340 protein-coding genes, 17 pseudogenes, 2 riboswitches and 1 other annotated feature (2 of these 360 cut by a window edge) are annotated in these 461,373 nt (G+C 42.8%); of the genes and pseudogenes, 63 read left to right on the top strand and 294 right to left on the bottom strand.

Annotated features, from left to right (window positions below; genetic code table 11):
• Positions 1-307, bottom strand: the 5' portion of a protein-coding gene (iseA, locus tag NSQ12_RS10270; protein WP_004399558.1) for a DL-endopeptidase inhibitor IseA. The gene continues 239 nt to the left of window position 1, outside the view; only the first 307 of its 546 coding nucleotides appear in the window; it begins with the start codon at positions 305-307; the stop codon falls past the left edge of the window.
• A 285-nt stretch (positions 308-592) separates the two neighbouring features.
• Here iseA and NSQ12_RS10265 point away from each other — a divergent pair, with 285 nt between their 5' ends.
• From NSQ12_RS10265 to nrnB, 20 genes and pseudogenes are all read left to right on the top strand, one after another.
• Positions 593-1,984: an MATE family efflux transporter gene (locus NSQ12_RS10265; RefSeq protein ID WP_038427746.1), complete on the top strand. Its 1,392-nt coding sequence runs from the start codon at positions 593-595 to the stop codon at positions 1,982-1,984.
• A gap of 133 nt (positions 1,985-2,117) precedes the next feature.
• Complete coding sequence (gene galM / locus NSQ12_RS10260; RefSeq protein WP_339176616.1) at positions 2,118-3,095, top strand: aldose 1-epimerase; 978 nt, start codon at positions 2,118-2,120, stop codon at positions 3,093-3,095.
• 33 nt (positions 3,096-3,128) lie between these two features.
• The gene (gene dacB, locus NSQ12_RS10255) at positions 3,129-4,604 is read left to right on the top strand and encodes a D-alanyl-D-alanine carboxypeptidase/D-alanyl-D-alanine-endopeptidase (RefSeq protein ID WP_339176614.1); all 1,476 of its coding nucleotides are present in this window, start codon (positions 3,129-3,131) and stop codon (positions 4,602-4,604) included.
• A 381-nt stretch (positions 4,605-4,985) separates the two neighbouring features.
• Positions 4,986-12,671, top strand: coding sequence for a plipastatin non-ribosomal peptide synthetase PpsA (gene ppsA, locus NSQ12_RS10250; RefSeq protein ID WP_339176612.1), 7,686 nt, complete (start codon positions 4,986-4,988; stop codon positions 12,669-12,671).
• A gap of 24 nt (positions 12,672-12,695) precedes the next feature.
• Positions 12,696-20,378 carry a plipastatin non-ribosomal peptide synthetase PpsB gene (ppsB, locus tag NSQ12_RS10245; RefSeq protein ID WP_339176610.1) on the top strand — a complete coding sequence of 2,561 codons (7,683 nt, stop codon included), beginning with the start codon at positions 12,696-12,698 and terminating at the stop codon, positions 20,376-20,378.
• 16 nt (positions 20,379-20,394) lie between these two features.
• Entirely contained in the window at positions 20,395-28,062 is a 7,668-nt protein-coding gene (gene ppsC / locus NSQ12_RS10240) for a plipastatin non-ribosomal peptide synthetase PpsC (protein WP_339176608.1), read from the top strand.
• A 25-nt stretch (positions 28,063-28,087) separates the two neighbouring features.
• The gene (gene ppsD, locus NSQ12_RS10235) at positions 28,088-38,887 is read left to right on the top strand and encodes a plipastatin non-ribosomal peptide synthetase PpsD (protein WP_339176606.1); all 10,800 of its coding nucleotides are present in this window, start codon (positions 28,088-28,090) and stop codon (positions 38,885-38,887) included.
• Positions 38,888-38,894: 7 nt separating this feature from the next.
• Complete coding sequence (gene ppsE, locus NSQ12_RS10230; protein ID WP_339176682.1) at positions 38,895-42,734, top strand: plipastatin non-ribosomal peptide synthetase PpsE; 3,840 nt, start codon at positions 38,895-38,897, stop codon at positions 42,732-42,734.
• A gap of 107 nt (positions 42,735-42,841) precedes the next feature.
• Positions 42,842-43,234, top strand: a complete 393-nt coding sequence (locus NSQ12_RS10225) for a DUF1360 domain-containing protein (protein ID WP_014476970.1) — start codon at positions 42,842-42,844, stop codon at positions 43,232-43,234.
• Positions 43,235-43,369: 135 nt separating this feature from the next.
• Positions 43,370-44,902 carry a glycoside hydrolase family 10 protein gene (locus NSQ12_RS10220; protein ID WP_248719477.1) on the top strand — a complete coding sequence of 511 codons (1,533 nt, stop codon included), beginning with the start codon at positions 43,370-43,372 and terminating at the stop codon, positions 44,900-44,902.
• A 108-nt stretch (positions 44,903-45,010) separates the two neighbouring features.
• Positions 45,011-45,175 carry a hypothetical protein gene (locus tag NSQ12_RS10215; protein WP_129093188.1) on the top strand — a complete coding sequence of 55 codons (165 nt, stop codon included), beginning with the start codon at positions 45,011-45,013 and terminating at the stop codon, positions 45,173-45,175.
• Positions 45,165-45,468: pseudogene (locus tag NSQ12_RS10210) on the top strand (DUF5367 family protein). The gene NSQ12_RS10215 and the pseudogene NSQ12_RS10210 overlap by 11 nt, the downstream one beginning before the upstream one ends.
• A gap of 90 nt (positions 45,469-45,558) precedes the next feature.
• Positions 45,559-46,701 (top strand): acyl-CoA dehydrogenase, encoded by a 1,143-nt coding sequence (locus NSQ12_RS10205; RefSeq protein ID WP_129134286.1) that lies wholly within the window; start codon positions 45,559-45,561, stop codon positions 46,699-46,701.
• Between the two features lie 43 nt (positions 46,702-46,744).
• On the top strand, positions 46,745-48,394 hold the full coding sequence (locus NSQ12_RS10200) for an AMP-binding protein (protein ID WP_046160448.1): 1,650 nt from the start codon (positions 46,745-46,747) through the stop codon (positions 48,392-48,394).
• 9 nt (positions 48,395-48,403) lie between these two features.
• The gene (locus NSQ12_RS10195; protein WP_076458713.1) at positions 48,404-49,738 is read left to right on the top strand and encodes an acetyl-CoA carboxylase biotin carboxylase subunit; all 1,335 of its coding nucleotides are present in this window, start codon (positions 48,404-48,406) and stop codon (positions 49,736-49,738) included.
• A gap of 14 nt (positions 49,739-49,752) precedes the next feature.
• Positions 49,753-49,974 carry an acetyl-CoA carboxylase biotin carboxyl carrier protein subunit gene (locus NSQ12_RS10190; protein WP_003245519.1) on the top strand — a complete coding sequence of 74 codons (222 nt, stop codon included), beginning with the start codon at positions 49,753-49,755 and terminating at the stop codon, positions 49,972-49,974.
• A gap of 14 nt (positions 49,975-49,988) precedes the next feature.
• The gene (gene ldeG, locus NSQ12_RS10185) at positions 49,989-50,888 is read left to right on the top strand and encodes a hydroxymethylglutaryl-CoA lyase (RefSeq protein WP_029317867.1); all 900 of its coding nucleotides are present in this window, start codon (positions 49,989-49,991) and stop codon (positions 50,886-50,888) included.
• A gap of 20 nt (positions 50,889-50,908) precedes the next feature.
• Positions 50,909-51,691 (top strand): enoyl-CoA hydratase, encoded by a 783-nt coding sequence (locus tag NSQ12_RS10180; RefSeq protein ID WP_046381061.1) that lies wholly within the window; start codon positions 50,909-50,911, stop codon positions 51,689-51,691.
• Between the two features lie 10 nt (positions 51,692-51,701).
• Positions 51,702-53,237, top strand: a complete 1,536-nt coding sequence (locus NSQ12_RS10175) for an acyl-CoA carboxylase subunit beta (protein ID WP_339176602.1) — start codon at positions 51,702-51,704, stop codon at positions 53,235-53,237.
• Between the two features lie 167 nt (positions 53,238-53,404).
• A complete protein-coding gene (nrnB, locus tag NSQ12_RS10170; protein ID WP_015714023.1) occupies positions 53,405-54,604 on the top strand; it encodes an oligoribonuclease NrnB in 1,200 nt (399 codons plus the stop codon).
• Between the two features lie 49 nt (positions 54,605-54,653).
• Here the strand turns inward: nrnB and NSQ12_RS10165 are convergent, their stop codons facing one another.
• The 3 genes from NSQ12_RS10165 to NSQ12_RS10155 all read right to left on the bottom strand — a co-directional run bounded on the left by NSQ12_RS10165 (position 54,654) and on the right by NSQ12_RS10155 (position 56,669).
• On the bottom strand, positions 54,654-55,250 hold the full coding sequence (locus NSQ12_RS10165) for a DedA family protein (RefSeq protein ID WP_119899464.1): 597 nt from the start codon (positions 55,248-55,250) through the stop codon (positions 54,654-54,656).
• Between the two features lie 72 nt (positions 55,251-55,322).
• Positions 55,323-56,216 carry a UTP--glucose-1-phosphate uridylyltransferase GalU gene (gene galU, locus NSQ12_RS10160; protein ID WP_339176599.1) on the bottom strand — a complete coding sequence of 298 codons (894 nt, stop codon included), beginning with the start codon at positions 56,214-56,216 and terminating at the stop codon, positions 55,323-55,325.
• Between the two features lie 6 nt (positions 56,217-56,222).
• Positions 56,223-56,669: a GtrA family protein gene (locus tag NSQ12_RS10155; RefSeq protein ID WP_014479951.1), complete on the bottom strand. Its 447-nt coding sequence runs from the start codon at positions 56,667-56,669 to the stop codon at positions 56,223-56,225.
• Between the two features lie 603 nt (positions 56,670-57,272).
• On the opposite strand from NSQ12_RS10155, the gene xynD reads away from it, so the two are divergent.
• Both xynD and xynC read left to right on the top strand, forming a co-directional pair.
• Positions 57,273-58,814 carry an alpha-L-arabinofuranosidase gene (xynD, locus tag NSQ12_RS10150; protein ID WP_339176597.1) on the top strand — a complete coding sequence of 514 codons (1,542 nt, stop codon included), beginning with the start codon at positions 57,273-57,275 and terminating at the stop codon, positions 58,812-58,814.
• Between the two features lie 132 nt (positions 58,815-58,946).
• Positions 58,947-60,215 carry a glucuronoarabinoxylan endo-1,4-beta-xylanase XynC gene (gene xynC, locus NSQ12_RS10145; protein WP_339176595.1) on the top strand — a complete coding sequence of 423 codons (1,269 nt, stop codon included), beginning with the start codon at positions 58,947-58,949 and terminating at the stop codon, positions 60,213-60,215.
• 258 nt (positions 60,216-60,473) lie between these two features.
• Here the strand turns inward: xynC and NSQ12_RS10140 are convergent, their stop codons facing one another.
• From NSQ12_RS10140 to NSQ12_RS10130, 3 genes and pseudogenes are all read right to left on the bottom strand, one after another.
• Entirely contained in the window at positions 60,474-60,737 is a 264-nt protein-coding gene (locus NSQ12_RS10140; protein WP_339176594.1) for a YnfE family protein, read from the bottom strand.
• A gap of 66 nt (positions 60,738-60,803) precedes the next feature.
• Positions 60,804-62,280: pseudogene (gene eglS / locus NSQ12_RS10135) on the bottom strand (endo-1,4-beta-glucanase EglS).
• 302 nt (positions 62,281-62,582) lie between these two features.
• Positions 62,583-63,980 carry an alanine/glycine:cation symporter family protein gene (locus NSQ12_RS10130; RefSeq protein ID WP_014479946.1) on the bottom strand — a complete coding sequence of 466 codons (1,398 nt, stop codon included), beginning with the start codon at positions 63,978-63,980 and terminating at the stop codon, positions 62,583-62,585.
• Positions 63,981-64,490: 510 nt separating this feature from the next.
• Here NSQ12_RS10130 and NSQ12_RS10125 point away from each other — a divergent pair.
• Complete coding sequence (locus NSQ12_RS10125; RefSeq protein ID WP_003245190.1) at positions 64,491-64,844, top strand: hypothetical protein; 354 nt, start codon at positions 64,491-64,493, stop codon at positions 64,842-64,844.
• 25 nt (positions 64,845-64,869) lie between these two features.
• Positions 64,870-64,995, top strand: coding sequence for a hypothetical protein (locus tag NSQ12_RS10120; protein ID WP_003231548.1), 126 nt, complete (start codon positions 64,870-64,872; stop codon positions 64,993-64,995).
• Between the two features lie 45 nt (positions 64,996-65,040).
• On the opposite strand, the gene parC is transcribed toward NSQ12_RS10120, so the two are convergent.
• The 3 genes from parC to NSQ12_RS10105 all read right to left on the bottom strand — a co-directional run bounded on the left by parC (position 65,041) and on the right by NSQ12_RS10105 (position 70,239).
• Positions 65,041-67,461 (bottom strand): DNA topoisomerase IV subunit A, encoded by a 2,421-nt coding sequence (gene parC / locus NSQ12_RS10115; RefSeq protein ID WP_029317859.1) that lies wholly within the window; start codon positions 67,459-67,461, stop codon positions 65,041-65,043.
• A 3-nt stretch (positions 67,462-67,464) separates the two neighbouring features.
• Entirely contained in the window at positions 67,465-69,432 is a 1,968-nt protein-coding gene (parE, locus tag NSQ12_RS10110; RefSeq protein WP_014479944.1) for a DNA topoisomerase IV subunit B, read from the bottom strand.
• 399 nt (positions 69,433-69,831) lie between these two features.
• A complete protein-coding gene (locus NSQ12_RS10105; RefSeq protein WP_003245606.1) occupies positions 69,832-70,239 on the bottom strand; it encodes a CoA-binding protein in 408 nt (135 codons plus the stop codon).
• Positions 70,240-70,408: 169 nt separating this feature from the next.
• Between NSQ12_RS10105 and plsY the strand changes: the two genes are divergently transcribed.
• On the top strand, positions 70,409-70,990 hold the full coding sequence (gene plsY / locus NSQ12_RS10100; RefSeq protein ID WP_003231560.1) for a glycerol-3-phosphate 1-O-acyltransferase PlsY: 582 nt from the start codon (positions 70,409-70,411) through the stop codon (positions 70,988-70,990).
• Between the two features lie 87 nt (positions 70,991-71,077).
• A complete protein-coding gene (locus NSQ12_RS10095) occupies positions 71,078-71,365 on the top strand; it encodes a HesB/YadR/YfhF family protein (protein WP_339176592.1) in 288 nt (95 codons plus the stop codon).
• Positions 71,366-71,395: 30 nt separating this feature from the next.
• Here the strand turns inward: NSQ12_RS10095 and NSQ12_RS10090 are convergent, their stop codons facing one another.
• The 7 genes from NSQ12_RS10090 to acnA form a co-directional block, all read right to left on the bottom strand.
• On the bottom strand, positions 71,396-71,695 hold the full coding sequence (locus NSQ12_RS10090) for a hypothetical protein (RefSeq protein ID WP_015383773.1): 300 nt from the start codon (positions 71,693-71,695) through the stop codon (positions 71,396-71,398).
• Between the two features lie 15 nt (positions 71,696-71,710).
• Positions 71,711-72,127, bottom strand: coding sequence for a YbgC/FadM family acyl-CoA thioesterase (locus tag NSQ12_RS10085; protein ID WP_069703550.1), 417 nt, complete (start codon positions 72,125-72,127; stop codon positions 71,711-71,713).
• Positions 72,128-72,211: 84 nt separating this feature from the next.
• Positions 72,212-72,463, bottom strand: a complete 252-nt coding sequence (tlp, locus tag NSQ12_RS10080) for a small acid-soluble spore protein Tlp (protein WP_003231568.1) — start codon at positions 72,461-72,463, stop codon at positions 72,212-72,214.
• A gap of 36 nt (positions 72,464-72,499) precedes the next feature.
• Positions 72,500-72,646, bottom strand: a complete 147-nt coding sequence (sspN, locus tag NSQ12_RS10075) for an acid-soluble spore protein SspN (RefSeq protein ID WP_003231569.1) — start codon at positions 72,644-72,646, stop codon at positions 72,500-72,502.
• A 64-nt stretch (positions 72,647-72,710) separates the two neighbouring features.
• The gene (locus NSQ12_RS10070; protein WP_003244964.1) at positions 72,711-72,836 is read right to left on the bottom strand and encodes an FbpB family small basic protein; all 126 of its coding nucleotides are present in this window, start codon (positions 72,834-72,836) and stop codon (positions 72,711-72,713) included.
• A gap of 80 nt (positions 72,837-72,916) precedes the next feature.
• Positions 72,917-73,429: a redoxin domain-containing protein gene (locus tag NSQ12_RS10065; RefSeq protein ID WP_029726674.1), complete on the bottom strand. Its 513-nt coding sequence runs from the start codon at positions 73,427-73,429 to the stop codon at positions 72,917-72,919.
• Between the two features lie 71 nt (positions 73,430-73,500).
• Entirely contained in the window at positions 73,501-76,230 is a 2,730-nt protein-coding gene (acnA, locus tag NSQ12_RS10060) for an aconitate hydratase AcnA (protein WP_033884051.1), read from the bottom strand.
• Positions 76,231-76,457: 227 nt separating this feature from the next.
• On the opposite strand from acnA, the gene sspO reads away from it, so the two are divergent.
• The 4 genes from sspO (at position 76,458) to yneK (ending at position 77,917) form a co-directional block, all read left to right on the top strand.
• On the top strand, positions 76,458-76,604 hold the full coding sequence (gene sspO, locus NSQ12_RS10055) for an acid-soluble spore protein SspO (RefSeq protein ID WP_003244839.1): 147 nt from the start codon (positions 76,458-76,460) through the stop codon (positions 76,602-76,604).
• 31 nt (positions 76,605-76,635) lie between these two features.
• Positions 76,636-76,782 (top strand): small acid-soluble spore protein P, encoded by a 147-nt coding sequence (locus NSQ12_RS10050; protein ID WP_003221237.1) that lies wholly within the window; start codon positions 76,636-76,638, stop codon positions 76,780-76,782.
• 80 nt (positions 76,783-76,862) lie between these two features.
• Positions 76,863-77,255, top strand: coding sequence for an outer spore coat protein CotM (gene cotM, locus NSQ12_RS10045; RefSeq protein ID WP_072592538.1), 393 nt, complete (start codon positions 76,863-76,865; stop codon positions 77,253-77,255).
• A 233-nt stretch (positions 77,256-77,488) separates the two neighbouring features.
• The gene (yneK, locus tag NSQ12_RS10040) at positions 77,489-77,917 is read left to right on the top strand and encodes a DynA interaction protein YneK (protein ID WP_003231580.1); all 429 of its coding nucleotides are present in this window, start codon (positions 77,489-77,491) and stop codon (positions 77,915-77,917) included.
• A gap of 30 nt (positions 77,918-77,947) precedes the next feature.
• On the opposite strand, the gene NSQ12_RS10035 is transcribed toward yneK, so the two are convergent.
• The 3 genes from NSQ12_RS10035 to ccdA all read right to left on the bottom strand — a co-directional run bounded on the left by NSQ12_RS10035 (position 77,948) and on the right by ccdA (position 79,676).
• Positions 77,948-78,439, bottom strand: a complete 492-nt coding sequence (locus NSQ12_RS10035; RefSeq protein WP_010886519.1) for a CcdC family protein — start codon at positions 78,437-78,439, stop codon at positions 77,948-77,950.
• 78 nt (positions 78,440-78,517) lie between these two features.
• A complete protein-coding gene (locus tag NSQ12_RS10030; protein ID WP_003245707.1) occupies positions 78,518-78,880 on the bottom strand; it encodes a response regulator in 363 nt (120 codons plus the stop codon).
• Positions 78,881-78,968: 88 nt separating this feature from the next.
• Positions 78,969-79,676 carry a cytochrome c-type biogenesis protein CcdA gene (ccdA, locus tag NSQ12_RS10025; RefSeq protein WP_003231585.1) on the bottom strand — a complete coding sequence of 236 codons (708 nt, stop codon included), beginning with the start codon at positions 79,674-79,676 and terminating at the stop codon, positions 78,969-78,971.
• Between the two features lie 219 nt (positions 79,677-79,895).
• Between ccdA and ynzD the strand changes: the two genes are divergently transcribed.
• Complete coding sequence (gene ynzD / locus NSQ12_RS10020; protein ID WP_010886518.1) at positions 79,896-80,069, top strand: aspartyl-phosphate phosphatase YnzD; 174 nt, start codon at positions 79,896-79,898, stop codon at positions 80,067-80,069.
• 73 nt (positions 80,070-80,142) lie between these two features.
• Here ynzD and NSQ12_RS10015 read toward each other — a convergent pair whose 3' ends face one another.
• The 6 genes from NSQ12_RS10015 to yneA form a co-directional block, all read right to left on the bottom strand.
• Entirely contained in the window at positions 80,143-80,361 is a 219-nt protein-coding gene (locus NSQ12_RS10015) for a YneF family protein (protein ID WP_003221221.1), read from the bottom strand.
• A gap of 85 nt (positions 80,362-80,446) precedes the next feature.
• The gene (sirA, locus tag NSQ12_RS10010) at positions 80,447-80,893 is read right to left on the bottom strand and encodes a sporulation inhibitor of replication protein SirA (RefSeq protein ID WP_003231591.1); all 447 of its coding nucleotides are present in this window, start codon (positions 80,891-80,893) and stop codon (positions 80,447-80,449) included.
• Positions 80,894-81,045: 152 nt separating this feature from the next.
• Positions 81,046-83,049, bottom strand: coding sequence for a transketolase (tkt, locus tag NSQ12_RS10005; protein ID WP_339176586.1), 2,004 nt, complete (start codon positions 83,047-83,049; stop codon positions 81,046-81,048).
• A 168-nt stretch (positions 83,050-83,217) separates the two neighbouring features.
• Positions 83,218-83,451 carry a DUF896 domain-containing protein gene (locus NSQ12_RS10000; RefSeq protein ID WP_003231595.1) on the bottom strand — a complete coding sequence of 78 codons (234 nt, stop codon included), beginning with the start codon at positions 83,449-83,451 and terminating at the stop codon, positions 83,218-83,220.
• A gap of 63 nt (positions 83,452-83,514) precedes the next feature.
• Positions 83,515-84,168: a recombinase family protein gene (locus NSQ12_RS09995; protein ID WP_015714011.1), complete on the bottom strand. Its 654-nt coding sequence runs from the start codon at positions 84,166-84,168 to the stop codon at positions 83,515-83,517.
• Positions 84,169-84,186: 18 nt separating this feature from the next.
• Positions 84,187-84,504: a cell division suppressor protein YneA gene (yneA, locus tag NSQ12_RS09990; RefSeq protein ID WP_339176585.1), complete on the bottom strand. Its 318-nt coding sequence runs from the start codon at positions 84,502-84,504 to the stop codon at positions 84,187-84,189.
• Positions 84,505-84,654: 150 nt separating this feature from the next.
• Between yneA and lexA the strand changes: the two genes are divergently transcribed.
• A complete protein-coding gene (gene lexA / locus NSQ12_RS09985; protein ID WP_003238209.1) occupies positions 84,655-85,272 on the top strand; it encodes a transcriptional repressor LexA in 618 nt (205 codons plus the stop codon).
• A 351-nt stretch (positions 85,273-85,623) separates the two neighbouring features.
• On the opposite strand, the pseudogene NSQ12_RS09980 reads toward lexA, so the two are convergent.
• Positions 85,624-85,900, bottom strand: a pseudogene (locus NSQ12_RS09980) (hypothetical protein).
• Positions 85,809-86,243, bottom strand: coding sequence for a FosM family fosfomycin resistance protein (gene fosM, locus NSQ12_RS09975; RefSeq protein ID WP_032725818.1), 435 nt, complete (start codon positions 86,241-86,243; stop codon positions 85,809-85,811). Before fosM ends, NSQ12_RS09980 begins: the two are co-directional and overlap by 92 nt.
• A 208-nt stretch (positions 86,244-86,451) precedes the next feature.
• Between fosM and NSQ12_RS09970 the strand changes: the two genes are divergently transcribed.
• Positions 86,452-86,901 (top strand): YndM family protein, encoded by a 450-nt coding sequence (locus tag NSQ12_RS09970; protein ID WP_003245454.1) that lies wholly within the window; start codon positions 86,452-86,454, stop codon positions 86,899-86,901.
• 26 nt (positions 86,902-86,927) lie between these two features.
• On the opposite strand, the gene pghL is transcribed toward NSQ12_RS09970, so the two are convergent.
• The 10 genes and pseudogenes from pghL to NSQ12_RS09920 form a co-directional block, all read right to left on the bottom strand.
• A complete protein-coding gene (gene pghL / locus NSQ12_RS09965; protein ID WP_015714006.1) occupies positions 86,928-87,686 on the bottom strand; it encodes a gamma-polyglutamate hydrolase PghL in 759 nt (252 codons plus the stop codon).
• A 224-nt stretch (positions 87,687-87,910) separates the two neighbouring features.
• Positions 87,911-88,225, bottom strand: a complete 315-nt coding sequence (locus NSQ12_RS09960) for a hypothetical protein (protein WP_003245621.1) — start codon at positions 88,223-88,225, stop codon at positions 87,911-87,913.
• A gap of 77 nt (positions 88,226-88,302) precedes the next feature.
• Positions 88,303-89,943, bottom strand: coding sequence for a YndJ family protein (locus NSQ12_RS09955; RefSeq protein ID WP_029726670.1), 1,641 nt, complete (start codon positions 89,941-89,943; stop codon positions 88,303-88,305).
• Positions 89,940-90,557, bottom strand: a complete 618-nt coding sequence (locus NSQ12_RS09950) for a DUF4166 domain-containing protein (protein ID WP_029726669.1) — start codon at positions 90,555-90,557, stop codon at positions 89,940-89,942. Before NSQ12_RS09950 ends, NSQ12_RS09955 begins: the two co-directional genes overlap by 4 nt.
• Before the next feature lie 4 nt (positions 90,558-90,561).
• The gene (locus tag NSQ12_RS09945; RefSeq protein WP_029726668.1) at positions 90,562-91,368 is read right to left on the bottom strand and encodes a hypothetical protein; all 807 of its coding nucleotides are present in this window, start codon (positions 91,366-91,368) and stop codon (positions 90,562-90,564) included.
• A gap of 146 nt (positions 91,369-91,514) precedes the next feature.
• The gene (locus NSQ12_RS09940; RefSeq protein ID WP_029726667.1) at positions 91,515-92,729 is read right to left on the bottom strand and encodes a Ger(x)C family spore germination protein; all 1,215 of its coding nucleotides are present in this window, start codon (positions 92,727-92,729) and stop codon (positions 91,515-91,517) included.
• Positions 92,719-93,810: pseudogene (locus tag NSQ12_RS09935) on the bottom strand (spore germination protein). The gene NSQ12_RS09940 and the pseudogene NSQ12_RS09935 overlap by 11 nt, the downstream one beginning before the upstream one ends.
• Positions 93,811-93,912: 102 nt before the next feature.
• Positions 93,913-94,161 (bottom strand): annotated as a pseudogene (locus tag NSQ12_RS09930) (spore germination protein); the annotation flags it as partial.
• A gap of 294 nt (positions 94,162-94,455) precedes the next feature.
• Entirely contained in the window at positions 94,456-94,644 is a 189-nt protein-coding gene (locus tag NSQ12_RS09925) for a hypothetical protein (protein WP_080529361.1), read from the bottom strand.
• A 37-nt stretch (positions 94,645-94,681) separates the two neighbouring features.
• Complete coding sequence (locus tag NSQ12_RS09920; RefSeq protein WP_015713998.1) at positions 94,682-94,804, bottom strand: hypothetical protein; 123 nt, start codon at positions 94,802-94,804, stop codon at positions 94,682-94,684.
• A gap of 149 nt (positions 94,805-94,953) precedes the next feature.
• Here NSQ12_RS09920 and NSQ12_RS09915 point away from each other — a divergent pair, with 149 nt between their 5' ends.
• On the top strand, positions 94,954-95,388 hold the full coding sequence (locus NSQ12_RS09915) for an SRPBCC domain-containing protein (protein ID WP_339176580.1): 435 nt from the start codon (positions 94,954-94,956) through the stop codon (positions 95,386-95,388).
• Positions 95,389-95,453: 65 nt separating this feature from the next.
• Here the strand turns inward: NSQ12_RS09915 and NSQ12_RS09910 are convergent, their stop codons facing one another.
• Together NSQ12_RS09910 and NSQ12_RS09905 are read right to left on the bottom strand one after the other, a co-directional pair.
• On the bottom strand, positions 95,454-95,852 hold the full coding sequence (locus tag NSQ12_RS09910) for a hypothetical protein (RefSeq protein ID WP_339176578.1): 399 nt from the start codon (positions 95,850-95,852) through the stop codon (positions 95,454-95,456).
• 16 nt (positions 95,853-95,868) lie between these two features.
• Positions 95,869-96,034: pseudogene (locus tag NSQ12_RS09905) on the bottom strand (hypothetical protein).
• A 71-nt stretch (positions 96,035-96,105) separates the two neighbouring features.
• Between NSQ12_RS09905 and tatAC the strand changes: the two are divergent.
• From tatAC to NSQ12_RS09880, 5 genes are all read left to right on the top strand, one after another.
• Positions 96,106-96,294, top strand: a complete 189-nt coding sequence (tatAC, locus tag NSQ12_RS09900; RefSeq protein ID WP_003231634.1) for a twin-arginine translocase TatAC — start codon at positions 96,106-96,108, stop codon at positions 96,292-96,294.
• A gap of 174 nt (positions 96,295-96,468) precedes the next feature.
• Positions 96,469-96,693: a hypothetical protein gene (locus NSQ12_RS09895; protein WP_038429029.1), complete on the top strand. Its 225-nt coding sequence runs from the start codon at positions 96,469-96,471 to the stop codon at positions 96,691-96,693.
• 245 nt (positions 96,694-96,938) lie between these two features.
• Positions 96,939-97,295 (top strand): YoqO family protein, encoded by a 357-nt coding sequence (locus NSQ12_RS09890; RefSeq protein ID WP_038429028.1) that lies wholly within the window; start codon positions 96,939-96,941, stop codon positions 97,293-97,295.
• A 159-nt stretch (positions 97,296-97,454) separates the two neighbouring features.
• Positions 97,455-98,177, top strand: a complete 723-nt coding sequence (locus NSQ12_RS09885) for a YrpD family protein (RefSeq protein WP_128474266.1) — start codon at positions 97,455-97,457, stop codon at positions 98,175-98,177.
• Positions 98,178-98,219: 42 nt separating this feature from the next.
• On the top strand, positions 98,220-98,507 hold the full coding sequence (locus NSQ12_RS09880; protein WP_125121357.1) for a hypothetical protein: 288 nt from the start codon (positions 98,220-98,222) through the stop codon (positions 98,505-98,507).
• A gap of 121 nt (positions 98,508-98,628) precedes the next feature.
• On the opposite strand, the gene NSQ12_RS09875 is transcribed toward NSQ12_RS09880, so the two are convergent.
• Both NSQ12_RS09875 and NSQ12_RS09870 read right to left on the bottom strand, forming a co-directional pair.
• A complete protein-coding gene (locus tag NSQ12_RS09875) occupies positions 98,629-99,468 on the bottom strand; it encodes a thymidylate synthase (protein WP_029317846.1) in 840 nt (279 codons plus the stop codon).
• A gap of 277 nt (positions 99,469-99,745) precedes the next feature.
• Positions 99,746-99,907, bottom strand: a pseudogene (locus NSQ12_RS09870) (hypothetical protein); the annotation flags it as partial.
• A gap of 403 nt (positions 99,908-100,310) precedes the next feature.
• Here NSQ12_RS09870 and cotU point away from each other — a divergent pair.
• The gene (gene cotU / locus NSQ12_RS09865) at positions 100,311-100,571 is read left to right on the top strand and encodes a spore coat protein CotU (RefSeq protein WP_088467220.1); all 261 of its coding nucleotides are present in this window, start codon (positions 100,311-100,313) and stop codon (positions 100,569-100,571) included.
• A 638-nt stretch (positions 100,572-101,209) separates the two neighbouring features.
• Here the strand turns inward: cotU and dutA are convergent.
• Both dutA and NSQ12_RS09855 read right to left on the bottom strand, forming a co-directional pair.
• Positions 101,210-101,644, bottom strand: a complete 435-nt coding sequence (dutA, locus tag NSQ12_RS09860) for a dUTP diphosphatase DutA (protein WP_003245820.1) — start codon at positions 101,642-101,644, stop codon at positions 101,210-101,212.
• A 29-nt stretch (positions 101,645-101,673) separates the two neighbouring features.
• Positions 101,674-102,135: a DUF2691 family protein gene (locus NSQ12_RS09855; protein WP_048654893.1), complete on the bottom strand. Its 462-nt coding sequence runs from the start codon at positions 102,133-102,135 to the stop codon at positions 101,674-101,676.
• A gap of 461 nt (positions 102,136-102,596) precedes the next feature.
• Between NSQ12_RS09855 and alr the strand changes: the two genes are divergently transcribed.
• Entirely contained in the window at positions 102,597-103,781 is a 1,185-nt protein-coding gene (alr, locus tag NSQ12_RS09850) for an alanine racemase (RefSeq protein WP_033884592.1), read from the top strand.
• A 101-nt stretch (positions 103,782-103,882) separates the two neighbouring features.
• On the opposite strand, the gene NSQ12_RS09845 is transcribed toward alr, so the two are convergent.
• Positions 103,883-105,298 (bottom strand): sugar porter family MFS transporter, encoded by a 1,416-nt coding sequence (locus NSQ12_RS09845; RefSeq protein WP_048654892.1) that lies wholly within the window; start codon positions 105,296-105,298, stop codon positions 103,883-103,885.
• 412 nt (positions 105,299-105,710) lie between these two features.
• Here NSQ12_RS09845 and yncB point away from each other — a divergent pair, with 412 nt between their 5' ends.
• A complete protein-coding gene (gene yncB, locus NSQ12_RS09840) occupies positions 105,711-106,346 on the top strand; it encodes an endonuclease YncB (protein WP_017697666.1) in 636 nt (211 codons plus the stop codon).
• 213 nt (positions 106,347-106,559) lie between these two features.
• On the opposite strand, the pseudogene NSQ12_RS09835 reads toward yncB, so the two are convergent.
• The 3 genes and pseudogenes from NSQ12_RS09835 to xylA form a co-directional block, all read right to left on the bottom strand.
• Positions 106,560-106,725, bottom strand: a pseudogene (locus tag NSQ12_RS09835) (glycoside hydrolase family 11 protein); the annotation flags it as partial.
• Positions 106,726-106,829: 104 nt separating this feature from the next.
• Complete coding sequence (xylB, locus tag NSQ12_RS09830) at positions 106,830-108,329, bottom strand: xylulokinase (RefSeq protein ID WP_017697657.1); 1,500 nt, start codon at positions 108,327-108,329, stop codon at positions 106,830-106,832.
• Between the two features lie 150 nt (positions 108,330-108,479).
• Positions 108,480-109,817, bottom strand: coding sequence for a xylose isomerase (gene xylA, locus NSQ12_RS09825; protein ID WP_048654891.1), 1,338 nt, complete (start codon positions 109,815-109,817; stop codon positions 108,480-108,482).
• Between the two features lie 240 nt (positions 109,818-110,057).
• On the opposite strand from xylA, the gene NSQ12_RS09820 reads away from it, so the two are divergent.
• Entirely contained in the window at positions 110,058-111,212 is a 1,155-nt protein-coding gene (locus NSQ12_RS09820; protein ID WP_029726900.1) for a xylose repressor, read from the top strand.
• 136 nt (positions 111,213-111,348) lie between these two features.
• Here the strand turns inward: NSQ12_RS09820 and xynB are convergent, their stop codons facing one another.
• The 12 genes from xynB to NSQ12_RS09760 form a co-directional block, all read right to left on the bottom strand.
• A complete protein-coding gene (gene xynB, locus NSQ12_RS09815; protein WP_160245689.1) occupies positions 111,349-112,950 on the bottom strand; it encodes a xylan 1,4-beta-xylosidase in 1,602 nt (533 codons plus the stop codon).
• A 30-nt stretch (positions 112,951-112,980) separates the two neighbouring features.
• Positions 112,981-114,372, bottom strand: a complete 1,392-nt coding sequence (locus tag NSQ12_RS09810) for an MFS transporter (RefSeq protein WP_017697653.1) — start codon at positions 114,370-114,372, stop codon at positions 112,981-112,983.
• A gap of 865 nt (positions 114,373-115,237) precedes the next feature.
• The gene (locus NSQ12_RS09805; RefSeq protein WP_069703560.1) at positions 115,238-115,708 is read right to left on the bottom strand and encodes a hypothetical protein; all 471 of its coding nucleotides are present in this window, start codon (positions 115,706-115,708) and stop codon (positions 115,238-115,240) included.
• 139 nt (positions 115,709-115,847) lie between these two features.
• Positions 115,848-116,012, bottom strand: a complete 165-nt coding sequence (locus NSQ12_RS09800) for a hypothetical protein (protein ID WP_003245467.1) — start codon at positions 116,010-116,012, stop codon at positions 115,848-115,850.
• Between the two features lie 112 nt (positions 116,013-116,124).
• Positions 116,125-116,400, bottom strand: coding sequence for a hypothetical protein (locus tag NSQ12_RS09795; protein ID WP_326146096.1), 276 nt, complete (start codon positions 116,398-116,400; stop codon positions 116,125-116,127).
• On the bottom strand, positions 116,397-116,690 hold the full coding sequence (locus NSQ12_RS09790; protein ID WP_326146098.1) for a hypothetical protein: 294 nt from the start codon (positions 116,688-116,690) through the stop codon (positions 116,397-116,399). Before NSQ12_RS09790 ends, NSQ12_RS09795 begins: the two co-directional genes overlap by 4 nt.
• A gap of 166 nt (positions 116,691-116,856) precedes the next feature.
• Positions 116,857-117,495: a DUF3885 domain-containing protein gene (locus NSQ12_RS09785; protein ID WP_339176567.1), complete on the bottom strand. Its 639-nt coding sequence runs from the start codon at positions 117,493-117,495 to the stop codon at positions 116,857-116,859.
• Complete coding sequence (locus tag NSQ12_RS09780) at positions 117,492-117,722, bottom strand: helix-turn-helix transcriptional regulator (protein WP_017697687.1); 231 nt, start codon at positions 117,720-117,722, stop codon at positions 117,492-117,494. Before NSQ12_RS09780 ends, NSQ12_RS09785 begins: the two co-directional genes overlap by 4 nt.
• Positions 117,723-118,265: 543 nt before the next feature.
• Entirely contained in the window at positions 118,266-118,646 is a 381-nt protein-coding gene (locus tag NSQ12_RS09775) for a UPF0715 family protein (protein ID WP_339176565.1), read from the bottom strand.
• Between the two features lie 88 nt (positions 118,647-118,734).
• Complete coding sequence (locus NSQ12_RS09770; protein ID WP_339176563.1) at positions 118,735-119,637, bottom strand: CPBP family intramembrane glutamic endopeptidase; 903 nt, start codon at positions 119,635-119,637, stop codon at positions 118,735-118,737.
• A gap of 78 nt (positions 119,638-119,715) precedes the next feature.
• Positions 119,716-120,252 (bottom strand): GNAT family protein, encoded by a 537-nt coding sequence (locus NSQ12_RS09765; RefSeq protein ID WP_029317835.1) that lies wholly within the window; start codon positions 120,250-120,252, stop codon positions 119,716-119,718.
• A 515-nt stretch (positions 120,253-120,767) separates the two neighbouring features.
• On the bottom strand, positions 120,768-120,923 hold the full coding sequence (locus NSQ12_RS09760) for a YolD-like family protein (protein ID WP_248719476.1): 156 nt from the start codon (positions 120,921-120,923) through the stop codon (positions 120,768-120,770).
• 553 nt (positions 120,924-121,476) lie between these two features.
• On the opposite strand from NSQ12_RS09760, the gene NSQ12_RS09755 reads away from it, so the two are divergent.
• The 4 genes from NSQ12_RS09755 to NSQ12_RS09740 are packed head-to-tail and all read left to right on the top strand — an operon-like array spanning position 121,477 to position 125,318.
• Positions 121,477-122,853, top strand: a complete 1,377-nt coding sequence (locus NSQ12_RS09755) for a glycosyltransferase (protein WP_339176680.1) — start codon at positions 121,477-121,479, stop codon at positions 122,851-122,853.
• Complete coding sequence (locus NSQ12_RS09750; RefSeq protein WP_029726889.1) at positions 122,850-123,956, top strand: glycosyltransferase; 1,107 nt, start codon at positions 122,850-122,852, stop codon at positions 123,954-123,956. Before NSQ12_RS09755 ends, NSQ12_RS09750 begins: the two co-directional genes overlap by 4 nt.
• Positions 123,943-124,650, top strand: coding sequence for a class I SAM-dependent methyltransferase (locus NSQ12_RS09745; protein ID WP_071578101.1), 708 nt, complete (start codon positions 123,943-123,945; stop codon positions 124,648-124,650). The genes NSQ12_RS09750 and NSQ12_RS09745 overlap by 14 nt, the downstream gene beginning before the upstream one ends.
• Positions 124,647-125,318, top strand: a complete 672-nt coding sequence (locus tag NSQ12_RS09740) for a glycosyltransferase family protein (protein ID WP_262119856.1) — start codon at positions 124,647-124,649, stop codon at positions 125,316-125,318. Before NSQ12_RS09745 ends, NSQ12_RS09740 begins: the two co-directional genes overlap by 4 nt.
• A 103-nt stretch (positions 125,319-125,421) precedes the next feature.
• Here NSQ12_RS09740 and NSQ12_RS09735 read toward each other — a convergent pair whose 3' ends face one another.
• From NSQ12_RS09735 to NSQ12_RS09700, 8 genes and pseudogenes are all read right to left on the bottom strand, one after another.
• Positions 125,422-130,902, bottom strand: a complete 5,481-nt coding sequence (locus NSQ12_RS09735) for an NTTRR-F1 domain (RefSeq protein WP_339176557.1) — start codon at positions 130,900-130,902, stop codon at positions 125,422-125,424.
• Between the two features lie 719 nt (positions 130,903-131,621).
• Positions 131,622-131,904, bottom strand: a pseudogene (locus NSQ12_RS09730) (T7SS effector LXG polymorphic toxin); the annotation flags it as partial.
• A gap of 294 nt (positions 131,905-132,198) precedes the next feature.
• Positions 132,199-132,285 (bottom strand): annotated as a pseudogene (locus NSQ12_RS09725) (hypothetical protein); the annotation flags it as partial.
• A gap of 235 nt (positions 132,286-132,520) precedes the next feature.
• Entirely contained in the window at positions 132,521-132,814 is a 294-nt protein-coding gene (locus tag NSQ12_RS09720) for a hypothetical protein (RefSeq protein ID WP_339176555.1), read from the bottom strand.
• Positions 132,815-133,973: 1,159 nt separating this feature from the next.
• Positions 133,974-134,828 (bottom strand): hypothetical protein, encoded by an 855-nt coding sequence (locus tag NSQ12_RS09715; protein WP_173614106.1) that lies wholly within the window; start codon positions 134,826-134,828, stop codon positions 133,974-133,976.
• Positions 134,829-135,169: 341 nt separating this feature from the next.
• Positions 135,170-135,377: pseudogene (locus NSQ12_RS09710) on the bottom strand (peptidoglycan-binding domain-containing protein); the annotation flags it as partial.
• Between the two features lie 10 nt (positions 135,378-135,387).
• A pseudogene (locus tag NSQ12_RS09705) lies at positions 135,388-135,600 on the bottom strand (terminase large subunit); the annotation flags it as partial.
• Entirely contained in the window at positions 135,597-136,112 is a 516-nt protein-coding gene (locus NSQ12_RS09700; protein ID WP_029726445.1) for a phage terminase small subunit P27 family, read from the bottom strand. The gene NSQ12_RS09700 and the pseudogene NSQ12_RS09705, both read right to left, overlap by 4 nt.
• Positions 136,113-136,241: 129 nt before the next feature.
• On the opposite strand from NSQ12_RS09700, the gene NSQ12_RS09695 reads away from it, so the two are divergent.
• Positions 136,242-136,412, top strand: coding sequence for a hypothetical protein (locus NSQ12_RS09695; protein WP_165394432.1), 171 nt, complete (start codon positions 136,242-136,244; stop codon positions 136,410-136,412).
• Here NSQ12_RS09695 and NSQ12_RS09690 read toward each other — a convergent pair.
• The 5 genes and pseudogenes from NSQ12_RS09690 to NSQ12_RS09670 form a co-directional block, all read right to left on the bottom strand.
• A pseudogene (locus tag NSQ12_RS09690) lies at positions 136,341-136,706 on the bottom strand (HNH endonuclease). The gene NSQ12_RS09695 and the pseudogene NSQ12_RS09690 sit on opposite strands and share 72 nt — an antisense overlap.
• A 484-nt stretch (positions 136,707-137,190) precedes the next feature.
• Positions 137,191-137,814 carry a DUF4145 domain-containing protein gene (locus NSQ12_RS09685; RefSeq protein ID WP_339176552.1) on the bottom strand — a complete coding sequence of 208 codons (624 nt, stop codon included), beginning with the start codon at positions 137,812-137,814 and terminating at the stop codon, positions 137,191-137,193.
• Positions 137,815-138,021: 207 nt separating this feature from the next.
• Entirely contained in the window at positions 138,022-139,323 is a 1,302-nt protein-coding gene (locus NSQ12_RS09680) for a hypothetical protein (protein ID WP_339176550.1), read from the bottom strand.
• Positions 139,310-139,507 (bottom strand): hypothetical protein, encoded by a 198-nt coding sequence (locus tag NSQ12_RS09675; protein WP_339176548.1) that lies wholly within the window; start codon positions 139,505-139,507, stop codon positions 139,310-139,312. The genes NSQ12_RS09680 and NSQ12_RS09675 overlap by 14 nt, the downstream gene beginning before the upstream one ends.
• Before the next feature lie 147 nt (positions 139,508-139,654).
• Positions 139,655-139,852 (bottom strand): annotated as a pseudogene (locus NSQ12_RS09670) (ArpU family phage packaging/lysis transcriptional regulator); the annotation flags it as partial.
• A 7-nt stretch (positions 139,853-139,859) separates the two neighbouring features.
• On the opposite strand from NSQ12_RS09670, the pseudogene NSQ12_RS09665 reads away from it, so the two are divergent.
• A pseudogene (locus NSQ12_RS09665) lies at positions 139,860-140,008 on the top strand (ArpU family phage packaging/lysis transcriptional regulator); the annotation flags it as partial.
• Positions 140,009-140,124: 116 nt separating this feature from the next.
• Here NSQ12_RS09665 and NSQ12_RS09660 read toward each other — a convergent pair.
• The 4 genes and pseudogenes from NSQ12_RS09660 to NSQ12_RS09645 all read right to left on the bottom strand — a co-directional run.
• On the bottom strand, positions 140,125-140,877 hold the full coding sequence (locus NSQ12_RS09660) for a hypothetical protein (protein WP_029726454.1): 753 nt from the start codon (positions 140,875-140,877) through the stop codon (positions 140,125-140,127).
• A 184-nt stretch (positions 140,878-141,061) separates the two neighbouring features.
• Positions 141,062-141,859 (bottom strand): hypothetical protein, encoded by a 798-nt coding sequence (locus NSQ12_RS09655; protein ID WP_317680293.1) that lies wholly within the window; start codon positions 141,857-141,859, stop codon positions 141,062-141,064.
• A gap of 79 nt (positions 141,860-141,938) precedes the next feature.
• Complete coding sequence (locus tag NSQ12_RS09650) at positions 141,939-142,160, bottom strand: hypothetical protein (protein WP_029726456.1); 222 nt, start codon at positions 142,158-142,160, stop codon at positions 141,939-141,941.
• Positions 142,150-142,905 (bottom strand): annotated as a pseudogene (locus NSQ12_RS09645) (DnaB-like helicase C-terminal domain-containing protein); the annotation flags it as partial. The gene NSQ12_RS09650 and the pseudogene NSQ12_RS09645, both read right to left, overlap by 11 nt.
• Before the next feature lie 130 nt (positions 142,906-143,035).
• On the opposite strand from NSQ12_RS09645, the gene NSQ12_RS09640 reads away from it, so the two are divergent.
• A complete protein-coding gene (locus NSQ12_RS09640; RefSeq protein WP_231940252.1) occupies positions 143,036-143,482 on the top strand; it encodes a site-specific integrase in 447 nt (148 codons plus the stop codon).
• Between the two features lie 289 nt (positions 143,483-143,771).
• On the opposite strand, the gene glnA is transcribed toward NSQ12_RS09640, so the two are convergent.
• The 5 genes from glnA to spoVK form a co-directional block, all read right to left on the bottom strand.
• Positions 143,772-145,106, bottom strand: coding sequence for a type I glutamate--ammonia ligase (gene glnA, locus NSQ12_RS09635; RefSeq protein ID WP_003231737.1), 1,335 nt, complete (start codon positions 145,104-145,106; stop codon positions 143,772-143,774).
• A 58-nt stretch (positions 145,107-145,164) separates the two neighbouring features.
• Entirely contained in the window at positions 145,165-145,572 is a 408-nt protein-coding gene (glnR, locus tag NSQ12_RS09630) for a transcriptional repressor GlnR (RefSeq protein ID WP_003238341.1), read from the bottom strand.
• Between the two features lie 109 nt (positions 145,573-145,681).
• The gene (locus tag NSQ12_RS09625; protein ID WP_029317829.1) at positions 145,682-146,947 is read right to left on the bottom strand and encodes an aminotransferase class I/II-fold pyridoxal phosphate-dependent enzyme; all 1,266 of its coding nucleotides are present in this window, start codon (positions 146,945-146,947) and stop codon (positions 145,682-145,684) included.
• Positions 146,948-146,964: 17 nt separating this feature from the next.
• Positions 146,965-148,227 carry a GTPase HflX gene (gene hflX, locus NSQ12_RS09620; protein WP_339176545.1) on the bottom strand — a complete coding sequence of 421 codons (1,263 nt, stop codon included), beginning with the start codon at positions 148,225-148,227 and terminating at the stop codon, positions 146,965-146,967.
• A 132-nt stretch (positions 148,228-148,359) separates the two neighbouring features.
• On the bottom strand, positions 148,360-149,328 hold the full coding sequence (gene spoVK / locus NSQ12_RS09615; protein ID WP_003231746.1) for a stage V sporulation protein K: 969 nt from the start codon (positions 149,326-149,328) through the stop codon (positions 148,360-148,362).
• Between the two features lie 640 nt (positions 149,329-149,968).
• On the opposite strand from spoVK, the gene cwlC reads away from it, so the two are divergent.
• Positions 149,969-150,736: a sporulation-specific N-acetylmuramoyl-L-alanine amidase gene (gene cwlC / locus NSQ12_RS09610; RefSeq protein WP_106073939.1), complete on the top strand. Its 768-nt coding sequence runs from the start codon at positions 149,969-149,971 to the stop codon at positions 150,734-150,736.
• Between the two features lie 63 nt (positions 150,737-150,799).
• On the opposite strand, the gene NSQ12_RS09605 is transcribed toward cwlC, so the two are convergent.
• The 9 genes from NSQ12_RS09605 to NSQ12_RS09565 form a co-directional block, all read right to left on the bottom strand.
• Positions 150,800-151,420: a hypothetical protein gene (locus NSQ12_RS09605; protein ID WP_003245105.1), complete on the bottom strand. Its 621-nt coding sequence runs from the start codon at positions 151,418-151,420 to the stop codon at positions 150,800-150,802.
• Between the two features lie 49 nt (positions 151,421-151,469).
• Complete coding sequence (gene nrdF / locus NSQ12_RS09600) at positions 151,470-152,459, bottom strand: class 1b ribonucleoside-diphosphate reductase subunit beta (protein WP_043857532.1); 990 nt, start codon at positions 152,457-152,459, stop codon at positions 151,470-151,472.
• Positions 152,460-152,476: 17 nt separating this feature from the next.
• On the bottom strand, positions 152,477-154,579 hold the full coding sequence (nrdE, locus tag NSQ12_RS09595; RefSeq protein ID WP_014479842.1) for a class 1b ribonucleoside-diphosphate reductase subunit alpha: 2,103 nt from the start codon (positions 154,577-154,579) through the stop codon (positions 152,477-152,479).
• Positions 154,539-154,931 carry a class Ib ribonucleoside-diphosphate reductase assembly flavoprotein NrdI gene (nrdI, locus tag NSQ12_RS09590; RefSeq protein WP_003231758.1) on the bottom strand — a complete coding sequence of 131 codons (393 nt, stop codon included), beginning with the start codon at positions 154,929-154,931 and terminating at the stop codon, positions 154,539-154,541. Before nrdI ends, nrdE begins: the two co-directional genes overlap by 41 nt.
• Positions 154,932-155,174: 243 nt before the next feature.
• Positions 155,175-155,405 (bottom strand): hypothetical protein, encoded by a 231-nt coding sequence (locus NSQ12_RS09585; RefSeq protein WP_003245262.1) that lies wholly within the window; start codon positions 155,403-155,405, stop codon positions 155,175-155,177.
• 81 nt (positions 155,406-155,486) lie between these two features.
• Positions 155,487-155,759 carry a YmzC family protein gene (locus NSQ12_RS09580; RefSeq protein ID WP_014479841.1) on the bottom strand — a complete coding sequence of 91 codons (273 nt, stop codon included), beginning with the start codon at positions 155,757-155,759 and terminating at the stop codon, positions 155,487-155,489.
• Between the two features lie 195 nt (positions 155,760-155,954).
• A complete protein-coding gene (hfq, locus tag NSQ12_RS09575) occupies positions 155,955-156,176 on the bottom strand; it encodes an RNA chaperone Hfq (RefSeq protein ID WP_003221097.1) in 222 nt (73 codons plus the stop codon).
• Positions 156,177-156,215: 39 nt separating this feature from the next.
• Positions 156,216-157,160: a tRNA (adenosine(37)-N6)-dimethylallyltransferase MiaA gene (gene miaA / locus NSQ12_RS09570; protein WP_003245569.1), complete on the bottom strand. Its 945-nt coding sequence runs from the start codon at positions 157,158-157,160 to the stop codon at positions 156,216-156,218.
• A gap of 99 nt (positions 157,161-157,259) precedes the next feature.
• Positions 157,260-157,673: a YmaF family protein gene (locus tag NSQ12_RS09565; protein WP_003231769.1), complete on the bottom strand. Its 414-nt coding sequence runs from the start codon at positions 157,671-157,673 to the stop codon at positions 157,260-157,262.
• Positions 157,674-157,761: 88 nt separating this feature from the next.
• Here NSQ12_RS09565 and NSQ12_RS09560 point away from each other — a divergent pair, with 88 nt between their 5' ends.
• The 3 genes from NSQ12_RS09560 to ebrB all read left to right on the top strand — a co-directional run bounded on the left by NSQ12_RS09560 (position 157,762) and on the right by ebrB (position 158,858).
• On the top strand, positions 157,762-158,037 hold the full coding sequence (locus NSQ12_RS09560) for a hypothetical protein (protein ID WP_029317825.1): 276 nt from the start codon (positions 157,762-157,764) through the stop codon (positions 158,035-158,037).
• Between the two features lie 136 nt (positions 158,038-158,173).
• Complete coding sequence (gene ebrA, locus NSQ12_RS09555) at positions 158,174-158,491, top strand: multidrug efflux SMR transporter subunit EbrA (protein WP_015483253.1); 318 nt, start codon at positions 158,174-158,176, stop codon at positions 158,489-158,491.
• A gap of 13 nt (positions 158,492-158,504) precedes the next feature.
• Positions 158,505-158,858: a multidrug efflux SMR transporter subunit EbrB gene (gene ebrB, locus NSQ12_RS09550; protein ID WP_003245163.1), complete on the top strand. Its 354-nt coding sequence runs from the start codon at positions 158,505-158,507 to the stop codon at positions 158,856-158,858.
• A 13-nt stretch (positions 158,859-158,871) separates the two neighbouring features.
• On the opposite strand, the gene NSQ12_RS09545 is transcribed toward ebrB, so the two are convergent.
• The 3 genes from NSQ12_RS09545 to NSQ12_RS09535 all read right to left on the bottom strand — a co-directional run bounded on the left by NSQ12_RS09545 (position 158,872) and on the right by NSQ12_RS09535 (position 160,614).
• Positions 158,872-159,324, bottom strand: a complete 453-nt coding sequence (locus NSQ12_RS09545; RefSeq protein WP_217011450.1) for an OsmC family protein — start codon at positions 159,322-159,324, stop codon at positions 158,872-158,874.
• Between the two features lie 69 nt (positions 159,325-159,393).
• Positions 159,394-160,101 (bottom strand): poly-gamma-glutamate hydrolase family protein, encoded by a 708-nt coding sequence (locus tag NSQ12_RS09540; RefSeq protein WP_003245758.1) that lies wholly within the window; start codon positions 160,099-160,101, stop codon positions 159,394-159,396.
• A gap of 279 nt (positions 160,102-160,380) precedes the next feature.
• Positions 160,381-160,614 (bottom strand): hypothetical protein, encoded by a 234-nt coding sequence (locus NSQ12_RS09535; protein ID WP_014476869.1) that lies wholly within the window; start codon positions 160,612-160,614, stop codon positions 160,381-160,383.
• 224 nt (positions 160,615-160,838) lie between these two features.
• Between NSQ12_RS09535 and aprX the strand changes: the two genes are divergently transcribed.
• The 4 genes from aprX (at position 160,839) to NSQ12_RS09515 (ending at position 164,985) form a co-directional block, all read left to right on the top strand.
• Positions 160,839-162,167, top strand: a complete 1,329-nt coding sequence (gene aprX / locus NSQ12_RS09530) for a serine protease AprX (protein WP_160221600.1) — start codon at positions 160,839-160,841, stop codon at positions 162,165-162,167.
• 110 nt (positions 162,168-162,277) lie between these two features.
• Positions 162,278-163,102 (top strand): MBL fold metallo-hydrolase, encoded by an 825-nt coding sequence (locus tag NSQ12_RS09525; RefSeq protein ID WP_076457691.1) that lies wholly within the window; start codon positions 162,278-162,280, stop codon positions 163,100-163,102.
• A gap of 78 nt (positions 163,103-163,180) precedes the next feature.
• Entirely contained in the window at positions 163,181-163,537 is a 357-nt protein-coding gene (locus NSQ12_RS09520) for a hypothetical protein (RefSeq protein ID WP_076457692.1), read from the top strand.
• A 230-nt stretch (positions 163,538-163,767) separates the two neighbouring features.
• Positions 163,768-164,985 (top strand): cytochrome P450, encoded by a 1,218-nt coding sequence (locus NSQ12_RS09515; RefSeq protein WP_339176537.1) that lies wholly within the window; start codon positions 163,768-163,770, stop codon positions 164,983-164,985.
• Between the two features lie 44 nt (positions 164,986-165,029).
• Here the strand turns inward: NSQ12_RS09515 and NSQ12_RS09510 are convergent, their stop codons facing one another.
• From NSQ12_RS09510 to NSQ12_RS09435, 16 genes are all read right to left on the bottom strand, one after another.
• Positions 165,030-172,664 (bottom strand): beta-ketoacyl synthase N-terminal-like domain-containing protein, encoded by a 7,635-nt coding sequence (locus tag NSQ12_RS09510; protein WP_339176535.1) that lies wholly within the window; start codon positions 172,662-172,664, stop codon positions 165,030-165,032.
• A gap of 14 nt (positions 172,665-172,678) precedes the next feature.
• Positions 172,679-189,145 (bottom strand): amino acid adenylation domain-containing protein, encoded by a 16,467-nt coding sequence (locus tag NSQ12_RS09505; RefSeq protein WP_339176677.1) that lies wholly within the window; start codon positions 189,143-189,145, stop codon positions 172,679-172,681.
• Between the two features lie 67 nt (positions 189,146-189,212).
• Positions 189,213-202,001, bottom strand: a complete 12,789-nt coding sequence (gene pksM / locus NSQ12_RS09500) for a polyketide synthase PksM (RefSeq protein ID WP_339176533.1) — start codon at positions 201,999-202,001, stop codon at positions 189,213-189,215.
• Positions 202,002-202,016: 15 nt separating this feature from the next.
• On the bottom strand, positions 202,017-215,639 hold the full coding sequence (pksL, locus tag NSQ12_RS09495; protein WP_339176531.1) for a polyketide synthase PksL: 13,623 nt from the start codon (positions 215,637-215,639) through the stop codon (positions 202,017-202,019).
• Positions 215,623-230,754: a polyketide synthase PksJ gene (pksJ, locus tag NSQ12_RS09490; RefSeq protein WP_339176529.1), complete on the bottom strand. Its 15,132-nt coding sequence runs from the start codon at positions 230,752-230,754 to the stop codon at positions 215,623-215,625. Before pksJ ends, pksL begins: the two co-directional genes overlap by 17 nt.
• Positions 230,755-230,799: 45 nt before the next feature.
• A complete protein-coding gene (locus NSQ12_RS09485; RefSeq protein ID WP_015715915.1) occupies positions 230,800-231,549 on the bottom strand; it encodes a polyketide synthase in 750 nt (249 codons plus the stop codon).
• 31 nt (positions 231,550-231,580) lie between these two features.
• Positions 231,581-232,360 carry an enoyl-CoA hydratase/isomerase gene (locus NSQ12_RS09480; protein WP_128740340.1) on the bottom strand — a complete coding sequence of 260 codons (780 nt, stop codon included), beginning with the start codon at positions 232,358-232,360 and terminating at the stop codon, positions 231,581-231,583.
• On the bottom strand, positions 232,348-233,610 hold the full coding sequence (gene pksG / locus NSQ12_RS09475; RefSeq protein ID WP_204551498.1) for a polyketide biosynthesis 3-hydroxy-3-methylglutaryl-ACP synthase PksG: 1,263 nt from the start codon (positions 233,608-233,610) through the stop codon (positions 232,348-232,350). The genes NSQ12_RS09480 and pksG overlap by 13 nt, the downstream gene beginning before the upstream one ends.
• Entirely contained in the window at positions 233,611-234,858 is a 1,248-nt protein-coding gene (pksF, locus tag NSQ12_RS09470; protein ID WP_204551497.1) for a beta-ketoacyl synthase N-terminal-like domain-containing protein, read from the bottom strand.
• A complete protein-coding gene (locus tag NSQ12_RS09465) occupies positions 234,836-235,084 on the bottom strand; it encodes an acyl carrier protein (protein WP_003231809.1) in 249 nt (82 codons plus the stop codon). The genes pksF and NSQ12_RS09465 overlap by 23 nt, the downstream gene beginning before the upstream one ends.
• Positions 235,085-235,145: 61 nt before the next feature.
• Positions 235,146-237,449, bottom strand: a complete 2,304-nt coding sequence (fabD, locus tag NSQ12_RS09460) for an ACP S-malonyltransferase (protein ID WP_160221595.1) — start codon at positions 237,447-237,449, stop codon at positions 235,146-235,148.
• Complete coding sequence (locus NSQ12_RS09455) at positions 237,446-238,420, bottom strand: acyltransferase domain-containing protein (RefSeq protein WP_038428989.1); 975 nt, start codon at positions 238,418-238,420, stop codon at positions 237,446-237,448. The genes fabD (NSQ12_RS09460) and NSQ12_RS09455 overlap by 4 nt, the downstream gene beginning before the upstream one ends.
• Positions 238,421-238,923: 503 nt before the next feature.
• Positions 238,924-239,790 (bottom strand): ACP S-malonyltransferase, encoded by an 867-nt coding sequence (gene fabD / locus NSQ12_RS09450; RefSeq protein WP_160221594.1) that lies wholly within the window; start codon positions 239,788-239,790, stop codon positions 238,924-238,926.
• On the bottom strand, positions 239,787-240,053 hold the full coding sequence (locus NSQ12_RS09445; protein ID WP_120028100.1) for a hypothetical protein: 267 nt from the start codon (positions 240,051-240,053) through the stop codon (positions 239,787-239,789). The genes fabD (NSQ12_RS09450) and NSQ12_RS09445 overlap by 4 nt, the downstream gene beginning before the upstream one ends.
• 109 nt (positions 240,054-240,162) lie before the next feature.
• Positions 240,163-240,840 (bottom strand): MBL fold metallo-hydrolase, encoded by a 678-nt coding sequence (locus tag NSQ12_RS09440; RefSeq protein WP_003231824.1) that lies wholly within the window; start codon positions 240,838-240,840, stop codon positions 240,163-240,165.
• 189 nt (positions 240,841-241,029) lie between these two features.
• Entirely contained in the window at positions 241,030-241,647 is a 618-nt protein-coding gene (locus NSQ12_RS09435; protein ID WP_029317807.1) for a TetR/AcrR family transcriptional regulator, read from the bottom strand.
• Positions 241,648-241,766: 119 nt separating this feature from the next.
• Here NSQ12_RS09435 and NSQ12_RS09430 point away from each other — a divergent pair, with 119 nt between their 5' ends.
• Both NSQ12_RS09430 and NSQ12_RS09425 read left to right on the top strand, forming a co-directional pair.
• Positions 241,767-242,324, top strand: coding sequence for a hypothetical protein (locus tag NSQ12_RS09430; protein WP_086343851.1), 558 nt, complete (start codon positions 241,767-241,769; stop codon positions 242,322-242,324).
• A gap of 154 nt (positions 242,325-242,478) precedes the next feature.
• The gene (locus NSQ12_RS09425) at positions 242,479-242,934 is read left to right on the top strand and encodes a regulatory YrvL family protein (protein WP_198878788.1); all 456 of its coding nucleotides are present in this window, start codon (positions 242,479-242,481) and stop codon (positions 242,932-242,934) included.
• 399 nt (positions 242,935-243,333) lie between these two features.
• Here NSQ12_RS09425 and mutL read toward each other — a convergent pair whose 3' ends face one another.
• From mutL to NSQ12_RS08885, 108 genes are all read right to left on the bottom strand, one after another.
• A complete protein-coding gene (mutL, locus tag NSQ12_RS09420; RefSeq protein ID WP_198878787.1) occupies positions 243,334-245,217 on the bottom strand; it encodes a DNA mismatch repair endonuclease MutL in 1,884 nt (627 codons plus the stop codon).
• A gap of 15 nt (positions 245,218-245,232) precedes the next feature.
• A complete protein-coding gene (gene mutS, locus NSQ12_RS09415; RefSeq protein WP_029726481.1) occupies positions 245,233-247,809 on the bottom strand; it encodes a DNA mismatch repair protein MutS in 2,577 nt (858 codons plus the stop codon).
• A 132-nt stretch (positions 247,810-247,941) separates the two neighbouring features.
• On the bottom strand, positions 247,942-248,487 hold the full coding sequence (gene cotE, locus NSQ12_RS09410) for an outer spore coat protein CotE (protein ID WP_003231833.1): 546 nt from the start codon (positions 248,485-248,487) through the stop codon (positions 247,942-247,944).
• Between the two features lie 261 nt (positions 248,488-248,748).
• On the bottom strand, positions 248,749-249,180 hold the full coding sequence (gene ricA / locus NSQ12_RS09405; RefSeq protein ID WP_003231834.1) for a regulatory iron-sulfur-containing complex subunit RicA: 432 nt from the start codon (positions 249,178-249,180) through the stop codon (positions 248,749-248,751).
• Position 249,181: 1 nt separating this feature from the next.
• A complete protein-coding gene (gene miaB, locus NSQ12_RS09400) occupies positions 249,182-250,711 on the bottom strand; it encodes a tRNA (N6-isopentenyl adenosine(37)-C2)-methylthiotransferase MiaB (RefSeq protein WP_014479820.1) in 1,530 nt (509 codons plus the stop codon).
• Positions 250,712-250,858: 147 nt separating this feature from the next.
• A complete protein-coding gene (locus NSQ12_RS09395) occupies positions 250,859-252,037 on the bottom strand; it encodes a glycine C-acetyltransferase (protein ID WP_014664025.1) in 1,179 nt (392 codons plus the stop codon).
• Positions 252,038-252,049: 12 nt separating this feature from the next.
• The gene (gene tdh / locus NSQ12_RS09390; protein ID WP_029726482.1) at positions 252,050-253,093 is read right to left on the bottom strand and encodes an L-threonine 3-dehydrogenase; all 1,044 of its coding nucleotides are present in this window, start codon (positions 253,091-253,093) and stop codon (positions 252,050-252,052) included.
• Positions 253,094-253,358: 265 nt separating this feature from the next.
• Positions 253,359-253,619: a stage V sporulation protein SpoVS gene (gene spoVS / locus NSQ12_RS09385; protein ID WP_003154135.1), complete on the bottom strand. Its 261-nt coding sequence runs from the start codon at positions 253,617-253,619 to the stop codon at positions 253,359-253,361.
• A 199-nt stretch (positions 253,620-253,818) separates the two neighbouring features.
• Complete coding sequence (ymdB, locus tag NSQ12_RS09380) at positions 253,819-254,613, bottom strand: 2',3'-cyclic-nucleotide 2'-phosphodiesterase (RefSeq protein WP_029726483.1); 795 nt, start codon at positions 254,611-254,613, stop codon at positions 253,819-253,821.
• Positions 254,614-254,681: 68 nt separating this feature from the next.
• Positions 254,682-256,244 carry a ribonuclease Y gene (gene rny, locus NSQ12_RS09375; RefSeq protein WP_003221010.1) on the bottom strand — a complete coding sequence of 521 codons (1,563 nt, stop codon included), beginning with the start codon at positions 256,242-256,244 and terminating at the stop codon, positions 254,682-254,684.
• A 275-nt stretch (positions 256,245-256,519) separates the two neighbouring features.
• Positions 256,520-257,695 carry a serine hydrolase domain-containing protein gene (locus NSQ12_RS09370; protein ID WP_029726484.1) on the bottom strand — a complete coding sequence of 392 codons (1,176 nt, stop codon included), beginning with the start codon at positions 257,693-257,695 and terminating at the stop codon, positions 256,520-256,522.
• 167 nt (positions 257,696-257,862) lie between these two features.
• Positions 257,863-258,909, bottom strand: coding sequence for a recombinase RecA (gene recA, locus NSQ12_RS09365; RefSeq protein WP_003245789.1), 1,047 nt, complete (start codon positions 258,907-258,909; stop codon positions 257,863-257,865).
• A 172-nt stretch (positions 258,910-259,081) separates the two neighbouring features.
• Entirely contained in the window at positions 259,082-260,332 is a 1,251-nt protein-coding gene (locus NSQ12_RS09360) for a competence/damage-inducible protein A (protein ID WP_003231847.1), read from the bottom strand.
• Positions 260,333-260,349: 17 nt separating this feature from the next.
• Positions 260,350-260,931 carry a CDP-diacylglycerol--glycerol-3-phosphate 3-phosphatidyltransferase gene (pgsA, locus tag NSQ12_RS09355; protein ID WP_003244753.1) on the bottom strand — a complete coding sequence of 194 codons (582 nt, stop codon included), beginning with the start codon at positions 260,929-260,931 and terminating at the stop codon, positions 260,350-260,352.
• Positions 260,932-260,980: 49 nt separating this feature from the next.
• Positions 260,981-261,847, bottom strand: coding sequence for a cell shape determination protein RodZ (gene rodZ / locus NSQ12_RS09350; RefSeq protein ID WP_010886511.1), 867 nt, complete (start codon positions 261,845-261,847; stop codon positions 260,981-260,983).
• Between the two features lie 66 nt (positions 261,848-261,913).
• Positions 261,914-262,705, bottom strand: a complete 792-nt coding sequence (locus tag NSQ12_RS09345; RefSeq protein ID WP_003220998.1) for a YmfK family protein — start codon at positions 262,703-262,705, stop codon at positions 261,914-261,916.
• A gap of 129 nt (positions 262,706-262,834) precedes the next feature.
• Positions 262,835-263,092, bottom strand: coding sequence for a DUF3243 domain-containing protein (locus NSQ12_RS09340; RefSeq protein ID WP_003245199.1), 258 nt, complete (start codon positions 263,090-263,092; stop codon positions 262,835-262,837).
• Between the two features lie 80 nt (positions 263,093-263,172).
• Positions 263,173-263,901: an EF-P-5 aminopentanone reductase gene (efpI, locus tag NSQ12_RS09335; RefSeq protein WP_015715897.1), complete on the bottom strand. Its 729-nt coding sequence runs from the start codon at positions 263,899-263,901 to the stop codon at positions 263,173-263,175.
• Positions 263,902-263,955: 54 nt separating this feature from the next.
• Positions 263,956-265,242: a pitrilysin family protein gene (locus NSQ12_RS09330; RefSeq protein ID WP_003231858.1), complete on the bottom strand. Its 1,287-nt coding sequence runs from the start codon at positions 265,240-265,242 to the stop codon at positions 263,956-263,958.
• Complete coding sequence (locus NSQ12_RS09325; protein ID WP_015715896.1) at positions 265,239-266,519, bottom strand: pitrilysin family protein; 1,281 nt, start codon at positions 266,517-266,519, stop codon at positions 265,239-265,241. Before NSQ12_RS09325 ends, NSQ12_RS09330 begins: the two co-directional genes overlap by 4 nt.
• Positions 266,520-266,698: 179 nt before the next feature.
• The gene (bcbE, locus tag NSQ12_RS09320) at positions 266,699-267,910 is read right to left on the bottom strand and encodes a bacillibactin exporter BcbE (protein WP_031600514.1); all 1,212 of its coding nucleotides are present in this window, start codon (positions 267,908-267,910) and stop codon (positions 266,699-266,701) included.
• 138 nt (positions 267,911-268,048) lie between these two features.
• Positions 268,049-268,774, bottom strand: a complete 726-nt coding sequence (locus tag NSQ12_RS09315) for a GntR family transcriptional regulator (protein WP_003245732.1) — start codon at positions 268,772-268,774, stop codon at positions 268,049-268,051.
• A gap of 143 nt (positions 268,775-268,917) precedes the next feature.
• Positions 268,918-271,281 carry a DNA translocase SpoIIIE gene (spoIIIE, locus tag NSQ12_RS09310; RefSeq protein WP_015252077.1) on the bottom strand — a complete coding sequence of 788 codons (2,364 nt, stop codon included), beginning with the start codon at positions 271,279-271,281 and terminating at the stop codon, positions 268,918-268,920.
• A gap of 130 nt (positions 271,282-271,411) precedes the next feature.
• Complete coding sequence (tepJ, locus tag NSQ12_RS09305; protein ID WP_160221592.1) at positions 271,412-271,624, bottom strand: TepA modulator TepJ; 213 nt, start codon at positions 271,622-271,624, stop codon at positions 271,412-271,414.
• Entirely contained in the window at positions 271,621-272,358 is a 738-nt protein-coding gene (gene tepA, locus NSQ12_RS09300) for a translocation-enhancing protein TepA (protein WP_003245712.1), read from the bottom strand. The genes tepJ and tepA overlap by 4 nt, the downstream gene beginning before the upstream one ends.
• Positions 272,359-272,473: 115 nt before the next feature.
• Entirely contained in the window at positions 272,474-274,141 is a 1,668-nt protein-coding gene (gene rnjB, locus NSQ12_RS09295) for a ribonuclease J2 (RefSeq protein WP_003231875.1), read from the bottom strand.
• Between the two features lie 177 nt (positions 274,142-274,318).
• Positions 274,319-275,191 carry a 4-hydroxy-tetrahydrodipicolinate synthase gene (dapA, locus tag NSQ12_RS09290; protein WP_003245816.1) on the bottom strand — a complete coding sequence of 291 codons (873 nt, stop codon included), beginning with the start codon at positions 275,189-275,191 and terminating at the stop codon, positions 274,319-274,321.
• 30 nt (positions 275,192-275,221) lie between these two features.
• The gene (gene dapG / locus NSQ12_RS09285) at positions 275,222-276,436 is read right to left on the bottom strand and encodes an aspartate kinase (RefSeq protein WP_015483233.1); all 1,215 of its coding nucleotides are present in this window, start codon (positions 276,434-276,436) and stop codon (positions 275,222-275,224) included.
• Between the two features lie 91 nt (positions 276,437-276,527).
• Positions 276,528-277,568, bottom strand: a complete 1,041-nt coding sequence (asd, locus tag NSQ12_RS09280; RefSeq protein WP_003244674.1) for an aspartate-semialdehyde dehydrogenase — start codon at positions 277,566-277,568, stop codon at positions 276,528-276,530.
• Positions 277,569-277,693: 125 nt separating this feature from the next.
• The gene (gene dpaB, locus NSQ12_RS09275; protein ID WP_003244650.1) at positions 277,694-278,296 is read right to left on the bottom strand and encodes a dipicolinate synthase subunit B; all 603 of its coding nucleotides are present in this window, start codon (positions 278,294-278,296) and stop codon (positions 277,694-277,696) included.
• A gap of 2 nt (positions 278,297-278,298) precedes the next feature.
• Positions 278,299-279,192 (bottom strand): dipicolinic acid synthetase subunit A, encoded by an 894-nt coding sequence (gene dpaA, locus NSQ12_RS09270; protein WP_003231888.1) that lies wholly within the window; start codon positions 279,190-279,192, stop codon positions 278,299-278,301.
• Between the two features lie 185 nt (positions 279,193-279,377).
• Complete coding sequence (locus tag NSQ12_RS09265; protein WP_003231890.1) at positions 279,378-279,635, bottom strand: YlmC/YmxH family sporulation protein; 258 nt, start codon at positions 279,633-279,635, stop codon at positions 279,378-279,380.
• A gap of 77 nt (positions 279,636-279,712) precedes the next feature.
• A complete protein-coding gene (locus NSQ12_RS09260; protein WP_003245717.1) occupies positions 279,713-280,942 on the bottom strand; it encodes a pitrilysin family protein in 1,230 nt (409 codons plus the stop codon).
• 39 nt (positions 280,943-280,981) lie between these two features.
• The gene (locus NSQ12_RS09255) at positions 280,982-281,941 is read right to left on the bottom strand and encodes a polysaccharide deacetylase family protein (RefSeq protein ID WP_339176515.1); all 960 of its coding nucleotides are present in this window, start codon (positions 281,939-281,941) and stop codon (positions 280,982-280,984) included.
• Between the two features lie 116 nt (positions 281,942-282,057).
• Positions 282,058-284,175: a polyribonucleotide nucleotidyltransferase gene (pnp, locus tag NSQ12_RS09250; protein WP_003231897.1), complete on the bottom strand. Its 2,118-nt coding sequence runs from the start codon at positions 284,173-284,175 to the stop codon at positions 282,058-282,060.
• A gap of 172 nt (positions 284,176-284,347) precedes the next feature.
• Positions 284,348-284,617, bottom strand: a complete 270-nt coding sequence (rpsO, locus tag NSQ12_RS09245; RefSeq protein ID WP_003220957.1) for a 30S ribosomal protein S15 — start codon at positions 284,615-284,617, stop codon at positions 284,348-284,350.
• Positions 284,618-284,773: 156 nt separating this feature from the next.
• The gene (ribF, locus tag NSQ12_RS09240) at positions 284,774-285,724 is read right to left on the bottom strand and encodes a bifunctional riboflavin kinase/FAD synthetase (protein ID WP_014476827.1); all 951 of its coding nucleotides are present in this window, start codon (positions 285,722-285,724) and stop codon (positions 284,774-284,776) included.
• A gap of 18 nt (positions 285,725-285,742) precedes the next feature.
• On the bottom strand, positions 285,743-286,672 hold the full coding sequence (gene truB, locus NSQ12_RS09235; protein WP_015252083.1) for a tRNA pseudouridine(55) synthase TruB: 930 nt from the start codon (positions 286,670-286,672) through the stop codon (positions 285,743-285,745).
• Positions 286,673-286,748: 76 nt separating this feature from the next.
• Positions 286,749-287,102, bottom strand: a complete 354-nt coding sequence (rbfA, locus tag NSQ12_RS09230; RefSeq protein ID WP_009967251.1) for a 30S ribosome-binding factor RbfA — start codon at positions 287,100-287,102, stop codon at positions 286,749-286,751.
• Between the two features lie 16 nt (positions 287,103-287,118).
• Positions 287,119-287,397, bottom strand: coding sequence for a DUF503 domain-containing protein (locus NSQ12_RS09225; protein WP_003220950.1), 279 nt, complete (start codon positions 287,395-287,397; stop codon positions 287,119-287,121).
• Positions 287,394-289,544, bottom strand: a complete 2,151-nt coding sequence (gene infB / locus NSQ12_RS09220; RefSeq protein WP_014479801.1) for a translation initiation factor IF-2 — start codon at positions 289,542-289,544, stop codon at positions 287,394-287,396. Before infB ends, NSQ12_RS09225 begins: the two co-directional genes overlap by 4 nt.
• A gap of 19 nt (positions 289,545-289,563) precedes the next feature.
• On the bottom strand, positions 289,564-289,866 hold the full coding sequence (locus NSQ12_RS09215) for a YlxQ family RNA-binding protein (RefSeq protein WP_003220946.1): 303 nt from the start codon (positions 289,864-289,866) through the stop codon (positions 289,564-289,566).
• Between the two features lies 1 nt (position 289,867).
• The gene (rulR, locus tag NSQ12_RS09210) at positions 289,868-290,143 is read right to left on the bottom strand and encodes a glucose-induced regulator RulR (protein ID WP_009967250.1); all 276 of its coding nucleotides are present in this window, start codon (positions 290,141-290,143) and stop codon (positions 289,868-289,870) included.
• Between the two features lie 13 nt (positions 290,144-290,156).
• On the bottom strand, positions 290,157-291,272 hold the full coding sequence (gene nusA, locus NSQ12_RS09205; protein ID WP_003231912.1) for a transcription termination factor NusA: 1,116 nt from the start codon (positions 291,270-291,272) through the stop codon (positions 290,157-290,159).
• A gap of 34 nt (positions 291,273-291,306) precedes the next feature.
• Entirely contained in the window at positions 291,307-291,777 is a 471-nt protein-coding gene (gene rimP / locus NSQ12_RS09200) for a ribosome maturation factor RimP (RefSeq protein WP_003231915.1), read from the bottom strand.
• Positions 291,778-292,106: 329 nt separating this feature from the next.
• The gene (locus NSQ12_RS09195) at positions 292,107-296,420 is read right to left on the bottom strand and encodes a PolC-type DNA polymerase III (RefSeq protein ID WP_339176512.1); all 4,314 of its coding nucleotides are present in this window, start codon (positions 296,418-296,420) and stop codon (positions 292,107-292,109) included.
• A 108-nt stretch (positions 296,421-296,528) separates the two neighbouring features.
• On the bottom strand, positions 296,529-298,223 hold the full coding sequence (gene proS, locus NSQ12_RS09190; protein ID WP_003231918.1) for a proline--tRNA ligase: 1,695 nt from the start codon (positions 298,221-298,223) through the stop codon (positions 296,529-296,531).
• Positions 298,224-298,255: 32 nt separating this feature from the next.
• The gene (gene rseP / locus NSQ12_RS09185; RefSeq protein WP_010886508.1) at positions 298,256-299,524 is read right to left on the bottom strand and encodes an RIP metalloprotease RseP; all 1,269 of its coding nucleotides are present in this window, start codon (positions 299,522-299,524) and stop codon (positions 298,256-298,258) included.
• Between the two features lie 6 nt (positions 299,525-299,530).
• Complete coding sequence (dxr, locus tag NSQ12_RS09180) at positions 299,531-300,682, bottom strand: 1-deoxy-D-xylulose-5-phosphate reductoisomerase (RefSeq protein WP_003245155.1); 1,152 nt, start codon at positions 300,680-300,682, stop codon at positions 299,531-299,533.
• Between the two features lie 61 nt (positions 300,683-300,743).
• Positions 300,744-301,553, bottom strand: a complete 810-nt coding sequence (gene cdsA, locus NSQ12_RS09175; protein WP_339176510.1) for a phosphatidate cytidylyltransferase — start codon at positions 301,551-301,553, stop codon at positions 300,744-300,746.
• Between the two features lie 3 nt (positions 301,554-301,556).
• Positions 301,557-302,339, bottom strand: a complete 783-nt coding sequence (locus NSQ12_RS09170; protein ID WP_003231925.1) for an isoprenyl transferase — start codon at positions 302,337-302,339, stop codon at positions 301,557-301,559.
• 130 nt (positions 302,340-302,469) lie between these two features.
• A complete protein-coding gene (gene frr, locus NSQ12_RS09165; protein WP_003231927.1) occupies positions 302,470-303,027 on the bottom strand; it encodes a ribosome recycling factor in 558 nt (185 codons plus the stop codon).
• 1 nt (position 303,028) lies between these two features.
• A complete protein-coding gene (gene pyrH, locus NSQ12_RS09160) occupies positions 303,029-303,751 on the bottom strand; it encodes a UMP kinase (RefSeq protein WP_003220923.1) in 723 nt (240 codons plus the stop codon).
• Positions 303,752-303,896: 145 nt separating this feature from the next.
• Positions 303,897-304,778, bottom strand: a complete 882-nt coding sequence (tsf, locus tag NSQ12_RS09155) for a translation elongation factor Ts (protein ID WP_003231929.1) — start codon at positions 304,776-304,778, stop codon at positions 303,897-303,899.
• A gap of 101 nt (positions 304,779-304,879) precedes the next feature.
• Positions 304,880-305,620: a 30S ribosomal protein S2 gene (gene rpsB / locus NSQ12_RS09150; RefSeq protein WP_003220918.1), complete on the bottom strand. Its 741-nt coding sequence runs from the start codon at positions 305,618-305,620 to the stop codon at positions 304,880-304,882.
• A 143-nt stretch (positions 305,621-305,763) separates the two neighbouring features.
• A complete protein-coding gene (gene swrB / locus NSQ12_RS09145; protein ID WP_015252089.1) occupies positions 305,764-306,267 on the bottom strand; it encodes a swarming motility protein SwrB in 504 nt (167 codons plus the stop codon).
• Between the two features lie 28 nt (positions 306,268-306,295).
• Complete coding sequence (gene sigD, locus NSQ12_RS09140) at positions 306,296-307,060, bottom strand: RNA polymerase sigma-28 factor SigD (protein WP_003220911.1); 765 nt, start codon at positions 307,058-307,060, stop codon at positions 306,296-306,298.
• Between the two features lie 22 nt (positions 307,061-307,082).
• Entirely contained in the window at positions 307,083-307,583 is a 501-nt protein-coding gene (gene cheD / locus NSQ12_RS09135) for a chemoreceptor glutamine deamidase CheD (RefSeq protein WP_003244852.1), read from the bottom strand.
• The gene (gene cheC, locus NSQ12_RS09130; RefSeq protein WP_003231935.1) at positions 307,580-308,209 is read right to left on the bottom strand and encodes a CheY-P phosphatase CheC; all 630 of its coding nucleotides are present in this window, start codon (positions 308,207-308,209) and stop codon (positions 307,580-307,582) included. The genes cheD and cheC overlap by 4 nt, the downstream gene beginning before the upstream one ends.
• An 18-nt stretch (positions 308,210-308,227) precedes the next feature.
• A complete protein-coding gene (gene cheW / locus NSQ12_RS09125) occupies positions 308,228-308,698 on the bottom strand; it encodes a chemotaxis protein CheW (RefSeq protein ID WP_003231938.1) in 471 nt (156 codons plus the stop codon).
• Between the two features lie 21 nt (positions 308,699-308,719).
• On the bottom strand, positions 308,720-310,738 hold the full coding sequence (cheA, locus tag NSQ12_RS09120) for a chemotaxis protein CheA (protein WP_014476817.1): 2,019 nt from the start codon (positions 310,736-310,738) through the stop codon (positions 308,720-308,722).
• A 5-nt stretch (positions 310,739-310,743) separates the two neighbouring features.
• A complete protein-coding gene (gene cheB, locus NSQ12_RS09115; protein WP_003245823.1) occupies positions 310,744-311,817 on the bottom strand; it encodes a protein-glutamate O-methylesterase CheB in 1,074 nt (357 codons plus the stop codon).
• 1 nt (position 311,818) lies between these two features.
• Positions 311,819-312,715 carry a flagellum location/number ATPase FlhG gene (gene flhG, locus NSQ12_RS09110; protein WP_086343838.1) on the bottom strand — a complete coding sequence of 299 codons (897 nt, stop codon included), beginning with the start codon at positions 312,713-312,715 and terminating at the stop codon, positions 311,819-311,821.
• On the bottom strand, positions 312,706-313,806 hold the full coding sequence (flhF, locus tag NSQ12_RS09105; RefSeq protein ID WP_086343837.1) for a flagellar biosynthesis protein FlhF: 1,101 nt from the start codon (positions 313,804-313,806) through the stop codon (positions 312,706-312,708). The genes flhG and flhF overlap by 10 nt, the downstream gene beginning before the upstream one ends.
• Entirely contained in the window at positions 313,806-315,839 is a 2,034-nt protein-coding gene (gene flhA / locus NSQ12_RS09100; protein WP_003231947.1) for a flagellar biosynthesis protein FlhA, read from the bottom strand. The genes flhF and flhA overlap by 1 nt, the downstream gene beginning before the upstream one ends.
• A gap of 32 nt (positions 315,840-315,871) precedes the next feature.
• Positions 315,872-316,954, bottom strand: coding sequence for a flagellar biosynthesis protein FlhB (flhB, locus tag NSQ12_RS09095; protein ID WP_003231949.1), 1,083 nt, complete (start codon positions 316,952-316,954; stop codon positions 315,872-315,874).
• Complete coding sequence (gene fliR, locus NSQ12_RS09090) at positions 316,954-317,733, bottom strand: flagellar biosynthetic protein FliR (RefSeq protein WP_339176505.1); 780 nt, start codon at positions 317,731-317,733, stop codon at positions 316,954-316,956. Before fliR ends, flhB begins: the two co-directional genes overlap by 1 nt.
• 7 nt (positions 317,734-317,740) lie before the next feature.
• Positions 317,741-318,010 carry a flagellar biosynthesis protein FliQ gene (fliQ, locus tag NSQ12_RS09085; protein WP_003220888.1) on the bottom strand — a complete coding sequence of 90 codons (270 nt, stop codon included), beginning with the start codon at positions 318,008-318,010 and terminating at the stop codon, positions 317,741-317,743.
• Positions 318,011-318,024: 14 nt separating this feature from the next.
• A complete protein-coding gene (fliP, locus tag NSQ12_RS09080) occupies positions 318,025-318,690 on the bottom strand; it encodes a flagellar type III secretion system pore protein FliP (protein WP_003245692.1) in 666 nt (221 codons plus the stop codon).
• A complete protein-coding gene (gene fliZ, locus NSQ12_RS09075) occupies positions 318,683-319,342 on the bottom strand; it encodes a flagella biosynthesis regulatory protein FliZ (RefSeq protein WP_106073911.1) in 660 nt (219 codons plus the stop codon). The genes fliP and fliZ overlap by 8 nt, the downstream gene beginning before the upstream one ends.
• Positions 319,343-319,356: 14 nt before the next feature.
• Positions 319,357-319,719, bottom strand: coding sequence for a chemotaxis protein CheY (gene cheY, locus NSQ12_RS09070; protein ID WP_014476812.1), 363 nt, complete (start codon positions 319,717-319,719; stop codon positions 319,357-319,359).
• A gap of 25 nt (positions 319,720-319,744) precedes the next feature.
• Complete coding sequence (gene fliY / locus NSQ12_RS09065; RefSeq protein ID WP_014479788.1) at positions 319,745-320,881, bottom strand: flagellar motor switch phosphatase FliY; 1,137 nt, start codon at positions 320,879-320,881, stop codon at positions 319,745-319,747.
• On the bottom strand, positions 320,871-321,869 hold the full coding sequence (gene fliM / locus NSQ12_RS09060) for a flagellar motor switch protein FliM (RefSeq protein WP_003220879.1): 999 nt from the start codon (positions 321,867-321,869) through the stop codon (positions 320,871-320,873). Before fliM ends, fliY begins: the two co-directional genes overlap by 11 nt.
• A gap of 33 nt (positions 321,870-321,902) precedes the next feature.
• Entirely contained in the window at positions 321,903-322,325 is a 423-nt protein-coding gene (gene fliL, locus NSQ12_RS09055) for a flagellar basal body-associated protein FliL (protein WP_003231964.1), read from the bottom strand.
• Entirely contained in the window at positions 322,322-322,537 is a 216-nt protein-coding gene (gene swrD, locus NSQ12_RS09050; RefSeq protein ID WP_003231966.1) for a swarming motility protein SwrD, read from the bottom strand. Before swrD ends, fliL begins: the two co-directional genes overlap by 4 nt.
• A gap of 39 nt (positions 322,538-322,576) precedes the next feature.
• Entirely contained in the window at positions 322,577-323,371 is a 795-nt protein-coding gene (flgG, locus tag NSQ12_RS09045; RefSeq protein ID WP_003231968.1) for a flagellar basal body rod protein FlgG, read from the bottom strand.
• A 21-nt stretch (positions 323,372-323,392) separates the two neighbouring features.
• Positions 323,393-323,815: a flagellar hook assembly protein FlgD gene (gene flgD / locus NSQ12_RS09040; protein ID WP_003231970.1), complete on the bottom strand. Its 423-nt coding sequence runs from the start codon at positions 323,813-323,815 to the stop codon at positions 323,393-323,395.
• Positions 323,812-325,275, bottom strand: a complete 1,464-nt coding sequence (locus NSQ12_RS09035; protein WP_173614088.1) for a flagellar hook-length control protein FliK — start codon at positions 325,273-325,275, stop codon at positions 323,812-323,814. The genes flgD and NSQ12_RS09035 overlap by 4 nt, the downstream gene beginning before the upstream one ends.
• A 12-nt stretch (positions 325,276-325,287) precedes the next feature.
• A complete protein-coding gene (locus tag NSQ12_RS09030; protein WP_173614087.1) occupies positions 325,288-325,902 on the bottom strand; it encodes a MotE family protein in 615 nt (204 codons plus the stop codon).
• Between the two features lie 11 nt (positions 325,903-325,913).
• Positions 325,914-326,357, bottom strand: coding sequence for a flagellar export protein FliJ (gene fliJ / locus NSQ12_RS09025; protein ID WP_163182341.1), 444 nt, complete (start codon positions 326,355-326,357; stop codon positions 325,914-325,916).
• 2 nt (positions 326,358-326,359) lie between these two features.
• Entirely contained in the window at positions 326,360-327,676 is a 1,317-nt protein-coding gene (fliI, locus tag NSQ12_RS09020) for a flagellar protein export ATPase FliI (protein WP_015715886.1), read from the bottom strand.
• Entirely contained in the window at positions 327,673-328,425 is a 753-nt protein-coding gene (gene fliH / locus NSQ12_RS09015; RefSeq protein WP_003244804.1) for a flagellar assembly protein FliH, read from the bottom strand. The genes fliI and fliH overlap by 4 nt, the downstream gene beginning before the upstream one ends.
• Entirely contained in the window at positions 328,418-329,434 is a 1,017-nt protein-coding gene (gene fliG / locus NSQ12_RS09010) for a flagellar motor switch protein FliG (protein WP_003231981.1), read from the bottom strand. Before fliG ends, fliH begins: the two co-directional genes overlap by 8 nt.
• A 12-nt stretch (positions 329,435-329,446) precedes the next feature.
• Positions 329,447-331,057: a flagellar basal-body MS-ring/collar protein FliF gene (gene fliF, locus NSQ12_RS09005; protein WP_010886506.1), complete on the bottom strand. Its 1,611-nt coding sequence runs from the start codon at positions 331,055-331,057 to the stop codon at positions 329,447-329,449.
• 45 nt (positions 331,058-331,102) lie between these two features.
• Positions 331,103-331,423 (bottom strand): flagellar hook-basal body complex protein FliE, encoded by a 321-nt coding sequence (gene fliE / locus NSQ12_RS09000; protein ID WP_003238544.1) that lies wholly within the window; start codon positions 331,421-331,423, stop codon positions 331,103-331,105.
• A gap of 10 nt (positions 331,424-331,433) precedes the next feature.
• On the bottom strand, positions 331,434-331,886 hold the full coding sequence (gene flgC / locus NSQ12_RS08995) for a flagellar basal body rod protein FlgC (RefSeq protein WP_163182342.1): 453 nt from the start codon (positions 331,884-331,886) through the stop codon (positions 331,434-331,436).
• Entirely contained in the window at positions 331,886-332,275 is a 390-nt protein-coding gene (gene flgB / locus NSQ12_RS08990) for a flagellar basal body rod protein FlgB (protein WP_003245656.1), read from the bottom strand. Before flgB ends, flgC begins: the two co-directional genes overlap by 1 nt.
• A gap of 379 nt (positions 332,276-332,654) precedes the next feature.
• On the bottom strand, positions 332,655-333,434 hold the full coding sequence (gene codY, locus NSQ12_RS08985; RefSeq protein WP_003220850.1) for a GTP-sensing pleiotropic transcriptional regulator CodY: 780 nt from the start codon (positions 333,432-333,434) through the stop codon (positions 332,655-332,657).
• A gap of 39 nt (positions 333,435-333,473) precedes the next feature.
• The gene (gene hslU, locus NSQ12_RS08980; RefSeq protein ID WP_256683486.1) at positions 333,474-334,886 is read right to left on the bottom strand and encodes an HslU--HslV peptidase ATPase subunit; all 1,413 of its coding nucleotides are present in this window, start codon (positions 334,884-334,886) and stop codon (positions 333,474-333,476) included.
• Positions 334,887-334,893: 7 nt separating this feature from the next.
• Entirely contained in the window at positions 334,894-335,439 is a 546-nt protein-coding gene (gene clpQ / locus NSQ12_RS08975; protein ID WP_003238555.1) for an ATP-dependent protease subunit ClpQ, read from the bottom strand.
• A gap of 12 nt (positions 335,440-335,451) precedes the next feature.
• A complete protein-coding gene (xerC, locus tag NSQ12_RS08970; protein WP_003231988.1) occupies positions 335,452-336,366 on the bottom strand; it encodes a tyrosine recombinase XerC in 915 nt (304 codons plus the stop codon).
• A gap of 67 nt (positions 336,367-336,433) precedes the next feature.
• Positions 336,434-337,741 carry an FADH(2)-oxidizing methylenetetrahydrofolate--tRNA-(uracil(54)-C(5))-methyltransferase TrmFO gene (gene trmFO / locus NSQ12_RS08965; RefSeq protein WP_003244725.1) on the bottom strand — a complete coding sequence of 436 codons (1,308 nt, stop codon included), beginning with the start codon at positions 337,739-337,741 and terminating at the stop codon, positions 336,434-336,436.
• A 75-nt stretch (positions 337,742-337,816) separates the two neighbouring features.
• The gene (topA, locus tag NSQ12_RS08960; RefSeq protein ID WP_159376799.1) at positions 337,817-339,892 is read right to left on the bottom strand and encodes a type I DNA topoisomerase; all 2,076 of its coding nucleotides are present in this window, start codon (positions 339,890-339,892) and stop codon (positions 337,817-337,819) included.
• 187 nt (positions 339,893-340,079) lie between these two features.
• Positions 340,080-340,973 carry a DNA-processing protein DprA gene (gene dprA / locus NSQ12_RS08955; RefSeq protein WP_014479775.1) on the bottom strand — a complete coding sequence of 298 codons (894 nt, stop codon included), beginning with the start codon at positions 340,971-340,973 and terminating at the stop codon, positions 340,080-340,082.
• Between the two features lie 60 nt (positions 340,974-341,033).
• The gene (sucD, locus tag NSQ12_RS08950; protein WP_003238566.1) at positions 341,034-341,936 is read right to left on the bottom strand and encodes a succinate--CoA ligase subunit alpha; all 903 of its coding nucleotides are present in this window, start codon (positions 341,934-341,936) and stop codon (positions 341,034-341,036) included.
• Positions 341,937-341,964: 28 nt separating this feature from the next.
• Positions 341,965-343,122 carry an ADP-forming succinate--CoA ligase subunit beta gene (sucC, locus tag NSQ12_RS08945; RefSeq protein ID WP_003244732.1) on the bottom strand — a complete coding sequence of 386 codons (1,158 nt, stop codon included), beginning with the start codon at positions 343,120-343,122 and terminating at the stop codon, positions 341,965-341,967.
• Positions 343,123-343,294: 172 nt separating this feature from the next.
• Positions 343,295-343,576: a FlhB-like flagellar biosynthesis protein gene (locus NSQ12_RS08940; RefSeq protein WP_003232001.1), complete on the bottom strand. Its 282-nt coding sequence runs from the start codon at positions 343,574-343,576 to the stop codon at positions 343,295-343,297.
• Positions 343,573-345,303 (bottom strand): hypothetical protein, encoded by a 1,731-nt coding sequence (locus NSQ12_RS08935; RefSeq protein ID WP_163182343.1) that lies wholly within the window; start codon positions 345,301-345,303, stop codon positions 343,573-343,575. The genes NSQ12_RS08940 and NSQ12_RS08935 overlap by 4 nt, the downstream gene beginning before the upstream one ends.
• A gap of 31 nt (positions 345,304-345,334) precedes the next feature.
• Positions 345,335-346,102: a ribonuclease HII gene (rnhB, locus tag NSQ12_RS08930; RefSeq protein WP_163182344.1), complete on the bottom strand. Its 768-nt coding sequence runs from the start codon at positions 346,100-346,102 to the stop codon at positions 345,335-345,337.
• A gap of 70 nt (positions 346,103-346,172) precedes the next feature.
• Positions 346,173-347,021 (bottom strand): ribosome biogenesis GTPase YlqF, encoded by an 849-nt coding sequence (ylqF, locus tag NSQ12_RS08925; protein ID WP_015715878.1) that lies wholly within the window; start codon positions 347,019-347,021, stop codon positions 346,173-346,175.
• Positions 347,022-347,163: 142 nt separating this feature from the next.
• Entirely contained in the window at positions 347,164-347,511 is a 348-nt protein-coding gene (gene rplS, locus NSQ12_RS08920; RefSeq protein WP_003220825.1) for a 50S ribosomal protein L19, read from the bottom strand.
• A gap of 139 nt (positions 347,512-347,650) precedes the next feature.
• On the bottom strand, positions 347,651-348,382 hold the full coding sequence (trmD, locus tag NSQ12_RS08915; RefSeq protein ID WP_080529316.1) for a tRNA (guanosine(37)-N1)-methyltransferase TrmD: 732 nt from the start codon (positions 348,380-348,382) through the stop codon (positions 347,651-347,653).
• Entirely contained in the window at positions 348,379-348,903 is a 525-nt protein-coding gene (rimM, locus tag NSQ12_RS08910; protein ID WP_080529315.1) for a ribosome maturation factor RimM, read from the bottom strand. Before rimM ends, trmD begins: the two co-directional genes overlap by 4 nt.
• A 4-nt stretch (positions 348,904-348,907) precedes the next feature.
• A complete protein-coding gene (locus NSQ12_RS08905) occupies positions 348,908-349,294 on the bottom strand; it encodes a YlqD family protein (RefSeq protein WP_032721548.1) in 387 nt (128 codons plus the stop codon).
• A gap of 121 nt (positions 349,295-349,415) precedes the next feature.
• Positions 349,416-349,661, bottom strand: coding sequence for a KH domain-containing protein (locus NSQ12_RS08900; protein WP_014476792.1), 246 nt, complete (start codon positions 349,659-349,661; stop codon positions 349,416-349,418).
• Positions 349,661-349,933 (bottom strand): 30S ribosomal protein S16, encoded by a 273-nt coding sequence (rpsP, locus tag NSQ12_RS08895; protein ID WP_003220815.1) that lies wholly within the window; start codon positions 349,931-349,933, stop codon positions 349,661-349,663. The genes NSQ12_RS08900 and rpsP overlap by 1 nt, the downstream gene beginning before the upstream one ends.
• A 105-nt stretch (positions 349,934-350,038) precedes the next feature.
• Positions 350,039-351,379, bottom strand: a complete 1,341-nt coding sequence (ffh, locus tag NSQ12_RS08890; protein ID WP_003232020.1) for a signal recognition particle protein — start codon at positions 351,377-351,379, stop codon at positions 350,039-350,041.
• Between the two features lie 13 nt (positions 351,380-351,392).
• Positions 351,393-351,725: a putative DNA-binding protein gene (locus NSQ12_RS08885; protein WP_003238590.1), complete on the bottom strand. Its 333-nt coding sequence runs from the start codon at positions 351,723-351,725 to the stop codon at positions 351,393-351,395.
• A gap of 177 nt (positions 351,726-351,902) precedes the next feature.
• On the opposite strand from NSQ12_RS08885, the gene NSQ12_RS08880 reads away from it, so the two are divergent.
• Positions 351,903-352,388 carry an Ig-like domain-containing protein gene (locus NSQ12_RS08880; protein WP_003245834.1) on the top strand — a complete coding sequence of 162 codons (486 nt, stop codon included), beginning with the start codon at positions 351,903-351,905 and terminating at the stop codon, positions 352,386-352,388.
• A 36-nt stretch (positions 352,389-352,424) separates the two neighbouring features.
• Here NSQ12_RS08880 and ftsY read toward each other — a convergent pair whose 3' ends face one another.
• The 13 genes from ftsY to NSQ12_RS08815 all read right to left on the bottom strand — a co-directional run bounded on the left by ftsY (position 352,425) and on the right by NSQ12_RS08815 (position 367,490).
• Positions 352,425-353,414 carry a signal recognition particle-docking protein FtsY gene (gene ftsY, locus NSQ12_RS08875; RefSeq protein ID WP_003232026.1) on the bottom strand — a complete coding sequence of 330 codons (990 nt, stop codon included), beginning with the start codon at positions 353,412-353,414 and terminating at the stop codon, positions 352,425-352,427.
• Between the two features lie 19 nt (positions 353,415-353,433).
• Positions 353,434-356,994 carry a chromosome segregation protein SMC gene (gene smc, locus NSQ12_RS08870; RefSeq protein WP_015252105.1) on the bottom strand — a complete coding sequence of 1,187 codons (3,561 nt, stop codon included), beginning with the start codon at positions 356,992-356,994 and terminating at the stop codon, positions 353,434-353,436.
• 100 nt (positions 356,995-357,094) lie between these two features.
• Positions 357,095-357,844 (bottom strand): ribonuclease III, encoded by a 750-nt coding sequence (rncS, locus tag NSQ12_RS08865; protein ID WP_003232030.1) that lies wholly within the window; start codon positions 357,842-357,844, stop codon positions 357,095-357,097.
• Positions 357,845-357,983: 139 nt separating this feature from the next.
• Positions 357,984-358,217 (bottom strand): acyl carrier protein, encoded by a 234-nt coding sequence (gene acpP, locus NSQ12_RS08860; RefSeq protein ID WP_003154310.1) that lies wholly within the window; start codon positions 358,215-358,217, stop codon positions 357,984-357,986.
• A gap of 83 nt (positions 358,218-358,300) precedes the next feature.
• Entirely contained in the window at positions 358,301-359,041 is a 741-nt protein-coding gene (gene fabG, locus NSQ12_RS08855) for a 3-oxoacyl-[acyl-carrier-protein] reductase (RefSeq protein WP_003232035.1), read from the bottom strand.
• A complete protein-coding gene (gene fabD, locus NSQ12_RS08850) occupies positions 359,034-359,987 on the bottom strand; it encodes an ACP S-malonyltransferase (protein WP_029726491.1) in 954 nt (317 codons plus the stop codon). The genes fabG and fabD (NSQ12_RS08850) overlap by 8 nt, the downstream gene beginning before the upstream one ends.
• 18 nt (positions 359,988-360,005) lie before the next feature.
• Positions 360,006-361,007, bottom strand: a complete 1,002-nt coding sequence (gene plsX, locus NSQ12_RS08845) for a phosphate acyltransferase PlsX (protein ID WP_003232041.1) — start codon at positions 361,005-361,007, stop codon at positions 360,006-360,008.
• A gap of 13 nt (positions 361,008-361,020) precedes the next feature.
• Positions 361,021-361,587 carry a transcription factor FapR gene (gene fapR, locus NSQ12_RS08840; RefSeq protein ID WP_003232044.1) on the bottom strand — a complete coding sequence of 189 codons (567 nt, stop codon included), beginning with the start codon at positions 361,585-361,587 and terminating at the stop codon, positions 361,021-361,023.
• Between the two features lie 108 nt (positions 361,588-361,695).
• Positions 361,696-363,744: an ATP-dependent DNA helicase RecG gene (gene recG, locus NSQ12_RS08835; RefSeq protein ID WP_029317792.1), complete on the bottom strand. Its 2,049-nt coding sequence runs from the start codon at positions 363,742-363,744 to the stop codon at positions 361,696-361,698.
• Positions 363,722-364,624: an L-serine ammonia-lyase, iron-sulfur-dependent, subunit alpha gene (gene sdaAA / locus NSQ12_RS08830; RefSeq protein ID WP_003232049.1), complete on the bottom strand. Its 903-nt coding sequence runs from the start codon at positions 364,622-364,624 to the stop codon at positions 363,722-363,724. The genes recG and sdaAA overlap by 23 nt, the downstream gene beginning before the upstream one ends.
• A gap of 25 nt (positions 364,625-364,649) precedes the next feature.
• A complete protein-coding gene (sdaAB, locus tag NSQ12_RS08825) occupies positions 364,650-365,312 on the bottom strand; it encodes an L-serine ammonia-lyase, iron-sulfur-dependent subunit beta (RefSeq protein ID WP_003232050.1) in 663 nt (220 codons plus the stop codon).
• A gap of 138 nt (positions 365,313-365,450) precedes the next feature.
• The gene (locus tag NSQ12_RS08820; protein WP_339176492.1) at positions 365,451-367,112 is read right to left on the bottom strand and encodes a DAK2 domain-containing protein; all 1,662 of its coding nucleotides are present in this window, start codon (positions 367,110-367,112) and stop codon (positions 365,451-365,453) included.
• A 15-nt stretch (positions 367,113-367,127) separates the two neighbouring features.
• Positions 367,128-367,490: an Asp23/Gls24 family envelope stress response protein gene (locus tag NSQ12_RS08815; protein ID WP_003232054.1), complete on the bottom strand. Its 363-nt coding sequence runs from the start codon at positions 367,488-367,490 to the stop codon at positions 367,128-367,130.
• A gap of 276 nt (positions 367,491-367,766) precedes the next feature.
• Between NSQ12_RS08815 and rpmB the strand changes: the two genes are divergently transcribed.
• Entirely contained in the window at positions 367,767-367,955 is a 189-nt protein-coding gene (gene rpmB / locus NSQ12_RS08810; RefSeq protein WP_003221548.1) for a 50S ribosomal protein L28, read from the top strand.
• Positions 367,956-368,027: 72 nt separating this feature from the next.
• Here the strand turns inward: rpmB and spoVM are convergent, their stop codons facing one another.
• The 17 genes from spoVM to NSQ12_RS08725 form a co-directional block, all read right to left on the bottom strand.
• Complete coding sequence (gene spoVM / locus NSQ12_RS08805; protein WP_003221545.1) at positions 368,028-368,108, bottom strand: stage V sporulation protein SpoVM; 81 nt, start codon at positions 368,106-368,108, stop codon at positions 368,028-368,030.
• Between the two features lie 71 nt (positions 368,109-368,179).
• Positions 368,180-368,824, bottom strand: a complete 645-nt coding sequence (locus NSQ12_RS08800) for a thiamine diphosphokinase (protein WP_014479765.1) — start codon at positions 368,822-368,824, stop codon at positions 368,180-368,182.
• 72 nt (positions 368,825-368,896) lie between these two features.
• The gene (gene rpe / locus NSQ12_RS08795) at positions 368,897-369,550 is read right to left on the bottom strand and encodes a ribulose-phosphate 3-epimerase (protein ID WP_256683434.1); all 654 of its coding nucleotides are present in this window, start codon (positions 369,548-369,550) and stop codon (positions 368,897-368,899) included.
• A gap of 4 nt (positions 369,551-369,554) precedes the next feature.
• A complete protein-coding gene (rsgA, locus tag NSQ12_RS08790) occupies positions 369,555-370,451 on the bottom strand; it encodes a ribosome small subunit-dependent GTPase A (protein ID WP_003232060.1) in 897 nt (298 codons plus the stop codon).
• A 14-nt stretch (positions 370,452-370,465) separates the two neighbouring features.
• Positions 370,466-372,412, bottom strand: coding sequence for a serine/threonine protein kinase PrkC (gene prkC / locus NSQ12_RS08785; protein ID WP_003232062.1), 1,947 nt, complete (start codon positions 372,410-372,412; stop codon positions 370,466-370,468).
• Entirely contained in the window at positions 372,406-373,170 is a 765-nt protein-coding gene (gene prpC / locus NSQ12_RS08780; protein WP_014479762.1) for a protein-serine/threonine phosphatase PrpC, read from the bottom strand. Before prpC ends, prkC begins: the two co-directional genes overlap by 7 nt.
• Positions 373,171-373,176: 6 nt before the next feature.
• Positions 373,177-374,268 (bottom strand): 23S rRNA (adenine(2503)-C(2))-methyltransferase RlmN, encoded by a 1,092-nt coding sequence (gene rlmN / locus NSQ12_RS08775; RefSeq protein WP_131227413.1) that lies wholly within the window; start codon positions 374,266-374,268, stop codon positions 373,177-373,179.
• A 3-nt stretch (positions 374,269-374,271) separates the two neighbouring features.
• On the bottom strand, positions 374,272-375,615 hold the full coding sequence (gene rsmB, locus NSQ12_RS08770; protein ID WP_326145190.1) for a 16S rRNA (cytosine(967)-C(5))-methyltransferase RsmB: 1,344 nt from the start codon (positions 375,613-375,615) through the stop codon (positions 374,272-374,274).
• The gene (fmt, locus tag NSQ12_RS08765; protein ID WP_195727865.1) at positions 375,602-376,555 is read right to left on the bottom strand and encodes a methionyl-tRNA formyltransferase; all 954 of its coding nucleotides are present in this window, start codon (positions 376,553-376,555) and stop codon (positions 375,602-375,604) included. Before fmt ends, rsmB begins: the two co-directional genes overlap by 14 nt.
• 4 nt (positions 376,556-376,559) lie before the next feature.
• Positions 376,560-377,042 carry a peptide deformylase gene (gene def / locus NSQ12_RS08760; protein WP_015383630.1) on the bottom strand — a complete coding sequence of 161 codons (483 nt, stop codon included), beginning with the start codon at positions 377,040-377,042 and terminating at the stop codon, positions 376,560-376,562.
• A gap of 26 nt (positions 377,043-377,068) precedes the next feature.
• The gene (priA, locus tag NSQ12_RS08755; RefSeq protein ID WP_339176487.1) at positions 377,069-379,486 is read right to left on the bottom strand and encodes a primosomal protein N'; all 2,418 of its coding nucleotides are present in this window, start codon (positions 379,484-379,486) and stop codon (positions 377,069-377,071) included.
• Positions 379,483-380,703, bottom strand: a complete 1,221-nt coding sequence (gene coaBC / locus NSQ12_RS08750; protein ID WP_015252114.1) for a bifunctional phosphopantothenoylcysteine decarboxylase/phosphopantothenate--cysteine ligase CoaBC — start codon at positions 380,701-380,703, stop codon at positions 379,483-379,485. The genes priA and coaBC overlap by 4 nt, the downstream gene beginning before the upstream one ends.
• An 82-nt stretch (positions 380,704-380,785) precedes the next feature.
• Positions 380,786-380,989, bottom strand: a complete 204-nt coding sequence (gene rpoZ / locus NSQ12_RS08745; RefSeq protein WP_003221520.1) for a DNA-directed RNA polymerase subunit omega — start codon at positions 380,987-380,989, stop codon at positions 380,786-380,788.
• A 3-nt stretch (positions 380,990-380,992) separates the two neighbouring features.
• Positions 380,993-381,607, bottom strand: a complete 615-nt coding sequence (gene gmk, locus NSQ12_RS08740; RefSeq protein WP_003232083.1) for a guanylate kinase — start codon at positions 381,605-381,607, stop codon at positions 380,993-380,995.
• A gap of 7 nt (positions 381,608-381,614) precedes the next feature.
• Positions 381,615-381,884, bottom strand: coding sequence for an extracellular matrix/biofilm regulator RemA (remA, locus tag NSQ12_RS08735; RefSeq protein ID WP_003154355.1), 270 nt, complete (start codon positions 381,882-381,884; stop codon positions 381,615-381,617).
• Positions 381,885-381,960: 76 nt separating this feature from the next.
• A complete protein-coding gene (locus tag NSQ12_RS08730; RefSeq protein ID WP_009967215.1) occupies positions 381,961-382,836 on the bottom strand; it encodes a YicC/YloC family endoribonuclease in 876 nt (291 codons plus the stop codon).
• A gap of 82 nt (positions 382,837-382,918) precedes the next feature.
• A complete protein-coding gene (locus tag NSQ12_RS08725; RefSeq protein WP_134981798.1) occupies positions 382,919-385,591 on the bottom strand; it encodes a calcium-translocating P-type ATPase, SERCA-type in 2,673 nt (890 codons plus the stop codon).
• Positions 385,592-385,712: 121 nt separating this feature from the next.
• Here NSQ12_RS08725 and rqcH point away from each other — a divergent pair, with 121 nt between their 5' ends.
• Positions 385,713-387,425 (top strand): tRNA modification protein RqcH, encoded by a 1,713-nt coding sequence (rqcH, locus tag NSQ12_RS08720; protein WP_021479315.1) that lies wholly within the window; start codon positions 385,713-385,715, stop codon positions 387,423-387,425.
• A gap of 39 nt (positions 387,426-387,464) precedes the next feature.
• Here rqcH and sirC read toward each other — a convergent pair whose 3' ends face one another.
• The 46 genes and pseudogenes from sirC to spoVE form a co-directional block, all read right to left on the bottom strand.
• On the bottom strand, positions 387,465-387,953 hold the full coding sequence (gene sirC, locus NSQ12_RS08715) for a precorrin-2 dehydrogenase (RefSeq protein WP_015715866.1): 489 nt from the start codon (positions 387,951-387,953) through the stop codon (positions 387,465-387,467).
• The gene (gene sirB / locus NSQ12_RS08710; RefSeq protein ID WP_339176483.1) at positions 387,934-388,719 is read right to left on the bottom strand and encodes a sirohydrochlorin chelatase; all 786 of its coding nucleotides are present in this window, start codon (positions 388,717-388,719) and stop codon (positions 387,934-387,936) included. The genes sirC and sirB overlap by 20 nt, the downstream gene beginning before the upstream one ends.
• 2 nt (positions 388,720-388,721) lie before the next feature.
• The gene (gene cobA / locus NSQ12_RS08705; protein ID WP_230488516.1) at positions 388,722-389,495 is read right to left on the bottom strand and encodes a uroporphyrinogen-III C-methyltransferase; all 774 of its coding nucleotides are present in this window, start codon (positions 389,493-389,495) and stop codon (positions 388,722-388,724) included.
• Between the two features lie 98 nt (positions 389,496-389,593).
• Positions 389,594-390,187 (bottom strand): adenylyl-sulfate kinase, encoded by a 594-nt coding sequence (gene cysC, locus NSQ12_RS08700; RefSeq protein ID WP_015252120.1) that lies wholly within the window; start codon positions 390,185-390,187, stop codon positions 389,594-389,596.
• A gap of 12 nt (positions 390,188-390,199) precedes the next feature.
• The gene (gene sat, locus NSQ12_RS08695) at positions 390,200-391,348 is read right to left on the bottom strand and encodes a sulfate adenylyltransferase (protein ID WP_003245745.1); all 1,149 of its coding nucleotides are present in this window, start codon (positions 391,346-391,348) and stop codon (positions 390,200-390,202) included.
• 48 nt (positions 391,349-391,396) lie between these two features.
• Positions 391,397-392,461, bottom strand: a complete 1,065-nt coding sequence (gene cysP, locus NSQ12_RS08690; RefSeq protein ID WP_041351107.1) for a sulfate permease — start codon at positions 392,459-392,461, stop codon at positions 391,397-391,399.
• A gap of 11 nt (positions 392,462-392,472) precedes the next feature.
• Positions 392,473-393,174, bottom strand: a complete 702-nt coding sequence (locus tag NSQ12_RS08685; RefSeq protein WP_003221498.1) for a phosphoadenylyl-sulfate reductase — start codon at positions 393,172-393,174, stop codon at positions 392,473-392,475.
• 164 nt (positions 393,175-393,338) lie between these two features.
• Positions 393,339-393,444: riboswitch (SAM riboswitch) on the bottom strand.
• Between the two features lie 144 nt (positions 393,445-393,588).
• Positions 393,589-394,221, bottom strand: coding sequence for an orotate phosphoribosyltransferase (pyrE, locus tag NSQ12_RS08680; protein ID WP_029317782.1), 633 nt, complete (start codon positions 394,219-394,221; stop codon positions 393,589-393,591).
• Positions 394,218-394,937: an orotidine-5'-phosphate decarboxylase gene (pyrF, locus tag NSQ12_RS08675; RefSeq protein ID WP_173614079.1), complete on the bottom strand. Its 720-nt coding sequence runs from the start codon at positions 394,935-394,937 to the stop codon at positions 394,218-394,220. Before pyrF ends, pyrE begins: the two co-directional genes overlap by 4 nt.
• Complete coding sequence (locus NSQ12_RS08670) at positions 394,906-395,841, bottom strand: dihydroorotate dehydrogenase (protein WP_015252123.1); 936 nt, start codon at positions 395,839-395,841, stop codon at positions 394,906-394,908. Before NSQ12_RS08670 ends, pyrF begins: the two co-directional genes overlap by 32 nt.
• Positions 395,841-396,611, bottom strand: a complete 771-nt coding sequence (pyrK, locus tag NSQ12_RS08665; protein WP_339176477.1) for a dihydroorotate oxidase B electron transfer subunit — start codon at positions 396,609-396,611, stop codon at positions 395,841-395,843. The genes NSQ12_RS08670 and pyrK overlap by 1 nt, the downstream gene beginning before the upstream one ends.
• Positions 396,608-399,823: a carbamoyl-phosphate synthase (glutamine-hydrolyzing) large subunit gene (carB, locus tag NSQ12_RS08660; protein ID WP_339176475.1), complete on the bottom strand. Its 3,216-nt coding sequence runs from the start codon at positions 399,821-399,823 to the stop codon at positions 396,608-396,610. The genes pyrK and carB overlap by 4 nt, the downstream gene beginning before the upstream one ends.
• Positions 399,808-400,902 (bottom strand): carbamoyl phosphate synthase small subunit, encoded by a 1,095-nt coding sequence (locus tag NSQ12_RS08655; RefSeq protein ID WP_003232115.1) that lies wholly within the window; start codon positions 400,900-400,902, stop codon positions 399,808-399,810. The genes carB and NSQ12_RS08655 overlap by 16 nt, the downstream gene beginning before the upstream one ends.
• The gene (locus NSQ12_RS08650; protein ID WP_003232117.1) at positions 400,899-402,185 is read right to left on the bottom strand and encodes a dihydroorotase; all 1,287 of its coding nucleotides are present in this window, start codon (positions 402,183-402,185) and stop codon (positions 400,899-400,901) included. The genes NSQ12_RS08655 and NSQ12_RS08650 overlap by 4 nt, the downstream gene beginning before the upstream one ends.
• Positions 402,169-403,083, bottom strand: a complete 915-nt coding sequence (locus tag NSQ12_RS08645) for an aspartate carbamoyltransferase catalytic subunit (RefSeq protein ID WP_339176473.1) — start codon at positions 403,081-403,083, stop codon at positions 402,169-402,171. The genes NSQ12_RS08650 and NSQ12_RS08645 overlap by 17 nt, the downstream gene beginning before the upstream one ends.
• A 143-nt stretch (positions 403,084-403,226) precedes the next feature.
• Positions 403,227-404,534: a uracil permease PyrP gene (pyrP, locus tag NSQ12_RS08640; protein WP_076457736.1), complete on the bottom strand. Its 1,308-nt coding sequence runs from the start codon at positions 404,532-404,534 to the stop codon at positions 403,227-403,229.
• A 173-nt stretch (positions 404,535-404,707) separates the two neighbouring features.
• Positions 404,708-405,253: a bifunctional pyrimidine operon transcriptional regulator/uracil phosphoribosyltransferase gene (gene pyrR, locus NSQ12_RS08635; RefSeq protein ID WP_003232127.1), complete on the bottom strand. Its 546-nt coding sequence runs from the start codon at positions 405,251-405,253 to the stop codon at positions 404,708-404,710.
• Positions 405,254-405,435: 182 nt separating this feature from the next.
• Entirely contained in the window at positions 405,436-406,347 is a 912-nt protein-coding gene (locus NSQ12_RS08630; protein ID WP_003245307.1) for an RluA family pseudouridine synthase, read from the bottom strand.
• 1 nt (position 406,348) lies between these two features.
• Positions 406,349-406,813 carry a signal peptidase II gene (gene lspA, locus NSQ12_RS08625; RefSeq protein ID WP_003245047.1) on the bottom strand — a complete coding sequence of 155 codons (465 nt, stop codon included), beginning with the start codon at positions 406,811-406,813 and terminating at the stop codon, positions 406,349-406,351.
• A 102-nt stretch (positions 406,814-406,915) separates the two neighbouring features.
• On the bottom strand, positions 406,916-407,290 hold the full coding sequence (ylyA, locus tag NSQ12_RS08620; RefSeq protein ID WP_088325836.1) for a sporulation-related RNA polymerase-binding protein YlyA: 375 nt from the start codon (positions 407,288-407,290) through the stop codon (positions 406,916-406,918).
• Between the two features lie 144 nt (positions 407,291-407,434).
• Positions 407,435-410,200, bottom strand: coding sequence for an isoleucine--tRNA ligase (gene ileS, locus NSQ12_RS08615; protein WP_017694832.1), 2,766 nt, complete (start codon positions 410,198-410,200; stop codon positions 407,435-407,437).
• 52 nt (positions 410,201-410,252) lie between these two features.
• Positions 410,253-410,479 (bottom strand) — a binding site (T-box leader).
• A 62-nt stretch (positions 410,480-410,541) separates the two neighbouring features.
• Entirely contained in the window at positions 410,542-411,036 is a 495-nt protein-coding gene (gene divIVA, locus NSQ12_RS08610; RefSeq protein WP_003221468.1) for a septum site-determining protein DivIVA, read from the bottom strand.
• A 93-nt stretch (positions 411,037-411,129) separates the two neighbouring features.
• Positions 411,130-411,903 carry an RNA-binding protein gene (locus NSQ12_RS08605; RefSeq protein ID WP_015383612.1) on the bottom strand — a complete coding sequence of 258 codons (774 nt, stop codon included), beginning with the start codon at positions 411,901-411,903 and terminating at the stop codon, positions 411,130-411,132.
• A 60-nt stretch (positions 411,904-411,963) separates the two neighbouring features.
• Positions 411,964-412,236, bottom strand: a complete 273-nt coding sequence (locus NSQ12_RS08600; RefSeq protein WP_003221463.1) for a YggT family protein — start codon at positions 412,234-412,236, stop codon at positions 411,964-411,966.
• A gap of 6 nt (positions 412,237-412,242) precedes the next feature.
• On the bottom strand, positions 412,243-412,698 hold the full coding sequence (gene sepF / locus NSQ12_RS08595) for a cell division protein SepF (RefSeq protein ID WP_003244791.1): 456 nt from the start codon (positions 412,696-412,698) through the stop codon (positions 412,243-412,245).
• Positions 412,695-413,387 carry a YggS family pyridoxal phosphate-dependent enzyme gene (locus NSQ12_RS08590; protein ID WP_014479734.1) on the bottom strand — a complete coding sequence of 231 codons (693 nt, stop codon included), beginning with the start codon at positions 413,385-413,387 and terminating at the stop codon, positions 412,695-412,697. The genes sepF and NSQ12_RS08590 overlap by 4 nt, the downstream gene beginning before the upstream one ends.
• Positions 413,388-413,393: 6 nt before the next feature.
• Positions 413,394-414,230 (bottom strand): peptidoglycan editing factor PgeF, encoded by an 837-nt coding sequence (gene pgeF, locus NSQ12_RS08585; RefSeq protein ID WP_131227398.1) that lies wholly within the window; start codon positions 414,228-414,230, stop codon positions 413,394-413,396.
• A 162-nt stretch (positions 414,231-414,392) separates the two neighbouring features.
• Positions 414,393-414,638 carry a YlmC/YmxH family sporulation protein gene (locus tag NSQ12_RS08580; RefSeq protein WP_003232153.1) on the bottom strand — a complete coding sequence of 82 codons (246 nt, stop codon included), beginning with the start codon at positions 414,636-414,638 and terminating at the stop codon, positions 414,393-414,395.
• An 82-nt stretch (positions 414,639-414,720) separates the two neighbouring features.
• Positions 414,721-416,001, bottom strand: a complete 1,281-nt coding sequence (ylmB, locus tag NSQ12_RS08575) for an N-formyl-4-amino-5-aminomethyl-2-methylpyrimidine deformylase (RefSeq protein ID WP_089172743.1) — start codon at positions 415,999-416,001, stop codon at positions 414,721-414,723.
• Between the two features lie 87 nt (positions 416,002-416,088).
• Positions 416,089-416,190, bottom strand: a riboswitch (TPP riboswitch).
• Positions 416,191-416,202: 12 nt separating this feature from the next.
• Entirely contained in the window at positions 416,203-416,997 is a 795-nt protein-coding gene (locus NSQ12_RS08570) for an ABC transporter ATP-binding protein (protein WP_089172541.1), read from the bottom strand.
• 147 nt (positions 416,998-417,144) lie between these two features.
• Positions 417,145-417,927 carry an RNA polymerase sporulation sigma factor SigG gene (sigG, locus tag NSQ12_RS08565; RefSeq protein WP_163182348.1) on the bottom strand — a complete coding sequence of 261 codons (783 nt, stop codon included), beginning with the start codon at positions 417,925-417,927 and terminating at the stop codon, positions 417,145-417,147.
• Positions 417,928-418,066: 139 nt separating this feature from the next.
• Positions 418,067-418,786 carry an RNA polymerase sporulation sigma factor SigE gene (gene sigE / locus NSQ12_RS08560; protein ID WP_003221446.1) on the bottom strand — a complete coding sequence of 240 codons (720 nt, stop codon included), beginning with the start codon at positions 418,784-418,786 and terminating at the stop codon, positions 418,067-418,069.
• A gap of 62 nt (positions 418,787-418,848) precedes the next feature.
• Complete coding sequence (spoIIGA, locus tag NSQ12_RS08555; protein ID WP_003232163.1) at positions 418,849-419,778, bottom strand: sigma-E processing peptidase SpoIIGA; 930 nt, start codon at positions 419,776-419,778, stop codon at positions 418,849-418,851.
• A 194-nt stretch (positions 419,779-419,972) separates the two neighbouring features.
• Positions 419,973-424,274 carry a bacillopeptidase F gene (locus NSQ12_RS08550; protein WP_163182349.1) on the bottom strand — a complete coding sequence of 1,434 codons (4,302 nt, stop codon included), beginning with the start codon at positions 424,272-424,274 and terminating at the stop codon, positions 419,973-419,975.
• Between the two features lie 302 nt (positions 424,275-424,576).
• Positions 424,577-424,882: pseudogene (locus NSQ12_RS08545) on the bottom strand (cell division protein FtsZ); the annotation flags it as partial.
• 119 nt (positions 424,883-425,001) lie between these two features.
• Positions 425,002-431,349, bottom strand: coding sequence for a non-ribosomal peptide synthetase (locus NSQ12_RS08540; RefSeq protein ID WP_240304268.1), 6,348 nt, complete (start codon positions 431,347-431,349; stop codon positions 425,002-425,004).
• Between the two features lie 165 nt (positions 431,350-431,514).
• On the bottom strand, positions 431,515-452,721 hold the full coding sequence (locus NSQ12_RS08535) for a non-ribosomal peptide synthase/polyketide synthase (protein WP_339176467.1): 21,207 nt from the start codon (positions 452,719-452,721) through the stop codon (positions 431,515-431,517).
• A 664-nt stretch (positions 452,722-453,385) separates the two neighbouring features.
• The gene (ftsZ, locus tag NSQ12_RS08530; protein WP_095843675.1) at positions 453,386-454,528 is read right to left on the bottom strand and encodes a cell division protein FtsZ; all 1,143 of its coding nucleotides are present in this window, start codon (positions 454,526-454,528) and stop codon (positions 453,386-453,388) included.
• Between the two features lie 35 nt (positions 454,529-454,563).
• Positions 454,564-455,886: a cell division protein FtsA gene (gene ftsA / locus NSQ12_RS08525; RefSeq protein WP_003232169.1), complete on the bottom strand. Its 1,323-nt coding sequence runs from the start codon at positions 455,884-455,886 to the stop codon at positions 454,564-454,566.
• Between the two features lie 173 nt (positions 455,887-456,059).
• Positions 456,060-456,425, bottom strand: coding sequence for a small basic family protein (locus tag NSQ12_RS08520; protein WP_003238683.1), 366 nt, complete (start codon positions 456,423-456,425; stop codon positions 456,060-456,062).
• A 17-nt stretch (positions 456,426-456,442) separates the two neighbouring features.
• Positions 456,443-457,150, bottom strand: a complete 708-nt coding sequence (locus NSQ12_RS08515; RefSeq protein ID WP_095843674.1) for a DUF881 domain-containing protein — start codon at positions 457,148-457,150, stop codon at positions 456,443-456,445.
• A gap of 22 nt (positions 457,151-457,172) precedes the next feature.
• Positions 457,173-457,868 carry a DUF881 domain-containing protein gene (locus NSQ12_RS08510; RefSeq protein WP_014476745.1) on the bottom strand — a complete coding sequence of 232 codons (696 nt, stop codon included), beginning with the start codon at positions 457,866-457,868 and terminating at the stop codon, positions 457,173-457,175.
• The gene (divIB, locus tag NSQ12_RS08505) at positions 457,865-458,656 is read right to left on the bottom strand and encodes a cell division protein DivIB (RefSeq protein WP_003232178.1); all 792 of its coding nucleotides are present in this window, start codon (positions 458,654-458,656) and stop codon (positions 457,865-457,867) included. Before divIB ends, NSQ12_RS08510 begins: the two co-directional genes overlap by 4 nt.
• A gap of 129 nt (positions 458,657-458,785) precedes the next feature.
• Positions 458,786-459,697 (bottom strand): UDP-N-acetylmuramate dehydrogenase, encoded by a 912-nt coding sequence (gene murB / locus NSQ12_RS08500; RefSeq protein WP_003232182.1) that lies wholly within the window; start codon positions 459,695-459,697, stop codon positions 458,786-458,788.
• A 31-nt stretch (positions 459,698-459,728) separates the two neighbouring features.
• On the bottom strand, positions 459,729-460,820 hold the full coding sequence (murG, locus tag NSQ12_RS08495) for an undecaprenyldiphospho-muramoylpentapeptide beta-N-acetylglucosaminyltransferase (RefSeq protein WP_015383602.1): 1,092 nt from the start codon (positions 460,818-460,820) through the stop codon (positions 459,729-459,731).
• Positions 460,821-460,940: 120 nt separating this feature from the next.
• Positions 460,941-461,373: the final stretch of a stage V sporulation protein E gene (gene spoVE, locus NSQ12_RS08490; RefSeq protein WP_003244810.1), read on the bottom strand. 668 nt of this gene lie beyond the right edge of the window; 433 of the gene's 1,101 nt are visible here — the last part of the coding sequence; the start codon falls outside the window, past its right edge; the stop codon is at positions 460,941-460,943.

The following is a 461,373-nucleotide window of genomic DNA, read 5'->3' as shown; positions in this document are numbered from 1 at the left end:
CTTTTTCGATTGCTGTTTTTGTAAAAATAGGAGTTAAATAATTCACCGCTTTTGCTTTAGTGCCTAGATCACTGCACATGTATACATATTGAAGATTTTGATACTCGAATGTGCCTGATGGGCAAACTGCTTTTTTCACCTTCGGATTGTGGCCGCTCATGGTGTTCCAAAAATGTTCTCTAGCGGATAATGCCAACTGTAATGCTTGTTTTTGTGATAAATCGCCTGATGTATTTTTCGCAAATGCATTTGTGCTTAATGACAGAATAAGTGCAATGGTTGTTAGAAATAGAAGACATTTTTTCATTATCGCTCTCTCCTTCAAAATCTCTTTCTCTTATGTTACAAATGTTACAATAATTACGGATAGATTACAATACTTTTGCGTAAATTATTTTTTATTCTTTTACTCACAAAAAATACGCCATTACTTGCTAGTTTATTCTTCATAAGCTAAAAAGATGTGTAAAATTAGAAGAATCGGGAAGGGTTTCATATGTGCAGTGATGAATAATAACATGTTACATATCCTGTTTTTGTCAAAAAATGAGGGCATGTTTAAAAACGATTTCAAATAAAGGAGTCCTTTAATATGGAAACATCACAAGAACCTCTTGTAACTCAAAAGAAAAGCAAACCATCAGTTTGGCGGTCGATGTCACTCTTTTTAGTGCCGCTTCTGCTGAGCAATGTGCTGCAATCAGTCGGCCAGCTAGTCGGGATGATGGCTGTAGGCAGATGGCTCGGTGTTGATGCAGTGGCAGCTGTATCATCCTTTTTCCCGTTATTTTTTCTTTTAATCTCATTTACGATTGGGATCGGTTCAGGAAGTTCGATTCTGATCGGACAAGCTTACGGAGCGAAAAATGAGGAACGGCTAAAGGCTGTTGTCGGGACGACACTCACGTTTACATTTTTATTAGGCGTTGTGTTAGCCGTTATCGGCAGTATTTTCACCCTGGATATCCTTCGTTTAATGGGAACACCTGAAAATGTCATTCATGTCAGCGCTAACTATGCACGTATTTTATTTTATGCTATGCCGTTTATGTTTTTATATTTTGCATATACTACCTTTTTGCGCGGAACAGGAGATTCCAAGACACCGTTTTATACGCTGATTGTGAGCACGGTCATCAACATCGCGCTTTTGCCTGTTTTAATCCTTGGCATGTTTGGTTTTCCGAAACTGGGCATATACGGCTCGGCATATGCAACTGTCATTTCCACGATTGCGACTTTTCTCGTGTTAATGGTGTATTTACGAAAGCGAAAACACCCGCTGCAATTTGATAAAACAGTGCGTCGTTATTTGAAAATGGATAAGGAACTGCTGGTTCTCCTGCTGCGTCTTGGGGTCCCAGCAAGCATCAATATGATTCTTGTCTCATTATCAGAGATAGCGGTTATTTCATTCGTCAATCATTACGGCTCTAATGCAACAGCTGCATACGGAGTGGTCAACCAGGTGGCCAGCTATGTACAGATGCCGGCCGTCAGCCTTGGTATTGCGGTTTCTATTTTCGCTGCGCAATCGATCGGAGCAAACGAGTTTGACCGCTTAAAGCAGGTCATTCGCGTTGGGATTTGGCTGAATTATATCATTGGCGGCGTACTGATCATTCTGATCTATGTTTTTTCACATCAGATTTTATCGTTATTTTTAACCGAGCAAGAGACGCTTTACATTGCGCACCGTCTTTTGATGATTACACTGTGGAGCTATTTGCTGTTTGGAAATGCCCAAATTATTTCTGCAACGATGCGGGCAGGCGGAACGGTTTTATGGCCGACCGTCATCAGTATTTTTGCAATCTGGGGAGTAGAGGTGCCTGTCGCTTTCGTCCTTTCTCACTATACAAAGCTTGAAATACTCGGCGTCTGGGTTGGTTATCCAGCTGCGTTTGCCGTCAGCTTGCTGTTGATTTATGGGTATTATCAATTCGTCTGGAAAAAGAAACAAATCACACGTCTCATCCAATAGCCTCCGAATCACACCGTTCATAAGTTTGAACGGTGTTTTTTTATTTGATAGGGGAAAATATAAAATGGAGGAAATATGGTACAGTACATTGAATTCTTATACTAGCAATGAATCAAGGAGAGGTTGAGTAAACATGGCAAACTTTATTGAGAAAATCACGTATTTGGGAACGCCGGCCATCAAAGCGGGCAACGAACATCTAGAAATGATTGTTGTCCCTGAGTGGGGGAGCAACGTCATTTCTCTCGTGGACAAAACAACAAATGTCCAGCTTTTGCGTGAACCGGAAACAGCAGAAAGTTTTCACGACACACCAACATTGTATGGCATTCCAATCCTGTTCCCGCCTAACCGCATAAGTGACGGTACATTCAGTTTCCGGGGCAGAACGTATCATTTTGATATCAACGAGAAGGATAAACACAACCATCTTCACGGGTTTCTTTACCATGAAAAGTGGAATGTCGTGACCACGAAGCAAACTGATGAAGGAGTGATTGTTGAAACAGAAATTGATCTTTCTGAGCTTCCCCATGTGCAGAAGCAATTTCCTCATCATGCCGTCGTTCGGATGACATACACGATCAAGGAGAATACCCTATTTAAACATGCGACGGTCATGAACAAAGGAAAGGAAGCGTTTCCTTGGGGAATTGGTTATCATACTACATTTATATTTCCGGCAGAAAACTCGTTATTCTCCCTGACAGCAGATCAGCAATGGGAGTTGGATGAACGCCTGCTGCCGACCGGGAAGCTGATGGATGTCCCGTATAAAGAAGCTTTGCATGAAGGAATGGATTTGCGCCACAAGCAGCTGGATGATGTCTTTTTATCTTCTTATCAGAAGAGGGGCGGAGAAAACCAGGCAGTCATTTATCATCAGCATGCACATATCAGCATTATTTATAAGGCAGATGAACAGTTTAACCATTGGGTTGTATACAATGCGGACGGAAAACAAGGGTATTTATGCCCTGAACCTTACACATGGGTGACAAACGCAGTGAATCTTGATTTACCTTCGTCAATCACTGGTTTACAAGTGCTGGAGCCGGGAGAAGAAACGACAGCTAAAAGCAGTATCACCATTGAACTGAATCATCAATAGCTAATGATGAAGCGCAGAGAGGCGGGGAAATTAATGAAAAAAAGCATAAAGCTTTATGTTGCTGTTTTACTGCTTTTCGTCGTTGCTTCGGTGCCTTATATGCATCAGGCTGCGCTTGCCGCTGAAAAACAAGATGCACTTTCCGGGCAGATCGATAAGATTTTAGCTGATCATCCTGCCCTCGAAGGCGCAATGGCCGGCATCACCGTTCGCTCTGCGGAAACAGGTGCTGTTCTATATGAACATTCAGGAGACACCCGAATGAGGCCTGCCTCTTCTCTAAAGCTTTTGACAGCAGCCGCGGCACTTTCTGTCCTTGGCGAGAACTATTCTTTTACAACCGAGGTCCGGACGGATGGAACACTGAAAGGGAAAAAGCTGAATGGTAACCTTTATTTGAAAGGCAAAGGCGATCCGACACTTTTACCATCTGATTTTGACAAAATGGCTGAGAAATTGAAACATTCCGGCGTAAAAGTAATTAAAGGCAATCTGATCGGTGATGATACGTGGCATGATGACATGCGATTATCACCTGATATGCCTTGGAGCGATGAATACACATATTATGGCGCGCCAATCTCCGCTCTAACAGCGTCTCCGAATGAAGACTATGATGCAGGCACTGTGATTGTTGAGGTCACCCCAAATCAAAAAGAAGGGGAAGAGCCTGCCGTGTCTGTCTCTCCGAAAACCGATTATATAACGATAAAGAACGATGCTAAAACGACTGCTGCCGGTTCAGAGAAAGACCTCACAATCGAAAGAGAACATGGAACAAACACGATTACAATTGAAGGGAGCGTACCGGTTGACGCAAACAAGACAAAGGAATGGATTTCTGTCTGGGAGCCTGCCGGATATGCCTTAGATTTATTTAAGCAGTCACTAAAAAAACAAGGTATTACTGTGAAAGGGGACATCAAGATGGGTGAAGCACCTAGTTCTTCAGATGTGCTGCTCTCTCATCGCTCAATGCCTTTATCGAAACTTTTTGTGCCGTTCATGAAATTAAGTAATAACGGACATGCCGAAGTGCTCGTAAAAGAGATGGGGAAAGTGAAAAAAGGAGAAGGGAGCTGGGAAAAGGGGCTCGAAGTGTTAAACAGTACGCTTCCGGAATTTGGTGTTGATTCTAAATCACTCGTCTTAAGGGACGGATCAGGAATCTCACATATTGATGCTGTATCCTCAGATCAACTTTCACAGCTGTTATATGACATTCAGGATCAGAGTTGGTTCTCGGCTTATCTAAATTCTTTACCTGTTGCGGGCAATCCTGACAGAATGGTGGGCGGAACGCTGAGAAACCGCATGAAAGACACTCCTGCACAAGGAAAAGTAAGAGCAAAAACCGGATCGCTCAGTACGGTAAGCTCTCTATCGGGGTACGCAGAAACAAAGAGCGGAAAAAAACTTGTTTTCTCTATTCTTCTAAATGGATTGATTGATGAAGAGGATGGAAAAGATATTGAGGATCAAATCGCTGTCATTTTGGCAAATCAATAATAGCGGCAGACCTGTTTTCCAAGAGAAAACAGGTTTTTTTATGTCTGTAATAACGCTTTGTCGAACCTTCCAACAATTAGAAGAATGATGCACAAAAGAAAATTAGTCCGATTAAAAAGTAGTGTATAAGACCTTATGTAAAACAATACTTTTATCACTTTATATCCGGAAATTTGATAAAAAAAGAAACGAAAAATAAAGAAATAATACTATATTCAAAAAAATGTTATAAAAATTTAATGTTTTTTATTGTACTTTAAAAAATATCCGTTAATATAGTGCATATATGGATTATATAGTCATATAATTTCTTTTATTGTCATTTTTCTGCTTTTTTCTACATTTTCTTATCCTCTTATTATGAGAACTGGAGGGAATCCGTTGAGCGAACATACTTATTCTTTAACCCATGCCCAAAGGAGAGTGTGGTTTACCGAACTGCTGGAGCCAGATACCAGCATTTGCAATCTCACAGCCTGTGTGAAATTTAAAGGCAATATTGAGCTTGATACTCTGGAGGGAGCACTGAATCATTCCATCTCCCGCAACGACGCCATTAGATTTCAGCTGTTAGAAGGAGAAGAGCTTGAGCCGCGATTGCTCCTTACTGAATATAAATATTATCCACTTAGAATAATTGATTTTTCAAATGTTGAAATGATAGAAATAGAGCAATGGATTCAGGATCAAGCGAGCATTCCATTTAAACTGTTCAACTCGCCTCTTTATCAATTTTACCTCCTTAGAATTGACTCTCATGAAGTTTGGCTATTTGCGAAATTCCATCATATCATAATGGATGGAATCTCTTTAAATGTGATGGGAAATCAAATTATAGATCTTTATCAAAAAATGAAAAAGAAAGATCCTTTACCTGATCAGCCGGAACCTTCTTACTTGAGCTACATCGAAAAAGAGAGTCAATATCTACAATCTCCACGGTTTGCAAAGGACCGTTTATTTTGGACACAAACCTTTGAGCACCCGTTGGAATACCACTCGTTAGCCGACCAGACGTCCTTACAAAAACAGAGCACATCTGCATCCAGAGACACCATCATTCTTTCACCTGATCTAGAGCAAACGATTCGAATCTTCTGCGAAGAACACAAGATCAATATCATTTCCTTATTTATGGCTTCATTTTACATATGCATCAGCCGAATCACTTCTAAAAAAGATCTTGCCATTGGCACCTACTATGGCAACAGAGGTTCAAAGGCTGAAAAAGAAATGCTCGGCATGTTCGTTAGTTCCCTTCCAATCAGAATAACGGTTGATCCTGACACAGATTTTCTTTCCTTTGTCCGCACAATAGGCAGGGAACAGCTTTCTGTTATGCGTCATCAACGGTTTCCTTATAATTTGCTTGTAAATGAATTAAGAAATGAACAGAAGGATTTACACAACCTTATCGGTATATCTATGCAGTATCAGCCACTTCAGTGGCACAATGCAGATGATTTTGACTATGAAACAGCGCTTTATTTCAGCGGATACACTGCGAATGAGCTTTCAGTTCAAATACAAGAACGGATAGACAATGGAACCATTCAATTAAATTTCGACTATCAAAATACCTTGTTTTCTCTTGAGGATATTAAACGAATACAATCTCATTTGCTTACCATACTGGAAAACGCCCTTCAACATCCGCACAGCTTTATAAGAGAATTAGATATGACGAATACAAGAGAAAAGCAAAAATTGTTGTATGAGTTTAACAAGACGGAAGCTGTTTCGCCTAAAGCTTTCACCCTGCATGGGCTGTTTGAGCAACAGGCAGCTTCCACACCGGAGCGGCTGGCCATTCGCTTTTCAGGCGGTTCGCTGACATACGCTGAGCTTGATATGTACGCCAGCCGACTGGCTGCGCACCTTGCGGCACGCGGCGTCACAAACGAAAGTATCGTCGGTGTCCTGTCTGAACGCTCACCTGACATGCTGATCGCTGTCCTTGCTGTATTGAAGGCCGGAGGGGCGTATTTGCCGCTTGATCCTGCGTATCCAAAGGAGCGGCTGAGCTACATGCTGAAAGACAGCGGGGCATCACTCTTGCTGACGCAGCCGGGATGCTCCGCACCAAACTTTTCTGGCGAAACGCTTGAAGTGGACATGACATCTCTTGAGCGTGAAGAAGTAAAACGTTATGTGTCTGCTTCTGTTAGCGACGGATCTCTCGCCTATGTCATTTATACGTCGGGGTCCACCGGACAGCCGAAAGGAGTGGCCGTTGAGCACCGCCAGGCTGTTTCTTTTCTGACCGGCATGCAGCACCAGTTTCCGCTTTCGGAAGATGACATTGTCATGGTGAAAACCTCTTTTTCCTTTGATGCGTCTGTGTGGCAGCTGTTTTGGTGGACTCTTTCCGGTGCTTCGGCGTATCTGCTTCCGCCCGGTTGGGAAAAAGACCCCGCGTTGATCGTACAAGCCATTCATCAGGAAAACGTGACAACGGCTCATTTTATTCCGGCTATGCTGAACAGCTTTCTAGATCAAGCGGAAATGTTAGCGCTCGGTGACGGGACAAACCTAAAGCGTGTATTCGCCGGAGGTGAACCGCTTGCGCCGCGTACGGCAGCCCGTTTTGCTTCTGTATTGCCGCAGGTATCATTAATCCATGGTTACGGGCCGACAGAAGCAACGGTAGACGCGGCATTTTACGTGTTGGACCCAGAACGGGACAGGGACCGTTTGCGGATTCCGATTGGGAAGCCCGTACCCGGTGCGCGTTTGTATGTTTTAGATCCGCATTTAGCCGTACAGCCTTCTGGTGTCGCCGGCGAACTGTACATTGCCGGAGCGGGTGTTGCCAGAGGTTATTTGAATCGGCCGGCATTAACGGAGGAGCGTTTTCTAGAAGACCCGTTTTACCCGGGGGAACGCATGTACAAAACAGGGGATGTGGCGCGCTGGCTCCCTGACGGGAATATTGAATTCCTCGGGCGCACGGATGATCAGGTGAAAATCCGCGGCTACCGGATTGAGCCGAGAGAAATTGAAGCGGCACTAAGAAATATAGAAGGTGTAAGAGAGGCGGCCGTTACCGTACGGACAGACAGCGGGGAGCCGGAATTATGCGCTTATGTAGAAGGGCTCCAAAGAAACGAAATCCGAGCGCAGCTTGAGAGACTGTTGCCGGGCTACATGGTCCCAGCCTATATGATAGAGATGGAACAGTGGCCGGTTACACCAAGCGGAAAGCTCGACCGAAACGCCCTGCCAGCTCCTAGCGGAGCGGCAGATGCGGAGACCTACACGGCGCCGAGAAACGTGACTGAGATGAAACTTTCTCAGCTATGGGAGGACGTGCTGAAAAATGGCCCTGTCGGGATTCACGACAACTTTTTTGACCGCGGGGGACATTCCTTAAAAGCAACGGCGCTTGTCTCACGGATCGCCAAAGAATTCGATGTACAGGTGCCGCTAAAAGATGTGTTTGCCCATCCAACAGTAGAAGGGCTGGCTGCCGTTATCCGTGAAGGAACGGACAGTCCATATGAAGCGATTAAGCCCGCTGAAAAACAGGAAACCTATCCGGTTTCCTCTGCCCAAAAGCGGATTTATGTCCTTCAGCAGCTGGAAGACGGAGGGACAGGCTACAATATGCCGGCTGTGTTAGAGCTCGAAGGGAAGCTCAACCCTGAAAGGATGGACAGAGCTTTCCAAGAGCTGATCAAGCGCCACGAGTCGCTTCGTACCTCCTTCGAACAGGACGCAGGAGGCGATCCGGTGCAGCGCATCCATGACGAGGTGCCGTTTACGTTACAGACTACAGTTCTCGGCGAACGAACCGAACAGGAGGCCGCAGCCGCATTTATCAAACCGTTTGATCTCAGCCAAGCGCCGCTGTTCCGTGCCCAAATCGTAAAGGTATCAGATGAGCGGCACCTGTTGCTGGTTGATATGCATCACATCATTTCAGACGGTGTTTCCGTCAACATTCTGATTCGGGAATTCGGCGAGCTGTACAATAATCGGAAGCTTCCGGCACTGCGCATTCAATATAAAGATTATGCCGTATGGCAAGAAGGATTTAAAACAGGAGATGCGTACAAAACGCAGGAGGCGTACTGGCTGAAGCAGCTCGAGGGCGAGCTGCCTGTGCTGGATCTTCCGGCTGATCATGCCCGCCCGCCGGTGCGAAGCTTCGCGGGTGACAAGGTCTCATTTACGCTGGAACCAGAGGTTGCATCAGGCCTTCACAAGCTGGCACGAGAAAACGGAAGCACACTGTACATGGTGCTCCTTGCGGCTTACACCACGTTCTTGTCACGCTTAAGCGGACAGGAGGATATCATCGTCGGCTCGCCAATTGCCGGCCGTCCGCACAAGGATCTTGAGCCGATACTCGGCATGTTTGTGAACACGCTGGCGCTTCGGACGCGCCCGGAGGGCGGGAAGCCATTCGTACAGTATTTGCAGGAAGTGCGTGAGACAGCATTGGAAGCCTTTGAGCACCAAGATTACCCGTTCGAAGAGCTTGTCGATAAGCTTGAATTGACACGAGATATGAGCCGGAACCCAGTGTTTGATGCGATGTTTATCCTTCAAAATGTGGAAAAACAGGACATAGATCTGAGAGAAATAAAAGTCCGGCCTGCCAATTTCGCACATTACATTTCTTTATTTGATATCACATTAATAGCTACGGAAGTAAGTGGATCTATTTGCTGCGAAATGGAATTTAGTACAGAAGTATTCCTAAAAGCTACGATTGAACGGTGGGCTGATCATTTTATCCAATTTCTGCATGCGGCACTTTCAACCCCTGAAACAAGCCTTGCACAAATAAACATACTTAGTGATAAAGAAAAACAAAAAATAGTCTTTGAATTTAACAAAACTCAGGTTGAATTTGCTCAAAAAGATGTTCCTTTTCATCGCATATTTGAAGCGAAAGCTGAAGAAATTCCAGAACATATAGCTGTTATTGATAACGAAACAGAGATTAGCTATCGGCTTCTAAATGAAAGAGCCAATCGTCTGGCACGAACATTGCAAAACAGAAAAGGACCGAAGCCAACTGTGGCTGTTTTAGCCAAGCGGTCCATTGATGCAATTGTTGGAGTGCTGGCAGTGATGAAAGCTGGCGGAGTGTATATCCCAATCGATTCATATTATCCAAAAGCCCGTATTGAATATATTCTTCGTGATAGCGGGGCAGATATTCTACTTTCACAGCAGGAATTGAAGCATTTGATTTCAAACTTGCCTGAATCTGAGATGTCTCATATCTGCCTTGACGATGAAAGCACTTATGAAGAAAGTAACTGCAACCTTAACTTATCTCCTGCTCCTGAAGAGCCGGTATATATCATTTATACGTCAGGAACGACGGGTGCGCCTAAAGGTGTTATTGTCACCCATCAGAACTTTACTCATGCTGCTCTTGCTTGGCGTCAAATTTATGAACTGGATCGGAAGCCTGTCAGACTGCTTCAAATCGCGAGCTTTTCATTCGATGTCTTCTCAGGAGATTTGGCGAGAACATTGACCAACGGCGGGACTCTAATCGTTTGCCCAGATGAAACACGGCTGGAACCTGCTGAAATATATAAAATCATGAACTCTCAGAGAATCACGGTGATGGAGTCGACACCGGCTCTCATTATCCCGGTGATGGAGTATGTATACCGTAACCAGTTCAAGCTTCCTGACTTAGACATGCTGATCCTTGGTTCCGACATGGTGAAAGCTCAAGATTTCAAAACATTGACAGATCGCTTTGGCCAAAGCATGCGCATCATTAATAGCTATGGTGTCACAGAGGCAACCATTGATTCGAGTTTCTATGAAACCAGTATGGGTGGAGAGTGTACGGGAGATAACGTACCAATCGGCAGCCCGCTGCCGAATGTACACATGTACGTACTCAGCCAGACTGATCAAATTCAGCCGATCGGTGTTGCCGGCGAGCTGTGCATCGGCGGGGCAGGTGTTGCGAAAGGCTATCATCATAAACCTGACTTAACGCAAATGAAATTTACAGAAAATCCATTTGTCTCTGGAGAAAGGCTGTACAGAACCGGTGATCGAGCATGCTGGCTTCCAAACGGAACGATCCGGCTTCTTGGCCGAATGGATTATCAAGTAAAGATAAATGGATACAGAATTGAAACAGAAGAAATTGAAAGTGTTCTGCTTCAAACTGGGCTTGTCAGAGAAGCTGCTGTTGCCGTTCAGCATGATAAGAATGGACAGGCTGGTTTGGCTGCATATATTGTGCCTTCAGACGTCAATACGAATGCTCTCCGTGCTGCTTTAACAAAGGAGCTGCCAGCGTATATGATTCCTGCACATCTGATTCCTTTAGAAAACATGCCGCTGACCCTAAACGGAAAGCTGGACAGAAATGCCTTGCCGGCTCCAAATAATGTGTTATCGCGTCCATATACCGCACCAGTTAACGACATGCAAAAAACGATGGCGTATATATGGGAAGATGTACTGAGCATGTCACGAGTCGGCATTCACGATTCCTTTTTTGAGCTTGGCGGAGACTCAATTAAAGCATTACAAGTGGCAGCACGTCTGGCAGCTGAAGGCTGGAGCATGACAATACGCGACTTATTCCGTTATTCAACGATTCAGGAACTATGCGGACATATCACACCATTGGCATCTCAAGCGGACCAGGGACCTGCGGAAGGTGAAGCTGAACTCACCCCGATTCAGCGAAGATTTTTCGGACAGGTACATGCTTTTCACTATCATTACAACCAGTCCGTCATGCTTTTCAGTGAAAAAGGATTCAATGCTAACGCGCTTCATCTAGCGCTGCGTAAAATAATCGAGCATCATGATGCCATTCGCATGATTTTCCAACGTGACCAAAACGGCCATGTCATTCAGTTTAATCGCGGAATCAATCACAAGGATCATGAACTGTTTGGCCTTTATATTTCAGATTGGACAAAAGCATTGCTGGAAAGGGCTCATCTTGATGAAAAACTTGCCGCTGAGGAAACCGTCATTCAAAGCAAAATGAATGTAGAAAAAGGGCCTTTGCTGCAAGCAGGTTTGTTTAAAACGGCAGAAGGGGATCATTTGCTGATTGCACTTCATCATCTTGTGATAGATGGCGTTTCTTGGAGAATTCTGCTTGAAGATTTAGCTGCAGCATATCAACAGGCTTTAGAAAAGAAAGAAATCCAATTACCGCCAAAAACGGATTCTTATTTATCCTACGCCGATGGTCTTACCCAAATAGCTGAAAGTAAACAATTGCTTTCAGAGAAAACGTATTGGCAAACGATTTTAGACGCTCACACTGCTTTTCTTCCTAAGGACATAGAAAATGTGCCGGACAGACTCCAAATGAACAGCGACGCAGCAGCGTTTGTACTATCCGGGGACTGGACTGAAAAATTGCTGTTTGAAACCCAGCAAGCCTATGGTACTGATGCCAACGAACTTTTGCTTACGGCTTTAGGAATGGCGCTTTCTGAATGGACTGGGCATGACCAAGTCGTGATCAGCACTGAGGGACACGGTAGAGAAGGGCATGTGCCAAACATTGATATTTCAAGGACCGTTGGATGGTTTACTTCCATTTATCCTATTCTGCTAGACATGGGTATTCCCGAGCCTTTCGAGGATCAGCTCGCATACCGAATTAAGACGACAAAAGATATGCTGAGAAGAGTACCGAACAAAGGAACTGGATACGGATTGTTAACACACATAGGAGAACTGCGGCATAAAGAGCCTGAGGTCAGCTTTAATTATCTCGGTCAATTTAGCGAAGAGAAAGAAGCTGATACGTTTCAATTATCATATTACCAGCCCCGTTACGAAATAGCGGGTGAGAGAGAACGAGAGTATGAGCTAGACATCAATGCTCTCATTACGGACGGACGGCTTCAAGTAAAAGCGGTATACACCCAGGCGTTCAGCAAACACTCAATTGAGTGCTTTATGGATCGTTTTCACAGGCATCTTATCGAGACGATTGAGCATTGTTCGCAGAAAAAAGCACGCGAAAAAACATTGAGCGATTTCAGCAATAAGGAATTAACGTTGTCTGCATTATCTAGCATCGAAGATCTCGTGAAAGATCTTTAACTTTTGAAAAGGTGTGTGGAATTGATGGCACAATCGGCACAAATTCAAGATATTTATCCGTTATCGCACATGCAGGAAGGAATGCTGTTTCATTCACTAATGGATTTCAGCTCGAAAGCATATATCGAACAGACCTCGTTTACGATCACAGGGAATCTATGCGTCGACTCGTTTCAAAAGAGCTTAAACCTTCTTGTTTCTAGATATGATATTTTCAGAACGATTTTCATTAAAGAAGTACCAGATCTTACAGGTCCGCAGCAGGTAGTCTTATCAAACCGGGAATTGACAGTATATAGAGAAGATATTTCTCGCCTGGCTGATCAAGAACAGCAGACGCTGATTGATGCTTTTATGACTAAGGATCGGGAAAAAGGATTTGATTTGCAAAAAGATCCTTTAATGCGTCTTGCCCTTTTTGATAGAGGAGACAGCCAATATACATGTGTCTGGACACATCACCATATCATCATGGATGGGTGGTGTCTCGGCATTATTCTTAAAGAGTTTTTCAGCATGTATGATTCGCTCAAAAATAACTCACCTGTACAGCTTGGCAGCACGGTGCCGTACAGCCGTTATATTGAATGGCTCGGAGAACAAGATCAAGAAGAGACCGCTGCCTACTGGAGCGAATATTTGAAGGAGTACGGCAATACTGCTTCTATTCCCCGAATAAAGCGCCGTACGGCAGACGGGGATTATAAAGCCGACCAGATCAGCTTTTCATTAGCGCAGGAAATGGTTGAGAAACTGACAGAGGCTGCCCAAAACTGGGGAGTGACATTAAACACGTTGTTTATGAGTATTTGGGGCGTGCTGCTCCATCGATATAATGCTGCAGATGATGCCGTTTTTGGGTCCGTCATTTCGGGACGCCCGTCAGCGATTGACGGGATTGAATCAATGGTCGGCTTGTTTATCAATACTGTTCCAGTGCGAATCCGATCTGCGGAAGGCATAACGTTTTCTTCGCTGGTCAAAGCCGTGCAGGAGGATATTTTATCATCTGAACAGCATGGGTATTATCCGCTTTATGAAATTCAAAACCATAGTCCATTGAAGCAAGGGTTGATCGATCATATTTTTGTTTTTGAAAATTACCCTGTACAGCTTCATCAGGCATTAAGCGTGGAGAGTGAAAATGACGAAGGCGCTCTGAAGCTGAGTGACATTTCAATGTCGGAACAAACCAATTACGACTTTAATATCGTTATCGTTCCGGGAGAATCATTTTATATCAAATTCAGCTACAACGCAGACGTTTACGAGCGGGAGGAGATGCTGAGGATTCAGGGGCATCTAAAGCAAGCACTGGATTGCATTTTGACAAATCCCGATGTTGCCGTCAGTGACATCAATATCGTGCCGCCGGAGGAGCAACAGGTTATCCAATCGTTTAACGAAACTGAGCGTCCTTATGTGAACAAAACGATACCCCAATTGTTCGAGGAACAAGCCCGCAAAACACCTGAAGCGGCTGCATTAAAAATGGGAGACGATTGCTGGACCTATCGCCAATTAAATATAAGAGCCAATCAGATTGCGCACGCCCTGATAGAAAAAGGCGTTAGATCTGGAGATATCGTGGCTGTGATGATGGGCCGGTCAATGGAAATGCCTGCAGCTTTGCTTGGGATTTGGAAAGCAGGCGGCGCTTATATGCCGCTTGATCCACATTTTCCAGCAGAACGTCTTTCTTTCCTGCTGAAGGACAGTCAAGCGGCTCAATTACTGATAGAAGAAGACCTTATTTCCTTGATCCCTCCGTCCTATGAAGGAAATACGATAACGATAGAACATACAGAAAGTTACCAAACAGAAGCGCCAAATATGCCCCCAGGTGATCTAGCCTACTTGATCTATACGTCGGGAACGACGGGGCGCCCTAAAGGGGTTTTAGTTGATCATCACGGTATTGCCAATACATTGCAATGGAGACGGGAAGAGTATAGCATGACCGAACAGGATATATCCCTCCATTTGTTTTCGTACGTGTTTGACGGCTGTGTAACGAGCTTATTTACCCCGCTTTTATCTGGTGCGTGCGTACTGCTGACAACAGATGACGAAGCGAAGGATGTGCTGGCCCTTAAGCGAAAAATAGCCCGTTATAAGGTCAGCCACATGATCATTGTTCCTTCCCTGTACAGGGTGTTATTGGAAGTGATGACTGCTGACGATGCAAAAAGTCTTCGTATTGTTACATTTGCGGGTGAAGCGGTCACGCCTGATCTGCTTGAGTTGAGTCAAATGATTTGTCCTTATGCTGAACTGGCAAATGAATACGGGCCCACAGAAAACAGTGTGGCAACAACAATATTGCGGCATCTGAATGAAAAAGAGAGGATCACAATCGGACACCCGATCAGAAACACAAAAGTATTTGTTTTGCACGGAAATCAAATGCAGCCGATCGGCGCGGCGGGTGAACTGTGTATTTCCGGCGCGGGTCTTGCGAGAGGATACTACAAACAGCAAGAGCTGACACAGAAAGCATTCTCCGATCATCCATTCCTTGAAGGGGAGCGTTTATACCGAACAGGTGATGCAGGCCGCTTTTTGCCTGATGGAACGATTGAATATATTGGACGTTTTGATGATCAAGTGAAAATTAGGGGTTATCGTATTGAACTGAGAGAGATTGAAACAGTTCTTCGACAAGCACCGGGGGTAAAAGAAGCAGCGGTACTGGCCCGTGATGTTTCTGCTGAGGAAAAGGAGCTCGTTGCTTATATCGTTCCGGAAAAGGGAAACAGCCTCCCAGATTTGTATCAGCATCTTGCCGGGACATTGCCGTCCTATATGATCCCAGCAAGTATTATCAACATCAGCCGGATGCCATTAACATCCAGCGGCAAGCTTGACAGGTTTGCGCTTCCTGAACCAGAAAACAATACGAGTGTCACATATATGGCGCCCCGAACCTTAATCGAAGCTGATCTCGCACATATTTGGGAAGATGTGCTGAATAAACAGCACATCGGCATTCGTGATGATTTCTTTCAGTTAGGCGGACAGTCCTTAAAAGCGGCCGCACTGGTATCAAGAATACATAAAAAGCTTAATGTCGAGCTGCCGCTCAGTGAGGTGTTTTCTTATCCGACGGTTGAAAGCATGGCGGTCAAATTGATGAGCTTAAAAGAACACGCTTTTACACAGATTGAACCTGCGGATCAAAGAGATGTCTATCCGCTGTCTTTCTCGCAAAAACGATTATATGCTCTTCATCAGCTGGCAGATGACAGCACAGGCTACAACATGCCAGCTGTACTTGAATTACGCGGAAATCTGAATCGCCAGCGGTTGAGAAGCGTTCTCACAGAACTTGTGAATCGGCATGAAGCATTACGGACTGTTTTTGTGCTTAACAGAGACGAGCCTGTGCAGATCATTTATCCAGAGATGGCTTTTGATCTAAAAGAGCTTGAAATGGAGTCAGAACAAATGCTTGAGTCTGCAATCGAGACCTTTATCAAACCGTTTGATCTATCATCCGGTCCGCTTTTTAGAGCATGTGTCATTACAATGGGCAATAATCGCGGATTTTTGCTGCTCGATATGCACCATATTATTGCCGACGGTGTCTCGATGAGCACTCTTGTCCAAGAATTTACTGACTTATATTGCGGAAAAGAGCTGCCAGCTTTAAACCTGCATTATAAGGATTTTGCTGTTTGGCAGCAAGAGAACTACCCGAAAGAGCTATACAAAAAACAGGAGGCCTACTGGCTCGGTCAGCTTGGCGGGAGTCTTCCTACACTAGAATTACCGCTTGATAAAACAAGGCCGCGTCTCCCTGATTTCAGCGGTGGAACAATTGAAGTCAACATTGATAAAGACATGGCTGATGAGCTGCACCGTTTAATGGCTGAAACGGGAACAACATTGTATATGATTCTTCTGGCTGTCTATTCTATTTTGTTATCTAAGCTAAGCGGGCAAGAGGATATTGTTGTCGGTTCGCCTGCTGCCGGAAGACCGCACGCTGATCTGGAGCGCGTCATCGGAATGTTCGTCAATACATTGGCGATGCGCAGCAAGCCCGAGGGCCACAAAACGTTCAGCTCCTATTTGCAGGACATTCGCCACCTGGCTCTGACCGCTTACGAGCATCAGGATTATCCTTTTGAGGAGCTGGCAGATAAGCTCGATACAAATCGAGAGGTAAATCGCAACCCGCTGTTCGATGCGATGCTTGTGCTTCAGAGCAGTGAAGATTTCCGGTTCGAAGTGCCTGGTCTGTCGATTTCGTCTGTCACTCCTAAACATGATATATCTAAATTCGATTTAACATTACACGCTGAGGAGCATCCGAGTGGAATACGCTGCCGTTTTGAATACAGCACTGCTCTTTTTGAAGAAGAAACCATTACGCAGTGGGCATCCTATTTTATTGAATTGGTGAAAGGGGTAACGGCGGATACCGAGATGAGAATTTCGGACATGCAATTGCTTCCTGCTGCAGAGCGTAGGTTGCTCCTTGAAAAAATGGGACAGTATGCGGCTTATCCGAGAAATGAAAATATAGTAAGCTTATTTGAAAAGCAAGCCGCTCAGCATCCGGAGCATATCGCAGTGGTTTGCGGCCATTCTCAGCTTACGTATCAAGACCTGAATGAAAAAGCCGAGCTGGCAGCTGCTATGCTGATCAAACAAGGGGTCAGAACTGGCGATATCGTCGGTCTGATGCTCGATCGGTCACCTGATATGATCATTGGCATTTTATCGATTTTAAAAGCTGGAGGGGCCTATTTGCCGATTGATCCTGAATATCCCAAGGAGCGTATTAGCTTTATGCTCAATGACAGCGGAGCAAAACGGCTGCTGACAGAGCGCGGTCAAAACAAACCTGCAGACTACACCGGGCATATTTTGTATATCGATGAATGTGAAAACGACTCAATTCCGGCTGATGTAAACATTCAAGAAATAGTAACAGATCAGCCCGCATACGTGATATACACATCTGGAACGACTGGCCAGCCAAAGGGAGTCATAGTCGAGCACCGCAATGTGATCAGTCTCTTGAAGCATCAAAACCTGCCTTTTGAATTTAACCATGAAGACATCTGGACGTTATTTCATTCTTATTGCTTTGATTTCTCTGTATGGGAGATGTTCGGTGCGTTATTGAACGGAGGTACATTAGTCGTGGTCTCTAAAGAAACAGCCCGTGACCCCCATGCATTCCGTTTATTGTTAAAAAAAGAGCGCGTCACTGTACTCAATCAGACCCCGACTGCTTTTTACGGCTTGATGCTTGAAGACCAAAATCATACAGATCATTTAAACATCCGCTATGTGATTTTTGGCGGCGAAGCCTTACAGCCCGGATTGCTTCAAAGCTGGAATGAAAAATATCCTCATACTGATTTGATTAATATGTACGGTATTACAGAAACAACGGTCCATGTAACATTCAAAAAATTGTCCGCAGCAGACATTGCAAAAAATAAAAGTAATATCGGCCGGCCTCTTTCTACTCTGCAGGCTTATGTGATGGATGCTCATATGAATCTGCAGCCGATCGGAGTTCCAGGGGAGCTGTATATAGGCGGAGAAGGTGTGGCATGGGGATATCTCAACAGAGATGAGCTGACCGCTGACCGTTTTGTATCCAATCCTTATCTTCCGGGAGACAGATTATACCGAACAGGAGATCTTGCTAAGCGCCTGTCAAATGGCGAGCTGGAATACTTAGGCCGCATTGATGAGCAGGTGAAAGTCAGAGGGCACCGTATTGAGTTAGGCGAAATCCAAGCGGCACTTCTTCAGTATCCAATGATTAAAGAGGCGGCTGTCATTACCAGAGCAGACGAGCAAGGGCAAACAGCTATATATGCATATATGGTGATAAAAGATCAACAGGCTGCGAATATATCAGACATCCGAACTTACCTAAAAAACGCCTTGCCTGACTTTATGCTGCCTGCCCGTATGATACAAATTGACAGCATCCCGGTGACTGTTAATGGAAAGCTCGATCAGAAAGCCCTGCCAGAGCCTGAAAAACAAGCTTATACAGCTGATGATATCAATCCTAGAAATGAGATTGAAACGGTGATGGCTGAAATTTGGGAAGAGCTTCTTAATGTAGATGAGCTGGGTGTAAGTGCCAATTTCTTTGAGCTTGGCGGAGACTCTATTAAAGCGCTGCAGGTTTGTGCCAGACTGAAGCAGCGCGGATTTGAAACGACAGTACGTGAGATGCTTGAACATCAGACTCTTGGTGAACTGTCCGCCCGGGTTCGAAAAGACGTACGCGCCATTGACCAAGGCCCGGTCGAAGGCGAGATTACTTGGACACCTATCCAGCAGTGGTTTTTCTCGCAATCTCTGGAAAGCCATCATTTTAACCAGTCCGTTATGATCTACCGGGCTGAACGATTTGATGAGGCTGCGCTTAGAAAAGTACTAAAAAGCCTTGTGACTCATCATGATGCACTGAGAATCGTATCCCGGCATGAAGATGGCAGGCAGGTGCAGATAAACAGAGGGATAGATCTTTCAGATGAGGAGCTATATGCACTTGAACTGTTTGATGTAAAGGATAGCCTAACAGAAGCCCGGAACACGATTGAGGAAGCAGCCAGCCGGATGCAAGAACATATTCGTTTGGAAACCGGCCCCTTACTTCACGCTGGATTGTTTAGAACCGAGAATGGTGACCATTTATTTCTGACGATTCATCACTTAGTTGTTGATGCGGTTTCCTGGCGCATTTTGTTCGAGGATTTTTCAGCGGCTTACAAACAGGCAGTCTCAGGAGAATCTATTAAACTGCCGCAAAAAACAGATTCATATTTAACGTATTCACAAAGAATAGCTGACTACTCTAAAAGTCGCCAGGTGCAGCGCGAAGCAACGTACTGGGATGAGTGCGAGAACCGTCACATCCAGCCTATTCCAAAAGACAATGACGCATCATCTAACACATTCAAAGATACAGAAGTGATTGATTTTGAGCTATCTCGCCATCACACAGAATTACTACTAACGGCTGCACATAAAGCTTACAGCACGGAGATGAATGATATCCTTCTGACAGCTTTAGGTCTTGCTTTGCAGAAATGGACGGGAAATAACCAATTTAAAATCAGCATGGAGGGCCACGGAAGGGAATCATATCTTGAGAACATCGATATTAGCAGAACTGTTGGGTGGTTCACCTCCATTTATCCTGTGTGGCTTGATATGAGAGATTCCGATCATAAGGACAAAGAAGAGCGGCTGGGCCACCTTATTAAACAGACAAAAGATATGCTGCACCGTATACCGCATAAAGGCGCGGGCTGCGGCGTGCTGAAATATATCAGCAAAAGATGGGGCTCTCAGAAAAACAGCCCAGAAATCAGCTTTAATTATTTAGGCCAGTTTGATCAGGATATTCAATCAAATGCCTTTGAGGTGTCTGACATCAAGCCAGGAAATGAGATCAGCCCGAACTGGGAGCGTCCTTATGCACTGGATATCAGCGGCGCCGTTTCTTCGGGGTGCCTGAACATGCACATCATCTATAACAGGCATCAATTTGAGGAAAAAACAATCCAAACATTTGCCGAGCATTTTAAACAGACTCTGGAAAACATCATTGAGCATTGTACCGGCAAAGAAAACCGAGAGTGGAGCGCATCTGATTTCACTGATGAAGACTTAACGCTTGATGAATTGAGTGAGATCATGGGAGCCGTCAACAAACTATAGGAGAGGAGATTCACTGATGCCGCAGCAACCCGAAATACAGGATATATACCCTTTGTCATTTATGCAGGAAGGGATGCTTTTTCACTCACTGTATGATGAACAGTCGAGAGCTTATTTTGAACAGGCTTCTTTTACGATCAATGGACAGCTTGACTTGGAGCGTTTCCAGAAAAGTATGGATGCTGTTTTTGACAGGTACGATATCTTTCGAACAGCATTCATCTATAAAAATGTAGCCAAACCTCGTCAAGTCGTGCTCAAGCAACGTCATTGCCATGTTCATGTTGAAGATATTTCTCATCTCAATGAAAAAGATAAAGAACATTGTACAGAGGCATTCAAAGAGCAGGATAAATCCAGGGGCTTCGATCTCCAAACGGATGTACTGATGAGAATATCTATTTTAAAATGGGCGCCTGATCATTATGTCTGTATCTGGAGCCACCATCATATTTTAATGGATGGCTGGTGTTTAGGCATCGTCATTAAAGACTTTCTCCATATTTATCAAGCGCTTGGAAAAGGGCAGTTTCCTGATTTGCCTCCCGTACAGCCGTACGGGACGTATATTAAATGGCTGATGCAGCAAGACCGGGAAGAAGCAGCTGAGTATTGGAAAAAGAGGCTTCAGCATTTCGAAAAAGCTTCACCTCTGCCTAAAAGAACAGATCAAATGTCGGATGGGACATTACAGCAGATCACGTTTACCATTCCTGAAAAAGAAACCTCCGAATTACAGAAAATCGCTGCAGCATGTGGTGCGACACTTAACACTGTTTTCCAAGCTTTATGGGGAATCATGCTCCAAAAGTTCAATTGCCGCGACGATGCTGTGTTCGGATCAGTTATATCAGGCAGACCTTCTGAGCTAAAAGATGTGGAAAACATGGTCGGACTTTTTATCAATACCATTCCTATTCGAGTCCAAAGTGATTTTCTGTCTTTTTCTGACCTAGTCAGCGGAATGCAAAAGGACATGACTGAAGCAGAAGCGTATAGTTACTTCCCTTTATATGACATTCAGGCGCAGAGCGCTCTTAAACAAGAGCTGATTGATCATATTATCGTCTTTGAAAATACACCTACTCAACAAGAGATTGAAGAGCTGAATCAAGCTGGATCATTTGATTTCTCCGTGAAAAATTTTGAGATGGAAGAGGTAACTAATTATAGATGCAGTGTCAAAGTGATCCCAGGGCGTACTTTGTACGTTCGGATTCATTTTCATACAGGCACTTATCAACCAAATATGATGTCTGAGATAAAAGATTATTTACAGCACATGATCTCTGACGTCATCTCTGATCCATCTCTTCCTGTGTCAAAGATGACATTGCTAGATGAGGACAAAACACGGAAAATCGTTTCTCAAAATAACAGGACAGTATCTGTTTCACCTGAAGCCCCAACCCTGCATGGGCTGTTTGAGCGACAGGCGGCAGTCACACCGGAGCGGCCAGCGATTCGCTTTTCCGGCGGTTCGCTGACATATGCTGAGCTTGACATGTACGCCAGCCGGCTGGCTGCGCACCTAGCGGCACGCGGCGTCACAAACGAAAGTATCGTCGGTGTCCTGTCTGAACGCTCACCTGACATGCTGATCGCTGTCCTTGCTGTATTGAAGGCCGGAGGGGCCTATTTGCCGCTTGATCCTGCGTATCCAAAGGAGCGGCTGAGCTACATGCTGAAAGACAGCGGGGCATCACTCTTGCTGACGCAGCCGAAATGTTCCGTACCGAACTTTTCCGGAGAGACGCTTGAAGTTGACATGACATCTCTTGCGAGCGAAAAAGCAGAAAACCATCTATTTACTCCTGCTGACGGCGGTTCTCTCGCCTATGTCATCTATACATCGGGCTCTACCGGGCAGCCAAAAGGAGTGGCCGTTGAGCACCGCCAGGCTGTTTCCTTTCTGACCGGCATGCAGCACCAGTTTCCGCTTTCGGAAGATGACATTGTCATGGTGAAAACCTCTTTTTCCTTTGATGCGTCTGTCTGGCAGCTGTTTTGGTGGACTCTTTCCGGTGCTTCGGCGTATCTGCTTCCGCCCGGCTGGGAAAAAGACCCCGCGTTGATCGTACAAGCCATTCATCAGGAAAACGTGACAACGGCTCATTTTATTCCGGCTATGCTGAATAGCTTTCTCGATCAAGCGGAAATCGAAAGGCTGAGTGACAGGACAAGCCTGAAGCGTGTATTCGCCGGAGGTGAACCGCTTGCGCCGCGTACGGCAGCCCGTTTTGCTTCTGTATTGCCGCAGGTATCATTAATCCATGGCTACGGGCCGACAGAAGCAACGGTAGACGCGGCATTTTACGTATTGGATCCAGAACGGGACAGAGACCGTTTGCGGATTCCGATTGGGAAGCCCGTACCCGGTGCGCGTTTGTATGTTTTAGATCCACATTTAGCCGTACAGCCTTCTGGTGTCGCCGGCGAACTGTACATTGCCGGAGCGGGTGTTGCCAGAGGTTATTTGAATCGGCCGGCATTAACGGAGGAGCGTTTTCTAGAAGACCCGTTTTGCCCGGGGGAACGCATGTACAAAACAGGGGATGTGGCGCGCTGGCTCCCTGACGGGAATATTGAATTCCTCGGGCGCACGGATGATCAGGTGAAAATCCGCGGCTACCGGATTGAGCCGGGAGAAATTGAAGCGGCACTAAGAAATATAGAAGGTGTAAGAGAGGCGGCCGTTACCGTACGGACAGACAGCGGTGAGCCGGAATTATGCGCTTATGTAGAAGGGCTCCAAAGAAACGAAATCCGAGCGCAGCTTGAGAGACTGTTGCCGGGCTACATGGTCCCAGCCTATATGATAGAGATGGAACAGTGGCCGGTTACACCAAGCGGAAAGCTCGACCGAAACGCCCTGCCAGCTCCTAGCGGAGCGGCAGATGCGGAGACCTACACGGCGCCGAGAAACGTGACTGAGATGAAACTTTCTCAGCTATGGGAGGACGTGCTGAAAAATGGCCCTGTCGGGATTCACGACAACTTTTTTGACCGCGGGGGACATTCCTTAAAAGCAACGGCGCTTGTCTCACGGATCGCCAAAGAATTCGATGTACAGGTGCCGCTAAAAGATGTGTTTGCCCATCCGACGGTAGAAGGGCTGGCTGCCGTTATCCGTGAAGGAACGGACAGTCCATATGAAGCGATTAAGCCCTCTGAAAAACAGGAAACCTATCCGGTTTCCTCTGCCCAAAAGCGGATTTATGTCCTTCAGCAGCTGGAGGACGGAGGGACAGGCTACAATATGCCGGCTGTGTTAGAGCTCGAAGGGAAGCTCAACCCTGAAAGGATGGACAGAGCTTTCAAAGAGCTGATCAAGCGCCACGAGTCGCTTCGGACCGCCTTCGAACAGGACGCAGGAGGCGATCCGGTGCAGCGCATCCATGACGAAGTGTCGTTTACATTACAGACGACAGTTCTCGGCGACCAAACCGAACAGGAATCGGCAGCCGCGTTTATCAAGCCGTTTGATCTCAGCCAAGCGCCGCTGTTCCGTGCCCAAATCGTAAAGGTATCAGATGAGCGGCACCTGTTACTGGTTGATATGCATCACATCATTTCAGACGGTGTTTCCGTCAACATTCTGATTCGGGAATTCGGCGAGCTGTACAATAATCGGAAGCTTCCGGCACTGCGTATTCAATATAAAGATTATGCCGTATGGCAAGAAGGATTCAAAACAGGAGACGCGTACAAAACGCAGGGGGCGTACTGGCTGAAGCAGCTCGAGGGCGAGCTGCCTGTGCTGGATCTTCCGGCTGATCATGTCCGCCCGCCGGTGCGAAGCTTCGCTGGTGACAAGGTCTCATTTACGCTGGATCAAGAGGTTGCATCAGACCTTCACAAGCTGGCACGAGAAAACGGAAGCACACTGTACATGGTGCTCCTTGCGGCTTACACCGCGTTCTTGTCACGCTTAAGCGGACAGGAGGATATCATCGTCGGCTCGCCAATTGCCGGCCGTCCGCACAAGGATCTTGAGCCGATACTCGGCATGTTTGTGAACACGCTGGCGCTTCGGACACGCCCGGAGGGCGGGAAGCCATTCGTACAGTATTTGCAGGAAGTGCGTGAGACAGCATTGGAAGCCTTTGAGCACCAAGATTACCCGTTCGAAGAGCTTGTTGATAAGCTTGAATTGACACGGGATATGAGCCGGAATCCAGTGTTTGACGTAATGTTTGTTCTTCAAAACATGGATCAGGAATCGTTGGAGCTGGATGAACTTTGTCTCAAACCTGCAGCAAACAATGGGCATCAAACGTCCAAATTTGATTTAACCCTATATGCCCAGGAACAGCCCCACGGTTTGCTGACGTTCCAAATGGAGTTTAGTACTGACTTATATAAGAAAAAAACGATAGAAAAGTGGCTTCAATACTTCATCAATATGTTACTCTCCATCATCAAAGACAACAAAGCCGCTCTCGGAACAATAAATATCCTGAATGAGGATGAGACCCATTACCTTATCCACGAGCTCAATCGCACAAAAATAGATTATCCAAGAAATGAAACCATCAGCAGACTCTTTGAAATGCAGGCTGAACAAACGCCTAATGCTGTAGCAATTGTCAGCGACACCCAAGTATTTACTTACGAGGACCTGAACAGCTGGGCAAATCAAATTGCCTCAGTTCTACAGATTAAGGGCGTAGGGCCTGATAGTGTTGTAGCCTTGTTGACAGGCAGAACACCAGAACTCATTGCAGGAATGCTGGGCATTCTAAAAGCCGGGGGAGCCTATCTGCCTATTGCTTCTGATCTGCCTGTTGAACGAATAGCTTATATGCTGTCAGACAGCGGGGCGGCATTACTCCTTCAATCTGAAAAAACAGAAAAACAACGATTAGACATTGAATGTGAACAAATCATAATCGAAGATATTCAAAAGCAAGGAGAAACGAAGAACGTTGATTCTTCAGCAGGGCCACATTCACTCGCATATATCATTTATACCTCTGGATCAACCGGTAAACCAAAGGGTGTCATGATTGAGCAGCGAAGTGTAATTCGTCTTGTGAAAAACAGCAATTATATTACATTTACACCTGAAGACCGCCTTCTGATGACATCATCAATCGGTTTCGACGTTGGGTCATTTGAAATTTTCGGACCGCTGCTAAATGGTGCCGCTTTGCATCTGTCCGATCAACAAACATTTCTCGATTCCCATCAGCTTAAGAGGTACATAGAACATCAAGGAATCACAACGATTTGGCTGACATCTTCTCTATTCAATCATTTGACAGAACAAAATGAACAAACATTTTCACAGCTGAAACATTTGATTATTGGCGGTGAAGCTTTGTCGCCGAGCCACGTCAATCGAATCAGAAATGTCTGCCCTGAAGTATCTATATGGAATGGATATGGCCCTACCGAAAATACAACTTTTTCGACATGCCTTCACATTCAAAAAACATATGAACTTTCCATTCCGATCGGGCGGCCGGTTGGTAATTCCACCGCTTATATCTTAAATCAATGGGGAGTGCTGCAGCCGGTCGGAGCTGTCGGTGAACTTTGTGTCGGCGGAGATGGCGTCGCCAGAGGATATTTGGGCCGTCCTGATTTAACGAAAGAGAAATTTGTCCCACATCCATTTGCACCTGGCGATCGACTGTATCGCACAGGTGATCTGGCGCGCTGGCTTCCTGACGGGACAATTGAGTACGTTGGCCGTATTGATGATCAAGTAAAAGTCAGAGGCTATCGTGTGGAGCTGGGTGAGATCGAATCAGCACTTCGTCAAATAGACGGGGTCAAAGAAGCTGCAGTGTTAGCACGTACAGCCCAGACCGGGAGCAAAGAGCTGTTTGGCTATATCAGCGTAAAAGCAGGCACGAATGCTGAACAAGTGCGTTCTCTTCTTGCGCGTTCGCTGCCAAACTATATGATCCCGGCGTACATTATTGAAATGGAGACTCTCCCGCTCACATCAAACGGCAAATTGAACCGAAAAGCACTTCCTGAACCAAATTTCACATCTAAACAAACGTACGCTCCACCTCGAAATGACCTTGAAGACCAACTTGTGTTGATCTGGCAGGAGGTTCTCGGCATCCAGAGGATCGGAATAGAGGATTCGTTTTTTGAATTGGGCGGAGATTCAATCAAAGCCCTTCAAGTTTCTGCACGCCTTGGGCGCTATGGACTAAGCTTGCAGGTAAGTGATTTATTCCGTCATCCAAAGATAAAGGACTTATCACCATTGATCCGTAAGTCAGAGAGAATCATAGAGCAAGGACCCGTTCAGGGAGACGTTCCTTGGACGCCTGTTCAGCAATGGTTTTTTTCACAAGATATTGAAGAAAGACACCATTTCAATCAGTCTGTCATGCTATTCCATTCTGGACGTTTGTCTGAAAACGCCATTAGACCAGCCTTGAAAAAACTGGCTGAGCATCATGATGCGCTTCGGATGGTTTATCGCAACGATGATAGGCGATGGATTCAAATCAACCAAGGCATTCATGAGTCACAGCTATACAGCTTAAGAATCTCTGATCTTTCACAGTCAGAAAGCGGCTGGGAGACGAAAATCAAACAAGAAGTTGCCGATCTTCAGCAAAGCATCAATTTGCAGGAAGGACCATTGTTGCACGCCGCTTTGTTTAAAACACTGACCGGAGATTACTTGTTCCTTGCGATCCATCACCTTGTCGTTGATGGTGTCTCATGGCGGATTTTGCTGGAGGATTTGTCAGCCGGATATCAACAAGCTGCTGCAGGCCAGACGATCCAGCTTCCACCTAAAACGGATTCCTACCAGGAATACGCAAGACGCATACAGGAATATGCCCAAAGCAGTAAGCTGATTCGCGAAGAGGCGTATTGGCGAAGTGTAGAAGAACAGCAAGACGCAGAACTGCCCTATGAAATACCGCATCAAGTAAACATCGACTTCAGCAAAAGGGACTCATTAAACTTTTCACTGACTGAAGCAGACACCGCCGTCTTGCTGCAAAACGTCAATCACGCCTATGGCACAGATACACAAGATATTCTGTTAACCGCAGCATCCTTGGCGATTTGTGAATGGACAGGAGGAAGCAAGCTCCGTATCGCTATGGAAGGACACGGGAGAGAACACATTCTGCCAGAGTTAGATATCAGCAGGACGGTCGGCTGGTTTACATCCATGTATCCGGCCCTCATAAGCTTTGAAAATCATAGGGATGAGCTCGGAACCGCATTAAAAACCGTTAAAGATACACTGGGCCGGATACCAAACAAAGGGGTAGGTTACGGTATGCTGAAATACCTTACACACCCTGAAAATAAAAGCATTACGTTTTCAAAAACACCTGAAATCAGCTTTAACTATTTGGGCCAGTTCAACGACATCGAAAGACAGGACACCTTCCGCCCATCAAGCCTTGGGAGCGGAAAGGATATCACTCATACATGGAAGCGTGAGCAAATCATCGAGATGAGCGCAATGGCAGCAGACAAAAAGCTCCATTTCAATCTTAGTTATCCGCCAGCCCGCTTTCACAGAAACACAATGGAGCAGCTTATTAACAGGATTGAACACTTTTTGCTGGACATTATGAAACACTGCGCCGGTCAACAGAAAACAGAAAAGACACTGAGCGATTTCAGCAGTCAATCATTAACGGCTGAGGACTTGGACAGCATATCCAGCTTGGTGGAAGAATTGTAGAAAATCGTGACAGGGAGACATGAACATGACAAAAGCGAATTCAATTCAGGATATTTATCCGCTGTCTTACATGCAGGAAGGGATGCTTTTCCATTCCCTCCTGCAAAAAGATTCACAGGCGTATGTTGAGCAAGCTTCTTTTACAATTGAAGGAAAAGTCAACCCGCAGTTTTTTCAAAACAGCATCAACGCTCTTGTAGAAAGACATGATATTTTCAGAACGATTTTTATCAGCCAAAATGTTTCCTCTCCCCAGCAGGTTGTTCTGAGAGAACGAAATGTCATCGTACTGGAAGAAAACATTACTCATTTAAACGAGGCGGAGCAATCACAGTTTATCGAGCAATGGAAAGAAAAGGACCGGGACCAGGGGTTTCATTTACAAAAGGATGTGCTCATGCGCATCGCTCTGATTCAAACAGGAGAGAGCCAGTACTCTTGCATTTGGACCTTTCATCATATCATGATGGACGGTTGGTGCCTCAGCATTGTGCTAAAGGAGTTTCTGCATATTTACGCATCTTATGTAAATGCATCCCCAATAACATTGGAGCCGGTCCAGCCATACGGAAAGTATATCAAATGGCTGATGGAGCAAGACAAAGAGCAGGCGGTTTCTTATTGGGACCATTATCTTTCCGGCCACGAACAGCAAACCGTGCTCCCGAAGCAGAAAAAAACAAAGGGAAAAAGCAGGCAGGAACACGTTACATTTTCATTCTCTAAGGAAGAAAGCAGCAGGCTTTCAGAGCTTGCTGCTAGAGAAGAAGTGACACTCAGTACGATTTTTCATACCATTTGGGGCATTCTGCTACAAAAATATAATAATAACGATGACGCCGTATTCGGTTCTGTCATTTCAGGAAGACCCGCAGAAATCGAAGGCATTGAACATATGGTAGGTCTTTTCATTAATACGATGCCGGTTCGGGTGCAGGGGGCAAAAACGCCTTTTCTTCAACTTATAAAAGATATGCAAAAAGACCGTCTTGCCGCTGAAGCGTACAGCTACCATCCTTTATATGAGATTCAATCCCGCTCAGCTGTTAAGCAAGGGCTGATTGATCATATTCTCGTATTTGAAAACTATCCGGTGCAGCAAGAGATTCAAATGCTGAACAAACAGGAACATGCTTCTGATCTTTTTCAGATTCATAATTTCACTGTCGCAGATGAAACCAACTACAGCTTTTATCTTATGGTGGCGCCAGGGGAAGAAATTCATATCAAAATGAACTATGATGCGGAGCAGCACGATCGGTCTTTTGTGCTCTCTGTCAAAGAGCATCTTCTGAATGCTGTATCACAAATCTTAAATAATCCGAATCTTCCACCTGAAGAAATCGATATCACGACAGATACTGAAAAGCGGCAGCTGATTGGAGAAATCACAGATCAAACACCAGTTTACGAAACCATCCATGCCATGTTTGAAAAGCAAGCGGAAAAGACACCAGATGCTCATGCTGTAATTGATCAAGCCTGCTCATTAACATACAGAGAACTGAATAAAGCGGCTAACAGATTGGCACGGCATTTACGAATGAAAGGCGTTGTGAGACAGGAACCCGTTGCGATTATGATGGAACGCTCAGCGGCGTTTATCACAGGTGTTCTTGGTATCTTGAAAGCAGGCGGCGCCATTGTTCCGGTTGATCCGCATTACCCGGCTGACAGAATCCGTTATATTCTGCATGATTGCGGCTGTTCGCATGTTGTTTCACAAGCGCATCTTCCCTCATCGTTAGAAGACAATTACATTATCACTCATCCAGAAGATATCGAAAGCAAAGTAGACGGCAGTAACATAAAGTCAGTCAACAATGCTGACGATCTGCTGTATATGATTTATACATCAGGCACAACAGGTAAACCAAAGGGTGTTCAATTTGAGCATCGAAACATGGCTAACTTGCTGAAGTTCGAATATACTCACTCCGGCATTGACTTTGAAGCAGATGTTCTGCAATTTGCGACGCCTTCCTTCGACGTCTGCTATCAAGAAATATTTTCTGCGCTTCTGAAAGGCGGCACACTCCACATCGTGCCAGAAGCCATAAAAAGAGATGTGCCTCAGCTGTTTGCATTTATAAACAAGCATCAGACGAATATTGTGTTTCTCCCAACTGCTTTTATCAAAATGATTTTCAGCGAGCGAGAACTTGCGAACTCGTTTCCTGATGGCGTCAAACACCTGATCGCAGCCGGGGAACAATTAATGATTTCAGACCTTTTCCAAGATGTGTTGCGTAAACGCGGCATACACCTGCACAATCATTACGGACCTTCAGAAACTCATGTGGTATCTACGTATACCATTCATCCTGGAGACCCTATTCCTGAGCTTCCGCCAATCGGTAAACCGATAGGCTGTACTGATCTATATATTTTGAATCATCAAAAACAGCTTCAGCCATGCGGCGTACCAGGCGAACTCTATATTTCCGGCGCAAGTGTTGCCAGAGGATATGTCAATCACGATAAACTGACAAGCGACAAATTTTCATCCGATCCATTCAAGCCTGATGTGATCATGTACCGGACAGGTGATTTGGCCAGACGGCTTGAAGACGGCAACATCGAATATATCGGACGGGCAGACAATCAAGTGAAAATCAGAGGTTATCGAATTGAGCCGCAAGAAATCGAAGTCACGCTAATGAATCATCCGGACATTAGTGAGGCTGCCATTCTCATCTGGCAAGATCAAAACGATGAACATGAATTATGCGCTTACTATTGCAGTGTACAAAAGCTGAATGCAATAGATTTACGCAGTTATATGGCTAGTGAGCTCCCAGAATACATGATTCCGGCGAAATGGATATGGGTTGACAGCATACCTCTTACCCCAAACGGAAAAGTAGATCGCGCAGCACTTCCGGAGCCAGATGCTTCAATCAGCGGAAACCCATATACTGCCCCTCGAAATCTGTTAGAGGCAAAGCTTTCGCAACTATTTGAAGATGTGCTAAAGAATGGGCATATAGGCATCCAAGACAACTTTTTTGACAATGGCGGTCACTCGTTAAAAGCAACAGTGCTTATGTCACGGATCGCAAAGGAATTCCATGTGCAAGTTTCACTTAAGGACATCTTTGCTCATCCGACTGTTGAAGGATTAGCTTTAATTATTCGAGAGGCAGAACAAAATCTGTATGCAGCAATTGAACCAGCAGAAAAAAGGGATACATATCCTGTATCTTCGGCCCAAAAACGAATCTATGTGCTTCAACAGCTTGATGAGGGTGTCGCCTATAACATGCCTGCGGTCTTAGAACTGGAAGGTGCACTGGATGTCGCCAAACTGTCTGCTGTATGTAAAGAACTGATCAGCCGGCATGAGCCGCTTCGAACTTCCTTTGTATCCGGAGCTGATGACGAGCCGGTTCAGCGTATCCACACCGAAGTGCCGTTTACGTTAAGTAAAGAGACCACTATCGAGGGATTTGTCCGTCCCTTTGATCTCAGCCAGGCGCCATTATTTAGAGCAGGCCTTATAGAAGTGTCAAACGAGAAGCATGTATTGCTGGTGGATATGCACCATATCATTTCAGATGGCGTATCCGTTCAGCTCCTAATCCGAGAATTTACCGATCTTTATGCAAACCGGCAGCTTAAGCCATTGCGGATCCAATATAAAGATTACGCCGTATGGCAGCAGAAATTTAAAAAGGGAGACTCGTACCAAAAGCAGGAGACTTACTGGCAGCAGCAGTTTAGCGGGGACCTTCCTATACTGGAGCTTCCAACAGATAAACGACGTCCGGCAGAACGGCAATTCATAGGCGGAAAAGTAACCTTTCAATTGGACAAAGAGATCACGGCCCGCATAAAGCGGCTCGCCCATAAAAACAGAAGCACGCTTTATATGACGCTTCTCGCTTTGTATTCAGCCTTTTTGTCTCGGTTAAGCGGTCAGGATGATATCGTGATTGGTTCACCTATCGCCGGACGGCCCCATGCCGACCTTGAAGCTGTTCTTGGGATGTTCGTCAATACATTGGCTCTCCGCACACGCCCGGCGGGTAATAAGACATTTGAGGAATTTCTGAAAGAAGTCAGACAGACGGCACTAGAAGCGTATGAGCATCAGGATTACCCGTTTGAAGAGCTTGTGGACAAACTCGGTGTGCAGCGGGAAATGAGCCGGAATCCTTTGTTTGACACAACGCTAGTCCTTCAGAATATGGAACAGCAAAAGCTAAAAATGAATGATGTACAGCTTCAGTGGAACGACTTGGAGCACCCAATATCAAAATTTGATATTTCCCTATACGTTACAGAGCATGATTCCGAGCTTTTCTGTCAGTTTGAATACAGTACAGCTTTGTTTGAGAAAGAAACCATCCAAAGGTGGGCCAGCCTTTTCACCACGCTTGTGGAACATACAGCTGCCAGTCCTGAAACAGAATTGGACAATATTCCAATCTTAACAAAAGAAGAAGAGCGAGATTTCATTGAATCATGCCATCTGTTTGAGGAGACGGGCTATTCAATGAATCAAACGCTCCACTATGCACTCGAACAGCAGGCAGAAAAAACGCCTGATCAGGCGGCCGTTATCTTCGAAGATGGAGTGATGACCTATAAAGAATTGAACGAACAGGCTAACCGTATCGCCTGGGAGCTGATCGGACGGGGGGTAAAACCTGAAACGACTGTTGCCATTATAGGAAAGCGTTCACCTGAAATGCTGCTTGGCATTTATGGCATTCTTAAAGCTGGCGGCGCTTATCTGCCCATCGACCCGGATTATCCGGAAGAACGAATCAGCTTTCTGCTGGAGGACAGCGGTACAAACATTCTCCTGCTTCAGTCTGCCGGCCTTCATGTTCCGGAATTTACAGGAGAGATTGTCTATCTCAATCAGACAAATAGCGGACTGGCACATCGTTTGTCCAATCCGAATGTGGATGTTCTCCCGCAATCTTTAGCCTATGTCATCTATACATCCGGCTCTACCGGGATGCCTAAGGGTGTTGAAATTGAACATCGATCAGCGGTGAATTTTTTGAATTCCCTACAGTCCCGCTATCAGCTAAAGCATTCAGATATGATTATGCACAAAACATCATATTCATTCGATGCTTCAATATGGGAGCTGTTTTGGTGGCCTTATGCCGGAGCTTCTGTTTATCTGCTTCCTCAGGGAGGCGAAAAAGAACCTGAAGTGATCGCGAAGGCCATAGAAGAACAAAAGATCACAGCTATGCATTTTGTGCCTTCAATGCTCCATGCATTTTTAGAACATATAAAATATCGCTCTGTACCGATTAAGACAAACAGACTCAAGCGAGTGTTTTCTGGGGGAGAACAGCTGGGGACCCATCTTGTCTCCCGATTTTACGAGTTGCTTCCAAATGTTTCAATAACCAATTCCTATGGGCCAACGGAAGCAACCGTAGAAGCTGCATTCTTTAATTGTCCGCCACAAGAAAAACTTGAACGGATTCCAATTGGAAAACCTGTTCATCATGTCAGATTATATATCCTGAATCAGAATCAGCGGATGCTGCCTGTTGGATGTATCGGTGAACTATACATTGCCGGAGCGGGTGTTGCCAGAGGTTATTTGAATCGGCCGGCATTAACGGAGGAGCGTTTTCTTGAAGACCCGTTTTACCTGGGGGAACGCATGTACAAAACCGGGGATGTGGCGCGCTGGCTCCCTGACGGGAATATTGAATTCCTCGGGCGCACGGATGATCAGGTGAAAATCCGCGGCTACCGGATTGAGCCGGGAGAAATTGAAGCGGCACTAAGAAGCATAGAAGGTGTAAGAGAGGCGGCCGTTACCGTACGGACAGACAGCGGTGAGCCGGAATTATGCGCTTATATAGAAGGGCTCCAAAGAAACGAAGTCCGAGCGCAGCTTGAGAGACTGTTGCCGGGCTACATGGTCCCAGCCTATATGATAGAGATGGAACAGTGGCCGGTTACACCAAGCGGAAAGCTCGACCGAAACGCCCTGCCAGCTCCTGGCGGAGCGGCAGATGCGGAGACCTACACAGCGCCGAGAAACGTGACTGAGATGAAGCTTTCTCAGCTGTGGGAGGACGTGCTGAAAAATGGCCCTGTCGGGATTCACGACAACTTTTTTGACCGCGGGGGACATTCCTTAAAAGCAACGGCGCTTGTCTCACGGATCACCAAAGAATTCGATGTACAGGTGCCGCTAAAAGATGTGTTTGCCCATCCAACAGTAGAAGGGCTGGCTGCCGTTATCCGTGAAGGAACGGACAGTCCATATGAAGCGATTAAGCCCGCTGAAAAACAGGAAACCTATCCGGTTTCCTCTGCCCAAAAGCGGATTTATGTACTTCAGCAGCTGGAAGACGGAGGGACAGGCTACAATATGCCGGCTGTGTTAGAGCTCGAAGGGAAGCTCAACCCTGAAAGGATGGACAGAGCTTTCAAAGAGCTGATCAAGCGCCACGAGTCGCTTCGTACCTCCTTCGAACAGGACGCAGGAGGCGATCCGGTGCAGCGCATCCATGACGAGGTGCCGTTTACGTTACAGACTACAGTTCTCGGCGAACGAACCGAACAGGAGGCCGCAGCCGCATTTATCAAACCGTTTGATCTCAGCCAAGCGCCGCTGTTCCGTGCCCAAATCGTAAAGGTATCAGTTGTGCGGCACCTGTTGCTGGTGGATATGCATCACATCATTTCAGACGGTGTTTCCGTCAACATTCTGATTCGGGAATTCGGCGAGCTGTACAATAATCGGAATCTTCCTGCGCTGCGCATTCAATATAAAGACTACGCCGTATGGCAAGAAGGATTCAAAACAAGAGACGCGTACAAAACGCAGGGGGCGTACTGGCTGAAGCAGCTCGAGGGCGAGCTGCCTGTGCTGGATCTTCCGGCTGATCATGCCCGCCCGCCGGTGCGAAGCTTCGCGGGTGACAAGGTCTCATTTACGCTGGATCAAGAGGTTGCATCAGGCCTTCACAAGCTGGCACGAGAAAACGGAAGCACACTGTACATGGTGCTCCTTGCGGCTTACACCGCGTTCTTGTCACGCTTAAGCGGACAGGAAGATATCATCGTCGGCTCGCCAATTGCCGGCCGGCCGCACAAGGATCTTGAGCCGATACTCGGCATGTTTGTGAACACGCTGGCGCTTCGGACGCGCCCGGAGGGCGGGAAGCCATTCGTACAGTATTTGCAGGAAGTGCGTGAGACAGCATTGGAAGCCTTTGAGCACCAAGATTACCCGTTCGAAGAGCTTGTTGATAAGCTTGAATTGACACGAGATATGAGCCGGAACCCAGTGTTTGACGCGATGTTAGTTGTTCAAAATAATGATTACGAGCGATTGCATCTTCATGATTTGCAAATGAAGCCGGCACAAGTTTCTCATCTCGTTTCTAAATTCGATTTGACACTACAGGCATCTGAGGGCGACGGAAACATTCATTTCCTTTTTGAATATTCAACCGCATTGTTCGAGAAAACCACTATTGAACGCTGGGCATCACATTTAACAAATGTACTTAGCATCATCGGCAAAAATCCGGAGGTGACACTCAACCATATCGACATCCTGACCCAAGAAGAGCGGCACCAGCTGCTTAATGAGTTTAACACCAGGCAAGCGAATCAATACGGAGTTCAAACAATCAGTCAATTGTTTGAGCAGCAAGCTGCACGAACACCAAAAGCTACTGCACTTGTCAGCGGAGACAAAACACTGACGTATCAAGAGTTGGACGAGTGGTCCAATGGAATCGCACGTGCATTGCGCAACAGAGGTGTTAAGCCGGACACACCAGTAGGCATCATGATGCATCGTTCGTTCAGTATGATAGCAGCCATACTTGGTGTGTGGAAAGCAGGCGGCTGTTACGTTCCCATTGATCCTGAATACCCGACAGAACGCAAACGCTATATCCTTAGCGACAGCGGAACGAAACTGCTGATGACAATAAATGAAGCGGATCGGGGAGTACTTGCTGACTTTGAAGGAGAGATCTTGACGATAGAAAGCGTAGAGGAAGACGACAAATCGCCGCTGCCGCAAATGTCGTCTGCCCATCATTTGGCTTATATCATTTATACCTCTGGAACGACGGGCCGTCCAAAAGGGGTAATGGTCGAGCATAAAGGTATTGCCAACACTCTTCAGTGGCGGCGAAACGCTTATGCATTCAACGAGACAGATACCATTCTGCAGCTCTTTTCTTTCTCATTTGACGGCTTTATAACTAGTATGTTTACACCGCTTTTGTCAGGTGCAAAAGCCGTTTTGCTTCATGAAGAGGAAGCGAAGGATATTCTGGCCATTAAGCATCAGCTGTCTCGTCAACGGATTACACATATGATTATTGTGCCTGTTTTATATCGAGCGCTTTTGGACGTAGTGCAGCCGGAAGATGTAAAGACGCTTAGAGTCGTCACACTGGCGGGAGAAGCGGCTGACCGCGAATTGATCGCCCGCAGCTTAGCTATATGTCCGCATACCGAACTCGCCAACGAATATGGACCGACAGAAAACAGCGTGGCGACTACCGTCATGAGACATATGGAAAAGCAGGCATACGTAAGCATCGGCCAGCCGATTGACGGAACTCAAGTGCTGATTTTAAATAGCAATCATCAGCTTCAGCCAATCGGTGTTGCGGGAGAGCTTTGTATAGCAGGAACAGGGCTTGCAAGAGGGTACGTCAATCTTCCAGAACTGACAGAGAGAGCATTCACGCAGAATCCATTTAAACCCGAAACACGAATGTACCGAACAGGAGACGCCGCCAGATGGATGGCCGACGGTACACTCGAATATCTCGGAAGAATCGATGATCAAGTCAAAATCAGAGGATACCGTGTAGAAACGAAAGAAATTGAATCGGTCATCCGGTGTATAAATGGTGTAAAAGACGCCGCAGTAGTTGCTCATGAAACAGCGTCAGGACAAACCGAATTAAGCGCTTATGTGGTGACAAAACCAGAGTTGAGCACAAATGCTGTACGCTCAGAATTACAAAACAAGCTGCCGGTGTTTATGCACCCTACGTTTATTGAAAAACTGGACTCACTTCCATTGTCACCAAACGGCAAGCTGGATCGCGGAGCACTTCCAAAACCTGTATACAACCACGAAGGTGAACGTCCATTCCTCCCGCCAGCCAGCAAAATGGAGCAAATACTGGCAGATATATGGAAAGAAGTACTGGGGGCAGAAAAGATCGGAACAGCTGATTCGTTCTTTGAACTTGGCGGAGATTCAATCAAAGCGTTACAGGTATCTGCGCGGCTTCACCGGATAGGCAAGCAAATGGCAGTGAAAGATTTGTTTAGCCATCCGACCATTCAAGAATTGGCAGCTTATATCCGTGATTCAGATACAAGTTCCAGCCAAGCTGCGGTTGAGGGAGACGTACAATGGTCGCCTGTTCAAAAATGGTTTCTTTCTCAAGATATAAAAGAAAAACACCATTTTAATCAGTCCGTAATGCTGCATCGAAGCACCTCTGTACAAGAAGACGCACTGCGAAAAACGTTAAAAGCAATAACGTGTCATCATGATGCGCTGCGAATGGTGTTTACACAGAATGAACAAGGAAAGTGGGATCAGTATAATCGGCCGCTCAGTCATTCGGACGACGCGTTGTACGGCCTTCAGATGATTGATTTATGCACTGATGGAAATAGACCGTATGAACCTATTATCAAGCGCCATGTACTTGATATTCAGCAGAAAATGGATTTGAAGAATGGTCCGCTGCTGCAAGCCGGTCTTTTCCACACAATTGACGGTGATTTCTTATTTTTATCTGCTCATCACCTCGTCGTTGACGGTATTTCATGGCGGGTTCTGCTTGAAGATTTGGCTTTAGGGTATCGCCAAGCTGCAGGCGGGGAGGATATCAAACTGCCGCCTAAAACAAGCTCATTTAAAGCGTATACGAAAAAGCTCTCTGACTACGCTGAAAGCCAGCAGCTCATGAAACAGCTCAAGTATTGGCGCGAAGCCGAAGAGTATCAAACAGAGGCATTGCCTTTTGATCACATTGATGGAACTAGAGCACACGAGGGACAACGGTCCACGATTTCGTTTACCTTAAACGAGAAAGAGACAGCAGCACTCTTAAAAGACGCCAACAGCGCATATAACACTGATACGCAGGACATGCTGCTCGCTTCTGTCATTCTTGCGCTGCGCCATTGGACCAATCAATCCGCCTTCAAACTATCATTAGAGGGCCACGGGCGAGAGGATGTATTAGAAGGAATAGATGTGAGCCGGACGGTTGGATGGTTTACCGCCATTTATCCGTTATTGGTTAAATTGAACGCAGACTTGCCAGATTCGGAAGAATACATGGTTCATGTGCTAAAAACAACAAAAGATACACTGAGACGTGTACCTGACAAAGGATTCGGCTACGGTGTCATCAAATATTTGACTCCGCCTGGCAAAAAAGACATCAATTTCACAGGTGCACCAGAAATCAGCTTTAATTATCTTGGTCAATTTGAAAGCGGCCGCACAGCTGAAGTACCTGAGGAGGACGCCTTCTCATTCTCTCCGCTGGGTGCCGGGGGTGATATCAGCACAACATGGAACCGTGAACAGTCGCTGGATATCAGTGCAATCGCTGCAGAAGGGAAAATGACTGTCAATATGACTTATGACACTACCCGTTTTCAGCACAAAACCATCGAACAGCTTAGCGAAACATGCCGTCAATTTTTATTACAGCTGATCGAACACTGCCAGAACAAAAGAGAAACAGAAAAGACGATCAGTGATTTTGATGATCAAGAACTGACCGAGGACGCCCTGCAAGAGATTGCTGATATGCTCAGTTTTCACTAATGAAACCGTGAAGAAAGGTGCAGACACTATGGATACCATTAAAAAAATCAAGAACATTTATCCTCTGAGTCACATGCAGGAGGGAATGCTCTTTCATTCCTTCCTCCGTAAAGAGGAGGGGGCATACGTTGAGCAGTCGCTCTTCACCATTAAAGGAAGCCTCAGCTATAAATGGTTTCAGCGCAGCATTCAAGCCATTATCGACCGCCATGATATTTTCAGAACCGTGTTTTTGCCGCACGTCCCGCATTTGTCGGGACCTCGGCAAGTCGTGATGACAGAACGTGAATTCCATTTGTACAGCGAAGACATTTCTCATCTGCCAACAAACGACCAGAATGAGTATATTGAACGCTTTAAAGAGAAGGACAAGCAAAAAGGCTTTGATCTGCAAAAAGACATGCTGATGCGGATTTCTCTGTTCAAAACAGCTGAAGATGAGCATGTCTGTCTTTGGAGTCACCATCACATTTTAATGGACGGATGGTGCCTAGGTATTGTTATGCAGGAATTTATGCAAATTTATCAATCGATTCATGCAGGAAAACCGCTTTCATTAGACCCTGTCCGTCCGTACAGCACCTATATTTCCTGGCTGACAAACCGAGACAAAGAAAAAGCAGCAGCCTACTGGGATACCTATTTAAAAAACTACAGCACTCCATCACCTCTGCCTCGTGTGTCTGATAAAGAAACAAAAGAAGGTTATCACCGTGAAGATTTGATATTTTCATTAAATAAACCACTGACAGACAAGCTGAAAGAGACTGCCAAACAACACGGCGTCACGCTCGCTACCCTAATTCAGGCTGTCTGGGGTGTGATGCTGCAGCAATATAACCGCACAGACGACGTTGTGTTTGGCGCAGTTGTATCAGGAAGACCGTCAGAAATCCCGGGCGTGGAGCAAATGATAGGGTTGTTTATCAATACCATACCGATTCGAATTAAAACACATCAAGACGAAACGTTTCAAGAACTGCTCATACGATGCCAGAAAGAAATGCTGGAAGCTGAGCCGTTTACCTGCCAGCCTTTATTTGATATTCAGGCAAACACCGCATTAAAACAGGAACTGATTGATCACATTATCGTCTTTGAAAACTATCCGTTACAGCAGAAAATCGCCGATTCCGCTGATCAAACCGATTCACCGCTGCAAATCGATCAAGTTCAAGTATCCGAGCAATCAGGATATAACTTTAATCTTGTCGTTGCTCCTGGCGAAGAGCTTGTCATCAAGTTCAGCTATAATGCATTCGTTTACGATGCTGCCTGGATCAGCTGTATCAAGAGGCAATTTACGCAAGCGCTTAGCACAGCTGCACAGCACCCTCATATGCCAATTGCTGATTTTTCTTTTCTTGATGCAACAGAAAAAGAGCAGATTGTCACACAGTTCAACAATACAAAAACGGAGTATCCAAAGAATCATACAATTATCGATTTATTTCGCGAACAAGCAGAAAAGACGCCAGACCATACCGCACTTGTGTATGGCAATATGTCTATTTCGTATAAAGAGCTTGATAAACGCTCTAATGCGCTCGCCAGAGAGTTAATTCAAAAGGGATTTCGGAAAAACGAGACAGCCGGAATATTGGCTGCACATTCTCCCGAATTCATGATCAGTGTGCTTGCCGTATTAAAAGCAGGGGGAGCATACCTCCCGCTTGATGCGGAGCTTCCGCCTGAACGAGTCAGCTTTATGCTTGAGGAAACGCAGGCAAAAATGCTGATTGTTCAAAAGGGATTGGAGCAAAACGCTGCGTTCTCAGGAACATGTATCATTTCAGATGCGCAGGGATTGATGGAAGAGAACGATATCCCTATTAATATCAGCTCCAGCCCGGATGATCTTGCGTACATCATGTATACCTCAGGATCAACAGGCCGGCCGAAAGGGGTCATGATCACGAATCGCAATGTCGTGTCCCTTGTCAGAAACAGCAATTACACGTCTGCGTCCGGTGATGACCGGTTTATTATGACTGGATCTATCAGCTTTGACGCCGTCACCTTTGAAATGTTCGGGGCACTTTTAAATGGCGCAAGCCTTCATATCATTGATAAATCGACAATGCTGACACCTGATCAGTTTGGAGCGTATTTGCTTGAAAATGACATTACAGTGCTATTTTTAACGACAGCTCTTTTTAATCAGCTGGCACAGGTACGAGCTGACATGTTTCGCGGACTCTATACGTTATATGTCGGAGGAGAAGCACTCTCTCCTGCCCTGATGAATGCTGTCAGACACGCCTGTCCAGATCTCGCGCTTCATAATATTTACGGGCCTACGGAAAACACGACTTTTTCAACCTTTTTTGAAATGAAGAGAGACTATGCGGGGCCGATTCCGATTGGAAAACCAATCAGCAATAGCACCGCTTACATCTTAGATACAAAAGGACGTCTTTTGCCAATAGGCGTTCCCGGCGAGCTTTGTGTTGGCGGTGATGGTGTCGCTAAAGGCTATTTGAACAGAGATGACCTGACAAATGCTGTTTTTTCTCCTCATCCTTTCTTGCCTGGAGAAAGAATATACCGTACCGGTGATTTGGCGCGCTGGCTGCCTGATGGAAACTTAGAATACATCAGCAGAATTGACAGGCAAATGAAAATCCGCGGAAAACGAATTGAGCCTGCCGAAATAGAAGCGCGCCTGTTAGAAATGGAAGGCGTTCAAGAAGCAGCAGTGACATTGAGAGAAAAAGATGGAGAGGCGCAGCTGTACACTCATTACGTCGGTGATCACAAAAAAACAGATACGGATTTTCGCGCCGATTTGGCGCGTGTGCTTCCAGACTATATGATCCCGCAGCACTGGGTGCGTGTGGAGCGGATGCCGCTTACCGGAAACGGAAAAATAGACCGCAGCGCGCTGCCTATTCCAGAAAATAAGCCTGCCAAACGACAGAACATCATATTGCCAAGAAACTTGGTTGAAGAAGAATTGGCGAACATTTGGAAGCAAGTCCTCGGTGTTAACACAATCAGTATTGATGATGACTTCTTTGCTATTGGCGGACATTCACTAAAAGCACTGCAAGTCATACATACACTAAAACATCAGCAGAACATTGACATACCGATTGATTTCTTGTTCGAACATCCGACAATCGCTCAGCTTGCCGAAAAACTTTATTCTAAACAGCTGAGAGCGGCAGATGAACAGCATGTGATCAAACTGAACCAGCACGGCGCGCAAAATCTTTTCTGCTTCCCGCCGATATCAGGATTTGGCATTTATTTTAAAGACCTTGCTTTATTGCTGAATGAGAAGGCAGCCGTATACGGGTTTCACTTTATTGAACAAGACACCCGCATTGAACAATATGTTAATTGCATGACGGACATACAGCCTGAGGGCCCATACGTTTTATTAGGCTACTCTGCAGGCGGAAACCTGGCTTTTGAAGTGGCACAGGCTATGGAGCGCAAAGGATTGGAAGTCAGCGACTTCATTATCGTGGACGCTTATCTAAAAGAACAGCCTTTGCCTATCGATACCGGGAATGACGAATCTGCAGCATATCTGCCTGAAGCAGTCAGAGAAAAGGTGATGAAGAAAAAAAGAAACTATCAGGCATATTGGGCACAATTGCTGAATGAAGGGCACATCAAAGCAAGCATTCATTTCATCGAAGCTGGAATCCATCCCGAAACCAGCAAGAATACAGGCTTAACGAAATGGGAAGGCGCCTGCGGAAACTATAGTGAGTACACGGGTTTTGGCGCTCATAAAGACATGCTGGAAGGAACATATGCTGAAAAGAATGCTGACATCATCCTCGACATTTTAGAAAAGATCACTTCAAATAAAGCAATCCCGCACAAACAATAGAGCGGATTCGCGGACAGAGGCACTCTCTGTCCGCTTCTTTTTGTATCAAAGAATGGATCGATGACACTAGGGAATGATAACATCATCCTTTTTCTTGGAGGCTTGTCATGGATCATCTATCTTTTCTTACGTTTATCATGCTGATTCTAGCCAGTTACAGGCTGACACATTTGATTGTATTCGACAAAATCACAGAATTTATCCGAAAACCTTTTATGAAAAAGAAAAGGATTGTTGATCAAAACGGGCATGTAGATGAAAAAAGCGTGCCGGCTTCTAACTTTGGATACATGCTCAATTGCTACTGGTGTGCCGGTGTTTGGTGTGCCATCTTGATCGGACTTGGCTATCTATTTTTGCCTCGTATTGCAATACCGCTGATCTTTATTTTAGCCATTGCCGGAGCACAAGCGATCCTTGAAACGGCTGTCGGTGTCGGCGTAAAACTTATTGACGTGTTAAAAAGTCTGCAAACCATGATGAATGATAAAAAGTCCTAAAAGCGGTTCACAACATGCTTTAGGACTTTTTTCGTTTATTTAGTGAGATAGACATTCTGTTAATCACCCTTTTATAGCCCGGGAATACCGTAATAGCGAATAGTGAAAGTGATGTAATGGGGGAGAAGAAACAGAATGAAGGTTTGCCAAAAGTCGATTGTCCGTTTCCTTGTCAGCTTGATCATCGGAACGTTTGTCATTTCCGTTCCGTTTATGGCCAATGCGCAGTCTGACAGGGAGCTGAGAGCCGTATGGATTGCTTCCGTATTAAATATTGATTGGCCGTCCAAAAAAGGGTTATCTGTGAAAGAGCAAAAACAGGAGTATATCAAACTGCTGGACGATGTGCAGAAAATGGGAATGAATGCCGTTATTGTTCAGATTAAACCGACGGCTGATGCCTTTTATCCGTCAGCTTACGGGCCTTGGTCGGAATACTTAACCGGTGTCCAAGGGAAGGACCCGGGCTATGATCCTCTTGCATTTATGATTGAAGAAACCCATAAACGAAATTTGGAATTTCACGCGTGGTTTAACCCTTACCGTATTACAATGAATCATACAGATCTTAATAAATTGTCTGAGAGTCACCCGGCAAGAAAACATCCAGATTGGGTTGCCGCCTACGGAAACCAGCTGTATTATCATCCAGGCATTCCAGAAACGAGAGATTTTATCGTCAAAGGCATTGAAGAAGTCGTAAAACATTATGATATCGATGCTGTTCATATGGATGATTATTTTTACCCTTATAAAATAGCAGGACAGGAATTTCCTGATCAAGCACAGTACGAACAATACGGAAAAGACGCTTTTTCTAATATCGATGACTGGCGGCGGGACAATGTGAACCAGCTTGTCAAACAAATCAACCAAACAATTAAAGCTGCAAAACCGTATGTCAAATTCGGCATCAGTCCCTTTGGAGTATGGAGAAACGCCGCAGATGACCCGACCGGATCGAATACAAAAGCAGGCGTCAGAAATTATGACGATCTATATGCAGACACAAGGCATTGGATCCAAGAAGGCGACATCGATTATATTGCTCCGCAAATTTATTGGAGTATCGGCTTTAACGCAGCGGCTTACGACGTGCTGGCTGATTGGTGGAGCAATGAAGTCAAAAATAGGCCTGTTCACTTATATATTGGCCAGGCAGCATATAAAATCAATAACAATTTTGATCCGCCTTGGTCCGATCCTGAGGAATATGTGCGGCAAATCACTTTGAACCGCCAGCTTGAACTGGTGAAAGGAAGCATGCATTTCAGCCTCAAGGACCTCAACAAAAATCCGCTTGGCATCAAAGACAGGCTTATCGCCGATCTTTACAGCAAGCCAGCACTGGTTCCGCAAATGCCTTGGCTTGACAATACCGCCCCAAAAAAACCGAAGCTTACGAAAGTCACCGAAGACAAAAACGGCAATCTTCTGCAGATTAAAGATCACCCATCAAATCTAAAAACGAAAGAAACAGCCTATTATGCGATATACAGAGCCGAAGGGAAAAAGCAGAGAACATTGCTGGCAACGCAAAGAAAAACACATGAGCAGCAAACCTTCTTAGATAACACGGCAGATCCTAACAAGAAATATACGTATTATGTCACTTCAGCAGACCGGCTTCATAACGAAAGCAAGGCTTCCAAACGAACAACAAAATAAGAAATGAGAAGGACGGCTTTCTAAGTCGTCTTTTTTAGTGATTTTGGAGACAGGAAACGATGGTAAATCGCTGTATTTTTTTAAAAAACAAAGGTGAGATTCACATAAATATTGGAGGCGGTGTTTGGACATTTTCCATTATTGGAATCTGAGAAATTAGTACTAAATAAAATCGAAGAGAAACACGTACAGGACGTGTTTTACGTTTTCATTTCTAGTCTGGTTAGTTGCCACATTATTTTTTGTGCTGTTCGAAGATGCTGTGTTGACTGATCCGGCTGAAGAAGCCTTTTTGACGAACTTTCTTCTCTTGGAAGCGGGCACCGCTCTTGTTTTATGCCTTGTGTTCTTTCTCTATCAAAAACTCGATCAATCACAGTTCGCGGTGATCAAGCTAGGTATATGGGGATCAGCGGTCGGTTTATTGATTGATACGATTTCCCTTTGGAATCTCCCTCATCTTCCCGGCTTTATCAAAGGGCCAAGTTATTGCGTTTGCGATATGGATGGTATGCGCCTACTGCATGTATTTGCTCATTCCGCTGAAATTATCACATAAAAAATGATTCAGTTTTAATTTTCAGACTTTTCTTGTCAGGGAATGATTATAGAACTCGCCTAATAGGATGTTACAAAGATGTGAAGGAGGAAACGATGTGAATTTTGAGCTGACAAAAGAACAACAAATGGTGCGTGAAATGGTAAAAGATTTTGCGAAAAAAGAAATTGCTCCTCACGCTGAACATGTAGATCAAACAGGCGAGTTCCCGATACAAACATTTGAAAAAATGGGTGAACTCGGTCTGATGGGTATTCCATTTCCAGAAGAATACGGCGGATCTGGCGGTGATACGATTTCATATGCCTTAGCGGTTGAAGAAGTCGGCAAAGCCTGCGGCAGTACTGGATTAAGCTATGCTGCAGCGGTCTCGTTAGGCGCAAGCCCTCTTTACTACTTCGGAACAGAAGAGCAAAAACAGACGCATTTGACGCCGCTGGCTTCAGGCACAGCACTCGGATCATTCGGCCTGACGGAGCCAAATGCCGGCTCAGATGCAGGAGGCACTCAAACAAAAGCGATTTCAAATGGTGACGAGTATGTAATCAACGGCGAAAAGTGCTGGATCACTAATGCAAGCTACGCACGCACAGTTATTGTAACCGCCGTAACAGGCAAAAACAAAGACGGAAAAAACATCATCTCCGCATTAATCGTGCCAACTGACACACCAGGACTTACGATTACGAGCCCGTACGATAAAATGGGCGTCCGCGGATCGAATACAGCGGAAATTTTGCTTGAGGATGTAAGAGTGCCTGCGGCCAACTTACTTGGCGATCCAACAAAAGGGTTTAAACAGTTTCTATATACGCTGGACGGAGGGCGAATCTCCATCGCTGCTCTTGCAGTCGGCATTGCCCAAGCGGCCCTTGACGCATCATTGGCATATGCGAAAGAACGAAAGCAGTTTGGACAGCCGATTTCTTCCTTTCAAGCGATTCAATTTAAGCTTGCTGACATGGCGATGGAAATTGATCTGGCACGGCAAATGGTGTTAAAAGCCGCTTGGCTGAAAGACCATAACCACCCGTTCACCAAAGAAGCGGCGTACGCCAAGCTATTCGCATCTGAAATGGCGACAAGAGCTTGCAATCAAGCCATTCAAATCCATGGAGGTTCAGGCTATATGAAAGAGTATGGGGTGGAACGGATGCTGCGGGACGCAAAATTAATGGAAATCGGTGAAGGCACATCTGAAATTCAGCGTCTCGTGATCGCCAGACAGCTTTTAAAATAAAAATGTAAACGCTTTCCCATCATTAAGAAAGGAGGAACAATGAATGGCTGAACTCATCCATTCCACAATCGGCAGGCTGCTGGAACAAACAGCTGATGCGTATCCCGATCGAGACGCTGTTGTGTATCCAGACCGAAATATCCGTTATACGTACGCTCAATTTGACAGTCTGTGCCGTCAAACCGCTAAAGGCCTTATGCGGATGGGGATTGGAAAAGGAGACCACGTCGCCATATGGACTTCTAATATCCCTGAATGGCTTGCCGTCCAGTTCGCAACTGCGAAGATCGGAGCCGTGCTCGTAACCGTCAATACCAATTATCAAGCACACGAACTGGACTACTTGTTAAAGCAATCGGATGCCGCCGCGCTTATTATCATGGATTCATACAGGGGCACTTCTTATCCAGACATCGTGAACAGTTTAATTCCAGAACTGCAAGAAGCAAAGCCCGGCCAACTGAAATCTGAACGCTATCCCTTTTTAAAAACGCTGCTCTATATTGGCAATAAACGGTTGCCTGGCATGTATCATTGGGACGATACAGAGATATTGGCGAAAACAGTGACAGATGCTGAGCTTGAAGAGAGAATGAACAGCCTGGATAAAGACAATGTGATTAATATGCAATACACATCAGGAACGACAGGGTTTCCAAAAGGCGTGATGCTGACCCATTTCAATGTCATCAATAACGCTGCCAATATCGCTGAATGTATGGCTTTAACCTCTCAAGACCGCATGTGCATCCCTGTTCCGTTTTTTCACTGCTTTGGATGCGTCCTTGGGGTTTTGGCATGTGTATCCGTCGGGGCAGCCATGATACCCGTGCAAGAATTTGATCCCGTTACCGTCCTTAAAACGGTAGAAAAAGAGAAATGCACAGCGCTCCATGGTGTGCCTACCATGTTTATCGCCGAGCTGCATCATCCGGATTTTGATGCATATGATCTATCGACGCTCCGAACAGGAATCATGGCCGGCTCTCCCTGTCCAAGTGAAGTGATGAAAGCTGTGATTGAAAGGATGGGCATGAAAGACATTACGATCGCCTATGGACAAACCGAAGCCTCGCCAGTCATTACACAAACGAGAGCAAATGATTCCTTCATAAGAAGAGTCGAAACAACCGGCCGCGCCCTGCCACATACTGAAGTGAAAATTGTAGAACCTGGGACATGTCAAGAAGTTCAAAGAGGCGTGCAGGGAGAACTGTGCACCCGCGGCTATCACGTCATGAAAGGCTATTATAAAGACAAAGAAGCGACCAGAAAAGCAATCAATCATGACGGATGGCTGTTTACCGGAGATCTTGCTGTCATGGATGAAGACGGGTACTGCCGCATCACCGGAAGATTAAAAGATATGCTCATCAGAGGCGGCGAGAACATTTATCCGCGGGAAATTGAAGAATTTTTATACCGGCATCCCGCTGTTTTAGATGTACAGGTCGTTGGTGTGCCTGACGCCAAATTTGGGGAGGAAGCTGCAGCCTGGATTAAACTGAAAGACGGTAAAAGCGTTTCACCTGATGAGCTTAAAGCCTATTGCAAAGGGAAAATCGCCCGCCACAAAATTCCGCGTTATGTTATTTTTACGGATGACTATCCGATGACGGCCTCAGGCAAAATTCAAAAATATAAACTGCGAGAAAAAACGATTGAAATGTTCAACCTATCATCAAGTCAATGAGGTGAAATCATGTTTACAAAAGTACTGATCGCCAACCGCGGAGAAATTGCAATGAGAATTATCCGAACATGCAGCCGTCTCGGCATTAAAACGGTCGCGGTTTATTCAGAAGCAGACAAGGACGCGCTCCATCCAAAAGCCGCTACAGAGGCTTATTTGATCGGAGAATCGAGAGTCAGTGAAAGTTATTTAAATATAGAGAGAATCATAAAGACGGCGAAAAAAGCAAATGCCGACGCGATCCACCCTGGATATGGATTGTTATCAGAAAACAGCCGGTTCGCTGAACGCTGCAAGCAAGAAAACATCGTGTTTATCGGACCTTCCCCTGATATCATCGCAAAGATGGGCAGCAAAATCGAAGCGCGAAAAGCAATGGAGGCTGCAGGTGTCCCTGTGGTGCCGGGCGTTTCTGAATCCCTCGGAGATATAGAGGCAGCCTGCCGCACCGCAAGTCAAATCGGCTATCCTGTCATGCTGAAAGCTTCAGCGGGCGGAGGGGGCATTGGAATGCAGCGTGTTGAAAATGAAGAAGCATTAAAAAAAGCGTACGAGGGAAACAAAAAGCGCGCAGCAGATTTTTTTGGTGACGGGTCGATGTATATAGAAAAAGTTATTGAACATGCGCGCCACATCGAGGTTCAGCTTTTGGCCGATCAACACGGCCATACAGTACATCTGTTTGAACGTGATTGCTCTGTTCAGAGGCGCCACCAAAAAGTCATTGAAGAGGCACCGTCTCCATTTGTAGACGATGAACTAAGAATGAAGATCGGGCAAACAGCGGTAAAAGCAGCGAAGGCAATCGGCTATACGAACGCAGGCACCATCGAATTTATAGTTGACCAGAAGCAAAATTTTTATTTCCTCGAAATGAATACGAGACTGCAAGTTGAACACCCCGTGACTGAAGAAATAACAGGCCTGGACTTAGTTGAGCAGCAGCTGCGGATTGCTGCGGGCCATACACTCACATTCTCCCAAAAAGACATCAAACGGAACGGGCATGCGATAGAGGTTCGAATATACGCGGAAGATCCCAAGACCTTCTTCCCGTCACCAGGTACGATCACTGCGTTTTCACTTCCTGACCAAAAAGGAGTCAGACACGAATGTGCGGTAGCAAAAGACAGCACCGTTACCCCTTTTTATGACCCGATGATCGCTAAGATGATTGTCAAAGGCCAAACCAGAACAGAAGCAATTGAAAAACTAGAGACAGCGCTTCGCGACTATCGTGTAGAGGGAATCAAAACAAATCTTCCGCTTCTCATACAAGCTGCGGCAACAAAGGCATTTAAAGAAGGGGATGTCACGACTGACTTTTTGAAACAACACCTATAAAGGAGGCAGTTGTCATGACGGTTAGCATACAAATGGCAGGAAACCTGTGGAAAGTCCACGTCAAAGCCGGCGACCAAATCGAAAAGGGCCAGGAGGTAGCCATTTTGGAATCGATGAAAATGGAAATCCCGATCGTTGCAGATAGAAGCGGAATCGTAAAAGAAGTCAAAAAAAAGGAAGGCGACTTTGTAAATGAAGGAGACGTACTGCTCGAACTGAGCAATTCCACTCAATAATTTGGAGGAAGACCATGCCATATCCTAAAAAAGTGACAATCAAAGAAGTCGGCCCGCGTGATGGCTTACAAAACGAGCCCGTTTGGATCGCAACAGAGGATAAAATAACCTGGATCAACCAGCTTTCCCGGACAGGGCTGTCGTATATTGAAATCACATCCTTCGTTCACCCGAAATGGATTCCGGCGCTTCGAGATGCTATCGATGTAGCAAAAGGCATCGACCGAGAAAAAGGGGTAACGTACGCGGCACTTGTCCCGAATCAAAGAGGACTGGAGAATGCGCTTGAAGGAGGCATTAACGAAGCTTGCGTTTTTATGTCCGCCAGCGAGACGCACAACAGAAAAAACATCAATAAATCCACTTCTGAATCCCTTCATATACTCAAACAAGTAAACAACGACGCAAAAAAAGCAAACCTCACAACAAGAGCCTACCTCTCGACTGTTTTCGGCTGTCCGTACGAAAAAGATGTCCCCATTGAACAAGTCATTCGCCTTTCAGAAGCTCTATTTGAATTTGGGATTTCTGAACTGTCGCTTGGAGATACGATTGGAGCGGCTAATCCCGCCCAAGTGGAAACTGTACTTGAAGCTCTTTTGGCACGATTCCCGGCTAATCAAATTGCCTTGCATTTTCATGATACGAGAGGAACCGCTCTGGCCAACATGGTCACAGCACTCCAAATGGGCATCACGGTGTTCGACGGCTCGGCAGGCGGGCTTGGGGGATGCCCATATGCGCCAGGTTCATCAGGAAACGCCGCAACTGAGGATATCGTGTACATGCTTGAACAGATGGATATCAAAACAAATGTAAAGCTAGAAAAACTGCTATCTGCGGCCAAATGGATAGAAGAAAAAATGGGCAAACCGCTGCCGAGCAGAAATTTACAGGTGTTTAAATCATCTTGATAAAAGGGAGGACGCATACAATGGGAGACTCTATTCTTTTTACTGTTAAAAATGAACATATGGCGTTGATCACCTTAAACAGGCCTCAGGCAGCAAATGCTCTTTCAGCGGAAATGCTTAGAAACCTGCAAATGATTCTTCAGGAAATTGAATTCAACTCAAACATCCGCTGCGTCATCCTCACAGGCACCGGTGAAAAAGCGTTTTGTGCAGGGGCAGACCTAAAGGAACGGATAAAACTGAAAGAAGATCAGGTTCTGGAAAGTGTATCTCTCATTCAAAGAACGGCGGCTTTACTTGATGCCTTGCCGCAGCCGGTCATAGCTGCGATAAATGGAAGCGCATTAGGCGGCGGACTAGAATTGGCATTGGCATGCGACCTTCGAATCGCAACTGAATCAGCTGTGCTGGGACTTCCGGAAACAGGGTTAGCTATTATCCCGGGCGCTGGAGGGACCCAAAGGCTGCCCCGGCTGATTGGCAGAGGAAAAGCAAAAGAATTCATTTATACAGGCAGACGCGTGACCGCACACGAAGCAAAAGAAATCGGTCTTGTAGAGCATGTCACGGCTCCTTGTGACCTTATGCCAAAAGCAGAGGAACTGGCCGCAGCTATTTCTGCCAACGGGCCGATCGCTGTCCGTCAGGCTAAATTTGCAATCAATAAAGGATTGGAGACAGATCTCGCTACAGGCCTTGCGATTGAACAAAAAGCGTATGAACAAACCATCCCGACAAAAGACAGGAGAGAAGGGCTTCAGGCCTTTCAAGAAAAAAGACGGGCCGTATACAAGGGAATATAAAAGGGAGGCAATGCTCATGGATTATGAAAAGGAACGAACAGAACGGGCTGAACGGATTCGAAAAGGCGGAGCGGAAAAGTATCATCAAAGCAATCGGGAAAAAGGCAAGCGCTTTGTCAGAGAGCGGCTTTCCCTTCTCTTTGACGATGACATTGAGCTAGAAGACGCTTTTTTTGCGGAATGTATGTCAGACGGGCTCCCCGCTGACGGAGTTGTAACCGCTATCGGCAAAATCGGTGGCCATACCGTTTGCGTCATGGCGAATGATTCAACAGTGAAAGCGGGGTCATGGGGAGCAAAAACAGTTGAAAAAATCATCAGAATTCAAGAAACCGCCGAAAAATTAAACTGTCCGCTCATTTATTTAGTCGATTCGGCAGGCGCCCGAATTACCGACCAAATCAATGTCTTTCCAGGGAGACGCGGTGCAGGAAGAATTTTTTACAATCAAGTCAAATTATCGGGACGCATTCCGCAAATCTGTCTGCTTTTCGGACCATCTGCAGCAGGTGGCGCTTATATTCCGGCCTTCTGTGATATCGTCGTTATGGTAGACGGTAACGCCTCCATGTATTTAGGCTCGCCAAGGATGGCGGAAATGGTTATTGGCGAAAAAGTGTCTCTTGAAGAAATGGGTGGCGCCCGTATGCATTGCTCAATCTCCGGCTGCGGAGATATTCTTGCAGAAACTGAAGAAGAAGCCATACAGCTGGCGCGGGCTTATTTGTCTTACTTTCCGGCAAATTTTCAAGAAAAAGCGCCCATTCATAAGAAACGCCCGCCAAAACACTTCGACACTCCGCTTGCCGACGTCATTCCGCAAAATCAAAACGCACCTTTTGATATGCATGAGCTGATTGAGCGGGTCATAGATGAAGACTCATTTTTTGAGATCAAAGCCTTATTTGCACCGGAATTATTGACGGGCCTCGCACGAATCCACGGACAGCCTGTCGGCATTGTTGCAAACCAGCCGAAGGTAAAAGGAGGCGTCTTATTCCACGATTCAGCAGACAAAGCGGCTAAGTTTATTACCTTATGTGACGCTTTTCATATCCCATTGCTGTTCTTAGCGGATATCCCCGGTTTTATGATTGGCACAAAAGTAGAACAGGCTGGGATTATCAGACACGGAGCGAAAATGATTTCTGCGATGTCGGAGGCAACTGTTCCAAAACTCTCTGTCATTGTCCGAAAAGCGTACGGGGCGGGGTTGTATGCAATGGCAGGGCCGGCATTTGAACCGGATTGCTGTCTAGCGCTCCCAACCGCCCAAATCGCCGTCATGGGCCCTGAGGCCGCTGTAAACGCTGTCTACGCTAAAAAAATCGCCGAGCTGCCAGAAGAAGAGAGAGCCGCATTTATCAGCAGCAAACGGGAGGAATACAAAGAGGACATCAATATCTACCGTCTGGCTTCAGAAATGATCATTGATGCTGTTATCCCAGCCAATTCGCTGCGTGATGAGCTGGCAAAACGGCTCCAGGCATACATGACAAAGGAAATGACATTTACCAATCGAAAGCATCCAGTTTATCCAGTGTAAAAGCAAGAACTTAGGAGCGTAAAAAGCGCTCCTTTATATATTTACAATAACAACATTATGTCAACTAATTACATTTGCATAAAACGGTTGGTTTTTTAGAATAGTAAATAAAGGCTGCCGCACCTCTAGCGGCAATTGTCAGTTTATCATAAAAAGGGGCCTACATTATGTATCATTTATATTCACATAACGACTTGGACGGAGTAGGATGCGGAATCGTAGCAAAATTGGCGTTCGGAAAAGACGTAGAGGTCCGGTATAACTCTGTCAACGGCTTAAACGCACAGGTGCAGTACTTTTTAGAAAAAGCGAAGGAGAGCAACAGACAGGACGCGTTATTCATCACCGATCTCGCCGTCAATGAAGAAAACGAAGAGAGATTGAATGAGTATGTTCATGCAGGGGGCAAAGTGAAGCTCATTGACCATCATAAAACAGCCCTTCATTTGAATGAGCATGAATGGGGATTTGTCCAGGTGGAATACGATGATGGAAGGCTCACATCCGCGACATCGCTTTTATATGGCTATCTCGTTGAAAATGGCTTCATGAAACCGACAAATGCCTTAGATCAATTCACAGAGCTCGTCCGCCAATACGATACATGGGAGTGGGAGCGGTACGATCAAAAACAGGCGAAGCGGCTTAATGATCTTTTCTTTTTGCTGTCAATCGATGAATTTGAAGCAAAAATGATCCAGCGCCTTTCCACGCATGACGAATTTTTCTTCGATGATTTTGAAGAAAAACTGCTTGATTTAGAAGACGAAAAAATCGAGCGCTACCTCCGCAGAAAGAAAAGGGAAATGGTACAAACCTTTGTTCACGAACACTGTGTAGGCATCGTTCACGCTGAATCGTACCATTCAGAGCTGGGGAACAGGCTAGGGAAAGATAACCCGCACCTCGATTACATTGCGATTTTGAGCATGGGGTCAAAACGAGTCAGTCTCCGCACCATTCATGATTACATCGATGTGTCAGAAATCGCCGGCCGATATGGCGGCGGAGGGCATGCAAAAGCGTCCGGCTGTTCAATAACCGATGAAGTATACGAGTTGTTTGTAGCTGAAGCTTTCCGTATTGATCCTGTACGGCCGGATGCCTTCCGTAACATCTATAATCTAAAGGGATCTGCGAATGGATCATTATATGAAAATCGCGCACAAATGAGATTTTTTCTTTTCCCTTTAGACAACGAATGGAATATTCAAATTAACGGAGAAACCCAAGACGAAACATTCGCAGCGTTTGAAGAGGCAGAATGGTTTATTAAGAGAAATTATGCCGCATCGCTCGTGCGGGATGAAGTGTTTGTCGCATTTTTAGCGGAGAATCTGAAGCTGGCAAATCAACATCGCAAGTAAAAAAATATGCATAGGGGAGCGTCAGTCACCCCCTATGCATATCCGCTAGCTATCGTTTAAATATGGCTGTACGTTTCTTAATCACAAAATAAAGGGCTATCACGACAACAGCCAATATCATAATCGGTGTTGTATAAGTGCCTGCTATATTCTCAACATCATCCCACTGGCTTCCTAGCTGTATGCCTAAATAAACAAACAGAATAGACCATGGAATGATAGCAAGCACAGTCAGTACCACAAATTTGAGAAAAGGCATTCTGGCAATACCTGCCGGAATGGATATGGCATGTCTGACAACCGGTATAAAACGAGCCGAGAAGACAACTCCGGCGCCGTATTTCTGAAACCAGTTTTCCGACATGTCGATATGATGCTTTTTAATCAATAAATACTTCCCGTATTTGTCCAGAAATGGCCTGCCGCCATAGCGGCCGATCCAGTAAATAAAGATCTGGGCAATGGTGCCCCCGATAACACCCGCAATAATTGCGCCAATAAATCCAATCGTGCCTTCCGATACCATATAGCCGCCATAAGCTAATACAATCTCACTCGGAATGATTTCAATCATTAATCCAATCGCAATACCCACATATCCCATGTTCGTCAGCCATGTTAAAATTTCGCTTATCAAACTGCCCACATTCTTCACAACCTGTCCTAATCTTTTTCACTATTATATGACTGATTGACGAGCAAGATGGTTACAATTTTTTTACCGCAGCATTTCTTTCGTTTCCCGTTTGATCACATCTTCTAAATAGGCCAAAAGCTGAGATCTCATTTCGGAACGCATTAAGCCGATTTCGGTGCTCGCTTTAAAACAGCCTAGCTTATCGCCAATGTCATATCGATTTCCTTCCAGCAGCCGGGCGTGGATCGGCTCCTTACGGCAAACCTCACGAAGCGCATCTGTCAGCTGAATTTCGTTGCCCGCGCCTCTGCCAATTGTCTTCAAAACGGAGAAGATCGAAGAATTCAGCACATAACGTCCCATTACTGCGATTTCCGAAGGCGCTTCTTCAGGAGAAGGCTTTTCCACTAAATCGTTTACTTCGTATATATGCCCTTGAGACCCTGATGTATTTATAATACCATATTTGCTGACATCCCCAGGGAGAACTGACTGTACACCGACAACCTCTGTGCCATAAACGTCATATACATCCATTAATTGCCGAAGAGCCGGTGTTTCAGACACCATAATATCATCACCTAAGAGAACGGCAAAAGGCTCATCTCCGATAAAATGCTCCGCACACAGCACCGCATGGCCTAATCCGAGCGGTTCTTTCTGGCGGATGTAATGAATGTTGGCCAAATCGGCAATCTGCTGCATTTCCTTAAGTGTCTCCGTCTTGCCTTTTTCCCGGAGATTGAATTCCAATTCGGCCGACCGATCAAAATGATCTTCAATCGAGCGTTTGTTTCTCCCTGTAATAATCAGTATATCTTCAATTCCTGACTTTGCGGCCTCTTCTACAATATATTGGATTGCTGGTTTGTCGACGATTGGGAGCATTTCTTTAGGCTGCGCCTTTGTCGCCGGCAGAAATCTCGTTCCTAAACCCGCTGCGGGAATAACCGCTTTTCTCACTTTTTTTCTCATTCATCCTCACTCCTGATCCTGTATGTTTTTCAGCGAATCTCCAAATACCCAGATTCGGTTTCCGATAAAATTCATCATCATTCCGCCGATAGTGGCGGCGAGCTTACTCACCAATAGCGAGCAGCCGCAATTTTGAAACAAATAAAGCAGCAAAAAGGTGATCCCTGACGCGGCAATATTAATCATGAGAAAACGCACGATCTCTTTCCCGTCAGCCTTACGTTTCACACAAAACGTCCAATTCCGGTTCCACACATAGCTGTTGACGATACCTGCAGTATAGGAGCAGATCTGCGCCGGCAGATAAGAGACATGACAAGCGGTAAGAAGAAAGAAGACACCAAAATCTATCAGCGTATTGCCGACGCCTACGGTGCAAAAACGGCCTAATGTCTTTATTTTTTCTTTCAGCGTAACGGACCTCCCTTCATAAAAGATGCGAGTGGCAGTCATATTTGTTGATATGGATTACTATAGCGGACAGTGTTGAATAAACAATTAATAAAATATGAACAAAACATGAAAAAGCGGGTATACCGCTCAATAGTTCTTATACTCTTGAAAAAACAGCCGCATTGACGGCTGTTTTTTTGTGTCTGAAAACTATCTTTACATAAAAATATAAAAGGAGTGTTAGCCCCATCTTATCAATGAATAAATGTATCCAGTTCCTTTGTAGAATCGAACACTAACTCCTCCAAAAGTTTCTATACACAATTTTTTTAATGATGTAGGATGTTAGATAAAGGGATATCTTGGATAATGATGTAATCTCCGTTCAATGTGATTAGTGGGAGGCCATGAACAATCCTGTCTTTTTATTTTCTGGACAATAGTCGCTAGGAATGGGGAAGTTTTTTTGAACAATTTTGAAGGAGTGGTGCGATCTCCTCGAAGAAAAGAGAGAATGGAGACACATGAAGATGAGCTTTCAGAACAACTGGGAACATTGCTAAACAGCTTCCGGCTACTTTATGCGTGCAATCTTCGTGACCTGTTGTCATCAAATTCCAAAAGAAAATCCCCCATTTTAAGGAAAAAGGAGGATGTGAAGTGATGAGGAAAAAGTGTAGCGTATGTTTATGGATTCTAGTTTTATTATTGAGCTGCTTATCTGGGAAGTCTGCGTATGCTGCCACAAGTACTACAATTGCAAAACATATAGGGAATTCAAACCCGCTTATCGACCATCATTTAGGAGCAGATCCGATTGCGCTGACCTATAACGGAAGAGTCTACATTTATATGTCAAGTGATGACTATGAATATAATAGCAACGGAACGATTAAAGATAATTCATTTGCCAATTTGAATAGAGTATTCGTCATATCTTCAGCGGATATGGTGAACTGGACAGACCACGGAGCCATTCCGGTAGCAGGTGCCAATGGAGCTAATGGAGGCCGTGGAATTGCAAAATGGGCAGGTGCATCCTGGGCACCGTCAATCGCAGTTAAAAAAATTAATGGCAAGGATAAATTCTTCCTTTATTTCGCAAACAGCGGCGGAGGTATCGGGGTTCTCACCGCAGACAGCCCGATTGGTCCATGGACCGACCCAATCGGAAAACCGCTCGTAACGCCAAGTACGCCAGGAATGTCAGGTGTTGTATGGCTTTTTGATCCGGCAGTATTTGTAGATGACGACGGAACCGGTTACCTATATGCCGGCGGAGGCGTTCCTGGCGGTTCAAATCCAACGCAGGCACAATGGGCCAATCCTAAAACGGCTAGAGTCATAAAATTGGGATCTGATATGACGAGTGTTGTTGGAAGTGCATCTACAATTGATGCGCCTTTCATGTTTGAAGATTCGGGATTGCACAAGTATAACGGAACATATTATTACTCCTATTGCATCAATTTCGGCGGCACACATCCGGCCGATAAACCCCCGGGTGAGATCGGCTACATGACCAGTTCAAGTCCCATGGGCCCCTTTACATATAGAGGGCACTTCCTGAAAAATCCGGGTGCATTTTTCGGAGGTGGCGGAAACAACCATCATGCTGTTTTCAATTTTAAAAACGAGTGGTATGTGGTGTACCACGCGCAAACTGTCAGTTCCGCTCTGTTCGGGGCCGGCAAAGGATACCGTTCTCCCCATATTAATAAGCTGGTGCATAACCCAGATGGATCCATCCAAGAGGTAGCAGCAAATTATGCAGGTGTAACACAGCGTTCCAATTTGAATCCTTATAACCGGGTAGAAGCTGAAACGTTTGCTTGGAATGGACGCATTTTGACAGAGAAGTCCACGGCACCCGAAGGGCCAGTAAATAATCAACATGTAACAAGCATTCAAAATGGAGACTGGATTGCTGTAGGAAATTCAGACTTTGGAGCGGGCGGTGCCAGGACATTTAAAGCAAATGTAGCATCCACTATAGGCGGGAAAATAGAAGTGCGCCTCGACAGTGCAGACGGTAAACTTGTAGGAACCCTAAATGTACCTTCCACAGGTGGAGCGCAAACGTGGAGGGAAATAGAAACTGCGGTAAGCGGGGCAACCGGCGTGCACAAAGTATTCTTTGTATTTACCGGAACAGGTACAGGAAACTTGCTTAATTTCGACTACTGGCAGTTTACGCAACGATAGCACGGATAATGGGACCGTTTAAAAACAGACGGGTTGATGCACCGGCCAACATACCGGAGCAGCCCGCCATTATGGATATGCCGGTCAGATTTTCTAATACAGTAAAAGACACATTACGAAGGAGAGGAATAAATGATTCCATGCATTAAAAAAACAATTTGTGTATTATTAGTATGTTTCACTATGTTGCCAGTCATGTTAGGGCCAGGCGCTACTGAAGTTTTGGCAGCAAGTGATGTAACAGTTAATGTATCTGCAGAGAAACAAGTGATTCGCGGTTTTGGAGGGATGAATCATCCGGCTTGGGCTGGGGATCTTACAGCAGCTCAAAGAGAAACTGCTTTTGGCAATGGACAGAACCAGTTAGGATTTTCAATCTTAAGAATTCATGTAGATGAAAATCGAAATAATTGGTATAAAGAGGTGGAGACTGCAAAGAGTGCGGTCAAACACGGAGCAATCGTTTTTGCTTCTCCTTGGAATCCTCCAAGTGATATGGTTGAGACCTTTAATCGTAATGGTGACACATCGGCTAAACGGCTGAAATACAACAAGTACGCAGCATACGCGCAGCATCTTAACGATTTTGTTACCTTCATGAAGAATAATGGTGTGAATCTTTACGCGATTTCGGTCCAAAACGAGCCTGATTACGCTCACGAGTGGACGTGGTGGACGCCGCAAGAAATACTTCGCTTTATGAGAGAAAACGCCGGCTCGATCAATGCCCGCGTCATTGCACCTGAGTCTTTTCAATACTTAAAGAATTTGTCGGACCCGATCTTGAACGATCCGCAGGCTCTTGCCAATATGGATATTCTCGGAACTCACCTGTACGGCACCCAGGTCAGCCAATTCCCTTATCCTCTTTTCAAACAAAAAGGAGCGGGGAAGGACCTTTGGATGACGGAAGTATACTATCCAAACAGTGATAACAACTCGGCGGATCGATGGCCTGAGGCATTGGATGTTTCACAGCATATTCACAATGCGATGGTAGAGGGGGACTTTCAAGCTTATGTATGGTGGTACATCCGAAGATCATATGGACCTATGAAAGAAGATGGTACGATCAGCAAACGCGGCTACAATATGGCTCATTTCTCAAAGTTTGTGCGTCCCGGCTATGTAAGGATTGATGCAACGAAAAACCCTAATGCGAACGTTTACGTGTCAGCCTATAAAGGTGACAACAAGGTCGTTATTGTTGCTATCAATAAAAGCAACACAGGGGTCAACCAAAACTTTGTTTTGCAGAATGGATCTGCTTCAAACGTATCTAGATGGATCACGAGCAGCAGCAGCAATCTACAACCTGGAACGAATCTCACTGTATCAGGCAATCATTTTTGGGCCCATCTTCCAGCTCAAAGCGTGACAACATTTGTTGTAAATCGTTAAGAGCACAAAGACACACATAAATAATAGAGTGTCTGAATTGGCGATTTTTCCGATTGGGAAATCGCTTTTTTATTTTGTTGCTGAATTACAGGAAGAAGAAAGGATGACATAAAAACAGCATAGCTTTAATCTTCATCTTTTCTAGTTTACATAATATATATTCTAGGAAGCAAACAAAATAAATAAATTTCTGTCTCAATATTAAAGTATACTTAAGTTAGTGAGACAGAAGTTGAAATTTTACTGCTGAATGACAAATCAAAAAAATGGTGTTGTCAATCCATAATAAACTGCTTCTAAATCCTCCAGCGTCATATCGCCATATGCGCATTTGATAACAGAATCAGCAAACACATCATAGTCATAATCTGTAGAAAATCCTTGCTGCAGCTGTTTTTCGTAAACTTCGATCTGATCTTTTTGATGCTGGACGTCTTTTTCCTTACCTGGATAGTCGGGACCATTTATCATATTACTCATTTCTTTGTACAGCACCATATACTGTTTCAGTATTTCATCCACAACGCAAACCTCCTATTAGATGATAAAAACGGACATCGTTACTGATGTCCGCCAAAAAAAGCTTAACTAATTTGGTTCTGTTCCCCAAATCAGTTTTCCTTGATCATATAATGTGATTTTTTTCGTTGTTTTAAACGTATTTGATTTGAAAAAGGAATAATCGCCGCTTTGTGCATAATTGCTCCAGTCATCATTGTGAAGACGGAGCTGAATATTCCCTATGCTTGCTCCCGGTGCCAACGTTCCGTTTTTAAATCCAAGTTCCAGATAGGTATCTGCACCTTGCTTTAGTTTATGCATTGCCGCATCCAATCTGCGCGTAGTCACAGTCAAAGTTTTGGCTTTTGTTTTTCGCTTTATACCAGTAACGGGCAGTGACATCTTTTAAATCAACCGTGGTATTGCCGTTATTTTTTATTTGAAGCTGCGGACGGATTTGGTTGCTGTTGATACTCCCATCCCCTGCTCTGTATTGTACAGAAATACCGTTTTCCTGTGTGGGTTTATCTTGTGCTGGCTTTTCAGGAATGTCCTTCGTCGAATCTTTGGTGCCGAGAATGTTTTCTCTAACGAATGTTCCTGAAGCAGATAAATCTGACAACTGCCAGCCGCCTGTTTTAGATGCCCCCGGCTTTAAAGCTGAGGATGATTCCTGCTTATCAGAAAGATTCCAGTTCACCCAGCTGATGGTCTTGCTGTCGAGATATTTCAGCCATTCCCTCGATTGATCAAGGAATACACCGCCATTGCCAGACGCGTCGCTTGTTCCCCACTCTGTCACAAAAATAGGTGCTCCTTTGCTGAGTGCATAGTTTGCTTTATCCCGTAAAAATTGGCCGTGTGTGCCGGCATAAAAATGAAGTGCGTACATAACGTTTGCATCTTTTAGCTGGTCATCGGCAGCATCATTCACATCCTGGCTCCATGTACCGGTTCCGACAATGATGATGTTGTCTGGATCATTTTTGCGGATAACTGAAATCACTTCTTCCGCATATGGTTTAATATCACGCTTCCAGTTCACATCACCGTTTGGTTCGTTTGCAATTTCATAAATGACGTTTGGCGTGTTTCCGTAAAGGCTTGACATTTCCCTGAAGAATTCTTTTGCCTTCTCTTTATTTTGGTTTGGATTACCGTCATTTAAGATATGCCAGTCAATGATGACATATATCCCAAGCTCTTTTGCCGCTTCAACCGCTTCTTTTACTTTATTTTTCACGGACGGGTTGTCAATATAACCGCCATCTGCCGTATACATCGCTGCACGGAAAACGGTGATACCCCAATCATCTCTCAGCCATTTTAAGCTGTCTTTATTGACATATTCTCCATACCATTGCAATCCGTGTGAACTGATCCCCTTCAGCTGTACCGCTTTACCGTCTCGGTTAACGAGCTGTGTACCTTTTATGCTAAGCTGGCCATTCTTGGCTACTGGCGTTTTTGTCCCTGCTGCTGATGCCGGCGAAGCTATCATGCCGCCCATTGTCAATAACGTAATCAATAAACACGTAATAAAAATAGAGATTGACCGTTTCATATCTGATCTTTTCCTCCTTCGCATCATTTTGGCTCTACACTTCTTATGAGCACGAACTCATTGTAAAAATCTTTCTCATGATTGTCTATCAACCTAATTTCTTGTTTTTGGGAGGTTTAAAAGCCTGTCAATTTGCTCTACCTCCAATGAATAAGACACACATGACACATATAGAACAAAGAAAACTGGACTGAATTGGGACTTTACACGTCATTTTTCATTCGAGTCGAAAAATTAAATTTATTTCCAATAATGAAAAAGCTGCATTCAACTATTGAATGCAGCTTTGTTTTATATTTATATTATACTTCTTGTTTCTCATCTTCCCATGTTTCAGCGTTTTTCAGCCCTGGGATGTTTTTCGCTTTAAACACAGGATCAAGTCCTTGCTTACGTTGTTTCGCGTAATCTTTATACACTTTGTAAGCAACGTTTGACAGCAGCGTAATCACAATTAAGTTGATCAGCGCCATGATACCCATAAAGAGGTCCGCCATATCCCAAACGATTTGGAAGCCTGATAAAGATCCATACACAACCATAGCAATTACAGCGATACGGTAAATGTTCAGCCATGTTTTGCTTGTTTTAATAAATTCAATGTTTGTCTCGCCATAATAATAGTTGCCGACAACTGAACTGAATGCAAACAAGAACATTGCGACTGCGATGAAAGTCGGCGCCCAGCCTCCAATATGATGGTTAAGAGCAGCCTGTGTGACTTGGATGCCGTCGCCTTTTGGCGTTACACTGTACAGCAAAATAATAAATGCTGTGGACGTACATATGATAAATGTATCGAAAAATACGCCTAATGTTTGAATAAAGCCTTGCTTTGCCGGATGGGATACATGAGCCGTCGCAGCCGCGTTTGGTGCGCTCCCCATTCCTGCTTCGTTTGAAAAAAGTCCGCGCTGCGCACCGATAACGATGATGCCGCCTATTCCGCCGCCGACGACTTGTTCAAAACCTAAAGCATTTTTAACAATTGTAGCGATAACGCCAGGGAAAGCTGTAATATTCGTGATGACAACAAATAAAGCGATAAGGATATAAATGCCTGCCATAACCGGCACAATTAACTGTGAAACAGCGACAACACGTTTTAAACCGCCGAAAATGATAAACGCAGTTAAAACCGCCAGAACTATGGCTACAACTATTTTATTCACATGGAATGCGCCATCCAATGCTCCAGCAATTGTATTTGTTTGAACAGCGTTAAAAATCAAGCCGAATGAGACGGTAATTAAGATTGCAAAAACGATGCCAAGCCATCTGGCACCAAGACCCTTTTGAATATAGTAAGCCGGGCCTCCGCGGAAATCCTCCCCGTCTCTCACCTTATAAAGCTGCGCTAACGTACTCTCAACAAAGCTTGAAGCCATGCCTACTGCAGCTACTACCCACATCCAAAATACAGCGCCTGGTCCGCCTGTCGCAATTGCTAAGGCTACACCAGTCAAATTCCCTGTGCCGACTCGGGATGCGGCCGAAATAAAGAATGCCTGCATAGATGAAACACCTTTATTTCCTTCCGGCTTCTCCCCTACTATTCTGAACATTTCAATAAAATAACGGAATTGGATAAAACCAAAACGTATGGTAAAAAATAATCCAAGCCCTATTAAAATATAAAATAGGTATTTCCAGATGAAATCACTTGGAATATTAATCAAACTATTGAAAAAAGACTCCATATTTACCTCCCGTTTTCATCAATTCAATACGAATTCGATTTTGATGTTAGATTTTTTAACATAACGAGTTTTATTATATCACAATATGACGAATTAGGAAGTTTTTTCGAGAAGAATATTGTCGTAGCCAGATGTTACTCTGTCGACCCCTTCTCTATTATTTTCCTACGAATAAAAACATTCCTTGCAAGCTGGCTTTTAAAAAAGAGTGCCCTATTAACAATGTAATCATTTCTTCCCATTCTCTTGCCTTTCCCTTTGATTTAACACATAAATAAAGTAATAAACCCTAAACAACAAACATATCATTTAAAATATGTTTTTATTCACACCATAAACCGGGTATACATACGCTAATAAAAGAAGTTTTCTCTTTCAAAAATAAGCAAAAAGATATATACTTAACAAAGTTAAATTTATTTTTAAATTTAATAAATCACGTTTACTTTTAGGATGGATTGGGGTATTATTATAAAAATATTCAGTAATATTAAAGGAGGGGGAGATCATTTGAAAAAAGTAACGATATTGAAAGCGTCCATCTTATTCTTGGCGATTGCCAGTTTTCATTTGTTCTCAATTCCCCACGCCTTTGATATCGGCCATCATTATAAAGCCGTAGCCGACCAGCAGGAAATGCATGAGATGAAAGCCGGCCAAAATGCTGATGATGAGAAGAAATCCATCACAGGGGCATTTACGCTGACCGCTTTATGGGCAATGGCTGTTCTGCTGCTGACCGCTGAAAGTAAAAGTACGGGATACTCCCGCAGACGTCAGCGGAAAAAAAGCTTTATACTGGCCAAATTTTATCAATCGTCTTATTTCGGCAAACTTCATGTTCAACATCACCCGATTATGTAACGAAAATATGAGGAGGCTGTTAAACATGTTGTTTATCTTAAGAATGGTGATTTTAGGCTTATTTTCTTTCACAGCGCTGAATTTATTTGTATGGCAGGGGATTGAAGTCATTCATGCTGTAACAGATCTATTCACCAACCATGAAAGCTGATAAAAACAAACGAAACCCGCTCATATAGTATGAGCGGGTTTTTTATTATTGTTCTGTATGAAGGCGCCAAACAGCTGTAACCTTGCCTGATTCCTCTTCATCAAAAAAGAAAGAGCCATTGCTGTATCTGTCGTTTGTCCGCAACTCTTTTGCCTGCAGTTCTTTTCTGTCGCCTTTTTCTGTTTCTGCCACTAGTCGCTGTTCAAGACCGCAAGCGAACAGTGCTACAACTCGGTGAGGATTCTTTTTCAGTTCCCTTAGCATTACGACACCGCGTTTTGCGCGGGATGTCTTCTCGAACTCAGAAAGACTCATGCGTTTTACCGCTCCCCGCTGTGTGAACAAGACAATTGAATCAGATTGCTGAAGGATCTCACCGGAGACAACAAAGTCATCCTCTTTTAAGTTAATCCCTTTGACACCTGCCGCACGCGCGCCAACTACATTCACTTCATCTTCTCCAAACCATAGACCGTACCCTAAGTGAGTGGCCATAAAGATCTGGCTTTCCCCATTTGTTACATGTACATCAATCAGTTCATCTTCACCCTTCAGATTTAAGGCTACAAGCGCCTTAGAATAACGCTGTGCTTTATAATGGGTGAGCTCTGTCTTTTTCACCATGCCGTTTTTCGTAAAGAATAGAAGATATGCCGACGGATCAAATTCTTTTATCGGTATGGCCTTTACAATCGTTTCATCACGGTCAATAGTGATCAGATTTGAAAAATGCTGGCCCATGTCCTTCCATCTGATATCAGGCAGCTGGTGAACAGGACAATAGATGTAGCTTCCTTTGTTCGTAAAGAGCAGCAGCACGTCTGTCGTATTCATTTCAAACTGATGCAGCATCCTGTCCGTATCTTTCATTCCGAAGTCCTGACCGTTGGAAGCGGCAAATGAGCGCTGGCTCGTCCGTTTTAGGTAACCATCCTTCGTAACGGTTACATATACATCCTCAGATGCAACCATGACTTCGAGATTGATTTTAATTTCTTCAATTTTTTCTTCAATCACGGAGCGTCTCGTATCTGCATATTTCTTTTTCAGTGCTTTTAAGCTGTTTGTAATCACTTTTAGCAGTTTTTTATCATTGCTCAGAATAGATTCGAGCTCTTCAATTTTTTTACCGAGCTCTTCTGCCTCTTCCTTAAGCGCTGTAATATCTGTATTGGTTAAACGATATAGCTGCAATGACACAATGGCTTCAGCCTGAGGCTCCGTAAATTCATATTTGGCGATCAAATTGTTTTTAGCGTCACGTTTATCGCTAGAAGAACGGATTGTTGCAATCACTTCATCCAAAATAGACAAAGCTTTCATGAGCCCTTCTACGATATGATGTCTGTCTTTTGCTTTTTGAAGCTCGTAAACGGACCGGTTTGTGACAACTTCCTTTTGGTGTCCGATATATGCATCCAAAATAGACGGCAGGCTCATCAGCATCGGACGGCGGTTATGGATAGCCACCATATTGAAGTTATATGTGATCTGCAAATCAGTATTTTTATATAAGAAATTCAAAATGCCTTTGGCATCAGCTTCTTTTTTCAGTTCAATGACCACTCTCAGCCCTGTTCGATCCGTTTCATCACGAACCTCTGAGATGCCTTCAACCTTTTTATCAATACGGAACTCGTCCATTTTTTTTACAAGGTTTGCTTTATTTACTTCAAATGGAATTTCAGTAATGACAATTTGTTCTCGTCCGCCTCTGATTGTTTCAATTTCAGCCTTTCCGCGGATAATGATTTTTCCTTTTCCGGTTTCGTAAGCTTTTCTTATCCCGTCAACGCCCTGAATAATACCGCCTGTCGGAAAATCAGGCCCTTTAATGACTTCCATGAGTTCATCAACAGAGCAAGATGGCATTTGAATACGCTTAATGACAGCATCAATGACTTCTCCCAGATGATGAGGGGGAATGTCGGTCGCGTATCCTGCTGAAATACCGGTAGATCCGTTGACCAATAGGTTAGGAAACATCGCCGGGAGTACGACAGGCTCCTTGCTTGTGTCATCGAAGTTCGGCACAAATTCAACCGTGTTTTTGTCAATATCCCGAAGAAGCTCAGATGCAATCGGAGATAATCGTGCCTCTGTATAACGCATGGCTGCCGGGGGATCTCCGTCGATACTTCCATTGTTTCCATGCATTTCGATTAACACATTACGAACTTTCCAATCCTGGCTCATCCGCACCATTGCTTCATAAACCGAGCTGTCACCGTGCGGATGATAGTTACCGATGACGTTACCGACCGTTTTGGCCGCTTTTCTGAAGTTTTTATCAAACGTGTTTCCATCTGTATGCATTGCATACAGAATTCTGCGCTGTACCGGCTTTAATCCGTCTCTCGCATCGGGCAGCGCCCTGTCTTGAATAATATATTTACTGTAGCGTCCAAAACGGTCGCCGATCACCTCTTCTAATGGTAAATCATGAAATAATTCTGGCTGTGACAATCATTAAACCTCCTCAGCGACCGATAAGTTTTCATTTTCTAAAATATTGCTTTCTTCATCTAAGCCGAAAGCGACGTTTTTCTCAATCCACTTTCTGCGCGGCTCTACTTTGTCTCCCATTAACGTCGTCACACGTCTCTCTACACGTGCCGCATCGTCAATTTTGACCCTAACAAGTGTGCGGGACTCCGGATTCATCGTCGTTTCCCACAGCTGGTCTGCGTTCATCTCTCCAAGACCCTTATATCGTTGAATGGTATAGCCTTTGCCGACTTTTTTCAGGACATCACCCATCTCTTCATCAGACCATGCATATTCAATGATTTCCTTCTTCCCGCTTCCTTTACTGACCTTATATAAAGGTGGCAGCGCAATGAACACCTTGCCATGCTCAATGAGCGGTTTCATATAGCGATAGAAAAAGGTAAGAAGCAGCACTTGAATATGGGCGCCGTCAGTATCGGCATCGGTCATAATGATGATTTTGTCGTAGTTGATGTCATCGATTGAGAAATCTGCTCCGACTCCTCCGCCGATCGCATGAATGATCGTATTGATCTCTTCATTTTTAAAGATATCAGCAAGCTTAGCTTTTTCTGTATTAATGACTTTACCGCGTAAAGGCAGTACCGCTTGGAATCTGCGGTCTCTTCCCTGCTTGGCTGACCCGCCTGCTGAATCTCCCTCAACGAGATACAATTCATTTTTTGCCGGGTTTCTTGAACCCGCAGGCGTCAGCTTTCCGCTTAAAGTCGCTTCTGATTTTTTTCGTTTTTTGCCGCTTCTTGCTTCTTCACGGGCTTTGCGTGCCGCTTCGCGCGCCTGGCTCGCCTTGATTGCTTTTTTGACAAGAAGCGTTGCGGTGTCCCGATTTTCCTCTAAAAAGTAAGCAAGCTGCTCTGAAACAATCGCATCCACCGCTGATCTTGCTTCACTGGTACCGAGCTTTCCTTTTGTTTGTCCCTCAAATTGAAGAAGCTCCTCAGGTATGCGGACAGAAATAATGGCTGAAAGCCCTTCCCTTATATCGGTGCCTTCAAGGTTCTTATCCTTTTCTTTCAGCAAAGCCACTTTTCGCGCATATTCATTAAAAGCACGCGTCATCGCAGTTTTTGCACCTGACTCATGCGTCCCGCCGTCTTTTGTTCTGACATTGTTGACAAACGACAAAATATTTTCAGAATAACCATCGTTAAACTGGAACGCAAAGTCCACTTCTATAGAATGATGCTCACCCTCAAACGAGACCACTTCAGACAAGACGTCTTTTTCTTCATTTAAGTAAGCAACAAACGCTTCTATGCCGTTTTCATAATAAAAGACCTCATGCTGGTCATTGCGTTCATCAATCAGCTCAATTTTCAGTCCTTTTAACAAAAACGCAGACTCTCTTAAGCGCTCAGAGAGCGTTTCAAAATTATAAGTGGTTGTGCTGAACATCGTTGGATCTGGCTTAAAGTGTGTAAGAGTTCCCGTCTTTTTTGTTTTGCCGATCTTTTCGAGAGATGTAACCGGTTTTCCTCCATTTTCAAATCGCTGCTGATAGACAAAACCGTCCCGCTCAATGGTAACCGTCAGCCATTCAGATAAAGCATTCACGACTGATGCACCAACTCCGTGGAGCCCGCCGCTTGTCTTATAGCCGCCTTGGCCGAATTTTCCTCCGGCATGAAGCACCGTTAAAATCACTTCAGGGGTTGGTTTGCCGAGCTTATGCATTCCGGTCGGCATGCCGCGGCCTCTATCCTGTACAGAAATACTATTGTCTTTATGTATTTTGACGATTATGTGATCTCCATGGCCGGCAAGCACCTCGTCGACAGAGTTATCTACAATTTCATAAACCAAGTGGTGCAAACCCCGCGCGTCAGTAGAGCCAATATACATACCCGGCCTTTTCCTAACAGCCTCAAGGCCTTCGAGCACCTGTATGGCATCTTCGTTGTAATCAAATTGCTGTTTTCTAGCCAAACGTACAAACCCCTTTCAAAAACTAACATTGTCTTTCTCTTTTTCAGTGTTACACATCATTTGTATATAAGATATTTTTTATAAACCTCGCCTCGAGCCAGTACTGCCTTGGACTCCTCATTATAACCAATATGTTTGCAATCGCAACATAGAGCTAACGAATCAGTTCTTCTCAAAACATAGGCTAGTGCTGTTTTTACACCATGAGAACGTATGTTTGTTTATTATATATAAAGCAGCAGACCTTCGCAAATCGAACGGCCGAAACCCAGCTGGACAAGGTATTCAAAAAAAGCTGTTCAAGCTTTATTGTATCTGTTTCACCGTAATACGCAAACAATATCTTAAAATTAAAAAGCAAAAATCCTTGAATTTACAAGGATTTTTGCAGTTCTGCACCTATTTTGTTACAGCGTGTGCCACTTTTATGCACAGATCCATGATAACCGTTCTGCCTTTTTCTTTTAGCATCTGGTATGCTTCCTCATTAACTAGCCCTTGCTGTGCCCAAAATACTGGCGCATCTGTCTCTAAAAACTCTTCCGCCACTCCAGGAAGCTGTTCTGAGCGCCGGAATACATTTACGATGTCAATCGGACCGTCTATCTCTTTTAAAGATGAAACGGCTTTGACACCTAGCGCCTCATCAATTGTAGGATTCACAGGGATAATTTCATAACCCGCGTCCTGCATTGCTTTTGAAACCATATGTGACGTTCTATCCGGACGGTCTGAAAGCCCTACTACCGCTATACGTTTGCTTCTTTGAAGAATCTCTTTAATTTCCGCTTTAGAAGGGTTTTGCATCGTGTGTCACTCCTTTTCCACTTATTTTACACGATCAAAACAGGAGAAATCAAAATATGATGCATGTTTGATTGGATTTGTAAGCAAACTTTACAAAAAAACTTATCATCAGATCATGACATCTCATGTTAAAATAAAAAGAAGGGAATTTGAAAAAGGAGAAATGTAGATGTTAATTGCTTTATTGATTATTTTGGCCTACTTGATAGGCAGCATTCCATCTGGCTTAATTGTGGGCAAGCTTGCCAAGGGAATTGATATTCGGGAGCACGGAAGCGGCAACTTAGGCGCTACCAATGCATTCCGTACATTGGGTGTAAAAGCTGGTTCGGTCGTCATAGCCGGAGATATTTTGAAAGGGACACTGGCAACTGCATTGCCTTTTCTCATGCATGTTGATATTCACCCGCTTCTTGCAGGAGTCTTTGCGGTTTTAGGCCACGTGTTTCCCATCTTCGCCAAATTTAAAGGCGGTAAAGCCGTGGCGACATCAGGAGGCGTTTTGCTATTTTACGCACCCCTGTTATTTATCACGATGGTTGCGGTATTCTTCATCTTTTTATACTTGACTAAATTTGTTTCTCTCTCATCGATGTTAACAGGGATCTATACTGTTATATATAGTTTCTTTGTCCATGATACGTATTTATTGATTGTCGTTACCCTGCTCACTATTTTTGTGATATACAGACACCGGGCGAACATTAAACGAATTATCAATAAAACAGAACCTAAAGTAAAATGGTTATAAGCTTAAAAAACTTCTCTTTTGACACAGAATAGCCTAATACGTTTATAATAGAGAAAATTCAAATGAAGAACAAAGGGGTGTTCTGTTATGAATATGACAATTAACGAAGACGCATTGAACTGGTATAAAGAAGAACTCGATTTGGAAAGCGGAGACCAGGTTCGCTTTTTCGTCCGCTATGGAGGCTGCAGCAACGTTCAAAAGGGTTTTTCTCTCGGTATAGCGAAAGATGCCCCACAAGAGGCTGGAGTCACTGTAGAAGCTGACGGCATTACCTTCTTTATTGAAGAAAGTGATTTATGGTACTTTGATAACCACGACCTTCTCGTCAGCTATTCAGAAGACGCTGATGAACCGGTTTTTGAATACCAATAAAAAAGAACGCACATCATGTGCGTTCTTTTTTTACAAATGAAATCGTATAAGATGATCGGTTAGGTTTTCTTGTTCCAAAATATATTTTTGTGTTTCCCCCAGCAGATCAAAGTGGGGAAATTCACTTTTCTTATGGAGCCATTCTTTTTTTAACCCGTACGCCGCTCCCCACTGAACCAGCTTATCAATGTCTGCACATCCGGCTTTTGTCACGGTCCTTGCTTCTGGAAATCGGTCATCCAGCCAGTAATGTGTTAAAAATGCGATTTCTCCTCTTTTCACTGCTTGTTTCCACCGGTTAAGTTCCTCCCGTTTCACACCAAACGCCATATCCCGTTCACTTCCCTATTTTTTGGCCTTTTCATATGATGTGTGCCAATCAGGAAAAGCTTTGCGGAATTGAATTGGCTTAAAGCTTTCTTTATCCACACAAATATGAGATGAGGTGGCTTTGATGGAAAGCTCACCGGCCGGATTATAGATGTGGTAACCATAGACGGTTTTAAATCCGTTATATTCCTCTATCCATGTATGTACAACCGCGGTTTCTCCGTAATGAAGCGGCTTTTTATAGGAAATATTGATATCAACGACTGGGGACAGAACGCCTCTTTTTTCCATATCACTATATAAAAAGCCTAAGTCCTTAATTAAGGCCGTTCTGCCGACCTCCATCCACACAAGATAATTTGCGTGATAGACAATCCCCATTTGATCTGTTTCTGCATAACGCACTTCTATTTCTTTTTTTGATACATGCAAGATTACTCTGCTCCCTTAACGTCAATTTAGCCCCATTTTACCATAATCAAATCAGAAAGAAAAAAACCAGGTTTCCCTGGTTTTTTAAGAACGGTATCCGTTTTGTCTCGCTGCAGATTCGTCCTGTATTTCATTACGAAACGCTTCAATGCTCTGTTCGCGTCTTGCATTTTTTTCTTTGATACGCTGTTTATCTTCTCCTGAAGCAAACTCCATTGATGCTTCTGCTTCTTCTATATTTTCAATTGTATTTTGAACCATATCCTGCAATTTTTCCACATTGTCAGAGCGATCATCAGGATTAGGCTGCTGATATTGATTTTGGTTCTTTGTCATTCGGATGTACCTCCTAGAAATAAACTCGAATTTTCGCTACTCGCCTTTTGTCTGCATGATAATCGGCCGCTGTCCTGAAGTATCATGCATTTTTTCCCCTTTATTGGCTTTATATTTTACAGGCTTTGTACCCAAGTGGCTTGGAGCATATTGAGGCTGACCGTTTTTCTTGTTGTTTCCCATGTTTATCCCTCCTCAACAGATAGGTTTCTCAAAAGGAGGGGTAAACATGAATACAAATTAAAGGTTATTTTTGCTTAAATCGCTGTTCAAGCTTTTCCTCAAGCTGATTTAAATACTCTGTATTGGTCATCAGCTCTTTTTTGTTTTCCATGACGAGCTCATGAAAAGAACGTTTTCTCATCTTCTTCACGCTTCTCACCTCCGCATATTCTTTTATTTTTTCCAATTCTGAAAACTTGTAAGCATATCTGAGCATAAAAAAAACTGAATCTAATCAAGATCCAGTTTTCGTTCCATTTCTTTTTTTGTCATGGTGCCAACGTGTATGTCTTGGATAACACCTTTTTCATCTAAGATATATGTCGTTGGATATGACATCACGTTATAGTCAGCATTGATCCCTTTTTTATCAATCAGAATGGGGAATGTTAAATCATACGTATCAGCAAACGCTCGGACCTGTTTCTCACTTTTCTCAGCTGAAGTGAAATTTACCGCAACAACCGCAAGTTTGTCGGCGTACTCTTTTTGCAGCTTTTCCATCGCAGGCATTTCCTGACGGCACGGTTTACACCAAGTTGCCCAAAAATTGAGCAGCACTTTTTTGCCTTTTGCATCCTGTAAAGAGCTTTTCTCTCCTGACAGCGTTTTCAAAGAAAAATCAGGTGCTTGTTTCCCCTCTTGAATTCCGACTTCTTTTTTGCTGTATGTTTGATATAAATTCCATCCCGTATAACCGGCAAGCATGATAAGCAGGATCCCTGCGAGCCATTTTTTCAGCATATGCCACCTCCGCAGCACATTGTGTCATAAAAAGAAGAGAAAGCGAAATGCCTTCTCTTCCTATTGATTCATCAGGACTGCTTCATTTTTTCACGAAGCACCATTTGAAGGATGCCGCCATGGCGGTAGTAATCAATTTCAACTTCACTATCAAAGCGGACGACTGCTTCAAAAGTTGTTACATTGCCGTCTTCATTGATTGCTCTTACAGTTACAAGGTCACGAGGACGAACTGTTTCATCAACATCTACCTCAATGACTTCTTTACCCGTTAAGCCGAGTGTATCCGCATTTTCACCTTGTTTAAACTGAAGCGGCAGCACACCCATGAATACAAGGTTGCTTCTGTGAATTCTTTCGAAGCTCTCTGCAATGACCGTTCTGATGCCGAGAAGGTTTGTTCCTTTTGCAGCCCAGTCACGTGAAGATCCCATACCATAGTCTTTTCCTGCTAATACAACAAGACCAGTTTTATCTTCTTTGTATTTCATGCACGCATCATAGATGGATGTTACTTCACCAGTCGGCCAGTACGTTGTAAATCCGCCTTCTGTACCCGGTGCAATTTGGTTTTTGATGCGAATGTTTGCAAATGTTCCTCTCATCATGACTTCATGGTTTCCGCGGCGGGAACCGTAGGAGTTAAAGTCACGAGGAGAAACACCTTTTTCTTGCAAGTACTTTCCGGCAGGCGTATCTTTTCCGATTGCCCCCGCAGGAGAAATATGGTCAGTTGTGACTGAATCACCGAATTTACCGACAACACGCAAACCTTTTAATGGCTCAACCTTGCCTGGCTCAACAGACATCTCTTCAAAGAATGGCGGGTTTTGGATGTAAGTTGAATCGTTATCCCATTTATATAACGCTTCATCTGTTGTTTCAATCTCGTTCCAGCGCTCGTTGTCATCAAATACCGTTTCATACTCTTTACGGAAGAGCTCAGGCGTAACAGTTTGCTTAACAAGTGAATTGATTTCGTCTGTTGACGGCCAAATATCGTTAAAGTATACGTTTTGACCATCCTTGCCCACACCGATCGGGTCGGTTTTTAGGTTAATGTTCACCGTTCCAGCCAGCGCATATGCGACAACAAGCGGTGGTGAAGCAAGATAGTTGCCTTTAACAAGCGGGTGAATACGTCCTTCAAAGTTACGGTTTCCGGAAAGGACAGACGTAATCAGAAGATCATTTTTCGCAACCGCTTCTTCGATTTCCGGTGAAAGCGGACCTGAGTTCCCGATACATGTTGTACAACCGTAGCCAACGAGGTTAAAGCCAAGCTCTTTCATGTATGGAAGAAGGCCTGAATTCACAAGATATCCTGTAACAACTTTAGAACCCGGTGCAAGTGACGTTTTCACGTAATTAGGCACCTTAAGCCCTAACTCAACCGCTTTTTTCGCTACCAGTCCGGCGCCGATCAGCACGTATGGGTTTGATGTATTTGTACAGCTTGTAATCGCAGCAATGGCGATCGCACCCGTTTTCATAACTGTTTCTTCGCCGTTAAGGAGTTTAAACTTAATTTCCTTATTTTCTTCCTCAGCATTTAAACCGAATCCTTGGTTACCTGCAGGGCTGACTAATTGCTTTTTAAACGTTTCCTGCATAGCAGATAGCGGGATCAAATCCTGAGGACGCTTTGGACCCGATAAGTTTGCTTCAATTTGAGACAGGTCAATTTCAACCACATCAGTAAATTGAGGGTCTTCCGCATCTGGAGTGTAGAACAAGCCATTGCTTCTGCAGTATGCTTCAACAACATCAATATGTTCAGGATCACGGCCAGTCAGGCGCAGGTAGTTAAGCGCTTCTTCATCTACTGGGAAGAATCCGCATGTAGCACCGTATTCCGGAGCCATATTCGCAATTGTTGCGCGATCTGCAAGCGGCAGTTCAGCAATTCCCGGTCCGAAGAATTCAACAAATTTACCGACAACGCCTTTTTCACGCAGCACTTGTGTTACTTTTAACGCCAAGTCAGTAGCTGTTGTTCCGTTTGGAAGCTTGCCGACAAGTTTCGCGCCGATTACCTCTGGAACTGGGAAGTAAGAAGGCTGTCCAAGCATTCCCGCTTCAGCTTCAATTCCACCGACACCCCAGCCGAGAACACCGATACCGTTAATCATTGTTGTGTGTGAGTCTGTTCCGACAAGCGTATCAGGATACGTTACAAGCTCGCCGTCTTCTTCAATGGCATGGACAACACTTGCCAAGAACTCTAGGTTGACCTGGTGCACAATACCTGTTGCAGGCGGTACTGCCTGATAATTGTTAAACGCTTTCTTTGCCCAGCTTAAAAATTTGTAGCGCTCTGCATTTCTTTCGAATTCCAAGTCCATATTTACTGCTAATGCATCTTCTGTACCTGCTTTATCTACCTGTACAGAGTGGTCGATAACGAGATCAACAGGAATTTCAGGGTTGATTTTATCAGGATCTCCGCCGACAGCTGCCATTGCTTTACGCAGTGAAGCCAGATCTACTACTGCCGGAACCCCTGTGAAGTCTTGTAAAATAACACGAGACGGTTTGAACGGAACGTCGATATCCTTTAATTCGGCAGTTCCCCATTTTGCCAAATTTTCCACGTGTTCTTTTTTGATAACGAAGCCGTCAACTTGACGCAATACTGATTCTAAAAGAACTTTGATGGAATAAGGAAGCTTCGAAACCTTTCCTATACCTGAATCTTCTAACGCTTTTAAAGAGTAGTAATGATATGTTTTCCCATTTGTAGTAAACGTTTTTCTCGCTTGGAAAACGTCTTTTGCTGCAGTTTTTTGCTCGTTTGCCATTCTCCAAAATCCCCCTTCAGATCAGATCATTCTCAGATGAACATTACATTCCATCACAATTTTCTCACAATTTCATATTAAAACAAAATCATACATAAGTAAATATCAATGTTTTTATTAAATACAATAAGTTCGACTTATGAGAAAAATGTACCGGTAATTTTTACTGTTTACGCTCTCTCATATAACACAATAAAAGGAGCCATATTATGATTGAGGTGATAACGATGGTCAAAAGAAAAGCGAATCACGTCATTAACGGAATGAATGACGCAAAAAGCCAAGGCAAAGGCGCCGGCTATATTGAAAACGACCAGCTTGTACTGACTGAAGCAGAACGCCAAAATAACAAAAAAAGAAAAACCAATCAATAACACCGAACTCTTTTAAGGAGGTTCTCATTTTATGACCAATAAGAATACAAGTAAAGATATGCATAAAAACGCCCCTAAAGGACACAATCCCGGCCAACCTGAGCCTCTAAGCGGAAGCAAAAAAGTAAAGAACCGAAACCATACAAGACAAAAGCACAACTCAAGCCATGATATGTAAGAAAAGCAGACCTTAGTGTCTGTTTTTTTATGCGTTCACCCATTTATAATCCACCGCATATGATGTAAAGCAAGGTTGATATGTGGAGGAATGCTTCCATGAACCATTCAAAACGCAACGATGCGAATGATTTCGATAGTATGGATGAATGGCTTCGGCAATTTTTTGAAGACCCCTTCGCCTGGTACGACGAAACATTGCCTATTGATTTATATGAAACAAGTCAGCAGTATATTATAGAAGCGGATCTGACTTTTTTACAGCCTACACAAGTAACAGTTACCCTTTCTGGATGCGAGTTCATCTTAACTGTCAAATCGTCAGGACAGACTTTTGAAAAACAAATGATGCTTCCTTTTTATTTTAATGACAAAAACATTCAAGCCGAATGCGAAAATCAAATACTCACAGTCGCCGTTAATAAAGAAACAGAAGATGGCTCTTCTTTTTCTCTTCAATTTCCTCTCAGCTAAACATAAAAAGTCACTTTCATCCCCTATTATGAAAGTGACTTTTTTTCCGTCCATTTATCGTCAAATACCCTCTAGTGACTCTCCCATGGCCAAATAGCAGATTCACTATACAATAGAATATGATCTACTATCTCTTTTGACTAGACGTCTATCACTTTTTTCTATTCTTTTTTTACTGTGTTCTTCTAATCTCTCTTCGTATACAATATGGTTAGAATAAGGGGGAATGATTGATGCTGGAAGGATGGTTTTTATGGTTTATTCTGTTTTGGGTGATCATGATGGTAGTCTTATTATCAATCGGCGGTTTTTTCATGTTTCGAAAGTTTTTAAAGCGTTTACCAAAAGAGGACGGCAGATCAGAGCTTGATTGGCAGGATTACTATATTGAAAACAGCAGACATTTATGGAACGATGAAAACAAACAGTTTCTAGATGAATTGACTGCGCCCGTGCCAGAGCTGTTCAGAGATGCAGCAAAAGCTAAAATCGCAGGCAAAATCGGTGAGCTTGCATTAAAAGAAAAGGTAGCAAAGATTGATCAGCAACTTATGATCAAAGGCTATATTCTCGCAACTCCTAAAAGAGACCATACCTTCTTAAAAAGGCATCTGCGGGACAAAAAAATCGATTTGGAACCTTATCAGACCCTTCTCAAATAAAAAACCTTTCCTGACAAGAGGAAAGGTTTTTTAATTCATTTGAATATTAGATGACTGCAGCTCGTTATGAAGTTTTCGATATGATAAATACATGGCGATTCTCCAAGGCACAATCATACCGAAAGCCAGAATCCAAAACATTCCGCTCAGTGCACCATAATCAATTGATGTGCTCAAGATCGATTTCATCACGATTCTGATCACCAAAAGACCGACTAATATAAAAACAAATGCTTTAGAGCGTTTCATGTAAATTTCATTATTTTTAATTTCGAACTTAGAAGTTTTGATTAGAAAAATAGAGAAAATCACACCTAAAGTGAATGCTTCCAAAAACTCTGCACCAGTTACCCAAAATACCGGAAATAAAAACATTAACGCTCCCGTACTCATAAAAATCGGCGGAAGAATGATTTTTTTTGGTGAAACAGGCTTGTCAGAGGACTTTATTCTGACCACCATCACAGCTACAGCCATTAACACAGCAATAATCGATGAAACTATAATCATCATACTTATCATTCCTTTGTTTCTCGGAGTGTTGATACTATATACTATACTCCAAAACAATAAAAAAAACCATTTTGAAAAGAAATGACTTTAATGTCCCATAACGCGGCTTACAGCTTCCAGCACTTTTGTTTCCTCAAACGGCTTAACAATAAAATCCTTTGCCCCCAGCTCAATTGCTTCCGTTACAATTCTTTGCTGGCGCATGGCGGTGCACATGATGACCTTCGCTTTAGGATCAAAGGTTAAGATATCACGAAGCGCTTTTATGCCGTTTTTCACCGGCATTGTAATATCCATTGTCACAAGGTCCGGGCGCAGTTTTTTATACAGGTCCGCTGCTTGTTCACCGTCCGCCGCTTCGCCTGCGATTATGTAATTTGCCTCTTCCAAGATCTCTCTGATTTTCACTCTCATGAACTTGGCGTCGTCTACAACTAAAACTCTTGTCATATTCCCCTCCAACAATCGATTTCCACAGATAATAGTCTTATTGTACCAAAAACAAAAGGATTAGTAGTAGTACGAAAGTAATTTACCGTCAAAAACCAGTAAAGCCTCCAAAAAGATCTGACAGCAAAATAATGATCAGGCTCATCCAATTAAAGAATAACAGCACACCAATCACAATCATCAAAACGCCGCCAGCTTTCATAATGAAAAGCTGGTTCTTCCTTATCCACTTCAGCTTTGTGATAAAAAAAGACAATAAAAGAAACGGTACCGCAAAACCGAGTACATATAACATCATGTATGGCACCGCTGAGCCCGGATTGGTGCCTGCAAGTGTGATAACAGCAGCTAATATCGGACCGGTACATGGTGTCCATCCAGCTGCAAATGCCATTCCGATTAAGACCGACCCTAAAAACCCGCTTGGTTTATGCTTAAAATGGATTCTCCGCTCTTTCATCATAGCCTCAGGCCGGAACACACCGAGTGTAATGAAACCGAACAAAATAATAAGCAACGCGCCAATTTGCCGAATCGCATCGTGATAATCCCTAAACAGGCTGCCAATAAAAGATGTTCCATAGCCTAAAGCAATAAAAATGACTGAAAAGCCAAGCAAAAAACACAAAGTATGAAACAGGCTTCTTTTCTGCAGCAGCAGCTTTTCAGTTTTTACATCGTCCATGCTGACCCCTGTAATATATGACAAAAAAGCTGGGTAAAGCGGCAGGCAGCAAGGCGAAATAAAGGATAAAAACCCCGCTCCGAATGTCAAAAAATAATTCACGTCTCCCATGTCATCATCCCTTCATGATTTGACATTCCTTCAAGTTATGACAAAATCATTTCATTTTTTTAACACTTTCACTTGAAGGATTTCTATTTTCAGAAAAAACTTATATAATTTAATTTGACATTGAGACATTATACTCCTTCTCATTTGAAAATTAGTATAAATATGGATATAATATAAACATTCACTTTGAAGATCTAATGTATGAAAGGATACATCCCTGTGATTAGAGAGCATCTATTAAAAGAAATTGAAAAAAAAAGAGCAGAGCTGCTGCAAATTGTCATGGCGAACGGAATGACATCTCATATTACGATAGAGCTCAGTCAGGAGCTTGACCATCTTCTCATACAATATCAAAAGCAGCGCCTTCGAGCAGTAGCGGGTGATGAATGATTGCAAAATAAAAAACCCGTATAAGGGTTTTTTATTTTATAACCATGTTTCTCTATATCATAATCTTTACGTATTATTTCGTTTGATTATTCATGGCTTTCATCATTTGATTGATTTTCTTTTGAGAAGGTTTCATTCCCATTTGCATCATCATCATGCGTAACATTTGTTCATTAATAGGCGGATTCTTTTTCAGGTAGCTCATCATATATTTACGAGCAATAAAAAACCCGAGTGCAACACCTATGAGCAATGCAACAACGCCCACTAGGATGCCAACCCATAAAGTCATTTTATTTCCTCCTTCATGTTGTCTAGTTTAAAGTGTACTAAACCAAAAGCTATTATACAACATTTACATCTCTTTTTCTTCGGTTTTAGACAAAATTTCTTTCTTTCACCGGATTTAGCCATCCGTAACGCTTCGAATTGAAATCCATTGCTAAGAAGCAAGGGCTTACTTTTCTTAACACTTCAAAGAATATCGTTTCTGCCTCGTAATCTCCCGAAGCCACAATTTCTATCATGTGCTCCTTCATCATAAACGTCGCGTGGCCTTTTGCTTTCGGCAAAGCTATTCTATAAATATAATCCAGCTGCCTGTAATCCGTCTTGTTTAAATTCATTTTTAACCGCTGATGCATATGTAAAATAGGGATTGGTTGTGTAATATATTGAATCTGTTTCTCTGTCATTTCATACTGCTGCTTTTCAAGGCTTGTCCAATGATAGTCTTGAAACAGCTCAAACATAACCGATTCCCGGCCGAAATAGTGATTGGCAAATTCCTCTTTGATCAGGTACGTATAGTAGTGACGTTCCATCTTTTCATCCCCTTTTCCAGCAGCATTTCATTTGCTCTCTATTATACAAAAGAAGAAAAGAAAGAATTGTCTATTACTGTTAAACAGCCAATACTATTTTTGTCGGATAAACAAGAAAAAGAGGATGATTTGACTCATCCTCTTTCAAAAGCTTACTTATTGATTAATGCCTTAACTCGATTCACTACGTTCGGAACTGAGAAGCCGTATTCGTTAATGATGGTTTCACCAGGAGCAGATGCACCGAATCGGTCTATGCCGAGAACGTCACCTTCAAGCCCCGTGTAATTGCCCCATCCAAATGATGAGCCCATTTCAATTGCAAGACGTTTTTTCACATCTGCAGGAAGGACTTTGTTTTTGTATTCATCAGATTGTTTCTCAAAACGGTCCATTGAAGGCATGCTGACAACAGAAACATCGATATTTTCTTTTGCCAATTCAGCCTGCGCTTCAATTGCAAGACCTACCTCTGATCCGGAAGCGATGAGAAGAGCGTCAGGTGTTTCGTTTTTAGATTTAGAAACGACATATGCACCTTTTTCTACTCCTGCCAATGCTTCTTCAGCTGTTTGATCGATGGTAGGAAGGTTTTGACGTGTAAGCACTAGCGCTGTTGGGTGGTCAGTGCTTTGCACTGCAAGCTTCCATGCTGCTGCTGTCTCATTGCCGTCTGCTGGACGGATCAAAGAAAGGTTAGGCATCGCACGGAGTGAAGCAAGCTGTTCAACAGGCTCGTGCGTCGGACCGTCTTCACCAACCGCAATACTGTCATGTGTGAAGACATATGTCACAGGAAGGCCCATTAACGCTGCAAGGCGAATCGCAGGACGCAGGTAATCAGAGAAGACAAAGAAAGTTCCGCCGAATACACGAAGACCGCCATGAAGCGCCATACCGTTTAAGGCTGCACCCATCGCAAATTCACGTACACCAAACCAGAAGTTTTTGCCTGTGTAATCAACCGCTGTAAAATCACCGGCATTTTTAATAGTCGTTTTGTTCGATCCCGCTAGGTCAGCAGAACCTCCGACAAAGAAAGGAATTTTTTTCGCAAGTCCGTTGAGAACTTCACCGGAAGATGCACGGGATGCCAGGCTGCTTCCTTTTTCATACACAGGAACCTCTTGATCCCAGTCCTTCGGAAGCTCTCCTTTGATTGCCAGTTCAAGCTGTTCAGCAAGTTCAGGATAAACTTCTTTATATTTAGCGAATTGAGCATTCCATTCTTGTTCTTTTTTCTCACCTGATTCTTTAACAGCTGCAGCGAAATGCTCATAAACTTCTGACGGAACGTAGAAGTCTTCTTCATATGTCCACGCGTAAGCTTCTTTTGTTAATTTGCTTTCCTCTTTACCAAGCGGCGCACCGTGAACACCGGATGTACCGGCACGGTTAGGTGAACCGAATCCGATTGTAGTTTTCACTTCAATTAATGTAGGTTTCTTTTCATTTTGGCGTGCTTTTTCGATAGCCGCTGTTAATTCTTCAATATTGTTTCCATCCTCAACATAAAGAACTTCCCAATTCATTGCTTCAAAACGCTGTTTCACGTTTTCAGAGAATGAACGGTCGAGGTCTCCATCAAGAGAGATGTCATTAGAATCGTATAGTACGATCAGACGGCCAAGCTGAAGATGGCCTGCGAGTGAAGCGGCTTCAGAAGAAATACCTTCCATTAAATCACCATCACCGCAAATACTGTATGTATAATGATCGACTACGTTAAATGAATCGCGGTTGTATGTTTCCGCTAAATGGCGTTCAGCAATTGCCATACCGACTGCCATGGCAATTCCTTGGCCAAGCGGACCTGTTGTAGCATCAACACCGGCAGTATGTCCGAATTCCGGATGTCCTGGTGTTTTGCTGCCCCACTGGCGGAATCCCTTAAGATCTTCAATACTAAGATCAAACCCGCTTAAATGAAGCATGCTGTATAATAGTGCTGACCCGTGTCCAGCAGATAAAACAAAACGGTCACGGTTAAACCAGCCAGGGTTTGCCGGACTTACGTTCATAAATTTTGTCCACAGCGTGTATGCCATTGGAGCGGCTCCCATCGGCATCCCTGGGTGACCAGAATTTGCTTTTTCAATAGCGTCTATTGACAGTGTGCGAATGGTAGCAACTGATTTCTTTTCAATTGTATCCATAAAAATCCCCTTCCTTATGTGTTGTACCCTTACATCATAAATGTCTGACGACTTTTTCTCAACTGTTTCAGCTTAAATTTGAGAGAAACTTGTTGAATTTTGTCACATAAGAGTTTTGATTATAGTATATGCAAAAGAGGAATACGATATTGCCGTATTCCTCTTATATTAGTGAAGTTTGTTATTTCTTTGTTCTCTTTTTAGCTTTTCTGGTGTAACATCATTGCCTTCTGGGTCAATGATTTTCACACTTTTTAACGTGTTCTTCATAGAAGAACGAAAACCTTTCAAGTACTCTTGACGGAGCTTTTGCTGTTCGGCTTTTTCTTCTTCTGTAATAACGCCAGCTTTAGCTTTGGCAGCAAGTTCATTAATTCTGGCAATTTTCGCGTTTGAAATCATGTTAAACTCCTTTATTGCATTTTGTCTATATAGTACTAGATCAAAAAAAGTTTTACAACTGATTCACTCTGCTGTCTCTTCATTCTCTATGTATTCCTGAAAACGCCGGTGAACGGTTGCTTTAGAGACATCATAGCCAAACCCTCTTAGGGTAGCCGCGATTTCAGCAAACGTCAGTTTATTCGCTCTTAGGCGGACGATCTCAGAGATTGGCACCTCTATTTTTTCTTTTCCACTGTTCCCATGTTGGTTTTTTAAGTTTTTTTGCGGTTTAAAACCGTTTTTTACTGCACGTTTCATTCCCCGTCTGATTTTCATGTTGTGAATCTTTCGCTGATACTCTTCCACAATGCTGACGATTTCCAAGACCATTGAGTCAGCCTCCGATAACTCCAGTTCACCTCTATGAGCCGTTGTATAGACTTTCACACCTTCTCTATAAATACAATGAAGCAGTGCAATTTTTGCGTTTCCCCGTCCGAGCCTTGTCTCATCCTGAACCAAAATGACATCAATTCCAGCGTTCTTAATCTCATCAAGCAGCTCAAATACACCATCCCGATCCATTTCATATCCGCTGGCTTTTTCTGAAATCACTTTGACCACTTCCATGCCGTTCTCCGCTGCAATGGCCGTAAGCTCCTCCTCCTGCCGCTTTAATGACGTTTCCTGCTGTTCTTTATTTGTGCTTACACGGGCATAAATGAGTGCTTTCATTTTATCTCTCTTTCCTCTCTATCTTACAGTTGCTAATTCATATGCATCCTGATGCTTCTTTTTCAATGGGATCACTAACTCATCACCCGGCTGGATATCAGAGGTTTGAAGTTGATTTTTATCAGCTATCCATTCAATAAAATCATTTTTGTTTATCTTTTTTGTATCTGCTACCTGATCAGCAATTGACCAGAGTGTGTCGCCTTGCTGGACTTCTATTTTAACATACTGATTAAGCTCTTGGCCGCTGCTTGTATATGACAGCATAAGGATAACCGCGCTCAAAATCACTGTGAACAGACCGACAAAAATAATAGATTCTTTACTCATGATCATAACCTCCAACAGGAATGTTTGTTCGCATTTTTTATAATTTCAGTATATACGAACAAACGTTTCTGTCAATTGTTTTTTCGAACCTATGTTTGTACTGTAAGGAAAATCATGCTATAATCTTCTTAAAATCGACGTTTTGAGGTGCGAAAAATGACGAAGCTATCAAAAAGGCAACTTGATATCCTCCGTTTTATTAAAGCAGAGGTTAAATCAAAAGGATATCCGCCTTCCGTGAGAGAGATCGGAGAGGCTGTCGGGCTTGCGTCCAGCTCTACTGTCCACGGCCATTTGGCCCGCTTGGAAACAAAAGGGCTGATCAGACGGGATCCGACAAAACCAAGAGCAATAGAAATTCTTGATGAAGAAGTAGACATTCCGCAAAGCCAGGTCGTTAATGTACCGGTCATCGGGAAAGTCACGGCGGGATCTCCTATTACAGCAGTAGAAAATATTGAAGAATATTTTCCGCTCCCAGACCGCATGGTTCCTCCAGACGAGCATGTATTTATGCTGGAGATTATGGGAGACAGTATGATAGATGCTGGTATTCTCGATAAGGACTATGTCATCGTTAAACAGCAAAACACAGCGAACAATGGGGAAATTGTAGTTGCGATGACAGAAGATGATGAAGCAACTGTAAAACGATTCTATAAAGAGGATACACACATTCGCTTGCAGCCTGAGAACCCAACGATGGAACCTATCATTTTGCAGAATGTCAGCATTCTAGGGAAAGTGATTGGCGTGTTCAGAACCGTCCATTAATCTATTGATCTATCAGATGAATGAAATAACCCCCTTTTCCTTTACGGAGAGGGGGTTTGTTGTTCAAAAAAAGCAGGCTCGCCCTGACTTTTGGGTGCGAGCCTGAATAGGAGGAAAAAGAACATCATGTTTACACCATAATTATCCACCAAAAGATTGTTGAAGTCAAGAAATTTTCTTTCCTTCAGGAAACTTTTATCAAAATATGAACGTTTAGAATATTAGACGCTATCTTCTTAAAAACGTTTCATTTTTTAGGTCGTGGAAGGATGCGGTTTTATATTTATTAAAGGGCGAGGCAATTGATATAACTGAAAATTTAGTACATAGTTTAGGTAGTTCAACACTTTGTTAAAACAGCCCGCTTTCTTCATATAAAATGTAATATGTATTTCAATTTCACCTGCACCCAATCACTTGTGCAGTTCAAAAGATATGGCATCGTTGAACAAATCGGGTAGAAACCTTTCCCAAACATAAAGTCTCCACCAACACCCTTCTTTAAATTTAACCTTATATGAAATATGGTTGTGATATCAAAAGGCCGTTTCATCATAAAAGTGCATATGGGTTTTTTCTTGTTTGTAATATCGAAGCCTGTCTTGAAGGGTTCCGGTATGGAATTCAAATTTGTGGCCGTCAGGGTCGGTAAAATAAATTGATTTTCGATCGCGTTCATCTCGTTCTCTGCCAGGCAGAATATTGACATGAAGTCTTTTTAATTTAGCTGATACCTCCTCAAATTCATGATCTTCAATTGTAAAAGCAATATGGGTATAAGAAAGCTTAATGTCATTTCTCGGGATGTCTGGTTCTTCATTAAGCGCTAGCCAGATGCCGTTCATGTCAAAATATGCAGTTGTTCTTCCCTTTACCAAAAGCTTTGCATCAAACACTTTTTGATAAAAATCAATCGATGTATCCAAATGCGAAACTGAAAATAGCAAGTGATTGATTCCTTTTATCTCCACAAATCATTCCCCCCTTGAAAGCTGATCATCCACATATACGTCTTTTTTCATAAGAAAGTTTCATACTGCTGAAAAAAAATACCAGTGTAAACAAAAACGGACTGTTTAAAATAGTAACATGACCATTATGAATGGTTTTGAATTGCATTATTTATCATTTGTTTACGCCCAAGAATTTTCTTCAAAAAATAACAATTTAGGTGGTCAAATGAAACATATCATTGCGCTTGCTTCAAAGATTGCTTTCACTCTCGCCCTTTTATATGTGATTTTGGACAGAGTCTATCACGCATCCTTCTTAAGTGTGATGTTTATTGCACTTTTCTTAGGTTTTGTTTCCTATCTTTCTGGTGACATGCTCGTCTTACCCAGAACAAACAATATTACAGCTTCATTGGCTGACTTTGGCCTTTCATTCGTTATTCTTTGGGTATTTGTTTTAACTCAAACAAGAAACGATTTCTCACCATTTGGAGCGGCTCTCCTTTCCGCTGCCTGTCTTACTGTTTTTGAATACTTTTTTCATCGGTATTTACTGAAAAATGTGCTTGATGAAAATTTCCGAAATGAACTGTCAGCGAGAGATAACACGTTGCAGTATCAAACGGAAGCCGCGGACGAGCTGTTTCCCGAAACGAAAGAGAAGCATAAGGAATAGGAGGCTGTCTTATCGCCTCCTATTTTTCAGTAGCTATTTTTGAGAAAACGGAACATCACTTCTGTAAACTCATAAAACCTCTCATTTTGAGTAACAGCTCTGCTTTTTAAAGAAAAGATGCCGAACAAAGACTTTCGAAACCCTGTGCTCATTTCTATCTGAATACTTAAACCTGTTTTTGATTTATTTGCAATGTTATTCGGACTAACGCCCGCATGTGGATGGTCCGTATTGAGCAATACAGCAGGAAAACCGGCATGCTGCAATTTCTCAACTAAATCTGCCGCTCTTACGCGATCTGTACCGCCGACTTCGATCTGCTGATCTTCTTCTGCGTACCCGTGTAATGAAATGACATATTCATGATTTCCCGTCATTTTAAGGGCCCGAGGTTCATCAAAGTGCGTGCTCGTAATGTGCAGGACTGAGTTTCCTGCCGATTTTAAGCCTTCAAATAAATACATCGAGTACTCTTTGCTGAGCTCTCTCGCTACTTCACTTGTCCCGCCTTCAATACCTCCTCCGTGAATGGCTAAAACAAGAACAGGGCTTCCGGTTTCTTTCGTAACAACGCCGTAATCAGAAGGATCTTCATTGCTTTTTAATTCCTCAAAATTCTGATATACATCTTCAGCATAAATTGAAGAAATCGGAGTAAACACCATAAAAATCAACAATAATTTTACAATTTTAATAGTTGATGGAAAACGTTTGGCTATGTTACAATCAACATGCTTCAAGGAATGGAGCAAACGGCGGAGCAGGGATACTTTGGCCGGTTTCATCTACTCCGCCTCTAAGTCCAAATCAACAGGATGTAGGTCTCTTTGAGGCTTTAGCACGAATTCTCTCGTCCTCCTTGTTAAATTTTTGTTAAATTCACAATATTATATACCATTAGCCCGGGCGCTGTTCTTCTCATTTTTGAATTTATGAAAAGTAAGCTGGCACCACCTCTCCCATTTCCATACAAAACAAAAATGCACCTGCCCTTTGGCCTGTGCATTTTTTATTTTCTCTTCATTCTTCGTTTTTTTGCTTGATTTAATTTCATGATGTTTTTTTCAATTTTTCTTATGTTTCGCCTTTGCGGGATTGTTTTCATTTCATAATAAACAGAAATAAACCCGCTTACTGTCACTGCTGCAATATAAAGGACGCGCTGTTTGATCATCCGGTCAGCGTGTCCATGATCATTCGCTTCTTTTTCCAGTCTTTCGATCACAGCTTTATCAAACAGCTGATCGACATACACTTGTTTCATTCCCACTGCAAACCCCGCAGCCAGCCAAAGAATCAGAAATAAACTGATATAAAACACCATAAACCCTTCCTTTCCTGTCTTGATGCGGTGCAGAATTTTGAAATGCAGCAACTGGCAGACGAAGCTTCTTCTTTGTGTTAGGTTCTTTCAATAGGCTGGTTAATATGTGTAATGCTGTAATGAACAGTTAGAAATTTTAATCCAAACAGCCACATATGATGAACAGCGGTTAATTTGTTGTCATGTACAGCTTCTATCAGAAAGGTTTCAGATAAAGGAAGCGGACAAGTTCCCGCTCTTGTTTGCAGATAAATCCCCTCATCCCCCGCTCTGCTTTTTCTCCGCCTGCTTGTTAAAACCAGCTTCTCCTGATGATGATATGGTTTTAAAATACCTGTCATGCTGCTGAATGGAAGCGGTAAAGAAATATTCATATACCCCTCTCCATTTGAACGATACACTGAATAAAGAGCGGTAAAAATGGTTTCGTTTTTTTCATTTGTTCTAATCCAGGCACGTACTCTTTCCCTTCCGTCTTTTTTCGAATGAACACCTTTTATCTTGCTGTACATCCTATACCAGTCAGGGTTCGTCGAAAGATGTATTTGGCCGATTCTTCTGCTGAACCATTCGTAAATAATTGCAAGCGGCCGAAACCACGTGCTCCATGTTACTTTTGCTTTAATATTGTATTCGATGGTTAGTTCATAAAACGAAAGAATGAGCGGCGCCAGTTTTTCTGGTGAAAAATCTTTTGAACGCAGGCTGCCCATATCATCCACAAGTCCGCTGTACCGAGCGTTATTTTCAGCTTGAATACTAGCTAAAAATTCTTCTCCAATCTTTCTTTTTCCGTAGATACGGCTGAATGTCTTTACACTGTCTGCATCAAAAGGTTTCGCATCCTCTATTCTCCACCCTATGAGAGCGGGCAAGATAACACCAAACGCATTGACAAAACCGTGAATCCAAATCATCTGATTGATGGTCAATGTAACTTCTTGCCGAAATACACCAAAAGAATAAATCATCGAGAAAGCAATCGTTATCATTAAAACAGCGGAAGAAAGCCGAATAAGAAATGTCCCCGTCTTGGTGCGAAAAGCTGCCGTGAACACCAAAAATGCATGAAGATAAATCGCCGCCATATAAATGCTAACCGCAATGACATCAAGTGTTTTTGAATATGTGATGCCCAGTGCGATAAGGAGGGGCGAAAGCAAAATCACCCATGTTATCCAACTGTACAACATCCGATGTTTTCTAATGGTTCTGCCGAGTAAACCGTTAAAGATCGGGATCAGAAAAGCAGAATAGTGAAAGTGGACAGCAGTCAGCAAAATGATGAGAGGGCCAAATTGCATGATCTGCAAATGGGCAGCATAAGCAAAAAACCAAAATCCTCCTCCCGCCAAATAAATAAGGCCGAACAAAACTGATGTCTCTTCGATTCTATGTATCTTTGTTTCCCAAAGGCGGAAGATCGCATACAATGCAATAAAAACTGTGTACATCCACCAGATAAGCGCGAAACCTCCAACCTCCGTCACTAGAGCCAGCACCGCAAAGAATGCGGCTACAGGATAGCACTGGATTAGCCCGTTTTCCATAAACTGAGCAGCACGAACCGGAGATTGACGAAAAACAAAAGGGAAAATTCCCGGCACGAAAAATAGAATGGATAACAAAACGAGTGCCTCTGCCACTGAAATATCCGGTGCTTCTGCTGCAAGAAATCCTATAAAACAAAGCGCACTGACTATGCCATTTCGTTTCATGATTCTCTCTCTTCCTCCTGAAACGTTCCTTTATAAAAGAAAAGAGTGCCAAGAATTGTATTTTGCACATGCACTTCAATGGTGAAACAATTCTTTTTTTCATCAAACGTTTCGCAAACTACGGATGTACCGGTCAGCCATTTCGGCAACGGGATTCTTTTTCCAAATATCAATAGCCATTGCTTTCCCGATGTGATTGTAAGAGAGCCGTCAAGAGATGCCTCGAACGTCAAAACAGACAACAGCAGATGAGGTTTGCCGAAGAAATCAAGTATTCTATTTTCTTTCTCGTCATATATCATTATCGCGTCAAAGAAACGTTTTTTGCCTTTAAAGAAAAATGTACGATTCCATTCTATCCCTGTATGTTGTGATTTCAAAAGACAAGTTCTATTTTGTATTGTAAATGGAATGTCTTTGCCTCTTTCTGAAAAGAAGCATCTGAAAAAAACACCTAGCTTTAACAGCATTCTAACCAGAAAAGAGCCTCCGCTTATTTCTGACATCGTTCCCGTCCCGCTGAATGTATGAGACCCGTCTAATTGGTACCGTTTCTGCAGCTTGGGATGCAGCAAATGATAGTTAATAATTGATTTTTCATAAATCGAACTCACAATGTCACTTCTTTCTCTTTCGTTTTGTGCGCCTGGCACTGGGGAGCTGCAGGCTAAGAGCGCCGCTTGCAGCGGAAAACACACTCAATAGAACCCACATGAATATTTCGGAACCTAGACAAGCAAACCCAGCAAAAATACAAGCCTGGACACCATGAATGATCCATTTTCTTTTTAAAGGAATCAGCCACAAAATAGCTAAGCCTATCTCCGCTGTTCCTGCCAATATGCTTGTCTCAACACCTGCAAAGCCTTGATAGAACCAAAACAGGCTGAAAAACAGACACATGAACACATAGATGATAGCGGATCGAATGAAGCGCTTCGGATGTTTATTTTGCTCTACCCAAAGCCTTAATGCATCAAAGCTCCAGGCAGTCGCCCAGCCAAGCAGCGGCCGAAATAATAAACGATCAATCCATCTTCCCAGCAGTCCGTAGGCTGTTTTGTATTGGTACTGTGTTAAAAACGTCATTTTCCCATTTTCTCTCTCTATATACTTCCAGTAGCCGCTTCCATGCCGAATCAGAGATAATGGATGATCAGAGCCAAAAGCCAGTGAAGAAGACCTTTCAGATGAACATTTGTTGAAAACACCGACGGTTTCTCCTGTACCTGACACCTTTAATCCAAAGCCTACCCTTGTTTCGTAAAGAAACTTCTGTTTTTCGCATGGCTGACTATTCAAATACGTAATATTTGAAAACCGGAGATCCCATTCCTTATGCAGTGATGGGTTTTGTGTATATTCCCAGAGTGTATCCAGATCAGATTTCATTTCGATTTCTACATAAATCGGTTTCTGCCTCACAGCCCCTTCTCCCTTCTATTTCAAGCAATTCCTATATTAGCATATTGGTCGATTCGTTAAGTGTATATCTCTCCAAAAAAAGTATCTTTATCCTAAAAAATGCATAAAAAAGAGAAGAGAGGTTTCCTTCTCTTCCTTGGGATTCATTACTGAGTTTTAACCGTGCCATAATGAGTAATTGTGACGTTCACACTGTATGTGATGTCGGCTTTACTGAAGGTGTCATCCCAGTTATTTTTCACCCTTTTCCATAAGTGAGGATATGTAAGTCTAAAAGATTCATCAAAACCCGCAACATCTGCTTTATAATCATGTTGAATTTTTTTTAATACCTGACCAACTATTTTCTTTACCTCGTTTTCAATAGTCGTTTCGAGACGATCTATAAACTGGGTGTCCAACGCCTCTTTTGTGTTCCAGTTTTCAACCAAATCGCCTTCTGATTCAATATCGACATGGAATGAAATATCTTTCCCTTTTACGATTGGCTGAATTTTGCTTTTGATTTTATTGATATCGTACGCTAGTGTCTGTTGGCTCTTTTTATCATGGCTTTTGACAACTCCGCCTTTCCCTTCTCCTCTAATCCATGTAATCCCCTCAGTTTCATATTCATTTAAAGTGCCTATCATTTTTTTCGATTTTCCGTTGATTACAGCTGCTCCGGAATATTTGACCGCTCCATTGGCCGCAACCACATTTTGCAGTAAAAAGCTGCTGCCAGAATGCAGTTTTCCAATTAGTTTCGCGAGTGTCATAGGGGGAAGAATTCTGGAAACTTTATGTTCATTTTCACCTAATCCAATCAGCCGAAATGCCGGAATTTCTCCGTTCTCTTTCAGCTGGAGAGCGTCTCTTGCTTCCCCTTTAGCAGATAAAACAAGACAGCTCAGCCTAATTTCATTATCACGAAAAAATTGATCCAGCATTTCGTCGATAGGAAATGTGTGCAGCACATCTTCACTCATGACAACAACTTTTAAATGCGGGCTAAACACTTCTCGGTCCCGTCTTAATGCAACCTCACTTCCGATCTGCTGTAATGAATCCCCTGTTTCACTTATATTAATATACGCTTTTTGCGCTCCTTGTCCGCTACCGCCTCCCCCGCTTGTGCCCGCGCCTGCCGCTTTTTCATTAACAAATTGATAGGTCAGCGTAATGTTGTCTTTTTTCGGATAGCTCCCGCCCTCTTCTTTTAACTCTTTTTCAGTGTTCGTTTCTTTTCCTTTATCAATTGCGATAGCGAATGTGAGACCCAGATCTTCTATTTCCCGACTGCTCCAGCATCCTGTTACGCAAATCATCAGCAGACATACTATGACCATAGCAGGCAATTGACGTTTTAGTTTACTTTTCACCTCTTTTCCTCCATTTCGAAATGACTAACAGCAAAATCGGCAAAGCGCCAAATATATACAAAGCGATATGACTGACCGTATCGCCCAATATAAAGACGTCATTTTCATTTTTCGGCATGCAAGAGAGGATATAAATAACAGGAAGCAGTCCAAACATACATGAAAGGGGTTTCTTTTTAAAAACTTGTGAGACTCCCAGGGAAGCTGCATAAAAAGTGATAATAAACGTGGCAAAAAGCTGCATAATCCAAATCACAAGCAGAAATGATTCAAACCGTTCAAATATTAAACCAGGTATTTCAAAACTTCTCATCAGGTCAAGCCCCGGCCATGTTCTCGTCACAACTCCCTAAACTGATAGTGCACCGATGACCATAATCAGCGTAATCATATAAAAACTGGTCACAACGCCTGTCCCAATCACAACCGCTTTCACCGCATTTTTCGGCTTTTTCATAAATGCTACTAAAATGAACATAATTTCTGAACATGTAAATGAAAGGTTTGTTGTCTTTACTCCTCTGAGAACCGGCATGATTCCATCACCTAATACAGGGCGCAAATTGTTGATCTCAAATATGCCTAAACTCATGAGGGCTATCGTTAAAAAGATGATGACCGTAATCGGAAAAATCATTTCAAAAAGCCGTGCAATCGGATCTAGGCCTTGTGTAATTGAATAAAGCCCAATCCAAAGAACTGTCATAATGATGGCCCAAGACGGTGTCCCTTCGAGGAGAAAAAAATCCACGATTTCGGACGTGACTCTGACTTCAAATGCACCGAGTGCCAGAAAATAAGTAATAAAAACAATACTGATCAGATGCCCGAGCCATTTTCCTACAATATGTCGGGAGTATTCATAAAAGGTCTCCTTAGGATACTGCTGGCTTAATTTAACTATAATCATCCCGGCTATTACCGCTAGGACCCCGCCTAATAAAATTGAAATCCATCCATCAGGAGATTGTATTTGTTCTGTTACTGTCCGAGGGAGCGTAAGAACTCCGGCAGCAAGCATATAATTAATGATGATAATCGTTGCCTGAGCGGTTGTGATTTTACTGGTTGGACTGAACATGAGACTTTATCACCATCCTGTCGAGTTCATCACTTCACCCGTTTTGTATTATCTGTATTCATCATTTTAGGCCGGCGCTTCATGACTAATAGAGGCATTCTCTGATAGACCTTTATTAATCAATTCCTGATCAGACAGTCCTTCAACAAAGATCAATACCGCTTTTACATGTAAATGAGTGATTTCAAGCTCACGGAAGTGAACGTCCCCGTTATGTCCTATTTTTCTTTTTACATGTTCTAAATCGTATCCGATGTTACCGGTTAACACATCCTGATCCTTTTCAGCTGTTGAATGACCTGATATATGCTGCTTCTGTGTTTTGTACTGATTGCTCCGCCACCTCATCATTGCACCTTCTTATACATGAATCCAAGTAAACACTTTATAGATTACATATGGAACGAGAAATACAATTAACACTTGAAACCACACATTCCAGTCAGTAAGTGTTGATATCATGTTATCCATCTGTCAGTTCCCCTCTCTCTAATAGGATTATTTTTCCCGTATACCTATTTTTTATGTTCGTCTTTTTTCTCGATAAAAAAAGCATGATGAACATTTCATCATGCTTTTAAAGAAACCAACCTGACCATTTTGCATAATTATCATAAAATGAGCCTTTTAGCAGTCTGGGATAAACTAAAATTCCAGCTTGAAGCTTTCTGCCTGTTCTGAAACTTCCACAGGAATCCCCATTATCGTTTTCGGTTTGGAAACGTAAACAAAGCGCATTTCTTCCTCTAATTGCTGAAACGCTTTTTCACTAACTATAATTCTGGCCGGCTTCCCTGGACTGTTATCAATGGCTGCTTTGATTTTTCCAAGCATAAAAAACCTCCTGTTTTAGAAAATGGCTCATCTACTATTAAAACAAAAATCGCAAAATAAATTGGCTGAACAGGAATTCCAGTTCAAACATAACTGTTGCGGCTGAGCAAACAAGCATGAACGAAATGACAACATACACATCTCTCTCTTTCTCGAACATGCAGAATTCTCCCATTCACAGATCAGACTGGCAACTGACACGCTGTTGAACAGCAGCTCTAGCATAAATAATGCACGCTATGGACATGATCTTATTAGTTATTATATGATTGAATTGAAAAAAACATCATATGTCAAGAGGTAAACGAAATGGCTCAAAACAATGAAAATGCATTACCGGATATTACAAAAAGCATTACCCTGGAGGCTCCCATTCAGAAAGTCTGGGAGACAGTCTCTACTTCAGAAGGCATTGCCAAGTGGTTTATGCCCAATGACTTTCAGCTCAAAGAAGGACAAGAATTTCACTTACAATCGCCGTTTGGGCCGTCCCCTTGTAAAGTTTTGGCTGTTCAAGCTCCAACTGAACTTTCTTTTGAATGGGATACAGAAGGATGGGTCGTTACCTTTCAATTAGAAGACTTGGGGGAAAAGACAGGGTTTACCCTTATTCACAGCGGCTGGAAAGAGCCGAATGAAGTGATCGGCAAAGCAAACGAGAAAAGCTCCGTCGTTCGCGGTAAGATGGATGGCGGCTGGACTGGCATTTTAAATGAACGGCTTCGTAAGGCTGTCGAAGAATAAAAAAAGAGAGAGGTATCTCTCTTTTTTGTTCTTTCCCAAGGGTTATACTTCACAATTTGAGTCCATCAATCATAAAACGTAACAGTTTTAGATTTACCAGAGTAATCGGTAACAAAGAACTCGGCCTTGTTATTGCTCCCATCTACAAATTTTCCAATACTGCCAAATGTGTGGCATTCTCCGGGTGAAAAATAGTTTGCCCCTACATAATCATCAGGATTGTCACCGGGATCATCCTCATATAAGTGCAGTGAAACAGAAAAAGGAGTGCTTCCTGAAAGGCAAACTCTAAAATCTCCTCCGGTCGAGTATACCGTCGGACTTGAGTAAGTATATGTGTAAGCCCCCAACTTATCCCACTCTCCAGCCCCCGCAGTTCCGGCTTTTTCTGCTTGTGCCGTTAATGGAAAAACCGCAGCCAACCCTAAAACAGACAAAAATCCAACTACCTTAGTGAATCTCATCAGCTACACCACTCCTCTATTTCAATAATAGCCGCAGATACGTTTGTATCATTTCCGGCAGAGCTACATAATTGATCCAGCCTGCCTCCCTGCTTCTTAGGCAGGTGGCATTGGACATTATATTCAGCAGCAGCCGTTTTATGAATCCGTCTTTGTCTGGTTTTAAAATGTTCAAAATAAATGCATTCCCATTTGTACTGCTATCTCTTATAATTTGTTTAAAAGGTTGTACTTCAATCAGGGGGAAAAGGATATGGAATTAAGCTTCACAAAAATACTCGTTATTTTGTTTGTGGGTTTTTTAGTATTTGGGCCTGATAAACTGCCGGCGCTTGGCCGTGCAGCAGGAAAAGCCTTATCAGAATTTAAACAAGCAACAAGCGGACTGACTCAGGATATCAGAAAAAATGACTCAGAAAACAAAGAAGATAAACAAATGTAGGATAAATCGTTTGGGCCGATGAAAAATCGGCTCTTTATTTTGTTTTGTTTCTGTGTCATCTGTCTTTTTTTATCATTTGGACAGCCCTTTTTTCCTTCTATGATTTTAACTGTCCAAGCCGCAAAATCTACTCGCCGTATAATAAAGCGTAGTAAAAATAAAGGAGGAGTATATATGGGTTATTACAAAAAATACAAAGAAGAGTATTATACGGTCAAAAAAACGTATTATAAGAAGTATTACGAATATGATAAAAAAGACTATGACCATTATGATAAAAAATATTATGACTGTGATTACGACAAAAAATATGATGACTATGATAAAAAATATTATGATCACGATAAAAAAGACTATGATTATGTTGTAGAGTATAAAAAGCATAAAAAACACTACTAAACGCCATTAACATCTCCTCGTTTTTACTTTCCCCCGGCTATTGCCGGGTCTTTTTTGTTTATGCACTATATGTATATTTTTGAAGCTTCCCTTTCTATGAAAACCTTGGTAACTGAGTCTAAAAAAGAATAATGAATATTTAGTACATAGTTTAGTTAGTTCATAAGTGAGCGCATTCAGTTTATTGCAGTTACAAAGAAACTTTTATAAACTCTTTGAGGATCATACATAAAAGGAGAGGTTTTTTGTATAGAAACATCGTATTTTATCTCATTTTACTTTGTCTATTTATATCAATTGTCATGAAAAGCTTTGAGGTGATAAGAACAATAGCCAATGTTATCTGCTTTGTTTTCGTATTGCTGTATTTTAAAGATGAAATGAAAACATACTCACGTAAAGCGTTAGCAATCCTAAGTATTTGTTTTCTTTTCTTAGTCGGTATCTGTGCTTTTGTCATTTTACAAGGACAGACATTGATGAAACGTCACCTCTTTTTTACAGGCTGGGAAACGATAGCGGGCATTCTTTTAATAATCGTTTCTTTAAGCATTTGTACTTTTATTTTGAGGAAAATTTCAAATCGGTTAAAACAAATGTGATCTCATTCTTTCCTCTGATAAAGGTATATAGCTTTCAGATTGGCGAAGCGTTTCGACCTTACATCATTCAAAATGAAATATTTTGTCGATTTATATACGTAAATCCAGTTCCAAAATAAGGTATAATAAATGGCGAAACCACTATCAAAAGGGGGAATTTTGGTGAAAAAAGTATTGATTGCAGGTGCAGTAGGAACAGCAGTTCTTTTCGGAACCCTTTCATCAGGTATACCAGGTTTACCCGCGGCAGACGCTCAAGTCGCAAAAGCAGCATCCCAGCTGCCTAACGGAATCGGCGGCCGTGTCTACCTGAACAGTACGGGCGCCATTTTTACAGCTAAAATCACGCTTCCTGAAACTGTCAAAAACAACGACTCGGTCTCTACTCCCTATATTTATTCTGGCTTTAGGGCAACAAGCGGAACTGAAGCCGATATCGGGCTTCAGTACAGCAAACAATACAACGTCTGGAAGCCCCTCATGAAGGTTGGGTCCAAAAATGAAGAAACGTACATCGAAGGAAAAGACAAATTCACATACAATAAAGGCTTCCGCCCTGGAAGCACAGTCCAAATGACAATCTATAAAAATTTAAGCGGCAATACGCGCATGACCCTTTGGGGAACGAACAATGACGGCTACACCGGACGGATTATCACAGAAATTCAAGGAACCAACATCGGCACGATTTCAAAATGGAAAACCCTTGCTACCGCGGCTGTTTCGTATGAAAGCCAGCGTGATGCGATCAAAGCAACCTTTTCGACATCTTTTAACAACATCACAATCGACAATAAAGCCGTCACTCCTGTGGTAGATACACAGGATTTCGCAAAGGTTTCTGTTGCAGGAAATAACGTTACGATCTCTGTTAATAAATAAACGAAGCAGCAAAAAGCCGCCAGCATTGTCTGGCGGTTTTCATTGGAGCATACTGGTCATAGTTCGTTTCTTCAGCTCTTTTGTTTAAACCTAACTTTAATAAGGGTGGAAATTGGTATGAAATATGAAAAAACAAGTCTTTTTGGAATGATTTTAGTTATTGTAGCACTTCTAATATCTATATATTTTATGTGTAATACAAATGCGTTAGTACCTGCTGGATATGATCTAGCTATTCATGGAATTGTAATATCTAGAACTGTAATGATTGCTTTTACTTTGTATTTAGTTTCAAAGTTAGGATATTTTCTTCTGAATAAAAAAGATTAACTGTAGAGTTAATCTTTTTTATGTATTATACGTGTTTGTCCTTCAATTTTTATTCATCTTCCAGATTGCTTAATGAAAATAGGATACCTGCTATCCATTCACTCACAATAAAAAGGCAGCATTAAACCGCTACCTCAAATAAAAGCTTGTCCCCATGTTTATAGTTGATTAATTTGAAATCATCAATGGTAAAGTTATAAAAATCTTTCACTTCAGGATTGATCCATAGTTCAGGTGCTTCAAACTGTTCTCTTTCCATTTGAATTTTCAAATTGTCTATATGACGTGTGTACACATGGCAATCCCCAATGTTAAAGATATATTCACCAAGTTCATAACCAGTCACTTGAGCAATCATGCGCTGCAACACATTGTACTGGAATACATTGAATGGATTCCCCAACGCCATATCATTGCTCCGTGCTCTTACCTCGAGGTGGAGCTTACCTTGCTTCACATACCATTGAGTTTCGTATACACATGGCGTTAAGGCCATTGCGTCTAAATCATCAGGATTCCACAGCATTGTAATGTGTCTGCGTGAAGACGGATTGTTTTGCAATTGATGAAGAAGATAATCAACCTGATCCACTTTTTCTCCATTTAGACTTCTGTTTTTCTTCCCCAGCTGAAATCCATATGCATGTCCGATGGTTCCGTCTTCTTGTTTCCACTGATCCCAAATATGTACGCCCATCTTGTTTAAATCATTAACATCATTAGATTTCAGCTGCCAAATCCAGAGCAACTCTTTAATGGCTGTTTTCCAGGCAACCTTTTTTGTCGTTAAAATCGGAACCTCTGAGTTGTCGAATCTCATTTGCTTACTCATTACACTTAGAGTATGTGCCGGTGTTCCATCTGAGTCCCACTTGGTTCTTACATCAAACTCTTCGTCTGAGATTCCATTATTGATAATATCCTTTATTATTGAATTGTATTGTTTATCGAATTGCGTCATGACTATTCATATCCTTCTTTCATTTTCAGTTGCTAAGCATAATTTATTACGAATGCAATATTATCGCAAATACTAAGCACTTGCAGATAAAGTGAGGATCTTATTCCACTCACTGTGTGTTTAAAGAGGAGTTAATCCCCCCTCTTTTACACCTGTATTTCTCCATAACATAGTCTGTCACATAGCTCATAGTTACCGCCAGTTTGGTACATACACCGTTGATAACATTGTTGAGGATTATAAGAAATGGTTTGATATTGCGGCACATAAAAATCCAAATAGTTAGGTGTTTGTGTATACCAAATTGGAAATTGTCTAAACACATTAAATCCTCCAATAGCTTTTTCTGATTTAATGCATTGTATTTTACCTCAATATCAATTGTCATTTGTCCATGTGCAATTGGGCTTTCTTTAAAATAAATTCTCTCTAATTTCATTCATTTGATCATTAACAACTTTTTATGATATTTGGCAGCGGTTCATTCCTTATATGATCTGTTTCTAACCGGTTTTGCTGTTTGTTTTTGATGTCTAACTCTAAATCCTTCAAAAGCAGTGTTAAAAATCACATCATAGAGCTCTTGAATCTTAACCATAACGTTCAAATATTCTTCAATGAGAAAGTCCCTTTTTACGTATATTAATCCTCTCTATACACTTTACTATTATTTTACAGTGATTGAGTGCTTTCTCTCGCTCTTGTTTTAATAAACAGCTATCCGTTTTGTTTTTCAGAAAGTGTTTTAAACAGCCTCTTTTTACTATTCTTATTTCATTTGACCATACCATATCATTTAAACTTCATAAATTAAATTCGAATAACATAAAGGAGGAATTTAATTGGGTTATTATAAAAAATATAAAGAAGAGTATTACACTTGGAAAAAAACATATTACAAAAAGTATTACGACAATGATAAGAAGCATTATGATTGCGACAAGTATTATGATCATGATAAACAACATTATGATTACGACAAAAAGTATGATGACCATGATAAAAAGTATTACGATGATCACGATTATCATTACGAAAAAAAGTATTATGATGACGATGATCATTATTATGATTTTGTCGAATCATATAAAAAACATCACTAAATCTCTTAAACGTCTATTTATTCCCCGGCGACATACCGGGGTCTTTTTTATGATATTTATCGACGATACTCAGATTTTTTTGAAAAGTCTTATGTCTCATTTCATCTTATATTTTGAACTTGTCTCAAGGCTGCTGTAAATTCAATTATTAATGAACACAAGTCATTTAACTTGGCTTATTATTAGTGGCATTACTAGTTTTTAGTTGCCTTCCCCTACTTATAAAAATTTAGATAGTATTTCTTTATAGAGATGCTTGTTTCATCGACAACTCAATCCTAAAAGTGGTAAAATCGATAAAAATGTAAAAACTGTAAATATAATAAAAGGAGCATCTATATGTATATAAGTATTATAATTTTAGCATCCATGCTTTTATGGGGAGCAGTTATCCACGAGCTAAGTAAACCTTCAAAAAAGCAAAGCACCAGAAAAATTGTTTCTTTGACATCTTTAGGTTCTTTATCGACTTTAGTTATTACTATTTCACTTTTTCAAAACTTCCCTTTTTAAACTTTGTTTTTAATTAAATCCTTCGTATTAAAATATTCATTTTATACATAATATTTATATGTACCTTGGCTGAAACCTCCATTGATCAATCACACAGCATGAAGACAGCCAAGGATTTATTTTGTTTACTTCGTACCTGTTGAACCGAGTCCTCCTCTATCCTCGTTTCCCAAATGCTCGACTTCAACCAATTCAACCGCCGGCATTTTCTTCATGATTCTAAACTGGCAGATACGATCACCCTTCTTAATTTCAGTATCACGCAATGCATAAGCAGGAAAGAACCAGAAATCGTTGTCTCCCTTATATGACTCATCGATAACACCCATTGAATTTGTTTGAATAACGCCAAAGTTCTTATATGTACTTGAACGAGGGACGACATGTGCTTCGTAACCTTCAGGCAGCTCCATTGCAACACCTAATGGGACAAGCTTAAATTCATCTTTTTTGATTGTTACATCTTCAGCTGCCCGAAGATCAATCCAGTCTCCCTGCTCAATTTTGCTGATTCTTGTTTGTGTTTCATCTAGATACTTGATTTTAATTTGCATTGTCATGTACTAGCTCCTTTAATTTTTATTGAGTATCATACAGTAAGGCTTGTTCTTGTGTCATTTTCATCAGTTATAAATTGAACGTCTTCAAAATCATTCTGTAAAGCATTGAAGTACAGTTTTTCAATGATATTTTTGTTTTTACAGTAAATCGAAACGTAGCTATTATCTGCTATCAAAAGGACAAGTTCGCAATCACTGTCAGCAAACTCTTTATATGTATTGACTTGATTAACCATTTTTCCATATGGAAATGCTTTCAGTTCAACGAAAATGGTATAGTACTGATTCGTTTTTAATTGTTGCTCAAAAACTGCCCCTTCAACAATTGCGTAGTCATGAAAAAGCTCCTCATCATCGAGCTCTCCTTCTACAACAAAATAAGATTCCCCACTCGTTTGCCACCTATAATTAGCTATTTCTACCGGCTGCAGTATTCTCCATAGAAAATTTCCATATTCATTCGGTATTTGAAAACTAACTCCCCTATTCATGTATTCCCCTTACTTAAACGATTTTTGTGCATACGAGTTTAATTATATACTCTGATGTTAGGTTTATGGAACAAGGAATCGACTGCCTTTTCAACCGATTATCTTTTACAGAATTTCCTCAGCCCTTCTCATTTAAAAGGTTCTTCCAATGTTCATAACAACGGTAAGTATTTCCTGATTAGATTTCTCGTTATCATCCACCCTTAGAAAAAAATGTCCCGAAACAAATAATCATTTTTGTAATCCTCAGTTGCCGTACCCATTAACACCCCACTTACAAGCCTCATGTATCCCGTACTTGCTATTCGAACATTGATAAGCACCTTCTCGTATCACATGGATTTGCTGTTGAATGATTTCAAATAAAGTTGAATAAAATAAGATCGAATCATCCAACAATTAACATTTATTCTTGCGGCAATAGGTGGTATTTATAATCCATAAGAAGGAAGGAAGCGTTGATGATAAAGCTTTGCCGAGAAGTTTGGATCGAAGTCAATCTTGATGCCGTTAAAAAGAATTTGCGAGCGATCCGCCGTCATATTCCACATAAGAGCAAAATTATGGCTGTTGTAAAAGCGAACGGTTATGGCCACGGGTCTATAGAAGTGGCACGCCATGCACTGGAACACGGGGCGAGTGAGCTTGCTGTTGCCAGTGTGGAGGAAGGAATCGTTTTACGTAAAGCTGGGATTACAGCACCTATCCTTGTGCTTGGTTTTACATCCCTTAGTTGTGTAAAGAAGTCAGCAGCTTGGAATATAACATTATCAGCATTTCAGGTTGATTGGATGAAAGAAGCAAACGAGATATTGGAAAAAGAAGCGAGTGCTAACCGGCTGGCCATTCATATTAACGTGGATACCGGCATGGGACGATTAGGTGTACGCACAAAGGAAGAACTTTTAGAAGTAGTGAAAGCCTTAAAGGCAAGTAAATTCCTCAGATGGACAGGGATTTTCACACATTTTTCGACAGCTGATGAACCGGACACAACACTCACAAAGCTGCAGCATGAAAAATTCATCAGTTTTCTCAGCTTTTTAAAAAAACAGGGGATTGAGCTGCCCACCGTGCATATGTGCAACACGGCTGCAGCTATCGCATTTCCGGAATTTAGCGCTGATATGATCCGTTTAGGTATCGGCTTATATGGTTTATATCCTTCAGCCTATATTAAACAACTAAATCTCGTTAAGCTTGAACCTGCGTTAAGTTTAAAGGCGCGCATCGCTTATGTGAAAACCATGCGTACAGAACCCCGAACCGTTAGCTATGGTGCTACATACGTCGCAGAACCTAATGAAGTAATTGCTACACTCCCGATTGGCTATGCTGACGGCTATTCTCGTGCCCTTTCCAATAGCGGGTTTGTTCTTCATCGCGGAAAACGAGTGCCAGTGGCAGGAAGAGTAACAATGGATATGATCATGGTCAGTTTAGGAGAAAACGGTGAAGGTAAACAAGGAGATGAAGTCGTGATTTACGGTAAGCAAAAAGGAGCCGAGATTTCCGTTGATGAAGTGGCTGAAATGCTCAATACGATTAACTATGAAGTCGTGTCTACATTAAGCCGCCGCATCCCTCGTTTTTATATAAGAGATGGCGAGATTTTTAAAGTATCAACTCCAGTATTATACGTATAGAACATCTTAAAATGCTGAATCAAGATCCCTCTACCAGGGGGATTTTGTTTTTTCTGAAACTAAAAAAATCCCTCCTATAAGAAGAGAGATTTTCAACATATTTATACCTCAATAACTGATTGTTCAGGAGTATTATGATCGTGTCGAGAACGAAAATGCTCTTCTAATTCTTCAAGTGTACGCCCTTTTGTTTCCGGCATGAATTTGTATACAAAACCGATTGCCAATACACCTAAAGCCACAAATATAAAGAATGTAAAAGACAAACCTACAGAGCTAAGCAAGATCGGGAAAGCAAAACCGATCACAAAGTTTAATATCCAAAGGAAAAAAACACTTATCCCAGAACCAAGTCCTCTTAACCTTTGAGGGAATATTTCCGCTATGACAAGCCAAGTCACAGGTCCTACACACCCTTGCATAAAGGCAAGAAATAAAACGGTCAAAGAAAGCACTACATAAGGAAGTGCCATAGATCCATCAAGCACAATTGAGAAAATCGCAATCAATAGGAGCGCTGTAGTCGTCCCCGCCAAACCAATCAATAATATTGGACGCCGTCTCACTTTTCCGACCAGCCAAATCCCAAATATAACTGCAATAACTGATATCAGCCCATTTCCAATATTAGCGATTAAAGCCGCTTTTGTACCAAAACCAGATTCTTTAAGGATTTGTGTGCCATAATACATAATCGAGTTCACACCTGTAATTTGATTCACTATGGCAACACCGATTCCAATCCATAAAAGACGGCGCAGCCATGGTGTAGAAAAGTCCTTGAGTGATGCCTTTTCTAGTGCTGTATCTTTTTCTACCGCTTCTTGAATTTCTCTACATTCAGCTACTGCACGTTTATCTTCTCGAATTTGTTTAAGAACTCGCAGCGCCTCACTGTTTTTGCCTTTGGAGATTAGCCATCGGGGGCTTTCTGGTACCTTAAGCATACTGGCAAATAACATGATAGCCGGTACAGCACAAATGACTAGCATGTATCTCCAAACATGTCCCGTATTTGCCATTGTTACACCGAGGATCGCATTAAAAACATATGCTAAAAATTGCCCGCCAACAATCATTAGTTCATTTTGGGTTACCATACGCCCTCTCTTTTCATGCGGTGCCATTTCTGCTAAAAAGGCCGGCACCATCGCCGAGGCTCCTCCAACAGCCAGCCCCAGTAAAAAACGAAAGGCCGCCATGATGAAAACATTAGGTGCTAACGCTGTTCCCAGTGATGCCAGGAAAAATAAAAAGGAAAGATTAAGGATCATTTTACGGCGGCCATATCGATCAGCCAATCTTCCGCATAACAACGCTCCAAACGCGGCACCTAATAATAGAATACTCGTAACAAGCCCTTCTGTAACCGGTGTTAAATCAAGCTGATCTGGCCTTGCCATAAAAGGTAAAGCTCCATTTATAACTCCGGTGTCATATCCAAAGAGAAGCCCTCCAAAAGTTGCTGAAATCATTATTAATTTCAACCTTCGATTTCGATGTTCATTCATATCCATTTCCCCTGCCTTTATTAAGAATACTTAATAAGCTCTTTCAGTGTGGATATTGAGTCAAAACTAAAGTCATCTCTATCTTAGATTTTCGCCTCTGGATTTGTAACCGTTTACATTTTTAGTCAATAGAATAAACCTAAGCTATTAATTGTTATGTTGTAGTAATGTTTTTGTCACATCATTGTCATTTCTCATATTATCATAATTCCAAAAGCATTTTCAGTCAATATTATTTTCAGGATTATTTATTTCCGCTATGTGATGGTGATGTTTTGATCATCTCGTTGTGAAGTTAACTATTGGCAATTTGAGTGTTAAAAGTTCCCTTGAAGTTTTCCATTCACAAAAAATGTCCATATCGTTATAATGATGATGTTTAATCGCGAAAAGAGAAAATGATAAAGAGGGAATCAATATGAAGAAGATTTTGATCAGTATGATCGCAATCGTTTTAAGTATTACTTTGGCAGCTTGCGGATCACATCACGCAGCCAAAAACCATTCAGATTCTAATGGGACGGAGCAAGTCTCTCAAGATACTCAATCTAATGAATATAATCAGACAGAACAAAAGGCCGGCACGCCTCATTCAAAAAAGCAGAAGAAATTGGTCAATGTTACATTAGATAGAGCAATAGATGGAGATACGATTAAGGTTATTTACAACGGAAAGAAAGACACAGTTCGCTACTTGCTCGTTGATACACCTGAGACGAAGAAACCAAATTCTTGTGTTCAACCATACGGTGAGGATGCGTCGAAACGAAATAAAGAATTGGTCAACAGCGGTAAGCTACAGCTGGAATTTGATAAAGGCGATCGCAGAGATAAGTATGGAAGACTGTTAGCATACGTTTATGTTGACGGCAAATCTGTTCAAGAGACATTATTGAAAGAGGGATTGGCCAGAGTAGCATATGTATATGAGCCTAACACAAAATACATAGACCAATTCAGACTAGATGAGCAAGAAGCAAAATCAGATAAACTGTCAATTTGGAGTAAGAGCGGTTATGTGACAAACAGAGGATTTAATGGCTGTGTGAAATAGAAAAACACTGTTCGTTAAAAAAAGCAGCAAACCTAGCAGAATGCAGTTTCCAAAGAATGAGAAAGAGATGATGGCGTGTCTAGTTTCCATTCTGCTTATCAAGCTAAAATCATCAACTAGCCTGTAAAATTTCCGCTGTATAGTAACAATAAAAAACACCCCTTCACGTCAATGTGAGGGGGTTATTTGTGTGTAAACATCCTTCCTATTTCATCATAAATCAAGAGATCCCTCTACCGTCGTTAGCGCGGTTTCATACATCTTACCCATTGGCATTCCTAAGCTTTCCCACTTCTTGAAGTGTTCGCTGACAGAATACGGTTCCGCTCGTTCGTTTTGTCTGCTGGACACTCCAATACTGTTTAAAGGTTGCCATACCTTATTCTCACCATCTTTTCAAAAGAAGGCAGCCATGTCATCAAAGGCCTTTAATGATGATTGATCATTAATTGTTCTTCGGTTGATCTCCAGACAATAACATCATTAGTTTTTTCGAAAGCTCTTCAAAGCTGTATTGAGATCCTTTGTGTGAGTGTAAATGTTCTTATATAAATCAAATAGTGTTTTATATTTTTGTACATTTTGTGCCTTTGGATAAAATGCAGCAGCCTCACGAATGAACTGCTCTGCACATTCTTCAAGTGATTCAAACCAACCGCTTCCAAAGGCAGCCAGCATTGCAGCCCCCATAGCTGGCCCTTGTTCATTTTCTAACTTAATTACCCTCGCATTGAAAATATCAGCTTGCATTTGCAGCCACGTATCATTTTTAGCTCCTCCACCAATAGAAACAACAGTATGAACTGATTTTCCCGCTTCGCGGAATAGCTCAATTGATTCATGTAAAGAGAATGTGATACCTTCCATTATTGCCCTCAAAAAGTGCTTTCTATTATGGGCTCCATCCATTCCGATCAAGCTTCCCCGAATAGAAGAATCAGCATGCGGCGTTCTTTCACCAACCAAATAAGGAGTGTATAGCAGTCCATTGGCTCCTATCGGAATAGCTTCCACCCCCTGCAATAATTGCTCAAACGATTCGTTTGGTGCAAACGTTCTTTTAAACCAGTCCAAGCTGTATCCTGCAGCGAGCGTGACGCCCATCGTATAAAAAGAATTCTTTTTTCCATGATTAAAAAAGTGGACTTTCCCTTTAAAGTCTCTTTCTTTTTCTTCTTCGTAGGAAAGTATGACCCCTGAGGTCCCAATACTGCATAAAGTTTTTCCGGAAGAAAGGATACCTGCTCCAATAGCGCCGCAAGCATTATCTGCTCCCCCAGCGTACACTTTTGTTTTTTCTAATAGCCCGGTCTTGGCGGCAACGTGCGGAAGCAGCGACCCTACACAATCATGAGATTCAACAAGCGGAGGACAAATATCTGCAGAAATACCAATTTGATTGCAAATATCATTGCTCCACTCCTTGCGAGTAATATGTAAAAGTAAAGTTCCTGCTGCATCGGAGTATTCGGTGTGAATGGCACCGGTCATACGGAATCGCACATAGTCTTTCGGAAGCAAAAACACAGCAGCTTTTTTAAAAAGTTCAGGTTCATGTTCCTTTACCCATAACATTTTAGGTAATGTAAACCCTTCTAAAACACGGTTTTTTGTGATATCAAGAAGATGATCGCCAAATTTCTCGGTCATCCTTATACATTGAGGCGTTGTTCTGGTATCATTCCAAAGAATTGCATTACGTAACACCTGACGATCTTGGTCAAGCAGTACTAATCCATGCATTTGTCCCGAATAGCTTATCCCGTCAATATCCTTGGCTTGAACATTGGATATAGAAACCAATTCAGCCAATGCTTCAATTGTTTGCTGCACCCAGTCTTCAGGATTTTGCTCACTATATCCCGCCTTCTCTTGGATAAGCGGATACCTTTTGGACGTTTCTGCACAAACCTTGCCGTTTTGGTTAACTAAAATGGTTTTAACAGCACTCGTTCCAAGATCTATTCCAATGACATACTTCATTTTTTCACTCCTTGCCCTTTTAAAAAACCATTCACTCTAAATAAATCCTAATTATAGAAGTTACCCGTCATAACAACAAGCAATAGGAAAGGAATCATGACGGGTAATTCAGTGACTTGGTATTGATAGCAGGATCTGGAGCTTATCCTGTTATACTTCTAAAATGTATTGGTTCAATATCGCTTTTAATTTCTCCTGTCTTCCAGATTCGTTTTTAATTGATTTATGATTTAGCGCATATTGCTCAAGTGTGTGGAAATTAGCTCTTCCTTCTATAATTTCAAGACCAATCCCTTCAGTAAAGCTGCGGTAACGATGTTGAATCACATCTTCAAACACACGATCTTCGATTAATTTGTGGGCAACTTTCAATCCTCTTGCAAATGCATCCATCCCTGCAATATGGGCATATATTAGATCATCAGGCTCAAAAGAAGATCTTCTGACCTTCGCGTCAAAGTTTAATCCGCCGCTTCCTAAGCCGCCATTTTGCAGGATTTCGTACATTGCTAATGTCGTAGAATATAAATCCGTCGGAAATTCATCCGTATCCCAGCCTAAAAGAGGATGACCCTGGTTTGCGTCAACAGAGCCAAGCAGACCATGTACTCTTGTCATGCGCAATTCATGTTCGAATGTATGCCCGGCTAATGTGGCATGATTGGCTTCAAGATTTAATTTAAAATGATTGTCTAAGCCATATTGCTTCAAAAAGGCAATGGTTGTTGCTGCATCTGTATCGTATTGATGGGTGGTCGGCTCTTTTGGTTTTGGCTCAATCAAAAACTGCCCTGTGTACCCGATTTCCTTCGCATAATCCACTGCCATATGCATAAATCTAGCCAAATTATCAAGCTCAAATTTTAAATCGGTATTTAACAATGTTTCATATCCTTCACGGCCGCCCCAAAATACATAGTTCTCAGCGCCAAGCTCTTTTGCTGTTTCTAACCCTTTTTTCACTTGTGCTGCAGCATACGCAAACACATCTGCATTGCAAGAAGTCGCGGCACCATGGACGAAACGGGGATTCGTAAACATGTTTGCGGTATTCCATAATAGCTTAACGCCGCTATTTCTCATGTAATCTTTAATCATGCCCACGATCATATCTAAATTTTGGTTTGTCTCTTTTAGCGTACTGCCTTCTGGTGCAATATCCCGGTCATGAAAAGCAAAGAATGGTGCATCTAGTTTTTCAAACATCTCAAATGCTGCTTCTACTCTCATCTTCGCTAGATCCATGCCTTTATAGTGATCCCATGGTCTTTGCATCGTAGCTGCTCCAAAAACGTCTGTACCATCAGCAGTAAATGTATGCCAATAGGCAATAGAAAATCGCAAATGCTCTTTCATCGTTTTTCCGCCGATTACTTCTTGAGGATTATAATATTTAAATGCTAAAGGATTAGTCGAATCTTTCCCTTCGTAAACCACTTTGTTTGCGCTTCCAAAATAGTTGATTGAACTGGAATGAGATTGAGCCATGTGATTTCCCCCTTAAAAATAAATTCATTCAAATACAGATGCATTTTATTTCATATAGTAAGTACATTACCTATTAGTTTGTTGTTTAAACAAACTAACTTATTTTCATCTTATATAACCTCGTCAGTATTTTCAATATTTTTTTAGTTTTTTATGAACACATTAGATATAATAAAGATAAGATTCGCTATGTACTATGTTCATACTTAATTTAAAGGTTATACAAATGGAGTGGATGAAGTGGATATCGCAGATCAAGCCTTTGTTAAAAAAGTAAATCAAAAGTTATTATTAAAAGAAATTCTTAAAAATTCACCTATTTCAAGAGCAAAATTATCTGAAATGACTGGATTAAATAAATCAACTGTCTCATCACAGGTAAGCACGTTAATGAAAGAAAATCTGGTATTTGAAATAGGTCAAGGACAATCAAGTGGCGGAAGAAGACCTGTCATGCTTGTTTTTAATAAAAAGGCAGGATACTCCGTAGGAATAGATGTTGGTGTGGATTATATTAATGGCATTTTAACAGACCTTGAAGGAACAATCGTTCTTGATCAATACCGCCATTTGGAATCCAATTCTCCAGAAATAACGAAAGACATTTTGATTGATATGATTCATCACTTTATTACGCAAATGCCCCAATCTCCGTACGGGCTTATTGGTATAGGTATTTGCGTGCCTGGACTCATTGATAAAGATCAAAAAATTGTTTTCACTCCGAACTCCAACTGGAGAGATATTGACTTAAAATCTTCGATACAAGAGAAGTACAATGTGCCTGTTTTTATTGAAAATGAGGCAAATGCTGGCGCATATGGAGAAAAAGTATTTGGAGCTGCAAAAAATCACGATAACATTATTTACGTAAGTATCAGCACAGGAATAGGGATCGGTGTTATTATCAACAATCATTTATATAGAGGAGTAAGCGGCTTCTCTGGAGAAATGGGACATATGACAATAGACTTTAATGGTCCTAAATGCAGTTGCGGAAACCGAGGCTGCTGGGAATTGTATGCTTCAGAGAAGGCTTTATTAAAATCTCTTCAGACTAAAGCGAAAAAACTGTCCTATCAAGATATCATAGACCTCGCCCATCTGAATGATATCGGAACCTTAAACGCATTACAGAATTTTGGATTCTATTTAGGAATAGGCCTTACCAATATTTTGAATACTTTCAACCCACAGGCCGTAATTTTAAGAAATAGCATAATTGAATCGCATCCTATGGTTTTAAATTCAATGAGAAGTGAAGTATCGTCAAGGGTTTATTCCCAATTAGGCAATAGCTATGAATTATTGCCATCTTCCTTAGGACAGAATGCGCCGGCATTAGGAATGTCCTCCATTGTGATTGATCATTTTCTGGACATGGTTACAATGTAATTTTTATGGAATGTACAGCTCATCTTTAAAGATGAGCTTTTTAATTCTAGGGGTATTTCTGAAGCAATAGTGACATAGGCACCTTCTCATATGAAAAAGGAGTTCTAAAATAGAAATCTCCTTTTTCATGTGCAAATTATTTTTCTTTATAACGAAAATATCTAAAGTCGGCCGGAATATGATTACCACTGGTATCTTGGCATTGCATCCCTACAAAGGCCCCTGTGAAGAATCCTCCCCCACGGATGTAATCATCTGATAATTTTTTCGATTCCAGTGCTATGTCAATTTTGTGCCAATCTTCTTTGTTAAAAGAATAGAAATAATAATATTTGTCCTTTTCAATATTTACTCTTAAATATACATACTTTACTTCACGAGGAATAACAATTTTATTGTGTAATGGCTGTGAAAAAGAAAAGTTGTCACATATTGTTAATTCAAGAATGCGGCCAAGTTCTTCATCATGCGTGACTTGAAGAGCCGTCCAGTTCTCTGTATTGTAGTAATTCACCAATCCAGCGGCTTGTTGAAAATTTTCCGGATAAAACTCAACAGCAGTTTCGGCTTCAAAATGGAGACTTTGCCAGCGTCTGGCTACAAATGCCTGAGTAAATGTCGAGGTCAATGATTCATGACCGAATAATCGTAAATGATTTGGCGCTTGAGTCAATGAACCTAATTCATTCGTAAATGGAATCCTTAAAGTTTGAAAATTTATATTTAATGTTGAATCCTCAAATTCATCAACTTCCGGGTACGTTGCTTCAAATATTGTTTCGGGTATAGAAGGTGCATCTACCTCCAAGCTTCCTTCTTTTCCACCTACTACATAGGGCCATTCATCTTTCCAGTAAAGTTTTTGAATAGCTGTTTCTCTGCCCAAAGGACAGTATCCTCTCTGCTGAAAAATTGAATCATCGTCAGGATGAATAGGACGTCCCGTTAAATGAGCTAAATACCACTCATCTGTATGTGTTTGAACAATGGATGCATGACCACATTTTTGCAATGGATTTCCTGGGTCATGCCATGACGTTAAGATTGGATTATCGGGATGAACTTCATATGGCCCCTCAATATTTGCAGAACGGGCAATTGTAGCAGCATGTTCGTACCGTGTTCCTCCTTCTGCAGTTAATAAATAATAATAGTTCCCGATATGATAAAGGTGCGGAGCTTCTGTCAGTTTTCTATCCGTTCCTTCAAATATAACTTTTGGTTTACCGATTAATTTTTGCTCTTTATCAGAATATTCCTGTATAACAATTCCTCCAAATGAGTGCCGATCAATACGGTGATCCCATAACATATTTAATAAATACTTTTTTCCATCCGTATCATGGAACAAAGAAGCATCAAACCCCGAGCTATTTAATGTAATCGGCTCACTCCAATCACCATTAATCGTTTCACAAGTAACTAAATAATTGTGACAATCTTTCCATGCGCCATCTACTACCTTAACATCCGTATAGATCAGCCAAAACTTCCCATCACTATAGCTTAAACATGGTGCCCAAACCCCACCTGAATTTGGATTTCCTTTCATGTCTAATTGTGAAACTCTCTGTAATGGATGTGCAACTAAGTGCCAATTTACTAAATCTTTTGAGTGGTGTATCTGGACTCCCGGAAACCACTCAAATGTAGATACAGCGATATAATAATCCTCTCCTGCCCTACAAATACTTGGATCGGGATTGAATCCTTTGAGTACTGGATTGGTAATCTTCATTTGGGACTCCTCCTCAGTTTATTTTCTTTTTTAAGCCTTGAAATCATCAATATGATCCAAATAAACTTTGTCTCTATTCTCTAATTCTCGAACCATGTTTTTATATTTTTTCTCATCTAAGTTATAGAAATTAATATCAATTAAAGCTAGAACCAGCAAGAACACGGGAATAATGGTTGTTGTAATTAGAATCCCCATTAATGCCGTTGGGGTTTGTGCCTGATTTGCCACATATCCAAACTTATCAAGAACCAGACCCGGAACAACTCCTCCTAAGGCCATACCAAACTTAAAGAAAAATCCGATTATAGCGTAAATGAGCCCACCCATTCTTTTCCCAGTCCTGTACTCTCCATATTCTATTGTTTCAGGAATAAGCGCCCACATATATCCCCCGGCAGTGAGACTTCCAGCAGCAGCGATTAATCGACAGAAAAGTATGAGGTAAACATTACTTGGCGGAACGAACAGTAAAGCTAAGAGGCCGATAATATTCAGTAATAATGCATAGTTTAGTAATTTCTTTTTCCCCAAAAATTGATGAAGCCTTGGAATAAACGGTAAAATGACCAAAGCGGGCAAACTTCCTATCAAACCGTACCACTTCACCAAATCCTCTCTTTCTAAGTTATACGTTACGTAATAAATGCCAACCGAATTACTGATGGAATTCACTCCAAAAATAATAATAAAGAAAATACTTAATACAACAAGTGGACGATTAACACGAAACTGCTCAAATATATCCGTAAATTTAATTTTCTCTTCGGATTTTTGAAGAGTGACCCGCTCTTTTGTGCTTTTAAAACAAAAGATTAAAAGGCACCCGCCTATCATTCCCAAAATACCCATGGTTAGTTGCCAGCCAAGAGACTCGTTGCCGGAAGTATCGCTTAAATAAGCAGCCAGTAAGGGAACAAAAAATGCAACGACAAGTCCCCCAAGATTCGCAAATAACATGCGAACAGAAGTTATACTAACCACTTCTTGATTATTTCTAGTCATTGCAGAAGTTAACGCGCCATATGGAACGTTTATCGTTGTGTATGTAAGCGACAAGCCAACATAGGTTATATAGGCATATATTAATTTCCCCATATCCGAAAAGTCTGGTGTTGTAAAACAGAGTATTGCCAGTATGACAAATGGAAAAGCTCCGAATAAAAGATACGGTCTAAAGCGTCCAAATCTGCTGTTCGTTCTGTCAACTATTGTTCCGATAAAAGGATCAGCGAGAGCGTCGATTATTCTAACCACTAAAAACATAGTACCGGCTGCTGCTGCCGATAAACCAAAAACATCTGTATAGAAGAACAAAAGATACGTAGACACTGTTGCATAAATTAAATTACAAGCAAAATCTCCAGACGCATATCCAACTTTTTCAACCATGCTAATCTTCTTTACATTTTCACTGAGCATGATTTCTCCCCTTTTCGATCCTTTAATATGGAACAGTGTGAAACGGTATAACAATTTCTCGAATTTACGGTCAGTAAACTTTTATAAAAGCGCTTTCAAAACAATGCAAAAAAATATGGTGATCAGCAAGCAGAAAATTCATCTTTTTTCATCATACCTTATATACCTGGAAAAGGATAAAAGCCTCATTCTTTCGTTTCTTATATTGTTTAGGTCCATTAAATCGATCCTCTTATCCCCCTTCCATCCATATTCAGTAAGACCTTATCTTGTGGATAATGAAAGTTCATCTTATTAGTTTGTTGATCAAACAAACTAACTTGTTTTAATATTATAAAATCCTTTCAACTTTTTCAACATCTTTTTCAGAAAGTTTAAACAGAATGAATTAAATATTGATTTTTGACTGTTTCGTTATATTCAGTGTCTCAAATATTTGCGAATGTCATGTATCAGTTAACGACGATTAGTCCAAAACAGATTCTTGTGTAAACACATGACAAAGATGATCTATGCGAAATAAGGAATTGGTTAGTGGTAAGTTGCATTTAAGAGTTTGATAAAGGTGATCACAGGATGTATGGAGACTGTTAGCCTAGATTTATGCTGATGGCAAGCCCGGTCATGAATTGAAAGAACAGGAATGGCAGAATAGTTTATGTTATAAGTCCAACCCTACATACATATATCAATACAGGAAAGATAAATAAGAAGCAAAAATTGAGAAGCTTTTAACCGGAGTAGAAATGGCTATTTGACTGTCTGAGGATTAATGGCTGTGTTAAACACTATGATTTATCCTTTCAAACTTATTTTAATCTTAAAAATTTTAATTGAGACTGGAAACCAAAAGAGAATACAGAAATTAATTCCGTATTAATTTATTCAATATGTTAATTTTACTTTGGTCTTTATGATTCTTCTTCCTTCTTCTATAACCATCTAATAAAGACTTTTTATAAATCTTGAGGTAATCATCAATCGTTAGCAAATGATATTTCGCTCCGCCATCTTCAAAAACCTCTAGGTTATTATAGTCTACATCTGCAAATGGTTTTAAATCCTCAATATAAGCAATGCCTATTTTTGTATTAGTTTTCTTAAATTCATGCTCATGTAAATCAACCATTTTGTATCCATGCAGTTCCATCACTTTTTTTAGTTTTTCCCACTTTTCCTCTAAAAAAATTAAAGGAATAAGGAGATCAATATCTTCTGGAGAAAAGTCTAACCCAGTTACCTTTTCAAGACCTAAAGATCCATATAATAATGGAATTATGTCTAACTCTTTATTAAACGTTTTAGCTATATTGATAAATTCATTATACAATTTCATTTTTCATCCCCATTATTTGGTGATTAATTATTAAGATTCAACTGGCTCTTGAATTTTCATAAGTCCTTCAATACTTTCATGTGGTATATATCTCAAAGGGTTATTTTTTCAAACATCCTGAAAGTCATCTGTACAATATCTAAAAAGCCTTGAAAACTGAATTAAAGAAAAACATCAAAATGATAATGGCTAGCACAACAACAATTTCAAAAGTATGTGAACTGCCATCTTCTTTTTCTCGTTCTTTCTTCTCCCTCATTTGTTCCCTATATTTTCTTTGTATTTCATCCTTTTTCCTATCCACCTTACTCGACCCCTTTCAACATAAAGTAAAGCCAAGCAATTCTGAAATTTTTTTATTCCTTCTTTTGACAAGTTCGAAAATACCAATGTATAAGCGTAATGCCTAATGGATTTTAAACTCCAAAAAACAAAGCCCCTCCGATAAACCAGAAAAAAGGAAATGGAAACATAATTGCATTTAAGACAATCCCATATAAAGCACACCGTTTATTTGTCTTTATTGAAACGAACGCTAAAATGATTCCTATAGGAGAAAGCAATAATGGAAAAAACACCGGCATTCCTTGCCATGGAATTGACATAACTCCCGTAAAAAAATTAATAATTAGGATAGCTGAGATAATTGGAATCGTGATTGAAAAAACAGCTGCAGCTTTTCTAATATTCATATTGAAAGCAAGTCTAAATCTCTTTCTTCAATTTCAGGCAGAGTTATATCAATCCCTAACATTTTTATTAATTCTTGTACGTAGCTTTTTATTGCAAGCATATTAAATAGGAAATCGAAATCAAGTTCCTGTTTAACGCTTAGAATATCCATTGCATACGAACAATTATGCTTCATACCCAAAAGATCATCATTAAAGCTTAATACATCTTTATACGACTGATCAGATAACTCAAAGTGAGTAACTAAATAAACACTAATATGGTTTCCACCTTGAGAATCAAAATCCACTAATCTTTCATCAAGTACTTATAAAAATGCAGATCTCTCATCATCACATAATACCAACTGAAAAAATTCTAAATTTCTTAGTTTCAATAACTGTTTACATCTTGTATGTAAGACCTCCATAATCTAACTCTGCCTTTCCTGATATAAATCGTTTTATAAAAGAGTATTACATGCACTTATACTCTTCTACCCAGTCGTGATATTTTTCATAAAGGTGACGTATTCGTTTGAAATCAAGAGCTATGACTTCACATCCACGGTCATCATAGATAAAGAAAATAATGTTTTTTGTAATGTTCATAAAGAAAACATCAGGGTAATCAATAGAATAGCCTCCGAATTTCGGTTTCAATGGAAAATCTTCATTACTGGCTGCTTTAAGTAATTCAGTTACACGTAAGTCTCGAGGTTTGCATAACAAGGAAAATTGTTGCATCTCGTATTCTTCAGCTTTATTGATTTCGAAAGGGTAGGGATATGTCTTCACCAGAATTTGATTCAAATGATTTTTACACTTTAGAAACGGTTGATAGACCTTTAATTTTCTTATACATTTCTCTTTCTTGTGCTTATACATATTCGTCACAAGGAATATGTCATCATTTTGTTCAAATAATTCATTAAAAATGATTGAGGTTTGTTCATATACAACCCGAAACATCTTTAGATTCAATTCTTCATTTGCTTTGAGTTGATAGATATTTTCCCCAAGACAAAAATGGATTCCTGTGCCCCATTGATTATAGATGCTAGGAATTAATTCGAGGTTTTGAAACCTTTCCTCCATATACTCCATTATCTTCATTTAGACATTCTCACTTTAGGTATATGATCTTTTTGGAATATCAACAACTCATGCAGTTCGATGTTTTGATAGGGCCAGACTTTATCAAACAGCTCTCTCGGATACCGCTCCATTTCGTCATTATATAGCTTTCTGACAGTTGGATACTCATGATCAATATCTCTGGAAAGTTTCCGGATACTGATCTTTCTTTGGTCTATAATCGTTTTTAACTTTGATTTAATCATATTCTCACCTTTTAGTTATTTTTGATCACTTAAAATGATCATTAAGTTTATAATGGATCCTTGACCTCGCTGAATTTAATAATCCCGCTCTTCATGTTCAAATCCATAAATACCTTTTATCCACACATCGCCGCAGCCTGAACTTTTTGTTATTTCCAACTGATCACCTTCTACTCGGTCTGCTGCACTGTAGTCCAAATAACTTCCTGTGAATTCTTTCTCGCTCCTTGATAATATCCATCAGTTAGAGCTATTCTGCTAAGTTTCATATTTAGAGTACAGTCTTTATTATTGTGTATTGTGAATTTATAACCAAGTGCGGTCAAAATTCCGGTCGATCAAAACAAAGTCTACATTTGTTTAATCCACCGTTAGCTTTGCTTCAGCATTCGGAAGATTAAAACTTGAGACTAAGCCTAAGCAAACCAAAGTTAAACGATTAACCCTTTTCATCCCTCTCTCCCTTTACTCAGTTATAGCATAATTCGGTAAATTAAAGGGCTTTTTGACTGTACATAAGGAAAAGGATTATGATGATTTAAGCTACGCTGCTACCCTCCCAATGTTTTGCAGAAAAACCGAGTCCCATATCCAAAATATTACAGAAAATGAGACGCTAAACAAGTAAATTTCATATCCCATCAGAAAGTTTAAGGTGTTTTTTGGATCAGTAATGAAAGCGAAGAATAACCATACTAAGAAGGAAAAAAATATGTATATGAGTAAATATTTCGTGTTAAACCTTTTTGGATTGCGATTTAAGAAATATTGAACAGGTGCAGCAAAGATTAAATAAAAGATAAAGAGAAGAACACTTATTAGGAAGTATGGTATGTAGCAGTCATAACCAATGCCAAAAACATAAACAACAGCAGCTGATAACGCGGACAAGACATGAACAAATATGATCCTTAAAACTTGCATGTTTATAACCTCTTTCTTAATGAATGATTCTTCAACATTGTCTAGATCCTCCTTAAAATCACTTTAAAACTACTGTTCTACTCAGAAATTAAACATCTTGGTCGCATTTCTCATTCTTCCGCCATGGAATAGTATTTCGGCGAGTTATCGCAACAGGTATTAAGAGTAGAGTACCGACAATAAGCAACATAAAAAAGATCACAAACAGCGCACCTGTTCCCGGAACAATTTCTTCATAGGTAATAAAGCGCTTCTCTCCCTGCAGGACGAAGAACCGAGAATTTTCGAGAAAGACCAGATGAAAAGCGATAGACGTCCATAAGCTTCCTGTTACAATACGCAGGAGTTGAAGGATGAATCCAAAACCCAACAATAAAACAATGTAATCTAATGTGATAGCAGATGATTCAATTCCAACTATATATTGCAAGCCACTTACAGTTATTGGTGCAAGCACAAACAGGATCGGCTGTAGGAGTAAGGCCATAAAACAGTTCCAACGCTTATTTAGAGCATAGTACACCGTCCCGCGAAAAGTTAATTCCTCTGGAAAAGCTTCATAAAAGAAAGCGATAATCATATTTAAGAGCAATGCTGTCACTAAATGGACAGAGAAGTGAAATTGTGTAACTTTGATCCAGCCTAATAAATGGGCGATAGCGAAACCAGACCCGGATAATACAATCACATATATTGCTCCTATTATGGCTTTCGGAATGGCTTGCCGCCACCCAGACAGTCCTATAGAATAAAAGGCTCTACTAGACATCCGTTTAAGAAGAATGTAGAGCAACGGGACAGTTATTAATGTGACTAAACCTGCTTGGATGCCTTGCTTCAAAAGCTTGGAAGCTCCTGCTTGGCTAGCCATTGAACCGACTAAAGTAGCAAAAAACAAAGCAAATACGAATGTTCCCCAACTGAGCAAGACAGTTCCTAACCATTTATGATGATTGTCTTGTTTTCCGCTTTTGGTGAGATGAATTTGCATTTGGATACCCCTCTCACATCATTCATATTAAGCACTATAAGCCCTACTATCACTATACGTTCTATAGCTGTTATGGTTTCAAATTCCTGCATTACCCCTCTTACAATTCCACTCTTCCTCTAAAATAGCGTAATAATATTCATCCCACCATTCATTGCCTTTCGGAATACATTTTTTAAAAAATCCTTCTCTTCTCATTCCGATCTTCTCCATAACTCGGTATGAAGGAATATTCTCAGGTTGACACGTAGCTATAATCCTATGTAAGTTCATTTCTTTAAATCCATATTCCAAGATAGCTTGGGCTGCCTCAGAAGCATACCCTTTATTTTGATAATTGGGATTAAACACCCACCCAATTTCATATGTATGTTCACCAAAATACTTATAAAAAACAATATGGCCTATAAGAAAGTCTTGATCTCTTAGTATGACAGGGAATTTTTCAGCGTTATCACCTTTGTTTTTATTTACAAATGCCTTTGCATCTTCTTCAGTAAAAACCACTTCAGGTATATACTTCATTACATTACTATCAGATGTATACTCATATACAGCTTGCCAATCTTTGAATTCAAATTCACGTATCAATAACCTTTTTGTTGTTATGTGCATTAAAGCAGCAACTCCCCTCTAATATACTTAATCTTTATTTCAATATGAAGACAACAATAACCTCTTTAAAACTATCCTTATTCAACAATATTGCCTCTTGCTAGAACAACTCAAGGATTTCTGACTGTGAACAAGCAATGGAATATGATTCTCAAAAATAATTCCCTTACCCTTCTCTTAATTTAACAGGAGGCTTTTTTGTTTTTCAAGATAACATTAATCTTCCTTATTCATTTAAATATGATAAAATATTACATATTTAATATAGGAGGGCTTGTGTTGGAGCAAATGATCTCTTCTTCTAAAGTCGGAGTAAAAATATTGGATATTTTATTGAGAAAGGCTCATTTGAAGTTGCAAGTAGAGGTCACACTTCTTAAATATGTATTATTCCCCCTCAAGAATTTTGAGGGGATTATTTTTATGATTTGTGTCCTCCAGTAAGCTTTACCGGCTTATAAGAGACTTAAATGAATCACTTAAATTGATTAACCATTTTAAGAATTAAACATTTCTCAAAAACAGATTTTATTTGTGGATTTACGACGCATCTCAAATAGTCTCGATAGCAATTCTTTGTTAAATTCAAGTGCCTCATAGACTAGAAGATCCATCTCTTCAATATGTTGCTCATCTAAGGACGGTTTTTCAATTTCTGATACGTCAATCAAATCTTATTTAAACTACGTTAAATGTTCTGGAAACATCATTGATGTCCATTTCATTAAATTATGTTGTCTCATTGTTTATATGTACACGATGATTCTTTCTAAAGTAGTACTCAACTAGTTTCAGTTACAAAAAACATTCTATAAATCATAATTGATCCCTTTAAAGTCACGAAACCTATATAAAAATTTCTATCTGACCGATATTTCGTCCTTCTCCTCTGCTATAAACGTATTAAATAAAATAATACCCTCGTCGGTATTCTCCTTTAAATATATAACTCCTAATTCACCATTTAATACAGAAAGAATTAAATATAACTTTCATACAAACTGGTTAAGGCAACTTCTCATCCCTATTCCCCTGAATTCCCCAACCTTGTTGATCCCCTTAAGGGAAAACTAAATGTAAAACAAATTCATCGACTTTTTCTTTAAAAAACCATTCACATTTTTACGTTTAAGCAGCATTCTCCTTTTTACAGGAAAGAATCATTCCGTCTGAACATTACGATATACATATAGTATCCGAATGATATGGCGAAGGGCGGAGGTTATAGTGAAAACGAGTATTATTGTTCTGACTTATAATCAATTAGCTTTAACAAAACAATGCTTGGAGAGCATATGGAAGCATACGAATAATGACTGTATAGAAGTAATTGTTATAGATAACGGCTCTCATGACGGTACACGTGACTACCTCAAACAGATAACTTCAATTAAAGCGATTTTTAATAAAACGAACGAAGGCTTCGCAAAAGCCTGTAATCAGGGCCTTGAAGCTGCCTCAGGGGACAATATTCTTTTTTTAAACAATGATACTGTTGTAACAAATCAATGGCTGGAGCCAATGATCAAGCTGCTTTATCAGGATGATAAAATCGGCATGGTCGGGCCTGTAAGCAATTATGTCAGCGGTCCGCAGCAAGTTCCCGTTAACTATACAAACGTTGAAGAAATTGAAGATTTTTCTCGTCTTTACTGTTTGCAGCAGCGAGGCAGGTCAAAAGCTGTATTGAGACTGGTCGGATTTTGCCTGCTTGTCAAAAAGAAGGTGTTGGATCAAGTCGGCGGTTTTGATGAACGTTTTGTAGGCGGTTCATTTGAAGATGATGATTTAAGCCTCCGCGTACTGCAAGCGGGGTATCAGCTAAAAATCGCTCTTGATTCGTTTGTCCACCATCACGGTCATGCCACGTTTACAGGCAATCCAGATTTAAGCATCAGTCAATTATACGAAGAAAACCGGCAACGCTTCATCGATAAATGGAAGGTGGATGTAACAACATTCTTTAACTCCCAGCCCCAGCTGACAGCACTTGTGCCAGCGGAAGCCGACTCTATCTTACATATCGGTTGCGGCACGGGAGCTGCGGGGACAGAGCTTTTGAACCGGCAATCCTGTTTATTGTATGGGATTGAAAAGGATGAGTTATTGCAGACCATTGCAAGCCCCTATTACGAACAAGTCATTTCGGCAGATGTGGAAACATGCGGCCTCCCTTACCCTGAGTCCTTTTTCGATGTCATTTTGATCGGTGACCTTTTAAACTGCTCAAAAAATCCCAGACATACAATTGAGACTCTTGCCGTTTATCTAAAGCCTTCTGGCTCGCTGATTTGCAGCATCCCAAATACTGCCTATGCAGATACATTTTTCTCTTTATTATGTGGTGCATCGACGTACACACATTTCATCACACCTCGCAACGTAAATACCCTATTTCCTGAATATCTTTATGACATAAAATCCATCACCTCCCATTCCTCCGATACTGAATCAAACATACAGCTCTTTTTACAAGAACTTCAATTCCTTGCCGGGCAATTTGGTTTGTCTTTGGATCACTTGTCAAAACATGCCCATATTGATTACATGTTTGTCCATGCCATAAAGAAAAAACAGAATAAAACGGAGGTGGCGATGTGATTTCAATCAGTTTATGCATGATTGTAAAAAATGAAGAGGCTGTTATTGGCCGATGCTTAGATTCTGTGCAGGAGATAGCTGATGAGATCAATATTGTGGATACCGGGTCAGTTGACAAGACGAAAGACATTGCTGCTCGCTATACAGACCGAATCTTTGATTTTAAATGGATAGACGATTTTGCGGCAGCCCGAAATTTTTCGTTTCAGCAGGCGACATCCGACTATATCTTATGGCTTGACGCCGACGACGTGTTTACCAAGAAAGATCAAGAGCTGTTATTGGATTTAAAAAGAACGCTTGACCCGGATATAGACGCGGTCTCAATGAAATACCATTTGGCTTTTGATGAAGAAAATAACGTCACATCCAGCTTAAGGAGATACCGGCTCGTAAAACGGGAAAAGAGCTTTAAATGGATCGGCGCGGTTCATGAATACCTAGAAGTATATGGGAAACTTCACCACAGTGATGCAGCGGTTTCTCACCTGCCACTTAGTCATGACGCAGATCGCAACCTCCGAATTTATGAAAAAATGGCCTCGTCAGGAAAGGATTTTTCTCCAAGAGATTTATTTTACTATGCGAACGAGTTGTGTGATCACGGAAAAATGGAGCAAGCGATTGAGTACTATTTACGTTTTTTACAAACGAAGCAGGGATGGGTCGAGGATAATATCAGAGCGTGCAATAAATTAGCAGACTGCTACCATTCACTGGGGCTGAAGGAAAAAGAATTAAGCTGGGTGCTCCACACGCTCGTCTATGGACCGCCTAGAGCAGAAACCTGCTGCAGGCTGGGATACTCTTTTTTAGAAAAAAACGATTTTCAGAGTGCGGTCTATTGGTATGAAAAAGCAATAGAAAACAAAGGAGCAGAAAACCTGGCTTTTCAAAACCGCGCCTGCGCGACCTGGCTTCCCCACCTGCAATTAGCCGTCTGCTACGATAAACTCGGCCAGCATCAGCTTGCCTATCAGCATAATGAATCGGCATTACAATACCGTCCCCATGATTCAAGAATGCTAGCCAACAAAAAATATTTTGAAGATATTCTAAAGATGCAGACCGGCTCCGGGGGTGAACATCATGGAAATCAATAAAAATTCACTTGCTGATTCTATGAAAGAGTATGAGCTAAAAGATAAAGAGTATTACAAAGGCATCAACTGGCAGCTATTTGATCTGATAGAACCGCATGCGAAAACCATTCTTGAAGTCGGATGTGCTGAAGGCTTGTTTGGCGCAGCTGTGAAGGAAAAAACGAATTGCTCCTATTATGGGATCGAGTCTTATCCACCAGCTGCCGAAAAAGCAACACATTATATTGACGAAGTAATAACGGGAGACATTGAAACACTGAAGCTGCCTTTTCAAAAAAACACATTTGATCACATTATCTTCGGTGATGTTCTGGAGCACTTAATAGACCCGTGGGCAGTTTTAGGTAACATCAAGCCTTATGTAAAAGAAACAGGGAGTATCTTGGCAAGCATCCCGAATATCGGACATATCTCGATTTTCGAAAGTCTGCTGTCCGGCAAATGGACGTATATACAGGCAGGGCTGCTCGATAAAACACACTTCCGTTTTTTCACCTTGGAGGAAATGAAAAAGATGTTTCATGAAACAGGCTACAAGATCAGCCAAATCGAGCCTATTGTTTTTACGACTCATTATTATGAAAAAATGATCAGCAAACTTGCTTATGTCAGATCATGCATGGGAATTCACCATGCAGATCTTGAGGAGGAGGCCAGAGCCTATCAATATGTCATAAAGGCAGAGAAAAGATGAATCAGCATACAAACGAAAATTCAATTAGCTTTATTACATGTGTGAATGACGATACCCTTTATGATCTCTGTCTAAGACATCTTCAGTCTCTTTCTGTACCGCCGCATATGAAGGTAGAATTAATCAATATCCGAGACGCAGACAGTATGGCGTCCGGCTACCAGGCGGCAATGGAGGACTCTGACTCAAAATATAAAGTGTATTTACATCAGGACACATTTATCATCAATCGTTCCTTTATTTATGATATTCTCCATGTCTTTCAGCAGAATGATCAGCTTGGCATGATAGGCGTTATAGGAGCTGAAGAAGTGCCGCAAAGCGGGATTTGGTGGGAGGCTTCTAAAAAAGCCGGAAAAGTCATTGAATACCGCAGTACGTACAACTATTTATTATTTGATGAAATTGATGAAACTGTGAAAGCAGTTCAAGCATTAGACGGTTTATTACTGGCGACTCAGTACGATGTTCCATGGCGAAAAGATATTTTTAACGGATGGCATTTATATGATACTTCTCAATGTTTTGAGTTCAGAAAAAAAGGATATATAGTGGGCATCCCTCATCAGAAAGAGCCTTGGGTCTTACATGCATGCGGCAACGAGTTTGATACAGACCAGTATTCTTATTACCTTAAAAAATTTTTGGAGGAATATTCCGAGACATGATAAGGTTTCAATACCACGACAAAGAAACCTACTGTTTAAAAGTAGGTTTCTTGTTTCATATGCTTGAATTTTTTTAAAAAAGTGATTTTTTAATTCTCTATTATTAAGGGAACCTAATAGCATTTATATCTAGGTTTAGTGCGTTGCTGCCACTCACATTACTTACTGTTGTGAAGATTATCCTAATCTCATAAGAAGTCGTGCCTGTGACCGTGGTAGCATCTACATACGTTGTAGCAATTGGAAATCTTGACGTGATTGCAGCGCTGATATTTCTTTGGACGGAGCGTGTATCTACTAATACTCCGTTTCTATAAATTCTGGTTTGAAAAGTAAAGTTTGAGTTAGCTGTCGTTGTAACATCTACAGAAATGGCAAGGTCTAATTTTATTAATTGTCCTGCGACTGTTGGCACACTTAAAGTACCAATCGACGTTTCAGTACCGTTAATAGCAAGCGGAACGGGGCCTGCTATTTCACTGTAAAACAGCTGTGGATTTGCCCCGGTTGAACCGGTTGGTCCTGTTACTCCCGTTGCTCCTGTTGGTCCTGTTGATCCGGTTGATCCAGTAGCTCCGGTTGCTCCAGTTACCCCTGTTGATCCTGTTACCCCTGTTGATCCTGTTACTCCCGTTGATCCGGTTGATCCAGTTACCCCAGTTGCTCCAGTTACCCCAGTTGCTCCAGTTACCCCAGTTGCTCCAGTAGCTCCAGTTACCCCAGTTGCTCCGGTTGCTCCAGTTACCCCAGTTGCTCCGGTTACTCCTGTTGCACCAGTTTCTCCTGTTACTCCTGTTACTCCTGTTACTCCAGTTGCTCCGGTTACTCCGGTTGCTCCCGTTGCACCAGTTACTCCTGTTGATCCTGTTGATCCTGTTGCACCAGTTTCTCCTGTTGGTCCAGTTAATCCTGTTAATCCTGTTACTCCTGTTGCTCCGGTTACTCCCGTTGCACCAGTTGGTCCTGTTGATCCTGTTAATCCTGTTGCTCCTGTTGATCCTGTTGGACCGGTTACTCCTGTTGCTCCTGTTGATCCTGTTGGACCGGTTAATCCTGTTGATCCTGTTGATCCTGTTGATCCTGTTGATCCTGTTGCACCAGTTTCTCCTGTTGGACCGGTTAATCCCGTTGCTCCTGTTGCTCCAGTTGGACCGGTTAATCCTGTTGCGCCAGTTTCTCCTGTTGGACCGGTTACTCCCGTCGCACCAGTTTCTCCTGTTACTCCCGTCGATCCGGTTACACCAGTTGCTCCTGTTAATCCTGTTGCTCCTGTTGATCCAGTTGCTCCTGTTGATCCAGTTGCTCCTGTTGATCCCGTTGGACCAGTTGGTCCTGTTGATCCTGTTAATCCTGTTGCGCCAGTTTCTCCTGTTACTCCCGTCGATCCGGTTACTCCTGTTGATCCTGTTGATCCTGTTGCGCCAGTTTCTCCTATTGGACCGGTTACTCCCGTCGCACCAGTTTCTCCTGTTACTCCCGTCGATCCGGTTACACCAATTGCTCCTGTTGCTCCAGTTACCCCAGTAGCTCCAGTTGCACCAGTTGCACCAGTTACCCCAGTAGCTCCGGTTTCTCCTGTTGATCCTGTTGATCCTGTTGATCCTGTTGCGCCAGTTTCTCCTGTAGCTCCGGTTTCTCCTGTTGCACCAGTTGCTCCAGTTGGACCGGCTACTCCTGTAGCTCCGGTTTCTCCTGTTGATCCTGTTGATCCTGTTGCGCCAGTTTCTCCTGTAGCTCCGGTTTCTCCTGTTGCACCAGTTGCTCCTGTTGGACCAGTTACTCCCGTCGCACCAGTTTCTCCTGTTGGTCCTGTTAATCCTGTTACTCCAGTTGCACCAGTTACCCCAGTAGCTCCGGTTGCTCCTGTTTCTCCTGTTGATCCCGTTGGACCAGTTGGTCCTGTTGATCCTGTTGCGCCAGTTTCTCCTATTGGACCGGTTACTCCCGTCGCACCAGTGGCTCCTGTTACTCCCGTCGATCCGGTTACACCAATTGCTCCTGTTGCTCCAGTTACCCCAGTAGCTCCAGTTGCACCAGTTACCCCAGTAGCTCCGGTTTCTCCTGTTGATCCTGTTGATCCTGTTGATCCAGTTTCTCCTGTTGGACCAGTTGGTCCTGTTGGTCCTGTTGGTCCTGTTAATCCTGTTACTCCTGTTACTCCTGTTGCACCAGTTACTCCGGTTGCCCCAGTTACTCCCGTCGCACCAGTTTCTCCTGTTGGTCCAGTTACTCCGGTTACACCAGTTTCTCCTGTTGGACCAGTTGGTCCTGTTGATCCTGTTGCTCCAGTTTCTCCTGTTGGACCGGTTAATCCTGTTGATCCTGTTGCTCCAGTTAATCCTGTTACTCCTGTAGCTCCGGTTTCTCCTGTTAATCCTGTTACTCCAGTTGCTCCTGTTGCTCCAGTTGGACCGGTTACTCCGGTTGCTCCCGTTGCACCAGTTACTCCGGTTGCTCCTGTTTCTCCAGTTGCACCAGTTTCTCCTGTTGGTCCAGTTAATCCTGTTACTCCTGTTGCTCCGGTTACTCCCGTTGCACCAGTTGGTCCTGTTGATCCTGTTAATCCTGTTGCGCCAGTTTCTCCTGTTGGACCGGTTAATCCTGTTGCTCCTGTTGATCCTGTTGATCCAGTTACCCCAGTAGCTCCAGTTGCACCAGTTGCACCAGTTACCCCAGTAGCTCCGGTTTCTCCTGTTGCACCAGTTGCTCCAGTTGGACCGGCTACTCCTGTAGCTCCGGTTTCTCCTGTTGATCCAGTTGGACCGGCTACTCCTGTAGCTCCTGTAGCTCCTGTAGCTCCGGTTTCTCCTGTTGATCCTGTTGATCCCGTTGGACCAGTTGGTCCTGTTGCTCCTGTTGCGCCAGTTTCTCCTGTTGGACCGGTTAATCCTGTTGCTCCTGTTGATCCTGTTGGACCGGTTACTCCTGTTGCTCCTGTTGATCCTGTTGCGCCAGTTTCTCCTATTGGACCGGTTACTCCCGTCGCACCAGTTTCTCCTGTTACTCCCGTCGATCCGGTTACACCAATTGCTCCTGTTGCTCCAGTTACCCCAGTAGCTCCAGTTGCACCAGTTGCACCAGTTACCCCAGTAGCTCCGGTTTCTCCTGTTGATCCTGTTGATCCTGTTGCGCCAGTTTCTCCTGTAGCTCCGGTTTCTCCTGTTGCACCAGTTGCTCCAGTTGGACCGGCTACTCCTGTAGCTCCGGTTTCTCCTGTTGATCCTGTTGATCCTGTTGCGCCAGTTTCTCCTGTAGCTCCGGTTACTCCTGTTGCACCAGTTGCTCCTGTTGGACCAGTTACTCCCGTCGCACCAGTTTCTCCTGTTGGTCCTGTTAATCCTGTTAATCCTGTTACTCCAGTGGCTCCAGTTACTCCGGTTGCCCCAGTTACTCCCGTCGCACCAGTTTCTCCTGTTGGTCCTGTTAATCCTGCTACTCCAGTTGCACCAGTTACTCCGGTTGCCCCAGTTACTCCCGTCGCACCAGTTTCTCCTGTTGGACCAGTTGGTCCTGTTGGCCCTGTTGCTCCTGTTAATCCTGTTAATCCTGTTACTCCAGTGGCTCCAGTTACTCCGGTTGCCCCAGTCACTCCCGTCGCACCAGTTTCTCCTGTTGGTCCTGTTAATCCTGCTACTCCAGTTGCACCAGTTTCTCCTGTTGGTCCAGTTACTCCGGTTACACCAGTTTCTCCTGTTGGACCAGTTGGTCCTGTTGATCCTGTTGGACCGGTTAATCCTGTTGATCCGGTTGCTCCAGTTTCTCCTGTTGGACCGGTTACTCCCGTCGATCCGGTTACACCAGTTGCTCCTGTTTCTCCTGTTGCACCAGTGGCTCCTGTTGCTCCTGTTGCACCAGTGGCTCCTGTTGCACCAGTTACCCCAGTAGCTCCTGTTGCTCCTGTTTCTCCAGTTGCTCCTGTTGATCCTGTTGATCCTGTTGCACCAGTTTCTCCTGTTGGACCGGTTACTCCCGTTGCACCAGTTGGTCCTGTTGATCCTGTTAATCCTGTTGCGCCAGTTTCTCCTGTTGGACCGGTTACTCCGGTTGCTCCTGTTGATCCTGTTGATCCTGTTGCTCCAGTGGCTCCGGTTGCTCCCGTTAATCCTGTTACTCCTGTTGCTCCGGTTACTCCCGTCGCACCAGTTTCTCCTGTTACTCCCGTCGATCCGGTTACACCAGTTGCTCCTGTTGCTCCAGTTAATCCTGTTACTCCTGTAGCTCCGGTTTCTCCCGTTGGACCGGTTACTCCCGTTGCACCAGTTGCTCCGGTTGCTCCAGTTAATCCTGTTGCTCCAGTTTCTCCAGTTGGACCGGTTACTCCTGTTGCTCCGGTTGCTCCTGTTGCTCCAGTTGGACCGGTTACTCCCGTCGCACCAGTTTCTCCTGTTACTCCCGTCGATCCGGTTACACCAGTTGCTCCTGTTGCTCCAGTTGGACCGGTTACTCCCGTCGCACCAGTTTCTCCTGTTACTCCCGTCGATCCGGTTACACCAGTTGCTCCTGTTGTACCAGTTGCTCCGGTTGCTCCTGTTGCTCCTGTTTCTCCTGTTGCACCTGTTACTCCAGTTGGTCCTGTTAATCCTGTTAATCCAGTGGCTCCGGTTGGTCCTGTTGATCCTGTTGATCCTGTTGATCCTGTTGATCCTGTTGGACCGGTTGGTCCTGTATCTCCAGTTGCACCAGTTACTCCTGTAGCTCCTGTTGCTCCGGTTGCTCCGGTTGGACCGGTTACTCCGGTTGATCCAGTTTCTCCTGTTTCTCCTGTTTCTCCTGTTGCTCCCGTTGATCCGGTTGGTCCAGTTGATCCTGTTACTCCTGTTACTCCTGTTGCTCCGGTTGGTCCCGTTGATCCGGTTGCTCCGGTCGCGCCAGTTTCTCCGGTTGACCCAGTCACTCCTGTTAATCCTGTTAATCCAGTGGCTCCGGTTACTCCCGTTGCACCAGTTGGTCCTGTTAATCCTGTTAATCCAGTGGCTCCGGTTGGTCCTGTTGATCCTGTTGATCCGGTTGCACCAGTTGCACCAATTGCTCCCGTCGCACCAGTTGCCCCTGTTACTCCCGTTACTCCAGTTGGACCGGTTGCGCCTGTTGCTCCCGTTGCACCTGTTGGTCCAGTCGGTCCAATTCCCCCAGCAGACTCTATTAAAGAAACATCATCAATTAGAACAGACCCAAAAGTAGTTTTGCTTATTACCACTACTGCGTTTACTGCTTCAGCGGGGGTTTCAATTGTTCTATATATTTCATTCCATGTATTAAATGAGACATTTGGCAAATTTCCGGAAGCAATGATAATTTCCTGTCCGCCTTCAATCTCTTCGCCTTCACTGTTAACAAATAAAATTTGTATAGTTACTTGGGGACTTGAATTGTTTCCAATTCTCCCAAGCGAAACGATGAATATCAGAGATTGTCCAGAAACGACAGGCACGATCTGCCCTAAAAAAGCATACGGCTGGTTACTGAAAAACTGTGCGGAATATCTTCCAGAATGGGCAAAAGTATTAATAACGGACGTATTTGCAGAAGCCCAGCCCGTCAGATTGCCTGTTTCAAAACCTCCATTTACAATCACATCATTCACTCAACTTCATTCCCTGCCTTTTTGAATAGTTCCAGCTATTATATGCAGGAAAAATGCCATCGGTCTTTCACTTCGCTAGCTGAAATAAAAAAAAGATGAATGCCCCGAATCACTTTTTCTCCCAGACACTGTAAAGACCGGTACATGGAACCTGAAAAGAAGAAGCAGTAAATTAGCTTCTTAGACGTCCGAGAGAATGAAGTTTGGACTTGATTTAAAGACAGAAAAAGCTTTTCGGGAATTTGCAATGCGATTGAGGATTTCACATATCCTAGATTGAGAAGCGGACGCTAATGAAGAAGTTTTATCAGACTAAGAAAGAGCAACTCAAAGTCAAAAAAACGTTTTATAAAAGCTGCTGGCAAGGGTACCAACAGCTTAGCTACTATTATCACAAGATTGCTATTTTATTTATTTAATTAAAGTTGCGCCTAACAAATCTTTGCTTGTCCCATTTCTTATATATTGGTGACTAGGAGATATCATAGTTCTTTCCCCTATTAAACGGGACATTAAGGTTTTCTCTCTGGATTATCAAATGGATATAATTTTAAGTATAGACATAGTTATCACTAAACCTGAAAACAAATACTTAAACATTCATTTGGATTTTTAAATCTTTTGCAAGCGTTTTGGAGCCTAATAGCCCTTTTAAATATTTCAATTCCTTTGACCAATTCACTTTTTTTTCCTCTTAAGATATTTATTCAATTCTTTCATCGTTTTCTTTTGTTCAGACATATGAATTTTGATTTTGTGTAATCGTTAGCCAGCTCATGTTTTAAAAATGACTCTTCTATGTAATTATCTTACATCTTTGCATCTACAAGTTAATGATGCTTAAGAAAGCAATTTCCATGTCAATCCGATTGATACATTGATCTGTAATGCCGGCATGATCATGATAAAATGCTTTAATGTTGTCTGCACCCTTCCCGGAAAACTCGCTGTCACCCAAGTCAGCTAATTCTTAAACGCTTTTCTTAGCTTCATCAGTTGATTGAAAGCGCTTTGCGGCCTTCTTTTTTATTTCTCGAATTGTTTGTATTCTTCATCACAGACTATTGCAGGTTGATAGTAATTAATTGCTATTTGTGAACGGTATTCTTTTTCAAAACATCTCTCAGCTGTAAAATCATTTAGCACATCTCCATCTATGTCTCTACAAACTTTGATGCTGAGATTTGGTTTATCCTGAGCTTCAAAAACACCTGCATACTTATTCTGCAGCTTTTTCGATACTACTTCCCCCAGGCTCTCCAACTCAAATATCATTTGTTTTAATTCTAGATTAAAATCCTTTTCTGGAATCTGTATATAATCTTCATCGCTTGGACTTTGATTTTTCTGTTTCTTGAGTAATTGACTAAAAGCTTTCCACACAGTATTGTCCTCCTATGATAGCTTCTTTAGACGTGCCTCTATTGAAATGGACATTTGGTGATCAACTTCACGAAATGACTCAGCAAATGTTTCAATTCCGGTATCCTAGAAACATGGCGTTCGATAATCATGCCCACGGAAGCCCCAGCTGTGTGGACCAGTTGCAAGCATAAACATTCTGCGATTCATTACCGGCCTTGTCAAAGGGATGCTAAATAAAAAAAGAACCTTTATTTTACCATTGGCTTACTTTTGAAAATTTATAAATTATTATTATATTGAACAGTGTTGGTATGATGTATATAAGACCAGTTCCAAGTAGACCTATTATTGAACTAATAATTAATAATATGCTGAAGGCTATTTTATTATTTGTCTGGATTGAAGCAAGCATGGTTATAATTCCCGCCAAAGCACCTAAAAACCATAAATTCCCCAAAGTGTAAGAGTCATCTATAACCGCAAACAGTTGAGCCAGTACAGAAAAAACCGCTCCTAATCCCCCGGAGAAGATAGTCAATTTTTTCATAGAAATCTCCTTTTTGAAAATTGATTTAGATTTCATCGTAATTATTGATTTATTTGGTTATGATGTCAATGATAAACATCTACCTTACTCATCTTATTATTGCTGGTAGAAGTATTGAACAATGGAATTATCATAGAGTTTGTCGAATTATTTATGCGTATTGCTTTCCTTAAGCATAGAATTATTTTCCTAATTGAAAATTTAGTACATAGACTTATTAGTGACATAGATAAAAGTGACCCTGCTTTTTAGCAGTGCCGCTCCATGATTTATTACCTATTAACATAAAAAATCCCTTAACACCAATAGGCCAAGGGGTTGAAAGATTAATACTGAGACATATACTGTTCGCGTTCTAAAGAATATACTTGCGTGCGGAACATGATTCTTTAGATAATATACATAATGTATAACAATGAAAACCCTTATTTATCACGCGTTTCAGTAAGTTCATTCGTATAAAATTGTAATACAGTATGTATGATTAGTTATATTTTTCGGTCAAATTTTGGTCTTGATTTTGGTCATAAACTTAGAATATATCTTAACTTTAGTGACCATCAGATCAATTGTTCCTCTAGGGTTTAGAATACAACCCATTTATAACTAAATCCTATTACGTCAGGCTTTTTGCAAGGCATCATTATATGTCTATTTGAACTGGTTTGCAATGGTTTATAAAAAAGTGTGGGCAAACCGTGGGCAATATGGGCATTTCTCTTCTGTTATAATTAATGTATGAACTTGATAAGGGAGTAACCATTTTGAGTCTTTACAAAGCCGCGGATTTTTATATACTTTAGCACGCATCTTGGGTAATGTGCAAGCCGCAATAAAAGGAACGCTCGGGAAAAGAATTGCTCGCCGTGCTGCTGGTAAAGCCACTAACAAATTATTGAGAAAAATTATTAAGTAGGCTTGTAACATGAATGATTTTGAACGTAAGTTATATCGGATCATATCGTTAACATGCGTTTATATGGAAAGAACCCGACTTTGCCAGAATTAAAAAGAAAGACCGGATAAAGTGAACAGGAAATACGTGAGACTACAAAAAGCTTAATTCGTTAAGGTGCTCTTTCTTGGGATAAAGAAAAGAAATTATGGATTATTTAAAGCCCGCCTTATGAGACGGGCTTTTCGGGCGAGGTTATTACCTTTACACTTTCTTCACGCCTCCGTAAACACTTCCTTTTGCAGTAGACCCTATAAACGCCTCAACAAGAGCTGAGTTTAAAACGATGCCGGCCCATTTAAAACCTACAATGGATTCAACATATATACGTGAATAAACCTCTCTATAGGCATATCCTCCATGGCTGGCGTCCCGGTCTTGTCCTAATACCCTAGGAGAGATTGCCAAAGCTGTCCCCATCGGGTGGCGCTGATAGTCGCCATCTTTATAAGTAGCCCAAACTTTTTTGCCGTCATATTTAAATCTTCCTTCGGCCCAAAGTGTGAAGAGCTTCGGTCCACCAAGTCCATAAGCAATACCAGTGGTCCTTTCTGTTTTTGTAGTGCCTTGGACGCTTGCATCAGAGTCTGGAGAGTCAGTTAAAGTTTTTTGCTCAAGTATCTGGATATCCCCCAGATCACCTAGATAAACCTTAACCGTACTGTTTTGTGTTTCAAAAGTAAGCACATCCCCATAGGATTTGCTTTTTTCTTGTTCAGCCATAAAGCTGTTCATATTGAAAGCTTTACCGTTGAATTTTTCTAGTTCTGATTTCATTTCTGGGAAAACATCATAAAGCGATATGTCTGGATTGCTAAATGCTTTAGGTGCTGGATTGTTTTTGTAGTGATTCGAAATTACTTTTTCGATTTTTTCCAAAAAAGAGTTTTTGGGTAGATTTTCTAGGCTAGATTTCAACAAAGGAACTGTTTTTTCAACGTAATTTCTAATGTCAGTAATATCTTGCTGTGACTTTTGTTTAGGTGCTGCGCTCGCTGCTTCACCGAAGATACTAAATACCAAAGAGAAAGTCAGGCAAAAAAGCAATATCTTTTTCACGATAATCTCCTCCTGTTTATCAGTCACCTCGCCCTCTTATATACATTTCTTTACAATTTTACTTTTTCCTCCCACTGTTTTTTCGGGTATAATGATATATCAGATAAACAATCAGAAAGACTAATGCAGCTACGGCAATATAGTATAACGGCATCGCCAAAAATGGAGCAAAATTCGCTATGACCGCCAATATAATGATGGCTATTCCGTACAAACTTATAAAGCGAAGTAAAGCCATATTATCCCCCCTTACTATTTCCATCATTGTAACAAAAAAAGTCAGCTACTAAAGGGCTATTTTTGATACGTAATGTCACAATTAGCAAGGGAGGATTATTATATTATTTTAATAGTGCTTCAAGTTTTGCTTTCGTTTTCGGACCATAAATGCCGTCAGCAGTCAGACTGTTTACTGGCTGGAAACGTTTGACTGCATTTGCTGTTTTCGGGACATACACGCCATCAATACCGTTATTCTTCGCCCCTTTTATCCAGGTAGAAATAAAGCGCAGCCAGCGCTTTTTGAATCTGCCTTACGTCATCCCCTTTGAGCTCCCAGCAAAGGTCCTTTCGTGTGTTTAAACTGGGTCATCCAATAAAGAAACCGGCGGGCTTTTTCATCATCAAACACATAAGGAAACTCCCTTGTGCCTTCCCGACTCACATCATTTAAAAAACGCTCGCAGGCCCAAATGTGTTTTTCACACGCCACAATCTCACCCGATATCACATCGCGCGAGTAATCAATGAGAAATTGTTTGATTGTCTTCATACGTTTCTAAACTCCTTCTCCGCAGCCGTCTTTTCCCGCTCTTCCTGGGTACGGGTGATAGCAAGTTTTGCCCGGGCAGACGGTGTAAGGCCAAAGTCATTCGCTGCTGATTTCATTTGATCAAAATAATTCTTTTGCCGCTTTAATAACGGATGCTCTTCACCAACAAGCTTTATTGGTTTGCCGTCTTCGTCTTTTCCTTCCGTATGGACCATGATCCCGTCTTCTTCGATAATTTTAGAAATTGATACATACTGCGAATAGGCATTACAATAGGCAGCCAACATGCTGATGTCCGCTTCCGTGATGATTTCAACTTCTGTTAATAGAGCAGCAACCCGTTTGAATTCTTTTTTCCCGACCTTATCCAACCACGTTGGCGGTTTTATATTATCGGATCGCATTTTCATTTTCTTCTCGTGCTCAGCCCGGGCGGCCAGCTCTTCCGTATTCTTTTTATTTGGGTTGCCCTGTATCAATTGAAGCGTCGCGGATTTTGCAGGCCTCGGCATGTTCTCACCTCATTTCACATCAAAAAAATTGCATTTTTTGCTTGTTTTTTTCACCAATCGTGATACGATGGAAGTAATAACAAAACCAGTCGTACCAAGCCCTCTCGGCAATTTCGCCGGGAGGGTAATTTGTTTTTCCGGAACTTTGAAAAGCGGTGTTTGTTTGCAGAAGAGGGGGCGCCGTTCTCCAAACGTTTCCTTTCCAGAGATTTGGATAGGGGGGGAGTGTCACTTGCCCTTGCTGCCATGAACCTTGTTGTGACAGGCATTACACAGGCTGACAAGGTTGTCCAAATCTAATCTTTTCGCCCAATCTTCTTTTACTTCCACTATGTGATGCACCATGTCAGCCGGAGTGAAGCAATGATCTTTCAATCAATGCCGACAAAGATAATTGTCTCGTATCAATGCAAGTTGTCTTGTTCGTTTCCAATCTATTGATTTATAAAAACTTGTTATTGTTTTATTTCTTGAATATTTGTTGTAATGTTTCGTTTCTTCTTGTTGCTGTGTCTGGTGTGTATCACAGTACCGACCACGGGTGAGGCTGGGGCACCCAGGGGCAGCGCATACTCTTAGGGGCTTAAGGGGCATACCCTTCACCTCGCTCATTCCTATTGTAAAAGTTCTCTTACCACAACAACTTTGGTTCTATAGTTTCTCCGCTCTCATCACTCTTCTTAATTCCTAAACTCTCATAAGAGTGATGAAGTAATCCTTTAACTCTGCTGTATGGATGCATTTCGCTTATACGTGCAATACGCTCAACTGCTAATAGGTTATGCTTACCATAGTCACCAAGGTCCCCGAAGCCTCTACGATATCAGCATCCTGCCAAGGGCAACCTGAGACACGTAGTTGGCACAAACCCTAATGTACATTGCTGTAGTTATATTGTGCTTTATGGCAGTGTTTTAAGCTAGTAAGTGTAAATCCCTTTCAGGTAGCATGATGACCTCCTATTTAAAAAAAGCGCCCTCCCGATTGGGAAAGCGCCTGTCGATTTATTACCTATTACCATAATACATTACTGAAAGCAAAATGTTGTGCCCTTATCATGCCAAGTTTGTGCCAAAATCTATTCATTATAGTCTTTGGCCATTTTACCGGGCATTTCATATTTTATTCTTAATAAAAATTCTAAAAAAGTTAAAACATCATGTGCTGTTTTACTATCTATTGATGGAATTTCGTGAGTAGCTGTGTTTCCCGCTTTTCTAATAACATCAACCCACCCTCTACCATCTTTAGGTATAGTTCCTATGTCTTCGAGGTAATCAACATATTCTATAAATCTTTTACCCTCTTTAGCACCTGAATCCACAGCAACATTCATTAATATCTTCCTGGATAATAACACTACTGCAGTATATGCTTGATTATTAATACAAATTTTTATTTCGTTATAAATACTCTCAATATCTATAGGAAGATAATCTATTTTCTCCTTATAACTTGGGTGAGGATACTGAATTACTCCACCAACATCATCAGATTTTAAATAAGTAGGATTATTACAATTAGGACATATCACAATTCTTCCTAAAGGCTTACCCAAAGCTCGCTCACATAAATAGCCCATACTTGGCGCAACTAACGAATCACAGTATGCACAAGTGTATCTTTGATTCGACATCTTATAAGTATTTGCCCAGCTACCATATACCATTTTATTCTCCTTTTTTCTCTTAACTATTGGCATAGCCACATAATCCACGAATTACACGTATGTTATTGTGTCCAATTCCCAGAACCCCTGCCATTACTATATTCAAGTTATACTGCTAAAAATAAGTTTGAACACTTTTTCAATATGGTTTATTCAAAAAAAGTTCATCCGTTTTTAAAATTAGATGAACTACTTGATTCTTTCATTACTTATCTTTTTTTTGCCGCAACCTTATGCCACCTACACATCATATATTTCTTTATATAAAATATATTCATCTAGTGGAATAAGCCTAATTGATGTTTTATCGTTATCATCAAGATACTCTAGTTTTTTACAAACTTGCTCATAATTATCGATACCACAAGAAGAAAATGATACTCTAAGATTTTCATAAGGGATTTTGACATTCAGTAATGTAATATTCCCTTTACCTAATTCAAATTCTAATTTTCCGTATTGGCCTTGTTTAACAAGTTGTTTTAGATATTTAGCTTCAAGATCAAAGAAATTAGAATCTTTTATTTTTTGCGAAAAGGTTTTTGATACTGAACAAATAGCTTCTAGTCTTAAAATATTTTCAATATCATCCTTACTAAGCTCATTTAAAATAAATTCAACATTTAAATTCCTTTCAAGTTCGATAAGCCTTTCTAGAGTTTTTATTTTATATGTCAAATCATCAATGCTTTCTATTACACCAATCTTGCCAGCATTAAAAACAAAGTAATTGATGTTATTTTCGAGGTCTTTAAGCACAAATTGTGCATCTTCCTCTTTTTTGTAAGATTGGTCCACAAAGTTTAAATAAAGCAGGTTGGCCTCTATATTTCTCTTGAATTCTTCTTTAATTTTAATATTTATTTTGGTCTTCAAACCCTCCTTATAAATTTTTATTCCAAAATAGACCTTAGTGTTCTTTTGCCAGCGATTATCTAAAACAATATACTTACTATTATCCTCTGTCATACTCACTTCCAAATATTCAAATATAACCGATTCCATATCTCCTTGTTTCTTAAAATATTTTACTTTATATGTTTTGGGAACTTCAGTAGGTGCTATATACCACTTATTTGCTGAAATAAATTTATCAATCATTGGTGTATCAACTTCATGTTCGCCTATAATTGCTTGTAAAGACTTCATTTCAATTTCAATCGACTCTCTTTTTAAATAAGCATCATAAAGCAGATCCTCTAGTTTACTAAATCCTTTCATATTAGCACCCGGAATAATAATTTTCCCTTGCAATTTTAAAGGCAGACTTTTAGCAATTTCATTGGATCTGGGTATGTGTTCAACTAGCACACTGTCAGCATAATTAGTAATTTTATATTTATAGTTAGGATAAAACGGATGAAGCTTACCAAACTCATCTTTTACATCTTCAATAATATGAATTATGCTTTCAAATTGGCATTGTTTTGCTAGGACTTTAACATGCTCTCTAGCTGACAAATTTACATAAGTGATATTAGAGTTCTGGATTGCAACGTTATTATTCCCTTCTTGGTTTATCGAGTTTCTACTCTTTACCATTTTTATTTTGTTCCCCTATTTGAATATTGTTACCAACAATTGCATTATTAGAATTTCCGGTTTGATTTACAGCATTTTCACCTCTTGCTTTATTGTTTGATCTAATTTTAGATAATGTAAAAGTTACTGCAGCGCCTGCTGCCAAAAGACCAATTACAGCTAAGATTATTTTTTCTAGATCCACTTATCATCATCCTCTTTATTTTTATATTGTTCAATAGACATAAATCCTACCTAATTATACAATATTTGAATGCTCTTTTTTAGCATTATCTTGATAAAATTTAAAAGACTCATCTTAGGACAAGCCTTAAAAACAAAACAAGTTAATTTAAAAACTCTTTTTTTTATAAACCTCTTCCCTTAGAGCAAACGCCAACCTATACAGCGCTTTTGCTTTAACACGATAATAGCTGCGCGCGCTTAGGTCCATTTCACCATACACTTCATAATCATACATTTCTTCCGGCTGCATATAGAGCATGACAATGATCTGCCGTTCTCTTTGAGCAAGCCGGTTAACAGCCCTTGCTCAGATTGATGAAGAAGCCACTAAAGCAAAAGCAGAGAAGCTACTTGATCAATACCGGCTATATCTCTTACAGGTGCCAGATGATTTTTTACCAAAGGTTACACCAACTTATAGAGCATTGTTCCGCCGAGCATTACGAATGAATTTCATTCGCAGGTTTAATGTCATTTGATTCATATTTAACCTCCTGATTCTTCAAAATAAAAAGGACACCGAACAAACAGCGCTAATGCTGTAGGTTCAGTGTCCGCAGGCTTTCCGTCTTGGACTTAATTTTTATAGACTTTTATCGGCTTTTTATATAAGTCTTCTAATTTCACTACCATAGTTTTTGTGCATAATCTAGGGTCATATTTATCTCCCAATAAAATGACTTCCTTACTTATTGGATGTAATATGAACCACTCATTTTTATCTTCATCTTCTATAAAAACATGTTTCTCGTATGTTAAATTAATCGACTTAAATACAATACCTGTTATAACAGGAATCGCAGTACAAGTTATAAAAAACATCAATATAGCAGCAGTTAACATATCAAATTCTTTGAATTGAGGAAAAGCGAGCAATAAATATACCTGAATGTAGAAAATGAATAAAAGCAACAAATATAAACAAACCATAAAAATTTTAAAAAAACCATTAGATTTTATCTTATACATTTTATGCTCAGGGTTTCTTATTTCATTTAAAGATACAAGGACAATAATTATTATCCCTATTATGACTTCAGCTGTAACAGACCAGTTTCTATTATAATCCCAATTGAGTTTTTCTCTTAATGTCTCCCCTAAGGAGGCAAAAATAACCATCCAGGCTAATGTATAAAAAATGTACTTGCATAATTTAACAATGAACATTTTTTCCTTAGAGAACAGCTTTTGTTCAAAAACAACTGAAGAAAACATAGTAATAGGCTGAAAAACCTTAAAAAGATTCGCAGCAATGAATATACTTGTAATAACGATAGTAGGCACTCCAAAGGAGGCCAAAAGCGTTTTAAAGCTATCTACTAAATTCATCAATTAACACCTTCTTTTTCTTTATCATCCTATTTTATCAATTTACAATCTCCCCCTCAACGTGCTAACCCCACATATCAATCTGTTGTCAGTAGGGAGTTCTTTAGTAAAAAAAAGAACACCGAAACAAACAGCGTTATAGCTGTAGGCTCAGTGTCCGCAGGCTTTCCGTCTTGGACATAATTTAAACTTTTCTCTTTATCTTCTTTCTACTATCAAGTTTAACTTCTTTCTCTAATAAATATCCTTGTAAAATTAGCTCAAGTTCCTTATATGCTTTTTTTTCACTAAAAATATTTAAAGAAGGTAGTGCTTTAAATGATGCTGCTCCAATAAACCATAACATACCTGTAATAACTCCAAGGGCTAATAAAAAGCTCTTAAAATCTCCTAGATTGGCTGTGTTATCATTAATACTTGTTGTAAAGCCTATCCCAAAAATACTAACAGGTATAGCTACTACAATAGATGGTATAACAACTTTAAGAAATGAACCAATTGAATATAACTCAAGATTGGAGTTTTTCGAAATTATATAAGGTAAAATGCGTTGTTCAATAACTTTATCATTATATTTTTTTCTGTTTAAATGTTTTTTTATGGCCCTATATGAAAGTGAATAATATAAATCACCAATCTCCCATTCAGGGTCAACCAACATTGCGTATTTCCTTAAAGTAATCGCAATTATCGCCATAATTGGAAAGATTGAAAGGCTTATAGTGAATATAATAGCGTTAGACTTTGAGATATTTAATATAGCAGTTAATTCTTCAAATAAATAATATAAATTTTTAAATAAAAATTCCCTTCCGATTAGAAAGTAAGCTATTATACCAACAACCCCCAGAAAGAAGAAAAGCCTCTTTTTCCTTCGGTCTTCTTTAGATTTTAAAAAAGATGATATCCAAAACACATTTTTGAAACTCTTAGCACGTTTTATCTCTAGTGCCATCTTAAATATTTCTTTATCTATATTCATATTATCCCTCCTCCAACTAATCTTACGATCTGAATGGAAGATAGTTTCAATAATTCCCAACCAAATTAGATTTCAATATTCAATCCCCAAATCTCTTGTTTCCTTCCTTAACCCGCTGCTCGTATGCCAACAAATAAGCGTTCATTTTATCCTTAAATCTTTCCTGTAAATAAAAATTTAGCGCCTGTTCCGGATCCTGCAGGTTTATGGTTTTCTTCTCATAAACCAAAAACTCTATCAGCAGAATGAGAGAATAATAATTATGCCGCAGCGCTTCTCGATACCAATCTCTAACTTTCAAACCTGCGCTCCAAATTTAAGAACAATCCATATTCTTTAATGAACGCCAATGAGACAGTACCAACAGGACCGTTTCTCTGTTTAGCAATAATGATTTCAATTATGTTTTTACTTTCGCTTTCCTTGTCATAATAATCGTCCCGATAAAGAAACCCAATGACATCCGCGTCCTGCTCAATTTGCCCTGATTCCCTAATATCAGACATCATCGGGCGCTTATCCTGCCGCTGTTCAACGCCCCTTGAAAGCTGACTAAGAGCAATCACACAAATGTCTAACTCTCGAGCCATATGCTTGAGCATACGGCTTATTTCGCCTATTTCCTGTGTTCTGTTCCCCCTGTGCTTTGCTGAACCTGTAATCAGTTGCAAATAATCAATAATGATCAAGATATCCTTGCCCGCATACTCCCGTTTCATTTTCCTTGCCTTTGACCATATCTCATTTACTGTGACGCCCGGGCGGTCAAATATTCTTAGATCAGCGGAACCGAGAATATCATTTGCTTGTGAAAGCTTGTTCCAATCATTAGCTGTCAAATTTCCTGTTCTCATTGCATCTGCATTGATATTTCCGAGAATGGACGCCATTCTTTTTAAGAGCTGCTTACGTGACATTTCAAGAGAGAAAATACCTACTGCACCGCCGCTATATTGATTTACTGAACTACCCATAGAATTTGCCGCAACGTTTAAGCAAAAAGCAGTTTTCCCGACAGACGGCCGAGCGGCAACGATAACCAATTCTTATATGAACCACCAAAATTATCCACACAACAATGCGAAATGCAATGGAGAAAGCAGCAATATTAGGAAAGCTCAAAAAAATCCTTGTTATGGTATCGAGATTAAAACAAATAAAAAATGAGAATACTATATGGAGTTTATCAATTGCGATGACATACCTCTTTTTTTACGTGTAGCATATGAATATGGTTATATGTACTATATTTTCTTTAAAACACTCGGAAATACTGGCATGCACAAAGGCGAGACTGCTGCTTTACAGTGGTCAGATATTGATTTAAAAAATAAAACCAGCTCAATTTCTAAAACTCTAGATTTTAAAGCAGCTTCAAAAGATGAATTATTTGGCGACCCTAAGACTTATACATCCAGGCGTATTATTACTATTGATCAAAGGTTGGTAAATGAACTTCACGAACTTAGAAAACGACAAAACAAAGATAAACTTCAGCTTAACGGGATCTATCACCATGACCTTAACTTAGTCTTCACTCGCAAAGATGGTTCACATTATAATGCTTTTGTCCGTATACTAAATAAAGCTGGTCTAGAAACTCCCTATTCACGCCCTTCATGACACACATGCTGTTTTGTTCCTTGAGTCAGGTGCTTCAATGAAATATGTAGAAGAACGACTGGGTCATAAAAGTATTCAAGTTACGTCAGATATTTACTCACATATCAGCAAAAAGATTGATAGGGATTCAATGAATAAGTACGAAAATTATATCTCCACTATTATGGAGTAATTTTTTATTGTTTTTTTGTGGGTGTTTTGTGGGCGCTCTATGATTTATATTAAGTTATCAAAATTGTTAACCAATCAAAAAATCCCCTGACACCACTAGTGCCAAGGGATTGAGAGATTAATACTGAGACATATACTGTTCGCGCTCCCAAGGATGAACTTGTGTGCGGAACATATCCCATTCGATTTCTTTTGCTTCGATGAAGTGTTCGAATAGGTGCTCGCCCAGCGCTTTGACCATAACTTCGTTTGATTTGAATTCTTCTAGCGCTTCCGCAAGTGTTGCTGGAAGGTCAACGATTCCGTTTTCCATGCGCTCTTCTTTGCTCATCACATAGATGTTGCGGTCGATTGGAGCCGGCGCTTCCAGTTTGTTTTTGATTCCGTCTAATCCTGCAGCAAGCAATACGCTAAGTGCAAGGTATGGGTTTGCAGCTGGGTCTACGCTGCGTACTTCAACACGTGTGCTGATGCCGCGAGAAGCCGGGATACGGATAAGCGGGCTTCTGTTTTGCGCGCTCCATGCTACATAGCAAGGTGCTTCATAGCCAGGAACAAGACGTTTGTAAGAGTTTACTGTCGGGTTTGTTACTGCTGTAAAGCTTGTTGCGTGCTTCACGATACCTGCAATGAAGTGTTTCGCTGTTTCACTTAACTGAAGATCTGCGTTTTCGTCAAAGAATGCGTTAACACCATTTTTGAAGAGTGATAGATTGCAGTGCATACCTGAACCGTTCACACCGAACAATGGTTTTGGCATAAATGTCGCATGCAGGCCGTGTTTGCGGGCAATTGTTTTGACAACTAGTTTAAATGTTTGGATGTCATCACAAGAGCGGACTGCTCCAGCATATTTAAAGTCGATTTCATGCTGACCAGGTGCTACTTCGTGGTGAGACGCTTCGATTTCAAAGCCCATCTCTTCAAGCTCAAGTACGATATCGCGGCGGCAGTTTTCTCCTAAATCAGTTGGAGCTAAGTCGAAATATCCGCCTTTGTCGTTTAGTTCAAGCGTTGGCTCGCCTTTTTCGTCCAATTTGAATAAGAAGAATTCAGGCTCAGGTCCAAGGTTAAAATCACTGAAGCCGAGGTCTTCCATTTCTTTCAGAATCCGTTTTAAGTTGTTTCGCGGGTCACCTTCGAAAGGTGTGCCATCCGGATTATAAATATCACAGATGAAACGTGCTACTTTACCTTTTTCAGCTGTCCATGGGAAGATAACAAATGTATTTAGATCTGGATACAGGTACATGTCTGACTCCTCGATACGAACGAATCCCTCAATAGAAGAACCGTCAAACATGACTTTATTATCAAGCGCTTTTCCAAGCTGGCTTACAGGAATCTCAACATTCTTGATTGTTCCAAGAATGTCAGTAAATTGAAGACGGATATACTTCACGTTTTCTTCTTTTACTAATTTTTCGATATCTTCTCTAGTGTACTTTGCCATTTGGTAAAATTCCTCCTCTTAAAAGGTAAATGTATATAGCAAAACAGTTGCTAACGGATTAATGAAAGAAGCGGGACATGTCGCCTTGACGGAATGTATTCCCTCTTTGAAAACGGCCGGCTTGCATGAGCTCGTTTTTCAGGAGCTGTCTCAGTTCGTCATCGGACAGATCATGTTTCATTGGTTTTTTCGTCTTCTCGTTTTGTTTTTGTTCTGGCTCGGCTTCGGCTTTCGCCAGAATCTGTTTAATTCCTGCCATGTTTACACCTTGTTCTATCAGGTGCTTGATTTCTAACAGTTTATCTACATCATGAAATGAAAATAATCGTCTATTTCCTTCACTTCTGGCTGGAAATATCAGTCCATTTTCCTCATAATATCGAATTTGTCTTGCTGATAACTCAGTTAACTGCATGACAATTCCTATTGGAAATAAAGGCATTGAGCGGCGAATATTATCACTCATCTCAATTTCCTCCTTTTCTTAACTTAGTTTCATTATAGGTGATGTTATATTATGTGTCAATACGATGTAAGGATTCTTAACATCAAATTCAGAGAAATTTTTAAAAAATTTAAATTAATTGCTTTTCCATCAATGAATCCACTGCACTGCATATGGCATTCTTCACATGCGAATAGGTTAATCCTCCCTGAACATACGCTACATACGGCGGGCGGATAGGGCCATCAGCTGATAATTCGATGCTTGCTCCTTGAATAAACGTGCCTGCTGCCATAATGACATCATCCTCGTATCCAGGCATGTAGGCTGGATAAGGCGTCACATGAGCATTGATTGGCGATGCAAATTGAATAGCCTGGCAAAAAGCAATCATCTTTTCTCTGTCAGAAAACTCAACGGATTGTATTAAATCCGTTCTTTTCGCATCCCATTTCGGGTTTGAAGTGAAGCCGAGCTTTTCAAGGAATCTCGCTGTAAACACCGCTCCCTTTAGACTTTGAGACACTACGTGAGGCGCCAAAAAGAAGCCTTGGTACATTTCTTGGAGCGAGTAAAGAGATGCCCCCGCTTCTCTGCCGATACCGGGTGACGTCATACGGTATGAGCAAGCTTCAATCCATTTCGCTTTTCCGACGAGGTAGCCGCCTGTTTTCGCAAGGCCGCCGCCGGGATTTTTAATGAGAGATCCCGCCATCAGATCGGCTCCGACATGGCAAGGCTCAAGCTCTTCCACAAATTCTCCATAACAGTTGTCCACAAAGACGATCAGGTTTTCATTGATTTCTTTTACAAAACGGATCATTTCTTTTATTTCACTAATTAAGAAAGAAGGGCGATTCGCATATCCTTTTGAGCGCTGAATGCCGATTACTTTTGTCTTCGGATTGATCGCAGCGGCGACTGCATCATAGTCTATCTTTCCGTCTTTCGTCAGATCAACCGCATTATAGCCGATTTGAAAATCCTTTAACGAACCAGCGTTTTCTCCACCCCTGACGCCCACAATTTCCTCTAGCGTATCATACGGCTTGCCCGTGATATAAAGGAGCTCGTCCCCCGGTCTGAGGACACCGAACAAAGCAATTGAGATGGCATGTGTGCCTGAAATGATTTGCGGCCTTACAAGCCCCGCTTCTCCGCCAAACACATCCGCATATATGCTTTCAAGCGTGTCTCTTCCGATATCATCATAGCCGTATCCAGTAGACGGCGTGAAATGAGTGTCGCTTACTTTGTGTTTTCTATAGCTTTGAAGCACTCTCCACTCATTTCGCTCGCTGATTTCTTCTATTTGTTTATGAATGCCGGCAATGTCCGCTTCCACTTCCATTGCCGTTTTCTTCAATAATTCTCCGTGTGTTAATGTGTCAAACATGTCTTTATATTTCCTTCCTACATATACTTCTTTAATTCACCGATGATACTTTGCTCTTCTTGGACATAGCCGGATATGTCATACTGTTCATTTTCTTCATTAAAATAGAAGCGGTCTACCATCGTTTCCAATTTGATTCTGGAAAGGAGCTTCCCTTCACTTGCCGGCACATGTGCTTCAAAAGACGTTAACAGTTCTTGGCGCAAATAGCGCTGAATCGCTTCTTTAAAGGCTGCAGCGTCGTCCTCAAATTTCGCACTGACCATAATGTGATCCCTTCCGGCGGACGGTATAAAATCAGGCAGTTTTTGATCACGTTTATTGTAAGCCGTCAGCATCGGGATATCATCTGCTTCAAGCTCCTCGAGAAGCCCAAGCACTGTTTTTTCATGTCCCGCATAATCCTCATTTGAAGAATCAATTAAATGCAGGATCAAATCCGCTTCTTTTACTTCCTCAAGCGTTGAGCGGAATGCAGCAATCAATGTCGTCGGAAGATCCTGAATAAATCCTACTGTATCTGAAAGAAGAACACTGTAGCCGCTTGGCAGGACCATTTTTCTGGTCATCGGGTCCAGCGTGGCAAACAGGAGATCTTCTTCATAGCTGTCAGCACTCGTCAGGCGGTTGAACCATGTTGATTTCCCTGCGTTTGTATAGCCGACAAGCGCAATTTGAAGCACACCGTTTTTCTTTCTTCTTTCACGGTATCGGCTTCTATGGCGAATGACAGTTGAAAGCTGTGTGTTGATTTCATGAATGCGATTTCTGATATGGCGGCGGTCGGTTTCCAGTTTCGTTTCCCCGGGACCTCTTGCCCCAATTCCTCCGCCTTGCCGGGAGAGATTGATCCCTTGTCCCGTCAGACGCGGCAGTGCATATTGCAGCTGAGCCAGCTCAATTTGAAGTTTGCCTTCTCTCGTTCTCGCCCGCTTTGCAAAAATATCTAATATCAATTGCGTGCGGTCAATCATCTTCACTTCAATTGCTGTTGCCAATGACTTCAGCTGACTTGGCGACAGTTCATCATTAAAGATGAGGAGATCAGCTTCAAGCTCTTCCACCAGTGCCTTCAGCTCTTCTACCTTCCCTTTTCCTATATATGTAGCGGCGTCAGCCCTGTTCCGTTTTTGTGTGACGCTGGTCAGTACTTTTCCGTCTGCTGTTTTTGTCAGAGATGCTAGCTCTTCCATAGAATTTTCAAAATGCTCATCCGTGATATGCGGCAGCTGACATCCGACTAAAATGGCTTTCTCCTGAATCGTTTCTTGTTCGTTCAAATGGATGTTCCTTTCTTTTGCATATTGGGCAGTAGTATTATCATACCAAACCCTGCATGTGTATACCACAAATCGATTGCTTTGAAAAGCGGAAATACGAGCAAAAAACAGACCTCTCAAAAACAGAGAGGTCTATGCAGATCCAGATGCTTCTTCTTTAATGGAAAGATCTTGGCTTTTGATGGTCATCAAGTCGCTTTTTAAGTATTGGTCTCCCATTAAAAGCCTCATGGCTTGTGCTCTGATCGATTTTTCGATCACATTTCTGACAAAACGTCCATTGCTGAATTTAATGGGACTTGTCGTGCTTTTCACTGTCATTAAGTAATCTTTCAATTTCCATTCAGCTTCTTGACTGAGCTGGTATTCCCTTTCATCGATCATTCGTTTCGCAATCTCCATGAGCTGGGTCACAGAGTAATCCGGAAAATCAATGGAGATGGGAAATCTTGATTGGAGACCGGGATTTAACGAGAGAAAATGATCCATTTCCCGTGAATATCCAGCGAGTATCAAAATAAACTCATGCTGTTTGTCTTCCATATGCTTTACAAGTGTGTCGATCGCTTCTTTCCCAAAGTCCTTTTCGCCGCCTCTTGCCAGCGAGTAGGCTTCGTCTATAAACAAAATGCCACCTAATGACTTTTTGATTAAATCTCTCGTCTTTTGGGCGGTGTGTCCGATATACTCCCCGACCAGGTCAGCCCGCTCCGCTTCTATTAAGTGGCCTTTTGACAGGACATTCATTTCAAAGAACAGCTTGCCGATGAGCCGTGCAACCGTCGTTTTTCCCGTTCCCGGATTTCCTTTAAACATCATGTGCAGCGCTTGCTTTCCAACCTTCAAGCCTTGCTCCGCGCGTTTTTGGTTCACAAAAATCCAGGCGTATATTTCCTTGATGTTGCGTTTCATTTCCTCCATCCCAACTAATGCGCTCATCTCTTTTTCGATTTCCTTCAAAATGCCGTGCTTTGCTTCGTTTTTTTGCAATGCAGCCTGATATTCCGCCTCTGCCTCAGCATTCGTCAGCACCTGCTTTTGCCCGTTCAGAATAATGTTGATCTGTCCGTTGTTTTTATAAGTCACAGCGCGCTCCAACATCTTCACCTCTCTGTTCTCTCTATATGATATTCAAGCGGATGCCGATTGTGACAAACGCCTATCATGTGTCGAAACAATTGCTTTTTTCGGGAACAATAAGGAATCCTGCGCTTTCCCGAGAAATACTTTATTTCTTATTGTATTCACGGACATAGGGTGGACAAACCATGATATTTTGTTTTTAATCATTTTGTCAGAGTATTATGGTGAGCTTCTTTCTCATTATTTTCTCCATTCGCCAATCCTTTTTTCATGCAACGGGCTGTTTTTTGTATGAAGCGTATTACCCTCCGTAAGATACCTGAAGTGTTTTTCTTTTTTTCGATTTATAAAGTGGTGTCTTTAATGAAAGGAGCTTTTCTCATCAATTTACGTTTCAAATGCTTGATTTAATATGAACGCAAAGCTTAAAACCAGCAGGAATCAGTGCAGGTTAACCGAACTCAAAGTACATACAAACATATGGTATATGTACATATTTCATTTCAGACCGTATCTGTTGTCGCTTCATGTTGAATTGTGCGCTTTCCCGAGAAATAATTTCTGGATGTGAAAGGATTATTTCCTCATTTTTCAGTTGAATGATAATCGTACAAGCAGAAGCCGTGTTTTTTCATATCCTGTAATGAGGTGATGAAAAATGGTTAAAATTTTTATTGATCCTGGCCATGGCGGGTCTGATCCAGGCGCAACAGGTAATGGCCTTCAGGAAAAAACGTTAACCCTGCAAATCGCTTTAGCCTTACGTACGATATTAACTAATGAATATGAAGGCGTTTCTCTGCTGCTGAGCCGGACAAGCGACCAATATGTCAGCTTAAACGACCGGACAAATGCCGCAAATAACTGGGGAGCAGATTTCTTTTTGTCCATTCACGTTAATTCCGGGGGAGGCACAGGTTTTGAAAGCTATATTTATCCAGATGTAGGAGCCCCGACGACGACTTATCAATCGGCAATTCACTCTGAAGTGATACAAGCTGTCGACTTTGCCGATCGCGGCAAAAAAACAGCGAACTTCCACGTCCTAAGGGAGTCGGCAATGCCTGCCCTCTTGACCGAGAACGGCTTCATTGATACCGTTGCCGATGCAAATAAGCTGAAAACGAGCAGTTTTATTCAAAGCTTAGCGAGAGGACATGCAAAGGGGCTGGAGCAAGCCTTTAACCTTAAAAAGACTTCCAGCTCAGGGTTATATAAGGTTCAAAGCGGCGCATTTAAAGTCAAAGCGAATGCCGACTCGCTTGCAAGTAAAGCCGAAGCCAAAGGTTTTGACTCGATTGTCCTTTTAAAGGACGGATTATACAAAGTGCAGATTGGCGCATTTTCATCCAAAGACAATGCAGACACCCTCGCTGCCAGAGCGAAAAATGCCGGCTTTGACGCTATTGTGATCCTAGAATCATAGCCGAGACGGGGACGAGCGTCTCATAAAAAAACCCGGCTCCTCATCACGAGAAACCGGGTTTTTTTATTCAAGGATATCGACAACAAACTGTGACCATGTTTCCAGACGGTTGTAGATGTCATCCTGTTTTAATTCAGAAACTTTCATCCATTTACCCGCAATTTGTTCTTTCTCCTTCACTTCCACTTGTGCGCCAGGCTTTAATTGAAGCGCAGAAAGAATACCGATATGCACTTTGCCAACACTGTTTTCATCATCATTGATCAATCCCAGTGTGACAATCGCCTGTTTATCTTCTTCATTTATTTGCAGTTCTTCCTCAAGCTCACGGTCTGTGTTCAGCTTTAAGACTTCAGCAAATGAAGCTGCCCCTTCGATGGCGTTCATATGACCGCCAAAGCCGAGAGAAAGCTTGTTGTGCAGTCGTGATTCACCGCCGCCAGCCAGCCGCTCGTAAAGAAAAACTTCATCTTCACGCTTAATGACGACATAAGGTATCGGCTGCTTGAAACGCGGATCTTCTTCTGCGTCCCCTCTTCTCATTTCACGATAGGCCGCTTCAATCTGAGCCATGATTTCGGCTACTCTGCTATCTTCACTGTACACGCCCTGGAAGGTTAAGCTTTCTTTCTTAAACACATCATCGCGCGGGGCAACTAAAATCATTTCGTCCATTTTTCCCATGGGTACTGCGTCCTCCTCATTTGAACCTTCAAGCCGAAAAGAGCAGATATTATATCTGCTCTTTTTCATCTTCAAAATAAAAGTCATCATCTTTGAGCGGCTCAACTGTCGCTTTTTTATAGCCATTCCCCTTCATAGAGAAGAAGTCATGCGATTTTGTTTTTGTGTTTAATCCGTTTAATACGATCGGATTAATATCTTCCTCTTCGAAGTATGGATCAAATCCAAGATTCATCAGCGCTTTATTCGCATTATAGCGGATGAATTTCTTTACATCGTGTGAGAGTCCGACTTGATCGTACAAGTCCTCTGTATACTCAAGCTCATTTTCATATAACTGATTCAGAAGGTCGATCGCAAATTCACGAAGCTCTGCTTTTTTCTCTTCTGTCTGTTTATTATAAATTTCCTGAGCAAGGAGACCGACATACACGCCGTGAATCGCTTCGTCACGAAGGATCAGGTTAATGATCTCACCGCTTTGCATCAGTTTTCCTTGTCCGTAGAAATATAACGGATAATAGAAACCGCTGTAGAAAAGGAAGCTTTCCAGATAGACGGAAGCAACCATCGCTTTGAACAGTGAAATTTCATCATCTTTTTGAATGGCTTTGTAAAGCCCGACAATGATTTGCGCTTTTTTCTGCAAATATTTATTTTGTTTAACCCATTCAAATACTTCATTAATCGTTTCAGTCGGTGCAAGGGTCATGAAAATATTAGAGTACGACTTCGCATGGACAGCGTTCTCCATCATAGCCATAAAGTTCAGCACCGCTTTCCGCTGGTGGCCATCTACGTGTTCAGCCACAATCGGCATCCCCGTATTCCCCTGCTCTGTATCAAGAAGCGTAAGTCCGGCCAGTACCTTCATATAAGTGTCCTGCTCATTTTTTCCGAGGTACTTCCATGTGAGGAGATCGCCGTTTAAAGCAATCTCTTCCGGAAGCCAGAACTGTTTCACGTTTTGGTTATAGAACATTTGGGTAAAATCGTCTTCATGCTTTGACCAGTTTGCTGCGTCATAAATTTTTGTCACTATAAACTCTCCTTTAATCAAACAACACAAGAAAGGCAGCTGTCTTGCCCAGTATCTTTCGTTCTTGCATAGTAAATGGTTTTAATTCCTCTATGATGTGCATACAGATCGATTCGGTTTAAATCACGGGTCGTCATTGTGTCTTTTAAGAACAATGTAAAGCTGATTCCCTGATCAATGTGCTGCTGGATAGTGGCGATCATATCCACAACCTTGAACATGTCCATATCGTAGGCTTCTTTATAGAAGAACCAGTTATTAGATGCAAGCCCAGGCATTGGGTAGTACGTTTTTGAGTTGCCGTATGTTCGTTCTTCAATGCGTTCCATAATCGGCATAACAGACGCCGTACTTGATTGGACGTATGAGATAGAGCCTGTCGGCGCAATGCATAATCTGTAGCTGTGATACATACCGTGTTCAGCCACAAATGCTTTTAGCTTTTTCCAGTCCTCTGTCGTCGGGATATGCATACCCTCAAACAGATTAGCGATTTTTTCATATTTCGGTGAGAAATCAGTAGAAACGTATTTGTCAAAGTATTCACCTGTCGCATAGGTTGAGCCTTCATATTGATCAAACGTTTCACCCTTCTCTTTTGCGATTTCCGCAGAACGCTGGATGGAGTAGAAGTTCACCATCATAAAGAACGTGTTTGCAAAGTCACGCGCTTCCGGACTTTCATACGCAATGCCGTTTTGCGCAAGGTAGCCGTGAAGGTTCATAGCACCGAGGCCGATTGACTTCATCGCTTTGTTTGCCCGTCTTACAGCAGGCGCATTACGGATGTCAGTTGTTTCAGAAACGTGTGTTAAAGAGTCTGTCGCAAGCTTGACTGTCTTTTCGATTGATTTATGCTCCATGACATTGAGAATGTTAAGCGAACCCAGGTTGCAGGAAATATCCAGACCGATTTCATCTTCTTCATCATAGTCTGTGTATGAAGAAACTTGAGATGCCTGCAGCACTTCAGAGCAAAGGTTAGAAAATTTGACCTTGGAAATATGGTTATTCGCATGCACTTTATTGACGTTATCTTGGAACATGATGTATGGATAGCCTGATTCAGAACGAAGCATCGCCAATTTTTCAAGCAGTTTCCGCGGGTTGATTTTTTCCTTTTTCACCCGAGGGTTGTCGACAAACTTGTCGTACATTTCGTTCATGTCCATCTCATCCATGTGCTGGCCGTACTCTTTATAAATCGTGTGCGGGTAGAATACATAAGCCGCTTTGTCCTCGCGTGCAAGCTCAACGAACTTATCCGGAATGACAACACCGATCGAAAGCGTTTTGACACGCACATCTTCATCCGCAGAAATCTTTTTCGTATCAAGAAAATCATTGATATCGCGGTGGAAAATGTTTAAATACGCCGCGCCGGACCCTTGTCTTTGTCCCATTTGGTCAGCATAACGGAACGCGTTATCAAGAAGCTTCATGACGCCTACAACGCCTTTTGTCGCATTTTCAACATCTTTAATGGCTTCACCTTTCGCGCGAAGCTTGGACAGGTTAAGAGAAACCCCGCCGCCAAGCTTAGAAAGCTGCATGGAGATATCGATCGCTCTTGAAATGTCATTTAAAGAATCATTAACTTCGAGCAAGAAGCAGCTCACAAGTTCACCGCGGCGTTTTCTGCCGGCGTTCAGAAATGTCGGTGTGCTCGGCTGATATTCTTGATTGATCATCAGGTTTACATATTCTTTTGCTTTCTCAGTGTCGCCGTTAGCGAAGAACAGCGCAACAATTGAGATCCGGTCCTCATAACGCTCGAGGATTTTTTTCTTGTCATTCGTTTTCAAAGCATAGTCATTATAGAATTTAAACGCACTCATGAAGGAAGGAAAACGAAACTTCTTAGCGTAAGCTGTCTTAAACACTTCTTTAATGTCTTCAAAAGAATAAAGGCTTAAGAATTCCTCTTCGTAGTATTGGTTTTCAACCAAATAATCCAGCTTCTCTTTTAAATCGTGAAAGAAGACTGTGTTTTGATTGATATAATCTACAAAATAGCTATGTACAGCCTCTTTATCCTTGTCAAACTGGAATTTTCCATCTTTTTGGATCATGATTTCGTTATTTAACTGGATCCATTTTGGCACTTGATTTTGTGACAACTCTTTCTACCTCCTGAGTAAACAATTCAACGTCTTTAGATGTGCCGCTGAGTTCAAATTTGTGCAAGATCGGCACCTGATATTGTCTTGAAATGGTATCGGCGCTTTTTGCAAAGTTATCGCCCCATACTTTGTTGCCGCTCGCAGCGACTCCTAATAAGAGATGGGCGTATTTTTCGAGAAATGATTGTGTTGATGCCGGTACCTGGCCGAAGTTTGTCGTGTAGGTTACCAAAACAAACGGAGTGTCCACGTGGTCCATTTCGTCCACCTTGCGTATCTGCTGAAAGCCTGTTTTATTCACAAACCGCTGAACATTCCCTGTTTTCGAATCAAATATGATTTGTACCACGTTTTATCACGACCTATCAAAAAATATGAATCTCTCATCACTAACACTATATATAGTATACTACCCTCTAGCAAAAACACAATATATAGATTCGTTTTTATGAAAAATTCATATTTTGATCAAATCAGGCAAATGGGCAGACTCATTAGGGCCCAAAAAAGAGAGCAGAACGAGAATCATCTCTCGTCCTACTCGGGGTGTCGTTTTTTAGCCGATGTTTATCATAACATGAAAAAAAACTGCTTAGTAGTCTAGATTTTTTTTTCTTAAGCTATCACAGCATTTTTCGCTCTCTACTGTTTCTTCTATTTCAACATCCGCGCCGATCTCTTCTAAAACCGCCTTCAAAGCAGTGATAATTGACGCTTCTCTGATTAATTCTTTTCCGTTCACAATGATACTTGTTCCGTATTCATAGCAAGAATCATCTTCGCAAATTTCTTCCCAATGATTCACGATCACTTTATGCTTCATGTTTTCACCCTCTGTTTGATCTGTGTCTGTATTTAGTTTAGCGGCTGGCATCCGCTTTGTAAATTCGAATGCTTGTGAATTTTATTCAAGCTCATCATCCGCGTATTCTTTCTTCAGCTTTACCTCATTGCGGGACTCATTATACTCATAAATTTTGATATAGCCGTCCTCCATAACGCCAAAATGGTTATGTTCAAGTGGAAACGAGGTGGGCTGAGGCGTTTCATAGTCTGAATTGCCGCTGTCTGTTTCAATAATGGTATCTTGATTCCCGCACGCCCCGAACAGTAAAAAGACAGCTATCCATACAAGTGCAATCCTGATTCGTCTCAGTTCTGCTTCACTTTCAAACAAGGTCGATCACCCCCAAATTCATTTTATACATAATATACCATTTTCACTTCCGTATGTTGTTCTCATAAAAAAAGACCGTGCCTTGGCATGGTCAGCTTACACAAAAAGCTTGGAGCAAAAGTGGATGAATGTTAAAAATGGCCGCCGGGAACCCCCGGCAGCCTTTCCTCATGTCTTGACATGGCATTTTTTGATCTATTCGAGTTCAAGCTGGACGTTTTTTTGCGGCGCAAACGTTGAGATCGCATGTTTATATATAAGCTGCTGCTTACCTTCCGATTCCAACAATACGGTAAAGTTATCAAAGCCTTTCACCTGGCCCCGCAACTGAAAGCCGTTCAGCAAAAAAACAGTGACATACGTATTTTCTTTCCGGATTTGATTCAAAAACTGATCCTGAATATTAATCGGTTTCATGTTTCGTCCTCCTTGATTCTCTATATCATACAGTTTCGATTAAAGTTCGAGTTTTCCTGCTATATGTGTGAAAATTTCCTTTTTTTTCAGCTCCATATCAACAGGCGGTGTCATATCGAACCATGTGACCTGCATTTTGTTGCGAAACCACGTCAGCTGGCGTTTCGCATACCGCCTCGAGTTCTGCTTTAGCTGTTCGACAGCATCGGAAAGTGTCACAAAACCGTCAAAATATGCATACAGCTCTTTATAGCCTATCGCCTGTATTGATTGACAGTCTCTCACGTTCTTGTCGTATAAGCGTTTCACTTCGGGAAGAAGGCCTGACTGCATCATCAAATCGACCCGCTGATTAATTCTTTCGTAAAGCGTGTCTCTATCCATTGTCAGGCCAATTAACACTGCATTGTACAGAAGTTCTCGTTTTTGTTCCTTCAAATGCTGGGACATCGTTTTTCCGGACGTATGTAAAATTTCCAGTGCGCGAATGACTCTTCTTGTATTATTCGGATGAATCGCAGCTGCTGCCTCGGGATCTGCTGCAGCAAGTTTGGCATGAAGAAAGTCAGCGCCTTCCCGCTCAGCGGCCATTTGCATGCTCTCTCGAAACACGGGATCATTTGCCTCTTCCGTAAATGTATAATCGTAAAGCACAGATTGTATATAAAGCCCTGTACCGCCGACAATCATCGGAAGCTTTCCTCTATTTGCAATCTCACTGATTTTATTTCTTACTAAGCTTTGATAATCGGCAGTAGAGAAAGAGTCTTGGGGATCTAAAATGTCAATCAGATGATGGGGCACTCCCTCCATCTCCTGTTCGGTAATTTTAGCTGTTCCAATATCCATCCCTTTATAAATCTGCATCGAATCTCCGCTGATAATTTCCGCGTTTAAGGATTTGGCTAGCTGAATACTTAAATTGGTTTTCCCCACTGCCGTCGGTCCGACTAAAATGACAACGGGCTGCTTCGTATTATTCAATATGTATCACTCTCTTTTATAAATCTCCCCCCATTATAGCATTCAACATGGACAACCACCTATCCATTTTGCCCTTTTTTTGCATCGGTAAACATCCTTCTACCAGCCGAGCGGCTCATTGCCGACAATTTCCCTTGTCTTTCCTTTCAGGGTATGACGATGCGTTTTTCTTCTGTCATCTCCGGGATCGTACACAACCCCTCCGTACTGGATCTCAATCGGCTCGTTATAGGCCAGATATGTCGTTTCTTCGATTTCATGATAATGTGTGCCATCTGCTAAGGGAATCGCCGGCCCTGAGATTCCGTAATACCGATGAAAATGGCCGTTTTCAAATGAAGTGATCCCTGTATAGTAATGTGTATGCTGATCGGTATTTGATCCGTTTGCCGGCTGAGTAAACCCTTCAATGAGATGATAATGGCCCTGTTCTCTCGTTGTTTTGACATGATAGGCATGTGCGTGGGGCGGTGCTTTTGACCAGTCAGACTGATACAGGCCCAATGTGTTCACATCCTCCTTTTTCTCGATTCGCCCAATCAAATCCGGGCAGGGTGAATACACTGCATCATCTACACTTTATTACAGGAGGAAAGAAAACATGAACGAGTTAGAGCATTTCAGCCCTGAAGATACAAGAATATTTGGAAGACCGTTCGGATTCGGGAGACCATTTGGGTTTGGAAGACCGTTCGGGTTCGGTTACGGGTTTGGAAGACCCGGATTTGGTTATGGGTTTGGCCGGCCATTCGGATTTTTTGGAGGACCGTTTATCGGCGGCCTTGCAGGCGGGCTTATAGGAAGCGCTTTATTTAATCCTTATTTTTATGGCGGATACCCCTATTATCCGTATGCCCCGTTCCCTTATTATTATTAAACGCAAAAGGCCCCTTAAAAAGGGGTCTTTTTAAGTGTGTGAAAATGAATCTCTTGACTCATACATAGGCATACACTAATATTTTTCTAGCTGAAGTTTTTTTTCTAATCTAAAAATATAGTGAGGAGAATTCATGATGTTGATAGGATATATATTCCTCACGATTGCCATATGTTCGGAATCGATAGGAGCAGCCATGCTGAAAGTATCTGATGGCTTCAAAAAGTGGAAGCCAAGTGCTTTGGTCGTTATTGGCTATTCCCTCGCCTTTTATATGCTGTCCCTGACTTTAAACCATATTCCCCTGAGCCTCTCCTATGCGACTTGGAGCGGGGCAGGCACGGTGCTGACGACAGTGATCGGAGTAAAATGGTTCAAGGAAGATCTGAATGCCAAAGGGCTTATCGGGATTCTTTTATTACTATCAGGGGTCGTGTTACTTAATTGGCAATAAAGGAGTGATGAAGATGAGAGGATTGCTTTATTTGGCTCTCGCCATTGTATCTGAAGTGTTTGGGAGCACGATGTTGAAGCTTTCAGAAGGATTTACACAAGCCTGGCCCATTGCCGGAGTCATAGTCGGATTTCTTTCTGCTTTTACGTTTCTAAGCTTTTCTTTAAAAACAATTGACTTATCAAGCGCGTATGCAACATGGTCGGGCGTTGGTACCGCGCTTACAGCAATTGTCGGGTTTTTGCTTTTTGGCGAAACCATCAGTTTAAAAGGTGTATTCGGTCTCACGCTTGTCATTGCAGGCGTGGTCGTGCTAAATCAATCGAAAGCCCACGCTGAAGATAAAAAACAGACGGCCTGTGAGTGACCGTCTGTTTTCTTTATTCTCCACCCAGTTTCACAGAGGCTTCAAGCTGCAGCTCGACATTTCCTTGAATTGCACGCGAAATCATGCATGACGACTCCGCTTTTTTACAAAGTTTGTGCGCCAATGCGACGTCGTCTTGTGAAGCATCATGTTTAAGCACGACAGAGGGACGGTGAATGATCTTTTTGTATGTAAAGACTCCTTTTGTAACGTTGATAATGCCTTCTGACTCCATCTGTAAGTCTTCTTTTTCCAGCCCGCTTCTCTCCATCATCGCTGCAAGTGTAATAATGTAACAGGTCGCTGCCGCCCCGAGAAGCATTTCATCTGGGTTGGTCCCTTCTCCCGGGCCATCCATTTCTTTAGGAATGGAAATCGATGTGATCAGGTTTCCGCTTTCGATCGTACCGACATCATTACGGTTACCCGGCCAGTTCGCTTTTAAATAAAAATGATGATCTGCCATTGTTTTGCCTCCTTTTTTATCCTATTTCAGTCTACTGATCTTCTCTTATTTTGTCTTCTGATCTGCTTGTTACGAATACTCTTTTTCCAGGACACCTTTGATCGCACTGACATAAGCATAAAATTCACTGTTCTTTGTGTATTTTCTATTTTTATAATAAAAATCATCAAAAAATGCTTCTCTCTGCTCACGGCTGATTTCCAGCTGGATACTTAGCCCCGTTTCCCCTTGGTTATTAATGTTTTCGGCATTCAATCCAGCAAGACCGCTTTTAGACGACGCTAACTCAGCGGAAAACCCTCTCCGCTCAAGGGCTCTCACAATCATTTTCGCCCGCTTTCGGTCTGTTCCCCCTACAAGGGTATTCTTGTTCTCTCCTTTATATCCGTGAAAAGCCACCACATATTGATGCTCCTTGATTTTCTTTTTTGCCAATGGCTCATCAAAGTTGGTGCTTGTAATGTGCAGTGTTTGGTTATCATGGGACTTCAACCCTTCAAATAGGTATGTAGAGTATTCATTATTGAAATAACGCACAAGCTCACTTACTCCGCCTTCAATTCTTCCGCCATGCGGAGACATAATTAAGACTTTGCTTCCTTTTTTCTCATTATATGAAATATCGTAATCGGCTGGGCTCTCATTCTCTGCCAAGCTGCTGAAATTTGAATATGTATCTGGCTGATTTGATGGTTCTGGTTCCAATGAGTAATGAACATATCTCAAGAACAAGACAATGGCTAAGACTAATATGACATTTAGTAAAAATCTTCTCATGTTTAACTCCTTTCATAAGAATGGCGCGGTTCATTATATGAGGTTTAGCCAATAGGTTTTATCTTACCATTGTATACACAATATCATCAGTGAAAAAGTTCCCGGTTTCAAAAAATCAATTGATTGTCACGGTTATTAGCGGTTCATTTCAAATAAGAGTGAAAAAAGGTTGAGAGGAAAGACAAAAAAGGTAGGAACAACCTCACTTGGCAAATAAATGTATATAGGTTTAAGGAGGGTTTTAGTAACAGGCTGCCCGGTTGCTGAGACGGACAGCTGTTACCGGCCTGCAGAATAGAGATTTTGCTTATTTGTTCTCACAAAATCACAGGAGAGGATAGAGTCCAATAAAAATGTTCTGATCTGTTGTTTCGAAAAACAAAATGCTTTGATTTTCGTTTTGCTTTTCTGTCTCACAATAATCGTTCTTTTACTAATCGTTCCGTCTTTCTTCATATATATAATGCTGATTGGCATTTGGCTTTCCAAAGATCGGTGCAAGTAGAAATTCATACGGTTGCTCTCCCCTTCCCAGTTTGATATGATCACATTATAATACGAACAAACGTTCTTTTTCAATCCCCAATGATTTCCTCAGCTTCTGAATCTATCGTATCTAATGCGAAAGATTCAGAAAAACAAACTCTTGTCTGTCTCTTACAGAGGACAAACAAACTTACCAAACCTATCATCTGTTCATAGAGTATACAGAGAACCTTATAATAGGAGGAAAATACATGTTTGGGTACTCTATGGTACAAATGGTGAGAGCAAATGCTCACAAGCTAGATTGGCCGTTAAGGGAAACCGTATTGCAGCTTTACAAGCCCTTCAAATGGACTCCTTGCTTCTTGCATAAATTTTTCGAAACCAAATTGCAAAACAGAAAAAAAATGTCAGTCATTATCGAATTTGAGGAAGGCTGTCACGAGACCGGCCTTCAAATGGCTGGAGAGGTGCTGCAAAAAGAAAAACGCAGCAAGCTAAAAAGCCGCTTCAACAAAATCAACTGCTGCAGCGCCGAGGTTACTCCTTCAGCATTACATTCCCTTCTCTCTGAATGCAGCAATATCCGTAAAGTGTATTTAAACCGCGAAGTCAAAGCGCTTTTAGACACGGCAACCGAAGCAAGCCATGCGAAGGAAGTCGTTAGAAACGGGCAAACCCTGACAGGAAAAGGTGTTACTGTCGCTGTTGTCGATACAGGAATCTACCCGCATCCTGATCTAGAAGGCAGAATTATCGGATTCGCGGATATGGTCAATCAAAAAACAGAGCCGTACGATGATAATGGTCATGGCACACACTGTGCAGGTGATGTCGCAAGCAGCGGCACATCCTCTTCCGGTCAATACCGCGGCCCTGCACCGGAAGCCAATCTCATCGGCGTAAAGGTATTAAACAAGCAGGGTTCAGGAACGTTAGCAGATATTATAGAGGGTGTTGAGTGGTGTATTCAATACAATGAGGACAACCCCGATGAACCGATTGATATTATTAGCATGTCGCTCGGGGGCGATGCCCTTAGATATGATCATGAACAGGAAGATCCGTTAGTCAGAGCGGTTGAGGAAGCGTGGAGCGCAGGGATTGTCGTCTGTGTCGCTGCCGGAAACTCAGGCCCTGATTCGCAGACCATTGCAAGCCCGGGCGTGAGCGAAAAGGTGATTACAGTAGGTGCGCTTGACGATAACAATACTGCAAGCAGCGATGATGATACTGTCGCTTCCTTCTCAAGTCGCGGCCCGACAGTATACGGGAAAGAAAAGCCCGATATTTTAGCGCCGGGTGTTAATATTATTTCCCTTCGCTCTCCGAATTCTTATATTGATAAGCTCCAAAAGTCAAGCCGTGTAGGGTCTCAGTACTTTACAATGTCAGGAACCTCGATGGCAACACCGATTTGCGCAGGAATCGCAGCTTTAATTCTTCAGCAAAACCCGGATCTTACCCCTGATGAAGTAAAAGAGCTTTTGAAAAACGGCACGGACAAATGGAAAGATGAAGATCCGAATGTGTACGGAGCGGGCGCTGTCAACGCAGAAAATTCCGTCCCCGGCCAATAAAAAGCACCAAAAAGCCGGCAATTCTCTCTCAGCAGAACTGCCGGTTTTGTGTTTGAATATTCATAATAATAAGGTAAAATAATGGAAAATAGATGAGGGAAGTGAAGAAAGTGCCATATTATATCTGCAATACATGCGGGGTGCAACATGCACAGACTGTAGATCCGCCCAACTCGTGTCTGATTTGCGAGGATGAAAGACAGTATATTCATCCCGATGGACAAAGTTGGACAACCCTTGAAGACATGCGTGAGAAAGGAAACCTTCAAAACATCCTCCAAAAGGAAGAAGAGCATCTTTACAGCATCAAAACTGAACCAGAGTTTGCGATCGGACAAACAGCCCATCTTATCCAGCATAAGGGCTTCAATGTGCTGTGGGATTGCATGACATATCTTGACCAAAAGACAATTGACCAAATCAACGAATTAGGCGGTATTCAAGCCATCGCCTTGTCTCATCCACATTATTACTCTACTCAGGTTGAATGGGCTGAAGCGTTTCAGGCGCCGATCTATATCCATGAGGATGATAAGGAATGGGTGACCAGGCCAAGCAATCACATTCACTTCTGGTCAGGGGAAACGCTCAACGTGAAGCCGGGACTGGACCTTTACCGACTGGGCGGACATTTTAAAGGCGGTGCTGTTTTGCATTGGAGCAAGGGCAATGAAGGGAAAGGCTGTCTATTGACCGGAGATATCATTACGGTTGCGGCGGACCGAAACTGGGTCAGCTTTATGTACAGCTACCCAAATCTCATTCCCCTTCCCGCCTCCAAAGTTGAAGAAATAGCAGCCAAAGTAAAACCGCTTCAATTCAACCGGCTTTACAATGCTTTTTCTAAAGTTGTCAAAGAAAATGCCGGCGAAGCGGTCCAGCGTTCTGCCGTACGCTATATCAAGGCTCTCAACAGCGAATTGTTTCATACATAAAGAGTGAGGCGGCTCTTTTCCGTGTAAAAGATGCAGCAATTGGGAATAGTATCGTGTAGATCAAAAGGAGGAATATTGATGGCACACACGAATACACAGCTTTCTCAATGGCTGGAGTCAAAAGTCGGCCAGACGCTTGATATTAGAAAAGGTGAATTGACCCATAATGAAGAGATATCAGACTTGGATCAGATAGTTCTCCACCTTCAAAAAGTGGCTATACGCAGTACGAATCATCCTGATGATTATGTTGCGAAAGAAGAGCTGGTTTTAGAAGGCGAAGGAACAACATTCACTGAGGACGGAAACGTACCGCTTCCGCAAAATGCCTATGAGATTCCTTTATTAGGTGACATTCATATTCACCAAGAAAACGAAGGATTGAAGGTCGTAACAGATCGTGCAGTATATACAATTGATATCCAGCACAGCTGAAAGCCACTTTCATCAAAATAATACAGCGTAGCGCCTTTGAGCTTTCGTTCAAAGGCGCTGCTTTATATCGAGCCGTTTTTTCACTTTTTTCGTTCTTCACCCTATTGAATGACTCCTAAAATAGATATATAGTTTTAGAGACAGGATTACATTTCAAATCATTCTGTTTTTTGTAAACTAGTTCAGCAATTTGATTCATCTATTTACCCTATTAGGCGAGGAGAATGCAAATGGAAAAATTGATGTTTCATCCGCATGGTAAAGAGTTTCATCACAATCCTTTTTCAGTTTTAGGACGATTTAGAGAGGAAGAGCCCATTCACCGATTTGAATTAAAACGGTTCGGAGCCACATATCCGGCCTGGTTAATTACCCGATACGATGATTGTATGGCCTTTTTAAAAGACAATCGAATTACAAGAGACGTAAAAAATGTGATGAACCAAGAACAAATCAAAATGCTCAACGTTAGTGAAGATATCGATTTTGTATCCGATCATATGCTGGCAAAAGACACACCTGACCATACCCGCCTGAGATCACTTGTTCATCAAGCATTTACTCCCCGAACCATTGAAAATCTGCGCGGCAGCATTGAACAAATTGCTGAACAGCTTTTAGATGAAATGGTAAAAGAAAATAAAGCGGATATCATGAAATCCTTCGCTTCCCCTTTGCCTTTTATTGTTATATCTGAATTGATGGGAATCCCAAAAGAAGATCGGTCACAGTTTCAAATCTGGACCAATGCGATGGTTGATACCTCTGAAGGTAATAGAGAGCTGACAAATCAGGCTCTTCGTGAATTTAAAGATTATATCGCCAAGCTGATCCATGACAGAAGAATAAAGCCAAAAGACGATTTAATCAGCAAACTTGTGCATGCTGAGGAAAACGGCAGCAAGTTAAGCGAAAAAGAGCTCTATTCGATGCTGTTCTTGCTCGTTGTAGCCGGCCTTGAAACAACTGTTAACTTACTCGGCTCAGGCACCCTCGCATTGCTGCAGCACAAGAAGGAATGTGAGAAGCTCAAGCAGCAGCCTGAAATGATCGCTACAGCGGTTGAAGAATTGCTGCGATACACCTCACCTGTCGTTATGATGGCAAATCGGTGGGCCATCGAAGACTTTACATATAAGGGGCATTCGATCAAAAGAGGAGATATGATTTTTATAGGCATTGGATCGGCCAATCGCGACCCGAATTTTTTTGAGAACCCCGAAATATTAAATATAAATCGGTCGCCTAACAGACATATTTCTTTCGGTTTTGGCATTCATTTCTGCTTAGGAGCGCCTCTTGCCAGGCTGGAAGGCCACATTGCATTTAACGCACTTCTGAAGAGATTTCCTGATATTGAACTTGCGGTTGCACCTGATGACATTCAATGGAGAAAAAATGTCTTTTTAAGAGGATTAGAAAGTCTCCCTGTTTCACTTTCAAAATAACATTCAAAACGCCCCCTTTTAAAAGAGGGGGCGTTTGTGTTTTCTCAGCGCTTCACCAATTCATCTGTTTCTTTTTCTTCCCTCGCTTCATGTTTCTTCCGGAAAGCCTTAAGGAAATTCGCATTCACTACTCCCCTGTTTGAATAGAGCTTTTCGCAAAATTCTAACATGGCTGTTGACGCTTTCGGTTCGGTTAATATCATGAAGTGGTTGCTTGAATCGACATCCACCAGGTGGAAATGAGGAATTTGCCGCTCCCATTCCTCCCAATAGGCAGCTTGATCAAACGGTTCTTTTTCATTTGATAAAGTGAAATAAGTGTCTAAATCACCAAAGAAAGACCTGCTTTTGTTGCGGAAATAATAACATTTTACCGTCTCAGGATCAGGGAGAGGCTTAACAGTGTACGACTCCAAATCATAGGCGCGCTGTGTTTTCATCATTTGCTGAGCCTGCGCACGTATTTGCTTATCTGGTTTGTTTAGCCCTCGTTCTTTTGCCAAGTCAATCAACTCAGACAGGAATTCTTCATCCTCTAAGCTTATGTCCACCTCTTCACGGCTGATGAGAACATCCGTAAGCTTTTCCCGTTTCGCAATCGATGCCAGCATCGTATTAATTGTTTGCAGCATTGACGTTTTCATAGATGCCTCATTCTCTTTTGTCTCAGAACGATATGGGGAGTCAATCATCACCATGCTTTTGACAGCAAGGCCTTGGCTTTGCAGCTGGCGTGTGACTTCATATGCAATCATCCCGCCTAAGGAATATCCGCCTACATCATAAGGACCTTCAGGCTGTATGGATCGAATGATCTCTATATAATAGGAAGCCATTTGTTCAATTCCGTGCAAAGGAGCATAATCAGTCATGAATCCTCTGGCTTGAATGCCGTAAAAAGGGCGCTGGCTCTTTTGTGCAAATTGCTGATAGATTTCAACTCCTCCTACTCCGCCATGGAACCAAAAGACAGGGCGCCCCCGCTTGCCGTCATTTAACGGTATTAATTCCGGAAACGTGCGAGCTTGATCATTTTGTAAGGATGTATCCTCCTTTTTCTTTGCGATCAAGTCCATCATGTCCTGAACAGTATGGCATGCTTGAAGCTCCGTCAAGGCAATGAGAGGGTCCACCTTTGATTGCAATTGCTGTAATAACTGTATGCAAGAAATTGAATCAAATCCATACTGCTGCAATGGCTTATGAGGCTGCAGTTCACCCGGAACCATCCCTAGTACATTTGCTAATATGTGATGATCGCTGCTGTTGTTGATACGCTCATCCTGTGAAACAGAAGGCGTATTCTCTACTGCTTGAAAGCCGTTCCAGCAGCTTCTCTTTTCAAATGGATAGGTTGGCAACGGTATTCTGCGGGCACCTTTTCCTTGATAAAGCTTCTCCCATGGGATTTGCACCCCTTTTGTCCAGCAAAACGCGATCTTTTCAAGGTTGTTTTCAGACAACAAAGTCTCGATCACCATTTCTCTTAATGGACCATCCAGCAAGGCTTCGAGATCTGACGAGCCATTTTCTGCATTTCCGCTAAAGACAGGTACAGAACTCTTCGGCTTATCGCCTTTTTCCGCAGCTAAGCAGGCTTGCAAGCCGATTACCAGTTCTTCTTTACTGCGGACGACGAGCGCCAGGCGGTCTTCCATTTCCTCTCGGCCGGTTTGGAGTGTATAAGCATAATCTTGTAATGACAGTTCTTGTTGTTTATTCAGATAGTCAAGCTGCTGTTGAACAATTGCTTTTAGCCTGTCTTGATTCTTTGCAGAAAGAACTACAATGTGGGCACCATTCTCACTCATACTAACCGGTGGTTTTGGTAAAGGAATATATTCTTCTAAAATGACGTGCGCATTTACGCCTCCAAAGCTATAGCTGTTGATACTCGCTCTGCGCGGAATTTTTTTGCCTGCATCGTCACTTAAATCCCTCCATTGCTGATTCTCGGCAGTCACTCGGAAACGGGTGCCCTTTAATGACACCTGGTCATTCAAAGACGAAAATCCGGATATGCCTGGTATTGTTTGATGCTTCATCGCCATGCTGACCTTCATAAGAGCAGCCATGCCTGAGACGAGTTCACCGTGTCCGATGCTCGGCTTTAAGCTGCTGATATAACATGGCGCTTCCTCCCGTACTTCCTGTGGAAGTTCCAATTCGAGCTGACTGCAGCCTGACTTTAACGCCTCTATTTCTATCGCGTCTGCCAATGGAGAGGCGATCCCATGCGCTTCTATATAGGTCACCGTTTTGGGATCAATTTGCGCTCCTTGATAAGCCTTCAGCATTGCATCCTTCATGCCGGCCGGATTTGGCGCGTGAAGTGACATTCCCCTGCCGCCATGCGATACACCTGAACCTTTAATAACCGAATAAATATGATCAGAATCTTCAATGGCTTTTTGCAATGGTTTAATGATGAGAACTCCTGCTCCTTCACTTCTGACAAAGCCATTTGCATCTGCTTGAAAGGATTTGGCCTGTCCTTTCTCACTCAAATAGCCCATTGAATCGAAGCCAATAAAGCCTTTTGGTGAAAGCAGCAAATTCACAGCCCCGACAATGGCTTGCTCACATTCGCCGTTTCGAATGGATTGTATAGCTCTGTGCAAAGCCACTAGAGCTGAGGAACAGGCAGCTTCATAATATTCACTTGGCCCTTTTACATCAAGTGCATAGGATATACGGTTTGGAATTAGGGAAGGAACCACAGCTGTATCCGTATTGCCGGCTGCGACAAATACTCCTGTCGGGCGGCTGGATAAAACCTGCCCTGTTAAGCCTGCATCTTCCATCGCCTTCCATGCATGTATCAAGAGCAGAAACTCCTGTGGGTCCATATTCGCCGCTTCTTTAGGCGATATGCCAAAAAACAGGGGATCAAACTCACCTATTCCTTCTATAAAACCGCCCCATTGAAGGCTTGATTGCCCTTCCTTATCGGCTGCGGCATATTTGCGCCAGTCCCAGCGTTCTTTCGGCACTTCAGAGACACAGTTCTTTCCTTGGATAAGGTTATCCCAAAATTCCGTTACGCTGTTTGCTTTCGGAAACTGTCCCGACATGCCGATAATGGCTATGCCGTCTGCCGCGTGTTCGATTGTTTTATCCGTGTTCGTCTCGTATGCCGGAATCTGTTTCATTTGGTTTTCGATTTGAGCTGGGCGTTCTTCCTGCTGATGAGCTTCACCAAACAGCTGAGCAAATGATGCTTCATGTTTGTCCGCAAAAAAGTCGATTAGCTCTTGAATAGTCGGATACTCAAAAAACAGAGTCGGATTTAATTCGATCTTTGTCTCTGCTTCCATCTCCCTTGTCAGTGCAACCAATTGAGAAGAATCGATTCCAAAATCCATGATATGCGCTTTTGCAAGAGACAATTTTGACGGATCGGCCATGTTTACTGCCAGTTTATCTGTTACATAGCTTCTGATACGATCTTTCAGATTGCTGGCTTTGATGGCCTTATTTTGATTTCCTCTTTGATTCGAAATACGAAGCTGTTTAAGCGAGTAGCCCGAGTAGTGCAGCACTGTTTCTGACGACTCATTGATCACATCTACATCAAACAGCAGCATGTCACCTGTATTCTTAACCAATGTAATCAAAAGCCAGCAATCCCCTTTTATCGTTTGCTTTGTAAACTGGATATCATTGATTCCAAACGGCAGGAAGCCGCCTGTCATGTCAAACTGCTCTAAGAAACTGAGGATAGCCAAGTACGCGCTGTTTGTCATCAATGGGCTTACAGTGTAATGGTGCCCGTTTGCCAGCCCGCTTTGGGGCAGGCGAATTTTTGCCAGTATAGACTTGTGATCTCTGTAGAGATGAGTAATTGTCTTAAATAACTCTCCCCATTCAGGACCGTTTCCGGTTTTATACATCTGATCGATGTGATGAAGCTTAGTTAATGAATGCTTAACGTTCTCGATATTGACTTTTTTCGGCTCAAAAGAACCGATTCCGCATTGTCCGATTGCGGCAGGCTTCCACAAACCAGAGGACGGCTCGCGATACATGATTTGCAGTTCTATGACTTGATCTTTTTGCAGCGGCTTTGCCTGAAGTTCAATGGTCTCGCCTTGTTTGATGACAATTGGACTGATATAACTTAATTTGCTGATACGGCCGCTGTTTTCCTCAGGGAACAGGTTAAAAAATGCTTCAATGGCCAGACTGCCATATGTGGCACCGACAAGCACCCGTTCATTGTTGAAGACGTGTCCTTGAACGTAAGGCTCATCATAAGTGAATTGATCTTGAATGACCGGCTGATTGATATTGTCTTCAACATCTGACGATTTCTCATTGATAGACGATACATCGAAATGAAATGATGTATTATGGTCAAATGCATAGTGAGGCAGATGAATCCAGCCTGATCGGTTCCCTATATCAGCTTCTTTAAAAGTAATCGATGCCCCTTGTGCCCATTGCTCTGCTGCGTTTATTTCTCTATCCTTAGATGCTGATTCCGGACATGGCTGTAAATCGAATGATGTATAGATGCCTTGCTGGAGTGAGCTTTCTCTTGATGTTCGGAACACCTTTAGTTTCTCGATCAGCTCTTGAGTCGATGTCACTGTAAATGCAGCCCTATGCTCTAAATTATGGTTTCTCCTGTGTAAAGCCTGTACAACGGGTTCAATATCCAGAGAAGCTTCCTTCTCTAAAAACAATTGCATATTTTCTAGATAGCTAAGCAGGCTCCATTTTGTTTTGGCTGAAAAAACGGCAGTGAATTCCTGCTGGCGGAGAGCGATATGTTCTTTCTCAGGGGCCGTCTCCATATATTCTTCTATAATAAGATTGGCATAGGCTCCCCCCGCTCCGAAGGAATTGATCATGCTTCTGCGAGGCAATTGTTTACCAGTTTCATGATCATTCAAGCGATGCCATGGCTCTGTTTGTTCCTGAAGATAGAAAGCTGTGTGTTCCAACTTAATATTTGGATTGACAGGCATCGCGTTAATTGTCGGCACCATCGTCCCTTTCTTCATCTGCAGCAGCACTTTTGTCAGCTGAGAAATACCGGAAGCCGCCTCTAAATGCCCCAGGTTGGATTTGACAGAGCCTATCGCACAAAACTGTTTCTTGTTTGTATATTGTTGAAACGCGTTTGTTAAGGCAATTACTTCAATAGGATCGCCCAGCGCCGAACCATTTGCCGCCGATTCAATATAGCCGATAGTCTCTGGATCAATGCCCGACTGCTGAATCGACTTGACAATTAACTTTGCTTGCTGCTTCGGGTCCGGAGCTGTATACATCTGTCTTCCGCCGCTATGGTTGGCAAAACTGCTTTTGATCACAGCGTAAATATGATCCTGATCTTCCATCGCCTTCGAAAGTGGTTTTAACAGGACAGCTCCGACGCCTTCCCCGGGAATAAGCCCGTTTCCTGTGCCAAAACTTTTGCTTTGATTGCCGCTTCCCAGCAGATTGGCACGCTCCAAAGAATCATATTTAGAGAGATCGAGTGTTAAATTGACGCCTCCAGCAATCGCCATTGAGCAGTTTTTCAATTTCAGGCTTTCACACGCAAGATGTATGGCGTTTAATGAACTAGAGCATGCTGAGCTGACAGCGATACTCGGTCCGGTCAGGTTAAAAAAGTGGGAAACGCGATTTGCAATGTGCCAGTCTCCCCCATTTGAGCTGAGGACTGCCTGCTCTAAAGATGGGATATTCCAAAAATACTGGTTATACATATTCCCTATAAAAACACCTACTCCGTCATCATCCCGTAATTTATCCAGCCGGGTTCGCGTATAGCCGCCGTCCTCAAACGTTTCCCAGACGGTTTCTAAACATAAACGGAGTTCCGGTGTCATTTCCATCACCCGATTTTGCTCCACCTCAAAAAGCTGATGGTCAAATGCCTCTATATCTTGTAAAAATCCGCCATAGCGTTTCTTATTTGCCGGCTTTTTTGGATCTTTTGATAATGTTTTCAATAAAGATGTGCGCCATCTGGATTCCGGTGCCTCTGTAATACAATTGTCTCCGGCGATTAAATGCCCCCAAAGCTCTTCTAAACTGTTAGACATCGGATAGCGCCCGCTTACCCCGATTATTGCGATATCTTCTGTACTAGAATCATTAAAATGTGTTCCTTGCAAATTACTTGTCTTTTCTTTTTTTAGTGGTTCGGTATTTGCTAGCTGAGTTTCCGTGACTTCCTGCTCTGTAACAAAGCGGCGTGTATGAAAAGTAAATGGCTTATTAGGATCTGTACGCTCTGTTTGAAGAGGAGCTTCATTTTTTGCAGGCTTCGTTTTTTCCTTTAACAATGCTGTACGGAGCTTATTTTCATGCCCCTTTACTAAATATTCGACGAGTTCTTTTGTGTTGTTATGTTCAAATAAAATGGTTTTTGGAAGCTCTCCCGTCACTTTTTCTAATTCACGAATGAAATTCACCTGCAAAATTGAATCAATTCCATACTTCTCAAATGTCGTATCTTCGTGAATACGTTCTGGTGATAGTTTGATTGATTTTGCCAGCGTATGCTTCACAAATTGTGCCGTTTGTTCGATGAGAGAATCGCTTTCCTGTGAATGATCGATTTCAGCATTCATTTGTATATGGCTTGGATCTTCTTCTGCCCCCGTTCTCTTCTTTTGACGGACGACTCCGTTACTTTCAGCGGCAATGATCTGCTGGCCGAGCTGATGCGATTGTTCAGCCATAAAGGAAACATAGCGAAATCCTTCACTCTCAAGCACCGTTTTCCAAGTATCCGGATACAGGCCCGGACAGCCCGGTATGCGAAGATCAGGGTCCCCATACAGCCACCAGCCTTCCAAAAGGCCGAATGTCAAATGCGAGTATATATTATGATCACTTATTTCATTTAAAAGGAGCAGCCCGTTTTTTTTCAAAACTGCTTTTGCATTTCGCAATGTCTGCCGGATATTTTTTGTGGCATGAAGCACATTTGCCGCGATGACCGCGTCGTAGCCTCCCGCATCAATATGCTGTTCAGACGCCGGCTCCTCGACATTAAATCGTTTATATGTCAAATATGGATTGTCAGGACCATACTTATTTTCTGCATGCATTAAAAAAGCTTTAGACAGATCTGTATAACAATATTCTTTTATATGTGTCTGCCATGCTTTCAATTTTTGAAAAACAGCCGCGCTTGTCCCGCCGGTCCCAGCTCCGATTTCTAATATTCGAATCTTCGCCTCAGGCTCTTGCTTCAGACGTTCTTGCAGATAGACTGTTAACGTATCTGCAAGCACATCATTAAAATAGTCTGCGACTTGATTGTTTTTATAGACCCCTTCTACTAAATCCATAGATGAATTCGGAAACAGGATATCGGTGGCTGACGCCTTGCCGGTCAGAATCTCCGGCAAGGCTTTAAGTGCTGTCTCCACCAATGTCACCATGGCTTTCATATTATTGTCTTGAAGCAGGTCAGATTTTTGTTCATTCCATTCTTTCCACAGCTCGCTCATGGTGCCTATTGAGCGTGTTGGAACATATCCGTTCTCCGTTCGCTTGAGAAATTGATGCCGTTCTAAAATTGATTGGCTTTCTTCGAACCATCTGCCATAGAAATTCTCCAATACCGGCTGGGATTTACTTTCTGTGAAAAACCCTATGGACTGTAATTGTGCGAAAAGCATTTTACAGAGAATGTCTTCTGTGTTCAGCATTGGCGCTTCCCCTCCTATAACAGTTGTTGAATCTTTGTGCTGTCACCCGGGTGATAGCTTCGCAGCTTTTGAATGGCGGAGCCGTGAGTTTCCGGGTACACTTCAATCGTTTCGTCTGCCTGTTCCGTTTCATCATTCGTTTCGTTTGCCATTTTCATCATTACTAGCTGCTTCAGCGGTCCCCCGAGCAGCAATTCCAAAGCTTCCATTGCTTCAGGGGATTCAATTGAGCCTATGCCTGCCTGAGCCATTCTCTTCTGGTAATCCGGTGATGAAACAACACCAATGCTTCCCCAATAACTCCAATTCATCACGGCTACTGTACAAGGCCATACTTGAGAAAGCCGCTGTGCAAAAGCATCCTTAAAACTGCAGCCCGCAGCGTAATTGCTTTGTCCGGAAGCTCTTGCAAACGATTGTACGGAAGAGAAAAACAAAACAAAATCCAGTGGTTCATGCCGGAAAACTTGGGCCATTCGCACGCTTACATCAACCTTTGCAGCAAGAACGTTTCTGAAACATTCCTCACTCATATTCATCAGGCTTCGGTCTTGTAAGACAATCGCAGAATGGATGATGCCGTTGATTTCATGATGCGTTTGTTTCATTGTTTCATACGCGCGTTCTAATTCCTCTCGGTTAGCCGCATCTGCTTGAATGTAATACGGGGCTGGCCCTAGACGTGCAAGTCTGTCCAGCTTGCTTTGAATGGCTGCATCCTTTTTCCTTCTGCCAATCCAAACGATCTGCGCCTGATATGTTCTGATCATATATTCACTCCACGCCTCACCAATACCGCCAGCTCCGCCTATGACAACATAAACGCCTCCGTGCTTATACTTCGTGTGCACCGGTTGATTGTTGTGTACTGGAATTAGACGAAGCTTATGCCAAATCTTGTTTCGATAGGCCCACGTATTCCCTTCTTGATCGGCAGGCAAGGAAAGGAGTTGAGATAACGGCAGATCTTCGTATTTTTTAACATCGATCAGCTTTGTCTGCCAATTTGGATATTCTTTTGACATTGAACCGATCAGGCCGTGCACCCCGGCATCGACCGGGTCGACAATATCATGCTGATCAACATATTGTGTGTTCACCGTCACGACCGTCCAGCTTATCTCCTTCTGTCCATAGCCTAAAGAAAGCATTGCCTTAATGAGCCTATACATTTGAATGACGCCTTGATCTTGGGCTTCAATCATTTCATCGCCGACTTCGCACTCTGTCACACGAGAAGGAGACATCCACACGATGTGGTCAAACGATCCGAGTGCTTCAAGCTGGCCTGTAATTCTATGAATTGATGCGTTCGGCTCAATGTACAGCTCCTTGGCAAACGGAAACTCCCTTTGAACAGCTTTTCTGCTGTTGTCATCCCCTCCGAGGATGACAACACGCTCATCAGCAGGCGAAATGCTCCTCTTCTCCAGCTGCACTCGATCCCATATCGGCGCCATAAGAAGCGCTCCGTTAAGAGTTGCTTTGGAGTTTCCTAGTGATGTCGGCCCGTCTGGCGGTTGTATGCCTTCTTCCAGCAGCCTTGAGGTAATCCCCTTGATTCTTACACACACTCGGCCTTGTTCATCACACAAATCAATATCCAGTCTCTGTATTTTGTCCTCATTAGGACGAGATGTCACAGACACCCACATTTTATTTGTACACGGGCTAAATATTTCTAGCTCTTGCAGCGCAAAAGGCAGAGAAAGCTGCTCGTCACCGGAATTCAGCTTTAGCCCGATCGACGCTTGTAAAGCAGAGTCGGCCATACTTGGATGAAGAACGAATTCATTCAGTGTGTGAGTTACACCAGCAGGCAGAGAAAGCTCTGCCAAGGCTTGATTGCGGCCGATGTAAAGCCGATCTATCCCTTGAAAACCAGGTCCGTAGTCAATGCCGATCGCCTTATACAATTCATAACACTGGTCGTGTGAGAGTGTGCTTAAACTGCATTGGTCTTGAAGCGCGCTGATATCCTGGACTGGAATGTCTCCTGCCCCACGGATTGAAGCACTGCCTTGACAATGTATCTTTCGATCATTGTGTGCAGCCTCTGTATAGACGTTAAAAGCAATCTCGCCGTCCTGCTGGGGATTTAGACTGATATCCACTTGAACAGGCTGGCCATCCGCCACAATCGGCTGCACCCACACAACATTTTTGATGTGAATAACAGATTGTTGATCTTCGGTTCTTCTCACTGCTCTTGTAACGGCAGCATGAACCATCTCAAGATATGCCACGCCCGGCATAACCGGTTTTCCCTTCACCTTATGATCGGCGAAAAAGAACTCAGCACCTGTAAAGGCCGAGCTGAAACGCTGCTCTGACAAATCAGATGTGTTGACATGTATCAATGGATGCAAAGCTGCTGATTCGACTGTTTTTAAAGCTGTTTGATGGGCGGCTGCCTCCTCTTTCGTATCCGTTATCCAGTAGCGTTCTTTCGCAAATGGATAGGTAGGGAGGCTGATGCGTTTCGGCTGTTTGCCGTCATACAGTTTACTCCAGCCTATTTCCATGCCTTTTACCCATAAATCAAGCAGTCTTTCATATATGTGAGGCTCCCAGCTATTGTTGAGCGTTTTCTGTACTTCGTCATCTGATCTCAATGTTTGTGCGATACCTTTTTCTGCTCTGCCTCTGTACATGTACTTCGCATTGGTGCCTCCTTCTATAAAGAGGTTTAGTTTTTCCAGCAAGTCCCCAGTCGAGACAGCGATGATCCCTAATCTCTCCTCCATTGCATCACGCCCCTCTTGGAGTGTATAAGCAATATCAGTGAGGTCACGAGCAGTGATAGATCGCTTGCTGATAAAGTCTGCTAATTGCCGGGCTTGGTCTTTCAGACGATCTTCATCCTTTGCCGACAAAATAAAGATGCCCGGGTGCTGTGCTGTCACAGCTGGTGCTGTTGCAGGATGGGTTGTTTCTTTCGGAATATATTCCTCAATGACCACGTGGGCATTGACGCCGCCTATCCCGAACGAACTGATGCCTGCGCGGCGCGGCAGCTCTCGGCCGGCTTCATCCCGAAGCGCCTGCCACTCTCTCGATTCCTGCACAATATAAAACGGGCTGTCATCCAGTCTGATATATGGATTAACAGTTTCACTGTACAGACTTTTGACAAGCGTTTTATGCTTGAGCTGCAATAACACTTTAATGACACCCGCCACACCGGCCGCCAGCGATAAGTGACCGATGTTTGTTTTCGCTGATCCAAGTCCGCAATGGCTGCCATGAACAGCCGGGTCCCCCGTTTTTTCATACAGCTCTTTAAATGCCGCTTTTAAGCCGTTGATTTCTACTGGATCGCCCAGCTCGGTTCCAGTCCCATGCGCTTCAATATAAGTTACGGTTCTTGGATCAATTCCCGCTTTTTCATATGCTGTTTTTACGACATCCGCCTGAGCTTTCGGATTAGGAGTCGTTAGAGAATTTGCGCGGCCACCGTGGTTTACCGCACTTCCTTTAATGACACCGTAAATATGATCACCGTCTCGTTCAGCCGCTGTCAGCTTTTTCAGAAAGAGAATGCCGGCACCTTCACTGACTGCGAATCCATCGGCTTTGTCAGAAAATGTTTTGCATCTTCCTTCTTTGCTCAGCGCCCCGGCCTTATCATAGGCGATATGGCCTTGCGGAGTTACGACCGTGTTGACCCCTCCCGCAATCGCCATTTCACAGTTTCCATTTTCAATGGCGCAAACCGCATGATGAATGGCGACCAAAGAGCTTGAGCACGCAGTGTCGATCGGTTCACTCGGCCCATGAATGTTCAGGAAATAACTGACTCTATTCGGTCCTGCAGAAGGACTCATATTCGCAGCCGCTGAGCCTTCGATGTCTACATTTGACAGAAGTGAACTGTACCCTGTGTTTCCTGTCCCGATGAAGATGCCCGTTTTGGTTCCTGCCAGGCTTCTCGCTGAGTGTCCCGCTTCTTCTACCGCCTTCCACGCATAGGTCATTAACAGGCGCTGCTGAGGCTCCATCTGCTCAGCCTCCAGCGGAGATATGCCGAAGAACAATGGATCAAAGTCAGCTACTTCATCAATAAAACCGCCCCATTTGACGTTTGTTTTATTCGCTTCTTTCAGAGGGTCTCCGTAATACTCCTGCCAATCCCAGCGGTCTTTTGGAACCTCTGTAATACAATCTGTGCCCGATGACAGGTTCTTCCAATATTCCTCAACGTCTTTTGCCTTTGGGAAAACCCCGCTCATCCCAACAATCGCAATAGGCTCAGGCTTGTGATCAGCTTCCTTTTGCATTGGTGTTACCGAAGGTTTTACAAAGCGGTTTTCAGTCGAAAACGTCATATTTTTTATATTCTGTTCGACAGGCTGCATCAGCACCCCAGCTTTGGCAGGCGTTTGAGCTGTAAAAGCATTTGGATATTCTTCTGACAGATACCCTGCAAATGCATAAACAGTTGCGTGCTCAAAGAAGATCGTAGGCGTAAGATCCAGCTTGTACTTCTCATTCAGTGTATTTGCGAATTCAGTTAACGTAATCGAATCAAATCCATATTGATTAAACTCCATGTCCGGGTCGATCTCTTCAGGTTTGATTTTGAGCAATTGAGAGATTGTTTGCTTTAAAACTTCTTGAATGTGATCGAACATATTCCCTTGATCCATTCTTGCTTCAGATGTCACCGGTACTTGCACTGTTTTCATTGGCACTTCATCAGAAGACGGCTTTTGAGTCAGCTTTTCCCTCATCATGTCTTTGAATCCTTCCATGACGATGACTTGATCTTTGCCAAATGCCAAACCTTTATACAGCGCTTGAATGCCGGTCTCGGTCCGCATTGGAGTCACACCTGTGTTTTTCAACGTCATGTTTTCAATTTCTTTATTCGCGCGCATGCCGCCTTCTTTCCAGAGCGGCCAATTGATTGACAACGTTTGTCCGTGCCTGTACATGGCGGTTACAAGCGCATTTCGATAAGCAGCATAACTGTCCATAAATGCATTAGCCATTGCATAATCGGCCTGTCCCGCGCTGCCGGCAACACTTGATATTGAAGAAAAGAGGATAAAGAAATCTAACGCAAGATGCTCGGTTGCCTCATCCACATTCACAAGCCCTTTCACCTTAGGAGCGAGAACTTGTGTCAGCTCTTCATTGGTTTTGCTCATAAGATAGTTATCTTTAATCAGCCCAGCGCTGTGAATGACACCATTCAAGTCTTCGTAATCAGACGTAATGCTTGTGATAAGCTCGGAGGCTGCTTCCGTTTGTGTCACGTCAACCTGCCTGTATTCTGCGCGAGCCCCTAATTGCTGAAGTTCGTTAAGCTCCGCCTGCTGATCCGCATTCAACTCGGATCTGCCTGTCAGAATGAGCACAGGCTGTTCGGCTTGACGAGCAATTTCTTTTGCAAAAATAAACCCAAGTCCTCCTGCGCCGCCCGTGATGAGGTAAACACCTTTATCTCTCCACGGCATGCTTATTTCCCGATCATCTATTTGCATTTCATCCAGATCATTGATGTACCGTTTGCCTTTTTCATATTTGATGTGCTGATCTTCTGTGTGCCTTTTATTCTCTTTCAGTTTTTCTATTACACTTTCAATATTTTCATGTGAATCGATTTCAATCGTCTGGCCGATTAGTTTTTTATTCTCCAGGCCGGCGGTTTTAAGGAGCGCCGATAGCCCTGAGAATGAGTACTGCTTTCTTTGTGCAGAGGTAAGTAGCTGGATCAGAACATTGCCCTGAGGTCTGCTTTTGAGAAGACCCTGGACCGTCTCAAGCGCTTGTTCGGCATAATCTTGGAACCTCTCTGCAAGTCCTTCGCGGAATGACTCCAAAACGATGCATTCCGCTCCTGTCATTCTTGATTCAATGCGATCTTTTGAGAGGCCATTCATGTCGCAAAGCATGACAATGTGCCGTTCGTAATGAGGCTCAGGACTATCTTTTTTAAAATCCTTAGGCACCCATTTTTCTTCAAACATCAGGGTTGCCAGCGTTTGATCAGATTCCGCCGATCCAGAGCCGCCTTCTGCTGCTCTGAAAGATAATCCTTTCATCCGTACGCAAACATTGCCGCTCTCATCTAAAATATCAATATCGCGCTTTTGCACCTTATCAGTTGCCTTGCTGCCTTGGCTGTATCTTGCGTATACCCACATTTCTGACGAACATGCTCCGAAGACTTCAAGCTCCTGGACCGCAAAAGGCAGTGTCAGCTGGTTATCCCCGGCGCCTGTCAAAATGCTTGACGCCTGCAAAGCAGAATCCATCAGCCCAGGGTGCATTTTGTATTGGCTGAGCGTATCTGCAGCTGACGGATGCAATGACAATTTTGCCAAAACAAATTGTTCAGCTGTATAGATTTTTTTCACTCCGCGATAAGCAGGACCATATTCAAATCCAATCATTCGATAGGTGTCGTATACTTCGTTTACGCTGAAATGGCTTTCCTGACACTGCTCCCGCAGAGATTGCAAATCAACCGCCGGCAGATTTTCAGCAGGATTCAATACCGCGCTGCCTTGACTGTAGACGATTGACTGTTCGCCAGTAACGTCTGAATGACCATAGATTTCATAAGATATCTCACCATTTTCTCCCGGTAAAAGCCTAATGTGTACTTGCTGCGGCTGATCCTCTACAACAATAGGCCGCACCCACACCGCATTCTTTAGCTTCATGATGCGTGGTACACCTTGTACCTCTGCGGCCTGCTCAACAGCTGCCCGCGCCAATTCAAGATGAGCCACTCCCGGCAAAATCCGTTGGCCTTTCACAACATGATCAGCGAGGAAAAACTCTTCTCCCGTATAAATAGAGCTAAACCTTTGTTCCGAGAGATTCGATGTGTTTTGATGCATTAATGGATGCAGCACGGCTCCGCCAAGGCGGGAGGCTGCTTGATTTGCATCAATGCTGCTGCTTTTTTCAATATGATCAGAAATCCAATAACGGTCTTTTGCGAAAGGATACGTCGGCAAGCTGATGCGCTTTGGCAGATTCTCGCCATACAATTTCGTCCAGTCTACATCAAGCCCCTTTACCCATAATTCAAGCAATTTTGCATACTTTCCCCGTTCCATCCATTTCTCGACGGCTTCTTGAATCTCTTCGTCCTCTGTCAGCATTTGGAGTGTGCCTTTATCAATCCTGCCTTTAAATACATCCTCCACACCGCTTTTGCCTGCTGCAAAGTCTTTTAACTTTTGCTGTACATCCTCAATGGAACCGGAGATAATCCCGAGACGTTCTTCCATCGCATCCCGTCCGGCTTGCAGTGTATAAGCGACTCGGGCGAGATTTACGTCACTATATGATTGCTTATCAAGCGCATCTGCCAGCTGCTGTGCATGTTCTTTTAGCCGCGCTTCATTTTTAGCCGATAAAACGAAGATACCCGGATGTTCCGGCGTGATGGATGGTATATTCTCATCGGATGCTTCCGGAATATATTCCTCGATAATCACGTGGGCGTTTACTCCGCCGATTCCAAATGAACTGACACCTGCCCGTCGAGGAAGCTCTTCTCCCCGTTCATTTTTCAGCGCTTTCCATTCTTCCGTTTCCCGTACGATATAGAACGGACTGTTTTTCAGCTGAATGTATGGATTCACGTTTTCGCAATGCAGACTTTTCACTAAGGTTTTATGCTTAAGCTGCAATAATATTTTAATAACTCCTGCTGCACCGGCTGCCAGCGATAAGTGGCCAATGTTTGTCTTTACAGAACCTAAACCGCAGTAAGGATTGGCTGATGTGTCTCCCTCATTTACACCCAATGCTTTAAAAGCTGATTTCAAACCGTTAATTTCAACCGGGTCTCCAAGCTCCGTCCCGGTTCCGTGGGCTTCAATGTAGGTCACGGTTTTCGGATCGATTCCCGCTTTTTGATATGCCGACTGAATAACATCTGCCTGCGCCTTCGGATTGGGAGTCGTTAAAGAGGCTGCACGGCCGCCGTGATTGATTGCACTGCCTTTTATGACTCCGTAAATGTGGTCTCCCGCTTCTTCAGCCGCTTTTAATTTTTTCAGGAACAGTATGCCGGCACCTTCCCCATGCGCAAAACCATCAGCTTGATTTGAAAACGTCTTGCATTTTCCTTCTTTGCTCAGTGCTCCCGCCTTATCAAAGCTGATATACACCTCAGGAAGGATAATCGTATTTACACCGCCGGCTAATGCCATGTCACAAGTGCCTTCCTCAATTGAAGAGATGGCATGGTGGATCGCCACTAGTGAACTAGAGCACGCTGTATCAATCGGTTCGCTCGGCCCGTGCAGATTAAGGAAATAACTGACACGGTTCGGACCGACCGATGGGCTCGTATTGGCTGCCGCTGATCCTTCTATTGCCGAGTTCGCTTTAGATAGAAGAGAGCTGTATCCTGTATTTCCCGTTCCGATGAAGACGCCGGTTTTTGTGCCTGACAACCTTTTCGCCGAATATCCTGCATCTTCGATCGCTTTCCAGGCGTAAGTCAGCAGTAAGCGCTGCTGAGGTTCCATTTGTTCAGCTTCACGTGGGGAAATGCCAAAGAATAATGGATCAAAATCTGCAATACCGTCAATAAAACCGCCCCATTTCACGTTCGTTTTATTGACTTCCTTCGCCGGATCACCTTCATATTCACGCCAATCCCAGCGATCTTTCGGGATTTCCGTCATGCAGTCTTTGCCCTCTTTTAAGATGTTCCAGTACGCCTCAACATCTTTCGCCATAGGAAAAATCCCGCTTATGCCCACAATGGCAATTGGCTCAGGCCCTGCATCACTCTGTATGGCGTTTGGCAGCATGACTTGCTGCTTTCTGCGTCTTTTAGCTTTGGTACGCACGGCTTGTTCCTGTCTCGCAGCAGGCTGAAGCTGAGCCGATGCAGCGCGCACAGCAAATGTCTTCGCAAATACCGATTGATATTCTTCTGACAAATGCTTACCAAACGCATGAATCGTCGGGTGGTCAAAAAATACGGTTGGCGTCAGCTCTAACTGATAGGCGCGATTGATATGGTTGGTGAATTCAGTCATGGAGATAGAATCAAAACCATACACCGTCATCTCGGCATGATCATCAATCGTTTCAAGCTTGACCTTTAACAGCTTGGCGATCTCTCGCTTTAACATCGCCTTTACTTTATCCAGCAAACTGTCTGTATCAATGCTATTTATTTGTTCAGTCATGTGTTCTGCTTCCTTCTTTTCCATAGGTGCTGAGGCGTTTTTGGCCAGCATGTTTTGTTTTATTTTCTGCACATCGCCTTCGATCACCATTACTTGGTTTGCCTCTGAATGAAGTGCTTGATATAATGCCTGAATTCCTTTTTCCGCCCTCATAGGAACAATACCGGCCAGTTGCACAAGCCTTTTCTCAGTTTCTTGATCGACCTGCATGCCTCCATCTCTCCATAAAGGCCAGTTTACAGAAAGCGTCTTCCCATGCCGCTGGCTGAGGTCGGCAAGCCGATTTCGATAGCCTGCATACATATCCATAAATACATTGGCTGCCGCATAGTCAGACTGACCAATGCTCCCTAAACTTCCTGAAAGAGATGAAAAGAGAATAAAGAAGTCTAAAGGCAAATCCTTACTCGCTTCGTCTAGATAAACAAGCCCTTTTACTTTAGGCGCCAGTACATCGTGCAGATCTTTTGCCTGTTTATTAACCAGGTAGCTGTCCTTGATGATTCCGGCACTATGAAGAATACCGTTCAGACGGCCATATCTTTTTTGAATGTCGTCAATGAGCTGATAGACTTCAATTTTATTGGTAACATCTGTTTGCCGGTAGGTGATGTCAGCCCCCTTGCTATGAAGCTCTTTCAGCTTTTTGCTTTTGCTTTCGCTAAGAGGTGAGCGGCCCGCCAGAATGACTGTCGCATTTTTCGTTTGTTCCGCAATTTCCTTTGCAAAAATATGACCTAGTCCGCCGGCACCTCCTGTAATGAGATAAACGCCATTGTCTTTCCACGGTTTGCTGCCGTCTCCTTTTGCCTGTTTGATTTCACGCCAATCAGCAATATACCGTGTCCCGTTTTGATATTTGACATATGAATCGCTGCTCATTTGATTTTCTAACAGTTTGCCAGCAATGCTTTCTCCACTTTCTTCACTGCTGACTTCAATCATTTGGCCGGTTAGTTTGGCATTTTCCTGACAAGCTGTTTTCAGCAGTCCTGTCAATCCTGAAAACAATTGCTGTTCTCCCTCTGCAGAGGTTACGATCTGAACGAGAATGCCGTCTTTCGGTTTCGTACGAATGATCTCTTGTACCTTTTTAAACACTTGTTCTGTATAAGAATGAAAACGCCCATCTACTGAAGAAGGCCTTGCTTCCAGGCTGTATACATGGACATCCTCGATAGCTGCTTCAATTTGTTTTCTCGTCTCATGATCATATTCACATAGGAATACGAGATGCTCTGCATATTTTTTTGCAGCTAAGCTGTCAGCAGCCTTTTGTTCTTGCCAAACGGGCTGAAGCAATAAAGTTTCAGCGTTGATTTTTGATGGTTCGGTTTGTATATCTGCCTCCATCACTCTCGTCGAAAATCCTTTCAGCCGCACGCAGATCATGCCATGCTCATCACATAGGTGAATATCGACTTTCTGTATCAAATCTCCTGGTTTGTTTTTCGAGTTGAATTGAACATAAACCCACATGTCAGAAACGCACTGACGAAAGACCTCAAGTTCCTCCAGGGCAAATGGCAGTGCTGCCTTAAAGTCTTCAGTGTCTGAAAGTTCCGCTCTGACGACATTTTGCAAATATTCAGCCGCCTGTAACGCCCCGTCCATTACACTTGGATGAAGAACATAATCGCCCAACGTATGTGCAACAGATTCTGGCAGTGATAATTTGGCAAGCAGCTGGCCGTCGCCTTTATATACGGCCTCTACACTCTTGTAACCTGGACCGTAATCGGCGCCGATCATCCCTTCATAAAACGAGGCAGCATCCATTCTGCTTTGATCACATTGTTTCTTGATCTTAGAAAGATCCAGTGCTTTTTCTCGCTTTAACTGAATCAATTCCGCTTTACCTTGGTTATATACAACTGGTTCTGCATCAGCGGATTCCGGATCACCATACATCCGATAAGCAATATGTTCGCCATCTTCATCGTAAAGTCCGATATTTACCTGAACCGGCTCACTTCCTGCTACAACCGGGCGAACCCACACGACATTTTTCAGCCTGATTCCAGTTTCATGATCCTCCAATCCGCCAATTCCTTGTTCTATAGCGGCTCTTGCCATTTCAAGCGTGACCGCCGCCGGCAAAATCGCCATGCCTTTAATGATATGCTCGGCAATAAAATACTCTTGTCCTGTGAAAATGGAGCTGAAACGCTGCTCTGACAGAACCGATGTATTATGGTGCACCAAAGGATGCAAGCGAGATGGTTCAATTGTTGTGATAGCGCCGGTGCTGCTTTCAGGCCAGTATCGTTCTTCGGCAAAAGGGTATGTCGGCAAGCTGATGCGGCGTGGCTTTGTATTTGGATAGAGCCTGCGCCATTCAACATGAAAACCATTTGCCCACATCTTGGCAAGCTTTCTCAATTCTTCTTTTGATATTCGTGATGAAGCCATATCATCTGCTTCAGCATTTCCAAGCAGCTGTTCAGCGGATGTCATTCTCGTTTTTTCTCCTTGAATACAGTCTTCTATGAGCGGCTTTCCAGTCACAAAAGCTTCCAGCTGATGTTTCCATTCTTCCAGATCGTTCACTATAAAAACGATCCTGTTATCCATTGCTTCACGGCCGACTTGGAAGGTATATGCAATATCTCTTAAAGAGAAATACCTTTGCTCGTCTTGCCTGATATAGGACAGCATTTCCTTCGCGTATACTTGGAGCCGTTCACTATTTTTAGCTGATATAGGAATGATGTAAGGCTGATTGCCTTCGTTTTCGGTACCTGCATCAGAAGTGTTTTCATATTGCTCAAATATTGCATGGGCGTTAGTTCCGCCAAGGCCGAATGAGCTCAGAGCCGCCCGATGGACACCTGCGTGTTTCTCTAACGATTTTCGTTCACGGACAACATAAAAAGGAGAGCTTTCAAACTTTATATCCGGATTCGGCTCCGTACAATTGATGGTCGGTGCAAGTTCATTATGGTATAAACTCATCGCAACTTTAATGCATCCGGCTAACCCCGCAGCTGTATCCAAATGGCCGATATTCGTTTTCACTGAACCGATTCCGCAAAATTGTGTTTTGTCGGTGTATTGCTTGTACACTTTATTTAGTGCAGACATTTCAATAGGATCGCCTAATTTCGTTCCCGTCCCGTGCGCTTCAATATAACTGACCGTTTCAGGATGGATCTTGGTTGTATCCAATACATGCTGTATTACTTCTGTTTGGCCTTTTACACTAGGCGCATAGAAGCCTGCCTTCTCTGCCCCATCATTATTGATGCCTATTCCGCGCATAATGGCATAAATATGGTCTCCGTCTTTTACGGCATCCACAGCTTTTTTCAGCAGGATGACTGCTACGCCTTCACCTCCGGCCATTCCGTCCGCCGAAGCATCGAACGCCTTCACATGCCCGTCGCTTGAAAAATTCAACCCGTTTTGGTGCACGTAGCCGATCGCTGATTGTGCGTGCAATGTTGCGCCCCCGACAAGCGCATATTGTGATTCGCCCGATGTCAGGCTTTTGTATGCTTGATATAAACCGACTAGTGATGAAGAACAGTTAGAATGAACAAAATAGCTTGGCCCTTTTAATCCGAGCTTATGTGAGATCATTGTGGGAATGGTTCCGCTTTGGGCTAAAACCCATGAGACATAGCCATCCGGTGATTCATGTCCTTCTGTTGTCTCCTTCGGCAATAACGTTCTATATGAATTGCTGCTTGCAGACATATATACACTTGTTGCCGGAATCTCCTTAGCCACATATCCTGCATCTTCAATCGCTTTCCAGGAGTGCAGCAATAAGAGGCGGAGCTGAGGGTCCATATACTCAGCATCTTTTGGCGAGATTTGAAAGAAACCGGGATCGAATAAGTCTTTCCCTTCGATCACAGATTGCACAGGCACATAGTCAGGATGCTGTATCAATTCTTCGGGAACTCCATTTGCGCGAAGCTCTTCTTCAGAAAAGAATCGTATGCTTTCTTTGCCTTCTTTGATGTGGTTCCAGAAGTCATGATGATTTTTCGCACCCGGGAACTGGCAAGATATCCCCACAATCGCAACACTGTCATCAAAATAAGGGGGAATCTTCTGTTCTAGGTGTTTTCTATCTTTTTTGATATCATAATGATCTTCATTTTGTGTCCCGGCTAGATCTGAGTTTTTCATCTCCAAAATATATTCACTGATTGCACGGATCGTGGAAAACTCAAACAGCTCAGTAACATGAAACTCACAATCGAATTCTTTTTTGATTCGTTCAGCCACAGCTACAGCCAGAAGCGAATCGCCGCCCGCATCGAAAAATCCGTCTTCCGGCCCAAATCCGCTGACCTTGAGCGTTTCCTCCCAAATACGCAGCACCTGATCCTCTATTTCCGTTAATTGCAAGTGATTTGGTTTCCTTCTGTTGAACACGATCTCGCGTTTTTCTAATTCTTTACGGTTCACTTTTCCGCTGGGCGATAATGGAAGCTCATCTAAGCGGATAAAGTGTGAAGGTATCATATATTCGGGCAGACTCGATTTTAGATGAAGGCGCAAATCTTTTGGATTGGCAGAGGCATGTCCGCTTTCCTCTGTATAATAAGCAGCGAGCTGTTGATGGCCCTCAAGCTGCTTCACCACTACCGCCTGATCTAAAATGCCCGGAAATTCACCCAGCTTTGTTTCTATTGCGCCCAGCTCGACGCGAAAACCGCGTATTTTGACTTGGCTGTCAATCCGTCCCAAGTATTCTATGTTGCCGTCAGGAAGCCACCTTGCTGAATCACCCGATTTATATAGCTTCGTCCCTGATTCAAAGGGATTATCAATAAATTTTTCAGCCGTAAGCCCCGGCTTTTTAAAGTAGCCTCTTGCTAAGCCGGCTCCAGCGATGCAAAGCTCACCTGGCTTTCCGATCGGGACAGGCTTCAAATGCTGGTCCACAATATAAATTTTCGTGTTGGAAACAGGCTTTCCAATCGGTGTATGGTGACTTGCGATATCTCCTTTTCCGCATCCGAAATACGCAGCGTAAATGGAGGCTTCCGTCGGTCCGTATATATTTTCAACACGGCAGTTTGTAAAGAGCGATACCGCCTTTTTCACTAATTCTTTAGGGAAGGCTTCACCTGCAACCATCATATACTTCAGCGGACCGTCCTCTGTGAATCGCTTGTTGTCTTTCGCCATTTCTAAAAAAACATGCAGCATGGCCGGCACAAAATTAATGTGAGTCACTTTATATGTTTCAATATAATCCATGCAAAGCTGCGGTGATTTCTCCCCATTAGGCGGAAGAATCACTAGACGGCCATCTCCAATAAACCATCCGAATAATTCTGAGATCGATACATCAAACACATAGTTCGTCTTCAATAAATATGCATCCTCAGCCGTTACAGGATAGTGAGATTCAAGAAAATTCAGGGTATTCATAATGCTCCGATGCTCTACCATAACCCCTTTAGGCTCTCCAGTGCTTCCCGATGTATAAATAATATAAGCGAGGTGTTCCGGTTTTACTTCCCGCTTTAAACCGCTGCTTTGCTGGTCTGTATAATCGTTTCGGCAAGCTAACTCGATATTGATCGCTTTTACACGGCTGCCAGTTAATCCGTTGATCCTATCATGAACGTTAGGTTGGGTGAGGACAATGGATGCCTGACTGTCTTTGAGCATGTACTCTAATCGTTCTTGCGGAAAACTTGGATCTAACGGCACATACGCTCCGCCAGCTTTCAGTATTCCTAAAATTCCGATGATCATATCAAACGAACGCTCTGCACAAATGCCAACGGGCTGTTCAGGTCTAACACCCTGATGTTGAAGGTAGACTGCCACAGATGTGCTTTTTTCATCTACTTCTTTATATGTAAGTGATCTGTCTTCAAACATCACAGCAACCGCATCGGGGGTTTGTTTCGCTTTTTCCTCAAACACCTCATGTATACACTTGTCATTTGCGATGTTTGTCCCTGTCGCATTCCATTGTTCCACCAAATTAGTTTGTTCTTGATTTAATCGCAAAGAGTAGGCTTCAAGCGGCAAAGACGGGTCCTCCATCATGTGCTGCGCGAGCTTCATATAGTTCTCCATCATGCTTTCAATGGAGGACAGTTCATACAAATCAGGGTTGTACAGAAGATGAAGCACTGTTTCATTTTCTTGCTCATATATTTCGAGCGCCAGCTCAAATTCACCCTCTTGCCGAATGTCTTCAATATATTCGATGCCAAGCGTTTGATACGGTTCGAGCACTTTTTGCAAGCCTGTTGCTTGAAAAAAGTTTTGGTACAGAAAAGCTGTTTGAAAAACCGGAGAATCCGCGGCCGAGCGGTCTACATTCAGCTCTCTTACCAATGCAGGGAACGGAAACGCCGCATGATCCAGGCCGTCAGCCACTGTCAGCTGCAGTTCCCGAATAAATGCTGTTAATGGCTGAGATCCGATATTCTTGCTCCGAACAGCCATCATATTGATAAAATAACCGATTAGGGTTTCAAATCTGTCTTCTTGCCGACCCATTGTCGGAACGCCAACAATGATATCCTTTTGTTTTGTATAATGATGCAGCAACACTTTGTAAATGGAGAGAAACACAACCGATTCATTCACATGATTGGTGCGGGCAAACGATTTAATTTGATTGCTCAGGTGATGAGGGAGCAAGCTTTTATAAGCTTGCCCCTTGAATTTTCGTGCTGAAGACCGCGGACGGTCAGCAGGCAAATCAAGAACTGGCAGACTCCCAGACAACTGTTCTTTCCAGTAAGCGAGATGCTCTTCCCCTTCTCTGCCAGTCAGCATCCGTTTTTCCCAATCGACAAAATCGTAATAATCAGCTGTTAATGGCTGCTGCAAGGGCTCAATCCCATTCAGCAATTGTTGATACGCTTCGAATAGCGCCGATATCAATGTCAGCATCGACACACCATCAAATATGATATGGTGAATTGTTATAAGAACAATGCATTCTTCTAACCGATGAAAAAGGTGTGTGCGCCATAACGGACCAGCATCCAACTGGAAAGGTTCTTTTGCTTTTTCTTTTAGAAAAGGAAAGATATCTGCTGATTTCATTGCTGATATATTCTCTTCCACAAAATAAAGATCCTTTGATAACTGAACCGATTGAAATGGAATGCCATTTTCTTCTTGAATCACACTGGCTAAGATCGGATATTGTCTCTGTACAAACAGAAGGGCTTTCTTGAACATCTCTGCATGTATTGGTTTGCTGAAGCGAAAGCATAAAGGAATATGATATGCACTCATCCCAGGAGACATTTTTTGAAGCATCCACAGCCCTTTTTGCCCTTCTGAAAGCGGGCTTTTCAACTGCCGCTTCATGCCTTTAAGATGTTCTTCCACCTCAGAAATGGTTAATTCTCCTGATCTGAAGGCATCGAGAATTTCTTTATGATTCATACGATTTACTCCCTTCTATGATGTTTTGCACACTCTTAAAATCCAATTTCCCTAGCGCCACCTCTTGCATCAATCCGATGATTTGCTCGTCTGTATACGTGTCCTTTATTTGATGTGCTGCTGCGCTATGATTTTGTTTTTCCGCTTTTAAGGCCAAATGGTCAGATAGAGCTTGGACTGTCTGACATTCAAGGATTTCCCGGCCGGCCATCTTCAGCTGCGTGGTTTTTTCGATATGCCGCATCAATTTTCGGCCAAGAATTGAATCCATCCCATAATCCAGGAAGTTTCTTTTGAAATTGATTCGATCCTCAGATATGCCCAATTCTCGTGCTAAAAATTGAACAATGATCTTTTGAATGTGGGTTTTGCCATTCGGCTCGTCAATCTCTGTTTTCATATCTTGTGAATGCTGTTTAACGGCCTCTGATTGCTGAGTGCCTGACGAAATCCAATACCGTTCCCTTGCAAATGGATAACCAGGTAAAGAAACCATCCGAACGTGATCGCCATCATGAAAGAGTTCCCAAGGAATCTGATATCCTTTCACCCAGCATTCCGCGATGTTTTCCAAATTTTTTTCTTTTGCGAGAGCTTGCAGAACTGCTTCATCTTGTTCTTCTAAAATCCCTTCTGTATATCCTGTATAAAGGGATCTCTGTTGGCCTGATACCCCACCATTCTTCATTGCTTCCACATATTCCTTCAATTTTCGCACCAATTGCTTCTGATTGTTTGCAACGAGCGCGAGCCTTGCTTCCATGGCTTTTCTCCCAACCTGAAGCGTATATGCCACATCAGGTAAAGAAAGGTTATGATTCTGCTCCAGATACGCAATCATGCGGCAGGCAGCATCCTGAAGCCGATCGTCATTTTGGGCTGAAAGCACAATGATCTGCGGTGACCCTTGATGCCGCTGTGTGGACGGCTGATCATCCGGGATGTATTCTTCAATGACTGCATGTGCATTGGTGCCGCTGATTCCAGTCGTGCTGATCGTTCCCATCCTCGGCTTCTGATTTTTCCTGATCCACGAACGGTTTTCTTTGCAAAGCACAAATGGGCTTTCTTTAAACGGAATATACGGGTTTTCCGATTCACAGTGATGAGTGGCCGGAATGATCTGGTTTTTCATAGCCATCAGCATACTGATTAAAGCAACCGTTCCTGACGCTGCAAATGTATGTCCGATTAAAGGTTTAATTGAGCTGATCATACAGAATTGCTTCTGCTTCGTATATTTGCTGAACACGCTCGTTAACGCTTGGACCTCAAGCGGATCACCAAGATTCGAGCCGGTACTGTGCGCCATCACATATTGAATATCGAGCGGATTGATTTCATTTTTTTCATAAATGTTTTCGATCAATTCTGCCTGGCTAAAAGGATTTGGCGCAGTAATGCCGTTGGTTTTGCCATCGTAATTCACACCGCTGGCTTTGATGCAGCCATAAATATGATCTTTATCTTCAATTGCCTTTGATAATGGTTTCAAGAGAACAGCAGCCACCGCTTCACCTGGCACAAGACCATTGGCATCCTGGTCAAACACTTTGCATTGTCCGTTCGGAGACAGCATTTCGGCCCTTGTCAGCGCCTCAAAAGACATGTGAGAAATATTCAAGCTGACGCCGCCGGCTAAAGCCATTTCACAATCCCCCTGACGCAGAGCTGAACATGCCTGGTGAATCGCCACCAGTCCAGATGAACATGCTGCTGTCAAAGCCATATTAGGCCCTTTTAAATCCAATGTGTATGCGATTCTCGCAGACAATGTGGCGTTTTGTGTTCCGTTAATGTAATCCGTATCTCCGGTTAGATGCGCATATTCCCCTTCTTCCACACCTACATAAACACCGCAGGATTTTCCTTTTATCCGATCTCCCATATAGCCGGCGTCTTCAAACGTGTGCCATGCTTCCTCTAGAAAAATGCGCTGGCGCGGATCCATGCTTTCGGCTTCTTTAGGCGATATTTGAAAAAACAGCGGATCAAACCGGTCTATGTCCTTCAAAAATGCACCCCACCTTGGCACTGCTTTTTCTGGATCTCTGTTAGCTCTCCCCCAGTCCCGGCGTTCGCCCGGAATGTCAGAGATACACGATTTACCGTTTTTCAGATTATCCCACAGCTCATGGACCGAATCAGCTTGAGGGAACCTGCCGCTCATGCCGATAATGGCAATAGGCTCATCGTGAACCTGCCGAATGCTTTTTTTACTGGCTTCTGGTTCTAAAGCTACAGGAATTGCTGCATAATCTTCAGGGGGCTTTTGCGCCTCTGATGCATCATCCCGGTAAAATGCTTCAATCAGCTCTTTATGATCGGTTAAGAAAAAGCCGATCAATTCTTGTAAAGTCGAATAGCCGAAAAATAAAGCCGGTGTCACTTCGATGTTGAAATGCTTTGATAACACATTCGAAAATTTAGCCAAATAGATTGAATCAAATCCGAAGTCGGCCCAATTTTTGTTCAAATTCAGCTTGTCCTTTGAAATCTTAAGCAATGTGTGAATATGCTCTTTCAAGTCGTGTTCTAAACGCTTTTCAATGCTTAACGTTTTTACCTCATCCTTGTTTTCTTGTGCTAGAGGGGCTTGAGTGGCCGGTTCTGGAATAGCTGGTTCAGTCATTCCTAAAAATCTGCTGACACGGCTGGGCTGACCGGCTATCACGAGATGCTGAGCATCCTGCTGAGCTAGGATGTGCTCAAACATACGGATGCCTTCCTCGGCTTCTAGGAAGCGTTGGCCGCTTGATTTCAGGTACATATCCGTTGTTTCCTCATCACCGATCTTCATTCCGCCATCCTTCCATACAGGCCAGTTGATGACAAACGTTTTACCGTTATGCAGCTCATTTCTGTATTGTGCGTAAGCCATCTGAAACCTATTGCCAATCGCATAATCACAACATCCAAAATCCCCTAAAACCGCAGAAGAAGAAGAAAAATAACACATAAAATCAAGGTCTTCATTTTTAAGCCATTCATCAAGCGCTATCGTGCCGTTGATTTTCGGTTCAATGATGCGCTGGAAGCTTTCGATCTTTTTGTCAAAAATAGCAGAGTCGCTCTCGATCCCGGCTGCATGAATGACACCGTTGATGGCACCGAATCGGTCTTTCCCTCTTTTTACGCAGTCTCCCATTGCGATAGGATCAGACACATCTGCTTCTGCATACATCGCTTCGCCGCCTAGATCCTTTAATTCTTTTATTTGCTTTTGCTTTTCATCATTAAAAGGCGACCGCCCTGTCAAAATCAGGTTTGCGGCATAGTTTTTGGCCAAATGCTTGGCAAATAAATAACCAAGCCCTCCTACACCGCCTGTAATCAGGTAAGTACCGCCAGACTTCAATTTGCTGTCGTCCGGTTGTATCGTTGTCTGTTCAATGTGATTTACATATCGTTTCGCATTCTGATACAAAACCGTTTGTTCAGCTGAAGCCTGTAATTCTGCCCATATATTACGTGTCCAATCATCCATCGATCCTTGTTCCGCGGGCTGAAAGATTCCAGTTACTTTTGTGTGCGGAAGGACAAGCCCGAGTGAACGTTCGAAGCCAATCCATGATTCCAGATAACTTCGGTCAAGACTATCTTCAAAACATCCTGCCAGCAGCAGCCGTGAAGGATGAAGCTTTGCTGCGGACATACCTTGTAATAGGTAAACAATACAGGAATGGTCCTTTATACAGCGCTTGTCTTCCATAGGCCACATATAGAGGATTGCATCTGGCTCTCCAAGTTCTTCTTTAATGCTCTGGAAGGCCTTTTCAAAAGTAACGGGTTCTTGCCGCACAATCTGGTAGCTATATTCAGACTGTTTGCTGTACACTTCGCCCTGTGATATAAAAATGACCTTGGTGTCTTGATCAACGTTTTTCAGGGCTGAAGCAAATGCGTTTTGCTTTTCTCTTTCAGTCAGAAAACAGATGAGCGTTTTGATACGTTTCGATGTGAGAGTCGCCGCCTCTTCTATCCACACTTCTTGAAAAGTCATAACCTTGAAAGGTTCTTCTGTTTGCTGATCATGATCCTGTTCTATAGACGCCGGGACCTTTGCCGCGCCTGGTGCCCAGTAACGCTCTTTCGCAAATGGATATGCCGGAAGACTGATCCGGACAGGCGTTTGGGTGCCGTACAGCATGCCCCAGTCGAAAGACAAGCCTTTCACCCAAAGATCCAGCAGTTTCGTGTATTTCCCTTTGCTCATCCATGCTTCTATGATTTTTTCCGTATCCTCATCCGCTGATAAGACTGCTAACGCTTTTTTGTTATCATCGATGCGATCCAGATACAGGCTGTCTGCTTTGTTTTCGATAAAATCGTTCAGCTTTCTCTCAAGATCCTCTAGTGATTCCGCTATAAAGGCCAGCCGTTCCTCCATTGCTTCACGGCCTGTTTGCAAGGTATAGGCAATCCTGATCAGGTCTGTTTCGCGGTACCTTTTTTGTTTGATGGCTGTAAGCAGCTGTTTCGCTTTTTCTTGCAAGCGTTCCATGTTTTTGGCCGACAGCACAATCAGCGCTGGAGGATGGTCTTTCGGCGTTTGCGTCCCCGTTCTTGGAATATATTCTTCCAGGATGATATGGGCATTGGACCCTCCGGCGCCAAAACTGCTCAAGCCAGCGCGCCTAGGCACCTCTTGCCCGCCAATCACCGGGCGTTTCCATTCACCAAGTTGCTGCTGAACGACAAATGGCGTATGGCTGAACTCGATGTTCGGATTCAACCGCTGAGCATGCAATGATGGTGCAATTTGGCTATATTTAAACTGAAAAAGTATTTTTGTCAGCCCTGCAATTCCGGCTGCACTTTCACAATGACCGATATTTGATTTGCTGGAGCCGATCGCACAAAACTGTTTCTCCTGCGTATCTTTCTCAAATGCTTTTGTTAACCCCGCTATCTCAATCGGATCTCCTAATGCAGTGCCTGTTCCATGCGCCTCTAAATAACTGATGGTTCGGGCAGGAATGTCGGCGCGCTCCATTGCTTCTTTAATTACCTGTGCCTGTGCATGAGGATTTGGAACCGTGTATCCATTTGTTTTTCCTCCGCTATTAATGGCACTTGCCTTTATCACACCGTAAATATGGTCACCGTCCGCTATTGCTTGCTGCAGCGGCTTTAACACAATGGCGCCTACGCCTTCACCGTCGACAAATCCATCTGCATCATCGCCGAATGATTTACATGTATCACTAGCAGAGAGCATATTCATGACAGATAAATTCTGATAGTGAACCGGGTCGACAACTAAATTGACACCGCCGGCAATGGCACAATCACTCGATCCGCTATAGATGCTTTCCAGCGCTAAATGAATCGCTGTCAGGGAGGATGAGCAGGCTGTATCGACTGCAAGACTCGGGCCTTGGAAATTCAGTAAATAGGATATTCTGTTGGCGATAGACCAATAGCCGTAGCCGGTCGGATAATTTTTGTTCATGACTCCGGCAAAGACGCCGATTTTTCTGCTTGAACAGAGCGAGTCAGGCGTGTATCCCGCGTCTTCAATACTTGCATAAGCGGTTTGCAGAAATAATCGCTCCTGAGGGTCCATTCTTTCTGCCTCAAGCGGAGAAATCTGAAAGAATAATGGGTCAAACTTGTCCATATCCTTGATAAATCCGCCCCATTTCGTATAAATTGATCCTTCTTTTCCTTTTTCTTTATCGTAATAAGCTTTCCAATCCCAGCGATCTTTCGGAATTTCCTCAATACAATTTCTTCCTTCTTTTAGGTTGTTCCAAAAGTCTTCTGCTGTTTCCGCCTGAGGATAGCGTCCAGAAATGCCGATAATGGCAACGTCACGGCTTACAAGAGTGTTTGTCGGTGTTTCTTTCTCCCCGCTGAAGCCAAGCTTGCGATAGCGCCGTGTTCTTTTAGCGGCCTGATCAGGTTTATGTGAAGATTGGGTTCTGCTTTCGGCCGGTGTCTGTTGTAGAACTTGACGGTCAAGACCTGTTAATTTCATCAGCGCTTCTGTTTTTGTTTTGATGAAATGCTCCACTAATGCGTCAATGGTCTGGTACTCGAAAAATAAAGTGCTGCTTACATGGTCAAATTCTTTACGCAATGTATTCGTCAGCTGGACAACAACGATAGAATCAATCCCGTACTTTTCAAGCGGTTCAGATGACTCAATCTTTCCTGCAGGAATTTTCAACGTTTCCCCGATTAGTTTTTTCATATATTCTGTGCTTTTTACTCTTAGGAGAGCATGTTTTGATTGTCCAGCTTCCTCTGAATCTATGGTATGAATGTAGGCTGGCTCCTGATTAGACGCTTGTGAAACATCCTTCTCTGGCAAGACCACATTTTTCATCATACGGCGAACCAGCCCGTTGCTTGAGGCTGCGACGATTTGGTGACTCAGATCATGTGCCGCCTCGGCCGGGAAAAAGACAGATTCAAAGCCTTCGCTTTCAAGTGCCGCTTTCCAACTGTCAGGATGTAAGCCTGGACAGCCGGGAATCCGCACTGCAGGATCTTCATACAGCCACCAGCCTTCCAAAAGACCAAAGGTGATGTGAGGGAACAGGCTGTTTCCCGCCATTTCATTCAGCAGCAGCATTCCGTTGTTTTTCATTACTGCTTTTGTATGCCGCAGTGTTTGACGGATATTTTTTGTTGCGTGAAGGACATTAGCGGCAATGACGACATCATAGCCTCCCGCTTCAAATTCCTGCTGGTCAATCGGTTTTTCCACATCAAAAAGCTGATATGTCAGGTACGGATTTTCCGCCCCATATTCCTTTTGTGCATGCAGCAAAAATGCTTTAGACAGATCTGTATAGCAATATTCATTGATGTGCTTTTGATATGGTTTCAGTTTTTCAAAGATTCCGGCACTCGTGCCGCCTGTGCCTGCGCCTATTTCCATAATGCGAATCGATGCCTCAGGGTCGTGCTTCAGACGTTCATCCAGATAAGCTAATAATGTATCGGCAAGCACTTTATTAAAATAATCTGCCACTTGGTTATGCTTATAAATGCCTTCCACTAGTTCCATCGAGGAATGCGGGAACATGATATCTGTTGCAGGGACTTTCCCTGTCAAAATATCCGGTAATGCTTTCAGCATGGCCTCTGCTAATACAACCATCGCCTTTGTCTCGCTGTCTTTAAGCCACTTTTCTTTTTTCGCATTCCATTCTTGCCAAAGCAGCTCGATATCCTCTGCTTGGTCCTTCCTCACCAATGAATCTCCAACTTTCTTAAGATAGCCATGCTGCAAGAGAAATTCGCTGCTTTGCCGAATCCATTTTCCATAAAATTCACGAGTCTTATATTGTTGAAGACGTTCAACCGATAATGTATAACCATCAAACAGCCCGGCTGTTTGCAGCTGTCCTAACAACAGCCTGTAAAGAAGATCATCAAGCTCTTCATGTGTCACTCTTTGAAATCGTCCCGTAGTCGGCAGACGCTCCATCAGGCTCTCTGCATCTGCTGAAGGTTGCTCTGGATAAAGAGTGATGAATTCATTCTGATTGACGCCTTCGACTGCTACAGGCTTTGTCGTATGAATGAAAGCTGTTTGGCTGACTGGCCCAGAAAGCAGGGCTTCCAGCGCCTTCATAGCCTCCTCAGGCTCAATTAAACCTAAGCCGATTTGATTCATGAGCTGTACATAATGTTCATCCTCAGCCGCTTCACTATTCCCCCAATATCCCCAGTTCATGACTTTTACAGGGCATGCCCAGCTCTGAGAAAGCCGGTGAGCAAAAGCATCTGCAAATGTACAGCCAGAGGCATAATGGCTTTGCTTCACATTTTTGATATGGGCTACAAGCGAAGAGAAGAATAAAACAAAATCTACATTCTCCTGGCGGAACACTTGGGCCAACCGAATACTGACATCGATCTTCGCCGCCAGTCCAGCGGTGAATTCTTGTTGCTTCATTTTTTCCAGGCTTTGCTCAAATAAAACCATCGCAGAGTGAACAATCCCGTGAATATGAGGATGGCGCATTTTCACTTGATCATAAGCCTGCTGCAATGAATGCTTATCGGCTGCATCGGCTGCAATGTAGAAAGGCTCAGGGCCAAGCGCCGAAAGTCGGTCTATTTTTGACTGGATGGCAGCATTAAGTTGACTTCGCCCAATCCAAACGATTTGCGCCTGGTAGCGGCGGATCATGTACTCACTCCACGCCTCTCCTATATACCCGGCTCCCCCGATGACCACATAGACTCCGCCTTTCCGATATAGCGTGTCGCCTGACAGTGAGTGCCGATATGGGATCAATTGCTGCTGATGCCATTGCTGATTACGATAGGCCCAAGCATGGCCAAGGCGGTCAGCTGGGAGTGCAAACATGTGATTTACCGGCCATGTGCAGCCTTTTTCAAGATCGAGAAGACGGATTTTCCAGTGTGGATATTCCTTTGCCATTGTGCCGGCAAGCCCATGAATGCTTGCATGAGCGGGTTGTACTGCCTCATGTTGCGTAACCGGCTGCGCTTGGACGGTCACAAGAGACCATTCAAGTTGTTTCTCGCCATAGCCTAATTGCAGGCATGCTTTCACAAGCTTAAATAAGTGAAGAACAGCTTCTTCTTGTCCATCACTACCTATACTTCCCCGGTGTGACGGGGCAATCCACAATACATGGTCAATGCTTCCGTACGCTTGCAGTTTGTCCGCTATTCCCTCAATGTCATCTGCAGGCCGGATATCGATAAAGGATACTTGCGGATAATGATGCTTTATTAATGCCCGATCAGCTTCAGCAGCACCGCATAAAACAACTCGTGTACCAGCAAACGAAGCATTATCCTCCGTATCTGAAGAGACTGGTTCCCAGACAGGGATCATCATCGTATGCCCGGTCAGCTGAGAATCAGTTAATAGTTGCGGCTTTGAATGCTGCTCTCCATCAAGTGCCCGCATCGAGGCACCCTTCATTCGCACACAAACATGTCCGTTCTCATCACATAAATCAATATCATACTTTCTGACTTTGTCCTCCGCTTTACTGTCTGAACTGTATCGAATATAAGACCATATCTTCTCTGGACATGGGCTGAAAATATCAACCTCCTGTAACGCAAATGGAAGAGACAGCGTCTGAGCTTGTCCAGCGGCATTGACTGAGCTAACGATAAAACCGACTGTGGCATGGAACGCGGAATCCATCAAACTCGGGTGGAGCGCAAAATGCTGCTTGTCGTTTTTTAGAAAAGCGGGTAACGAGATTTTTGCAAGCAATTGATCTTTGCCGACATAGACTTTTTCAATCCCTTGATAGCCCTCTCCATAGTCAAGCCCAATCTTTCGAAACGCTGCATAGCATTGTTCTGACGTCACTGTGTCCAGGCTGCATTCTGTCTGTATTGATGAAAGGTTTAAAATGGAAGTGTCCGCTTCATCTGAAATGACAGCGCGGCCTTGGCAGTGTATCGTCAGGGCTTCTTCTTTATGTTCAGAGCTGCTATAAATGTCAAAGGAAATGTCCCCGTTATCCTCAGGAAAAAGGCCAATATGTATTTCTTTTGGTTCACTTTCTATCGTGATAGGACGCACCCACACAATGTCTTTAAGCGACACCACTCTTTGTTCGCCGTCCAGATCGCCTGCAGCTTTTTCCGCTGCTTCCCTTGCCATTTCTAAATAGGCAACGCCCGGCAAAATCTTCTGTCCCTGTACAACATGATCTGAAAGGAAAAATTCCGTGCCTGTAAATACAGAGCTAAAGCGCTGCTCAGTAAAGTCTGATGTATTGCGGTGCACCAGCGGATGTAAGATATGATTCACAGTGCTGGTTTTCATTTCAGGAACCGGGATCCAGTAGCGCTCCCTTGCAAACGGATAGGTCGGAACACTGATCTTAAGCGGCTTGCGATCGCCGTATAGGTCGTCCCAGGTGACCCGCTTTCCTTGAACCCATGCTTTCGCCATTTCCATCATTTCGCTGTCTTTTATCAAATGGTTATTCAGCGCATTTACCGATGTCGGCCCAGCCGCCTCCTGATTCTCCTTGGCTTGTCCGGTCCAGCAGCCCTCAATCTCTTCTTCGCCATTGGCAAACGCCCGAAGTTTAGCCGTTAAATCTTTTATGTCTTTTACGATGAAGGCCGCACGCTCCTCCATTTCAACCCGTCCTGCCTGCATGGTATAAGCTAACGCTAAAAGATTGACGTCCTCGCTAAGAAAATCAAGAAGTTTAAGAGCGTAAGCCTGCAGACGATCTTTGTTTCTCGCAGACAAAGGTATCACTATTTCTTCATTTTTCGTTAAAATCGTCTCTGAATGGCTCTCTGCCGGAATATATTCTTCTAAAATAAGATGCGCATTTGATCCTGAAGCGCCAAACGAACTTAAACCGGCACGGCGGGGATATGTGACGTCCACCCCGTTTTCTGTAAAAGATGGCTGCTCCCATTCCTTTGTTTCATGCTGGACAAAAAATGGGGTTTGATCGAGCTTCAAATAAGGATTCAGCTCTTCTGAATGTAATGAGGGCACCAAGGTTTTATGATGCAACTGCAGGACAGTCTTCGTTAAGCCGCTAATGCCGGCTGCAGCTTCAGCATGGCCAATATTCGATTTAACAGAACCGATTGAACAGAATTGCTTGTCCTGCGTATTGCGGCTGAAAGCTTTTACTAACCCCTGTATTTCAATCGGATCTCCCAATGAGGTGCCAGTGCCATGGGCTTCAACATAGCTGATGGTGCGCGGATCAATTCCTGTTTTTTCTAGACACGCTTCGATAACATCAGCTTGAGCTACAGGGCTCGGTACTGTAATTCCGCTTACTTTTCCTACATGATTTATCGCACTGCCTTTGATGACAGCATAGATTCGGTCACCGTCCTGTTCAGCTTTTCGCAGCGGTTTTAGCAATACTGTGCCGACACCTTCTCCAGATACGTAGCCATCCCCGCCTTTACCGAAAGTATGGCAATAGCCGTCACTTGAGTGCATCCCTACACTGCCATAGCTGATATATTTAGCCGGATGCAGTGACAAATTGACGCCTCCGGCAAGCGCGGCCTCGCATTCTCCATTCCGGATGCTCTCTATTGCCAGATGAACCGCAGTTAATGAGGAAGAGCAGACCGTGTCCACCGCCATGCTTGGGCCGTGGAAATTACAATAGTAAGAGACCCTGTTGGCGATTTGCGCATAATTCAGCGATAAAGGAAATGGATTGTGTTCTGATAGAGCTTCAGCTCCTATAAGAGAATAGTCCTTATGCATAACGCCGGCAAACACACCGACATGCTGTCTTTTATTTTCTCCCTGCGGTGAAGCAATTGTCTCTGGTGTATAACCCGCATCTTCAATAGCTTCCCAGCACGTCTCTAAAAATAAGCGTTCCTGAGGGTCCATCATTTCCGCTTCACGCGGAGAGATTCTGAAAAATTGAGGATCAAAACAATCAGCATCCTCGATAAACCCGCCCCATTTTGACAATGGCTTGCCCGAAGGTGAATCCAGCCCATTGTTTTCCTTCCATTCCCAGCGTAAGTTTGGAATCTCTGTGATGCAGTCGGTACCCGCTTTAAGCTGTTCCCAAAATTCCTGTATGTTTTTCGCCTTAGGATAGCGTCCCGCCATTCCGATAATGGCTATGTCCTCCCCGATCTCTGGTGAAGAGGTAACACCATCAATTGGTGAAGGAGATTGGCGGACAGCATCGTCCGCCTCTCCAATTGAATAGTGATCAGCAAGATGAGCAGCTAGTTCTGCAATTGTTGTAAATTCAAACAGCAGTGTCGGAGCAAGATCCGCTCCAACCTTATCTCCAATTTCCTGAACCACGGTAAGCAATGACGGAGAATCCAGACCAAGCTCATAGTACCCAGCGTGGATATCCATTTGTTCTGCCGGCCTTTCAAGATGCTTAGCAAGCAACTGACGCAAATACATTTCAAATGCGGGATAGTCCTGACTGATGTTCTGAGAGACAGCAGCTCTTTCTTCTTGAATTTCTTTTGCAGAATGAAAGGCTGACATATTCCGTACAGACTTGCCTGCAAATTGTTTCAGCTCGGCCACTTTTTGTCCTGCTGAATTAAAATATTCAATCGTCATATAAGTGAGTTCTTTCTTTTGGCGCACAGATGAGGAGAGGATCCGTGCTGTACATCCTTTTTGCAATCGTTCTGAAGCAGAAAACGATTCATAATACAATGGCAGGTACATCGTTTGATCTGAGATCAGGCAGCTTGAACCTATGCCGCTGCCGTCAATAAGCGTCGGATGAAACAGAAAAGCTTCAGAATGACACAACGCTTCCTGTCCGACTGCTAAATCAATTACAGCCCCCTCTTTGGTTTCATAAATCCGCCCTTTTGCCTTCATCATGCCGGTATGCACTAACTCCTTAGAGCGGCATTGTTCATATATTTCATCTAAATTCAGAATCCTGTCAGCTGTATTTTTCCACTGATTAAGGTCTATTGATTCGGCAAAAGAAGTTTGCTCTTTACGATGCATGTCAGCAGTCACATATTGTCTCTTGTCAGATAGTGATTCTCCATGCTGTTTTTGTCCGTCGATGATGATAGACCATGTCCCTTCCTTTCTTTCAGACACGTGAATGGTCAGGGCAATGTCATATGACTCATCTGCGATCAAAGGGTAAAAAATGGTCAGGTTTTTTAATTCAAGCTCTTGGTATGCATAACCATGTTCCTGGAATACTTGGTAGATTAAATCTATATAAGCAAGGCCGGGTAATAACGCTTGTCCATATACCTTGTGGTTGGACATGATTGGATTATTTAATGAAATGTGCAGTTGTTCAGTTATCATTTTCCCACTCCTCTCTTATTTGAAAGTTTTCCAAAACATATCTTTAGAAGCCCCCGTGTCTGAATGCACTTTTTTCTGCACGTTTTGAGCTGATGGTTTGATTAAAACGGGCTGCCTATTTAATTCCGGTAAAGGCAGAGGTTTTCTTCTAATTGAACGATCAACCAATTCTCTCCAGGCTTCTACAATGAGATGGGCGTTCGTTCCGCCATCTGCAAAACAATTAATTGCCGCAGCCGGCGTTGTCTCCTTCCACTCGGCTTGCGATCTGCTGAAATACAAATCTGTTTTTTCTATATCAAAATACGGCATATTTTCATTACCTGACAGGAACGGAACCAATTGTCTATGCTTCAGCATTAAAGCTACTTTAATCAGGCTCGCAATCCCCTCTGCACATAATGGATGGCCGATGTTAGGTTTCACCGATCCCAGCCCTAACGGAGCCTTTGATTCAGAACGGTAAATGGACTGGATTGCCTTTAATTCAAGTAAATCTGTTACTGCCGACCCCGATCCGTTCGCTTCAAGATAGCTGATCTCTTCAGTCTTTTTGCCGCTTTTTTCAAGCGCTGACAGCATGACGTCCTTTTGTGCCTCGAGATTCGGAGATGATGGGCCTGCCGTTCTTCCGTCATTATTAATCGCAGCGGCTTTAATGACTGCATATATGGAATCTCCGTCTTCAACCGCTTGGCTGACGGTTTTGACGAGAACCATGCCCACGCCTTCTCCTAAAATGACACCGTCTGCCCGCTTATCAAAAATATGGAATGACGGTTTGTCACATAAAAGTCCGCGCTCATAAAACATTCGATGCGCATCAGCATCAAGCAAACTGACGCCGCCTACAACCGCTGCCTCAATATCTCCGCTTCGCAGAGCCTGAATGGCCATATTCAGCCCCACCAGTGCAGAGGAACAAGCGGTATCCAGGACAATACTCGGCCCCTTCAAGTCAAAAAATTGTGAGATGTTAGCCGCTAAATAGTTTTGTCCGCCAGCGACTATCGGATTTCTTGCTTTTGAAAGACTGGCCGGATCAGGCTTGTGCTGGCTTCGGCCTCCTATATAAACACCAGCCCTCATGCCTTTCACTTCTTTCTCTGTATAACCGGCGTGATACCACAGCTTCAAGCTTTCCTCCAATACAGCCAAAGCTTGAGGGTCCATCGCTCTGACATCGTTTTCGGACATCATGAAGAAATCATGATCAAATCGGTTCATTTCATCAATGAGGCCCGCGTAATTTGAGCTGGAGTTCCCGAATCGTTCAGGCGGAACAGGCGCAATCGCAGACCGTCCATCACGTATTAGTTCCCAGTATTCCTCTAGGGTTTCTGCTCCTGGGAACCTGCAACTAAGACCGATGATAGCGATGTCCTCAGCAAGAAGTGCCGTTTTTTCATGGCTTATCTGTTGCGGCCGCTGTTCTGGCACCAGCTTCTGTTTCATCGCTGATTGCGGCTTGAGCGATGGCTGTTTCTCAGGAACAGATGGCTGTAAAACAGCTGATATGTCATATTTCGAAATGAGCCAGTGTGCAAAGGATTCTATTGTCGGGTATTCAAACAAAATTGACGGATCAATATCTCCATTTAATTGTTGGTTCATCTGCTGTACCAGCTGGGCCAATATAATCGAGTCGATTCCGTATTCTTGGAAAGGTTCATCCGTTTCAAAGTCTTCTGCAGCTATTTTCAGTTCATCTGAAAAAAGAGTTACGAGCCAGTCGACTGTTTCAGGGAACAGGTTGCGAGTGCTGGTTTGCTCTTTCATCTCAGGATGCGAGAGAGCTTCGACAGGCAATGACGGCTGCATCAGCTTATCCGGCTTCCAAACGTTTGTATCTGGTACTGCCGGCAGCACGACAGCATACTGTCTGTCTGATAGAATCTGGTCAAGCAGCTGTAATCCCTCGTCGTTTGTCAAACTGATCAATCCAGTTTGTTCTAAAGCTTTGCTTCGCACCTCGCCTAAACCGGTCTCCTTCCAGTTAGGCCACTGAATGCTTACAATGGGACATTTATCTTGATGAGCCTCCGCAAAATAATCCATAAAAGCATTTGCCATCGCGTAATCAGCTTGTCCTGCTGCTAGTGCAGGGATGGCCGCTGATACTGATGAAAACAAGGTGAAAAACGCCAATGGTTCATCTTGAAGCAGGTCAAACAACGTTTGCAGACCTTCGACTTTCGGTTCAAGCACCTGTCCGATCTCTTCTAGTGATTTTCTGATAAAAGCCGGGTTTTGTTTGTTCACCATCCCGGCACAATGGATGACTCCGCCAATCGCCCCCATTGTTTCGTGTATTGTCTTCAGGCTCTGTTCGACAGCAACCCTGTCTGTGAGATCCAGAGACAGCACCTGAACTTGCGCACCCATGTCTTCTAGCTCTTGAACGGCTTTTATTTTCTCGGCAAGCGAGGAAATTTTTACCGAATTCCACTGGTCACGCGGTGGAAGCTCTTCACGGCCGATAAGGACCAGCCGCTTAACGCCGTATGTTTTCACAAAATGCTGCGCACACAGCAAGCCGAGACCTCTTGTCCCGCCTGTAATGAGCAGGACTTTGTCTGTTGAAAACGATACTTGCTTATGACTTAGAGCGGCTTCTGCTGGCTGCTCTGTCAAATATGCGCGATATCGCTGTCCGTTTCGATAACAGACTTCTGATTCTGTGCTCTTGGCATAATATTCAACTGCAATCAGTCTGGCCAGCTCCCCATGAGAGGCTTCGCACTCCATATCTGCATGTCTTGAAGTAAGATGGCTGTACTCACTTTGAAGCATGCGGTATAAACCGGCCCGTGAAGCACCAGACAAAAGAACACCTTCATTTGCGTAGGCCTCCAGCCCCTTTGTTACACCCAAGATCGTCATATGATGCTTGCTTGTACGTCCTTGCTCGATCAGCTTTTGGAGCCAGTTTATCCAGCCCATAGAATGCTCATGGCTCGTTCCGCACCCGATCAGATCGATTGCTCCAGCAACGTGTTCATAGTCAGCAGCAGATACCCGATCCAGCTCTTGGCTGTCAAATATACGGTATGTCGAGAAATACGTCGAAAGCTCTTCCGCTAATGCCATTGTCTCCTCATTTGCCAAAATGGCGACGGTTTGATTCGTCATTTCTGCCGGTTCAATCGGACAAGGCTGCCACTGTTTACGCAGAAAGCAGCGCTTTGGCATCAGTTCGGAATGAGGGAGTGCTGTAGCAATGGTTTCGGGTTCACCTTCTTGAGTTGGCAGCCAGTAATACTCTTCCGCGAACGGATAAGCAGGCAGGCTGATTCGGCGAGGCGTGTATTCCCCATAAAGCTTGTTCCAATCTATCTGCAGCCCTTTCACCCATAGCTCTGCTACTTTCTCCAGCCTTTTTTTCTCTATCCATGTTTGCAGCAATGCTTTGGCATCATGATCCGTTTCAAACAGCTTGATTTCGCTCTTCTTCGTTTTCACGTGAGCAGCAAATATGCTGCCGTTCGGCATTTCAGCCAAATAATCATCTAAAGCTTTGATCAGCATTTCTCTCGAATCCGCCAAAAACGCCATGCGATAATCCATTGCTTCCCGGCCCGTCTGAAGTGTGTATGCCATATCCTCCAGATCGATATCTTCATTGGAAGTTACGAAATCTTTCATTGCTTCCGCATAGGCCTTCAATTGCTTCTCTTTTTTCGCTGAAAGTACAAATAATGCTGAGCGGTGCTGCTTTGTTAATGGATCGCTCCTCTTTTCAGGCTGATATTCCTCTATCACGATATGGGCATTCGTTCCGCTATATCCGAAAGAGCTCACACATGCTCTCCGCGGTTTTCCATCACCCGTTTCCCAAGGCTTAAGCTCCGTATTTACGTATAAAGGAGAATGCTCAAATTCAAAATGCTCATTCGGTGTCGTGAAGTTCAATGTCGGCACAAGTGTTTTATGATTCATGCATAATAACACTTTTTGAACCCCGGCTACTCCTGCCGCCGCGGATGTATGGCCAATATTGCTTTTGACGGAACCGATTGCGCAAAACTGCTTTTTGTCTGTTTTTTCTTGAAATACGGTGGACAGAGCTTCTAATTCAATTGGATCGCCTTGTTTTGTTCCTGTGCCATGCATCTCGACATAACTGATACTCTCAGGATGTATGCCGTATGTTTCATATATGTCTCTTTCCAGATCCATTTGGCTTTTTGCACTCGGTGCCGTGATTCCGTTTGTTTTCCCGTCCTGATTAATACCCGAGCCAATGATAATGCCATAAATATGGTCACGGTCCGCTTCCGCATCTTTCAGCCTTTTCAGAACCAGCGCACCCGCACCCTCGCCGGGCACAAAACCATTCGCGCTATTGTCAAATGCTTTACATTGTCCATCAGGTGAAAGCATGCCGGCCTCACACATACTCATGTAAGATTCCGGCGTCAGGTATAAGCTGACCCCGCCGACCAGCGCCATATCAATTTCTTTGTTTATAAGTGCCTGGCGCGCTAAATGTGTGCCGACCAATGAAGATGAACATGCGGTATCAATAGGAATCGCTGGCCCTTTTAAATTAAGAAAATACGGAATACGCGCCGCAGCGATCGCAAAGCTGTTCCCGGTGGCATTTGCTCTTGCCTGCCGGTTCAGCATGACCCCGTATTCATTGCTCATAATGCCGAGATATACACCGCATTTTTTCTCATTTAAAGTTCGGGCGTTGTACCCAGCGTCCTCAAAGGCTTTATAGCCTTCCTGCAAAAAGATTCGATGCTGCGGGTCCATCAGTTCAGCTTCTGATGGCGGAATATTAAAAAACAATGGATCAAAATGTTCAATATCATCCAGCATCCCCATTGATTTGCAGTAGACTTTCCCTTTTTTGTTGAGGACAGGATCATAGTATTTGTCTACATCCCACCGTGATGTTGGAATGTCCCGAATGGCATTTCTCGCATGAACCAGGTTATCCCAGTACTCTCTTACATTACGAGCGCCAGGGTATCTTCCCGACATCCCGACAATCGCTATCGCATCCTCCGGGCGGTCTTGAAGAACAGGAACCGTTTTCGTCACATGTTCTTTCTTTATTGGATGTTGAACAGGCTGTAGGGGCCGTTCTGCCGGCTTTGGATGAGATGGTGCTGCTGGCTTTTGCTGGGCTACTTCGAAAGAGTCAGTATGCTCTATCTTTCTATCAAGATGAGTTCCAAGCTCGGACTTTAGCATTTCGGCAAAAGCACGTATCGTTGGATAATCATATACTCTGGTTACCGTAAAAGACGTTCCGTATTGCTTGTTCACCGCTTTTATCCATTCGAGTCCGGTAATCGAGTCCATTCCGATATCTATGAACGCTTCGTCAATATCCACCTCGTATGGCTCCATGTATAACACGTCTGCTATGCTTTCCCTCAAGTTTTCATGCAGCGTTTCAATTGCTACAGCATATTGTCTTGATGCAGATATTTCTGCCGCTGCATATTGAATCGTTTCTTCAGCTTCCTCTTGCACTGGCTGATGATGTTCTAACGGCTGCAGAGATATATTAGCCGGTTTAGCAGCAGGTACCGCTGTTTTTTGTCTGATCGGCGTGTACGTCTCCGTTTGTTTTTTCTCCCCAGCTTGTGTGCTTAACTCGTGTGCTAAGTAAACAGCGAAATCACGTGTTGTCGGATAATCATATACCTTTGTGACATTTAGTGATGTGCCATACTGTTTATTTATTGCTTTTATCCATTCGAGCCCGGTAATCGAGTCCATACCGATATCTATGAATGCTTCGTCTGGATCAATCTCGTTTTGGTCCATGTACAGCACTTCCGCTAAGCCCGCTGTCAGTTCATCGCACAAGGCTTCCGCCGTGATCGTCTCTGTTTCTGTATCTGATGGAACACGCTCTAAACGATCCTGATTGGTCATTAAAGGCTGTAACGTAATATTGGCAGGCTTGCCACTGGCTTCTCTGTCTACAGACGGCTTCGGAATAACGGGCTGTACTGGAGCGAATGGCTCCTCCGTTCTTTTTTCCTCAGCCTTTGCATTTACGTCTATCCAATAGCGATCTCTTGAGAAAGGAAAGGCAGGTAAACTGATGCGCCGCGGTTTTTGATCCTGATATAGCGTGCTCCAGTCGATTCGCAAACCTCTTACCCACAGGTCTAAAACCTTCGCATATTTTCCTTTTTGCAGCCATGCCTCAATTGTTTTTGACATATCCTCATCAGCAGCAAAAGCAGCAATGGCTTCTTTGTTGCTCTTTACTTGTCCGCGATAGACATATTCACGATTTTCTGTTCCGGAGATACATTCATACAGCTTTTCTTCAAGCTCTTGCATCGTTTCCGCAACGAACGCCAGCCGTTCTTTCATCGCTTCCCGGCCGACTTGCAGCGTATAGGCAATTCGGTGTAAATCTGCTTCAACATATGTTTGTTCACGAATGGCATGCAGCAATCGCTCCGCGCGTTTCTGAAGTCTTTCCTCATTTTTTGCTGAGAGCACAATGACAGCCGGCTGTTTCCTCGCTGGTAAACGTTCCTCCACAGGTTCCGGAGCATACTCTTCTATTAAAATATGGGCGTTCACACCCCCGGCACCAAATGAAGAGACTCCTGCGATTCTCGGTAATTCGATGTCTTTGCCATTGACACTGATGATCGGCCTCTTCCACTCTTCTAGCTCTTGCTGTACTTTAAACGGCGAGTTAAGGAAATCAATATTCGGGTTCAGCACGTTTGAATGCAGGGAAGGCGCAAGCTGCCTGTATTTCATTTGGAGCAATACCTTCGTTACTCCTGCAATACCTGCCGCACTCTCACAGTGCCCGATATTTGATTTGGCTGACCCTATTGCACAAAATTGTTTGTCATCGGTTTCTTGCGTAAACACTTTGGACAGCCCTGTGATTTCAATAGGATCACCGAGAGAGGTTCCCGTGCCGTGGGCTTCGATGTAACTGACTGTCCGCGGATCAACCTTCGCTTCCACAAACGCCTTTTTGATGACATCTGCTTGGGCATTCGGATTGGGCACTGAGTACCCGTTTGTTTTTCCCCCGTGGTTGATGGCTGTCCCCTTAATGATTCCATAAATGTGATCACCATCTTCAACTGCTTTAGACAATGGCTTCAAAAGCACTGCTCCAACGCCTTCCCCCGGCACATAGCCGTCTCCGCCCTGTCCGAAGCTTTCACATCGGCCTTTGCTGGACATAAATTTGTTCTGCCCGAGCATCAAATATTTATTTGGATGGATTGACACATTCACGCCGCCCGCGAATGCCGCCTCACATTCTCCGCGCTGCAGGCTTTGGCAGGCCAAGTGGATAGCCGTTAAAGAAGAAGAACACATGGTGTCTAAAGCAATACTCGGTCCGTGAAAATCAAAATAATAAGATACCCGGTTCGCGATGGATGATGGATTTCCCGTTAAAGCCAGAGACCTTCCCCGCACCTGCTCTTGTGCCCCGTACAGCTGATATTCTTCGTACATGACACCGACGTAAACACCGACGCTTCCGCCAAGCTCAGCATCACGCGTACGGCCGAGGTGCTCTCTTGTATAGCCTGCGTCTTCCATCGTTTCATACACGCACTGCAAAAATAAACGCTCTTGCGGGTCCATTAATTTTGCCTCACGCGGCGAAATATGGAAAAACTGCGGGTCAAACTTGTCTACATCCTTCATGAAGCCGCCCCACTTGCTGTAGGTTTTTCCAGGCTTGTCTTTATCTTCGTCATAATAAAGACTGTGATCCCAGCGGTCTGCAGGAATTTCCGTAATACAGTCTCGCCCGTCCCTCAGGTTTTCCCATAATTCATCAATGTTGTCTGCCTGCGGATAGCGACCTGAGATACCGATGATCGCAATTTCTTCCGTTTCCTTCTCTCTTACCTGCTTCTGCTCTTTATCTTGCAAAGGAAGAAATCCAGACTTTCTTGGGATAACTGGGATTTCTTGTTTTTCAGGTTCTGATTTTCTTTCAACAGAAGGTTTTCCCGTTTCAAATCCCAAGATGTCCAGCAGTTTTTCTCTGCGGGAATCAATAAAATACCGGGTTAATGACCGAATATCCTGGTATTCAAAGAACAGCGTCTTGGACAAAGATCCGAATACTTTTTCTAATTGACCCGTTACATGCATGATCATGATAGAATCGATCCCGTAATCCTCGAGAGGAGCTTCAGCATCAATCTGGCCAGCTGGCAGCTTAATCACCGAAGAAAGCACCTGTTTAAAATAGTTCTCCGCTTTTTCTCTTAGTATCTCTTCATCAATTTCCCCGATGATGTCTGCTTTTTCTGCCCCCTGATTGAGACTGCTTTTTTTGATATTGTGAGATTGGCCTTTGCCATGTCCCGTTTCATGTAAAAATGCACGAATCCGATCAGTAACACCGGAAGCAACTAACACTTGCGGGTTCCCTGACGTCCAGCCATGATATAGCGCCTGAATCCCACGATCTGTTTCCATGGCCACCATGCCTGTTTCTCTTTTCAGCATCCTTGCAGTTTCCGCATCAATTTGCATGCCCCCGTCTTTCCACAGCGGCCAGCACACTGAAAGAGTTTTTCCGTAACGCTTGTGCAGCTCTGCTTGGCCATTGCGATATTCGCTGAATGCATTCATAAATGCATTGGCCATTGCGTAATCAGCCTGTCCCGCGCTTCCTACTGCTCCGGCACCTGAGGAAAAAAGGATAAAGAAATCGAGCGGAATATCTTTCGTTGCTTCGTCAAGGTGAATCAGTCCTGCTACCTTTGGAGCAAGAACGGTTTGAACCTCTTCTTTCTTTTTCTTTATAATGAAATTATCTTTTATTAAACCGGCGCTGTGAATGATGCCATCTAAGTCTCCATAAACGTTTTGGGTTTCTTTTAATAAGGCATCAACCGTTTGTTTGTCAGCCAGATCAGCTTGTCTGTAAATCGCTTGGATGCCAAGTTTCTGTAAGGCTTTAAGCTTCTTCTTCTTCCTTTCATCAAGCGGAGAGCGTCCTGTCAGGATCACAACCGCATCATTCGTTTGGTTTGCAATTTCAGTTGCAAAGATGAATCCAAGACCGCCCGCACCGCCTGTGATCAGATACACGCCTTTATCCTTCCATGGCATGTCAGCACTTAGGTGCTCACCAGACACTTCTTTCCACTTGCTTACAAATCGCTTCCCTTGCCAGTGGCGGATATGCGTGTCACGCGGATAGCGTCTGTTTTCCTCCAATATTTCGAATAGGTCACCAGCTGACATCCCGGTTTCTATTTCGATCAACTGTCCTGTCAGTTTTGGATTTTCCAGTTCAGCCGTTTTGAGCAATCCAGTTAAGCCGCTTAATAGCTGAGGCTCGTCCAACGCAGGCACCGCCACTTGAATGAATGTATGTCCTCCTGTTTTTGAGTGCATTAGCTGTTTGATTTCTTCAAATAACTGTATGGCATAACCTTCAAACCGTTCATCAATTGTCTCTGTATCATGCTGCAGAACTGTACAGTCAAGATGATTTTGGAGGCTTTCCATTTGTTCTCCAACATCACAGACAACGACTTTATGTGTGTCGTACTCTATGAGCTCTTGCCTCTCTGCAGCACGTTCTTCCCAAATATGTTCGAACAGTAGCGTGTCAGTCGCTTCAGAAGGACCTTCTTGATCTGTTTCTAACACTCTTGCAGAATAGCCCGTCAATCGCACGCAAACCTGCCCCTCTTCATTGCATAAATCGATATCAAGCTTCTGCATACGATCCCCAGCTGTACTGCCCTCGCTATATGTGATCCGCGCCCACATAGATGCCTCGCAGCCTTTGAAGATTTGGACATCCTGTATGGCAAAAGGCAGCATTGCCTTTCTGTCTTCTAAACTCGTAGCTCCTCCCAGCCTCAAACCGATAGATGCTTGAAATGCCGAATCTATCATGCTCGGATGCAGAATATATTGGTCTTCTGTATCAGAGATTACAGGAGGCATCGTCAATTTCACTAGAACTCCGTTTTCGCCTGCATATAGGCTGTCGATCGCTCTGTGGCTGTCACCATAATGAATACCCATTTCTGTATAAGCCTCGTAGCAATCAAAAGGTGACAGCGTCCGGCCATTATAGCTTGCCTTCAATTCTTCAATGTTGATAACCGGATTTTCACCAGCCTCACAAAGCACTGCACTCCCTTGCCCATATACAATCGGCGACTCCTCTGCGCTTTCAGGGTCCCGGCAGATTTCAAATGTAATCTCACTATTTTCCTCAGGATATAGACGTACATCTATATCTTTCTGCTGTTCCGTGACGGCGAACGGCCGGACCCAGACGATATTCCGGAGCCGGAATCCTGTCGGGAACTGATCCGCAGCTGCCCTTTCCACAGCTGCCCGAACCATCTCCAATAAAGCTGCGCCAGGTAAAACGTGTTCGCCCTTTATGACATGATCCTTCAAGAAAAATTCACGTCCTGTAAACGCTGAACGGAAGCGGACACCCGATATGTCGGACACATTTTGATGCAGAAGAGGATGCAGGATGTGTCGCTCCTCCTTTAAACGATCAGTCTTTTTCTCCGCTTTCGGCACCCAATAACGCACCCTCTCAAATGGGTAAGTCGGCAGGCTGATCCGCTTTGGTTTGTTTCCCTCGTAAAGCAGCTTCCAGTCAACACCAGATCCGTTCGCCCACTGCTCCGCAATTTGATCGAGTTTTCTTTGCTCCAGCAATTTATGTACCGATTCGCCGGGACGCGATGGTTCGCTTCCTCTTGACACGCGGCCCTTCCAGCAATGCTGAATGGTTTTTCGTCCTTCTATAAAAGCCTTCAATTGGTCGCTCAATTCTTGAATTCCGGATGCTAAGAAAGAAACCCGTTCTTCCATCGGTTCACGGCCTACCTGCAATGTATACGCCAAATCTCTAATCTGAATCCCATCATGAAGAAAATCCAAGAGACGTTTTGCATATACACGAAGACGTTCTTGATTACGGGCAGAAAGCGGAATAACTGCGGATATGTCAGAATCTGAGGACAAAGAAACGTCCTGCTCCGCTGTTTGAGGAATATATTCCTCAAGGATAATATGTGCGTTTGAACCAGTTGCTCCGAAGGAACTGATACCCGCCCGCCGCGGATAAGGGACCTCTTCCCCATTCTCCTTGATAACAGGCTGCTTCCACGTTTCTGTTTCATGCTGTACATAAAATGGAGACTTTTCAAAATCAACGTACGGATTCAGTTCTTCCGAATGCAAAGAAGGCACAAGTTTTTGATGGTGAAGCTGAAGGGCAACCTTGCTTAAACCGCTGATCCCCGCGGCGGATTCGGCGTGCCCAATGTTTGACTTTACAGAACCGATTGAACAGAACTGCCGATCCTGCGTATATTGGCGGAACGCTTTCACTAATCCCTGTATTTCGATCGGATCTCCTAAGGACGTGCCGGTTCCATGGGCTTCCACATAACTGATCGTCCGCGGGTCGATTCCCGTTTTCTCCAAGCATGTCTCAATCAGATCAGCTTGAGAAACAGGGCTCGGCACTGAAATGCCGCTTACAGTGCCCACATGATTCACAGCACTTCCTTTAATAACTGCATAAATGCGATCTCCGTCTTTCTCCGCCTGGCGCAAAGGCTTTAATAAAACCGCGCCTATACCCTCGGCAGGCACATAACCGTCCCCATCCTTTCCAAACGTACGGCAGTGCCCGTCAGTGGAAAACATATCCCAGACCCCGTATGTCATATATTTATTCGGGTGCAAAGACAGGTTCACTCCGCCTGCTAACGCAACATCGCACTCACCGTGACGTATGCTTTCCAACGCCAAGTGCACTGCGGTCAAAGAGGATGAACATACCGTATCGACAGCCATACTCGGACCGTGGAAATTACAAAAGTAAGAAACACGGTTGGCGATTTGCGCATAGTTGAGCGAGAGAGGAAACACGTTTTCTGCTGATGCTTCTTCAGCTCCGACTAATGTATAATCCTTGTGCATGACACCGGCAAAAACTCCTACATGCTGCCTTTTATTTCGTCCTTTAGGCTTCGCCAACGTCTTTGGCGTATAGCCCGCATCCTCAATCGTTTCCCAGCATGTTTCTAAAAACAGCCGCTCTTGAGGGTCCATTGTCTCCACTTCTCTTGGCGTGATTCTGAAAAATTGAGGATCGAAGCAGTCGGGGTCATCAATAAATCCTCCCCATTTGGAAATGTCCTTACCCGAAGGAGATGTGATTCCTTCAAGTCGCTGCCAATCCCAGCGCGACTCAGGAATCTCGCTAACACAGTCCTTTCCCTCTTTCAGATTGTTCCAAAATTCATGAATATTGGCTGCCTTCGGATACCTGCCCGCCAAGCCGATAATCGCAATATCGCCTGCTGCCTCAATAGGTGCAGGACGAGAAGCTTCAACAGTCTTACGATCGTTTATTGTGTCGGAAACGCGTGCTCTTTCATTCTGGCCAAGGCCAAGGGAACCAGCGGCACTAAAATGCTCAGCATATTCCTCGGCAAGAAACGCTGACAGCTCCGCTATGGTGGTATGCTCAAACAGAAGAGTCGGCGAAAGACTCTCACCGATCTTATCACTGATCGTTTCTACCACCTCAAGCAAGCCCGATGAATTCAGTCCCATTTGGTAATAACCGACCTGTTTTTCAACTTGTTCTACCGGCTTATTGATTTTCTCTGCGATTAATTGACTTACGAACTGTTCAGCCCCGCTATAGGAATTAACGGGAGAAGATACCATGTCAGCAGGTTTCTCACGCTCAGCAGTGTCCGCTCTTGTCATCTGTGTCTCCTGTGCATCTTGATGTTTTCCGCTAATCAGCTCCGCTTCTCGCACCAATTTGCTTGTAAAGTTTTTCAACTCAGCCACTTTTTCTCCCGACGCATTAAAAAATTCAAGTGTTACATAAATCAGCTCTTTTTCCCGCCGGACGGAGGAGCGCTTAATTCTCGTCATGCAATCCGACTGCAAAAGTGCAGAAGCGGAAAAGGATTCATAGAACAGAGGCAAATACAGCCTCTGTTCTCCTTTAAGCAAAGATGTGAGCAAATGATTGGCACCCACCCCGCTCCCGTCTATGAGAGTCGGGTGAAACATAAAGCCTTCTGCGTGAAGCATGGCTTCCGAACCGAGAGAAAGCTCAAGAAGGACGCCATTTTCCTCTTCATAGATGCAGCCTTTTGCTTTCATATATTCGCTATGCACCAATTCCTGACGTCTGCATTGTTCATATACATCATCAAGCTGAACAACGTTCTGTGCAGATGCTTTGATTTGACTGAGATCCAGTGTTTCTTCAAATATGGCTGGGGAGTCTGCGTACATATCAGCCTTCATATAGAGCTTTTCTTCTGAAACTTCTTTCCCATCACGTTTTTCAATTCCCTTGGCTGTGATTTGCCACTTTCCTTCTTTTTTCTCCGCGCATTGGATATTCAGAACAATTACTGCATCCTGGTCCGCCGTCAATGGCTGATAGATGGATAAATTCCGCAGCTGAAGCTCTGAGCAGGAGAAGCCGTGTTCTCTGAATATCTGGTAGATTATATCGATATAAGCCAATCCCGGCAGGACATTTTGTCCGTAAACCACATGGTGATAAATAAACGGATTTTTTAACGATAATGTGAGTTGTTTCGTTATCTTTTTCACGTTAGACCTCCACCTCATAAGTATCCCATATGTTTGCCGCAGTCATTTTCGAAGTCTCCGCTTCCAGCTTTGTCTCGCCTGGCGAAAGCATTCGTTTCTTTAATTGAGGAGGCGATTTTGGACTGCGCTTGATGGCGTGTTTTTCATCTTTTTCCCACGCCTCTACGATGACATGGACATTCGTCCCCCCATCGGCAAAGCAGTTAATAGCCGCAGTAGGCTGCGAATCTGTCCATTTTTCCAGGGCTCGGCTGAACGTGATGTTCGCTTTCTGTTGATCGAAATGCGCCATCTTTTTTTCACCTGATAAAAATGGGACAAAGCGGCGCTCTTTCAGCATCAGCACAACCTTAATGAAGCTGGCGATCCCTTCAGCACATAGCGGATGCCCGATGTTCGGCTTGATTGAGCCAAGAGAAAGAGGCGTTGAGTGCCCAGAACGGTACACTGATTGGATCGCTTTTAGCTCAAGGAGATCGGTTACGATTGAACCTGATCCGTTTGCCTCAAGATAGCTGATGTCCTCTGGTTTTTTTCCGCTTTTGAAAAGCGCATCTTTCATGACTTCCTTTTGCGCCTCAAGGTTAGGTGTTGCAGGTCCCGCCGTTCTTCCGTCGTTATTGACCGAGGCCGCTTTGACGACAGCATATATGGTATCTCCGTCTTCCAGTGCCTGTTTTACCGTTTTTAACATGACCATTCCGACGCCTTCACCTAACACAACTCCGTCAGCACGCTCATCAAACACATGGAAGAATGAATGCTTGCTTAAAATGCCGCGCCGGTCAAACAGCCTGTGAGAGGCATCTGAGCTCAGCAAGCTGACACCGCCGACTATGGCGGATTGAATATCTCCGCCACGCAGCGCCTGAATGGCCATATTCATGCCGACCAAAGCTGACGAGCATGCAGTGTCAACTACAACACTCGGGCCGCGGACATCAAAAAATTGTGAAAGATTAGCCGCTAAATAATTTTGGCCGACTGTCACGATCGGATTCTTGGCATGATCAAGGCTGTCTTCATCAGGTTTGTGCTGGCTTCTGCCTCCGATATAAACACCGACGGGCTTGCCCTTTATTTCCTCAGGTGTATAACCGGCGTGATACAAGAGCTTCAGACACTCTTCCAACACGAGCAGTGCTTGCGGATCCATCGCCCTTACGTCTTCTTCGTGAAGCAAAAAGAAATCAGGATCAAAATAGCTGACGCCATCTATCACGCCGGCATAATATGGCGTCTTACAGCCCCAACGCTTTGCCGGAATCGGGCCGATTGACGAACGCCCCTCGGATAGTAACGACCAATATGACTCCAATGTCTCTGCCCCAGGGAATCGGCAAGAGAGTCCGACAACGGCAATACCTTCTGCATGAGAGTCCGGTGACAAAATCGCTGGCGCCTGAATCTGAGGTGTAAGAGCTCGATCCTTCGCAGAAACAGATGCCTCCGCCTCTATTTTGTTCTCCAAAGGTGCTGATGCATCCGATATCCTGCCTCCGAATAAAGCGGACAGCCTTTCGGAATAAGAACCGATCAGCCAATCTGCGAACCTTTGAATTGTTGGGTATTCATATAGAATCGATGGATCGAGCGCTGCCTCTAATTTGCGGTTTATACGCTGGAGCACTTGTGCCAAAATGATCGAATCCACGCCATAATCCTGAAACACCCCGTCAACCTCGAAGTCTTCACGATCTATTCTCAGCTCTTCGGTAAACAGATCAACAAGCCAGGACTGTGTTTCAGATAATAACCCATCACATTTGGAAACTTCATCGGCCTCTTCAGTGTCTCTGGCTGGCGGGCTCTGTAAAGCAGCTTCCTGCAAACCGCCCTCATGCGGTTTCCTCCTTTTCATCAGCAGTTCCGGCTCCCAGTTTGTTTGATTCGCCATCGCAGGGAGAACAACCGGTCCGAACATTTTCGATACAATTTGATCTAGAAAACGTAAGCCTTCTGAATTCGTAATGCTCAACAAGCCGCTTTCCCGATACGCTTGATTTGTCACTTCACCCATACCGGTTTCTTTCCAGTTCGGCCACTGAACACTGATGATCGGCGCATGTTTCTGATGTGCTTCTGCAAAATAATCCATATAGCTATTGGCCATCGCATAGTCAGCTTGTCCCGCCGAAAGCTCCGGAATAATGGCTGAAACAGAAGAAAATAAGACAAAAAACTGTAAAGGCTCGTTACACACATGGCGATATAAGGTTGTAAGACCTGACACCTTAGGTTCCAGCACCCGCTGAATATCATCTGAAGTTTTTCGGATAAATGCCAGCGTATCCATATCCGTCAGACCTGCACAATGAATGACACCGCCAATCGGTCCTAATGTTCGCTTGATATGTTGCAGCGTTTGCTCAACCTGAGCATCATCAGATAACGTCAGCGACAGCATCTCCACCTGTACACCCTTCGCTTCCAGCTCCCGCACTGCCTGGATTTTCTCTGCCAATGATGTGTTTGATGTCTTAAAACGCGCCCACTCCTCTCGCGGAGGAAGCTGTTCTCGTCCGGTCAGCACCAGTTTTTTCACTCCATAGCACTCTGCAAAATGACGGGCGCATAATAGTCCGATGCCTCGTGTGCCGCCTGTAATGAGAAGCACATGATCTTTCGGGAAGACCGTGCTTTGTTCCGTGGCCTTACCTGTTTCCGGATGAGCTTTTAGAAAAGCTTGGTACCGTAAACCATCTCTGTAGCAAACCTCGGCATCATGAGAATCGGAATAAAACTCATCAGCGATCAACTTCGCGAGACGGCGATGATCAGTAACCTCCTCAGCATCCATATGCCTTGATATAAGATGGCTGTACTCGCATTGGAGCATTCGATACAACCCAGCCCGTGACGCACCAGCCATCAGGACAGATGTGTTTTGAAACGATTCGAGCCCCTTCGTCACACAAAGCAGCCTGAGCCCCTCTTTATGCCCGAATTCAACCAGTCTTTGCACCCATTCAATCCAATCCAGCCGGCCCTCATCATCCTTACCGCATCCGATGACATCCACTAGGCCGTCAAACTCTTTCCAATCAATGTCTGACTGATCATTTTCTATCCGGCTCACATCTAATAAGAGATGATTCGGAAAATACGAAGACACTTCTGCTGCTAAATCTGCTGTCTCTTGATTGCTCAGGATGGCAACAGTTCTTGTCCCCGGCACTGCTGAGCCAATTGGACTCAAACTCCATTGTTTCGTCAAAAAGCATGCAGCCCGATCTTCAATCGCATTAACCAGTTCTTTTTTGTCTCTTTCTGAATGTTCCTTTGCCGGCACCCAATAGTGATTCTTCGCAAACGGATATGAAGGGAGGCTGATCAGGCGCGGTTTGGTCTCTCCGTATAATGTGTTCCACTGGATTGAGACCCCTTTGACCCATAAATCAGCAAGTTTGGCGTATTTTCTTTTTCTGATCCAAGCATCAAGTGCCAACGCCATATCTTCATCCGCTGTAAAAATAGTCTGGGTCTCTTTATTTCGATGAGACTGTCCCCGGAAAAATTCGTCTGTTTCTTCCTTACCGTCAACAAACGCCTGCAGGTTCTTTTCAAGTTCCTGCATCGTCCCCGCAACACACGCCAGACGCTCATCCATTTCTTCGCGTCCGACCTGCAGGGTGTAAGCGATGCGGTGCAACTCCTGATCTGTATATTTTTTATTGCGAATCGCCTCAAGCAATTGCGAAGCACGATCCATCAGCCTGCTTTTATTTTTAGCCGACAGCACAATTACGTTTGGCTGTTCTGTAGCCGTGTGTTCTGAATTGGCTTTTGGCATATATTCTTCAATCACAATATGCGCGTTTACTCCGCCAATCCCAAACGAACTGATTCCGGCACGGCGCGGAAGCTCGTTTCCGTCGCGATCTGTGACAGACTTCCATTCCTGTTTTTCCTGAACGATGTAAAACGGACTGTCAGTCAGCTGAAGATAAGGATTAAGCGTCTCGCAATGCAGGCTTTTCACTAACGTTTTATGCTTCATTTGCAAAAGCACTTTGATCAAACCGGAAATACCTGCTGCTAGCTCTAAATGACCGATATTGCTTTTAACTGAGCCGATGCCGCAACGGTGATCCGGAACATCCGGCTGGCTCTCGCCTCTCATATTGGATAGTTCCTTAAACGCAGCTTTCAGCCCATTTATTTCAATCGGATCGCCCAATTCCGTCCCTGTTCCATGTGCTTCGATATATGTGACAGTGCTTGGATCTATGCCTGCTTGGCGATATGCACGCACCAACAAATCAGCTTGTGCTTTCGGATTAGGCGATGTCAGGGTATTGGCTCTTCCGCCGTGATTTTCCGCTGTCCCCCGAATAACGCCGTAAATATGATTTCCGTCGCGCTCGGCATCTTCCAGCTTTTTCAACATGACCATTCCGACCCCTTCGCCTCTGACATAGCCATTCGCATCGGCGGAGAAGGTTTTACACCTGCCGTCTGTGCTGAGCATCCCCGCCTTGCTGTAGCTAATATGCGCCTCCTCGGTTAAGATCGTATTCACGCCTCCAGCGATCGCCATCTCACAATCACCGTTTTGCATCGCAGTCACAGCACGGTGAATGGCTACAAGAGAACTGGAACAAGCCGTCTCTACTGGCTCGCTCGGACCATGAATATTTAAAAAATAACTCATTCTATTCGGGCCTACCGAAGGAATCATATGACCTGTAGCAGCATGGCCTTCAATTGGAAGATTCGCTCTATGGAATAGATCTTTATAACCGGTGTTTCCCGTACCGATAAAGATACCAGTCCCTGTCCCCGAAAGGCTTTGCGGCGAGCAACCCGCATCTTCCAATGCCTTCCACACGTATGTCATTAACAAGCGCTGCTGAGGGTCTACATAATCAGCTTCTCGCGGCGAAATACCAAAAAACAACGGATCAAACTCTGCGACACCATCTATAAACCCGCCCCATTTGATGTCGGTTTTATTGACGTCAGTGTCTGGGTTTCCATAATGCTCCCGCCAATCCCATCGATCTTTTGGAACTTCTGTGATGCTGTCTTTTCCTTCTTCTAGGTTTTTCCAAAATTCGTCTATATCCATAGCGCCAGGGAATCGGCCGCTGATGCCGACAATTGCAACCGGCTCAAAATCGGCAGCCTGCTTTTTGTTTCTTTCTGCTTTTGCAATAATAGGCTGTGTAAAGCGGCGCTTTCTACGTGATGTGATTTTCGGCGCTTCAGGGGATTTTGTCTGTAACTCTTCCTGCCCCTCTGGTTTTTCTCGCTCCTGAACCAGGGTGTCACCATGTTCAACGGTCAAATACTCAGCCAGGCTGTGGATGCTTCCATATTCAAAGAAAATGGTCGGCGTTAGCTCCAACTGAAATTCTTCGTTTATCTTGTTTGTAAAGACCGTAAATGTAACGGAATCAAATCCGTATTCACTCAGCTCTGTATTGACATCAATATCTTCACTATTTACTTTTAAAATTGCACTGACCATGTTGCTTAATGATGCCTCCAGGCTGCTTAAACTGTGCACTAAGTTTGTTCTTTCATCTATGCCTTTAGCAGTAGCATCTTGATTCCATTCGCCCTGATACGCAGCAACTACATATTCAGCCAGGCTTTGGACGCTACCATATTCAAAGAAAATGGTCGGTGTTAGCTCCAACTGAAATTTTTCGTTGATCTTGTTTGTAAAGACAGTGAATGTAACTGAGTCGAATCCGTACTCACTCAGCTCTGTGTTGACATCGATATCGTCTGTGTTTACTTTCAAAATTGCGCCAACCATCTGGATTAAGGCTGCTTCCAATTTTCTAGTTTGTCCTTGATCCTGATCCGCCTTTCTCTGATCGTTCCGCTTGGCTTTCGATCCTGCGGAAAGCAGTTTTTGCTTCATTTTCTGAAGCTGTCCTTCCATCACAAAAACTTGCGGCTTATCAGATGCTATCCCTTGATAAAATGCTTTCAAGCCACTATCTGTCGGCATCGGGACCATTCCCGTCGTTTTCAGCATTCTCTTTTCATCTTCAGCGCCGACTTGCATACCGCCTTCTTCCCATAACGGCCAATTGAAGGAAATGGTGGAGCCGAATCTCTTTTTTGATGCCGCAAGAGAACGGCGGTATTCAGCAAATGCATCCATAAACGAATTGGCTGCCGCATAATCGGCTTGTCCAGCGTTTCCTAAACATCCCGAAACAGATGAGAAGAAAATGAAAAAGTACAATGGGAAATCCTTGCTGCATTCGTCTACATGTAACAACCCGCTTACTTTAGGCTGCAACACTTCTTGAAACTCTTCATTCGTTTTATGAATGATGAAGTGATCTTTAATGCTGCCTGCACCGTGAATAATTCCATTGAGAGTGCCATATCTTTCTTTGATTTCCTCAAAAAGATGACGAACCGCATGCTGATCACTTACATCAGCCTCCCGATAGACAACCTCCGCTCCGATGCTTCGAAGAGCTTCCAGTTCGTTTTCCTTATCCTCACTTAAAACAGATCGTCCCGTCAGCACAATAGTAGACCGGCCAGTTCGATTGGCAATTTCCTTTGCAAACAGAAGGCCTAAGCTTCCTGCTCCGCCTGTGATTAGATAAACACCTTCGTCTCTCCACGGCATGTGAAGCGTATCAGCTGAAGGAAGCACCATTTCCCTCCAGCCTTTCACAAAACGGTATCCAGCCTCATATCGAATCTGTTTGTCAAATGGTCTCCGGCTGTCGTCTTTCAGCTTGAGGTGAAGGTCTATCATCTCTTCAGGTTTCTCAATTTCGATGACCTGAGCAGTCAGTTTGCTGAACTCTATTTCTGCTGTTTTAAACAGACCGGAAACGCCGGCAAACAATTGCTTCTCTTTTTCCAGCGGAACAATCGCTTGAATGATGATACGGCCTGCAGAAAGCTCACGGACCTTGCTTTGCAGGAGTTCAAAAATGTTCTGCATGTAACATTGATAACGTTCAGCAATATGTCCTTCAGCTTCGTTTAGAGTAATCACACGGACATCTTTCATGTGGGAGGCAATGCTGTCTGTGACACTTCGTTCAGTTTCGAAGAGAACAATGATATGCTCCGTGTACGAAGGATCTTCGTCCTCTCGTTCTTCATTCTGTTTTTCCCACACCGGTTCAAGCATTAAGCGTTCGTGCCGTGTTGAAGGCTTTGAAGGATGAACCTCCCCTTCTAATACTCTCGTTGAGAATCCTTTGATCCTGACACATACGCTTCCACCCTCGTCAATGACATCGATATCCGCTTTCTGAACAACCCCTCCGGAGTGATCGCTGTCACTTAAGCGGGCATAAGCCCACATAGAAGAAGAACACCCTTTGATCACCTCAAGCTCCTCAAGCGCAAATGGCAAAATCAGCTTTTGATCCGTCAATTCCTGCATGATGCATATTGTTGCTGTCTGCAAGGCGGAGTCCATGATACTTGGGTGCAGCACAAACTGTTCATTCGTTCCAGAAACGATTTCTGGAAGCTGCAGCTGCGCCAAAACCTCTCTGTTTCCTATATTCACATTCTTAATTCCTTGAAAGGCCGGGCCATGGAACATTCCTCTGCTTCTGCCTTCTTCGTAAAATTGATCAGGCGACATCTTTCCTTTGCCGCAGCGGCGTGATATTTCAATGAGATCTGCGACTGGCGTTTCGGCAGCAGATGCCAGCTCCGCACTGCCTTGACTATGAATAACAGGGTCGTCCCCGTCTTCCTGTATACTGTAAATGTCAAAGGTGATTTTTCCATCTTCTTCAGGAAAGAGACTGATATCCACTTGAGCTGAATGTCTGTCAACCACAACAGGCTGAACCCAGACTGTATGATTCAATCTGATTCTGACATCTTGGCCAATTTCACTTCCTGCCGCCTGGTTTATAGCCGCGTACACCATTTCAAGGTACGCAACACCAGGAAGCACAGGCTTTCCTCTTACCACATGGTCTCTCAGGAAGAATTCGTCACCAGTGAAAACCGAACTGAATTTCTGTTCAGAAAAATCAGATGTATTCTGATGAAGCAATGGATGAATAGAGCCGATCCCTGTCTGATTTCCGGATATCTGCGCCACCGGTTTGCGGTCATCCTGCGACGGCCAGTATCGTTCCTTTGCAAATGGATAAGTCGGCAGACTCATTCTGTTTGGGCGCTCACCCTTGTAAAGCTGCATCCAATCTATATGCGCTCCCTTGCTCCACATTTCTGCAAGCTTGTTTACTTTTCCTTTGGCCATCCACTTACGTATGAGTTCAGCGCTGTCCTCATCCTCCGTCAGCCATGAAACCTCCCTGGCATTGTGCTTACTTCCTTGAAAACAGCCTTCAATCGCTGTTTTTCCATTGATAAAATCTGTGAGCCTCTGTTTTAACTCATTTACATGATCGGCAATAAAGACAACGCGATGCTCCATCGCTTCGCGCCCCACCTGAAGGGTATACGCAAAATCAGGCAGCTGGCTGTTCTCAAGCCCTCTTCTTTCCAAATAGGCCAGAATGTCTTCTGCATACTCTTGCAGCCTCTCTTTATTTTTCGCCGAGATCGGGACGATGCAGGTTCCGTCTATCTTTCTCTTATCTGAATCCCTTTTGAATTGTTCAAAAATGGCATGGGTATTTGTCCCGCCAAGCCCGAACGAGCTAAGTGCAGCCCTGTGCGTTTTGATCTCACGGCTTAACGTTTTCTTTTGATCGACAACGTAAAAAGGAGAGCTGGCTAAGTCTGTATTTGGATTCGGCTCCCTATAATTAATACTCGGTGCAAGCTCTTGATGATAAAGACTCATCACGACCTTAATGCAGCCCGCAAGACCGGCGGCTGTATCTAAATGTCCGATATTGGTTTTCACCGACCCAATGCCGCAAAATTGCGTTTTATTTGTATATTGCCTGTAAACGTTTGTTAAAGCCGCCAGCTCGATCGGGTCCCCCAGCTTCGTTCCGGTCCCGTGTGCTTCTACATAGCAGATGGATTCAGGCTGTACCTTCGTTTGATTCATGACCTGTTGGACCACGTCAGCCTGGCCTTTAACGCTTGGAGCATAAAAGCCGACTTTGTCAGCGCCGTCGTTATTTACACCAATGCCTCTCAGCAAGGCATAGATATGATCCCCGTCCTTTACTGCATCAGCTGCTTTTTTCAGCAATACAACAGCAACGCCCTCACCGCCTATCATTCCGTCAGCTGAAGCGTCAAAAGCTTTAATATGTCCATCACTCGAAAAGTTCAGCCCCGGCTGATGCACATATCCGATATTTGACTCGGTATGCAGCGTTGCACCGCCAACTAAAGCATAATCAGATTCACCCGACAGGAGGCTCTTATAGGCAGAATGCAATCCAATCAGAGATGATGAGCAGTTGGCATGAACGAAATAGCTTGGCCCTCTCAGCCCGAGCTTATGAGAAATCATTGTCGGAATCGTCCCGCTCTGTGCAAGCACCCACGAAACATAGCCGTCCGGCGTCTCCAAGCTCTCTGTTGTATCTGACGGCAGCAGCGCGCGATAAGAATTATTGCTTGCCGACATAAAAACACTGGTTTGCGGAATCTGCCTCGCAGCATAACCGGCATCTTCTATTGCTTTCCATGAATGAGTCAGCAGCATCCGAAGCTGAGGGTCCATAAATTCAGCGTCTTTAGGAGAGATTTGAAAGAAGCTTGGATCAAATCTGTCTTTCCCCTCAATTGAAGCTTTAGCAGGGACATAGTCGGCATTCTCCGCTATCTCCTTTGAAATGCCAAAGCGCTGAAGCTCTTCTTTATTGAAAAACGCTATGCTTTCCTTGCCGTCTCTGAGGTTCTCCCAAAATTCATCATGATTTTTTGCCCCTGGAAATTCACACGATATGCCAATAATCGCTACACTATCGTCATAATAGTCTGGGAGATCACTCATCTCGGTAGACTGATCTTCTATATGAGCTGCCGGGTCTGTCGGCATATGGTCACTTGCATCGCCCATTCGCTGTTCAGTGATGTACTGGCTGATATTTTTAATCGTTGAATACTCAAACAGGTCTGTGACAGAAAACTCACAGGATAGTTCATGTTTGATACGATCAGCCACAGTGACCGCGAGAAGCGAATCCCCGCCCACATCGAAAAATCCGTCATCCCATTCAATGTCACTCGTTTTCAGCACTTCCTGCCAAATGGTAAAAACAGTATCCTGAATGTTCTTAGGAGAGGTCTGCCTTTGCTTTAGCTGCTCCCCTGATAAATCGATATTCTTAAGGCTGTTTCTATCTATCTTTCCGTTCGGAGTTAACGGCATATGATCAAGCTGAATAAAATAAGAAGGCACCATATAGGCAGGCAAAGCGTTTTTCACAAAATGACGCAGCTCTCTCGCTGTGAGAGAAGCATTTGCATGTTTAGCTGTATAATAGGCAGCTAGGTTATCCATATCTGCGACCACAACGCATTCCAGAATGCCGGGATGCTCACTAAGCCTGCTTTCAATATCACCAAGTTCAATACGGAATCCGCGGATTTTTACTTGATTATCGATGCGGCCTATATATTCAATTCGCCCTCCCGTAAGCCAGCGGGCCATGTCTCCCGTTCTATAAAGCTTAGACCCAGGCTCAAAAGGGTTGTCAATGAATCTCGAATCCGTTAATTCTTCCTTTTTGTAGTAGCCCTTCGCCACACCGTCTCCTGCAATGCACAGCTCACCCGGGACACCTGCCGGCACTGGCGCGAGCTGAGAATCCGTAATATAGATTTGTGTATTGGCGATTGGCCTTCCTATCGTGGCATGAGAGCATTCATCGTTAATGCGCTGAACCGCTGACCAGATAGTTGTTTCGGTTGGCCCGAACATATTCCAGGCTTCGCTGCCCGTATCTAAGAAATATCGTTTTAATGTCTCAGGCAATGCTTCGCCACCGCATAAAATTTTCACGCTCTCTTCATTTTCCCAGCCTGAATAAAAGAGCATCTTCCACGTAGCGGGGGTTGCCTGCATCACTGTCGGTTTGATCGTGCGGATGTCCCGTTTCAGTTTTTCAACGTCTTTTGTATGCTCCGTTTGACAAATATAGCAGTGTGCGCCCTTTATTAAAGGCAAAAATAATTCCAGAGCTGCAATATCAAAACAGTAGGTTGTGACAGCAAGCATTTTATCCTCTGCCGTAAGACCTGGTGTTTCCCCCATCGAAACGAGAAAGTTTGTCAAAGCTTTATGCGGTATCATGACACCTTTTGGCTTTCCTGTGCTGCCGGATGTATAAATGACATATGCCAAGTTCTCTTGCGTGACAGTGCGTGTAAGCACTTTTCGATCAGAGGCTGTTTGAGCAATTTCATCCCAATCTTGATCTAAAAGAGCTGTTGTGACACCGTTCCAACTCAACGTATTTACTAATTCCGATGTCGTCAGTGTAATGAAAACTTCACTGTCCTCAAGCATGTATTCTAATCGTTCAGCCGGATAGGACGGGTCTAGCGGCACATAGGCTCCCCCAGCCTTGAGGATCGCTAATAAACCCACTAGCATGTCCAGCGATCGATCCACATAGATCCCCGCCAGACGGTCAGGACCCACTCCATGCGCCTGCAAATAAATGGCCAGCTGTGTGCTTTTCTCATCAAGCTCCCGATACGTCAATGTTTGACCTTCATAGCTGACAGCCGCTCTATCAGGCGTCTTTTTCGCCTGCTGCTCAAACAACTCATGAAAAGTTATATATGGATACGTTTTTCCTGTGGCGTTCCATGTTTTGAGAATCATCTGCTTCTCTGCCTCAGGTAATAAAGAATACTCTCTTAAAGGCTGAGAAGGATTCAACATCGCCTGCTCTGTTACATAAACAAAATGGTCGAACATGGCGGATATAGAAGCCGCATCAAACAGCCCAGTATTGTACTTGATGTTCAGCTCCATTTTTTCTTCTGTTTCCCACAGTTCAAATACTAATTCGTATTCGCCCTCTTGGTGAATATACTCAACGAAATCGACAGAAAAGAAGTCAGCATAGCGGCTCAGCAAGCTTTGATAGCTTCCGGATTGAAGAAAATTCTGATAGAAAAAAGCGGTTTGAAATACCGGTGAACCTGCTTGACTGCGAGGAATATTCAGATCCCTCACCATTTTTGGAAAAGGATATGCTGCATGATCAAGCCCATCCAATATCGTTAATTGCAATTTTGATATAAAGCTAGAAAAAGTGTCTGCCGGGTTCAGCTCACTCCGAATCGGGAGCATATTGAGAAAATGTCCAATGGCATCATCAAATCTTTCTTCCGGCCTCACCATGGCCGGCATGCCGACGATCTGTTCCTTTTGGCCGGTGTAACGGCCAAGCAGCATCATATAGCAGCTTAAGAATACCGTCGTGACATTTACAGAATGCTCTTTCGCAAACGTTCTGACCTGATTCATGAAGCCGCTGGACAGCCGCCTGGTGTATGTATCCTCTCTAAACTCAGAATCGACTGAACTTGCGCTGACATTAGGCAGCTGAAGATTCGGCAAAGTTCCCGATAGCTGTTTCTGCCAATATGTACGGTGCTTCACACCGTCTTTGCCGGCAAGCATGTTTTTCTCCCATGCCGCAAAATCATGATAAATGGCAGGAGAAACAGCTTTTTCCGGCTGCTGTCCTTTTAAAAGAAGCTGATAGGTATCAAACAGACTGCGTATAAATGTGACAGACGAAACTCCGTCAAAAATCAAATGGTGAATGACAACTAATAAAAAATGCTCTTGTTCAGATCTGGAAAAGCTCATGACACGCACTAACGGGCTGTTTTCCTTTACATACGGTTCCTTTACTTTCTTTCTAAGAAAAGCAGGAATATCAGACTCTTTCATACTTGAGATGTTTTCTGTCTTGATTTCAATTGAAAGTGCTGGCTCATTTTTAAGAAATGGCACTCCGTCTTTCTCTTGGATGACGTGCTTTAAGATTGGGTGCTGATTCAATACAAGGCCGAAAGCCTGCTGTAATGTTTCAAGGTGAAGCCCTGACGAAAATTTAAAACAGAGAGGTACGTGATATGCACTTTTTTCGGGTGACATTTTTTGCAATGTCCATAATCCTTTTTGAACCTCAGAGAGAGGCTGAAAAGTTGCCTGACTCCTTTCCGGTTCGGTTTTATATGTGTCCGTGCCCTTTTTGTCAGCAGACGAGCTGCTGAGGTCTTCATGTTCTGATAGATAGCTGGCTAAGCGTTCAATTGTAGGATATTGATGTATCTCTCTGGCTGTTAGTTTGATATGGTAGTTTTTCTCGATCGATCGAATGAGCTTCATCATCTTAATAGAATTCACACCAAGACTTTGGATATTTGCATTTGGCTCCACCCAATCGCGGGAAACATGCAGCTCCTCAGTCAAACAGGTGAGCAGATGCTCCTGTATTTCTTCCCTTACTCTTTTCACATGGTCTGCTTGCTGCATCTCCTCATCCTGGACCGCATCGTTCATCCGATTGGGTTTATGTAGCAAGTGGTCGAACTCTCCATTTTCAAATGAAGTTTTTAGCTGGGTGCGCTGGATCTTTCCAATAGCCGTTTTTGGAATCTCTTCTTTTTGTACAGGCAGCAAATATTCCGGGGTGACTCCGATCACCTGTGAGACATGGGATTGTATGTTTCTAAGAAGCTGAGACATCTGCTCATCATTTAATTTTGCGGAAGTAACAAAGAAGATAGCCAGCTGATCTGTTGAATTCTGGCCCAGACGGACAGCGCAAGCAGCAGTATAAGAAGTTTCAATTTCAGATAATTCTTCAACTGCAGACTCAATTGCATGACTGTAATAATTAATGCCGTTAATGATAATTGCATCTTTCGTACGACCTGTTATGGTTAAGCGCCCGTTTCGCAAAAAGCCAAGATCTCCGGTTTCAAACCAGCCGTCCTCTGTAAACACACTCTCATTCAAATCAGGCCGCTGGTAATAACCGCTAGTAACAGAAAGACCCGAGACTTGAAAACGGCCGATCTCGCCCTCTTCAACCAATTCATTATGGTCATTCACAATTCTCATAGAGAAGCCGGGGATTGGAGAGCCTATTTCAACAAAATGATCATCATCACTTGTTCCAGCCCGGGTAAATTCATGAGAAAAAATAACGCCCGATGAAGTTTCGGACATTCCCCATGCAGGTCGGATGGCGTCAGCAGGCAGTCCATGTGGTTCTAAAAGCTCAAGTATTCTGCGCCCTACCTTGGCTACCATTGCTTCACCGCCATTGAGCATGTATCGCATTGAAGACAGATCCCATTTCCTATCTTTTATTTCTTCTGCAAAATCAGTAACCAGGCCAAACGCAAAATTCGGCGCCCACGTAACAGAAGCTCGGTAATGATCAATCCAATCCAGCCATTTCAACGGCTCCATTAAGATTGTTTCGCTTGAGACGTTAATTTCCTGACAGCCAAGATAAACATCCCGCAAATGCAGCATTCCGATCCCTCCGACATGGTCAAACGGCATCCAGTTAAACGTAATATCCTCTCTGGTGAAGCCTTGCATTTGAATAATCCCTTTCACCATGCTCATAATGTTACGATGATTAAGCATAACTGCTTTGGGCGTTCCCGTACTGCCTGAAGTCAGCAATAAAAGCGCTAAGTCTTCAGGACTGGATTGATGCCAATCTGTGTCCGCTTCAGCGCTGAGCAGATCCTCTACAGCAATTGCCCTGAACCCTTCAAGCTCTTGTTCTTTTGCCCAATCGAGCATTTCCTGGTGCATCCCTCGGTCCGTAATCACCGCTGGCTTGTCAAGAAGCGTCCATGCGTCTTTCAGCTTTTGAGTGCCGCTGCTCGATTCAGCATACGTTGGCGGAACGGCTAATGGAGCCGGAACAACCCCTGTTAACACACACCCCCAGAACGCAGGGAGAAGCTGTGAATTGTCACCAAGCTGCAAAATCACGCTTTGTTTTGCTTTCAGGCCTGATTGGCGAAGCCCCTTCGCAATGCGCAATCCATCATCCCATAATCGTCTGTATGATTGGTAAACTTCAGTTCCATCCGGCTGCAAATAAATGATTCCCTTTGTATCCCCAAGCTCCGCCGCCGTTCTGTATAAAACTTCAGGTATTGTTGCCGGCTGCTTTTCAGATATATGTAAAGGCTCACCATGACTGACAGAAGGATTAGCTAATATGCGGATATTATCATTATTTCTCATCACGCTGCCTCCATTTCACCTGCAAAATTTTATATATATTTTCAGTTAATTACCATATAAGCCTTTGATTCTACTTTTGACTTCTTCATGATGAAATGTTTTCTCATGCATCATCAATTCCTGTTCAATGACGCGCGGCAGCTGATCGCGAAGCGGGGCAACCAAATGATCTTTCAGTGTAACCAGTGAGTTTCTCGGCTTTTCCGCAAGTTCTTGCGCCAGCTCCACTGCATAATCTAACACTTCTGCACGGGGCAGCACCTTAAAGGGAACCCCTCTTTTTTCAAGATCAGCTCCGCGGTAGCTGCCCGCATTCAATAATATTTCCTGGGCCAGGCTGAAACCCAGTTTTTTAGGAACGATAAAGGTAGCGCCCATTCCAGGCGTAAATCCGTATTTCATAAAATTAGCCGTATACACGCTTTCTCTGCTCAGAATGACAATGTCAGCAAAGAGCCCCATGACAAAGCCGCCTCCAATTCCATGGCCCTGCATTGCCGCAATAACTGGAATCTCACAATCCAGCGCCAGAGAATAAAGATTGTCATCAGTGAACTTGGTTAATCCCTGTTGAATTCGAAGCAGTCCTTCTTGCGTTCCTCCTGAAGCAAAATAATTATCATATCCTGTCAAAATAACCGCTTTGTATTTGGGGTTCTGCCGTATGTATTCAAACGCTTGAATTAGACCATCTGTAAGTTCTTGTGAAAACGCGTTTTTATGAGTGCGATCTTGCATCTTTACCTGAATAATGGCGGATTCAATTTCGATAAGCTCTACAACAGAATGCGTCATGATGTCCTCCTAACGGTTCTGATTGAAACGGTTACTGATCCTCCCATGGAAATTGTCCTGTTTCAACATACCTGATGATTCCCATTTGGTTTTGAGGATCAGAAAACATGTTTTGATTTGCAGTTAAAGCGGTAGCTTTCGCACGACTGACTTGATGATCAAGTGAGCTCATAAACTGTTTATAATGTGCGATTCCTTTTTTATTCAGCCTCCGCAAACGCAATAAATGCTTTCTCAGCAGCACGTCACTTTCAGCATCAAAAGCATCTATTAACCCCCATTCACTGGCTTCCTGAACGGAAATCGGCTTTGTCATAAGCGTCATATAATGCGCTTTCTGCCGGCCGATACGGCGAATCAGAAACGGTAAAACACAAGCAGGGTACAGGCCGAATAGCAGCTCAGAGAGACTGAATGACGCCGTCTGATCAGCAATGGCAATATCTGTGGCAGATACAAATCCTAGACCGCCGGCATTCACTTTTCCCCTGACATGCGAAATCGTGACATAAGGGCCGGTCTGCAATTTCAGCCACAAATCATAGAGAGGCTCTTGGGAGCTTGCCTGTTTTCTGCCCCTTTTCATTTCCTGATAGATTTCTTGAAAATCCGCTCCGAAACAAAACACCTCGGGAAGCCCCTCTAAAACGACAACCGTCACCGTTGATGTTTCACATTGGTTTAACACTTGCAAGCATTCTTCTATCAGCGTGTCATTAATCGTATTATTCGCTTCAGGACGGTGAAAGGTAATATAGCAAACCGACGCTTGAAAGCGGACCTTTATCGTTTGATAGGTCACGAGATCCACCTGTACTTCCGATGAAACTCAGAAATTTCTTCTAAAAACAAGCGCGGCTTCTCTTGAGTGGACTGCATGATGCCCGGTATCATCTCAAAGTCCAGCTTTACATTGCGCGTCCCAAACCGCACCATCCCGCTCCCCTTAAACAATAGCTCATACTCTTCCATGGAGAGCTGATACCGGCGATCCAAATGCTTCTCAATACCAAATGTTCGCTGACGCTCCTGGCCTTGCGGAGTTGTAATTCCGCTGTAAAATTCAGAACAGCAGCCGGATCCGTAGGAAAAACAGCCAATTCGTTTAGGCGTATCAAATCTCCCTTGGTCTATCGTGCTGGCCAATGCCAGAAACAAGGCTGCCCCCATAATATTTCCAACCCGTTGACAGTAGTTTAAACCTGGTTTTACCCGAGTTAAAAAATCCGTCTCAATCCCGGATGTTTTCACCTTCGCCACCTTACGCATCATTGTCCGGTGCGCACCTTTCACCATCCCGCCAAAGGGCGTATGGTAAGCAAGATATTGAAACGTGTCCTGATAATTGGCACCCGGTACACGCTTTTGATATTCCAGAAAGGTCTGTTCGCAGCAATCCAAATATGACATTAAAGACAGATCAGAATCTCCCGCTTCACTGTCGGGAATGGGGCGGCACGTGTCCATCACTTCATAGCCGTAATAACCATTTGCTCCGGGATCTATTTGAAACACCTCGGGATTTTCGCCAACTAAAACGGCCACCGCTCCCGCTCCGGCGCTCGGTTCCGCATAAGACCAATCTTCGCTTAAAGCGTCTCCGCCCTCAGCGATTAAAAAACGTGAAATATCACTGGCGATAACCAGTGCTTTGGCACCCGGAGAAGTCTGGGATAATATAAAATTCACCGCCATCTGAAATCCCGCTGTCCCTGAATAACACGCCTGTTTAACCTCAAACAAACGGCAGTTGCGGTTGAGACCTAAATATTCATGGATATATGTACTTAACGATTTCCCAAAGTCGATCCCGGATTCAGAGCAAGTGATCAGCAATTCAATCCGATCCTTCTCTGCTTCAGATAAAGCATCAATAATCGGCTTAGCTGCATTGACTCCGAAGGTCACGGGATCTTCATAAGGCAGTGCTACCGCTTTTTCTTTCATTAATAAGTTTTCAAATCTCGCAGTATCTAAGTGTCTGTATTGGGCCAGCTCCATGACATCAAGGTATGCCGTTCCGCCAAAGACATTCATCGCTTCTATTCCGGCTGAAACCATTTATGATTCGCCTCCACATTTCTCAATGTTTTGTATACAAACCGCGGTGTTCATTCCGCCAAACCCCATGCTTAAGCTCAGCGCATTTTTGATGCGGTATGAAATCGATTTCTCATTTACCCAGTGAAAGGAATCATCGATTGGATGATCCAAATTCCGGCTCGGATGCAGGGCAGATTTTTTCATTTGCAGCAAAACAGAAATAATCTCTACGATGCCCGCCGCACTAAGCCCGTGTCCGGTTATCGATTTTGTTGCATTGATATAAGCATGGGAAAGCCGGCATGCACGGAGCGCCTTTAATTCTATTTCATCTCCAATAAAAGAGCCTGTTCCATGAGGATTAATATAATCAATATCTTCTGGTAAAAGCCTGGCACGCTCCAGTGCCTGCTGGATGACATGAATCTCTCCTTCTAATGAAGGATCAGGATTCCGGTTTCCGTCCAGTTTGATTGACCAGCCAGACAATTCTGCATAAGGTTTGAGACCTCTTCGTAAAGCCGTCTCCTTTCGTTCTATTACCAATGCACCGCACGATTCTCCATAGATAAACCCGTCTCTGTTTTGATCGAAGGGACGGCACGCTTTTTCAGGTTCATCAGCATATTTGTCCGTCCCCATAGCGCCTAAAGCCCTTAGCGCCTCGCATTCCATATAAGAAAGATCCATTAAAGCACCAAGTGCTATGCAAGTATCAACTTCGCCTGACAGGACTTGCTGAATCGCATGAATGACTGCTAACTGGCCGCTGGCCGAGGCTCCTCCCACCGTATATGCTAATCCCGTGATGCCAAACTGATCTGTACATATCCCGCAAAGATCGCTGTCCATGAAAGACAGACCATACGCCGGAGAAATAAAACCGGAGCGGTCTTGATACCTTTCATAAACTTCAAAGTTTTCTCTCTGTTGAAAATTTGATCCGCCAACAACCAGTCCGATACGTGAGGAATCTGCATCGTCCAATTCAGCCTCCTCCCAAGCCTCTGTGAGAGTTACCAATGCAGCGCGGCTGGAGAATGATGCTTTTCGCAACATTTTTTTAGAGAGTCGGTCAGGATAAGACAATGACGCAATTTCGGCTCCGATAAACCGGCTGTCTTTTTGTCTGCCTGAACGCTTCATGACATCAAAGGCATGTTTGCCGGACAGCAGTGAGGAAGCAAAGTCCTCTTTCCCTTGACCGATAGAGGCCGTGACGCCTACACCGGTCACCACTACCTCAGGCAGATTGCACTTTGTCATAAAGCACCTCAGCTAATTCACCGATGTTTTTCACCCCGGATAGCTCAATGCGAGGGATTTTTAACGATAAATCCTCTAGCACCATCGTGATAATTTCAGCTCTGTCTACAGAGTCAGCTCCTAATTCAACTAACTGATCTTCAGGCTCAAATCTGTGTCCGTCTAATTCAGGAAGCACCTCGCAAATATTGGTGATTAGTACTTCAAAGATTCTCTGTTTATCCATAATGCGCTCTCTCCTTCAAGGGATTATTTTAATGATTTTTATAGGTATATTTTCATAATATTCAAACTTTTATTTTTATGTTGTCTGTTTCATGCGACGGCTGATACATCGATTGCATCCGTTCATGAAGCAATACTGCCGTTTCTGTCATTAATTTTTTCCCGATTTCATCCACATGGCGGTTTCGCCAATTTTCTAATTGCGACCCTTTAACCCATTGATTAAAGGCTCCCAGCGCGGGACCGCAGTGAATTTGATAATCGACCTTCGAATGTTCGCTTCCGCTGATTGCCAATTTTGAGCTGTATCTGAAGTACCATCGGAAAATCAAAGCCATTTTATGCTTCGGGTTTTGTTCAGCCTTCTCAATGTCTGCCGCGGGATAATGCAATGCAATATCTTTATATATGTCTTCTATACTGCGTTTAAAGTATTTCTCCTCAAGCTGGGCCAGCATCTTTGCATCCAGCTCACGTATAGACCCATACCGCTGGTACAGTTCATATAACTTGTTTGCCCGTGCGGGAAAGAACACGCCTTTCTTTAGCACCTGCACTTTACTGCCCGATTCAAACATATCACCTGCAGGCGCATAGGCTGTATCTTGTACATTCATCTGCTGAAGCAAATCCTTTACTTTATCACTTGTTGCCGCCTCAACCGTACATTGATTGATTGAGCCTGTTAGAATAAAATCAGCCCCTAGCATAAAAGCCGCCATCGCTGCCTCAGGTGTTCCAATTCCTCCAGCTGCACCAACTCTTATTTTTTTCCGGTATTGATATTTTTTCATCATTTCATCTCTTAAAGATGTCATCGCCGGCATCAGGCTGTATGCTACACCGCCATCTGTATGACCGCCTGAATCAGCTTCTACACAAATATCGTCAGCCATCGGAATGCACCGCAACAACTCAGCTTCGTTCATAGTGATTTTATTTTCTCCTAAAAGCTTTTGCAGCATATTCTCAGGCGCAGGACTCAGAAATGATTCTGCAACTTCCGGCCGTGATATTTTTGCTATGAGACGATTTGAGCATATAACGTCACCATTTTGATTTCGTTTCACTCCTTTTGCGCGGTACCTTACTAATGCGAGAGTGACACTTAAAAATGCTGAAGCCTCCACTATGCTCACTTGATTCCTCAATAAAAGATCGATCATTTTTTCTTCTGATTCAGTATGTTTCATATTGTGGACCAGATTGATGCCGTAGGCTTGTCCTTTCCCTAATTCACCTTGTATAGCATGGATCGCATCTTCAACCTCTTTCAGGCTCAGACCTCCTGTGCCAAAGAACCCCATCATTCCCGCTCTTGACAGCTTTACTACCATTTCTTTCGAAGCAATGCCGCGGTACATTCCTCCTGCAAGATAAGCATATGTAAGATGATAATCTTGTTTAAATTCAGCACTTCCTAAAGATTCTGCCGTAATCCCAGCTTGAACATTGCGTTGCTCCTTTAGATGCGCACTGATCGCGGGGTTCTTTTTCGGTATATATGTCAATGGTTCAGCTTCATTTTTAATCCGATGAATGAGACCGGTTAAAACAGTTCCAGGCCCAATCTCTGCAAACTCCATTTCTCCTCTTCCCATCAGAAAACGAATGCTGTCCGTCCATTTCACTGTGTTGTCCATTTGTTCAGATAATGTATCTTTTAATCTGTCTTGATGGTATGGCTCTGCGTAGACATTGGAGATAACCGGGATCGCCAAAGGTGCAAACTGGAATGAGTCAATATATTGCTTAAATACCTGTTTGGCTTCATTCATATATCTGGAATGAAAAGCTCCGCTCACATTTAATGGATGAAACAGCTTTACTTCCTTGGTGTTTTCAAAAACAGCCCGAGCTTTTTCAATCTCGTTTTTCGGGCCAGAAATCACAATTTGCCGGGGCGTATTTTCATTTGCCACATCAATGTCATAAAGACGGTGCTCTTCTAAAACGGCTGTAACTTGTTCCTTACTCAGGCCGATCACAGCAGCCATTCCGCCCCCTGTAATTCGTCCCATCAATTCTCCTCTTTTTTTGACGAGCCTTAATCCGGTTTCAAAATCAAAGGCACCGGCTGCCATCAGCGCATTGTATTCTCCTAAGCTGTGTCCTGCCGCAAAATCAGGTTTTCTGCCGGTCTCCTCCACTCTCTTCAAGTAACTGAGTGCATTAACAACATACAAAGCCGGCTGCGTGTATTCAGTATGATTTACATCCAGATATGATTTTTCGGTACATAGCTTCTCTATTGAATAGCCCAATATTTGATCTGCTTGATCTGTCAAATGCTGATACTGTTCAAATAGCCCTTGTCCCATCCCCTTTTGCTGGGAGCCTTGCCCTGGAAAGACATATGTAATCATCTTGTAAACTTCCTTTCTGGTGTACGGAAATACTCAACCGTATTCAGATTTTTCAGCTCCTGATGAAATGGTGTTATGATTGAGCAGCAACGGTCAGCTGAATCACCCGGAATCAGCTGTTTCACAAAAGCAGCTAAGGTGCCGGATGGCCCTAAATCGATAAACTTGCATGTATGCTGGCTTTCCAAATATCGAATCGCTTCACGAAACATCATTGGCTTTCTGACCGCATTCCAAAAGAAATTCTCGTCCATTACGTGAAGGCAGCTTCCCGTTAAGCTCGATACAATCGGTATTGACGGTTTTTGAAAAGATTTTGATCTTAAAAATTCTGCATAGGCACTCTCTGCCGGATCAATAAGCGAAGAATGAAAGGCATAGGACACAGGAAGCAGCTGGCAAAGAATCTGCTTCTCCTTTAAATCCTCCATAATCTTCCTTATATGATCTTCTTCACCAGAAATGACGAAGTGCGAATCATAATTGATAGAAATGAGTTCACTATTTCCAAACAGTTGCGGATAATCATTCAGCAATTGCGGTTTGTCCAGAATGGCCATCATTTTTCCTTTATCGCAGGAATTTTGGATGATAATAGCCTGTTCAAGTATGCAATCCAGTATATCCTCTGCGTCTGACACACCAGAAACTGCCGCTGCTGCGAATTCTCCCAGACTTGATCCCAATACGTAATCAGGATAAATTCCCCTGTCTTCCAAAACCTTATATAAGGAATACTCAATCATAAAAATGGCGGGGTGGGAAAAAAGAATACTGTCAAACGGATCTGACACACGTTTACCTGGATGGTAGATTTCTTCAACAATGGATGTGCCGATTCGCCGTGCTGCAATGGCATCCATTTCAAGCATTGATTGGCGAAACACGGTATTTTCCTTAAATAGTTCTTTCCCCATGTGATAGTATTGGGAACCTTGCCCGGAAAACATAAAAACAAGCGGTTCATTCATGTGTATAACCTTCTTTTTTTATATTTATGACGGCTATTGGATTTCTCATTTCCATGCATGTTGTTAAAGCACATAGCAGCGATTGAAATGAAATTAATAAACGGAAAAGACATATGTGAAAAAGTAAAGGAGATTCAACTTGGAAGGATTGCTATTGGTGCTCTGGATGCGGTTCATTTATGACGTGATCGTAGATGTATGTTGATATCTCAAAATTGATGTAACATGATAACAGGATCAGCAAAGAACATCGACTCTATGATTGGTGGGTGCGGTTAAAAAATGGACCATCTAGATGTGGGAGCGATGGTTTGACAGACCGGCTGACATAGTTCAAATGTCTAACTTAATTTATCAGCCTCTTTATGTAACAGTATATAAAGTTATTCAATTAGAAACAGTGTCAATCGAACGATTGAATCTTTAAAACTTTATACCTTAAATGAAAGGAAATCTGTGTTTAGACCTGATTGATGAGATACATGGCCATAGGGGCAAATGCTTTAGCTGGGCATTGCTTCCGCATCTTTCTTTATGCGATGAATTAACCCAGTTAAAACATTTCCAGGCCCTACCTCCTCAAACTCCATATGGCCTTTTTTCATTAAGTAGCTTATACTGTCAGTCCATTTCACTGAATGATTAATTTGATCAGCCAGCGTCTGTTTCATGAATTCGTATGTATACGGTTTGGCATACACATTAGAAATAACTGGGATAGACGGAGGCGAAAAATAAAAGGCATGAAGGAACTCCTCAAATTCTTCTTTTGCCTTATTCATGTATCTGGAATGAAACGCGCCGCTTACGTTTAAGGGGAGTACCATTGTAACTTCAGTCATCGTTTCAAAAAGAGATGCGGCTTTTTCAATCTCATCTTTTTTTCCTGAAATTACAATTTGATATGGGGCATTCACATTAGCGATATCAACATCATGTAAATGATATTCTTTCAGAGCCTTTGCAACCTGCTCTTCATTTAGTCCCATAACAGCTGCCATACCGCCGTTGCTTATCAGACTCATCAGCTCGCCTCTTTTTCTGACAAGCTGTAAACCTGTCTCAAAATCAAAGACTTCAGCTGCAAATAACGCATTGTATTCACCCAAGCTGTGCCCGGCGACAAAGTCAGGTTTCACTTCTTCATCCTTGATTTTTTTCAGATAGCTTAGTGCGTTTACCACATATAATGCCGGCTGAGTAAATTGCGTTTTGTTTAAATTGGAATAAGGATTTTCCAGGCAAAGACGTTTGATAGAATATCCTAAGATCTCATCTGCCTGATCCGTCAGTTCTTTAAATTCATCGAATAGGCCGCTGCCCATTCCCTGTTTTTGTGAACCCTGACCTGGAAAAACATATGTGATCATTCTCTCAAAGCCACCCTTCCGATTAGTAGATGTATTTCACTTCTGTATGATTTTATAATAGTGATGACCGGATAAATAGTAGCATGTTCATGTTGATGGTAACCTCTGTAAATATTATCCGTCAAGTTAATTTTTCCTACAGTTTGCTCGATTGTTTTTCTGCTTTTTTCCATTGAGGAATAAAGGATCAGGAGATATAACAGAACATAAGAAAAAAGACCCAGATCACGTATAGGGCGCCATATCATGATAATGCGCTTCATTTTCTTTCAAATGAGTTTTCAAAATAAATAACACCTTCTATGTAATCATTTTCGAAAATAAAAATCATTTAGATATTCGAAGAAAAATAGGATAATAGATTCAGAAGGATTATTTAAAATCAAAAATACCTTTTTGGTTTTTACGAGTGCGAAATTTCACAAAATATTCTTTTTTATCAATTTGAAAGTAAATATTATGCTGATAAAGATCCTTTATCGAATGGCCGGGCGATTTGCCAAATGAGTGACCAGGATACACCCGTACATGGGGTGAAACCTCCGACTTTATTCTTTGAATACTATCAAACATCTCTTCCGCAGAGCTGCCATCATCCTCACATATGCCGCACCCTTCTGTAAACACCGTATCTCCGGTAAAAATACTCTCAGAAAACAAATAACACATTCCGCCGGCTGTATGCCCCGGTGTGAGAAGGCATTGTGCTCTTGTGTTTCCTATGCTGATTGTCTGATGATCATCTAGGCTAATTAAATTTCTGCATCGGAATTGATAATAATCAATTTCTTTTTTTGACATATAAACTTGAGCGTTAAACATCTTCGTCAGCGGGTCTACCAAATTTACATGATCATAATGAGAGTGTGTCAATGCGACTGCCTTTAATTCCGCTTCGAGTTCAGAAAGTGTAGTGGTTATCTTACTCAATTCCCATGAGGGATCAACAACAATTGCAGATCTGCTTACAATATCTTCAATGATATAGCAATAATTCGTCCAGCCCTGATACCTTGTTTTAATTGGATGCACCTTGTAAGTAAGATTCATTTATACCATCCCTATCATGTAAAGTTCTTAAACGATGGACCAGTGTTCACCCCTCAGTCCGTCTTTCATTCCACTTTACCAAACAGCATGATTGTTTTCCATTTTTTTCAGAGATCCTTGTTCTTTGAAAATAAAAAAGCGACTCTTTTGGACGCATGCCCAACAAGAATCGCTTTTCGCACTAGTGCCTTAAGGATGTCGTTTTTGTGTCTCACGTGTATCTTCCACGCAAATTGACTCTACATGCTGCATAATGACCCGCTTGATTCGGTCTTTATTCACGCGCACAGGGTCAAGCATGGCATGTAAAGCCAAGCCGTCAACAAGCGCGTAAAGTCTCTCAGCTTCAATGTCTTTATCAGCATTCGGCTTCAGTAAATCGGATTCATCTAAATAGGCAATCAGATTCCGCATGCCGCTGAAAATCCCGTCATGATTCGCATCAAACATATCCTTTTTATGTCTGGCGTAAGCAGTAAAAGCAAACCAAACCTCCATCTCTCTAATCGTTTCTTCATTCGTCGGGACCATTTCAAGCAAAATTTGCAACACTTTTTCCTTAGGGAGCAAATCCCTCACTGCAATGTCCTTAATTCGGTCCGTCACCTTTTCTTGGACAAGTTTCATTGCAAAAGCAAGCAATTCATCCTGTGTAGAGAAATAATGGCGCAGCGCACCTAATGACAATCCTGCTTCCTTTGCAATATTTCTGGCTGATGCTCCCTCCATCCCTCGTTCTAAAATGACGCGCCACGTTGCTTCTGCAATTTGTTTTCTTCTTTTCTCATGGTCAATTTGTTTTGGCATAGCTTTATTGTAACAAGAAAAAAATGAGAGGGCAATTTTATAATACAGTTGTGTTACAAAAACAAAGATGGTAACATATTATTTAAATAATACAACTGTATTGAAAAGAGGGAAATGGATTGAACGGTATCGCATGGATGATTGTTTTCTGTGAAATTGCGTTTTGGGTTGTCATTGTTTTGGGGCTTGCTGTACGTTACGTATTCAAACGACATACATTAGGACTGCTATTCCTTGCCTTAACTCCAGTTATCGATTTGATTTTGTTAGCGGCAACTGGTGTGGACCTTTACCGCGGAGCCTCAGCGACCGCAGCCCATGGGATTGCAGCTGTTTACATCGGTATATCGATCGCTTATGGGAAACAAATGATTCAATGGGCAGATGAAAAGTTTCAATATTATGTGACAAAAAAAGGAACAAAACCGCTGAAACGTTTTGGAATGGACCATGCCAAGCACGGTGCGAAAGGCTGGCTAAGACATGTGCTGGCCTACTTAATTGGTGCGGGACTATTGGCAGGGATGATCTATTTTATCAATGACTCTGCCCGAACCGAAGCATTGAGCGGCATTCTTAAACTGTGGACTGTCATTATAGGAATTGACTTTCTCATTACAGCCAGCTATTTTATTTGGCCAAAAAAAGAGAAAGCTTCGGCGAATCTCAGGAGTTAACATGATGAAAAAGGCCCTTCCCCAGTGGAAAGGGCCTTTTTTGGTTTTGTTAAAATATGCTATACTATTTTCGTCAGAAAACAGACTTATAGATATTTTGGGCTGATTCAAGGGTGCTGTTTGTATGAGTAAGCAGGGGAAGGGAGTGTCATACTTGAACCATAAAGAACAGAACGAGCACTCTAAAGATTTTAACCTGAGATCAAAATTAATCGGAATTGTATCTATCATTTTTATCGCGGCCATTGCGCTTGCAGTCATCTTCGGCGGCTTTTTCTTCGGGATGAAAGGCTTATTCTCCATACTTGGCATCACATACGCTTCCAATCAAACATTAGCTTTATTTATTTTAGCCTGCTTTGCTGTAGGATTAATCATAGACCCACTCACAAAGATTATCTCTATCATTTTGGCAAAATCACTTTCATTGAAAAAGACTGCACTTTTTGCTTTTATACTGTATTTTATCAGCAATCTTATAACGATCTGTTTTGCAGATTACTTTATGCAGTCTATTTATATTCCAGATGTCTTGCTTGTTGTGATATCAGCTTTCATGGCTTTCATTGAACTTGCTTTTGATAACCAGCCTAATAGAGAAGCAGCTTAAAATGCCGATGGCAGATATGGAGAATTCATAACACCTTATATTTGGACACCACCAGTTATATAAACGAAAAAAACTCCCTGTTCACACGAACAGGGAGCAAAACACAATGTTGTAATTTAAATTCTGCATTCTAAAATGATTCTCAAATTTGGATCATCAAGTTCATCCAAAAAGATAATGATCTTCGGACCACATGCCATATGTTTCCACCCCCTCACCCAAAATATACATTAATCCTAATTTCCTGTAAATGTAAATTTTGTTATACAGAGGAACCATGAAGTATAATGCGTTAACACTGCTCACACGTTTACAACCGTTTCTTATAATCTGACACTCGAAGGAGTACAAAAAAAGCATTGATCCATTCAGAGAATGGATCAATGCCTACCACCCCCGCTACATCACGCGTTTGAACATCTTTTCCATCTCATAAGTGGAATGGTGTATGATGATCGGGCGGCCGTGCGGGCATGTAAATGGGTCTGATGTGCTTCGGAGGTCGTCCAGAAGCGCTTTGATTTCGTCGTTTCTGAGGTGGCGATTTGCTTTGATGGAGCCTTTGCAGCTCATCATAATCGCCGCTTCCTCGCGAAGTTTTTTAATATCTATATTTTTGGAGTCGAGCACCTGCTGAATGATTTCTTCTATGAGCTCTGCTTCTTCTCCCTTTGGAAACCAGGCCGGGTGGCAGCGGACGATGTAACTGTTAGAGCCGAATGACTCTAAAAAGACACCGACGCTTTCGAGCTCTTGTTTGTGCTGTTCAATAATCAAAGCCTCATTTGTGGAGTAGTGGAACGTCAGCGGTACAATCATATCCTGCACCTCAGGCTCAACCTCCCCCACCTTTTCACGAAAGTACTCATATTTAATACGTTCTTGGGCGGCGTGCTGGTCGATAATATACAGGCCGTTTTCGTTTTGTGCCAATATATAAGTCCCGTGCATCTGGCCGATCGGGTACATAATCGGAACCCGCTCAGACGCTGGCTGCTGCTGTTCCTCATGGCATTCCTGCTCAAATGTTTCAGGCAGTTCTTCTGAAACATCGGACACCTCAAGGGTTTGTTCCTGATCAACGATAGGAGGAGCATCAAATTGGAGAGGAGGCAATTCTTCCTCCGCATCAATCGGCTCTTTCACGACTGAGCTGAGCTTCATTGGTGAATAAGATGGCGCATGCGCTTTTTCCGGTACTTTTCTTTCCGGAGGCTTTTCATCAAAGGTTATGAACTGCTGCTCATTTTTGATAACAGGTGCCGATTTTTTCGGAAGCTGGGCACTCGGAATCAGCTGCTGCTGTTTAAATACATCTTTAATTCCGTCACGAATTAAGTCATGAAGCTCTGTTTCCTTGCTGAGCCGGACCTCAAGCTTCGATGGATGCACGTTGACATCGACTAAAATCGGGTCCATCGTAATTTCTATAAAAGTAATCGGATGGCGTCCGATCGGCAGAAGCGTATGATAGCCTTCATGAACCGCTTTGACGAGCGGGAAATTTTTAATGTAACGGCCATTGACCACAGACGACATATAGTTCCTCGACGCCCGTGTAATCTCTGGGAGGGCGATATATCCCTTTACTTCAAAATCCAAGGAGCTCACATGCAGCGGAAGCATTTTTTTGGCGACAGCCGTGCCGTAAATCGCTGCCAGTACATGGCGCACATCTCCGTTTCCGTTCGTTTGAAGCAGGTTTTTCCCATGATGGCGCAGGCGGATCGATACCTCTGGATGCGCCAGAGCAATACGGTTAACCACATCCGTAATGTTTCCAAGCTCTGTATGAACGGTTTTCATATATTTCAAACGGGCCGGTGTGTTAAAAAACAGGTTGGAAACGACAATTTCAGTTCCCTTCCTGCTTGAGGAACGCGATTCGGAAATGATGTTTCCTCCTTGGAGGACGAGCTTCGTCCCAGCTCCTTCACCAGTGCTTGTTTTAATCTCCAGATGAGAGACTGACGCGATACTCGGCAGGGCTTCTCCCCTGAAACCGAGCGTTCTCACCCTGAATAAATCATTTTCATCTTTTATTTTACTCGTTGCGTGGCGGCGGAAAGCTCGCTTGCAATCTTCATTCTCCATTCCTTCGCCGTTATCCAAGACCCGAATGGATGCAAGGCCTGCTTCCTCAATATCGATTTCAATGACTGTGCTGTCAGCGTCGATCGCATTTTCCACCAATTCTTTGACGACTGAGGCGGGCCGTTCCACAACCTCGCCCGCCGCTATTTTATTTGAAAGCTCATCTGACAGCTGGATGACTTTTGCCACATTCATCACCCCGTTTTAATGTAATTTCTTTTGCAGCTTGTACATTTCATTCATCGCTTCAAGCGGTGTCATATCAAGTATATTAAGTGATTTGAAAGCATCGATCACTTGCTTTTCTTTTTTTGAAAGCTTTGGTGTTTCAGCCGGCTTTTCCGCTTCGTCAAAAAAGGACAGCTGTGCCGGCTCTTCTTTCACCTGAGGTTTCTGCACCGGCACTTCCGGTTTGTTTCCTGAATGTTCAAGCTCTTTTAAAATATCTTGGGCGCGGGCAATCAGATCTCCCGGCAGTTCGGCAAGCTGAGCTACATGGATACCATAGCTTTTATCAGCGGCACCTTCTTTGATTTGATGAAGAAAGACAACCGTTCCGTTATATTCTTCAGCGCGAACATGAACGTTTTTCAGCTGGGGCAGCTTGTCCTCAAGAACGGTCAGCTCGTGATAGTGTGTGCTGAACAGCGTCTTGGCGCCGATATGATCGTGAACATATTCAATAATCGCCTGTGCCAGCGCCATGCCGTCATAAGTGGACGTTCCCCGCCCGATTTCATCAAACAGAATGAGGCTGTTTTTCGTCGCGTTGACAATCGCATTTTTCGCTTCAAGCATTTCTACCATAAATGTACTTTGTCCGGAAATCAAATCATCTGCAGCGCCGATTCGTGTGAAAATTTGATCAAAAATCGGAAGCACCGCTTTTTTCGCGGGTACAAAGCAGCCGATTTGCGCCATAATGGAAATGAGCGCGATTTGTCTCATATACGTGCTTTTCCCTGACATGTTTGGACCTGTAATGAGAAGCATTTGTCTGTTATCGCCCATCATACAGTTGTTCGGGACATATTCCTGGCTGTCCATGACTTTTTCAACAACCGGGTGTCTGCCTTCAATCACTTCGACTTCATCTTTAGAGAACTCCGGTTTCGTGTAGTGGCGATTTTCACTGATTGTCGCAAAGCATTGCAGTGCGTCCAGCTCGCTCATCTGTTTTGCAAGCAACTGTAGCCGCGGAATATACTGCTTCACTTTCTCGCGCAGCTCGGTAAACAGCTCGTACTCCAGCTCACAGATGTTATTTTCCGCCTCTAAAATGAGCGCTTCTTTTTCTTTTAATTCAGGTGTAATGTAGCGCTCTGCATTGGTTAACGTCTGTTTCCGCTCATAACGCCCTTCCTCAAGCAAATGCAAATTTGCTTTTGTCACTTCAATGTAATAACCGAAAACTTTATTAAAGCCAACCTTTAAAGAACGAATGCCTGTGTATTCCCGCTCCTGCTGTTCCAGGCGGGCAATCCAGTCTTTTCCGTTTCTGCTTGCATCACGATATTCATCAAGCTTTTGATTATAACCATCTTTAATCAGATTCCCTTCTTTTACCGATAAAGGAGGGTTTTCGTACAGCGCTTCTTCCAGCAGTTCAAGTACATCCCCGCAAGGGTCAATGCGCTCTGCACGTTCCTTGGCCTTGTCATGAGCCAGTGAAGCAACCAGCTGTTTGATGCCAGGAACTTGCTTTAACGATTCCTTCAGCTGAATCAAATCCCGGGCATTGACATTTCCGAATGCAACGCGGCCGGCAAGGCGTTCTAAGTCATATACTTCTTTTAAACGTTCACGCAGATCTTCCCGTTCAAAGAAATGGGACATTAATGTTTCCACCATTTCTTGGCGCTCTTCGATTTGATTGACTCTGATAAGCGGCCGGTCAATCCACTGTTTAAGCAGCCGGCCTCCCATTGCCGTTTTTGTTTCATCCAGCAGCCACAAAAGGGAGCCTTTTTTATTTTTCGAACGAATCGTTTCGGTCAGCTCCAGATTACGCTTTGAGTACAAGTCAATTTTCATCGCTTCCTCAAGCTCATACACCTGCACGGGCTGAAGATGATCAAGGCTGCGCTTTTGGGTTCTTTTCAAATACGTATATAAGCGCAGAAATGTTTTTGTTATATCTTCATTATTTAAGTGCTCAATGATCGTTACGTGTTCGTCTGTTTCTCCGTCTTCAATTGAAATTGTTGCACCGCACCGCTCTCTCAGCTGTGCCACTGTATCGGCATCCAAGCTTCCTGAAACCACGATTTCCCGTGCGCCGACTGAATAAATTTCTGATATGACGTCTTCAAGCCGTTCAATCAAAACAGCCAAATTTTCTCCCGTTGTTAAATCAGACAGCGCAAGTCCGTATCCGTTCGAGCAGGCTGAAACAGATGCGATAAAGTTATTTTCCGATTCATGGATGCCTTTGCCGTCCATTACAGTTCCGGGCGTAATCAGCTGAACCACTTCTCTTTTCACAACGCCCTTTGCGGCTTTCGGATCTTCCGTCTGTTCACAGATCGCCACTTTGTATCCTTTTTTAATAAGCTGTTCGATATACGCGGAAGCAGAATGATACGGCACACCGCACATCGGTATTTTTTCAGCCGCACCGCCATCTCTGCTCGTTAACGTAATTTCCAGCTCTTGTGACGCTTTTTTGGCGTCCTCAAAAAACATTTCGTAAAAATCACCCAGGCGAAAAAATAAAAAGGCATCCTGGTGCTCTGCCTTTATTTTTAAATATTGCTGTATCATAGGCGTATAACCGGCCATTGTTTAATCCCTCACTATGTATCAACGTTTCTATTTTCCAACCTTCATTATAACATAAACAAAAAGTGATAAAAGAATGATATATCAATATAAAAAAGAGACTTGGGGGTACTGTCTCCCCTAGTCCCTTTTTTATTCTTCAGGATCTCCCACTAAAAACTCCGGGTTGATGTCTTCAAGCTCTTCATCAAGCTCATCTTCCCAATCTTCCTCGTCATCCTCTTCCCAGTCAGGATTGACCTCAACAACTACCTTTGTTTCCCCTACCACTTCCGCCAAAAATTCTCTTTCTGCCTGCACAACGATTTTATTTCCATTCGGCGAAATGGTCACTTCAAGGCAGTTTGGCTGCTGAAGCACTTTGGCAATCACTTCATGCTCATCATCTAAGTAATTATTGTCTCTGTATCTGAGTTTAATGACATCTACATATTTTACCCGTTCTGTGACAACCTCTGTCTTTGTGTTGTCCGCGTAAGAGTACCATACGTTTATATCATAATACCCTTCAATTTCTACCGTTTTTCCAATTTTTTCAGCGTCATACTTGTGGTTAATAATCCAACCACCCAAAATGCTGCTCGGTTTTTTCTCAGGCGAGATGGTGTTGGTGCATTGGGTGAATTTTCGGCCTTTCGCTACTACTGCCTTCGTAATAATTTCCCTGTATTCAGACATTCCGGCATGCCTCCTTGTTCTTCTTCGTGTTATCTTATGCTGGGCATTTGTCTAGTGTGCATTTTTATAAATAAAATATAAAAATACAAAGTTTCTGTTCCATTGTATGCAGGTGTGCCTAGAAACTTTACTTATAAGTGCGATAAAGTTTACACGCGGCTGAGCACAGAAAAACCAATTGAATATTTAGTACATAGATTATTTAGTTCATTTATAACCGCACAAATGATGAAAAAACACGGGCCTGTTAAGGCACCGTGTTTAGAGAGAACAGCTGTTATTTGAATGCTTCACCTTTGAACCGGTTTCCCCTTTCAGCAGGTCGCCTCCGGTTGATGTGATGATTTCATTTGTGACTTGGTTGGAAATGGTGTGTGCAACGAGCTGCAGTAGGTCATTTACTTCCATCTGCGAGTCTCTGAATTCCTGGATAACAGGAATCTCTTCAAGCTCTTCTTGCAGCGCGTCAATTTTTGCTTCTACTTGTTTGAGCGCTTCATGCTTTTCATAATGCTTCAGATTGACAGCCTGCTTTTGCAGGGCTTTAATCTGATTAACGATTGTGGACACTTTGTCATTCTCATTGATTTGCGCTTCAGCCCGTTTGAAAAAATCAACCTCTTCTGTTTCAGAAATCATTTTTGCAAGGTTTCGTGCCTGCTGCACAATGTCTTTTTTTGAGTAGAGCGTCATCTTATTTCACCTCGATTGCTTCTCCTACCATTTCTCCGTCAAGCGACCATGTTTTCGCTTGCTGGATTTTCACGCGGACGATTTTGCCGATGGCTTCCTTCGGCCCTTTGAAATTGACAAGCTTGCTTTTTTCCGTATAGCCGGCAAGAATATCAGGGTTATTTTTGCTTTCACCCTCAACTAATACTTCGACAACCTTGCCTTCGTATTCCTTCATTTTTTTAGCAGAAATTTCATTCACCAGTGCGTTTAGACGCTGCAGGCGTTCTTTTTTCACACGCATCGGTACATTATCTTTCATCTTAGCAGCCGGAGTGCCCTCACGCGGAGAGTAAATGAACGTATAGGCGCTGTCAAACTCCACTTCACGGTATAGAGAAAGCGTTTCTTCAAACTGTTCGTCCGTTTCATTTGGAAATCCGACGATAATGTCCGTTGTCAAAGAAGCGTTTGGCATCGCTGTCTTTATTTTTCGCACCAGCTCCATGTAACGCTCTCTGTCATATTTGCGGGCCATCAGCTTCAGAACTTCTGAGCTTCCTGATTGAACCGGAAGATGAATGTGATCAAGCAGATTTCCGCCTTTTGCCAGCACTTCAATGAGGCGGTCGTCAAAGTCGCGCGGATGACTCGTTGTAAAACGGATTCTCGGGATATCGATTTTTCTCAGTTCATCCATCAAATCACCAAGTCCGTACGTCATATCTTCAAAGTCTTTTCCATACGCGTTTACGTTTTGGCCTAACAGAGTAATTTCCTTATAGCCTTCACTTGCGAGCCTTCTCACTTCCTGAATGATATCTTCAGGGCGGCGGCTTCTTTCTTTCCCGCGTGTGTAAGGCACAATGCAATACGTACAGAATTTGTCACAGCCGTACATGATATTGACCCAGCCCTTAATTTTTCCATTTCGGACTTTTGGAAGGTTTTCAATAACGTCCCCTTCCTTAGACCAAACTTCTACAACCATTTCTTTTGAAAGGTATGCTTCTGACAAAAGCTCCGGCAGGCGATGAATGTTATGCGTTCCGAAAATCATATCGACAAACGGATGTTTTTTCAAAATACGGTTCACGACTGATTCCTCTTGGGACATACAGCCGCACACGCCTAAAATCAGATCGGGATTGTTTTTTTTCAGTGCTTTTAAGTGCCCAAGCTCACCAAACACCTTGTTTTCAGCATTTTCACGGATTGCACATGTATTTAACAAAATGACATTGGCGTCGTCAACAGAGTTTGTCGCTTCGTAACCGAGCGCCATAAAGATCCCTGCCATAACCTCTGTATCGTGTTCATTCATTTGGCAGCCGTACGTACGGATATAGAACTTTCTTCCGTCTCCCAATCCTTTAAATTGTTCAGAAATTTTAAAGTCATTATGATAAGTAACGGCTTCCTTGCCTCGTTTTTTCGCGTCTTTTAAAGAAGGCGGAATGTAAACAGCTTCAAAGTACTTGCTGTAATCCTTCTCGGATTTTTTGTCCGATGGATTAACTTGTCCGCTCTCTAATTTTTGTTTTTCATTCATGTCATATTTTCTCCTTTCAAACCAAACTTCCACCCTTCAGTATAAAGGTTATTGAAGCTCTGCACAACTGGCAACCTATCATTGTACACTCATTGAGAATAATAATCAATAAGGAATCAAAAGAGGAAGAGTAAACTCTTCCTCTTGTTACAATAGCTGGAGCTCCTTTGCCGTCTTTTCGATGACATCAAGCGCCTGATCCAGTTCATCTTTAGTGTGCTCTGCTGTTATAATCGTGCGAATTCTGGCTTTTCCCTTTGCTACAGTCGGGAAAACGATACTTTGGGCAAAAACACCGTGAGAAAGGAGCTGATCTGAAAATTGCTTTGCCACACCTTCATCACCTATTAAAATAGGAAGAATCGGCGTTTCACTCTTCGTGAGAGTCAGGCCCATTTTCACAAGCATTGCTTTAAAATAGGCAGTATTCTCCCACAAGCGCTCCATATGCTCCGGCTCTTCAAGCAAGACATCAATCGCTTCCATACAAGCTGCAGTGACAGCCGGCGGATGAGATGTGCTGAATAAAAATGGACGGCCTTTATGGCGCAAATAATCGATCAGCACCTTTGAACCTGCAGCGTAGCCGCCGAGCACTCCGATTGCCTTGCTTAATGTTCCGACCTGAATATGCACTCTGCCGTCAAGACCGAAGTGATTCACCGTTCCCCTGCCGTTTTCGCCAAGTACTCCGGATGCATGGGCGTCATCCACCATCACAAATGCGTCATATTTCTCAGCGAGCTCTACAATATCAGGCAGAGGAGCTATGTTGCCATCCATGGAAAATACGCCGTCTGTCACAATCAGACGCATCCGATAATTCATTGACTTTCTCAGCACCCGCTCTAAATCACTCATATTGACGTGCTGATACACCTTTTTATCCGCCTTTGTCAGTCGAATTCCGTCAATAATAGAGGCATGGTTCAATTCATCTGAGATGACAATGTCCTCTTTTGATAGAATACTTGAAAGTACGCCTTGGTTTGTTGTGAAGCCTGATTGGAATACAAGTGCCGCCTCCGTTTTTTTAAAGGCTGCCAGCTTTTTCTCAAGCTCTTGATGCATTGTAAATGTACCGGCAATCGTTCTCACTGATCCGGTGCCGGCTCCATACTGCTGAACGGCCTCCTGTGCGGCGTTGATGAGTCTAGGATGTGAAGTGAATCCGAGGTAATTATTAGAAGATAGCTGAATGACTTTTTGGTGATTCACTGTGACAGAGGGGCCCTGCATAGATTCAAGCTGTTTTATGTCTTGCCATGTATGGTTTTCTTTCATACTATCAAGCTCTGCTTTTAAAAACTCAAATTCCTTCGTCATGTTTATCCCCCTTTATGGAATTAAAATTACTTTTCCGCACTGCCCGCTTCTCATCAGTTCGAAACCTTTTTCAAACTCCTCTAACGGAAACTGATGGGTAATAACAGGTTCAAGATCGATCACGTTTGAACTGATCAACTGAGACACCTGGCGCCATGTTGAAAACATTTTTCTTCCTGTGATTCCTTGGATGGTAAGCCCTTTAAATACCACTTTATTCGTCAAATCAATTGTCACCGGATGTTCCGGCAAGCTGAGAATATGAAATCTTCCGCCATTTGCAGCCATCGCAAGACCTTGGGCAATCGCTGAGGGATGTCCCGACATCTCACAAACAAGATCTGCTCCTTCCCCACTCGTTAAAGCGCTTACAATTTTGAGCGGGTCTTCTTTTTCAATAGAAACAGTACAAGTCGCTCCCATTTGTTTTGCAAGCCTCAGCCTGTATTCATTCTTATCAATCGCTATCACCTGAGAAGCTCCTGCTGCTTTTGCAACCGCAACAGCCATAAGACCAATCGGTCCGCATCCAATCACTGCAGTCGTTCCTCCTGCAGGCTGGCTCTCGAGTACGGTATGAACTGCATTTCCTAAAGGCTCTTGAATGGAAGCAATCGACGGGTCCATATCAGCGGGATTTCTCCAAATATTATCAGCTGGAACTTTTACATACTCCGCAAAACAGCCTGCCGTGTCCACTCCGATTATAGCAGTATTGGTACACACATGAGATTTTCCTGTTAGGCAAGGGACACATTCACCACAGACAATGTGTGTTTCCGCAGACACATACTCTCCCACTTTTACACTGCTGACATTCTCTCCCACGCCCTCTACGATGCCGCTGAACTCATGGCCGAAAACATAGGGTGTTTTGATTCTCTGACGTGCCCATTGATCCCAATTATAAATGTGGACATCCGTGCCGCATATGGAAGCGGCTTTCACTTTTATGAGGACTTCATGTTTATCAATCTCAGGAATGGGAACTTCAGTAAGCACAGCACCGAACGCCCCGTCCTTTTTCATTAGAGCTTTCATCTTTCCACTCTGCATGTACAATCCTCCTTGAAAAATTCTTGTTATATTCGGATTGTACCATGATATGGAATAAGCGTAAACAGCACTGTCTTTTCCAGAAGGACAAAAGTATCTGTCTTGAAAAATGGGCGGAAATTTTTTTTGAAACGTTTTAGCTCATTTCTGATTTTGTATATTCGCTCATTTATGTGCTAAAAATACTATCGGGAGAAAATATCACAATAAATGAAAAACAACCTGTTTGCATTACGCAAACAGGTTGAGAATGCTTTATTTGTTTTTAGCGAGGCTCCACGATTAATTTAATCGCTGTTCTTTCTTCCCCATCGATTTGAATATCTGTAAAAGCCGGAATACAAATCAAATCAACGCCGCTAGGCGCCACAAATCCCCTGGCAATCGCCACAGCTTTTACAGCCTGGTTTAATGCACCCGCTCCGATCGCTTGAATCTCGGCGGCTCCTCGCTCTCTCAACACGCCTGCAAGCGCACCTGCCACTGAATTTGGACTCGATTTTGCTGAAACTTTTAAGATTTCCATTTCTGCTCCCCCTTAGTTTTACAATGGATAAGTGAGTGTTCATTAGAACAATCATTATTAGATGTTGCTATCCAAAAAGCCATCCCCACAATGCTTTTCAAAAATAGCGGGCTACCTTCCATTTTTACTATATTCACTAAGGAGTTGCTATATTCCTGCTTTTCTTTTTAATATTTTTATAAAATAACCATATGTTCAACTATTCAAAGAACATGTGATCATCGTTGATTAAAATACGCTCAATTTTCACGGCTTTTTTCGTTTGATCGTCAATGTCAATGACAACTCCGCTGAGCGTTGTTTTTCCTTCAGCGACAGTAAACCGGACTGGAAGGTTCGTTTTGAATCGCTTAATAATCGTCTCTCTGTCCATCCCCAGTATACCGTCATACGGGCCAGTCATTCCCACATCAGTAATATATGCCGTTCCCTTCGGCAAAATGCGGTTATCCGCTGTTTGCACATGTGTATGAGTTCCTACTACAGCCGACGCCCTTCCATCCGCATACCAGCCAAGTGCGAGCTTTTCACTTGTCGCTTCGGCATGAAAGTCGATAAAAATGTACGGTGTTCTTTTCGCAGCTTCTGCGATCAATTCATCCGCTTTTAAAAACGGGTCATCAAGCGGCGGCAAAAACGTACGTCCCTGCAAATTAATGACTGCTAGTTCTTTGCCGTTTGCTTTCACATATGTGATCCCTTTCCCCGGTGTTCCTTCAGGAAAGTTTGCCGGGCGAACCAAGTTCGGAACGTCATCTATAAAATCAAATATTTCTTTTTTGTCCCATGTGTGGTTCCCCATTGTGATTGCATCTGCGCCGGACTGGATTAAGCTGTGATAAATTTTTTCCGTCAGGCCTTTTCCATGTGCGGCGTTTTCACCATTAATAATGGTAAAGTGAGGCTTATATTTTGTTTTTAGCTTTGGTACATATTCTTTGACCATGTCACGGCCCGGTGAACCGACAACATCTCCGATAAATAAAATTCTCATTTTGTAAATCCTTTCTTCTTGAAAATTCCTTGCCGTCAAAAAAATAAAGTGATGCTTAGCGCATCACTTTATTTTGCATACTCTACGGCTCGAGTCTCTCTGATTACTGTCACCTTAATATGACCTGGATAATCGAGCTCGTCCTCAATTCGCTTGCGGATATCTCGCGCCAGTCGATGAGCCTCAAGATCATTAATTGAATCCGGCTTCACCATAATACGCACTTCGCGTCCAGCCTGAATGGCAAATGATTTTTCAACACCTTCGTAGGACTCAGAAATTTCTTCGAGTTTTTCAAGTCTTCGAATATAATTCTCGAGCGTCTCACTTCTTGCGCCAGGTCTTGCAGCGGAAAGCGCATCTGCTGCAGCTACCAGTACAGCAATAATGGAAGTCGGCTCCTCATCCCCGTGGTGTGATGCAATACTGTTAATCACGACTGGGTGCTCTTTATATTTGGTCGCAAGCTCTACCCCGATTTCAACGTGGCTTCCTTCTACTTCATGGTCAATTGCTTTCCCGATGTCGTGAAGAAGACCCGCACGTTTAGCAAGCTTTGCGTCTTCACCAAGCTCCGATGCCATTAGACCGGCCAAGAATGCGACTTCCATGGAATGCTTAAGCACATTTTGACCGTAGCTTGTACGGAACTTTAAGCGGCCGAGGATCTTGATGAGATCTGGGTGGAGGCCGTGAACGCCAACCTCAAATGTCGTTTGCTCACCCATCTCACGAATATAGTCATCGACCTCGCGGCGAGATTTTTCAACCATTTCTTCAATCCGTGCCGGATGAATACGGCCATCCTGAACGAGTTTATCAAGAGCAATTCTGGCTGTCTCACGTCTGATCGGATCAAATCCGGAAAGAATGACAGCTTCAGGCGTATCATCAATAATCAGGTCAATTCCTGTCAGCGTTTCAAGCGTACGAATGTTACGCCCTTCCCGTCCGATGATACGTCCTTTCATCTCATCATTTGGAAGATTGACAACTGATACCGTTGTTTCGGCAACGTGGTCCGCTGCGCAGCGCTGTAAGGCGAGTGAAAGAATGTTTTTCGCTTTCTTATCCGCCTCTTCTTTCGCACGGTTTTCAGTTTCTTTTGTCATGATGGCGATGTCATGTGAAAGCTCGTTTTCAACCCGCTCAAGAATGATTTGTTTCGCTTCATCACGAGTCAGACTCGAAATTCGTTCCAACTCAGACTGCTGCATACGAATCATCTCATCCACTTTGCTTTCCATCTCTTCAATATGTTGTTGTCGTTCATTCAGAGAATGATCTTTCTTCTCCAACATCGCTTCCCGTTTATCAATTCCCTCATGTTTGCGATCAAGGTTTTCCTCCTTTTGGAGTAAACGGTTTTCTTGTTTTTGAAGCTCATTTCGTCTTTCACGAACTTCCTGTTCAGCATCTATTCGAAGTTTGTGGATTTCATCCTTTGCTTCAAGCAGAGCTTCTTTTTTCAGTGCTTCAGCATCACGCTTCGCATCTTCAAGAATTTGCTCGGCTGCACCGCGTGCGCCCGCAATTTTCGCTTCGGCAATGGTTTTACGAACAAAGTAGCCAACAACTAAACCGAGTAGAATCAGCAAAATGGAGATGAGAACCATCATAATTGGGGTCATACTTTCACCTCCTCTTGCTATGAACTTGGTTGTTGCTTAAAAAGTGTCGGCATGTACATTGTCTAGTTTTCTCAACATACAGAACCTTCACAGGGAATGAGAGTGTTCATCGCCCTTGTCAAGTTTAAATGGTTTAACAATCATGTTAAAAAAACAAATGTTACAACTTCATTGTAAATGTGTCGGAAATACTTGTCAAGCTTGCCATCTTAACGTTTGCAGGCCATTCGTCTTTTCACGTGCCGAATGCAATTCATCCAAAAGAAGATCGCCAATCATTCTTGATTTAGAAGCTGGTATATTTTATTGTTCACTTGGCCCAATTTAGCATTATTTTGAATGTTTGAGAACAAAATAACAATGGTTTGCCCAGATTTGCTAAAGCTGTTCAAGATATTGAAGCCCGGCATAACACCATGGTTTGAATAGCTTCCGGGAGCAACATAAAATCCCATGCCGTATGTGGAGCTGCTCCCTGGCGTAAACATCTTTTCATAGCTTTTTTGCGAATACAGTTTTCCGTCTATCAGCGCTTGGTCAAATTTGTACATATCTATAGCGCTCATATAAATATCACCGGCTCCATACAGCTGGGATAGATCAGGTATATACGGTGTAACTGTTTTGCTGCCCTCCATCTTATACCCGACAGCAGGATAAGGTTCTTTTTCATATGTTTTGTAAAAGCCTGCATGCGTCATTCCCGCAGGTTTAAAAATATGATTCTTTATGTACTGTTCATAGGGCTCACCGCTTACTTCAGCAATAATATAAGCGAGAACAGAATAGTTGGAATCCTTGTAGTCCCATACGCCCGGCTGACGTTTGATTCCCTGAAGTTCTATGTCTTTTATTAAATCGTCCGGAGTAATGGCGCCGTTTCCTTCAATATGTCCGTTTATCCCCGATGTATGTGTAAGCAGATTCTTCAAAGTAATCGTTTGTCCGTTGGGAAAATGAGGTAAATACGTGCTTACCGGATCACTTGTCTGAAGTTTCCCCTTTTCCTCAAGCTGCAAAATAGCAGTTGCAATCAGCGCTTTTTGTGATGAACCGACATAAAAAGATGTCAATGGATTATTTTGAATATAGTGTTTACGGTCAGCATAGCCAAAACCTTTATTTGTTACGATTTCTCCATTTCTGACAATCATGGCTGTTCCGCTGAAACCGATCTCTTCTAAATAATTGCTGATTTTTTGATTTCGATCCACTGTTTTGATTTGTTCCTCTGATTTTTTGGCAGTTTTCTTTTTGACCTCTTTTTTCTGATCGGTATTTGAAACCGCTGCAGTTTCTTGAGATGGCTCGTTTTCTTCACTATTTCGATGAAGAGCATTCCAAATCGTAATGCAAACCATCACTGCTAAAAGACCAAGCAACAGTTTTCCTCTTTTATTTAGTTTTCTCCGTCTGCGTTTCGCAGTTCTTCTGCGGGTTGGGCTTGTCATTCATTTTTTCCTCCCAAAATAAATTCCATTTTGCACACGTTTTGTTAGACGAATAAAGCCCTAAAAAAGTTGTCAAAAAAAGCAATATTTTTATCATTTTTTTGCAAAATACAAAAAAGCTGAGTTTTTCACTCAGCCTTTTGTATCATTTGAAACTTATTTTATTTTTATTCTTCAAATTCGAGTTCTTCTTGTGTCTCTTCAGCTTGCTGCTGCACTACTCCGTTATTATCCAAGCCGTAATGTTCGCGAATTTGCTCCTGGATCATCAGCATGATATCTTTATTTTCTTTCAGGAATTGTTTTGCATTTTCACGGCCTTGGCCAAGACGCTCTTCTTCATAAGAGTACCATGAACCGCTTTTTTGCACGATATCAAGTTCAGTTCCTAGATCAATGATTTCGCCTTCTTTTGAAATGCCTTCTCCGTACATAATGTCAACCTCGGCTGTACGGAACGGCGGAGCCACCTTGTTTTTCACGACTTTGATTTTCGTTTTGTTCCCCATTACGTCGTTGCCTTGTTTCAGCTGTTCAGCACGGCGCACTTCAAGACGCACGGAAGAGTAGAATTTCAACGCACGGCCTCCAGGAGTTGTTTCCGGGTTCCCGAACATAACGCCGACTTTTTCACGAATTTGGTTAATGAAAATCGCGATTGTCTTCGATTTGTTAATGGCCCCTGAAAGCTTACGAAGCGCTTGAGACATTAAGCGTGCTTGTAAACCGACATGAGAATCTCCCATGTCGCCTTCAATTTCCGCTTTCGGAACGAGAGCGGCTACAGAGTCGACAACGACAATGTCAACTGCCCCGCTTCGAACCAATGCTTCCGCAATTTCAAGCGCCTGCTCGCCTGTGTCAGGCTGAGACAGTAAAAGCTCTTCGATGTTAACACCGAGCTTTTGCGCGTATACCGGATCTAACGCATGCTCCGCATCGATAAACGCGGCTTGTCCGCCCTGCTGCTGAACTTCAGCAATCGCATGAAGCGCCACAGTTGTTTTACCTGAGCTTTCAGGACCGTATACTTCAATAATCCGTCCGCGAGGATATCCGCCAATTCCCAGTGCTGTATCAAGGGCTAGGGAGCCGCTTGGGACAGTAGAAATTCTTGTATCTGTCTTTTCTCCCAGTTTCATAATGGAACCTTTGCCGAACTGTTTTTCTATTTGTTTAAGAGCCATATCTAAGGCTGCCTGACGATCACTCATTCTATTTTTTCCTCCTTTATGTTACCACTACATATACTATACCCTGTTTGAAGGGATTTGCCAAGAAAAAAGCGAACGCATATTCGGATTTTTTCTTAGCGTGATTCCTATCAAAATATCATAATGTATCAGAGAAATCATGTTTTCTTAGGAGGATAATGTGCTGAAAATATTATTTTTGCTCTAAAAGCTTTAAGATTAAATGGCAGCCGTATTTAGCGCCGCGTTTTCTGATCCCCGTTCTGGAGCCCGCAAAGTGAAACTCGTGAACCTCTTCTTTACCGTTTGCGGAAATGCCGATAAACACATGCCCAGGCTCATGCCCTTCTTGAGCATCAGGTCCTGCTACACCAGTAAAGCTAATGCCGATATCGCTGCCAGTGAGTTTTTGAACACCCTTAGCCAGTTCTGATGCGCATTCCTTGCTGACCGCCCCAAAACGATCTAATGTTTCCTTCTTGACACCAAGCACATTCTGCTTCACGTCGTTTGTATAGCAAACAACGCCCCCGGCAAATAATTTTGAGGCACCGCTATGATCCGTCAGCCATTCAGAAAACAGCCCTCCGGTAAAGCTTTCTGCCGCAGAAATTGTAATGCCTTTTTCCTTACACGCTATAGATAGCTCTTTTACAAGAGAAGTATCATCGTAACCATAGAAAAATTCACCGACACGCTCTAAGATAACGGCCTCTGTTTCTTTTAACAGACGCTCTGTTTCCTTTTCATCGGCGTGTTTGGCTGTCAGACGCAGCGTCACCTCTCCATCAGCCGCCAAAGGCGCAATTGTCGGATTGGTTTGTGCATCAATAATATCTTCCAAATCGGCTTCAAGCTGAGATTCACCGATACCGAAAAAGCGAAGAACAGTTGACACAATTTTTTCATTTGAACCCATCTTTTTCAGCAGAAGAGGCTTTGCCTCGTTTTCAAACATTGGACGCAATTCGCTCGGCGGTCCAGGAAGAAGCATATAATAGCGCGATTCATGCTCTGTGAGCATTCCCGGGGCCATTCCAAAGTGATTCGCCAGCACGTCAGAGCCTTCGATCACAAGCGCCTGTTTTCGGTTATTAGGTGACATCGTGCGTTTTGTTCGTTTGAAATAGTCCTCAATGGATTGGAATGCCTCATCATTTAACACAAGCGGACGTCCCAGCGTATTTGCAATCGTTTCTTTCGTCAGATCATCTTTTGTGGGTCCAAGCCCTCCTGAAAAAATAATGAAGTCAGAGCGTTCTTCAGCAATGCGGATGACCTGCTTCAGCCGCTCCGGGTTATCTCCGACCGCTGTATGATAAAATACGTTGACCCCGATTTCAGCGAGCTGTTTGCTGATAAATTGAGCATTTGTATTGGCGATTTGGCCAAGCAGCAGCTCTGAACCGACTGCAATTATTTCTGCTTTTTTTGGAAATTCCATGACGAAGTCCTTCTTTCTTAGTTAGATGTTTTTAACGCTTCCCAGTTTTTAGAGAAATATTCCCAGCCTGAAACGACAGTAAAGAAGACGGCTACCCACAGCGCCAAGTCCGCAAACGGGAATGACACAAGTTCAAATGGAAGATTATGAAGAAGCAATGCGGATACCGCAATAATCTGTGCCCAGGTTTTGATTTTACCAAGCATGTTAGCAGCTACGACTTCTCCTGTTCCGGCCAAAACAAGCCTTAAACCTGTCACGGCAAACTCCCTGCTGATAATCACAATGACCATCCAAGCTGGAGCGAGATCAAATTGAACAAGGATAATTAACGCTGCGGATACGAGCAGTTTGTCCGCAAGCGGATCAAGAAATTTCCCGAAGTTTGTTACGAGATTCAATTTTCGGGCATAATACCCGTCCACCCAGTCTGTTGTAGATGCAATAATAAATAGAATGGCCCCCGCCAAATGTGCGACCGGGATTGATTCGTCTCCAACTTCGAGCCTGCCCCAGTCAAACGGCGCCAGCATGATAATCATGAAGATTGGGATTAATGCGATTCTAGCTAGTGTGATTTTATTTGGTAAGTTAAACATAAAGCCCCTCCAATTTCATACTCGGACGTGAAGAAAAGTCATCTGATAATTAAGATGACTTTTCTTCCTTTTTATTTACAATCTTTATGGTTTGTGCCATCACTTTTTTCGGATCAAGTTCATATGAAAGAACCTTACCGTTGATTTTTATTTTCAGATTAGGTGCATATCCGGTGCGGATATCAACTTGTTTCTGATCAGTTATGTCTTTTTTATAGGTTTCGTCTTTTTTCAGCGTTCCTTCTTTTAAAGAGCTGCTGTTTTCATCGCGCACTCGAATCCACGAGCTGTCTGATGCCTTCAGTTCCAGCTCGATTTTATCAGCGCCGGACACTTCATAAGTCGTTAACGATCCTTCAGTGCCAGCAGCTTTAATCTCCAGCTTCTCACTGTCATTTTCTTTTTTCTTATCTTCGTTTTCTTTCGTTTCTTTTTTAGTGTCTGTCTCTTTTTCAGAGCTGTTATTTTGATTCTCTTTCAGCGTTGAATCTTTAGGGATTTCGTATTTGCTCTCACTTTGCGTAATTGCTTTTTCTGATGCCGCATTGTGATCATCACTGTTTTTGTGATTGGCAAATTGAATGATCGCGTACACAATGGCAATCACGACAATCACGCCGAGAATAACAAGTATTGTTGGCAGCAGCTCCAGCGCCTTAGATGCTGGCTTTGGCATTTCCTTTTGAAGATTCATGCCGGAGATCTTTTCAGACACATCATCATGATACGTATTAGGGATATCTTTTTTATGCTCCTCAAACAGCTGATCCGCATCAAGCCCAACGGCTTCTGCATATTGCTTGATGAATGCCCGAACATAAAACTTCCCCGGAATAATGTCATAGTTTCCTTCCTCCAAGGCGGTTAAATACCTTTTTTGAATCTTTGTTGCCGCTTGGAGATCATCCAATGACATTGCTTTTTCCTCTCTGGCTTCTTTGAGCCGGATTCCTAGTTCAGTCACAACAAACACCTTCCAATTTTAAAAATCAAAGCTTGAAAACCCGGATTGATCAAACATTTGGGGTTCCTCGGCATGTTCATATGTAATAACCTCATCAGGGTCATTTCTCAGTTCAATAATATAATCAAAGTCATCTAGTGTATACTCTGTATTTTGAACGAATATGTCCGGATGCTCCACCACTTTTGTTGCAGGCAGCCGCATGATTTCTCGGACCAGCTGGAGATGGCGTTCTGATCCTCTTCGTGTTGACACAATTCCGTCAACGATAAAGACATTTTCAGTGCTGTATTCATCGGCAATCAGCTGGCTTCTTATCGTCTGCTTCAGCAAGGTTGATGACACAAACAGCCACCTTTTGCTTGCACACACACTAGAGGCTACAATCGATTCCGTTTTCCCGACTCGTGGCATACCTCTGATTCCGATTAATTTATGGCCTTCTTTTTTGAACAATTCGGCCATAAAATCGACTAATAAGCCAAGCTCGTCCCGTTCAAAGCGGAACGTTTTCTTGTCATCGGCATCCCGTTGAATATAACGGCCGTGGCGTACGGCAAGACGGTCGCGAAGCCTCGGTTCTCTAAGCTTCGTTACTTTAATTGTTTCCATCGTTTTTAAGATTGATTCTAATCGTTTAATTTGATCTATATGGCGGCACCTGAGGAGCATTCCCCTTCTGGAAAGATCGACGCCGTTTATCGTTACGATGTTGATAGAAAGCATCCCAAGAAGAGATGAAATATCCCCGAGCAGTCCGGGGCGGTTCACTTGAATTTCATATTCAAAATACCATTCGAGCTTTGCCAAATGATATACCCCCTTCATTGTGGCAAAATTTTACCTTCCTTTATCATAAAGCATTTTTCTCTAATTAGAAAGAAGAATGTTGCTGTGATGAGGAAAACATAAAAAAGAGAGGAAAAATCCCCTCTCTTCCTAGTGAGTGCTGTTATTTTCAACAAGCTTAACCATCATATTGGCAATGGCGTGCTGTTCATCTTTTGATGCTACACTCCAAAGATCTGCCAGCACTTTTTCCTGCTCGTTCTTAGATTCCACTTCATTAGCCAAGTAGCTGCCGATTTCTGTCGCAAGATCTGTAATCGTATCCTGGCTCATACCTTTATCTTGCGCATAGTTTAGACGGTCGCCAAGGAAGTTTTTCCAGCTATCCCAGTTTTCTAATACTGACATGCTTGTTTCCTCCATTTCATGTGAAGTTACAAGATTATTGTGTCCTTCGCAAAAGAAACTATACACCGAATATTTTCGGATCAGCAGTGCCAGCCGCCATTCACCGACAGAATTTGGCCGGTGATATATGACGCTTTTTCAGACAGGAGAAAAGCTGTTGCATCCGCAATTTCTTGCGGCCGGGCCAGCCGGCCGATCGGAATCTCATCAGCGATCTCTTCTTTTTCAGCCGGGGTAAATTGATTCATCATATTTGTATCAACTGCACCTGGCGCTACTGCGTTTACCCTGATTCCGCTTGGCGCCAGCTCCTTAGCCAATCCTTTTACAAACGAATGCTGAGCTCCTTTTGCCATGCTGTACAGCACTTCACAGGATGCCCCAGTCTCTCCCCAAATCGAGCTGACAGCCACAATCGCTCCCGATTTATTCCGAATCATGCCTGGCAGAAGGTTTCTCGTCAGCATATACGGACTCGCTACATGAAGCTGAACCATTTCCTGAACCGTTGCGTTATCTACATCCGTAATCAGCCCAAAATGGCTTCGTCCGCTGTTTAAAACAATCGCATCAACCGGCTGAACAATTGAACTTGTCAGCTTATCTGCTCCATCTTGCGCGGACAGATCAGCTTGTAATATCTCCGTATTTACGCCAAACATCTGACTTAGTTTTTCAGCAAGCTCCGCTGCCGCATTTTGATTTGTATTGTAATGCAGCAGCAGATTGTACCCCTTAGCCGCAAGGGTTTCGCTGATGCTTTTGCCAATGCCGCCGCTTGCTCCGGTGATTAGTGCTGTTTTGTTCATTCTCTTTCCTTCTTTCCGCAGAAAAACACCCCTCACACTGGAGGGATGTTTTGTTTATGATTTAGGAACAACCTTGCAGACAGTCAGCCTGTCTGCAGCGATTTCCTCTTGTATTACGTTCTGGACATCCTCGAGGGTAATCTGCTCGAGTACCGTTACAACGTCAAACAGGCTCATATCCAAGAACGCATAACGGGTAAATTGATTGGCGATGTATTCAGGGGAATTCAGCGCTTTTAAGAATGTGCCGATCTTTTTCTTTCTGGCAAGTTCAATCTTTTCAGCAGTAATCAGTTCACCGGCGCGCAAAAGCATGCTTGAAATGTCTTCAGCTAATTGATCAGGCTCAGGCGTATCTCCGCCGATCGCCGCAAAACCGAACCCATATTCAGCAGTAAAATCAAAGCTAAACGTTTCGTCAATATATCCTTTTTCATAAAGTGATTCATACTGGGCAGAGCTTTTGCCAAAAAGAGCTTCAAGCAATAAGTTCATTGAAAGTTCATGCTTTAAGAGCTCTTTGCCTAATTTAAACGGATTTTTGGATTTCAGCCCAACAAGGCATTTCGGTCCCTGCACGTTCATTTTGATCTCTTTTTCTTTTCGGAAAACCGCTTCTTGCTCTTTCACTTCTTTCCGTTTGATCTCCGGCTGATCAGTATACGGCTTTTTCCCCTGGTTTTCTCTTACCTGAGAAATAATCGCTTCAGGATCTACAGGGCCGACAATGAAAAGGAGCATGTTACTCGGGTGATAAAACGTTTCATAGCATTCATAAAGAAGGTCTTTTGTAATATGTGAAATGCTTTCCACTGTTCCCGCTATGTCAATTCTGACAGGATGCTCTTTGTACATGTTTTCAATGACCCCGAAGTAAAGCCTCCAATCAGGGTTATCGTCGTACATATTAATCTCCTGCCCGATAATCCCTTTTTCCTTTTCAACCGTTTTTTCAGTAAAATATGGGTCCTGTACGAAATCGATAAGCGTCTCTAAATTGCGTTCAACATTTGATGTGCTTGAGAAAAGGTAAGCTGTTCTTGTAAATGACGTAAACGCATTGGCAGAAGCCCCCTGTTTGCTGAAATCTTGAAAAACGTCTCCGTCCGCTTTTTCAAACAGCTTGTGCTCAAGAAAGTGAGCAATCCCGTCCGGCACGTGAACCATCTCGTTTTTACCTAAAGGGACAAACCGGTTATCTATCGAGCCGTACTTTGTTGTAAAGACTGCATATGTCTTGTTGAAGCCTTTTTTCGGCAAAACGTAAACATCAAGGCCGTTGGACATTTTTTCATGATACAGCGTCTCCTGAAGCTGTTCATATTCGATTGGTTTGATCAAGATGCACCCTCCGTCCCTTTTAAGAAATAAGTCGTATCAAGCTGAATCTTTTCGCCGGCTTTAATGATATCCTCTTTTGTGACATTCTCAATATTGGCAAGAAAGTCTTCGATAGGAATCTCGACTTGAGCAGCAGCCTGCTGATATAAAAATTCAGATAAACCGTATGCTGTATCAATCGTTTCCAGCACTTGATTTCGAATGACGGCCTTTGTCTGTGCTATATCCTGCTCACTGAAATCGCCATTTTTCATTGCCTGGAATTGCTCAGCAATAATCGAAACCGCCTGTTCAAAATTTTTCACTTCAATGCCTGACATCACCATTAACAAGCCTTTAAAACTTTCTATACGCGAAGCCGCGTAGTAAGCAAGACTGGCTTTTTCCCGAACATTAATGAAAAGTTTAGAATGAGAGAATCCGCCGAACAATCCGTTAAACACTTGTAAAGCAGGATAATCCTGATCTGTATAAGTGATGCTGGTGCGGTAGCCGATATTCAGTTTTCCTTGCTTGACATCCTCTTCATCAATTACTTCTTTTGGCTGAACTTTTTCATCAGCGTGATTGTTTTCAATCGTGCCAAGAGTTCGCTCTTCTGTTTTGAAATACTTATCAATTGCCGAATGTACCTGGTTACTGTCCACATCGCCAACTACATATAAATCAAGCTGGTCTTTTTGGATAGCGCTTTGGTATGTTTCGTATAATTGCTCTGCCGTAATGTCATCGACATCGTCGATTTCACCATTGACATGAAGCGCGTAAGGCTCATTTTTGCACATTTCCTGTATCAGCCTTAAATTCGAATAGCGCATTTTATCATCATAGACGGCTTGGATTCTTTGCTTAAGCGTCCGTTTTTCTTGAGCCACATATTGTGACTGAAAAGCGTCTCCCTCCAAAGCAGGTGAAAAGACGATTTCTGCGAGAAGCTGGAGCCCTTTCTCAAGTAGCGGCGTTTGGTCTTTTAAATATTTTTCATTCGGAATTTCAAGCCTGAACGTAATGACGTGCCGCTCTCCTTTTTTCGTAAGGTCAGCCGATACTGACGTGCCGTACAGCTCATCCAGGTATGAACGCAATTCTGCGGTTTTCGGATGGCTTTTCGTTCCGCGAAGAAGCACATGCGGGAGCAGCGCTCTTTTGGTGACTTGATCCTTTGTCAGCGGCGCAAGCATCTTAAAAATAAGCGAGACGGTTTTGAATTTTTCTGTTTTTACAATGTGTGCGGTTAAACCGCCGTGCTTTGATTTGAGTTCATTAACATATGACATATGGAACCTCCTTCGTTCATTTCTTAATTAGTATGTATTATGACCAATTTTCAGCATCCGCAGAAACACTCTTTCATGTAATTATAGCAACTGTAGGATTTATAAGGAAACAATAACCTCCGCATGCTGTATAGGTACAGTTGTAAACTGTGCAAGGAAGCGCAAAAAAAGACGGCTGGCTAGACCGTCCCTAAGTTTTTTTCTTCTTCTTCACTTTTTTTAGCATCTACAGTAAAGAGCACTAAAAATAAAGAAACGATGCTGCAAAACGCCGAGAGTATGAAAATAATCCAGTTTGCATTAGACATTAATGCAGCAAAAACAGGTGGACCGAGAGCTACTCCTATAAAGCGCATGCTATTGTAAAAGGAGGAAATGGTTCCGCATTGTTCACTTTCAATCCCTTCGGTTATCAATGCATCTAAAGCAGGAAGAGCCATTCCAATCCCAATCCCGCCAAAGCTTAAAAAGACAAATAAAAAATAAAAACTGTGGTTCCACCACAAGGCAATAAACGAAAGGGTTAACAGAATCATTCCTGTAACAACGCAAAATTTCATTCGGCCTTTATCTTTACCGATCTTTTTGCCAGCTATAAAAGAACTGGTTGACAAAAACAAAAGTGGGATTGCCAGTAATCCGCCTTTAGCTACTCCGTCAATAGCATACTTGTTCTCCAGCGTATCTGATAAATAAAATAATACGCCAAATAACAAAAACATAATGACACACCCGATAATGAAGACCGTATAAAGCCAGCGACCATCCTGTTTAAAAATTTTCTTCACACTCTTAATAAACTCAGAAACAGCAGGCGCATCTTCATCTTCTTCAGGCTTGGCCACCAAAAACAATACGAGCAAAAAGCTGATCAAACAGAAAAACGGAATAAACCAAAATGGTACAAACCAATACCAAGAAGCCAGTAAGGCTCCAAGTATGGGACTCAGTACCTTCCCTGACGTGTTGGCGGTTTCAATATCGCCAAGACCGGCGCTGACCTTTTCATCGTCTCCTTTAAACAGGTCGCCGATAAACGGCATGACAATCGGAGCGGCACCTGCAGAACCGATGCCTTGAAGAACCCGCCCCGCCAAGATCATAGCATAAGGATTTTTCATATAGGTCGAGGCAAAAGCAGCTACCGCTCCCCCCAATCCTGCAATAAGGAGGCATGGAAGCAATATTTTTTTTCTCCCAAAACGATCCGACAAATATCCGGCAATCGGAATGCAAATAATTGCTACTACTGAATATACAGTAATGATTAAAGATACTTGAAATGAAGTCACAGACAGCTTTTTCTCCATCATCGGAAGAACAGGAATCAGCATGGAGTTCCCGAGTGTCATCACAAGCGGGACAGAAGACAATGCAATAATATTTTTCATTCCATTTTTCTCTCTCAACATTTTCACCCATTCACTTTCTTGTCATCCCTTATATATTGCGTTAACCGGAATGAAAGTATGTACAAAGAAACATGAATCAGTGCAAATAAAAAAACAGACACATACAGGCGTCCGTTTTTAGAATCGTTTACGCAAAACATGAAATCTGAATTTATCTGCTCTAAAATAATTTAAAGAATAAAGCACCGGTTTATCGTGCTGATCGTAATGGGTTTGTTTTAACAGCAAAAGGGCTGTTTCAGGATCGCATTCAAGCACTGGAGAAATGGTATCGTGATAGCCGATCGGTTCTATATCAGTTACTGCATAGCTGATTACGGAGCCTGAATTTTTCTCAAGAAGGTCAAACATAGATTCTTGCTGATGAGAAAAAGAATTCGGCAAAATATTCATCGGAATTTTGTCTATACAATACACAATCGGCTGTCCGTCAGCTGTCCTGACTCGTTCAAGGTAAAAAAGTTCTTGCCCTTCTGCCAAATGAAATCTCTTCGTATCATCTTCAGACGGCATAAGCACTTGTGATGATAGAAAAATCGTGCCAGGGGTCATATTCGCCTGTTCTATCATCTTGGTTACACTGTTCAGCTGTTCAATGCCCGAAAGAAATAACGGCTTAGAATGGACAAAAGTGCCTACACCATGCCTTCTGATAATCACATGCTCTTCTTCCAGTATCCGCAAGGCTTCTCTTAGCGTCGCTCTGCTGACACCAAGCTTTTTGGAAAGCTCAAATTCAGAAGGCAGCTTTTCCTTCTCAGTGTAGATCCCATTTTTTATATCCTCTTTAATTCGTTCAATTACTTTCAAATACAAGTGCCGATTATCAGCTTTTGTAGACATGTTTCCCCTCCGTAAACCACTTTCGATAAAAATTATTGAACAATTGGGACAACTATATCATGTTTTGTCGAAAAAATAAATAGAAAGGTGATCAGTTTACATAATGTTATTATTGACAACTATAGAAAGCGGAACTCCCTTCATTAAGAAGAGAGCTCATCATATTTCTCTTTTGATAATAATACTTCCCTAGGTTTGCTGCCTTCATACGGTCCGACAACACCGCGTTCCTCCATTGCGTCAATCAGGCGCGCCGCTCTCGTATAGCCGATTCTGAATCTTCTTTGCAGCATTGAAACAGATGCCGTCTGCATGCCGACGATTAATTCAACAGCTTCATCATAAAGTTCATCAGTAACCTCGGAATGAGTTTCCGTCGTCTCCTCAGGAATCATTTCTTCTTGATATTGCGCTTTCTGCTGTGTAATCACATGGTCGACGACCTTCTCCACTTCGTCATCCGACAAAAATGCTCCCTGCACACGGACAGGTTTGTTAGCCCCTACAGGTAAAAACAGCATATCGCCGCGGCCAAGAAGCTTCTCAGCGCCACCCATGTCAAGAATGGTCCTTGAATCCGTCTGTGAAGATACGCTGAACGCGATTCGTGACGGAATGTTCGCTTTGATCACCCCTGTGATAACATCCACCGATGGCCGCTGTGTCGCAATAATAAGATGGATGCCGGCAGCCCGCGCCATTTGGGACAATCTCGTAATCGAATCTTCCACATCAGATGAAGCGACCATCATGAGATCGGCTAGCTCGTCCACAATGACAACAATATAAGGCAGCTCTGGCTGTTTCGCTCCTTCTTCATTGTTGGCGCGTTTTATATAATCATTGTATCCTTCAATATTTCTTGTACCCGTATGAGAAAATAATTCGTACCGCCGCTCCATTTCATTGACAACCTTTTTCAAAGCCTGCGACGCTTTTTTCGGATCGGTTACAACAGGAGCAAGCAAATGCGGAATCCCGTTGTAGACATTTAGCTCTACCATTTTAGGATCGATCATCATCATTTTCACTTCATGCGGTTTCGCCCGCATTAAAATACTTGTAATAATGCCGTTGACACAGACACTTTTCCCGCTACCGGTTGCGCCTGCGACCAAAAGGTGGGGCATCTTGTTTAACTCAGCCAATACAGCTTCACCTGAAATATTGCGGCCGAGTCCAATTAACAGCTTCGCATCCGGTCTGTCATTCAATTTAGACTCCAGCACTTCTTTCAGCGAAACCATTGCCACTTCTGCGTTTGGAACTTCAATTCCGATTGCTGATTTGCCTGGTATAGGCGCTTCGATCCTGATATCCTTCGCAGCAAGCGCAAGCGCTAAATCATCGCTTAAATTGACAATTTTGCTAACCTTCACTCCGACATCAGGATATACTTCATATTTTGTTACGGCCGGTCCGAGATGAACCTGTGTGACTTTCGCCTTTACGCCAAAGCTTTGGAATGTGCGTTCAAGCTTTCTCGCATTTTCATAAATATTCTTTTTATCAGCCTGCTGGCCGGTATGCTTCGGATCTGCCAGCAAATCCAGTGACGGCATCTCGTAATCCTTATTTTCGAGCTCTGTAAAGGTCATAGGAGGAGCAGAAACAGTTTCCTGATCACCTGTCTCCGGTTGGATGTCCTGAAGCGGCTTCGACACAGGTTCGGCGCGCTTTTCTATAACTGGAGACTCTTCCTCTTCATTACGATCAGAAAAGCTTGAGATAATCGGCTCTGAATGAATAAGAGGCGATACTGTTTCATAATCCCCCTCTTCATCAGGAGGCTCCGGTTCCATTTGCTGTTTTTTGCGGGCCGGTTTTTGTTTTTTGCTCGGCGCTTTCGTTTTTTTCGATGACTGCATATTTGATTTGAAGGATTTCATATCATCAATAAATGCTAACCATTGTTCTTTTATAAAACGTCCAATCGGGCTCATCCACTTTTTTAGCGTTTCTTGCAGCGAGCGTCCAGTTACTAAAATCATTCCGATCAAAATCATGACAATTGCCATGATCTGAGAACCAGTCGACGCAAACAAAAAGTGTGAAGCCGCAAACAGCAGCGCACCGATCATCCCTCCGCCTAAATCAGGTGAAGCAGAGCTGCCATTCATGTCCATTAAAAACAATTCCCACGTATTGCGCACCACGCTTGCGGACTCAATAGACCCTTTGTGCGTCAAATTTTTAAATAGCTGCACGTGAGAAAGCAGCAATATGCTTGCGATGATACAGTACAACCCGGCCTTTCGTCTCGTTAAAAGGCTTGGGGTTCTTTTCTTCCAAAACAGTGAGACTCCTAACACCAATAAACCTAACAAGCATAAAATAAACCACTCTCCAGCAAAAAAGCGGAACAAATAGATAAACGTTTGCCCGACTACCCCCAGCTGCAAGATTGCGATAATTGAAATGGCTATACACAGCAATCCGTTGAGCTCGTATTTTATATTGAGCTGTTTCGCCTGTTTTTTTCTTGATTTTCGTTTTTTCTTTGCCACACTCATCACCTTACTGCGTTAAAAAATGTAAGTTCATACATAATGAAGAAAGCAGCCGTTTACAGGCTGCGTTTTTTCTGTAGGATTCCCCTATTATAGCATATTTTGCCCTTAAAAAAGGGTTGGATTCTTATACGTTTAATTTCAGCTTTTGTCCCGGTGAAATGTCCGGATGCAGAAAATGCATTGGATTGGTGCTCATGATTTGAATGACTTCCGCTTCATTCCCTTTCATTTCGACTAGAAGCGGTATACCTTTATATTCAATTTGCTCATGTGCGCTTGTCTCTTGGTTCTGTTCTGCAAACACAATTTCCTGCGGCATCACGGTATAAAGAATCATTGAATCATCCGTCCTTCTTCTTTCCTTGCTTCATCGATGAGCTCATTCAGTTTATTGATTGCCTGTCCGACACCGCCTGCGTGATCGATCAATCCGTATTTAACTGCATCCTTACCGACTACATTTGTTCCGATATCGCGTGTTAAGTTTCCTTTTGAAAACATTAGCTCTTTAAACTTCTCTTCGGTTATATTGGAATGGCTTGTCACAAATTTAACAACTCTTTCTTGCATCTTATCCAGGTATTCAAACGTTTGCGGCACCCCGATGACCAGCCCGGTGAGCCTAACTGGATGAATCGTCATCGTTGCTGTTTCGGCGATATAGCTGTAATCACAGGATACAGCAATCGGAACGCCGATTGAATGCCCCCCGCCAAGCACGATAGAAACGGTCGGTTTCGATAAAGATGCAAGCATTTCCGCTATGGCAAGACCAGCTTCAACATCTCCTCCGACAGTATTTAATATGATCAGCAAGCCTTCAATTTTGGGATTTTGTTCAATTGCCACAATCTGCGGGATGACATGTTCATATTTTGTTGTTTTGTTTTGCGGAGGAAGCTGAACATGGCCTTCAATTTGTCCGATAATGGTCAGACAATGAATATTTGTATCTTGGGGCAGCTGCGGAAGCGTCGTTTCACCAAGCTGCTGTATTTTATTCATAATGCTGTCCTTCGCATCATTTTTTTCAGGACGCTCTTCTTCTGTGTTTTCCATACGATGATCCATCTCGCTTTCATCCTTTCCGAGTTTCTCTTTGTATTATGAACAAAGATACTTCATTCAATCCCGGCTTGAAGGACAAAAAATAAAGACCGGAGCAGCTCCGGTCTTTAGTCAGTCATTATACTTCCATAATAATTGGGATGATCATCGGTTTACGTTTCGTTTTTTCATAAAGGAATTGGTTCAAAGCATCCCGCATTGCCTGCTTCAGCGTTGACCATTCGACATTTGATGTTTCAGTCGCTTCTGTCACGATGGACCGGACAAGCTCAGTAGCCTGTACGATAAGACCTTCAGACTCTCTTACATAAACAAAGCCGCGAGTGATAATTTCTGGTCCTGATACAAGATGTTTCTTTTGTTTATCAAGTGTAATGACAACGATTAAAATTCCGTCCTGTGAAAGCAAGCGGCGGTCTCTCAATACGATATTGCCGATATCACCGACACCTAAACCATCAATTAAAATATTGCCGTAAGGAACTTTATCCCCAATTTTTACGTTTTGGCCGCGGAATTCAACGACGTCTCCTTTTTCAATTAAGAAGATGTCACTGCGCTTCATGCCGGTTTCTTCAGCGATTTTTGAATGAGCTTTTTGCATTCTGTATTCGCCGTTTACAGGAATCAAATATTTTGGTTTAAGCAGGTTGATCATCAGCTTTAACTCTTCTTGTGAGCCGTGGCCTGATACATGAACACGCTTTTGGGCAAAGATGACTTGTGCACCGGCTCTCGCAAGAAGATCTACTGTTTTAGAGTAAATGAGTTCCTGCCCGGGAATCGGAGTTGACGCAATGACCACCGTATCCCCTTCTTCAATGTTCAGCTGTTTGTGAGCTTTGTTTGCCATTCTTGTCAAAGCAGCTAATGGTTCACCTTGGCTTCCGGCTGTAATAATGGCCACTTCGCGCTTCGGATATTTTTTGACATCCTGTACAGAAATAAACAATTCATCATCTGCTTCAATATATCCTAACTTTCTCGCCAGCTGCAGGACAGATTGAAGATTTTTTCCGGCTACGGCAATCTTTCTGCCATTTTGAGCCGCTGCATGAATGACTTGCTGAATCCGGTTAATATTGGATGCGAAAACAGCAATAATCACCCGGTTCTGTGAATTATACAGCGCATCCGAAATTTCTCCGCTGACAGCCGCTTCCGAAGGGGTGTAACCCGGCCGTTCCGCATTTGCACTGTCAGAAAGCAGAGCGAGCACGCCGCTATTGCCGATCTTGGCGATCTCGCCAATGTCGCACGTCTGATTAAGTGCAGGTGTTTGGTCAAATTTGAAGTCTCCCGTGCATACAATAGATCCAAGTGATGTTTTAAAGCTCACACCTACAGAATCAGGAATGCTGTGAATCGTTCTAAAGAACGATACCTTTGTTGATTCAAATGTAATGACAGATTTGGAGTGAATTTCTCTTAAATCAGTTTTTCGGTTATGTCCGTATTGTTTTAATTTCTCTCTTAACAGTGCAAGCGTCAATTTTGTTCCGTACACTGGAACGGACAGCTTGTTTAATAAGTAAAAAACGCCGCCGATATTTTCATCGTGCCCGTGCGTTAAAAAGATTGCCTTGACGCGGTCAGCCCGTTCAATCAAATATGATATGTCAGGAATCACTACATCAATACCGAGCATTTCGTTTTCTGGATGCATAAGGCCGGCATCAACGACAAATATGTCTGAGTCAATTTCAATGACATAAAGGTTCTTCCCAATCTCTCCGACACCGCCAAGGGCGATAATTCTAACGTTTTCTGTATTTTTCTTTTTCAAAATCTATATCCTCCTAGTCTCATACCCGTCCATCATCACTTGTTCCTATTATAACTGAAAGTAAATTTAGAAAACAAGATAAAGCAGAAGGTTTAGGGAAAACCAATATGTAAAAGAAACGGTCAAACTCAGCTGAATATGAGAATGACCGCGTTTGTTTCACTGTATGAAATTTTCTTACAGTTCGCTGATCGTGCTGCTTAAGCTCAGACGTTCATCCTCAGTTAACGGGACTAGAGGCAGACGCACAGAACCGACATCAAGACCTCTCAGCTGAAGCGCTGTTTTGACTGGAGCAGGATTAGGCGCTTTAAACAGTTCCTTCATAATCGGCAGCAGTTTCTGATGAATCAGTGCCGCATTAGCTGTTTGCCCATTCGTATAATTTTTGATCATTTGCTGCATATCAGTGCCTGCAATATGGCTCGCCACTGATACAACTCCTCTTCCTCCAACTGAAAGAATTGGAAGCGTCAGGGCATCATCCCCTGAATAGACATAGAAGTCTTCAGGTGTTTCAGCAATAATTTTTGTAATCGCTTCGAGGTCTCCGCTCGCTTCTTTAATCGCAACCACATTCGGAATGTCTGCCGCCAAACGGATCGTCGTTTCAGGAGCAAGAGAAGCAACCGTACGGCCAGGAACATTATAGAGCATAACCGGAAGAGATGTCTCTGCCGCAATTGCTTTAAAATGCTGGTACATTCCCTCTTGAGAAGGTTTATTGTAATACGGGGTAACAAGCATAACAGCGTCCACGCCCGCTTCCTCAGCTTTTTTTGTCAGCTTAATGGAATCTTTCGTGTTGTTGCTTCCAGTACCAGCGATAACGGGCACCCGTCCGTTTACTTCTTTTACTGTATATTCAAAAAGCGCAATTTTTTCTTCAGTTGAAAGGGTCGGAGATTCTCCAGTTGTTCCCGCTACTACTAAAGAATCCGTTCCGTTTTTCAACAAGTAATCAATCAGTGTAGACAGTTTTTGAAAGTCTACGTTCCCTTTATTGTCAAAGGGTGTAATCATCGCTGTAGACACATTTCCGAAATTCATTTTATTCACCTCATCATGATTCAATCACATTTACTTCGAAAGTTCAAACACTTCATGCAAAGCGTTTACAGCAGGAACCATATCCGCTTCATGGACGAGCACCCATATCGTCGTATGGCTGTCAGCCGACTGAAGGATCGGAATTTCTTTTTCTGAAAGAGCCGATACAATTTTGGACGTAACACCGGGAACACCCATAATGCCCGCGCCGACCGCCGATACCTTCGCGCAGTTTCTCGTCACCATTGGATCATAGCCCATATCCATTAAAATACGCTGAGCTGTTTCTGTTTTATTTCCGGCTACCGTATAGACGATTTCACTAGGTGTAATGTTAAAGAAATCGACACTGATTCCAGCGTTTGCCATAGCCTTGAACACTTCAGTCTGAACGTTATACTGGCCGATTTTCGCAGGCACTTTGAACTGCGTGACATCTTTGACATGGGCGATTCCCGTAATCAGCCTTTCAAAAACATCACTGCCGACCTTGGAAGAGTGATGTGATGTCACCAATGTACCTTTATCATTCGAATAAGTCGAACGGACGCGGATCGGAACCTTGGCCTGCATTGCGATTTCCACAGCACGCGGATGAATGACCTTGGCCCCCTGATACGCCAGGTTGCAGATTTCCGTATACGTCACAACAGGAAGCGGTTTTGCATTTTCCACCACTCTTGGGTCAGCAGTCATCACGCCTTCTACATCGGTGAAAATATCGATGTATTCCGCATCAACAGCTGCTCCGAGTGCGGCTGCAGACGTATCGCTGCCCCCTCTGCCGATTGTTGTTGTATCACCCTTTTCAGTTGCGCCCTGGAAGCCTGCGACGACTACCGCATCATGATTGGCGAGCACACTGAATAAACGCTCCGGTTTCATTTCAATGATTTTCGCATTGGTATGCTGATCATTCGTTAAAAAGCCAGCCTGAGCCCCTGTCAGCGCAGCTGCTTTCACACCGTTATCAAGCAGCATGCTTGTAAAGACGACAGAGGAAATAGTCTCTCCGCAAGATAAAAGCAAATCCTGCTCCCTAGGAGAAATCGCTGACTGATCGCCGTAAAGCAGCCCGAGCAAAGAATCTGTTGCATACGGGTCTCCTTTTCGGCCCATCGCTGAAACGACAACGACAACCTTATATCCTTCACTGATTGCTTCTTTAATATGCCCTAAAGCCAGTTTGCGGCCTTTATCATCTTTTACTGATGTTCCGCCGAACTTTTGAACAATTATCTTCACTGTTTTCACTCCAAATTATTCGGACGTAACAGAAGAGAGCAGGCTGATAGCGCCTTACTCTCTTCTATTCGTCTTTAGAAAATTCTCTCTTTTATACGAGGTTTAGTTTTTTCAGGCTTTCTGCAATTTGAACAGAGTTCCATGCCGCGCCTTTTAATAGGTTATCAGAAACAACCCATAAATGAAAACCGTTTGCTCTGTCCAAGTCTTTGCGGATGCGGCCTACAAACACATCGTTTTTGCCGACAGCATCAGCAGGCATCGGATAAAGCTGCTGGCTTGGATCATCCTGAAGTGTCACGCCCGGAGCTTCTTTCAATAGATTTTTAATATCTTCAACTGTAGCGTCATCACGGTCTATTTCGATGTAGACGGACTCTGAGTGCCCAGTTTGGATTGGCAGTCTCACACATGTAGCCGCTACTTGAAGGTCAGGCATGTGCATGATTTTTTTCGTTTCATTTATCATTTTCATTTCCTCAAACGTATAGCCGTTATCTTGGAATTTATCGATTTGCGGAATCGCGTTGAAGGCGATTTGATAGTGTTTTTTGTCACCTTTTACAGGCATGATCTCAGGCTCTATTTCTTCTTTATTTAAAATCGCCTGTGTTTGGCTGTAAAGCTCTTTTACAGCTTCATTACCCGCTCCTGATACTGCCTGGTAAGTTGATACGATGACCTTGTTTAAGCCATATGCTTTGCGGATCGGTTCAAGTGCCGCAACCATTTGGATTGTAGAGCAGTTTGGATTGGCAATAATGCCGTTGTGTTCATGCAAGTCTGCCTCATTCACTTCTGGCACAACAAGCGGTGTATTTTCATCCATGCGGAACGCACTCGTATTATCTATAACAATAGCGCCGCGTTTTACAGCTTCTGGTGCCAATGCTTGTGATACGCTTCCGCCGGCGCTGAACAAAGCAATATTTACCCCTTCAAAGCTCTCAGGAGAAGCTTCCTGAACAGTCAGCTCTTGGCCTTTAAACGTGACTTTTGTCCCCGCAGAGCGTTTTGAAGATAGCAATGTAAGTGTGTCCATTTCAAAGTTTCTGTCTTCAAGTGTTTTAAGCATTTGTTGTCCCACAGCCCCTGTCGCTCCGACAACAGCTACGTGTAAACCTCTTCCCATCTGTAAAACTCCTTCCGCCAATCAGCTTCATTGAATTGATTTGACTATGATTTTACGTTTTATTTTACCATAGAATATGCGGGTGATGACCGAATTTTTTAGTTTGGGAAAGATTTTCTGTAAATTTAGTCATTTCCCTGATAATTCTCAACTAGAATCGGCTGAAGCTGCTGGTGCATGAGTGCCTTTTCAATCGTTTGCGGAAGCAGATCCATTTTGGCTACCATTGAATTCGGTTTTTTAAATGGATCATCTTGCCCGAATGGAATAAAAAAGATATTTTTTGTTGACATGAGCCTCATTAAATTTGTTCCGTTTAAACCAAGAGCATCATTTGTCGAGATACCCAGAACGACAGGCCGATTGTTCCGGATTGTCGCTTTTGCCGCCATCAGCACCGGGCTGTCCGTCATGGCATTTGCCAGCTTGCTCATTGAATTGCCTGTTAAAGGCGCAATGACCATGCAGTCAAGGGGCAGCTTCGGCCCAAGAGGTTCTGCCTTTACAATCGAATCAATGGCCTCATATCCAGTCAGGTCTTCAATTTTTTTAACCCATTCTGCGCCCTCTCCAAATCGGGTATTTGTAGATTTTACATTAAATGTGACAACCGGACGGACTTCAGCTCCTTCGTTGACCAACTCCTCAATTTGCGGGAAAACCGCTTCATATGTGCAATGCGACCCGGTCAGCCCAAACCCGATTCTTTTTCCTTTTAATGACGACATCCTTATTTCCCCTCCTCAGCTTGTATTTCAGCCAAAAGCTTGCTCAAGACGTTTGCAAGGATTTGCCCAGCTGTTTTAGGAGCGACAATCCCTGGAAGCCCGGGAGCAAGAAGTGCTTTAATCCCTTGTTTCTCGGCATATTTAAAATCCGTTCCCCCGGGACGTGAGGCCAGATCCAATATTAAGGTTTTTGGTGTCATGCTAGAAAGTACCGTTTGATTTAAAATCATACTCGGTATGGTATTAATGCAAATATCTATATCTTTTACATGCTCTTTCAACTCATCGGTATGAAAAGGAACGAGCCCCATTTCAGTGATACGTGCCAGATGCGCTGAACTTCTTGCCCCCACTTTTACATTCGCCCCGAGCGCGGCAAATGTACGGGCAATCGTCATCCCGGTGCGCCCCAGACCGAGAACGGCCACCTGTGATCCGTGTATCGTATAATCCGTGTGCTGAATAGCCAGCATGATCGTTCCTTCTACTGTCGGAATAGAGTTGTATATCGCAATGTCATCCCGCTCAAACAGCTTAACAAGTTTTCTTTTTGCCTGAGCTGCAATGTTTTCTAAATAGGCGTTAGAAATTCCTGAGAAAATGACACAATGTGCAGGCGTTCTGTCAAGATGGTCCTGTTTTAACACAACTTCTTCATTCGAAAATACAGTCGATACGACACCTTCTCCTGTTGTCGCGGATACTGGAAGAATGATGCTGTCTATTTGCTGAAAAGGAATTTCATCAATATTGCATTTTACTGCCCCGGTAAAACCGTGATCCAATTGGTCAAAACCGACAAGATAGATGTCAGCCTGCTGTTCAGTGAGCTTTCTTATAATTTCGAGCTGTCTTGCGTCACCGCCGATAACTGCAATTTTCAATCCGGTTAACATTCTAAACGTTCACCTTCTTTGTATATACTGGATCTCTAGTTGTTAAGCTCCCCTTCATCTTATGATCAAAAGGAAATACCGGTGAATATAAAAGATGCGCTTTTTCCATATAAAAAAACATCGGCTCCGGCAGCCGATGTTTCAGATGTTTTCTTTAGAGCCCGCTTCACAGTCAATTGGGCTATTTACTCTTGTCGAGGAGGCATTTCCTCAGGTACATCTAATATAATCATATCTGAACCGATCTTTTGAATATGGTGCCATGGGACACGAATGTCATGACCTTGCTTTCTCAAACCAAACCACTTAACTGTGGGAATGAGGAGTGCTGTAATCTGTCCATCCTGTTCATTGATTTCCAAATCGGTCTGGCCGAGCACTCCGAGCCGTTCAGCTCTTTTGATGTCTACAATTTCCTTTCCTGATAATTCACTGAGCCGCATGTCTGTCACCCCCTTGTACTATGTATGATGAAAGGGATTAAAAAATGCCTGCTCCATTATGGAGCAGGCTTTCCTTTTTAAGACGGCATATTGCCGGAAGGGCTGATAAGTGCTAATGCATAGTCTTCAGTAAACAATTGTCTGGCAAGGCCGTTAACACGCTCTAAGTTCACGGCGTTTAATTCATTGATGATTTCATCTAATGTTTTATGTTTGCCGAGCAGCAGTTCATTTTTTCCGTTTCGGCTCATTTTGCTGTTTGTGCTTTCTAAGCTCAGCATTAAGCTTCCCTTCATTTGCTCTTTGCTGTTTTCCAGTTCTTTCGAGGTAATGCCGTCACGTTTTAATGTGGCAAGGGTTTCTTGAATTGTTTCCGACAGCTGCTGAAGCTGATTTGCACCCGTTCCGCCGTAAATCGTTAGCATTCCGCTGTCTTCATATGAGCTGTGATAGCTGTAAACAGAATAAGCAAGTCCTTTATCTTCACGCACATCTTGGAACAGCCGGCTGCTCATGCTGCCTCCGAGCACATTGTTGAGGACGATTAAATCATAAATACGTTCATGGCCAACCTCTAAGCCTTTAAATCCAAGGCACAAATGAGCCTGCTCTGTTTCTTTTTTTCTCGTCAGTTTTTCCGTGTGGAACTCAGGCTTCTCAAGGCCTGTCGCTTTGCCCTTCGCCTCGTATGACCCGAACCATTTTTCTACATCTTTGATAAAACTGTCAGATATATTGCCCGCTACCGAAATCACCACTCGGTCCGGCGTATAATAATCATGCATGTATTGTCTGAGAGAGTCACCGTTAAAGGAAGCAAGCGTTTCTTCCGTGCCTAGAATTGGGTAGCCTAAAGAATGATTGCCGTAAGTGGCTTTGCTCAGTAAATCATGTACAATGTCGTCCGGCGCATCTTCATACATTTTAATTTCTTCATATACTACATTTTTCTCTTTTTTCAGCTCGTTTTCATCAAACGTTGAATGAAAGAACATATCTGCTAATACGTCCAGCGCGTAATTCGCATGCTCGTCAAGCACCTTTGCATAGTAGCAGGTATATTCCTTTGAAGTAAACGCATTGACCTGGCCGCCAATACGATCAAAAGATTCTGCTATCTCGCGTGCAGATTTTGTGCTCGTCCCTTTAAAGAACATGTGCTCTAAAAAGTGAGAAATTCCGTTTATCTCCGGCGTTTCATGTCTCGAACCTGTGCCGATCCATACGCCGATCGCAACAGAACGGACTGTCGGGTTATTTTCCAGCACAATTCTTACACCATTTTGACACGTATATCGTTTAATCAAATTTGTTCCTCCTATTCAAAGACAAGCTGCCTTCATCTGTTACTTCAATAGTCTTGTTTCATCCATTAGTTCAGTGACTGTTCCAAGCGCATATCCTTTGTCTTTTATCTGTGTAATCAGCGCTTCAAGACTTTCCGCCGTAGGGTCAGTCGGATGCATTAAAATCATGGCACCATTATGTATCTTGCTTAACACTCTCGTCTGAAGTACAGACGGAGCCGGCTTTTGCCAATCGATTGTATCAACTGTCCACATGACTGTTCCCATCTGTTTCTCTGCTGCAATGTCGATAACCGCTTTTCTGAAACTTCCGCTTGGCGGAGCGAACCACTTTGGCTTAACGCCGATCGTTTGTTCTATTTGTTCATTAGTCTTGTCGAGCTGCTCGGAAATTCTTCCTGTAGTCAGTTTGCTCATATCCGGATGATTGTATGAATGATTTCCGATTTCATGTCCGTCTTTTGCAATCTTCTTAGCGAGCTGTACATTGTTTCTCACCCAATTGCCTTCTAAAAAGAACGTAGCTTTAACCTGGTGCTTTTGCAGAATAGGAAGCATTTTTTCCAAATACTCATTTCCCCATGCCACATTGATTAAAAAAGCCACCATCGGTTTGTCAGGATTTCCTTTATAAATAGGCTCAGGCTGAAGTGACTCAAGATGAACACTTGGTTTTACTTGACTGTACACCAAATCTTTTTCCCGAAACTCACCATGCTGTTTCATTTTTTTATATGATTGTTCAATATTGACCTTTAATCCATTGTAGCCTGGAATGCTTTTCCACACTTTATCAATTCTTGCATTCTGGGGCTTAACTTCGTACTCCGGCGCTTTTTGAAGCAATTCTTCATATAACGGGTCTTTTGACGCCGTGACAGTCACCGTATCTTTTTTCATTGCCCCTATATAATCAAGTGCATGCGGATTTTCCATCATCTCAAATGAGACAAAAAAAAGAAATAAAAAAACGGCAAACGGTACAAATTTTTTGTGCATGTTCTGTCCCCCCTCACCTCACATTATGAAGGGGAAGGACAAGGTAGAACCCGCCTGCTTTTGAAAAGCTTCAAAATAAAGAAGCCGGGTCTCCCAGGCTCCTTTTATGTTTTCATTTAAGATTGTTGTTCTTCTTTTTCTTTCTCTTCACGGAGCACCGCTTTGCGGGATAAATTCACTCGTCCTTGTTTATCAATTTCAGTGACTTTGACAAGAATCTCGTCTCCGATTTTTACAACATCTTCAACTTTCCCTACGCGTTCAAGCGCAAGCTCTGAAATGTGCACCAAACCGTCTTTTCCGCTAAAAATTTCAACGAAAGCCCCGAATTTTTCAATCCGTTTCACTTTACCTAGGTAAAGTTGGCCGACTTCAACCTCTCTAACAAGGTCTTCGATGATTTTTTTCGCTTTTTGGTTGCCGCTTTCATCTGTAGAGGAAATAAAGATTGTGCCGTCCTGCTCAATATCAATTTTAACACCGGTTTCTTCGATGATCTTATTGATTTGTTTCCCGCTTGGTCCGATGACATCGCGGATTTTATCAGGATTAATGGTCATTGTTAAGATCTTAGGCGCATATCGAGAAAGCTCTTTTCTTGATTCGCTTAATGTTGCAAGCATGCTGTTGAGGATTTCCATTCTGCCCTTTTTCGCCTGCTGTAGCGCTTCTTCAAGAATCTCTCTGGAAAGTCCTTCAATTTTAATGTCCATTTGCAGGGCCGTTACGCCTTTTTCAGTTCCCGCTACTTTAAAGTCCATATCTCCGAGCGCGTCTTCCATGCCTTGGATGTCAGTCAAGACAGTGTAATGTTCGCCTGATTTGACAAGACCCATCGCAATACCAGCAACTGGCGCTTTAATCGGTACACCGGCATCCATCATTGCAAGTGTGCTTGCGCAAATGCTTGCTTGAGATGTAGAACCGTTTGATTCAAGCACTTCTGAAACAAGACGGACAGTATAAGGGAAGTCTTTTTCAGACGGAATAACTGGCTCAAGCGCACGCTCACCCAGTGCTCCGTGTCCGATTTCACGACGTCCAGGTCCGCGCATCGGTCCTGTTTCCCCAACGCTGAATTGCGGGAAGTTGTAATGATGCATAAACCGTTTCGACTCTTCGACACCTAAGCCGTCAAGGATTTGCACATCTCCCAGAGCACCTAGCGTACATACGCTGAGGGCCTGAGTTTGTCCCCTTGTAAATAGACCTGAACCGTGCGTTCTTGGCAAGAGGCCAACCTCTGAAGAGAGCGGACGGATTTGATCGACACCGCGGCCGTCCGGTCTTACTTTCTCTTCAGTAATCAGGCGGCGAACTTCATTTTTCACCAGCTTGGATAAAATCTGCTTCACTTGCTTGATTGTGTCTTCATCATGTTCTTCATCCTCGAATTTTGCCACAACTGCGTTCTTCACTTCGTTAATGGCATCTTCACGGGCATGCTTTTCATGAACTTGGATGGCTTTCAGCAGATCCTCTTCTGCCAAAGCTTTTACTTTTTCATTAAGCTCTTCATCAATTTCAAAGAGCTTAATTTCAGATTTCTCTTTGCCGACTGCTGCAACAATTTCTTCTTGGAATGCAATCAGGCGTTTAATTTCTTCATGGCCGAACATAATGGCTTCAAGCATGATTTCCTCAGGAACTTCGTCCGCTCCCGCTTCTACCATGTTAATCGCATCTTTCGTGCCGGCAACGACAAGATTGATGTCGCTTTTTTCAAGCTGATCGACTGTCGGGTTAATGATAAATTGATCATCAATGCGTCCGACAGTAACCCCTGCAATCGGTCCTTCAAACGGAATATCCGATACAGAAAGTGCAAGAGATGAACCGAACATGGCAGCCATTTCTGAAGAGCAGTTTTGGTCAACACTCATGACAATGCTGATGACTTGAACTTCATTACGGAATCCATCGGCAAACAAAGGACGGATCGGACGGTCAATTAAACGGCTGGCAAGAACCGCTTTTTCACTCGGACGTCCTTCTCTTTTAATAAATCCGCCCGGAATTTTCCCTACAGCATATAATCTTTCTTCATAGTTTACAGTAAGAGGGAAGAAATCAAGCGGTTTAGGTTCTTTTGAAGCGGTTGCTGTACTAAGTACTGCTGTATCACCGTAGCGGATCATCACAGCACCATTTGCCTGTTTGGCAAGCTGGCCGGTTTCAACAGTAAGCGTTCTTCCGGCCCAATCTATGGTAAAGACATGTTTTTCTTGTCCCATACAATTACGAACTCCTCTCTTCGTTGTGTGAAATAATCAATTACTCCTATTATGAACGAAATGAATTGAACATATCAATGTCAAAGTAGTATGTAAAAGGATTTCAATGATTTGTTATAAGAAATTTCGCTTTAATACGATAAAAAAGCGGGAATCCTCCCGCTTTTTACGATTATCGACGTAAGCCTAGTTTGTTAATTAACTCACGGTAACGAGTTACGTCTTTATTACGCAGATACGTAAGAAGATTACGACGCTTACCTACCATTTTAAGAAGACCGCGACGTGAGTGGTGGTCTTTCTTGTGAGTACGTAAATGCTCGTTCAAGTTGTTAATTGAGTCAGTTAGGATAGCGATCTGAACTTCTGGAGATCCAGTATCAGATTCGTGTGTTTTGAACTCATTGATGAGTTGGTTTTTACGCTCTTGAGTAATTGCCATCCTGTTTCACCTCCAAATCATATTTAGCCCCAGTTACCTAGCAACCGTCGGTGACTTCGGATTGCCAAGCAATGGTTTTAAGACTACGAAAACTATGATACTAAAAATCGCGCCTATATGCAAATATTTTAGAATAAAATTTGCGTGCGTTGCAAGTTATTTCCGCAAATTGCTGAAATAACGGATGGCTTCCTGCTTATCTTTCTCAATTTGCTCAGTTAATTCTTTGATGCCATTGAATTTCCGCTCGCTCCGAATCCGTTTATACCATTCGATTTTTATAGCGGCTCCATATACCTCCTGATCGAAATCAAACAGATTGACCTCGATGGAAGGCTGCTCAGGGCGCTTTTCATAAAACGTCGGCTTATAGCCAATATTGCAAACACCATTGTAAACTTCGCCGTTCACTTCCGCTTTTACGGCATATACACCTGTGGGCGGAACGATATAGCTGTTATTTAAACCCACATTTGCTGTCGGAAACCCGATGGTCCGCCCTCTTTTATCACCATGAATGACAATTCCTTTAATAAAATAAGGCTGTCCAAGCAAGACATTCGCCAATTCAACATCTCCGTTTTGAAGCGCGGTACGGATATACGAAGAACTGATTTTTTTATCCTGCTCCGTCAATTTTTCTACCATTGTGCACCCAGCTTTTCCGTCTAAATCATCCGGCATGGTCTCCATTGTCCCCTTGCCGTATTTGCCGTACGTAAAGTCAAAGCCTGCCACTGCGTGCTGCACATTAAGACCGATAATATACTGGTCTATAAACTGCTTAGGAGAAAGAGAAGCAAACACTTCATTAAATTTAACGACATACAGAACTTCTGTGCCTAATTGTTCAATTTGGTTTATTTTGTCTTCAAGAGGCGTAATCAGATCCTTTGGTTCCTTATCTCTGCCCAACACGTGGGAAGGATGGGGGTGAAAGGTCATCACAGCCAATGTCAGACCTTTTTCTTCGGCTATTTGCTTCGCTGTGCCGATTACCTTTTGATGCCCGAGATGAACGCCGTCAAAATATCCTAACGCCATCACTGATTTTGCCTGCTCCTCTTTTATTAAATGATGAGGATGTGTAATATGTATCGTCTTCACAGAACGGTCACCTTTTTTCTATTGTTCGCTTTTTTGCATCAATACTTTTGCCGGCTTTAACAGCCCTTTTTTTGCAGGATGAGGGAAATAGATCGCCAAACAGGTTCCGGATTCAGTAAAGACGGCGATACGGTCTTCACTTGTCATTTCAGAAAACTGCTCGGGCGTCTCAAGCAAAGCCCCATTTTCTACTTTCTTAGCTAATGTATCACTTATGATCCATTTCGGCAAATGATTGAGCGCACGTTCAATAGGAACTGTATGCTCTTCCACGGTCCCGGATTGGGCCTGTGCTTCGAGCTCATCAAAAGTAAAGCATTCGTCGAGAGAAAAATCTCCGGATGCCGTACGGATTAAATGAGACATATGGGCCGGATATCCGAGCTTTTCTCCGATCATGACCGCCAGCGTCCTTACATAGGTCCCTTTGGAGCAAGTCACTGTAAACCGGAAGCTTGCGGTTTCTCCATGATGTTTAATCTCTGTCGTCAGGGCAATGTCTTCAATGGTTATCATACGTTTCGGACGTTCTACTTCAATCCCTGCTCTTGCGTATTCGTATAATTTTTTGCCGTTTACTTTTACAGCGGAATACATGGGCGGAATTTGTTCTTGTTTCCCCTTTAAACTGTTTAAAACCTTTTCTACATCCGCTTTATCAATGTCGTGATTGACAGGCTTTGTTTCCACCGTTTCTCCGGTTTGATCCTCTGTTGTGGTTGAAAAGCCCAATGTTATTTCTGCATCATACGTTTTAGATTTTTCAGTTAAGTATTCGACTATTTTTGTCGCTCTTCCTACACAAATCGGAAGCACGCCTGACACTTCCGGATCGAGCGTTCCTGTATGTCCTACTTTTTTTGTTTTTAACAGCTTTCGGATCTTCATGACACAGTCGTGCGATGTCATGCCAACAGGTTTATGTAAAAGGAGAACTCCGTTAACCATTTGCCTTTCACTCCTTCTGTTTTTTTCTTTTAAACGAAGAAAGAGGACAGACGATATACGCCTATCCTCTCATTTTTTATTCAGATGGTTTCTCTGAATGTAATTCGTGAATCAGTGTTTCGATCCGATTCCCGTAATCGATTGATTCATCGAACTCAAATTCAATTTCAGGCGTTTTTCGAAGTCTGATGCGGCTGCCGATTTCGGATCGGATAAATCCTTTCGCTTTTGCCAGCCCTTTCAGCGCTTCTTCCCGTTTTTTCTCGTCACCGAGAACCGAGATATACACCTTTGCAATTTGCAAATCACCTGATACACGTACATCCGTTACTGTCAGAAAACCAATTCTCGGGTCTTTCAGCTTGCGGCTGATAATATCACCGAGTTCTTTTTTCATTTGCTCGCCGACACGGTTTGCTCTCATACTCAATTCAATCACCTCTAAGTTAAAACCACTCTGTCCTAGTGATCGTCCGTTCAATTTCAGGAAAAGAATCGATAAACGCTAGGACGCGCTGCAGTTCTTTTTCTGTTTGAACGCGAGAGGAAGAAACAGCGGCGATTCCGAAGCTGGTTCTTTGCCAGGTGTCCTGATAGCCAATCTCCGAAATCGAAACATTGAACTTGTTTTGAACCCTGGTTAAAATCCGCTTCAGAACGGCACGCTTTTCTTTTAGCGATCCTGCATCATAAATGATGCATTCACACTCCGCAAATCCGATCACGTTCTTTCAATTTCTTGCATGACAAACGCTTCTAGGATGTCACCTTCACGAATGTCATTGTATTTCTTAATTGTAATACCACATTCATAGCCTTGTGAAACTTCTTTCACATCGTCTTTAAAGCGTTTCAGAACATCTACTTCGCCTTCAAAGATGACGACGCCATCACGAATTAAACGGAGGCCGCTGTCGCGCGTAATGGTTCCTTCAGTAACATATCCGCCGGCAATTGTACCGATTTTAGATACTTTGAATGTTTGGCGTACTTCTACTTGACCAATTACTTTTTCTTCATATTCAGGATCAAGCATACCTTTCATGGCAGCTTCAATCTCGTCGATTACTTTGTAAATGATACGGTGAAGTCGAATATCTACATTTTCAGCTTCAGCCGTACTCTTAGCATTTCCGTCCGGTCTCACATTAAACCCGATAACAATTGCATTGGAAGCAGATGCCAAGATAATGTCAGATTCAGTAATCGCACCAACGCCTGTATGGATGATTTTCACTTTAACGCCTTCTACTTCAATTTTTTGAAGCGCAGCCGTTAAAGCTTCAGCAGATCCTTGAACGTCAGCTTTTACGATGAGGTTGATGTCTTTTACATCACCTTGCTTAATTTGCTCGAATAAATCATCAAGACTGAGCTTCGCTTTATCGCTGCGCTGCTCTTCAAGCTGTTTCGAAGCACGGGCTTCACCGACAGAACGAGCTGTTTTTTCATCCTTAAAGACAAGGAATTGGTCTCCCGCTTGAGGGACATCATTCAAACCGGTAATTTCAACCGGAGTTGACGGGCCGGCAGTTTTCACACGGCGGCCAATGTCGTTGACCATTGCACGGACACGGCCAAATGTATTGCCGACTACGATCGGATCACCGACATGCAGTGTTCCAGTCTGTACGAGCAACGTCGCAACTGACCCTCTGCCTTTATCGAGTTCAGCTTCAATAACCGTTCCTTTTGCCTGACGGTTCGGATTCGCTTTCAGTTCCTCTACCTCACTGACAAGCAAAATCATTTCAACGAGCTCATCAATGCCTTTTCCAGTTAAAGCGGAAAGCGGCACAAAAATGGTTTCTCCGCCCCAAGCTTCAGGGACAAGTCCGTATTCCGTCAGTTCTTGCATTACACGGTCAGGGTTTGCAGATTCTTTATCTATTTTATTCACAGCAACGATGATTGGAACCTCTGCTGCTTTTGCATGGTTAATCGCTTCAACTGTTTGCGGCATGACACCGTCATCGGCAGCTACGACAAGAATCGTAATATCAGTTACTTCTGCACCGCGTGCACGCATTGTTGTAAATGCGGCGTGGCCCGGTGTATCCAAGAACGTGATTTTCTTGCCGTTCTCTTCAATTTGATAAGCGCCGATATGCTGAGTGATTCCGCCTGCTTCTCCTTCAACAACCTTTGTTTTACGGATGCTGTCAAGAAGCGTTGTTTTCCCATGGTCAACGTGGCCCATGATTGTCACGACAGGAGGACGAATTTCAAGATCCTCTTCATTATCAGGCTCTTCGTATTTTTCCAGCTCTGTTTCTTCAAGCACAATGACCTCTTCTGTTTCAACACCATATTCTGATGCAATGAGTTCGATTGTGTCTTTATCAAGCTCTTGGTTAATGGTTGCCATTACGCCAAGAAGCATCAGCTTTTTAATGATTTCTGAAGGCTCTTTGCCAAGCTCTTCAGCAAGTGCGCCAACTGTTAAAGTGCCAGAGAATGTAATTTTCTCAGGAAGCTCTTTTTTCGGCTTTACAGGCTTTTGCTGATGTTGGTTTTTATTATTGTTGTTGTTGCGTTTATTTTTTTTGTTGTTGTTATTCTTCTTGTTTTTGTTAAATTGATTATTCTGCACGTCATTCTTCTTTCCGTCTCGAATTTTATTTGGTTGATTTCCAGCTGATTGCTGATTAACCCCTTGTGGCTGTTTGTTTTTGTTCGTTTCTGCTGGCTTTTGAGATTTAGCAGCTGCGCCGCCTTTTTTATATTTGGCATCTAGCTTTTTAATGGCCTTTTCTTCAAGCATGGCCATGTGATTATTCACTTCTAAATCCATGTTCTTCAGTGCGGTCAAAATTTCCTTACTTGAAACATTTAACGCTTTTGCATATTCGTATACTCTCATTTTAGCCATTCGTTCACCCCCAAAAATATTAATCGAGCAAGCTGATCAGCTTATTCGCAAAACCTTGGTCAGTGACGGCGACAACGACACGGGCTTCTTTACCGATAGAGCGTCCAAGAACCGCGCGACTCTCGACTTTTTTATAAGGGACTTTATAATAATTGCACTTGTCAGTTACTTTTTTTGCTGTGTTAGATGATGCATCCTCTGTAAGCAGGACAAGCTTTGCACGCGCATTCCTGATTTCTTTTATTACCAAGTCTTCGCCTGACACGACCTTACGAGCTCGATTGGCCAGACCCAGCAAGGGAAACCATTCCATTCCAGACATTTTATTTTTTCACCTTTTCCGCCAGTTCCAGCAATTCATCGAAAATCTGGTCATCGATTTGTGATTGAAATTGATTTTGCAAAGTGTTTTTCTTTTTTGCTGCTAAGATGCACTCTTTATCCAGCGTTAAATAAGCACCCCGCCCATTCTTTTTTCCGGTCGGGTCTACTGAGATTTCGCCTTCTTTCGACCGTACAACTCGGATCAGTTCCTTTTTAGGCTTCATTTCACCAGTCACTACACATTTGCGTAATGGGATCTTTTTGTGTTTATTCACCTAAAGTCACCTCTTATTCATCCGATTCAGCAGTTTCAGGCTCCGTAAAGAGCGGCTCATCATCTTCTTCAAGTTCTCTCGGATAGATTCCAAGTTCTCTTGCGTCCGTTTCGCTCTTAATATCAATCTTCCAGCCTGTCAGTTTAGCAGCTAAGCGTGCGTTTTGTCCTCTTTTGCCAATTGCCAGAGACAGCTGGTAATCAGGAACAATAACAGTTGTCGCTTTTTCTTCTTCATTAACAATGACATCAAGCACTTTGGAAGGACTGAGCGCATTCGCGACAAATTCTACAGGATCACTGGACCAGTTGACAATGTCAATTTTTTCACCTTTTAATTCATTGACGATTGCTTGCACACGCTGGCCTTTAGGCCCTACGCATGAACCGACAGGATCAACGTCAGGATCATCTGTGCGAACAGAAATTTTTGAACGGTCGCCGGCTTCTCTGGCAACAGATTTTAGCTCGACAGTTCCATCATAAATTTCAGGCACTTCAATTTCAAACAAACGCTTTAACAGGCCTGGATGTGTTCTTGACACATAAATCTGCGGGCCCTTCGTTGTTTTTTCTACTTTTGTGATATATACCTTAATGCGGTCATGGGGCTTGTAGCTTTCATTCGGCATTTGCTCATTAACCGGCAGCAAGGCTTCTATTTTGCCTAAAGACACGTAGATAAATTTATTGTCCAGACGCTGGACGATCCCTGTCATGATGTCTTCTTCACGGTCGATAAATTCAGAATAAATCACACCGCGCTCAGCTTCGCGCACACGCTGTGTGACGACCTGCTTCGCTGTTTGAGCAGCTATGCGCCCGAAATCCTTAGGTGTAACTTCGATTTCGACGACATCGCCGACCATATATTCCGGATGGATGCCCTGTGCCTCTTCAATTGAGATTTCTAATCTCTGGTCGTATACTTCGTCAACGACATCTTTTCTTGCAAATACACGGATGGAGCCAGTTTCACGGTTTAGATCCACCCGTACATTTTGCGCTTGATTAAAATTCCGCTTATAAGCAGAAATTAACGCAGCTTCGATTGCTTCGATGATAATTTCTTTACTGATGCCTTTTTCTTTTTCAAGAATCGTGAGAGCATCTAATAATTCACTGCTCATTTAACGGTCTCCCCCCTTAAAACATTTGTATTCATTAGAATGTAACAGCTAATCTTGCATTAGCTATCTTTTCATACGGAATATTGATCCGTTTCTTTCTTGTTTTGATCGTGATCTCAACTGTCACTGTTTGTCCATCAAATTCAGCCAGTTCACCTTCAAACACTTTTACGCCGTCAATAGGCTCATACGTCTTAATGTATACGTTTTTTCCTAGTGATTTTTCGAAATCGGCTTTTTTCTTTAGCGGACGCTCAGCTCCTGGAGATGAGACTTCAAGAAAGTAATTTTGGCTGATTGGGTCTGCCTCATCAAGCTTTTCGCTTAAAGCTTCGCTTACTTTGGCACATTCCTCAATATCCACACCGTCATCGGAATCAATAAACACGCGAAGGAACCAGCTTTGGCCCTCTTTGACAAATTCAATGTCAACGAGTTCCAGCTGAAGGCTGTCTACGATTGGCTGAGCCATTTCTTGAACGGTGTCAGTCACTTTTTTGCTCATGTTCTTCCTCCTTGTGCTGTCGATCTCATATTCGTCTCGTCACTCTGCATAAAAACCCTGCTTCAAAAGAGCAGGGGCTAAAAAGTAAACGATGAACATGTCGAGACAAAATTCTCCTGTTCAATACAAAAGAGCGGGTTTCCCCACTCTTTGCCTCGGTAATCGTTAGCATTTCCAATAAAACTATACCATAACCATATTTTTATTGCAAATGGATATACGCTTACCTTCATACCTAAGCAAGTGACAGAAACTCTAATATTACGATGGCACTTTTTGCGCTTATGTATGCATAGAAGCAGAATTTCTGAGAAATTCTGCTTTCCATATTAGAACAGTGACAATTGGTTTTGATCAGGCAGTGATTCCAGACAGCCATGGCGATCTAAGTACTCTAAAATCGTTTTTGATACTTTCCCTCTCTTTTGCAAATCTTCTTTTGAGAGGAATTCGCCTTCTTCGCGAGCTTTTACAATGTTCAAAGCAGCGTTCGTCCCTAACCCTGGAATAGAGTTAAACGGCGGAATAAGACTGTTGTCGTCAATAATAAACTCTGTAGCGCTGGAGCGATATAAATCGACTTTTTGGAATGAATAGCCTCTCTCACACATCTCAAGCGCTAATTCTAAAACAGTCAGAAGGTTCTTTTCCTTCGGTGAAGCATCAAGTCCTTTAGCGTTTATATCCTCCATTACCGCTCTGATTGCTGTAGAGCCCTTGATCATTGTATCAATATCAAAGTCATCTGCACGAACGGTAAAATAAGCCGCATAATACAAAAGAGCATGATGCACTTTAAAGTAAGCAATGCGGACTGCCATTAAGACATATGCCGCGGCGTGGGCTTTCGGGAACATGTATTTAATCTTTTTACAGGAATCAATATACCAGTCTGGGACATTGTTATTTTTCATTTCTTCTTCCCATTCAGGCGTTAATCCTTTTCCTTTACGCACGAATTCCATGATTTTAAAGGCAAGGGACGGTTCAAGGCCTTGATAGATTAAATAAACCATAATGTCATCACGGCAGCCGATAACCTCACTCAGCTCACAAATATTATTGTGGATGAGCTCCTGTGCATTGCCAAGCCATACATCAGTTCCGTGAGACAAGCCTGAAATCTGAACGAGCTCAGAAAAAGTGGTCGGCTTTGTATCTTCAAGCATCTGCCGGACAAATCGGGTTCCGAATTCAGGAATTCCAAGAGTGCCCGTTTTACAGCCAATCTGTTCTTCAGTCACACCGAGTGATTCGGTTCCCTGGAAGATCTTCATCACTTCAGGATCATCCGTCGGAATTGTTTTCGGATCTATTCCGCTTAAGTCTTGAAGCATCCGAATAACAGTCGGGTCATCGTGTCCGAGAATATCAAGTTTTAACAGGTTGTCATGGATGGAGTGGAAATCAAAATGAGTCGTTTTCCACTCTGAACCTGTGGCATCTGCCGGGAACTGGATCGGTGAAAAATCATAAATATCCATATAATCCGGAACTACGATAATACCGCCAGGGTGCTGTCCAGTTGTACGTTTTACACCTGTGCATCCCTGTACGAGCCGATCTATTTCGGCACCGCGCATATGAAGATTGTTGTCTCCGGCATAGCCTTTTACATAACCGTAGGCTGTTTTTTCTGCCACCGTGCCTATTGTTCCCGCACGATATACATTGTCTTCTCCGAACAATACTTTTGTGTAATTGTGTGCTTGCGGCTGATATTCCCCTGAGAAGTTCAAATCGATATCAGGTACTTTGTCCCCTTTAAATCCTAAGAACGTTTCAAATGGAATATCATGGCCGTCTTTTTTCAAAGGCGTTCCGCAATGAGGACATGTCTTGTCAGGCAGGTCAAAACCAGAACCGACAGAACCGTCATTAAAGAACTCAGAATGCTGACACTCAGGACAAACATAGTGCGGCGGCAGCGGATTTACCTCAGTAATCTCAGTAAGCGTCGCAACTAATGAAGATCCTACGGAACCACGGGAACCAACGAGATACCCGTCATCTAGTGAACGTTTTACAAGTTTGTGAGAGATCAAGTAAATAACAGCAAATCCGTGGCCAATAATACTCTTTAACTCTTTTTCAATCCGCGCTTCGACAATTTCAGGCAGCTCTTCCCCGTAAATGCTTCTTGCACGCTGATAGCTCATTTCTCTGATCTCTTCATCAGCGCCTTCGATTTTCGGCGTATATAAATCATCTTTAATCGGCTTGATGTCATCAACTAAAGAAGCAACCTTTTGGGTATTGGTGACTACGATCTCCTTCGCTTTTTCTTCACCTAAGAAAGAAAAAGCTTCAAGCATTTCGTCTGTCGTTCTGAAATGCACTTTCGGCAGTTCATGCCTATTCAGCGGATTTGCCCCGCCTTGTGAGGATATTAAAATCTTTCTGTAGATTTTATCCTCATCATTCAAGTAATGAACATTTCCCGTAGCAACAACCGGTTTATTAAGCTTTTCCCCCAGCTTCGTGATATTCGCAATAATTTCTTTCAGCGCTTTTTCATCACGGACCAGTTCAAGCTCCAGCAAGTGACGATACACTTCAGGCGGCTGAACCTCAAGGTAATCATAGAATGACGCGATATCTTCCACCTCTTCAGGCGATTTTTGCATCATTCCCTCAAAAACCTCTCCCCTGTCACAGGCAGAACCGATCAGCAGCCCTTCCCTGTATTTCTCAAGCTGAGATCTCGGAATACGCGGCACTCTGTAAAAATAATGAATATGAGAAAGTGACACAAGCTTAAATAAATTTTTAAGTCCCGTGCTGTTCACGGCAAGTAATGTTGCATGATACGGTCTTGATCTTTGATAAGCATTGGACTGACCCATATTTTCATTCAACTCATCATGGTACTGAATGCCTTTTTCAGCTGCGTCTTTCAGCATTTTCAGAAGCAAATAAGCGGTTGCCTCAGTATCATAGATCGCACGGTGATGCTGTGTGAGTTCGATATCAAACTTTTTACAAAGTGTGTTCAACCGGTGGTTCTTAAATTCCGGATAGAGAAAACGTCCAAGTTCTAGCGTGTCAATGACTGGGTTTTTAGCTTTATCGACTTCAAGAAGCTTTTTATAGGCTACATTTAAGAATCCCATATCAAAGCTTGCATTATGAGCGACAAGGATATCATCGCCAATCCATTCTCTGAAATCTCTTATTACATCTACGACATCCGGAGCGTCTTGTAGCATATCATCAGTGATCCCGGTCAGCTCTATGATAGTGGCGGAAAGTGGACGATGCGGGTTCGCAAACGCCTCAAATTTATCAATAATTTCTCCGCCTTTTACTTTTACTGCAGCCAGCTCAATAATGGTATCGTATACAGCAGACAATCCTGTCGTCTCAACGTCAAAAACAACATATGTTTCTTCTTCGAGCAGACGATGTGCGGCATTATAAGCAATTGGCACGCCATCATCCACGAGATTCGCTTCCATCCCGTAAATCATTTTAATTCCATGCTTTTTGGCCGCAGAATACGCATCAGGGAAGGATTGAACGACAGCATGGTCAGTCAAAGCGATGGCCTCATGCCCCCATTTTTTCGCCTGTTCGACAAGCTTTCCGATACCCGTAACAGCATCCATTTGGCTCATTGGGGAATGAAGATGCAATTCCACTCTTTTTTCTCCTTCAGGTGCTGAATCTTCACGGGTTTTTGCTTTTATTTCGTTTACGTCATTTGCGATCATGACAAGGTCTCTGACAAATGTATCATTTTGAATGCTTCCGCGTGCTTTTACCCACATTCCTTTTTTCAGAGACTTCATCAGTGCCGCATCTTCTTTTTCACGTGCAAACATTTTGATCAAAATACTATTTGTATAGTCTGTAATTTTGAAGATACACAGCGTGCGCCCGCTCTTCAGCTCGCGCGTCTCCACATCAAACACATAACCTTGGACCGTAATTCTCCGTTCTTCGTCCATGATGCTGTCAAGTGTTCGGATTTCCTCGTTATCTTTAATTTGATAACCGATAACAAGAGGACCAGATGGTGCTTGGTCTTCATCACTTTCTTTATCTTTCTTCTCCATTTCAATCAAGGCCTGCATAGCCCGCTCTTGGTCTTCCGCAAGCTTTTGCTCCCGAAACTTTTGAACTTCCTGCTCGGATACAAATATTTCAGCATCAAGCTGAAGATCCGGAAAGCCAAATTGACGGTAGCCTGCTTGAATCATAGAACTGTATTTGTTTTTTAGCGCAGCCGCTTCTGTATCCGTTTTGGTTTTGACAATCAGTTTATTGCCCTTCAGCTTCGGTTTTTGCTGGTTTAAAAGACTGACAATCGGCGGCGAAATGCCCTGCAGTTCTTCAATGCAGCGTGACCAGTAGTCTTGTACGATACTTTCACTGACCTCGGCATCCTGAACTTCAATTGAAGATGTCACTTTTGCTATGTGGGCAAACGATTGCGTCAGCCTCGTTGTTAATGTGTCATATATTTGAAAAGGCAGCAAAGATTTAAATTGAAAATGAAAATGCCAAGACTTAGAAGCTTTGTGAATTGTCAGCTTTTTAATCTCGCCATGTTCAAAGTATGTCATGAAGGTATCATCTGTCATATTAATCTGCTGCAGAAGAATTTGAAACTGCCTTCTGTTTACTGATAACTGTTCCATTAAGACAGTATCCCTCCCTAAAAACATCATAAGTGAAGGTACCTCAGGCAATGAGGTACCTTCTATTATTTCTATTTTAACATGTTTTTTGATAAATCGTTATGGTGATTACTGCTTGCTGATAAACGCAGATAATTCGTCTACTGAAATCTCAGTTGACTCACCAGTTTGACGAATTTTCACTTCGACGATTCCTTCGTCAGCTCGTTTTCCGACAGTGATGCGGATTGGAAGGCCGATTAGATCTGAATCAGCGAATTTTACACCGGCACGCTCAGCACGGTCGTCATAGAGCACTTCATAGCCTTCCGCTTTTAAATCGGCATACAGCTTTTCAGCAAGCTCTCTTTGCCCATCGTTTTTCATGTTCAATGCAAGAATATGAAGATCGTACGGGGCAACGCTTTTTGGCCATATTAATCCTTTTTCGTCGTGATGCTGTTCAGCAATAGCAGAAAGCGTTCTTGATACACCGATTCCGTAACAGCCCATCAGCATTGGCTGCGCGCGTCCGTTTTCATCTAAATATGTCGCATTCATCGCTTCTGAATAGCGTGTTCCGAGCTTAAAGACTTGTCCGACTTCGATTCCCTCAGCAAAACGGATCGTTCCCTTGCCGTCTGGTGAAGGATCACCTTCTTTAATAAAACGAAGATCAGCAAATTCTTTAATTTGCGCGTCACGATTCACATTGACATTTTTATAATGATGATCTCCTTCATTTGCCCCGGCAACAGCATTAACCATTGCTTTCACAGCTTGATCGGCATATACTTCCACATCCTGATGAATACCGACAGGGCCTACAAAGCCTGGCTCTGTTCCGAGCTGCTGAATGACCTCTTCATGTGTAGCAAGCTCTACAACTTCTGCATGAAGCAAGTTTTTCACTTTAATATCGTTAACTTCATGATCCCCTCTTACAAGCACTAAGACAAAACGGTCATCAGCTTTAAACAATACTGACTTAATGCACGCTTCAGCCGAAACCTGTAAGAACGCAGTCAGTTCTTCGATTGTTTTCACGTTAGGCGTATGAACCTTCTCTAGAGCTTTAGGCTCTTCATCTGAAGGAACTTCCTGGTGAAGAACTTCAGCCATCTCGATATTAGCCGCGTACTGTGATTCATCAGAATACGCAATCGTATCCTCTCCGATCGCAGAAAGTGCCATAAATTCGTGCGTATCCTTTCCTCCCATTGCGCCTGAATCAGCGATAACAGGTCTTACATTAATGCCGCAGCGAGCAAAAATATTAGAATAGGCCTCGTACATTTTTTGATACGTTTCATCCAGGCTCTCTGCAGATGCATGGAAAGAGTACGCATCCTTCATAATAAATTCGCGGCCTCTTAACAAACCGAAGCGAGGACGTTTTTCATCTCTGAACTTAGACTGAATTTGATAAAGAGTCAGAGGGAGACGCTTATAAGATTTAACCTCATCGCGAACAAGCGAAGTGATAACCTCTTCATGCGTTGCCCCTAAAGCAAATTCACGGCCATGACGGTCTTTTAGTCTCATCAGTTCGGGACCATACGTATACCATCTGCCTGATTCCTGCCATGTCTCTGCCTGCTGCAATGCGGGCATGAGCATTTCTACGGCATCAATTTTCTCCATTTCCTCTCGAACAATCTGCTGAATGTTTTGAATCACCTTATACGCAAGAGGCATATAGCTGTATACCCCGCTCGTATTCTGTCTGATAAATCCTGCTCTCAGAAGAAGCTGATGACTTTTTGCTTCGGCATCAGCTGGAACTTCACGGAGCGTAGGAATAAGCGTCAAGCTTTGTCTCATTTCTTCGCACCTCTGATTGATTTACTTTTCGTTTACAAAAACAGCCGCTGGATATCGTTCCATGTGACAACCAGCATAAGAAGCATTAAGAAAGCTACTCCGATAAACACAACAAATGCTTCTTTTTCCCTGTTAATCGGTTTGCCCCGAATCGCTTCAATAAATAGAAACAACAGTCTTCCTCCGTCAAGTGCCGGAATCGGAAGCAGGTTGACAATCCCAAGGTTAATGCTTAAAAACGCCGCAAACTGAAATAAGTTCACGATCCCTGTTTTCGCCACTTGGTCTGTCATGTCATATATGCCGACAGGACCTGACAGCATATCGAGTTTAAATTGGCCTGTTACTAATTTGCTCAGATTGGTTAAAATGGCTTTGGTGACATCAACTGTTGATGTCGCGCCGTAAGCAACCGCTGAGAGTACGCCTTTTTCAGTCGGCGCATAGGAACCGAAACGTCCGATTGTTTTTTTGTTCTCATCTTTAACAGCTTCCGGAGTCACCGAAATATGAAGCGTTTTGTTATCTCTTTTTACTGCAACGTCCATTTCTTTCTCCGGGTTTTCTTTTACAGCGGAGACAATGTCAGTCCAAGACCTCATTTTCTCTCCGTTAATGCTTTGGATATAATCCCCTTCTTTTAGCCCTGCTTCAGCCGCCCGTCCATTGTCTGTCAGCTGCCCGAGCATAGGTTCATTTGACGGTACGCCTTGAATCAGCCCAAGCATCACTAAAATGACGTAAGCTAAAATAAAGTTCATAATCGGCCCTGCAGCAATTGCTTTAATCCGCTGCCATACAGGTTTGGAACCAAATTGGCGATTATACGGCGCAATCTGCACTTCTTCTCCGTCTACAATAAAAAAGGATGTTTCGCTGACAGTAAAGCTGGAAAGTTCGTCCTCTTTCCCCTGTTCATAACCAGTGATCTTCATGTCATGCTCTAGATCCGCTGTTTCCACTTCAATGACTAAAGCATCCGGATATTTTTCCTTTTGATTGATGATGACTTTCTCAACTTGATCTTCTTTATTAAACAGAAGCCCGACCGTGTATCCGGGTTTCACCTCAATCATTTCCGGATCTTCGCCGGCCATACGAACAAATCCGCCGACCGGAAGCAGCCTGATCGTATAAACTGTTTCATTTTTTTTGAAAGAAAAAATCTTTGGACCGAAGCCGATCGCAAATTCACGGCAGAGAATTCCCGCTCTTTGGGCTAGCAATAAATGGCCCAGTTCATGGAAGAAAACGAGCGTTCCGAAAATAATGATAAACGCTATAACTGTATTCACGAACATACCACCTTATGTGAGTATTGAATTGACGTATCCCCGGGTATCTTTGTCCACTTCTTGAATGTCCGCCAGGCTCGGTTTTTTCAGTAATTGATGGCGGGTTAGTGCCTTTTCGATACAGTCTTCAATAGCCAAAAACGGTATCTTGCCAGCTAAAAAGGCAGCGACAGCTACTTCGTTTGCCGCATTTAGCACTGTCGGCATTGTTCCTCCTATTTTACCTGATTCAAAAGCAAATTGTAAGCATCGGAACCTGTCAAAATCAGCTTTCTCAAAATGAAGGCTGCCGATTTCCCATAATTCAAGCCTTTTCGCATCTGGTAATGGCAATCGGTCAGGATAAGTGAGCGCATATTGAATGGGGACTCTCATATCCGGAGTTCCGAGCTGTGCGATCACACTTTTATCATGGAACTCAACCATTGAATGGATGATGCTCTCCTTATGTAAAACCACATCAATTTGTTCATAAGGTATATCGAAAAGCCAGTGTGCCTCGATCACCTCTAATCCCTTATTCATCATTGTAGCCGAATCAATTGTAATTTTTGCACCCATTGACCAGTTTGGATGTTTTAATGCATCTTCAACTGTTACTGATTCGAGCTCCTCCCGCGTCTTGTCCCGAAAACTTCCGCCGGATGCCGTAATGATGAGGCGTTCAATGTTTTTAGCCTGTTCGCCTTGAAGAGCTTGAAAAATGGCTGAATGCTCACTGTCAACAGGCAGCAGCGGAACATCATATTTCTTAGCATGTTCTTTTACTATATGCCCTGCAGTGACAAGAGTTTCCTTATTTGCAAGCGCAATTGTTTTTTTCTGTTCAATTGCCTTTAATGTCGGGATAAGACCGACGCTTCCAAGCAAAGCGTTGACAACAATGTCAACCTCCTCCATCACTGCTGCTTCTATCAGTCCTTCTTCTCCCAGCCCGATTTGGCATTCAAAAGAAAAAGACATTTGTTTTAATTTATGATATGTATCCAGATCACCGACAGAGACAAACTTCGGCTGAAAGACCTCAATCATTGGAACGGCCTTATCAATATTTCTGCCAAACGACATAGATACCAGCTGAAATTGGTCTTGATGTGCACGCAGTACATCAAGAGTCTGTTCGCCGATTGATCCTGTTGCTCCTAAAAGACAAATATTTTTCAAAGTTGCCACTACTCCTATTCTTATTGCTGCATGATCAGTCTCATATTCATATTAGACTTTTTTATGAAAAAAGGGCAAGCAGAAAGTAAAAGAAAGGCATGACAAACAAGAAACTGTCAAAACGGTCTAATATACCGCCATGCCCGGGAAGAATATTCCCAGAATCCTTTACATCGTAATGTCTTTTCAAGGCGGATTCCACTAAATCTCCAAGTTGTCCGAAAACAGACAAAAACAGCGTGATCAACAGCAGATAGATATACGGGATCGGAAGTTGTGCAACAAGCTGAAAAATCGTCGCCAATACAAGTGCGATGACAATTCCGCCTGCAAACCCTTCCACTGTTTTATTCGGACTGATTTCAGGCCACAGTTTCCGCTTCCCAAGCGATTTACCGACAAAATAGGCACCGGAATCGGTGGACCAAATGACAACACACGCATAAAAAATGTATGTTAATCCGTATTGGTCAAGATTTCTGATTTCGATAAAATAATGAAAACACATTCCGATGTAAATTGCTGCAAGCGTAATAAACCCGACTTCATCAAAAGTAAAGGTGTTCTTGACCAACACTGTGTAAGTCAGCAATAGCAGTACCGCAAATAAAGCGATTTCCATTTTGGAAATCCCGTCCGCTTCAAAAAACGAATACTGGCTTGGCAATAAGAACATCCACAATAATAAAAGACCGATCAAACCCGGCAGTGAAACCAGCTTCAGCTTTTTCATCCGTAAAAGTTCAAAAAGCGCCACACTGCCCATAGCATAAATTAATATGGTGAACGGCAATTTCCCGACAATAACCAAAAATAAAAATACAATTGCTGCCAGAACACCTGTCAAAATTCTTTGTTTCATGTCCACCATCCTCTAAATTCCGCCAAACCTCCGGCCTCTCTGCTGAAACTCTCCTAACGCCTGCAAGAAGTGATCTTCTTTAAAGTCAGGCCACAAGACGTCAGTAAAGACAAATTCACTGTAGGCAACCTGCCATAGCATAAAATTACTCAGCCTTATCTCGCCGCTCGTTCGAATTAAAAGTTCAGGATCCTGCAAAGATTCAGTCATCAAATAAGTAGAAAAAAGCGATTCATCAATGTCTTCAATATTCAAAGAGCCTTCCTTCACTTTTTCCGCGAGTGATTTTGCAGCACTGACAATTTCAGTACGGCCTCCATAGTTAAGAGCAAAATTAAGGATCATTCCGTCGTTTTGCGCCGTGTCCTGTACAGCTTTTTCAATCGCACGTAATGTGTGCGCTGGCAAAGCCGTTTCATCCCCAATGATCCGAACCTGTACATTTTCCTCAACAAGCTCTGGAAGATACGTATTCAAAAATTCTTCCGGAAGCTTCATTAAAAAATCGACCTCCATTTTCGGTCTTTTCCAGTTTTCTGTTGAAAATGCATACAATGTCAGTACTTTGACACCTAATTCGTTTGCGAGCTTCGTGGTCCTTTTTACCACCTTCATCCCTTCATGGTGGCCTGCAATTCTGGGAAGAGAGCGTTTTTTAGCCCAACGGCCATTTCCATCCATGATAATGGCGATGTGTTCGGGAATTTCTCCCTTAAGTATGTCTTCTTTTGTATAACGTTCTAAGTTGGAAGCCGCAGTTTGCTGATTCTTCCAATTTTTGAGTATGTTGAGCATGAGATTCCTCCGTCACCCAAAAAGGTTACATTCCCTGCTGATAATCAATGTAATCAACAGTATTAACAAAAAAACCCCCTGTAAACATGAGAGGGTCTTTTCACTATTATCTATTGTACATAGTTTTTCATTAAACTTCCATGATTTCTTTTTCTTTGTCTTTTGTGACACTGTCAATTTTTGACACATATTCATCTGTCAGTTTTTGAACGTCTTCAGTGGAAGCACGCAGTTCATCCTCAGTAATGTCTCCGTTTTTCTCAAGTTTTTTGAGATCATCGTTAGCATCACGGCGAACGTTACGAACAGCTACTTTTGCTTCTTCAGCATATTTTTTTACAACTTTCACTAATTCTTTCCGTCTCTCTTCTGTTAGTGCCGGAATTGCAATTCGAATCATATTGCCGTCACTTGTTGGTGTAAGACCTAAATCAGCTTTTAAAATCGCTTTTTCGATATCACCGATTGCTGTTTTATCGTATGGCGTGATAACGAGCATACGAGCTTCAGGCACGTTAATAGAAGACAACTGATTTAAAGGTGTCTGCGCTCCGTAATATTCAACCGTTACTTTATCTAATAATGATGGATTTGCACGGCCTGCGCGTACAGTAGCCAATTCGCGCTGATAAGCAGCAATTGCTTTTTCCATTTTTTCTTTTGTTTGAGTTAATACTTCTTTTGACACGTTATTTCCCCCTCACGATCGTTCCGATTGATTCACCGATAACGGCACGTTTGATATTTCCTTCTTCCATAATAGAAAAGACGATAAGCGGAATGTCATTGTCCATGCATAAAGAGGAAGCTGTTGAATCCATGACTTCCAGGCCGTCTTTAAGAACGTCAAGATAAGAAAGTGATTCATACTTAACAGCTGATTCATCTTTTCTAGGATCAGCATTATACACACCGTCAACGTTATTTTTAGCCATTAAAATAACGTCTGCCTCAATTTCAGCAGCCCGCAGTGCAGCTGTCGTATCAGTTGAGAAATATGGGTTTCCTGTGCCCGCAGCGAAAATAACGACACGTTTTTTCTCTAAGTGGCGTATCGCTTTTCTTCTTATGTACGGTTCAGCAACTTGTCTCATTTCAATGGATGTTTGCACTCTGGACTGGATTCCGAGTGTTTCCAAGCTGTCTTGAAGAGCAAGCGAATTCATTACTGTCGCCAGCATTCCCATATAGTCAGCAGTCGCGCGGTCCATGCCCAGGTCACTTCCTGTTTTTCCGCGCCATAAGTTGCCGCCGCCTACAACAACAGCCACTTCGACTTCAAGCTCAGCGATTTCCTTCACTTGCTTTGCAATGGATTGAATGACAGTCGGGTTAATTCCATTTCCCTGTTCTCCTGCCAATGCTTCCCCGCTAAGCTTTAATACGATACGTTTGTATTTTGGTTTTTCCATGATAACCTCCAAGTGTAAACATTGCCGTTTTCTATTATGCAAGAGAAAAAAAGGTTTGTAAATATAGTTTTAAAAATAGGGAACACAAAATGTGTCCCCTATACTGCCTGAAAAGACGCGACTTAGCCGCGAAATCTTTTCACCATTATTTTTTCACTTGGTTCATTACTTCTTCAGCAAAGTTTTCTTGACGTTTTTCGATGCCTTCTCCAACTTCATAGCGGACAAAAGTTTGAACAGTAGCGTTTTTCGCTGCAATAACTTGTTTCACTTTTTCATCTGGGTTTTTAACGAACGCTTGGTCTAATAGACAAATTTCTTCGAAGAATTTGTTCAGACGACCTTCAACCATTTTCGCTACGATGTTTTCAGGTTTGCCTTCTTGGAGGGCTTGCTGAGTTAAGATTTGACGCTCATGATTTGTTTCTTCTTCAGATACTTGATCACGAGAAATGTAACGAGGGTTAACTGCAGCAACGTGCATTGCGATATCTTTCGCAGTTTCTTCATCAGTTGTACCGTTGAGAACAGTTAATACACCGATGCGGCCGCCCATGTGAAGGTACGCACCGAATGCAGAGCTGTCGTCTTTTGTAAGAACTGTAAAGCGGCGAAGAGTGATTTTCTCACCGATTTTAGCAACTGCGCTTGTGATGTACTCTTCAACAGTTGAGCCATTTTCCATTTTTTGGCCCATTGCTTCTTCAACATCAGCTGGCGTGTTTGCAAGAAGGTGGTCAGCTAAAGTGTTAAGAAGCTCTTTAAAACCTTCGTTTTTCGCAACGAAATCAGTTTCAGAGTTTACTTCTAGGATAACGCCTTTGTTGCCGTCAGTTTTAATAAGAGTAGAACCTTCTGCTGCGATACGGTCAGCTTTTTTCGCTGCTTTTGCAATTCCTTTTTCTCTTAAAAGGTCAATTGCTTTGTCCATATCTCCGTCAGTTTCAGTTAACGCTTTTTTACAATCCATCATGCCCGCGCCAGTTTTTTCACGCAGTTCTTTTACTTGCTGTGCAGTAATTGCCATTTGTATTCCTCCTTATATGTTTAAACAAGAGTATGTATATTACACATTTTTCTTGAAAAAAGGTGATAAAAGGCAGTCCCTCTTATCACCTTTTGAATAGGTTACGCAGTTGTTGTTTCTGTTTCTGGTGCAGTTTCTTCAGCAACTTCCGCTTCTTCTTCGCCTTGCTTCGCTTCTAAGATTGCATCTGCCATTTTAGAAGTTAGAAGTTTAACAGCGCGGATAGCGTCATCGTTCGCTGGGATAACAACATCGATTTCATCTGGATCACAGTTAGTATCTACGATACCGATGATAGGGATGTTTAATTTGCGAGCTTCCGCAACAGCGATGCGCTCTTTGCGAGGATCGATGATGAATAATGCATCAGGAAGATCCTTCATATCTTTAATTCCGCCTAGGAATTTTTCAAGACGCTCTAATTCTTTTTTCAATTGAACGACTTCTTTTTTAGGAAGTACATCAAACGTACCGTTTTCTTGCATTTTTTCAATGTCTTTAAGACGTTTAATACGTTTTTGGATTGTTTCAAAGTTTGTTAATGTACCGCCCAACCAGCGTTGGTTGACATAGTACATGCCAGAGCGTTGAGCTTCTTCTTTAACAGAATCTTGAGCTTGTTTTTTTGTTCCGACGAAAAGGATTTTTCCGCCTTCAGCAGCAAGATTTTTAGTGAAGTTGTAAGCTTCCTCTACTTTTTTGACTGTTTTTTGAAGGTCAATGATGTAGATTCCGTTACGCTCCGTGAAAATGTAACGCTTCATTTTGGGGTTCCAACGGCGTGTTTGGTGACCGAAGTGAACACCAGCTTCAAGCAATTGCTTCATAGAAATGACTGACATGTTATTTCCTCCTAATATAATGGTTTTTTTCCTCCGCTTAGGTCATTTTTGTGCAGAACTGCCGCCTGCAGCACCCTCTGCATAAATCGTTAAGCGTGTGTATTTAACACCAAGACATAATATAACACAGCTTTATCCGACAATCAAGAATCCTTTACACCTTTGGAGCGAAATTTTAAAAATAGCTCGATTTCTGTCTTTCCGCTCTTCATTTTCTGGGCAATTTGACTTGCCGAATATCCCTGTTCATATAATTCTATGACCTGGTCTTCAAATGATTGGACCTCACTGTTTACGATCTCTTCCCGACGGTCAACCTCTGTAATCAGACCTTCAATATGTTCAGGAAGATTCTCTGCCTCTTGAACTGGATCCCGCTCTTGATATGTTTCAGAGTGCTGAAGGCCTGGCTTTTGGGATTCTTCATCTGATTGACTTGCAGATGAAGCTTTATTTTCTATCAGTTTCTCATTTTCTTCTTTTAATTCAAGCAGAAATGCCGCCAAGGTGTTTTCCGTCTCTTCAAGTATCTGTTTTTGCTGTTTTTCTGTTTCTTTCACTGCAGCGAGCCTCGTATACAGGATAATGACAGCGTACAGAAGAACGCCGTGGAGCGTAAAGCTTAAAAGCCATAATAGTGTTGACATGTTTTTCACTCGCTAACCATGAAATTCATTATTGTATCACTTTTTCCAGCAGATTCTTTAATTTAAATAATGCCTTTGAATGGATCTGAGATATGCGGGACGTAGAAAGATTTAATACTTGTCCGATTTCTGTCAGTGTCAACTCCTCTTTGTAGAACAAACTCACAACCAGCTGTTCTTTTTCAGAGAGTTCGTGAATTTTTTCCGCAAGCTGTGCAATCAGTTCATCCTTCATAATCTTTTCTTCAGGCGGAACATTTTTGTCATCTCTGATCATGACTTGAATGTTTTCCCCATCATCTTGATCATGGAGCTTTTCATCAATTGACAGCAGATTTGCAAAAAAACCTTCATTCATTGTTGACACGACATCCTGTACCGTCATTCCGAGTTCCTCTGCAATTTCCGCGGGCGATACATTCCGAAGATACCGCTGTTCAAGCTTTTCAATTGCTGCTTCAACCTTTTTTGTTTTTTCGCGCGAGGTTCTGGGCAGCCAATCTTCTTTACGAAGCCCGTCTATGATTGCGCCGCGAATTCTAAACGAGGCGTAGGTATCAAATTTTAAGTCCCGGCTGGGGTCAAATTTTTCAAGGGCATCATATAAACCAAGCATACCAAGGCTCATAAGATCGTCTTTATGCACTGATTTCGGCAGTCCGACAGAAATTCTGCCTACATGATATGTGACAAGCGGCATGTAACGGCGCATTAAGTCGTCACCGGCTTTAGGATCTTTCCACTCTTTCCAGCGCGTCCAAAGCACCTGATCTTCATAATTCAAGGATTGCATTGTTATCCCCCTAATACCTTAATTAAATCGTTTTTTCACCTTGTTTAACAGTTCGAATATGCAGCATGCAGGACTTCGGTTCAAATTCTATCGTCCGGCCGCTTGAGCCGCCCGTATCTTCACTAATAATAGGAATATTAAATAAAGACAGCTGTTCTTTTATCGCTAATACATTTCTCGGTCCGATCTTCATCAAATCATTTGTCGATTTAAATTTAAACATCTCTGATCCGCCGGCCAGCTTTGCTTTTAATGCAAATTTCCGGCATCCCGCTTCTATCAGCATATCAATCGTGGTCTGTACGGCGGTGTCAGCGTACTTAGCCCGGTTGAGCTCGGCAGTTTTCGATAACGTCGAATCCGGAAGCATGACATGAACAAGACCCGCCGTTTGCTTTTCTTTATCATAAAGCACCAGCCCCACACATGAGCCCAAACCAGAGGTCCGGATGGTATCCGGGAAGCGGGCGATCTTCACGTCAGCAATCCCAACCTTTATAACAACAGCCTCAGTTGTACTCATAATGATGCACCTAAGGCGACAAAGAGCTTTTCAAATGAATCATAGTCCGGCAGCATAAACATATGCGCTTTCAGCTCCTGCTGATGGCTTTGGTCAAAAATTGACGTGTCGACAACAATGGCGTGTTCTCCAACCTGACTGAGCTCCATCAGCCCTTCGCTGATCACTGCTCCGAACATGTCCAAAGAGACTTCAGGAACACTTGGATAGAGCTGGAGTTTCGTCAAATCCGCCAAAGCTGTTAAATATGACCCCGCTAAAATATTGCCCAGTTCATGCAAAGCGGATGAGCTCATGTGGTCTTCACCTAAGTCCTCTATGTCAAAATCGGGGTTTCCAATCAGCTCTCTGATAAACTGCTCCGCCTGAAAAAAAGGCATTATAAAGAACATTGAACCCGTTAAATCGCCTTCCATTCTTAAAAAGATGCTGGCAACCGGGACATCGGCGCCGCCGAAAAAATCAACAAGCTCATCAAAAGACAGCAGCTTTGCAAATGGGACTTCCATATCTATCTTTCTATTTAACAGCTGGGCCATTGCAGAGGCGGAGTGGCCGGCGCCTATATTGCCGACTTCCCGCAAAATGTCCATCTGCTCTTCTTTGATTCCATTAAAAATACTCATGTCATAACCCCTTTAAGATTAAGCTTGATCGGGCACAGCGGACTGAGATGATTCTTTATCCAAAACCGCGTTCGCATCAATAATATTTAAGAGTCTGTTCTCTTGTTTCACAATCTGTTCGATCGACACATCCGTATCTTTCTGAACGCCTTCTGGAGCAGATTCTATTTCACTTTCGTGTACGGTAATCACATCATTCGCTTCATCCACAATCCAGCCGACTTCAATATCACGATAAGCAATAATGATAATTCGTGTTTCATCGGTAATTTCATACTCTGGCAAATTCAGGCGTTTTCTTAAATCAATAACCGGAGTCACCACCCCGCGTAAATTGATTACCCCGCAAATATATGGTTCGACGCCAGGTACCCTCGTTGGCTTTTGCCATTTTTCAATTGATTTCACCTGAGTGACAGAAATGGCATATTCTTTGCCATTTACCATAAAGACTATCATTTTTTCGCCTGTTTTAATTTCTGCAGTCATGTGAGACACCTCCTCGAATGGTTAAATAATCAGTGCATTACAATCAATAATGAGCGCTACTTCTCCGTCTCCTAAAATAGTAGCTCCGGAAATTGCAAAGACGTTTGTTAAATAATCTCCGAGTGATTTCAGCACAACTTCCTGCTGGCCAATAAAGGAGTCCACCACAAATGCAGTAGGTTTGTCGCCTTTTTTCACGACAATGATATGGAGCTGTTCCGCATCTTTTCTTGTATCTTCTATTTTAAACTCTTCTTTTAAATAAACGACAGGGACAATATGCCCTCTAAAGTCAATCACTTCACGGTCATGCGTTTGCAAAATGTCTTTTCTGTCAATAACTGCTGTCTCAATGATTGAAGAAATCGGAATGGCAAATGTCTCTTCTTCCAACTTAATCAGCAGAACTGAAATAATAGACAAGGTAAGCGGCAGCTGGATGCTGAATAGAGAGCCTTGACCCTCGGCTGATTTCACACTGACTGAACCGCCAAGAGACTCCAGTTTGTTTTTTACAACGTCAAGTCCTACACCGCGGCCGGAAATATCAGAAATTTGGTCAGCAGTTGAGAACCCCGGAGCAAAAATCAATTCGTAAATTTGGTTGTCTTCTAAGGTTTCAGCTTCTTTTTCCGTTATGACCCCGCGCTCAAGCGCTTTTTCCAGAATTTTTTTTCGATTAAGGCCTGCGCCGTCATCCTCTACTTCGATAAAGACATGGTTGCCGCTGTGATAAGCTTTAAGCACAACTTTTCCTGATTCCGGTTTTCCCTTTTGCAAACGTGTTTCCGGCGCCTCGATACCATGGTCAATACTGTTTCTGATCAAGTGAACGAGTGGATCTCCGATTTCATCAATTACTGTACGATCCAGTTCAGTTTCCGCACCGATGATCGAGAGTTCAATTTTTTTATTCAGCTCTTTCTGAAGCTGGCGAATCATTCTCGGGAATCTGTTAAAAACAGTTTCAACCGGGACCATTCTCATATTCAGAATAATCGATTGCAAATCTCCGGAAATTCTCGTCATTCGTTCAACCGTTTCAGTCAGTTCATTATGCTCAAGCTCTTTCGCAATCTGCTCGAGACGCCCGCGGTCAATGACAAGCTCTTCAAATAAGTTCATTAAAGAATCAAGCCTGTCAATGTTGACACGAATTGTTTTAGATCCGCCGGCTGAATGCTTCGCCTGTTCATCGTTTTTAGCAGGCTGTTTTTGTTTCTCCTGCTTCGCAGGTACAGCTGCTGCTGGTGAATCTTCTTGCTTAGATTCTTCAGGCTTTTCAGCTGATGTTAAAGGAGCCCCTTGAATGACTTCAACATGCTCAATTTCCGACACGCCATTGATTAATTGTTCAATGTCTTCCGCTGATTGATGTGTTAAGAAACAAACTTGAAAGTCAGTTCCAAAATCTTCTGTTTCAAGCACTTCAGCACTTGGAATTGTTTTGGCTACTTCTCCGACTTCATTTAGTTTTTCAAACACCATATAGACACGAACTGCTTTTAACATACAGTTTTCGTTCAGAGAAATCTTGATTTCATATCGTTTGAAGCCTTGCTCCTCCGCTTCTTGTATAACTGTGCGTTCAAATTCATCATATTCCCAATCAGATGCTGAACTCTGTGCTTCTGCAGGTTCAGCGGAGGCAGCGGATTCAGCGTGCGCACCATTCACATCAAGCTTGGCACTCACTTCTGAGATATCTCTTTTACCATCCCCGCCATCAATAATAGACTGAACCATTGCTTCCAGGTGATCCAGAGCTTCAAACAAAATATCCAGCCAGTCTGAGGTGACTTCCATGTCTCCGTTTCGGATTGCATCCAGCACGTTTTCAAGCAGATGGGTAAGATGTGCTAAATCCGTGTAGCCCATCGTTGCGCTCATTCCTTTTAATGTATGGGCAGCCCTGAATATATCATGTACGAGCTGAAGATCAGTCGGGTCTTTCTCTAAAAGAAGAAGCTTTTCATTACATGTTTGTAAATGTTCTTTACTCTCATCAATAAAGACATCTAAATACTGATTCATATCCATTTGAATCACACCCTCTCTTTTTTCACACAGCTTGTGATGGATGCTGCGATATCTTCCACATGTTTAATCTCATGAATGAGACCCGCTTTAACAGCAGCTTTTGGCATCCCGTATACGACACAAGATTCTTCAGACTCCGCAATGGCTTTCACATTGCCGGCTGTTAGCATGTCCTTTAGTCCAGCAGTGCCGTCACTGCCCATTCCGGTCATGATAACCGCTACTTTTTCATAATCTGTCAGTTTCCCGACAGAACGGAATAAATAATCAGCAGATGGTTTATGACGGCTTGGTGTGTCATGGTTATCAAGCACAACCTGGAGTCCTTCGCTGTTTTTAATAACGGATATGTTTTTTCCGCCCGGTGCTATGTAAACACAGCCGTTAAGAGCTGCTTCACCATCTTTTGCTTCTTTTACCTGAATGTCAGATAAATGATTCAGCCGATCAGCCAAAGAAGCAGTAAACCCTTCAGGCATGTGCTGAACGACAACCACTGGTGCGTTCAAATCCTTAGGGAGCTTCGGTATCACCTTTTGCAACGCCCGTGGACCGCCTGTTGATGTGCCGATACACACAATTTGTCTGCCCGTGCCAGGTTTCGGTTTGCTTAATTCAGGCTTAACGACAGCACGCACAATAGGTTCGGGCCGAACTGTCTGGGAAACAGGACGTTTCCGCTTGCCGGAAAGTCCTGCCGCGACGACACGCTCAACTAGTTGTTCTTTAATTTTGTATAGATCCAGAGATATTGAGCCTGATGGCTTTGTGATAAAGTCAAAGGCACCGATCTCCAAACAATTAATTGTGCATTCTTTACCTTTCTCGGTCTGGCTAGACACCATAATGACCGGCAAGTTATAAATCTCAATAATTTTGCGGAGCGTATCTGTCCCATTCATGACCGGCATTTCAACATCAAGAGTAATAACATCCGGTTTTAATAATTCAATCTTCTTAAGCGCTTCTTCTCCGTTTCTCGCAGTTCCGATTACTTCTATCTGCTTTTCTTCGGTCAGAAAATCACTTATCATTTTTCTCATAAAAGCTGAATCATCAACTACAAGCACACGAATCAAATTAAGCCCTCCTCATTAAAAAAGAAGATAATTTCTCAATAAATGTCTGTTTGTCTTCTTTGTGTCTCGTTTCTTCTCTTTCAAACAAGGCGTCCGCTAAAATACGGACTGACCGGCTGGCTTTTGCCTGAGGGCTTTTTATGAAAAAAGGAACCTGTTCGACAACCGCTTTGCTCACGATCACATCGTCAGAAACGGAACCGGCAAACTGAACCTGAACATCCAAAAACATATGAATTGTACGGGAGAGGCGGGCAAAAGCGTCAAGCCCTTCCTTTTGGTCACGGCACCGATTGACAGCCACCTTCATTGAAAGCTTATTTTCTGTCAAAACCAAGTGCTTGACAGCGCTGTATGCGTCCATAATGGCCGTCGGCTCGGGAGTTGTAATAATCAAAATATCTTCTGCTGATAAAATAAAAGGCAGTTGATCTTTTGATAAGCCTGCTCCCATGTCAAACAGCACATAATCGAACTGGCTTAATGCATGAGAAAGTTCATTGGCAAAAAACGTCCATTTTCTCTGATCGAGCTGAAACATCACATCAAGACCGGTTCCCCCTGATATATACCGCAAACCCTTTGGGCCAACGGATAATGACTGCAGCAAAGGCTTACGATCGGTTAAAACATCGATTATCGTGGCAGACGATGAATTTCCCATTAATATATCAATGTTTCCCATCCCGATATCAAGGTCGATGAGCAGCACCTTCTTACCTTTATCCTGCAGCGCAAGTGCCATATTTAAGGTAATATTGGATTTTCCGACACCGCCCTTGCCGCTAATGACAGCAAGTGTCTTCGCTTTTTGTGAATAAATCATCGGCAGAACGCGCTCACGTTTTTCCATTTTCGCCCGTAAAGTTGCTGCTTGGTCATATCTGTTCATCTGCACAGCATCCTCACAAAACCAAGTGGAGATACAGTCTGTATATCCTCAGGCACATTCTGTCCGTTTGTCATAAACCCGACACCTATTTTTGATTCTGCCAGTATATTAAATACAGAACCTAAGGAAGTCGTTTCATCTATTTTCGTAAAAATATACTGATTGACAGGGATGGATGAAAACCGTTTGACAATATGCTTCATATCTTCATATTTTGCAGTCGCGGATAAAACAAGAAATGACTGAATGCTGCTCTCAAAAGGAATCGTTTCTTTTAGTTCATCAATGTATTGCGGGTCCTTGAAGTTTCTTCCGGCTGTATCAACAAACACATGATCATACTCAGAAAATAACTCCTTCGCCTGCTGAAATTCTTCTTTTGTATAGCAAACTTCCAGAGGAGCCTGCAGCAGTTCAGCGTATGTTTTCAACTGTTCAACAGCTGCAATACGATACGTATCTGTTGTAATAAAAGCGATTTTTTTATGTTTTTCAAGCATAGATATGGCTGCGAGTTTAGCAAGTGTAGTTGTTTTACCAGCCCCTGTTGAACCAAAGAGAACGATATATTTTGAATGAATTGGCTCCTGCCACTTGTCTGCTGCGGGCAGCATATCGCATAGTATTTCCTGAAGTTTGCCGACAACATTTTCTTCAGTCAAGCCGCCTGCTTCAACAGAGAAGCGAAGCAATTTTTTCAGAGTGTTCGTTTTCGTAGACTCTTTGATCCCTGTTTCTTGCAAAAGCTTTTCTGCTTTTCGCAGCGGCTCAGGAAGTACAGATTGATATGCTGAAAAATCACCTAGCTCCTGTTGCGCCGGAATTTGAGGGGGATATGTTCTCTCCTCTATTTTCGGACTGCTGACCGGAGTTTTTAATGTTTGTTTCGGTTCAGCTGCCTTCTGAGGCGTTTTTTTCTCAAGAAAGTCCTGATCCAATACGGCGATTACTTCAACAGCAGGCTTGTTGACGAGGCCAAACCATTTTCGCTTTTTAATTTTTTTCGAATTTAATATGACCGCTTCATTACCTAACTCTTTTCTGATGAGAAGTGCCGCTTCTTGCATTGAAGCAGCAGTAAATTTTTTTATTTTCATTAAATATCCACCACTCCAATGCTTTGTACCTCAACATTCGCCTCAAGTTCGTTATAAGAGAGTACCGGAAGATCAGGGAAGTACCGTTCCAGAAGCTGCTTCACATACATTCTGACAGGCGGCGAGCAAAGAAGAATCGCGGTTTCCTGACGTAATGAGAGCTGTTCAGCTTCTTTAGCGACAGAGCGCACTATACTTTCTGAAATATCTGGTTCAAGTGATAAATAGTTCCCGTGTTCCGTCTGCTGCACACCGTCTGCTATTGCTTTTTCTACACGGCCCGAACAAGTAACAACCTTCAATACTTCATTTTCTTTGGCAAACTGGGCTGTAATTTGTTTAGCAAGCGCTTGTCTTGTATACTCTGTCAAGAGATCAGAATCTGTTGTTAATTTCCCATAGTCAGCAAGTGTTTCAAAAATCGTTACTAAGTTTCGAATTGAAACTTTTTCTTTTAAAAGCTTAGCAAGCACTTTCTGAATATCACCGACAGACAATGGATTCGGCGTAACCTCTTCAACCAGGACTGGATACGATTCTTTCAAGTGATCGATCAGCTGTTTTGTCTCCTGCCTTCCGATCAATTCGTGGGCATGCTGCTTAATTTTCTCCGTAATATGCGTTGAAACGACTGATGCAGGATCAACTACTGTATAACCAAGCATATCGGCTTCATCCTTTACCGCTTCGCTAATCCATTTAGCCGGCAGCCCGAATGAAGGCTCCACTGTTTCAATCCCTTCAATGAGATCGTCCTCAGGAGTAGGCGACATCGCTAAATAATGATCAAGCAACAGCTCGCCTTTTGCTACTTCGTTTCCTTTAATTTTCAATCGGTATTCATTAGGCTGCAACGCTATATTATCTCTGATTCGCACGACAGGAATGACAAGCCCGAGTTCCAAAGCCAACTGACGGCGTATCATAACAATTCGGTCTAATAAATCACCGCCTTGATTGGCATCAGCAAGCGGTATCAGGCCATACCCAAACTCAAATTCTATCGGATCTATATGCAGAAGCTGAACAACACTTTCAGGGCTTTTAAGCTCGTCCACCTCAGCCTCTTCCTCAAGAATCTCATCCACTTCTTCTTTTTCCTTACCTGATTTAGATAGTGTATATGCGCCAAAAGCAAGCAATCCCGCAAGCGGCCCCGTCAGAAGGATGCCGATCGGAGTGAAAATACCTAAAAGCATGATCGTAGCTGCTGCGACGTACAAAAGCTTTGGATACGCAAACAGCTGGCCTGTAATGTCATGCCCTAAGTTTCCTTCAGAGGCAGCTCTTGTGACCACAATACCCGTAGCCGTAGAAATTAACAGTGCCGGGATTTGCGAAACAATTCCATCCCCTACAGTCAGCATCGTAAAGTGTGAAGCAGCCTCTTGAATGGACATGCCCTGCTGAAGCATTCCGATCACGATTCCGAAAATAATATTGATCATCACAATGATGATTCCGGCAATGGCGTCACCTTTTACAAATTTACTGGCACCGTCCATTGCTCCATAAAAGTCTGCTTCTCTTGCCACTTTTTCGCGGCGATGCTTCGCTTCCTGTTCGGTAATCATCCCTGCGTTTAAATCAGCATCAATACTCATCTGCTTCCCCGGCATTGCGTCCAGCGTAAACCTTGCTGCAACCTCGGAAACACGTTCAGCACCTTTTGTAATGACGATAAACTGAATAATAATAAGGATGATAAATACAACGAGTCCAACTAATACATTTCCGCCGACAACGAAATTTCCGAAAGTCTCGACGACTTTCCCTCCCTCACCGTGTGAAAGAATTGAACGGGTAGTTGAGACGTTCAAGCCCAAACGAAATAGGGTCAAAAGCAGCAACAGTGACGGAAAAATCGAAAACTGAAGCGCTTCCTGCATATTCATTGTGGTGAGAAGCACGATCAACGCAAGAGAAATATTAATAATGATCAAAATACTTAACAGCCATGGAGGAAATGGAATCACCAGCATCGCCACAATGAGGACAACACTTATTAAAACGGATAAATCTCTTGTTGACATGCTGTTTTTTCTCTCCTTTTAAATCAAAAAATTCAATATACTTTTTGTTTTGTTTTATATACGTAAGCCAGAATTTCTGCTAAAACTTTAAAAAATTCTTCCGGCACTGCCTGGTCAATTTCCACCTGATCATATAACGCACGGGCAAGCGGTCTGTTTTCTACCATCATGACATCATGCTCTTTAGCAATTTTCCTGATTTTTAACGCAAGGTGATCGACGCCTTTTGCAACAATATAAGGTGCGTCCATTTTTTCTTCATCATATTTCAAAGCAATCGCATAGTGAGTCGGGTTTGTGATAATGACATCTGCTTTTGGAACTTCCTGCATCATCCGCCTCATCGCCATTTCCCGCTGTCTTTGTTTAATTTTAGACTTGATAATCGGGTCTCCTTCAGATTTTTTGTACTCATCTTTTATATCTTGTTTTGACATTTTGATATTTTTCTCATAGTCAAATCTCTGATATAAATAGTCGAGACCCGCAAGAATCAACAATGCACCTGCACCGCTTAGTCCCATCCACAAAGTGAGTTTTGAAACGAAAGAAAGTGCCTCTTCGGGTGTCAGGAGAGGAAGCCGGAGAATTTCTCCATAATGCAGCCAAAGCACAGCAAAAGCTGCAAAACCGACGACTACGATTTTCAAAATTGATTTAATCAGCTCTACAATCGCCCTCATACTGTATATTCGTTTAAAGCCTTTGATCGGATCCAGTTTTTCAAGCTTAGGCTGTATCACTTCAGCAGAAAACAAGAACCCAACCTGCATATAGTTGCTTACGACTCCTGCAACAAGAGCAACAAGCAAGATCGGTGCGAGTATCATGCCCATATCCTTTAATAAGCTGACAAACAATGTATGCACATTTGATTCTGAGAGCTTCATTGTGAGAGATTCGGTATAAAATGTTTCTATGAATGACAGCAGCCTGTCTCTCATATACGGACCAATTGCAATAAGCGAAAGGAATATTACCAGTAAAGAAACGGCGGTATTGACATCCGAGCTTTTGGCTACTTGCCCTTTTTTTCGCGTATCCTTCCGTTTTTTCGGAGTGGCTTTTTCTGTCTTCTCTCCCGCAAAAAACTGCAGGTCAACTCTAAGCTTCATTAAGAAACACCGACCAATGCTAAAAGATTCCGCATCGTTTCAATCGTTAAACTGAAAACATTCCGGACAACGACGAAGATAACGGACATACATACAATGAGCATGATGAAACTGACAGCGATCTTTAAAGGCAGACCGACCACAAATACATTTAACTGCGGAACAGTTCGAGCCACGATACCTAATGCTAAATCAACTAGAAACAAACTGGCCACAACAGGCGCTGACATTTGAAAAGCGATAATAAACATTGCATTAAAGCTTTTCGCAATAAAATAGGCAAACTTTTCATCGCCGAAATTCGGAAATGTCTGATCAACTGAAATATACTGGAAGCTGTAGTAAATACCGTCCAGCAGCAAATGGTGGGCATTGACACTCAGCATAAACAAAAGTGCCATGGTATAGATAAACTGGCCAATCAACGGACTTTGTGCACCGGTTTGCGGATCAATAACGTTTGCTATTGAAAATCCCATTTGAAAATCAATAAACGAGCCGGCAATCTGCACTGCGGCAATCATCATATAAGCAATTAAACCCAGACATAGGCCGACCAAAGCTTCTTTAAACGCCAAAAGCATATAGTGCTCATCTATCTCCAAAGAGGGCGGTTTATCAATGGTGCTGAAACAAATGACCGCAAGAAAAAAAGCAAAACCTATGCGATGAACAGCTGGCACATTTCGATGTCCAAATAGCGGAATCGTTACAAAAAAAGCAGAGATTCTAATAAAAACCAATAAAAAAGCAGGAAATAAGTCAATAATTGAATTCATCTCTACATTACCCTGCAAAACGATTTAAATTAGAAAACAGCTCTGTTGTAAATGAAAGAATCGTCGACAGCATCCACGGACCAAAAAAAATGAGAGCCAGGAGAACCGCCACGATTTTCGGAATAAACGCCAAAGTCTGTTCCTGGATTTGAGTTGTCGCCTGAAATATGCTGACAATTAAACCGACCAGTAAAGCAATAGCCAATAATGGCCCGCTGATCATCAGCGTTACGTATACGGCTTTTTCCGCCATAGAAATTACAAATTCTGAACTCACGTTTAGCACCTACCCTAAAAGCTCTGAAGCAAAGATTTCACAATTAAATACCAGCCGTCTACCAAAACAAAAAGTAATATTTTAAAGGGCAGAGAAATCATAACTGGAGGCAGCATCATCATCCCCATTGACATCAAGACGCTCGCCACTACCATATCTATAATTAAAAAAGGGATAAAAATCATAAAACCTATTTGAAATGCTGTTTTAAGCTCCGATATGGCAAAAGCCGGAACCATTGTTGTTAACGGAATATCCTTTAATGATTCAGGTTTATCCATTTTCGCGTAATTCATAAACAGCGCCAGATCCTTCTGCCTTGTGTGTTTACTCATAAATTCTTTAATCGGTTCCTCAGCTTTCGTATACGCTTCATCCAAGCTGATTTTGTTGTCCATTAATGGGGTCAGCGCTTCTTTATTAATTTCTGAAAAAGTAGGAGCCATAATAAAAAATGTTAAAAACAGCGCAAGCCCGATTAGAACCTGGTTTGGGGGCATAGATTGCGTCGCAAGTGAAGTTCTGACAAATGACAGAACAATGACGATGCGAGTAAAACAAGTCATAAGAATCAATATTCCAGGCGCCACTGAAAATACAGTTAACAATAATAGTAATTTAACAGTCGAACTTACGTTTTCCGGATCGCTTGAACTGAAAATATTTATAAACTCATTCATGATGACGTGGGCCTTTCTTCTTTCCTTCAGAACGGTTTTGTTTTAACTCTTCAAGTTGCTCTTTTAATGCTTTTGAAAATGAAGGCAGTTTTTGCTGCGGCTGATGTTCAGAACTCTTAAGCGGCTTCACAAACTTTTGCCACTCTATTTTGCTTGACATTGCCTCTTCATGCTGACTGAGAATGACTTCAATCTCTTTTTCATCCTCAATTTCTTTCAGCAGCTGGATCGTCTCTCCTACACCGACGACGAGCACACTTTTCCCGACCTTGATCAATTGTATGGATCTGTTCTGGCCGACCGATGTGCCGCCAATATTTTCAACATATTGAAAAGGCTTTAAGAGCCGATTTCTTTTGTTCATGAGCTTAACCAGCCCGTAAATCAGCGCGATAACAAACAGTAAAGCGAAAATCATCTTTACAAAATCAAAAGCTGAGACAGAAGGAGCAGCCACTCCCTCCGTCTCATCAGCAGTTTTTGTTGTTTTCTCTTTCTTTTGTTCTGACTTATCTGCAGTTTTTTCATCTTTCTTTTGAAACCATTCGTTTACAGTTGAATTATCAGAGTCTGCCGCGGCAGCAGCAATCGGATGTACACTGAATAAAACGAAAAAACAAATAAAAACAATAAAATATTGACTCTTTTTCAACAGTCGTACACCCTTTAACTTAATGTTTTGTTGATTGCTTCAAGCACACGGTCAGCCTGGAAAGGTTTCACAATGAAATCCTTAGCGCCGGCCTGAATGGCATCAATAACCATTGATTGCTGTCCCATAGCAGAACACATGATGATTCTTGCCTGCGCATCAATTTGTTTAATTTCTTTTAATGCTGTAATACCATCCATTTCTGGCATCGTGATATCCATAGTAACAAGGTCAGGTGAATGCTCTTTATATTTCTCTACCGCTTGTGCTCCATTTTCAGCTTCCGCCACAACTTCAAAGCCATTTTTAACCAAAATATCTTTAATCATCATTCGCATAAATGCTGCGTCATCTACAATTAAAATTCTATGTGCCATAATCTATCTCTCTCCTTGTGTTTCGTTATTTTAAATTATTAATGCGCTCTGCCTGGCTTAAAATGTCAGTGACTCTCACTCCGAAGTTTTCTTCAATGACAACGACCTCGCCTTTGGCAACGATACGCTGATTAACTAAAATATCTACAGGCTCACCGGCTAATTTATCAAGCTCGATAATACTTCCGGCAGAAAGCTCTAAAATCTCTTTTACGCTTCTCTTCGTTCTGCCAAGCTCAACAGTAATCGAAAGCGGGATATCCAAAAGCATATCCAGATTATGAATAGGGGCTTGTACAGCTTCGTTTGGATCAAACGCTGAAAATTCCACCGGTGAAACCTGAACTGGCGCTGCTTTTTTTGCTGTTCCCTGCCTTTTTGGCGGCTGCTGCTGTTGCTTCGGTTCAATACGCGGCTCTGGCGTCACAGGCTCTTTCGGCTGTTCGTATGTAACTTCAGGCTGCACCGTTTCTTCTTCCTCTGCACTTTCTGAGTTCATAAGGCTTGAAATTAAATCTTTCGCAAATGTCAATGGGTAAAGCTGCATAATGCTGGAGTCTATTAATTCTCCCACCTTTAAGTTGAAAGAAACTTTCACCAGCATTTCATCATCAGGAATACGGTCTGTACCCTTTTCTTCAGTAACATCCAGCAATTCAACCCGAGGAGGTGAAATATCAATTTTTTTACTGAATACAGTAGACATTGATGTAGCAGCCGATCCCATCATTTGGTTCATTGCTTCTTGAACAGCACTTAAATGGATTTCACCCAGTGAAGGGTCCGCACCTTTTCCGTCTCCCCCGATCATTAAGTCAGCAATGATCGCCGCGTCACTTTGTTCCACGACTAACAGGTTGCTTCCGCTGAAGCCCTCCGTATAATTCACTTCAATCGCTACATACGGTTCAGGAAACGCATCGCTGATTTTACTTCTTGGAATGACCGTTACGCTTGGAGTCGTAATATCGACCTTTTGATTTAAAAGCGTTGACAGTGCTGTCGCAGAACTGCCGAATGAAATATTACCGATTTCACCGATCGCATCACGCTCCATTTCCGATAAGTCATCTACTTCCGGAACCTCTGGCTCATCAAGCGTGCTGCCAGTACCGTTAAGAAGCGCGTCAATCTCATCTTGAGATAATCTATTATTCTCCATCTTGTTCACCTCTTATGTCGTGATCTAAAATTTGCACTGCCTGTTTTCGATTCACCCGGCCGGCTTGTCCTAAAAATTTCGGCTTATCTCCGACCAATACAGTAAGAGGATCCGTGACTGATTTGTCCAAAGTTATGCAGTCTCCGACTTCTAAACTTAAAAACTCTTCTATCGTCAGTTCAGATGTGCCGAGCTCGGCCACGACAGGTATTTGTGCTGTCATGATACGTTTTTCAAGCGACTTTGTTTCCTCAGGCTTTGGCTCATTTCGGTCTGATTGCATCCAATAGTGGACTGAAAGCTTCGGTATGAGCGGCTCGAGTACGATATGCGGGATACAGAGATTAATGACACCGCTGATTTCACCAATTTGAGTATTGAGCGAGATCACCACGACTGTTTCATTAGGAGATACCATCTGAACAAATTGCGGATTCACTTCAAACTCAGTCATTTCCGGTTCAATATCAGCAATTGACTGCCAAGCTTCTTTATAATTACCCAGTGCATTTTCAAATAAATTAGAAATGATTTTTGTTTCAATTTCTGTCAAACTGTCAACCTTGTTATGACTGATTCCAATCCCGCCCATGACCCGATCCATCATCGTATAAGCTATCGTGGGGTTGACTTCCATCATAATTCTGCCTTCCATCGGATGGACATCAAATAGATTTAGAATCGTCATGTTCGGGATCGATCTGATAAATTCCTCATACGGGACCTGGTCAACAGAACTGACAGATATGTGAATATAGGTTCTGAGCTGAGCAGAAAAATGAGTGGTAAGAAGTCTTGCAAAATTGTCATGAATTCTCGTTAAACTGCGGATCTGATCCTTAGAAAACCGCAGCGCACGTTTGAAATCATAAACCTTGACTTTCTTCTCTTTTTCTTCTTTTTTCAGCTCTTCAGCGTCCATTTCACCTGTTGATATTGCAGAAAGCAGTGCATCTATTTCATTTTGGGAGAGAACTTCTCCTGACATTTTCCTCACCTCCGTATTCTGTCAAATTATGCTTTATTGCAGATTAAAGGAGGTAATATACACTTTTTCTACTTTTCCTTCTTGGAGGTAGCTATTTATTTTATCTTTTAGTTCCTTCTTAAAGGTTTCTTTTCCCTTGTCTCCCTCAATCTGATCAGCATTCGTATCAGCCAGCAGTGATATAACAGCGTCTTTCACTTGGAAATCACGTTTCTCAAGTTCTTCTTTTGATTTATCAGAATCAGTTTCAAGTTTAATAGCAAGACGGATAATGTTATCAGACTTTAAATTTGTTGTGATCTCTTCTACATCAACAGAAGACGCAACGATTTCATCAATACTTTTTTTCGCTTCACTTTTTTCGGACTTTCCGCCTAAAACAAAATAAGCCGCCGCCCCGAGAGCACCAATTACGATAAGAATAATTAGTAATATGATCATTAACTTTTTCTTCATTCCGGTTCCTCTATTCCTTGATCCATTGCAAATATTTGTATTTTTCGGTAGAAAGCTGCGATCTTTTCCAGAACAGCTTCTTCATCTTCTTTTACTACAAACTTCTTACCATTTGACAGAGTAATTGTAGTATCCGGAAAACATTCAATCTGTTCAATAAATAGCGCATTCAGTGTAAAGGGCTGCCCGTTCAAACGGGTTACTTTAATCATAAAACAGCGGAGAAGCGATTACTCGCCTCCCCTCCCTCCTTAACGTTTAAGGTTAACCAGTTCTTGAAGGATTTCATCAGATGTTGTAATAATTTTTGAGTTTGATTGGAATCCGCGCTGGGCTACGATCATTTCAGTAAATTCGTCAGTTAAATCGACGTTAGACATTTCGAGAAATCCTGATTTAAGAGCACCAGTTCCGCCGTCACCAGGCTGGTTCGCTGCACTGGCCGTTCCAGAGTTTAAAGATTCACGGTATAGGTTGCTTCCGATTTTATCCAATCCATCACTGTTGGCAAAAGTAACAATCCCGATTTGTCCCCCGTCTTGTGTTTTCCCCTCAGCATCAACAATTGACACCTTTCCATCAGAACCAATGCTAAAGCTTTGAGCATCAGTAGGAATTTTAATTGTTCCGCCATTCATATTTAGTACATGGTAGCCATCACCTGTAACCAGTGTTCCAGTATTATCTAAATAGAAGTTCCCTGCTCTTGTATAAGCTGTCCCGTCACCTGTATCAATTCGGAAGTAACCGTCGCCGTCAATTGCTAAATCAAGTGTTCTTCCTGTGCTTTGTGTCGCGCTTGTTGAATGAATTGTATCAATTGTGCCAGATGATGAACCTAAACCGATTTGCTTAGAGTTTGTTCCGCCGATTGTTGCACCAGCAGCAGAACCGCCGGCAATGGTTTGGCTTACCATATCTTTAAAGGTCACACGGCTCTTTTTGAATCCTACTGTATTTACGTTGGCAATGTTGTTACCGATTACGTCAAGCTTTGTTTGAAAGTTCTTCATACCGCTGATTCCAGAATAAAGTGAACGTAACATAATATATTCCCCCAGATGTTTTTATTTAGATGATTGTCCCACAGACATGACATTCGCAGGACTGATCTCGGTCCCATCATCAAGAACGAGATAATAATTTCCTTTAAAATGTTTAACAGAGCTTACTGTGCCTGTTTTATCTGTTGCACTTTTACCATCAGTCCAAGATACTTCTTTTCCCATCCAATCAACATACGTTGTAAACGGATCTTGGTTTTCAACGAATTGAGTCATTGTCGTATTCAGATTCATCATTTGCTCCAAGCTTGAAAAAGTCGCCATCTGGCTGATAAATTCTTTATCGTCAATCGGGTTAAGCGGATCTTGGTTTTGAACTTGAGTCATTAATATTTTTAAAAACTCGTCTTTCCCCAAGCTGCTGTTGTTCGTCGACACAGTGTTCGTTTTTTCAGGCAGTTTATATTCTGAACTTATAGAAGTCATTCTTCTTCCTCCATTTCAACCATCGACACTTCATCGAGCAGATCGCCAAAATCATTTGATTGCTTTTTCTGTCTTTGCTGTCTCTGCCCCTCTTGCTGCTGTTTCTGTTCATCAGCAAGCTGGCCGTATATCGGCTGATCCCCGCTTTGGACCGGAAGAGTAAAACGGTCAATTTGGACGGCCATATTCGGCAATGATTGCTTCAGCTGAGGAAGATGCTGTTCAAGCAATTCTTTTGCTGATTGGCTAGATGCTATGATTTTACTCTGAAACATTCCATTTTCATTTGTCAGCTTGATTGTGACAAATCCTAAATGTTCAGGGTTCAGCCGAATAGTGAAACTTCCCGTCGATCTGCCGAAAGGCGTATATTTCATCTGCTTCCACGCATTAATCACTTGATCAGCCACCGTTTTTGTTTCGGCATTTGGTATATCAGATGACATCTGCTGCAGATCAAGTGTTTGAACTCCTCCTATGCCCCGATACCCCGAAAACAGCATTTGGAGTCCTGATTTACTATCTACAGGCTGAATACTTCCAGAAACATCCGATGCATTTTTGCTGGATGAACTCTGCGAGAGCGGTGTGAGAACACTCTTCCCAAAGTCTTGTGATGATTCGGATGATTTCGATAACAAGAAGGCTTTCAGCTGGCTTTCAGCTAAACTCCATTCTTTGGTCCCTTTTTGAGGAAGCATAGACATTTGATCCATTAAGCTTTGAAAACTTTTCAGCTCTGACGCTGTCATCGAGTAAAGTTTTGAACTTGACTCAGCTTTAGTGAATATTTGCTGTTTAAGATCCTGAATTAGTTGTTGAGATACACCCTTCTTTTCTAATGCAGAAAGGAATTGATCTCCATTTTGGTAAATGGCATGAGCTTCATTGCCATTCCCGCGATCAGTCAGCTTATTCCCTTCTACGAGCTGGCTAATGAACATCTGGATATAGATAAGCTCTTTAGCAGGCTCGGATACTTCATTTTCCTGATTTGATTGCTCTTTATCAGACTTCAGTGCTCCATTAATGTCAGAAGCAGAATCATTGGCACTCAGAGCCGTTTTAGCTTCTGAAAAGATTTTCTCCGTTTCTGTGAGCAATTGATCCGTCCCGCCTGACATTTTTGATTCAACTGCTTGCAAAAGATTTTGCAACATTTGCAGAGCATTCGCATCCAATTGCTTCCCTGTCAGTTTGCTTAATGTTTGCAAAAGATCCGCATTTTGTTTGTCTTGATCTTCAGGACTTGCATTTAGCCATTCACCGATCTTTTTAAGCGCATCTGCTAAAAGCTGATCTTCAGAATTAGGAGTTCCCTTTCCTTGTTCTGAAAGTTCCTTCAATCCAGCCTCAGACATAAGCCAGTTTTGAAAAACTCCCTGGCTACTTTTCATGTTTTTAGCGGCAGAACCCGTTGTGGTTTGCAGCAAAGGTCCGGCTAATTCAAGCAGCTTCACCTTTCATTCCCCCTATTCTTGGCTGGCAGCAATTTTTTCTGTATAGGTTGCTGCTTGCTCAGGAGTCATTTTCGCCAATATGTCAGCAAGCTGCTTTTTGCTTAGGCCATTCAATATTTTCAGTGCTTCTTGCTCCTTTAATTGGGCAATAATTTTAGCAGCCTTTCCGCTGTCCATACTTTTGTACACACTGATCACTTTGTCATTTTCAGAAGAAGCTTTCGAGCCTGCTGATCCTTCAGTATGATCTTCTGATGACTTTTTTTGATCCTCAGCCGTCTTTTCAAGTGAACGGATCTTTTGATTGAGCCTATCGATTTCTGATTTACTTGTTTCTAGATCTTTATTCAATATACTGATTTCACTTTTTTGATCCTTAATGGTCTTTTCCAGAGCTGCCGTATTACCGCTATCCTTACTTGATGCTGCGCCTTTTTTATTTTCGGTTTCAGGGACCAATTCTTTAAGAACCGGCGTTTTTGCCGCAGCATCCTGTATCGGCTTTATGACATTGATACCAGCAGCCCAAAGAACAATCCCCCCTGCGATTAATAGAAACACCAGCGGGAGGATAATGATAAGCAAAACCGAACGGAACTTACCTGATTCTTTCTTTTTGCCGGACATTACATTCGCTCCTAATGGCCTTGAATCATAAACTGCTTAATCGAAATATCGTCCATTTCTTTCATTTCTGCAGCTTTATCTTCAAGAGCAAACATTTTAAACTGTTTTTCACGCATTTTTTCAAACTTTTTCACTTCAATGTTTTTCTCTGTCAAAATTTCTTGTTTTTGATTCATTTGATTTCTTTTCATAATGACAAGCTTTTGATAGTGATAGATCGTATTATCAAGATTTGAGACAAATTGTTGGTAGTGCCTCATTTCTTGTACACTCATGCCGCTTTTTAATTTCTTTTCCTTATTTTGTTCCAGCAATTCCTTTTTGTTCATATTCTCATATAATTTTTCAGCAACGTTTTCAAATTCAGAAACTGATTGCTGATACTCGGATAAGGATTGGTCTTTTTCATTTTCTTTTAGTTCCAGCAGCTTTTGGAATCTAAATTGATAAGCCACGTTTATTCCTCATTTCCTGTCAAACTAGTTAATGCAGCAATGCTTTCTTCCAATAAAGCCGGTTCGTCTGTTCCCTGCTTTAAAAATTGAATAAGCTGCGGATAAAATTGTATCGCTTCATCAATTTCTCTGGATGATCCTCTTTTGTAAGCTCCGATATTAATGAGATCTTCCGAATTTTGATATGTCGATAAAAGTTCACGGAATTTATTTGCCGCATCCAGATGCTGTTTTGTTGAAATGTTTGACATCACCCTGCTGATGCTTTTTAGTACGTTAACTGCAGGAAACTGGCCTTTATTGGCAAGCGCCCTGTCCAACACAATATGTCCGTCTAAAATTCCGCGTACGGTATCGGCAATCGGCTCATTCATGTCATCCCCATCTACCAACACTGTATAAAATGCCGTAATGGTTCCATGCTCGTTTGCACCTGTTCGTTCTAGTAAACGAGGTAAAATAGCGAACACTGAAGGTGTATAGCCTTTTGTCGTCGGAGGCTCTCCTGCAGCCAGTCCAATCTCTCGCTGCGCCATTGCCACCCTTGTAACAGAATCCATCATAAACATGACATTTTGGCCTTTATCTCGGAAATACTCGGCAATTGCAGTCGCTGTATATGCCGCTTTCAATCTCATTAATGCTGGCTGGTCTGAGGTGGCAACGACTACAATCGATCGTTTCAGCCCCTCTTTCCCCAGATCTTTTTCAATAAACTCCCTAACCTCTCGTCCGCGCTCTCCGACAAGTGCAATGACGTTTAAGTCAGCCTCTGTCTGCTTGGCGATCATCCCCATTAAGGTGCTTTTTCCGACACCGCTTCCTGCAAAAATTCCAATCCGCTGGCCTTTACCGACTGTCAGCAAGCTGTCAATTGACCTGACTCCAACACCCATCTTTTCACGGATAGGCGGCCGTTTCATCGGGTTGGGCGGTGATTGCTCCGTTGATACAGGCGAAAGCCCTTTCGGCAGAAGTTTTCCGTCAAGCGGTTCTCCAAAAGCATCGATGACTTGTCCGATCAGTCCGGTTCCAACTTTAACCCGAAGTGATTCCCCAGTAGCTTCTACAATGCTGCCAGGTGCAATGCTCGCAGCCTCTAAATAAGGCATAAGCAAAATATTTTCTTCCTGGAAGCCGACTACCTCAGCTTTAATGACTTTCCCAGATTGTCCTTTTGCATAAATTAGGCACACGTCGCCAATTGAGCTTGCTGGCCCTTTTGATTCAATCATCAGGCCGATTACCCGCTTGACTTTTCCGTACCGTTTATACGAGTCTGTCATTTCTATACAATCTATCAGACTCTGTGTCTTCATTCAGCTGCACCTGCTTCCAGCGCTGTCAGAAGTTTATCTTTCAATTGCATCAATTGTGTGTCAACACTCGCATCTACCCTGCCAAAAGGAGTTTCAATATAACAGGTTCCTTTTTGAGCTTTTTCATCAGCATATATGCCAAGCCGGCATTCTTTATAAAGAAGCTGCTGGATTTCATCTTTTTGCTGAAAGATTGTCTCATAGTAATATGGATCAACATAAATTGATATATCGTCATATTCCTTCACTTCGTTTATAACCTGTTGTACAAGCAGGAGGAAAGCCTCTTTATCATCAGATTTTTGCTGCCAAACTTTTTTTGCTAGGGCAACGGCAAGCTCAACGATTTCTTCATTAGCGTCTTCAAGCTTGTCCTCAACAGCTTTTCTGGACATTTCAGTTATACTGTTTGCTTGGCCGATCAGTTCTGCATACTGTTTCATTGCCTCAGCTTTGCCCAGCGCTACTCCTTGTTCAAAGCCCTCGGCTTTTGCTTCTTCAATAAGCTTCTGTTTTTCAGCCGCCCAATCGTTTTTCTCCTGTTCAATTTGACGGCGAATATTTTCTATATGACTGTTTGCCTGCTCAGAAATCCGATCAGCTTCCTCTTTCACTCGGGCCATAAGCGCCTCCGGGTTCTCTTCAGCCTGCAAAAGGTGAGAATGATCAATACGCACCTCTTGTATAGAAAGTTTTCTTTTTTCCTTTTGTGGAGAAATAGATGATTCTTGTTTAATGATATTAGACAATAATATCATCCCCTCCGCCTCTTGCTATCACAATTTCACCGGCTTCTTCAAGCTTTCTGACGATGCTTACAATTCTCGATTGAGCTTCTTCTACATCTTTCAAGCGTACAGGGCCCATAAATTCCATTTCTTCTTTGAAGGTTTCAACCATACGCTGTGACATATTGTTGAATACAATTTCTTTGACTTCCTCGCTTGCAACCTTTAATGAAAGGAGCAAATCGTCGTTCTCAACATCGCGAATGACTCTCTGAATGGCACGATTATCAAGTGTGACAATATCTTCGAAGACAAACATCCGCTTTTTAATCTCTTCAGCAAGATCGGGATCCTGAATTTCCAATGAATCCAAGATCGTCTTCTCTGTCCCTCTGTCTACCCCGTTTAACACTTCCACAACAGCTTCAATTCCGCCTGTTTGTGTATAATCCTGAGTAAATGCAGAAGATAATTTTTGTTCCAGAATCCGTTCTACCTCATTAATTATTTCTGGAGACGTTCTATCCATGACCGCGATTCTTCTCGCAACCTCAGCCTGTACTTCAGGATTCAGCTCGGATAAAATTTGCCCAGCCTGCACTGGATCTAAATAAGACAAGATTAACGCCATCGTCTGCGGATGCTCTTGCTGGATAAAATTCAAAATTTGTTCAGGCTCCGCTTTTCTGGCAAAATCAAATGGTTTAACCTGCAAAGAAGAAGTCAGCCTGTTTAGAATGTTCTCCGCCTTATCCTCTCCAAGCGCCTTTTCCAGAACTTGTCTTGCATAGCTTAAACCGCCTTGAGAAATATAATCTTGCGCAATGGCTATATTATGAAATTCTTCTATGATTTCATCCTTTTTTTGATGATCGACGCTTCGAACACCTGATATTTCCAGAGTAAGCCTTTCAATTTCTTCATCGGTTAAGTGCTTATAGACAGAAGCTGACACATCTAACCCCAAGGAAATCATGAGAATGGCTGCTTTTTGTTTTCCTGTAAGCTTATCTTGATCACGTCTCGCCATTTCTAATTCCTCCTAATCCTCGGCCAGCCAGCTTCTCAGCAGTTTTGCAAAATCTTCCGGCTTGTCTTTCGCCATCTTTTCAAGCTGTTTTCGTCTGACTGATTCCGCTGTTTCATTTTCCTCTTCGTTGATATCAGGCAAATTGATTGGTTCTTGAGGAACCTCATACTCATATTCCTCAAATTCATCCTCTTGCGCCCGTTTCTTTCTGATAAGCATAATGATCAGAACAATGATCGCTGCGATTAAAACACCGCCTACAATATATGCCCACAGCGGGATACCTGAGGATTCTTCCGTATTTGTATCCAAATTGACTTTTCCGTCGAATGGCTGAACGGAAACAACAATCTTATTATTGATATCAGCATCAGATAAATTCTGATTTTGCGTTTCATCTTTATCCAAAGATGTTCTGACTACAGTTGAAAGGATTTTTTGTATATCATCCTGTCTTTCAGTTGATAGCGACGCTGTGTTTTTGGCATCAGGCGGCTCTACCATTACTTGAATCCCTAAATCTCTGACCTTATAAGGACTTTCAGCGATTTCTTTATGAATTCGGTTAACCTCGTAATTGATTTTGTTGCTGTTTTTTTCGTAGTTCCCGCTTTCGGTATTTTCACCGTCAGCCTTATAATTTGTAACATCTTCCTCGCCGGTTCCGGCAGTTCCGCCGTTGGCTGCACCGTCGCCCTGATATGTTTCAGATACCTTTTCAGCGCTGACTGCAATACCTTCCATGTTTTCTTTATCCACAGGCTCGACAATGTCTTCTGTCCGATTTTCTTTTGTGAAATCAATGTCTGCTGTAACGGAGACAACGACTTTATCTTGGCCCATCATCGTACCCAGCAATGACTGTACATGTTTTTGAATGTCTTTTTCAACTTGAGACTTAATTCCTTGCTGAGAAGAATAACTATCCGCGTAGGACCCTGCATCGCTGTCTGATTTGTCGTAGTATGTAGAATTTTGGTCCATGATGACGATGTTATCTTCTTTTAGGTTTGGCACGCTTTTAGATACCAGATGATATAATCCGTTGATTTGGCTTTGATCAAGTGTATAACCCGGTTGAATCTGCAAAACGATTGATGCAGATGCTGCAGATTGCTCCTCACCGACAAACACAGCGTCTTTCGGGAGATTAATCATTACTTTTGAATTTTTAATACCGTCCATTTCATTGATCAAGTTTGACAGTTCTGTCTGTGTAGCTTTCACTTTCACCATATCAAACTCATTGTCTGTCAAACCAAAGCCGGCATTCTGTCCAAAAAACGAATAATCAATTGATCCCGTTTTAGGAAGTCCTTCTGCAGCCATCTGCACTTTCAAAGAATCAACCTGATCCTCCGGAACACTAATCACTGTACCGCCATTCGAAAGTTCGTTTGGCACTTTTTTTGCATCCAATTCTTCTTTGATTTGTCCTGCTTCTTCGGCGGACAAATCTTTGTACAGCGGCGCCATTTTAGAATTCGAAGCAAAAACACTAATAATAATTCCAATAATAATAATTGCCGCTAAAGCACTAACCATTAAAATCTTTTGTAATTTAGATCTATTTTTCCAAAACTCACTCGTTTTGTTTTTCATTTGCATTAGAGTACGATTCATGTTAACCCCCGGTCATTCCACTCTTTCTCTAAATCGTCAGACCCCCTACATTTGCATTCTCATAATCTCCTGATAAGCTTCCACAGCTTTATTGCGGAACTCTGTTGCTGCAGTTAGAGAGATGCTGGCTTTTTGAGCAGCGATCATGACCTCATCAAGATTTACATCTTTTCCTGCAGCCAAGGCATTAGTCATGTTGTCAGAAGCTACTTGGGACTCATTTAACGAACTAATAGAGTTTTTTAAAAGCTCCGAAAAGCTTGTTTGATTTGAAGAATCTGTTTTTTGGCTATTGTTTACTTGATTTGTTGCATTTTGAGTGTTTTGAGTATTTTGAACCTGAAAAGGAGAAATTGCATTAATCACATTCATTCACCTACTTTCCGATTTCTAACGCCTTCATCAGCATTCCCTTTGTGGCATTCATCGCCGTGACATTCGCCTCGTATGATCTGGTGCTGCTGACAAGATCAACCATTTCCTTTAATGGATCAACATTAGGCTTTTGTACATATCCTTCAGCGTTTGCATCAGGGTCTGTCGGATCATAGACAAGATTAAAATCTGAACCATCCTCCGTAATTTTTGAAACCTTCACACCGTTTCCAGCATTCCCGCTTCCGCTCATTTGAGAATTGAGAATAGAAGAGAACGATTCACCTTTTGACTGAAGGGAAACCATTTTTCTTCTGTAAGGCACCCACTCTCCATTCACCTGCTTAGCTCTTGTCGTATCCATATTTGCTAAGTTAGATGATACAACGTCCATTCTGACTCGCTGAGCTGTTAAAGCCGATGCTGAAACATTTAAGCTATGAAAAGCTGTCATCATTTTCCTCCTGTTAATACGGTCTTCAGCGAATTAAATTTACCGTTCATTCTTTCAACCAAAGCTTGATAGTTGATTTGATTTTGCGCCAATTCTGTCATCTCTTTGTCAACATCAACATTGTTTCCGTTTTGCTGATACGATGTATCTCCGCTCGCAACAATTGAATAATTCGAATCAGTATCAGAAAAATCAACATGACGATAGTCTGTTTTTATCGCTTCAAGACGCGAGGATTCTTGATCTAATAAATTTTGGAAAGAGACTTTTTTTGCCTTATAGTTCGGTGTATCTATATTGGCGATATTATTAGTTATGACTTTTTGCTTAATATCCGCTCTACTCAAGGCATTTTCAAGATTTTGTATCGTTCCAGAAAATAAGCTCAAATCCACTTACCTCCATTTCAGTTTTTTTCACCCTCAATATCCTTGTCGAGAATTGTAAAACTATATGCTTATTGTAAGAAATAACAGGCATAAAGTCTATGAAGTTCGTGTAAAAAAATGTCCTCACAATTATCTATTTTGCAACTAGGTATAAAGTCCTAGATTGTTAGAACTACATTTCTCGCCTTGATATAAGCCTGAAAATAGCAGAATTTCTGTTTTTTCTCCTTTCTTTTCGGCATTTTTGAAACTTTTTGAAGAAAAATGCAAAATTTATTAAAATTATTACATAGAAAGACTTTCAACCCAGGAAATAAAGCTTATTGATTTCCTTTATTTGAAATAAAAAAAGAACCCTCAAAAAGGGTTCTTTTTGTGATTAATGAGATTTTAGATTTTCTAATTCAATTAGGAATTTGTTGTTTAGTACCTTGATATAAGTACCTTTCATTCCTAATGATCTAGACTCGATAACACCGGCGCTCTCCAGCTTTCTGAGTGCGTTCACAATAACAGAACGGGTAATGCCGACACGGTCAGCAATTTTACTTGCAACAAGAAGACCTTCATTTCCGTCAAGCTCCTCAAAAATGTGCTCAATTGCTTCAAGCTCACTGTAAGAAAGCGAGCTGATAGCCATTTGTACGACAGCTTTGCTTCTTGCTTCCTCTTCAATTTCTTCTGCTTTTTCTCTTAGGATTTCCATTCCGACAACTGTTGCGCCGTATTCAGCTAGAATTAAGTCATCGTCATTGAATTGATCTTGTAAACGCGAAAGAATAAGTGTTCCTAATCTTTCCCCGCCTCCGATGATCGGCACAATTGTTGTTAAACCAGCTTGAAACAGGTCTCTGTTCTCAACAGGGAAAGCAGTATATTCACTATTAATATCCAAGTTAGAAGATGTTTCAGGGACATTAAACAGATTTTTCGTATATTCTTCAGGGAATTGACGATCCTCAAGCATTTTTTTCATACGATCATTTTCAATTTGCTGGTTAATAGAATACCCAAGGAGTTTCCCTCTGCGGCTTACAACGAAAATATTGGAATCAATTACATCCCGCAGCGTCTCCGCCATTTCCTTGAAGTTTACCGGTTTCCCTGCCGCAGCTTGCAGCATGGAGTTAATAATTCTTGTTTTTTGTAATAAAGCCATGATAAATAATCCTCCTAAACATTCCTCATATTAAATTTTTCACAATATAAATTGACTTAAATCTTTGTTTTTGGCTATCGTTCCGAGCTTTTCTTCGACATACTGTGGTGTAATCGTTATTTTCTCCATCGTTACATCTGGAGCTTCAAACGACAAATCTTCTAATAGGCGTTCAAGTATTGTATGAAGGCGTCTCGCACCGATATTATCTGTGTCCTGGTTCACATGATAAGCAACTTCAGCAATCTTATGAATAGCTTCGTCAGAAAATTCAAGAGATATACCTTCTGTCTGCAATAATGCCTGATATTGTTTCAGCAGCGCATTATCCGGCTCAACCAAAATTCTCACGAAGTCGTCTACCGTGAGTTTGTTCAGTTCTACACGAATCGGGAAACGCCCCTGCAGCTCAGGAATCAAATCAGACGGTTTGGCCATATGAAACGCTCCTGCTGCAATAAATAATACATGGTCTGTTTTTACAGAACCATATTTTGTGACAACGGTAGAACCTTCAACAATCGGAAGGATATCCCGCTGAACGCCTTCTCTTGAAACATCGGCAGAAGAAGATGCACCGCCGTTCTTTGCGATTTTATCAATCTCATCGATAAAGATAATCCCGCTCTCTTCTGCTCTCTGAACAGCTTCCTGGCCGACTTCATCCATATCGATGAGTTTGCTTGCTTCTTCATTCGTCAGGACTTTTCTGGCTTCTCTGACTGTCATTTTGCGCCGCTTCTTTTTCTTTGGCATTAATCCGCTCAGCGCATCCTGCATGTTCATACCCATCTGCTCCATACCCGAGCCCTGCAGCATGTCAAACATAGAAGGCTGCTGCTCTTCGACTTCTACTGTTACATAGTAGTCTTCGAGCTCTCCTAAAGCCAGCTGATGCGCCATTCGTTTTCTTTTTTCTTCGATGTTTGCTTCTTCCTGGCTCTCCGCCTCATCTTCACCATTCGGCTGGCTGCCTCCAAAAAACATTTCAAACGGATTTTTAACGCCAGATTGTTTTTTCTTCCCAGGAACTAACAGACGAACAATGCGTTTGTTTGCATTTTCTTCTGCCTGTTCCTTTACTTCATTCATTTTCTCTTCTTTTATAAGCCGAACAGAAGTCTCCACAAGATCTCTGACCATTGATTCAACATCTCTGCCTACATAGCCGACTTCGGTAAATTTAGTAGCTTCAATTTTGATAAATGGCGCACCTGAAAGCTTAGCGATTCGTCTGGCAATTTCAGTTTTCCCGACGCCGGTAGGACCCATCATTAAAATGTTTTTCGGAACGACCTCGTCCTTCAGCTTTTCATCCAGAAGACTTCTTCTATAGCGGTTTCTTAATGCCACGGCGACAGCTTTTTTCGCATTTTGCTGACCGACAATATATTGGTCTAACCGATCTACAATCTGTCTAGGAGTTAACGGTTTTTTTTCCATGCGCCTCAAGTCCTTTCTATTCAAGCTCTTCCAGTATGATTTGATCGTTCGTGTAAACACAAATTTCGCCTGCTGTTTCTAACGCGGCTCTGGCAATCTCACTTGCAGACATGCTTTCACCGGCATGCTTTTTCAGTGCTCTTCCCGCTGCCAAAGCGTAATTGCCTCCTGATCCAATCGCGAGAATGCCGTCATCTGGTTCGATCACCTCGCCTGTTCCCGATACGAGAAGCAAAGTATCCTGATTCATAACAATCAGCATGGCTTCGAGCTTTCTTAGCACTTTATCACTGCGCCATTCCTTCGCAAGCTCAACAGCCGCCCGTTTTAAGTTGCCGTTATATTCTTCAAGCTTAGCTTCAAACTTTTCGAATAAAGTGAAAGCGTCTGCAACAGATCCCGCAAAACCAGCAAGAACTTTGCCGTTAAACAGTTTTCTCACTTTCCGTGCCGTGTGTTTCATGACAACAGCCTGACCAAATGTTACTTGGCCGTCTCCGGACATAGCGCTTCGTCCTTTATGCTGTACGGCAAATATTGTGGTCGCATGAAAAGATGACATAAAGGGCCTCCTTTAATTTTTCTTAAATGCTCTTGGATGGTGAGACATATATGTGTTTCTCAACATTTCCTTCGAAACGTGCGTGTATATCTGTGTAGAAGACAGATTGGAATGCCCGAGCAGTTCTTGAACGCTTCTCAAATCCGCTCCTTCATTTAACAGATGCGTGGCGAACGTATGTCGAAGCATATGCGGATGGATATGTAAAGTGCTTGACGCTTTTTGAACAAGCCCGCTTAAAATATGTCTGATGCCACGGGCTGTAAGCGGTCCGCCTCTTTGATTTACGAATAATAGATCATGAGGTTCTTTTGCCTTCATCAGCAAGCACTGTCTTCCGCTATTCATGTATACCTTCAACGCTTCGCGGGCATAAGACCCAAAGGGGATATAGCGCTGCTTCTTGCCTTTACCGTGAACAAGCACAGTGTCCATAAATAAATCAACGTCGTTAATAGTTATGGAACAGCATTCACTGACCCTCATTCCAGTGGCATAGAGCAGCTCTAACAGCGCTTGATCCCTCATTCCGGCCGGCTGGCTTATATCTGAAACTTCAAACAGCTCCTCAAGCTCTTTTTGATATAGAAACTTCGGTATCCGTTTCTCCTGTTTTGGCAGATGAACAAGCTGAAACGGATTTTCTTCAATAAGCTTTTCCCGCATCAGAAACTTATAAAAGCTTCTTAATGCAGATATCTTTTTGCTTATTGTTCTTCTCGATAAACCTTTTTCATAGGCTTCTGTCAAAAAAATCCTAGTATCTTGATATGCAGCTTCTTCAAATCCATTTATACCTTGAACGCGCAGGAAAGTCTCGAATTCTTCAATTGAATCCACATAATTCACAATAGTATATTGTGAATAATTTTTTTCAATTTGTAAATATTCAACGAATAACTTTACGAAATTCTTAACATTCTCCATGCCTAATACCTCCCCAGGAAGGGCTTTTAAATGGTATCACAAATCGCGCTCAGGTTGCAATCAATACCTATATTGTTTTCGAAATTGTTTGAATTGTTTCAATCGCACGGTTCGCGTATTGTTCATTTCGTTCTTTTTTATTTTTAATTTTAACTGGCAATTCTTTCAAAAGCCCAAAGTTTGCATTCATCGGCTGGAAGTTCTTCTGGTTTGTTGTTGTAATATAATGTGCCATACTGCCAATTGCTGTTTCCTGAGGGAAGATCACAAGCTCTTCTCCCAATACAAGCTTCGCCGCATTAATGCCTGCTACAAGTCCTGAGGCAGCTGATTCCACATATCCTTCTACTCCCGTCATTTGGCCTGCAAAGAACAGATCACTGCGGTTTTTAAATTGATAAGTCGGCTTTAACAGGCTTGGAGAGTTAATAAATGTGTTTCTGTGCATCACGCCATATCTGACGATTTCTACATTTTCAAGTCCTGGAATCAACTTGAGAACTTCCTTTTGGTCTCCCCATTTTAAATGAGTCTGGAATCCTACAATATTATAAAGTGTTCCCGCAGCATCATCCTGTCTGAGCTGAACGACGGCATAAGGGCGTTTTCCTGTAACAGGATGCTCTAGACCAACCGGTTTCATCGGACCGAAAAGCATTGTTTTCTTACCCCGTTTTGCCATAACTTCAATCGGCATGCAGCCTTCAAAGAAAATCTCTTTTTCAAATTCTTTTAACGGCACTGTTTCTGCTGATGTTAATGCTTCATGAAAACGGTCAAACTCTTCTTCTGTCATCGGGCAGTTCAAATATGCTGCTTCACCTTTATCATAACGGGATTTTAGGTACACTTTATCCATATCAAGGCTGTCTTTTTCTACAATTGGCGCCGCTGCGTCATAAAAATATAAATAGTCCTCTCCAGTCAGCTCCTTCAGCTGGGCAGACAGCGATTCAGATGTTAACGGACCCGTTGCGATGATAGTAGGGCCTTCAGGAATTTCAGTCACTTCTTCATTAATAACGGTTACGTTTGGATGATTTTTCACCCGATTTGTCACACTTGCGGCAAATTCATGACGGTCTACTGCTAGAGCGCCCCCGGCAGGCACCGAACATTCGTCAGCCGCAGCGATAATGGCTGAATCAAGCGCACGCATTTCTTCCTTTAATACACCGACAGCGTTAGCAAGTGTATTAGAGCGAAGAGAGTTGCTGCAGACAAGCTCAGCAAATTTATCTGTATGATGCGCAGGCGTTTGTTTAACTGGCCGCATTTCATACAATTTGACTTGAATCCCACGTTTGGCAAGCTGCCATGCTGCTTCACTTCCTGCGAGTCCGGCTCCGATTACATTCACTGTTTGTTGGTTCATCTTTCACATCTCCTAGTTTATTATTCAAGGCCTTCTTTTAACACACAAAGAAGGTGAGCAAGACCCTGCTCACCGCTACTTCTGTGGTTCTTCCTTATAATCGCATTCCACGCATTGGACTTGTATACCTTTTTTGAGTTTTTTCTCGACGAGCATTTTTCCGCATTTCGGGCATTTTCGTTCAATTGGTTTGTCCCATGATACGAATTCACAGTCCGGATAACGGTCACAGCCGTAAAACACCCGTTTCTTTTTCGATTTTCGCTCAACAATGTTTCCTTCTCCGCAGCTCGGGCACTTCACACCGATTTGTTTCACAATCGGTTTCGTGTTCCGGCAGTCAGGGAAGTTGGAGCAAGCTAAGAATTTACCGTACCGTCCCATTTTATATACCATTGGAGAACTGCACAATTCACAATCCTCTCCAGCATACTCTGGTTCAATCTCAACTTCCTTCATTTCCGATTCGGCTTTTTTGACGCGTTTTTCAAAATCGGTGTAGAAATTATCGATAATCTTGACCCATTCGGTATTTCCTTCTTCAACATGATCAAGATCTCTCTCCATTTTAGCTGTAAACTCAACGTTAATGATCTCAGGGAAAAACTCCATGATCAAGTCAAGAACGATCTGACCTAATTCAGTCGGAACGAAACGTTTATTATCCAATGCCACGTAGCCGCGCCGCTGAATAGTATCAAGTGTCGGAGCATATGTGGATGGACGGCCGATACCGCGTTCTTCAAGGGTTTTAACAAGCCGGGCCTCAGTATATCGCGGAGGCGGCTGGGTAAAATGCTGCTCAGGTTCTATATCTTTTGATAATACCGTGTCGCCTTCTTGTAAGTCAGGCAGCATCCGGTCTTTTTCTTCCATTTGATCGTCTTTTCCTTCAACATACACCTTCATAAACCCGGAAAACTTGACTTTACTTCCATTTGCACGAAATGTCAAACCGTTGTTTGTCAGGTCGACACTCATTGTATCGAGAACAGCCGGTGCCATTTGGCTGGCAACAAAACGCTCCCAAATTAATTTATACAGTCTCATTTGGTCTCTGCCGAGGACTGCTTTTAATTCACTTGGTTTTCTAAGAACTGATGTCGGCCGAATTGCTTCGTGGGCATCCTGGGCATTTTCATTCTTTTTCGCAAGCTTCCGTTTTCCGCCTAGGAACTCTTTTCCATATGTCTGATCAATAAATGCAGCTGCTTCATCAACAGCCGTATTTGAAATACGGGTTGAATCCGTTCTCATATACGTGATCAGACCAACCGTTCCTTCTCTTCCTAAATCAATTCCTTCATATAATTGCTGTGCAATCATCATCGTTTTCTTCGCTCTGAAATTGAGCTTGCGAGCCGCTTCCTGCTGCAGGGTAGAAGTGGTAAAAGGCAAAGCAGGATTACGTTTGCGTTCCTTTTTGGTTACTTTTTCAACTGTATATTGATTCCCTTTGAGCTGAAAAAGAATCTCTTTTACATCAGCTTCACTATTTAAAGGAAGTTTTTTGCCGTTTTTCCCGAAAAAGCTCGCTTCAAAGGTTTCTTGACCTTTTAAGAACGTACCGTCAATTGTCCAATATTCCTCAGGCTTAAAGTCGTTAATCTCTTTTTCACGGTCAATAATCAAACGGAGGGCAACGGATTGCACGCGTCCTGCGCTAAGCCCTTTTTTGACTTTTTTCCATAAGATTGGACTGATTTTATATCCGACAAGCCTGTCTAAAATACGTCTCGCTTGCTGTGCATCCACTAAATCCATATTGATCATGCGGGGATGCTTAAACGATTCCTTAATAGCGTCTTTTGTAATTTCGTTAAACACCACACGGCAGTCTGAGTTGAGATCTAAATCAAGACTGTGTGCCAAATGCCATGCAATCGCTTCCCCTTCTCTGTCGGGGTCGGCTGCGAGATACACTTTTTTAGCTTTTTTCGCAGCCGTTTTCAGCTCTTTTAATACCGGGCCTTTACCTCGAATGGTAATATATTTCGGTTCAAAATTCTGTTCTATGTCAACTCCCATTTGACTTTTTGGAAGATCCCGGACATGTCCCATTGATGCTTTTACTTTATATTTTTTACCTAAGTAACGTTCAATCGTTTTCGCCTTAGCGGGCGATTCCACGATGACTAGATAATCAGACATTTTCATCCCCCTCAAGAGGTGTTCTCTCTCTTTTCAAGATATTTCAATTTTATTTTTGCAGCTGTCTTTATTTGGCTTTCAACATTTCATTCTTTATCATGAACGTCATTAATTAAATAGAAAACAATATGCAACTTTAAATCCTCACTATTATTAAATATTACAATACCGTTTGTCAAACGATAATTCAAAAGGGTTCCGTATATTGAACGTTTCGCTCAGGAAGTTCCTCGAAAATATCCTCTGCTGACCATATGGCTTTAGCCCCCTGCTGGATCAGTTTTATAGGACCTCCGGCGTAAGGGTCAAACAATGAACCGGGTACGGCAAATACCTCTCTCCCTTGTTCCAATGCTTGATAGGCAGTAATCAGTGAACCGCTTTTTTCTTTGCCCTGAACGACAATAACGCCTTCACTTAGTCCGCTGATAATACGGTTTCTCATAGGGAAATGCCATTTTTGGGGTTTAGTTTCAGGTGGGTGCTCTGACAGCAGGATATGGTGTTTAGCCATGTGATCTGCTAACTGAAGGTTTTCTCGGGGATAAATGTGTTGAAATCCGCCTGCAATGACGCCAATTGTCCGCCCCTTCGCCTTAATACTTGCAGCATGGGACATTCCGTCTATCCCAGACGCCAGTCCGCTGACAATCACCCAACCTTTACGACAGATCTCTTTTGTAAGATGATTGACAACTTGTTTCCCATAAGCTGTTGGATTTCTTGTCCCTACAATTCCAATTTTTCTCCCTTTCGAAAGAAGAGTCATATCACCTTTTGCAAACAGTACGGCAGGGGGATCATAAATGCTTTTAAGCCAGAAAGGATATTGCTTTGAAGAAATAGGGATGGTGTTAATGCCTTGCTCACGATAAGCAGCAAGTACACGCGGGAGCTTTGGATAAAATTGTTCTATTTCGTTTTTTAATGCAGCTGCTTTTATTTGATCACGAGTAACCGTTTGTAACACGGGTGATGTCAGCGACATAGACGGATCGGCTTTCCACCATTTTAATAGAAGGGATGGGGATAATAATTGATTGATTCTGCAAATCGTTAGGCAGGCAGCGGCCTGATCCAATAGATTGACCTCCTTTTGTTAGAAAAAGCAGGAACAGCCTCGACGGCTGTCCCTTTTTTATTAATGCGTTTTACAAGTTTCGAACAAGTTCTTCTCTTTCAGCACCTTGATTAAGGTTTCACCCATGACAGAAGGTGTCTCTGCAACTTCGATTCCGCATGCATTAAGGGTTTTGATTTTTTCATCAGCTGTCCCTTTTCCGCCGGAAATAATGGCGCCTGCATGCCCCATGCGCTTCCCAGGAGGTGCTGTTTTACCGCCGATAAAACCGACTACCGGTTTTGTCATGTTGGCTTTTACCCACTCTGCCGCTTCCTCTTCGGCCGTACCGCCGATTTCGCCAATCATGATGACTGCGTGTGTGTCAGGATCTTCGTTAAACGCTTTTAAAACGTCAATAAAGTTTGTTCCATTTACAGGGTCGCCGCCGATTCCAACAGCTGTAGATTGCCCTACACCCGCTTCTGAGAGCTGGTGCACCGCTTCGTATGTTAATGTTCCTGAACGTGATACAACGCCTACATGACCCTTTTTATGGATGTATCCGGGCATAATGCCGATTTTACATTCTTCAGGCGTAATGACACCAGGACAGTTCGGCCCTATCAGTCTCGTTTTCTTGCCTTCCATGAAGCGTTTGACCTTCACCATATCCAAAACCGGGATATGTTCTGTGATACAAATCACGAGATCAAGCTCCGCATCTACCGCTTCCATAATTGCATCAGCTGCAAACGGTGCGGGCACATATATAACAGACGCGTTAGCGCCGGTCGTTTGAACTGCTTCAGCCACTGTATTAAATACAGGAACACCTTCCGCTTCTGTTCCGCCTTTTCCAGGTGTTACACCGCCAACGATATTTGTACCGTATTCAAGCATCTGCTTCGTATGAAATAAAGCGGTAGAACCTGTAATCCCTTGCACAATAACTCTTGTATCTTTATTAATGAAAACACTCATTATTTGGTCCCCTGCCTTTCATTCTTTCTTAAACTAAGGATACGATTTTCTGCGCGCCGTCAGCCATTGATTCCGCAGATGTAATGTTTAATCCTGATTCACTAAGGATTTTCTTCCCTAGATCCACGTTTGTGCCTTCAAGACGGACGACAAGCGGCAATGTCAAACCAACTTGTCTAGTCGCTTCAACAACCCCTTCTGCGATGACATCACATTTCATAATGCCGCCGAAAATGTTGACAAAAATCCCTTTAACGTTTTGATCAGAAAGAATGATTTTAAATGCTTCCGTGACTTTTTCAGCGGTTGCACCGCCGCCCACATCAAGGAAGTTGGCCGGTTCTCCTCCATAATGCTTGATAATATCCATCGTGGACATTGCAAGCCCCGCGCCGTTTACCATACAGCCGATATTTCCATCAAGGGAAATGTAGCTTAGATCATATTTGGACGCTTCAATTTCTTTCGGATCTTCTTCATCCAAATCTCTGTATTCCATAATGTCCTTTTGTCGGTACAACGCATTGCTGTCAAAATTCAATTTTGCATCAAGCGCCATCACATTTCCGTCGCCGGTAACAACAAGCGGATTGATTTCGGCGATTGAGCAGTCTTTCTCAACAAACGCTTTATATAATCCAAGCATAAATTTAGCAGCTTTTCCCACGAGCTCTTTTGGAATATTAATAGCGAATGCAATTTCTCTGGCTTGATAGCCTTGAAGGCCAACAGCCGGATCAATGACAGCTTTTTTGATCTTTTCCGGTGTTTTCTCCGCAACCTCTTCAATTTCCGTTCCGCCTTCTTCAGAAGCCATCAAAACGATTCTTGAAGTGGCGCGGTCAAGCACTAGACCGATGTAATATTCTTTTTTAATATCGCAGCCTTCTTCAATAAGTAAGCGTTTTATTACTTGGCCGTCCGGACCCGTCTGATGTGTAACTAGGGTCTTACCTAATAGTTCTTCGGCATACGCTTTTACTTCGTCTAATGATTTTGCTATTTTTACCCCACCAGCTTTGCCTCGACCGCCAGCATGAATTTGAGCCTTTACGACATAAACCGAGCTGGATAAGCTCTTTGCACTCTCAACTGCTTCTTCTGCTGTAAAAGCCACTTTACCTTCAGGAACAGATACCCCATATTTTCTGAGGACTTCTTTTCCCTGGTACTCATGGATATTCATTTCCCATCCTCCTAACTTATGTAACAAAACTAAAATAGACTGCGCTTTCATTCTATAATAATACTGGAAGAATTGTCTACAGTTCGATGCAAAATCTTTTAATCCTTCTAAACATTCAAACTTTTACTTTATTAAAAACATAAATTTCAAAGGAGGATGGGGAATATTTTAGCTATTTTTTGTTTTTTACGCTTTCGTCCAATTTGTAAATGAATGAAAAAATCTCGGCTACCGTTTCATAAAGAGCTTCAGGAATTTGATCATCTACCGTCAAATGGCGCATTAATTCGACAAGGGTCCGATCTTCTTGAATCGGGACCCCTGCTTTTTTCGCTTCTTTGATAATGTTGTCAGCTACATGGCCCTTCCCTGTGGCAATCACTCTCGGCGCCTTGTCTTTTTGTTCGTCATAATGGAGAGCAACAGCTTTTCTGATCGGTGTCTGCTCTTTCATATTTTCACATCCACTTCCTGATCACTGATACTTGTTATATATTGATCGATTGAAGCCTTTTCTTCGGTGTGAACCCTTTTTTTAGCGTTTACCCCTGAAAGGCTGTACCCCATTTCCTTTAGCCCCTGTTTAAGCGCGGGCACCATCGGATCGATCGCAGCCTGCAGCTCGAAATCAGTCTCTATTGTAATGGTCATGACTTTTTGCTGTACCAAGCAATCAACGACGGTTTCTTTTAGTGTATCAAGCTGCAGCAAAAACAAAAGGCGGCAATGGGAAGGATCAAGCTTTCCATTCGCTTCTTTCTTTCCTTTAAACAGAACAGTCATGTCCTGAACCCCTGACTTCGAAAACATCGGAAATGACATTACAATTTGGCTGTATGATGGATGGTCCTGCTGCATGAAAAGCTGGCCATTTAATTTATGAAAAAGCTGATCGGCTTCTTGTTTGACTGGTTCGGCTACCTCATGCGATGCTCTTAAGGCAGAAAGAGCCAGCTTGATGGATTGCATTTCGCCAGATGTGACTGCGCTTCCTTGTTCAAACGCTTTAATGAACGCAACCTCGTCCCTTGCGCCGATTGCCGTTTTCACTTTGGATAAGAAAGAAAGAACATCTGCCTTATCCGCCAAATGGGGTGCTGTCTGCTGAACAGCCTTTAAAAAGACTTCGGCTTCCTGGTCTGTGACTTGTGCCGCCTGTAAAACAGCTGAAGCTGCAAGTGACTTACTATCACCCGATGAAGCAGCCGCTTTAATCCAATTTGCTGCTTCTTTCACAATTTGGAGACTGTTTTTTTCAGCAGATTCCGTCAGCTTCACCAGCAGCTGGCGGGCTTCTTTAATTGGAATGTCTGCTGCTGTTTTAACAGGCTCTTCTTGTATGCTTCTATGTTCTGCTGTGTGATTTGCAATCGGCAGGCTGGCTTTTCCGGGGGAGCCAGCTGGTGTGCTAAGCTCCCTGCTTCCAGCTGTATTCGTCGGAGAAGGTGCTTTCGTATTGTCGGTTAAAGAAATAAGCTTATCAATCAGCCGTTCTGCATGGACATCGATTTCACTATTTAAAAGCACCGTAACTGCTTCCTTTAGCTTTGACATCATTTGGCTCTGCTGAGGGTTTTGGTCGATTGCCTGTAGCAGCTGGGATACGTGCTGATGCAACGGAGCAGGTGATTTCACAGCGTGAACACCATTCAAAATCTCGGAGTGAATGGGAAGATCACGCTTTAAAGCGAAGAGAACCGTTTCAACTGCTTTTTTTGTGTCTTGCGAAGGCAGCGTGTCCATCCAGCGGACAGCTGTTTTGATATCATTTTCTGTTACGGGTGTTTTGCTCTTCAGCATCGCTCCTGTCATCATGAGAGCTGCGTTTGACGTCTTCACTGACAAGGCATTTAAAAGCTTGCCAGCTGCATCCTGAATGGTTTTAGGATTTTGATCAAAGCTTTGAACGACCTGAAGACGGCCTGCTTGTTCTGCCGTTTTTTTTTCGTAGGAAAACCAATAGTATGCCTGAGGACGAAGCTGAGTTTCAAGTTTTCCCTGAACAGTTTGATTGCCGACTTGAATCAGAGCATGCTGATCTCCTAGTAAACGAAGCACTTTTCCTAAGAGGAGACGCTTCTCCCCGTTTAGCGCTTCGTTTACTTTTGATGTTTCCTGCGGGACGGCTGTACGCCCGAAAAGGTGCTGCAGCGCCTTTTGCACATCATTTCGTATGTTCATTTTAAAAAGGTGCCTCCTTGTCCATGGTGATTTATCTGAAAGATTGAACAGGAGCGAAAGTTTTGCGGTGCAATTCAGTTGGGCCGTATGCAGCGAGAGCTTCCAAATGTTCTTTTGTCCCATAGCCTTTATTTTTTTCAAAGCCGTACATGGGATACGTTTCGGCATAAGCGCTCATCATTCGGTCCCTCGTCACTTTTGCGATACACGCACCTGCCGCAATAGACACGCTTTTGGCATCGCCTTTTATAATTGACGCCTGAGCCGTGTCGAGCGGAAGTGTCATTGCGTCAACAAGCAAATAATCAGGTGTATCCGACAAATCCTGTATCGCTTTCACCATTGCCATTTTTGAAGCTTCATATATATTGATCTCATCAATCACAGTAGATTCTACAATTCCTATCCCGACCGCCAGTGCTTCCTTCATAATAAGCTCGTAATATTCCTCGCGTTTTTTCTCTGAAAGCTTTTTGGAGTCTGTCAGCCCAAGTATTTCACATTCCTCTGGAAGGATGACTGCGCTGGCGACAACTGGTCCTGCCAATGGCCCCCGGCCGACCTCGTCAACACCTGCAATCAAGCGAAATCCTTTGTTTCTTGCCAGCCTTTCATAGGAAGTCATATTCACCCATTGTTCTTTCAGCGCTTTTTCTTTCGCTTGCTTTTTAAGCCATTGCTCTACAAGCGTTTGAACGCTTTTTCTCGGGTCGTTTTCGCATTGGGCAATAAATGGGTCTTGTGCATCCTTCACTTCCTGCAAACGGTCTTTAATGTCCTTTACGGTTAATGTATTCACTTTCTCTTCTCCCTTACTGTATGTATCGGTTCAGCCAAGAAAAAATAAAGACCCGCATTTCTGCGCGCCTTTACATCGTCGGCTGTTCAAATGACAGCCTGCCGAACTTTTCAGTGCGAATATCGCGAATGATGACTTCAGTCGTCTTATCGTAGTTAATGAGCCCACCGCTCATGAGACAGCCCCGCTTTTCACCTATTGCATCAAACAGCTCAGCAATGTCCTCTGGGATCTCCTCAAGGCCATAACGCTCTTTAAGCCGTTCTGGGTAATGTTCTTCGAGAAAACGAAGACCAAACACGGCCACGTCCTGCAAATTGATAATCGAGTCTTTAATAGCCCCAGTGACTGCAAGTCTCAAACCGACAAGCTCATCCTCAAATTTAGGCCACAAAATCCCCGGTGTATCTAATAGCTCTAATTCTTTCCCAACTTTGACCCACTGTTGAGAAGTCGTAATGCCAGGTCTGTCTCCCGTTTTTGCTATGTTTTTCTTTGCAAGCCGGTTGATGAGCGTTGATTTTCCGACGTTTGGAATGCCGATAATTAAAGCGCGAATCGCTCTCGGTTTCACACCTTTCGCACGCATCCGGTCAAATTTTTCTTGGAGGATCTCTTTTGATGCAGGCACAATTTGATTTAACCCTTGTCCATTTACAGAATTAATAGACAGAGAGCGGATCCCCTGGTTCTCAAAGTGCTCTTTCCACTGCTGTGTAACTGCCGCATCTGCTTTGTCAGCCTTGTTTAACAGCATAATTCGCGGCTTGTTTTTTAGAATATCTTCAATCATTGGGTTTCTTGATGACATTGGAATTCTGGCATCTACCAATTCATATACGATATCGATTAATTTTAATTTTTCGGTTACTTCCCTTCTTGCTTTTGCCATATGGCCCGGGAACCATTGAATTGTCATGTGACACGAACACCGCCTTTATCTTCAGTATGCATGATTCATTGTTGTCCTTTATGTATTTTACGATGCCTGTCCGGCATTTTCAAATTCTGTATAAAAAAAGAGCTTGTTACAGGTAACAAGCTCTTTTCGTTCGTTATCATTATCGTCTGATCTCTTTAATACGAGCCGCTTTTCCGCGAAGTTCACGCAGGTAGTAAAGTTTAGCACGGCGTACTTTACCGTAACGTACAACTTCGATTTTCGCGATTTTTGGTGTGTGTACTGGGAAAGTACGTTCAACGCCAACACCGTAAGAAATCTTACGAACTGTGAACGTTTCGCTGATTCCACCACCACGACGCTTAATCACAACACCTTCAAAGATCTGGATACGCTCACGGTTACCCTCAACAACTTTAACGTGTACACGTAAAGTGTCACCAGGACGGAACGCAGGAAGATCAGTACGAAGCTGTTCTTTTGTGATATCTTCAATTAGTTTTTGCATCGTTTTCAACTCCTTCCAACAGATGCTCTTGGCCACAAAAACCGGCACAGCGGAACATCGTTTTCAAGCTTGCAGCGGATAAGCCCGCTTAAGCCACAAGTAGTATCTTATCACAATTTCATAGCCTATGCAATAAAATCTATTCTTTTTCCCATTCAGAAATCCACTTTCTTTGCTGCTCTGTAAGCGGGTAGTCTTTCAACAGATCCGGACGTCTTAGGTAGGTCCTTCTGATCGATTCTTTATTCCGCCATTCTTCAATTTTTGCATGGTTTCCTGACAAGAGTGTTTCAGGCACTTTTAAACCTTTGTAATCTGCCGGTCTTGTATAATGCGGGTGCTCTAAAAGTCCGGTGCTGAAGGAATCCTCAATATGGGAAGCCTCTTTACCCAGTACACCCGGAAGCAGTCTGACCACACTGTCTGCGATCATCATTGCAGGGAGCTCACCGCCCGTCAGAACAAAGTCGCCAATTGATATTTCATCCGTTACCAAGTGCTCGCGAATGCGTTCATCATAGCCTTCATAGTGGCCGCAAATGAACAGCAAATGCTCTTCCTTAGCTAATTGCTCGGCTTTTTTTTGGGTAAAACGCTCACCTTGCGGGCATACGAGGATAATACGCGGAGCAGCGGCTGCCTTTGATGTCAGGTCCTCGACCGCGTCAAAAACAGGCTGGGGCTTGAGAACCATGCCTGCCCCGCCGCCATAAGGATAATCATCAACAGTATTGTGCTTGTTATCAGAGTACTCCCGGAAATTTACGACTTGAAACTGCACCGCCTCTTTTTCCTGGGCTTTTTGAAGAATCGATGAGCCGAGCACGCCTTCAAACATTTCGGGAAACAGCGTCAAAAAGTCGATTTTCATTCGTCTATTAACCCTTCCATGAGTTCAATCTCAATTTTCTTTTCCCTGACATCGATATGTTTGACCACTGATTCAATGTAAGGAATGAGTGCGTCTTTTTTTCCTTTTCGTCCGATGACCCAAACGTCATTGGCTCCAGGCGTCAAAATTTCTTTGATCTTTCCGATGAGTTCGCCTTCTTCAGTAAATACTTCACACCCAATAATTTCGTGGAAATAAAATTCACCCTCATTCAGCTCTCCTAATTCTTCTTCAGGAACTTTAATGATTGCGTTTTTCAGCTCTTCTACTTCATTTAGGTTTTGTCTTTCTTTAAACTGCAGGAGATGAAATTGCTTATGCAGTCTATGTGTGTTTACCGTTACCTCCACTGGTTCGTTACGGCCGTCCATAAACAAATACAGCGTGTTTCCCGGCTTGTATCGTTCTTCGGCAAAATCTGTTTTTGAAATCACCCGCACTTCGCCTTTGATTCCGTGGGTATTTACGATTTTGCCTACATTAAACCATCGCTTTGTCATATGATCACCTCTGGCGAATTTCAATTACTTTTCCGTCTTTTATGACGATGGTGTTCGCTGCTGTTTTCTCATGCCAGTCATCCCCGGCTTCAATCGTCAGCAGCGCATCGACTTCCTTTTCTTTCAGCTCACTGCCAAGCGGCAATGTATGTACTTGAGCAATTTGAAAATCGATGATTTTTATATCATCTTTTCGCTTTTCTATTGCCTTTTTAAATTGTTCAATCATATCAGGGTTTTGCTGTTCTTTCTCATGTTTTCTAAGCTGAAAATAGAGCTGGCTGCATTCTCGTTCAAGCATTTGTTTCTTCTCGGCAAAAGAAGCTAAAAGCTTTTCTTTGCTGCACTCGGTTAAGACTTGCATAACGGCTACACGGTGAATAATTTGCATCGCACCAAGCTCCCCGCTTTTAAAACTTTTACTCGCCCAGGCTTTTCTATTTTGCCTAAGCTTCTATCAGTTTACCCTTTTTTTGCGTGTAAAAAAAGGGGAGGTGCCGGCCCTCTCCCTTTTAGTCAAATATTTCAAATTGAACTTTCTTAGAAGACTGTGCGCCAGCTGCAAATACAGCTGTTCGAATCGCTTTTGCAGTCCGGCCTTGCTTTCCGATAACTTTACCAGTATCTGACTTATGGACAGATAAGCGCAGCGCAATCTTTTGATCGGTTTCTTCTCTTATGACGCGAATGTCATCTGGATGATCAACAAGCGGCGTCACAATGTGGACAATCAAATCTTCCAAGTGTTGATCAGTCATTACTTGCCTTGTTTAGCGTTGTGGAATTTTTCCATGATTCCTTGGCTAGAGAACAAGTTGCGAACTGTATCAGATGGTTTCGCTCCAGTTTGAAGCCATTTAAGAGCAAGCTCTTCGTCAATTTTTACTTCCGCTGGTTTTGCAACCGGGTTGTAAGTTCCGACTGTTTCGATGAAACGGCCGTCACGTGGTGAACGAGAATCTGCTACAACAATACGATAGAAAGGAGATTTTTTTGCTCCCATACGTTTTAAACGAATTTTTACTGCCATTTTACTAGCACCTCCGAAAATATTTCAACAAGATAGTATATTAACAATGATAAAAGTGTTTGTAAAGTGTTTTTTCTTAACAACGGTTTTATCATGTATAACCGATTACATAAAAGGTAGCTTAAACCCTTTTTTCTTGCCTTTTGACATGTTTGTCATCTGCTTCATCATTTTTTTCATTTCATCAAACTGCTTAAGCAGACGGTTGACTTCCTGTACGGATGTCCCGCTTCCTTTTGCAATCCGCTTCCGCCGGCTGGCATTGATGATATCCGGCTGTTCTTTTTCAAGAACAGTCATTGATTTAATGATTGCTTCCACATGATTCAGCTGTTTTTCATCAACTTGGATGTTTTTCAGGCCTTTCATTTTACCTGCACCCGGCATCATTTGCAGAAGCTCATCAAGCGGCCCCATGTTTCTGACTTGCCCGAGCTGCTCCAGAAAATCGTCCAATGTGAAGCTCATCGTTCTCATTTTTTGTTCCAGCTCTTTGGCTTTGTCTTCATCAACGCTGGCCTGTGCTTTTTCAATCAATGTCAGCACGTCGCCCATGCCGAGAATCCTTGATGCCATGCGTTCAGGATGGAACGGCTCTAACGCATCAAGCTTTTCGCCCAAACCTGCGAACTTAATTGGCGTGTTTGTGACAGCGCGAATAGAAAGCGCAGCCCCGCCGCGTGTGTCTCCATCCAGCTTAGTCAACACAACACCGGTTAAACCGAGCTGTTCATTAAAGCTTTTGGCAACATTCACAGCGTCCTGACCGGTCATTGAATCGACAACCAGGAAAATTTCTTCCGGATTCGCGATTTCTTTGACGTTGGTCAGTTCATCCATCAGTTCATGGTCGATATGCAAGCGCCCTGCCGTATCCAAAATGACGTAGTCATAATGTTCTTCCTTGGCTTTCTCAATAGCCTGTTTAGCTATTTCTACAGGACTGACCTGATCGCCAAGAGAGAAAACAGGCATATCAAGCTGTTTGCCGAGTGTTTCCAGCTGCTTAATTGCGGCTGGGCGGTAAATATCGGCAGCAACCAGCATCGGTTTGCGATTATGCTTTTTGCGCAGCAGATTCGCAAGCTTACCGCTTGTTGTCGTTTTACCGGCACCTTGGAGACCGACCATCATAATAACAGTCGGCGGCCTTTTTGCGACGGCGATTTTGCTCTCTTCGCCGCCCATCAGCTCAGTCAGTTCCTCTTGAACAACTTTAATGACCTGCTGGCCGGGCGTCAGACTTTTCATGACGTCTTGGCCTACAGCGCGTTCACTTACTTTTTTGACAAAATCCTTGACTACTTTAAAGTTAACGTCAGCCTCAAGCAGCGCAAGACGGACCTCACGCATCATCTCTTTTACATCTTGTTCGCTGACTTTCCCTTTTCCGCGGATTTTAGAAATCGTCTGCTGCAGTCGGTCGGCTAATCCTTCAAATGCCATAGTTTGCCGCCTCCTAATCTAATTTCTCAAGCGCTTCAATCAGAGCTGTAATTTCTTCCTCTTCTTTTGAACCGGAAGCAAGCTCCTTCAGCTTATTAAACATCTCTTTACGCTCCTGAAACTTTTTCAAAAGGAGCAGCTTTTCTTCATATTGTTCAAGCATTGCTTCTGTTCGTTTGATGTTATCATAAACAGCTTGTCTTGAAACCTCATATTCTTCGGCTATTTCGCCTAGGGAGAAATCGTCCAAATAATAAAGCGACATATAGCTCTTCTGTTTTGACGTCAACAACGACTGATAAAAATCAAACAGATAATTCATTCTCGTTGTCTTTTCGAGTGACATTTGAGCTCTCCCCTTTGTTAAGTCAAATCCCTTTACGATAACTTAGTTTACACGGTTTTATTGACACTGTCAAGTTTTTATCTTGTCAAAGCGACGATTAGCCTTTTCCAAAATACGCTAAATATCATCCAATTTATTCCGATATTGTATATGAACCCTATTTTAAGGAGGATTTTTATGAAAAAAATCGGTTTATTGTTTATGTTGTGTCTGGCAGCCCTGTTTACAATAGGTTTCCCGGCACAGCAAGCAGACGCTGCTGAGGCACCTTATAAGGCCTCAATCACAAATATCAGCACAGATGGAGGGGTATACGGTAAAATCAATTACGGGCAAGGTCAATATTGGCGAGTCAAGTACAATATTACAGTAAGCGGCAAATTACTCGACCAAAACGGACAGCCAGTGCCAAACGCGCCCGTAAGATTTGAAGCGGACACGAAGGTCGGAAACACAACACAAACTGCTTCAGGAACAACTGATGCAAACGGAACATTTGAGGTTCCAATGTATTTGGGGCCAGCTGCTGGTTACTATACGTATTACACATCTGTTTCCGTTCATTACTATGACATCATCCCATTCAGAGTTTTTTCTGGTGAGTCAAGACTGGTATCCACTGATAACAGCCTTTATCATTTCGCCTATCAAGTAAGAAGATAAAAAAGAAAAAGGCCCCAAGATGTTGGGGCCTTTTTCTTAATCGTCGGCTTTTTCCACTAAATCTGAAAAGAGTCCGTACACATAGGATTCTGGATCAAATTCCTGAAGGTCATCAACTTTTTCTCCTAAACCGACTAGTTTAACCGGGATGTGAAGCTCGTTGCGAATCGCAAGGACGATACCGCCTTTTGCCGTACCGTCAAGCTTCGTTAAAGCAATGCCGGTAACATTTGTTGCTTTAGAGAATTCTTTTGCCTGAGCCATTGCATTTTGGCCGGTCGTGGCATCAAGGGCAAGCAGCACCTCATGCGGAGCTTCAGGAACTTCTCTTTCGATAACACGTTTTACTTTTTCAAGCTCTTTCATGAGATTTACTTTGTTTTGGAGACGCCCTGCCGTATCACAAATTAATACATCGGCATTTCTTGCTTTCGCAGCATGAACAGCATCGTAGATGACAGCTGCCGGATCGCTTCCGGCCGTCTGCTTAATGACAGGCACTCCTGTACGCTCTCCCCATACTTCCAGCTGTTCAATGGCTCCCGCTCTGAAAGTGTCTCCGGCGGCAAGTACGACAGATTTTCCTTCTTGTTTCATTTTATGAGCAAGCTTTCCGATCGTTGTTGTTTTCCCGACACCGTTTACACCTACCAGAAGGATTACGTTTAAACGCCCATCCTGGATGTTCAGTTCTGAAATTTGCTCATCTCCGCTGTTATAAATCTCGACCAGTTTCTCAGAAATCACTGACTGGACTTCCTTTGGATCTTGAATATTTCTGCGTTTGACTTCTTTTTTCAGCTCATCTATTAATTCCATAACGGTTGTAAAACCGACATCCGCGCTGATAAGAACCTCTTCAAGCTCTTCGAAGAAATCCTCATCCACTTTACGGTAACGGGATACAAGATCATTCACTTTGTTTTGAAAGGAGTTTCTTGTTTTTTCAAGGCCATCCTTAAACTTTTCAGATACGGAATCTGTCTGTTTTGTGATTTTCTCTTTTAATTTTTTAAAAAAGCTCATCTTTTAACCTCTTTCCTCGTTACTGAACGAATTCTTTTGTTTCTTCCAGCTTAACGGAGATTACCTTGGAAACACCGGATTCCTGCATGGTTACGCCATAAAGCACATCCGCTTCCTCCATCGTTCCTTTTCTGTGGGTAATCACAATAAACTGGGTATCACTGCTGTATTTTTTTAAATACTGCGCAAACCGGAACACATTCGCTTCGTCGAGCGCAGCCTCTACTTCGTCAAGGACGCAAAACGGCACTGGACGAACCTTTAGGATTGAGAATAAGAGCGCTATAGCAGTAAGCGCACGCTCTCCGCCTGACAGGAGGTTTAAGTTTTGCAGCTTTTTCCCCGGCGGCTGAGCGATAATCTCGACTCCTGAATGAAGCAGATCGTTAGGATCGGTGAGCCTCAGTTCAGCTCGCCCTCCTCCGAATAAGGAGCGAAAAACTTGATCAAAGTGTGAGCGGATTTGAACGAATGTGTCGTTAAAGCGCTTCGTCATTTCTTCATCCATTTCTTCAATCACTTGGAACAAGGTATTTTTCGCTTCTGTTAAATCTTCTTTTTGTTCCGACAGAAACTTGTACCGTTCGTTGACCCTCTCAAACTCATCTATGCTTCCGAGGTTCACGGTACCCAGCTCTTCAATTGCGAGTTTAATCAGCTTCACGCGCTTTCTGGCTTCCTCTGGATCAGTTTCAAGCTGATATTTCTCTTTTGCCCCCTCAAAGGACAAGCTGTATTCCTCCCGTAAATATTGGAGTAAATTATCAAGCTCGACTTCCATTCGTCCGAGTTTGACTTCTTCGTCTTTTAAGAGCGTTGTTTTTTGTTTATACAGGCGTTTCATTTCTTTCAGCTCACGCTCATACGTATCAAGCCCATGCTGAAGCTTGATGCGCTGATCGCGCCTTAATGCAATCAGTTCGATCGTTTTCGTTTTGTCACTCAATTTATGTTTTGCTGCTTCTTCCAGCTTTTCTTCGCCGCTGGTGCTAGATGACATCTCTGACGTTAAGAAGCTTAAGTCTTCTTTTGCTTCTTTTAACGCAATCTCTGTTTCAGTGAGCTCTTTCTTTAATCTGGCAAGGTTGTCCTCTTCCCCCTTGCATGCCTGCTCTTTTTTGGCCGCAGCGATCTTCAGCTCAGTAAGCTCGTTGGAAAGAGACTCTTTCGTTGAGGATTGCGTTTGTTTTTGTTTTGTCAGTTTGTCTATGTCCTCTTCAAGCTGTTTCATCTTTTCAGATACGGCAGAGAGCTCTTCTTCAAGCTTGCGTTTGCGCGCTTTTTTCTCTTCATCGCTTTCTGACAGAGCAGATTTTTCTTGGTCATAGAGCTCTAAATGGGTATTGATATTTTTCTCGGCAACTTGAAGTTCGTACAGCTGGCCTTTCACATCCTGCTGCTTTAACCTTAAGCCTTCCCCGGTTTCTCTTAAGTCAGCCAGTTTTTTCTCCATATCCTGAATGGATTGTTTAAGGGTTTTGACCTCTTGTTCAAGCAGAGCTGTTTTCTCTTCCATTTCAGCGAGCCGTTTCGTCACATCTTCTAGCTCCCGGCTTCTTCCGAGGAGGGAGTTATTTTTCTTTTTAACCGCGCCGCCCGTCATTGAACCACCGGGGTTCACAACATCTCCCTCAAGGGTTACGATGCGGTACCGGTGCCCGAGAAGCTTCGCAAGCTCGTTTGCACCCTTTAAGTCCTCTGTGATCAGAACGGTTCCAAGAAGATTCTGGATGACGCTTCGATACGCAGGATCAAATGTGACAAGTTCACTTGCAACCCCGAGAAATGATGAATGCCGGGCGGCTGTTTCCGCGTCACGGCTTTGAAGCTGGCGGTCTCTAATAACAGAAAGAGGCAGAAACGTCGCCCGGCCGAAGGAATTCTGCTTTAAATATTGAATCGCTTTTCGGGCAGATTGTTCATCGTCGGTCACGACGTGTTGAGCAGAAGCGCCGAGCGCTATTTCAATGGCCGTTTCATACTTCTGTTCTGTAGAAATCAGCTCAAGAACCGCTCCGCGAATTCCGCCAAGGCGCTCTTTCGCTTTTAGCACTTCTTTAACACCTTGATAAAAGCCGGAGAAATCTCCCTGCATCGTCTCAAGCATGTCCTTTTTTGATCTCGCTTGCTGAACGTATTGGTATGCCTGATACAGAGCGGATTCATTTTTTTCGTATTGGCGCTTTTTCTGCTCATATTTTGTCTGCATATCACGATATGCACCGACTTGACTGTGAATCTCCTGCTCAATTCGGGCAAATTCCGTTTCACATGCGGCTTTACGCGCAGAAATATCACGCCGTTCCTGCAGGTGCTTTTCATTGTTGTCCGCGAGTCTCTGCAATGTGACAGCGGATTGGGACATCTGGTCATCAAGAAGCTGGAGTTCGTTGCGTATCGAAGCCTGGCTGTTTAACAGCTCAAAATAATCACTTTTCAGCTGCTCGATTTTCTCTTCGACATTTTCATTGTGAAGACTGAGAGCCTGCTGTTTTTCTTTTACTTGCGCCCTTAACTGCTTCACCTCAGCCTGAAGCGTTTCGAAGACAGCTTCCTGCTTCGAAAGCTCTTCTTTCAGAACCGTTTCTTTTTGCTGGAACTGAACGATGGCTTCTTCAAGCTGTTCTTGGTTTTGCACAGCGTTTTTCTTTCGTTCTTTCAGGACTTCTTTACGGCCTTCAAGCTTTTCCAGCTCTTCACTAGTTACCAGTAAAACTTGCTGGAGCTCATCTACTGACTCATCAAGCGCTTGTATTTTGTCCCTTGTATCCTCAATCTTTGCTTCTTTCGCAGAAATAGCAGACGATTCAGCAAGCTCTTCTTCTTTTGCCATCTGCACTTTCTCTTTAAGAGTCGACCATTTACCATGCAGCTCTTCGATATCATAGGCAGTCAGCGCAATTTCAACATGCTCCAGCTCTTTCTTTTTCTCAAGGTAGTCTTTCGCTATTGAAGCTTGAATTTTAAGAGGTTCAACCTGCCCTTCAAGCTCATGTAATATATCTTCTACCCGATTTAGATTGTCCTGTGTCTCAAACAGTTTATTTTCTGCTTTTTTCTTTCTCGTTTTATATTTAAGCACCCCGGCCGCTTCTTCAAAGATACTGCGGCGATCCTCCGCTTTACTGCTCAGGATCTCTTCCACTTTCCCTTGGCTGATAATAGAAAATGCTTCTTTACCAAGCCCAGAGTCCATAAATAAATCAATAATATCTTTCAAGCGGCATGGCTGATTGTTAATCAGAAACTCACTCTCACCTGATCTGTACACACGTCTTGTGACACTCACCTCGTGGAAGTCAATTGGCAAGAAATGATCATCATTATCAAGAGTAAGCGTAACTTCAGCTAGATTTAATCGCTTTCTTGAATCACTCCCGGCAAAAATGATGTCTTCCATTTTTCCGCCGCGAAGAGAGCGTGCCGATTGTTCGCCGAGAACCCAGCGAATGGCATCCGTGATGTTGCTTTTTCCGCTTCCGTTCGGCCCGACAACTGCTGTCACGCCTTTAACGAAGTCTACGGAAATCCGTTCTGCAAATGATTTAAATCCTATAACGTCTAAACGTTTGAGGAACATAGCGATCCTCCTTATGTAATAAGTATTTCAATTCTATCATAAACATTGGTCAAATAAGACGGCATACATACTGAAATCCCCCTGAGTCATAAGGGGGATTTTATTGTTTCGTATGGTGTTTTTGCAATTTAGCTAAAGCTTCCTGAGCAGCGTGCTGTTCGGCTTCTTTCTTTGAACGGCCGTTTCCGACTCCGAGTGGTTCACCTTTTAGAGATACGATGGCTTCAAATTCACGGTTGTGCGCAGGTCCTTTTTCGTTGGAGATTTTATACTCCAGAGAGCCTTTGCCGTCCCGCTGCACGTATTCCTGCAGCTGGCTTTTGAAATCCATCACATGAGAAAAAGCACCATCGTTAATTTTAGGGAACACATAAACTTTTAAGAAACTTTCGACCGGCTCTAATCCTTGGTCAAGGTACAAGGCTCCGATAAATGCCTCAAAAACATCCGCCAATAGAGCAGGACGCTTTCTTCCGCCTGTCATTTCCTCGCCTTTACCCAACAGGACAAGATCGCCGAATGACAGCTCGTGAGCCAATGAAACGAGAGACGGTTCGCAAACAATTGCGGCTCTCAATTTCGTCAAATCTCCTTCACTCATAGCCGGGTATTTGGCAAATAAGAATCTGGAGATCGTCAGTTCCAAAACAGCGTCACCTAAAAATTCAAGCCTTTCATTATCTTCATACGGCTTTTTCCGATGCTCATTCACATAAGATGAATGTGTAAATGCTTGATACAAAAGCTTTTCATTTTGAAAGTGAACCGAAATCCGTTCTTGAAACTCTTTAAATTGTTCTACTTTTTTATAGAACTTTTTTTTATCTTTATAATGTGAGTGTTTTGACATAGTAACCTCCATAGGCACATCAGGTTCACCGCGCTTCTCTGACTAAACCGGATACAGCGCGCGTAAAAGCGGCATGCTGTAATAACTGCACGAATAAAGGGCTAAAGCCCCGCGTTTCGGCGGGACTTTTAGCATCAGCTTATTGCTGGTTTTGTATGTAGTTCACAGCGTCGCCGACTGTTGCAATCTTTTCAGCATCTTCGTCAGAAATCTCCATATCAAACTCGTCTTCAAGTTCCATAACAAGCTCAACTACATCTAGGGAATCAGCACCTAAGTCTTCCTTGAAAGAAGCTTCAAGTTTGACGTCTGCTTCATCAACGCCAAGGCGATCTACGATGATTTTCGTTACACGCTCTAATGTGTCTGCCATAGCAATTCACCTCCCCTCAAGTATTATAGTGGATTCGTTTTTAAAAAACTAGAGAAACTACGATGAAATTTTCGAGAAAAAACTTACATCACCATTCCGCCGTCAATATGAAGCGTTTGGCCTGTCATATAACGAGCTCCCTCTGAAGCTAGGAACGTGACAACACTGCTGACATCGCTAGGTTCACCAAAGCGCGCAAGCGGAATTTGTTTCAGCATTTCGTCTTGAACGTCTTTTGCAAGTTTATCTGTCATATCAGTTGAGATAAATCCTGGCGCTATTGCGTTTACCGTAATATTTCGGCTGGCGAGCTCTTTAGCAGAAGATTTGGTTAAACCGATGACGCCGGCTTTTGCAGCCACGTAGTTGGCTTGTCCAGGGTTTCCGCTGACGCCGACGATAGACGATACGTTAATAATGCGGCCTGAACGCTGTTTCATCATTTGTCTTGTAACAGCTTTTGTGCAGTTGAAAACACCCTTCAGGTTAATGTTAATGACGTCATCCCATTCGTCTTCTTTCATTCTCATGATGAGATTGTCTCTTGTAATTCCCGCATTATTAACCAGAATGTCAATCGTAGAAAAAACAGACAATGTTTCTTTTATCATGTTTTGTACATCTTCGGGATTTGATACATCCGCTTTGACAGCAATTGCTTTTCTGCCCATTGATTTAATTTCATCTACCACTTCATTTGCTTTCGCTTCATTGCCGGAGTAGTTCACGACAACATTTGCGCCGCTTTTTGCCAGATCAAGGGCGATTGAGCGGCCGATTCCGCGGGATGCGCCAGTGACAATAGCCGTTTTATCATTAAGCATTATCATTCTCCTCCTTAAGCGTTTGAATTGCCAGCTCGATCGTTTCCGGATCTGATACAGCAATTGTTTTTAACCGTCTATTTACTTTTTTCACAAGGCCTGAAAGCACTTTTCCGGGACCGATTTCAATAAAAGTCGTAACACCCTCTGCGATCAGCTTGTTAATGCTTTCCTCAAAACGAACCGGAGAGTAAAGCTGCTCAATAAGTTTTTCTTTGATATCTGCTTTTTCAGTCATCACGCCAGCAGAAACATTTGAGATGACCGGAACGTCAGCGTCTTTTATGTCACAGGCGTCCAATACCTCTTTCAGCTTTTCAGCAGCCGGTTTCATCAGTTCAGAATGGAACGGACCGCTTACTTCAAGCGGAATTGCGCGTTTTGCGCCGTTCTCTTTTGCCAGTTCAGATGCAAGCTCAACCCCTTTAGCTGTTCCGGAAATGACGATTTGGCCAGGACAGTTGAGATTCGCAAGCTGTACAAGGTTGCCTTCCTCTGTGACTTTATCGGTTACTTGCTTTAATGCTTCAGCATCCATACCGAGAATCGCAGCCATTGCTCCTTCGCCAGCCGGCACCGCTTCATTCATAAACTCTCCGCGTTTTCTGACGGTATAAACAGCATCTTTGAAAGACAGAGCGCCAGCCGCAACCAGTGCAGAATATTCACCAAGGCTGTGTCCTGCTGTGAAATCAGGTGTAATGCCAGATTCTTTAAATTTCTCAAGAACAGCGATGCTTGTCGTAAGCAAAGCAGGCTGCGCATTGTATGTAAGTGTTAATTCTTCAGCAGCACCCTCAAAAATAAGCGAGCTGAGTTTTGTTTCCAACGTTTCATCGGCTTCATCAAACAGACGCTTTGCAGCAGGCACCTGCTCATAAAGCTCTTTTCCCATGCCGATAAATTGTGATCCCTGACCCGGGAATAAAAATGCAATCTTACTCATGATGTAAAAACCTCCAGACTACTCATCTGTTTTTTCTTCTTTCACTTCTTCCTGAATGAGCGCAGCCACATTTTGGCTGACCATCTCTCTTGCTTGCCGAATCGCATGGAATACAGCATTTGAATCTGAAGAGCCGTGCGCCTTGATCACAGGCGCTTTTAAGCCAAAAAGACTTGCTCCGCCATAATTCGAATACTCCATTTTCATTTTCATTTCTTTCAATTTTGGTTTCAGCACAGCTGCTGCAAGCTTGGATGTCAAAGTAGACGTCATTACGTCTCTCATCATTTTAAAAATTGACAACGCAGAGCCTTCCAGCGTTTTGAGTGTAACATTCCCGGTAAAGCCGTCTGTTACTACAACGTCCGCCACATCATCTAAAAGGTCTCGCGCTTCCACGTTTCCGATAAAATTGATGTTTGCTGTTTCTTTTAAAATTTGGAACGTCTGCTTCGTCAGTTCGTTTCCTTTTTTATCTTCTGTTCCGACATTTAAAAGTCCGACTCTCGGTGAAGTGACACCGCGCACTTGCTGAGAATAAACAGAACCCATGATGGCATATTGAACGAGGTGCTCCGGTTTGGCATCGACATTGGCGCCGACATCAAGGAGAAGAAATCCGTCTCCCGAAACAGTCGGAAGTGTCGGGGCAAGCGCCGGACGGTCAATTCCTTTAATTCTTCCGACAATAAAGAGACCGGCTGTCATTAATGCACCGGTATTTCCTGCTGAAATGCATGCGTCAGCTCTGTTTTCCGCAACCTCCTGCGCCATAAGAACCATAGATGAGTTCTTTTTTCTTCGCACGGCACGGACAGGTTCATCCGTAGGCTCAATCACTTCATCTGCGTGCAGCACCGTGATGCGATCTGATGTAGTTGTTAAATGTGATTCTATCGTTGTTTTGTCACCGACAAGTGTGATATGGAGATCATCAAATGCCTCTATACCTTTTATAACTCCGTCAATAACAGCTTTGGGAGCGTGGTCTCCTCCCATTGCATCTACAGCTATTCTCATGCATGCTCCACCTTTATGAATGTTTTGAACGATACATGTCAAAGCGTCCAGAAAAAACAATTTCTTCGCCAACGTAGCTGTTCACTTCGACAACCGTTCTTCCTTTTTCTTTTTCGACAGCCGTCACTTTCGCTTTTGCTACGACACGTTCACCCTGCTTTACCTGTCTTGTAAAGCGGATGTCTGCACTTGCAGTCAGCGCCAGCTCGTCATCAATGACTGCAACGGCCAAAGAATTCGCCTGTGCAAATAAATGGTGTCCTCTCGCAATCTGATTCCGGCTGAACACGTGCTCCTGTTTTATTTCTAAAATGGATATCGCCTGATCATCCAGCTCAAGGTCAATAATTTCTCCGATAACTTCATCAAGTGACAGGGACTTCACTTCGTCCTCAAGTGTTTTCTCTGCCACGTTCTTAATTCTTTCTCTCAGTTCAGGTATGGAAAGCTCTAAGCGGTCCAAACGTATCGTCTGGATGCTCACCCCGAATTTACCCGCTAATTCTTCATCTGTAATAAAGGGGGTTGCTTGAATCGTCTGCTGAAGTAATTCCTGGCGTTCTCTCTTATTTCTTCTCATATCTAAACACCATCCGGACAATTAAGACTAGGTACTAATAGTAGTATATAATTTCATAGATTGGAATGCAACGATTGTTTCTGGCTGAACACCAAAAACTTCTGATACTCAGCTTAATTTTTCCCCGTCCATTACTCCGCTCTTCAGCAATTCATCTCTTAACACAGCGTATTCCGGCTCCTTCCAGAACGCGTCAGAAGCCACAAGATTCGCAGCATCCTGCCTTGCCGTTTCAAGCGCTCTGTAATCATGAACCATGTCCGCCACTTTAAATTCCGGCATTCCGCTTTGTTTTTTCCCGAAGAAATCACCGGGACCTCTCAGTTCCAGATCCTTTTCAGACAGCTCGAAACCGTCATTGGTCTCCGACATGATCCTCATCCGTTCTTTCCCTGTTTCTGATTTTGGATCAGCCATCAGAATACAGAAAGATTGATGCTCACCCCGTCCAACACGGCCGCGCAGCTGGTGAAGCTGTGATAGTCCGAAACGGTCGGCGTCATAAATCACCATAATCGTTGCATTCGGAACATTCACGCCAACCTCCACAACAGTGGTTGATACGAGAATTTGACAGTGATTTGCGCTGAATTCTCTCATGACCTGGTCTTTTTCATCGGAATGCAGCTTTCCATGCATAAGGCCGACATTCCATTTTCCCCGAAAAATATCAGAAAGCATATTGTACACGTCAATGGCGTTTTGCACATCAAGCTTATCTGATTCTTCAATCAGCGGACAGATGATATAAGCCTGCCTGCCTTGCTTTAATTCTTTTTCGACAAATGCCAAAATACGATCAAGCATGTCATGTTTTACCCAATAGGTTTCAATTCGCTTTCGTCCAGCCGGCATCTCATCAATGACAGATACATCCATTTCACCGAACACTGTGATCGCTAATGTTCTTGGGATTGGAGTGGCTGTCATAAAGAGAACATCGGGATCCTGGCCTTTGTTCCGAAGCTTTTTGCGCTGCTCAACTCCAAATCTGTGCTGTTCATCAGTAATAACGAGACTCAGCGCCTTAAACTCCACCTCGTCTTGGATTAAAGCGTGGGTTCCTACAAGAATATCAATCTCACCCGCCGCAAGACGCTCAAGCAGTTCTTTTCGCCGCTTCCCTTTAACAGAGCTTGTCAAAAGAGCAACGCTGACGTCCCATTTTTCAAATAGCGAAACGAGCGAATCAGCATGCTGCTCGGCCAGAATTTCTGTCGGCACCATGAGCGCTCCTTGGTATCCGGATAGGATCGCGGCATACAGTGCAATGGCGGCGACTGCCGTTTTTCCTGATCCAACGTCCCCTTGAAGTAGACGATTCATTCTGTATGGAGAAGACATGTCTGCTGTTATTTCGCGAAGAACGCGTGACTGGGCGTTTGTGAGGGGAAACGGGAGGCTTTTGATAAATCTCATAAGTTCTTCGTTTGAAAAACGTTGCCGTATCCCTTGTGTCTGCTCTCTTTCCGCCTTTCGGAACGCCTGCATTTTCAACTGAAACAACAAAAATTCTTCATAAACAAACCGCCGTCTGGCAAGCTTTAATGCTTCCCTTGTTTCAGGCTGGTGCATTGCTTTTAACGCCTGATAATAGTCAGGCAGTTTATAGCTTTTTCTTAGCTTTTCCGGAAGAGGATCAGGAAGTGAGTCTGCATATTGGGTCAGCGCCTGCTGAATAAAGCGCCTCATCATTTTGACGGTAACATTTTCTTTCACAGAATACACTGGTTCAATGCTTTTGTCTTCTTGATGCGGCCCGTTTTTCAACTCCTGAACAGAGATGGTTTGGCGGTGCTTGTCCCATTTACCTGAAACCGTCACCACAGAGCCGAGCGAAAGCTTCTTCTTCAAATAAGGCCGGTTAAAACATACGGCTGTAATTAAATAGTGGCCGACCAGAAGCCTGAATGTCAGCCTGTTTCGTTTTTTTCCGTAATAGGTAAGAGAAGGCTCTGAATGAACCTTCCCTTCGACTGTGACTCTTTCATCATGCTTTACTTCTTCTAAATCCCTCAGCTCGTAGTCATCATAGCGATAAGGGAAATAATTCAGAAGATCAGAAATGTCATAAATACCGAGTTCGTGTAATGTTTTTTCTGTTTCCGGCCCAATACCCTTAATGTTAGCTATACTAGTTTGCTGATGTTGTTTCACGTGAACCTAGCGCTCCTCCGAAAATTTTTTTCTCTAATTCTCTTCCTGTCGGTGTTGCCGCTAAACCGCCCTGGCCTGTTTCTCTAAGTGCAGTTGGCATCGTTTGGCCTATTTTATACATGGCATCGATAACCTCATCACATGGAATACGGCTTGTAATGCCCGCCAATGCCATATCAGCGGCAATCATCGCATTTGACGCGCCCATCGCATTCCGTTTCACGCAAGGCACCTCAACCAGCCCTGCAACAGGGTCGCACACGAGGCCTAGCATATTTTTTAATGTAATGGCCATGGCTTCCGCGCTTTGTTCGGGTGTTCCTCCTGCCATTTCAACAATGGCCGCAGCCGCCATGCCTGAAGCTGATCCAACCTCTGCCTGACATCCTCCGGCGGCGCCGGAAATGCTTGCGTTATTAGCCACGACAAATCCGAAAGCCCCGGCTGTAAACAAAAAGCGGATCATTTGTTCTCTTGTTGGATTCAGCTTTTCTTTTACAGCAAATAACGTACCGGGCACCACACCGGCAGAACCTGCAGTCGGTGTCGCACAGATGGTTCCCATTGCTGCATTTACTTCATTTGTTGCAACGGCTTTCGATACAGCATCTAAAATCAGCGGGCCAGACAGGCTTTTTCCTGATCGAATATAGGCCTGCAATTTAACGGCATCTCCGCCTGTTAAGCCCGTTTGGCTCGTAACTCCCTCGAGTCCTTTCTGAACCGCCGCTTCCATAACAGACAGGTTATGATCCATCTGCTGAAAAATGTCCTCTTTTGTTTTTTCTGTTACTTCCATCTCTTGAGCTATCATCACATCAGAGATCAATATTTGTTTTTCTTTAGTAATCTCAATTAATTCTTTTACATTACGAAACATAACTGGCTCCTCCTGACCCTTTTCGCTAGTCAGCAATCTTTGTCACTTGAATAATATTCGGCAGTTTCGACAGCTCGTCGAGAATGTGGTCGTCAATATTTTGGTCGACCTCTATTGTCATCAGCGCAAGCTGGCCGATATCTTTCCGGGCTACTTCCATATGTCCTACGTTGATTGAAAATTTCGCCAGAACATTGGCAACACCGGCAATTGTGCCAAACTTGTCATTATGAACAACTAATATGGCCGGATGATTTCCTGACAGCCGGAGCTCAAAACCATTCAATTCTGTGATTTCAATCTTTCCTCCGCCAATCGAAATACCCGTCAGTTCAAGCTCACCCTTTTCATCAGAAATGGTGATTTTTGCTGTGTTCGGATGGACCGGGACTGCGTCTTCTACCCGAAACTCTATATCAATTCCTTTAGCTTCTGCAATTTGTATAGCGGTTTTAATCCGTTCATCGAATGTATCAAAATCAAGCAATCCGCCGATAATCGCGACATCTGTGCCGTGGCCCTTATACGTTTCCGCAAACGAGCCGTAAAAAGATACAATGATGCGCTCAGGCTCTCTGCCAAATAAACTTCTGGCCACTCTCCCGATTCTAGCAGCTCCCGCTGTATGAGAGCTGGACGGACCGATCATAACCGGGCCGATAATATCAAAAACGCTTCTGTATTTCATGCTATTCCTCCTTATGAACCAGAGCTTATTAGCGCTTTGCTTCTAGACTAATTGATCAGATATAAAATGGCAAGCGGGCGCGTTACAGCGCTGCCGCACTTAAAAGCAGACATAAGAATAGAAGGGCAAATTGCCCTTCTATTCTGCAGAAACTATATACGAATACAGAGGCTGTTTCCCATTGTGGATCTCAACCTCAATCTCCTCGTACTTTTCACTGAGAAACGCTTCAAGCTGCTCAGCTTCTTCCTGAGACGCATCCTCACCATATAGAATGGTCACGATTTCATCATCTTCTCCGATCATTTCTGACAGCAGCATTTTCGCGGCTGACAGCTGATTGTCAGAAGTGCCGATAATCGTTCCATTCAGAATGCCCATAAAGTCGCCTTTTTTAATATCTTTACCGTCAATATGAGTATCTCTGACTGAGAACGTCACCTGTCCGCTTTTTACTTGCTGAATGGCGCTTAGCATATTGGCCTCGTTCGCTTCAGCTTCTTGATCCGGGTTAAAAGCCAGCAGGGCTGACATCCCTTGCGGAACCGTTTTAGCAGGAATGACAAAAACCTGTTCATCCACTACGCTGGCCGCTTGGTTAGCAGCCATGATAATGTTGGAGTTGTTAGGCAGGATAAATACCGTATCTGCATTTACAGACTTCACGGCATCAACAATATCCTCAGTGCTTGGGTTCATGGTCTGGCCGCCTTCAATCACAACAGAAGCGCCAATGCTTTTGAATAGGTCTGAAATTCCTTCTCCCATCGCCACAGTCACAATGCCATACGGCTGCTTTGCCGGCGGTATTTCGTTGTCTGCAGGTTTGCTTTCTTGACTGATGATAGAGGTATGCTGTTCTCTCATATTTTCTATTTTTATTTTGATCAATTCACCGTAATGCTGGGCGTAGTTTAACACGTTTCCCGGCTCTTCAGCATGAATATGAACCTTCGCCAGCGATTCATCCGCAATCACAAGCAGAGAATCTCCGAACTGGCTGAGGTCTTGCCTGAACGTGCCTTCGTCGAACTCTCTTTTTGTCTGATCAAGCCTAACCATCACTTCGGTACAGAATCCAAATTCAATATCTTCGGTATTCATCATGCTTTGCGCGCTCTTGTGATGCTCTGCGCTGACCATGTCGTCAAGTGACGGAAGAACTGCTTTCTGAGGTACAGTTTCACCTTTTAATGAAGCAAGGAAACCTTCATACACACAGAGCAGGCCTTTGCCCCCGCTATCGACAACTCCTACTTCCTTTAGGACAGGTAGCAATTCAGGGGTGCGGTTTAAAGACGCCTCTGCTTCTTCTGTCACTGCAATCATCAGCGCAGTGATATCGGTTTCTTTTTCTGCTAAGATCATCGCTTTTTTTGCAGCGTCTTTTGCAACTGTTAAAATGGTGCCCTCTACAGGTTTCATGACAGCTTTATACGCCATGTCTACACCTGCTTGCAGCGCAGCGGCAAACTCAAGTGCATTAATTTCTTTTTTCGTTTCAATGCTTTTGCTAAATCCGCGGAACAATTGGGATAGGATAACTCCTGAATTTCCGCGTGCTCCCATGAGCAGCCCTTTAGATAACGCGGAGCCCACCTTCCCGATATCATCCGTATCCATTTGTTCAACTTCTCTTGCTCCGGAAGTCATCGACAGGTTCATATTTGTTCCCGTATCACCGTCCGGCACCGGAAACACGTTCAGTGCATCAACTGCACTGGCGTTTTGAGACAGATTCTGCGCTCCCGCAAGAATCATCTCGGCAAAGGTTCTGCCGTCTAATGTTCTGATAGACAATCCTACTCCTCCTAACTACGGGTTCGTCACTCGTACGCCTTGGACATAAATATTGACAGAATCCACTGCCAGTCCGATGGTTTGATTTACTGTGTACTTTACTTTTGTTTGGACATTATGTGCCACTTCAGAAATTTTCGTGCCGTAGCTGACAATGATATACATGTCGATATGTATCTGTTCTCCTTCTTGGCGAACTTGGACACCCCTGCTGAAATTCTCTTTCCGAAGGATTTCAGTCAGTCCGTCTTTAATCTGGTTTTTAGAGGCCATACCGACAATGCCGTAACAGTCAACCGCCGCGCCTCCTGCAACCATCGCGATGACTTCATTAGATATATCAATCTGTCCGTACTTCGTTCTTAATTCAATGGACACACTAGTTCCTCCTTCGAATGCATAGAGTTACAGCTATTCTACTATATGGTTTCCATTATGAAAAGACCAGGCAATAATCGCTGGCCGTACCTCTACATATACTATAGCGCTGCTGTTTCCGCAAGATGTCAAGTGAATTTTCTTGAAAGATGATGAAACAATAGTTGCAAACGTTTTTTAGCTGTGGTAAATTATTTAAAGTATCCATATCGAAAGCATCTAAGATTATATGAATGTTAAAAAGTAGATGTTTTGTGCAAGTGAGGAGGGAAACAAATGGCACGTAAATGCGTTATCACAGGTAAAAAAACAACAGCTGGGAATAACCGTTCTCACGCAATGAACGCTTCTAAGCGCACTTGGGGCGCGAATCTTCAAAAGGTTCGTATCCTTGTGAACGGAAAACCTAAAAAAGTATATGTATCTGCTCGAGCTTTGAAATCCGGTAAAGTTGAGCGTGTATAACAAAATGAACGCCTGCCCCGATATGTGGCAGGCGTTTTTATGTGGTGAAAGAGGGCTTTGAACCCCTGGGCATTAATCTTTTCTAAATGAGCCCAGCATCGCCCGGACAATTCCTCCTAAAAACTTCGGCAATTTAATGGTGTAAAATTTCATTTTTGTCCCCTCCTATAACGTCCCGTAACCGCCTTGTTCATTGTTTTTAGCAATTGAATGAAAGCACATGCTTAATCCGTGCTTCTTATCATTATTAATATGCCTTTTGCAAACGAAAAAGTACCTCGTGAATGAATGAGTTCGTTACTAATACATAGTGTTGAACCGAGCGTAATATGACAATTATTTAGAGGATATTTAAAACCGGTCAGGGTCAGCTCATGTATGTCTTCGGAAAACGGTATGAAGGAGATATATCGCTTATTTTCATCCTTCTCAATATCATATTCACCAGGAGGGAACATTTGAATATGATTTTGTTTGTCTATCAGCCTAATTTTTATGTTCGTTTTTACACCTCTATACAGTAGCTGAATGTTTCCTAAAAAATGATCAGCTCTGCCGCCTGTAATGCCGAAAATCTGAATAATATCCGGCTGCTTTTCCAGCGCCCAATCAAGGGCGAGGTCTAAATCTGTTTGATCTTTTTCTGCTTGATACACATGAAGGGCGGGAGCGGCTTTTTCTATTCGCCGGCGTTCTTGCTCCGTTATGCTGTCAAAATCTCCGAAGGCTTCAACAGGAATGATCCCGGCATCTAAGAGAGTGACGGTGCCTTTGTCAACACCGATCCAAAGCGTGTGTTCATCCGTATAGCCGGTTAGATCGGGAATGAGATTTTTCGGGCCTCCCGCAACGATATTAATTGTTTTCATCTCTGATTCCTTTCTCTGCATACAGGAAAAAGAGCTTAGGCTATTGTATGCCCAGCTCTTTTCTAAAGCTGCTTATTTACTTCCTCTGATTTCAGAAATTGCTTTTTTGCGGTCAGACTGGCCATAAACAGCTGAACCGGCAACGAGTAAATTTGCGCCCGCTTCAATGACGAGCGGAGCGGTTTCTTTGTTGACGCCGCCGTCTACTTCAATGAACAGATCTTTTTTTCCTTTATCATCCGCCATTCGCTTAACCTCTTTTATTTTAGGAAGGACTGAATGAATAAATTTCTGCCCGCCGAAGCCCGGGTTCACCGTCATTAAAAGAACAAGATCAAGATCGTCGAAAACATGCTCGATGACTTGAACAGGAGTATGCGGGTTTAGAACTACTCCGGCCTTCACTCCTTGCTCTTTAATGAGCTGGATGGTACGGTGCAGGTGCGGACATGCCTCAGCATGCACAGACAGGATATCTGCGCCTGCTTTCGCAAAAGCCGGGATATAACGATCCGGCTCTTCTATCATTAAATGGACATCAAGCGGCAGATCCGTTACCGGACGGACTGCTTCTACAATCAGCGGACCGATTGTGATATTCGGGACAAAATGGCCGTCCATAACATCAATATGAATACAATCGGCTCCGCCTTTTTCTACATCTTTAATCTCATTGCCTAAAGCGGCAAAATCAGCGGAAAGAATAGATGGTGCAACCTTTATCATTATGCTAATACCTCGGCTTTCTGTCTTTAATCTCCGTCATAAATTCAACATAATGGTCATAGCGATACTGCTTTAATTCTCCGTCTTCAACAGCTTGTTTCACCGCGCATTTCGGCTCTTTCAGATGTAAACAGCCTCTAAATTTGCATGAAGAGCTTTTTTCTCTGATATCAGGGAAGGTATAGCCCAGCTCTTCTTCCTCAATGTCTGTAAATTCAAGCGAGCTGAATCCCGGTGTATCTGCAACCAAACCTCCGGACGTATGAATCAGCTCCACGTGGCGGGTTGTGTGTTTCCCGCGGCCCAAATGCTCAGAAATCTCGTTTGTTCTTAATCCAAGCTCCGGACTGATCGCGTTGAGAAGCGAGGATTTCCCAACACCGGACTGACCGGCAAATACCGTTGTTTTATCCTGAAAATGCGGGATGATGTCCGCTAAACTGTCTTGGTCCTTAGAGGAGGTAAGGTATACGTCATAACCAATATTCCGATAGTCCTCTGCATAGGCTTGTATCGTATCTTCTGTATCTTGATCTTCAATCAGATCCATTTTAGTAATGCATATAATCGGCTGAATATCATTGGCCTCAACGAGAACCAGGAAGCGGTCGAGCAATGCCGTGCTGAAAGAAGGCTGAACCGCTGAGAAAACAAGGACCGCTTGATCAACGTTGCAAATTGGCGGTCTGATAAGCTCGTTGGTTCTTTCTTTAATTTCCATTAGATATCCTTCTTTGTCATTTTCAGCCTGGTACACAACGTAATCACCGACAAGAGGGGTAATTTTGTTTTTTCTGAAAATGCCTCTTCCTCTGCATTGTATTACTTTATCTGAATCCTCTGATTCATCCAGTACATAGTAAAAGCCGCTTAGCGCCTTAATAATTTTGCCCTCAGGCATATTTTCCCTCCTTGTTATTCATCTTTCGGATACTCAATGGTTTTGTAGCTGACAACTTTATTGTTTACCATTACTTGATAGTACCCTTTTTGGCCGGGTTCAATCTTTAGTTCGATCGTTCGTTCAGTCGGCTCTTTTATCTTAAATTCTTCGTAAGTGTCAGAGATGCTGTGATCCGCATCGTCAACCGCGATTTGCACTTGAAGCTCGTCCCCTTCATTTTCTGGTTCGTAGGGGATCTTGACCTTTTCTTTCACTGTTTTCGCAGGTTTTTTCTCTGGTCCGAGAGAGAATGTCACTTCAACTTCGTTTCCCGGCTTTACTGCCGTACCTGCTGCTGGTTTTTGTTTGACAACCTGTCCTTCTGGAACATCATCTGAGTATGCTTCTTTTTCTACAAGCTTCAATCCGTTGTCTTCCAGATATCCAGACGCTGCTTCTTTACTGTAGGTTTTCAAGTCTCTAAGCGTAATGTCTTCGGGTCCGATACTGACTGTAAGTTTGACTTGATCTTCACTCGGGACCAGCTCAGTCCCTGCTGAAGGATTTTGGTCAATGACAGTGCCCGCATTTTTCTCGTCATTCACTTCATTTACTGTTACATGATTAAACCCTTGGTCCTTCAACGCTTTTTTTGCTTGGTCGACCGTTTGGCCTGTCACATCACCGATCTCCGTTTTTGCTTTTCCGGTGCTCTTATAAAGGGTGACCGTGGCACCTTCTTTGACTGTGGTATCCGCTTTAGGATCCGTTTTTACCATCAGGCCCTCTTCAATTTTTTCATCTGAGATTTCCAACACCTCGGAATCAACCTGTAAACCTTCTTTTTCCAAGAGGCCTGCGGCTTTTTCGTATTCCATTCCGGAGACATCAGGTATTTTGACATCCTTAGGCATGAAAAGCGACGGAAAAACAGTGACAGCAAGAATTCCAGCTGTGATAAAAACGAGGCATATCGTGAGCAAAACCCACGGCCACTTTTTTCTTTTGCCGTTCTTCTTTGTTTTGTTTTCTTGTGCGGTTGTCACTTCTGCTTCTTTTTCGCCAGCAGCTTTAGCGAGTTCTTCATCTTTAATGATAGGTATCGCTTTTGTCATTTCTTCATCTTCTTGAATCGTAAATCTCTTTTCATTGAGTCTGTCGGCATCAAAAGCTGTTTTTATGTCTGCTTCCATGTCTTCAGCCGTTTCATAGCGATGAAACGGATCTTTGGCAGTTGCCTTGAGTATGATGTTTTCAACGCTTTGGGGGACCGATGGATTCCACCTTTTTGCCGAAGGAGTTTCCGCTTGAAGATGCTTCAAGGCGATGCTGACTGCTGACTCTCCATCAAACGGAATACGGCCGGTTAAAAGCTCAAATAGAACGATTCCAAGCGCATAAATATCTGATTTCTTTGTGGCTAAGCCGCCCCGGGCCTGTTCAGGTGATAAGTAATGGACCGAGCCCAGAACTGAATTGGTATGGGTGATTGTGGTCGAACTTAGTGCCGTCGCAATTCCAAAATCCGTTACTTTGATATTTCCCATATGATCAATCAAAATGTTATGCGGCTTGATGTCTCTGTGAACAATCTGGTTTTGATGGGCATGAGCGATGGCTGAGACAATTTGCTCCATGATGTTCAGCGCTTCTTTAGGGTGAAGCGGCCCATTTGCTGTTATGTATTCTTTAAGCGTCATGCCTTCAACGTATTCCATGACAATATAATAAATATCATCTTCCTCGCCCAAATCGTAAATGCTGACAATATTCGGGTGATCGAGGCTTGATGCGGATTGGGCTTCTCTGCGGAAACGTCTGATAAATTCATTGTCATTTGCATAGTCAAACCGCAGGATTTTAATTGCGACTTCACGGTCTAGAATGATATCCTCAGCTAAATACACGTTGGCCATTCCCCCGCCGCCTATAACACGGAGAATTTGGTAACGCCCGCTGATCCGCTTGCCGATTAGCACTGATCTTCACCCTCTTCAACTTGTAAAGCAAGCTCAAGCAAAACTGCTGTAATGTTGTCTTCTCCGCCATTCTGATTGGCTTTGTCCACAAGCAGGTTTACTTTTTCCTGAGGAGCTGAATCGCTTTGCAGGATGTCTTTTAACTCAGTGCCTTCCACTTTATTCGTCAGTCCGTCAGAACATAGAAGCAGTTTGTCTCCGGGTTCTATATCAAAGGAACGGGTGTCAATGCTGACTGACTGGTCTGTTCCAAGCGCCTTCGTCAACACATTTTTTCGCGGATGATGTTCAGCGTCTTCTCTGGAAATCTCTCCAGTGCGAACCAGTTCATTTACAAGCGAATGGTCTTCTGTCACTTGAACGAAATCATCGTCCTGAAGCAAATAGCATCTGCTGTCTCCGATATGGGCAACAGAAACCGTTTTCCCCGTAAAAAGTGCACATACAATCGTCGTCCCCATGCCTTGGCATTCTTCGTGGGCTTGAGCGTGATCGTATATTTTGCTGTTTACCGAAAGAATCTGTTCAATGAGCCATTTTTCACATTCCGAGGGCGCAGTTGGAATCGTCTCTGCTTCATTCCATTTCTCCCCCATGGCTTTCACAGCCATCTTGCTCGCAACATCTCCAGCAAGATGGCCGCCCATGCCATCAGCGACAACCGCTAATATAAATTCATCTTTCCCCTTGAATATCCCCGCATCATCTTCATTATGCTGGCGGATTTTTCCTGTATCTGTTTTTAAGGCTGTTAACAACCCTCATCACCTCGTCTCGTCTTGACGCTCCTTCGCGCGAAGCTGACCGCAGGCTGCGTCAATGTCATGTCCTTGCTCTCTTCGGATTGTGACATTTACTCCGCGGGATTTCAGCGTTTTTTCAAAAGCAAAAATCTGATCACGCGGTGTGCGCACATAGTCCCGTTCAGGCACGTAGTTTACCGGAATCAAGTTCACGTGGCATTTGACTCCATCCAGCAAGTCGGCAAGCTCTTCGGCGTGTTCCACCTGGTCGTTTACGCCTCCGAACAGCCCGTATTCAAAGCTGATGCGGCGTCCCGTTTTATTAATATAATATTTAACGGCTTCCATTAGATCAGGCAGTTTATATGCTCTGTTAATCGGCATCAAACGGCTTCTAATTTCTGTGTTCGGCGCGTGCAGAGAAATTGCAAAGTTAATCTGCATTTGCTGATCAGCAAATTCGTAAATTTTCGGGATGATTCCACTCGTAGAGACCGTAATATGGCGAGCACCGATATTCAGGCCCTTGTCATGGTTAATGATTTTCAAGAAAGCGAGCATTTCGTTAAAGTTATCAAAAGGTTCGCCGATTCCCATGATCACGACAGAGCTGACGCGTTCATCCGTTTCATCAAGAGCTTTTTGCACTTTGACTACTTGAGCGACAATTTCCCCTGCTTCAAGGTTTCGTTTTAAGCCTCCAAGCGTTGACGCGCAGAATGTGCAGCCAATACGGCAGCCGACTTGTGTCGTTACACATACAGAATTGCCATACTCGTGTCTCATTAAAACGGTTTCGATGGTATAACCGTCATGAAGCTCAAACAAAAACTTCATCGTACCGTCTTGAGAAGTTTGTTTAACAGCCGTTTTCAGCGTTGTTAACACAAAGTGAGTGTTTAATTTCTCACGCAGATCCTTTGAGAGGTTTGTCATTTCTTCAAAAGAAGATACGCGTTTTTCATATAGCCATTCAAAGATCTGAGCCGCACGGAACGGTTTCTCTCCGTTGTCTGTCAGCCATTGTTTAATTTCATCTAATTCAAAAGAATAAATCGACGGACGATCTGTCCGCAATTCTTTTCTTACTTTTGTTTTATTAAGTTCTGCCATTGCTTATCCCTTCTTTCTCATGCTGCAAATAAAGAAACCATCTGTTCCGAAATAATGAGGAAGGATTTGAAGCCTTCCATCCCGAACAAAGGGTCTCACCTTTTCAGGCAGCCGCTTTTCAAGAGACAAATCGGGTTCAAAATCAGGATGTTCTTGTATAAACGCATGTATTACTTCATCATTTTCTGTCCGGTCCATTGTACACGTACTGTAGACAAGAGTGCCACCTTTTTTTACTAATGGTGCGATTTCCCTCAAGATCGACAGCTGGATTTCAGCTAGACGGGCGCTGTCGTCAGGCTTTTTCGTGTATTTCATGTCCGGCTTTCTTCTGATAACACCGAAACCTGAGCACGGGGCATCGACCAATATTCGGTCAAACTGTTCGTTTTCAAACGTTTCCCCCGCTTTTCTAGCATCCATTGTTTCCGCATGAATGATTGTCAGGCCAAGCCGGTCTGCCGCTTCTTTGATCAGCTTCACTTTATGTTTGTGAAGATCAAGCGACGTAACGCTCCCCTTGTTCTTCATTAATTCTGCGATATGAGCCGACTTTCCGCCAGGCGCCGCACACGCGTCAAGCACTGTTTCATCAGGCTTAGGATCAAGGGCGCGGGCGACGAGCATGGAGCTCTCATCCTGGATGGAAACTTCACCGTTTTGGAAGAAATGAGTTCCAGCAATTGTTCCCTTTAAGAGCTTCACAGCATCTTCAGCGAGGTCGCCTTTTTCAACTTCGATTCCCTCAGCAGCCATTTGGTCAAGCAGCTTAGCTCTGTCTGCTTTCATTTGATTGACACGCAGCGTCTGCTTCGGCGGAATGAGATGGATGCGGCAAATCTTCTCCGCAGCTTCAAATCCATACGCGTCCGCCCACTCTTTCACAAGCCATTCCGGATGGCTTGTTTCTGTCGCCAGCCGGCGTACAGGATCTTCGATCGCGTCAAAGGATGGAACACCTTCGCGCTGAATAGAACGGAGCACGCCGTTGACAAATGAAGCAATGCCTTTATGTCCGCGGATTTTAGCAATCTCAACCGCTTCATGGATGGCTGCCCTGTCTGGAATCTTCTCTAAATACTCCATTTGATATAAGGATAGGCGAAGAAGCTGAATCACCCACGGCTTTACCTTTTGAGGCTTATTGATAAACGGTTTAAGCATATAATCAAGCGCGATCTTATTTTGTAATGTACCATAGACAAGTTCAGTCAAAAGCCCTCTGTCCTGATCACTCAGTTCATTTGATTTAATGACCGATTTCAGCAGCAGGTTGCTGTATGCCTGGTTTTGTTCTAATTTGATCAGCGCCTCAAGGGCGATGTCACGAACACTAGTTTTTTTCATTGTTTACTCCTAACACATCACCGGCTTCAACATGAGCGCCTCGCACAAAGTCTTCGCCTTTCATTCGTTTTTTGCCTGCCGGCTGGAGTTCGGTTAATAACAGAGCCGTATCGTTACCTGTGGCAACGATAATCCCTTCCTTTTCAACCGCAACGACTGTGCCTGGCTCAGCTTTGGTTGGTGCGGGTGTTTTTTTCGATTCCCACACTTTCAAGTTTTGTCCATTAAGCGTCGTATAGGCAACAGGCCAAGGATTTAAGCCGCGGACCTGGTTGTAAAGCTCTTCGCCCGTTCTGGACCAGTCGAGCAGCTCTTGCTCTCTTTTAATGTTAGGCGCGTATGTCGCTTTCTCTTCATCCTGCTTTTCAGGTGAAATGCTGCCGGCAATAACGTTTGGAACCGTTTCAGACAATAGCTTCGCGCCAGCAACGCTTAATTTATCGTGCAGTGTTCCGACATTGTCGGTTTCTTCAATGTCCACTTCCACTTTTGAGATCATGTCCCCGGCATCCAATTTTTCTACCATATACATAATGGTAACCCCGGTTTTTTTCTTTCCCTGCAGAATGGAATAATGGATCGGAGCACCGCCGCGCAGTTCCGGCAAAAGGGAAGCGTGAACGTTAATGCAGCCGTATTTTGGACTGTCGAGAAGCTCTTTAGGCAAAATTTGTCCGAATGCCGCCGTTACAATCAGGTCAGGCTTTAATGCAAGCACTTTCTCAATTTCTTCTGTCAATCTGACTTTTTCCGGCTGAAGAACCGGGATGCCGTGACGCAATGCCTCTTCCTTGACCGGAGGAGGTGTCATGACTTTTTTTCTGCCCTTCGGACGGTCCGGCTGTGTGACGACCCCCACTACTTCATATCCGTCCTCAATCAGGGTTCTTAAAACAGGAACTGAAAAATCTGGCGTTCCCATAAATACGATTCTCGTCATCAAATCATCCTTCCATATCCGCTAGTTCATCTTCTGTATAGTATTTACTTATTTTAGATGTAAACAACACACCGTCTAAGTGGTCCATTTCATGCTGCACGGCTCTTGCTAAAAAGCCTCGCGCTTCCAGAATGAACGGTTTTCCCTGACGGTTAAACGCACGCACTTTGACATAATCGGCACGTGTGACATCACCATAGACGCCAGGAAAGCTCAAGCATCCTTCAATTCCGGTTTGCTCGCCGCTTTTTTCTAAAATTTCAGGATTAACGAGATCAATTCTCCCTCTGTCATCCCCGATGTCTACAACGGCCGCTCTTTTTAAAATGCCGATTTGCGGCGCTGCCAGTCCGACACCATCCATTTCAAGCATGGTGTCGTACATATCATCAAGCAGTTTTTTTAGCTTTTTATCAAAAACAGTCACGGTTTCCGCAGGTGTTTCCAAAACCTCCGCAGGATGTGTGACGACCTTTTTTACTGCCAATTTGTTACCCTCCAAGACGTGAGATCTTACATCATCATATAAGGATTCATATCAATTGAAATCATTACATGTTTTTGTTCAATTTCGCGTTTATAATGTTCCAGTATCTTCTTCAATAAAGCGGATAACTGGTTTTCCTGTTTGTATTTTATCACGCATTGATAGCGATATCTATCTTTGATCCTGGCTATCGGCGACGCGCTTGGTCCGAGAATTTTCGTGTCATCTCCGCAGTTTGCTTTCAAAAAATGAGCGATTTTTTCAGCTGTAACCGCTGCTTTCGCCACTTCCTCATGAGAAACAGTCACAAGAGCCAAATAGTAGTATGGCGGATAGGATTGCTCTCTCCTGTGCGCCATTTCATGCTGATAGAACGTTTCATAATCGTGTGTTTTCGTCAGCTGGATACTGTAATGAGACGGTGTATACGTTTGAATGATGACATGGCCGGGCTTTTCATGCCTGCCTGCCCGGCCGCTGACTTGCGTTAACAGCTGAAATGTTTTTTCAGCCGATCTGAAATCAGGAATATGAAGTGTTGTATCAGCACTTAACACTCCGACAAGCGTGACATTCGGAAAATCAAGCCCTTTCGCGATCATTTGCGTTCCGAGAAGAATATCCGCTTTTCCTTCTCCGAAAGCTGACAGTAATTTTTCATGGGCGCCTTTCCGTGATGTCGTGTCAACATCCATCCGAATCACTCTCGCACTTGGCAGCACTTTTGTCAGCTCTTCCTCCACTCGCTGTGTTCCCGTTCCGAAAAAGCGGATATGCTCGCTTGCGCATTCAGGACAAGTGTGCGGAACAGGCTCTTCATGTCCGCAATAATGGCATTTCAGCCTTTGGCCGTAACGATGATACGTCATGGAAATGTCGCAGTGCGGGCATTGCGGGACATAGCCGCAATCCCTGCACATCACAAAGGAAGAATAGCCCCTCTTATTTAAAAACAGCACCGCCTGCTCACCCTTGGCAATCGTTTCTTCAAGCTTTTCCATCAATTCAACTGAAAACATCGAACGATTGCCGTTTCTAAGCTCCTCTCTCATATCGACAAGCGAAACCTCAGGCATCACCCGGTGGTTAACACGGTGCTTCAGTGAAAGAAGCTCGTATACGCCCTTTTGCGCTCTTGCATATGACTCTAATGTCGGCGTAGCACTCCCTAATACAACCGGGCAGCTGTGATGCTCAGCCCGCTTGATTGCCACCTCTTTCGCATGATAGCGCGGCATTTCTTCCTGTTTATAGGAAGACTCGTGCTCTTCATCGATGATTATCATTCCGAGATTTTCAAACGGAGCAAAAATCGCGGATCTGGCACCGACGACAAGCCGTACTTCCTTCCGGTGGATTTTACGCCACTCGTCATATTTTTCTCCTGTGGATAAACCGCTGTGCATGACTGCCACCTGGGAGCCGAAGCGGCCCTTGAAGCGGTTGACCATTTGCGGCGTCAGCGATATTTCCGGTACGAGGACGATGGCTTCTTTTCCTTTCGCCAGTACTTTTTCAATTGATTGCAGATAAATTTCCGTTTTTCCGCTTCCTGTCACGCCGTGAAGGAGGAACACTTTATGCTCATCGCTGTCCAATGTCTCGCGTATGGGCTCGAAGGCAGCCCTCTGTTCGTCTGTCAGCGGCAGGGGCTCTGTTTTTTTGAACATTTTGTCCTGATAGGGATCTCTGTAAACCTCTTCATAGCTTTCCTTCAAAAGCCCTTTTTGGATAAGGGTTTTAATGGTTGCAGAGCTCGTATCCGTTTTTTTGCACAATTCCGCCGCAGGAATTTTCACACCTTCCGGCTCAGAGATGAGAAAGTGAAGAATCGCCTGCTGTTTTGCTGCTTGGCGGGACAATCCCTCAGCCTGCTTAGCAAGCTCTTCTTTACTCGCATTTGCCTGAATATGCCTGACCATTTTTTTATTGGTTTTTTGCGCGACTTTATACGCCACGTCAATGGCCCCTTTTTGAACATGCCTTTGAATCAGTTTCAGCGTATCATGATCGGGTATATCTGAATACAGCAGCGTCTTTGTTTCAGAAAACAGCCGTTCCACTTGCGGCGGAAGATCGGCGCCGTGTGCAATTTTTAATTCTTTTTCATATTTCGCCTTTAAGGCGGCAGGCAGCATTGCTTGAAGCGCCGTTATTTTAAAAGACAGCGTTTTGTCTGACAGCCATGATGACAGATCCATAAGCTCCTCTGTCAGAACAGGTGTAAGATCTAATAAATCCTCTACTTCCTTGACAGATTTTCCCGATAGGTCAGATGCTTCTTTGACTGCTGTCACAAACCCTTGAATCTTACGGGGGCCAAACGGAACAATGACCCGCATCCCCGTTTTGATCATGCCCTTCAGATGGTCTGGGATTTTATAATCAAAAGGCCTGTCTATATTTTTGGTGCTGACATCAACGATGACTTCTGCAAAATTCATGAGCGCTCTCCGGTTTGTTTTGAGAGGGCTGCGATCTCCTGAAGGATTTCAAAAGAAACATCGAGCTTAGACATAATCGGGAGTTCGCGTTTATGCCCGTCTTTGAAAAAGATTGTCACGATATTCGTATCAGCACCAAAACCGGCCCCATTTGCTTTCACATCATTTGCCACAATCAAATCAAGGTTTTTAGCGGCGAGCTTTTTACGTGCATAGTGTTCAATGTCTTGTGTTTCGGCGGCAAATCCGACCAAAATCTGCTCTTTCTTTTTCTCGCCCAATTCTTTCAAAATATCGACTGTTCTTTTCAGTTCTAAGGTCATGCCGCCGTCTTGTTTTTTCATTTTATGGTCAAATACTGTTTTCGGCGTAAAATCGGCTACCGCAGCTGTTTTAATGACTATATCGCTTGCGTCATACACAGAGAGTACAGCTTCGCGCATATCCGCAGCCGATTGAACAGGGATAAACTCAGCAAGGCCTTTAGGCTGATCAAGTGAAACAGGCCCAGAAATTAAGGTTACCCGTGCGCCGAGCTGAACAGCAGCCTCCGCTAGTGCGTAGCCCATTTTGCCCGTCGATTTATTGGTAAAAAACCGGACAGGATCAATCGCTTCCCGCGTTGGACCGGCTGTAATGACCACATGCTTGCCTTCTAAAGGAGCGGATGTTTCTTCAGCAAAATGTTTTTCGGCCAGCTTTACGATGTTTTCCGGCTCTTCCAATCTGCCTTTTCCTACGTAACCGCATGCTAAATAGCCCTCACTTGGCTCAATAAAACGATAACCGTCCTGATAAAGAACAGAAATGTTTCGTTTGACTGCCGGGTGGTCATACATATGAACGTTCATCGCCGGCGCAATCCAAACGGGAGCCGTTGCTGCCAACAATGTTGTCGTCAGCATATCATCAGCGATGCCGTTTGCCAGTTTTCCAATCACATTAGCCGTAGCCGGCGCTACGATAATCAAGTCGGCCCAGTCAGCGGCATCAATATGAGAAATGACGCTTGGATTTTGTTCTTTAAATGTATCTGTATAGACTTCGTGGCGGCTCAATGCCTGAAATGTCAGCGGTGAAACGAATCGGCAAGCGGATTCAGTCATAATCACTTTGACATTTGCTCCTGCCTGAACCAGCTTGCTCGTTAACGCACAGGCTTTATAAACAGCGATGCCTCCGCTCACGCAAAGTAACACATTTCGATTGTTTAGCAATGAATTCTCCCCCTCTGCACTTTACAAAACCGCACGGAAAAAAATAACAACCTACATGTGATATAGGTTGCTACTTGTGCTACTATTCGCGGTCTTCCTTTTCAAACGAAAGCAGGCCTGCATCAATTTCTTCTAAAGCTTTGCCTACATATTTGTGTGAAATCGTATGTTCAATCATTTGGTCTTTTTTGATTTGCATTTCACGTGCGCGTCTCGCAGAAACAGTCACCAGCGTATATTTTGAATCTAATTTATTCATTAAAGAATCAATTGACGGATCTAACATTGATTATTCAACCTCCAGCATTTTCTTATATCTTGGTGCAACGCGTTCACGCTTCAAATGTTCAGCAAGAACGATTGCTTTGATTTTATCGCAAGCCGTTTCGACATTATCGTTTTCAACGACATAGTCATAAGCATCCATCATTTCTATCTCAGCTTTTGCGGCTTTCATTCGATTTTCAATCAGAGCGTCTGTTTCTGTGCCTCGTGTCACGATTCTGTTTTTCAGTTCAGAAAGGCTTGGAGGCGCAAGGAAAATAAATAGGCCTTCCGGGAAAGCATTTCTCACTTGAAGAGCCCCTTGAACTTCAATTTCTAAAAAGACGTCTTTTCCATCTTGAAGCGTCTGTTCAACATAATCGACTGGCGTGCCGTAATAATTGCCGACATACTCTGCCCATTCAAGCAGCTTGTTGTCCGCAATCATTTGCTCGAATTCGTCTCTTGTTTTGAAAAAATAATCGACTCCGTTCACTTCGCCCTCTCTTGGACTTCTTGTGGTTACTGAAATCGAATATTCAAATTTTGTGTCTTCCTGCGAAAAGATCGCTTGTCGAACCGTTCCTTTACCAACTCCTGAGGGACCTGAGAGAACGATTAATAACCCTCTTTCTTTCATGCGGCAATTACCCCTGCCCTTCATCCATAATTTCTTCTTTAACAGAAAGTCTGTGTGCAACTGTCTCAGGCTGGACGGCAGATAAGATAATGTGATCACTATCCATGACGACAACTGCACGGGTTCTTCGTCCGTATGTAGCGTCAATTAGCATTCCGCGGTCTCTTGCATCCTGAATCATCCGTTTGATTGGCGCAGACTCCGGGCTGACAATCGAAATCATCCGATTGGCGGAGATGATATTGCCAAATCCGATATTAATCAGTTTAATCGTCATCTTCTACGTTCCCCCTGTAAAATAGACGTCTCTAGTTTAGCCTAGTAAGACCGTCTGTAAACAATACGCACAGTCACTATTCTATATTTTGCACTTGTTCTTTTATTTTTTCAATAGAACTTTTCATTTCAACGACAAGCTTTGTGATCTGATGATCATTTGCTTTTGAGCCAATCGTATTTGCTTCCCGATTGAGCTCCTGAACAAGAAAGTCGAGTTTGCGCCCGACAGCTCCGCCACTAGCTAATATATCACGAAACTGGGCGAAGTGGCTCTTCAGCCTTGTAATCTCTTCAGTGATATCAGAGCGGTCTGCAAAAATAGCGCATTCTGTTACAAGCCGGCTCTCGTCTAATACGTCTTCAGTCCATTCTTTGATTCTGGCGTACAGCCGTTCCCGGTAACGAGATACGACATCTGCAGCCAGCAATTCAGTTTCTCTCACCAGCTCTTCAAGCTGATCAATATGCATCAGGCAGTCTTTCGCTAAGAGCAGCCCCTCTTTTTCACGCATTTCACAGAGACCTTTTACCGCTTCTTCTGCAGCATCGATGATCAACGCCTCCAGCTTGTCATTTTGCGTCTGTTCTTCATGAACCTGGACGACATGATCAAGCTTAAAGAAATCCATTACATCGGGCTCTGCAGACAATTGATACCGCTTTTTCATATCTCTCGCGGCTGCGACAAACTCATCGAGCAGCGGCCAATCAATTTCAAGCCTTTTCTCAACAAGCATATCGCTGTCAACGGATACGAAAAGCTCAATTCTTCCGCGCTGAATATGCTGCAGAATGGTCTGTTTCAGCTTATCTTCAAAATATAGCAAAGGCCTTGGCAAACGAGCGTTCACTTCTTTAAATCTGTAGTTCACAGATTTAAGTTCAACGCTTACAGAGAGATCGTCTTGTGTTTTGCTTGCACTGCCGAAGCCTGTCATACTTCGTATCATTTTAAAACACCCAATTCTTCCCTGTTCTCATAATAAAAGGGCAATAGACACGCTATTACCCCTAAGATTATATCATATGAATTTATTTTTTTCTTGTTAAAAGTGACCCCGCCAGCAAAAAAGTAGGGATGGCGGACATACCGATGACGAGCATCCAGTCCCCCGGCGTGATGGCTACAGTATGGAAAATCGGCTGAAGCGGCGGATAGTAGATTACTACAAGCATCAGCAAAATGGATGACAATACCGCGCCGATTAAATACAGGTTTTGAAACGGATTTCTAGAGAAAACAGAAGTTTCGCTGCGGCAGTCAAACACGTGAATAAGCTGAGCGAGCACCAATGTGGCAAACGCGATCGTCTGGGCATAAGCTAAGTTTTCCGGATTGCGGTGGTACACAATGATAAACGCTAAAATAGTGGCAACTCCGATTAAAAATCCTCTGGAAACGACCTTCCATCCTAGCTTGCGGGCAAATACCCCTTCTTTCGGATGACGGGGCTTGCGCTTCATGACGTCTCCTTCCGGCTGATCCATGCCGAGCGCCATTGCCGGCAATCCGTCCGTCACCAAGTTGACCCACAAAATCTGAATCGGAACGAGTGGTAAAGGAAGGGCGAGCAGCATCGCAAACAGCATGACAAGGATTTCTCCGACGTTAGACGCCAGCAGGTATCTGATAAACTTCCTGATATTTTCGTAGATGTTCCTGCCTTCTTTTATCGCCGATTTAATCGTCGCAAAATTATCATCCACGAGAACAAGAGATGATGCTTCTTTGGCCACATCTGTCCCGGTAATGCCCATAGAGACGCCGATATCAGCTTGTTTAATGGCAGGAGCATCATTGACGCCGTCTCCCGTCATCGCCACAATATGCCCGTTCTCCTGATAGGCTTTTACGATTTTTAGTTTATGTTCAGGGGAAACGCGGGCAAATACATACACATCCTCCACCACATGAGAAAGCTCTTCTTCAGAAAGTTCATTCAGCATCTTGCCGTCCATGATTTTGCCGCTTTTCGGAAGGAGGCGCAAGTCTTTCGCTATCGCTTTAGCGGTTTCTACATGATCACCTGTAATCATAACGGTCTTAATTCCTGCTTCACGGCATTCTTTTATCGCCTGTCTGACTTCCGGCCGCGGGGGATCAATGATACCTGAAAGGCCAAGCATGGTCAGATCTTTTTCCGCCTGCTCCATTGACGGTGTTTCGCCTGCTTTTATCGGCCTGTAGGCGACCGCTATCGTTCTGAGCGCCTGTGATGCCAAATGTCTTAATACCGACTCTGTTTCTGCTTTTCTTTCATTTGAAAAAAGAGCCGCTGAGCCATCATAATAAATACGGGAAGATCGCTGCATCAGTACATCCGGTGCACCTTTTGTAATGATATAGCGCTTTCTGTCTTGATCCTCTACGATGACAGTCATCATTTTCCGTGCAGAATCAAACGGAAATTCTTCGACCACCCGGTAGTTTGATTCAACAAACTCCTTTGAAAAACCGCCTTTTCTTGCCGCGGTGAGCAACGCTCCCTCTGTCGGATCTCCGTCAAGCACATATTCGCCGTCTCTTTTCTCGATATTGGAGTTGTTACAAAGCGCTCCGAACAGAAGCATCTGCTGAAGCGGCTTATGTTCATTGACACTGATCTCTTTTTCGTTTAGTGTGAAGCTTCCTTTCGGTTCATAGCCGGCCCCTGCCACTCTCCATGTTTTCCCCCCGGACCAGACATGTGTCACCGTCATTTTGTTTTGGGTCATTGTCCCTGTTTTATCTGAACAAATGATAGACGCACACCCAAGCGTTTCAACAGCAGGAAGCTTTCTAACAATGGATTTTTGTTTAATCATCCTCTGTACACCAAGCGAAAGCGCCACTGTCACAATCGCCGGCAGCCCCTCCGGAATAGCGGCTACCGCTAACGAGACACCTGCTAAAAACATACTGTACAGATCATGACCCTGAATAACACCGACAGCAACGACAAGTACGGTCAGAAGCAATGCAACAACAATCAAAATCTTCCCGAGCTGCTCCAGTCTTCTTTGCAGCGGGGTTGACAATGTCCCTGCCGATTCAAGCATGTCGGCAATTTTCCCCATAGCCGTATTCATTCCTGTCCCGACGACAACCCCGACACCGCTGCCGCGGGTCACAATCGTACCCATAAATGCCATATTGGTAATATCGCCAAGTGAAACATCCGGTTTTTTCAATTTATCAGCATGCTTCACAACCGGGATTGATTCCCCGGTCAGCGCTGATTCTTCTATTTCAAGGCTTCTCGCTTCAACAATTCGAACGTCTGCGCCAATCCTGTCTCCGCTCGTAAATTTCACAATATCACCCGGCACAAGTTCCTTAGAAGGAATCTTTGTCCAGCTTCCTTCCCTGAGTGCCATGACGTGCGGTGTTGAAAGCTCTTTTAAAGCCTGAAGAGATTGCTCAGCACGCCTTTCTTGAAAGAAACCAAGTATGCCATTCACAAACACAATCGCAATAATCGCAACCGCATCTACATATTCACCAAGAAATCCTGAGATTAACGTTGCCGCCAGAAGCACAAGCACCATAAAATCTTTGAACTGCGCGAAAAACAAGAGAAGCGCTGAAGTTTTTTTCCCTTCTTGCAGCTCGTTTGGTCCATGCTTGTCAAGGCGTTTTTTTACCTCTTTTTCTGTTAATCCTTGTTTCATGGACGTATTGGTTGCCTCTAGTAAATCTGTTTGTCCCATTTCATGAAACTTCATTCCGCTCGTCCACTCCCCTGCTCTCTTATAGAGATATCACTCTATAAGCATGCTTATTCTGACTCGTCCCATTTCATGCTATAATTATCGAATGCAGGAAGAATGAGAGGGTGTATTGCATATGTCGTTTGATGGCATGTTTACATACGGAATGACACACGAACTTAACGAGAAAATAATGGGCGGACGAATTACAAAAGTCCATCAGCCATATAAGCACGATGTGATTTTCCACATCCGTGCCAAGGGAAAAAACCAAAAACTATTATTATCGGCACATCCGAGCTATTCACGGGTGCATATCACGGCACAAGCTTATGAAAATCCAAGCGAACCGCCAATGTTTTGCATGTTGCTGAGAAAGCATATCGAAGGCGGATTCATTGAGAAAATTGAACAAGCGGGCTTAGACCGCATTATGATTTTTCATATCAAAAGCCGAAACGAAATTGGCGATGAAACCGTACGAAAGCTTTATGTAGAAATTATGGGCCGTCACAGCAATATCATTTTGACTGACGCAGCAGAAAATGTGATCATCGACGGACTTAAGCATTTATCACCGTCAATGAACAGCTACCGTACAGTACTGCCCGGCCAAGATTATAAGCTTCCGCCTGCTCAGGACAAAATATCGCCTCTTGAGGCGTCAGAAGATGATATTTTGCGTCACCTCAGCTTTCAAGAAGGAAGGCTTGATAAACAAATTGTCGACCACTTTTCAGGCGTGTCTCCGCTTTTCGCCAAAGAAGCGGTTCACAGAGCAGGCCTTGCCAACAAAGTCACACTGCCAAAAGCGTTGCTGGCACTGTTTGCCGAAGTGAAAGAGCACCGTTTCATTCCCAACATTACGACTGTAAACGGAAAGGAATATTTTTATTTACTGGAGCTGACTCATCTAAAGGGCGAAGCGCGCCGTTTTGATTCATTAAGCGAACTGCTCGACCGTTTTTATTTCGGAAAAGCTGAACGAGACCGGGTCAAGCAACAGGCTCAGGATCTTGAGCGTTTTGTTGTGAACGAACGGAAGAAGAATGCCAACAAAATCAAAAAATTAGAGAAAACCCTGGAGTATTCGGAAAACGCGAAGGAATTTCAGCTTTACGGAGAGCTTTTAACCGCTAATTTATATATGCTGAAAAAAGGTGATAAACAGGCCGAGGTCATCAACTATTATGATGAAGAAAGCCCGACAATCACGATTCCTTTAAACCCGAACAAAACGCCTTCTGAAAACGCACAGGCCTATTTCACGAAGTATCAGAAAGCGAAAAATTCGGTCGCGGTTGTCGAGGAGCAAATCAGGCTGGCACAGGAAGAGATCGAATATTTTGATCAGCTGATTCAGCAGCTTTCGTCCGCTTCTCCCCGGGATATCAGCGAAATCAGGGAAGAGCTTGTAGAGGGCAAATATTTACGCCCTAAGCAGCAAAAAGGCCAGAAAAAGCAAAAACCGCACAATCCGGTGTTAGAAACATATGAATCCACCTCAGGCCTGACTATTTTAGTGGGTAAGAACAATCGCCAAAATGAATATTTAACGACCAGAGCGGCGGCCAGAGACGATATCTGGCTTCACACGAAGGACATTCCCGGCTCCCACGTTGTGATCAGAAGCAGCGAACCTGATGAGCAAACAATCATGGAAGCCGCGACAATTGCAGCTTATTTTTCAAAAGCTAAAGATTCAAGTTCAGTGCCTGTAGATTATACAAAAATCAGGCATGTCAAAAAACCAAACGGCGCGAAACCCGGTTTCGTCACTTATGACAGCCAGCATACCGTCTTTGTCACGCCTGATGCTGATACTGTCATCAAGCTCAAAAAAAGCTGAGCCGCATAAAGAAAAGCCAGAGCATTTGTATGCTCTGGCTTATTTCTTTCTTCTCACCTGATAAAGCCTGTTCACTTCAGCAACAAAATCGCCGTCAATCAGCTTATCCACGTTTTCAGCAAGCTCTTTCGTGTGCTTTGGACTGGCTCCGCTTGTAGAAACAGACACAGTGACATGCCCTCTTTTTACGATTTTCGGCATATATACATTGCCAAGCTCAGCGTCACTGACACAATTGACAAGCTGAAAAGGCGAAGCGGATTGGGCAATTTCTTTGTTCACTGCCGCATTATCCGTCGCAGCAATAATGAAGAAAGCATTGAGATAATCTTCTTTTTCAATTGTCCGTTTTTCCCATTTGATACGCCGCTCTTCTGCCATTTGCTTGATTTCCGGTTCCACATCCGGACTGACAAGCGTTATATCAGCTCCCTCAGAAATCACCGTTTTCAGCCTTCTGAGAGCGATGCTTCCGCCCCCCGCAATCACAACCTTCTTCTTTTCCAGGCTAATGTGCAGCGGAAGCATATGAACCTCCATCAAAATCAAATTGTCCCTCAGAATTTGCCGCAGTTTCTCTCACACGGTTCAAAAATGCGTTTTTCACATGAGGATGAAAACCGATATAGGAAGAGAGGTAGACGTTCGGATTATGGGCTTTTAATTTCTGAACCTCTCGTTCGATTTCATTCATCAGCATACCCGTAAAAAGCAAATATGGAACGATAAAGGTTGTTATGCCGTCATCTTTTTTAAGTTCTAAAAAAACCTCTTTGTAATTAGGGCCGCATGCTGTCAAAAAGCACGGAATGACTTCCTTGACTGGAATCATTTCCTGAAGAAGATTAGCAATACCGGTTACGTCTCTTTTGACATCTGGATCTGAACTTCCCCTTCCGATGAGTACCACTCTGGCATTTTCATATGGAACACCTATGTCTTTCATTCGGTGATATACAGCCTTGACTACTTCTTCGTCAATCCCGATCGGCTTTCCGTATGAAATGCGGACTGACGGATATCGGGATGCAACACGGGCAATTTCTTCCGGAATATCATGTTTTGCATGCGCAGCTGTTAAAAGAAGCAGAGGCACCACTGTGATATGAGTGGCGCCTTGCTTCACACATGCTTCAAATCCTGTCTCAATTGTCGGCTCCTGAAGCTCTAAAAAGCTGATTTCTTGTACTGGCACAGAGATGTGGGCCTTGCATCCTTCCAAAAAGGCTGCGGCTTCTTGCTGTGCTTTTTTGACCCGGCTGCCGTGGCCGACATATAAAATTGCTTGTTTCATTTTTACAACGCCTCGCTTAAATCTTGTTTTTTCAGTTCAGATTCAAACCATTCCAGCTTATAGTGATAATTTACAACATTTCCAATGACAATTAAACTCGGATTTGTAATGTTTTCTTTTACCACTGTTTCTGAAAGGGTGTCAACTGTACAAAAAACAGATTTTTGCTTGTCCGTTGTTCCCCAATGAATAAAGGCTGCCGGCGTAGAACCGTCCCGGCCGTTTTCAAGGAGTTTTCTTTCAATCTGCTGCACGTTTTTGATACCCATATAGATGACAAGTGTATCAATTCCTGTAGCCAGCGCTTTCCACTTTTCCTCAAAATTTTCTTCTTTTTTATAATGACCCGTTACAAAAGCGACGTTAGAGCCCGCCTCCCGATGAGTAACAGGAATCCCGGCATAAGCGGCTGCCGCGATTCCAGACGTAATGCCGGGGATGATTTCAAACGGAATTCCATTTTCAGAGAGGCATTCCGCTTCTTCCCCTCCTCTGCCGAACACAAAAGGGTCTCCGCCCTTCAGTCTGACAACCATTTTCCCTTTTTGCGCATACTTCACAAGAAATCGATTGATGGTTTCCTGCTTCATCGTATGAAAATCTGGAAGCTTCCCGCAGTAGATCAGGTCTGCTTGCTCTTTGGCATATTGTAAAATCTCTTTATTTACTAATCTGTCATATAAGATGACATCAGCTTTTTCAATGGCTTTCAGCGCTTTAATTGTCAGCAGATCAGGGTCACCAGGACCCGCTCCTACAATATATACTTTCCCCATCGTATTTCCCCCGATCTATTCGAGTTCTTCCAGAGCATTCGCTGTGATGATGTTCTCGCTTGCATTCCGGCATCTGAGAAGAACGCAGCAGATCATATTCAGCTCAATTTTTGTTTAACAAACTCGATCAGCTGATTTTTACACGCTTCACGGTCATGCTGTCCTGAATCAAGAACGAGCTCTGGAGCTTCCGGTTCTTCATAAGGAGAATCAATTCCTGTAAAGAACGGAATCTCGCCGTTTCTTGCTTTTTTGTAAAGCCCTTTCGGATCTCTTTGTTCACAAATATCAAGGTCGCATTTAATGTAGACTTCATTAAATTCGCCCGCTTCCACAAGCTCGCGAACCTGTTGCCTGTCCTCGCGGAAAGGAGAGATAAAAGCAGTAATCACAATGGTTCCCTGCTGAACAAAAAGCTTCGCCACCTCTCCGATCCGGCGGATGTTTTCTTTTCGGTCTTCATCAGAAAAACCAAGATCCTTATTTAGGCCGTGACGGATATTATCCCCGTCCAGCACAATGACTTGGTAGCCTTGCTCAAACAATTCTCTCGCAGCGGCGTTGGCAATCGTTGATTTGCCTGAGCCGCTTAACCCTGTCAGCCAGAGAATGGAGCTTTTATGCTTGTTTTTTTGCTGATACTCTTCTTTTGTGATAGAGGCTTCATGCCATACAATATCGCGATTTGTCACTGCCAGTCCTCCTTAAGATACGCCTACTTCTTCTTTTTTCTTCATCCCTTTGATTAACACTTCTACTACTTCTTTTCGACTGAATTCAGCAGGCGGCAGCACACCGTCTCTCAGCATACCTCTTACCTTAGTGCCTGATAAAATGACGTGATGCTCTCTGCCATGAGGGCATGTTTTCGCTGTTCCCATATTTCCGCATTTTTTACAGAAGAAGCTGTGCTCAAATTTCAGCGGTGTAATTCCGAGTTCTTCAGGTTTAAATGTGTCAAACAGCTCCTGTGCTTCGTATGTTCCGTAATAGTCGCCTACACCTGCATGATCACGGCCGACGATGAAATGTGTGCAGCCGTAGTTCTTTCTGACAAGCGCGTGGAAAATTGCTTCTCTCGGGCCTGCATAACGCATCGCCGCTAAAAAGACACCAAGGAAAACGCGATCTTTCGGGTAATAATGATCAAGAAGCACTTGGTAGCTTTCCATCCGTACATCAGCTGGAATGTCATCAGATTTTGTTTCACCTACTAACGGATTCAAGAACAAGCCGTCTACTGTTTCAAGAGCCGTTTTTTGAATGTATTCATGCGCTCTGTGAACAGGGTTTCTTGTTTGGAAACCGACAATGGTTTCCCAGCCTTTTTCCGCAAACTGGCGTCTCGTTTCTGACGGTTCAAATGTAAATTCAGGGAACTGTTTTGAAGCTTTTTTAATCAACGTAATCGGCCCGCCGACATATGTATTGCCGCGGCTGAACAGCTTTTTAACACCAGGATGCTCCTGTTCATCTGTTTTGTACACATTGACAGCTTCTTTTTGTTTGTCAGGCACGTACAGGTCTTCGATTTGGATAACGCCGTATGTTTCTCCTTCATACGTTAACTTTACCGTTTCACCAAGTGACAGTTCCGCTGCTTTTTGCGCATCGACCGGAAGCGTGATTGGAAGAGACCAGACAACGCCGGAAGAAAGACGCATGTTTTCGACTACAGATACGTAATCTTTTTCATTAAAGAAACCTTCAATCGGGCTGTATGCACCGATACCGATCAATTCCAAATCCGCGAAAGAAATTAAATCAAGTTCAATTTCTTTTTGAATGCCGCTCACATCATATGATTCATCTACTCTGTTTACTAATGTTCCTCCGTGTGGTGCTAAGCTCATAATATCCATCTCCTCCTAGTTAACTTATAAAATTACTCAGATTAATGATCAGATTCCCCCGCCTTGTTCGTGCACTGAGCGTCTCTCTTTACGAATGGCCTTTGTCAGGCTGACGGCACCGCCCGCCGCTAAAAGCACACTTACCATGATAAAGATCGAATAATAATCTGCTTTTAAAAACAAGGATACAAGCAGATAAGAAATCGATAAAGATAAAAACGGCGATACGATCCATACCTTCAGCATCGTTTGAACAACTTGTTTATGGAACACGTTCGGACCGTTTTTTGCCATGCCTATTCCGATAATAGACGATGACGTGACTTGCGCCAAGGGCACCGGCATCCCAAATACAGAACTGATGATCACCAGTCCCGCTCCTGTACCGGATAAGAGAATGCCTTCCCCTTTGGAGAATCTCGTAATTTTCTTCCCGTTTGTTTCTAGCACTCGCCGGCCTAATAACAGTGCGCCAAGAGCAACAAAAGCTCCTCCATACAAGGTTCCTTTTCCGACATCAAGCACATCGGCAGCTACTAACGGGCCAACAGCATTCGCCACGTTATTCATGCCGGCAGAGAATGCTTCGAAAAATCCGGCAACTAACAAAACAATGCCGAGGATTTTTTGTTTTTTAGAAGATTTTACTTCAATCTTAAAATAACGAAACAGCTTAGATACGAAATAGGTGAAGCCGAAAGCGAACAGCGGGACAAAAACCCAAAATGACACAATGATCAGAAGATTGTTCACAAACAATACTTTATAAGCCACTCCCACGCCGACAACCGCGCCGACTGTTACTTCACTTGTCGACAAAGGAATACCGAGCAGATTAGCAGTAAAGAGCGACAGGGCAGCAGCTCCAATAATGATGCAAACAATCGTCAGTGTAATCGTCTGCTCAGGAATAATGCCGGAGCTGATTGTTTTTACAACCTCGCCTCCGCCAATGACCGCCCCGGCAAAGACACCGACTGCGCATAGGATCAAAGCGTAGGTTTTCTTTTTGATGGCTCCGGAGCCGTAAGCAACCCCCATCGAAGCTGCAGCGCCGCTTGCACCAATATTCATCGCGAAAAACAAGCTAAATAAAATAGCGGCTAATTCCATTTTGCAGCTCCTTATTCATGCAGTCCGCATTCTGTTTTCGCCATACCATTCCATCTGCCTGAGCGCAAATCCTCTGCTGTAAAAGCGGGAGCAGTGCAAGGTGCACATCCAATACTTGGATATCCTTGGTCATGAAGCGGATTGTAGTCCAGTTCATTCCGGGATGTGTATCTCCAAATGTCTTTCCAAGTCCAATGGATAAGCGGGCAAACTTTTACTGACTTGAATTTTTCATCTTTGTTTAAGAAATTCGTATTGGCACGGCTTGGCCCTTGATCACGGCGCAGGCCGGAAAGCCAGGCTGGATGTCCTGAAAGCGCCTCTCTTAAAGGAACGACCTTTCTAAGATAGCAGCACTGATTCGGCTCTCTTTCCCATAGTTTGTCACCATGTTCTTCGGCTTGTTCCTCAAGGGTGAGGTCTGGTTTTTTCAGGATGATATTAAGACCCGGATAACGCTCTTTCACTCGTTCAATTGTTTCATAGGTTTCTTTAAAATGAAGTCCTGTATCAAGAAACACAATCTCTGCGTCTTTTTTCACTTTATAAATTAAGTCAATCAGAACGATTCCCTCAATTCCGAAACTGCAGGCATAAACAAGCTGATTGCCGTAATGGCCGTATGCCCATTTTAAAACTGACAGCGCTCCTTTATAAGGATCGTCTTCCGGAAATGTAATCGTTGGTTCTTCCCAATTATCGTACGTTAACATTTCTTCTTTCCTCCTTTCGGAGACAAACAAACAGTAGCTTTCTGCCGGTTGTCTTTTCCCAATTGTAATGTGATTCGCGGCTGCTGATATCACAGACAGCCTTTTTTCCTCTTAAAATAAAAAACTTTCAATCCGGCGGAAAGAAAGACAGGAACAGCATGCAGCCCTTATCTTTCAAAATGGAATTCATTTTGCTGGAAGTAGCACCTTACAAACTATGCAGGTTGCCGGGCTTCATAGGTCCAGTCCCTCAGCCGCTCTTGATAAGTTTTTAGATTTGTAGTAAATTTTAGCACAATTCTAACATAAGTCAACCCGACTTTTTTTATAGGATTAATAAAAAAACAGGCCTCACAGCCTGTTTTCAAGTACAGCAAGGCTTTGAAGCCTCTTTACATCATTTGAATTTATTTTTTATTTTTTAAACCAATCTTTTGACTCGGGATTTCGTTTCCATGTTTGCAGCTTTTTTAGATCATCTGAATGAATATTTCCGTTTTCAAGCGCGACCTCTGTGAGCGTATCATAATCAGTTAATGAGTAGTATAGCAGTTCTGCCTTTGCGAAGGCTTCCTCCGCTTTGGGAAGTCCGTACGTAAAGATTGAGACGACACCAAGCACTTCACAGCCGGCCGCTTGTAAAGCTGCACAAGCTTCAAGCACGCTGCCTCCTGTGGAAATTAAGTCTTCAATGACAACTGTTTTTTGCCCCTCTTGCACAGCTCCCTCAATCTGATTGCCTTTTCCGTGCGCCTTCGGCTTGCTCCTCACATAACACATCGGAAGATTCAAACGGTCAGCCGCTAAAGCAGCATGAGGAATACCGGCAGTTGCTGTTCCCGCAATCATTTCAGCTTCAGGAAAATGATCTTTGACAAGCTTGCTGATACCTGAAGCAACATCGTTTCTGACCTCTGGGAAAGATAGCGTAAGGCGGTTGTCACAGTAGATCGGTGATAAAATGCCGCTTGCCCATGTGAACGGCTCGTTCGGGCGTAAAAATACAGCTTGGATGTCTAATAGATGTTTTGCGATGATTTGTTTCAAGATTTGATTCCCTCCCATTCAAGTCTGACAGCCTTATAGGCTTTTACCGGGTCTTCCGCTTTTGTAATCGAGCGTCCTACTACAATCGCTGATGAACCTTTCTCTCTTGCAATGGCAGGCGTCGCCACGCGGACTTGGTCATTCGCAGCGTCCTCTGACATTCTGATCCCTGGAGTGACAGTCAGAAATGAAGGCGACACCGCTTGGTAAATGGCTTTTGCTTCATGAACAGAGCAGACCACTCCATCCAGTCCGCTTTCTTCCGCCTTTTTGCTGTAGTGCACAACCGTATCAATCAGAGACTTTTCGATCAGCAGTTCATCTTTCATTATTTGTTCAGATGTGCTTGTCAGCTGGGTTACCGCGATAAGTGACGGACGTTTTTTTCCGGCCGGCGTACCTTCTTCTAAGCCTTCGAGAGCTGCCTGCATCATTCTTTTGCCCCCAGCCGCATGAACATTGACGAGGTCTACGCCGAGACTGGCAAGGCGCTTCATCGCTTTGTTTACAGTGGTCGGGATGTCATGAAGCTTGAGATCTAAAAATAGCTCGCAGTTTCTTTCTTTTAATTGTTTCACGATAGATGGCCCTTCTTGATAAAAAAGCTCCATTCCAACCTTTACAAATAATGGTTCTTGATGAAAAGGCGCTAAGAACGCGAGTGTTTCTTCAGCTGATGCAAAATCAAGCGCGATGATGGGCAGGTTGTTTTTCATGATTCCAGCTCCTTCCGATGCATTCTTCAATTGATTGATAGCCGTATTGGAGCAAAACAGATGGGAGCTGTTCAATAATCTCTGGACATGCAAAAGGATTCACAAAGTTTGCTGTTCCGACAGCGACTGCGCTTGCTCCCGCGAGAAGAAATTCCAGGGCATCTTCAGCCGTTTGCACGCCTCCCATTCCGATAATCGGGATGTTGACCGCCTGGCTGACTTCATACACCATGCGAATGGCAACCGGCTTCACAGCAGGGCCCGAAAGTCCCCCTGTTTTATTCGCTAATATCGGTTTGCCGGTTTTTAAATCGAGTCTCATGCCGATTAGTGTGTTGATCATCGTAAGACCGTCCGCTCCCGCTTCCTCGATCGCTAATGCAATTTCTGTGATATTAGCCACGTTCGGGGATAGCTTCACATAAACGGGTACATCCGAAACCTCTTTCACCGCTTTTGTCAAATCGGCAGCCATTTCAGGATTCGTGCCAAAAGCGATTCCGCCTGTTTTCACATTCGGGCAGGAAATATTCAATTCAAGAGCATGAACATTAGGCGCTTTGCTGATATGTTCTGCGACTTCAACATAATCATCGACTTGAGAACCTGCGACATTGGCAATGATCGGTGTATCAAACTGCTCAAGCCACGGCAGCTCATGATGCAACACACTATCCAGCCCCGGATTTTGGAGACCGATCGCATTGAGCATTCCAGCACCAGTCTCAGCTACCCGCGGCGTCGGATTCCCAAAGCGCGGCTCCTTTGTCGTAGCCTTAATCATGATAGCTCCAAGACAAGACAAATCATAAAAACGTGAAAATTCTTTTCCAAAACCGAAGCAGCCTGATGCAGGAATGATTGGGTTTTTCAAATCAAGTCCCGGCAATTTCACCTCTAGCATTACAGCGCCACCTCCTGAGCTTTAAATACAGGCCCGTCGAGACATACTTTTACATAGGATGTCTCACTTTCGTTTGTATGGCACACACACGCGAAGCATGCGCCGATTCCGCAGCCCATTCGTTCCTCCATGGATAGATATACTTCTTTATGGGCATATTCCTGTTTTAACGCCTTGAGCATCGGTGTCGGCCCGCAGCTGAGGAGGATATCAAACTCTAGCTTTTTCCGTTTAATCACATCTGTGACAAATCCGGTTTCCCCGTAGCTTCCGTCAGCTGTTGCCACATACGTGTCTCCGTACTGCCGGCATTCTTCCTCGTAAAAAACATCCTTTGCCGATTGGAATCCTAAAACGTGGATGACATTTACCCCTTTTTCAATCAAGCGTTTCGACAGCTCTTGGAGAGGCGGCACACCTACTCCGCCTCCTACCAGCAAAGCCGTCTTTCCGGGTTGAACTTCATTAACAGGAAAGCCATTTCCCAAAGGCCCGAGGACATCCACAAGTTCTCCCTGCTGCTTCAGTGACAAGAGTCTTGTCCCTTCCCCATCTACCCGATAAATGATGGTGACTTCATTTTTTTCAAAGTTGACGTCTGCGATGCTGATCGGCCTTCTCAAAAGAGGCGTAACCGCTTCGCTCACTTTAAGATGAAGGAACTGTCCAGGGGTTGTAAACCCTTGGACAAGCTCCCCTTTCAGAACCATTTGATACACCCGGTCTGCAATTTGCTGGTTAGAACATACTGTCAAATACGCTTTTTTCATATAGTGACTGCCGCCTCCTGATTTGTGTTGACTGCCAGCATTTGATCAGCACGGAATGTCATGCTTTCCAGCACTCGCAATATCGCCTCTGCCGTATCTAACGATGTTAGGCAGGCAACACCATTTTCTACTGATTCACGTCTGATTCTAAAACCGTCTCTTGCCGGCTGCTTTCCTTTTGTCAGCGTATTGATGACAAACTGCGCTTCTCCGTTTCTGATGACGTCAAGCAAGTTCGGGCCATCCTGACCGATTTTTCCGACGACCTTTGCTGGAATGGAAGCTTCTTTCAGGTAGCCTGCCGTTCCTTCCGTCGCTAAAATGTTGTAGCCGATCGCGTGGAACCGCTTAGCAATGGCAAGCCCTTCTTCTTTGTCCTTATCAGCTACTGTTAAAAGCACGGAACCGTAGTTCGGGATTTGAATACCTGAAGCAATCAAGGCTTTGTAGAGCGCCTTTTCAAGTGTCGAATCTTTCCCCATGACTTCACCTGTTGATTTCATTTCAGGCCCTAACGTAATGTCCACTCTTCTCAGCTTGGCAAAGGAGAAGACCGGCGCTTTTACAAATACACCTTGCTGTTCAGGCTGAAGGCCCTCTGTATAGCCAAACGCAGCCAGCTTTTGACCAAGAATGATTTTTGTTGCGAGATTCGCCATTGGGATACCCGTAATTTTGCTTAAAAACGGTACGGTTCTGCTTGATCTCGGATTCACTTCTAGCACGTACACCTCACCTTGCGACAAGACGAATTGAATATTGAGCAAACCGACAATATTCAGCCCTTTAGCCAATGCAATCGTGTATTGTTCAATTTTTTTCTTAATGTCCTCTGTGAGAGACTGAGGCGGATAAACAGCGATCGAGTCTCCGGAGTGAACGCCCGCACGTTCAATGTGCTCCATAATTCCCGGAATGACGACTGTTTCACCGTCGGATACTGCATCGACTTCAATTTCTTTTCCGGTCAAGTATCTATCAATTAATACAGGGTGCTGTGGATTGATTTTGACTGCATTTTTCATGTAATGAAGCAGTTCCTCTTCATGGTACACAATCTCCATCGCCCGGCCGCCAAGTACATAGGAAGGACGCACCAGTACCGGATAACCGATATCACTTGCGATGCTTACCGCCTGATCAACTGATGTCGCTGTTTTGCCAAGCGGCTGAGGAACACCAAGTTCTCCAAGCGCTTGTTCAAATTTATCCCGGTCTTCCGCACGGTCTAAATCTTCTAATGAAGTTCCAAGGATTTTCACTCCGCGTGCAGAAAGCTCGTCAGCAAGGTTAATCGCAGTTTGTCCGCCGAACTGTACGACGACGCCCATTGGCTGTTCAAGGTCAATGATGTGCATAACATCTTCAATCGTAAGCGGTTCAAAATACAGCTTGTCTGAGATGCTGAAGTCTGTTGAAACGGTTTCCGGGTTGTTGTTGACAATAATGGCTTCATAGCCTGCTTGTTTAATTGCCCATACAGAGTGAACCGTCGCATAGTCGAACTCGACACCCTGACCGATTCGAATCGGACCCGAACCAAGCACCATCACACTTTTCTTATCTGTAACGACAGATTCATTTTCTTCTTCGTATGTGCTATAGAAGTATGGCGTTTCTGACTCGAATTCCGCCGCGCACGTATCTACCATTTTGAATACCGGCGCAATCCCCGCTTGTTTTCTCAAGCTGTAAAGCTCAGATTCTTTCATTTTCCACTCGCGGCTAATGTACTGATCAGAGAAGCCGAGTTCTTTTGCCCGTCTCAGCACATCCGTATTGCCCGCATTGGCCTTCAATTCTTTTTCAAACTGTACGATTCCGAACAGCTTATGCAAGAAGAAGACATCGATAGCGGAAAATTCATGGAGGTCTTCTACCGTGTAGCCTCTTCTGTACGCTTCAGCTAAGTAGAATAAGCGTTCATCACCGGCCTTTTTAATTCGCTTTTCAAGAAGCTCATCTGAAATGTCAGCGGCGTCCTTCAATTCAAGATGATACACATCCGCTTCCAGCGAACGCACTGCCTTCAGCAATGACTCTTCAAGCGTGCGGCCGATTGCCATGACCTCACCTGTCGCTTTCATTTGCGTGCCAAGCTTTCTGTTTGCTGATTCAAATTTATCAAACGGCCAGCGTGGAATTTTGGATACGACATAGTCAAGAGCAGGTTCAAATGCTGCATATGTTTTTCCTGTCACCGGGTTCATCATTTCATCTAATGAAAGGCCGACTGCAATTTTAGCAGCGAGCTTTGCTATCGGGTATCCCGTTGCTTTTGATGCAAGGGCAGATGAACGGCTGACACGCGGATTTACTTCAATAATGTAATATTGGAAGCTGTCTGGATCTAAGGCAAGCTGGACGTTACATCCGCCTTCGATGCCAAGCGCGCGAATCAGTTTTAACGAAACATTCCGCAAAAGCTGATATTCCCGATCGCTGAGCGTTTGGCTCGGCGCGACAACAATACTGTCTCCAGTATGGATTCCAACCGGATCAATGTTTTCCATGTTACAAACGACAATGGCGTGATCCTGGCTGTCTCTCATGACTTCATACTCGATTTCTTTATAGCCGGCGATGCTTTTTTCAAGCAGACATTGGTGTACCGGGCTTAATTTCAAGCCGTTCTCAACGATTTCTTTTAACTCTGTATCATTCGAGCAGATGCCTCCGCCTGTTCCGCCTAATGTATATGCCGGGCGGACAATGACAGGGAATCCAATTTGACTGACGAATTTTTCTGCTTCTTCAAGGGAGTGGATAATCTCACTTTCAGGCACCGGTTCATTCAGTTCATTCATTAATGTTCTGAACAAGTCACGGTCTTCAGCTTGCTGAATCGCAGACAGTTTCGTGCCAAGCACTTCGACGCCGCATTCTGCCAAAACGCCTCTTTCAGAAAGCTCAACCGCAAGATTCAAACCGGTTTGGCCTCCGAGTGTAGGAAGAATGGCATCCGGGCGCTCTTTTCTGATGATTCGTGTCAGGAATTCAGGTGTGAGCGGTTCGATGTAAACCCGGTCAGCCATTTCTGTATCTGTCATGATCGTGGCAGGGTTTGAGTTGACAAGGATGACTTCATAACCTTCTTCTTTCAAAGCAAGACAGGCTTGTGTTCCCGCATAGTCAAATTCCGCTGCTTGGCCGATGATGATCGGTCCAGATCCGATTACTAAAATTTTGTTAATGTCTACGCGTTTTGGCATACCGCTTCCCCTTCTTTCTCTGTTGTTTCGATCATTTCGATGAATCTGTCAAATAGATGGTTGGCATCCTCAGGACCAGGTGAGGCTTCGGGATGATATTGAACCGTAAATGCCGGCAATGTTTTATGCTTCAGCCCTTCAATCGTATCGTCGTTAATTGCGATATGCGTCACTTCCAGTTCTGTTTTACTGATAGACGAAACTGTATATCCATGGTTTTGAGATGTTAAGGCAACTTTTCCTGTAGCCAGCTCTTTTACCGGGTGGTTTGAGCCCCTGTGGCCGAATTTCATTTTTTCAGTATTCGCCCCGCACGCCAGCGCGAATAATTGGTGGCCAAGACATATTCCGAATAATGGCACTTTTCCAAGAACACCTTTAATCATTTCAATCGCTTCAGGCACATCCTTCGGGTCTCCAGGTCCGTTAGAAAGCATGATACCGTCCGGTTTCAGCTGAAGCACCTCTTCCGCTGTAATGTTGTAAGGCACAACGATGACGTCACATTTCCGTTTGTTCAGCTCTCTTAGAATCCCGTGTTTCATGCCGAAGTCAACCAAGACGATGCGTTTGCCTCTTCCCGGGCTCGGATATGCTGTTTTTGCTGATACTTGGGATACTTGATTTCTTGGCAATTCCGTTTCGTTCAGTCTTTTCAGCACTGCTTCGATATCTTCATCAGATGAAGCGAATGTTCCTTTTAGCGCGCCTGCCGTGCGGATCATTCTTGTCAGCTTCCTTGTATCAATTCCCTGGAGTCCGGGAATGTTTTTCATTTTTAAATACTCGTCTAAGGTGTATGCTGAACGCCAGTTGGAAGGCAGCTCACATAATTCTTTGATGATCAGCCCTTTGACAAAAGGGGTAATGGATTCAAAATCATCACGGTTAATGCCGTAATTTCCGATAAGCGGGTATGTTAATGTTACGATTTGTCCGCAGTAAGAAGGATCAGATAAAATTTCCTGATAGCCTGTCATCCCAGTATTAAAAACGACTTCTCCCATGTTGTGTTCTAAGCTTCCGAAAGCTTCTCCCTCGAATACCGCTCCGTTTTCCAGTACTAATCGTCTCTTCATTTGACAAGTCTCCCCTCTTCATAAGCAAGCTTCCCTGCCGCAATTGTAGCGACCGGCCAGCCGGTGCAGCTGATGCCGTTGAATGGTGTATTTTTTCCTTTTGATAAAAATGTCTCTTTGTCTATAACTGCTTCTTTTTCTAAATCGATTAACGTAATATCCGCAGCTTGCCCCGTTTGTAATGTTCCATATGGGAGACCGAACGCTTCGCATGGCTTGATTGTCATGTAGTCAATCAGCTGCTTCAGCGACCAGCTGCCATTTTTGACAAAGTGTGTGTAAAGAAGCGGGAATGCTGTTTCTAAGCCGACAATTCCGAATGGCGCCAGTTTCATTTCTGTGTTTTTCTCTTCTTCCGTATGCGGTGCATGGTCTGTTGCGATAAAATCAATTGTTCCGTCTAAAAGACCTTCAATTAAAGCAGCTCTGTCTTCTGCACTGCGGAGCGGCGGATTCATTTTATAGTTTGTGTCCAGCCCCGGGATGTCCTCATCACAAAGCAGCAAATGATGCGGCGACACTTCTGCTGTCACTCTGATTCCCGCTTTTTTCGCATCGCGTACAACTCTGACAGATTCTTTCGTGCTGATATGGCATACATGATAATGGCAGTTTGCCGCCTCAGCCAGCAGCACATCGCGGGCAATATGAACCGATTCACACACAGAAGGAATGCCGTTTAGCCCGTTCGCTTTGGAGAATGTCCCCTCATGTACGCTTCCTCCGTAAATTAAGGAGTTGTCCTCGCAATGTGCAACAATCGCTTTGTCAATTGCAGCTGCCCGTTTCATCGCTTCATACATCATACCTGCTGTCTGTATACCAACACCGTCATCTGTAAAAGCAAATGCCCCGGCTTCTTTTAATGCTTCAAAGTTTGTCATTTCATCGCCGATTTGCCTGATCGTAATGGATGCATATGGAAGAACTCTGACGCATGATGTTTCTTTAATTCTGTTTTGCACCCATTCCATCTGCTCCTTTGTATCAGGAACTGGCCGCGTATTCGGCATTGCTGCTACTGTAGTGTAGCCGCCACGTGCCGCCGCTTTGGCCCCGGTTTCAATAGTTTCTTTTTTCTCTCCGCCAGGCTCTCTGAAATGCACGTGGAGATCAACAAACCCAGGTGAAACGAGCAAACCTTTTGCATCAATTACCGTTTCATTATCCGTTGCATCAAGCTTGCCGATTGCGGTGATGGTTTCTCCAGTCACTCGGATATCCGCTTCTGTTTTTTCACCATTTTCATTTAGTATCCAGCCGTTTTTAATGAGATATGACATATGCTGCTTCTCCTCTTTTCACATTGGTTTGTAAGGCATGCTGTATCACTGCCATTCTGATAAATACGCCATTTTGCATTTGCTTGAAGATTCTTGATTTTTCGCTTTCTACTAAGCTGTCATCAATCTCCACTCCTCTGTTTACCGGAGCAGGATGCATGATGATCGCATGCCGCTTCATACGCTCAGCCCGTTCTACGGTCAAGCCGTATTTGTTTAAATAGCCTTCCTGGCTGACAGCGGACTGATGTCGTTCATTTTGAATGCGCAGCAGCATGACGACATCGGAAGACTCAACTGCTTCATCCATTGAAACATACGTGCCGAATGTATTTTCTTCATCCTGCCATGCCGAAGGGCCGGAAAATAGGACCCGGGCACCCAATCTTGTCAACACTTCCGCATTTGACCTTGCCACTCTGCTATGCTTGATGTCGCCGTGAATGGAGACGGTAAGCCCTTTGAACGTATTGAACTCTTCATAAATCGTCATTAAATCAAGCAGTGATTGTGTCGGATGCTGGCCGCATCCGTCTCCCGCATTCAGAATCGGAATGTTCACCTGGCTGACAAGCTCTTCATAATACTCATCCTCACTGTGCCTGATGACGCAGACGTCCACACCGATTGATTCGAGCGTCCGGATCGTGTCATATAAGGTTTCGCCTTTTTGCACGCTTGTGCTAGTTCCATCAAGGTTGAGCACATTCATGCCCAGCTTTTTTTCTGCGACCTCAAAGCTGAACCGCGTTCTCGTGCTCGGTTCGAAAAACAGGTTTGCTGCAAACTTTCCTGAAAGCTGATTGTCTGTTTTTCCGCATTTAAGGTCTTGTGCTGTTTGAAGCAAATCTTTGATTTCCTCAGTGCTGAGTTCACTCATCGTCGTTAAATGCTTCATGTTCTTTCCCCTCTCTTTTCAACTTAAGGCTGAAAAAACCCCGGTCTAAGATAGACTCGGGGTATGGTTAAATAGAGGGCAGCATTGAAGCTTCCTTCTCTTCATAACCCTTCCAAGCCTCTCTGGACTTTCATTAAAAGGTTTTAGATATGATGTTGTTCAGATGTGTCTGTCTGCTCTTCCTTCGCCTGCGGAAGAATCAGGTTTAAGATGACACCGACAATTGCGGCAAGCGCCATTCCTGACACTTGGAATCCGCCTTGAGACACTTGGATAAAAGCGCCTCCTACACCGATGACAAGGATAACTGATGTAATAATGAGGTTTCTGTTGTTTTCATAATCAATTTTGTTGTCAATGAGCATTCTCAGGCCGCTTGAAGCAATGATTCCGAACAGCAGGAAGGAGACGCCTCCCATGACCGCTGACGGCACTGAACTGATCAGCGCTGAAATTTTGCCGATAAAGCCGAAGCAACAAGCAATCACTGCCGCTCCTCCGATGACAAAGACGCTGAATACTCTTGTGATGGCCAGCACGCCAATGTTTTCTCCGTAAGTCGTTGTCGGCGGACCGCCGATCAGGGAAGCGAGGATTGTCGCCACACTGTCACCCATAATAGAGCGATGAAGACCTGGCTTTTTAATGAAGTCTTGTCCGACAACCTTGCTCAGCACCATTTGGTGGCCGATATGCTCTGACATTGTGACAAATGCGACAGGAACCATTGCGGCTGCGATGCCGAGTGTAACTGACGGTGAATAATCTTTGAACGGAATGATAAATTCAGGCACTGCAAACCATTTCGCGTCAAGCACCGGCTGGAAGTTGACAATCCCTTGAGTAAGGGCGAACAGGTATCCGCCGATGATTCCGATCAGAACCGGAATCAGGCTTAAAAATCCTCGTAAGAAAATTGCACAAATGATCGTGATTGCCAGCGTAACTCCTGCGACACTAAAGTGCTTTAAGCTGTAGACCAACTCACTCGCGTTTGGATCAGCATACATCGCCATGTTTACCGCAGTGCTTGCCAGTCCCAGCCCGATGACGATAATAACAGGCCCTACGACTACTGGCGGAAGAATCTTCATCAGCCATCCTGTTCCAAGCTGCCTAATCAATAAGGCAATCAGCCCGTACACCAGCCCTGCAAGAAACGCTCCAACCATTGCCGCTCCCGGCCCGCCGGTCGCTTTTACCAGAATGATCGGAGAAATAAAGGCGAAGGACGAACCGAGATACGCCGGAATTTGCCCTTTCGTAATAAGAAGGTACGCCAGTGTTCCGATGCCGCTTGTCACCAACGCCACAGCAGGACTCATTCCGACGAGCTTCGGAACCAAAATGGTTGAGCCAAACATGGCAAACAAATGCTGAAGGCTGAATGAAACCCAAGAGAAAGGTGTCGGGACATCCCTGACCCCTAAATTTACTTTTTTCTTACTCATGATGATTTCCCCCTGATTGTTGACTTTCATTTTAGGATGACTCAATGACTGTATAAAAAAACCTCTTTGCTTTTTTACGCAAAGAGGCATACAAAGACCTGCCGAATGCTTTTTGGGCCTTTGTTGTGCACCTCTTTGCAACCTCTCTGGATTGCCCTTAAAAAGGTGATCTATTATTCGTTTTCATAAATGGCGACGAGATCGTTTTGGTCCACCTCATCAAGCTGAACCATAACCTTTTCAGACTTTGATGTCGGGATGTTTTTCCCGATATAATCCGCTCGGATCGGCAGCTCCCGGTGTCCTCTGTCCACAAGCACTGCAAGCTGAATGGAGGAAGGTCTGCCTACATCAACAAGCGCATCCATTCCTGCTCTGACTGTTCTTCCGGTATACAGAACATCATCAACGAGAATGACTTTTTGATCTGTGATATCTACCGGAATATCTGCACCTTTTACAAGCGGTTCATCGTTGCTCGTTTTTTTAGAAAGATCGTCTCTGTAAAGAGTAATATCAATTTCACCGACTGTAACAGGGTTTCCCTCAATCTGTTCAATGCGTTCCGCAAGGCGTTTTGCCAGGTAAATCCCTCTTGTCTTAATGCCGACAAGAATGCAGTTATTCATTCCTTTATTGCGTTCGATCATTTCGTGAGCAATCCTGGTCAGCGCCCGTCTGATTGCCTGTTCGTCGAGAATGACAGCTTTTTGATTCAATGTGTGACACCTCACAGTTCATATAGAAGAAAAAACCCCTCCTGCCAGAGCATAGAGGGGTTTTAGGACAAGGTGCGCGCCTATACACGCATCCCGTCTATCCGTTATCCTTCTCAGCCTCTCTGGACTGTTTTAAAGAATCTATTCAGCTTCGTTTATTATTTCAGAAAAGAAACCCTCTGTCAACCGTTTTTTCTGAGGTTTTCGATTAATTCTGCCATATCCTCAGGAAGCGGCGCTTCAAATTCGACATATTCTCCTGTTCGTGGATGGTCAAAACCTAAAACTCCCGCGTGAAGCGCTTGGCCATTAAAGTCGATTGTTTTTCTTGGGCCGTATTTCGGATCGCCTGCTAATGGGAATCCGATATATTTCATATGAACACGAATTTGATGGGTTCTCCCTGTTTCAAGCTGGCATTCCACTAACGTAAAGTCCTGAAAACGCTCAAGCACATGAAAATGAGTGACAGCGTTTTTGCCATCACGTGTCACAGTCATGCTTTGACGATCTTTTTTATCCCGTCCGATCGGCGCGTCAATTGTGCCGTCATCATGAGAAATAAGCCCGTGGACAACCGCCGTATACTTTCGTGTGACCGTTTTGTTGACCAATTGATTTACAAGTGACTCGTGTGCCATATCATTTTTCGCCACCATTAATAAGCCGGACGTGTCCTTATCGATTCTGTGAACAATCCCCGGACGCATCACACCATTTATTCCGGAAAGGTCTGTGCAATGAGCCATAAGGCCGTTTACAAGTGTGCCCGTAAGATGCCCGGGTGCTGGGTGAACAACCATTCCGCGAGGTTTGTTGACGACCAGCACATCCTGGTCCTCATAATAAATATCGAGATCCATAGGCTCTGCCAGAACGTCGAGCGCTTCCGGTTCGGGTACAGTGACGGTCACCTGATCACCCGGCTGAATTTTGTAATTCGCTTTCACCGCGCTTCCGTTCACGACAACCTGTCCGTCTTTTACCCATTGCTGAACCTGGGTTCTTGACCAATCATTCTCAGTCGATGCCAAAAATTTATCAATCCGCTCACTTTTTTGTTCTTCTGAAGCGGTTATATCAATTTGATTCATGCTATTGCTCCTTTTTCTTTTTCCCGCTGTCCAACAGCATTTGTATAAATAAAAGCATTACGCCGACACATAATGAAGAGTCCGCGATGTTAAATATCGGGTAATTGTAATTGACAATAATAACATGGATAAAATCCACAACTTCCTGTCTGACAGCCCGATCGATAAAGTTGCCGATGGCACCGCCAAGCATAAGTCCGAGGGCAACACCAAGAAGCCTTTGTCCTTTTGTATAACGCTGTATGTAATAAACAATACCAATAATAACAGCGGTTGTTATGAGGTAGAAAAACCACATCTGACCCGCTAATATCCCCCATGCAGCACCCGTATTGCGATGGGAGGTGATATAGAATACCTGATCAATGATCGGAATGCTTTGGCCAAGTTCCATGTTCTTAACAACTAGCCATTTTGTCAATTGATCGGCTGCAATAATAAGTAGTGCAATCATATAATACAGCACAAACGTTCCTCCAGTTTACGGTTACTTTAATCCATTATGCATTTTATCAATAAAAAGCACTGGAGTAAAGAAATATCAGGCATAATAACCGGCCAGACACTGTTATTCATACAGTGCCTGACCATATTCGATATCCGTTGATTTCCATATCGGAAGCGTTTTTTTCTCAAATTGGACAGAATAAAGAAAATCGTTTGCTGTTCGGGCCGTCGGCAGCACTGCCAGCTTTGCAAGAGGAATGGGGGCCCCAGTTTCTTCACAGTATCCGAATGTGCCGTTTTCGATTTTGGCCAATGCAAGGAGAACGTCTTGAAGTTCTTCTTTAATATGATAGATCAGAGTTGCTTTTTGTTTTTGATTGATTGCTGCTTGCGGGCTTGTAGAAACCTGAAAGCAAGAATATTCAAATAATCTCGACTGTAATTCTTCTTTCATCAGAAGAAGTTCCGTATAAATTGCGGTCAGTTGATCATTCATTCTTCACAACTCCTGCTCTTAACGTAGTATCTTTATTGTTGCCTGTGAATGATGATCTAAAGCCCATAAGATTTTTCCTTTCGTTCTAAAGGATGTCACTCTTGGCACAAAAAAAGCCCGGCTTTTACGCCGGGCTCTTTTGCATTATTTTTGATAGTATTTTTCAACGATTTCAGCGTTGCGTAATGAAAGTGTAGGATATTTCGGATTTGCCCCTACATCTTTTGAAATCACACGAGATCTCTCACACATTTCGCCTTCCGCTTTCTCGACAGCGATTTTACCCGTCGCAAAGCTTTGCGCATCGTTCGGCGCATCATTTTCTTCGCTGATTGTCAGTTCAGACACAATAAACAGCTGAGAAAGGTTTTCTTTTATGGAAGCCAAGAGCTCTTTGTTTTCTTTGTTTGGATACAATTTCAAGTTTGCTTCCAAAGATTTACCGATAATTTTTTCATTTCGCGCAGTTTCTAATGCTTTTAGCACGTCATCACGAAGAGCCATAAAGCGGTCAAATTTTTCTTCAGTCGCTTCACTGTTTGGAACCGCGATTGTTTCCGGCATATCGGTCAGCTGAACGCTCTGCTCTTCAACAAATGTTAAATGAGACCACAATTCGTCTGCCGTATGTGGAAGGATAGGCGCTGAAAGCTTCACTAATGCAAGAAGCGTTTCGTAGAATACTGTCTGCATGCTGCGTCTATCCGGATGATCCGCATGCTCGATGTAGACAATATCTTTTGCAAAATCAAGGTAGAATGAGCTCAATTCGATTGTGCAGAAATTATGAATGCTGTGATACACAACCGCAAATTCGTACTCATCATACGCTTTTTTCACTTTATCAATCAGCTTGTTCAGCTTAATCAGCATATACTGATCCACTTCGCGAAGATCTTCGACAGCCACCGCATTTGTTTTTGGATCAAAATCGAAAAGGTTGCCGTGAAGGAAACGGAACGTGTTACGGATTTTACGATATACTTCCGCAACCTGCTTTAGAATGGCGTCAGACACGCGAACGTCCGCCTGATAATCCACTGAAGATACCCATAATCTTAAGATGTCGGCACCAAGCTGTTTCATGACTTTAGCCGGAACAACAACGTTACCGATTGATTTACTCATCTTGCGTCCTTCTCCATCCAGTGCGAACCCATGGCTGAGCACACCTTTATACGGCGCTTTCCCTGTTACGGCTACTGCTGTAGAAAGAGAAGAGTTAAACCAGCCGCGATATTGGTCAGATCCCTCTAGGTATAAATCAGCCGGGCGAACGAGGTCATCACGTTCTTCAAGCACTGCTTGATGTGAAGAGCCTGAATCAAACCAAACATCCATGATATCCTGTTCTTTTGTAAATGTGCCGTTCGGGCTGCCAGGATGCGTAAAGCCTTCCGGAAGAAGATCCTTTGCTTCTTTTTCAAACCAAATGTTTGATCCGTGCTGTCTGAACAATTCAGAAACATGTTCAATGGTTTCATCTGTAATAATCGGTTCTCCGTTTTCAGCGTAAAATACCGGAATCGGCACACCCCACGCACGCTGTCTGGAAATACACCAGTCTCCGCGGTCCCGAACCATGTTGTGCAAACGCTGCTCGCCCCATTCAGGAACCCATTTGGTTTCTTTAATGGCATCCAGCAGGTCTGATCTGAAATCTTTAATAGACGCAAACCATTGCGCTGTCGCTCTGAAAATGGTTGGTTTTTTTGTTCTCCAATCATGCGGATAAGAGTGAGTAATGAATTCAAGCTTCACAAGTGCGCCTTTTTCATCGAGCTGCTGTGTGATCGCTTTATTTGCATCATCATAGAACATGCCTTCAAACCCAGGAGCTTCGCTTGTCATTACACCTTTTTCATCAACCGGGCAAAGCACATCTAAACCGTATTTTTGGCCGATGATAAAGTCATCTTCCCCATGTCCTGGCGCTGTATGAACACAGCCTGTTCCGGCATCAGTTGTTACGTGTTCACCAAGCATAACGAGAGAGTCTCTGCCATATAGCGGGTGTTCAGCGATAATGTTCTCAAGGTCTTTCCCTTTGACCGTTCTTGTCACTTCATACTGATCAAATCCGCATGCCGATGCAACATTTTCGACTAATGCACTTGCTACGACAAAGCGGTCATCACCTACTGCAATCACGCTGTACTCAAGATCAGGGTGCACTGAGATTCCGAGGTTCGCCGGAATTGTCCAAGGCGTTGTTGTCCAAATGATGATGCGCTCGCCGTTTTCAAGAACGCCTTTTCCGTCTTTTACACCAAAAGCGACGTAAATAGATGCTGAACGTTTGTCTTGATATTCGATCTCGGCTTCAGCCAGAGCAGACTCACTTGAAGGTGACCAGTTAACCGGTTTAAGGCCTTTGTAAATGTAGCCTCGTTTTGCCATTTCACCAAATACGCGGATTTGCTGCGCTTCGTATTCCGGTTTTAATGTCACATATGGGTTTTCCCAGTCACCGCGGACACCAAGACGTTTGAATTGCTCACGCTGTCCCTCGATTTGCTTCCAAGCGTACTCTTCGCATAGTTTGCGGAATTCCGCTACTGACATTTCTTTGCGGTTGACCTTTTTGTTTTTTGTCAGAGCTGTTTCAATTGGCAATCCGTGTGTATCCCAGCCCGGCACATACGGTGCGTTGTAGCCGCTCATTGATTTATAGCGGACAATGAAGTCTTTCAAAATCTTGTTAAGTGCATGGCCCATATGGATGTCGCCGTTTGCATACGGAGGTCCGTCATGTAAAACAAATTTCGGGCGGTCTTTCGTCCGTTCCTGAACAAGACGATAGATATCCTCTTCCTCCCATTTTTTTTGAATGTCAGGCTCACGGTTTGGCAAATTTCCACGCATCGGGAAATCTGTTTTCGGCATTAAGAGCGTGTCTTTAAAATCCATTTTCATTCCTCCACTGCATTTTTTCAGAAAATAAAAAAAGCCCTCTCATCCCATAAGGGACGAGAAAGCTTATCTCGCGGTACCACCCTTTTAGAAAAAGCAAGCATACACTTTTTCCTCTTGAGCATCGTAACGTGATGAACGTCCTAACCTACTGTGAGTTCAGCAAGGAAACTAAAGGGCTGATCTACATGATTCCGGCCATCCCGGACTCTCACCATCTCCGGGTCGCTATGAAGGCCTGAAGGAAACATGACTGTCCCTTTCAACCGTTTTTTCATCTGAATTTATGAACGTATTATATTCGACAAGCTAAGAAAATGTCAAGATAATCAGAGAATTTATTCCTTTTCCTCAAATACAGCGTCGACTTCATACTCAAGGAGATGATCCCAATCGTCATTTTTCAGAAGATCAAGCTGAGCTTCAATCAGCATTTGGAAACGTGTTCTGAACACTTTAGACTGTTTTTTCAGCTCTTCAATTTCCATTGCAATTTTTCTTGATTTTGATAACGATTCGTTGATAATGCGATCAGCGTTTTTCTCCGCTTCCCGAACAATCAGCTTTGCCTCTTTTTGAGAATTGCGTTTTACGTCTTCAGCCGCTTCTTGAGCAACTAAAATTGATTTATTCAATGTTTCCTCAATATTGGCAAAGTGTCCGATTCTTTCATCTAGCTCATTGACTTTCGCTTCAAGCTCAGTTTTCTTGCGGAGAACAATTTCGTAATCTTTTCTGACTTGGGCTAGGAATTCATTTACTTCATCTTCATCATATCCGCGAAAACTTTTTGTAAACGTCTTGTTGTGAATATCATTTGGCGTTAATGGCATGATGCCACCTCCATTTTTACATTTCAGTACGGTTATCTAGTTCACATTATAAAACAAATTTCGCACAGATGGAGAAAAAAACTGAAAAACCGACTATTTTTGTCGTTCAAACGTAACTCTCCATTTGTCTTTTTTGGTTTTCCCTTCGATTTTTGTTAAGCTGCACCGGCCAAAACCTCTGATAGACAGCATGTCCCCTTCCGCGACTATGTATGAAGGATCTTCAACCACCTTCCAGTTCACTTTCACAAGACCGTTTTTCACAAGCGTCTGTGATTTCTGGCGGGATTGCCTGCTCATAGAGGCGCAGACGGCGTCAAGCCTTAAAGAAGAAACCGTGTCATCTCTTATTTCGACATCAACTGCTGGAATGTTAAGGTCTGACAAGTCAATTTTCTCTAGGCTGACCGCCGCTTTGCCTGCTTGGGTCAGCTGTGCAGCCACAAAATCAGCGGTATCGGCTGAGACAATCAATTGCACTGCTGTCTCAGAAAACACGATGTCACCGAATTTTTGCCGCTTTAATCCTATGCCCATTAATGCACCAAGCAGAGAACGATGATCTACTGAGACAAACTTGTCAGCATAACGGACGTTAAACGCCTGCAATTCAAAATCCGATTCTTCCGGAGTAATGTACTCTGGATACAGAATCGCCCGTTTCCGCTCCGCTCTGTCATAGCCGCCGGAAAAAGCAAGCCCGACGTCAGCCTGTCCCGTAACAGCAGAGAGGATGACCTGCTCTCTGGGGTCTAAAAAGTCGGTCAGCTTCATCCGGTACTGCTCCTGGACAATTCTTTTCCATTCGAGCGCCTGATCAATAAAGGCCCGCTCGTCTTTTCTGAAGTGCTGATATATATCGCTCATCGTCTTTCCCTTCTATGTAAAGAGGCTTGGCTGCTGCCAAGCCCCTATCAAACTGTCACATTAAAACGCAATCATGCGATAAAGCCCCCACAAGCCGGTTGTCGCAAACCGAAGCACAAGTATTGCTACGATTGGTGAAATATCCAGCATTGCAATCGGAGGGATGATTTTTCTGAATGGTTCGAGATATGGTTCACAAATCGAAGCCAAAAAACGCCCGACTGCTGTTTCCCTCGTACTCGGCACCCATGACATAAAAATATATATGATCAGGGCAAATGAGTATATTGTGATTAATAAGCTTAAAACCGAAAAAACTTGATAAAGGATCATCTCGCTTTACCACCTCTGATGTTCGTCTTCAGATATGAGCTCAGAAATTGTGCCTGATACATCTACGTTGTCAGGCGTGCAGAGGAAAATATCTGAGCCGATTCTTTGAATATCGCCGCCAATGGCATAAACGGTTCCGCTTAAAAAGTCAACAATCCGCTTCGCCTGGTCATGCTGTATCCGCTGAAGATTGACGACAACTGCCCGCCGGTTCTTCAAATGGTCGGCTATTTCCTGCGCCTCCGCATAAACGCGCGGCTCACTCAACACCACTTTAGAGGATTTCTGAACACTTTGCAAGCTCACTACATTCTGTTTGCCCGCAGGTTTATTCCCGTTGTAAGCCGGCTTTTCTTTTTGCTCATGCTCCTCATGAGATTCCCGCTCTGTCTCAATATATTCATATTCGTATTCTTCATCTTCCATTGAGAAAAAGTTTTTCAGTTTATTTTTCATACTCATTGCTGTACACCCCCTGTTTCATTTCCGACTAACGATGAGCCGATTCTAATATAAGTAGCTCCTTCTTCAATTGCAATTTCAAAATCATTTGACATGCCCATCGACAGTTCAGTACACGGAGCGTTCGGCTGGTTCAGCTTCTGAACCTGGTCACGGAGTTCTCTCAGCGACCTGAAACAGCTTCTGATCTGATCTTGATCATCAGTCAGCGGAGCCATTGTCATCAGCCCGGCAACAAGGATATGTTCGAAACCGGAAAGCTCCTGTATGAATGGAATGACTTCTTCTTTTTTCATGCCGTGTTTAGAAGGCTCAAGAGAGGTATTGACCTGCACAAAGCATCGTACAGTACCTTCAGCCCGTTTTTCAATTTCTTTCGCTAATGAGAGCCGGTCTAGGGAATGGATATAGGAAACCGCATTGACGACAGATTTTGCTTTTCTTGATTGCAGACTGCCGATAAAATGCCATTCCGGATTCCCTTTCATCAATTCCTGTTTGCGGAGCAGTTCCGCATCCCGATTCTCTCCGAGGCAGGTGATGCCAGCATCTACTGCCTCCTGTGCTCTTTCAGGCGATACATATTTAGTGACTGCAATAACCGTAACTTCATCGGAGCTGCGGCCCGATCTGTTACATGCTTCGTTTATTCGTTCGTTTATATGTCGTAAATTATCAACAACACGCAAGATCTTTTATGCCTCCTTCATTCCGATAAAGGACATCATCCGTCCAGTTTTCCCCTGATCGCGGCGGTGAGAATAGAAAAGAGACGGCTCGCTTTCCGTGCATAAACCGCTGACAGAAATTTGTTCACTTGCCAAACCGCTGTCCATCAGTATAAGACGGTTCAGCTCTTTCAGATCAAGCTGATATTGTGCCTTTGCCGTCTGATTAACGACAAGGTCTGCTGAAACCGGCAATGCGCGGACAGCATCCATTACGCGGTCGTCTACCGTATAGCATGCTCCGCTGATAGACGGGCCAATAACAGCGTAAATATCTGAGGGATTTGAACCTTCCTTCTCAATCCATTGCTTCACCATTTCTCTGCCAATCTGTTTGACGGTGCCTTTCCACCCGGCATGGGCGACTCCGACAAGCGACTTAACCGGATCATAAAAGAAAAGAGGCACACAATCAGCAAAGCATAATGCTAAAAATACATTTTTTTCATTTGTATATAGCCCGTCCGTTGCTTTTAGAGCCGTGTGATACTCACGGGCGCCTTTTCCCCTATCCCTCTGCGTCACTTTCTGAACGCGATTATCATGTGTCTGATCAGCGAATACCCAAGACTGCAAATCAGTATTAAACATATCGGCAATAAATTCACGATTTTTAACTACATCTGCATCTTTGTCATGAACGTGCAATCCTGTATTTAACGATTCAAAAGGCTTTTGGCTGACACCGCCGTTTTTTGTCGTAAATCCGGCAATGACTTTTTTGTTGTTTTGATTCGTTTGAACCCAGTCTTGTATCATGAGTGTCGAGGGTGTGGTAAGACTGAATGGGTGATATGTATTCATGATGATCCAACCTTTCGACAAACATTTAAAAAAGCGGAATTTCCCACTTATTTTACCACATCTTACTGCATTCGTTGAGCGCCGATTTACATATTTCTAAATGAAATGTGCCGGAAGAATCGAGACTTCCGGCATTTGCCAATCTGCGGCAGACAAGCAGGTTTATGCATGTGGTTCACTTAATCGGACTAAGATTACATCTTCCCCGATTTTTACTATATTTCGCCATGGAATGACCAATTCCTCTTCTTTTCCAAAAAATCCGAGAACTTTCCCATTTCCTCCGAGTATGATCGCCTGAATTTTTCCAGTGGTCACATTGATATCAATATCACCAATACTCCCCAGCTTTTTTCCGTTTGAGACATTGACGACATCCTTTACCTGAAATTCTGAAATGCTGATCATTCCATCACGTCCTTTTTCCGTCCTTTTGTTCAAGTATATGAACGGGCAGGCTGAACCTTGTCAGCAAGAAGAAATTTTCATGTCATTGTTCTTTTTTCCGGCTGCACCAGCTGATGATAAAATCGAGTAAAATTTTTGTATACTCTACTAGCTGCTCAATCGATACCTTCTCGTTCACAGAGTGTGCACTGTGCAGATCTCCAGGACCGTATATTACGCATGGAATACCGGCATCATACAGCCATCCGCCATCTGTAACTGATTGAGAAACGTCAATAATTGGACACTCCCGTTTCACTTTCTCATGAGAGGCAGTTAGCGCTAAGACGCCTGGGTGGCCAGGGTCAACTTCCAATGCCGGAAAAATTTCTCCTCTGTCTTCTATCATAGATGAGCCTCCCCACTTGAATACAGGGCGGTTTTCCCTAAGCCAAATATCACTGTCACTCAGCCGATTGACGTAATCTTCTATTTCCGCTGCCACTTGGTCATGGGTTTCATTCGGATAAAAATGGACTGTGATCCACAACCGGCATTCGTCCGCTATAAAAGCCGCATGTCTGCCGCCTTCTATAACTGCCGGGTTAATCGTATTTGTGCCTGGTTTAAAACCGGGATAACTTTTCATAATAGACCAGTGGCGCTCAAGTTCACCGAGCCCCCCAATGATTTTTGCCATTTTTTCAATTGCGCTTGCTCCGAATGTTCCTCCGCCTGCGTGAATCATATTCCGTCTCGTTCCATCATGAAATGTTTGACTGCTTTTGATTTCGATCCAGCCTGTAATGACACCCCCTTGGCCTTGAATATGCATATCGCTCGTATCCGCGACAATTGCAAAATCAGCGTGGTAGCCCCTCTTGCAGCATTCAAGTGTGCCGGCTTCTCCAACTTCCTCCCCAATAACCGATTGCAGAATCAGATCACCGGGAAGTTCAATGCCTGCTTCACGAATCAATTTGACAGCAAACAGCACACACGCCATTCCGCCCTTCATATCGGAAGCGCCCCGCCCGATTAAGAGACCGTTTTTTTCAATTGGATGAAATGGATCATGCTCCCATTCTTCATCCTCTTTTACCTCTGCCACATCTACATGGCCATTGATAATCAGGCTATAATAATCTGCTGAATCTGTCCCTTTTAGCTTCCCTACAACATTGGGATCTCCAGGGTACACATCCCATTTGTCGATCGAGAATCCCAATTCATTTAAATATCCCGCAATCCAAGACTGAATGCCCTCTGTATTTCTTGCAGGCGGAGCGGGTGTTTGATAAGAAATCAGCGTTTTCGCAAGCTGAATAAGCTCCTCCTTATGTTCTTCCACTTTTTTTTGCAAAGAGTCTATTTGTTGATCCAATGTAAATCCGCTCCTATTCTTTAAAATCAAAAAAGCCGTTTCAAATGTGATGAAACGGCTTAATAAAAACAAACGGAGTCCGATGTACTCCGCTTTTCACCGCTTCCCTCCGCTGGCATGATCCAGATCAGGTCAAAAGGGTTGAGACAAAGTCTCTCTCAGCTTCGCAAAGCACCCCTAGGATGAATCTATATATGTTTGTCAGGCATTCGTTATCGGCTCAGCTCTTGTTAAAAACGGCCGATCCTGATTCCATAATACATGGATTGGCGTATCAAAAAAAGCGGAAAGTATTTGATCAGTAAGCATTTCCTTTATTTCTCCGGATTCAAAGACCTCTCCCTGTTTTAATAAAAGGGCTTTATCAAAGACAGGCAAAATTTCTTCAGCATGATGAGTCACATAAAGGATAGATGGTGCATTTTCTTTGTTTGCAATGTATGTAATCGTATCTAACAGCTTTTCCCGGGCAATAAAATCCAGTCCTGTGACTGGTTCATCCAGTATCAGCAACTCCGGATCGGCCATTAGTGCTCTAGCAATCAACGCTCTTTGTTTTTCCCCTTGAGAAAGGGTTTCATAGCGGCGATCGGCATATTCAATTGCTCCAAAGTCCTCTAACAAACCAATCGCTTTTTCCCTGGTTTTCTTACTTGGCGTTTCATATAACCCAATCGAAGCGTAAGCTCCGCTCAAAGCAATTTCAAAGGCTGAATCTGCCGGATACAATTTTTGCTGAAGAGCTGCTGAGACGAGGCCAATTTTACGTCTGAGCTTTTCCCCAAGCTCTGTTTTGCCAAATTCATGGCCAAGCACCTGCATCTCGCCTGATGTTGGAAAATAATATGAGCACAGCATATTTAACAGCGCTGTCTTCCCGGCGCCATTAAGGCCGTAAAGCACCCAATTTTCCTTTTCTTCCACCTTCCAATGAATATCTCTCAGTATCCATTTCCCATTCCGTTTTAGTGAGACATTGTCAAGCTGCAAAATCATCGTGGTCCTCCTCTTTATTGCCTTTTATAATTGTTTTAATTTTCATAAAACTTTGTACGAACTAGGATACCTTACTTTTTCCAAAACGTAAACCATCCGTAATCAATAGAAAAGCCTTTAAAACAACATCGTTTTAAAGGCTTTTCATTATTGATGAATATTTTTATTCATTTGTTTGATAGCCGCTTTTTCAAGTCTGGACACCTGCGCCTGGGATATTCCGATTTCTTCGGCAACTTCCATTTGGGTTTTCCCTTGGAAGAATCGCTTTCTCAAAATCATTTTTTCCCTATCGTTCAGCCTTCTCATGCCCTCTTTTAAAGCCAGCTCTTCAATCCATTGTGAATCTGTATTACGCTCATCACTGATTTGGTCCATCACATAGATCGGGTCTCCGCCGTCGTTATAGATCGGTTCAAATAGAGAAACCGGATCCTGGATGGCATCAAGCGCAAATACAATTTCCTCATGCGGTACTTCAAGAACTTTTGCGATGTCTTCTGCAGTCGGCTCCTTGCTTGTCTCACTGATTAACCGCTCTCTTACCTGAAGCGCCTTGTAAGCGATGTCCCGGAGTGATCTTGAGACACGGATCGGGTTATTATCGCGTAAATACCTGCGGATCTCTCCGATAATCATAGGTACAGCGTATGTTGAAAACTTAACATTATGGCTTAGGTCAAAATTATCAATGGATTTCATTAGTCCGATGCAGCCGACTTGAAATAAGTCATCAACATACTCCCCTCTGTTATTAAATCGTTGAATGACACTTAAGACAAGACGCAAGTTCCCGTTTACAAGCTTTTCTCTTGCTGAATCATCGCCTTGATCCTGCAGCTGCCTAAACAGCTTTCTCATCTCTTCATTCTTGAGTACTGGTAATTTGGAGGTATCCACCCCGCAGATTTCGACTTTATTTCTCGACACTTTTTTCCCTCCCTACAGGAGCTGCTGTACAACGTTAAGTATCTCCTTGGGTGGGAAAAATATGCACTGCACTCAGACCGAAAAACTGTCGAAACCAGGAAATCCCTGTAAAATCAAGGGGTTCTAACCATAAAATTTTTTACACCATTTTGTTGAACTCTTTTCTCAACCTTTTTATAATTCTTTTCTCAAGCCGCGAAATATAAGACTGAGAAATCCCCATCATATCCGCTACATCCTTTTGGGTTTTTTCTTCTTCACCGACAAGCCCAAACCGCAGCTCCATGATTTGCTTTTCTCTCTCATTAAGCTGTTCAAGCGCTTTTTTCAAAAGCTTTTTATCGACGTTAGCTTCTATGTCTTTAGTGATGATGTCATCGTCAGTGCCGAGCACATCAGAAAGCAAAAGCTCATTGCCGTCCCAATCAATATTAAGCGGTTCATCAAAGGAAACCTCTGAACGGATTTTGTTATTTCTTCTTAAATACATCAGGATTTCATTTTCTATACACCGGGAGGCATAGGTAGCAAGCTTGATTTTCTTTTCTGGATTGAATGTATTCACAGCTTTGATTAGACCGATGGTACCGATGCTGATTAAATCCTCTATATTAATTCCCGTATTTTCAAATTTACGGGCGATATATACGACCAGACGCAAATTGCGTTCAATTAGAATGGCGCGCGCTGCCTGATCGCCGTTTGGGAGCTTCATTAACAAAACCTGCTCCTCATCTTTAGATAATGGAGGCGGCAGGGCTTCACTCCCGCCTATGTAATAGACTTCATCACTTTTCAGCCCAAGTTTCATCAGCAGCTTATACCAGAGGTGCGTCAACCGTAATTTCAGTTTTTTCATCTTCCTCTCCCTTCTAAATGTCACGCCGTTTGAGTATGATAAGTAACGGACATTTGCGAACATTATGAAACGTGTTTTACAGCCTTGCCCGAAAGCATTTTCGGATGAATAATCGCGTCAAACTCTCCATCTGCCGACAGCTTTGTTGTGCTGATACCGATTAAACATTTATCTGCAGAAATCATTTCTTCTTTTGTCATAATCGTTACGTGATCCGGTTTAACGCATAATAAAAATTGATTTTGCTGACCAACTCCCCTGTATGGAATCAACCTCATTTTATCTAAAAAGCGAAAGGAATCATCGAGCTGTTCGATGGCTTCCAATGGGTCTGTGTTTCGAATGATCATCGTTTCGGCTGTTCCGAAAATCGGCTCCAATTTATCAATGTAAATGATCATTACCGGTGTTTTTGTAAGAGGATCGTACAGCTGATTACCGGAATCAATCAGGCCTCTGACATGAAGTGTTTGGCTGCCCAAATCTGCCTGCACGCTGACTCGTTCCTCATATTGAATGTTTTTTGTTTCAATATCTTCAATTCTTCTTTTAGAAAAAAACCATAATGCTGGAAAGCCACCAACAATAAACAACCAGCTGATCGGGTCTCCAAACCCTGTTTGATTGGTAATCATAACACCGTTTTGAACAATAGAATTTGACTGCAGCAAAGAATGGGCTCCGATAATTCCTCCCCCCATTAAAAAAGTGGCAAAATAAAAGGAAAACAAATTTTGAAAGAAAAACCGAAATCTTTTAAAGCCAAATGTCACCACCACAATCACAACTGAAAAAGCTAGCTTCCCAGCCGGATGTTCAACAATCGGCGAAAAAGGAGTAAACATCAAAAGGACAATACTGGAACCGATGAACGCTCCGCCTACCAGTCTTCTTTTTTTTACATGCCGTTTTAAAATAAATGCCGTGAGCAAAAGCAAAAGTGCATCAAAACAAAAGTTTAACAGCCAAATGACATCTAAATAGATTTTCACATCTGACTCCTTTCTTTCTTGCCTCACGCTGTTCCCCTTCTTGCTTCATAAGTATAAAGCAAGCTCTGTGGGAAAGTCTGTCAATTAATGTTGAGAAGAAAATACAATTTTTCAGGGAAATCTGCTTAATTTGTCGAGGAAGTGTAATGAGAGGATATATAAAAAAGCTGCCAATGACGGCAGCTTTTTTCCACTTAATTTTCTGTGTTGATATTAAGTTTTCCATTCGCAGTTTTTCTAGTTTCATTTCCATAATCATCTCGGACGATCACTTCTACTTTTGCTCCTTTTGCTTTAATAGAAGAAGTCGCTGTCCAATAGCCTTCATATCTCCCCGGAGAGATTTCTCTTAACGGGAGTTCGGTGGCATTTTGCACACTCGCTCTTGCATTTGTCAGCGGCATACGAATGATAAACGTTGCATCTAAATCCTCAGCGCTTGAGAAAGCGATTTTCACAGATTCACCGGCTTTTAAGTTTTTATCCTCTCCCGGAATTAAGCCGGAAATGACAGGCTTGTCAAAATTGACATCAATGACAGCCTTTTTCGTCGTTTTGTTGCCTGCTAAGTCTGTAGCAATCACCTTGATTTCATTGCTTCCATTCTCCAAAAGAATCCGGGCTGAGTATGAACCATCAGCTACTGTTGCTTTTTTGCCATTCACCTTGACGTCTTTCAGATTGTCATCGGATACAGCCCCTTTGACAGTCAGCGTTTCTTTATTTGTTTTCCCGCCATCCTTTGGATTGTCCAGCGTTAACTCAGGCTTTTCTTGATCAAGCGTGACCGTGATTGGGCTGGAGGCATCTGTTGTTCCGTTGTCAGTTGATGCAGTTGCCGTCAGCTCATTTTCACCCTTGTTGAGTGTGATGCCTGCATGGAACGTGCCATCCGCAGCGGCTTTCGTTTCTCCTGCCTCTTTCTCTCCATTATAAATGTGTACCGTTGTACCAGGAGAAGCTTTTCCTTTTACAGTGACGCTATCCTTATTTGTGTATGATTTGTCTGTCGGTGAAGTAATCTCAGGTACAGCAGCTTCGTAATCAACTAATGCGCGAATCATATAGTTGCCGTCTGCTTTGTCACCCGGCTCCCATTGTCCACCTATATACTGCCAGTTGCGGCCGGAATTCTTGCCGGTTTCATCCATTGCCAGTCCAGGTGAATACGGGTCAGGTTTCGACTGGATATATACGAGATAAAAGTCTTTATCGACCATAATCCCTTTTGAACTGAGATCTACCTTAGTCCACTCGCCATTGCGAAGAGCTTCAGCGTTAAATGGCCCGGCAATTTTCTTGCCCGGTGCTCCGTCTTTTCCTGTGGCATCGTATACCTCAACCTTAAACTCTGTGCCGCCCGGATCTGGGAACTCTGTATCCCAGAATCTAAACAGCCCTCCTGTAAGCATGCCTTTGTCCTTGCCGTCAGCGAGCGTCATTTTTACCGCCCATCCGTTACCGGCAGCAAAATAGGAATTGGCATTCTCCGCTGTTCCGTCATCATATGCAATTTCACCCGGATAACCGACGAAAGGCTTCAATGCAGTTTCTTTTGTAACATCACCTTTTAACTCAACGGAAAATTCATCACTGTAATAACCCGGTGCAGCGACTTTAATCGTATAAGCGCCTTCATAGGCCTCCAGCGTATATTCACCTTTGTCGTTTGTCATAGCAGGTTCCACCGCAGCATCCTCTACAACATAAACGGAAGCGCCTGTTACCGGCTCTCCTGTCGTTTTATTGATGACCGTGCCTTTTAATGTGCCCTTCTTCATCTCTTCTAACGTAAAATTAGCTTGTGTCGTCTGATCCGTCTTTAAAGATACTTTTTGTGTTTTCGACTGATAACCATATGCTTCTGCCATAAGCGTATAGTCTCCCGCTTTGTGCTTCAGCGTGTACTGCCCTGTGGATTGATCTGAATATGTTGATTTTCCTGTTTCCACTACACTGACTTGTGCCCTGAGCGGCAAAACTTGAGGCTGTATAGCCTTGTTCTGATGTTTTACCGCTGTGTTTGCAGATGGCTTAGCCTTTTTCGGATTTACTGGCTTTTTCTTTTGCTTTCCAGACGGCTTTTCGACGCCCAGCTTATTCTTTTTGACTGTTTTTCCGGCTGATTTGTCAGAAAGCACTACATCATCAATATACCAGCCCTCTTTTGCAATGCTTTCATCAGATTGAAGGTTAAACATCACTTGAATGTTTTGGCCTTTATAAGCCGATAAATCAATTTCTTCGTCCGTCCAGCTTGATGTCTTTCCGTTATAGACACCAGCCTGCTCCCAATTCTTTTCACCTTCCGGAAGAACAAAAACGTAGCCGTAATCAAAATCATCCTCTAAATTGTGCCAGCTTTTAAATTGAAGGAACAGACTTCCTGAATCAGGTGCTTTAATAGGAGGCATAACAAGGTTCATGTTTGCTGAGTTGGCATAATTTCCTGTCAAATTCGTTCCATATACTTTTTCTCCGGATGCTGCTGTATTTGGGCCAGTTGACGGAACTCCCCATTCCCAGTTATTATTTGTTCCGCTCGCAACCCAGCCGCCGGGTGCAGTTTCAAAGTCCTGCTTATATCCCGCCGTGATGCTTGGTTTCACTGTTACATCGTATACGTCAGACGAAACGACATGACCGCCAAAATCGTGAATCATCCACTTATAGCTTAGTTTAGTTCCTTTTATATCTGGGATCTCTGCCTGATACGTTCCTTTTAGATGATCACCGCTGATTCGTTTAGCCGTTATTTCTGTCCATTCACCTTGATCAAGCTTGTAGGACAGCTTTACAGATGTCACACTCACATTGTCTTCAGCTGTCAAAGTCAGTGGCAGGCTACCACCTTCATAAGCTTCAGTTACTTTCTCATGCTGATAGACAGGAGGCTCTTGGTCATCCCCCTCTACAGAAACTTGTCCTTCCGCTTTGCCTAAACCATCTGTAACAGCGGATACAGCATCAAAAGCATTCACCAGACCATGGCCATATCCGTTATTCGGTGAATCAGGAAATGTTGAATCCGTGAGCGGTTCAGCCGTGCTGGTTAATATATCCTCCATCTCATCAACAGAAAGTGAGGCATTCGCCTGTTTCAGCAGTGCAGCAACAGCGGATACATGCGGCCCTGCCATTGATGTGCCGTCCCAACCATCCTCATATGTCTGACCAGGAACGGATGAACGAATATTAACGCCCGGTGCAGATATTTCCGGCTTTATCTCATCATATGGAGATGGCCCTTGAAGAGAAAAGTCAGCGAGCTTTTTATTGATATCAGTCGCTCCAGTTGCAAACGATTCTGGATAGTTTGCCGGATTTGCGATAGAACCAGGCCCGCCGGGAATAAAGAGATCCGTATTCCCAGCTGAAAACTCAGGGAAAATATCGGCCGCACGCCAGGCATTGACCATGTCTCTGTACCATTCATCAAGTCCAGAGCCCCCTCCCCATGAGTTATTGACAACATCAGGAGCCATTTCCGGGTGGGGATTTCCTTCCGCGTCCTTTGGTGCTAAAACCCATTCACCAGCTTCCAAAATGTCAGCATCAGTGCCGCCATCTTCAGAGAACGCTTTAACAGCAATCCATTTTGCGCCAGGCGCTACACCGATTTGATTTGTTCCATCAGGTTCAGAGCCCACCATCGTGCCTGTCACATGGGTTCCATGAGCCAAATCATCATAAGGGCTTGCCTCGCCTGCTACGGCATCATACCAGTTCATTTCATTTTCAGGCTCATTAGGATTTTCCGGATTATACCCGCGATATTTCTCTTTTAATGCCGGATGATTCCATTCCACACCGGTATCAATGGACGCAACAACCGTGCCAGTTCCATCATATCCAAGTGCCCAAGCTTTTGGGGCATCGATTTGGTCTACATTCCATTCCACACCGTCAGTTGCTTTAATAGCTTTCTGTGCTTTTTTCATATTAAATGGGGAGGATGACTTAAAAAGCTGCCGTTTCTCATTAGGAAGCACCTTTTCCACTTCGGGAAACTGCGCCACTTTTTCCATGACCTCTTTTGAGGCATGAACAGCAATCCCGTTCACCACATAATAAGAATGAATTTGGTCTGCATTTCCTTTATCTTTCTGGGTGTTCAAGTATTTTAGGACATCTTGCTGGGATTCATCGGCTGTGACTTTTAAAGATGACACAACAGCAGAACGCTTTTGATATTCCGTCTTAGCGGCAGACAGCTTCTTCGATTTCGCTTTTTTAACAGCCGCTTTTGCCGCTTTTTCTGTGTTAGCCTGATCTTTAAATTTAATCAGAAAAGTCGTCTTTTCTTTCTTTTTAAAGCTTTTCTTTAATGAACTCGAAATCTTGTTTTGAATGGATTCCGCAGATTGAAGCTCCTTTTTAACAGAAGGTGAGGTGACTTTACTGCTTGCCCCGGCTGCTCCCGGAAACAGCAGTGAACTGATGACAACTGTACTTAAAACAGAGCTGATGAGTCTGTTTTTCGTTTTTTTCTTCATTTTCATCCCCCTTTTTCAACATGCTTTTTAAAAAAAGTGTCGTCCCTCCTTTTAATAATGAATGGTTTGTCAGAACATCGCTGTATATTAACTGTAGACAATCTGAATTACAGATATTGTCGTTTCATGTCATTTATTTTCCATATATATGAAAATGATAAAAATGTCACAAAAATAAATAGGTCTAATTATCTGTTTTGTTACTAAGCGAAGGAAGCAATAGGGAAAAAGACTTTATAAGAAGGAAAGTGTGAAGAGAAAAACAAAAAAGGACAAAATCGAAAACGATTTTGTCCTTTACATTAGCCGCGTTTATTACGGTTTCTTAAGAATGTCGGGATGTCAAGCGTATCATCAGCCGGCTGTGAAGTATGACGGCTTACTGTATTCTGCTGCTGAGGCTCCTCACGTTTTGGCTCACGCTTCGGAACACTTTGGTTGTGTGTTTTGATGCTTTGATTTAAGCTTGGACGCTGAGGCTTCGTCACGTCCTTCTCTTGTTCGATAAAGCCGGTTGCAATCACTGTCACCACAATCTCATCTTTTAGATTTTCATTAATAACAGAACCGAAAATCATGTTTACGTCTTGATCAGACGCCGAAGCGACAAAAGAATTAAAAACCTGTTATTATAAATTTCTTGACATAATTTAATTTCTTATTTCACATTATTAGGAAAAATATTTCTCGGAAAATACTCTCTGTATTTTAGAATTAAAAAAACAGTTTAAATCGATGTCATAACAGACTTGTTTATATTTTTTAATATTTCTTTGACTATTGAAACATTTTTATCGATATATTCAGGTTGCAAAATTTCGTCATGTGTCCCATAGCCATCATATTCTATATAATCTTTTGTTGTTGCATTTGCCCACTCCTTTTTAAATTTAGTCATTGAATTATCTATTACAATATTGTGAATATTAGAATCTAATACTCCTTCATTCGTTAGCTGTTCCAAATACATTGTAAATTTATTAATTTTATTTTGTACATATTTCGTATTCATCCATTCTGGAACCTTTGTATGTTCACGATTAACTTCTGATAGCATTTTCATTGCTCTTTTATTTACTTCGGCATTCCAAAGAGTTGTATCTAACATTATTATATCTGACACTTCCAATCCTTTTTTTTCCATTACCTTTGCAACTTCAAATGCTATATTTCCTCCTCCAGAATACCCCAGAAATACATATGGACCTTGTTCTTGTATTTGAACTATATTCTCTGCATATTCACGAATCATATCATCAAAATTTGTGTGATCATGAATAAAGTCCGTAATATATATTCTATAATCTCCCTCTAACAAATAAGCCATCTCTATATATGTCATCCCAATTCCTATGCGAGACGGGAAGCAAAACACATTGACGTTTCCACGATGAGTTATTGGTGTAAACTTTGTTTCATCTTCTAATTTTATATTCCCATTCATTAGATCCAATGCTAATAATTCAATGGTTTGAGCATTAAATACTGTTTGAAATGAAATTTCAGTCCTCATTCGTTCTTTTATAGATTGTATTAGTTTTAATACTTTTAATGAATCACCTCCTATATCAAAGAAGTTATCCTGTATTCCCACTTGTTTTATATCAAGTATGTCCTTCCAAATCTCAGCTAACTTTGTTTCAATTGGTGTACGAGGTGCTACATACTCAACCCCTGTCTGGATATTTTTTTCATCAGGCAGAGGGAGTTCCTTACGGTCAATTTTCCCGTTAGATGTCAGCGGCATTTTCTCCAGTTGAATAAAATAAGATGGAAGCATGTAGCTTGGCATTTGGACAGATAATTTCTCTTTCATCTCACTGACCGCAAAAGATTCACTCGCAACGTAGTATGCACATAACGCTTTATCTCCGTTGTCGTTTTCATGCGCAACCACGATTGCTTCTTGTACAGCTTCCATATTCAATAAAGCTGTTTCAATTTCTCCAATTTCAATCCGGTATCCGCGTATTTTCACTTGATGGTCAATCCGTCCTAAATACTCAATGTTACCTTCCGGTAACCATCTGGCAAGGTCTCCTGTTCGATACAATTTCTCACCAGGGATAAACGGATGATCGACAAACTTTTCGGCCGTTAAATCCGGGCGGTTTAAGTAGCCTCGAGCTAGACCCTCTCCGGCAATATATAGCTCTCCCTGTATTCCGATTGGCTGCAATTCTTTTTGCTCATTTAATATATAGGCATTTAATGTAGGAATCGGTTTTCCGATGTTACTTCTTCCATCTTTTATTTCGATTTCTGTAATCTCTTTATATGTTACATGAACGGTTGTTTCTGTAATACCATACATATTAATTAGCTTTATGTCTGGATATTTATCTTTCCATTCTTTTAATAAAGATGGATTCAATGATTCCCCGCCAAAGATTACTTTTCTCACTTTTAGATCACACGAAGAATGAGTTAATTCTTGATCTTTCACTAAATAAAAATAACTAGGAGTTTGATTTAGAATTGTTACTTCCTCATCTTTTAACAACTGTAAAAATTGTATCGGGTTCTTTGATATCGTTTTTGGTACTATTACTAATTTGCCACCGTACAAAAGTGCTCCATACATTTCCCATACAGAAAAGTCGAAACAGAAAGAGTGGAATAAGGTCCACGTATCTTTTTCATTAAAATCAAAAACATTTTTGCTGTTAAACAAGAGACGAACCACATTTTTATGTTCAAGCAAAGTGCCTTTTGGAGCACCTGTTGTCCCCGACGTATAGATCACATATGCTAAATTGTTTGACTGTACATGGTTTTCAAGATTCAAGCTATTTTTATGATAGTTACTTTCCTGATCTAGATTCAGCACTGTGCCAGTAAATTCTATATGCTGCTTATGGCTTTGCTTTAATAATAGTTTCACTCCTGAGTCCTCAATCATGTAACGAATTCGCTCTTCTGGATATTCCGGATCAATCGGCACATATGCCCCGCCCGCTTTGAGAATACCCAGTATACCTACAATCATTTCAAGAGAACGTTCTGTCATAATTCCAACAAGCTGTTCAGCCTCTACTCCTTCATTTCGAAGTGTACGGGCTAGTTGATTAGCTCGCTCATTCAGTTCACGATATGTCAATTGTTTATCTTCAAACACAACAGCTACCTTATCTGGTACACGTTCTGCTTGTTCTTCAAACAGTTGATGAATTGTTTTGTTTCTTGGATATTCTGCTTTTGTATCATTAAAATCTCTAAGAAGCTGCATTCGCTCCTCTTCGAGGACCATAGATAGTTCTGATAGTTTTGTATGCGGATGTGCCAAAATGTTATCTACCAGATGGGTAAAATGTTTTGTCATTCGTACTATCGTTGCTTCCTCATATAAAGATGTCGCATATTCCAACATACAATTCAATTGTCCGTTCCATTCAACTACAGTCAACATCAAATCAAATTTGGCTATCTCATATTCCCATTCAAACGGCTTTATTTCTAATCCTTCTACTTTCCCGGCTTCTTGATCCATATTTTGCAATACAAACATGACATCAAAGATCGCGTTTCTGCTCATATCTCTGGTGACATCTAATGTCTCCACAATTTCTTCAAATGGATAATCTTGATTTTCATATGCTCTTAAGGCATTTTCTTTCACTTCACTCGCAAATTGCTCAAATGTTTTTTCCCCTGTTGGGTAGTTTCGCATTGCCAACGTGTTCACAAACATTCCCACAACTCGATCCAAATCAGCATGTGGGCGACCTGCAATCAGACTGCCTATAATAATGTCTTCTTGTCCGCTATATTTAGACAACATGAGCGTGTAAATTGATAACATTACCATATATAGTGTAGAACCTGTTTGCATAGCTAGTTGTTGTAGCGCCTCACTTCTGTGCTCATCGATCGTAAACTCAACTCTTGCTCCCTTAAAATTTCGGGTAGCTGGTCTCGCATAGTCAGTAGGCATTTGTAAAACAGGAAGATCTCCTCCAAGCGTCTCTAACCAATATGCTCCTTGTTTTCGAATCTGTTCTTGATTCATTTCATTTTGTTGCCACACTGCATAATCTTTATATTGAATACGCAGTTCAGGTAATTGGGCACCCTCATATAATTGAAATAACTCTTGCATAATTACAGTCATTGATACGCCATCTGAAATAACATGATGCATATCCATTAGTATCATGTGCTTTGTTGATGTGAACTCAAGAACCTGAACTCGGAAAAGAGGAGCCTGCTTTAAATCAAAAGCACGTATAAATCCCTGAATATATTCATCTAAATCCTCTGGTCTCACCTTTCGAACTTCTACCTTAAAATTAACTTTATCATGAATAAGCTGTTTCAACTCACCATCCAATAATTTAAAACTTGTCCGTAAAGATTCATGGCGATCAATCAGTTGAATGCAGGCAGACTCTAGTCTAGTAACATCTAGTTCTCCTTCAACCACCATCAAGTTGGGCATGTTGTAACTCAATTCTCCGCCTTCTAATTGATGCAAGATATACATTCGTTTTTGTGCAGAGGAAACCGGATAAGACTCTCTCTGTTCCACAGCAGGAATAGATGTAAAGCTTTGATCTTCCACAACACTTATGATTCTTGATAATTGTTCTATCGTTGGATGGTTAAATACATCCCTTAAAGATACTTTAATTTTCAATAGCTTATAAAGTTTCGAAACTAGATCAGTAGCCCGTAAAGAATGCCCTCCTAAGTCAAAGAAATTATCTCGTATTCCCACTTGTTTTAAGCTAAGTACCTCTTTCCAAATCTCAACCAGCTTTAATTCAATTGATGTACGAGGCGCAACATATTTTACACCAGTTTGTGTATTTCGATCAGGCAGAGGGAGTGCCTTACGGTCAATTTTCCCGTTAGATGTCAGCGGCATTTTCTCCAGCTGAATAAAATAAGATGGAATCATGTAGCTTGGCATTTGGACAGATAATTTCTCTTTCATCTCACTGACCGCAAAAGATTCACTCGCAACGTAGTATGCACATAACGCTTTATCTCCATTGTCGTCTTCATGCGCAACCACGATTGCTTCTTGTACAGCTTCCATATTCAATAAAACTGTCTCAATTTCCCCAATTTCAATACGGTATCCGCGTATTTTTACTTGATGGTCAATCCGCCCTAAATACTCAATGTTACCTTCCGGTAACCATCTGGCAAGGTCTCCTGTTCGATACAATTTCTCACCAGGGATAAACGGATGATCGACAAACTTTTCGGCCGTTAAGTCAGGGCGGTTTAAGTAGCCTCGAGCTAAACCAACTCCACTGATACATAATTCTCCGGGGACTCCTATAGGCTGTAATTCCAAATCTTTTAAAACAACTGCTTGTACATTTCCTAATGGTTTACCAATAGGCGTGTTTACAAGACCTTTCATAGTTCTATCGGTTCCATAATAGGTTGCATATATGGTACACTCTGTCGGACCATAAATATTTTCCAATCGTGATGATAATGCAGAATAAAACTCCTTAATTGTTTTAACTGGCAATGCTTCACCGGCAGAAAATACATATTTCAAAGATTGAAGCTTTTTTATGTTTATTTGCCTTAATTCATTCAACAATACTTGTAACATAGAGGGTACAAAATTAATATGAGTAATTTTATTTTTTTCTATAATATTTATTAATGCTTCTGGTTCCTTCTCTAAACCTGGCTTAAGAATAACTAATTTGCTTTTTCCGATAAACCAGCCAAACAGTTCTGTTACAGATACATCAAATGTATAGTTTGTTTTCAATAATATGGCATCGTCTATCCCCAAAGGAAACCTTTTTTCTAAATCCGTTAAAGTATTCACTACTGATTTATGTTCAATCATTACACCCTTTGGTTTACCTGTTGTCCCTGAAGTGTATATTACATAAGCCAAATGATTTGGCCTCACTATTGAATTAAGATTAGTTTGAATTTCGTGGTAGCTCTCTTCGGAGTCGAGAGGAATTACTCTCCCAGTGAATGATACACGATGCATTAAATGACTTTGAGTCAGTAACAGCTGAGCTTCTGAATCCTTTAATATATAATGAATTCGTTCTTCAGGAAATTCAGGATCAATCGGTACATATCCTCCCCCAGCTTTGAGAATACCAAGTATACCTATAATCATTTCCAGAGACCGTTCTGTCATAATGCCCACTAGTTGTTCCGAACCTACACCATTTAATCGGAGAGTCCGAGCCAACTGATTGGCTCGCTCATTAAGTTCTTGATATGTCAATTGTTTATCTTCAAATTCAACGGCTACTTTATTTGGTAAAGATTCTGCCCGTTGTTCAAACAATTGATGAATTGTTTTATTACTTGGATAATCTGCTTGTGTATCATTAAACTCGAGAAATATTTTGTCTGTTTCAACCTTAGATAAGTATTCTAATTGATCTAGCCTAGAATCTGGTTGAGATAACATATTAGTATAAATTTGTTTTAAATGCTCTGTAGCTTGCACCAGATATTCTTGGTCATAACGTCTCTCGTTATATACGACTTTAAGATTCACTCTATTATTTTCTAGATTAAATTGAAACAGAATATCCCTTCCGCCAATTTCATTAAGAAAAGAAGAGTGTATCTCATCTAAAGAAACAACAGTGTTAATTATCGGCAAATGTTCATCATTATATTGTATATTTAAATTCTTTGTCATTTTTCGGAAAGGTACATTTTGGTTTTCTGTTACACTTTTTAAAAACAAATTAATATCTTTAAATAATGTTTTAAATGTGGTCGCCGCATTTATTTTATTTTTCAACATGAGAATTTCATTTAAAACACCTATATCTTGTTTTATCGCTGGCATTCCTATGATAATGTTTTCATTTCCGGTATATTTATTTAATAAACATTCAACTCCAGATAATAGAATAATATACACTGCAATGTGCGAGTCATTAGCTACCGACTTAATTTTTTGTGATAATTCAGTCGGTAATGAAACGTAAAGAATAGAATCCGTAACCCTACCTCTCTTACCATCATCTTTTACTGTTGTTTTAAAATAGGGCAAGTAGGATATATAGTCTTCATCATCAAAAACACCGTCCCAAAATAGTTCTTGCTCTTCAAATAAAGACACTTACAACACCTCTTTACTTATATTCTGGATTCATTAATTTCAAATTTTGAAAACTCTTTTTATTGAACTCAGTAAGCTTTATTTGTATAAAGCTCAAGTAACCCCAGTGATGGGTTACTTGAGAAAATTAAACTTAAGTCTAAAATATTTCTAATTAAGAGCAATTTATAGACGGAGTTCATATAAATCAATAGCATTAGTATCTTTCTTGTTTACGCCAAGTTCAATTCGACCTAATTTGATATTAGGATTAGAAGTAATTGTTGATAATATAGTAATTAAATTTTTCGACATTATTTCGATAGATTTCTTCCTGAATAATTTTGTGCAGTATTCAAAACTTCCCGTTAATTTAGTTTGACTAACATTAATGGATAATGTTAAATCAAATTTTGACACCTTATGCATGTGATTAATTATAGGTTTGAAATGGAGGTTCCCTCTATTAAGAATTGTTTCATCTGTATTTTGAATAGCAAACATTGTATCAAATAAAGGATTACGATCACCCATTTTTTGAAAATTAACTTTCTCAATTAACTCCTCGAATGGATAATCTTGGTTTTCGTAGATACCTAACATTGTTTCCTTTACATCTAAAACATATTGTAAAAAAGTTTTCTCTCCATTTGGATAACTTCTAACAACCACAGTATTTACAAACATTCCTATTATCTTTTCAATGTCCGTATGATTTCGACCTGCTATCGGTGTACCTACTATGATGTCCTCCTGACCACTATATTTTGATATCAAGATGAAATATGCCGCCAACAATACCATATACAATGTACTCTCAGTTTCTTCTGCTAATTTTAGTAATCCCTTGTAGATATTAGAATCAATATCAAATTCTAATAGGTCCCCTTCATAACTTCTAATTAAAGGTCTTTCATAATCAGTAGGCATATCTAGCAGCGGTATTTCTCCTCTAAACATATCCATCCAATATGCTTCTTGCTTCATCATTTTTTTAATTTGCTTTTGATTTAATCTCCAACAAGAATAATCCTTATACTGAATTCTAAGTTCAGTTAATTGCTTACCTTCATATAAATCCATAAGTTCATCGATAAAAATTTTCATCGACGCTCCATCCGAAATGATATGATGCATATCTAACATTAGTATATGGTCATTTGATGCCAATTTTAGCAGTTTCACTCTAATTAAAGGTGCTTGCATTATATCAAATGGTCGAACAAACTGAACCTGATGTTCCTCTATTTCACTATTAGAAACTTTTATCGTTTCAAATGTGAAATCAACATCTTCATGTATTTGTTGTACAATTTCACCTTGAATTATTTTAAAGCTTGTGCGGAACGATTCATGTCGATTAACCAATTGTCTTAAGGAATTTTCTAATCTCTCTAGATCTAATGCCCCTGCTACTTGAAACATTTGTGGCATATTATAAGTTAATTCATTACCATCTATTTGATTCAAGATATACATCCGTTTTTGTGCTGAAGATACAGGGTAATAGTCTTTTTGTTTTACAGAAGGAATTAAGTCATATCCATCCGAACCCAATTTCATAATAACTGACGCCATTTCCTCAATTGTTGGATGATTGAACACATCTCTTATTGAAATACTAACATTTAGTTCTGTATGAATTTTGGCAACTAAACCCGTCGCTCGCAAAGAATGCCCACCTATATCAAAGAAGTTATCTTGTATTCCCACTTGTTTTAAACCAAGTACCTCTTTCCAAATCTCAGCCAGCTTTAATTCAATTCGTGTACGAGGCGCAATATATTTCACACCAGTTTGTGTATTTCTATCAGGCAGAGGGAGAGCCTTGTAATCAATTTTCCCGTTGACTGTTAAAGGAAAATTTTGCAGCCTTACAAAGTAAGTTGGAACCATATAGCTTGGCAGAGAAGAAGATAATTTTTGCTTAATGTGGCTTACTTTGAACTGCTCTCTAACTACTAAATAAGCACATAATTCTTTATCAGAATTTCCATCCTCACATGTGGTGACAATTGCTTCTTGCACAGCATCTATATTCAATAAAGCTGTTTCAATCTCCCCAATTTCAATCCGGTATCCGTTTATCTTAACTTGATGGTCAAGCCTTCCTCTAAATTCTAATACTCCATTAGACGTCCACCGAGCTATATCTCCCGTGCGATAACAGCGATCATTATTAAATGGAAGTTGTATAAATTTCTCTGCAGTAAGCTCAGGTCTATCTAGATAACCTCTCGCTACACCATCTCCACCAACAAGTAATTCCCCCCATACTCCTATAGGTTGTATATTTAATGTTTTATCTACTACGTAAGCTGTTGAATTTTGAATAGGCCGACCAATAGGTATTGCCTGAGATTGTTTGCCTCTAACCAAATAAGTAGAGGAAAAAGTTGTGTTTTCAGTAGGGCCATAACCATTTACTATATTTATCTGCGGATTGTTTTCACACACTTGATTAATATGAGGTAAAGATAATATATCCCCTCCTATAATCAACGTCTTTAATTCTTCAAATAAAAAATTGTCCTGGTTTGTAAGTTTGTTAAATAATGGGGATGTTAACCACATTGTATTAATTTTGTATTTCTTAATTAATCCTTTTAACTCACAAACATCCAGAATTTGTTCAATTTTTGTTAAATAGAGTTGTCCTCCATTTAATATAGCTCCCCAAATCTCGAAAGTAGAGGCGTCAAATACCAGAGACCCTGTTTGCAAAATATGCGTATCCCCATCTAGCTCTACATAATTCGGGTTTTTGACCAAGCTAATTACATTTTGTTGTTCAACCATAACTCCTTTTGGTTTCCCAGTCGTTCCTGAAGTATATATTACATATGCCAGATGGTGAGGCTCTACAATAGATTTCAGATTAGATCCAGTTTCATCATAGCTGTCTTCTTCATCAAGGGACAATATCTTCCCAGCAAACGATATTCGATCTCGCAAATGACTTTGGGTTAATAATAAGTGCGCTTTTGAATCTTCTAACATATAATGGATTCGCTCTTCTGGATACTCCGGATCAATTGGTACATACGCTCCCCCGGCCTTAAGGATACCGAGTATCCCCACGATCATGTCTAAAGAACGCTCTGCCATAATCCCAACGAGCTGATCAGCCTCTACACCTTCGTTTCGAAGTGTGCGGGCTAGTCGATTAGCGCGCTCATTCAGTCCACGATATGTCAATTGTTTATCTTCAAACACAACAGCTACCTTATCTGGCACACGTTCTGCTTGTTCTTCAAACAGTTGATGAATTGTTTTGTTTCTTGGATATTCCGCTTTTGTGTCATTGAAATCCTGTAGGATTTGTTGCTCCTCTTCTTTGGTGATTAATTGTAAATCCTCAATAAGCATATTTGGATTTTGCACAACTTGATTCATAAGATGAATCAGGTGATCCTTGATTTGTTCTACGCCCACCCGACTATACACATTCGCATTATATTGAAGGTGAACCTGCATTTCTCTCCCCGGCATCACTAGTACATTAAAATCATAGTTGGTGTGCTCTTCTCCTCGAAAATTTGCAATTTTTAATTTTGTCTTTTCAGATATATCACCGTGTTCTACTTCTTGTTCAACAGGATAATTCTCAAACACCATAATATGCTGAACCAAGTCTTGTTTTTGCTTTGTTTGAGCCTGTATTTCATAAAGAGGATACGTATCATACGAACTTGATGAAATCGCCAGCTCTTGTATGTTTTGCATTAAATCAGCACAGGTTATCCCTGTTCTAGTTTGTACTCGTACCGGGATCGTGTTAATAAACATACCAATCATATTTTCAATTCCAGGAATCCCTTCCGGTCTTCCTGATACCACACTGCCAAATACAACATCATTACTATTATTATATTTTTGTAATAAAACACCCCATATTGCTTGCATTACTGTGTTCATTGTTACTTGATTGCGAGCTGCGATTTGCTGAATTTGATGGGTTAGTGCTTGTCCCAATTCACAAATAACACTCTCTGAACGATATCCCTCTTGTTCAGGATGTACTCCTAGATTTGGTACAATTGTTTGTTCTTCATAGTCGGCTAAATACTCTTTCCAATATCTAGAGGCTTCTTCCTCATCCTGCGCTAACAGCCATTCAATATATTGGCTATATGGTGTAACTGTTATATGCTTGGATTCCGAATTTCCAGTTAATACCTCGTATTGTTCGAACCATTCTTTCAATATGATAGGTAAACACCAGCCATCCATTAAGATATGATGGAAACTCCAGATGACTCGATGAACCTCTTCATCTATTTGAAAAATAGCTACCCGTATTAGAGTATCCTCGGACAGTTGAAACCCTCTCGCTTTATTAGATTCTACGTAAGAGTTGAGATATTTCTCCTGTTCTTCAACATCAAATCTACGTAAATCTTCAAAACACCACTCACTTGATTTGTGTTTATAAACAATTTGTAACGGGATATCTCTCCATCCTTGATAAATATTAGTTCGTAAAATGGTGTGTCTTTGCATTAAACTTTCCAAACTTCTTATAAAAACATCAACATTCAAGTCACCGTTCACATCAAAAGTCATTTGTTCAAAGTAAGCAGCCGAATTGGTGTCTGCCAAGTTGTGAAACAACATTCCTTTTTGCATAGGTGTCAATTCATATAAATCTTCAATATCACCAACCTGTTTTGTTTCTTCCCTTATTTGTGCAAGTTCTTCCATACTCATGCCTTTAAGTGTTAAATCACTCGGTGTTATTTCTCCCTCTTCTTTACTCACACAGTGCTGGATAACTTGTTGTAAACTGTTTTTAATCCATGCACCTAATTGTTCAATCGTCTCATCTCTGTACTGTTCTTTACTATAATCAATCATGAAGAAGAGCTTTCCATTTTGGATCATTCCATTCATACTCAACACGTGCAACCTTTCGGTTTGTTTACTCATTGCCATTCCAGTTGAATACGAAGACATCCGCAGAGCGTTACTATCAAGGTCCTGATCGAATTGCCCTAAATAGTTAAAACTAATTTCTGGTTTCGCCGTGTATGAAATCTGATCCTGATTGGAAAGATAACGCAAAATACCATAGCCAATTCCTTTATGCGGAATACGACGTAACCCTTCTTTTACCGCTTTAATCTGTTCAGAGATATCTAATGCTTCAGGGATTTGGAGGACGACAGGATACTGGCTCGTAAACCACCCTACCGTACGAGTGATATCCACTTCAGGTATAATCATTTCTCGCCCGTGTCCTTCTAGATTCACGACAATTTCTTGCCGTCCTGTCCACCGCTGCACACCCATACCTAGCGCCGTTAATAATAAATCATTAATTTCTGTATTATATGCTTGGTTTGCATGTTTTAATAATTGTTCGGTTTCTTGAACTGTCCACTCAATCGACATAACCCCGCTACTTTCATGAAGCGTGCTGTGTTGTTCCCTATCTTTCGGTAACGGATCAAGTCTTTGTACAGTCTGTTCAATCTCATCCCAATATGTTCGTTCTTCTTTAATTTCAGTACTATTCGCATATTCACACAATTGTTCTGACCAAAGTTTAAAGGAGTCCGCTTTGGGTGCAAATTGAATCACTTTCCCAGCCATCGCTTGATTGTACCCAGACATGATATCCTCAAATAAAATACGCCAAGATACCATATCAATGACCAAGTGATGAATTACGATTAATAAATGATCGCCATCTGGGCACTGGAACAGTGCCAATTTGATTAAAGGACCTTCATTAATCTTTATACTGCTTTGAATTTGATTAGCTCTAGCTTCTACAATTTGTGCACAGTCCTGTTCCTCTTGAAGATCAAACACATCTAATGTGAATAATTCTCCTTCCGCAATCCCGCGTATCCAGGCTGTGAATTCATTCTCTTGTTTTACAAATACTGTTCGTAATGCATCATGATGTTGAACTATTTGACCTATCACTTTTCTCAAAATGGCAATATCAAAGCGATCCGGCCGATACAACATCATCGCTTGATTAAAATAATGGTCAACAAAGTTCTCTTCAAAGAACCAAGATTGAATAGGGGTTAATGGTGCCACACCCGTAATTTCTCCCTGTTCAGCAACGGACGTAATACATTCAACATATCCGCTGAGTTGCGCAATCGTTGGGTACTTTAACAAATGTTTCATTTCTACTTTGTATCCAGCTTGAAACAACCTTGACGATACCTGGATCGATTTAATAGAATCTCCGCCCAAATCATAGAAATTATCTAATAATCCAATGCGTTTTACCCCTAATACTGATTCCCATGCCGTCACTAAAGCTTGTTCAGTCGGTGTACAAGGTGCTATATACTCAACCCCTGTCTGGATACTTTTCTCATCAGGCAGAGGGAGTGCCTTACGGTCAATTTTCCCGTTAGATGTCAGCGGCATTTTCTCCAGTTGAATAAAATAAGATGGAATCATGTAGCTTGGCATTTGGACAGATAATTTCTCTTTCATCTCACTGACCGCAAAAGATTCACTCGCAACGTAGTATGCACATAACGCTTTATCTCCGTTGTCGTTTTCATGCGCAACCACGATTGCTTCTTGTACAGCTTCCATATTCAATAAAGCTGTTTCAATTTCTCCAATTTCAATCCGGTATCCGCGTATTTTCACTTGATGGTCAATCCGTCCTAAATACTCAATGTTACCTTCCGGTAACCATCTGGCAAGGTCTCCTGTTCGATACAATTTCTCACCAGGGATAAACGGATGATCGACAAACTTTTCGGCCGTTAAATCCGGGCGGTTTAAGTAGCCTCGAGCTAGACCAACTCCGGCAATATATAGCTCTCCCTGTATTCCGATTGGCTGCAATTCTTTTTGCTCATTTAATATATAGGCATTTAATGTAGGAATCGGTTTTCCGATGTTACTTCTTCCATCTTTTATTTCGATTTCTGTAATCTCTTTATATGTTACATGAACGGTTGTTTCTGTAATACCATACATATTAATTAGCTTTATGTCTGGATATTTATCTTTCCATTCTTTTAATAAAGATGGATTCAATGATTCCCCGCCAAAGATTACTTTTCTCACTTTTAGATCACACGAAGAATGAGTTAATTCTTGATCTTTCACTAAATAAAAATAACTAGGAGTTTGATTTAGAATTGTTACTTCCTCATCTTTTAACAACTGTAAAAATTGTATCGGGTTCTTTGATATCGTTTTTGGTACTATTACTAATTTGCCACCGTACAAAAGTGCTCCATACATTTCCCATACAGAAAAGTCGAAACAGAAAGAGTGGAATAAGGTCCACGTATCTTTTTCATTAAAATCAAAAACATTTTTGCTGTTAAACAAGAGACGAACCACATTTTTATGTTCAAGCAAAGTGCCTTTTGGAGCACCTGTTGTCCCCGACGTATAGATCACATATGCTAAATTGTTTGACTGTACATGGTTTTCAAGATTCAAGCTATTTTTATGATAGTTACTTTCCTGATCTAGATTCAGCACTGTGCCAGTAAATTCTATATGCTGCTTATGGCTTTGCTTTAATAATAGTTTCACTCCTGAGTCCTCAATCATGTAACGAATTCGCTCTTCTGGATATTCCGGATCAATCGGCACATATGCCCCGCCCGCTTTGAGAATACCCAGTATACCTACAATCATTTCAAGAGAACGTTCTGTCATAATTCCAACAAGCTGTTCAGCCTCTACTCCTTCATTTCGAAGTGTACGGGCTAGTTGATTAGCTCGCTCATTCAGTTCACGATATGTCAATTGTTTATCTTCAAACACAACAGCTACCTTATCTGGTACACGTTCTGCTTGTTCTTCAAACAGTTGATGAATTGTTTTGTTTCTTGGATATTCCGCTTTTGTGTCATTGAAATCTCCGAGAAGCTGCATTCGCTCCTCTTCGAGGACCATAGATAGTTCTGATAGTTTTGTATCCGGATGTGCCAAAATGTTATCTACCAGATGGATAAAATGTTTTGTCATTCGTACTATCGTTGCTTCCTCATATAAAGATGTCGCATATTCCAACATACAGTTCAATTGTCCGTTCCATTCAACTACACTCAACGTCAAATCAAATTTGGCTATCTCATACTCCCATTCAAACGGCTTTATTTCTAATCCTTCTACTTTCCTGGCTTCTTGATCCATATTTTGCAATACAAACATGACATCAAAGATCGCGTTTCTGCTCATATCTCTGGTGACATCTAATGTCTCCACAATTTCTTCAAATGGATAATCTTGATTTTCATATGCTCTTAAGGCATTTTCTTTCACTTCACTCGCAAATTGCTCAAATGTTTTTTCCCCTGTTGGGTAGTTTCGCATTGCCAACGTGTTCACAAACATTCCGACAACTCGATCCAAATCAGCATGTGGGCGACCTGCAATTGGACTGCCTATAATAATGTCTTCTTGTCCGCTATATTTAGACAACATAAGCGTGTAAATTGATAACATTACCATATATAGTGTAGAACCCGTTTGCATAGCTAGTTGTTGGAGCGCCTCACTTCTGTGCTCATCAATCGTAAACTCAACTCTTGCTCCCTTAAAATTTCGGGTAGCTGGTCTCGCGTAGTCAGTAGGCATTTGTAAAACAGGAAGATCTCCTCCAAGCGTCTCTAACCAATATGCTCCTTGTTTTCGAATCTGTTCTTGGTTCATTTCATTTTGTTGCCACACTGCATAATCTTTATATTGAATACGCAGTTCAGGTAATTGGGCACCCTCATATAATTGAAATAACTCTTGCATGATTACAGTCATTGATACGCCATCTGAAATAACATGATGCATATCCATTAGTATCATATGCTTTGTTGATGTGAACTCAAGAACCTGAACTCGGAAAAGAGGAGCCTGCTTTAAATCAAAAGCACGTATAAATCCCTGAATATATTCATCTAAATCCTCTGGTCTCACCTTTCGAACTTCTACTTTAAAATTAACTTTATCATGAATAAGCTGTTTCAACTCACCATCCAATAATTTAAAACTTGTCCGTAAAGATTCATGGCGATCAATCAATTGAATGCAGGCAGACTCCAGTTTAGTAACATCTAGTTCTCCTTCAACCACCATCAAGTTGGGCATGTTGTAGCTCAATTCTCCGCCTTCTAATTGATGCAAGATATACATTCGTTTTTGTGCAGAAGAAACCGGATAAGATTCTCTCTGTTCCACAGCAGGGATAGATGTAAAGCTTTGATCTTCCACAGCACTTATGATTCTTGATGATAATTGTTCTATCGTTGGATGGTTAAATATTTGTCGAACAGATACTCTTAAATTTAATATCTTATAAATCTTTGCTGCTAAACTAGTAGCTTTTAAAGAATGTCCTCCTATGTCAAAGAAATTATCTCGTATTCCCACTTGTTTTAAGCTAAGTACCTCTTTCCAAATCTCAGCCAGCTTTAATTCAATTGATGTACGAGGTGCAACATATTTTACCCCAGTTTGTGTATTTCGATCAGGCAGAGGGAGTGCCTTACGGTCAATTTTCCCGTTAGATGTCAGCGGCATTTTCTCCAGCTGAATAAAATAAGATGGGATCATGTAGCTTGGCATTTGGACAGATAATTTCTCTTTCATCTCACTGACCGCGAAAGCTTCACTCGCAACGTAGTATGCACATAACGCTTTATCTCCATTGTCGTTTTCATGCGCAACCACGATTGCTTCTTGTACAGCTTCTAGATTCAATAAAGCTGTTTCAATTTCTCCAATTTCAATCCGGTATCCGCGTATTTTCACTTGATGGTCAATCCGTCCTAAATACTCAATGTTACCTTCCGGTAACCATCTGGCAAGGTCTCCTGTTCGATACAATTTCTCACCAGGGATAAACGGATGATCGACAAACTTTTCGGCCGTTAAATCCGGGCGGTTTAAGTAGCCTCGAGCTAGACCAACTCCACTGATACATAATTCTCCTGGGACTCCTACAGGCTGTAATTGATCACTGGTGTTTAATATATATACATTATGATTAGGAATGGGACGGCCAATTGGTATATTATTCAAATCCATTGTGTTGACATCATAAATCACACTGGTTGAACAAATAGAATCTTCGGTAGGACCATATGCATTGATGTATGTTACATCATTTTTCCATTTTCCCACTAATGCTACCGTCGAAGCTGATCCTGCTGTAATCAGCCTTTTCAAACAAGGAACTTGTTCAGGCTCTATATACATAGCATAGCTCGGAGGTAGCGTCACCGTTGTAATTTTATTTTGGTTAATATACGATGCAAATGCCAAATGATCCATGACAACTTCTTTATTTGGCACGTATAATGAGCCTCCCATAAACAGTGTCGAGAAAATTTCCCAAACAGCCGCATCAAATGAGATACTCGCAAACTGTACAACTCGGTCATGCTCGTTCATATGCAAGTTTTCTTTAAAGTATGTTGTTAAATTACATAATCCTCTATGCTCAACCATAACTCCTTTTGGTTTCCCAGTCGTTCCTGAAGTATATATTACATATGCCAAATGGTGTGGTTCCACAATAGATTTCAGATTAGATTCAGCTTCATCATAGTTGTCTTCTTCATCAAGGGACAATATCTTTCCAGCGAACGATATTCGATCTCGCAAATGACTTTGGGTTAATAATAAGTGTGCTTTTGAATCTTCTAACATATAATGGATTCGCTCTTCTGGATACTCCGGATCAATTGGTACATACGCTCCCCCGGCCTTAAGGATACCAAGTATGCCCACGATCATGTCTAAAGAACGCTCTGCCATAATCCCAACGAGCTGATCAGCCTCTACACCTTCGTTTCGAAGTGTGCGGGCTAGTCGATTAGCATGCTCATTCAGTCCACGATATGTCAATTGTTTATCTTCAAACACAACAGCTACCTTATCTGGTACACGTTCTGCTTGTTCTTCAAACAGTTGATGAATTGTTTTGTTTCTTGGATATTCCGCTTTTGTGTCATTGAAATCCTGTAGGATTTGTTGCTCCTCTTCTTTGGTGATTAATTGTAAATCCTCAATAAGCATATTTGGATTTTGCACAACTTGATTCATAAGATGAATCAGGTGATCCTTGATTTGTTCTACGCCCACCCGACTATACACATTCGCATTATATTGAAGGTGAACCTGCATTTCTCTCCCTGGCATCACTAGTACGTTAAAATCATAGTTGGTGTGCTCGTCTCCTCGAAAATTTGTAATTTTCAATTTTGTCATATCCGATATATCACCGTGTTCTACTTCTTGTTCAACAGGATAATTCTCAAACACCATAATATGCTGAACCAAGTCTTGTTTTTGCTTTGTTTGAGCCTGTATTTCATAAAGAGGATACGTATCATACGAACTTGATGAAATCGCCAGTTCTTGTATGTTTTGCATTAAATCAGCACAAGTTATCCCTGTTCTAGTTTGTACTCGTACCGGGATCGTGTTAATAAACATGCCAATCATATTTTCAATTCCAGGAATCCCTTCCGGTCTTCCTGATACCACACTGCCAAATACAACATCATTACTATTATTATATTTTTGTAATAAAACACCCCATATTGCTTGCATTACTGTGTTCATTGTTACTTGATTGCGAGCTGCGATTTGCTGAATTTGATAGGTTAGTGCTTGTCCCAATTCACAAATAACACTCTCTGAACGATATCCCTCTTGTTCAGGATGTACTCCTAGATTTGGTACAATTGTTTGTTCTTCATAGTCGGCTAAATACTCATTCCAATATCTAGAGGCTTCTTCCTCATCCTGCGCTAACAGCCATTCAATATATTGGCTATATGGTGTAACTGTTATATGCTTGGATTCCGCATTTCCAGTTAATACCTCGTATTGTTCGAACCATTCTTTCAATATGATAGGTAAACACCAGCCATCCATTAAGATATGATGGAAACTCCAGATGACTCGATGAACCTCTTCATCTATTTGAAAGATAGCTACCCGTATTAGAGTATCCTCGGACAGCTGAAACCCTCTCGCTTTATTAGATTCTACGTAAGAGTTGAGATATTTCTCCTGTTCTTCAACATCAAATCTACGTAAATCTTCAAAACACCACTCACTTGATTTGTGTTTATAAACAATTTGTAACGGGATATCTCTCCATCCTTGATAAATATTAGTTCGTAAAATGGTGTGTCTTTGCATTAAACTTTCCAAACTTCTTATAAAAACATCAACATTCAAGTCACCGTTCACATCAAAAGTCATTTGTTCAAAGTAAGCAGCCGAATTGGTGTCTGCCAAGTTGTGAAACAACATTCCTTTTTGCATAGGTGTCAATTCATATAAATCTTCAATATCACCAACCTGTTTTGTTTCTTCCCTTATTTGTGCAAGTTCTTCCATACTCATGCCTTTAAGTGTTAAATCACTCGGTGTTATTTCTCCCTCTTCTTTACTCACACAGTGCTGGATAACTTGTTGTAAACTGTTTTTAATCCATGCACCTAATTGTTCAATCGTCTCATCTCTGTACTGTTCTTTACTATAATCAATCATGAAGAAGAGCTTTCCATTTTGGATCATTCCATTCATACTCAACACGTGCAACCTTTCGGTTTGTTTACTCATTGCCATTCCAGTTGAATACGAAGACATCCGCAGAGCGTTACTATCAAGGTCCTGATCGAATTGCCCTAAATAGTTAAAACTAATTTCTGGTTTCGCCGTGTATGAAATCTGATCCTGATTGGAAAGATAACGCAAAATACCATAGCCAATTCCTTTATGCGGAATACGACGTAACCCTTCTTTTACCGCTTTAATCTGTTCAGAGATATCTAATGCTTCAGGGATTTGGAGGACGACAGGATACTGGCTCGTAAACCACCCTACCGTACGAGTGATATCCACTTCAGGTATAATCATTTCTCGCCCGTGTCCTTCTAGATTCACGACAATTTCTTGCCGTCCTGTCCACCGCTGCACACCCATACCTAGCGCCGTTAATAATAAATCATTAATTTCTGTATTATATGCTTGGTTTGCATGTTTTAATAATTGTTCGGTTTCTTGAACTGTCCACTCAATCGACATAACCCCGCTACTTTCATGAAGCGTGCTGTGTTGTTCCCTATCTTTCGGTAACGGATCAAGTCTTTGTACAGTCTGTTCAATCTCATCCCAATATGTTCGTTCTTCTTTAATTTCAGTACTATTCGCATATTCACACAATTGTTCTGACCAAAGTTTAAAGGAGTCCGCTTTGGGTGCAAATTGAATCACTTTCCCAGCCATCGCTTGATTGTACCCAGACATGATATCCTCAAATAAAATACGCCAAGATACCATATCAATGACCAAGTGATGAATTACGATTAATAAATGATCGCCATCTGGGCACTGGAACAGTGCCAATTTGATTAAAGGACCTTCATTAATCTTTATACTGCTTTGAATTTGATTAGCTCTAGCTTCTACAATTTGTGCACAGTCCTGTTCCTCTTGAAGATCAAACACATCTAATGTGAATAATTCTCCTTCCGCAATCCCGCGTATCCAGGCTGTGAATTCATTCTCTTGTTTTACAAATACTGTTCGTAATGCATCATGATGTTGAACTATTTGACCTATCACTTTTCTCAAAATGGCAATATCAAAGCGATCCGGCCGATACAACATCATCGCTTGATTAAAATAATGGTCAACAAAGTTCTCTTCAAAGAACCAAGATTGAATAGGGGTTAATGGTGCCACACCCGTAATTTCTCCCTGTTCAGCAACGGACGTAATACATTCAACATATCCGCTGAGTTGCGCAATCGTTGGGTACTTTAACAAATGTTTCATTTCTACTTTGTATCCAGCTTGAAACAACCTTGACGATACCTGGATCGATTTAATAGAATCTCCGCCCAAATCATAGAAATTATCTAATAATCCAATGCGTTTTACCCCTAATACTGATTCCCATGCCGTCACTAAAGCTTGTTCAGTCGGTGTACAAGGTGCTATATACTCAACCCCTGTCTGGATACTTTTCTCATCAGGCAGAGGGAGTGCCTTACGGTCAATTTTCCCGTTAGATGTCAGCGGCATTTTCTCCAGTTGAATAAAATAAGATGGAATCATGTAGCTTGGCATTTGGACAGATAATTTCTCTTTCATCTCACTGACCGCAAAAGATTCACTCGCAACGTAGTATGCACATAACGCTTTATCTCCGTTGTCGTTTTCATGCGCAACCACGATTGCTTCTTGTACAGCTTCCATATTCAATAAAGCTGTTTCAATTTCTCCAATTTCAATCCGGTATCCGCGTATTTTCACTTGATGGTCAATCCGTCCTAAATACTCAATGTTACCTTCCGGTAACCATCTGGCAAGGTCTCCTGTTCGATACAATTTCTCACCAGGGATAAACGGATGATCGACAAACTTTTCGGCCGTTAAATCCGGGCGGTTTAAGTAGCCTCGAGCTAGACCAACTCCACTGATACATAATTCTCCTGGGACTCCTACAGGCTGTAATTGATCACTGGTGTTTAATATATATACATTATGATTAGGAATGGGACGACCAATTGGTACTATATAAGGTTGAATGTTCTCTTCTAACCCTTTCCACACCGTTGTTATGATAGAATCCTCTGTAGGACCATAAGCATTGAGATACAATAGATTTTCTTTCCATTTTGTCATCAAATCTACTGTTATAGCTGATCCACCAGTAATTAATCTTTTTAAAGAAGAAAAATTCTCTGGAGTTAAATATCTTATATACGTTGGAGGTAATAACGCCGTCGTAATTTTTTTATCGTTCATAAATTTAACAAACAAATGATGATCTATAATTTCTAATTTCTTAGGTATATATAATTTAGCCCCTAATAATAAGGAAGTAAATACTTCCCAAACAGCTGCGTCAAATGAGATACTCGCAAACTGTACCACTCGGTCATGCTCGTTCATATGCAAGTTTTCTTTAAAGTATGTTGTTAAATTACATAACCCTCTATGCTCAACCATAACTCCTTTTGGTTTCCCAGTCGTTCCTGAAGTATATATTACATATGCCAAATGGTGTGGTTCCACAATAGATTTCAGATTAGATTCAGCTTCATCATAGCTGTCTTCTTCATCAAGGGACAATATCTTTCCAGCGAACGATATTCGATCTCGCAAATGACTTTGGGTTAATAATAAGTGTGCTTTTGAATCTTCTAACATATAATGGATTCGCTCTTCTGGATACTCCGGATCAATTGGTACATACGCTCCCCCGGCCTTAAGGATACCAAGTATGCCCACGATCATGTCTAAAGAACGCTCTGCCATAATCCCAACGAGCTGATCAGCCTCTACACCTTCGTTTCGAAGTGTGCGGGCTAGTCGATTAGCATGCTCATTCAGTCCACGATATGTCAATTGTTTATCTTCAAACACAACAGCTACCTTATCTGGTACACGTTCTGCTTGTTCTTCAAACAGTTGATGAATTGTTTTGTTTCTTGGATATTCCGCTTTTGTGTCATTGAAATCCTGTAGGATTTGTTGCTCCTCTTCTTTGGTGATTAATTGTAAATCCTCAATAAGCATATTTGGATTTTGCACAACTTGATTCATAAGATGAATCAGGTGATCCTTGATTTGTTCTACGCCCACCCGACTATACACATTCGCATTATATTGAAGGTGAACCTGCATTTCTCTCCCTGGCATCACTAGTACGTTAAAATCATAGTTGGTGTGCTCGTCTCCTCGAAAATTTGTAATTTTCAATTTTGTCTTATCCGATATATCACCGTGTCCTACTTCTTGTTCAACCGGATAATTCTCAAACACCATAATATGCTGAACCAAGTCTTGTTTTTGCTTTGTTTGAGCCTGTATTTCATAAAGAGGATACGTATCATACGAACTTGATGAAATCGCGAGTTCTTGTATGTTTTGCATTAAATCAGCACAAGTTATCCCTGTTCTAGTTTGTACTCGTACCGGGATCGTGTTAATAAACATGCCAATCATATTTTCAATTCCAGGAATCCCTTCCGGTCTTCCTGATACCACACTGCCAAATACAACATCATTACTATTATTATATTTTTGTAATAAAACACCCCATATTGCTTGCATTACTGTGTTCATTGTTACTTGATTGCGAGCTGCGATTTGCTGAATTTGATGGGTTAGTGCTTGTCCCAATTCACAAATAACACTCTCTGAACGATATCCCTCTTGTTCAGGATGTACTCCTAGATTTGGTACAATTGTTTGTTCTTCATAGTCGGCTAAATACTCATTCCAATATCTAGAGGCTTCTTCCTCATCCTGCGCTAACAGCCATTCAATATATTGGCTATATGGTGTAACTGTTATATGCTTGGATTCCGCATTTCCAGTTAATACCTCGTATTGTTCGAACCATTCTTTCAATATGATAGGTAAACACCAGCCATCCATTAAGATATGATGGAAACTCCAGATGACTCGATGAACCTCTTCATCTATTTGAAAGATAGCTACCCGTATTAGAGTATCCTCGGACAGCTGAAACCCTCTCGCTTTATTAGATTCTACGTAAGAGTTGAGATATTTCTCCTGTTCTTCAACATCAAATCTACGTAAATCTTCAAAACACCACTCACTTGATTTGTGTTTATAAACAATTTGTAACGGGATATCTCTCCATCCTTGATAAATATTAGTTCGTAAAATGGTGTGTCTTTGCATTAAACTTTCCAAACTTCTTATAAAAACATCAACATTCAAGTCACCGTTCACATCAAAAGTCATTTGTTCAAAGTAAGCAGCCGAATTGGTGTCTGCCAAGTTGTGAAACAACATTCCTTTTTGCATAGGTGTCAATTCATATAAATCTTCAATATCACCAACCTGTTTTGTTTCTTCCCTTATTTGTGCAAGTTCTTCCATACTCATGCCTTTAAGTGTTAAATCACTCGGTGTTATTTCTCCCTCTTCTTTACTCACACAGTGCTGGATAACTTGTTGTAAACTGTTTTTAATCCATGCACCTAATTGTTCAATCGTCTCATCTCTGTACTGTTCTTTACTATAATCAATCATGAAGAAGAGCTTTCCATTTTGGATCATTCCATTCATACTCAACACGTGCAACCTTTCGGTTTGTTTACTCATTGCCATTCCAGTTGAATACGAAGACATCCGCAGAGCGTTACTATCAAGGTCCTGATCGAATTGCCCTAAATAGTTAAAACTAATTTCTGGTTTCGCCGTGTATGAAATCTGATCCTGATTGGAAAGATAACGCAAAATACCATAGCCAATTCCTTTATGCGGAATACGACGTAACCCTTCTTTTACCGCTTTAATCTGTTCAGAGATATCTAATGCTTCAGGGATTTGGAGGACGACAGGATACTGGCTCGTAAACCACCCTACCGTACGAGTGATATCCACTTCAGGTATAATCATTTCTCGCCCGTGTCCTTCTAGATTCACGACAATTTCTTGCCGTCCTGTCCACCGCTGCACACCCATACCTAGCGCCGTTAATAATAAATCATTAATTTCTGTATTATATGCTTGGTTTGCATGTTTTAATAATTGTTCGGTTTCTTGAACTGTCCACTCAATCGACATAACCCCGCTACTTTCATGAAGCGTGCTGTGTTGTTCCCTATCTTTCGGTAACGGATCAAGTCTTTGTACAGTCTGTTCAATCTCATCCCAATATGTTCGTTCTTCTTTAATTTCAGTACTATTCGCATATTCACACAATTGTTCTGACCAAAGTTTAAAGGAGTCCGCTTTGGGTGCAAATTGAATCACTTTCCCAGCCATCGCTTGATTGTACCCAGACATGATATCCTCAAATAAAATACGCCAAGATACCATATCAATGACCAAGTGATGAATTACGATTAATAAATGATCGCCATCTGGGCACTGGAACAGTGCCAATTTGATTAAAGGACCTTCATTAATCTTTATACTGCTTTGAATTTGATTAGCTCTAGCTTCTACAATTTGTGCACAGTCCTGTTCCTCTTGAAGATCAAACACATCTAATGTGAATAATTCTCCTTCCGCAATCCCACGTATCCAGGCTGTGAATTCATTCTCTTGTTTTACAAATACTGTTCGTAATGCATCATGATGTTGAACTATTTGACCTATCACTTTTCTCAAAATGGCAATATCAAAGCGATCCGGCCGATACAACATCATCGCTTGATTAAAATAATGGTCAACAAAGTTCTCTTCAAAGAACCAAGATTGAATAGGGGTTAATGGTGCCACACCCGTAATTTCTCCCTGTTCAGCAACGGACGTAATACATTCAACATATCCGCTGAGTTGCGCAATCGTTGGGTACTTTAACAAATGTTTCATTTCTACTTTGTATCCAGCTTGAAACAACCTTGACGATACCTGGATCGATTTAATAGAATCTCCGCCCAAATCATAGAAATTATCTAATAATCCAATGCGTTTTACCCCTAATACTGATTCCCATGCCGTCACTAAAGCTTGTTCAGTCGGTGTACAAGGTGCTATATACTCAACCCCTGTCTGGATACTTTTCTCATCAGGCAGAGGGAGTGCCTTACGGTCAATTTTCCCGTTAGATGTCAGCGGCATTTTCTCCAGCTGAATAAAATAAGATGGGATCATGTAGCTTGGCATTTGGACAGATAATTTCTCTTTCATCTCACTGACCGCAAAAGATTCACTCGCAACGTAGTATGCACATAACGCTTTATCTCCATTGTTGTTTTCATGCGCAACCACGATTGCTTCTTGTACAGCTTCTAGATTCAATAAAGCTGTTTCAATTTCTCCAATTTCAATCCGGTATCCGCGTATTTTTACTTGATGGTCAATCCGTCCTAAATACTCAATGTTACCTTCCGGTAACCATCTGGCAAGGTCTCCAGTTCGATACAATTTCTCACCAGGGATAAACGGATGGTCAACAAACTTTTCGGCCGTTAAATCCGGGCGGTTTAAGTAGCCTCGAGCTAGACCAACTCCACTGATACATAATTCTCCTGGGACTCCTACAGGCTGTAATTGATCACTGGTGTTTAATATATATACATTATGATTAGGAATGGGACGACCAATTGGTATATTATTCAAATCCATTGTGTTGACATCATAAATCAAACTGGTTGAACAAATAGAATCTTCGGTAGGACCATATGCATTGATGTATGTAACATCATTTTTCCATTTTTCCACTAATGCTACCGTCGAAGCTGATCCTGCTGTAATCAGCCTTTTCAAACAAGGAACTTGTTCAGGCTCTATATACATAGCATAGCTCGGAGGTAGCGTCACCGTTGTAATTTTATTTTGGTTAATATACGATGCAAATGCCAAATGATCCATGACAACTTCTTTATTTGGCACATATAATGAGCCTCCCATAAACAGTGTCGAGAAAATTTCCCAAACAGCCGCATCAAATGAGATACTCGCAAACTGTACAACTCGGTCATGCTCGTTCATATGCAAGTTTTCTTTAAAGTATGTTTTTAAATTACATAATCCTCTATGCTCAACCATAACTCCTTTTGGTTTCCCAGTCGTTCCTGAAGTATATATTACATATGCCAGATGGTGAGGCTCTACAATAGATTTCAGATTAGATCCAGTTTCATCATAGCTGTCTTCTTCATCAAGGGACAATATCTTTCCAGCGAACGATATTCGATCTCGCAAATGACTTTGGGTTAATAATAAGTGCGCTTTTGAATCTTCTAACATATAATGGATTCGCTCTTCTGGATACTCCGGATCAATTGGTACATACGCTCCCCCGGCCTTAAGGATACCAAGTATCCCTACGATCATGTCTAAAGAACGCTCTGCCATAATCCCAACGAGTTGATCAGCCCCTACACCTTCGTTTCGAAGTGTGCGGGCTAATTGGTTGGCTCGTTCATTTAATTGTTGATATGTGAGCTGTTCGTTGCCGAATACTAAAGCGGTTTGATCAGGTACACTTTTTACCTGTTGTTCAAACAACTCATGAATTGTTTTATCCTTTGGGTATTCTGCTTTTGTGTCATTAAAATCATTCAATATCAAATGCTTTTCAAATTCAGGTAAAATATTTATATTTGATAACATTTGATTTTTTTGATTTAAAATAGAATAGATAAAAGCTTCAAAATACTTCACTATATCTTCAATAGCCTTGTTGTCAAAAATATCTGTATTATACTCAAAATTCCCGTATATTTCACCATTATTATCTTGTTCAATAAATAGGGTAAGATCAAACTTAGAAATACGTTTTTGTATAAAAAACGGCTGCAAAGTAAGACCATATAAGTCAAAAGTATTTGAACAATTACCTAAGAATATAGCAGCCTGTTGCTCACAAGCACGTTGAAAAACGAAATTCGCTTGACAAACACGAGCATAATTTCCAACATAATCATTTGGTAATTGTTCACGTATAAGAGGAAATGGATAATCTTGATGCATAATACAATTATTTAATTCTTGACGAATTCGACTCATAAAACTAAGAAAATTCTCATTTCTAGAATACACCATTCTTATAGGAAGAGTATTCACAAAATAACCGCATGTTTTAAGAAAATCTTTATTTTTCCTTCCAAATCTAGGGGTTCCGATTACAATTTCATTTTGTCCTGTATATCGATGTAAAAATGCAAAGTAAAGTGAAAATAAAAGAGTGCTAAGTGTAAAGTTATAATCTTCACAGAATCCTTTTAATTGTTCTGTTAGATTCTGATTAAATTTAAAGGGAAATAATTTACCCTCATAAGAAGTACTGAATGTTTTTTTAGATGTTGGCCATTCTATTAGTGGAATTTGAGAAGAAAGTTTTTGAAGCCAAAATTCCTTTGAATGTTTTCCATTTTTATTTAGCCAGATATTTTGCCATGAGACAAAATCGGAATATTGGAAAAGTAAAGGCTGTAAATCGGGATCCTTTTTTTCTAAAAGACTTTTATAAATTTTACCGAATTCATCTAATACAAGAGATAAAGTCCAGCCATCAAATATAATATGATGCCATATCAGTAGTAAAATATAGTGGTGGTCGGAAATTTGAACTAATCTTATTCTAAATGGAGGCTCTTGCTCTAATACAAAAGGTATCTCTGTCTCTTGTTCAATATATCTCTGAATTGAACTTTCACTCCATAACTGAGCATCTATAACTCTAAAATCAATAATAGGTTTAAGTAGAATTTTTTGTATAGGCTTAGTTTCATCAATGGTAAAAACTGAACGAAAAATCTCATGACGGTTAATAATTTCAATAAAAGCCTGTCTAACTAAAGGTATGTTAAGTGAATTATGTATATGCCATGCATATCTTTCATTGTAAGTTGAAAGTGTAGGATGCATGCGATAGTGCAAAAATAAGTCATTCTGTCCTTTCGATAATAAACTTTCTTTTATAAACCGTTCCACCAATAACCAGCTCCTTAAAAATAAAACATATTAATAATTTTAAACACTGTGTGCCTAAATCTAAAGTATTAAAAACGAGGCAAAAAACCTAGAATATAATACCATAAATGTATTTTTATAATACTATAGTAAACACCAACCACTTAAGAGTCAAGCTATTTATAGTCCAAATCATTGAATAATTATTGAAACTTTTAGAATGTTACAAGTAGAAACAAATTTCATTTCAAGTGATGGATTGGAATTCCACACCTGAATTTATGCTCTATCTTTTTTACAATAGGAATGCAGTAAATTTATTATTAATATAATTTTTTACATTTTAGGTTAAATTATTACTTTAATCCATTCTATTTCATTCCAAGACACTTAACGCATTTTGTACTATTTCTATGTCTCCATATCAAATCACACTTCTGAAAAAAGTAAATTTCTTATGGATGGCAAAACAAAAAACCACATTATTATACATGTGGTTTACTAATTTAATACTGATACTAAGCATTCAGTAAAATTAATTCGGTTAATAACATACTCAAAGAACATACTTGTTCAGATACAAAATTTCTTTAATAGAGAGGCCAATCTTCTGATTAAAAGAAACAATTTAATTAAAAGGCTGTTGAGATATACTCAACAGCCTTTTAATTTTTTGTTCTTTTACCTATCTTCCGTTGTTTCTATTTCTAAGAAACGTTGGAATATCAAGCGTATCCTCTGAGGAGTGAAATGATCGTTGGTGATTATTTTTATTCTGATGTTGTTCTTCACGTTTCGATACTCTCTGTGTGTCTTGGTTTGATTTAGTCACTGGTGCAACTGGTCTCTCCTTAAGCTTAGATAGATCCAGTTCCTGTTCAATAAATCCAGTTGCAATTAAAGTTACAACAATTTCATCTTTTAGATCTTCGTTAATGATTGATCCAAAAATCATATTTACATCTTGATCTGATGCTGCAGCTACAATATCAGCCGCTTCTTGCACTTCATATAAACTTAAGTTTATACCACCTGTTATATTCAGGAGAACACCTTGAGCACCGTCAATTGCTGTTTCAAGTAATGGACTGGAAATTGCTTTTTTAGCAGCTTCAGCAGCACGGTTTTCACCTGTGGCAACTCCGATACCCATCAAAGCAGATCCTTTGTTTGACATGATTGTTTTCACATCAGCAAAGTCAAGGTTGATAAGACCAGGTGTAGCAATCAAGTCAGAAATACCTTGAACCCCTTGGCGAAGTACGTTATCCGCTTCACGGAATGCTTCAAGCATCGGTGTGTTTTTATCAACAATTTCAAGGATACGATCGTTCGGGATCACGATCAATGTATCCACCGCTTCTTTCATTGCCGAGATTCCGCCTGCAGCCTGAAGCTGTCTTTTGCGTCCTTCGAAGGTAAACGGTCTTGTCACAACGCCGACTGTTAATGCGCCTAAGTCTTTCGCGATTTGTGCGATAACCGGTGCGGCACCTGTTCCTGTTCCGCCGCCCATACCAGCTGTCACGAATACCATGTCAGCACCTTTAAGTGCTTCTTCAATCTGCTCTTTGCTTTCTTCAGCGGCTTTTTTCCCAACTTCCGGATTCGCACCTGCTCCCAATCCTCTAGTCAGCTTTGCGCCGATTTGCATTTTCACTTCTGCTTTTGACAGGTTAAGAGCTTGAGCGTCCGTGTTTACCGCGATATACTCTACTCCTTGCACTTCATTTTCAATCATTCGGTTAACGGCGTTGTTACCACCGCCTCCTACTCCGATTACTTTAATTGATGCTAAGCCGTCTATGTTTGTTTCGAACTCCAACATGCTAAATCCTCCTAATCTGCCGAATGACTATCTATCTATTCCCAAAACATGCTTAATAGTTTTTTCATTTTGCTCTGTTTATTATGTTCGGCTTGTGTTTTTTGTTTTCCTTTTGGCCGCTGCTGCACCTCATTTTGGTGATGATGCTGCTCTTGTTCCTCAGATGATGAGACTGCGATTTCCTGTATCGCTTCTTCAGGCATCTTAAAGCCTATTTTTCTGCCTTGGATTCTTGCATTCCGGCAGGCGAATTGGATCAGGCCCACTCCCGTCATATATTGAGGATCTCTTACACCGATATAATTCGGGCTTGCCACTCTGACATTGTTTTGCAGCACATCCTGCGCCAAAGACATGACACCCGGCATAGCTGCTTGTCCTCCTGTCAGCACGAAGCCTCCCGGCAGATCGGTAATACCCATACTGCGAAGCTCTTCTGAAACAATTTCAAGAATTTCTTCTACTCTCGCTTCAATGATATTCGCTGCTTCTTGCTGTGTAAATGTTTGTTTTTGATTGGTGCCTATAACGGTTACCTCAAATATTTCATCTTCCGAGGCTTCGTCATAGTAGGCATGTCCAAATTGCTTTTTCACGCGTTCTGCTTCTTCTGTTGACGTTCTCAATCCGATGGAGATATCTTTGGTGATATTTTCGCCTCCGAGAGGAATGACACGGGTAGAAGTGAGATGTCCGTTCTGGAATACGGCAATGGTTGTTGACCCTCCCCCTATATCAATGAGAGCCACACCAAGGTTTTTCTCGTCCTTTGATAATGCAGCAGAACCGGCTGCCAGCGGCTGAAGGCAAATATCAGTTATTTCAATACCAGCTCTTTCAACGCAGCGGAGTAAGTTATGTAAGATTGTTTTTGAACCGGTGATCAAGGTGCCCTCTACTTCTAAACGCACACCCAGCATTTTTTTCGGGTCGGTGATTTCATCTCTTCCATCTACGATAAACTGTTTAGGAATGACGTCAACAATCAGCTGTTCGTGCGGTACTGAAACAACCTGTGCCGCCTCCATGACACGGCGTACATCTTCAACCTGAATTTCTTTATTTTCACTGGAAACTGCTACAACACCGTTTGTATCTTGAATATTGATATAATTTCCATTAACGCCGACAATAGCTTTTCTAAGCGGAAAACCTACCATTCTTTCAGCTTGGTCAAACGCTTTTCTTATAGAATGAACGGTCTCATCTATATCAACGATTGAGCCTTTTTTCAACCCTTCAGACGGTACATTTCCCACACCGATAATATTAAGGGAATCATCTGTCATTTCTCCGACGATCACTTTTGTATTGGACGTACCGATGTCAAGACTGACGTAAAGTTCATTGTTGTTCATTCTATGGCACCTCCTCACATTTCGATCATTTCTATTCTATTATTTGCGGAACAACAATACAATGAATGTGGCTTTACAAGTGTGTAACAAAAAATAACAACAGAATATTTTTATGTGTTTTTCACATTTTATGTTTATTGAAAATATTCGTTATATCCTATGTATATCCTCTTTTATATCACATTTTTTTTATTTTTTTTAGAAAGAGTCCACTTTGTTAGTAGATTTCTTCTGATAACGGCTATATTCTGAAATAATCTGACTCCAAATGCGAATATACCTGCTAAATACAAGTCTACACCAAGATGGACTCCCAGAAAAGCTAAACTTATTGCCAATATAATATTAAAAAAGAAACCGGAAACAAATACCATTTCATCATATGTACCTTGTAAATGCGCCCTGATTCCGCCGATTAATGTATCAAGTGCGGCAAGCACCGCAAGCGATAAATAGTTTGAGTATTCACTCGGTATCGTTAAGTTTGTCATTAGTCCAATCGCTATTCCGAGCACCAGTCCCAAAACGGGCAGCCACATGACAATTCTCCTCCTTTTCAGTCTTTAAGCAGTTTCAGCTGTTGTACGTCCAGTGGTCTGTCATATGCTTTTAATGTTAGTTTGCTTTCAGATTTACCGGCTTTTAATGCTAAATTTTCAGATGCAAAAAGATCCTCAAGGCCTGACCCCTTCACTCTGCTGTGTAACATGTCCGGATCTTTGGCAAGCACTTTTACTGTTAAAGGATAATCGTCAAGGGCGTATCCGTCTATTTTTGTAGTGCCGTTTATATCTCTGATGACTGTATGATTCACAACTCTTCGCTCGTTAATCGAGATATGCTCTGCACCGTATGAGTTGAGTTCATTAATCAGCTTTTTCAGCAAATCCGGAGGCGGATTTTCGATCTGCTCTCCTGTTAAGCTTTCAGAAAAAAGCGGGGAAATCGTAATGACAATTCCGCTACCTATTATATCGGTCATGCCGGCTGTTTTTTTTAAGGATTGCAAGGTATTATTTAGCGCGGTTTCTTTTGTCATTTCTTTCGTTTGCGAATAGCTATTCAGCAGTTTGTCATATTTGTTTATTTCAGCCAACAGCTTTTCCTGCTTCTTCTGCTCCGATGTCAGCTCTTCCCTAATATCCCACATATCTCTTGTATCCCGGACTTTGGGGTGCTTTAACGAATTAAACTGAACAGATATCATCAGGCCGAAGATGACCATAAGCACACTGATGCTTATGAAGGAACGCTTTATTTTCAATCTATTTCACCCGCTTTTTCAGTCATTCCTTCGTTTTCAGAATCGGTTTCATTTGTACATTTTTCTCTTTTTCTGCCGAAACAGAAATATGATCCATTGACAGCTGATCAATTAGGCCTCCTGCGATATTTAACGAGGGCAGCAGGACATCTGGATCTCCAATAGCGGATACCGTAAACGGAGCGGGATGCTGCACCCCGTCTACCGTTACCACAGGACCATTGCATTTGATATACGAATCATGCGTCAAACGCTGCCCATTAACGGCGACAGCCGCCGCTCCTGAGATATACAGTTCGTTTACTACTTGGAAGATATGGCTTTCGTGAACGATGTAACTATTCACATTCTCCCCTTCCGGTATGTATGACGCATCTTCCAATGTCACCTCAACGCCTTCTCCCTGCACACCGACTTCCCCAATATACATCCTGTATTTTTCTGTATCTTCGAGGACATTATAGTATTCCGTCTTCTCTTTCTTCAGCTTATTTTCCGCCTGGCGGACTTTGTTTTGCTTTTGATATAATTCTTTTTCAAGCTTCTTATTTTCTTTCTCTTGTTTCAGAAGTTCATCTCTCAGCGCATATTCTTTTTTCCACTCTTCCGTCTCAGCCGCGCTTTTGTTGTTTTCTTTTGTCATTTGAAAAGAAAATGAAATCAAAAAGCCTGCGATAAGCATAATCAAGGAAAGAAGGACTGCTGATTTGCCCCTCAATTTTCATCTTCCTTTTTAGCAGCTTTATCGTTTTTTCCAAACTCTTCAAAATAGGTGGCAACTTCTAAATGAATGATTCCTTTTTTATTGCTGCTTAGCTGAGAAATGATAGAAGGATACGTCTTCATTCGGTCTGCAAACGTTTTAATAGATGCAGTGACAACATAACCGTCGTTCATGTACAACTTAATACGGTTTTCATCCATTTTTACAGGCGTATAATAAATTTCTGAAATCGACTGTTTTAACGAATTTGACAACGCATCGAGCTGCTTGGCCATTTGAGACCGCTTCTTCGCGTTTGTCCAATTCACTAAAATCGGTCCGGCATCATCCGGCGTTACTTCGTTTGGCAGAACTGAGCCGTTTTCAAGCACTTCATAGTACACATCGTCTTTTTCTAAATAAGCAATCGCTTTATATTCTTCGATTGCAATGTTGATTTTATTAGGAAGCGATTTGCTGATCTCCGCTTTTTTCACTAATTTATTTTGCTGAATCTTCTTTTCTGTTTTTTGCTTGTCCAAACTCCAAAACTCAGTATCTCCGCTGTTAATATCGGAAAGGTCGATAATTTCCTTTTTTGATACATTTTCATTCCCTGTAACAGAGATTGTTGATACTTTACTGATTGGTGTTTGCAGGTACACAATGATCAGCACCATAATAAAAAAGAGCATAATAAATGAAATGAGACGGCGGTTGGCCTTTTGTTTCCTCTGCTCTTTAATTTTAGGGATCCGCTCTTCAATGTTAACGATTTTTTCTCGGTCTTGACCCGGGTTCATTGCCTGTTCACCTCATTCAAATGAAACAGCTGTTAAAAGTCTGTCTATTCCAAAACAAACGGCATACTATGATGCCGTTTGTCGTTTGCTTACAGTATATCATATGAACAGCTTCATTCAGAACTTGAATCAGCGATTTCCGCCGATGATTTCAACCTCTGTGTGCATATCAATCTCGTATTTTTCACGGATTGTCTTTTTCACATGGTCAATGAGATCAAGCACATCTTTTGCTGATGCTCCTCCCGCATTGACGATGAAGTTTCCGTGCATCTCCGATATCTTTGCACCGCCGATTTGATATCCTTTCAAGCCTGCTTTTTCTACAAGGTTCCCGGCATGATTCGGAAGCGGATTTCTGAATATGCTTCCCGCACAAGGGCTTGAATACGGCTGTGTATTTTTTCTATAGTCTTTATTGCTTTGCATTTGCTGAACGATTGATTCCTTATCCTTCTGCTCCAGCTGCAAAACAGCTTCAAGGCAAACGCCCGGGCGTTTCTTTTGCAGTACAGATGTCCTGTAGCTGAAATCCATCTGCTCATTTGTCAGCCACTCAATCGTTCCGTCTTCAAATAAAATATGCGCTTTGACGAGGATCTCGCTCATATCAGAACCGTGAGCGCCGGCATTCATATAAACCGCTCCGCCGACTGATCCTGGAATGCCGGCAGCAAATTCCAAACCGGACAGGCCTTTTTTGCTCAATGATGTAGCAAGGCGGACCACTGAATAACCGCCTCCGACTGTTACTTGTTCCCCTTCAAGCTCCAAATGGTCAAGACCCGCACCCAACTTGATTACTACGCCTCTAATTCCTTCATCTAAAACCAGAAGATTTGATCCGCGGCCGATGACTGTCCACTTCACATCATATTTTTTAATCACGTCCATGATGTCTTTAACAGCATCCACACTGCTTGGAATGACCAATACATCCGCAGGTCCGCCGATTTTCATCGTTGTATGATTCGCGAGCGGTTCATTTGCAAGAACCTTGCCGACTTCGCGTTCTTTTAATTCCTGTATCACTTTCTCCATCGTAAACCTCCGCATTCCATTTGCTTTTCTACTATTTTTTTAATTCCTCGAGTACGCTGTATAAACGGGCAGCCGCGTCAGGAACACCGAGTGACTTTGTTCGTTCGCTCATTTCCTTTAACGTTTGCTCATTCAGTACAATCCGGTCTAGCGCTTCAATCAGCTTCTCCCCGCTGAGCTCTGTTTCTTTCAGTACAATCGCCGCATCATGCTGGCCAAGAGACCTCGCATTGACCTCCTGGTGATTCGCTGTCACATATGGACTCGGGATCAGAACACTTGGGATTCCGAGAGCAGTAATTTCGGCAATCGTTGTCGCACCGGCTCTGGCCACAATGACATCAATGGCCTTTAAATACTCAGGCATTTGATGAAGAAACGGCTTTGTGACCATATTATCAGCGGCACCCTTGCTTTTCAGCTCATTCATTACTTTTTCATAGTGAACTTCACCGGTGATATACAGCACTTGATAGTCTCTTGTTTTCAGCGCATCCTGCATGTCAATGACAGCGCGGTTAATCGGTGCAGCGCCTCGGCTTCCGCCGAAAATTAAGACCGTTTTTTTGTCTTCAGAAAGCCCAAATTCAGCCATTGATCGTCCCGTCTTTATTGAGACGACTTCAGAGGCTCTCGGGTTTCCCGTAAATACAACTTTCTCGCTAGGAAAATGTGATTTCGCTTCTTCAAAACAAATCGCTACTTTATTAACATATTTTGAAAGAAACTTATTCGTGATGCCCGGCAGGCTGTTTTGTTCATGGACAATAGTCGGAATTCCCATTTTCGCAGCGGCATAGACAACCGGCCCGCATACATAACCGCCCGTTCCAATTACGGCATCGGGCTTAAATTCCGCTAAATACGATTTACTCTTTTTGACGCCCTTCAGAAAACGCATCACAGTCTTGACATTTTCAAATGACAATTTTCTTTTAAATCCTGTAATTTCAATTGAACGAAACGGTATATTCTCCCGCTCAACAATTTTTTTCTCCAGCCCGTTTTCTGTTCCGATATATAAAAATTCCACATTAGGATGACGTCTTTGCACTTCTTTAATAAAAGCAAGCGCAGGATAAATATGTCCCCCTGTACCGCCTCCGCTTATTGCAATTCGCATTTCTTTTCCCCCAGTCTAAGTTTCTCTATAACATAACGATAACCCTGTTTTGTTGGACAGGGTTATCGCATCAATTGTTTCCAAGCTTCATGTTAGACAGGAAGCATGGACATACATTCGTTAATACCTCGAGTAGCGGCTTACATTCAGCAGCACACCAACTGCCATCAGCATTAGAGTCAATGAAGAGCCTCCGTAGCTCAGAAACGGGAGCGTGATGCCTGTTACAGGAATCAGGCCCGTGACTACGCCGATATTGATCATGACTTGAATGGCAATCATTGAAATAATACCGACTGCGACAAAGCTTCCGTACAGATCAGGGGCACCAAGCGCAATTCTGATTCCTCTCCACAGCAGGACGCTGAAGAGGAGCAAAATAAGTGTTCCCCCGATAAAGCCCAGCTCCTCTGACAAGATGGCGAAAATAAAGTCTGTTTGCGGCTCAGGCAGATAAAAGAATTTCTGTCTGCTTTGTCCGAGCCCCATTCCGAACAACCCGCCGGGCCCCACTGCATAAAGCGATTGAATGATCTGAAATCCGCTTCCGAGC

This window comes from Bacillus sp. PS95 (genome assembly GCF_037963565.1).
Lineage (GTDB): Bacteria > Bacillota > Bacilli > Bacillales > Bacillaceae > Bacillus > Bacillus subtilis.
The sequence above is the reverse complement of the archived record's forward strand: the minus strand, read 5'-3'. Positions and strand labels throughout refer to the sequence as shown.

Coding starts and splice junctions, on each gene's coding strand:
- NSQ12_RS10265 (WP_038427746.1), top strand. CDS start 593: ATGGAAACATCACAAGAACCTCTTGTAACTCAAAAGAAAAGCAAACCA.
- galM (WP_339176616.1), top strand. CDS start 2,118: ATGGCAAACTTTATTGAGAAAATCACGTATTTGGGAACGCCGGCCATC.
- dacB (WP_339176614.1), top strand. CDS start 3,129: ATGAAAAAAAGCATAAAGCTTTATGTTGCTGTTTTACTGCTTTTCGTC.
- ppsB (WP_339176610.1), top strand. CDS start 12,696: ATGGCACAATCGGCACAAATTCAAGATATTTATCCGTTATCGCACATG.
- ppsC (WP_339176608.1), top strand. CDS start 20,395: ATGCCGCAGCAACCCGAAATACAGGATATATACCCTTTGTCATTTATG.
- ppsD (WP_339176606.1), top strand. CDS start 28,088: ATGACAAAAGCGAATTCAATTCAGGATATTTATCCGCTGTCTTACATG.
- NSQ12_RS10225 (WP_014476970.1), top strand. CDS start 42,842: ATGGATCATCTATCTTTTCTTACGTTTATCATGCTGATTCTAGCCAGT.
- NSQ12_RS10220 (WP_248719477.1), top strand. CDS start 43,370: ATGAAGGTTTGCCAAAAGTCGATTGTCCGTTTCCTTGTCAGCTTGATC.
- NSQ12_RS10200 (WP_046160448.1), top strand. CDS start 46,745: ATGGCTGAACTCATCCATTCCACAATCGGCAGGCTGCTGGAACAAACA.
- NSQ12_RS10195 (WP_076458713.1), top strand. CDS start 48,404: ATGTTTACAAAAGTACTGATCGCCAACCGCGGAGAAATTGCAATGAGA.
- NSQ12_RS10190 (WP_003245519.1), top strand. CDS start 49,753: ATGACGGTTAGCATACAAATGGCAGGAAACCTGTGGAAAGTCCACGTC.
- ldeG (WP_029317867.1), top strand. CDS start 49,989: ATGCCATATCCTAAAAAAGTGACAATCAAAGAAGTCGGCCCGCGTGAT.
- NSQ12_RS10180 (WP_046381061.1), top strand. CDS start 50,909: ATGGGAGACTCTATTCTTTTTACTGTTAAAAATGAACATATGGCGTTG.
- NSQ12_RS10175 (WP_339176602.1), top strand. CDS start 51,702: ATGCTCATGGATTATGAAAAGGAACGAACAGAACGGGCTGAACGGATT.
- nrnB (WP_015714023.1), top strand. CDS start 53,405: ATGTATCATTTATATTCACATAACGACTTGGACGGAGTAGGATGCGGA.
- galU (WP_339176599.1), bottom strand. CDS start 56,216: ATGAGAAAAAAAGTGAGAAAAGCGGTTATTCCCGCAGCGGGTTTAGGA.
- NSQ12_RS10155 (WP_014479951.1), bottom strand. CDS start 56,669: ATGACTGCCACTCGCATCTTTTATGAAGGGAGGTCCGTTACGCTGAAA.
- xynD (WP_339176597.1), top strand. CDS start 57,273: ATGAGGAAAAAGTGTAGCGTATGTTTATGGATTCTAGTTTTATTATTG.
- xynC (WP_339176595.1), top strand. CDS start 58,947: ATGATTCCATGCATTAAAAAAACAATTTGTGTATTATTAGTATGTTTC.
- NSQ12_RS10130 (WP_014479946.1), bottom strand. CDS start 63,980: ATGGAGTCTTTTTTCAATAGTTTGATTAATATTCCAAGTGATTTCATC.
- NSQ12_RS10120 (WP_003231548.1), top strand. CDS start 64,870: ATGTTGTTTATCTTAAGAATGGTGATTTTAGGCTTATTTTCTTTCACA.
- NSQ12_RS10105 (WP_003245606.1), bottom strand. CDS start 70,239: ATGCAAAACCCTTCTAAAGCGGAAATTAAAGAGATTCTTCAAAGAAGC.
- plsY (WP_003231560.1), top strand. CDS start 70,409: ATGTTAATTGCTTTATTGATTATTTTGGCCTACTTGATAGGCAGCATT.
- NSQ12_RS10095 (WP_339176592.1), top strand. CDS start 71,078: ATGAATATGACAATTAACGAAGACGCATTGAACTGGTATAAAGAAGAA.
- NSQ12_RS10090 (WP_015383773.1), bottom strand. CDS start 71,695: ATGGCGTTTGGTGTGAAACGGGAGGAACTTAACCGGTGGAAACAAGCA.
- tlp (WP_003231568.1), bottom strand. CDS start 72,463: ATGACAAAGAACCAAAATCAATATCAGCAGCCTAATCCTGATGATCGC.
- sspN (WP_003231569.1), bottom strand. CDS start 72,646: ATGGGAAACAACAAGAAAAACGGTCAGCCTCAATATGCTCCAAGCCAC.
- NSQ12_RS10065 (WP_029726674.1), bottom strand. CDS start 73,429: ATGCTGAAAAAATGGCTCGCAGGGATCCTGCTTATCATGCTTGCCGGT.
- acnA (WP_033884051.1), bottom strand. CDS start 76,230: ATGGCAAACGAGCAAAAAACTGCAGCAAAAGACGTTTTCCAAGCGAGA.
- sspO (WP_003244839.1), top strand. CDS start 76,458: ATGGTCAAAAGAAAAGCGAATCACGTCATTAACGGAATGAATGACGCA.
- NSQ12_RS10050 (WP_003221237.1), top strand. CDS start 76,636: ATGACCAATAAGAATACAAGTAAAGATATGCATAAAAACGCCCCTAAA.
- cotM (WP_072592538.1), top strand. CDS start 76,863: ATGTGGAGGAATGCTTCCATGAACCATTCAAAACGCAACGATGCGAAT.
- yneK (WP_003231580.1), top strand. CDS start 77,489: ATGCTGGAAGGATGGTTTTTATGGTTTATTCTGTTTTGGGTGATCATG.
- NSQ12_RS10035 (WP_010886519.1), bottom strand. CDS start 78,439: ATGATAAGTATGATGATTATAGTTTCATCGATTATTGCTGTGTTAATG.
- NSQ12_RS10030 (WP_003245707.1), bottom strand. CDS start 78,880: ATGACAAGAGTTTTAGTTGTAGACGACGCCAAGTTCATGAGAGTGAAA.
- ccdA (WP_003231585.1), bottom strand. CDS start 79,676: ATGGGAGACGTGAATTATTTTTTGACATTCGGAGCGGGGTTTTTATCC.
- NSQ12_RS10015 (WP_003221221.1), bottom strand. CDS start 80,361: ATGACTTTATGGGTTGGCATCCTAGTGGGCGTTGTTGCATTGCTCATA.
- sirA (WP_003231591.1), bottom strand. CDS start 80,893: ATGGAACGTCACTACTATACGTACCTGATCAAAGAGGAATTTGCCAAT.
- tkt (WP_339176586.1), bottom strand. CDS start 83,049: ATGGATACAATTGAAAAGAAATCAGTTGCTACCATTCGCACACTGTCA.
- NSQ12_RS10000 (WP_003231595.1), bottom strand. CDS start 83,451: ATGATTTCAAACGCGAAAATTGCCAGAATTAATGAACTTGCTGCCAAA.
- NSQ12_RS09995 (WP_015714011.1), bottom strand. CDS start 84,168: ATGAAAGCACTCATTTATGCCCGTGTAAGCACAAATAAAGAACAGCAG.
- yneA (WP_339176585.1), bottom strand. CDS start 84,504: ATGATCATGAGTAAAGAATCTATTATTTTTGTCGGTCTGTTCACAGTG.
- lexA (WP_003238209.1), top strand. CDS start 84,655: ATGACGAAGCTATCAAAAAGGCAACTTGATATCCTCCGTTTTATTAAA.
- NSQ12_RS09970 (WP_003245454.1), top strand. CDS start 86,452: ATGAAACATATCATTGCGCTTGCTTCAAAGATTGCTTTCACTCTCGCC.
- pghL (WP_015714006.1), bottom strand. CDS start 87,686: ATGAAACCGGCCAAAGTATCCCTGCTCCGCCGTTTGCTCCATTCCTTG.
- NSQ12_RS09960 (WP_003245621.1), bottom strand. CDS start 88,225: ATGGTGTTTTATATCAGTTTATTTCTGATTCTTTGGCTGGCTGCGGGG.
- NSQ12_RS09955 (WP_029726670.1), bottom strand. CDS start 89,943: ATGAAACGAAATGGCATAGTCAGTGCGCTTTGTTTTATAGGATTTCTT.
- NSQ12_RS09925 (WP_080529361.1), bottom strand. CDS start 94,644: ATGCTTGGAAAAATCAAAGCAGCCATTGATAACAGTCCAGGGAAGCCG.
- NSQ12_RS09920 (WP_015713998.1), bottom strand. CDS start 94,804: ATGTTCGAGAAAGAGAGAGATGTGTATGTTGTCATTTCGTTCATGCTT.
- NSQ12_RS09915 (WP_339176580.1), top strand. CDS start 94,954: ATGGCTCAAAACAATGAAAATGCATTACCGGATATTACAAAAAGCATT.
- NSQ12_RS09910 (WP_339176578.1), bottom strand. CDS start 95,852: ATGAGATTCACTAAGGTAGTTGGATTTTTGTCTGTTTTAGGGTTGGCT.
- tatAC (WP_003231634.1), top strand. CDS start 96,106: ATGGAATTAAGCTTCACAAAAATACTCGTTATTTTGTTTGTGGGTTTT.
- NSQ12_RS09895 (WP_038429029.1), top strand. CDS start 96,469: ATGGGTTATTACAAAAAATACAAAGAAGAGTATTATACGGTCAAAAAA.
- NSQ12_RS09875 (WP_029317846.1), bottom strand. CDS start 99,468: ATGACGCAATTCGATAAACAATACAATTCAATAATAAAGGATATTATC.
- dutA (WP_003245820.1), bottom strand. CDS start 101,644: ATGACAATGCAAATTAAAATCAAGTATCTAGATGAAACACAAACAAGA.
- NSQ12_RS09855 (WP_048654893.1), bottom strand. CDS start 102,135: ATGAATAGGGGAGTTAGTTTTCAAATACCGAATGAATATGGAAATTTT.
- alr (WP_033884592.1), top strand. CDS start 102,597: ATGATAAAGCTTTGCCGAGAAGTTTGGATCGAAGTCAATCTTGATGCC.
- NSQ12_RS09845 (WP_048654892.1), bottom strand. CDS start 105,298: ATGGATATGAATGAACATCGAAATCGAAGGTTGAAATTAATAATGATT.
- yncB (WP_017697666.1), top strand. CDS start 105,711: ATGAAGAAGATTTTGATCAGTATGATCGCAATCGTTTTAAGTATTACT.
- xylB (WP_017697657.1), bottom strand. CDS start 108,329: ATGAAGTATGTCATTGGAATAGATCTTGGAACGAGTGCTGTTAAAACC.
- xylA (WP_048654891.1), bottom strand. CDS start 109,817: ATGGCTCAATCTCATTCCAGTTCAATCAACTATTTTGGAAGCGCAAAC.
- xynB (WP_160245689.1), bottom strand. CDS start 112,950: ATGAAGATTACCAATCCAGTACTCAAAGGATTCAATCCCGATCCAAGT.
- NSQ12_RS09810 (WP_017697653.1), bottom strand. CDS start 114,372: ATGCTCAGTGAAAATGTAAAGAAGATTAGCATGGTTGAAAAAGTTGGA.
- NSQ12_RS09805 (WP_069703560.1), bottom strand. CDS start 115,708: ATGAAATTGTATAATGAATTTATCAATATAGCTAAAACGTTTAATAAA.
- NSQ12_RS09795 (WP_326146096.1), bottom strand. CDS start 116,400: ATGAATATTAGAAAAGCTGCAGCTGTTTTTTCAATCACGATTCCAATT.
- NSQ12_RS09785 (WP_339176567.1), bottom strand. CDS start 117,495: ATGAAGATAATGGAGTATATGGAGGAAAGGTTTCAAAACCTCGAATTA.
- NSQ12_RS09780 (WP_017697687.1), bottom strand. CDS start 117,722: ATGATTAAATCAAAGTTAAAAACGATTATAGACCAAAGAAAGATCAGT.
- NSQ12_RS09775 (WP_339176565.1), bottom strand. CDS start 118,646: ATGCAAGTTTTAAGGATCATATTTGTTCATGTCTTGTCCGCGTTATCA.
- NSQ12_RS09770 (WP_339176563.1), bottom strand. CDS start 119,637: ATGCAAATTCATCTCACCAAAAGCGGAAAACAAGACAATCATCATAAA.
- NSQ12_RS09765 (WP_029317835.1), bottom strand. CDS start 120,252: ATGCACATAACAACAAAAAGGTTATTGATACGTGAATTTGAATTCAAA.
- NSQ12_RS09745 (WP_071578101.1), top strand. CDS start 123,943: ATGGAAATCAATAAAAATTCACTTGCTGATTCTATGAAAGAGTATGAG.
- NSQ12_RS09740 (WP_262119856.1), top strand. CDS start 124,647: ATGAATCAGCATACAAACGAAAATTCAATTAGCTTTATTACATGTGTG.
- NSQ12_RS09720 (WP_339176555.1), bottom strand. CDS start 132,814: ATGAAAAAATTGACTATCTTCTCCGGGGGATTAGGAGCGGTTTTTTCT.
- NSQ12_RS09700 (WP_029726445.1), bottom strand. CDS start 136,112: ATGCCGAGGCCTGCAAAATCCGCGACGCTTCAATTGATACAGGGCAAC.
- NSQ12_RS09685 (WP_339176552.1), bottom strand. CDS start 137,814: ATGCCAATAGTTAAGAGAAAAAAGGAGAATAAAATGGTATATGGTAGC.
- NSQ12_RS09680 (WP_339176550.1), bottom strand. CDS start 139,323: ATGGTAAAGAGTAGAAACTCGATAAACCAAGAAGGGAATAATAACGTT.
- NSQ12_RS09660 (WP_029726454.1), bottom strand. CDS start 140,877: ATGAATTTAGTAGATAGCTTTAAAACGCTTTTGGCCTCCTTTGGAGTG.
- NSQ12_RS09655 (WP_317680293.1), bottom strand. CDS start 141,859: ATGAATATAGATAAAGAAATATTTAAGATGGCACTAGAGATAAAACGT.
- NSQ12_RS09640 (WP_231940252.1), top strand. CDS start 143,036: ATGGAGTTTATCAATTGCGATGACATACCTCTTTTTTTACGTGTAGCA.
- glnA (WP_003231737.1), bottom strand. CDS start 145,106: ATGGCAAAGTACACTAGAGAAGATATCGAAAAATTAGTAAAAGAAGAA.
- glnR (WP_003238341.1), bottom strand. CDS start 145,572: ATGAGTGATAATATTCGCCGCTCAATGCCTTTATTTCCAATAGGAATT.
- NSQ12_RS09625 (WP_029317829.1), bottom strand. CDS start 146,947: ATGTTTGACACATTAACACACGGAGAATTATTGAAGAAAACGGCAATG.
- spoVK (WP_003231746.1), bottom strand. CDS start 149,328: ATGTTGGAGCGCGCTGTGACTTATAAAAACAACGGACAGATCAACATT.
- cwlC (WP_106073939.1), top strand. CDS start 149,969: ATGGTTAAAATTTTTATTGATCCTGGCCATGGCGGGTCTGATCCAGGC.
- NSQ12_RS09605 (WP_003245105.1), bottom strand. CDS start 151,420: ATGGGAAAAATGGACGAAATGATTTTAGTTGCCCCGCGCGATGATGTG.
- NSQ12_RS09585 (WP_003245262.1), bottom strand. CDS start 155,405: ATGAAGCATAAAGTGATCGTGAATCATTGGGAAGAAATTTGCGAAGAT.
- hfq (WP_003221097.1), bottom strand. CDS start 156,176: ATGAAACCGATTAATATTCAGGATCAGTTTTTGAATCAAATCCGGAAA.
- NSQ12_RS09560 (WP_029317825.1), top strand. CDS start 157,762: ATGAACGAGTTAGAGCATTTCAGCCCTGAAGATACAAGAATATTTGGA.
- ebrA (WP_015483253.1), top strand. CDS start 158,174: ATGTTGATAGGATATATATTCCTCACGATTGCCATATGTTCGGAATCG.
- ebrB (WP_003245163.1), top strand. CDS start 158,505: ATGAGAGGATTGCTTTATTTGGCTCTCGCCATTGTATCTGAAGTGTTT.
- NSQ12_RS09545 (WP_217011450.1), bottom strand. CDS start 159,324: ATGGCAGATCATCATTTTTATTTAAAAGCGAACTGGCCGGGTAACCGT.
- NSQ12_RS09540 (WP_003245758.1), bottom strand. CDS start 160,101: ATGAGAAGATTTTTACTAAATGTCATATTAGTCTTAGCCATTGTCTTG.
- NSQ12_RS09535 (WP_014476869.1), bottom strand. CDS start 160,614: ATGAATTTCTACTTGCACCGATCTTTGGAAAGCCAAATGCCAATCAGC.
- aprX (WP_160221600.1), top strand. CDS start 160,839: ATGTTTGGGTACTCTATGGTACAAATGGTGAGAGCAAATGCTCACAAG.
- NSQ12_RS09520 (WP_076457692.1), top strand. CDS start 163,181: ATGGCACACACGAATACACAGCTTTCTCAATGGCTGGAGTCAAAAGTC.
- NSQ12_RS09515 (WP_339176537.1), top strand. CDS start 163,768: ATGGAAAAATTGATGTTTCATCCGCATGGTAAAGAGTTTCATCACAAT.
- NSQ12_RS09510 (WP_339176535.1), bottom strand. CDS start 172,664: ATGCTGAACACAGAAGACATTCTCTGTAAAATGCTTTTCGCACAATTA.
- NSQ12_RS09505 (WP_339176677.1), bottom strand. CDS start 189,145: ATGAAGCGGCAGTTGAAAAGCCCGCTTTCAGAAGGGCAAAAAGGGCTG.
- pksM (WP_339176533.1), bottom strand. CDS start 202,001: ATGATAACTGAACAACTGCACATTTCATTAAATAATCCAATCATGTCC.
- pksL (WP_339176531.1), bottom strand. CDS start 215,639: ATGAGGTGGAGGTCTAACGTGAAAAAGATAACGAAACAACTCACATTA.
- pksJ (WP_339176529.1), bottom strand. CDS start 230,754: ATGAGAAATAATGATAATATCCGCATATTAGCTAATCCTTCTGTCAGT.
- NSQ12_RS09485 (WP_015715915.1), bottom strand. CDS start 231,549: ATGACGCATTCTGTTGTAGAGCTTATCGAAATTGAATCCGCCATTATT.
- pksG (WP_204551498.1), bottom strand. CDS start 233,610: ATGGTTTCAGCCGGAATAGAAGCGATGAATGTCTTTGGCGGAACGGCA.
- pksF (WP_204551497.1), bottom strand. CDS start 234,858: ATGACAAAGTGCAATCTGCCTGAGGTAGTGGTGACCGGTGTAGGCGTC.
- NSQ12_RS09465 (WP_003231809.1), bottom strand. CDS start 235,084: ATGGATAAACAGAGAATCTTTGAAGTACTAATCACCAATATTTGCGAG.
- fabD (WP_160221595.1), bottom strand. CDS start 237,449: ATGATTACATATGTCTTTCCAGGGCAAGGCTCCCAGCAAAAGGGGATG.
- NSQ12_RS09455 (WP_038428989.1), bottom strand. CDS start 238,420: ATGAATGAACCGCTTGTTTTTATGTTTTCCGGGCAAGGTTCCCAATAC.
- fabD (WP_160221594.1), bottom strand. CDS start 239,790: ATGATCACATATGTTTTTCCAGGTCAGGGTTCACAAAAACAGGGAATG.
- NSQ12_RS09445 (WP_120028100.1), bottom strand. CDS start 240,053: ATGAAGCGCATTATCATGATATGGCGCCCTATACGTGATCTGGGTCTT.
- NSQ12_RS09440 (WP_003231824.1), bottom strand. CDS start 240,840: ATGAATCTTACTTACAAGGTGCATCCAATTAAAACAAGGTATCAGGGC.
- NSQ12_RS09435 (WP_029317807.1), bottom strand. CDS start 241,647: ATGCCAAAACAAATTGACCATGAGAAAAGAAGAAAACAAATTGCAGAA.
- mutS (WP_029726481.1), bottom strand. CDS start 247,809: ATGGCCGGTTATACGCCTATGATACAGCAATATTTAAAAATAAAGGCA.
- cotE (WP_003231833.1), bottom strand. CDS start 248,487: ATGTCTGAATACAGGGAAATTATTACGAAGGCAGTAGTAGCGAAAGGC.
- ricA (WP_003231834.1), bottom strand. CDS start 249,180: ATGACGCTCTACTCAAAAAAAGACATTGTGCAGCAGGCACGAAACCTT.
- miaB (WP_014479820.1), bottom strand. CDS start 250,711: ATGAATGAAAAACAAAAATTAGAGAGCGGACAAGTTAATCCATCGGAC.
- NSQ12_RS09395 (WP_014664025.1), bottom strand. CDS start 252,037: ATGACGAAGGAATTTGAGTTTTTAAAAGCAGAGCTTGATAGTATGAAA.
- tdh (WP_029726482.1), bottom strand. CDS start 253,093: ATGCAGAGTGGAAAGATGAAAGCTCTAATGAAAAAGGACGGGGCGTTC.
- spoVS (WP_003154135.1), bottom strand. CDS start 253,619: ATGGAAATCTTAAAAGTTTCAGCAAAATCGAGTCCAAATTCAGTGGCA.
- ymdB (WP_029726483.1), bottom strand. CDS start 254,613: ATGAGAATTTTATTTATCGGAGATGTTGTCGGTTCACCGGGCCGTGAC.
- rny (WP_003221010.1), bottom strand. CDS start 256,244: ATGACCCCAATTATGATGGTTCTCATCTCCATTTTGCTGATTCTACTC.
- NSQ12_RS09370 (WP_029726484.1), bottom strand. CDS start 257,695: ATGACAAGCCCAACCCGCAGAAGAACTGCGAAACGCAGACGGAGAAAA.
- recA (WP_003245789.1), bottom strand. CDS start 258,909: ATGAGTGATCGTCAGGCAGCCTTAGATATGGCTCTTAAACAAATAGAA.
- NSQ12_RS09360 (WP_003231847.1), bottom strand. CDS start 260,332: ATGGAATTTCCAAAAAAAGCAGAAATAATTGCAGTCGGTTCAGAGCTG.
- pgsA (WP_003244753.1), bottom strand. CDS start 260,931: ATGTTTAACTTACCAAATAAAATCACACTAGCTAGAATCGCATTAATC.
- rodZ (WP_010886511.1), bottom strand. CDS start 261,847: ATGTCATTGGATGATCTCCAAGCGGCAACAAAGATTCAAAAAAGGTAT.
- NSQ12_RS09340 (WP_003245199.1), bottom strand. CDS start 263,092: ATGTCAGTATTAGAAAACTGGGATAGCTGGAAAAACTTCCTTGGCGAC.
- efpI (WP_015715897.1), bottom strand. CDS start 263,901: ATGAACAAAACAGCACTAATCACCGGAGCAAGCGGCGGCATTGGCAAA.
- NSQ12_RS09325 (WP_015715896.1), bottom strand. CDS start 266,519: ATGTCATATGTTAATGAACTCAAATCAAAGCACGGCGGTTTAACCGCA.
- bcbE (WP_031600514.1), bottom strand. CDS start 267,910: ATGAAAAATATTATTGCATTGTCTTCTGTCCCGCTTGTGATGACACTC.
- NSQ12_RS09315 (WP_003245732.1), bottom strand. CDS start 268,774: ATGTCTACAAAAGCTGATAATCGGCACTTGTATTTGAAAGTAATTGAA.
- tepJ (WP_160221592.1), bottom strand. CDS start 271,624: ATGATTCTTTATACCGTGATGCCGCAGGAAATTGTGTTTGCAGAACAG.
- tepA (WP_003245712.1), bottom strand. CDS start 272,358: ATGGATCATCGTATGGAAAACACAGAAGAAGAGCGTCCTGAAAAAAAT.
- dapA (WP_003245816.1), bottom strand. CDS start 275,191: ATGAATTTCGGAAATGTGTCTACAGCGATGATTACACCCTTTGACAAT.
- asd (WP_003244674.1), bottom strand. CDS start 277,568: ATGGGAAGAGGTTTACACGTAGCTGTTGTCGGAGCGACAGGGGCTGTG.
- dpaB (WP_003244650.1), bottom strand. CDS start 278,296: ATGTCGTCATTAAAAGGAAAAAGAATCGGGTTTGGGCTGACCGGGTCG.
- dpaA (WP_003231888.1), bottom strand. CDS start 279,192: ATGTTAACCGGATTGAAAATTGCAGTTATCGGCGGTGACGCAAGACAG.
- NSQ12_RS09265 (WP_003231890.1), bottom strand. CDS start 279,635: ATGCGGCTCAGTGAATTATCAGGAAAGGAAATTGTAGACATCAAAAGA.
- NSQ12_RS09255 (WP_339176515.1), bottom strand. CDS start 281,941: ATGCACAAAAAATTTGTACCGTTTGCCGTTTTTTTATTTCTTTTTTTT.
- pnp (WP_003231897.1), bottom strand. CDS start 284,175: ATGGGACAAGAAAAACATGTCTTTACCATAGATTGGGCCGGAAGAACG.
- rpsO (WP_003220957.1), bottom strand. CDS start 284,617: ATGGCAATTACTCAAGAGCGTAAAAACCAACTCATCAATGAGTTCAAA.
- truB (WP_015252083.1), bottom strand. CDS start 286,672: ATGGTTAACGGAGTTCTCCTTTTACATAAACCTGTTGGCATGACATCG.
- infB (WP_014479801.1), bottom strand. CDS start 289,544: ATGGCTAAAATGAGAGTATACGAATATGCAAAAGCGTTAAATGTTTCA.
- NSQ12_RS09215 (WP_003220946.1), bottom strand. CDS start 289,866: ATGTCTGGAATGGAATGGTTTCCCTTGCTGGGTCTGGCCAATCGAGCT.
- nusA (WP_003231912.1), bottom strand. CDS start 291,272: ATGAGCAGTGAATTATTAGATGCTCTCACGATTCTTGAAAAAGAAAAA.
- rimP (WP_003231915.1), bottom strand. CDS start 291,777: ATGAGCAAAAAAGTGACTGACACCGTTCAAGAAATGGCTCAGCCAATC.
- NSQ12_RS09195 (WP_339176512.1), bottom strand. CDS start 296,420: ATGGAACAGTTATCAGTAAACAGAAGGCAGTTTCAAATTCTTCTGCAG.
- proS (WP_003231918.1), bottom strand. CDS start 298,223: ATGAGACAAAGCTTGACGCTTATTCCTACGCTCCGTGAAGTTCCAGCT.
- rseP (WP_010886508.1), bottom strand. CDS start 299,524: ATGTTCGTGAATACAGTTATAGCGTTTATCATTATTTTCGGAACGCTC.
- cdsA (WP_339176510.1), bottom strand. CDS start 301,553: ATGGTGGACATGAAACAAAGAATTTTGACAGGTGTTCTGGCAGCAATT.
- NSQ12_RS09170 (WP_003231925.1), bottom strand. CDS start 302,339: ATGCTCAACATACTCAAAAATTGGAAGAATCAGCAAACTGCGGCTTCC.
- pyrH (WP_003220923.1), bottom strand. CDS start 303,751: ATGGAAAAACCAAAATACAAACGTATCGTATTAAAGCTTAGCGGGGAA.
- tsf (WP_003231929.1), bottom strand. CDS start 304,778: ATGGCAATTACTGCACAGCAAGTAAAAGAACTGCGTGAAAAAACTGGC.
- rpsB (WP_003220918.1), bottom strand. CDS start 305,620: ATGTCAGTCATTTCTATGAAGCAATTGCTTGAAGCTGGTGTTCACTTC.
- swrB (WP_015252089.1), bottom strand. CDS start 306,267: ATGTCAACACTATTATGGCTTTTAAGCTTTACGCTCCACGGCGTTCTT.
- sigD (WP_003220911.1), bottom strand. CDS start 307,060: ATGCAATCCTTGAATTATGAAGATCAGGTGCTTTGGACGCGCTGGAAA.
- cheD (WP_003244852.1), bottom strand. CDS start 307,583: ATGAGTACAACTGAGGCTGTTGTTATAAAGGTTGGGATTGCTGACGTG.
- cheC (WP_003231935.1), bottom strand. CDS start 308,209: ATGAGTATTTTTAATGGAATCAAAGAAGAGCAGATGGACATTTTGCGG.
- cheW (WP_003231938.1), bottom strand. CDS start 308,698: ATGACTGCAGAAATTAAAACAGGCGAAAAAATGATAGTCTTTATGGTA.
- cheA (WP_014476817.1), bottom strand. CDS start 310,738: ATGGATATGAATCAGTATTTAGATGTCTTTATTGATGAGAGTAAAGAA.
- flhF (WP_086343837.1), bottom strand. CDS start 313,806: ATGAAAATAAAAAAATTTACTGCTGCTTCAATGCAAGAAGCGGCACTT.
- flhA (WP_003231947.1), bottom strand. CDS start 315,839: ATGTCAACAAGAGATTTATCCGTTTTAATAAGTGTTGTCCTCATTGTG.
- flhB (WP_003231949.1), bottom strand. CDS start 316,954: ATGAAGCTTAGAGTTGACCTGCAGTTTTTTGCGGGAGAGAAGACAGAA.
- fliR (WP_339176505.1), bottom strand. CDS start 317,733: ATGAATTCAATTATTGACTTATTTCCTGCTTTTTTATTGGTTTTTATT.
- fliP (WP_003245692.1), bottom strand. CDS start 318,690: ATGAATGAGTTTATAAATATTTTCAGTTCAAGCGATCCGGAAAACGTA.
- cheY (WP_014476812.1), bottom strand. CDS start 319,719: ATGGCACATAGAATTTTAATTGTAGATGACGCAGCATTTATGCGAATG.
- fliY (WP_014479788.1), bottom strand. CDS start 320,881: ATGGAGAATAATAGATTATCTCAAGATGAGATTGACGCGCTTCTTAAC.
- fliM (WP_003220879.1), bottom strand. CDS start 321,869: ATGTCAGGAGAAGTTCTCTCCCAAAATGAAATAGATGCACTGCTTTCT.
- fliL (WP_003231964.1), bottom strand. CDS start 322,325: ATGAAGAAAAAGTTAATGATCATATTACTAATTATTCTTATCGTAATT.
- swrD (WP_003231966.1), bottom strand. CDS start 322,537: ATGATTAAAGTAACCCGTTTGAACGGGCAGCCCTTTACACTGAATGCG.
- flgG (WP_003231968.1), bottom strand. CDS start 323,371: ATGTTACGTTCACTTTATTCTGGAATCAGCGGTATGAAGAACTTTCAA.
- flgD (WP_003231970.1), bottom strand. CDS start 323,815: ATGACTTCTATAAGTTCAGAATATAAACTGCCTGAAAAAACGAACACT.
- NSQ12_RS09030 (WP_173614087.1), bottom strand. CDS start 325,902: ATGTCCGGCAAAAAGAAAGAATCAGGTAAGTTCCGTTCGGTTTTGCTT.
- fliI (WP_015715886.1), bottom strand. CDS start 327,676: ATGAAGACACAGAGTCTGATAGATTGTATAGAAATGACAGACTCGTAT.
- fliG (WP_003231981.1), bottom strand. CDS start 329,434: ATGGCGAGACGTGATCAAGATAAGCTTACAGGAAAACAAAAAGCAGCC.
- fliF (WP_010886506.1), bottom strand. CDS start 331,057: ATGAATCGTACTCTAATGCAAATGAAAAACAAAACGAGTGAGTTTTGG.
- flgC (WP_163182342.1), bottom strand. CDS start 331,886: ATGACAGCTTTTCATAGCTTAAATGTTTCAGCATCGGCTTTAACAGCT.
- codY (WP_003220850.1), bottom strand. CDS start 333,434: ATGGCTTTATTACAAAAAACAAGAATTATTAACTCCATGCTGCAAGCT.
- clpQ (WP_003238555.1), bottom strand. CDS start 335,439: ATGTCATCTTTTCATGCGACCACAATATTTGCCGTACAGCATAAAGGA.
- xerC (WP_003231988.1), bottom strand. CDS start 336,366: ATGGAGAATGTTAAGAATTTCGTAAAGTTATTCGTTGAATATTTACAA.
- trmFO (WP_003244725.1), bottom strand. CDS start 337,741: ATGAACCAACAAACAGTGAATGTAATCGGAGCCGGACTCGCAGGAAGT.
- topA (WP_159376799.1), bottom strand. CDS start 339,892: ATGTCTGATTATCTAGTCATCGTGGAATCGCCCGCTAAGGCGAAAACG.
- sucD (WP_003238566.1), bottom strand. CDS start 341,936: ATGAGTGTTTTCATTAATAAAGATACAAGAGTTATTGTGCAAGGGATT.
- sucC (WP_003244732.1), bottom strand. CDS start 343,122: ATGAATATCCATGAGTACCAGGGAAAAGAAGTCCTCAGAAAATATGGG.
- NSQ12_RS08940 (WP_003232001.1), bottom strand. CDS start 343,576: ATGAAAGAGCAGACACCGATCAGAAAAGCTGTTGCTCTCCATTATGAC.
- NSQ12_RS08935 (WP_163182343.1), bottom strand. CDS start 345,303: ATGAACATACGAAATGATGTGCAAAAGGCGCTGCAGCACCTTTTCGGG.
- ylqF (WP_015715878.1), bottom strand. CDS start 347,021: ATGACAATTCAATGGTTCCCGGGCCATATGGCAAAAGCAAGAAGGGAA.
- rplS (WP_003220825.1), bottom strand. CDS start 347,511: ATGCAAAAACTAATTGAAGATATCACAAAAGAACAGCTTCGTACTGAT.
- trmD (WP_080529316.1), bottom strand. CDS start 348,382: ATGAAAATCGACTTTTTGACGCTGTTTCCCGAAATGTTTGAAGGCGTG.
- rimM (WP_080529315.1), bottom strand. CDS start 348,903: ATGACAAAGCGATGGTTTAATGTAGGCAAAATCGTAAATACCCACGGA.
- NSQ12_RS08905 (WP_032721548.1), bottom strand. CDS start 349,294: ATGCAAATTATTCACCGTGTAGCCGTTATGCAAGTCTTAACCGAGTGC.
- NSQ12_RS08900 (WP_014476792.1), bottom strand. CDS start 349,661: ATGACTGATCAACACTTGGAAGATTTGATTGTCCACATTGTGACGCCG.
- rpsP (WP_003220815.1), bottom strand. CDS start 349,933: ATGGCAGTAAAAATTCGTTTAAAACGTATGGGAGCAAAAAAATCTCCT.
- ffh (WP_003232020.1), bottom strand. CDS start 351,379: ATGGCATTTGAAGGATTAGCCGACCGACTGCAGCAGACGATTTCTAAA.
- NSQ12_RS08885 (WP_003238590.1), bottom strand. CDS start 351,725: ATGTCACTCGAAAAGACAACGAGAATGAATTATCTGTTTGATTTTTAT.
- NSQ12_RS08880 (WP_003245834.1), top strand. CDS start 351,903: ATGAAAAAAATCGGTTTATTGTTTATGTTGTGTCTGGCAGCCCTGTTT.
- ftsY (WP_003232026.1), bottom strand. CDS start 353,414: ATGAGCTTTTTTAAAAAATTAAAAGAGAAAATCACAAAACAGACAGAT.
- smc (WP_015252105.1), bottom strand. CDS start 356,994: ATGTTCCTCAAACGTTTAGACGTTATAGGATTTAAATCATTTGCAGAA.
- rncS (WP_003232030.1), bottom strand. CDS start 357,844: ATGTCAAAACACTCACATTATAAAGATAAAAAAAAGTTCTATAAAAAA.
- acpP (WP_003154310.1), bottom strand. CDS start 358,217: ATGGCAGACACATTAGAGCGTGTAACGAAAATCATCGTAGATCGCCTT.
- fabG (WP_003232035.1), bottom strand. CDS start 359,041: ATGCTTAATGATAAAACGGCTATTGTCACTGGCGCATCCCGCGGAATC.
- fabD (WP_029726491.1), bottom strand. CDS start 359,987: ATGAGTAAGATTGCATTTTTATTCCCGGGTCAGGGATCACAATTTATC.
- plsX (WP_003232041.1), bottom strand. CDS start 361,007: ATGAGAATAGCTGTAGATGCAATGGGAGGAGACCACGCTCCCAAAGCT.
- fapR (WP_003232044.1), bottom strand. CDS start 361,587: ATGAGAAGAAATAAGAGAGAACGCCAGGAATTACTTCAGCAGACGATT.
- sdaAA (WP_003232049.1), bottom strand. CDS start 364,624: ATGTTTCGTAATGTAAAAGAATTAATTGAGATTACTAAAGAAAAACAA.
- sdaAB (WP_003232050.1), bottom strand. CDS start 365,312: ATGAAATACAGAAGCGTTTTTGATATTATCGGCCCGGTTATGATCGGT.
- rpmB (WP_003221548.1), top strand. CDS start 367,767: ATGGCACGTAAATGCGTTATCACAGGTAAAAAAACAACAGCTGGGAAT.
- spoVM (WP_003221545.1), bottom strand. CDS start 368,108: ATGAAATTTTACACCATTAAATTGCCGAAGTTTTTAGGAGGAATTGTC.
- NSQ12_RS08800 (WP_014479765.1), bottom strand. CDS start 368,824: ATGAAAACAATTAATATCGTTGCGGGAGGCCCGAAAAATCTCATTCCC.
- rpe (WP_256683434.1), bottom strand. CDS start 369,550: ATGATAAAGGTTGCACCATCTATTCTTTCCGCTGATTTTGCCGCTTTA.
- rsgA (WP_003232060.1), bottom strand. CDS start 370,451: ATGCCTGAGGGCAAAATTATTAAGGCGCTAAGCGGCTTTTACTATGTA.
- rlmN (WP_131227413.1), bottom strand. CDS start 374,268: ATGGCAGAACTTAATAAAACAAAAGTAAGAAAAGAATTGCGGACAGAT.
- rsmB (WP_326145190.1), bottom strand. CDS start 375,615: ATGAAAAAAACTAGTGTTCGTGACATCGCCCTTGAGGCGCTGATCAAA.
- fmt (WP_195727865.1), bottom strand. CDS start 376,555: ATGACGAGAATCGTATTTATGGGAACGCCAGATTTTTCAGTTCCTGTT.
- priA (WP_339176487.1), bottom strand. CDS start 379,486: ATGAATTTTGCAGAAGTCATCGTTGATGTCAGCACCAAAAATATAGAC.
- rpoZ (WP_003221520.1), bottom strand. CDS start 380,989: ATGTTAGATCCGTCAATTGATTCTTTAATGAATAAATTAGATTCAAAA.
- gmk (WP_003232083.1), bottom strand. CDS start 381,607: ATGAAAGAAAGAGGGTTATTAATCGTTCTCTCAGGTCCCTCAGGAGTT.
- remA (WP_003154355.1), bottom strand. CDS start 381,884: ATGACGATTAAACTGATTAATATCGGATTTGGCAATATCATCTCCGCC.
- NSQ12_RS08730 (WP_009967215.1), bottom strand. CDS start 382,836: ATGATACGAAGTATGACAGGCTTCGGCAGTGCAAGCAAAACACAAGAC.
- NSQ12_RS08725 (WP_134981798.1), bottom strand. CDS start 385,591: ATGAAGTTTCATGAAATGGGACAAACAGATTTACTAGAGGCAACCAAT.
- rqcH (WP_021479315.1), top strand. CDS start 385,713: ATGTCGTTTGATGGCATGTTTACATACGGAATGACACACGAACTTAAC.
- sirC (WP_015715866.1), bottom strand. CDS start 387,953: ATGCTTCCGCTGCACATTAGCCTGGAAAAGAAGAAGGTTGTGATTGCG.
- sirB (WP_339176483.1), bottom strand. CDS start 388,719: ATGAAACAAGCAATTTTATATGTCGGCCACGGCAGCCGGGTCAAAAAA.
- cobA (WP_230488516.1), bottom strand. CDS start 389,495: ATGGGGAAAGTATATATTGTAGGAGCGGGTCCTGGTGACCCTGATCTG.
- sat (WP_003245745.1), bottom strand. CDS start 391,348: ATGAGCTTAGCACCACACGGAGGAACATTAGTAAACAGAGTAGATGAA.
- cysP (WP_041351107.1), bottom strand. CDS start 392,461: ATGGAATTAGCCGCTATTTTATTTAGCTTGTTTTTCGCGATGAATATT.
- NSQ12_RS08685 (WP_003221498.1), bottom strand. CDS start 393,174: ATGTTAACGTACGATAATTGGGAAGAACCAACGATTACATTTCCGGAA.
- pyrF (WP_173614079.1), bottom strand. CDS start 394,937: ATGAAAAACAACCTGCCCATCATCGCGCTTGATTTTGCATCAGCTGAA.
- NSQ12_RS08670 (WP_015252123.1), bottom strand. CDS start 395,841: ATGCTAGAGGTGAAATTGCCGGGACTTGATTTGAAAAACCCAATCATT.
- pyrK (WP_339176477.1), bottom strand. CDS start 396,611: ATGAAAAAAGCGTATTTGACAGTATGTTCTAACCAGCAAATTGCAGAC.
- carB (WP_339176475.1), bottom strand. CDS start 399,823: ATGCCAAAACGCGTAGACATTAACAAAATTTTAGTAATCGGATCTGGA.
- NSQ12_RS08655 (WP_003232115.1), bottom strand. CDS start 400,902: ATGAAGAGACGATTAGTACTGGAAAACGGAGCGGTATTCGAGGGAGAA.
- NSQ12_RS08650 (WP_003232117.1), bottom strand. CDS start 402,185: ATGTCATATCTCATTAAAAACGGCTGGATACTAAATGAAAATGGTGAA.
- NSQ12_RS08645 (WP_339176473.1), bottom strand. CDS start 403,083: ATGAAGCATTTAACGACGATGAGTGAACTCAGCACTGAGGAAATCAAA.
- pyrP (WP_076457736.1), bottom strand. CDS start 404,534: ATGAGTAAGAAAAAAGTAAATTTAGGGGTCAGGGATGTCCCGACACCT.
- NSQ12_RS08630 (WP_003245307.1), bottom strand. CDS start 406,347: ATGAATCAAATTGATATAACCGCTTCAGAAGAACAAAAAAGTGAGCGG.
- ylyA (WP_088325836.1), bottom strand. CDS start 407,290: ATGAATGATCAACTGACCGCAATTTATACGGAACTTCTTCTGATGAAA.
- ileS (WP_017694832.1), bottom strand. CDS start 410,200: ATGGATTTTAAAGACACGCTCTTAATGCCGAAAACAGATTTCCCGATG.
- divIVA (WP_003221468.1), bottom strand. CDS start 411,036: ATGCCATTAACGCCAAATGATATTCACAACAAGACGTTTACAAAAAGT.
- NSQ12_RS08605 (WP_015383612.1), bottom strand. CDS start 411,903: ATGAGCGATATATATCAGCACTTCAGAAAAGACGAGCGGGCCTTTATT.
- NSQ12_RS08600 (WP_003221463.1), bottom strand. CDS start 412,236: ATGATCCTTTATCAAGTTTTTTCGGTTTTAAGCTTATTAATCACAATA.
- sepF (WP_003244791.1), bottom strand. CDS start 412,698: ATGAGTATGAAAAATAAACTGAAAAACTTTTTCTCAATGGAAGATGAA.
- pgeF (WP_131227398.1), bottom strand. CDS start 414,230: ATGAATACATATCACCCATTCAGTCTTACCACACCCTCGACACTCATG.
- NSQ12_RS08580 (WP_003232153.1), bottom strand. CDS start 414,638: ATGATCAGCATTTCAGAATTTCAGGTAAAGGATGTCGTCAATGTCTCA.
- NSQ12_RS08570 (WP_089172541.1), bottom strand. CDS start 416,997: ATGATTTTGCAGCTTGACAATGTCTCACTAAAACGGAATGGGAAATGG.
- sigE (WP_003221446.1), bottom strand. CDS start 418,786: ATGAAAAAACTGAAATTACGGTTGACGCACCTCTGGTATAAGCTGCTG.
- NSQ12_RS08550 (WP_163182349.1), bottom strand. CDS start 424,274: ATGAAGAAAAAAACGAAAAACAGACTCATCAGCTCTGTTTTAAGTACA.
- ftsZ (WP_095843675.1), bottom strand. CDS start 454,528: ATGTTGGAGTTCGAAACAAACATAGACGGCTTAGCATCAATTAAAGTA.
- ftsA (WP_003232169.1), bottom strand. CDS start 455,886: ATGAACAACAATGAACTTTACGTCAGTCTTGACATCGGTACGTCCAAT.
- NSQ12_RS08520 (WP_003238683.1), bottom strand. CDS start 456,425: ATGTGGCTGCCCGTTTTGGGACTGGTGCTCGGAATAGCGATTGGACTA.
- divIB (WP_003232178.1), bottom strand. CDS start 458,656: ATGAACCCGGGTCAAGACCGAGAAAAAATCGTTAACATTGAAGAGCGG.
- murB (WP_003232182.1), bottom strand. CDS start 459,697: ATGGAGAAAGTGATACAGGAATTAAAAGAACGCGAAGTCGGCAAGGTT.
- murG (WP_015383602.1), bottom strand. CDS start 460,820: ATGCGAATTGCAATAAGCGGAGGCGGTACAGGGGGACATATTTATCCT.